Source organism: Rhizobium sp. WW22 (assembly GCF_047041135.1).
Classification (GTDB): Bacteria; Pseudomonadota; Alphaproteobacteria; order Rhizobiales; family Rhizobiaceae; genus Rhizobium.
In genome coordinates this window covers 1,127,134-1,580,311 of the sequence record NZ_CP178198.1, presented here as the reverse complement: position 1 = coordinate 1,580,311, position 453,178 = coordinate 1,127,134, and the positions used below count along the sequence as shown (strand labels likewise).

The 453,178-nt window shown below is 59.2% G+C and carries 421 protein-coding genes, 12 tRNA genes, 12 pseudogenes and 2 riboswitches (2 of these 447 running past the window's edge); of the genes and pseudogenes, 214 read left to right on the top strand and 231 right to left on the bottom strand.

From position 1 onward, the window contains the following. Positions 1–1,120, top strand: the 3' portion of a protein-coding gene (locus ACK83U_RS07895; protein WP_112606336.1) for an MlaD family protein. The gene continues 251 nt to the left of window position 1, outside the view; the window shows 1,120 of its 1,371 coding nt (coding positions 252–1,371); the start codon falls outside the window, past its left edge; its stop codon occupies positions 1,118–1,120. A 38-nt stretch (positions 1,121–1,158) separates the two neighbouring features. Then, positions 1,159–1,773 carry an ABC-type transport auxiliary lipoprotein family protein gene (locus tag ACK83U_RS07890; RefSeq protein WP_112606338.1) on the top strand — a complete coding sequence of 205 codons (615 nt, stop codon included), beginning with the start codon at positions 1,159–1,161 and terminating at the stop codon, positions 1,771–1,773. A 6-nt stretch (positions 1,774–1,779) separates the two neighbouring features. Here the strand turns inward: ACK83U_RS07890 and ACK83U_RS07885 are convergent, their stop codons facing one another. Next, positions 1,780–2,178 carry an SRPBCC family protein gene (locus ACK83U_RS07885; RefSeq protein WP_112606340.1) on the bottom strand — a complete coding sequence of 133 codons (399 nt, stop codon included), beginning with the start codon at positions 2,176–2,178 and terminating at the stop codon, positions 1,780–1,782. A gap of 284 nt (positions 2,179–2,462) precedes the next feature. Here ACK83U_RS07885 and gndA point away from each other — a divergent pair, with 284 nt between their 5' ends. Continuing rightward, the gene (gene gndA, locus ACK83U_RS07880) at positions 2,463–3,890 is read left to right on the top strand and encodes an NADP-dependent phosphogluconate dehydrogenase (protein ID WP_112606342.1); all 1,428 of its coding nucleotides are present in this window, start codon (positions 2,463–2,465) and stop codon (positions 3,888–3,890) included. 62 nt (positions 3,891–3,952) lie between these two features. On the opposite strand, the gene ACK83U_RS07875 is transcribed toward gndA, so the two are convergent. Then, positions 3,953–4,987 (bottom strand): LacI family transcriptional regulator, encoded by a 1,035-nt coding sequence (locus ACK83U_RS07875; protein WP_112411961.1) that lies wholly within the window; start codon positions 4,985–4,987, stop codon positions 3,953–3,955. A 446-nt stretch (positions 4,988–5,433) separates the two neighbouring features. On the opposite strand from ACK83U_RS07875, the gene ACK83U_RS07870 reads away from it, so the two are divergent. The 10 genes and pseudogenes from ACK83U_RS07870 to ACK83U_RS07825 all read left to right on the top strand — a co-directional run bounded on the left by ACK83U_RS07870 (position 5,434) and on the right by ACK83U_RS07825 (position 17,628). After that, positions 5,434–6,669, top strand: coding sequence for an ABC transporter substrate-binding protein (locus ACK83U_RS07870; RefSeq protein WP_112606344.1), 1,236 nt, complete (start codon positions 5,434–5,436; stop codon positions 6,667–6,669). 219 nt (positions 6,670–6,888) lie between these two features. Beyond that, a complete protein-coding gene (locus ACK83U_RS07865) occupies positions 6,889–7,794 on the top strand; it encodes a carbohydrate ABC transporter permease (protein WP_112606346.1) in 906 nt (301 codons plus the stop codon). Between the two features lie 37 nt (positions 7,795–7,831). Further along, a pseudogene (locus ACK83U_RS07860) lies at positions 7,832–8,727 on the top strand (carbohydrate ABC transporter permease). A gap of 3 nt (positions 8,728–8,730) precedes the next feature. Then, positions 8,731–9,822 carry an ABC transporter ATP-binding protein gene (locus ACK83U_RS07855; protein ID WP_112606348.1) on the top strand — a complete coding sequence of 364 codons (1,092 nt, stop codon included), beginning with the start codon at positions 8,731–8,733 and terminating at the stop codon, positions 9,820–9,822. A gap of 58 nt (positions 9,823–9,880) precedes the next feature. Beyond that, positions 9,881–12,346 carry a glycoside hydrolase family 2 protein gene (locus tag ACK83U_RS07850; RefSeq protein WP_112606350.1) on the top strand — a complete coding sequence of 822 codons (2,466 nt, stop codon included), beginning with the start codon at positions 9,881–9,883 and terminating at the stop codon, positions 12,344–12,346. 106 nt (positions 12,347–12,452) lie between these two features. Then, positions 12,453–13,214: a sugar phosphate isomerase/epimerase family protein gene (locus ACK83U_RS07845; protein WP_112606352.1), complete on the top strand. Its 762-nt coding sequence runs from the start codon at positions 12,453–12,455 to the stop codon at positions 13,212–13,214. An 11-nt stretch (positions 13,215–13,225) separates the two neighbouring features. Continuing rightward, positions 13,226–14,359, top strand: a complete 1,134-nt coding sequence (locus tag ACK83U_RS07840) for a Gfo/Idh/MocA family protein (protein WP_112606354.1) — start codon at positions 13,226–13,228, stop codon at positions 14,357–14,359. A 69-nt stretch (positions 14,360–14,428) separates the two neighbouring features. Further along, the gene (mgrA, locus tag ACK83U_RS07835; protein ID WP_112606356.1) at positions 14,429–15,460 is read left to right on the top strand and encodes an L-glyceraldehyde 3-phosphate reductase; all 1,032 of its coding nucleotides are present in this window, start codon (positions 14,429–14,431) and stop codon (positions 15,458–15,460) included. 91 nt (positions 15,461–15,551) lie between these two features. Beyond that, on the top strand, positions 15,552–17,162 hold the full coding sequence (locus ACK83U_RS07830; RefSeq protein ID WP_112606358.1) for a glycoside hydrolase family 43 protein: 1,611 nt from the start codon (positions 15,552–15,554) through the stop codon (positions 17,160–17,162). A 139-nt stretch (positions 17,163–17,301) separates the two neighbouring features. Continuing rightward, the gene (locus tag ACK83U_RS07825; protein ID WP_112398361.1) at positions 17,302–17,628 is read left to right on the top strand and encodes an RcnB family protein; all 327 of its coding nucleotides are present in this window, start codon (positions 17,302–17,304) and stop codon (positions 17,626–17,628) included. 139 nt (positions 17,629–17,767) lie between these two features. Here the strand turns inward: ACK83U_RS07825 and ACK83U_RS07820 are convergent, their stop codons facing one another. Next, positions 17,768–24,463 (bottom strand): hypothetical protein, encoded by a 6,696-nt coding sequence (locus ACK83U_RS07820; RefSeq protein WP_112606360.1) that lies wholly within the window; start codon positions 24,461–24,463, stop codon positions 17,768–17,770. Positions 24,464–24,955: 492 nt separating this feature from the next. Between ACK83U_RS07820 and ACK83U_RS07815 the strand changes: the two genes are divergently transcribed. Together ACK83U_RS07815 and ACK83U_RS07810 are read left to right on the top strand one after the other, a co-directional pair. Continuing rightward, positions 24,956–25,324: an Hpt domain-containing protein gene (locus ACK83U_RS07815; RefSeq protein WP_112606362.1), complete on the top strand. Its 369-nt coding sequence runs from the start codon at positions 24,956–24,958 to the stop codon at positions 25,322–25,324. Between the two features lie 148 nt (positions 25,325–25,472). Further along, complete coding sequence (locus ACK83U_RS07810) at positions 25,473–25,793, top strand: 2Fe-2S iron-sulfur cluster-binding protein (protein ID WP_112398358.1); 321 nt, start codon at positions 25,473–25,475, stop codon at positions 25,791–25,793. Positions 25,794–26,232: 439 nt separating this feature from the next. Here the strand turns inward: ACK83U_RS07810 and ACK83U_RS07805 are convergent, their stop codons facing one another. Beyond that, positions 26,233–26,856, bottom strand: coding sequence for a DUF922 domain-containing protein (locus tag ACK83U_RS07805; RefSeq protein WP_112606489.1), 624 nt, complete (start codon positions 26,854–26,856; stop codon positions 26,233–26,235). Between the two features lie 178 nt (positions 26,857–27,034). Here ACK83U_RS07805 and folP point away from each other — a divergent pair, with 178 nt between their 5' ends. From folP to folK, 3 genes are all read left to right on the top strand, one after another. Next, on the top strand, positions 27,035–27,817 hold the full coding sequence (folP, locus tag ACK83U_RS07800; protein WP_412474839.1) for a dihydropteroate synthase: 783 nt from the start codon (positions 27,035–27,037) through the stop codon (positions 27,815–27,817). Between the two features lie 61 nt (positions 27,818–27,878). Further along, a complete protein-coding gene (folB, locus tag ACK83U_RS07795) occupies positions 27,879–28,250 on the top strand; it encodes a dihydroneopterin aldolase (RefSeq protein ID WP_112398356.1) in 372 nt (123 codons plus the stop codon). Beyond that, a complete protein-coding gene (gene folK / locus ACK83U_RS07790; RefSeq protein ID WP_112606366.1) occupies positions 28,243–28,761 on the top strand; it encodes a 2-amino-4-hydroxy-6-hydroxymethyldihydropteridine diphosphokinase in 519 nt (172 codons plus the stop codon). The genes folB and folK overlap by 8 nt, the downstream gene beginning before the upstream one ends. Before the next feature lie 74 nt (positions 28,762–28,835). On the opposite strand, the gene ACK83U_RS07785 is transcribed toward folK, so the two are convergent. The 4 genes from ACK83U_RS07785 to ACK83U_RS07770 all read right to left on the bottom strand — a co-directional run bounded on the left by ACK83U_RS07785 (position 28,836) and on the right by ACK83U_RS07770 (position 32,657). After that, a complete protein-coding gene (locus ACK83U_RS07785; RefSeq protein WP_112606368.1) occupies positions 28,836–29,387 on the bottom strand; it encodes a hypothetical protein in 552 nt (183 codons plus the stop codon). Between the two features lie 104 nt (positions 29,388–29,491). Further along, positions 29,492–30,571 (bottom strand): TIGR01620 family protein, encoded by a 1,080-nt coding sequence (locus tag ACK83U_RS07780; RefSeq protein ID WP_112606370.1) that lies wholly within the window; start codon positions 30,569–30,571, stop codon positions 29,492–29,494. Next, the gene (locus tag ACK83U_RS07775) at positions 30,568–32,043 is read right to left on the bottom strand and encodes a YcjX family protein (RefSeq protein ID WP_112606372.1); all 1,476 of its coding nucleotides are present in this window, start codon (positions 32,041–32,043) and stop codon (positions 30,568–30,570) included. Before ACK83U_RS07775 ends, ACK83U_RS07780 begins: the two co-directional genes overlap by 4 nt. 122 nt (positions 32,044–32,165) lie before the next feature. After that, the gene (locus ACK83U_RS07770; RefSeq protein ID WP_112398373.1) at positions 32,166–32,657 is read right to left on the bottom strand and encodes a SixA phosphatase family protein; all 492 of its coding nucleotides are present in this window, start codon (positions 32,655–32,657) and stop codon (positions 32,166–32,168) included. A gap of 281 nt (positions 32,658–32,938) precedes the next feature. Here ACK83U_RS07770 and dksA point away from each other — a divergent pair, with 281 nt between their 5' ends. After that, positions 32,939–33,358, top strand: a complete 420-nt coding sequence (gene dksA, locus ACK83U_RS07765) for an RNA polymerase-binding protein DksA (RefSeq protein ID WP_015340076.1) — start codon at positions 32,939–32,941, stop codon at positions 33,356–33,358. A 97-nt stretch (positions 33,359–33,455) separates the two neighbouring features. Here dksA and ACK83U_RS07760 read toward each other — a convergent pair whose 3' ends face one another. Beyond that, positions 33,456–34,385, bottom strand: coding sequence for a flagellar biosynthetic protein FliO (locus tag ACK83U_RS07760; RefSeq protein ID WP_112606374.1), 930 nt, complete (start codon positions 34,383–34,385; stop codon positions 33,456–33,458). Between the two features lie 393 nt (positions 34,386–34,778). Between ACK83U_RS07760 and cckA the strand changes: the two genes are divergently transcribed. Both cckA and trpS read left to right on the top strand, forming a co-directional pair. Next, positions 34,779–37,397 (top strand): cell cycle histidine kinase CckA, encoded by a 2,619-nt coding sequence (cckA, locus tag ACK83U_RS07755; protein ID WP_112606376.1) that lies wholly within the window; start codon positions 34,779–34,781, stop codon positions 37,395–37,397. A 226-nt stretch (positions 37,398–37,623) separates the two neighbouring features. Next, positions 37,624–38,643: a tryptophan--tRNA ligase gene (trpS, locus tag ACK83U_RS07750; RefSeq protein WP_112606378.1), complete on the top strand. Its 1,020-nt coding sequence runs from the start codon at positions 37,624–37,626 to the stop codon at positions 38,641–38,643. 58 nt (positions 38,644–38,701) lie between these two features. On the opposite strand, the gene ACK83U_RS07745 is transcribed toward trpS, so the two are convergent. Both ACK83U_RS07745 and ACK83U_RS07740 read right to left on the bottom strand, forming a co-directional pair. Next, positions 38,702–39,628 (bottom strand): pseudouridine-5'-phosphate glycosidase, encoded by a 927-nt coding sequence (locus tag ACK83U_RS07745; protein ID WP_112334725.1) that lies wholly within the window; start codon positions 39,626–39,628, stop codon positions 38,702–38,704. 46 nt (positions 39,629–39,674) lie between these two features. Beyond that, the gene (locus tag ACK83U_RS07740; protein ID WP_112606380.1) at positions 39,675–40,619 is read right to left on the bottom strand and encodes a carbohydrate kinase family protein; all 945 of its coding nucleotides are present in this window, start codon (positions 40,617–40,619) and stop codon (positions 39,675–39,677) included. 238 nt (positions 40,620–40,857) lie between these two features. Between ACK83U_RS07740 and recA the strand changes: the two genes are divergently transcribed. The 3 genes from recA to ACK83U_RS07725 all read left to right on the top strand — a co-directional run bounded on the left by recA (position 40,858) and on the right by ACK83U_RS07725 (position 45,767). Beyond that, positions 40,858–41,943 carry a recombinase RecA gene (gene recA, locus ACK83U_RS07735; RefSeq protein ID WP_112334727.1) on the top strand — a complete coding sequence of 362 codons (1,086 nt, stop codon included), beginning with the start codon at positions 40,858–40,860 and terminating at the stop codon, positions 41,941–41,943. A 174-nt stretch (positions 41,944–42,117) separates the two neighbouring features. Next, a complete protein-coding gene (alaS, locus tag ACK83U_RS07730) occupies positions 42,118–44,778 on the top strand; it encodes an alanine--tRNA ligase (protein WP_112606382.1) in 2,661 nt (886 codons plus the stop codon). Between the two features lie 137 nt (positions 44,779–44,915). Continuing rightward, positions 44,916–45,767: an AraC family transcriptional regulator gene (locus ACK83U_RS07725; RefSeq protein ID WP_112606384.1), complete on the top strand. Its 852-nt coding sequence runs from the start codon at positions 44,916–44,918 to the stop codon at positions 45,765–45,767. A gap of 43 nt (positions 45,768–45,810) precedes the next feature. On the opposite strand, the gene ACK83U_RS07720 is transcribed toward ACK83U_RS07725, so the two are convergent. Then, positions 45,811–46,440, bottom strand: a complete 630-nt coding sequence (locus ACK83U_RS07720) for a glutathione S-transferase family protein (protein ID WP_112606386.1) — start codon at positions 46,438–46,440, stop codon at positions 45,811–45,813. 118 nt (positions 46,441–46,558) lie between these two features. Continuing rightward, the gene (locus ACK83U_RS07715) at positions 46,559–47,773 is read right to left on the bottom strand and encodes an NADP-dependent isocitrate dehydrogenase (protein ID WP_015340066.1); all 1,215 of its coding nucleotides are present in this window, start codon (positions 47,771–47,773) and stop codon (positions 46,559–46,561) included. Positions 47,774–47,995: 222 nt separating this feature from the next. Between ACK83U_RS07715 and ACK83U_RS07710 the strand changes: the two genes are divergently transcribed. The 12 genes from ACK83U_RS07710 to ACK83U_RS07655 all read left to right on the top strand — a co-directional run bounded on the left by ACK83U_RS07710 (position 47,996) and on the right by ACK83U_RS07655 (position 59,234). Continuing rightward, the gene (locus ACK83U_RS07710) at positions 47,996–48,580 is read left to right on the top strand and encodes a hypothetical protein (RefSeq protein ID WP_183709961.1); all 585 of its coding nucleotides are present in this window, start codon (positions 47,996–47,998) and stop codon (positions 48,578–48,580) included. A 112-nt stretch (positions 48,581–48,692) separates the two neighbouring features. Further along, positions 48,693–49,535, top strand: a complete 843-nt coding sequence (locus tag ACK83U_RS07705) for an RNA methyltransferase (RefSeq protein WP_112334732.1) — start codon at positions 48,693–48,695, stop codon at positions 49,533–49,535. Beyond that, a complete protein-coding gene (murI, locus tag ACK83U_RS07700; protein WP_112413729.1) occupies positions 49,516–50,316 on the top strand; it encodes a glutamate racemase in 801 nt (266 codons plus the stop codon). The genes ACK83U_RS07705 and murI overlap by 20 nt, the downstream gene beginning before the upstream one ends. 2 nt (positions 50,317–50,318) lie before the next feature. Continuing rightward, positions 50,319–50,783 (top strand): GNAT family N-acetyltransferase, encoded by a 465-nt coding sequence (locus ACK83U_RS07695; RefSeq protein WP_112606492.1) that lies wholly within the window; start codon positions 50,319–50,321, stop codon positions 50,781–50,783. A gap of 73 nt (positions 50,784–50,856) precedes the next feature. Continuing rightward, complete coding sequence (locus ACK83U_RS07690) at positions 50,857–52,002, top strand: alpha-hydroxy acid oxidase (RefSeq protein WP_112606388.1); 1,146 nt, start codon at positions 50,857–50,859, stop codon at positions 52,000–52,002. Between the two features lie 130 nt (positions 52,003–52,132). After that, on the top strand, positions 52,133–53,650 hold the full coding sequence (locus ACK83U_RS07685; RefSeq protein WP_112606390.1) for an ATP-binding protein: 1,518 nt from the start codon (positions 52,133–52,135) through the stop codon (positions 53,648–53,650). A gap of 231 nt (positions 53,651–53,881) precedes the next feature. Continuing rightward, complete coding sequence (rpsD, locus tag ACK83U_RS07680) at positions 53,882–54,499, top strand: 30S ribosomal protein S4 (protein WP_015340058.1); 618 nt, start codon at positions 53,882–53,884, stop codon at positions 54,497–54,499. Between the two features lie 71 nt (positions 54,500–54,570). Beyond that, positions 54,571–55,500: a glutaminase gene (locus ACK83U_RS07675; protein WP_112606392.1), complete on the top strand. Its 930-nt coding sequence runs from the start codon at positions 54,571–54,573 to the stop codon at positions 55,498–55,500. Between the two features lie 61 nt (positions 55,501–55,561). Next, positions 55,562–56,449 carry a tRNA 2-thiocytidine(32) synthetase TtcA gene (gene ttcA / locus ACK83U_RS07670; protein WP_112606394.1) on the top strand — a complete coding sequence of 296 codons (888 nt, stop codon included), beginning with the start codon at positions 55,562–55,564 and terminating at the stop codon, positions 56,447–56,449. A gap of 73 nt (positions 56,450–56,522) precedes the next feature. Then, positions 56,523–57,350: an inositol monophosphatase family protein gene (locus ACK83U_RS07665; RefSeq protein ID WP_112606396.1), complete on the top strand. Its 828-nt coding sequence runs from the start codon at positions 56,523–56,525 to the stop codon at positions 57,348–57,350. Positions 57,351–57,366: 16 nt separating this feature from the next. Then, positions 57,367–58,191, top strand: a complete 825-nt coding sequence (locus ACK83U_RS07660; protein WP_112606398.1) for an inositol monophosphatase family protein — start codon at positions 57,367–57,369, stop codon at positions 58,189–58,191. Positions 58,192–58,304: 113 nt separating this feature from the next. After that, positions 58,305–59,234, top strand: a complete 930-nt coding sequence (locus ACK83U_RS07655) for an adenylate/guanylate cyclase domain-containing protein (RefSeq protein WP_112606400.1) — start codon at positions 58,305–58,307, stop codon at positions 59,232–59,234. Between the two features lie 19 nt (positions 59,235–59,253). Here the strand turns inward: ACK83U_RS07655 and ACK83U_RS07650 are convergent. The 3 genes and pseudogenes from ACK83U_RS07650 to grxD form a co-directional block, all read right to left on the bottom strand. Next, positions 59,254–60,506: pseudogene (locus ACK83U_RS07650) on the bottom strand (multidrug effflux MFS transporter). A gap of 55 nt (positions 60,507–60,561) precedes the next feature. Then, positions 60,562–61,794, bottom strand: coding sequence for a multidrug effflux MFS transporter (locus ACK83U_RS07645; protein ID WP_112606494.1), 1,233 nt, complete (start codon positions 61,792–61,794; stop codon positions 60,562–60,564). Between the two features lie 139 nt (positions 61,795–61,933). Beyond that, a complete protein-coding gene (gene grxD / locus ACK83U_RS07640; protein WP_112334744.1) occupies positions 61,934–62,269 on the bottom strand; it encodes a Grx4 family monothiol glutaredoxin in 336 nt (111 codons plus the stop codon). Between the two features lie 380 nt (positions 62,270–62,649). Here grxD and ACK83U_RS07635 point away from each other — a divergent pair, with 380 nt between their 5' ends. Together ACK83U_RS07635 and ACK83U_RS07630 are read left to right on the top strand one after the other, a co-directional pair. Further along, the gene (locus ACK83U_RS07635; protein ID WP_112401223.1) at positions 62,650–62,952 is read left to right on the top strand and encodes a hypothetical protein; all 303 of its coding nucleotides are present in this window, start codon (positions 62,650–62,652) and stop codon (positions 62,950–62,952) included. A 212-nt stretch (positions 62,953–63,164) separates the two neighbouring features. Next, the gene (locus tag ACK83U_RS07630; RefSeq protein WP_112606496.1) at positions 63,165–64,364 is read left to right on the top strand and encodes a hypothetical protein; all 1,200 of its coding nucleotides are present in this window, start codon (positions 63,165–63,167) and stop codon (positions 64,362–64,364) included. On the opposite strand, the gene ACK83U_RS07625 is transcribed toward ACK83U_RS07630, so the two are convergent. The 4 genes from ACK83U_RS07625 to ACK83U_RS07610 form a co-directional block, all read right to left on the bottom strand. Beyond that, positions 64,350–64,583: a BolA family protein gene (locus ACK83U_RS07625; protein WP_004108912.1), complete on the bottom strand. Its 234-nt coding sequence runs from the start codon at positions 64,581–64,583 to the stop codon at positions 64,350–64,352. The two genes, ACK83U_RS07630 and ACK83U_RS07625, sit on opposite strands and share 15 nt — an antisense overlap. Before the next feature lie 14 nt (positions 64,584–64,597). Further along, positions 64,598–66,829, bottom strand: coding sequence for a phosphoribosylformylglycinamidine synthase subunit PurL (purL, locus tag ACK83U_RS07620; protein ID WP_112606404.1), 2,232 nt, complete (start codon positions 66,827–66,829; stop codon positions 64,598–64,600). A gap of 170 nt (positions 66,830–66,999) precedes the next feature. Beyond that, positions 67,000–67,608: an acyloxyacyl hydrolase gene (locus tag ACK83U_RS07615; RefSeq protein ID WP_181476105.1), complete on the bottom strand. Its 609-nt coding sequence runs from the start codon at positions 67,606–67,608 to the stop codon at positions 67,000–67,002. Positions 67,609–67,730: 122 nt separating this feature from the next. Continuing rightward, positions 67,731–69,149 carry a PLP-dependent aminotransferase family protein gene (locus ACK83U_RS07610; RefSeq protein ID WP_112606407.1) on the bottom strand — a complete coding sequence of 473 codons (1,419 nt, stop codon included), beginning with the start codon at positions 69,147–69,149 and terminating at the stop codon, positions 67,731–67,733. 105 nt (positions 69,150–69,254) lie between these two features. On the opposite strand from ACK83U_RS07610, the gene ACK83U_RS07605 reads away from it, so the two are divergent. Next, positions 69,255–69,500 carry a DUF1127 domain-containing protein gene (locus tag ACK83U_RS07605; protein ID WP_412474816.1) on the top strand — a complete coding sequence of 82 codons (246 nt, stop codon included), beginning with the start codon at positions 69,255–69,257 and terminating at the stop codon, positions 69,498–69,500. Positions 69,501–69,779: 279 nt separating this feature from the next. After that, entirely contained in the window at positions 69,780–70,661 is an 882-nt protein-coding gene (locus ACK83U_RS07600; RefSeq protein WP_112606409.1) for an AraC family transcriptional regulator, read from the top strand. A 118-nt stretch (positions 70,662–70,779) separates the two neighbouring features. Here the strand turns inward: ACK83U_RS07600 and ACK83U_RS07595 are convergent, their stop codons facing one another. The 6 genes and pseudogenes from ACK83U_RS07595 to ACK83U_RS07570 all read right to left on the bottom strand — a co-directional run bounded on the left by ACK83U_RS07595 (position 70,780) and on the right by ACK83U_RS07570 (position 74,525). Further along, positions 70,780–71,313, bottom strand: a complete 534-nt coding sequence (locus ACK83U_RS07595) for an AAA family ATPase (RefSeq protein WP_112606411.1) — start codon at positions 71,311–71,313, stop codon at positions 70,780–70,782. 74 nt (positions 71,314–71,387) lie between these two features. Next, positions 71,388–71,795, bottom strand: a complete 408-nt coding sequence (locus tag ACK83U_RS07590) for a hypothetical protein (RefSeq protein ID WP_112606413.1) — start codon at positions 71,793–71,795, stop codon at positions 71,388–71,390. A 110-nt stretch (positions 71,796–71,905) separates the two neighbouring features. Next, positions 71,906–72,577, bottom strand: coding sequence for a phosphoribosylformylglycinamidine synthase subunit PurQ (purQ, locus tag ACK83U_RS07585; protein ID WP_112606415.1), 672 nt, complete (start codon positions 72,575–72,577; stop codon positions 71,906–71,908). 103 nt (positions 72,578–72,680) lie between these two features. Further along, positions 72,681–72,923, bottom strand: a complete 243-nt coding sequence (purS, locus tag ACK83U_RS07580) for a phosphoribosylformylglycinamidine synthase subunit PurS (RefSeq protein WP_015340040.1) — start codon at positions 72,921–72,923, stop codon at positions 72,681–72,683. Positions 72,924–72,940: 17 nt separating this feature from the next. After that, positions 72,941–73,704: pseudogene (gene purC, locus ACK83U_RS07575) on the bottom strand (phosphoribosylaminoimidazolesuccinocarboxamide synthase). 266 nt (positions 73,705–73,970) lie between these two features. Beyond that, positions 73,971–74,525 (bottom strand): RBBP9/YdeN family alpha/beta hydrolase, encoded by a 555-nt coding sequence (locus tag ACK83U_RS07570; RefSeq protein ID WP_112606417.1) that lies wholly within the window; start codon positions 74,523–74,525, stop codon positions 73,971–73,973. Positions 74,526–74,693: 168 nt separating this feature from the next. Between ACK83U_RS07570 and ACK83U_RS07565 the strand changes: the two genes are divergently transcribed. Further along, positions 74,694–75,509: a DUF2189 domain-containing protein gene (locus ACK83U_RS07565; protein WP_112606500.1), complete on the top strand. Its 816-nt coding sequence runs from the start codon at positions 74,694–74,696 to the stop codon at positions 75,507–75,509. A 70-nt stretch (positions 75,510–75,579) separates the two neighbouring features. Further along, the gene (locus tag ACK83U_RS07560; RefSeq protein ID WP_112606419.1) at positions 75,580–76,095 is read left to right on the top strand and encodes a low affinity iron permease family protein; all 516 of its coding nucleotides are present in this window, start codon (positions 75,580–75,582) and stop codon (positions 76,093–76,095) included. Here the strand turns inward: ACK83U_RS07560 and purB are convergent. The 4 genes from purB to ACK83U_RS07540 form a co-directional block, all read right to left on the bottom strand. Next, on the bottom strand, positions 76,076–77,377 hold the full coding sequence (gene purB, locus ACK83U_RS07555) for an adenylosuccinate lyase (protein WP_112420492.1): 1,302 nt from the start codon (positions 77,375–77,377) through the stop codon (positions 76,076–76,078). The genes ACK83U_RS07560 and purB overlap by 20 nt on opposite strands. 102 nt (positions 77,378–77,479) lie before the next feature. Further along, positions 77,480–77,941 (bottom strand): hypothetical protein, encoded by a 462-nt coding sequence (locus ACK83U_RS07550; RefSeq protein WP_112606421.1) that lies wholly within the window; start codon positions 77,939–77,941, stop codon positions 77,480–77,482. A gap of 46 nt (positions 77,942–77,987) precedes the next feature. Continuing rightward, complete coding sequence (gene rpe, locus ACK83U_RS07545) at positions 77,988–78,674, bottom strand: ribulose-phosphate 3-epimerase (protein WP_112334753.1); 687 nt, start codon at positions 78,672–78,674, stop codon at positions 77,988–77,990. Between the two features lie 82 nt (positions 78,675–78,756). Then, the gene (locus ACK83U_RS07540) at positions 78,757–79,836 is read right to left on the bottom strand and encodes an ABC transporter substrate-binding protein (RefSeq protein WP_112606423.1); all 1,080 of its coding nucleotides are present in this window, start codon (positions 79,834–79,836) and stop codon (positions 78,757–78,759) included. 187 nt (positions 79,837–80,023) lie between these two features. Between ACK83U_RS07540 and ACK83U_RS07535 the strand changes: the two genes are divergently transcribed. The 7 genes from ACK83U_RS07535 to ACK83U_RS07505 are packed head-to-tail and all read left to right on the top strand — an operon-like array spanning position 80,024 to position 85,696. Beyond that, complete coding sequence (locus ACK83U_RS07535; protein WP_412474838.1) at positions 80,024–80,500, top strand: flavin reductase; 477 nt, start codon at positions 80,024–80,026, stop codon at positions 80,498–80,500. 19 nt (positions 80,501–80,519) lie between these two features. Continuing rightward, positions 80,520–81,446 carry an AAA family ATPase gene (locus ACK83U_RS07530; RefSeq protein ID WP_112606427.1) on the top strand — a complete coding sequence of 309 codons (927 nt, stop codon included), beginning with the start codon at positions 80,520–80,522 and terminating at the stop codon, positions 81,444–81,446. A gap of 3 nt (positions 81,447–81,449) precedes the next feature. Beyond that, positions 81,450–82,697, top strand: coding sequence for a vWA domain-containing protein (locus ACK83U_RS07525; RefSeq protein ID WP_112606429.1), 1,248 nt, complete (start codon positions 81,450–81,452; stop codon positions 82,695–82,697). Positions 82,698–82,704: 7 nt separating this feature from the next. Next, positions 82,705–83,034 (top strand): XdhC family protein, encoded by a 330-nt coding sequence (locus ACK83U_RS07520; RefSeq protein ID WP_015340028.1) that lies wholly within the window; start codon positions 82,705–82,707, stop codon positions 83,032–83,034. Then, positions 83,034–83,741, top strand: a complete 708-nt coding sequence (locus ACK83U_RS07515) for an XdhC family protein (RefSeq protein WP_112606431.1) — start codon at positions 83,034–83,036, stop codon at positions 83,739–83,741. The genes ACK83U_RS07520 and ACK83U_RS07515 overlap by 1 nt, the downstream gene beginning before the upstream one ends. Beyond that, the gene (locus tag ACK83U_RS07510) at positions 83,738–85,372 is read left to right on the top strand and encodes a molybdopterin-binding/glycosyltransferase family 2 protein (RefSeq protein ID WP_112606433.1); all 1,635 of its coding nucleotides are present in this window, start codon (positions 83,738–83,740) and stop codon (positions 85,370–85,372) included. The genes ACK83U_RS07515 and ACK83U_RS07510 overlap by 4 nt, the downstream gene beginning before the upstream one ends. Positions 85,373–85,375: 3 nt before the next feature. Further along, positions 85,376–85,696, top strand: a complete 321-nt coding sequence (locus ACK83U_RS07505; RefSeq protein ID WP_112606435.1) for a TfoX/Sxy family protein — start codon at positions 85,376–85,378, stop codon at positions 85,694–85,696. Between the two features lie 3 nt (positions 85,697–85,699). On the opposite strand, the gene ACK83U_RS07500 is transcribed toward ACK83U_RS07505, so the two are convergent. The 5 genes from ACK83U_RS07500 to ACK83U_RS07480 all read right to left on the bottom strand — a co-directional run bounded on the left by ACK83U_RS07500 (position 85,700) and on the right by ACK83U_RS07480 (position 90,657). Next, complete coding sequence (locus ACK83U_RS07500; RefSeq protein WP_112606437.1) at positions 85,700–86,122, bottom strand: NUDIX domain-containing protein; 423 nt, start codon at positions 86,120–86,122, stop codon at positions 85,700–85,702. Between the two features lie 68 nt (positions 86,123–86,190). Continuing rightward, entirely contained in the window at positions 86,191–87,711 is a 1,521-nt protein-coding gene (locus ACK83U_RS07495) for a DEAD/DEAH box helicase (RefSeq protein WP_112606438.1), read from the bottom strand. Between the two features lie 197 nt (positions 87,712–87,908). After that, positions 87,909–89,225, bottom strand: coding sequence for a peptidoglycan DD-metalloendopeptidase family protein (locus ACK83U_RS07490; protein WP_112606440.1), 1,317 nt, complete (start codon positions 89,223–89,225; stop codon positions 87,909–87,911). 114 nt (positions 89,226–89,339) lie between these two features. Next, complete coding sequence (locus ACK83U_RS07485; RefSeq protein ID WP_112606442.1) at positions 89,340–90,170, bottom strand: ferritin-like domain-containing protein; 831 nt, start codon at positions 90,168–90,170, stop codon at positions 89,340–89,342. Between the two features lie 4 nt (positions 90,171–90,174). After that, complete coding sequence (locus tag ACK83U_RS07480) at positions 90,175–90,657, bottom strand: peroxiredoxin family protein (RefSeq protein ID WP_112606444.1); 483 nt, start codon at positions 90,655–90,657, stop codon at positions 90,175–90,177. Positions 90,658–90,786: 129 nt separating this feature from the next. Between ACK83U_RS07480 and ACK83U_RS07475 the strand changes: the two genes are divergently transcribed. Next, positions 90,787–94,206, top strand: a complete 3,420-nt coding sequence (locus tag ACK83U_RS07475; protein WP_112606446.1) for a DUF3971 domain-containing protein — start codon at positions 90,787–90,789, stop codon at positions 94,204–94,206. A gap of 49 nt (positions 94,207–94,255) precedes the next feature. On the opposite strand, the gene ACK83U_RS07470 is transcribed toward ACK83U_RS07475, so the two are convergent. Together ACK83U_RS07470 and tyrS are read right to left on the bottom strand one after the other, a co-directional pair. Continuing rightward, the gene (locus tag ACK83U_RS07470; RefSeq protein WP_112606448.1) at positions 94,256–94,582 is read right to left on the bottom strand and encodes a hypothetical protein; all 327 of its coding nucleotides are present in this window, start codon (positions 94,580–94,582) and stop codon (positions 94,256–94,258) included. 182 nt (positions 94,583–94,764) lie between these two features. Beyond that, complete coding sequence (tyrS, locus tag ACK83U_RS07465; protein WP_112606450.1) at positions 94,765–96,021, bottom strand: tyrosine--tRNA ligase; 1,257 nt, start codon at positions 96,019–96,021, stop codon at positions 94,765–94,767. 295 nt (positions 96,022–96,316) lie between these two features. Between tyrS and ACK83U_RS07460 the strand changes: the two genes are divergently transcribed. Both ACK83U_RS07460 and ACK83U_RS07455 read left to right on the top strand, forming a co-directional pair. Beyond that, a complete protein-coding gene (locus ACK83U_RS07460; protein ID WP_112606452.1) occupies positions 96,317–98,806 on the top strand; it encodes a caspase family protein in 2,490 nt (829 codons plus the stop codon). Positions 98,807–98,985: 179 nt separating this feature from the next. After that, positions 98,986–99,501, top strand: a complete 516-nt coding sequence (locus ACK83U_RS07455; RefSeq protein ID WP_112606454.1) for a GNAT family N-acetyltransferase — start codon at positions 98,986–98,988, stop codon at positions 99,499–99,501. Between the two features lie 11 nt (positions 99,502–99,512). Here the strand turns inward: ACK83U_RS07455 and ACK83U_RS07450 are convergent, their stop codons facing one another. Then, a complete protein-coding gene (locus ACK83U_RS07450) occupies positions 99,513–100,190 on the bottom strand; it encodes an alpha/beta hydrolase (RefSeq protein ID WP_004108794.1) in 678 nt (225 codons plus the stop codon). Positions 100,191–100,423: 233 nt separating this feature from the next. On the opposite strand from ACK83U_RS07450, the gene ACK83U_RS07445 reads away from it, so the two are divergent. The 8 genes and pseudogenes from ACK83U_RS07445 (at position 100,424) to ACK83U_RS07410 (ending at position 108,263) form a co-directional block, all read left to right on the top strand. Then, the gene (locus tag ACK83U_RS07445) at positions 100,424–101,590 is read left to right on the top strand and encodes a cysteine desulfurase family protein (RefSeq protein WP_112606456.1); all 1,167 of its coding nucleotides are present in this window, start codon (positions 100,424–100,426) and stop codon (positions 101,588–101,590) included. Between the two features lie 146 nt (positions 101,591–101,736). Beyond that, positions 101,737–103,206 carry a Fe-S cluster assembly protein SufB gene (gene sufB / locus ACK83U_RS07440; RefSeq protein ID WP_112606458.1) on the top strand — a complete coding sequence of 490 codons (1,470 nt, stop codon included), beginning with the start codon at positions 101,737–101,739 and terminating at the stop codon, positions 103,204–103,206. Between the two features lie 71 nt (positions 103,207–103,277). Further along, on the top strand, positions 103,278–104,033 hold the full coding sequence (sufC, locus tag ACK83U_RS07435) for a Fe-S cluster assembly ATPase SufC (RefSeq protein ID WP_112606460.1): 756 nt from the start codon (positions 103,278–103,280) through the stop codon (positions 104,031–104,033). 22 nt (positions 104,034–104,055) lie between these two features. After that, positions 104,056–105,330, top strand: a complete 1,275-nt coding sequence (gene sufD / locus ACK83U_RS07430) for a Fe-S cluster assembly protein SufD (RefSeq protein WP_112606462.1) — start codon at positions 104,056–104,058, stop codon at positions 105,328–105,330. 15 nt (positions 105,331–105,345) lie between these two features. Then, positions 105,346–106,586: pseudogene (locus ACK83U_RS07425) on the top strand (cysteine desulfurase). Between the two features lie 11 nt (positions 106,587–106,597). Further along, complete coding sequence (locus tag ACK83U_RS07420) at positions 106,598–106,978, top strand: SUF system Fe-S cluster assembly protein (protein WP_075850603.1); 381 nt, start codon at positions 106,598–106,600, stop codon at positions 106,976–106,978. A gap of 76 nt (positions 106,979–107,054) precedes the next feature. After that, positions 107,055–107,444, top strand: coding sequence for a Fe-S cluster assembly scaffold SufA (gene sufA / locus ACK83U_RS07415; RefSeq protein ID WP_112606464.1), 390 nt, complete (start codon positions 107,055–107,057; stop codon positions 107,442–107,444). Between the two features lie 126 nt (positions 107,445–107,570). Further along, on the top strand, positions 107,571–108,263 hold the full coding sequence (locus tag ACK83U_RS07410; RefSeq protein WP_112606466.1) for a transporter: 693 nt from the start codon (positions 107,571–107,573) through the stop codon (positions 108,261–108,263). 27 nt (positions 108,264–108,290) lie between these two features. Here ACK83U_RS07410 and ACK83U_RS07405 read toward each other — a convergent pair whose 3' ends face one another. From ACK83U_RS07405 to gcvT, 4 genes are all read right to left on the bottom strand, one after another. Next, on the bottom strand, positions 108,291–108,551 hold the full coding sequence (locus ACK83U_RS07405; RefSeq protein WP_112606468.1) for an addiction module antidote protein: 261 nt from the start codon (positions 108,549–108,551) through the stop codon (positions 108,291–108,293). A 148-nt stretch (positions 108,552–108,699) separates the two neighbouring features. Then, the gene (gene gcvP / locus ACK83U_RS07400) at positions 108,700–111,564 is read right to left on the bottom strand and encodes an aminomethyl-transferring glycine dehydrogenase (protein WP_112606469.1); all 2,865 of its coding nucleotides are present in this window, start codon (positions 111,562–111,564) and stop codon (positions 108,700–108,702) included. After that, complete coding sequence (gene gcvH / locus ACK83U_RS07395) at positions 111,564–111,926, bottom strand: glycine cleavage system protein GcvH (RefSeq protein ID WP_112334775.1); 363 nt, start codon at positions 111,924–111,926, stop codon at positions 111,564–111,566. The genes gcvP and gcvH overlap by 1 nt, the downstream gene beginning before the upstream one ends. Positions 111,927–111,951: 25 nt before the next feature. Further along, positions 111,952–113,088 (bottom strand): glycine cleavage system aminomethyltransferase GcvT, encoded by a 1,137-nt coding sequence (gene gcvT, locus ACK83U_RS07390; protein ID WP_112606471.1) that lies wholly within the window; start codon positions 113,086–113,088, stop codon positions 111,952–111,954. A 71-nt stretch (positions 113,089–113,159) separates the two neighbouring features. Beyond that, positions 113,160–113,237: riboswitch (glycine riboswitch) on the bottom strand. A gap of 3 nt (positions 113,238–113,240) precedes the next feature. Continuing rightward, positions 113,241–113,324, bottom strand: a riboswitch (glycine riboswitch). Positions 113,325–113,492: 168 nt separating this feature from the next. Between gcvT and ACK83U_RS07385 the strand changes: the two genes are divergently transcribed. From ACK83U_RS07385 to ACK83U_RS07350, 8 genes are all read left to right on the top strand, one after another. Continuing rightward, positions 113,493–114,026, top strand: a complete 534-nt coding sequence (locus ACK83U_RS07385; RefSeq protein ID WP_112606473.1) for a copper chaperone PCu(A)C — start codon at positions 113,493–113,495, stop codon at positions 114,024–114,026. Between the two features lie 184 nt (positions 114,027–114,210). Continuing rightward, a complete protein-coding gene (locus ACK83U_RS07380; protein ID WP_112334778.1) occupies positions 114,211–115,209 on the top strand; it encodes an RluA family pseudouridine synthase in 999 nt (332 codons plus the stop codon). Continuing rightward, positions 115,206–115,859: an HAD-IA family hydrolase gene (locus ACK83U_RS07375; protein ID WP_112606475.1), complete on the top strand. Its 654-nt coding sequence runs from the start codon at positions 115,206–115,208 to the stop codon at positions 115,857–115,859. Before ACK83U_RS07380 ends, ACK83U_RS07375 begins: the two co-directional genes overlap by 4 nt. Before the next feature lie 9 nt (positions 115,860–115,868). Next, positions 115,869–116,654, top strand: coding sequence for an ATP12 family chaperone protein (locus tag ACK83U_RS07370; protein WP_112606477.1), 786 nt, complete (start codon positions 115,869–115,871; stop codon positions 116,652–116,654). 144 nt (positions 116,655–116,798) lie between these two features. Further along, on the top strand, positions 116,799–117,194 hold the full coding sequence (locus ACK83U_RS07365; RefSeq protein WP_310232425.1) for a hypothetical protein: 396 nt from the start codon (positions 116,799–116,801) through the stop codon (positions 117,192–117,194). 63 nt (positions 117,195–117,257) lie between these two features. Beyond that, positions 117,258–118,790: an acyl-CoA carboxylase subunit beta gene (locus ACK83U_RS07360; protein ID WP_112606479.1), complete on the top strand. Its 1,533-nt coding sequence runs from the start codon at positions 117,258–117,260 to the stop codon at positions 118,788–118,790. Positions 118,791–118,913: 123 nt separating this feature from the next. Further along, positions 118,914–119,306: a DoxX family protein gene (locus ACK83U_RS07355; protein ID WP_112334783.1), complete on the top strand. Its 393-nt coding sequence runs from the start codon at positions 118,914–118,916 to the stop codon at positions 119,304–119,306. A 142-nt stretch (positions 119,307–119,448) separates the two neighbouring features. Next, entirely contained in the window at positions 119,449–119,859 is a 411-nt protein-coding gene (locus tag ACK83U_RS07350; protein WP_112413746.1) for a DoxX family protein, read from the top strand. Here the strand turns inward: ACK83U_RS07350 and sugE are convergent. The 6 genes from sugE to ACK83U_RS07320 form a co-directional block, all read right to left on the bottom strand. Further along, the gene (gene sugE, locus ACK83U_RS07345; protein WP_112606481.1) at positions 119,843–120,157 is read right to left on the bottom strand and encodes a quaternary ammonium compound efflux SMR transporter SugE; all 315 of its coding nucleotides are present in this window, start codon (positions 120,155–120,157) and stop codon (positions 119,843–119,845) included. The genes ACK83U_RS07350 and sugE overlap by 17 nt on opposite strands. A gap of 153 nt (positions 120,158–120,310) precedes the next feature. After that, positions 120,311–121,144, bottom strand: coding sequence for an S-formylglutathione hydrolase (fghA, locus tag ACK83U_RS07340; protein WP_112606483.1), 834 nt, complete (start codon positions 121,142–121,144; stop codon positions 120,311–120,313). After that, positions 121,141–121,605 carry a YaiI/YqxD family protein gene (locus ACK83U_RS07335; protein ID WP_112606485.1) on the bottom strand — a complete coding sequence of 155 codons (465 nt, stop codon included), beginning with the start codon at positions 121,603–121,605 and terminating at the stop codon, positions 121,141–121,143. The genes fghA and ACK83U_RS07335 overlap by 4 nt, the downstream gene beginning before the upstream one ends. 74 nt (positions 121,606–121,679) lie before the next feature. Beyond that, entirely contained in the window at positions 121,680–122,807 is a 1,128-nt protein-coding gene (locus ACK83U_RS07330) for an S-(hydroxymethyl)glutathione dehydrogenase/class III alcohol dehydrogenase (RefSeq protein ID WP_412474815.1), read from the bottom strand. A 162-nt stretch (positions 122,808–122,969) separates the two neighbouring features. Continuing rightward, positions 122,970–124,979 carry an acetyl/propionyl/methylcrotonyl-CoA carboxylase subunit alpha gene (locus ACK83U_RS07325; protein ID WP_112602712.1) on the bottom strand — a complete coding sequence of 670 codons (2,010 nt, stop codon included), beginning with the start codon at positions 124,977–124,979 and terminating at the stop codon, positions 122,970–122,972. Positions 124,980–125,060: 81 nt separating this feature from the next. Further along, positions 125,061–125,996 (bottom strand): DMT family transporter, encoded by a 936-nt coding sequence (locus tag ACK83U_RS07320; RefSeq protein WP_112602710.1) that lies wholly within the window; start codon positions 125,994–125,996, stop codon positions 125,061–125,063. A 218-nt stretch (positions 125,997–126,214) separates the two neighbouring features. Between ACK83U_RS07320 and ACK83U_RS07315 the strand changes: the two genes are divergently transcribed. Next, on the top strand, positions 126,215–126,637 hold the full coding sequence (locus ACK83U_RS07315) for a helix-turn-helix domain-containing protein (protein ID WP_112339000.1): 423 nt from the start codon (positions 126,215–126,217) through the stop codon (positions 126,635–126,637). Positions 126,638–126,675: 38 nt separating this feature from the next. Here the strand turns inward: ACK83U_RS07315 and ACK83U_RS07310 are convergent, their stop codons facing one another. The 3 genes from ACK83U_RS07310 to ACK83U_RS07300 form a co-directional block, all read right to left on the bottom strand. Continuing rightward, complete coding sequence (locus ACK83U_RS07310) at positions 126,676–126,870, bottom strand: hypothetical protein (RefSeq protein ID WP_112602708.1); 195 nt, start codon at positions 126,868–126,870, stop codon at positions 126,676–126,678. Positions 126,871–126,950: 80 nt separating this feature from the next. Then, positions 126,951–127,166: a hypothetical protein gene (locus ACK83U_RS07305; RefSeq protein WP_015339986.1), complete on the bottom strand. Its 216-nt coding sequence runs from the start codon at positions 127,164–127,166 to the stop codon at positions 126,951–126,953. A gap of 288 nt (positions 127,167–127,454) precedes the next feature. Continuing rightward, positions 127,455–127,539 (bottom strand) — tRNA-Leu (locus tag ACK83U_RS07300). Between the two features lie 237 nt (positions 127,540–127,776). Here ACK83U_RS07300 and lipB point away from each other — a divergent pair. Then, entirely contained in the window at positions 127,777–128,499 is a 723-nt protein-coding gene (gene lipB, locus ACK83U_RS07295) for a lipoyl(octanoyl) transferase LipB (protein ID WP_112602706.1), read from the top strand. Positions 128,500–128,595: 96 nt separating this feature from the next. Here lipB and ACK83U_RS07290 read toward each other — a convergent pair whose 3' ends face one another. After that, a complete protein-coding gene (locus ACK83U_RS07290; RefSeq protein ID WP_162707980.1) occupies positions 128,596–128,763 on the bottom strand; it encodes a hypothetical protein in 168 nt (55 codons plus the stop codon). Between the two features lie 584 nt (positions 128,764–129,347). Between ACK83U_RS07290 and ACK83U_RS07285 the strand changes: the two genes are divergently transcribed. Continuing rightward, complete coding sequence (locus ACK83U_RS07285; RefSeq protein WP_112602704.1) at positions 129,348–129,884, top strand: hypothetical protein; 537 nt, start codon at positions 129,348–129,350, stop codon at positions 129,882–129,884. Between the two features lie 60 nt (positions 129,885–129,944). Here ACK83U_RS07285 and ACK83U_RS07280 read toward each other — a convergent pair whose 3' ends face one another. Next, the gene (locus tag ACK83U_RS07280; RefSeq protein ID WP_112602702.1) at positions 129,945–130,439 is read right to left on the bottom strand and encodes a peptide deformylase; all 495 of its coding nucleotides are present in this window, start codon (positions 130,437–130,439) and stop codon (positions 129,945–129,947) included. 305 nt (positions 130,440–130,744) lie between these two features. On the opposite strand from ACK83U_RS07280, the gene ACK83U_RS07275 reads away from it, so the two are divergent. Then, positions 130,745–131,134 (top strand): MerR family transcriptional regulator, encoded by a 390-nt coding sequence (locus ACK83U_RS07275; RefSeq protein WP_069612249.1) that lies wholly within the window; start codon positions 130,745–130,747, stop codon positions 131,132–131,134. A gap of 23 nt (positions 131,135–131,157) precedes the next feature. On the opposite strand, the gene ACK83U_RS07270 is transcribed toward ACK83U_RS07275, so the two are convergent. The 3 genes from ACK83U_RS07270 to ACK83U_RS07260 all read right to left on the bottom strand — a co-directional run bounded on the left by ACK83U_RS07270 (position 131,158) and on the right by ACK83U_RS07260 (position 133,388). Continuing rightward, positions 131,158–131,631 (bottom strand): methyltransferase family protein, encoded by a 474-nt coding sequence (locus ACK83U_RS07270; protein WP_112602700.1) that lies wholly within the window; start codon positions 131,629–131,631, stop codon positions 131,158–131,160. A gap of 12 nt (positions 131,632–131,643) precedes the next feature. Further along, positions 131,644–132,633 carry a DUF1624 domain-containing protein gene (locus ACK83U_RS07265; RefSeq protein ID WP_112602698.1) on the bottom strand — a complete coding sequence of 330 codons (990 nt, stop codon included), beginning with the start codon at positions 132,631–132,633 and terminating at the stop codon, positions 131,644–131,646. A gap of 62 nt (positions 132,634–132,695) precedes the next feature. Further along, positions 132,696–133,388 carry a DUF599 domain-containing protein gene (locus tag ACK83U_RS07260; RefSeq protein WP_112411798.1) on the bottom strand — a complete coding sequence of 231 codons (693 nt, stop codon included), beginning with the start codon at positions 133,386–133,388 and terminating at the stop codon, positions 132,696–132,698. Positions 133,389–133,586: 198 nt separating this feature from the next. Between ACK83U_RS07260 and ACK83U_RS07255 the strand changes: the two genes are divergently transcribed. Further along, entirely contained in the window at positions 133,587–134,996 is a 1,410-nt protein-coding gene (locus ACK83U_RS07255; RefSeq protein WP_112338992.1) for an L-serine ammonia-lyase, read from the top strand. Positions 134,997–135,054: 58 nt separating this feature from the next. Beyond that, positions 135,055–135,489, top strand: coding sequence for a DUF1489 family protein (locus tag ACK83U_RS07250; protein ID WP_112602696.1), 435 nt, complete (start codon positions 135,055–135,057; stop codon positions 135,487–135,489). Here ACK83U_RS07250 and ACK83U_RS07245 read toward each other — a convergent pair. From ACK83U_RS07245 to ACK83U_RS07215, 7 genes and pseudogenes are all read right to left on the bottom strand, one after another. After that, positions 135,486–135,761, bottom strand: coding sequence for a hypothetical protein (locus ACK83U_RS07245; protein WP_112338990.1), 276 nt, complete (start codon positions 135,759–135,761; stop codon positions 135,486–135,488). The genes ACK83U_RS07250 and ACK83U_RS07245 overlap by 4 nt on opposite strands. Before the next feature lie 125 nt (positions 135,762–135,886). Further along, entirely contained in the window at positions 135,887–137,392 is a 1,506-nt protein-coding gene (locus tag ACK83U_RS07240; RefSeq protein WP_112602694.1) for a D-alanyl-D-alanine carboxypeptidase, read from the bottom strand. 117 nt (positions 137,393–137,509) lie between these two features. Beyond that, the gene (locus tag ACK83U_RS07235) at positions 137,510–138,277 is read right to left on the bottom strand and encodes a hypothetical protein (RefSeq protein WP_412474814.1); all 768 of its coding nucleotides are present in this window, start codon (positions 138,275–138,277) and stop codon (positions 137,510–137,512) included. Positions 138,278–138,601: 324 nt separating this feature from the next. After that, positions 138,602–139,206 (bottom strand): annotated as a pseudogene (locus tag ACK83U_RS07230) (transglutaminase-like cysteine peptidase). Positions 139,207–139,596: 390 nt separating this feature from the next. Beyond that, positions 139,597–140,559: a prolyl aminopeptidase gene (gene pip / locus ACK83U_RS07225; protein WP_112602715.1), complete on the bottom strand. Its 963-nt coding sequence runs from the start codon at positions 140,557–140,559 to the stop codon at positions 139,597–139,599. A 72-nt stretch (positions 140,560–140,631) separates the two neighbouring features. Next, complete coding sequence (locus ACK83U_RS07220) at positions 140,632–141,261, bottom strand: PilZ domain-containing protein (RefSeq protein WP_112602690.1); 630 nt, start codon at positions 141,259–141,261, stop codon at positions 140,632–140,634. 123 nt (positions 141,262–141,384) lie between these two features. Continuing rightward, positions 141,385–142,008 carry a PAS domain-containing protein gene (locus ACK83U_RS07215; RefSeq protein WP_246712033.1) on the bottom strand — a complete coding sequence of 208 codons (624 nt, stop codon included), beginning with the start codon at positions 142,006–142,008 and terminating at the stop codon, positions 141,385–141,387. Between the two features lie 317 nt (positions 142,009–142,325). On the opposite strand from ACK83U_RS07215, the gene ACK83U_RS07210 reads away from it, so the two are divergent. Further along, positions 142,326–143,096, top strand: coding sequence for a rhomboid family intramembrane serine protease (locus ACK83U_RS07210; RefSeq protein WP_112338984.1), 771 nt, complete (start codon positions 142,326–142,328; stop codon positions 143,094–143,096). Positions 143,097–143,261: 165 nt separating this feature from the next. After that, positions 143,262–143,696 carry a CBS domain-containing protein gene (locus ACK83U_RS07205; protein WP_112411793.1) on the top strand — a complete coding sequence of 145 codons (435 nt, stop codon included), beginning with the start codon at positions 143,262–143,264 and terminating at the stop codon, positions 143,694–143,696. A 113-nt stretch (positions 143,697–143,809) separates the two neighbouring features. Here the strand turns inward: ACK83U_RS07205 and ACK83U_RS07200 are convergent, their stop codons facing one another. The 3 genes from ACK83U_RS07200 to folE form a co-directional block, all read right to left on the bottom strand. After that, positions 143,810–144,769: a patatin-like phospholipase family protein gene (locus ACK83U_RS07200; RefSeq protein ID WP_015339965.1), complete on the bottom strand. Its 960-nt coding sequence runs from the start codon at positions 144,767–144,769 to the stop codon at positions 143,810–143,812. Positions 144,770–144,877: 108 nt separating this feature from the next. Then, complete coding sequence (hisI, locus tag ACK83U_RS07195; RefSeq protein ID WP_112338982.1) at positions 144,878–145,327, bottom strand: phosphoribosyl-AMP cyclohydrolase; 450 nt, start codon at positions 145,325–145,327, stop codon at positions 144,878–144,880. Between the two features lie 25 nt (positions 145,328–145,352). Then, positions 145,353–145,964, bottom strand: coding sequence for a GTP cyclohydrolase I FolE (gene folE / locus ACK83U_RS07190; RefSeq protein WP_112398297.1), 612 nt, complete (start codon positions 145,962–145,964; stop codon positions 145,353–145,355). Between the two features lie 290 nt (positions 145,965–146,254). On the opposite strand from folE, the gene ACK83U_RS07185 reads away from it, so the two are divergent. The 5 genes from ACK83U_RS07185 (at position 146,255) to ACK83U_RS07165 (ending at position 150,786) form a co-directional block, all read left to right on the top strand. Continuing rightward, entirely contained in the window at positions 146,255–146,719 is a 465-nt protein-coding gene (locus ACK83U_RS07185) for an iron-sulfur cluster assembly scaffold protein (RefSeq protein ID WP_112338980.1), read from the top strand. A gap of 11 nt (positions 146,720–146,730) precedes the next feature. Continuing rightward, positions 146,731–147,156, top strand: coding sequence for a membrane protein insertion efficiency factor YidD (yidD, locus tag ACK83U_RS07180; RefSeq protein WP_112602688.1), 426 nt, complete (start codon positions 146,731–146,733; stop codon positions 147,154–147,156). A gap of 3 nt (positions 147,157–147,159) precedes the next feature. After that, on the top strand, positions 147,160–147,687 hold the full coding sequence (locus ACK83U_RS07175) for a DUF1697 domain-containing protein (protein ID WP_112602686.1): 528 nt from the start codon (positions 147,160–147,162) through the stop codon (positions 147,685–147,687). A 128-nt stretch (positions 147,688–147,815) separates the two neighbouring features. Further along, a complete protein-coding gene (gene thrS, locus ACK83U_RS07170; RefSeq protein ID WP_112602684.1) occupies positions 147,816–149,804 on the top strand; it encodes a threonine--tRNA ligase in 1,989 nt (662 codons plus the stop codon). 142 nt (positions 149,805–149,946) lie between these two features. Then, positions 149,947–150,786: a lysophospholipid acyltransferase family protein gene (locus tag ACK83U_RS07165; protein WP_112602682.1), complete on the top strand. Its 840-nt coding sequence runs from the start codon at positions 149,947–149,949 to the stop codon at positions 150,784–150,786. 73 nt (positions 150,787–150,859) lie between these two features. On the opposite strand, the gene ACK83U_RS07160 is transcribed toward ACK83U_RS07165, so the two are convergent. Then, positions 150,860–151,975, bottom strand: coding sequence for a hypothetical protein (locus ACK83U_RS07160; protein WP_112338975.1), 1,116 nt, complete (start codon positions 151,973–151,975; stop codon positions 150,860–150,862). A gap of 108 nt (positions 151,976–152,083) precedes the next feature. On the opposite strand from ACK83U_RS07160, the gene ACK83U_RS07155 reads away from it, so the two are divergent. The 4 genes from ACK83U_RS07155 (at position 152,084) to ACK83U_RS07140 (ending at position 155,141) form a co-directional block, all read left to right on the top strand. Further along, entirely contained in the window at positions 152,084–152,671 is a 588-nt protein-coding gene (locus tag ACK83U_RS07155) for a nitroreductase (RefSeq protein ID WP_112602681.1), read from the top strand. Continuing rightward, on the top strand, positions 152,671–153,276 hold the full coding sequence (locus ACK83U_RS07150) for a flavin reductase family protein (RefSeq protein WP_112602679.1): 606 nt from the start codon (positions 152,671–152,673) through the stop codon (positions 153,274–153,276). Before ACK83U_RS07155 ends, ACK83U_RS07150 begins: the two co-directional genes overlap by 1 nt. 112 nt (positions 153,277–153,388) lie before the next feature. Continuing rightward, positions 153,389–154,543 carry a DUF2336 domain-containing protein gene (locus tag ACK83U_RS07145; RefSeq protein ID WP_112602677.1) on the top strand — a complete coding sequence of 385 codons (1,155 nt, stop codon included), beginning with the start codon at positions 153,389–153,391 and terminating at the stop codon, positions 154,541–154,543. 130 nt (positions 154,544–154,673) lie between these two features. Beyond that, positions 154,674–155,141, top strand: coding sequence for a GNAT family N-acetyltransferase (locus tag ACK83U_RS07140; protein WP_183710057.1), 468 nt, complete (start codon positions 154,674–154,676; stop codon positions 155,139–155,141). A 4-nt stretch (positions 155,142–155,145) separates the two neighbouring features. On the opposite strand, the gene ACK83U_RS07135 is transcribed toward ACK83U_RS07140, so the two are convergent. Both ACK83U_RS07135 and parE read right to left on the bottom strand, forming a co-directional pair. Then, positions 155,146–156,324: an AI-2E family transporter gene (locus ACK83U_RS07135; protein ID WP_112411785.1), complete on the bottom strand. Its 1,179-nt coding sequence runs from the start codon at positions 156,322–156,324 to the stop codon at positions 155,146–155,148. A gap of 235 nt (positions 156,325–156,559) precedes the next feature. After that, entirely contained in the window at positions 156,560–158,623 is a 2,064-nt protein-coding gene (gene parE, locus ACK83U_RS07130) for a DNA topoisomerase IV subunit B (protein WP_112338970.1), read from the bottom strand. A 206-nt stretch (positions 158,624–158,829) separates the two neighbouring features. Here parE and ACK83U_RS07125 point away from each other — a divergent pair, with 206 nt between their 5' ends. From ACK83U_RS07125 to ACK83U_RS07110, 4 genes are all read left to right on the top strand, one after another. Further along, positions 158,830–159,726, top strand: a complete 897-nt coding sequence (locus ACK83U_RS07125; protein ID WP_112602673.1) for an alpha/beta fold hydrolase — start codon at positions 158,830–158,832, stop codon at positions 159,724–159,726. 138 nt (positions 159,727–159,864) lie between these two features. Further along, positions 159,865–160,635, top strand: a complete 771-nt coding sequence (tpiA, locus tag ACK83U_RS07120) for a triose-phosphate isomerase (protein ID WP_112602671.1) — start codon at positions 159,865–159,867, stop codon at positions 160,633–160,635. Between the two features lie 113 nt (positions 160,636–160,748). Continuing rightward, positions 160,749–161,267 (top strand): preprotein translocase subunit SecG, encoded by a 519-nt coding sequence (secG, locus tag ACK83U_RS07115; protein WP_015339948.1) that lies wholly within the window; start codon positions 160,749–160,751, stop codon positions 161,265–161,267. Between the two features lie 134 nt (positions 161,268–161,401). Continuing rightward, on the top strand, positions 161,402–163,039 hold the full coding sequence (locus ACK83U_RS07110) for a CTP synthase (protein ID WP_015339947.1): 1,638 nt from the start codon (positions 161,402–161,404) through the stop codon (positions 163,037–163,039). 33 nt (positions 163,040–163,072) lie between these two features. Here the strand turns inward: ACK83U_RS07110 and ftrA are convergent, their stop codons facing one another. Further along, positions 163,073–164,125, bottom strand: a complete 1,053-nt coding sequence (gene ftrA, locus ACK83U_RS07105; protein ID WP_412474813.1) for a transcriptional regulator FtrA — start codon at positions 164,123–164,125, stop codon at positions 163,073–163,075. A 65-nt stretch (positions 164,126–164,190) separates the two neighbouring features. Between ftrA and ACK83U_RS07100 the strand changes: the two genes are divergently transcribed. The 4 genes from ACK83U_RS07100 to ACK83U_RS07085 all read left to right on the top strand — a co-directional run bounded on the left by ACK83U_RS07100 (position 164,191) and on the right by ACK83U_RS07085 (position 168,263). After that, positions 164,191–164,583, top strand: coding sequence for a rhodanese-like domain-containing protein (locus ACK83U_RS07100; protein ID WP_112398305.1), 393 nt, complete (start codon positions 164,191–164,193; stop codon positions 164,581–164,583). A gap of 138 nt (positions 164,584–164,721) precedes the next feature. After that, positions 164,722–165,771: a HoxN/HupN/NixA family nickel/cobalt transporter gene (locus ACK83U_RS07095; protein ID WP_112398306.1), complete on the top strand. Its 1,050-nt coding sequence runs from the start codon at positions 164,722–164,724 to the stop codon at positions 165,769–165,771. Between the two features lie 86 nt (positions 165,772–165,857). After that, positions 165,858–166,391 (top strand): FecR domain-containing protein, encoded by a 534-nt coding sequence (locus ACK83U_RS07090; RefSeq protein ID WP_112602667.1) that lies wholly within the window; start codon positions 165,858–165,860, stop codon positions 166,389–166,391. Positions 166,392–166,403: 12 nt separating this feature from the next. Continuing rightward, positions 166,404–168,263, top strand: coding sequence for an adenylate/guanylate cyclase domain-containing protein (locus ACK83U_RS07085; RefSeq protein ID WP_112602665.1), 1,860 nt, complete (start codon positions 166,404–166,406; stop codon positions 168,261–168,263). A 26-nt stretch (positions 168,264–168,289) separates the two neighbouring features. On the opposite strand, the gene ACK83U_RS07080 is transcribed toward ACK83U_RS07085, so the two are convergent. After that, on the bottom strand, positions 168,290–168,889 hold the full coding sequence (locus tag ACK83U_RS07080) for a LysE family translocator (protein WP_112602663.1): 600 nt from the start codon (positions 168,887–168,889) through the stop codon (positions 168,290–168,292). 97 nt (positions 168,890–168,986) lie between these two features. On the opposite strand from ACK83U_RS07080, the gene ACK83U_RS07075 reads away from it, so the two are divergent. Continuing rightward, positions 168,987–169,859, top strand: coding sequence for a LysR family transcriptional regulator (locus ACK83U_RS07075; protein WP_412474812.1), 873 nt, complete (start codon positions 168,987–168,989; stop codon positions 169,857–169,859). 23 nt (positions 169,860–169,882) lie between these two features. Here the strand turns inward: ACK83U_RS07075 and ACK83U_RS07070 are convergent, their stop codons facing one another. Then, positions 169,883–170,971, bottom strand: coding sequence for a citrate synthase/methylcitrate synthase (locus ACK83U_RS07070; protein WP_112602659.1), 1,089 nt, complete (start codon positions 170,969–170,971; stop codon positions 169,883–169,885). An 84-nt stretch (positions 170,972–171,055) separates the two neighbouring features. Here ACK83U_RS07070 and ACK83U_RS07065 point away from each other — a divergent pair. Continuing rightward, positions 171,056–172,188: pseudogene (locus tag ACK83U_RS07065) on the top strand (citrate synthase). Between the two features lie 55 nt (positions 172,189–172,243). On the opposite strand, the gene ACK83U_RS07060 reads toward ACK83U_RS07065, so the two are convergent. The 3 genes from ACK83U_RS07060 to tehA are packed head-to-tail and all read right to left on the bottom strand — an operon-like array spanning position 172,244 to position 174,304. Beyond that, the gene (locus ACK83U_RS07060; RefSeq protein ID WP_348648118.1) at positions 172,244–172,900 is read right to left on the bottom strand and encodes an alpha/beta hydrolase; all 657 of its coding nucleotides are present in this window, start codon (positions 172,898–172,900) and stop codon (positions 172,244–172,246) included. Continuing rightward, a complete protein-coding gene (locus ACK83U_RS07055) occupies positions 172,901–173,272 on the bottom strand; it encodes a VOC family protein (protein WP_112338956.1) in 372 nt (123 codons plus the stop codon). Positions 173,273–173,302: 30 nt separating this feature from the next. Then, positions 173,303–174,304 carry a dicarboxylate transporter/tellurite-resistance protein TehA gene (gene tehA / locus ACK83U_RS07050; RefSeq protein ID WP_112602653.1) on the bottom strand — a complete coding sequence of 334 codons (1,002 nt, stop codon included), beginning with the start codon at positions 174,302–174,304 and terminating at the stop codon, positions 173,303–173,305. Positions 174,305–174,608: 304 nt separating this feature from the next. Here tehA and gnd point away from each other — a divergent pair, with 304 nt between their 5' ends. Next, positions 174,609–175,634 (top strand): phosphogluconate dehydrogenase (NAD(+)-dependent, decarboxylating), encoded by a 1,026-nt coding sequence (gene gnd, locus ACK83U_RS07045; protein ID WP_112338954.1) that lies wholly within the window; start codon positions 174,609–174,611, stop codon positions 175,632–175,634. Between the two features lie 128 nt (positions 175,635–175,762). Here the strand turns inward: gnd and glp are convergent, their stop codons facing one another. Genes glp through ACK83U_RS07020 form a run of 5 tightly spaced genes read right to left on the bottom strand, consistent with a single transcriptional unit; the run spans position 175,763 to position 181,251 of the window. Then, positions 175,763–176,989, bottom strand: a complete 1,227-nt coding sequence (gene glp / locus ACK83U_RS07040; RefSeq protein WP_112602651.1) for a gephyrin-like molybdotransferase Glp — start codon at positions 176,987–176,989, stop codon at positions 175,763–175,765. 3 nt (positions 176,990–176,992) lie between these two features. Next, complete coding sequence (moaC, locus tag ACK83U_RS07035; RefSeq protein WP_112602649.1) at positions 176,993–177,487, bottom strand: cyclic pyranopterin monophosphate synthase MoaC; 495 nt, start codon at positions 177,485–177,487, stop codon at positions 176,993–176,995. 1 nt (position 177,488) lies between these two features. Further along, on the bottom strand, positions 177,489–178,304 hold the full coding sequence (gene trpC / locus ACK83U_RS07030; protein WP_112602648.1) for an indole-3-glycerol phosphate synthase TrpC: 816 nt from the start codon (positions 178,302–178,304) through the stop codon (positions 177,489–177,491). A 6-nt stretch (positions 178,305–178,310) separates the two neighbouring features. After that, entirely contained in the window at positions 178,311–179,333 is a 1,023-nt protein-coding gene (gene trpD / locus ACK83U_RS07025; protein ID WP_112602646.1) for an anthranilate phosphoribosyltransferase, read from the bottom strand. Between the two features lie 25 nt (positions 179,334–179,358). Continuing rightward, positions 179,359–181,251, bottom strand: coding sequence for a peptidylprolyl isomerase (locus ACK83U_RS07020; RefSeq protein ID WP_112602644.1), 1,893 nt, complete (start codon positions 181,249–181,251; stop codon positions 179,359–179,361). A 179-nt stretch (positions 181,252–181,430) separates the two neighbouring features. On the opposite strand from ACK83U_RS07020, the gene ACK83U_RS07015 reads away from it, so the two are divergent. The 4 genes from ACK83U_RS07015 to ACK83U_RS07000 all read left to right on the top strand — a co-directional run bounded on the left by ACK83U_RS07015 (position 181,431) and on the right by ACK83U_RS07000 (position 185,173). After that, positions 181,431–181,712, top strand: coding sequence for a hypothetical protein (locus tag ACK83U_RS07015; protein ID WP_112339004.1), 282 nt, complete (start codon positions 181,431–181,433; stop codon positions 181,710–181,712). 240 nt (positions 181,713–181,952) lie between these two features. Beyond that, positions 181,953–182,417 carry a MarR family winged helix-turn-helix transcriptional regulator gene (locus ACK83U_RS07010; protein WP_112420450.1) on the top strand — a complete coding sequence of 155 codons (465 nt, stop codon included), beginning with the start codon at positions 181,953–181,955 and terminating at the stop codon, positions 182,415–182,417. Then, on the top strand, positions 182,410–183,636 hold the full coding sequence (locus ACK83U_RS07005) for an HlyD family secretion protein (RefSeq protein ID WP_112602642.1): 1,227 nt from the start codon (positions 182,410–182,412) through the stop codon (positions 183,634–183,636). Before ACK83U_RS07010 ends, ACK83U_RS07005 begins: the two co-directional genes overlap by 8 nt. Continuing rightward, positions 183,629–185,173, top strand: coding sequence for a DHA2 family efflux MFS transporter permease subunit (locus ACK83U_RS07000; protein WP_112602640.1), 1,545 nt, complete (start codon positions 183,629–183,631; stop codon positions 185,171–185,173). Before ACK83U_RS07005 ends, ACK83U_RS07000 begins: the two co-directional genes overlap by 8 nt. Positions 185,174–185,246: 73 nt before the next feature. Here ACK83U_RS07000 and ACK83U_RS06995 read toward each other — a convergent pair whose 3' ends face one another. Further along, positions 185,247–185,843 carry a DNA-3-methyladenine glycosylase gene (locus ACK83U_RS06995; protein WP_112602638.1) on the bottom strand — a complete coding sequence of 199 codons (597 nt, stop codon included), beginning with the start codon at positions 185,841–185,843 and terminating at the stop codon, positions 185,247–185,249. A gap of 414 nt (positions 185,844–186,257) precedes the next feature. Here ACK83U_RS06995 and ACK83U_RS06990 point away from each other — a divergent pair. The 8 genes from ACK83U_RS06990 to ACK83U_RS06955 all read left to right on the top strand — a co-directional run bounded on the left by ACK83U_RS06990 (position 186,258) and on the right by ACK83U_RS06955 (position 193,828). Then, positions 186,258–186,347 (top strand) — tRNA-Ser (locus ACK83U_RS06990). A gap of 104 nt (positions 186,348–186,451) precedes the next feature. After that, positions 186,452–187,075, top strand: coding sequence for a flavodoxin family protein (locus tag ACK83U_RS06985; protein WP_112602636.1), 624 nt, complete (start codon positions 186,452–186,454; stop codon positions 187,073–187,075). Then, the gene (locus tag ACK83U_RS06980) at positions 187,068–187,964 is read left to right on the top strand and encodes a sigma-70 family RNA polymerase sigma factor (RefSeq protein ID WP_112602634.1); all 897 of its coding nucleotides are present in this window, start codon (positions 187,068–187,070) and stop codon (positions 187,962–187,964) included. Before ACK83U_RS06985 ends, ACK83U_RS06980 begins: the two co-directional genes overlap by 8 nt. Before the next feature lie 354 nt (positions 187,965–188,318). Next, entirely contained in the window at positions 188,319–189,491 is a 1,173-nt protein-coding gene (locus ACK83U_RS06975; protein WP_112602632.1) for a septal ring lytic transglycosylase RlpA family protein, read from the top strand. Between the two features lie 70 nt (positions 189,492–189,561). After that, the gene (locus tag ACK83U_RS06970) at positions 189,562–190,773 is read left to right on the top strand and encodes a D-alanyl-D-alanine carboxypeptidase family protein (protein WP_112602630.1); all 1,212 of its coding nucleotides are present in this window, start codon (positions 189,562–189,564) and stop codon (positions 190,771–190,773) included. Positions 190,774–190,926: 153 nt separating this feature from the next. Further along, the gene (gene tmk, locus ACK83U_RS06965; protein WP_112602628.1) at positions 190,927–191,604 is read left to right on the top strand and encodes a dTMP kinase; all 678 of its coding nucleotides are present in this window, start codon (positions 190,927–190,929) and stop codon (positions 191,602–191,604) included. Beyond that, positions 191,601–192,632, top strand: a complete 1,032-nt coding sequence (locus ACK83U_RS06960; protein WP_112602626.1) for a DNA polymerase III subunit delta' — start codon at positions 191,601–191,603, stop codon at positions 192,630–192,632. Before tmk ends, ACK83U_RS06960 begins: the two co-directional genes overlap by 4 nt. Positions 192,633–192,874: 242 nt before the next feature. Then, positions 192,875–193,828: an NmrA family NAD(P)-binding protein gene (locus ACK83U_RS06955; protein WP_112602624.1), complete on the top strand. Its 954-nt coding sequence runs from the start codon at positions 192,875–192,877 to the stop codon at positions 193,826–193,828. A gap of 17 nt (positions 193,829–193,845) precedes the next feature. Here the strand turns inward: ACK83U_RS06955 and ACK83U_RS06950 are convergent, their stop codons facing one another. Then, positions 193,846–194,766, bottom strand: coding sequence for a LysR family transcriptional regulator (locus tag ACK83U_RS06950; RefSeq protein ID WP_112602623.1), 921 nt, complete (start codon positions 194,764–194,766; stop codon positions 193,846–193,848). A 123-nt stretch (positions 194,767–194,889) separates the two neighbouring features. After that, a complete protein-coding gene (locus ACK83U_RS06945) occupies positions 194,890–195,729 on the bottom strand; it encodes a sulfite exporter TauE/SafE family protein (protein WP_183710096.1) in 840 nt (279 codons plus the stop codon). A gap of 208 nt (positions 195,730–195,937) precedes the next feature. On the opposite strand from ACK83U_RS06945, the gene metG reads away from it, so the two are divergent. The 6 genes from metG to ACK83U_RS06915 all read left to right on the top strand — a co-directional run bounded on the left by metG (position 195,938) and on the right by ACK83U_RS06915 (position 201,876). Continuing rightward, positions 195,938–197,491, top strand: coding sequence for a methionine--tRNA ligase (metG, locus tag ACK83U_RS06940; RefSeq protein WP_112338938.1), 1,554 nt, complete (start codon positions 195,938–195,940; stop codon positions 197,489–197,491). An 8-nt stretch (positions 197,492–197,499) separates the two neighbouring features. Continuing rightward, the gene (locus ACK83U_RS06935; protein WP_112602622.1) at positions 197,500–198,282 is read left to right on the top strand and encodes a TatD family hydrolase; all 783 of its coding nucleotides are present in this window, start codon (positions 197,500–197,502) and stop codon (positions 198,280–198,282) included. Positions 198,283–198,286: 4 nt separating this feature from the next. Then, a complete protein-coding gene (locus tag ACK83U_RS06930) occupies positions 198,287–199,114 on the top strand; it encodes an MBL fold metallo-hydrolase (protein ID WP_112413779.1) in 828 nt (275 codons plus the stop codon). Further along, positions 199,111–199,602: a YbaK/EbsC family protein gene (locus ACK83U_RS06925; RefSeq protein WP_112602621.1), complete on the top strand. Its 492-nt coding sequence runs from the start codon at positions 199,111–199,113 to the stop codon at positions 199,600–199,602. The genes ACK83U_RS06930 and ACK83U_RS06925 overlap by 4 nt, the downstream gene beginning before the upstream one ends. 146 nt (positions 199,603–199,748) lie before the next feature. Next, positions 199,749–200,228 (top strand): SRPBCC family protein, encoded by a 480-nt coding sequence (locus ACK83U_RS06920; RefSeq protein ID WP_112602620.1) that lies wholly within the window; start codon positions 199,749–199,751, stop codon positions 200,226–200,228. 220 nt (positions 200,229–200,448) lie between these two features. Continuing rightward, the gene (locus ACK83U_RS06915) at positions 200,449–201,876 is read left to right on the top strand and encodes an ISNCY family transposase (protein WP_112611539.1); all 1,428 of its coding nucleotides are present in this window, start codon (positions 200,449–200,451) and stop codon (positions 201,874–201,876) included. A gap of 364 nt (positions 201,877–202,240) precedes the next feature. On the opposite strand, the gene ACK83U_RS06910 is transcribed toward ACK83U_RS06915, so the two are convergent. Then, positions 202,241–203,092 (bottom strand): D-alanyl-D-alanine carboxypeptidase family protein, encoded by an 852-nt coding sequence (locus ACK83U_RS06910; protein ID WP_112610323.1) that lies wholly within the window; start codon positions 203,090–203,092, stop codon positions 202,241–202,243. A gap of 5 nt (positions 203,093–203,097) precedes the next feature. Between ACK83U_RS06910 and ACK83U_RS06905 the strand changes: the two genes are divergently transcribed. Then, positions 203,098–203,346, top strand: coding sequence for a hypothetical protein (locus ACK83U_RS06905; protein ID WP_162708081.1), 249 nt, complete (start codon positions 203,098–203,100; stop codon positions 203,344–203,346). A gap of 15 nt (positions 203,347–203,361) precedes the next feature. Here the strand turns inward: ACK83U_RS06905 and ACK83U_RS06900 are convergent, their stop codons facing one another. Then, on the bottom strand, positions 203,362–203,589 hold the full coding sequence (locus ACK83U_RS06900) for a DUF1127 domain-containing protein (RefSeq protein WP_246712207.1): 228 nt from the start codon (positions 203,587–203,589) through the stop codon (positions 203,362–203,364). 55 nt (positions 203,590–203,644) lie between these two features. Here ACK83U_RS06900 and ACK83U_RS06895 point away from each other — a divergent pair. Beyond that, a pseudogene (locus ACK83U_RS06895) lies at positions 203,645–204,570 on the top strand (LysR family transcriptional regulator). Positions 204,571–204,625: 55 nt separating this feature from the next. On the opposite strand, the gene ACK83U_RS06890 reads toward ACK83U_RS06895, so the two are convergent. Then, positions 204,626–205,282, bottom strand: coding sequence for a dihydrofolate reductase family protein (locus ACK83U_RS06890; RefSeq protein ID WP_112610315.1), 657 nt, complete (start codon positions 205,280–205,282; stop codon positions 204,626–204,628). Between the two features lie 227 nt (positions 205,283–205,509). Between ACK83U_RS06890 and ACK83U_RS06885 the strand changes: the two genes are divergently transcribed. The 6 genes from ACK83U_RS06885 to ACK83U_RS06860 all read left to right on the top strand — a co-directional run bounded on the left by ACK83U_RS06885 (position 205,510) and on the right by ACK83U_RS06860 (position 212,347). Next, positions 205,510–207,399 carry an ABC transporter ATP-binding protein gene (locus tag ACK83U_RS06885; RefSeq protein WP_112610313.1) on the top strand — a complete coding sequence of 630 codons (1,890 nt, stop codon included), beginning with the start codon at positions 205,510–205,512 and terminating at the stop codon, positions 207,397–207,399. 2 nt (positions 207,400–207,401) lie between these two features. Next, complete coding sequence (locus ACK83U_RS06880; protein ID WP_112610311.1) at positions 207,402–209,303, top strand: ABC transporter ATP-binding protein; 1,902 nt, start codon at positions 207,402–207,404, stop codon at positions 209,301–209,303. A 37-nt stretch (positions 209,304–209,340) separates the two neighbouring features. Continuing rightward, positions 209,341–209,931, top strand: a complete 591-nt coding sequence (locus ACK83U_RS06875; RefSeq protein WP_112610309.1) for an NAD(P)H-dependent oxidoreductase — start codon at positions 209,341–209,343, stop codon at positions 209,929–209,931. A 146-nt stretch (positions 209,932–210,077) separates the two neighbouring features. Next, positions 210,078–210,584: a winged helix-turn-helix transcriptional regulator gene (locus ACK83U_RS06870; RefSeq protein WP_112610307.1), complete on the top strand. Its 507-nt coding sequence runs from the start codon at positions 210,078–210,080 to the stop codon at positions 210,582–210,584. A 17-nt stretch (positions 210,585–210,601) separates the two neighbouring features. Further along, on the top strand, positions 210,602–211,867 hold the full coding sequence (gene fabF, locus ACK83U_RS06865; RefSeq protein WP_112610305.1) for a beta-ketoacyl-ACP synthase II: 1,266 nt from the start codon (positions 210,602–210,604) through the stop codon (positions 211,865–211,867). Between the two features lie 57 nt (positions 211,868–211,924). Next, the gene (locus ACK83U_RS06860) at positions 211,925–212,347 is read left to right on the top strand and encodes a DUF4864 domain-containing protein (RefSeq protein WP_112610365.1); all 423 of its coding nucleotides are present in this window, start codon (positions 211,925–211,927) and stop codon (positions 212,345–212,347) included. Between the two features lie 180 nt (positions 212,348–212,527). Here the strand turns inward: ACK83U_RS06860 and ACK83U_RS06855 are convergent, their stop codons facing one another. The 7 genes from ACK83U_RS06855 to coaD all read right to left on the bottom strand — a co-directional run bounded on the left by ACK83U_RS06855 (position 212,528) and on the right by coaD (position 218,301). After that, the gene (locus ACK83U_RS06855) at positions 212,528–213,418 is read right to left on the bottom strand and encodes a cell wall hydrolase (RefSeq protein ID WP_112610303.1); all 891 of its coding nucleotides are present in this window, start codon (positions 213,416–213,418) and stop codon (positions 212,528–212,530) included. 253 nt (positions 213,419–213,671) lie between these two features. Next, positions 213,672–214,097, bottom strand: a complete 426-nt coding sequence (locus ACK83U_RS06850) for a VOC family protein (RefSeq protein WP_112610301.1) — start codon at positions 214,095–214,097, stop codon at positions 213,672–213,674. Positions 214,098–214,340: 243 nt separating this feature from the next. Next, positions 214,341–215,471: a tRNA guanosine(34) transglycosylase Tgt gene (tgt, locus tag ACK83U_RS06845; protein WP_112400629.1), complete on the bottom strand. Its 1,131-nt coding sequence runs from the start codon at positions 215,469–215,471 to the stop codon at positions 214,341–214,343. A gap of 6 nt (positions 215,472–215,477) precedes the next feature. Further along, positions 215,478–216,563 (bottom strand): tRNA preQ1(34) S-adenosylmethionine ribosyltransferase-isomerase QueA, encoded by a 1,086-nt coding sequence (gene queA / locus ACK83U_RS06840; RefSeq protein ID WP_112610299.1) that lies wholly within the window; start codon positions 216,561–216,563, stop codon positions 215,478–215,480. Between the two features lie 88 nt (positions 216,564–216,651). Next, positions 216,652–217,152, bottom strand: a complete 501-nt coding sequence (locus ACK83U_RS06835; protein ID WP_112610297.1) for a peptidylprolyl isomerase — start codon at positions 217,150–217,152, stop codon at positions 216,652–216,654. Between the two features lie 34 nt (positions 217,153–217,186). Further along, positions 217,187–217,759 (bottom strand): peptidylprolyl isomerase, encoded by a 573-nt coding sequence (locus ACK83U_RS06830; RefSeq protein WP_015339889.1) that lies wholly within the window; start codon positions 217,757–217,759, stop codon positions 217,187–217,189. 29 nt (positions 217,760–217,788) lie between these two features. After that, positions 217,789–218,301 (bottom strand): pantetheine-phosphate adenylyltransferase, encoded by a 513-nt coding sequence (gene coaD / locus ACK83U_RS06825; RefSeq protein WP_015339888.1) that lies wholly within the window; start codon positions 218,299–218,301, stop codon positions 217,789–217,791. A 202-nt stretch (positions 218,302–218,503) separates the two neighbouring features. Between coaD and ACK83U_RS06820 the strand changes: the two genes are divergently transcribed. The 4 genes from ACK83U_RS06820 to ACK83U_RS06805 all read left to right on the top strand — a co-directional run bounded on the left by ACK83U_RS06820 (position 218,504) and on the right by ACK83U_RS06805 (position 220,252). After that, a complete protein-coding gene (locus ACK83U_RS06820) occupies positions 218,504–218,728 on the top strand; it encodes a hypothetical protein (protein WP_246698826.1) in 225 nt (74 codons plus the stop codon). 91 nt (positions 218,729–218,819) lie between these two features. Continuing rightward, positions 218,820–218,978, top strand: coding sequence for a hypothetical protein (locus ACK83U_RS06815; RefSeq protein ID WP_015339886.1), 159 nt, complete (start codon positions 218,820–218,822; stop codon positions 218,976–218,978). Positions 218,979–219,017: 39 nt separating this feature from the next. Beyond that, complete coding sequence (locus ACK83U_RS06810; protein WP_257713997.1) at positions 219,018–219,152, top strand: hypothetical protein; 135 nt, start codon at positions 219,018–219,020, stop codon at positions 219,150–219,152. Between the two features lie 209 nt (positions 219,153–219,361). Beyond that, complete coding sequence (locus ACK83U_RS06805; protein WP_112610363.1) at positions 219,362–220,252, top strand: NAD-dependent epimerase/dehydratase family protein; 891 nt, start codon at positions 219,362–219,364, stop codon at positions 220,250–220,252. Between the two features lie 147 nt (positions 220,253–220,399). Here the strand turns inward: ACK83U_RS06805 and gyrA are convergent, their stop codons facing one another. Further along, a complete protein-coding gene (gyrA, locus tag ACK83U_RS06800) occupies positions 220,400–223,186 on the bottom strand; it encodes a DNA gyrase subunit A (protein WP_112400632.1) in 2,787 nt (928 codons plus the stop codon). A 224-nt stretch (positions 223,187–223,410) separates the two neighbouring features. Between gyrA and ACK83U_RS06795 the strand changes: the two genes are divergently transcribed. Together ACK83U_RS06795 and ACK83U_RS06790 are read left to right on the top strand one after the other, a co-directional pair. Further along, positions 223,411–224,043 (top strand): MarC family protein, encoded by a 633-nt coding sequence (locus ACK83U_RS06795; RefSeq protein ID WP_112610361.1) that lies wholly within the window; start codon positions 223,411–223,413, stop codon positions 224,041–224,043. 71 nt (positions 224,044–224,114) lie between these two features. Next, positions 224,115–224,408 (top strand): hypothetical protein, encoded by a 294-nt coding sequence (locus tag ACK83U_RS06790; RefSeq protein ID WP_112610293.1) that lies wholly within the window; start codon positions 224,115–224,117, stop codon positions 224,406–224,408. A gap of 69 nt (positions 224,409–224,477) precedes the next feature. On the opposite strand, the gene ACK83U_RS06785 is transcribed toward ACK83U_RS06790, so the two are convergent. Beyond that, positions 224,478–225,029 (bottom strand): single-stranded DNA-binding protein, encoded by a 552-nt coding sequence (locus ACK83U_RS06785; RefSeq protein ID WP_112610359.1) that lies wholly within the window; start codon positions 225,027–225,029, stop codon positions 224,478–224,480. Between the two features lie 273 nt (positions 225,030–225,302). Here ACK83U_RS06785 and uvrA point away from each other — a divergent pair, with 273 nt between their 5' ends. Together uvrA and ACK83U_RS06775 are read left to right on the top strand one after the other, a co-directional pair. After that, positions 225,303–228,224 (top strand): excinuclease ABC subunit UvrA, encoded by a 2,922-nt coding sequence (gene uvrA / locus ACK83U_RS06780; protein WP_112610291.1) that lies wholly within the window; start codon positions 225,303–225,305, stop codon positions 228,222–228,224. A 32-nt stretch (positions 228,225–228,256) separates the two neighbouring features. Then, positions 228,257–229,063, top strand: a complete 807-nt coding sequence (locus ACK83U_RS06775) for a DUF72 domain-containing protein (RefSeq protein WP_112610289.1) — start codon at positions 228,257–228,259, stop codon at positions 229,061–229,063. 2 nt (positions 229,064–229,065) lie between these two features. Here the strand turns inward: ACK83U_RS06775 and ACK83U_RS06770 are convergent, their stop codons facing one another. Then, the gene (locus ACK83U_RS06770; protein ID WP_112610287.1) at positions 229,066–230,541 is read right to left on the bottom strand and encodes an NAD(P)H-hydrate dehydratase; all 1,476 of its coding nucleotides are present in this window, start codon (positions 230,539–230,541) and stop codon (positions 229,066–229,068) included. Between ACK83U_RS06770 and ACK83U_RS06765 the strand changes: the two genes are divergently transcribed. The 4 genes from ACK83U_RS06765 (at position 230,540) to hspQ (ending at position 233,239) form a co-directional block, all read left to right on the top strand. After that, complete coding sequence (locus tag ACK83U_RS06765; RefSeq protein WP_281409876.1) at positions 230,540–230,671, top strand: hypothetical protein; 132 nt, start codon at positions 230,540–230,542, stop codon at positions 230,669–230,671. The genes ACK83U_RS06770 and ACK83U_RS06765 overlap by 2 nt on opposite strands. A 218-nt stretch (positions 230,672–230,889) precedes the next feature. Next, complete coding sequence (locus ACK83U_RS06760) at positions 230,890–231,228, top strand: P-II family nitrogen regulator (protein WP_015339877.1); 339 nt, start codon at positions 230,890–230,892, stop codon at positions 231,226–231,228. A 62-nt stretch (positions 231,229–231,290) separates the two neighbouring features. After that, complete coding sequence (gene glnA / locus ACK83U_RS06755; protein ID WP_112400637.1) at positions 231,291–232,700, top strand: type I glutamate--ammonia ligase; 1,410 nt, start codon at positions 231,291–231,293, stop codon at positions 232,698–232,700. A 209-nt stretch (positions 232,701–232,909) separates the two neighbouring features. Beyond that, the gene (gene hspQ / locus ACK83U_RS06750; protein ID WP_015339875.1) at positions 232,910–233,239 is read left to right on the top strand and encodes a heat shock protein HspQ; all 330 of its coding nucleotides are present in this window, start codon (positions 232,910–232,912) and stop codon (positions 233,237–233,239) included. Positions 233,240–233,392: 153 nt separating this feature from the next. Here the strand turns inward: hspQ and ACK83U_RS06745 are convergent, their stop codons facing one another. Beyond that, positions 233,393–234,052 (bottom strand): invasion associated locus B family protein, encoded by a 660-nt coding sequence (locus tag ACK83U_RS06745; protein ID WP_015339874.1) that lies wholly within the window; start codon positions 234,050–234,052, stop codon positions 233,393–233,395. Between the two features lie 264 nt (positions 234,053–234,316). Here ACK83U_RS06745 and ACK83U_RS06740 point away from each other — a divergent pair, with 264 nt between their 5' ends. Together ACK83U_RS06740 and ACK83U_RS06735 are read left to right on the top strand one after the other, a co-directional pair. After that, positions 234,317–236,128, top strand: coding sequence for an extracellular solute-binding protein (locus tag ACK83U_RS06740; RefSeq protein ID WP_112610285.1), 1,812 nt, complete (start codon positions 234,317–234,319; stop codon positions 236,126–236,128). Between the two features lie 93 nt (positions 236,129–236,221). Further along, positions 236,222–236,893, top strand: coding sequence for a DsbA family oxidoreductase (locus tag ACK83U_RS06735; protein WP_112610283.1), 672 nt, complete (start codon positions 236,222–236,224; stop codon positions 236,891–236,893). A gap of 80 nt (positions 236,894–236,973) precedes the next feature. Here ACK83U_RS06735 and ACK83U_RS06730 read toward each other — a convergent pair. After that, positions 236,974–237,560: pseudogene (locus tag ACK83U_RS06730) on the bottom strand (TetR/AcrR family transcriptional regulator). A 163-nt stretch (positions 237,561–237,723) separates the two neighbouring features. On the opposite strand from ACK83U_RS06730, the gene ACK83U_RS06725 reads away from it, so the two are divergent. Further along, positions 237,724–238,146 carry a RidA family protein gene (locus tag ACK83U_RS06725; RefSeq protein ID WP_112610281.1) on the top strand — a complete coding sequence of 141 codons (423 nt, stop codon included), beginning with the start codon at positions 237,724–237,726 and terminating at the stop codon, positions 238,144–238,146. 152 nt (positions 238,147–238,298) lie between these two features. Beyond that, positions 238,299–239,213, top strand: coding sequence for a 4-hydroxybenzoate octaprenyltransferase (gene ubiA, locus ACK83U_RS06720; RefSeq protein ID WP_112610355.1), 915 nt, complete (start codon positions 238,299–238,301; stop codon positions 239,211–239,213). 48 nt (positions 239,214–239,261) lie between these two features. Here the strand turns inward: ubiA and mfd are convergent, their stop codons facing one another. Both mfd and ACK83U_RS06710 read right to left on the bottom strand, forming a co-directional pair. Beyond that, positions 239,262–242,762, bottom strand: a complete 3,501-nt coding sequence (gene mfd / locus ACK83U_RS06715) for a transcription-repair coupling factor (RefSeq protein WP_112610279.1) — start codon at positions 242,760–242,762, stop codon at positions 239,262–239,264. After that, entirely contained in the window at positions 242,759–243,073 is a 315-nt protein-coding gene (locus tag ACK83U_RS06710; protein ID WP_112610277.1) for a succinate dehydrogenase assembly factor 2, read from the bottom strand. The genes mfd and ACK83U_RS06710 overlap by 4 nt, the downstream gene beginning before the upstream one ends. A gap of 173 nt (positions 243,074–243,246) precedes the next feature. On the opposite strand from ACK83U_RS06710, the gene recG reads away from it, so the two are divergent. Continuing rightward, positions 243,247–245,352, top strand: coding sequence for an ATP-dependent DNA helicase RecG (recG, locus tag ACK83U_RS06705; protein ID WP_112610353.1), 2,106 nt, complete (start codon positions 243,247–243,249; stop codon positions 245,350–245,352). A gap of 42 nt (positions 245,353–245,394) precedes the next feature. Here the strand turns inward: recG and ACK83U_RS06700 are convergent, their stop codons facing one another. The 15 genes from ACK83U_RS06700 to pcsA all read right to left on the bottom strand — a co-directional run bounded on the left by ACK83U_RS06700 (position 245,395) and on the right by pcsA (position 263,367). After that, positions 245,395–246,882, bottom strand: a complete 1,488-nt coding sequence (locus ACK83U_RS06700) for an esterase-like activity of phytase family protein (RefSeq protein ID WP_412474811.1) — start codon at positions 246,880–246,882, stop codon at positions 245,395–245,397. A 240-nt stretch (positions 246,883–247,122) separates the two neighbouring features. Beyond that, a complete protein-coding gene (locus ACK83U_RS06695; RefSeq protein ID WP_112610275.1) occupies positions 247,123–247,815 on the bottom strand; it encodes a DUF502 domain-containing protein in 693 nt (230 codons plus the stop codon). 176 nt (positions 247,816–247,991) lie between these two features. Next, entirely contained in the window at positions 247,992–249,818 is a 1,827-nt protein-coding gene (gene glmS, locus ACK83U_RS06690) for a glutamine--fructose-6-phosphate transaminase (isomerizing) (protein WP_112610273.1), read from the bottom strand. A 114-nt stretch (positions 249,819–249,932) separates the two neighbouring features. Further along, positions 249,933–251,294, bottom strand: coding sequence for a bifunctional UDP-N-acetylglucosamine diphosphorylase/glucosamine-1-phosphate N-acetyltransferase GlmU (gene glmU / locus ACK83U_RS06685; RefSeq protein WP_112400643.1), 1,362 nt, complete (start codon positions 251,292–251,294; stop codon positions 249,933–249,935). Positions 251,295–251,394: 100 nt separating this feature from the next. Then, a complete protein-coding gene (locus ACK83U_RS06680; protein ID WP_412474810.1) occupies positions 251,395–252,129 on the bottom strand; it encodes a FadR/GntR family transcriptional regulator in 735 nt (244 codons plus the stop codon). A 28-nt stretch (positions 252,130–252,157) separates the two neighbouring features. Beyond that, positions 252,158–253,126 (bottom strand): galactofuranose ABC transporter, permease protein YjfF, encoded by a 969-nt coding sequence (gene yjfF / locus ACK83U_RS06675; protein ID WP_112610271.1) that lies wholly within the window; start codon positions 253,124–253,126, stop codon positions 252,158–252,160. Continuing rightward, the gene (locus ACK83U_RS06670) at positions 253,123–254,151 is read right to left on the bottom strand and encodes an ABC transporter permease (RefSeq protein ID WP_112338368.1); all 1,029 of its coding nucleotides are present in this window, start codon (positions 254,149–254,151) and stop codon (positions 253,123–253,125) included. The genes yjfF and ACK83U_RS06670 overlap by 4 nt, the downstream gene beginning before the upstream one ends. Beyond that, the gene (gene ytfR, locus ACK83U_RS06665) at positions 254,148–255,671 is read right to left on the bottom strand and encodes a galactofuranose ABC transporter, ATP-binding protein YtfR (protein WP_112610269.1); all 1,524 of its coding nucleotides are present in this window, start codon (positions 255,669–255,671) and stop codon (positions 254,148–254,150) included. The genes ACK83U_RS06670 and ytfR overlap by 4 nt, the downstream gene beginning before the upstream one ends. 131 nt (positions 255,672–255,802) lie before the next feature. Then, positions 255,803–256,765 (bottom strand): galactofuranose ABC transporter, galactofuranose-binding protein YtfQ, encoded by a 963-nt coding sequence (gene ytfQ / locus ACK83U_RS06660; protein WP_112338366.1) that lies wholly within the window; start codon positions 256,763–256,765, stop codon positions 255,803–255,805. Positions 256,766–256,906: 141 nt separating this feature from the next. Continuing rightward, positions 256,907–257,983, bottom strand: a complete 1,077-nt coding sequence (locus tag ACK83U_RS06655) for a BMP family ABC transporter substrate-binding protein (protein WP_112338365.1) — start codon at positions 257,981–257,983, stop codon at positions 256,907–256,909. A 53-nt stretch (positions 257,984–258,036) separates the two neighbouring features. Beyond that, positions 258,037–258,957 carry an ABC transporter permease gene (locus ACK83U_RS06650; protein WP_112610267.1) on the bottom strand — a complete coding sequence of 307 codons (921 nt, stop codon included), beginning with the start codon at positions 258,955–258,957 and terminating at the stop codon, positions 258,037–258,039. Then, a complete protein-coding gene (locus ACK83U_RS06645) occupies positions 258,954–260,039 on the bottom strand; it encodes an ABC transporter permease (RefSeq protein WP_112610265.1) in 1,086 nt (361 codons plus the stop codon). Before ACK83U_RS06645 ends, ACK83U_RS06650 begins: the two co-directional genes overlap by 4 nt. Beyond that, a complete protein-coding gene (locus ACK83U_RS06640; protein WP_112610263.1) occupies positions 260,029–261,603 on the bottom strand; it encodes an ABC transporter ATP-binding protein in 1,575 nt (524 codons plus the stop codon). The genes ACK83U_RS06645 and ACK83U_RS06640 overlap by 11 nt, the downstream gene beginning before the upstream one ends. A 42-nt stretch (positions 261,604–261,645) precedes the next feature. After that, positions 261,646–262,629 (bottom strand): quinone oxidoreductase family protein, encoded by a 984-nt coding sequence (locus ACK83U_RS06635; RefSeq protein WP_112610261.1) that lies wholly within the window; start codon positions 262,627–262,629, stop codon positions 261,646–261,648. 12 nt (positions 262,630–262,641) lie between these two features. After that, positions 262,642–263,367, bottom strand: coding sequence for a phosphatidylcholine synthase (gene pcsA, locus ACK83U_RS06630; protein WP_112610259.1), 726 nt, complete (start codon positions 263,365–263,367; stop codon positions 262,642–262,644). A 212-nt stretch (positions 263,368–263,579) separates the two neighbouring features. Here pcsA and ACK83U_RS06625 point away from each other — a divergent pair, with 212 nt between their 5' ends. Next, positions 263,580–264,782, top strand: coding sequence for a UbiH/UbiF family hydroxylase (locus tag ACK83U_RS06625; protein WP_112610257.1), 1,203 nt, complete (start codon positions 263,580–263,582; stop codon positions 264,780–264,782). Here the strand turns inward: ACK83U_RS06625 and ACK83U_RS06620 are convergent. Both ACK83U_RS06620 and ACK83U_RS06615 read right to left on the bottom strand, forming a co-directional pair. Continuing rightward, positions 264,759–265,721 carry an AEC family transporter gene (locus tag ACK83U_RS06620; RefSeq protein WP_112610255.1) on the bottom strand — a complete coding sequence of 321 codons (963 nt, stop codon included), beginning with the start codon at positions 265,719–265,721 and terminating at the stop codon, positions 264,759–264,761. The two genes, ACK83U_RS06625 and ACK83U_RS06620, sit on opposite strands and share 24 nt — an antisense overlap. 64 nt (positions 265,722–265,785) lie before the next feature. After that, complete coding sequence (locus ACK83U_RS06615) at positions 265,786–266,538, bottom strand: cytochrome c biogenesis protein CcdA (protein ID WP_112610253.1); 753 nt, start codon at positions 266,536–266,538, stop codon at positions 265,786–265,788. A gap of 105 nt (positions 266,539–266,643) precedes the next feature. Between ACK83U_RS06615 and ACK83U_RS06610 the strand changes: the two genes are divergently transcribed. Continuing rightward, positions 266,644–267,102: a hypothetical protein gene (locus ACK83U_RS06610; protein WP_412474809.1), complete on the top strand. Its 459-nt coding sequence runs from the start codon at positions 266,644–266,646 to the stop codon at positions 267,100–267,102. A gap of 187 nt (positions 267,103–267,289) precedes the next feature. On the opposite strand, the gene ACK83U_RS06605 is transcribed toward ACK83U_RS06610, so the two are convergent. The 3 genes from ACK83U_RS06605 to ACK83U_RS06595 all read right to left on the bottom strand — a co-directional run bounded on the left by ACK83U_RS06605 (position 267,290) and on the right by ACK83U_RS06595 (position 269,172). After that, a complete protein-coding gene (locus ACK83U_RS06605) occupies positions 267,290–267,490 on the bottom strand; it encodes a hypothetical protein (RefSeq protein WP_162708079.1) in 201 nt (66 codons plus the stop codon). Between the two features lie 444 nt (positions 267,491–267,934). Further along, positions 267,935–268,297 (bottom strand): hypothetical protein, encoded by a 363-nt coding sequence (locus ACK83U_RS06600; RefSeq protein WP_412474808.1) that lies wholly within the window; start codon positions 268,295–268,297, stop codon positions 267,935–267,937. Between the two features lie 799 nt (positions 268,298–269,096). Continuing rightward, positions 269,097–269,172 (bottom strand) — tRNA-Lys (locus ACK83U_RS06595). Positions 269,173–269,549: 377 nt separating this feature from the next. Here ACK83U_RS06595 and ACK83U_RS06590 point away from each other — a divergent pair. The 3 genes from ACK83U_RS06590 to ACK83U_RS06580 all read left to right on the top strand — a co-directional run bounded on the left by ACK83U_RS06590 (position 269,550) and on the right by ACK83U_RS06580 (position 271,006). After that, on the top strand, positions 269,550–269,807 hold the full coding sequence (locus ACK83U_RS06590; RefSeq protein ID WP_015339842.1) for a GlsB/YeaQ/YmgE family stress response membrane protein: 258 nt from the start codon (positions 269,550–269,552) through the stop codon (positions 269,805–269,807). Positions 269,808–269,998: 191 nt separating this feature from the next. Next, positions 269,999–270,205 carry a hypothetical protein gene (locus ACK83U_RS06585; protein WP_112610249.1) on the top strand — a complete coding sequence of 69 codons (207 nt, stop codon included), beginning with the start codon at positions 269,999–270,001 and terminating at the stop codon, positions 270,203–270,205. Between the two features lie 186 nt (positions 270,206–270,391). Continuing rightward, the gene (locus ACK83U_RS06580) at positions 270,392–271,006 is read left to right on the top strand and encodes a GntR family transcriptional regulator (protein ID WP_112610247.1); all 615 of its coding nucleotides are present in this window, start codon (positions 270,392–270,394) and stop codon (positions 271,004–271,006) included. A gap of 53 nt (positions 271,007–271,059) precedes the next feature. Here ACK83U_RS06580 and ACK83U_RS06575 read toward each other — a convergent pair whose 3' ends face one another. The 5 genes from ACK83U_RS06575 to cysG all read right to left on the bottom strand — a co-directional run bounded on the left by ACK83U_RS06575 (position 271,060) and on the right by cysG (position 276,093). Continuing rightward, positions 271,060–271,872 (bottom strand): ferredoxin--NADP reductase, encoded by an 813-nt coding sequence (locus ACK83U_RS06575; protein ID WP_112338350.1) that lies wholly within the window; start codon positions 271,870–271,872, stop codon positions 271,060–271,062. 245 nt (positions 271,873–272,117) lie between these two features. Next, the gene (locus ACK83U_RS06570; RefSeq protein ID WP_112338349.1) at positions 272,118–272,630 is read right to left on the bottom strand and encodes a DUF934 domain-containing protein; all 513 of its coding nucleotides are present in this window, start codon (positions 272,628–272,630) and stop codon (positions 272,118–272,120) included. 11 nt (positions 272,631–272,641) lie between these two features. Beyond that, entirely contained in the window at positions 272,642–274,321 is a 1,680-nt protein-coding gene (locus ACK83U_RS06565) for a nitrite/sulfite reductase (protein WP_112610245.1), read from the bottom strand. Between the two features lie 17 nt (positions 274,322–274,338). Then, a complete protein-coding gene (locus tag ACK83U_RS06560; RefSeq protein ID WP_015339836.1) occupies positions 274,339–274,653 on the bottom strand; it encodes a DUF2849 domain-containing protein in 315 nt (104 codons plus the stop codon). A gap of 3 nt (positions 274,654–274,656) precedes the next feature. Further along, the gene (gene cysG, locus ACK83U_RS06555; RefSeq protein ID WP_112610243.1) at positions 274,657–276,093 is read right to left on the bottom strand and encodes a siroheme synthase CysG; all 1,437 of its coding nucleotides are present in this window, start codon (positions 276,091–276,093) and stop codon (positions 274,657–274,659) included. A gap of 295 nt (positions 276,094–276,388) precedes the next feature. On the opposite strand from cysG, the gene ACK83U_RS06550 reads away from it, so the two are divergent. Together ACK83U_RS06550 and mazG are read left to right on the top strand one after the other, a co-directional pair. After that, on the top strand, positions 276,389–276,976 hold the full coding sequence (locus tag ACK83U_RS06550) for a deaminase (protein WP_112400656.1): 588 nt from the start codon (positions 276,389–276,391) through the stop codon (positions 276,974–276,976). A 22-nt stretch (positions 276,977–276,998) separates the two neighbouring features. Then, positions 276,999–277,847, top strand: a complete 849-nt coding sequence (gene mazG, locus ACK83U_RS06545) for a nucleoside triphosphate pyrophosphohydrolase (protein WP_112610241.1) — start codon at positions 276,999–277,001, stop codon at positions 277,845–277,847. A gap of 7 nt (positions 277,848–277,854) precedes the next feature. On the opposite strand, the gene hflX is transcribed toward mazG, so the two are convergent. From hflX to dusB, 8 genes are all read right to left on the bottom strand, one after another. Continuing rightward, positions 277,855–279,189, bottom strand: coding sequence for a GTPase HflX (hflX, locus tag ACK83U_RS06540; protein WP_112610239.1), 1,335 nt, complete (start codon positions 279,187–279,189; stop codon positions 277,855–277,857). Positions 279,190–279,267: 78 nt separating this feature from the next. Next, on the bottom strand, positions 279,268–279,510 hold the full coding sequence (gene hfq, locus ACK83U_RS06535) for an RNA chaperone Hfq (RefSeq protein ID WP_003539403.1): 243 nt from the start codon (positions 279,508–279,510) through the stop codon (positions 279,268–279,270). A gap of 107 nt (positions 279,511–279,617) precedes the next feature. Then, positions 279,618–280,481, bottom strand: a complete 864-nt coding sequence (locus tag ACK83U_RS06530; RefSeq protein WP_112610237.1) for a D-amino-acid transaminase — start codon at positions 280,479–280,481, stop codon at positions 279,618–279,620. A gap of 49 nt (positions 280,482–280,530) precedes the next feature. After that, positions 280,531–281,895: a sigma-54-dependent transcriptional regulator gene (locus tag ACK83U_RS06525; protein WP_112610235.1), complete on the bottom strand. Its 1,365-nt coding sequence runs from the start codon at positions 281,893–281,895 to the stop codon at positions 280,531–280,533. Beyond that, positions 281,885–284,158 carry a sensor histidine kinase NtrY-like gene (locus ACK83U_RS06520; protein WP_112338342.1) on the bottom strand — a complete coding sequence of 758 codons (2,274 nt, stop codon included), beginning with the start codon at positions 284,156–284,158 and terminating at the stop codon, positions 281,885–281,887. The genes ACK83U_RS06525 and ACK83U_RS06520 overlap by 11 nt, the downstream gene beginning before the upstream one ends. Before the next feature lie 283 nt (positions 284,159–284,441). After that, positions 284,442–285,893, bottom strand: a complete 1,452-nt coding sequence (gene ntrC / locus ACK83U_RS06515) for a nitrogen regulation protein NR(I) (RefSeq protein ID WP_112338341.1) — start codon at positions 285,891–285,893, stop codon at positions 284,442–284,444. Beyond that, a complete protein-coding gene (locus ACK83U_RS06510) occupies positions 285,890–287,047 on the bottom strand; it encodes a two-component system sensor histidine kinase NtrB (protein ID WP_015339827.1) in 1,158 nt (385 codons plus the stop codon). Before ACK83U_RS06510 ends, ntrC begins: the two co-directional genes overlap by 4 nt. Then, positions 287,044–288,072 (bottom strand): tRNA dihydrouridine synthase DusB, encoded by a 1,029-nt coding sequence (gene dusB, locus ACK83U_RS06505; protein ID WP_112610233.1) that lies wholly within the window; start codon positions 288,070–288,072, stop codon positions 287,044–287,046. The genes ACK83U_RS06510 and dusB overlap by 4 nt, the downstream gene beginning before the upstream one ends. A gap of 220 nt (positions 288,073–288,292) precedes the next feature. Between dusB and ACK83U_RS06500 the strand changes: the two genes are divergently transcribed. Both ACK83U_RS06500 and ACK83U_RS06495 read left to right on the top strand, forming a co-directional pair. Continuing rightward, on the top strand, positions 288,293–289,513 hold the full coding sequence (locus ACK83U_RS06500; protein ID WP_112610231.1) for a bifunctional 2-C-methyl-D-erythritol 4-phosphate cytidylyltransferase/2-C-methyl-D-erythritol 2,4-cyclodiphosphate synthase: 1,221 nt from the start codon (positions 288,293–288,295) through the stop codon (positions 289,511–289,513). Further along, on the top strand, positions 289,513–290,007 hold the full coding sequence (locus tag ACK83U_RS06495) for a CinA family protein (protein WP_412474807.1): 495 nt from the start codon (positions 289,513–289,515) through the stop codon (positions 290,005–290,007). The genes ACK83U_RS06500 and ACK83U_RS06495 overlap by 1 nt, the downstream gene beginning before the upstream one ends. 12 nt (positions 290,008–290,019) lie before the next feature. Here ACK83U_RS06495 and ACK83U_RS06490 read toward each other — a convergent pair whose 3' ends face one another. Beyond that, a complete protein-coding gene (locus ACK83U_RS06490) occupies positions 290,020–290,466 on the bottom strand; it encodes a type II toxin-antitoxin system RatA family toxin (RefSeq protein ID WP_112338338.1) in 447 nt (148 codons plus the stop codon). A 9-nt stretch (positions 290,467–290,475) separates the two neighbouring features. Continuing rightward, entirely contained in the window at positions 290,476–291,024 is a 549-nt protein-coding gene (locus ACK83U_RS06485) for an AAA family ATPase (protein ID WP_412474837.1), read from the bottom strand. A gap of 191 nt (positions 291,025–291,215) precedes the next feature. Here ACK83U_RS06485 and ACK83U_RS06480 point away from each other — a divergent pair, with 191 nt between their 5' ends. After that, positions 291,216–291,590, top strand: a complete 375-nt coding sequence (locus ACK83U_RS06480) for a VOC family protein (RefSeq protein ID WP_112338335.1) — start codon at positions 291,216–291,218, stop codon at positions 291,588–291,590. Positions 291,591–291,635: 45 nt separating this feature from the next. On the opposite strand, the gene lipA is transcribed toward ACK83U_RS06480, so the two are convergent. The 12 genes and pseudogenes from lipA to ACK83U_RS06420 form a co-directional block, all read right to left on the bottom strand. Next, the gene (gene lipA / locus ACK83U_RS06475) at positions 291,636–292,607 is read right to left on the bottom strand and encodes a lipoyl synthase (protein WP_112338334.1); all 972 of its coding nucleotides are present in this window, start codon (positions 292,605–292,607) and stop codon (positions 291,636–291,638) included. A 36-nt stretch (positions 292,608–292,643) separates the two neighbouring features. Next, a complete protein-coding gene (locus ACK83U_RS06470; protein WP_015339819.1) occupies positions 292,644–292,892 on the bottom strand; it encodes a GlsB/YeaQ/YmgE family stress response membrane protein in 249 nt (82 codons plus the stop codon). Between the two features lie 70 nt (positions 292,893–292,962). Beyond that, positions 292,963–293,217, bottom strand: a complete 255-nt coding sequence (locus tag ACK83U_RS06465; RefSeq protein ID WP_015339818.1) for a GlsB/YeaQ/YmgE family stress response membrane protein — start codon at positions 293,215–293,217, stop codon at positions 292,963–292,965. A 55-nt stretch (positions 293,218–293,272) separates the two neighbouring features. After that, complete coding sequence (lpdA, locus tag ACK83U_RS06460; protein ID WP_112415153.1) at positions 293,273–294,718, bottom strand: dihydrolipoyl dehydrogenase; 1,446 nt, start codon at positions 294,716–294,718, stop codon at positions 293,273–293,275. Between the two features lie 52 nt (positions 294,719–294,770). After that, entirely contained in the window at positions 294,771–295,412 is a 642-nt protein-coding gene (locus ACK83U_RS06455) for an SGNH/GDSL hydrolase family protein (RefSeq protein ID WP_069612108.1), read from the bottom strand. Positions 295,413–295,437: 25 nt separating this feature from the next. Next, entirely contained in the window at positions 295,438–296,796 is a 1,359-nt protein-coding gene (locus tag ACK83U_RS06450; RefSeq protein ID WP_112610227.1) for a pyruvate dehydrogenase complex dihydrolipoamide acetyltransferase, read from the bottom strand. Positions 296,797–296,811: 15 nt separating this feature from the next. Further along, positions 296,812–298,194 carry a pyruvate dehydrogenase complex E1 component subunit beta gene (locus tag ACK83U_RS06445; RefSeq protein ID WP_112610225.1) on the bottom strand — a complete coding sequence of 461 codons (1,383 nt, stop codon included), beginning with the start codon at positions 298,192–298,194 and terminating at the stop codon, positions 296,812–296,814. 16 nt (positions 298,195–298,210) lie between these two features. Beyond that, positions 298,211–299,254, bottom strand: coding sequence for a pyruvate dehydrogenase (acetyl-transferring) E1 component subunit alpha (gene pdhA / locus ACK83U_RS06440; RefSeq protein WP_015339813.1), 1,044 nt, complete (start codon positions 299,252–299,254; stop codon positions 298,211–298,213). Between the two features lie 157 nt (positions 299,255–299,411). Beyond that, complete coding sequence (locus ACK83U_RS06435; protein WP_015339812.1) at positions 299,412–299,723, bottom strand: FtsB family cell division protein; 312 nt, start codon at positions 299,721–299,723, stop codon at positions 299,412–299,414. Between the two features lie 219 nt (positions 299,724–299,942). Continuing rightward, entirely contained in the window at positions 299,943–301,217 is a 1,275-nt protein-coding gene (eno, locus tag ACK83U_RS06430; RefSeq protein ID WP_112338330.1) for a phosphopyruvate hydratase, read from the bottom strand. Between the two features lie 148 nt (positions 301,218–301,365). Beyond that, positions 301,366–302,205 carry a 3-deoxy-8-phosphooctulonate synthase gene (gene kdsA / locus ACK83U_RS06425; RefSeq protein WP_112338329.1) on the bottom strand — a complete coding sequence of 280 codons (840 nt, stop codon included), beginning with the start codon at positions 302,203–302,205 and terminating at the stop codon, positions 301,366–301,368. After that, positions 302,202–303,088: pseudogene (locus tag ACK83U_RS06420) on the bottom strand (VOC family protein). Before ACK83U_RS06420 ends, kdsA begins: the two are co-directional and overlap by 4 nt. Positions 303,089–303,508: 420 nt before the next feature. On the opposite strand from ACK83U_RS06420, the gene lexA reads away from it, so the two are divergent. After that, positions 303,509–304,231 (top strand): transcriptional repressor LexA, encoded by a 723-nt coding sequence (gene lexA, locus ACK83U_RS06415; RefSeq protein WP_112338327.1) that lies wholly within the window; start codon positions 303,509–303,511, stop codon positions 304,229–304,231. Here the strand turns inward: lexA and ACK83U_RS06410 are convergent. Further along, a complete protein-coding gene (locus ACK83U_RS06410; protein ID WP_112610221.1) occupies positions 304,212–306,680 on the bottom strand; it encodes a ComEC/Rec2 family competence protein in 2,469 nt (822 codons plus the stop codon). The two genes, lexA and ACK83U_RS06410, sit on opposite strands and share 20 nt — an antisense overlap. Before the next feature lie 291 nt (positions 306,681–306,971). Between ACK83U_RS06410 and gltA the strand changes: the two genes are divergently transcribed. Continuing rightward, positions 306,972–308,261 carry a citrate synthase gene (gene gltA / locus ACK83U_RS06405; RefSeq protein WP_015339806.1) on the top strand — a complete coding sequence of 430 codons (1,290 nt, stop codon included), beginning with the start codon at positions 306,972–306,974 and terminating at the stop codon, positions 308,259–308,261. A gap of 26 nt (positions 308,262–308,287) precedes the next feature. Here gltA and lpxB read toward each other — a convergent pair whose 3' ends face one another. The 14 genes from lpxB to ACK83U_RS06335 form a co-directional block, all read right to left on the bottom strand. Continuing rightward, the gene (gene lpxB / locus ACK83U_RS06400) at positions 308,288–309,469 is read right to left on the bottom strand and encodes a lipid-A-disaccharide synthase (protein ID WP_112610219.1); all 1,182 of its coding nucleotides are present in this window, start codon (positions 309,467–309,469) and stop codon (positions 308,288–308,290) included. Further along, on the bottom strand, positions 309,466–310,347 hold the full coding sequence (locus ACK83U_RS06395) for an LpxI family protein (RefSeq protein WP_112610217.1): 882 nt from the start codon (positions 310,345–310,347) through the stop codon (positions 309,466–309,468). The genes lpxB and ACK83U_RS06395 overlap by 4 nt, the downstream gene beginning before the upstream one ends. Positions 310,348–310,349: 2 nt before the next feature. Next, positions 310,350–311,165 carry an acyl-ACP--UDP-N-acetylglucosamine O-acyltransferase gene (gene lpxA / locus ACK83U_RS06390; protein ID WP_015339803.1) on the bottom strand — a complete coding sequence of 272 codons (816 nt, stop codon included), beginning with the start codon at positions 311,163–311,165 and terminating at the stop codon, positions 310,350–310,352. Next, on the bottom strand, positions 311,162–311,635 hold the full coding sequence (gene fabZ / locus ACK83U_RS06385; RefSeq protein ID WP_112610215.1) for a 3-hydroxyacyl-ACP dehydratase FabZ: 474 nt from the start codon (positions 311,633–311,635) through the stop codon (positions 311,162–311,164). The genes lpxA and fabZ overlap by 4 nt, the downstream gene beginning before the upstream one ends. Continuing rightward, positions 311,628–312,695 (bottom strand): UDP-3-O-(3-hydroxymyristoyl)glucosamine N-acyltransferase, encoded by a 1,068-nt coding sequence (lpxD, locus tag ACK83U_RS06380; protein WP_112610213.1) that lies wholly within the window; start codon positions 312,693–312,695, stop codon positions 311,628–311,630. Before lpxD ends, fabZ begins: the two co-directional genes overlap by 8 nt. Positions 312,696–312,746: 51 nt before the next feature. Further along, positions 312,747–315,080, bottom strand: a complete 2,334-nt coding sequence (gene bamA / locus ACK83U_RS06375; protein ID WP_112610211.1) for an outer membrane protein assembly factor BamA — start codon at positions 315,078–315,080, stop codon at positions 312,747–312,749. A gap of 197 nt (positions 315,081–315,277) precedes the next feature. Then, positions 315,278–316,951, bottom strand: coding sequence for an RIP metalloprotease RseP (rseP, locus tag ACK83U_RS06370; protein ID WP_112610209.1), 1,674 nt, complete (start codon positions 316,949–316,951; stop codon positions 315,278–315,280). 126 nt (positions 316,952–317,077) lie between these two features. Then, positions 317,078–317,911, bottom strand: coding sequence for a phosphatidate cytidylyltransferase (locus ACK83U_RS06365; RefSeq protein ID WP_112610207.1), 834 nt, complete (start codon positions 317,909–317,911; stop codon positions 317,078–317,080). Next, on the bottom strand, positions 317,911–318,657 hold the full coding sequence (locus tag ACK83U_RS06360) for an isoprenyl transferase (protein ID WP_112338318.1): 747 nt from the start codon (positions 318,655–318,657) through the stop codon (positions 317,911–317,913). The genes ACK83U_RS06365 and ACK83U_RS06360 overlap by 1 nt, the downstream gene beginning before the upstream one ends. Positions 318,658–318,760: 103 nt before the next feature. Then, positions 318,761–319,321, bottom strand: coding sequence for a ribosome recycling factor (frr, locus tag ACK83U_RS06355; RefSeq protein WP_015339796.1), 561 nt, complete (start codon positions 319,319–319,321; stop codon positions 318,761–318,763). 56 nt (positions 319,322–319,377) lie between these two features. Continuing rightward, positions 319,378–320,097 (bottom strand): UMP kinase, encoded by a 720-nt coding sequence (gene pyrH, locus ACK83U_RS06350; protein WP_112610205.1) that lies wholly within the window; start codon positions 320,095–320,097, stop codon positions 319,378–319,380. Positions 320,098–320,334: 237 nt separating this feature from the next. Next, positions 320,335–321,261, bottom strand: coding sequence for a translation elongation factor Ts (tsf, locus tag ACK83U_RS06345; protein ID WP_112338316.1), 927 nt, complete (start codon positions 321,259–321,261; stop codon positions 320,335–320,337). A 271-nt stretch (positions 321,262–321,532) separates the two neighbouring features. Further along, positions 321,533–322,300 carry a 30S ribosomal protein S2 gene (rpsB, locus tag ACK83U_RS06340; protein ID WP_069612086.1) on the bottom strand — a complete coding sequence of 256 codons (768 nt, stop codon included), beginning with the start codon at positions 322,298–322,300 and terminating at the stop codon, positions 321,533–321,535. A 205-nt stretch (positions 322,301–322,505) separates the two neighbouring features. Next, a complete protein-coding gene (locus ACK83U_RS06335; RefSeq protein WP_015339792.1) occupies positions 322,506–323,333 on the bottom strand; it encodes a cell envelope integrity EipB family protein in 828 nt (275 codons plus the stop codon). 136 nt (positions 323,334–323,469) lie between these two features. On the opposite strand from ACK83U_RS06335, the gene ACK83U_RS06330 reads away from it, so the two are divergent. From ACK83U_RS06330 to ACK83U_RS06315, 4 genes are all read left to right on the top strand, one after another. Beyond that, complete coding sequence (locus ACK83U_RS06330) at positions 323,470–323,937, top strand: RidA family protein (RefSeq protein ID WP_112338313.1); 468 nt, start codon at positions 323,470–323,472, stop codon at positions 323,935–323,937. Next, a complete protein-coding gene (locus ACK83U_RS06325; RefSeq protein WP_112610203.1) occupies positions 323,937–324,656 on the top strand; it encodes a glycerophosphodiester phosphodiesterase in 720 nt (239 codons plus the stop codon). Before ACK83U_RS06330 ends, ACK83U_RS06325 begins: the two co-directional genes overlap by 1 nt. A gap of 123 nt (positions 324,657–324,779) precedes the next feature. Continuing rightward, the gene (locus tag ACK83U_RS06320) at positions 324,780–325,967 is read left to right on the top strand and encodes a GNAT family N-acetyltransferase (RefSeq protein ID WP_112610201.1); all 1,188 of its coding nucleotides are present in this window, start codon (positions 324,780–324,782) and stop codon (positions 325,965–325,967) included. A gap of 41 nt (positions 325,968–326,008) precedes the next feature. Next, entirely contained in the window at positions 326,009–326,437 is a 429-nt protein-coding gene (locus tag ACK83U_RS06315) for an HIT family protein (RefSeq protein ID WP_112610199.1), read from the top strand. A 113-nt stretch (positions 326,438–326,550) separates the two neighbouring features. Here ACK83U_RS06315 and clpA read toward each other — a convergent pair whose 3' ends face one another. From clpA to cysE, 5 genes are all read right to left on the bottom strand, one after another. After that, on the bottom strand, positions 326,551–329,085 hold the full coding sequence (gene clpA / locus ACK83U_RS06310) for an ATP-dependent Clp protease ATP-binding subunit ClpA (protein ID WP_112338310.1): 2,535 nt from the start codon (positions 329,083–329,085) through the stop codon (positions 326,551–326,553). A 10-nt stretch (positions 329,086–329,095) separates the two neighbouring features. Further along, positions 329,096–329,449, bottom strand: a complete 354-nt coding sequence (gene clpS / locus ACK83U_RS06305; protein ID WP_041677877.1) for an ATP-dependent Clp protease adapter ClpS — start codon at positions 329,447–329,449, stop codon at positions 329,096–329,098. Positions 329,450–329,736: 287 nt separating this feature from the next. Beyond that, positions 329,737–330,102 (bottom strand): phasin family protein, encoded by a 366-nt coding sequence (locus tag ACK83U_RS06300; RefSeq protein WP_075852495.1) that lies wholly within the window; start codon positions 330,100–330,102, stop codon positions 329,737–329,739. Between the two features lie 352 nt (positions 330,103–330,454). Beyond that, on the bottom strand, positions 330,455–330,658 hold the full coding sequence (locus ACK83U_RS06295) for a DUF3126 family protein (RefSeq protein WP_015339784.1): 204 nt from the start codon (positions 330,656–330,658) through the stop codon (positions 330,455–330,457). 124 nt (positions 330,659–330,782) lie between these two features. After that, positions 330,783–331,646: a serine O-acetyltransferase gene (cysE, locus tag ACK83U_RS06290; protein ID WP_112400491.1), complete on the bottom strand. Its 864-nt coding sequence runs from the start codon at positions 331,644–331,646 to the stop codon at positions 330,783–330,785. Positions 331,647–331,722: 76 nt separating this feature from the next. Here cysE and ACK83U_RS06285 point away from each other — a divergent pair, with 76 nt between their 5' ends. Next, positions 331,723–332,523, top strand: a complete 801-nt coding sequence (locus ACK83U_RS06285; RefSeq protein ID WP_112610347.1) for an enoyl-CoA hydratase-related protein — start codon at positions 331,723–331,725, stop codon at positions 332,521–332,523. An 8-nt stretch (positions 332,524–332,531) separates the two neighbouring features. Here ACK83U_RS06285 and ACK83U_RS06280 read toward each other — a convergent pair whose 3' ends face one another. Next, a complete protein-coding gene (locus ACK83U_RS06280) occupies positions 332,532–333,317 on the bottom strand; it encodes an alpha/beta fold hydrolase (protein ID WP_112610197.1) in 786 nt (261 codons plus the stop codon). A 203-nt stretch (positions 333,318–333,520) separates the two neighbouring features. Between ACK83U_RS06280 and ACK83U_RS06275 the strand changes: the two genes are divergently transcribed. Together ACK83U_RS06275 and ACK83U_RS06270 are read left to right on the top strand one after the other, a co-directional pair. Then, positions 333,521–333,766 (top strand): zinc-finger domain-containing protein, encoded by a 246-nt coding sequence (locus tag ACK83U_RS06275; RefSeq protein ID WP_015339780.1) that lies wholly within the window; start codon positions 333,521–333,523, stop codon positions 333,764–333,766. A gap of 28 nt (positions 333,767–333,794) precedes the next feature. Then, positions 333,795–334,958, top strand: coding sequence for an FAD-dependent monooxygenase (locus tag ACK83U_RS06270; RefSeq protein WP_112610195.1), 1,164 nt, complete (start codon positions 333,795–333,797; stop codon positions 334,956–334,958). Here the strand turns inward: ACK83U_RS06270 and ACK83U_RS06265 are convergent. Then, positions 334,959–336,148 (bottom strand): annotated as a pseudogene (locus tag ACK83U_RS06265) (cystathionine beta-lyase). A 372-nt stretch (positions 336,149–336,520) separates the two neighbouring features. On the opposite strand from ACK83U_RS06265, the gene ACK83U_RS06260 reads away from it, so the two are divergent. The 5 genes from ACK83U_RS06260 to ACK83U_RS06240 all read left to right on the top strand — a co-directional run bounded on the left by ACK83U_RS06260 (position 336,521) and on the right by ACK83U_RS06240 (position 341,184). Next, entirely contained in the window at positions 336,521–337,546 is a 1,026-nt protein-coding gene (locus tag ACK83U_RS06260; protein WP_112610193.1) for an amino acid ABC transporter substrate-binding protein, read from the top strand. A 94-nt stretch (positions 337,547–337,640) separates the two neighbouring features. Further along, positions 337,641–338,834 carry an amino acid ABC transporter permease gene (locus ACK83U_RS06255; protein WP_112610191.1) on the top strand — a complete coding sequence of 398 codons (1,194 nt, stop codon included), beginning with the start codon at positions 337,641–337,643 and terminating at the stop codon, positions 338,832–338,834. A 1-nt stretch (position 338,835) separates the two neighbouring features. Then, positions 338,836–339,990, top strand: a complete 1,155-nt coding sequence (locus ACK83U_RS06250) for an amino acid ABC transporter permease (RefSeq protein WP_112610189.1) — start codon at positions 338,836–338,838, stop codon at positions 339,988–339,990. 18 nt (positions 339,991–340,008) lie between these two features. Continuing rightward, positions 340,009–340,782: an amino acid ABC transporter ATP-binding protein gene (locus ACK83U_RS06245; protein ID WP_015339774.1), complete on the top strand. Its 774-nt coding sequence runs from the start codon at positions 340,009–340,011 to the stop codon at positions 340,780–340,782. Between the two features lie 240 nt (positions 340,783–341,022). After that, positions 341,023–341,184, top strand: a complete 162-nt coding sequence (locus tag ACK83U_RS06240) for a hypothetical protein (protein ID WP_165915190.1) — start codon at positions 341,023–341,025, stop codon at positions 341,182–341,184. Between the two features lie 53 nt (positions 341,185–341,237). Here the strand turns inward: ACK83U_RS06240 and ACK83U_RS06235 are convergent. The 5 genes from ACK83U_RS06235 to ACK83U_RS06215 form a co-directional block, all read right to left on the bottom strand. Next, positions 341,238–341,314 (bottom strand) — tRNA-Arg (locus ACK83U_RS06235). A gap of 91 nt (positions 341,315–341,405) precedes the next feature. Continuing rightward, on the bottom strand, positions 341,406–341,711 hold the full coding sequence (locus tag ACK83U_RS06230; RefSeq protein ID WP_112338303.1) for an ETC complex I subunit: 306 nt from the start codon (positions 341,709–341,711) through the stop codon (positions 341,406–341,408). A 179-nt stretch (positions 341,712–341,890) separates the two neighbouring features. After that, positions 341,891–341,967, bottom strand: a tRNA-Pro gene (locus ACK83U_RS06225). A 141-nt stretch (positions 341,968–342,108) separates the two neighbouring features. Next, positions 342,109–342,621 carry a DUF192 domain-containing protein gene (locus tag ACK83U_RS06220; protein ID WP_112610187.1) on the bottom strand — a complete coding sequence of 171 codons (513 nt, stop codon included), beginning with the start codon at positions 342,619–342,621 and terminating at the stop codon, positions 342,109–342,111. Position 342,622: 1 nt separating this feature from the next. Then, a complete protein-coding gene (locus ACK83U_RS06215; RefSeq protein WP_015339721.1) occupies positions 342,623–343,201 on the bottom strand; it encodes a cold-shock protein in 579 nt (192 codons plus the stop codon). Positions 343,202–343,398: 197 nt separating this feature from the next. Between ACK83U_RS06215 and ACK83U_RS06210 the strand changes: the two genes are divergently transcribed. From ACK83U_RS06210 to ACK83U_RS06190, 5 genes are all read left to right on the top strand, one after another. After that, positions 343,399–343,839: a VOC family protein gene (locus ACK83U_RS06210; RefSeq protein ID WP_112610185.1), complete on the top strand. Its 441-nt coding sequence runs from the start codon at positions 343,399–343,401 to the stop codon at positions 343,837–343,839. A gap of 203 nt (positions 343,840–344,042) precedes the next feature. After that, positions 344,043–344,834 (top strand): hypothetical protein, encoded by a 792-nt coding sequence (locus ACK83U_RS06205; protein ID WP_112610183.1) that lies wholly within the window; start codon positions 344,043–344,045, stop codon positions 344,832–344,834. A 173-nt stretch (positions 344,835–345,007) separates the two neighbouring features. Next, positions 345,008–345,082: transfer RNA gene (locus ACK83U_RS06200), tRNA-Glu, on the top strand. Between the two features lie 81 nt (positions 345,083–345,163). Then, positions 345,164–345,238, top strand: a tRNA-Glu gene (locus tag ACK83U_RS06195). A 127-nt stretch (positions 345,239–345,365) separates the two neighbouring features. Continuing rightward, positions 345,366–345,440, top strand: a tRNA-Glu gene (locus ACK83U_RS06190). 75 nt (positions 345,441–345,515) lie between these two features. On the opposite strand, the gene recJ is transcribed toward ACK83U_RS06190, so the two are convergent. The 4 genes from recJ to ACK83U_RS06170 form a co-directional block, all read right to left on the bottom strand. After that, positions 345,516–347,321 (bottom strand): single-stranded-DNA-specific exonuclease RecJ, encoded by a 1,806-nt coding sequence (gene recJ, locus ACK83U_RS06185; protein ID WP_412474806.1) that lies wholly within the window; start codon positions 347,319–347,321, stop codon positions 345,516–345,518. A gap of 54 nt (positions 347,322–347,375) precedes the next feature. Continuing rightward, positions 347,376–348,695, bottom strand: coding sequence for a homoserine dehydrogenase (locus ACK83U_RS06180; protein WP_112610181.1), 1,320 nt, complete (start codon positions 348,693–348,695; stop codon positions 347,376–347,378). 56 nt (positions 348,696–348,751) lie between these two features. Then, positions 348,752–349,972: an LL-diaminopimelate aminotransferase gene (locus tag ACK83U_RS06175; RefSeq protein ID WP_095434780.1), complete on the bottom strand. Its 1,221-nt coding sequence runs from the start codon at positions 349,970–349,972 to the stop codon at positions 348,752–348,754. A 222-nt stretch (positions 349,973–350,194) separates the two neighbouring features. Continuing rightward, a complete protein-coding gene (locus ACK83U_RS06170; RefSeq protein ID WP_112338298.1) occupies positions 350,195–350,647 on the bottom strand; it encodes a hypothetical protein in 453 nt (150 codons plus the stop codon). A gap of 159 nt (positions 350,648–350,806) precedes the next feature. Between ACK83U_RS06170 and ACK83U_RS06165 the strand changes: the two genes are divergently transcribed. The 6 genes from ACK83U_RS06165 (at position 350,807) to sthA (ending at position 357,466) form a co-directional block, all read left to right on the top strand. Further along, on the top strand, positions 350,807–352,648 hold the full coding sequence (locus tag ACK83U_RS06165) for a class I poly(R)-hydroxyalkanoic acid synthase (protein ID WP_112610343.1): 1,842 nt from the start codon (positions 350,807–350,809) through the stop codon (positions 352,646–352,648). Positions 352,649–352,662: 14 nt separating this feature from the next. After that, positions 352,663–353,409, top strand: coding sequence for a DNA/RNA nuclease SfsA (gene sfsA / locus ACK83U_RS06160; protein ID WP_112610179.1), 747 nt, complete (start codon positions 352,663–352,665; stop codon positions 353,407–353,409). 2 nt (positions 353,410–353,411) lie between these two features. Continuing rightward, positions 353,412–354,248 carry a type I methionyl aminopeptidase gene (map, locus tag ACK83U_RS06155; protein ID WP_112610177.1) on the top strand — a complete coding sequence of 279 codons (837 nt, stop codon included), beginning with the start codon at positions 353,412–353,414 and terminating at the stop codon, positions 354,246–354,248. Between the two features lie 42 nt (positions 354,249–354,290). Further along, complete coding sequence (radC, locus tag ACK83U_RS06150) at positions 354,291–355,091, top strand: RadC family protein (RefSeq protein WP_412474805.1); 801 nt, start codon at positions 354,291–354,293, stop codon at positions 355,089–355,091. 262 nt (positions 355,092–355,353) lie between these two features. Continuing rightward, a complete protein-coding gene (locus ACK83U_RS06145) occupies positions 355,354–355,950 on the top strand; it encodes a dual specificity protein phosphatase family protein (RefSeq protein ID WP_112401101.1) in 597 nt (198 codons plus the stop codon). Positions 355,951–356,059: 109 nt separating this feature from the next. Further along, a complete protein-coding gene (sthA, locus tag ACK83U_RS06140; protein WP_112610173.1) occupies positions 356,060–357,466 on the top strand; it encodes a Si-specific NAD(P)(+) transhydrogenase in 1,407 nt (468 codons plus the stop codon). A gap of 37 nt (positions 357,467–357,503) precedes the next feature. Here the strand turns inward: sthA and ACK83U_RS06135 are convergent, their stop codons facing one another. The 6 genes from ACK83U_RS06135 to ACK83U_RS06110 form a co-directional block, all read right to left on the bottom strand. Next, a complete protein-coding gene (locus tag ACK83U_RS06135) occupies positions 357,504–358,280 on the bottom strand; it encodes a helix-turn-helix transcriptional regulator (protein ID WP_112610171.1) in 777 nt (258 codons plus the stop codon). Positions 358,281–358,291: 11 nt separating this feature from the next. Next, the gene (locus tag ACK83U_RS06130) at positions 358,292–358,594 is read right to left on the bottom strand and encodes a putative quinol monooxygenase (protein WP_112610169.1); all 303 of its coding nucleotides are present in this window, start codon (positions 358,592–358,594) and stop codon (positions 358,292–358,294) included. A 386-nt stretch (positions 358,595–358,980) separates the two neighbouring features. Beyond that, positions 358,981–360,471, bottom strand: coding sequence for a trigger factor (gene tig / locus ACK83U_RS06125; RefSeq protein ID WP_112610341.1), 1,491 nt, complete (start codon positions 360,469–360,471; stop codon positions 358,981–358,983). A 280-nt stretch (positions 360,472–360,751) separates the two neighbouring features. Beyond that, positions 360,752–360,836, bottom strand: a tRNA-Leu gene (locus ACK83U_RS06120). Between the two features lie 145 nt (positions 360,837–360,981). Continuing rightward, complete coding sequence (locus tag ACK83U_RS06115) at positions 360,982–361,596, bottom strand: GDYXXLXY domain-containing protein (protein ID WP_112610165.1); 615 nt, start codon at positions 361,594–361,596, stop codon at positions 360,982–360,984. Then, positions 361,593–362,732 carry a DUF2157 domain-containing protein gene (locus ACK83U_RS06110; RefSeq protein ID WP_112610163.1) on the bottom strand — a complete coding sequence of 380 codons (1,140 nt, stop codon included), beginning with the start codon at positions 362,730–362,732 and terminating at the stop codon, positions 361,593–361,595. Before ACK83U_RS06110 ends, ACK83U_RS06115 begins: the two co-directional genes overlap by 4 nt. Before the next feature lie 844 nt (positions 362,733–363,576). Here ACK83U_RS06110 and ACK83U_RS06105 point away from each other — a divergent pair. From ACK83U_RS06105 to trmFO, 3 genes are all read left to right on the top strand, one after another. Beyond that, on the top strand, positions 363,577–363,723 hold the full coding sequence (locus tag ACK83U_RS06105) for a DUF1127 domain-containing protein (protein ID WP_015339702.1): 147 nt from the start codon (positions 363,577–363,579) through the stop codon (positions 363,721–363,723). A 305-nt stretch (positions 363,724–364,028) separates the two neighbouring features. Beyond that, the gene (locus ACK83U_RS06100) at positions 364,029–364,172 is read left to right on the top strand and encodes a DUF1127 domain-containing protein (RefSeq protein ID WP_069611985.1); all 144 of its coding nucleotides are present in this window, start codon (positions 364,029–364,031) and stop codon (positions 364,170–364,172) included. A 112-nt stretch (positions 364,173–364,284) separates the two neighbouring features. After that, a complete protein-coding gene (gene trmFO / locus ACK83U_RS06095) occupies positions 364,285–365,721 on the top strand; it encodes a methylenetetrahydrofolate--tRNA-(uracil(54)-C(5))-methyltransferase (FADH(2)-oxidizing) TrmFO (RefSeq protein WP_112610159.1) in 1,437 nt (478 codons plus the stop codon). Between the two features lie 123 nt (positions 365,722–365,844). Here the strand turns inward: trmFO and ACK83U_RS06090 are convergent, their stop codons facing one another. The 5 genes and pseudogenes from ACK83U_RS06090 to yajC form a co-directional block, all read right to left on the bottom strand. Continuing rightward, positions 365,845–366,306 carry a hypothetical protein gene (locus ACK83U_RS06090; protein WP_112610157.1) on the bottom strand — a complete coding sequence of 154 codons (462 nt, stop codon included), beginning with the start codon at positions 366,304–366,306 and terminating at the stop codon, positions 365,845–365,847. Between the two features lie 76 nt (positions 366,307–366,382). Beyond that, positions 366,383–367,243, bottom strand: a complete 861-nt coding sequence (locus ACK83U_RS06085; protein ID WP_112610156.1) for a phytoene/squalene synthase family protein — start codon at positions 367,241–367,243, stop codon at positions 366,383–366,385. A gap of 15 nt (positions 367,244–367,258) precedes the next feature. Beyond that, entirely contained in the window at positions 367,259–367,645 is a 387-nt protein-coding gene (locus ACK83U_RS06080) for an MTH938/NDUFAF3 family protein (protein WP_112610155.1), read from the bottom strand. Between the two features lie 4 nt (positions 367,646–367,649). Continuing rightward, a pseudogene (gene secDF, locus ACK83U_RS06075) lies at positions 367,650–370,192 on the bottom strand (protein translocase subunit SecDF). A 159-nt stretch (positions 370,193–370,351) separates the two neighbouring features. Beyond that, on the bottom strand, positions 370,352–370,699 hold the full coding sequence (gene yajC, locus ACK83U_RS06070) for a preprotein translocase subunit YajC (protein WP_015339695.1): 348 nt from the start codon (positions 370,697–370,699) through the stop codon (positions 370,352–370,354). Positions 370,700–370,906: 207 nt separating this feature from the next. Here yajC and ACK83U_RS06065 point away from each other — a divergent pair, with 207 nt between their 5' ends. Further along, complete coding sequence (locus tag ACK83U_RS06065) at positions 370,907–371,779, top strand: DUF815 domain-containing protein (protein WP_112610339.1); 873 nt, start codon at positions 370,907–370,909, stop codon at positions 371,777–371,779. Between the two features lie 82 nt (positions 371,780–371,861). Here ACK83U_RS06065 and ACK83U_RS06060 read toward each other — a convergent pair whose 3' ends face one another. The 13 genes from ACK83U_RS06060 to ACK83U_RS06000 all read right to left on the bottom strand — a co-directional run bounded on the left by ACK83U_RS06060 (position 371,862) and on the right by ACK83U_RS06000 (position 387,184). Then, a complete protein-coding gene (locus tag ACK83U_RS06060) occupies positions 371,862–373,553 on the bottom strand; it encodes a LysM peptidoglycan-binding domain-containing M23 family metallopeptidase (protein ID WP_112610153.1) in 1,692 nt (563 codons plus the stop codon). Between the two features lie 170 nt (positions 373,554–373,723). Next, positions 373,724–374,377: a protein-L-isoaspartate(D-aspartate) O-methyltransferase gene (locus ACK83U_RS06055; RefSeq protein WP_112610151.1), complete on the bottom strand. Its 654-nt coding sequence runs from the start codon at positions 374,375–374,377 to the stop codon at positions 373,724–373,726. A 4-nt stretch (positions 374,378–374,381) separates the two neighbouring features. After that, the gene (gene surE, locus ACK83U_RS06050) at positions 374,382–375,146 is read right to left on the bottom strand and encodes a 5'/3'-nucleotidase SurE (RefSeq protein WP_112610149.1); all 765 of its coding nucleotides are present in this window, start codon (positions 375,144–375,146) and stop codon (positions 374,382–374,384) included. A 15-nt stretch (positions 375,147–375,161) separates the two neighbouring features. After that, positions 375,162–376,445 (bottom strand): serine--tRNA ligase, encoded by a 1,284-nt coding sequence (gene serS / locus ACK83U_RS06045; protein WP_112415163.1) that lies wholly within the window; start codon positions 376,443–376,445, stop codon positions 375,162–375,164. Positions 376,446–376,544: 99 nt separating this feature from the next. Next, positions 376,545–377,372: a twin-arginine translocase subunit TatC gene (tatC, locus tag ACK83U_RS06040; RefSeq protein WP_015339689.1), complete on the bottom strand. Its 828-nt coding sequence runs from the start codon at positions 377,370–377,372 to the stop codon at positions 376,545–376,547. Then, positions 377,369–378,091: a Sec-independent protein translocase protein TatB gene (gene tatB, locus ACK83U_RS06035; protein ID WP_112610147.1), complete on the bottom strand. Its 723-nt coding sequence runs from the start codon at positions 378,089–378,091 to the stop codon at positions 377,369–377,371. Before tatB ends, tatC begins: the two co-directional genes overlap by 4 nt. A gap of 54 nt (positions 378,092–378,145) precedes the next feature. Next, complete coding sequence (locus ACK83U_RS06030; RefSeq protein ID WP_015339687.1) at positions 378,146–378,352, bottom strand: twin-arginine translocase TatA/TatE family subunit; 207 nt, start codon at positions 378,350–378,352, stop codon at positions 378,146–378,148. A 247-nt stretch (positions 378,353–378,599) separates the two neighbouring features. Further along, positions 378,600–379,247, bottom strand: coding sequence for an SMC-Scp complex subunit ScpB (gene scpB / locus ACK83U_RS06025; RefSeq protein WP_210290309.1), 648 nt, complete (start codon positions 379,245–379,247; stop codon positions 378,600–378,602). A gap of 81 nt (positions 379,248–379,328) precedes the next feature. Beyond that, entirely contained in the window at positions 379,329–380,126 is a 798-nt protein-coding gene (locus ACK83U_RS06020; protein ID WP_112610337.1) for a segregation and condensation protein A, read from the bottom strand. 74 nt (positions 380,127–380,200) lie between these two features. Then, positions 380,201–381,214: a beta-N-acetylhexosaminidase gene (gene nagZ, locus ACK83U_RS06015; RefSeq protein ID WP_112610143.1), complete on the bottom strand. Its 1,014-nt coding sequence runs from the start codon at positions 381,212–381,214 to the stop codon at positions 380,201–380,203. 124 nt (positions 381,215–381,338) lie between these two features. After that, positions 381,339–384,089, bottom strand: a complete 2,751-nt coding sequence (locus tag ACK83U_RS06010; RefSeq protein WP_112610141.1) for an SPOR domain-containing protein — start codon at positions 384,087–384,089, stop codon at positions 381,339–381,341. 61 nt (positions 384,090–384,150) lie between these two features. After that, positions 384,151–385,911: an arginine--tRNA ligase gene (gene argS / locus ACK83U_RS06005; RefSeq protein ID WP_112610335.1), complete on the bottom strand. Its 1,761-nt coding sequence runs from the start codon at positions 385,909–385,911 to the stop codon at positions 384,151–384,153. A gap of 55 nt (positions 385,912–385,966) precedes the next feature. Continuing rightward, positions 385,967–387,184 (bottom strand): deoxyguanosinetriphosphate triphosphohydrolase, encoded by a 1,218-nt coding sequence (locus tag ACK83U_RS06000; RefSeq protein WP_112610139.1) that lies wholly within the window; start codon positions 387,182–387,184, stop codon positions 385,967–385,969. 307 nt (positions 387,185–387,491) lie between these two features. Between ACK83U_RS06000 and erpA the strand changes: the two genes are divergently transcribed. Continuing rightward, the gene (erpA, locus tag ACK83U_RS05995; protein WP_112610137.1) at positions 387,492–387,824 is read left to right on the top strand and encodes an iron-sulfur cluster insertion protein ErpA; all 333 of its coding nucleotides are present in this window, start codon (positions 387,492–387,494) and stop codon (positions 387,822–387,824) included. Between the two features lie 129 nt (positions 387,825–387,953). Next, positions 387,954–388,745: an exodeoxyribonuclease III gene (gene xth / locus ACK83U_RS05990; protein ID WP_112610135.1), complete on the top strand. Its 792-nt coding sequence runs from the start codon at positions 387,954–387,956 to the stop codon at positions 388,743–388,745. A gap of 63 nt (positions 388,746–388,808) precedes the next feature. On the opposite strand, the gene exoR is transcribed toward xth, so the two are convergent. From exoR to ACK83U_RS05960, 6 genes are all read right to left on the bottom strand, one after another. Next, a complete protein-coding gene (gene exoR, locus ACK83U_RS05985; protein ID WP_112338273.1) occupies positions 388,809–389,612 on the bottom strand; it encodes an exopolysaccharide production regulator ExoR in 804 nt (267 codons plus the stop codon). Then, positions 389,605–389,934, bottom strand: coding sequence for a hypothetical protein (locus tag ACK83U_RS05980; protein ID WP_162708078.1), 330 nt, complete (start codon positions 389,932–389,934; stop codon positions 389,605–389,607). The genes exoR and ACK83U_RS05980 overlap by 8 nt, the downstream gene beginning before the upstream one ends. A 359-nt stretch (positions 389,935–390,293) precedes the next feature. Beyond that, positions 390,294–391,553 carry an OmpP1/FadL family transporter gene (locus ACK83U_RS05975; protein WP_112610133.1) on the bottom strand — a complete coding sequence of 420 codons (1,260 nt, stop codon included), beginning with the start codon at positions 391,551–391,553 and terminating at the stop codon, positions 390,294–390,296. A 431-nt stretch (positions 391,554–391,984) separates the two neighbouring features. Continuing rightward, complete coding sequence (locus ACK83U_RS05970; RefSeq protein ID WP_112610131.1) at positions 391,985–394,828, bottom strand: valine--tRNA ligase; 2,844 nt, start codon at positions 394,826–394,828, stop codon at positions 391,985–391,987. A gap of 122 nt (positions 394,829–394,950) precedes the next feature. Continuing rightward, positions 394,951–395,814: a DUF2497 domain-containing protein gene (locus ACK83U_RS05965; protein WP_112610333.1), complete on the bottom strand. Its 864-nt coding sequence runs from the start codon at positions 395,812–395,814 to the stop codon at positions 394,951–394,953. Positions 395,815–396,072: 258 nt separating this feature from the next. Further along, positions 396,073–396,723, bottom strand: a complete 651-nt coding sequence (locus ACK83U_RS05960) for a protein-L-isoaspartate O-methyltransferase family protein (RefSeq protein WP_112610129.1) — start codon at positions 396,721–396,723, stop codon at positions 396,073–396,075. A gap of 455 nt (positions 396,724–397,178) precedes the next feature. On the opposite strand from ACK83U_RS05960, the gene ACK83U_RS05955 reads away from it, so the two are divergent. Continuing rightward, complete coding sequence (locus ACK83U_RS05955; RefSeq protein WP_112610127.1) at positions 397,179–397,619, top strand: Rap1a/Tai family immunity protein; 441 nt, start codon at positions 397,179–397,181, stop codon at positions 397,617–397,619. 597 nt (positions 397,620–398,216) lie between these two features. On the opposite strand, the gene ACK83U_RS05950 is transcribed toward ACK83U_RS05955, so the two are convergent. Continuing rightward, positions 398,217–398,290: transfer RNA gene (locus ACK83U_RS05950), tRNA-Cys, on the bottom strand. A 1,052-nt stretch (positions 398,291–399,342) separates the two neighbouring features. Between ACK83U_RS05950 and ACK83U_RS05945 the strand changes: the two genes are divergently transcribed. Next, a complete protein-coding gene (locus ACK83U_RS05945; RefSeq protein ID WP_015339672.1) occupies positions 399,343–400,449 on the top strand; it encodes a porin in 1,107 nt (368 codons plus the stop codon). 337 nt (positions 400,450–400,786) lie between these two features. Next, positions 400,787–400,954 (top strand): hypothetical protein, encoded by a 168-nt coding sequence (locus tag ACK83U_RS05940; protein WP_162708077.1) that lies wholly within the window; start codon positions 400,787–400,789, stop codon positions 400,952–400,954. Between the two features lie 186 nt (positions 400,955–401,140). Here the strand turns inward: ACK83U_RS05940 and ACK83U_RS05935 are convergent, their stop codons facing one another. The 3 genes from ACK83U_RS05935 to ACK83U_RS05925 form a co-directional block, all read right to left on the bottom strand. After that, positions 401,141–401,329 carry a hypothetical protein gene (locus ACK83U_RS05935; RefSeq protein WP_112610123.1) on the bottom strand — a complete coding sequence of 63 codons (189 nt, stop codon included), beginning with the start codon at positions 401,327–401,329 and terminating at the stop codon, positions 401,141–401,143. Positions 401,330–401,639: 310 nt separating this feature from the next. Continuing rightward, positions 401,640–402,044 carry a DoxX family protein gene (locus tag ACK83U_RS05930; RefSeq protein WP_112610121.1) on the bottom strand — a complete coding sequence of 135 codons (405 nt, stop codon included), beginning with the start codon at positions 402,042–402,044 and terminating at the stop codon, positions 401,640–401,642. A gap of 296 nt (positions 402,045–402,340) precedes the next feature. Beyond that, positions 402,341–402,415, bottom strand: a tRNA-Asn gene (locus ACK83U_RS05925). Between the two features lie 116 nt (positions 402,416–402,531). Here ACK83U_RS05925 and ACK83U_RS05920 point away from each other — a divergent pair. Then, positions 402,532–402,843 (top strand): hypothetical protein, encoded by a 312-nt coding sequence (locus ACK83U_RS05920; RefSeq protein WP_015339668.1) that lies wholly within the window; start codon positions 402,532–402,534, stop codon positions 402,841–402,843. A 10-nt stretch (positions 402,844–402,853) separates the two neighbouring features. Here ACK83U_RS05920 and ACK83U_RS05915 read toward each other — a convergent pair whose 3' ends face one another. Continuing rightward, a complete protein-coding gene (locus ACK83U_RS05915) occupies positions 402,854–403,411 on the bottom strand; it encodes a sugar O-acetyltransferase (protein WP_112610119.1) in 558 nt (185 codons plus the stop codon). 325 nt (positions 403,412–403,736) lie between these two features. Between ACK83U_RS05915 and ACK83U_RS05910 the strand changes: the two genes are divergently transcribed. The 3 genes from ACK83U_RS05910 to ACK83U_RS05900 all read left to right on the top strand — a co-directional run bounded on the left by ACK83U_RS05910 (position 403,737) and on the right by ACK83U_RS05900 (position 406,994). Further along, the gene (locus ACK83U_RS05910) at positions 403,737–405,089 is read left to right on the top strand and encodes an extracellular solute-binding protein (protein ID WP_112610117.1); all 1,353 of its coding nucleotides are present in this window, start codon (positions 403,737–403,739) and stop codon (positions 405,087–405,089) included. A 98-nt stretch (positions 405,090–405,187) separates the two neighbouring features. Beyond that, a complete protein-coding gene (locus ACK83U_RS05905) occupies positions 405,188–406,072 on the top strand; it encodes an ABC transporter permease subunit (RefSeq protein ID WP_112610115.1) in 885 nt (294 codons plus the stop codon). Positions 406,073–406,079: 7 nt separating this feature from the next. Next, positions 406,080–406,994: an ABC transporter permease subunit gene (locus tag ACK83U_RS05900; protein WP_112610113.1), complete on the top strand. Its 915-nt coding sequence runs from the start codon at positions 406,080–406,082 to the stop codon at positions 406,992–406,994. A gap of 188 nt (positions 406,995–407,182) precedes the next feature. On the opposite strand, the gene ACK83U_RS05895 is transcribed toward ACK83U_RS05900, so the two are convergent. Then, a complete protein-coding gene (locus ACK83U_RS05895; protein WP_112610111.1) occupies positions 407,183–408,295 on the bottom strand; it encodes a sn-glycerol-3-phosphate import ATP-binding protein UgpC in 1,113 nt (370 codons plus the stop codon). Positions 408,296–408,544: 249 nt separating this feature from the next. On the opposite strand from ACK83U_RS05895, the gene ACK83U_RS05890 reads away from it, so the two are divergent. Further along, the gene (locus ACK83U_RS05890; RefSeq protein ID WP_112610109.1) at positions 408,545–410,002 is read left to right on the top strand and encodes a cryptochrome/photolyase family protein; all 1,458 of its coding nucleotides are present in this window, start codon (positions 408,545–408,547) and stop codon (positions 410,000–410,002) included. A gap of 3 nt (positions 410,003–410,005) precedes the next feature. Here the strand turns inward: ACK83U_RS05890 and ACK83U_RS05885 are convergent, their stop codons facing one another. Continuing rightward, the gene (locus ACK83U_RS05885; RefSeq protein ID WP_112610107.1) at positions 410,006–410,836 is read right to left on the bottom strand and encodes an SDR family NAD(P)-dependent oxidoreductase; all 831 of its coding nucleotides are present in this window, start codon (positions 410,834–410,836) and stop codon (positions 410,006–410,008) included. 295 nt (positions 410,837–411,131) lie between these two features. Between ACK83U_RS05885 and ACK83U_RS05880 the strand changes: the two genes are divergently transcribed. From ACK83U_RS05880 to ACK83U_RS05860, 5 genes are all read left to right on the top strand, one after another. After that, complete coding sequence (locus tag ACK83U_RS05880; protein WP_112415176.1) at positions 411,132–412,172, top strand: cysteine synthase A; 1,041 nt, start codon at positions 411,132–411,134, stop codon at positions 412,170–412,172. A 4-nt stretch (positions 412,173–412,176) separates the two neighbouring features. Beyond that, the gene (locus ACK83U_RS05875; RefSeq protein WP_112610105.1) at positions 412,177–412,914 is read left to right on the top strand and encodes an alanyl-tRNA editing protein; all 738 of its coding nucleotides are present in this window, start codon (positions 412,177–412,179) and stop codon (positions 412,912–412,914) included. A gap of 60 nt (positions 412,915–412,974) precedes the next feature. Beyond that, entirely contained in the window at positions 412,975–413,832 is an 858-nt protein-coding gene (gene sseA, locus ACK83U_RS05870; protein ID WP_112610103.1) for a 3-mercaptopyruvate sulfurtransferase, read from the top strand. Positions 413,833–413,840: 8 nt separating this feature from the next. Next, a complete protein-coding gene (locus ACK83U_RS05865) occupies positions 413,841–414,401 on the top strand; it encodes a GNAT family N-acetyltransferase (protein WP_112610331.1) in 561 nt (186 codons plus the stop codon). Positions 414,402–414,481: 80 nt separating this feature from the next. Beyond that, positions 414,482–414,991 (top strand): DUF1203 domain-containing protein, encoded by a 510-nt coding sequence (locus ACK83U_RS05860; RefSeq protein WP_112610329.1) that lies wholly within the window; start codon positions 414,482–414,484, stop codon positions 414,989–414,991. A gap of 17 nt (positions 414,992–415,008) precedes the next feature. On the opposite strand, the gene ald is transcribed toward ACK83U_RS05860, so the two are convergent. After that, the gene (ald, locus tag ACK83U_RS05855) at positions 415,009–416,127 is read right to left on the bottom strand and encodes an alanine dehydrogenase (protein ID WP_112610101.1); all 1,119 of its coding nucleotides are present in this window, start codon (positions 416,125–416,127) and stop codon (positions 415,009–415,011) included. Between the two features lie 152 nt (positions 416,128–416,279). Here ald and ACK83U_RS05850 point away from each other — a divergent pair, with 152 nt between their 5' ends. Next, positions 416,280–416,741 carry an Lrp/AsnC family transcriptional regulator gene (locus tag ACK83U_RS05850; RefSeq protein WP_075852386.1) on the top strand — a complete coding sequence of 154 codons (462 nt, stop codon included), beginning with the start codon at positions 416,280–416,282 and terminating at the stop codon, positions 416,739–416,741. 6 nt (positions 416,742–416,747) lie between these two features. Here ACK83U_RS05850 and ACK83U_RS05845 read toward each other — a convergent pair whose 3' ends face one another. Beyond that, the gene (locus ACK83U_RS05845; protein WP_112610099.1) at positions 416,748–417,551 is read right to left on the bottom strand and encodes an endonuclease/exonuclease/phosphatase family protein; all 804 of its coding nucleotides are present in this window, start codon (positions 417,549–417,551) and stop codon (positions 416,748–416,750) included. 159 nt (positions 417,552–417,710) lie between these two features. On the opposite strand from ACK83U_RS05845, the gene ACK83U_RS05840 reads away from it, so the two are divergent. After that, entirely contained in the window at positions 417,711–418,070 is a 360-nt protein-coding gene (locus ACK83U_RS05840) for a PilZ domain-containing protein (RefSeq protein ID WP_112337591.1), read from the top strand. Positions 418,071–418,208: 138 nt separating this feature from the next. Further along, on the top strand, positions 418,209–420,197 hold the full coding sequence (locus ACK83U_RS05835; protein ID WP_112610097.1) for a bifunctional 2',3'-cyclic-nucleotide 2'-phosphodiesterase/3'-nucleotidase: 1,989 nt from the start codon (positions 418,209–418,211) through the stop codon (positions 420,195–420,197). Between the two features lie 266 nt (positions 420,198–420,463). On the opposite strand, the gene ACK83U_RS05830 is transcribed toward ACK83U_RS05835, so the two are convergent. Beyond that, positions 420,464–421,432: a LysR family transcriptional regulator gene (locus ACK83U_RS05830; RefSeq protein ID WP_112337431.1), complete on the bottom strand. Its 969-nt coding sequence runs from the start codon at positions 421,430–421,432 to the stop codon at positions 420,464–420,466. Positions 421,433–421,568: 136 nt separating this feature from the next. On the opposite strand from ACK83U_RS05830, the gene ACK83U_RS05825 reads away from it, so the two are divergent. Beyond that, the gene (locus ACK83U_RS05825; protein WP_112610095.1) at positions 421,569–422,183 is read left to right on the top strand and encodes an FMN-dependent NADH-azoreductase; all 615 of its coding nucleotides are present in this window, start codon (positions 421,569–421,571) and stop codon (positions 422,181–422,183) included. 54 nt (positions 422,184–422,237) lie between these two features. Here the strand turns inward: ACK83U_RS05825 and ACK83U_RS05820 are convergent, their stop codons facing one another. Further along, positions 422,238–422,819, bottom strand: a complete 582-nt coding sequence (locus ACK83U_RS05820; protein ID WP_112412147.1) for a TetR/AcrR family transcriptional regulator — start codon at positions 422,817–422,819, stop codon at positions 422,238–422,240. 105 nt (positions 422,820–422,924) lie between these two features. Here ACK83U_RS05820 and ACK83U_RS05815 point away from each other — a divergent pair, with 105 nt between their 5' ends. Continuing rightward, positions 422,925–423,701, top strand: coding sequence for an SDR family NAD(P)-dependent oxidoreductase (locus ACK83U_RS05815; protein WP_112610093.1), 777 nt, complete (start codon positions 422,925–422,927; stop codon positions 423,699–423,701). 110 nt (positions 423,702–423,811) lie between these two features. Here the strand turns inward: ACK83U_RS05815 and ACK83U_RS05810 are convergent, their stop codons facing one another. Together ACK83U_RS05810 and ilvA are read right to left on the bottom strand one after the other, a co-directional pair. After that, positions 423,812–424,150 (bottom strand): HlyU family transcriptional regulator, encoded by a 339-nt coding sequence (locus ACK83U_RS05810; protein ID WP_112610091.1) that lies wholly within the window; start codon positions 424,148–424,150, stop codon positions 423,812–423,814. 37 nt (positions 424,151–424,187) lie between these two features. After that, on the bottom strand, positions 424,188–425,402 hold the full coding sequence (gene ilvA / locus ACK83U_RS05805; protein ID WP_412474836.1) for a threonine ammonia-lyase: 1,215 nt from the start codon (positions 425,400–425,402) through the stop codon (positions 424,188–424,190). Positions 425,403–425,792: 390 nt separating this feature from the next. Between ilvA and ACK83U_RS05800 the strand changes: the two genes are divergently transcribed. Next, positions 425,793–426,134 (top strand): hypothetical protein, encoded by a 342-nt coding sequence (locus ACK83U_RS05800; protein WP_069611935.1) that lies wholly within the window; start codon positions 425,793–425,795, stop codon positions 426,132–426,134. Positions 426,135–426,222: 88 nt separating this feature from the next. Then, positions 426,223–426,308, top strand: a tRNA-Leu gene (locus ACK83U_RS05795). A gap of 79 nt (positions 426,309–426,387) precedes the next feature. Here ACK83U_RS05795 and wrbA read toward each other — a convergent pair. Then, positions 426,388–426,987: an NAD(P)H:quinone oxidoreductase type IV gene (wrbA, locus tag ACK83U_RS05790; RefSeq protein WP_112610087.1), complete on the bottom strand. Its 600-nt coding sequence runs from the start codon at positions 426,985–426,987 to the stop codon at positions 426,388–426,390. A gap of 240 nt (positions 426,988–427,227) precedes the next feature. Here wrbA and ACK83U_RS05785 point away from each other — a divergent pair, with 240 nt between their 5' ends. From ACK83U_RS05785 to ACK83U_RS05765, 5 genes and pseudogenes are all read left to right on the top strand, one after another. After that, positions 427,228–427,983: a competence/damage-inducible protein A gene (locus ACK83U_RS05785; RefSeq protein WP_112610085.1), complete on the top strand. Its 756-nt coding sequence runs from the start codon at positions 427,228–427,230 to the stop codon at positions 427,981–427,983. 235 nt (positions 427,984–428,218) lie between these two features. Beyond that, the gene (locus ACK83U_RS05780; RefSeq protein WP_112610083.1) at positions 428,219–429,064 is read left to right on the top strand and encodes a universal stress protein; all 846 of its coding nucleotides are present in this window, start codon (positions 428,219–428,221) and stop codon (positions 429,062–429,064) included. A 315-nt stretch (positions 429,065–429,379) separates the two neighbouring features. Beyond that, on the top strand, positions 429,380–429,877 hold the full coding sequence (gene gpt, locus ACK83U_RS05775) for a xanthine phosphoribosyltransferase (RefSeq protein WP_015339639.1): 498 nt from the start codon (positions 429,380–429,382) through the stop codon (positions 429,875–429,877). A 775-nt stretch (positions 429,878–430,652) separates the two neighbouring features. Next, a pseudogene (locus ACK83U_RS05770) lies at positions 430,653–434,449 on the top strand (vitamin B12-dependent ribonucleotide reductase). A 129-nt stretch (positions 434,450–434,578) separates the two neighbouring features. Then, entirely contained in the window at positions 434,579–435,904 is a 1,326-nt protein-coding gene (locus tag ACK83U_RS05765) for an SIR2 family protein (protein ID WP_112610079.1), read from the top strand. Between the two features lie 222 nt (positions 435,905–436,126). Here ACK83U_RS05765 and ACK83U_RS05760 read toward each other — a convergent pair whose 3' ends face one another. Continuing rightward, complete coding sequence (locus tag ACK83U_RS05760) at positions 436,127–436,387, bottom strand: hypothetical protein (protein ID WP_112610077.1); 261 nt, start codon at positions 436,385–436,387, stop codon at positions 436,127–436,129. Here ACK83U_RS05760 and ACK83U_RS05755 point away from each other — a divergent pair, their 5' ends adjacent. Beyond that, positions 436,388–437,311, top strand: a complete 924-nt coding sequence (locus ACK83U_RS05755) for an acyltransferase family protein (protein WP_412474804.1) — start codon at positions 436,388–436,390, stop codon at positions 437,309–437,311. It begins immediately after the preceding gene. Between the two features lie 90 nt (positions 437,312–437,401). On the opposite strand, the gene ACK83U_RS05750 is transcribed toward ACK83U_RS05755, so the two are convergent. Further along, a complete protein-coding gene (locus tag ACK83U_RS05750; protein ID WP_412474803.1) occupies positions 437,402–438,520 on the bottom strand; it encodes an alpha/beta fold hydrolase in 1,119 nt (372 codons plus the stop codon). A gap of 313 nt (positions 438,521–438,833) precedes the next feature. Between ACK83U_RS05750 and ACK83U_RS05745 the strand changes: the two genes are divergently transcribed. Then, positions 438,834–440,456 carry an ABC-F family ATP-binding cassette domain-containing protein gene (locus ACK83U_RS05745; RefSeq protein WP_112610069.1) on the top strand — a complete coding sequence of 541 codons (1,623 nt, stop codon included), beginning with the start codon at positions 438,834–438,836 and terminating at the stop codon, positions 440,454–440,456. 18 nt (positions 440,457–440,474) lie between these two features. Here the strand turns inward: ACK83U_RS05745 and ACK83U_RS05740 are convergent, their stop codons facing one another. Genes ACK83U_RS05740 through ACK83U_RS05725 form a run of 4 tightly spaced genes read right to left on the bottom strand, consistent with a single transcriptional unit; the run spans position 440,475 to position 444,658 of the window. Continuing rightward, a complete protein-coding gene (locus ACK83U_RS05740) occupies positions 440,475–441,488 on the bottom strand; it encodes an OmpA family protein (RefSeq protein WP_112610067.1) in 1,014 nt (337 codons plus the stop codon). After that, positions 441,482–442,414 carry a hypothetical protein gene (locus ACK83U_RS05735; protein WP_112610065.1) on the bottom strand — a complete coding sequence of 311 codons (933 nt, stop codon included), beginning with the start codon at positions 442,412–442,414 and terminating at the stop codon, positions 441,482–441,484. The genes ACK83U_RS05740 and ACK83U_RS05735 overlap by 7 nt, the downstream gene beginning before the upstream one ends. Further along, complete coding sequence (locus tag ACK83U_RS05730) at positions 442,414–443,232, bottom strand: hypothetical protein (RefSeq protein ID WP_112610063.1); 819 nt, start codon at positions 443,230–443,232, stop codon at positions 442,414–442,416. The genes ACK83U_RS05735 and ACK83U_RS05730 overlap by 1 nt, the downstream gene beginning before the upstream one ends. Beyond that, complete coding sequence (locus ACK83U_RS05725; RefSeq protein ID WP_112610061.1) at positions 443,210–444,658, bottom strand: hypothetical protein; 1,449 nt, start codon at positions 444,656–444,658, stop codon at positions 443,210–443,212. Before ACK83U_RS05725 ends, ACK83U_RS05730 begins: the two co-directional genes overlap by 23 nt. Before the next feature lie 314 nt (positions 444,659–444,972). On the opposite strand from ACK83U_RS05725, the gene ACK83U_RS05720 reads away from it, so the two are divergent. From ACK83U_RS05720 to ACK83U_RS05695, 6 genes are all read left to right on the top strand, one after another. Continuing rightward, entirely contained in the window at positions 444,973–445,989 is a 1,017-nt protein-coding gene (locus tag ACK83U_RS05720) for a 2-dehydropantoate 2-reductase (RefSeq protein ID WP_112610059.1), read from the top strand. A 179-nt stretch (positions 445,990–446,168) separates the two neighbouring features. Next, positions 446,169–446,396 carry a hypothetical protein gene (locus ACK83U_RS05715; RefSeq protein ID WP_041677368.1) on the top strand — a complete coding sequence of 76 codons (228 nt, stop codon included), beginning with the start codon at positions 446,169–446,171 and terminating at the stop codon, positions 446,394–446,396. Between the two features lie 12 nt (positions 446,397–446,408). After that, entirely contained in the window at positions 446,409–447,350 is a 942-nt protein-coding gene (dapA, locus tag ACK83U_RS05710) for a 4-hydroxy-tetrahydrodipicolinate synthase (protein WP_112610057.1), read from the top strand. 144 nt (positions 447,351–447,494) lie between these two features. Continuing rightward, positions 447,495–447,689: a hypothetical protein gene (locus ACK83U_RS05705; protein ID WP_162708076.1), complete on the top strand. Its 195-nt coding sequence runs from the start codon at positions 447,495–447,497 to the stop codon at positions 447,687–447,689. A 32-nt stretch (positions 447,690–447,721) separates the two neighbouring features. Continuing rightward, positions 447,722–447,991: a hypothetical protein gene (locus ACK83U_RS05700; RefSeq protein WP_112610053.1), complete on the top strand. Its 270-nt coding sequence runs from the start codon at positions 447,722–447,724 to the stop codon at positions 447,989–447,991. A 94-nt stretch (positions 447,992–448,085) separates the two neighbouring features. Further along, positions 448,086–448,394: a DUF1883 domain-containing protein gene (locus tag ACK83U_RS05695; RefSeq protein ID WP_112337455.1), complete on the top strand. Its 309-nt coding sequence runs from the start codon at positions 448,086–448,088 to the stop codon at positions 448,392–448,394. A gap of 32 nt (positions 448,395–448,426) precedes the next feature. Here the strand turns inward: ACK83U_RS05695 and ACK83U_RS05690 are convergent, their stop codons facing one another. After that, positions 448,427–449,743, bottom strand: coding sequence for a replication-associated recombination protein A (locus tag ACK83U_RS05690; protein ID WP_112337456.1), 1,317 nt, complete (start codon positions 449,741–449,743; stop codon positions 448,427–448,429). After that, a complete protein-coding gene (locus tag ACK83U_RS05685) occupies positions 449,740–451,143 on the bottom strand; it encodes a DegQ family serine endoprotease (protein WP_112337457.1) in 1,404 nt (467 codons plus the stop codon). Before ACK83U_RS05685 ends, ACK83U_RS05690 begins: the two co-directional genes overlap by 4 nt. 175 nt (positions 451,144–451,318) lie before the next feature. On the opposite strand from ACK83U_RS05685, the gene ACK83U_RS05680 reads away from it, so the two are divergent. After that, positions 451,319–451,666 carry a hypothetical protein gene (locus ACK83U_RS05680; protein WP_112610327.1) on the top strand — a complete coding sequence of 116 codons (348 nt, stop codon included), beginning with the start codon at positions 451,319–451,321 and terminating at the stop codon, positions 451,664–451,666. 212 nt (positions 451,667–451,878) lie between these two features. Here ACK83U_RS05680 and ilvD read toward each other — a convergent pair whose 3' ends face one another. Further along, a protein-coding gene (ilvD, locus tag ACK83U_RS05675; protein ID WP_112415942.1) for a dihydroxy-acid dehydratase crosses the window boundary here: on the bottom strand, positions 451,879–453,178 show its 3' portion. It continues 539 nt past the right edge of the window; the window shows 1,300 of its 1,839 coding nt (coding positions 540–1,839); its start codon lies beyond the right edge, outside the window; it ends in the stop codon at positions 451,879–451,881.

Genomic DNA, 453,178 nt, shown 5'->3' with positions numbered 1-453,178 from the left:
GCAGGTGCGCGCCGATGCGCCGGTCTACACCTCGACCAAGGCCATTCTTGAGATCCAGGGCCTGACGGGTGCGGCCTATATCGAGCTTTCCGGCGGTCGCAACAGCGACGAAAATATCCTCAAGCGCTCGATCGACACGGGCAAGCGAGCGGTATTGCTCGCAGACCAGTCGAGCGTGACCAACCTGTTAACGACGGCCGACAAGATCCTGAACCGCGCCAACGACACGATCGGCGACATCCAGGGCTTCGTCTCGGATTCGCGCGGGCCGCTGACGGATACCGTGCGCAATGCGCAGAAATTCTCCAAGGCGATTGCTGACAATTCCGACAATATCGACAAGTTCTTGGCAAGCGTCGGCCAGCTTTCTGATACCTTCAAGACGGTCTCGGTCCGCGTCGACTCGACGTTGGATGCGATCGAAAAGCTGGTGCGCGCGGTCGATGCCCAGAAGGTCAACGACGTCATCGCCAATGCCGACAAGATCACGGCCAATGTCGCCGATGCGACGACCGACCTAAAGGCGACGATTGCAAGTTTCAAGCAGACGGCCGACACCTATACGACGTTTGGTCAGAACGCTCAAAAAACGTTGGATCGAGTCGATGCGCTCGTCGCGCAGATCGATCCTGCCAAGATCAAGGGATCGGTTGACGATATTGCCGATGTGACGAAACAGGCTCGTACCGCGGTCGCATCGATCCGGGATGTCGCCAACTCGGTTGCCTCGCATCAGCAGGATATCGATCAGACGATTGCCAATGCCCGCGAGATTTCGACCAAGCTCAATGCGGCGTCCGGCAAGGTTGACGGCATCCTGACCAAGGTCAATTCCTTGCTCGGCGACGACAGCACCAAATCGCTGTTTGCAGAAGCCAAGGACACGCTCGAATCCTTCAAGAAGATGGCGGACAATCTAAATTCCCGCATCGGGCCGATCGCCGACAATCTGCAGAAATTTTCCAGCAGCGGCTTGCGCGATGCCCAGACCCTCATCAACGACATGCGGGGCACGGTTGACAATCTGAATAGTACAATCACTAATTTCGACCGCAATCCGCAACGACTGATTTTCGGCGGAGATACGGTTAAGACTTACGACGGCCGCGCGCGGCATTGATGAAGAGCGATATCTGGTCTCCAGGGGATAAGCGAAATATGGTCGGTTGCGTGTCGAGTGAGCGTCATCAGGTGTGGAAAGCTGTGATCGCGTTGCCGTTGCTCGCGGCCTTGCTGGGAGGCTGTGGAACCTCTTCCAACAATGATACCTACGATCTTTCCGCGTCGGCAAAGACGAATGGACCTTCGGTCAAAAGCCGCCAGATCCTCATCCCGCCGCCGACCGCGCTGCAGGCTCTGGATAGCAATCAGATCGTCATTCGCGTCTCGGGCTCGGAAATCCAATATCTCGGCAAATCGCAATGGAGCGACAAGCTGAGCAGAATGGTGCAATCGAAACTTGTCGAGGCTTTCGAGAATACCGGCAAGCTCGGTGGCGTTGGCGTACCCGGGCAGGGGCTTGCAATCGACTATCAGATCGTCACCGATATCCGCTCCTTCGAGATCAATGCGTCCGGTGGCCATAAGACGGCAATCGTCGAAATCTCCGAAAAGATCCTGAACGATCGCACTGGTACGGTGAAGGCCCAGAACGTGTTCCGGAAGGTCGTGCCGGTCAACGGTGGCAGCAATCCCGATTTCGTGCGGGCGCTCGATGCCGCATTTGCAGGTGTGACAGGCGAACTCGTCGATTGGACGTTGCGCTCGCTGTAAGGGCGGTCAGCGCTCCATCAACTCCTTCAGCGTCTTCAGATCCCGCATGACATGCGCGGCATCGGCCGCGAATTGCTCTGCCTCCATGTCCGGTAGCTGGAGCAGGGTGAACATGACCTCGCAACCATCGCCGTTCGGCACGATGCGCAACGCATTGTAGACCTGCAGATCAGATTCCAGCGTTACCCAGTGGTCGATGACACCAAAGTCATTGCGAGGCGAGAACCGAACCCGGGCAGTGCCGAGCGTGCCTTCGGCGATCCAATCATTGCCATCCTGCGTCAGCCCGGATGCCAGACCTGAGGCCCAGAAAGGCATGTTTTCCGGACGGCTGGCGTAGTTGTAGACCTCCCTCCAGTCGCGATCGATGGAGATATGTACGATCTTCGCATTCATGGTCGACATGGTGTTTTCCTCCTCTATATCACCATCAAGGGACTGAGACCTGCGGAACAAGCCAGAGTTCGCACGCGAATGAATCGCCAATTCGGCAACATTGTTGCACAGTCCTGCAAAGGGAACGATTCACGGCTTTCGGAGGCTTGCCGTTTTCCGCCCGGAGTGCAACAACAGCCCCAACGCAGGGCTGCAGCCTGTCGCGCCGAGCGTCGGCGGCATTGCGTCACATCGGATGTTGCTGCGTCTTCAGGGTGGGCTGGGCGCGGTGAACGGTTCATTGGAGGATTGTCGTGGAAAAGGCAGAAATCGGGCTGATCGGTCTCGCGGTAATGGGATCGAATCTGGCGCTCAACATCGCTGAAAAAGGCAACAAGATTGCAGTGTTCAACCGTACTCCTCAAGTAACGGATGAATTTTACGCGAATGCGGGCGCACTCAAGGACAAGATCATTCCCTGCAAGACGATCGAGGAGTTCGTCGAGGCAATCCGTCCGCCACGGCCGATCATCATCATGATTAAGGCCGGCGAGCCGGTCGACCAGCAGATGGCGGCGCTACAGCCCTATCTGGACAAGGGCGACATCATGATCGACGCCGGCAATGCTAATTTCCGCGACACGATCGCCCGCTTCGACCGCCTCAAGGATACCGGCCTGACCTTCATCGGCATGGGCGTGTCCGGCGGCGAGGAAGGCGCGCGTCACGGCCCCTCCATCATGGTCGGCGGCACGGAAGAGTCCTACAGGCGCGTCGAGAAGGTGCTCACTTCGATTGCGGCGAAGTACAATAACGATCCGTGTGTTGCTTGGCTCGGCAATGACGGCGCCGGTCACTTCGTCAAGACGATCCACAACGGCATCGAATATGCCGATATGCAGATGATCGCCGAAATCTACGGCATCCTGCGCGATGGCCTCGGCAAGAGCGCCGCCGATATCAGCTCGATCTTCGGCGAATGGAACAAGGGTCGCCTCAACTCCTATCTCATCGAGATCACCGAAAAGGTTCTTGCCGCGAAGGATCCCGCAACCGGCAGCGCCATGCCTGATGTCATTCTCGACAAAGCCGGCCAGAAGGGCACAGGCAAGTGGTCGGTTATCGAAGCCCAGAACATGGGCATTCCTGCAACCGCCATCGAAGCCGCCGTTGCCGCCCGCAGCCTCTCGGCCATCAAGAGCCAGCGCGAAGCCGCCGAGAAGATCTTCGGCACGCCGGACTACAAGTTCCCGATCGCCTTCGGCCCCGACCTCTTGAAAGATCTGGAACTGGCGCTTTTTGCTGCCAAGATCGGCGCCTACGCGCAGGGGTTTGCCGTCATGGCCGAGGCTTCGAAGGAGTTCAACTGGTCGCTGCCGATGCCCGTCATCGCCAAGATCTGGCGTGCCGGCTGCATCATCCGCTCACAGTTCCTCGATGAGATCACCAGCGCTTTCACGAAGACGCCGGATGCGGCGAATCTGATCGTCACGCCGGCCTTTGCAGAAATGGTCAAGGAATCGATCCCGTCGCTGCGCCGCATCGTTTCGGCTGCGACGGCTGCCGGCCTGCCGGTTCCGGCGCTTGCTTCGGCTCTGACCTATTTCGACGCGTATCGCCAGGCGCGCGGCACCGCCAACCTGATCCAGGCTCAGCGCGACTTCTTTGGCGCTCACGGCTTCGACCGTGTCGACGGCAAGGATATTCACCACGGCCCATGGGGCAGTGGTGCTACAGCCTGACAGAGCAGTCGGATACGATGATCAAAAGGCCTGCCGGTGAAACCCCGCAGGCCTTTTCCTTATCAGCCGTTTGACCAGACGGGCGGGCTGATGCTTTGCAGAAGCTCGGGTTCCACGCCGTCGATGCGCGCGATGACCGCCTTGGCGAGCTCGCGGCCGGCATGACGAAAGTCTTCCGACGCCGCAATGATATCGGGCCTGATCCAGCTCAAGACATCGGTCGATTGCTTGGCGACCATGTCGATGTCACGCCCGAGACGAAAACCAGCGGCCTCGATTCCGGCATTAACGGCAATGGCGCCGCCGCTGCTGGAGCAGATGAAACCATCGGGTGCATGCGGAGAGCGCATCAGTGCTTCGACCGTGTCCTTGATATCGGCAAGGGTGTTGTCCGTGGTAATCCCGAGCGAGATCTCTTCCGCACCATATTGACGCAAACCCGCCTGGAAGCCGATGCGGGTATGCGAATAGTAGGTCAGCTTGCTGGAGGGCTGCAGAAGCGCCAAGCGACGCCGTCCTTTGGCGACCAGCGCCTGCACGGCTTCGTGCGTGAAGGCTTCGTTGTCGAAATCATGGAAGGGGTGCACGATGCCCATATCCGTCCGTCCATGCGTGGAAAAAGGCATGCCACGATCATGCATGAGCGCGACGCGCGGATCGTTGGGTTCTGTGCGCGATATGATGACGCCGTCAGCCGAGCCAGTATCCAGGATGTAGCGGATCGGAACCAGCGAGTCCTTGCTAAGCGAATGCGGCGTGATGACCAGATGATATTGAGTACCGGCCAGAACCTCGGAAATGCCGAAGACGATCTGGCTGGTAAAGCCCATGATGTCTTCGTGCATGCTTAGGACCAGGGCGATAACATTGGTCTTTCCAGTCCTGAGACGTACGCCGGCGCGATTGGGATGATATCCCAATTGCCGCGCGACCATGCGCACCCGCTGCTTGGTCTCGGCGCCGATGTCAGGAGCATCTTTCAAGGCGCGAGAGACGGTGGTTATCCCAAGCCCGGTCATAAAGGCGATCGTCTTGAGCGTCGGCCGTTCATGTGTAGACTGCGCTGTGCTGCTGCCGGAAATCTTCTTACTGTCCATATCCTGCAATGCTGCCTCCCGCGACCGACCGCTTATAGTGCCCGCAGCAGCGCCGCAAGCATATTTGTGATGTGGTCACTCCTTCCTCGTCTCGAAAATCTGTAACGATACAGTGGAAAAGTCGAGCACTTTTTCTCATGTCGAGAAAACTAATATATGCGACGGTTTAATCCGCATCCTTTTTCCAAAATTTGCAGATACTCGAGAAGGTTTTAGGTGTTCGGCTGATGATGTCAAAAATAGATAAATATAATCAGCAACTTAAATTTTCCAGATCCTTGCGAATGGTGGGGTGAATGGTAGGCGTTTTGGCTTATTCGAAAGAAGGTATATAATTCGAGGTGCTATATTTGAGCCTGCTGAAAAAATTTGTGAGCGAGCGGTTGCGCGTTGAAAATGATTCGACTACGTTTTTCCGGCAACGTTTCAGTGAGGGAGGAGAACTCATGAATATTCGTTTGATGGCCGCTGTGCTGGCCGCTTCAGTTGCATTGCCGCTTGGTGCGGCCAAGGCAACTGATCTTGAGGTAACGCATTGGTGGACGTCCGGTGGTGAAGCTGCCGCCGTGGCGGAATTGGCAAAGGCGTTCGACGCGACCGGTAATCATTGGGTCGATGGTGCGATCGCCGGCTCGGGCGGCACTGCTCGTCCGATCATGATCAGCCGTATCACCGGCGGCGATCCCATGGGTGCCACCCAGTTCAACCACGGTCGTCAGGCCGAGGAGCTGGTGCAGGCCGGCCTGATGCGCGATCTGACCGACGTCGCAACGCAGGAGCATTGGAAGGACATCATCCGTCCATCGAGCCTGCTTGATTCCTGCACGATCAACGGCAAGATCTATTGCGCGCCGGTTAACATCCATTCCTGGCAGTGGCTCTGGCTTTCGAATGCTGCTTTCAAGAAGGCCGGTGTTCCGGTTCCGAAGAATTGGGATGAATTCGTTGCCGCCGCTCCTGCGCTGGAAAAGGCAGGCATCGTTCCGCTCGCTGTCGGTGGCCAGCCATGGCAGGCTGCAGGTGCCTTTGACGTCTTGATGGTCGCCATCGCCGGTAAGGATAACTTCGAGAAAGTGTTCAAGGACAAGGATGCGAAAGTCGCTGCCGGACCGGAGATTGCCAAGGTCTTCAAGGCTGCCGATGACGCACGCAAGATGTCCAAGGGCTCCAACGTTCAGGATTGGAACCAGGCCACGAACTTGGTCATCACCGGCAAGGCCGGCGGCCAGATCATGGGAGACTGGGCACAGGGTGAGTTCGCCTTGGCAGGCCAGAAGGCCGGCACGGACTATACCTGCCTTCCCGGCCTCGGTGTCAATGAAGTCATTTCCACAGGCGGCGACGCATTCTACTTCCCGCTGCTGAAGGATGAGGCCAAGTCGAAGGCTCAGGATGCGCTCGCGAAGACGCTTCTCGATCCGAAGACCCAGGTTGCCTTCAACCTGAAGAAGGGTTCGCTGCCGGTACGCGGCGACGTGGACCTCGCAGCAGCCAACGACTGCATGAAGAAGGGCCTGGAAATTCTGAAGAAGGGTAACGTGATCCAGGGCACGGACCAGCTTCTTTCTGCCGACAGCCAGAAGCAGAAAGAAGATCTATTCTCCGAGTTCTTCGCCAATCCTTCGATGACGCCGGAAGCTGCCCAGAAACGCTTCGTCGAGATCATCGCTGCTGCTGATTGATCTCTATCTTCTCGCTGTAGTGATGCCGGCCTCGCGTTGCGGGTCGGTGTCACGGTCGGGACATGTCTTGTGATCCGGCTGGCTACGGCGCCCTTAGGCGGCGGACTCACAGGGATGTGACGTTCGGCCGTGGATGAGGAGGGAGCGACAGGAACCGAGATCGGGTCATGGCCCAGAGTTCCTGATCGTCGAAGCAATCGCGCGTTAGAAGGAGCTACAATGACGGGTCATGCGAAAGCCGGCCGGCCAAATCAATTTCTGCGCAATCTGAATTCGAAGATTGCATCCATTCCAATGATCCTGACGGCCGTCGTCATCTTCCTCGGCGGCACGATCTGGACAGTGGTTTATTCCTTCACCAATTCAAAGCTGCTGCCACGTCTCAGCTTCGTCGGGCTGGACCAATACCACCGTTTGTGGGCGGCGCCGCGCTGGGTCGTGTCCATTGAGAATCTTGCCGTTTACGGCATTCTTTCCATGATCTTCAGTCTCGTCATCGGCTTCGTGCTGGCTGCGCTGATGGACCAGAAGATCCGGTTCGAAAACACCTTCCGCACGATTTTTCTTTATCCCTTCGCTCTCTCCTTCATCGTCACCGGCCTCGTCTGGCAGTGGCTGCTTAACCCCGAATTCGGCATCCAGTCCGTGGTGCGCTCGCTCGGTTGGACGACATTTACTTTCGATCCGCTCTATACCCCGAGCATTGTCATCTACGGTGTGCTGATAGCAGCTCTTTGGCAGGGTACGGGGCTCGTGATGTGCCTGATGCTCGCAGGCCTGCGCGGCATTGACGAAGATATCTGGAAAGCGGCGCGCGTGGACGGGATTCCGATGTGGCGGACCTATGTTTTCATCGTCATTCCGATGATGCGCCCCGTCTTCATCACCACACTGGTCATCATCGCCAGCGGTATCGTCAAGGTGTACGACCTCGTCGTCGCGCAAACGAGCGGCGGACCTGGCATCGCGTCGGAAGTCCCGGCGAAATACGTCTACGACTACATGTTCCAGGCGCAGAACCTCGGTCAAGGGTTCGCTGCTTCCACCATGATGCTGGTGACTGTCGCGATCATCGTCATCCCCTGGGCTTATCTGGAATTCGGCGGAGGGCGCAAGCGTGTCTAATCCTGTTACTCTCAAGAACGTAAACGGCGGTGCCGCCTTGACGGAGAAGACGCTCTCCGGACCGAGTGGCCGCAAGCCGCGCCGGTGATTTCCGGCCGCAATATCATGCTCTACGGTACGCTCTTCGTCGCCGCGGCCTATTACCTGTTGCCGCTATATGTGATGATCGTCACGTCGCTGAAAGGGATGCCTGAAATCCGGCTCGGCAACATCTTTTCGCCGCCGCTCGAAATCACTTTCGAACCATGGGTGAAGGCCTGGGCAACGGCTTGTACGGGCCTCAATTGTGACGGCCTTTCCCGCGGCTTCTGGAATTCCGTGCGCATCACCGTGCCGTCGACGATCCTGTCGATCGCGATTGCCTCGGTCAACGGTTATGCGCTTGCCAATTGGCGCTTCAAGGGAGCCGATCTGTTCTTTTCGATCCTGGTGATCGGGGCGTTCATACCGTATCAGGTGATGATCTATCCGATCGTCATCGTGCTACGCGAAATCGGCATCTACGGTACGCTGACCGGACTTATCCTGGTGCACAGCATTTTCGGTATGCCGATTCTGACGCTGTTGTTCCGGAATTATTTCGCATCGCTGCCGGTGGAGCTTTTCAAGGCCGCGCGTATCGATGGCGCCGGCTTCTGGCAGATTTTCCTGCGCATCATGCTGCCCATGTCATTGCCGATCTTCGTCGTTGCCATGATCCTGCAGGTCACAGGCATCTGGAACGATTTCCTGTTCGGCGTCGTCTTCACCAGGCCCGAATATTATCCGATGACCGTCCAGCTCAACAATATCGTCAATTCCGTCCAAGGCGTGAAGGAATACAACGTCAACATGGCGGCAACGATCCTCACCGGTCTTGTTCCACTTATCGTCTATTTCGTGTCCGGGCGACTCTTCGTCCGCGGCATCGCCGCCGGCGCAGTGAAGGGGTGATCCATGAACAGTAGCGTTTCCATCAAAGACCTCTCGCTCGATTTCGGCGCGGTCACCGTTCTCAAGAACCTCAACCTCGAGATCAATGACGGTGAATTCCTGGTGCTTCTCGGTTCGTCGGGCTGTGGCAAATCGACTTTGTTGAATTGCATTGCCGGCCTGCTCGATATCACCGAGGGGCAGATTTTCATCAAGAACAAGAACGTCACCTGGGAAGAGCCTAAGGATCGCGGCATCGGCATGGTGTTCCAGTCCTATGCCCTCTACCCGCAGATGACGGTCGAGAAGAACCTGTCCTTCGGTCTGCGCGTTGCCAAGGTGCCGCAGGACGAGATCAACAAGCGCATCGCGCGGGCTGCCGAGATCCTGCAGATCCAGCCGCTTCTGAAGCGCAAGCCGGCCGAGCTTTCGGGCGGTCAGCGCCAGCGCGTCGCGATCGGCCGCGCTTTGGTGCGCGACGTCGATGTGTTCTTGTTCGATGAGCCGCTCTCGAACCTCGATGCCAAGCTGCGCTCGGAGCTGCGCGTCGAAATCAAGCGGCTGCATCAGTCGCTGAAGAATACCATGATCTACGTGACCCACGATCAGATCGAGGCGCTGACGCTCGCCGATCGCATCGCGATCATGAAGAACGGCGTCATCATGCAGCTCGACGATCCCACGACGATCTACAATGAGCCGCGCAATCTCTTCGTCGCAGGTTTCATCGGCTCGCCGTCGATGAATTTCCTCAAGGGCGAACTGGTAAACCGCGAAGGCAAGGTCGTGTTCGCGACCAATAACGTGCTGTTTTCTCTCGACGGCTACAAGGCCGGCGAGGCTCTGGAGGTCGGCCGCAAGGTTGTGCTGGGAGTTCGTCCTGAGCATATCAAGGTCAATGAAGCGGCCGCGTTAGGTGCCGAAATTCACGATGCCACGGTCGATATCGAGGAGCCGATGGGCGCCGATAATCTGCTCTGGTTGAAGCATGCCGGTCATACCATGTCGGTTCGCGTCAATGGCGCGAGGCGCTTTGGCCCCGGTTCGGCCGTAAAGCTTGGCTTCGATATGTCTGTCGCATCGCTCTTCGATGCGCAGACAGAACTCAGAATATGATCCCATGCCCGGAGGCGGCTCAGCCGCCTCTTTCTTTGCAGCGGTCCGAGGAGGTCCGATGTCTTCTTTCATCAATGATAGCCTCACCGTCGATCTGACGGGATCGTGGAGGCTGACGTCCCCCGACAGCGATCATTCTCTGTCTATGTCTCTGCCCGGTGATGTCCATTCCGCGCTCTATGCGGGGGGGCTTATTCCCGATCCTTATTTTGCGCGGAACGAAGAGGTCGTGCAGTGGGTCGCCAAGCAGGACTGGGAGCTGACGCGCAGCTTCGTACTCGATGATGCCGGCGGAGACTGGTATCTCGATATCGATTATCTCGACACGGTCGCCAGCGTCTACGTCAACGATGCGTTGGTGTTGGAGGGCAATAACTGTTTTCAGCGTTATCGCCCCGACGTCTCGAAAGTGCTGAAGACGGGTACGAACACCATTCGCATCGTCCTGCATTCGAGCATTTCGGCTGGTGCTGCCCTGCAGGCGAAGCAGCCTTTCTACATTCCCTACAGCACCGGCAATTCGCCGATCCCGAACGGTAACATGCTGCGCAAGCCGCAATGCCATTTCGGCTGGGATTGGAACATTGCGATCGCGCCGCTTGGCCTCTATGGCGCCATCGCGCTAAAAAAGCTCGAAATAGCGCGCATCGAAAATGTCGTCACCCAGCAGATTCATAATGACGACGGCTCGGTCGATCTCAAGGTGACGGTGGCGCTATTTGCCAAGGGAACGGGGATCGCACAGCTTTATTTCTCGCTTGATGACGAGCGGGTTCGCCTCGATGTTGGCGTCAACGCCGGCGAGACGTCGATCACCCATTTCTTCCATATCGACAAGCCTAAGCTTTGGTGGCCGGCAGGCAATGGCGAGCAGGCACTCTATGCTTTGTCGGTGGAAACCAATTTCGAAACAGTCACGCGGCAGATCGGCCTGCGCACGGTCGAGTTGATTACCGACGAGGACGAGGCTGGCAGCCGTTTCGCGTTGAAGGTCAACGGTCGCGAGATATTTGCCCGTGGGGCCAATTGGATCCCGGCCGATGCCCTGTTCTCACGCTCCAATCCGGCCGCGACCGAGGATCTGCTGCAATCGGCCGTCGATGCCAATATGAATGCGATCCGTGTATGGGGCGGCGGCTTCTATGAGCATGACTGGTTCTACGACACCTGCGATCGCCTGGGTCTGATGGTGTGGCAGGACTTCATGTTTGCCTGCAATCTCTATCCCTCGACGAGCGACTTCCTGGAGAATGTCGAGGGGGAGGTGGGCTATCAGGTGCGCCGGCTTGCGACGCATCCCTCCATCGTTCTCTGGTGCGGCGACAATGAACTGGTGGGTGCGCTCACCTGGTTCGAGGAATCCCGCAAAGATCGCGACCGCTATCTCGTCTCCTACGATCGCCTGAACAGGACAATCGAGACGGCGATGAAGAAGGCGCTGCCGGATGCGATCTGGTGGCCATCGAGCCCGGCTTCGGGCTATCTCAATTTCGGCGACGCCTGGCACGCCGATGGCTCCGGCGACATGCATTATTGGTCGGTCTGGCACGAGAACAAGTCCTTCGACAATTACCGGTCCGTGCGGCCGCGCTTCTGCTCGGAATTCGGCTTCCAGTCCTATACCTCGCTGCCCGTCATCAAGACCTATGCCGAGGCGAAGGATATGAACATCGCCTCTCCGGTCATGGAACTGCACCAGAAGAATGCCGGCGGCAACGAGCGCATTGCCGGCACGATGTTCCGCTATTTCCGCTTTCCCAAGGATTTCCCGAATTTCGTCTATCTGAGCCAGGTCCAGCAGGGCCTCGCCATCAAGACGGCGGTGGAATATTGGCGATCGCTGAAGCCGCATTGCATGGGCACCATCTACTGGCAGCTCAACGACACCTGGCCGGTGGCCTCCTGGTCGAGCCTCGATTACGGCGGCCGATGGAAGGTGATGCATTATCTGGTCCGGCGCTTCTTTCAGCCTGTATCCGTTGCGGCAATTCCTTCGGACGACAATAAGACGATCCGCTTCTCTCTGGTCAACGACACCAATGCCGATGTGGTGGTCGATATTTCCGTATCGCTGCTTAAGCTTGATGGTGAGCGCATGCCGCTGACGATGGCGCATGCCGTCTGCACGCCGGATGCCGCCGTCACGGCGTTGTCGATCGATGCGGATCAGGTTCCCACCGATTGTCTGCTGGCGTGGCGCTTCACCGCATCGAACGGCATGGGCGGCGAGGGGCACTATGTCCACGGCACCTACAAGGCGCTTGAGCTTCAACCCGCCGGCCTGACGGTGCTGCGGGAGGAGAAAGAGGAAAACGGGACCGTGGAACTCACCGTCACCGCAAGGGGACTTGCGCTGTTCGTGATGATCGAGAGCGAGGCGGAAGGGCGTTATTCCGACAACGCCTTCGATCTTGCCGCCGGCGAAAGCCGCCGCGTCGTCTTCACGCCGGCCAAGCCACTCGCAAGCGGCGTGCCCGAATTCCGCATCTACGATCTGCAATCCAGCCAGTCGGTGGACAGCTAAGCGGCGAACGGCCGGCTGATGGATTGAGCTATTGCGCCGCAGTGGCGGCGCTTTCGGGGCCCCAAGCCCCAAAACAGACGGCCGGAAGGCCATTGGAGGACTATTGATGACGAAACTTGGATTTCAGCTCTACAGCGCCCGCAATTTCCAGCCCTATTCGGAGATCTTCGTAAAGCTCGGCAAGGCTGGCTATGCCGAAGTCGAAGGCTTCGGCGGTATCTATGCCGATCTTGATGACACCGGCCTCAAGAACCTGCGCGCCGAACTCGACAAGAACGGCCTGCGGATGGCAAGCGGCCATTTCAGCCCGGATTTCCTCGACGGCGAGGTGCAGAAGTCGCTCGCGATCGCCAAGACTCTGGGCATGGATTCGATCTATGCGCCCCATATCGGCGCCGACCAGCGCCCGAAAGATGCCGCCGGCTGGCTCGCCTTCGGCAAGCGCCTGCATGAAATGAGCAAGCCTTACAAGGATGCAGGCTTCGAATTCGGCTGGCACAACCATGATTTTGAATTCGTCAAGCAGGCTGATGGCTCGCTGCCGATCGAGCAGATTTTCGAGGGCGCACCGGATATTTCCTGGGAAGCCGATATCGCCTGGGTCATCCGCGGCGGCGGCGATCCCTTCGCCTGGATCGAAAAGCTCGGTCCGCGCATCACGGCCGTTCACGTCAAGGACATTGCGCCGGTCGGCGAAAACAAGAATGAAGATGGCTGGGCCGATGTCGGGCACGGCACCGTTCCGTGGGCAAAGCTGCTCAAGGCGCTCGCCGGCACCAAGGTCAAGCACTTCGTCGTCGAACATGACAATCCGAGCGATGTCGATCGCCTGATCACGCGCTCCATCGCATCCTTCAAGAGCTTTTGAGGCATTTCCACATGGCTAAGGAACTTGGCGTCGGCATCATCGGATGCGGCAACATCTCAACCACTTATTTCTCGCTCGCACCGCTCTTCAAGGGTCTGAAGGTGCTGGCTTGCGCAGATATCAACATGGATGCGGCGCGGGCGCGCGCCGAGGAATACAAGGTCAAGGCCCGGACCATCGACGAACTGCTCGCCAATGACGAGCTGGACGTCATCGTTAACCTGACCATCCCGGACGCGCATTTCCCGGTTTCCAAGCGCATCCTCGAAGCGGGCAAGCACGTCTACTCCGAAAAGCCGCTCGTGCTGACGCTGGAGCAGGGTGAGGAGCTCCGTCGCATCGCCAAGGAAAAGGGTCTGGCAGTCGGCTGCGCTCCAGACACCTTCCTCGGTGGTGCGCACCAGCTCGCCCGCAAATTCATCGATGACGGCGGTATCGGGCGCGTCACTTCGGGCGCATGCTATGTGATGAGCCCGGGCATGGAAATGTGGCATCCGAACCCGGACTTCTTCTTCCTGCCTGGCGGCGGCCCGATCCTCGATCTCGGCCCTTACTACGTCGCCAACCTCATCAACCTCATCGGACCGGTGAAGCGTGTTGGCGCGATGACCTCCATGGCATCGCCGACCCGCACCATCACCAGCCAGCCACGCAATGGCGAGATTATTCCGGTGAAGACGCCGACGACGATCCAGGCGCTGCTGGAATTCGTCAGTGGCGCCCGGATCACGCTGACGGCGAGCTGGGATGTCTGGTCGCACCGCCATGCCAATATGGAACTCTACGGCACCGAGGGCTCGCTCTACGTGCCAGATCCGAACTTCTTCGGCGGCACCGTCGAGGCAAGCGGCCGCGACAAGGACATCAAGCCGCTGGAAAACTGGGCGCATCCTTTCGGTATCGTCAATCAGGAAAGCCCGAACGGTGCCCGCGCCAACTATCGCACGGCCGGGCTTGCCGACATGGCGGCCTCGCTGATCGACGGCCGCGATGCCCGTTGCTCGCTTGATCGCACCCTGCATGGCGTCGATGTCATGACCTCGATCCTGAAATCCGGTGAAGAAGGCCGTTTCATCGATCTAACGACCACCTGCACGCAGCCGGCAGCGCTCGGCATCGAAGAGGCTCAGGCGCTCTTGAAGTAGGCGCAGGAAGAGCTAGTTTGCGCGCGGGTAACCAACCCGCGCGCTTTTTCATCTCGAAGGAATTCCACTATGGCCTGGCAACCGGCATCCGATCGCTATTCAAAAATGAAATACAACAGGACCGGCCGTTCCGGTCTCAAGCTGCCGGCGGTCTCGCTGGGGCTCTGGCACAATTTCGGCGGCGACACGCCGCATGACCGCAAGGTCGACATGTGCCGCACGGCCTTCGACCTCGGTATCACCCATTTCGACCTCGCCAACAATTACGGACCGCCTCCCGGCAGCGCCGAGACCGCGTTCGGCGAGATTCTGCGCACCGATTTTGCCGGCTTGCGCGACGAGCTTATCATCTCCTCCAAAGCCGGCTACGATATGTGGCCGGGTCCCTATGGCGAATGGGGCAGCCGCAAATATCTGATCGCCTCCTGCGATCAGAGCCTGAAGCGCATGGGCCTCGACTATGTCGATATCTTCTATTCCCACCGCTTCGATCCGGATACGCCGCTCGAGGAGACCTGCGGCGCGCTCGACCATATCGTCCGCTCGGGCAGGGCACTTTATGTCGGCATCTCCTCCTACAACTCGCAGCGTACGCGTGAGGCTGCCGCCATCCTCAAGGACCTCGGCACGCCATGCCTGATCCATCAGCCGAGCTATTCCATGCTCAACCGCTGGGTCGAGGATGACGGTCTGGTCGATACGCTCGAAGACCTCGGCATCGGATCAATCGTCTTCTCGCCGCTCGCTCAGGGCATGCTCTCGACCAAGTATCTCGGCGGTATTCCGGCAGACAGCCGTGCGGCACAGAACCACTTCCTGAAGCGCGACTTCATCCGCCCGTCGATCATCGACAACATCAAAAAGCTGAACGAGATCGCCGAAAAACGCGGCCAGACGTTGGCACAAATGGCGATCGCCTGGGTTCTGCGCGGCGGCCGCATCACGTCGGCTCTGATCGGCGCCAGCCGTTCGTCGCAGATCGTCGATTGCGTCAAGGCGCTTGATAATCTCGACTTCACGGCCGAAGAGCTGAAGCAGATCGATGTCTATGCCAAGGAGGCTGATATCAATCTCTGGGCCAAGTCGGCTGAACGCGACTGATCATCATAAGACGCCCGGGACCTGGTTCCGGGCGTCTCATTTGTATGACCGCACATCGCCTGATGTCGTGGTCTCTGGAGGAGAGAGTTTCATGATCCGCAATCCGATCCTGCCGGGCTTCAATCCCGATCCATCCATCTGCCGCGTGGGCGAAGACTACTATATCGCCACCTCGACATTCGAATGGTATCCGGGCGTGCAGATCCATCATTCGCGCGATCTCGTGAACTGGACCCTGGTCCGACGGCCGCTGGAGCGGGCTTCGCAGCTCGACATGCGCGGCGAGCCCGACAGCTGTGGCATTTGGGCGCCTTGCCTCTCCTATGCGGATGGGCTGTTCTGGCTCGTCTATACCGACGTCAAGCGCTATGACGGCAACTTCAAGGACGCCCATAACTACATCGCGACCTCGCCAACCATCGAAGGCGAATGGTCCGAGCCGGCCTATGTCAATTCCTCCGGTTTCGATCCATCCCTGTTCCACGACGATGACGGCCGCAAGTGGTTCGTCAACATGCAATGGAACCATCGCACCGAGAGCTATGGCGGCTCGCCGAAAACGCCGGCTTTCGACGGTATCCTGCTGCAGGAATGGGATCCGGCGACGAAATCGCTGAAAGGGCCGATCAGGAACATCTTTGCCGGCACCGAGCTGGGGCTGGTCGAAGGGCCGCATCTCTTCAAGCGTAACGGCTGGTACTATCTGACCACGGCTGAAGGTGGCACCGGCTACGATCATGCCGTGACTATGGCCCGCTCCCGCGACATTACCGGGCCGTACGAACTGCATCCGAACAAGCATCTGATCACCTCGAAGGATCATCCGGAGGCGGCGCTGCAACGTGCGGGCCATGGCCAGTATGTCGAGACCCATGATGGCCAGTTCTATCATACGCATCTTTGTGGGCGGCCTTTGCCTCCGCATCGTCGCTGTACGCTCGGTCGGGAAACGTCCCTGCAGAAATGTGTTTGGAAAGAGGATGGCTGGCTCTATCTCGAAAACGGCACCAGTGTTCCCGATGTCAATGTCGTAGGCTTGAACGGTGCCGTACCGGTGGATAAGCCACGCCGTAGCGGTTATAATTTCGACGAAGGCAGACTGCCGATGGATTTTCAGTGGCTGCGGACGCCGCAACCGGAACGCATCTTCAGCGTGATGGAGCGACCCGGCCATTTGCGGCTTATCGCCCGCGAGAGCATCGGTTCCTGGTTCGAGCAATCGCTCGTTGCCCGCCGCCAGGAACATCACAGTTTCCGCGCTGAAACGGTCGTCGACTTCGAACCCGACACCTACCAGCAGGTTGCCGGCCTGACCCATTACTACAATCGTTTCAAGCTGCATGCCATTGCCGTGACCCTGCACGAGAAGCTCGGCCGCTGCGTCACCATCATGACCTGCCCGGGCGACTATCCGAATGGCCGCCTGAGCTTTCCGATCGAGGGCGGCGTCGCCGTGCCGGATGGGCGGATCCAGCTTGCCATGGAAGTGCGGAACAACGACCTGCAGTTTTTCTGGCAAGCCGAAGGCATGGGCGCATGGCAGGCGATCGGGCCAGTGCTCGATGCCGGCGTCATCTCGGATGAGGGCGGGCGTGGCGAACACGGCTCATTCACCGGTGCCTTCGTGGGCATGTTTGCCTTCGACCTCTCAGGCCGGGCAAAGACAGCGGATTTCGACTGGTTCAACTACGATGAACTGTGAGAGGCGACGACTTCCGGCGGTGGGCTGTAAAGCGCGCCACTGTTCTCACTCTATTACGGAATTGTAATTCGACTGTCAGATGCGTTTCATGTCTGTCACGGTAAGTTCGCGTGCAGATTCTGAAATGAGGAAACAACCAATGAGAAAAATCTTCACTGTCCTTCTTGCTGCATCCGTCCTCGGTATGCCGCTGGCTGCGACAGCGCAGGTCAAGCCGGCTCCCGCCGGCAAGCAGGCCGTTGTTCAAAAAGAGGCGGTGAAGAAGAAGGTCGTTATCCGCAAGGGCGGATGGGTCAAGGGGCGCCGCCTGTCGGCCTCCGACCGCCGCCGCGCCACGGAAATCGACTATCGCGCCTTTCAGCTATCCACGCCTCCGCGCGGCTATCACTGGGTTCGCCTCAAGAACAGCTTTCTCCTCGTCGGCATTACCAGCGGTTTGATTTCGAAGGTGCATGAAGCCAGGTAGGCCGGATGGAGCTACCACCAAGCAAACCAAGGGCGGCCGAGAGCCGCCCTTTTCATGCCCAAAACTTATGGAGCAGCTTGAATCAAAAATCCCCGGCATCTCTGCCGGGGATCGAGCGTTCGTCTTTTACCTATCAATCTCAGTTCAGGCGGCCGGCTGCGTGGGCCAGCATCGTGTAGACCTTGCCGGTATCGGACGTGAGATAGGATTGCGTGACGGTGCGATCGCGATCGGTACGCGCGACATCGGCCAGCAGCTTTTCGAAATCGGCGATGTAGCGATCGACTGCGGTGCGGAATTCCGGCTCACGGTCGTATTTGCGCTTGATCTCATCGAAAGTCTGCTGACCCTTGAGCGTATAGAGCCGGCGGGTGAACACGTCACGTTCGCCGCGCTGGTAACGGCGCCAGAGATCGACCGAGGCGTCATGATCGATGGCGCGGGCGATATCGACCGAAAGCGAGTTCAGCGACTCCACGACATGGCGTGGGTTGCGTGCGGCGGGAGCAGGAGCCTGTTCCGCCGGGGCTTTTGGTGCCGGTTGGCGGGCCGGCTGCAGACCGGCATTTTCATCGCGCGACGCGCCACGCAGCAGATCGCTGATCCAGCCGCCACCGGCCGCTTCCTGGCGAGCAGGGGCTGCTGTTTCCGCCGGACGCTGCGGCTGCGCTACCGGTCGCTCGGCAGGGAGTGATCCACGCAAGCCGAGGGACTCGATCGAAGGCTGCTGCGGCTGTGGTGCCGGGCGCTGTACGGGCTGCTGGGCGACCGGCGGCTGTGGCGCCGGTTGCTGCGGAGCAGGTTGTTGCGGCCGCGGGGCGGCGGCGGCCGGGGCAGATGCGGCGGGCTGCGGCCGTGGAGCAGGCTGTGCTTCGGCCAGCGCGCGAGCGGTCGGCTCGGAAATCTCCAGCTGCTGCGTCGAGCGGCCGACAATCTGCGAGATGTCCTGCAGGGCCTTGATCTGCTCGGCAACGGCGCGACGCATAGCTGCAGCGCTCTCCTTTGCTTCTTCCGGAAGATCGAAGGCACCGCGCTTCAGTTCGTTGCGGGTGAGGTCAAGCTCGCGGCGGATATCGCCGGCGGAGCGGCGGATTTCATCCGTCGCACCGGCGAAGCGGCCGATCGCGTCATCGACCGCGACGCGCAGGGTCTCCCGCAGCTGTTGGGCAGCGGTATCCGAGGTCTTGCCGGCGTCGGCGAGCATCTGCTCGACCTCGGACAGCGAGGCTGTGAGGCCGCCGCGCAGTCGATTGGTGAGATCGCTGGAGCGGCGCTCGGCGTTGGCGAATGTATTCTCGACAGCCTGATTGGCTTCTTCGCCCGCCTTCTGCAAGGCATTGCGCATGTTTTCCGCCGCATCTTCGGCGCGCTTCTCGGCGTCGGAGAGAACGCGGCCGATATCGCCGAAGGAAGACTGTACGCTCTGGCGGAGGTTGCCGGTCACCTGGTTGGACCGCTGTTCCGCCCGGTCGAAGGCCGTTTCCACCATCGAGCCGAGGGCGCGCATGGTGTTCTCGATTTCTTCCGAGCGCTGAACGAGGCCGACGGCCAGGTTCTGCAATGCCGTCTCGCGCTCTTCCAGCGTCGATACGAGGTTCGACTGGGCAGCGCCAAGGAGCTGGGATGCTTGGGTCAGCACCTTGGAGTGATCGTCGAAACGACCGACGATGCTGCCAACCTGCGACAAGGTCTGGCCGGTAATCTCAGACAACTTGTCGACCTTGCCTTCGAGAAGGCGGCTGGAGGCCGAGACCATCTCGCCGGCCTTCGCGGCGGATTCTGCGAAGCGTGACGAGGTTGCCATGAGGCGGTCATCGACGTTTGCGAATTCGCTTGCGGCATTGGACAGCAGTCCGGCGATCGCCGAGTTGTTGTCCGCCAAGCGGGCGATGATGCCATTGACGCTCGCAAGCAGGTTGTTTTCGAGTGTGCTGACCGTGTTGACGGCGTGCTCAGTGCGCGACGAGATCGCATTGATGAGCGCGGCATTTTCAGCGCGCAGACGTTCCGTGCTTTCCTGAGCTGCCGCCGTGATGAGAGCGGCCGCCTCCTGACCCGTTGCCGCATAGCGATCGACGATCGGGCGAGCCTTTTCGTCGATGAGGCGCGAGAGTTCGGTGGAGCGCCCAGCCAGCATCGAATTCAGCTCGCGCGTGCGCTCGTCGAGCGAGGTGCGGATGGAGGAGCCACGGGCTTCCAGGGCCTTGTCGACATCGGCAAGCGTGCTGTCGATTTCGCGGGCGCGTTCCTCCAGAGAGCTGCGGATCGCCGTGCTGCGCTCGTCGAGCGCGCGCTCGACCTGCGCCATGGTGGAGGCGATTTGCTCGCTGCCGCCGGTAAGCGTGTTGCGGATGGCCGCGCCACGGGCTTCCAGCGACTGTTCGGCCGAAGAGAGCGCCTGCGAGATCGTATTGACCTGGCTGCTGACGAGGCCTTCGGCTTCGGCAACCTTGTTGACGATCGCGTTGCCTGCTTCCGAGAAGGTCTGGGCGACGGCCGCAGCCTGGCTTGCCAGCCGGTTCTGCGTTTCCGAGACGCGGTTGACGAGCTCGTCGGAGCGCTCGCTCATTGCACGCGTAAAGGCATCGCTATGGCTGCCGAGGTTCTCGGCGAATTGCTGGCCGGTATTGGCGAGCAATTCGGCCGTGCGGGTCGCTTCCGTGTCCATGCCCTGCGCGGCGTCGGCAACGGCCGTGCGCAGCGTCGTTGCAAGATTGGCAGCCTTGCCTTCGATCGTGCGGTTGACCGCTTCGAGGCCGAGATTGAGAGCGCGATCCATGGTCGAAAGGCGCTCTTCGATGCGAGCAGCTGCCTGGCTGCCGCTGTCGTCGATCTTTGCCGCGCCACTCGCCAGCGTATCGGAGAGGCGGTTGCCGGCGATATCGACCTGGGCGGCAACGCCAGTGACGCCTTCGTTGATGCGGTTTTCGAGCGCCGAAAGGCTCGCTTCGACGCGCGAACCGGTCTCGGCAAAGCGGTTCGTCATGCCGTCGATCGACTGATTGAGGTTGGATGAGAAGGTTTCGGCTGAGCGTGCGATGTCGCCGGCGGCCTGCTGGATACGGCCGGCAATGTCGCCCGCACCGCTGTTCAGGCGCTCTTCCAGCGTCCTCGCACTGGCGTCGATGGTCTGGCGCAGCGAAGCCTCACGGTCCTCGAGCGACATTTCCAGCATGCTGGCGCTGGTGGCAATCGAGGTGCCGATGGCGGTCGTCTGTTCCATCAGCGTGTTGTCGATCTGCGCGTGGGCGTCGCGCAGGGCAAGGTTGATCGCATTGCTGCGGTCTTCCAGCGTGGAGCGCATACGCTCATAAGCCGAGGCGAGGTTCTGATCCATCTGCGACAGACCGGCGCCGAGCGTGTTCTCCAGCTGGCGGGTCGTCGTGCCGAGAACGGTTTCGACGCGATCGCTGTTGGCGCCGAGCATTTCGGAGAGAGTGTCCGTATGGGCGGTGAGCGAGCGGTCGAGGCGTTCCTGGTTTTCGCTATAGGCAGCACGGATGGCTTCCGCCTTGTCGCCAAAGGCTCCGGCAACGCGGGACTCAGCACCTGAGACGCTGTCGAGAAGTGCGTTGGCGCGTTCCTCCAGAGCGCTTTCGAAGCGGTTCTGGTTTTCTGCAAGCGAGATTGCGAAGGCCATGCTCTTGTCGTCGAGCGTGTTGGTCAGCGCCTCGTGGCCGCTGGTGACGGTATGGGCAATGGCCTTGGCGCTGTGAGAGAGAGTATCTTCCAGCTTCGCATGGCCTTCCGAAAGAGCAACGGCGAGCGCCATCGTCCGGTCGTCTAGGCTGTTGACGATCTTGTCGTGAGTGCCGGCGACAGTTTCGGAGAGGGCGTCGAGACGGCTGGATACCGCATCCTCGAGGCGTGACTGGGTGTCCGAAAGCGAAATGGCAAGAGCCATCGCCTTGTCGTCCAGTGCGTCGGCCAGCGCATTGTGGTTGCTGGTGAACGCATTCGTGATCGCCTCGGCGCGATTGGCAAGCGTTGCTTCGAGACGCGACTGGCCCGAGGTCAGCGCATCGGAAAGCGCCCGTGTCTTGCCGTCCAGCGTGTCGGCAACGCGATCGGCATGGCCGGAGACGGTATCTTCCAGGCGGGCCTGGGCTTCCGACAATGCGATGGCGAGCGCCATAGCTCTGTCGTCCAGCGCTTCGGCCAAGGCATTATGATTGCCTGCAAATGCCTTGATGATGGCCTCGGCGCGGTTCGCGAGAGTTTCTTCAAGACGAGTCTGTCCGGAGGTCAGCGCGGCGGCGAGGGCGCTGGCCTTGCCTTCGAACGTGTCAGCGACACGGTCTGCGTGACCGGAGACGGTTTCCTCCAGCCGAGCCTGGCTCTCGGAAAGTGCGATGGCGAGCGCCATCGTCCTGTCGTCGAGGGCATTGGTGACGCTTTCGGCGTGACCCGAGACCGTGCTTTCGAGACGAGCCTGACCCTCGGCCAGCGCGCGTGCAAGTTCCGTCGTCTTGGCGTCCAGCGTGCCGGCGACGTGTTCCGCATGGCCGGAAACCGTGTCTTCCAGCCGGGCTTGGCTTTCGGAAAGCGCGATAGCAAGCGCCATCGTCTTGTCGTCGAGCGTGTCGGCCAGCTTGCTGTGAGTATCGGCCATGACGCCGGTGATCGCGTCGGCGCGGCTCGCAAGCGTGTTTTCGAGGCGCAGCTGGCTTTCGGCCAGCGAAATGGCCAGCATCGAAGTGCGTTCGTCCAGGGCGGCGGTCAAATGTTCGTGGGAACCGCTGACGGCGCTGGCAATTGCTTCCGAACGCTCGGCAAGCGTCTGCTCGAAACGGGACTGGTTATCGGCCAGCGCGCCGAACAAGGCGTTGCTGCGGGCCGCCATGACGGCATCGACCCGTTCATGGGCAGAGCTCAAAGCCTGCGTGATCTCGTTGGTGCGAGCAGAGAGGGTGTTGTTGATGTCGTTGGCCCGGCCGGTGAAGGCCGAGGTGAGTTCTTCCGTGCCGCTTTGCAGCGCGGCGGAGACATCGCGCGTGACACCCTGCACGGCGGATGTGAAGGCACCGGCATGCGAGGCGAGCGTGGTGTTGAGTTCGCTCGTGCCCGAGGTCAGGGCGGAAGAAATGCCTGTCGTGGCGTTCTGCAGCGCCGAGGTGATCTCGTTCGCCTTGGAGCCGATCGCGCTTTCCAATACTTCCTGGCCGGTTGCCAGCGTCGTTGCGAGAGCGAAGGACTGGTCGGTGAGATGCGAACCCAGGCGCTCGATGCTGGAGGTCAGGATGCCTTCCAGCGCATCCGAATTGCTGCCGAGCGACTGATTGATGCGGGCAAGGCTTTCCGAGAGCTTGGTGTCCAGGGAACCGGCGCGCTTGTCGAAGGCGGAGGTGAATTCCGACACGCGGTCATCGAAGGTCGTCGAAAGCTGCGCGATCGTCGACTGGAAGCGCTCTTCGAAGAAGCCGGAGCGCAGGTCGAGATCCATGATGGTGTCATCGGCTGTCGACTGCAGGCTTTGACGGAAGCTCGCGCCTTTTTCGTCGAGCGCCGTGTTGAGGCGGGACAGAACATTGTCCAGCGTGCCCGTGATGGACCGCTCGCCGCCGCTGAGGCTTTCGCTGATCTCCTTCGTGCGGGCCACCAGCGTTTCGTTGAGCTGGCGTGCACGTTCGTTCAATGCGGAATTCAGCTTTTCGGTGTTTGCATCGAGCGTCGAGGCGCGCGTTTCGAACTGGCCAAGCAGGTCCTTGCCGCGGTCGGCAAGAGTCGACGACAGAGATTCAAGACGGGTATCGAACTCGTGGCTGAGAGCGAGGCCTGAAGCGTTGAGGTTCTGCAGCAGGCTGTCGGTCTTGGCGGAAAGCAGGGTGCCGAGGGCCTGGACCGCAGAATCCGACTTCTCCATCAAGGCGGCTGCTCGCGTATCGATCATCGATGCGAAAGCTTCGCCAGAGGTAGACAGGCGTACGGCGATTTCTTCGGTCGCCAGCGACAGGTCTTCCTTGATCTGATCGTGCACGCCTGAGATCGAGGAGCGGATACGCTCGGCGTGATTGACGATGGCGTCACGTTCTGCGCCGAGTTCGTGGACCAAGCCGCGCACGCGCAATTCGTTGTCGGCGTAGCTGCGCTCCAGCGCATTGACCTCGGAATGGACGAGGGTTTCGAGTTCCGTTGCGCGCGCAATGGTGCGCTCGATGCCTTCGTTCATCGCCGAGACTTCGCGGCGAACGGCCTGACCGACCGTCATGATGCGCTCGGAAGCAATGGTTTCCGGCTCGACGAGACGCAGGGCGACTTCCGCCATGGAGCGCGCTGCATTGCGCATGTCGTGCGCACGCGAGATCATCATGCCGAAAGCATAGAAGAGCAGCACCGGAACGATAATGCCGACGATGCAGGCGATGACGCCCGGAAGGGCGGCAAGATCCGCGATGGAATGAATGTTCCTGATCTGGGTGCCATAAAGCGTGAACGCGAGGCCAGCGCCGCCGATGATCCAGAACAGCGAAAAGATCGTGGCGTTTCGCACCGCATGGCTCTGCGAGGCTCCGTCGAGCGCTCTCAATATGCTTGCGGAACTTGCCCTGTTGCCGTCATTGGCGGCAGCGAGGTTCGGATTCTTCGGCGCCTCGGCAGGGCGGGGCGGAGTGGCAGGGCCTGCGGTGCTGCGCGCTCCGCCATTCTTGCGGGCGGCATCATCCTTGGTCTGCTTTATCGGCTGTTTCGGCGTCTCAGACACATTTTGCTCCGGGATATCGGGCGTAGTTCCGCTGCGAGACTCCAAGCTCTCGTCACTGAAATCGATCTGCAAAGCTTCGTCCAATGCCTGAAAGGCCTTGTCCTCGACCGACTCGATGTACTTTTTGTTCGCCATGCGGTTACGCCTCGTTACAACTCACTCGGGCTTGCCGTGCCTTTTCCGGTAATTCCGCCGCGTCCGGAAAAGACGAACCCTGCCTCCCGTGGGGTCTTCCGCCTTCGATTAACACCGAGCTTGGATTTCCCATTACATTCAGAGTGGATAACTGGTTTTTCAAACGGATGTTATGAAAACATTACCATCATCCACTTCCGGGGCAAAGGCATGTGCCATCCACCCAATTTACCAGTATCGTAGTGACACATTCCCCCAGTCATGACAATTAATTCCACCTTAAAGCCAGTGGATCATTAAGGGGCCATTAACCCTGTTTGGCTGTTCAATGCGATGAAAACCCAAGATTTTGAGCATGTTTAACGCACGTTAACCATGTCCCGAGTTTTCAGCCCTTAATGTGCCAAAATTTAACTCGATGGCCATGTCCGGGCCGCAACTATGCGGCAGGTTCCTAAAACAGACACAGATAAAAGACTGGAGCATTGGCACATGGCAGCTTTGAACATCGCATTTGAATCTCCGGACAATTCGCGAGGCGCGGCTCCGTCGCGGGAGCGGGCGATCGATCTTGTCCATCTCGGAAAGCAGACGATGGGTGATAAGGCGCTGGAAGTCGAGGTGCTGCAGATGTTCGCAAGGCAGGCTCGTTCCTGCCTGCAGGAGATTGGCAGCGGCGATTTTAAACGCATGGAAGCTGCATCGCACAAGCTGAAGGGGGCTGCCAGCTCCATTGGCGCCTTTCGCGTGGCGGATGCGGCCGGAGCGCTCGAAAGCAACGTCGGCGACGCCGCTCGTATGGCAGCGGTTACAGCCAGCGTTATCGAGGCCGAGAACTTCATTTTGAAGCTCTCGCGCTAGGCCAAGCGTTCGAACAGCAAATCTTATCCATTCTTCCGCCGCCAGACGGGATAATCCGTTTCGGCGGCGCAAATGTTGACTGCTCCAGCGAATTGTTGGAAGTAAAATTCCGATCGTCCTTCATTCAAGCAATTCGGAATTCACCCACATGACCAAATTGACCATCGTCGCCTTCGACGGCACGCGCTTTGACCTCAATGTCGACGAGGGCTCCACCGTGATGGAAAATGCAGTGCGCAACTCCGTTCCGGGTATTGAAGCGGAATGCGGCGGCGCCTGTGCCTGTGCCACCTGTCATGTCTATGTCGATGAGGAGTGGACCGAGAAGGTCGGCGGCCCGGAAGCCATGGAAGAAGACATGCTCGATTTTGCATTCGACGTCCGTCCGAACTCGCGGCTTTCCTGTCAGATCAAGATGAAGGGCGCGCTTGACGGGCTTGTGGTGCATGTGCCGGAGCGCCAGGCCTGAGGCAGCGCTCCAACGCGCCTTGCGCGATTCCTCGGCCGGATCTCCTGTAGGCGCTCGTCACGCAAAAAGATGCCCCGCTCAGCCGGTGCAGCGAGCGAGGCGAGGCGGGCGCATCACCACAGGCAAGGGAGGAAACACCTGCGGCTTCAGGACGCGCCAGGAGAACACTTAGCGCATGCTTTGAAAAACAAACCCGACTGCGCCGAAGAGCGAATAGACCCGCCGACGCAGGCACTCGAAATCGATCCTTACGAGACAACCGCCCGGCCTTTTTCGAATCAACCAGTGCGTTTGTCTCTGTAATTGATAGGAAAAACCTATTTCAGATTCTCGTAAAGTTCAAAGAGCAGCGAGATCGTACGATTCACAGGATATAGTGACCTATTTCCCACAGCCGTCGTTACTCGATCGCTTTTTGCGCTGAGAGCAGCTCTTCGGACTACTGCGAATTGCCTTGTCGGCTGCGATAGTAGAGCAGCCTCTGCATGCGGCTCGAAAAATTGAGCGCTTCTATGCGGTCGAAGCGTGCCTGATCGGCGTCGTGCCGTTCGGTTTCGCGCGATGTCACCGCGTTCGTCCGTTCCTGCAGCGTATCGCAATTGCTGGCTGGTGGCAGAGCCAGGATCTGCTTTTCCATCTGCCGCGCATGCTGGCGGGCGATTTCGACATGCCGGTCTTCGTGGCGCCGGATATCGCCGGCCAGGGTATCCCAGATCACGGAAAGCTGCTTGCTGGCGCCCCGCCGGTCCCGCCAGCGCGGCAGGATGATTTCCGTATCGACCGTTACCTTGACGCTGGAGATATGGCAGCGGCCGTTTGATTCGCTGTAGGTCGCACTACCGCCGAAGCGGATCTTGGTTGCGCCGGGATGGTGGCTGCTTGAGCCTATCGCTAATGGCCCGCGCTGATTCAAGGCTGCATCGAGCTCGTCGGCGGTGCTTCCCTTGATGTCGAAATAGGAAGTTGACTTGCGGGCGATGACTTCCGCACCGGCCACACCGGGTATGCAGACCGCGAGCAGCAATGCACACGAAAGACTGAACTTATGGGATGCAAGCGGCATTCGTGTCGCTACCATGTTGAACTTCTGTAAACCTTGCGGCATAGCCACTGTGAGCGCAATATCAAGCGCAAGGTTTTTTCCTTTTCAATGGGATGGACAGTTCGTGACGGAGCTTCACAGCCAAAGCTGGCATGTCGCGCATGGCCGCAGCATCGATGTCGGCGGGCAGAGCGTCATCATGGCTATCGTCAATGTGACGCCGGATTCCTTTTCCGACGGCGGTCATTATGAGGCCGTCGATGCGGCCGTTACCCATGCGCTGGCTTGCGTCGAGGAGGGGGCCGCCATCATCGATATCGGTGGCGAATCGACCAAGCCGGGTGCTGTCGCCGTCAATGCCACCGAGGAGCAGGGACGGGTACTGCCTGTCATCGAAGCCCTGCGCGGGAGGACCGATGCCCTGATTTCGGTCGATACCTACCGCGCCGATACGGCTCGGCTGGCGATCGGAGCGGGTGCCCATATCGTCAATGATATCTTCGGCCTGCAGCGCGAGCCTGACATCGCCGCTGTGGCCGCACAAACGGGCGCCGGTCTCTGCATCATGCACACGGGCCGCAACCGGCAGAAGCTGCCTGATGTCATCGATGACCAGCTTTTCTTTCTCAATCGCTCGCTGGAGATCGCAGCCGCCGCAGGCGTAGACAGACGGACGATCGTGCTCGATCCTGGTTTCGGCTTCGCCAAGGAAAATGCCGAGGAAAATCTGGAGCTCATGGCGCGTTTCAACGCTCTGCTGCGCTTCGAACTGCCCCTGTTGGTCGGCACTTCGCGAAAGCGGTTCATCGGCACTATAACGGGTCGCGAAGCAGCTGGTCGCGATATCGGCACCGCTGCAACCAGCGCAATCTTGCGATTGCAGGGAGCTGCCATATTCCGCGTACACAATGTCGCAATCAATAGGGACGCGTTGGCCATTGCGGATGCTATTCTCGCGACGCGGGCGAGACTTAAAACATGATGCTCGGATCCAAGGAGCGGTTTTCGGACGCGATCGCGCCTGTTCGAAACGGAGATACGCCATGAGCGCTGTGACATACACCATTACTCTGCAGAATTGCGCCTTCTTTGCCCGGCACGGCGTCCATGACGAGGAGGAATTCCTCGGCCAGCGCTTCTTCGTCGATGCCGAACTCGATGTCGAAGCCGGCGATGCGCTGGAGCGCGATTCGATCGACGATACCGTCAATTACGGCGTCGCCTTCAGCGTCATCGAGGAAATCGTGACAGGTCGCCGGCGTTATCTGATCGAGGCGCTGGCGCTCGATGTGGCCAAGGAGCTATGCCGTCGTTTTCCGAGTATCCGCCGGGCCAAAATCACGGTACGCAAGCCCAATGCCCCGGTTCCGGGCGTTCTCGATTATGTACAGGTGAGCATTGAGCATTTTGCCTGAGGGTGCAGCCGCGCGGACGACGCTCGGTTTGGGCGGCAATCTGGATAACCCCGTCCACGCCATGGCGCTCGCCTTGCGTACGTTGGATGCGCGCGCCGATTGCCGGGTGGTTTCGGTGTCGCGACTTTACCGCACGCCGCCCTGGGGCAAGACGGACCAATCCTTTTTCTACAATTCCTGTGCTGCCGTCGATACGACACTCTCGCCGGAAGCCCTGCTTGACGTATGCCTCGACATAGAGCGGCAGATGAAGCGGGTGCGGATCGAACGCTGGGGACCACGCACGATCGATATCGACGTGCTGACCTATGGAGATTTGGAAAAGGCCGAGCCGTTGCTCACCATTCCACATCCGCGAATGGTCGAGCGTGGTTTCGTGCTGATGCCGCTTGCTGATTTTGCCGCCGATCTCGTGGTGAAGGGCCGCACGATCACCGACTGGCTGCAGGATGTTGATATCGAAGGTATCGAGGTCGCGGACGAAAGCCGTGACTGGTGGCGGACAGCCTGAACTGGACCCCATGGATATATAAAGACAAAGGCCGGCAATTGCCGGCCTTTGTCTTTACGGATTCTCGTTCAACGCTATTGGATCGACCCGACCGCCATCTGGTCGACGTCGGCACGCTTCAGTGTGACGCCGATAACCGGGACCATCTGATCGCCGACCTTCACGGAGATTGTGACATTCATCGACTTGTTGTCCGCAACGCGGGCGATCATGGCGCCGTTGAGCTTCTGGCGGATCAATCCGAGAACGACGGTGTTATCGTTGACCGCGCCTGATGTCACGTCGAGGCCCTTACCGGCTGCGCCATCCAGGAACTTTCCGCTGTAGGAACCGCCGTTCTGCGTGATCTCGGCCGACATCGGCTGCTGGAAGACGCCGACGCGGCAGGTGCCGTCGAGCTTGACGCCGGCGCTGCCACCATCGGATGGCTTGCCCGTGAGATTGCAGGTGAACTTCGTGCCCTTGTACTTGCCGGCGACGATTTCGCCGGGGCCGCTCCAGGTACCGGAGATCGACTGGAAGAAGGCCTTGTCGCGGGGCGCCGCGTCGGCCGACTGCACCCAGGCGCCGGTGGAGATGGCTGCGGCTGCAAGGCTGCTTACAAGAAGAAATCGACGCGAAAACATGGACATTCCCTAGCGAGGCGGAACCGTGAAACTGATTGTCACTTTTGCCGCAGAATGGTTAATGCTTGGTTTCCTGAATGCCAAAGCGCCTGATTTTCAGGTCCTCATGCAGGATTGCGGCCGCCTACGCTCGGCGTGAGGTCGCCGGCAAAATCGGCAATGCCGGGACGCTTGAGCGCCTTGAAGGGGAGCGGCCGGCAGAGGTCCATGGCGGCGATGCCGATTCTTGCGGTCATCATGCCGTTGACGACGCCCTCGCCAAGACGCGCCGACAGTTTCGACGCCAGGCCGTGGCCGATCAGTTGCTGGACGATGCTGTCGCCGAGTGCGATGGAGCCGGTGACGGCCAGGTGGGCGATCACATCGCGCATCAGCCTGACCATGCCGAGCGTTCCGGGTCTACCGCCATAAAGCTCGGCCATGGCGCGGACGAGTCTCGCCGCTTCGTAGAGAACGTAGAGAATATCGACGAGGGCACGGGGACTGACGGCAGTTACCACCGATACCCGTTTCGAGGCACCGAGAATCAGCACGCGGGCGCGGCGGTCGAGCGGGCCGAGCAGCTCGCGTTCGGCGAGGTCGATCAGTTGCGGCGCATCGATGATATCGTCTTCTGCCGCCTTCAGGGTCGCGCGGCCTCTTGCCGTGTCCGGATTGGCTTCCAGAATGGCGCAGAGTCGCTTGACCAACGCTTTGGCGCGCGCCGGCCGGGTTTCGACGATGGCGGCGTCCGCCTCTGCCTTGATGCTCTGCACAGCGGCGAGCCGCATCATCCCGGCCGTCTCGCGGATGACGATGGCAAACACGGCCAGGATGCCGACGGCCACAACTGCAAGGGCAGTATAGCCGAGCCAATCGGCCCGGCTGAACAGGTCGCGGATGAGCTGATCCGTCCAGAGGCCGAAAGCGAGCGATACCAGAATGCCGAGCGCGCTGAGCGCCACCTTGCCGAAGGAAAATCCTTTGCGGCGTGGCTTTGCAATGGCTGTTGCATCCGCATCGGCACCGAGGGCCGGATTGATGAACGGATCTTCCGCGTCGGGCGTCAGCACGATATCGGTATCGAAGCTCTGCGGCTTGCGAACCGCTGGCGCAGTTGCCTCTTTTTTGGAGGTTTCCGGTTCCAGCGCGAAGGCGCCGGGACGACGATTACCGTTCGGCTCGTTTTCGGTCGATTTCGTCATGCGAGGCGGTCTCCGAACAGGAACTGCATGGCGCGGTCGAGGCGGATATGCGGCACCGAAAGCTTGATACCTTCCCCGGTTTTTTCCAGCTCCGGCGGACGGAACCGCACGACATTCACTTCGGGCAGATGGACCTCTGCCTCATTGGCTTCAAGGGCTTCGAACAGCCATAGGGGATTTTCCGGGAGATCGCCGGGGAAGACCGCCGTCTTGCGATTGCCGTCGAAGGTCTCGCCGGCGATGGTTTCGCCGTCCATCGGCGTGCCGACGATGACGGGAAGCGTCTGCCCATCGCGGGTCACGGTTGCCTCGCGGGTCGCCCGCACCGAAGCGATGGCCATCACATCGATGCCGGCTCCGGCCATGCCGATGCGCTCAATGGCGCGATCGACGAGACGGCGTGTCAACGCCTCCAGCCGATCGTGACTTTGATGATGGAGATGGTCGGCCTTGGTCGCGGCCACCAGCACACGGTCGATGCGGCGGCCGAGCAGCGAGGAGAGGAGGGAGTTGGTGCCCGGACGGAAGCAGGCGAGCACATCCGTCAGGGCCCGTTCGAGATCCTGCACCGCTTCCGGGCCGCGGTTGATGGCCTGCAGGGCGTCGACCAGAACGATTTGGCGGTCAAGCCGGGCGAAATGTTCGCGGAAGAAGGGTTTGACGACAACGGCCTTGTAGGACTCGTAGCGCCGCTCCATCATCGCCCATAGCGACCCTTTTGGCGCATTGCCCTCGGAAGGCAGTTTCAGCGGTGCGAAGGTGAGGGCAGGCGAACCGTCGAGATCGCCGGGCAGAAGGAAACGGCCGGGAGGCAATGTGGAAAGCGAACGTTCGTCGGATTTGCAGGCTTTCAGGTAGTCGGCGAAAGCCGTGGCCAGATCGCGCGCCTTCATTTCATCCGCGGGTTCAGCGATATCTGCCGCTTCCGTTATGCCAAGCCAATGACGTGACAGTTCGGCACGAATGCCGGTCTCCGCCAGCGCCAGCGTCTCCTCGCTGAAGGTACGGAAATCCTTGGCGAGCAATGGCAGGTCCAGCAGCCATTCACCCGGATAATCGACGATATCGATCGAGAGGCGGCCGGGCGAGAACAGGCGGTTCCAGCCGCTGGCGCTTTGGTAATCCAGCGTCAGGCGCAGCTCGGAAATCGCCCTTGTCGAATCCGGCCAGACGCGGTCTTTCACGAGCGCGCGGATATGATCCTCATACTGAAAGCGCGGCACGGCGTCATCGGGCTGCGGTTCGAGACGAACGGCGGAGACACGGCCGGACTGCACCGGCTCGAACAACGGCAGACGTCCGCCATTCAGGAGATTATGTACCAGCGAGGAGATAAAGACGGTCTTGCCCGAACGGGAGAGGCCCGTGACGCCCAGACGAATTGTCGGATTGACGAGACCGGCGGCTCGATCGGCCAGATTGTCGAAGGCGATGAGGGCGTCGTCGGTAAAAGAGGTCAGGCTTGGGGGCAAGACGGGATCCCTGGATGACAGCGTGACCGTGAATATAGGGATGGAAACTTGCGCCGAAAAGATGAGCGGATATGTGTCTGCAATCAGCGGCGCCGCCGTTGCGGCCCATATCGCCGAAGTCTCTATTCGGTGACAAAGTCGAGCAGTACCCAGCCCGATGGCGTCGAATCGACAACGGCAAGACCGGCTGTCGGAAATCCGCGTGGAAGAGCGCTGGCCAGAGCATCGCGTCCAATCAAGGCCGCAAGCGTCAGTTCGATGACCGGGTTATGCGCGACCAGCATGACCGACTCCTGATCGGTCTGCGCAGCGATGAGTGACAGATAGACATCCGGTGAGCCGTTATAGAGTTCGTCGACAAAGCGGAACTCCGTCGACGGCGTGACGACGCGGCGTATAGCCTCGGCGGTCTGGCGGCAGCGCAGAGCGGTGGAGGAAATGACAAGGTCGGGCTTGTAGCCTTTATCAGCCGCCTCGTCGGCGACAATCTCGGCCGCGGCGTAGCCGTTGTCGCTCAAAGGACGGTCGAAATCTTTTTGGCCGGGTGCAGCCTGCATGGCCTCGGCGTGGCGTAGGAGATAGATCCGGGAGGGCGGCGGCGAAATGCTGATCATGGCAAGATCTCGAGGCTCGATTTCACTCATGAGGTAACGTCTCTTCATTGGTGCCGTCAACTGCTGCGCGATCTGTCAGAAGGCGAAATGCTCCATCATCACGGGAAGGTTACGAAAGACGCGAATCGGGCTCGATGAGAAGAAGTGATGAAAAAATAGACCCTTAGCTGAATTTTATGACAAATTTAAAAATCAGTTGACAGCATCTATTTGGCTTGAATCGGCACTATCGGTTGGGATATACAGCCCAGCCATATGAGATGTTCTTCAGGAGAATCGCGTTGAGTGAGAAGATCGATCTTAGCAATTATGTGCCCTCGGAAGACGAGGAGTTCATGAATCTGAATCAGCGAGCTTATTTTCGAGCGAAGCTGGTGGCATGGAAAAACGACATCCTTAGAGAAGCGCGCGAAACCCTGGATCATCTGGCGGAAGAAAGCGCAAATCATCCAGACCTGGCCGATCGTGCCTCTTCCGAAACTGACAGAGCTATCGAGCTTCGGGCTCGCGACCGCCAACGTAAACTCATTTCCAAGATAGATGCCGCATTGCAGCGCATTGAGGATGGTACGTACGGCTATTGTGAAGAAACCGGCGAGCCGATCGGCCTGAAGCGTCTTGACGCTCGCCCGATCGCAACCTTGTCGATCGAGGCGCAGGAGCGTCACGAGCGCCGCGAAAAGGTTTACCGCGACGAGTAATGACAGCATCGGTTTCGACCGGCTTAAATAAAACAAAGGCACGATGGAAATCTCTGTCGTGCCTTTTTCAATTCCGGCGTTTCTGAGAGGCCGCACCTTATTTGTCGCGGCTGACGCTCATTTCCCCAAAGATGCGAGCGACTTCCTTCTGAAGAGCGCTGTCCGCTCCGGTCAGCGGAGCGAGCTCCGGTTCGACGCGTTTTGCCGGGCTTGGGATCGTGGATGGTTCAGCATTCGGTTGCTGCTGCACCTGTCGCGGTGCCGGCGCGTTCGGAATGATCCGTTCGGCGGTCAGGTTCTTCGACATTTCCGCTTCCAGAATACGCTGGAAATCATTGCCGGGTTCGACCGATGGCGTTGGTGCGGGGGTAGGCTCGGCTGTTGCCGGGAGTGCGGGAGCCGGTTGTTGCTGAGGCAGGACGACATGTCGGGCAGCGTCCAGTATGTCGGCGGCTTCCGTCTCGCTGATAGTCGGCACAGGCTGGGGCGCCGGTTGCTGCGGCTTGACGGCAGCGGGTTGCGGGTGTTCGGCCACCTGCGGTACTGGAGTTGGTTGCGCCGTAGGCTCAAGGCGCGGCTCGTTGCGCAGATAGGCTTCGATCTTATCCTCAGCGGTTTGCTGGCGCTGCGGAAGCGTTGCGGGAGGAGCTTCCACCGCAGCCGCCTTCTGCTGCTGCGACTGCCTCTCTTCAAATGCCATGGGGATATCGACCGGCGTTGCGGAGGTTCCAGCGCGTGTGGCAGCGGAAATGCCCGATTCGATGACAATGTCCGTCGGGCCGCCGATCATGATCAAATGCTCGATCCCATCGCGTCGCACGAGCACGAGACGGCGGCGAGCATCGACGGCGGCGGCATCCAACACCTGCAGGCGAGGCTGACGGTTCTTGCCGCCGCGCACGAAGGGAGAAGGCGCTCGGTTGCGCATGATCCACAGAATGCCGATGAGCACGAGCAGGGCAATGCCAACTCCACCGGCTGCGAGAAAGAAACGGCTGCCATAGGCTCCGGCGATATCGTCCAACATGTCGAGATACTCCGTAATTGTCCCCGATGTTGCGGTTTACAGCGCCGCGCGTCACATGTGACGTGCAAAGGTCGTTGTAGTACTTTAAATCCACTGCATAATTTTATCCTTAAATTGAATCCTGTTTAAGGAATTATGCAGTAGGCGCAACTGCCGCGGGTAATGCTTTGACCGTGACCCTTCTATACGGCGATCATATGAACAGGATTGCGCCGGAGACAAGATGCGATTGCAGGCTGTTGTCTTCTATTGCCTGTGAATTCAAGCCTTTCTGGCCCGGCAAAGCTTTTTGCCGATGACGCAACTTGATAAAGAAGATTCGAAAGGTCCGACTCCGGCGACCCCTAAACGTGTATGACATGTCGCGAGGAGAACGGCCGATACGAGGGGTTCATGACGAAGCAGCGTCCGTCCGACGAGTATAGCGTGCCGCTGGTGGATCGCGGGGTTCGTTCGGGAACCGTGCTGCGCATCATCCTGCTTGCGCTCGTTCTCGTGGCTGCGGCTGCGGCTTTCGTTGTCTTCAAGAACCAGCTCGACAACGAAGCGGTTCTCGGTGGCCTCGGCATTCTCGCCATGGTCGGCATCTTCTTCCTGGTTTCCTCGATTATCGGCTTTGTCGAGGTCATGCCGCAGCCTCAGTCCGACAGTCTGGCCCGGTCCTTCCTCAACAGTCATCCGGACGGAACGCTGATCACAGACGAGAAGGGGCGTATCGTCTATGCGAATGCCGCCTATGGCCGGCTGACCGGGGCGACGAAGGCGACGGAAGTGCAGTCGCTGGAGATGCTGCTGTCGCGAAATCGCGAATCCAACGAGGCTCTCTATCGTCTCGCCAATGGCCTGCGCGATGGCAAGGAAGGATCGGAGGAGTTCCGCCTGCTGAAGCCGCTCGGGCCCGTGGATGGAAGCGGCAATGGGGCGCATTGGTACCGGCTGAAGGCGCGCGTGCTGCCGGCCGAACAAGGCGCCAACAAGGCACTGCATATCTGGCAGATTACCGACATCACCTCCGAGCGTGACGACCAGGAACGTTTCTTCAAGGAACTGCAGAACGCGATCGACTATCTCGACCATGCGCCGGCCGGCTTCTTTTCCGCGGGGCGCAAGGGCGAGATCTTCTATCTCAATGCGACGCTCGCCGAATGGCTGGGCTTCGATCTGACGAAATTCGTGCCGGGCTCGATGACCATAGGCGATCTTGTGGCCGGCGAGGGGCTGGCGCTGATCCAATCGGTGCAGGCGGAACCGGGTCTCAAGAAGACGGTGACGCTCGATCTCGATCTGCGCCGGTCCAATGGCCAGAGCCTGCCAGTGCAGATCGTCCACAGCGTCACGTCGATGCGCGACGGCGCTCCCGGCGAGAGCCGCACCATCGTCCTGACCCGCCGGAACGGTGCGGATACCGAGCAATCTGCCTCCGCCGCCGCGATGCGCTTCAGCCGCTTCTTCAACAATACGCCTATGGCAATCGCGTCCGTTGACGGCAACGGCCGCATTCTGCGGACGAACGCGCCTTTCCTGAAGCTTTTCTCGGATCTGGTCTCGCGCGACGATATCGAGCGCGGTGCCGCCCTGGAGAGTGTCGTCAACGACAGTGACCGGCCGCAGCTGCAGCAGGCGCTGGCGGCCGCCAAGGACCGGCAGGGCGACATTCCGCCGATCGATTCCCGCAATCCGAAAGACGAAACGCGGCATTTCCGCTTCTATGTCAACGCCGTCATCGACCAGACAGACGAGGCGCCGGAAGAGGCTGCCATCGTCTATGCGGTCGAGGTGACCGAGCAGAAGGCGCTCGAGACCCAGATGGCGCAGACGCAGAAGCTCAATGCCGTCGGCACGCTCGCAGGCGGCATCGCGCATGACTTCAACAACGTTCTGACGGCGATCCTGCTTTCGTCCGACCATCTCCTGCTGCAGGCGCGGCCTTCCGATGCCAGCTTTGCGGATCTGATGGAAATCAAGCGCAATGCCAATCGTGCAGCCGTGCTGGTGCGGCAGTTGCTCGCCTTCTCGCGCAAGCAGACCATGCGGCCGACGATCCTGAACCTGACGGATGTGATCGGCGATCTGCGCATGCTGGTGGACCGGCTGCTATCGGGTACGCATGTCAAACTCGACGTCGATTACGGGCGCGACCTCTGGCCTGTGAAAACCGATCTCTCACAGTTCGAGCAGGTGCTGATCAACCTCTGCGTCAATGCCCGCGATGCCATGCCGGGCGGCGGTACGCTGACGCTGCGCACCCGCAATCTGCGCGCGGCCGATGTCAGCGCCTTCAACTATCCCTACCTTCCGCATGAGGACATGGTGCTCGTCGAGGTCAGCGATACCGGAACCGGTATCGCGCCTGAGATCATGGACAAGATTTTCGAGCCCTTCTTCACGACCAAGGAAGTGGGCAAGGGCACCGGCCTCGGCCTTGCCATGGTTTACGGCATCATCAAGCAATCCGGCGGCTACATCCAGCCGGAATCGGAAGTTGGCAAGGGAACGACCTTCCGCATTTTCCTGCCGCGGCACATCGTGGAAATGCCCTCGGTAACCGAAGCGAAAGTGTCGGAAAGCCGCGATGTTACGGCCATGGACCAGGGTGCGGGTGTCGCCCCTTCTTCGGAAGAACCGGCCGATCTTACAGGCAAGTCCGCTGTCGTGCTGCTTGTCGAGGACGAAGAGGCGGTACGCCGCGGTGGCAAGCGCATGCTTGAGACGCGGGGTTATACCGTCCACGAGGCCGGCTCCGGCGTTGAGGCGCTCGACATCATGGAGGAGCTCGACGGACAGGTCGATGTCGTCGTCTCCGACGTCGTCATGCCCGAGATGGACGGGCCGACGCTGCTGCGCGAATTGCGCAAGAAATATCCGGATCTGAAGTTCATCTTCGTTTCGGGTTATGCCGAGGATGCCTTTGCCCGCAACCTGCCAGCGGACGCCCAATTCGGCTTCCTGCCGAAGCCATTCTCGCTGAAACAGCTTGCCGTCGTCGTACGCGAGACCCTGGACAAGAATTAAGAAGGAGGCGTTTCGCGCCTCTCCATGTTGCCGATTGAGGCGCAACGATGTAATCAACCGCCCATGATCGACCTCGCCAAGCCCGTTTTCCAAATGTGGTGGCGCTCCTTCTAGGAGCGGCAGTCGTCATGTCTTGAAATCGACCCTGCCGCCGTAATCCGGCAGGCATGGTCCATTTCCGTTTTTCCCTTCCCGATTGCGGCGGCTCCTTTTGCGGAGCAATGAAATGTTTTCCCTTACCGATAATCGTCCCGTCATCCTGACGGGCGACCGGACCACGGGTCCACTCCATCTCGGCCATTATGCCGGGTCGCTGAAAAGCCGCGTTGCACTTCAGCACAGCCATGAGCAATTCCTGCTCTTGGCGGATACGCAGGCACTGACGGACAATGCGCATGATCCCCAGAAAGTGCAGCGCAACGTCCTTGAAGTCGCCACGGACTATCTTGCGGTCGGCATCGATCCGGCGCTGACAACGATCTGTGTTCAATCCGCTTTACCCGCGTTGGCGGAATTGACACTACTCTATCTGAATTTCGTTACGGTCAGTCGCCTGGAGCGCAATCCGACGATCAAGACAGAGATCCAGCTGCGCGGTTTCGAACGCGATGTGCCGGCCGGCTTTCTCTGCTACCCGGTCGCGCAGGCCGCCGATATCACCGCCTTTAAGGCGACCGTCGTTCCCGTCGGCGAGGATCAGGCGCCGTTGATCGAGCAGACCAATGAGATCGTTCGCCGTCTCAACCGGCAGATCGAGCGAGACGTTCTGGTGGAGGCTACAGCGATGGTGCCGGCTATCGGGCGTCTGCCCGGCGTCGACGGCAAGGCGAAGATGAGCAAATCGCAGGGCAATGCGATCCCGCTTTCGGCATCGTCCGATGAGATCAGGGATGCGGTGCGGCGCATGTATACCGATCCGGATCACCTGCGTGTCAGCGATCCCGGCAAGGTCGAGGGAAACATCGTCTTCACCTATTTCGATGCCTTTTGCGAGGATCGGCAATTCGTCGAAGAGATGAAAGAGCATTATCGCCGCGGCGGACTTGGCGACGTCACCTTGAAGAGACATCTCGAGGATGGCTTGCAGGCGCTGCTCGCGCCGATCCGAGAGCGTCGTGCGCTTTATGCCGCTGAACCGGACTATGTGATGGAAGTCTTGCGAGAGGGGACGCGAAAGGCGAGGCAACGGACAGAGGCGACGCTTGCCGAATTAAGGTCAGCGCTGGGTCTGTTCTCTCTCACTTGAAAGAATGACAACGGCCGGGCGCTCGCACCCCCGGCCGTTCCTGTGACGAGGGTCTTGATTAGTCCGCCAGAGCTACGGCGATTTCCGCGGCCAAACGCGCATTGTTTTCGACAAGCGCGATGTTGGTCTTGAGGCTGCGGCCTTCGGTGATGTCGAAGATCGTGCTCAGCAGATAGGGCGTAACCGCCTTGCCGGTGATCTCGTCGCGCTCGGCGCTGTCGAGGGCCCGCTCGATATAGATTTCCATCTCCTCGCGCGGGATCTCGTCGGCTTCCGGAACCGGATTGGCGATCAGCATGCCGCCATCGATGCCGAGCTGCTCGCGGGTCGTCTGGAAGTTGGCGATCGCAGCCGGGCTGTTCAGCGTCAGCGGGCTCGTCAGGCCGGAGGAGCGCGACCAGAAGGCCGGAAACTCGGTGCTGTCGTAGGTGACGACCGGAACGCCGCGGGTTTCGAGCACTTCGAGCGTCTTCGGAATATCGAGGATCGCCTTGGCGCCGGCGCAGACAACGATGACGCCGGTGCGGGACAGCTCTTCAAGATCGGCCGAAATATCGAAACTTTCTTCGGCGCCGCGATGGACGCCCCCGATGCCGCCGGTGGCGAAAACCTTGATGCCGGCGCGGGCGGCCGCGATCATCGTGGCGGCAACGGTGGTCGCGCCCGTGCGGCGTTCGGCGATCGCAAAGGCAATGTCGGCGCGCGAAACCTTCATCGCACCTTCCGTCTTGGCCAATGCTTCCAGCTCTTGCGGCTCCAGGCCGATATGCAACGTGCCATGGATGACAGCGATGGTCGCGGGTACCGCGCCTTCCTGCCGGATGATCGCTTCGACGCTGCGGGCCATCTCGATATTGCCGGGGTAGGGCATGCCGTGGGTGATGATCGTTGATTCCAACGCAACGATCGGCGCACCGCGCAGCTTGGCGGCAGCGACTTCCTTCGAATAGGAGATCGGAAGCAGGGGCGAGATAGGCTGGGTCATTGTCGTTTCCAATTCACTGAAACAATATACGCGTTTTGAACAGGCTTCATGACAGAATATCGGCCTCGGGAACAAGGGCCAGCACTGTCTTTAGCAGCTCGGGAGAGAGATTTTCTGCCGTCGCATAGGGGGACTGGACGGTGATTGCCGCTGCCGCCGCGCCATGACGGACGGCTTCTGCGAGATCGTGGCCGGCCATCAGCGCCGAAAGAACGCCGGAGGCAAGCGAGTCTCCCGCACCGGTGACATCGGCGACATCTTCGACGATAGGCGGCTGCAAGCTGACCACGATATCACGCGAGAATGCGATCAGGGGGCGCTTGCCACGCGTGATCACGCCGTTGCGCAGATCGAGCGCGCGCAAAGCGCTCACCCATTCGCGTGGGTCTTCCGGGCGGATTCCAGTCAATGCGGCGGCTTCGGCTTCGTTGAGGAACAGGTGGTCAATGCCGGCAAGGCTCGGCTTTAGCCGCACCACTTTTGCCGGCGAGATGGCGATAGCGGCGACCGGCTTGCCGCATATAGCGGCTCTTGCCGCGATTGCGCCTAAGGTTTCGGCCGGCAGATTGGCGTCGCAGAGAATGAGGTCGGTTTCATCGAAGGCATCGCGAACGGCGCGAATCGCCAGGCGTCGCGGAATGAAGAGCTTGTAGAGCTCCATATCTGCAAGCGCGATGACCAGATTGCCGTCATTCTCAAGGATCGCGGTATAGCTCGGCGTCTTGCGATCGAGGAAGACGAAGGGCTTGTCGTCGATGCCGGCGTGGCTTGCAGCCTCGGCCACCATTTCGCCGGAGGGGTCGCCGCCGCGGGGCGAGATCAGCTTTACGTCGAAGCCGAGGCGGGCGAGATTTCGCGCCGCATTGAAGCCGCCGCCGCCGGGCTCCTCGAACCATGCGCCGGGGTTGCTGGCGCCGGGGGCCGTCTCGCCGAAGATGCGGCCACGCCGGTCTATATGGGCGCCGCCGAGAACGAGAATCTTTTTCGCCATAGGGTTATCCTCAGCAGTCAAAAGACGAATCGAGCGGGGCGGCGACATGCGTGAATTGGCCGCCTCATAACCGTAAGTATCTGGGAAGAAAGAAGAAAACAAAAGTAGAACGGAAATCATTTTATCTTTTTCTTTCAATTGCTTGTTGTGCTCTTGCGATAAGAGAACAAATGGAGTACAGAATTCTCATCGGCGACGACATTGCTAGAGCGGCTTCAATAACCTAAAGGTGGATCGAATGTCTCAGAATTCTTTGCGGCTTGTAGAGGACAAATCGGTGGATAAAAGCAAGGCACTTGAAGCGGCACTCTCTCAAATTGAGCGGTCGTTCGGCAAGGGCTCGATCATGAAGCTCGGCTCCAACGAGAACGTGGTCGAAATCGAAACGGTTTCCACCGGCTCTCTGAGCCTCGATATCGCTCTCGGCATTGGCGGCTTGCCGAAGGGGCGCATCATCGAAATCTACGGGCCGGAAAGCTCGGGTAAGACGACTTTGGCCCTGCAGACCATTGCAGAGGCACAGAAAAAGGGGGGCATCTGCGCCTTCGTGGACGCAGAACATGCGCTGGATCCGGTCTATGCCCGCAAGCTCGGCGTCGACCTGCAGAACCTGTTGATCTCGCAGCCGGATACCGGTGAACAGGCGCTTGAAATCACCGATACACTGGTGCGCTCCGGTGCGATCGACGTCCTCGTCGTCGACTCCGTTGCGGCATTGACTCCGCGCGCCGAAATCGAAGGCGAAATGGGCGACAGCCTGCCGGGCCTGCAGGCCCGCCTGATGAGCCAGGCGCTGCGCAAGCTCACGGCTTCCATCTCGAAGTCCAACACCATGGTGATCTTCATCAACCAGATCCGCATGAAGATCGGCGTCATGTTCGGTTCGCCGGAAACGACGACGGGCGGTAACGCGCTGAAGTTCTACGCCTCGGTTCGCCTCGATATCCGCCGCATTGGCGCTGTCAAGGAGCGCGAAGAGGTGATCGGCAACCAGACGCGCGTCAAGGTCGTCAAGAACAAGATGGCGCCTCCCTTCAAGCAGGTCGAATTCGACATCATGTATGGCGAAGGCGTTTCCAAGACCGGCGAACTGGTCGATCTCGGCGTCAAGGCCGGCATCGTCGAAAAGTCCGGCGCCTGGTTTTCCTATAACAGCCAGCGTCTCGGCCAGGGCCGCGAGAACGCGAAAATCTTCCTGCGCGACAATCCGGATCTCTCGCGCGAAATCGAATTGTCGCTGCGCCAGAATGCCGGCCTGATCGCCGATCGCTTCCTGCAGAATGGCGGCCCCGATGCCGAGGATGGCGATACCTCTGGCGAATAAAGGCTTGGGGAAGCAATTCCCGACCTAAGATCGAGACCCAAAAGTCGAAACCGGCCGTATTGTCCAAGGGATGTGCGGCCGGTTTTGTTCGTGCGGCTGGACAGCGCCGGGAGCGGACGATAAAAGCCACTGACTTTGATGCAAGTTGCTGAGCGCAGGACTGAAGGGCCCCATATGAGCGGTGTGAATGAAATCCGGTCGACCTTCCTCGACTATTTTAAGAAAAACGGCCACGAGATCGTGCCGTCGAGCCCGCTGGTGCCGCGCAACGATCCGACATTGATGTTCACCAATGCCGGCATGGTGCAGTTCAAGAACGTGTTCACCGGCCTGGAGCAGCGTCCCTATACGACGGCGTCTACCGCGCAGAAATGCGTGCGCGCCGGCGGCAAGCATAACGACCTCGACAATGTCGGCTATACCGCCCGTCATCACACCTTCTTCGAGATGCTCGGCAATTTCTCCTTTGGCGACTATTTCAAGGAGCGCGCCATCGAGCTTGCCTGGAACCTGATCACCAAGGAATTCGGCCTCGATGCCAAGCGCCTGCTGGTCACGGTCTATCATACCGACGACGACGCCTTTAACCTGTGGAAGAAGATTGCCGGCCTTTCCGACGATCGGATTATCCGCATCGCCACCAGCGACAATTTCTGGGCGATGGGCGATACCGGTCCTTGCGGTCCCTGTTCAGAGATTTTCTACGATCACGGCGATCACATCTGGGGTGGCCCTCCCGGCTCTCCGGAAGAAGACGGCGACCGCTTCATCGAGATCTGGAATCTCGTCTTCATGCAGTTCGAGCAGATCACCAAGGAGCAGCGCGTCGACCTGCCGCGTCCGTCGATCGACACCGGCATGGGACTCGAGCGCGTTGCCGCCGTGCTGCAGGGCAAGCATGACAACTACGATATCGACCTGTTCCGCGCGCTGATCGAAGCCTCGGAAGAGGCGACCGGTGTAAAGGCGGAAGGCGAGCATCGCGCCAGCCACCGTGTGATCGCCGATCACCTGCGCTCCTCCGCCTTCCTGATCGCCGATGGCGTGTTGCCGTCGAATGAGGGCCGTGGTTACGTGCTTCGCCGCATCATGCGCCGCGCCATGCGTCACGCGCAGCTGCTCGGCGCCAAGGAACCGTTGATGTGGAAGCTGCTGCCGGCGCTGATCCAGCAGATGGGCCGTGCCTATCCGGAGTTGGTGCGCGCCGAAGCGCTGACCTCCGAGACGCTGAAGCTCGAAGAAACCCGTTTCCGCAAAACGCTGGAACGCGGCCTTTCGCTGCTCAACGATGCCACTTCGGACCTGCACAAGGGCGACAGCCTGGACGGCGAGACCGCCTTCAAGCTCTACGACACTTATGGCTTCCCGCTCGACCTGACGCAGGACGCGCTGCGCGCCCGCGGCATCGGTGTCGACATCTCAAGCTTTACCGATGCCATGGAGCGCCAGAAGGCCGAGGCGCGCTCGCATTGGACCGGCTCCGGCGACAAGGTGACCGAGACCATCTGGTTTGAGCTCAAGGAGAAGAACGGTGCGACTGAATTCTTGGGCTATGACACGGAATCTGCCGAAGGCGTGATCCAGGCGATCGTCAAGGACGGCGTCGCCGTCGATAGCGCTTCCGTCGGTGACAAGGTGCAAATCGTGGTCAACCAGACGCCGTTCTACGGCGAATCCGGTGGCCAGATGGGCGATACCGGCGTGATCTCCAGCGACCATGGCAAGCTCGCCGTCAGCGATACGCAGAAGAAGGGCGAAGGCCTCTTCGTTCACAGCTCCGAAGTTTCGGAAGGCAAGATCAAGGTCGGCGACGCCGTTGTGCTGACCGTCGATCACAACAGGCGCTCGCGCCTGCGCGCCAACCACTCCGCGACCCATCTGCTACACGAAGCACTTCGCGAGGTGCTCGGCACTCATGTCGCGCAAAAGGGCTCGCTGGTCGCGCCGGAGCGCCTGCGTTTCGACGTTTCGCATCCGAAGCCGATGTCGGCTGAGGAGCTGAAGGTCGTCGAAGAGATGGCCAACGAGATCATCCTTCAGAATTCGCCCGTTACGACCCGTCTGATGAGCGTCGACGATGCCATCGCGGAAGGTGCGATGGCGCTGTTCGGTGAGAAGTATGGCGATGAAGTCCGCGTCGTGTCGATGGGGCAGGGCGTGCGCGGTGCAAAGTCCGGTAAGCCTTACTCGGTCGAGCTTTGCGGCGGTACGCATGTCTCCGCTACCGGCCAGATCGGTCTCGTGCGTATCCTCGGCGATAGCGCTGTTGGTGCCGGCGTGCGCCGTATTGAAGCCGTCACAGGTGAATCCGCGCGTGATTATCTCGCCGAGCAGGATGATCGCGTGAAGAGCCTCGCCTCGACGCTGAAAGTCCAGCCGGCCGAAGTGGTTTCGCGTGTCGAATCCCTGATGGACGAGCGCCGCAAGCTCGAGCGCGAACTGGCCGATGCCAAGCGCAAGCTTGCCATGGGCGCCGGCCAGGGTGGCTCGGCCGATGCGGTCCGGGAGGTCAATGGCGTCAAGTTCCTCGGCAAGCCCGTTTCCGGCGTTGATCCCAAGGATCTCAAGGGGCTGGCGGATGAAGCCAAGGCAGGCCTCGGCTCCGGGGTGGTCGCACTGATTGGCGTCTCGGACGATGGCAAGGCAAGCGCTGTTGTCGCCGTTACGGAAGACCTGACGAGCCGCTTTAGTGCCGTCGATCTCGTGCGCATCGCGTCGATCGCGCTCGGTGGCAAGGGCGGCGGCGGCCGTCCCGACATGGCCCAGGCGGGCGGCCCGGATGGCGCGAAGGCCGATGAAGCTATCGAGGCGATTGCCGCGGCACTTGCTGGCTAAGGCGCTGATTTCCAATTGGTAATCAAGAATGGCGGATGCTTCGGTGTCCGCCATTTTCTTTTGTCCGGACAACTCCGCAGGATTTGTCAAATCGGGTTATGCTCTTGTCGGGCCGATCGATTTGCAAGGGGTTTGACATGAGTGGTGGAACGGCGTGGACGCTTTACGAGACCCGGTTGCGGCGGGTTTCGGCCCATATCCATGAGCATCTGGATAATGAGCTCGATATGGAAAAGCTCGCCGAGATCGCCTGCATGTCCAGCTATCACTGGCACAGGATCTATCGGGCGATCTATGGCGAGACGGCGGCTGCGACCGTCAAGCGGCTTCGGCTGCATCGTGCCGCCGGCGATCTCGTCAACACCCGTCTATCCGTCAGCGATATTGCAAAGCGGTCGGGCTATCCCAACCTCCAGTCGTTCAACCGCATCTTCAGATCCGTCTACGGCATGCCGCCGGCGCGATATCGGAATGAGGGAAGCCATACGATTTTCGAACCCAGCACCCAAGGAAGGATCACGGTCATGTTCGACGTTACGCTTCGCACCATTTCCCCGATGTCACTGATCGGTGTCGCCCATCGCGGCTCCTATATGCAGATCGGCCAAGCTTTCGAAACACTTTTCGGTACTATCTTCGCCCGCGGCCTTGCCGGGCCGGACATGCGCATGATCGGTATCTATCTCGATGATCCGGATGTGGTGGAAGCGGACAAACTACGCTCCTATGCCTGCGTCACCGCTGGCGAGGCCGTCGTTGCCAATGCTCCGCTGGAGCGGCGTTCGCTCGATGGAGGCGACTATGCCGTGCTGCGCCACAAGGGTCCCTATGCAAACATGCATAAGGCCTATCACTGGCTTTATGCGCAATGGCTGCCGGCTTCCGGGCGGCAACTGCGCGATACCGTCATGTTCGAGGAATATATCAACAATCCGCGCGACGTGCCGCCGACGGAGCTGTTGACCGATATCTATATGCCGCTGCAATAGCGGCATACGAGCGCGATCGAAGATTTCCTCTTAATGCCTTGTATTATCGGGCATTAGCCGGCTTCGGCATGGCGGCATTATCGATCTCGTTGCCGCGGCGGTAAGCGTCGCGGTCGCTGACCCGGCTCCAATAGTCGACGAAGGCCGGCCGCTTTTCGATCGTGCCGAAATTGAGACCCCAGCCGATATGCGAACCAACATAGACGTCGGCGGCCGTGAAGCGGTCGCCGGCGATGAATGGCGAGCTTGAGATTGCATATTCGATCGTATCGAGCACGCCTTGGATGCTGCCGCATCCGGCCATGCGCTGACGTTCCGGTGGAATTTCGAAGCCAAGCGCGCGGATGGTAACTGCAGCTTCCAACGGGCCGGCAGCAAAAAACATCCAGCGAAAATAGCGGCCGCGCTCGGCCGCCGTCGGGGCGAGGCCAGCCTGCGGGAAGGTTTCGGCCAGATAGGCGCAGATGGCGGCACCTTCGGTGACGACGGTATCGCCATGCTTGATGGCCGGCACCTTGCCCATGGGGTTGACCGCAAGATACTCCGGCGATTTCATCGTCGTGCCGTAATCGAGATATTCGGTGCGGTAGGGCTGGCCGGTCTCCTCAAGCATCCAGCGGGCGATGTGTCCGCGCGACATCGGGTTGGTATAGAATACGAGTTCTTCTGCCATCTGCCTCTCCCCTTTGTTGCGCGCATTTTTGCCATTGGTTCGCCCCGGCGGCAAGATTCCAGGCAAAAGAAAACCCGGCACCAAGGCCGGGTTTTCCATATCCAGATGGCGGCAGGGCTTAAGCAGCCATGGCCTTCTTGAGGTTTTCGTCGATCTTGTCGAGGAAGGCGGTGGTCGAGAGCCACGGCTGGTCGGGGCCGATCAGCAGCGCCAGGTCCTTGGTCATGTAGCCGGCTTCGACGGTATCGACGCAGACCTTTTCGAGCGTGGACGCGAACTTGGCGAGTTCGGCATTGTCGTCGAGCTTGGCGCGGTGAGCGAGACCACGGGTCCAGGCGAAGATCGAAGCGATCGAGTTCGTCGAGGTTTCCTGACCCTTCTGGTGCTGACGGTAGTGGCGGGTCACCGTGCCGTGTGCGGCTTCGGCTTCGACCGTCTTGCCGTCCGGCGTCAGGAGAACCGAGGTCATCAGGCCGAGCGAGCCGAAGCCCTGGGCAACGGTATCGGACTGGACGTCGCCGTCATAGTTCTTGCAGGCCCAGACGTAGCCGCCGGACCATTTGAGGGCCGAGGCGACCATGTCGTCGATCAGGCGGTGCTCGTAGGTGATGCCGGCTTCGTCGAACTGAGCCTTGAACTCGTTCTGGTAGACTTCTTCGAAGATGTCCTTGAAGCGGCCGTCATAGGCCTTGAGGATGGTGTTCTTTGTGGAGAGGTAGACCGGCCATTTGCGCATCAGGCCGTACATCATCGAGGCGCGGGCGAATTCGCGGATCGACTCGTCGAGATTGTACATGGCCATGGCAACGCCGGCGCCCGGAGCGTTGAAGACTTCCTTTTCGATGACTTCGCCATCTTCGCCGACGAACTTGATGGTCAACTTGCCCTTGCCGGGGAATTTGAAGTCGGTCGCGCGATACTGGTCTCCGAAGGCATGGCGGCCGACGACGATCGGCTTGGTCCAGCCGGGAACGAGGCGCGGAACGTTCTTGCAGATGATCGGCTCGCGGAAGATGACGCCGCCGAGGATGTTGCGGATGGTGCCGTTCGGGCTCTTCCACATCTGCTTCAGGTTGAATTCCTTGACGCGATCTTCATCCGGCGTGATCGTCGCGCACTTGATGCCGACACCATGCTTCTTGATGGCGTTGGCGGCGTCGATCGTGACCTGGTCGTTGGTCGCGTCGCGGTTTTCGACTGAGAGGTCGTAGTAGTCGATATCGATGTCGAGGTAGGGGTAGATCAGTTTATCTTTGATAAACTGCCAGATGATGCGAGTCATTTCATCGCCATCGAGATCGGCAACGGGATTTGCGACCTTGATCTTCTTCATACTTCTGCCTCGTTTAAGCTAGTGGGACCGGATGGTCCTGTGGGTAATGTGAAGTCCCGAGGGCTATAGCACCGCAAGCGCGGAACGCAAAGCCGATAGAGCCTTCCGCGTCGCGTTTTTGATCATTCGTGACATCCCGCGCATTTTGCGATCCGGCCATTGCCAAAGCGGTCGATGGGTCTAATGTCGCGCATGTTTTGCCTGTTGCAACGGAATCATATCATGCAGAAATTTGCCGCCTCCGCGATTGCCTTTACGCTTTTCCAGTTTTCATTTGGTGCGCATACGGCGCTTGCTGCCGATGCGACGACGCCGGTCAAGGCCATCATGGATGCGACCGTCTCGAACTGGGCAGGCGGCGACAGCGACTGGCAGGATATTTTCGGCGAGGACAAGCTCAAGGATATCTACAGCAAGGACTTTGGAGCGAAATACGAGGCGGCGGCGCAGTTTCCTGCCGCCGACGAGGATGGTATCTCGCCTTTCGACTACGATGTCATCGTCAATGCGCAGGACGCGTGTCCGCTGGAGGATGTTAAGATTGCAGCCCAGCCACCAAAAAACAATGTGACGGAAGTGCTGGCGACCTTCAAGAAATTAACCTGCATGGGCTCCGACGCCGATTATCAGAAGGTGACGACGGTTCGCTTCGAGGTCATCGAGGAGGGCGGACGGCCCGTGGTGGATGATATCGTCACCAACGACGACAACGGCAATCCGAGCTCGCTCAAGAGCGTGATGGTTGATCTCGTCAAACAGCAGCAACAACCGCCTTCCGATCAGCAGAAGTCGGCCAATCCGCAATAATCGGGAGGGCTCGTCGCGGCGCTGACACTCAAAAACCTTGCCGAGCGGCTGGTGTCTCGTTATTGCGACCGTGATTTGCGCGATTGAGTTCGCGCGCGGAGATTTAGGCATCATGGCAGGCACGAACAGCGAGCGTCAACTTTTGGCCGAAGGACCGGCCATCATTCTGGTCGAGCCGCAAATGGGCGAGAATATCGGCATGGTGGCACGCGCCATGGCGAATTTTGGCCTTGCCGAGTTGCGTCTCGTCAACCCTCGAGATGGCTGGCCGAACGAGAGGGCGCAGGCGACGGCCTCGAAGGCGGATCACATCATCGAGGCGACGAAGGTCTACGAGACCTTGGAGCAGGCGATATCAGATCTCAATTTCGTCTATGCGACGACCGCGCGAGAGCGGGATGGCTACAAGCCGGTACGCTCGCCTGTTATCGCGGCCGAAACTCTTCGTGCGAAGTTCAAGGCGGGCGAGGGCACCGGCATTCTCTTCGGGCGCGAGCGCTGGGGCCTGACGAACGAGGAAGTGGCGCTTGCCGACGAGATCGTCACCTTTCCCGTCAATCCTGCTTTCGCCTCGCTGAACATAGCCCAGGCCGTGCTGTTGATGTCCTATGAGTGGATGAAATCGGGCATGGAGGATCTGGGCGATGTGCCGTTCCAGGCGATCGAGCAGCGGCCTTCGACCAAGGAGCAGCTTTTCGGCCTGTTCGATCAGCTCGAAGAGGCGCTGGATGCGCGCAATTATTTCCATCCCGCCGGGAAAAAGCCGAAAATGGTCGACAATCTTCGGGCGGTCCTCTCGCGCCGGGCGTTCACCGAACAGGAAATCAGCGTCTTGCGCGGGGTGATCTCGTCTCTGGACCGTTTCTCGCGGAAATCCCCGCGCGGCAGCGGCTCACATCCCAGATCCTCGAAAGCACCGAAGGAAGCCCCAAGCGATGACAGCAGCGGCGAATGAGCTGAAACCGGTCCTCGTCTTCGATTCAGGGATCGGCGGTTTGACCGTGCTGCGGGAGGCGCGCGTGCTGATGCCCGAGCGCGGTTTCATCTATATCGCCGATGATGCCGGTTTTCCCTATGGCAGTTGGGAAGAAGCGGCGCTGAAGGAGCGCATCGTCGATCTCTTCGCAAAGCTGCTTGCGCAATATGATCCGGAAGTCTGCATCATCGCCTGCAATACGGCGTTCACGCTGGCCGGCGCCGCTCTTCGTGCCGCCTTTCCGCAAATGACGTTCGTGGGCACGGTACCGGCGATCAAGCCGGCCGCCGAGCGGACCCGCTCCGGCCTTGTCTCGGTGCTCGCGACACCGGGCACCGTCAAGCGCGCCTATACGCGCGACCTGATCCAGTCTTTTGCCACGCAGTGCCATGTGCGGCTCGTCGGATCGCAGGACCTGGCACGCCTGGCGGAAGCCTATATTCGCGGCGATGTCGTCAGCGATGAGGCAGTCATGACCGAGATCGAGCAGTGCTTCGTCGAGATGGACGGCCGCAAGACCGATATCGTCGTGCTCGCCTGCACGCACTATCCTTTCATGGCCAATATTTTCCGCAGGCTTGCGCCCTGGCCGGTCGACTGGCTCGATCCGGCTGAAGCCATCGCAAGGCGCGCCCGCAGTCTCGTGCCGCAGGTGGCCGATGCCGTCCATCCCGATGATTTTGATTTTGCGGTGTTTACCTCCGGTGCACCGGATTTTCCCACCCGCCGGCTGATGCAGGGTTTTGGGCTCAGGGCTTGATGATGAAAGACAAGGTTTCGTTGCGTAAACTCGATCTCGCGGATATGCCGGCGGCTGCCGCCGTTCACCGCGCTTCCTTCAACGAGCGGCTGCCGACGCTTGCCGGGCTTCATACGCCGGAAGAGGATGTCGGTTTCTGGAGCGCTGTGGTCTTCAAAGACTGCCAGGTCTGGGGCGCGGAAGAGGGCGGTCGCCTGGTCGGCGTCATTGCCTTCCTCGAGGATTGGATCGACCAGCTCTACGTCCTGCCCGAGGCGCAGGGGCGCGGCCTCGGCAGCCGCCTGCTCGATGTCGCCAAGTCGACCTACCCGGCGTTGTCGCTCTGGACATTCCAGAGAAACGAGCCGGCGCGCCGCTTTTACGAAAAGCACGGCTTCTTCGTGGTTGACGAGTCTGACGGAGCAGGCAATGAGGAGAAGGAGCCGGATGTGCTTTACAAATGGGAAGCGCGCTTGCACCGGCTGTAATGCAGGATTTGACTGAGCGGCGGGATATTGGGGGGTATGTCATTGATGTCTTTTGAGAATGCCGAGGTCAGCCATGCGTCTGCGTGAGTGCCACAATTTCCATGATTTTCGTCTTCTTGCGAAAAAGCGTCTTCCCGGCCCGATCTTCAACTATATCGACGGCGCAGCTGACGACGAGGTGACGCTCCGGCGAAACACAACCAGCTTTGAAAGCTGCGATCTCGTGCCCAACGTCCTGCGTGGGGTCAGCGAGATCGACATGTCTGTCACCGTCATGGGACAAAAGCTTGCGACGCCCTTCTATTGCTCGCCGACGGCGTTGCAGCGTCTCTTCCATCATCATGGCGAGAACGCGGTGGCTGCTGCGGCCTCCTCGCTCGGCACGATGTTCGGTGTTTCTTCGCTCGGTACTGTCAGCCTTGAGGAAATTCGCAAGAAGCATTCCGGGCCGCAGGTCTACCAGTTCTATTTCCACAAAGACCGTGGCTTGAACCGTGCGATGATGGAGCGGGCAAAGGAAGCCGGTGTCAATGTGATGATGCTGACGGTGGACAGCATTACCGGCGGCAATCGTGAGCGCGATCTTCGCACTGGTTTTTCCATTCCGTTCAAGCTCAATCTCGCCGGCATTACCCAGTTCGCCATCAAGCCCGCTTGGGCACTGAACTATCTCACCCATGAGAAATTCCGCCTGCCGCAGCTCGACGAGCATGTGGACATGAGCGGCGGTGCGATGTCGATCGGCAAGTATTTCACTGAGATGCTTGATCCGTCGATGAACTGGAATGACGTCGCAGAGATGGTGAAGCACTGGAACGGACAGTTCTGCCTGAAGGGCATCATGTCGGTCGAGGACGCCAAGCGCGCCGTCGATATTGGATGCACCGGCATCGTGCTCTCGAACCATGGAGGCCGGCAGCTGGACGGCTCGCGATCGGCATTCGACCAGCTGGCGGAGATCGTCGACGCCGTCGGCCATCGCATCGATGTGATGATGGACGGCGGCATCCAGCGCGGCACGCATGTGCTGAAGGCTCTGTCGCTCGGCGCCAAGGCCGTTGGCCTCGGGCGCTTCTATCTCTATCCGCTGGCGGCTGCCGGTCAGGCTGGTGTGGAGCGGGCGCTCAGGCATCTGCGCACGGAAGTCGAGCGCGACATGAAGCTGATGGGCTGCACGTCGGTCAATGAGCTGTCGCGCGCCAATCTGCGCTTCAGATAGGTCTCATAATCGCCTGTGGGTTTTTTCAATACACGGGAGCGAAGCTTGGAAATCTTTGCTAGACGAGGGCGCGTCCTTTCAGAAAGATGGGACGCATCCACATTTGATTCTTGCTCGTAGGGGAAGTGCATTGCAGGTCGGCATCGACATGGGAACGGCGTCCGGCGGGACCAGCGCCCAGCTCGATATCGAGGAGCTGCTGGCAACGCGTCTCTTGGTGCAGGGTAATTCCGGTTCCGGAAAATCGCACCTCCTACGGCGGCTGCTCGAACAGTCGGCGCAATGGGTGCAGCAGGTTATCATCGATCCCGAAGGCGATTTCGTTACGCTGGCCGACAAGTTCGGTCATGTGGTCGTTGATGGCGAGCGCACGGAAGCCGAGCTTGCCGGCATCGCCAACCGCATCCGCCAGCATCGCGTTTCCTGCGTGCTGACGCTCGAAGGGCTTGATATCGAGCAGCAGATGCGCGCTGCCGCCGCCTTCCTGAACGGCATGTTCGATGCCGACCGCGAATTCTGGTATCCGGTGCTTGTCGTGGTCGACGAGGCACAGATGTTTGCGCCCTCGGTCGGCGGCGACGTTTCGGAAGATGCGCGCAAGATGTCGCTCGGCGCCATGACCAATCTGATGTGCCGCGGTCGAAAGCGCGGCCTTGCCGGCGTCATCGCGACGCAGCGCCTCGCAAAGCTTGCCAAGAACGTTGCGGCGGAAGCTTCCAATTTCCTGATGGGCCGCACCTTCCTCGATATCGACATGGCGCGTGCTGCCGACCTTCTCGGCATGGACCGCCGGCAGGCGGAAATGTTCCGCGACCTGAAGCGCGGCAATTTCGTAGCCCTCGGGCCGGCACTTTCGCGTCGCCCATTGCCGATCGCCATCGGCGCAGTGGAGACCTCGGCGCGCTCCTCCAGCCCCAAGCTGATGCCGCTGCCGGATGCGCCGCAGGATGTGGAGGATCTGATCTTCACGCCGGATCCGGAAGAGTTCACACGCCCCGTTGTCCGCCGCACGACGCCGGCTCCGCGTCCGACGACCGATATTCTAGCAGAGCTTTCCCGCTCCGTGCCGGCTGCAGGCCCGGCACCTTCCGAGCCGAAAGTCAGCCAACCGGAAATATCGAGCGAGGACCGCGAGGCGAAGGTGAGCGCCGTACTGTCAGAAATCCTCGACGATCCAGCCTCGGGATTCCGTACTGATTCGGTGCTTTATCAGGAGTTTCTCGTTCGTTTGCGCATGCGCCGGGTTCCCGGTGCGCCCATGAGCCTCTCGGAATTCCGTCGCCGTGTGGCGATTGCGCGCTCCGGCGCCGACGAAGAGGTTATGGCAACGGATCAATGGGCAACGGCGCTTTCGCTGTCTACCAGCGTCACCGATGACCTGCAGGGCGTCTTTTTGATGTTGGCCAAAGCCGCCATCAGCGGTGAACCGTGCCCGTCCGACGCTCGCATCGCCCGTGCCTACGGCACACATTCGGCCAGACGCGCGCGGCGACTGCTGAGCTATTTCGAAGAGCAGGGCAGCGTCGTCGTCCATACGGATTTCTCCGGCAAGCGGATCGTCGCTTTCCCGGATATGGGCTCACAGACCGCGCCCGGCGATGCCAATGCGCCCGATCTGGATGGTGGCGAGCAGGCGGCGGCCGAATAGCTGCCGTATTCTCGCTGAAGAGCGTCTGGCGCTGTTGACAATTCCATGACAACCCCTTACAGACCGCGCCAACGCCGGGCAGAAATGTCCGGTGTTTCATTTGACATGTCCCGTGGCTTCGTCCGTTCGCTAACGTGAGAAGCCTGTCAGAGCTCGAAACGGAGTTCAGAGGAGGGCGTGTTTCCTTCGCGGTTCGGCAACGGGCCGCCATAACACTTGAAAGGAAATGCGATGAGCAAGCGCGAATCGTCCAAGTACAAAATTGACCGCCGTATGGGCGAGAACATCTGGGGCCGTCCGAAGTCCCCGGTTAACCGTCGCGAATACGGCCCGGGCCAGCACGGCCAGCGCCGCAAGGGCAAGCTTTCCGACTTCGGCGTGCAGCTGCGCGCCAAGCAGAAGCTGAAGGGCTACTACGGCGACCTGCGCGAGAAGCAGTTCCGCGCGATCTTCGCTGAAGCTGACCGTCGCAAGGGCGACACCTCGGAAAACCTGATCGGCCTGCTCGAGTCGCGCCTCGACGCGATCGTCTACCGCGCCAAGTTCGTTCCGACCGTTTTCGCAGCCCGTCAGTTCGTCAACCACGGCCACGTCACGGTTAACGGCGTTCGCGTCAACATCGGTTCGTACCGCTGCAAGGCTGGCGACGTTATCGAAGTTCGTGAAAAGTCCAAGCAGCTCGTAACCGTTCTGGAATCGGTTGCTCTCGCTGAGCGCGACGTTCCGGACTACATCGAAGTCGATCACAACAAGATGGTTGCGACCTTCGCTCGCGTTCCGGCTCTCGGCGACGTACCGTACGCCGTCGTCATGGAACCGCATCTGGTCGTCGAATTCTATTCGCGTTAATAAGCGGATAACTTTCTTGATGAATGAAAAGCCGCTCGGTTCGAGCGGCTTTTTTGTCTTTGGAGCGCCTCATGACGGATTTGCAGGCTATTCTCGACGGCATTCATAACGAGCTTTCGCCGCGCATCGGCGAGGGCAAGGTTGCCGATTACATTCCGGAGCTGGCAAAGGTCGATCCGAAGCAGTTCGGAATGGCAATCGCAACTGTCGACGGCAAAGTCTACAGCATCGGTGATGCCGGCGTTCCTTTCTCCATCCAGAGTATCTCCAAGGTCTTCATGCTGACCTTGGCGCTCGGCAAGGTCGGCGAGAGCTTGTGGAATCGTGTAGGGCGCGAACCATCCGGCACGGCTTTCAACTCCATCGTCCAGCTGGAGCGGGAAGAGGGTATTCCCCGCAATCCCTTCGTCAATGCAGGTGCCATCGCCGTCAGCGATGTCGTACTCGCTGGACACGAGCCGCGCGAGGCGATCGGCGAGCTGCTGCGCTTCGTCCGTTATGTGGCCGACGACGACACGATCAGCATCGATGACAAGGTGGCGCGTTCGGAGACGCAGACGGGCTTCCGCAATTTCGCGCTCGCCAATTTCATGCGCGCGTATGGCAATATCCACCATCCGGTCGAGCATGTGCTCGGTGTCTATTTCCATCAATGTGCGCTTTCCATGAGCTGCCGGCAGCTTGCCAAGGCGGGGCTCTATCTCGCTGCGCGCGGCAGCAATCCGATCACCGGGCACTCCGTCGTCTCGCCGAAGCGGGCGCGGCGCATCAACGCGCTGATGCTGACCTGCGGGCATTATGATGGCTCAGGGGATTTCGCCTATCACGTCGGCCTGCCGGGCAAGAGCGGCGTCGGCGGCGGCATCCTGGCCGTAGCGCCGGGCATTGGCTCGATCGCCGTCTGGTCGCCGGGGCTGAACAAGGTTGGCAATTCCCAGCTGGGTGCCGTGGCATTGGAAATGCTGGCAGCGCACACCGGCTGGTCGGTGTTCGGTGATTGATACCCATGTCTTCTCGTCCCGCTTTCTGTTATCAGCGTGGCGAGATCCAAGGAATGACGGAATGAATATCGCGACCACGGTGAAAGACGACATCGATATCGAGGCTGAAGATGGCGGCTCTGCCGCGCATCCGATGTTTTCCGATGCGCCGCGCTCCGTTTCCTTCAACAAGCTTCGTAAACGCCTGTTGCGGCAGGTGCGCCAGGCTATGGAAGACTTCCAGATGCTAAAGGGCCAGAAGCGCTGGCTGGTTGGCCTTTCCGGAGGCAAGGATTCCTACGGTCTGCTGGCGCTCTTGCTTGACCTGAAATGGCGTGGCCTGCTGCCGGTGGAAATCCTCGCCTGCAATCTCGATCAGGGCCAGCCGAATTTCCCGAAGCATATTCTGCCCGAATACCTCACGAAGATCGGCGTTACGCATCGCATCGAGTATCGCGACACTTATTCGATCGTGAAGGAGAAGGTGCCGGAGGGAGCGACCTATTGCTCGCTCTGTTCGCGCCTGCGCCGCGGTAATCTTTATCGCATCGCCCGCGAGGAGGGCTGCGATGCGCTGGTGCTGGGCCATCATCGCGAGGATATTCTCGAGACCTTCTTTATGAACTTCTTCCATGGCGGACGGCTGGCCTCGATGCCGGCGAAGCTGCTCAATGACGAAGGCGATTTGATGCTTCTGCGTCCGCTAGCCTATGCCGCCGAGGACGATCTTGCCAAATTTGCTGTCGCCATGCAGTTTCCGATCATTCCCTGCGATCTTTGCGGCTCGCAGGATGGGCTGCAACGCAATGCCATGAAGGACATGCTCGCCGATATCGAACGCCGCATGCCTGGCCGCAAGGATACGATGCTGCGTGCACTGGCGCATGTGAACCCGTCACACCTGCTCGACCCTAAACTGTTCGATTTCGCTGGGTTGATGACACAGGGGTCTTCCAGCGATCCAACGTAAATTCAGCGCTTTTGCCACACCGATGTCATCGAATCGGGCATAAGAGGAAGCCCTTTCAAAACAGAGGCTTCCTATGAATTTCTCCGATGCTGATTTCGACTATGTGATGACGATCGTTGCCGAAGCGGCGTCAAAGGAAATCATGCTGCGCTTCCGCAATCTGGATGCCGGCGATGTATCGGAAAAGACCTCGGCTATCGACCTCGTGACGGATGCTGATCTTCTGGCTGAGCGGCACATCACCGCGGCGTTGAAGACACGGTTTCCAAAGGCCGTCATCGTGGGCGAAGAAGCCTATGAGGCCGACAAGTCCGTCGTGCCGGCGCTGGCGCATGCGGAATTGGCTTTCACCATCGACCCGGTGGACGGCACATTCAATTTCGCGGCCGGACTGCCTGTCTTCGGGACGATTGTCGCCGTCATCGCCAATGGCGAGACGATCGCGAGCATCATCCACGATCCCGTGCTTGGCGACACCCTGACCGCCATGAAAGGCGGCGGCACTTTCCTGCGCCGGCAAACCGGGCAGGCGAGGCGGCTTGCCGTCGCCGCGCCGGCGCCTTTGAACGCGATGACGGGCGCCATTTCCTGGGGGCATATGGATGAGCCCGAGCGGTCACGCATCTGCGGCAATCTATCGAAGACCCGTATGGCTTTCTCGCTCAATTGCTCGGCTTACGAATATTGGATGGTGGCGTCGGGCAAATGGCATTTCATCGGCCATTCCAAATTGATGCCGTGGGATCATCTGGCCGGCGTGCTGGCGCATCAGGAAGCGGGCGGCTATACCGCCAAATTCGATGGTACGCCCTACAAGCCCGGCGAAACGACCGGCGGCATCATTTCTGCGCCTGACGAGGAAAGCTGGCGGATGATCCGCCGTGAGATCATCGGCGCCTGACGCGAAAGGAAAAAGCATGACATCGCTCGTTGACGTTACCACGCTTGCTCATGTGCTGCGCCGCGCGGCGCAGACGGAGATCCTGCCGCGTTTTCGCAGGCTCGGCAGCGACGATATCCGCGCCAAGAGCGAGGCGACGGATCTGGTGACGGAAGCCGACGAGCGGGCCGAGCGCATGATCAAGGCAGAGGTTTCGCGCCTCTGGCCCGAAGCGCTGTTCATCGGCGAGGAATCGGTTGCGGCCGACCCGTCGCTACTGAAGAAGCTGCAGGATGCCGATCTCGCCATCATCGTCGATCCCGTCGACGGCACGTTCAACTTTGCTGCGGGCATTCCAGCCTTCGGCGTTATGGCTTCGGTGGTCTCGAAGGGAGAAACCGTTGCCGGCATCATTTTCGACCCGATGGGCGACGACTGGGTGCTGGCGGAACGGGGCAGCGGCGCATGGCTGCGGCGGCCGGACGGCGAGACGCTACGTCTCAACGTTGCTCCGTCCGTCCCGCTGGAAGAGCTGGTCGGCATGGCGGCCACCGGTTTTCTGCCCAAGGAAAAGCGCGCGGAGATCATGGGTAATCTCGCCAAGGTGCGCTACACGACCTGCTATCGCTGCGCGGCGCATGAGTACCGCACGCTCGCGGGCGGCTATGTACACTATCTCATGTACAACAAGCTGATGCCCTGGGATCATCTGGCGGGATCGCTGATCTCTGCCGAATCCGGCGCCTATGTTCGCCGTTTCGACGGTTCGCCCTATTTGCCGCATCACCTCGACGGCGGGCTGCTGGTTGCGGCGGACAAGGATACCTGGGAGCTGTTGCGGTGCGAAGTCTTCACTCTTTGAGGTGAACCAGGCCACGATAGCCGGCGAGGCCTCTTGGAAAGTAACGGTTGGAGGGCTATCTTTGCTCCAACAGGCAAGAGCCTTGGTCGGCGCTTGCCGCGGGGATGAGACAGATGTCCGAGACGAGCCGCAAGCTGACCACCATTTTCTGCGCCGATGTGCAGGATTATACGCGCCTCATGGGAAAGGACGAGGAGGGGACGCTTTCAACCCTTCGTCGTTACCGCGATGCGATGAAAAGGCTGATCGAAGCCCATGGCGGTCGGGTCATCAACACCTGGGGCGATGGCGTCTTCGCCGAGTTTCCAAGCGTCGTCGAGGCCGTGCGCGCGGCGATCGACACGCAGAACGAGCTTGCCGGCTACAATGCCGTAATCAATCCCGACAAGCAGATGCTCTTTCGCATCGGCCTCAATCTCGGTGATGTGATCGCCGATGGCGACGATCTCTATGGAGACGGCGTCAATATTGCAGCTCGGCTGCAGTCGCGCGCCGCTCCAGGTGGCATCGTCATTTCCAACACCGTCTATGATCAGGTCCGCAACAAGGTGGCGGTCGGTTTCGATTTTCTCGGGCAGCTCGAGGTCAAAAACATCGAAGGCGGCGTGCCGAGCTATGCGGTGCGGATCGGCGGCGTGCAGGTTGTCGACACTACAGCGGATTATCACTCGGCTCCGAAGCCGGCTCCTGCGCGGGCGCCCGAGCCTGTAGCGCAGGAACCCGCGTTGCAAGACTGGCGCCGGAGCTACGCCGCGCCGCTTGTCGTCTGCATCGGGCTTGCCATACTCAACGGCCTGACTTGGCACGGTGAGTTCTGGGCAAAATGGCCCATACTCGCCATTCTATGGGTTGCGACGTTTCGCTACGTTCGCAGCAACAAGCAGATCGATATGGCGATTGCCGGCCTTGTCATTACCGGCATCGGCCTAGTGACGATCAATCTTTTCGCCTGGCAGGGCACACCGTGGGCGATCTGGCCATTGTTCGGGCTCGCGATCGCCGCGGCACTGCGCTGGGTCCGCCGGCCGCGCAGCGGCATGTGAGGACGGCAGGCAACGTCGTTCAGACGTGCCCAATTCCGGGCTCCAGCGCCGGGTATCGCCAGGATGGGTGAAGAGCTTGCCCTTTTCAGCCCATAGCGTCGCAACGATCGACAGCGCGCCAAATACCGTGAAGCCAGCAAGCAGCGGCTGTGCCGTGCCATCGAACATCTGGCCGACGACGCCGCCAAGCAGGACGCCGACTGTCGTGGAGACCGAGCTGGTGATGGCGGCTGCCGTTCCCGCCAGGTGTCCCATCGGCTCCAGGCTGATGGCCATGCAGTTGGTGGTGATGACGGCGAACATCATCAGCATGACCGAGATCAGTACATAAATGAAGGTGAAGCTCGGCTGGCCGAACATGCCGACGATGTAGCCGATGGCGCCTAAAACGGTGAAAACGATCATGGCGGCATGGGAAATACGGCGCATGCCGAAGCTGCGGACGAAATAGCCATTGGCAAATTGTGCGACGGCGGTGCCGGCTGCCGTTGCCGCGAAGGCGATCGGGAACGTGTCCCCAAGGCCGTAGACTTCGCCGAAGACCTGCTGCACGGAGACGATGTAGGCGCAGATAATGCCGGTATATAGCGTCAGCCCGATCATGTAGCCGCAGGTGATGCGGTTGGTCAGCACCGTCTTGAAGCCCGAAAGAACCGACGAAACAGAAAGCGGCAGGCGCTCTTCAGCGGGCAGCGTCTCCTTCATACGGAAGAAAGCGACCAGGAAGAGGCCGGCGCTGACGATGCCGAGCAGGATGAAGATCCATTGCCAGTTCGAATAGGCAACGATCATCTGACCGACGAAGGGCGCGACCATCGGCATGATCATGAATACGATCATGACATAGGACATGACGCGGGCCATTTCGCGACCGCCGAAGCAATCGCGGACGATGGCGAGCGTCGTGATGCGCACGGCCGCAGCGCCGACGCCCTGGGCAAAGCGCATGGCAAGCAAGGCAAACAGGCTGCCGCTCCAGGCGGCGGCAAACAGGGTCACCGTATAGAAGGCAAGACCGCCAAGCAGGATGTATCGTCGGCCATAGGTGTCCGACAGGCTGCCGAAGAAAAGCTGACAGACGCCGAATCCGAGGAAATAGACGCCTATGACGAGCTGGATGTCGTTCGGATTGGCGACATTAAGCGACTGGCCGATATTCGGCAGCGCCGGCAGCATGCTGTCGATGCCCATGGAAATGCTGGCAGTCATCAAGGCGATCGTGAGGATGAATTCCACGATGCCAAGACCGATGCGGCTGGAGCCGGACTGCATCGGCGGCTGAGCCGGCGACTGTGATTGAGGCGGGGTTGTCATTCGAATATGCCTGTCAATGTAAAGCGAGAGACTGATCGGCCGGAGGCGGCGCATTGTGCGGGCGGAAGAGGCGCCCCCTTTCGGCGATCACCACGAACACCAGACCGATCAGCGAAACGGTGAAGTAACCGATGACCATCGGCGTTGCCGTACCGTTGAAATACTGGCCGATACCGGCGCCAATCGAGGCGCCGCCGACCGTGCTCATGAAGCCGAGCACCGAGGAGGCGGTGCCGGCGACATGGCCGAGCGGCTCCATGGCAAGAGAATTGAAATTCGAGCCGATCCAGCCGAACTGGAACATTGCCAGCGCGAAAAACAGCATGAACAGTGGGAAGGGCATCGGTGCCGGGCCATAGAGCTGCACCAGCATCCAAATGAAGGTGATGAAGGAGAAGCCGAGCAATGCCGCATGGGAAAGCCGCCGCATGCCGAAGCGGCCGACGAGCTGTGAGTTTATGAAGGAGGACAGCGCCATGAAAAGCGCAACGCCGCCAAAGGCAACCGGCGTGTACACGCCCAACCCGTAAATGCCGCTATAGATCTGCTGCGCCGAATTGATGAAGCCGAACAGCGCTCCGAACAGGAACGTGCTGGCCAAGGTGTAACAGAGCGCTACACGGTTTGTCAGAACCATCCTGAAGCCGGAGGCTACCGATCTGATAGTCAGCGGACGGACATTTTCCGGCTTCAATGTCTCCGGAAGCCGGAAATACATCCAGAGACCGACGAGCGTCGCCATGGTGCCGATGAAGACGAAGATCATGTGCCAGGTGCTGATGAGCATGATGATCTGACCGCTTCCCGGCGCGATGACTGGCACGATCATGAACACCATCATGATGAGCGACATCACTTCGGCCATCAGGCGGCCGCCGAAGACATCACGGACGATGGAAATGGTAATGACGCGCGTCGCCGCCGATCCTAGACCTTGAATGAAGCGGAGCGCGAGGAGGCCGGCAAAAGACGGGATAAGGGCAATGCCGAACGCGGAGATGACGTAAACGGTCAGGCCGATCAGCAGGGGTAGGCGGCGGCCGAAGCGATCCGACAAGGGGCCGTAGATGAGCTGCGCCGAGCCGAAGCCGATCAGATAGGCCGTCACCACATATTGCCGATGATTCTCGTTCATCACGCCGAGGCTGGAACCGATCTGCTGCAATGCGGGGAGCATGATGTCGATGGCAAGCGAATTGATCGCCATCAGAAAGGCCGCGAGTACGATGAACTCGCGTTTGCCCATGGGCAGCTGCCCCTGGGACATGGCCTGGGATGAAGTCGTCACGGTTTTATTCCCATAAACATGTCAAGGCGCCGCCCGGCGGCAGCGCCCAATTGATCAAATTTAACTATGGAAACCGGACGAGTAGCCCGGTGCCCGGTCAGGCGGCGCCGCGAACGCTGATGCCGTGTTCCTGAAGGTGTTGCTGCAACTCGCCCGCCTGGAACATCTCGCGCACGATATCGCAGCCGCCGATGAATTCGCCCTTCACGTAAAGCTGCGGAATGGTCGGCCAGTTGGAATAGTCCTTGATGCCCTGGCGAATCTCTGCATCGGCAAGGACATTGACGCCCTTATAGTCGACGCCGATATAGTCGAGAATCTGGACCACCTGGCCGGAGAAGCCACACTGCGGAAACTGGGGCGTGCCTTTCATGAAAAGAACGACGTCATTGTTCTTAACTTCATTATCGATGAATTCGTGAATGCCGCTCATTGTCCAGTTCCTTTCACATGCGGGGTCAAGGCCCGCAGCGTTACATCTGTCCCTTAAATAGCAAGCAGCCGACAAGATTTCCAGCCGCAAAACATACGCATCGTTTTTTTCATCGCATGAATGGACTCGCGGTTTTACCGCCTGAGACCACAGTGAATATGACCTATTGAGCTGATTTTCTGAATAGTGCGTTTTGAAAACGACACTTCAACTCCGTGCCTGAACAACACACATGAATGTGAAGCAAGGGACGGTTAATAGTAGTCTGCTATCTAATTTACAAACGATCGGTATGTTTGTAAAAGTGTTTCGATTGATGCGATTTGGCGCGTATCGGTCCCTTGTGAGCATTGCAGTCGCATTTTGAGGGAGCGGACACCATGAGCCACCACCATTATTCAGACGGGCAGGTTGGTGAAGAGCGCGAATTTTATAGCTCTGAAGACACCAGCGAAGGCGAGCGGGAATATTTCGAGCACGTGCGCACGCCAAGAGCATCGATCCTGAATAGCGCCGTGACCGTCAGTGCCATCGTCCTTATATTGAGCATCGCTTTCGGCTATCGTGCCGCGACCGCGCCGACACAGCAGCGGGTGGCGTCTCCTATCGCCGAAAAAATCATGATTGCTCCACCGGTAGACTCATGTGCCGAGGCTTCTCCATATCCTCGCCATGAATGCTGAGACAATGCTGTTGCCGCAGCAATACGCGATGGCGGCAGGATTTTTGTGAGCAGATTCCTGTCCGCTTAAAGCCTTATTCGTCAACACTTATTCCACTGTTGCTATTTTCAACAGATCATGCTGCTCCGCCATGAAAAAGCCGACAGTCCATGATCATGGCCATCTGCAGTTTTTATCAGTACTATCGGCGCGCCTCGGGGACAGACTACAATATGAATCCTATCAAGAAGAGGGTGGTTCTCCACTTCCCTGGCTTCGAGCCGCTGGACGCTGCCGCACACCGGGCTCGTTACGAGCGTTCTGCGCGACAGAGCGCTGCCGCCTGGGATTTCACCGCGTCGGTGGACGAAATGAAGAATTTCGGCCGTGCGCCGTATTTCGATGTCACGGCGACGGCTGCAGGCTGGCATACGCAAAGCCGCATTCATATCGTCGATCATAACGATCTGGTTGCCACGCTGAATGGGAGGCCATTCTTCACACGGTTGATGCAGGGCTACCTCGCTGCTGCAAAAGTTGCCGCTTCGGGCGGCATGACCGGCTATTTCCGTCATGCATGGCGCTTCGGCCTGTTCTTTATCTTTCCCTTTCTGCTGATGCTTGCGGGGCTGATTCTCAGCCTGTCGATCGCGTTTGCACCGATCCTTTTCGGGCTGCCGGCCTGGAGCCATATCGGCAGCATCGCGCTCGCAATCGCCTTTTTCGTCTATGTTTTCCTGCCGCAAGCCGAAAAGCTGCATACTCTGCATCTCTTTTCCGATTGGGAGATGGCGGTTGCGATAGCGGGTTTGAACGGAATAGGCGCAGAACAGTGGCTGGAAGCCGGCGCCGTCAGCGTCCGGCAAGCCTTGGATGAGCCCGACGTCGAAGAGTTCGTCATCTCCTCGCATAGCATGGGCTCGTCCGTGGCAGCTCACGTGGTCGGCTTGTTGCTGGAGCGCGAGCCGGACCTGCTGCAAAGCAAGCGCGTGGTGTTTACGACCCTTGGCAGTGCCATCCTGCAATGTGCTCTCATGCGGCCGGCAAAGGTGTTGCGCTCACGCGTCGGATTGATCGCGCGCTGCAAGGACATCTTCTGGCTCGACGTTCACTGCCTGACCGACGCAATCCATTTTTATAAGGCGAAAGTCGCGGCTGTTTGCGGCCATGAGGATGTCCGGCAGGCTTCGATCCTCTTCGTGCGCTTCAAGCAGATGCTGTCGGAAAAGCATTACAAGAAGATCAAGCGGGATTTCCTGCGAGTTCACCGGCAATATGTGCTCGGTCCCGATCTCAGGGCCTTCTTCGATTTCACGCTGATGACGGCCGGTCCGTTGCCGGCTGCGGATTTCGCTGAATTCTCAGTGAAGAGATTGCCGGAGCTGAGCTTCAACTCCGGCGAAGCGGCGCAGGCGCTCTCAGTCGGGCGCTGACGTCTGCAGCGCGAGGGCGTGCAGAACACCGCCCATATTGCCCTTCAGGGCATCATAGACCATCTGGTGCTGCTGCACGCGGCTCTTGCCGCGGAAGGCTTCCGCGACAACTTCGGCTGCATAGTGATCGCCATCCCCGGCCAGGTCGCGAATTGTCACCTTGGCGCCGGGAATGCCCGCCTTGATCATATCTTCGATATCGCCGGGGTTCATTGGCATGAGTGGTACCTCGATTATTCAGCGGCGGCGAGAGCGCTGCCATCCATGAAGGCAGGAAACCACGATTCATGCGCCTCACGCAACTGTTCAACCGGAAGCGTTAACAACCCATCGATAACGAGTGCATCGCCCCCGACCGTTCCCAGACGGCGGAAGGGCACGCCGGCGCTTTCAGCATTGATGCAGACGAAATCGGCGACATCGGCCGGTACGGCGACAACATAACGGGCCTGATCCTCGCCGAAGAGGGCGGCATGTGGCAGGGTCTTGTGTTCGGAGAGATCAATGTTCAGGCCCTTGCCGGATGCCATCGCCATTTCTGCGAGTGCCAACGCCAGTCCGCCGGACGATATGTCGTGGCAGGCCGAGACCTGGCCGTTGCGGATGGCGGAGCGGACGAAATCGCCGTTGCGGCGCTCGGCAAAGAGATCGACTTCCGGAGCCGGGCCGTCGGTTGAGCCGAGGATGTCGCGGAGATAGATCGAGGAGCCGAGATGGCTGCCGTCGACACCGATCATCAAAACGTGGTCACCTTCCGAAGCGGAGCCGATGCGGGCCATGGCCTTCCAATCCGGCAGTAGGCCGACGCCCGCGATGGTCGGGGTCGGCAGGATCGCGATGCCATTGGTCTCGTTGTAGAGCGAGACATTGCCGGAGACGATAGGGAAATCCAGCGCGCGGCAGGCTTCGCCGATGCCTTTAATGGCGCCAACGAACTGGCCCATGATCTCGGGCTTTTCCGGATTGCCGAAGTTCAGATTGTCGGTCGCGGCTAGCGGCTCGGCACCGGTTGCGGTGATGTTGCGCCAGCATTCGGCGACGGCCTGCTTGCCGCCTTCGAAGGGATCAGCCTCGACATAGCGCGGCGTGACGTCGGAGGAGAAGGCGAGAGCCTTGGTCGCATGGCCTTCGACGCGGACGACGCCGGCGTCGCCGCCTGGGAGCTGCAGCGAATTGCCCTGGATCAGCGTATCGTACTGCTCGTAGACCCAGCGGCGGCTGGACTGGTTGGCGGAGCCAACGAGCTTCAGCAAAGCCTGACCATAATCTTCCGGCGCGGCAACCAGATCAGCGGGCAGGGCGGCGCGCTTGTCGGATTCCCGCCACGGACGGTCATATTCCGGAGCCTGGTCACCGAGATCCTTGATCGGCAGGTTAGCGACTTCCTCGCCCTGATGGATGACCCGGAAACGAAGATCGTCGGTCGTCTTGCCGACGATGGCGAAATCCAGGCCCCATTTGACGAAGATCGCCTTGGCGACGGCTTCCTTTTCTGGCTGCAGCACCATGAGCATGCGTTCCTGGCTTTCCGACAGCATCATTTCATAGGCCGTCATCTGCTCTTCGCGCACCGGCACCTTGTCGAGATCGAGCTCGATGCCGAGGTCGCCCTTGGCGCCCATTTCGACGGCGGAGCAGGTAAGGCCAGCCGCACCCATGTCCTGGATGGCGATAACGGCGCCCGTCTGCATCAGTTCCAGGCAGGCTTCCAGCAGGCACTTTTCGGTGAAGGGGTCGCCGACTTGAACGGTCGGGCGCTTTTCCTCGATCGATTCGTCGAATTCGGCAGACGCCATGGTCGCGCCGCCGACGCCATCACGGCCGGTCTTGGCGCCGAGATAGACGACCGGCAGGCCAACGCCCTTGGCTTCCGAAAGGAAGATCGCATTGGACTTGGCAAGACCGGCCGCAAAGGCGTTGACCAGGATATTGCCGTTGTAGCGCGCATCGAACTCGACTTCGCCGCCAACAGTCGGAACGCCGAAGGAATTGCCATAGCCGCCAACACCGGCAACGACGCCGGAGACGAGGTGGCGGGTCTTCGGATGATCCGGTTCACCGAAGCGCAAGGCATTCATGGCAGCGACCGGGCGAGCACCCATGGTGAAGACGTCGCGCAAGATGCCGCCGACGCCTGTGGCAGCACCCTGATACGGCTCGATGTAGGACGGATGGTTGTGGCTCTCCATTTTGAAGACGACGCAATCGCCGTCATCGATGTCAACAACGCCGGCATTCTCGCCCGGCCCCTGAATGACGCGCGGCCCCTTGGTCGGCAGGGTGCGGAGCCACTTCTTGGAGGACTTGTACGAGCAATGCTCGTTCCACATGGCCGAAAAGATGCCGAGCTCGGTGAACGTGGGCTCGCGGCCGATCAGATCCAGAATGCGCTGATATTCATCCGGCTTGAGGCCGTGGGCGGCAATCAGCTCGGGGGTGATCTGGATCGTATTGGAAATGGTCATGGGCGCTCGAGTGTCCTTGCCTGTAAAGGGTTTGAAGACCGGTCAGGGATCGGGGTCTCTTTAGCGCAACTCTCCTTGTCGTGCGACAGGAAAATCACCGGCGTTCACAACACGCCGGTGTAGATGCAGCGAAAATCAAGCGTGCGGCCATGGGCGGCCGTTTCGCAAGGTTAGAATTTATAGCCGACCATGATGCCGGCGCGCGTCATGCCGCCATTAGGCCCATCGCAAAGATTGGCATGGGACGAGTGCGCGATCTGCGCCATTACGTTCCAATGATTATCGAAATTGTAGCCGAGGCCGGCATATTCGTGGAAGAGCAGGCGGCAGCCGAGCATCGGACCGTGCTCTCGCCAGTCATCCAGGTTGCCGGTGTGCACCGTGCCGCCGAAGCCGAGTTCCGTGAAGATGCCGTTGCTATTCGTGAGCGTCCAGGAAAGGCCACCATAGACCTGCGTCGCGGAGCCCGACGTACCAATGGACGTGCCTACATGGATACGAGGATGGGTCAGCTGATCCTTCCAGTCGGCGGTCGGATTGTAGCCGAACGGATTGAAGAGAACCTGGACATCCGGGAAGACGCCGCTTTCGTGCTCGTTGCCGCTCTGGACGGAGCCGCTTGCGCCAAAACGCAGTTCGTCGAAAATCTTGACTTGAGGGGCGGGTGCCGCCGCCACGGTGTCGGCGGCGATTGCGGTCGATTGACCCGCAACGAATATCGAACTGACTGTCAGAAAACTCAAAACTAAACGCTTGCTGAAAAAGCCTGCAATAGCCATGCGCTCCCCCTAGTGTAGCGGGCGAATCCTCACTTTCATTGATAGAATGGTAGCGTGCTAAGTGTCGAGGCGACGAACGCACATTTGCGCAAGATGTCTGTCGATAAATTGATAAGGCTTGCTTAAATGTGACTATCGTAACCCGATGAGCCGTTTTCCAACAACCTGCGTAATGTCATGAACCCGGCGGCAACATCTTTTCGCTGTGGTGGTGACGAAAAGGCGACGCGGACGCGATGATAGACCCTATCGATTCGGGCGGCCTTGAATTCATCCTCGTCATCGATGAGCACTCCTTCGGAGAGGGCTGCATTCTTGAAGGTACCCGAAAGCCAGGGTTCCGGCAGCTTCAGCCACAGGAATGGCAGATGCGGATGCGAATTGAACTCGAAGCCCGATAGTGCCTCACGTGCCAATTGCTCACGTGCCTTGATCTCTTCGACGGACTTGCGGCGCAGTTCCAGGGCATGACCGCCGAGTACGAGCCGGGCGCAGGTTTCGGCCAATATGAAAGGCAAGCCGCCCGTCGTCATCTTGTGCGTAACCTTGATGCGTTGGGCGAAATGCGGCGGGCAAGCGACCCAGCCGCCGCGCACGCCGGCTGTCACCGATTTAGACAAGCTGCTGACGACGAACGTCCGCTCAGGCGCAATGGCCGCCATCAGCGGGTTCTGGTCGCCGGTCATGCCGCCATAGAGGTCGTCCTCGATCAGCCATACGCTGTGGCGGCGGGCAATGGCGGCAATCGCCCGGCGTCTTGCCTCCGGCATTGTCACCAGCGTGGGATTATGAGCTGTCGGCATCAAAAAGGCGAGGCGCGGATGCTGCTGCTGGCAGAGACGTTCGAAATCCTCCGGGATCATCCCGTGCTCGTCCGAATCCACGAGGATCGAGCGCCTTCCGAGCAGGCGTGCGGCGCGGCTGATCTGCGTATAGGTGAGGTTCTCGAAGACGATCTTGTCGCCCGGCGAGGTGACGGCGGAAATGACTGCTATGGCGGCGGCGTGCGCGCCGAGCGTCGGCACGATCGTTTCGATTGCCGGCTTCCAGCCGTTTCGGGCGAGCCATATCTGCCCGGCCTCAAACCAGTTTGCCGGGAAGTTCCTTGAATAGGAAGATATCTCGGATTGATGCTCGCTGCTGATGTCGGCGAAAAGCTTGCCGATGATCGTGCCCTGGCCGATGTCGGGAGCGGCCGTCGTGTCGAAGCGGATCTTGGCGTCGGGCGTATTCAGACCGCGGGTACCGGCAAGCGCCTGCGTGATCGGATCGACAGGCTCGATCTGCTTGCCGTTCGAACGCTCGAGAACATAGGTGCCGCGGCCGACTTCGCCAGCGACGAGGCCGCGTTCATGCACAAGGGCGTAGGCCCGGCTGACCGTGCCGATGGTAACGCCGATATCATAGGCGAGATTGCGCTGCGGCGGCAGCTTGGTGCCCGGCGGCAAGACGCCATGGGTGATCGCATTTTCGATGCTGTCGGCCACACGGATGTAAACCGGGCCGGTTCCGCTTGAAATGTCAGGGAGCCAATTTGTCATAATGACAATTTCCTAGATTGTCCCCGTTGTTGAGTCAAGAGTATGAGTCAATTTGTACCATTTGGCTCGGTACATCAAAATTGTCATCATCGTCTGGAAACGAAAATGAGCACAATAGGTACAATCTGTTCGACCGAGGCTAGAGGCGCCCGTTCGGTGAACATGGAGAGTGCGGCGGCGCAGCCAAGGCCGCAGGTAGTGCGTCGGCTCTGGGCACTTTACCTGCATTGGCGGGAGAAGCGCGAAGGACGGCGGGTTCTGAGGGATCTGACGGATGACCAGTTGCTCGACATAGGCCTGACACGCCGCCAGGCGGTCAAGGAGGTCAATAAGTCGTTCTTTTGGGATTGAGAACGGTTGGCGTCAACTCATAGACGTGCAACCACAGCCGTGACGAGACGAGCGGGATCGGAAAGCCCGGGCCATCGACCACGACTTGGAGCTTGGTCGTGGTCCGTGTCGTGATCGATCGAGACAATGATCTGCCCCTTGTATGCCGCTTATCCACAAATGGGGCGCGCTCCGTAAACGGTCCTTGGCGATATTCTGCAGAGCATGACAGAACAGCAAGGTCGGTCGAGCGCGCCATGCCTGCGTACGCCTAATTGATGTGGCCACGCAGGAGGGACGATGAAGACGGCGCTTCACAACTATCGAGCACGAATGCTGCGAGTGCTGGACCACATCGACCGGCATCTTGACAGTGATCTGGACTTGGAAACGGTGAGCGATATTGCGGCCTTTTCGAAGTTCCATTTCCATCGGCAGTTTACGGCGACCTTCGGGTTGTCCGTACATCGCTATATCCAGCTTGCCCGCCTGAAACGGGCGTCGCACCGGTTGGCCTACACGGGCGACCAAAGCGTCACGGACATAGCGATGGATGCCGGCTATGACGCACCGGACGCCTTCGCCCGCGCCTTTCGGCAAAGGTTCGGGCAATCGCCTTCGTCGTTCCGGAAGTCTCCGGACTGGGAGCCGTGGCTTGCGGCCTTAGGGCCTTTCGACAACGCAAGGAGCAAGCTCATGCAGAAGACCTTTACCTTTGACGACGTAACAATCCGCGAGGTGCCGGTGACGCCGGTAGCGATCATGGAGCATCGGGGCGACCCTGCGACAATCGGCGCCACCATCCAGCAGTTCATCGCGTGGCGTAAGGCCGCGGGCCTGCATCCGAAGACAAATCCGACCTTCAATGTCTGGCGTTCCGAGCGGCGCCCCGCGTCGCCAGCGGACTATAGCATGGACCTTTGTGTCGGGACCGACCAGCCGATCGAGACGAACGGCGGGGAGATCATCGTCGGTGAGATACCCGGCGGGCGCTGCGCGGTCCTGCGTGTGGTCGGCCACACCGACAATCTAGAGCCAGCCGCGCTCTATCTTTATCGCGACTGGCTTCCGGCCAGCGGCGAGGAAGCTCGTGACTTCCCGATCTATTGCCAGCGACTTGCCTTCTTCCCGGAGGTTCCGGAGCACGAAGCGGTCGCGGAACTGTTTTTGCCGCTGAAATGACGACCTCCGACGATGACCTATCCCTCCCGATAACAGGGGGCAGTCCCTATACAACCGATCCCGGTCTTGATGGGTTCATCGCCAGGTAGGCCCGCCCGATAATAACGCAGTTTGCCGCCTAGCTAAGTCCGAGAACCGAAAGAACGAAGTCGGCACGTTCCTCGACGCTGACCTTTGGCAAAACGTGGGTCTCATAGCCGAGTATCGGGTAGGCGGCAGTCAGCCGCTCATATTCCTCGACGGCGGCCGAGAAATCGTGCCTCCGTTCCCGGTCGCCGACATAGATCTCCGGCCAGGGCGGCGTCAGGAAGACATGTTTATTGTAGCGGTGCAGTTGGCCAAGCAACGCCAAGGCGGGCTCGCCCGTCATATGTTCGAGCGCCGATGCCGCGTCGATCATTCCCCGGTCGAAGAAGATAGGACCGGGGAATGCCGCTGCTTCTTCACGATCCATCAGCGACGTGGCGATTGCCCTGCGCGCAAATGCCGGTGCATCGACCCAAGGCAGGGCAGATCCGTCGCCTTCCAGTTCCTTGACGACGATGCGCCGTCCCGGCTCTTCGACGGTATGATAACCGCGGCGCTTGAGCGCTTCCAGCAACGTCGATTTGCCGCCGCCGGAGCAGCCCGAAAGGATGATAAACCTGTCCATGACAATGTTCCCCGGGTAAAGGGCACGTCATGTGCTCGCCGCGGGATAGTGTTGACGCGGATAAGGCTTGCGGCTTAGCTGCAGGCCTTCGATCCCCTAGCCCAGCGATTGACGTCGCCCGTGATACGGCCGCCGGAGGCGCCCGACATCATCGGGCCGAAGGCCTGCAATTGCGCAGGATTGCCTTCTGCTTGCACGACGAGCGAAGGCCGGCCGGTCGGATGTTTCTTGTCGACCACGAGGATGCGAGGGCGACCGGTAAAGGAATTGAGCTCGGGAGCGAGCTGATAACTCGCGAAAGCCGGATCCGAAGACTTGAACCAGCAGGCATTGGCATTGAGCATGATGCGTTCCATCGTCGACAGGGCGCTGTGATCGGTCGCAATGATGCTCGGCGGACGCGGGCCGCAAGAGGTGACCAATAGCCCAAGCATCGCGATAGAGGCGGCGGAGTAAAGTCCTGTCAGGAGGCGAGGGTGCATCAATCTCTTTCCAATGGGGCGGTTAGGGCTGGTCTGCCGGGTCGCATTCCGGCGCCTTGCTGTTCTATCCAAAAACGCCGATTTTATGGTTCTGATAGCGGGCTGGCCTATCAGGCCGCGACCACGCCAAGCGCGGATGCGAACAGACCGCGGCCGTCATTGCCGCCATGGGCTGCCTCGATCAGATTTTCCGGATGCGGCATCATGCCGAGCACGTTGCCCTTGGCGTTCATCACGCCGGCAATATCGTTGACCGAGCCGTTGGGGTTGGTGCCTTCGGCGTAGCGGAAGACCACCTGGCCATTATCCTCGATAGCCTTCAGCGTTTCAGCATCCGCAAAATAATTGCCGTCGTGATGTGCGACTGGGCTGCGGATGACCTGGCCTTTGGCATAGGCGGACGTGAAGTCCGTTTCGGCATTGACGACTTCCAGCTTCACTTCGCGGCAGACGAATTTCAGCGAAGCGTTGCGCATCAACGCGCCCGGCAGCATGCCGGCTTCGAGCAGAATTTGGAAACCGTTGCAGACGCCCAAGACTTTGACGCCCTTGTCGGCCTTGTCCTTGATTGCCTGCATGATCGGCATGCGGGCGGCAATCGCGCCGCAGCGCAGATAATCGCCGTAGGAGAAGCCGCCGGGAATGACGATCAGGTCAACATCCGGAATCTCGGTCTCCGTCTGCCACACAGTTACGGGTGCATGGCCGGAAATCTTGGTCAGCGCCGCGATCATGTCGCGATCGCGATTGAGGCCGGGGAGTTGGACGACTGCTGATTTCATGATGCTGTTCCCGCAATAGGCAAAGGGATAATCGCTGGAAGTGCTTCGTGAGCCATACTCCATTGCCTCGGGCAAAGGAAGAATGGCTCGCGAAAGAGGACAATCAGTCGATCGAAATGCTGAAGTTCTCGATGACCGTATTGGCGAGAAGCCTCTCGCACATGGCCTTCAGATCGGCTTCGGCCTTGTTCTTGTCGGTGCCTTCAAGCTCGAGATCGAAGACCTTGCCCTGGCGGACCTGATGGACGCCGTCAAAGCCGAGTGCGCCAAGCGCGCCTTCGATTGCCTTGCCCTGCGGATCGAGAACGCCGTTCTTCAGCGTGACGGTTACACGAGCCTTGATCACGATTGTCCTTTCTGAACTTACTTGACGAGAACCGGGCCCGTGCCGCGCACGGGTTCGTTTTCATTGATGATGCCGAGGCGGCGAGCCACTTCCGAATAGGCTTCGAGCAGGCCGCCCATGTCGCGACGGAAGCGGTCCTTGTCCATCTTCTCGTGGGTTTCGATATCCCAGAGACGGCAAGAGTCCGGCGAGATTTCGTCGGCAAGGATGATGCGCATCATGTCGCCTTCGAACAGGCGGCCGCATTCGATCTTGAAATCGACGAGCTGGATGCCGACGCCGAGGAAAAGGCCGGTCATGAAGTCGTTGACGCGAATGGCAAGCGCCATGATGTCATCGAGCTCGGCCGGATTGGCCCAGCCGAAGGCGGTGATGTGCTCTTCGGAGACCATCGGATCTTCGAGCGCATCGGACTTATAGTAGAATTCGATGATCGAGCGCGGCAGGACCACGCCTTCCTCGATGCCGAGGCGCTGGCGAGCGAGCCGGCGGCGACGTTGCGCACGACGATCTCGAGCGGAATCATCTCCACTTCCTTGATCAGCTGCTCGCGCATGTTGAGGCGGCGGATGAAATGGGTGGGAATGCCGATCTTGTTCAGATGGCTGAAGATATACTCGCAGATGCGATTGTTCAGAACACCCTTGCCATCGATGACTTCGTGCTTTTTCTTGTTGAAGGCGGTGGCGTCGTCCTTGAAGAACTGGATCAGCGTGCCCGGCTCAGGCCCCTCGTAAAGGATCTTGGCCTTGCCCTCGTAAATACGGCGGCGACGGTTCATTGGTATTCTTCTCTGTCTTTGGCGCTCATGGGACAGCGCAAGTGGATCGTATGTGGGCGTCCCCATAACGGATAAGAAGCGAATTCACAATCCGCCTGCGCCTCCTTCCTCGGAATTCCGGCCTCGGCGGGGTGCCAATGCCAGATTCGGGGTCCAGTCATGACCTGTTTTACAGGTTTTTATCTGACGATGGAATGAACGTGCCGGGTACTTCACAGGCTAGTGAGGCGAGGCATGCCTCTATTCATCGTCACGCCGCGATAATACTACGGCTTCAGCTGGCTGAGAAACTTCGAAAAGACCATTGTGCCTTCCGGCCAGGGGCCGTGACCGGATTCGGTATTGATATGACCGGATTCGCCGGCATCGATCAGGAGCGAGCCCCAGCTGTTGGCAATATCGTCGGCATGCTCATAAGTGCCGAAGGGATCGTTGCGGCTGGCAATCGTGATCGACGGGAACGGCAGGGGATCGCGCGGGTAGGGACCGAACGTCATCAGATGCTTGGGCCGGATGCCAGGATTGGCGACATCCGGCGGCGCGACCAGGAAGGCGCCTGCGACCTTGTTGCGGAAATGCGGGATTGCATGGATCACCGAGGGAACGCCGAGGGAATGCGCGACCAGCACGACGGGCTTGTCCGAGGCATTCACTTCTTCCGTAATGCGGGCCACCCAATCGTCGCGCACGGGCTTCGACCATTCAGCCTGTTCCACGCGCCGCGCGGTCGAGAGCTTCTGCTCCCAGCGGGTCTGCCAGTGGTCGGGGCCGGAATTCGTATAGCCGGGGATGATGAGGATGTTTGCGTCGGAGGCTTTCATGATTTCGCCGATGTGGAAAAGGGGAGCTCAACTGTCAAGGGAAAAGGCGACAATTGCGGCAAAATTTGCTATGATTACTGCTGCCGGTAGCGAATGACGATGTCGGCGACCCGTTTTGCCGCCATCTTGCACCGCCAACCGAGCACCACGGTTGAGGAGGAGAGCATTATGACGGCCTTTCACGTCATGGCTGGAGCAGACCACACCTTTACGCGTCCCGCCATCCGTAAGATCGCTATCGCCGATCTCGTCGATGCCCTGAAAATGGGACTTGACGATTTCAGCGAAAAGCCATCGCATTATGTCTTCTTGTGCCTGATGTATCCGATTGCCGGCATTGCGCTTGCGATATGGAGCACTGACCAGAATCTACTGCCATTGCTGTTTCCGCTGATGTCCGGTTTCGCTCTGCTCGGACCCTTGGCCGCGATCGGTCTCTACGAGATCAGCCGACGGCGTGAAAAGGGGCAAGATACGTCGTGGAGCCATGCGTTCGACGTGCGCTTTTCACCGGCGCTGCCGTCGATCATCGTTGCCGGCCTCATGCTGTTCGGCCTGTTCATTGTCTGGCTCTTCGTGGCGCGGAATATCTATTTCATCTACTTCGGCGATGGTGTCCCTCCAACGCTTTCATCCTTCGTCTCGAGCGTGCTGACGACGCGAGAAGGCATGGCGATGATGCTTTGGGGTGATCTGATCGGCTTCGTCTTTGCGCTCGTGGCCCTGGCGACCACGGTCGTTACGTTCCAGCTGCTACTTGACCGTGACGTTGGTGTCGTCGCCGCGATCGATGCGAGTATCCGGGCGACGCTGACCAATCCGGTGCCGATCGCCGTCTGGGGCTTGATCGTGGCGGCGCTGCTCGTTGTCGGCACCATCCCGATCTTTGCCGGGTTGGCGGTCGTCATACCGATCCTCGGCCATGCGTCCTGGCATCTCTATCGCAAGCTGATTGTGACCGAGAGCCGGACGAAGCCGGCATAGGCCGAAGCCGTCATCATTGGAACCGCGGGGCGGTTTTCACGTTGATCCGCATTACAAGGAGATGCGGATCATGGCGCGACTTACCCATATTTTCACCCGTTTCGCAGTCGTGGTTTCGGAATGGACTGGCAAGCCGGTCATTTTCGTGCTGGCGCTGCTTTCGGTGGTTCTTTGGGGAGCCACCGGGCCAATCTTCGGTTACTCCGACACATGGCAGCTGGTCATCAACACCAGTACGACGATCGTCACCTTCCTGATGGTTTTTCTGCTCCAGAATGCACAGACGCGCGATACGCGGGCCATCCAGGCCAAGCTCAACGAACTCATCCTGACGAGCGCGGCCGAGAACCGCTTTGTCGGGATCGAGAATCTTGACGAAGAGGATTTGAAGCACCTCGACCTGCTGGTCGAAAAGGCGGCAAAGCGCGAACCTGAACAACATCAGGACAAGGCTGGCGAGAGCATCGAGCATGACCGCGCTATCGCGGCCACATCCGCCAACAACAGAAAGAGGCGGCGCGTCAGCCGCGCCGCCTCAAGCAAAGCAAAATCGGAAACGGAAAACTCTAGCCGAAAACCCGCTTGAAGATCGTGTCGACATGCTTGGTGTGATAGCCAAGGTCGAATTTTTCGCGGATATCTGCTTCCGAGAGAGCCGCACGCACTTCCTGGTCGGCCAGCAATTCCTCGAGGAAGTCCTTGCCTTCCTCCCAAACCTTCATGGCGTTGCGCTGGACCAGGCGATAGGAATCTTCGCGGGAGACGCCGGCCTGGGTTAGCGCCAGCAGCACGCGCTGCGAATGAACAAGCCCGCGGAACTTGTTCAGATTCTTCATCATATTGTCCGGATAGACGAGCAGTTTGTCGATGACGCTGGTGATGCGGGCCAGCGCGAAATCGAGCGTGACGGTCGCGTCGGGGCCGATCATGCGTTCGACGGAGGAGTGCGAGATATCGCGCTCATGCCAGAGAGCAACATTTTCCATGGCCGGGATCGAATAGGAGCGGACCATGCGGGCGAGGCCCGTCAGGTTTTCCGTCAGGACCGGATTGCGCTTGTGCGGCATGGCGGAGGAGCCCTTCTGGCCCGGCGAGAAATATTCTTCGGCTTCCAGGACTTCCGTGCGCTGCAGATGGCGGATTTCGGTGGCGAGACGCTCGATCGAGGAGGCGACGACGCCGAGTGTCGCGAAGAACATAGCGTGACGATCGCGCGGGATGACCTGGGTCGAAACCGGCTCCGGCTTCAGCCCGAGCGCGGCTGCGACATGCTCCTCGACGCGCGGGTCGATGTTGGCGAAGGTGCCGACGGCGCCGGAGATCGCGCAGGTTGCGACTTCCTCGCGGGCGGCGATCAGGCGCTGCTTGCAGCGCTCGAATTCGGCATAGGCGAGCGCCAGCTTGACGCCGAAGGTCGTGGGTTCGGCATGGATGCCGTGCGAGCGGCCGATGGTGACGGTGTCCTTATGCTCGAAGGCACGACGCTTCAGGGCTTCCAGCAGCTTGTCGATATCGGCGAGCAGCAGGTCGCTGGCGCGCACGAGCTGGACGTTGAAGCACGTATCGAGAACGTCGGAGGAGGTCATGCCCTGGTGCACGAAACGGGCGTCCGGCCCGACGATTTCGGCCAGATGCGTCAGGAAGGCGATGACGTCGTGCTTGGTAACGGCTTCGATCTCATCGATGCGGGCGACGTCGAACGTGGCCTTGCCGCCCTTTTCCCAGATGGTATCCGCTGCCGACTTCGGGATGACGCCGAGCGCGGCCAGTGCGTCACAGGCATGGGCCTCGATCTCGAACCAGATACGGAACTTGGTTTCAGGAGACCAGATGGCGACCATTTCCGGTCGGGAGTAGCGCGGGATCATAGGCTCAAAGCTTTCTTGGCTGACGGAAAGGGAGAACTCGGCGCCCCCATAACAAAGACGGGCGGCAATCACAATGTTTCATGGGCACAATGTTTCAGGGCCTCAATCTCTCTGCCGCGCAAGATAGGCCGAAACAACGATCAGGCATAGCAGGCCGAGCGGCAAAAACAGGGCGAGGCCGAGGACGGCGAACTGGTAGACGGCGCTGGCGCCGGTGAACAGGAACTGGAAGATCCAGATGAGCGAACCGAATGGTGCATGCCAGCGCGAATAGAACCAGCGATAGTCCATGGCGAAAAGGAAGGCCGTCATCGCTGCGGTGCCGATGGAGAGGGCCAGAAAGAAGGCGGCAAAACGCGCGCTGGTCGGCCGCTGACGGGCAAAACGCCGGGTGGGCGGCACAAGGATGGACCAGGCGAGGGCGCCGCCGAAGAAGTAGATGAGCGTAAGGGCGGTGATGTGGCTGGTCAGTAGGCCATTGCGAAAATAGAGGGTAACAAGTGCCGAGGCGGCCGTGGCCGCGCCCCAGCCGATCGCGCCAGCGAAGATTTCCAAGCAATGCATAGCGACGGTCCGTGCCCGGCCCGTCGCTATTAGAACATTGGTCGGATTAGTTTGATCCAACGCGGCCTCGCTCGGCGGCCGCCCTGAGATCGCCTACCGTCTGACGGTAGGCGTCGACCGATTCGCCCTTGAAGATCGCCGAGCCGGCAACGAGCACATTGGCGCCGGAAGCGGTGATCAGAGGGGCTGTTTCAACCGAGACGCCGCCATCGACTTCCAATTCGATCGGGCGGTCACCGATCAGGGACTTGGCGCTGCGGATTTTATCAGCCATGGCAGGGATGAACTTCTGGCCGCCAAAGCCCGGATTGACCGACATGATCAAGATCAGGTCGATATCATCGAGGACGTTTTCCAGCACGGAAAGCGGCGTTGCCGGATTGAGGGTGACGCCGACCTTCTTGCCGAGATGGCGGATCGTCTGCAGCGAGCGGTGCAGATGCACGCCAGCTTCGGCATGGACCGTGATACGGTCGCAACCAGCCTTGGCGAAGGCTTCCAGATAGGGATCGGCCGGCGAGATCATCAGATGGCAGTCGAAGGTAGCGGTGGTGTACGGACGCAATGCCTTGATGACATCGGCGCCGAAGGAGATGTTCGGCACGAAATGGCCGTCCATGACATCGAGATGGATCCAGTCGGCGCCAGCTTCGGTCACATCCTTGACTTCCTGCCCGAGCTTGGCGAAGTCGGCGGCGAGAATGGAAGGGGCAATACGGATCGGCAAGGTCATGGGTGGCTGAGCTCCAACTGATTATTTCGCGCCTGGATTACCACCGCTGCAACGGGCAAACAACCGCCAGAGCGGCTTGCCATCAGTTCGATGGCGTCACCGGCACGAAGGCATTGCCCCGCCATTCCAGCAGGCGATAGGGGTTTTCGGTCAATTCGTGGTTTTGTCCAAATGAGATCGGGCCGATCATTGTCTGGAAAACCGTTCCGACGAGCTTTTCGGCAATGGGTTTACTGTCCGTCTTGGCGCCGTCGGCTGCCTGGCTGGCAATCTGAGCCGCTGCTGCGGCCGGTAGGGTATATCCGTCAGGTTCGATGCCACCTGCGCGCATCGCCTGCACAGTGGGCTGGGCTGCCGGCAGGCTGGCATAGTCGGGCAGCGCAATTGCCTGCACACTCTCCAGCAGGGGCAGGGGCTGGTCCGCGGCGCGCATGGCGTCGCCGCCCATCAGGACCAGCGGGATGTTCTCGCTCTTGGCGTCGCGGGCGATCACGGCGACATCGCTGCGGTCGCCGCCGACGAAGACGCGTGTTGCGCCTGCCTTCTTCAGTCGTCGCACGAGGGCGATCTGCTGGTCTTGGCCGGGACGGTACGTATCGGTGAAAACGGGCTTCAGACCTTTTTCCTCTAGCGCGTTGCGGATCGCGCCGACCAGTTCGCGGCCGTGTATCGTGCCGTCATCGATCAGTGCCATCGGCTCTGCAGCCCAATTCTTCAGAATGGTATCGATGGCCACGGCCGCCTCCGCACTATCGACCGGCGCGAGGCGAAACAGGGGCCAGCCGTTCTTCAACGCATCTTCCATGAGAATGCGCGAGCGAACGGAAACGGTGATGACGGGAATGCCGGCATCCTTGAGACGCGGCAGCGCGCCCTCCAGGGTCTCCGTGCAGAGAAAACCAATTGCGACTTGTGCATTGGCAGCCACCAGCGCTTCAGCGGCGGCTCGGCCGCCATCCTCCGTACAAGGCTCGTTGACGACAGTTGCCGTATCCTGTTGCGCCTGGATCTGGAAATTTGCGCCGGCTATTATCTCTGCCCCGAGCGCCGCGAAATTACCCTCCTGCGGTGCCACGACGCCGATGTGAATTCCTGCGGCATAGCTGCTGCCGGCTGCCGAAAGCAGCGCAAACAGGAGCGGAAGGCGGCGCAGAACGTTCATCGATGGAGTATCCCGGACAATTTTCCTGCCCTATTTATCCGTCTGCAGGGCATCGTCAAAGAAAAAGCAGCAAAATCACTCTGTTTTCAATAATGCTATTGTAGAAAAGCTAACATCTGATCGTCATATTGAATGGCAGGCAAGCACGCCTCAACAAAGGGAGACGGTGGTGCTAGACAGGCAACGTATGGACCCGGCGCTTTATCGCGATGCCATGAGCCGTTTTGCGGGGCATGTGCAACTGGTGACGACGGCGCTCGGTGCGGAGCGACGTGGCGTGACGATTACAGCCGCGTGCTCGGTGTCGGATAGCCCGGCGACGGTTCTGATCTGCCTCAACAACAGCAATGCCAAGAACGAGATCTTTTTCAAAAGCGGCATCTTCGCCATGAATACGCTCGGCGCGGATCATCAAGCCCTGGCCGACGCCTTTTCCGGGAAGACACAACTGACCGTCGATGAACGTTTCGCTGCCGGCAGGTTCGAGACGCTGGTCACGGGCGCGCCGGTGCTTGCCGATGCGCTCGCGGCCTTCGATTGCCGCGTGCTCGAGATCAAGCAGGCCTCCACGCACAACATCATCTTCGGCGAAGTGATGGCCATACGCTACAGCGAACCGAAGCCGGCACTCCTCTATATGAACCGGGGCTATCACACGCTATAACCCCTGCAAGGGAGTTATCATGGCGGATCAGACATTACCTTCGCTGCCGAGTTCGATCGATGAGACGATGGCGTTGCTCGGCGCTCATGACTATCTGGCCGGACGCGCGCTCGGCACCGTTTTGTTTCTCGCATTGAAGATGAAGCGGCCGCTCTTTCTGGAGGGCGAGGCCGGCGTCGGCAAAACCGAGATCGCCAAGGTTCTGGCGAAGGCGCTCGACCGGCCGCTCATCCGGCTGCAATGCTATGAAGGACTGGATGTTTCCTCGGCCGTCTATGAATGGAACTATCCGGCGCAGATGCTGGAAATTCGCCTCGCTGAAGCGTCCGGCCTTACCGACCGGGACCGTATCGAGGCCGATATCTTTTCCGAGCGCTATCTGATCCGCCGGCCGGTATTGCAGGCACTGTCCGGTGTCGGCGGTCGGGCGCCAGTCTTCCTGATCGACGAGCTTGATCGCACCGACGAGGCTTTCGAGGCCTTCCTGCTGGAGGTGTTGTCCGATTTTCAGGTGACGGTGCCGGAACTCGGAACCATCCGGGCCGCCGAACCGCCCATCGTCATCATCACCACTAACCGGACGCGCGAAGTCCATGACGCCTTGAAACGGCGCTGTCTCTATCACTGGGTCGATTATCCCGAGGCCGAGCAGGAGCTTGAGATCATCCGCCGTAAGGTGCCCGGCTGCAATGAAGTGCTGTCGCGCCAGATCGTCGCCTATGTGCAGAGGCTGCGCACGCTCGACCTTTTCAAGAACCCGGGCGTCGCCGAGACGATCGACTGGGCGACGGCCCTGACTGAACTTGATCGGCTGGCTCTCGATCCGGAGACGGTATCGGATACGCTCGGCACTTTGCTGAAATATCAGGACGATATCGCTCGTATTCAGGGCGCCGAGGGCAAGCGTGTGTTGGATGAAGTCAAATCCGAACTGCTGGCGGGATGAGCCATGGAGCCGGGCGCGCAGGATGGCATCATTGTTGCCCCGTCACCGCCCGGTGAAGGGCGTCTTGCCGATAATATCGTGCTGTTCGGCCGGGCGTTGCGCAAGGCCGGGCTAAAGATCGGACCGGGGGCGATTGCTGACGCCATAGAAGCGGTCGAGGCTATCGGCATCGGTTCCCGCGAGGAATTTCACGCCGCCCTCTGCTCCGTCTTCGTCAAGCGGCATGAAGATCTTGCCGTCTTTGACGAGGCGTTCCGGCTTTTCTGGCGCTCGCGCGATCTCGTCGCCAAGATGATTGCGATGATGTTGCCCGTTGCACCCGACCACCGGCAAAAGGAAAAACCGAAGCCGGGCGAGAGCCGGGCAAGCGATGCCTTGCTCAGTGACCGTGACGAACGACGTCCGCAGCGCGAGGCGCCTGATATCGAAATAGATTCGCGATTTACCAGCTCCGGCAGTGAGGTACTGCGTCATCTGGATTTCGCCCAGATGTCGGCGGCGGAGATTGCCGTCGCCAAGAAGGAGCTGGGGAAGCTGCAGCTGCCGCTGGACCGCGTGCGCACGCGCCGCTTCGCACCGTCACGCACAGCGGCCAAGGTCGATCCACGCGCGACGATGCGCTTGGCGCTACGGACGGGCGGAGCGTTGATCCTGCCACGCTTTCGACGGCCGAAGGAAATTCAGCCGCCGCTGGTCGTGCTGGCCGATATCTCAGGCTCGATGAGCCAGTACACGCGTATCTTCCTGCATTTCCTGCACGTGCTGACCGAGCGGCGGCGGCGTGTTCATACATTCCTGTTCGGAACGCGCCTGACCAACGTGACGCGGGCAATGCGCCACAAGGACCCGGATCAGGCACTGGACGAATGTGCGGCGGCGGTGCGCGACTGGTCGGGTGGAACGCGGATCGGCGAGACGCTGAAGGAGTTCAACAGGCTATGGGCGCGCCGCGTGCTGGGGCAGGGCGCGATCGTGCTGTTGATCACCGATGGGCTGGAGCGCGAAGGCGTGGAATTGCTCAGTGCGGAGATGGATCGCCTGCATCGCTCCTGTCGGCGGCTGATCTGGCTCAATCCGCTTCTGCGCTTCGAGGGTTTCGAGGCTCGGGCCCGCGGTGTAAAAGCAATGCTCCCGCATGTTGACGAATTCCGTCCCGTTCACAATCTATTATCTCTGGCCGATCTCGTATCGGCTCTCACCGCCGGCCGCTCGGACACTTATGATCCCAGGCGGTTTTTCGGCAAGCAATGAGGCTCCGATGTCAGATATATCCGAAAGTCTGGATCCGCTCGTGATCGCGGAGGAATGGGTGTCGGCAGGCCGCAACGTGGCCATGGCGACCGTTGTCGATACCTGGGGTTCGGCGCCACGCCCGTCCGGTAGCCATCTCGTTATCGATGGCGAGGGAAATTTCCATGGGTCCGTTTCCGGCGGCTGTGTCGAAGGTGCCGTCATCACAGAGGCACTCGACGTGATCGAAACGGGCAAGTCGCGCATGCTGGAATTCGGCGTCGCCGATGAAACAGCTTGGCGGGTCGGCCTTTCCTGCGGCGGCCGCATCCGCGTCTATGTCGAAAGGCTCGGCTGATGGACCGGCAGATACTGGCGCGGCTGAACGAGATGCGGCGCAAGCGGCACGCGGCGATCCTCGTCACCGATCTCTCCGGAGGCCCCGATCGGCTTATCGTCGAAGGCGATGCGCTGGAAGGTGCATTCGCGGATGCCGCTTCGACGGCATTTCGTTCGGGCAAGTCCGCAGCACTTGATATCGATGGGCAGAGCCTGTTCTTCAACGTGCATCTGCCACCGCCGCGCATCGTTATCATCGGCGCTGTGCATATCAGCCAGATTCTCGCGCGGATGGCGGCCCTTGCCGACTTCGATGTGACGATCATCGATCCGCGCACCGCCTTTGCAACGCCGGAGCGCTTCGAGGGCATCGATCTCATCGCCGACTGGCCCGTGGATACGCTGAAAGAGCGGCCGCTCGACAGCTATATGGCGCTGGTGGCGGTAACCCATGATCCGAAGATCGACGACGAGCCGATTATTCAGGCGTTGAAGACGAACTGTTTTTATATTGGTGCGCTCGGTAGCCGCAAGACGCATGCCGGTCGCCTGGAACGCTTGAGGCGGGAAGGCTTGAGCGACGCCGAGCTCGCCCGCATCCATGCGCCAATCGGGCTTGCCATCGGCGCTGCCAGCCCGGCGGAAATCGCGGTTGCCATCCTGGCGGAGATCATCGGCCGGCTTCGTGGGCGCGATGTCTCGTCGCCAAAGGGCAATGCGCCATGATCTTCGGTGAGTTCTTGACGGCGGAGGCGGAGGGCGCGGTTCTCGCGCATTCAATCCGGCTGACCAATGGCAGTTTTTCCAAGGGACATCGGCTTGGCGGCGAAGATATAGAGCAACTCACCGCTGCCGGAATTGATCGCGTTATCGCTGCGCGCATCGAACCGGGCGATCTCATGGAAGACGAGGCAGCCGAGCAATTGGCTCGAGCTGTCGCGCCCGATCATCTGACGTTCTCTGAAGCGGCGACAGGGCGGGTGAATGTTTACAGCGCCGTTGACGGTCTGTTCGTTGCAGATCGCATGGCGGTCGATCGGATCAACAGTCTCGACCCGGCGATCACCCTTGCCTGTCTTGCAGACCATGTACCTGTGCGAGCCGGCGACATGGTGGCGACCTTCAAGATCATTCCGCTTGCCGTTTCCGGAGCCAAAATCGCTGCTGGTGTCGAAATTCTCCGCCGGATGCCGGTTTTCGAGGTCAAGCCCTTCATGCCGCATGCCGTTTCGCTTGTCGCCACGGAGCTGCCATTGCTGAAGGCGTCGGTCATGGACAAGACCGCACGCATCCTTTCGCAGCGGCTGCAGCCTTCGGGCAGCGTGCTGCAGCGGGAAGAGCGTGTTGTCCATAGAGCGGCCGATGTTGCCGGCGCGATCCGTCGCGCTCTCGCCGCGCAGGACAGGCTTGCGAAACTGGTAATCGTTTTCGGGGCGTCGGCGGTCATCGATGCGGGCGACGTCATTCCGGCGGCAATCCGGCTTGCCGGCGGCGAGGTCATTCAGGTCGGCATGCCCGTCGATCCGGGCAATCTGTTGGTGCTGGGCAGGGTGGGCGACGTCTATGTCGTCGGGGCGCCGGGATGCGCGCGCAGCCCGAAGGAGAATGGCTTCGACTGGGTGCTGGACCGCATATTAGCCGGCGAACGACCGGCACCGCAGGATATCAGCGCCATGGGCGTTGGAGGGCTGCTCATGGAAATTCAATCACGTCCACGGCCGCGCGACATTGCCGCTAAGCCGGCGGCTGAAATATCGGTCGCCGTCGTCCTGCTGGCTGCCGGCAAGGCGAGCCGAATGGGCGAGGGTGGTTCGCACAAGCTACTGGCCGAATTCGAAGGCGTGCCGCTGGTGCGTCGTTCGGCATCGATCGCCATTGCAAGCGGCGCATCTCATATCGTTGCGGTCACCGGACATCGCCGAGAGGAAATCCAGGACGCGCTAAAGGGTCTTGCAGTCGAGGCGGTATTCAATCCGGATTATGCGTTGGGCATGGCGAGTTCGCTGGTTGCAGGCGTCGGTACCCGGGCAGCCCAGAGGGCCGATGGCGTTCTCGTCATGCTGGCCGATATGCCCGGCGTTACAAGTGACGATCTGAAAATCTTGATCTCAGCCTTTCGTCAGGCGAACGGCCAGGCGATCGTGCGGGCAGTATCGGGCGGCAAGCGCGGCAATCCCGTTATCCTGCCTCGGTCGGTCTTGAACGCCGTAATGCGGCTGGAGGGCGATGTGGGTGCCCGGCATATTATCGAGACATCGGGTCTTCCGGTTGTCGACGTCGAGATCGGCGAGGCGGCACATCTTGATGTCGATACACCTGAGGCCGTTGTCGCGGCCGGTGGGATTTTGAAGGGGTAGCGAATGGACAATATAGATATCGAGGAGATGTTTCAGTCGCTCGGGCCGATCGCCATCAAACGGATGTTCGGCGGCAAGGGCATCTACCATATGGGTCGGATCCTGGCGCTGGAAGTGGGTGACGAAATCCTTCTGAAGGCGGACGATACCAGTGCTTCCGAATTCGAAGCGGCAGGTGCGCGGCGCTGGGCCTACGAGGGCAAGAAAGGCAAGGCCGTCAACATGCCCTATTGGTCGATACCCGACGATGCGTTCGACGATCCGGATGAAATGGCGCGTTGGGTGCGGCTTGCCTATGAGGCCGCGCTTCGCTCGGAGAAGTAGGTCTTAGCGAAAGTCTTCTGCGCTCAAATGGGCGATGGTTGCCTTGGCGAACTCGGAAAGCTGCGCCGGCAATTCGTTTCGGCCGAACCAGCCGAAATCGGAGAGCTTATCCGGTTCCATCAGCCGTGGTTCGCCGGAAAAGTCCCGGCAGATATAGATGAGCGAGATCCAGTGCTGCCGATCGGCCTCAATGATGACTTCCTCAGTGCAGAGATAATCGATTTCACCGATGGAGAGGCCGCTTTCCTCTTCGGCTTCGCGAACGGCGGCGCTGGCCGCCGGCTCCATATGATCCACCTTGCCGCCGACGATACTCCAGCATCCGGCTTCCGGAGCCTTGAGGCGTCGGTAGAGCAATAGCTTGCCGTCCCGCAAGATTGCGAGACCGGTTCCCAGTCCTGGGAAATCGATGCCGGGCTTGCCCAATATTCAGATCCCGAAGTTGGACGCTAGCATCTCGCTAGCCGATTCGCTGCGTATCTGAACTGGATATATCAGGCCTTGGCGTTTGCCACGATGAGCATGAAAGCGGGAATATCGTCGCCAAAGCCAACCGGAGTCGGGCCATCATCCTGATCGCGATAACGGTTGCGGCGCTCGCGATGATCGTCATTGGCAGCGGGGAAGGGCCGGTGGCTGTTGCGAGAACCGTTATGGGATCTGTTATTGTTGTTCTCAGACTTGCGCTCGTTCTTCACGCTTTCGGCCTTTGCTGGTGCTGCTTCGATCGCTACGACGTCATTATCCTCGACGTCGATATCAGATTTATGACTCGAGGCGTTGCGGCCTCCACGGCTGCGGTCTCGATCGCGGCCCTTGCCCTTCTGGTCACGGCGGCGGGACAAGCGATTGTCGTCCGCGCTCTCGTCAGCCGGCGGAAGAGCCGAAAGATCGCCGTTCAGCCACTGGACATCTTCGCCGATCAGCTTCTCGATGGCATCGACATGCTTGGTGTCGCGCTTCGTCACGAGAGTGAATGCAGCGCCGGAACGACCGGCGCGACCGGTGCGGCCGATGCGATGGACATAGTCTTCCGAATGGATCGGAACATCGAAATTGAAGACGTGACCGACATCGGGAAGATCGAGACCCCGAGCTGCGACGTCGGAGGCGACGAGAAGCTGGATCTGTCCATCACGGAAATTCTGCAACATCGTCGTGCGCGAGCGCTGGTCCATATCGCCGTGTAGGGCGCCAACGGAGAAGCCGTGACGTTCGAGCGAGCGGAAGAGATCGGCCACATCCTTCTTGCGATTGCAGAAGATGATCGCGTTCTTCAGATCCGTCTGGGCGCGGATAAGATCGCGCAGGGTGGCGCGCTTCTCGTAATCCTTACCGTGCGAGGCAACGAAGCGCTGCGTCACAGTCTTGGCGGTCGATGCCGGCTTGGCGACTTCGACGCGCTCCGGGTTCTGCAGGAAGCGATCGGCCAGCTTTTGAATTTCCGGCGGCATGGTTGCCGAGAAGAACAGCGTCTGGCGCGTGAAGGGGATGAGCTTTGCGATGCGCTCGATGTCAGGGATGAAACCCATGTCGAGCATGCGGTCGGCTTCGTCGATGACGAAGATCTCGACGGCGCTCATCAGCAGCTTGCCGCGTTCGAAATGATCCAGAAGGCGGCCGGGCGTGCAGATCAGCACATCAGCGCCACGCTCGAGCTTGCGGTCCTGCTCTTCGAAGGAAACGCCGCCGATCAGAAGGGCGATGTTCAGTCGATGATTCTTGCCGTACTTCTCGAAGTTTTCGGCGACCTGTGCCGCGAGTTCGCGCGTTGGCTCCAGAATGAGCGTGCGCGGCATACGAGCGCGAGCGCGTCCCTTTTCGAGCAGCGTCAGCATCGGCAGCACGAAGGACGCGGTCTTGCCGGTCCCTGTCTGGGCAATGCCGCAGATGTCGCGGCGCTGAAGCGCAAAGGGGATTGCACCGGCCTGGATAGGAGTCGGTGTGGTGTAGCCCGCGTCAGTCACCGCGGAAAGGACTTTTTGGCTCAGGCCAAGGTCAGCAAATGTTGTCAAAGGGAAATCTAATTCCGTCTTGGTTCAGTCGAACACCATGAGTCGACACACAGGAGCGTGCCGCAATGCAGCGCGACATAGAACCAAATACCCGTGAAGTCAAGGAAAGCAGGCGCTTCAACAGGCCTGAAGTTCATTCATAACGCAATTTTTGGATTAGTGCCATCTTTGTTGCGCGTTTGTCACAATTCCGGCAGCTAAATTGCGCCCAATCCGCTGATGTAACTTGCGAGTTTCGTGCCGGCACCAATGAAATACATCGGGTCTATGGCATGTCCGTTCTCGCGCACTTCATAATGCAGATGCGTTCCTGTCGAGCGCCCGGTGCTGCCCGCAAGACCGATCGCATCGCCGGCGCTGACCTTGTCGCCGACTTTGACGAGCACCTGTTCCATATGTCCATAACGGGTGGAGATGCCGTCGCCGTGGTCGATCTCTACCATGTTGCCATAGCCGCCAGTCCAGCCCGCCGAAACCACCTTGCCGGGGGCGGTGGCCTTGACCTTCTCACCGGGGCTGAAATGGAAGTCGGTACCGGTATGGAGAGCCAGCGTGCCGAAGAAGGGATCCTTGCGGTTGCCAAAAGGGCTGGTGATAAGCTTTCCCGGCGCCGGGTTGCGGAAGGGCAGGCTTTCGGCTGCGCTCCGCACTGTTTCCAGATGTGTTAAGGCGGCATCGAGCTCCGCCATGGATCGCTCGAACTGGTCGATATTCTCAGGCGGCACATAAGGGCCGCCCACACCGCTATCCGTATCTTCACGCGCAATGCCCGCGATCTCGTTCGGCACCTTGATGCCGACATTCTGCATGATCGACTGGATCGAAGTCGCGGTTTCGGATGCATCGGCGGTGAGATTGCGGATGCGGGACAATTGATCCTGTTCGATATGCTTCAGCGACAGCGTCACCTTGGAGAAAACCCGATCGGCGCGGTCCGCGACAGTTTCGGGGGCAGGGACGTAGGCAAGCGTGGAGTTGTCGGGTGTGGCGTCAGCCGGCTTGCCGCTCAGGAGAAGCTTTTCGATTGCCTTGGGTGACGTCAGCTGGGCATGTTCATTCTTTGGCGCGGCAGAGTTGGCATCCGTATGCGCGTTCTTATCGGTCAGGCCGGAGTTCTCCGCCCGGTCGAGAAGAGTGCTGAGCTTGCCGCTGCGTGAGGAGAGTTGCTGCTGCTGTTCGATCAGCTTGTCGACCTTCTCCTCCACGACCTGCTGATCCAGGAGTTGACGCGAGGTAACACGGTCGACCTGCGCCCGCAGCGCGGCGATGCGGTCTTCATAGTCATATTGCATGCGCGCCTGGCGAGCCATCGTCGCGCCGATGAGATCGTCGCGAAGTACAAGGTAGGAGGTTGCAAGCAGATAGCCGATCGAGAAGACCCCGACCATGCAGACGGTAACGGCAGCCATCCACGGGCGCACGGTCATATGGCGCACGGTATCGCCGCTCGCCAGAATAATGGTGTGATGTCGCTGTTGCTTGCCGAAAACCCGGTTTTGAGGCTTGGCTGTCACCGAGAATCTCCCAATCGGTGCGTATTGGCACCCAGGGGAGTACACGGCATTATGGTTAACGAATGCTTTCTTTTGCAGTATTAGATGCTGGAAAAGCTGCTTGTTATTAGTATATCAAGCATTGCTTGTAGACGTCAGGGAACGGTAGAAGGATGGCGTCAGCCCTGCTTCCGCCCGCGCGATGTCATTGAAGGGAGCTTTCAGCGAACCACGGAAATTGGCGCGCACCAGCTCCTGGAAGGTTCGGGCCGGATCGCGCTTTTCCCGCGCGCACAGGAAGCGGAACCATTTGGCGCCGACGGCGACATGGCCTTTCTCGTCATTGTAGATGACGTCGAGTATGGCGGCGCTCTCCAGGTCGCCGGTTTCACGCATTTTGGCCTGCAGCGCCGGCGTCACGTCGAGGCCCCTGGCTTCGAGAATCAGTGGTACCACGGCCAAGCGGGCTGTGAGATCGGTGCGGGTCGCATGGGCAGCCTGCCAGAGGCCGTCATGGGCGGGCAGATCGCCATAATCCGCGCCGAGTTCGCGCAGGCGAGCCCGCACCATGCGAAAATGCTTGGCTTCCTCGAAGGCGACCTGCATCCAGCCATCGAAGAAGGAGTTGGGGACCGGTCCTGTCGCAAAACGCGCGACGATATCGAGCGCCAGATCGACGGCATTCAGCTCGATATGGGCAATGGCATGCAGGAGTGCGATTCGGCCTTTCAGCGTGTGCAGCGAGCGCTTCTCCATATTTTTCGGCGGCACCAGCTGCGGCTTTTCCGGCCGGCCAGGCCGATCGGCGAGTGGCGCGTCGAGCGGCGAACGCAGCGACAGGGTGCGCGCAAACCAGCGGTTTGCCGATTCCTGGGCAAGCTCGGTCTTGCGATCGAGATCGGCCGAACGGATCGCGGCAATGGCGCCACCGCGTAGCGACGTGATGGTTTCGGAACTGCCGGACATGCCTTCAGAGTTCCTTGGCCGCGGCCAGAACGGTTTCGGCGTGTCCAGCAACCTTGACCTTGTCCCATATTGCAGCGACGCGCCCATCGGCGTCGATCAGGAAGGTCGAGCGCACCACACCCATATAGGTGCGGCCATACATGCTCTTTTCGCGCCAGACGCCATAGGCCATTGCCATGGTCTTTTCTTCGTCTGAAGCAAGCGGCACGGAAAGCGCATGCTTCTTGACGAATTTTTCATGGCTTTTCACCGTGTCAGGCGAGACGCCGAGAAGGGCGATGCCGAGCCTTGCGAAATCGGCTGACAGTGCCGTGAAGGTAATCGATTCCGTCGTGCAGGCGGTGGTGTCGTCCTTGGGGTAGAAATAGATCACCAACGGCTTTCCGGCAAAATCGGCAAGGCGAACGCGATCGCCGCCGTCGCGTGGAAGATCGAAATCCGGTGCCTTATCGCCAATGCCGAGTTGAACTGGGAAAACTTCCGCCACGGGAAAACCTTTCTTTTGCCGGTTTTTTAGATGACACTTGAGGGAAGGCATATATACTGCTCGCGTGTGCCGTCCAATGGGACGCAGCGTCACCAACAAAATTGTAGAGAGCGAAAGGCACGCGCAGGAGTGATCCGAGGCGAAAAGATAACATTCCGCAAAAAGGATCTCGTGCCGCTCGACAATCTGCCGTCCGCCCAAGCCGAGGATCCGTTGATCGTGCATGTGCCGGAGCGCGTTCGCCGTCGTCGCTCGCATGTCTGGCATGTTTGCCGTATCACGCTGGTTTTCTTTGCTTTTCTCGCTATCATTCTCGGTGCTGTCATAGCGACCATCGAAAGCGGCATCTTCGATGCGCCGCTGTCGCAGAAGGCGCAGACGGCGCTCGATCATGCCATCGGCCCGCGTTACAAGGCAGAGGTGGGCGCGACCGTGGTCCGATTTACCTCCGATCTCCGCCTGGCGTTGGAGGCCCGTGACGTCAATGTCGTCGACCAGGAGAGCGGCAAGCATCTGTCGACGATGTCGGCCGTCAACATGGAACTTGACCCCTTGGCCCTCATCGAAGGCCGGGTGGAAGTGGCAAGTGTCGCGGCAGAGGGGATCGCGCTCGATACCTCGCTGCTGCCGCAAGGCGACCCGGTGGATTTGACTGCCCTGCGCGTTGATGCCTTGCCCAAGGCACTGAATGCGGCTTTCGACAATCTCGACTTTCTCGAACATTTCGTCCAGCGAGGCGGCACGAATTCCGTGCGTATTTCCGGCTTCTCCATGAAGCTGGCGCGGCAGGAAGGCGAGACGATCTCGCTTGTCGTCGATAATCTGACCTTCGAGCGCACCGCACCGAATTCTCTGCATCTCTACGGCGAGGTGGCGATCAATGGTTCCGTGGCGCTTCTGGATGTGCGGGCGGATCAAAAGGAGGCCGGTCGCAGCTCTTCGCTCGCGGCTAGGATATCCAATCTCGACCTTAGGCCGCTCACGATGGCCTATGATCCTAATGGTACGCCCCGACAGGGCTTCACCACCTTCGGGGACATCACGCTTTCGGCGGTCAAAGGAGAGGCGGGTGTAGATCCGAAGCTGAGTGCCACCGTCAAAGTTCAGCCCGGCACCCTCTATATGGACCATGATCCGCAGGAGCTGACGCAGGCCAATATCAACCTGGCCTACAATTTCGATCACCAGACCCTGGAGATTGCCCCCTCCAATGCACAGTTCCTCGGGACGACCGTGCCGTTCTCCGGCGCGCTGATCGATCTCGACCGCGTCGACGCCAATGCAGGGAAGGGCTTTGGCATCGACTTCGTGATCAAGGATGGGGTCGCCGCCTCGTCTCTGTCAGGAGAGAAGCCAATCAGCTTCGATGGTCGTGCTACCGGCCGGTTTTTTTCGGCGACCAAGGAATTCCAGTTCGATAATCTCGGCATATCGACACCACAAGGCGCGCTTTTCGGCTCCCTGCATATGAAGCTCGGCGACAGTTCGCCTGAGATCAGTTTCGGAGGGCGCGCGGATAAGCTCGACACGGCTGCCGTCAAGCAGCTATGGCCGTTCTGGATGGCCTCGAAACCTCGAACCTGGGTCGAGGGCAATCTCTTCGGCGGATCGGTGACCAATGCCGTCATATCCGTTTTCATTCCGGCTGGCCGGCTGCGTGAAGCGTCACAGACCGGTAAGCTGCAGCTTGGCAAGAATGAGCTGCATATCGCCTTCGACATCGACGGCGCGCGGATGAATGTCCCGGGCGAAATCCCGCCATTGCGCGACACCAAGGGCCATTTCGATCTGACCGGTCCGAATATGGTGGTCGATATCGCCTCGGCGACCTCCTACTTCTCCACCGGGCGTACGATCACGCTGAGCGACAGCAGCTTTTCGATCCCGGCGACCTACGATAAGCCGCTGATGGCCAATCTCGATTTGACGATTTCAGGCTCCGGCGACGCCATCGGCGAACTTCTGAGCTACAAGCCTCTGGAGGTCCTGCAGCGGACCGAATTCAAGCCGGAGGATTTCAACGGCAAGATCGTCGCCAAGGTCGATGCCAGGATAGGGTTGATCAAGGATCAGCAGCCGCCTCCGCCGGAGTGGCGGGCGACACTTGATCTCGACAATGTCGATCTGCTGAAGCCGATGAACAATCGCAAGATCGACAATCTGACTGGCGTGATTTCGGCCGATCCGCAATCCGTGCATCTGCAAGCCCAGGCTCAGATCGATGGCATTCCCGCCCAGATCGACATGGTCGAGCCCACCGATAGCAAGTCGACCGTCAAGCGCGGCCGGGTGATCACGGCAACGCTGACCGATGCGCAGCGCAACACCGTTCTGCCTGGACTTCGCGATATGATCGACGGGTCGGTCAAAGTGGAACTGACGCGCATTGATGACGATCGTCAGGGCGTGAAGGTCGATCTCGGCAAGGCTGCCCTGACCGTTCCTTGGATCGGTTGGTCGAAGGGCAGCGGCATTGCGGCGACTGCACAGTTCGAAGCATCCGGCCCGGACAGCCAGACGGCGCTCAAGAATTTCACGCTCAAGGGTGATGGCTTCGGCGCCAGCGGCGATCTTCTGATCAGCAAGGGGAGCCTTACATCGGCGAGTTTCACCAGCGTGAAACTTTCGGCGCTGGACGATTTCGCGCTTTCGCTTAAGCGGAGCAAAAGCGGCGGCTATGACGTCGCCGTATCGGGAAGTTCCGCTGACATAAGACCGATCCTCGCGCGCCTGAAGGCATCCACGTCGGGCGGCCAGCAGAGTTCAAACGGGGATGGTTCGGCGAGTGCGACGGTTCGCGCCAATCTCGACAAGGTCATAGGCTTCAATGACGAGACGATCGGCAATGTCAAAGGCGTTTATTCGATCTCGGGCGGCAAGACGACGGCTGCGGATTTTTCGGGCTTGACCCGTAGCGGCGAAGCGCTCGTCACCCAGATGAGCAAAGGGGCCAACGGCGTCATCCGTATCACGAGCGGCGATGCAGGCGCCGTTGCGCGCTTCACCGACCTCTACAAGCATTTGCAGGGTGGGCTGCTCAATCTGTCGCTGCGCTCGATCGGGCAGGATGACTGGGACGGCTCGCTCGATATCCGCAACTTCTCCATCATCGATGACAAGAAACTCTCGACCATCGTGTCGACGCCGAGCGGGAAGAACGGCAAGAGCCTGAATTCGGCGGTGAAGCAGAATATCGATACGCGTTCGCAGAGCTTCGAGCGCGGCTTTGCGCGGCTGGTGATGCGCGATGGGGTGCTCTCCGTCGAGAACGGCGTGGTGCGTGGTGTGCAGGTCGGAGCGACGTTCCAGGGCGTGCTGAAGGACGCCAGCGGCAAGATGGACATGACGGGAACCTTCATGCCCGCCTACGGCCTGAACCGGCTGTTCGCGGAAGTTCCGATCGTCGGCTTCATCCTGGGCAATGGCAGTGATCGCGGCCTGATCGGCATCACCTTCAGGCTGACCGGCACGATCGAGAAATCGAACCTGCAGATCAATCCTCTCTCGATCATCGCACCGGGCGTTTTCAGGCAGATATTTGAATATTGAGGCGGACGGCGCTAAGGCCTCCATCTTTCGGTAGCTGAGGCAGGGTGGATCATTTTTCTTCCGCCAGCCGCTCTCGTATGCGCTCCGGTCCACCGCTCATGCGCTGCGCGAATGGTCGATCTGGGTCGACGATACGCCAGAATGGAGCCGCGCCGCTTTGGCTGATCTGCACCAGATGTCGCTGAACGGTGACAGGGCAGCAGGCATCTGCGCCATACTGCCTGGCAAGCGCCTTTCTCACGTCCGCAATATCGGACAATCGACCCGGAGGTGCTGCCCAGAGCGCGCGAGCGACCATCTCCTCATTGGGAATCAACATGCTTTGCGTAGAGCTTCGGCCCTTGCGCCTTGTCTTGATCACCGGCAATTCATCCATAATCCACCTCCAAGGTTGGAACCTTAACAGAGGACGAGTGGGCAGGTCGCGATCCGACATGAGGATGCAATGAATTATCCAACCAGTCGCGAGCATTGACAGTGCCTTGCTTCGGATTGACCAAAAATAATAAAGCCGGCGAGAAGTCGCCGGCCTTATACGGTCTCAGGCCGTTCGGTCGTTCAAGCGGCCGGACGGATCAGGATATGCTTCTTCTTGCCGAGCGACAGCTTGATGACGCCATCGGCGGTGACTTCGCCGCTGCCGATGATCTTGCGCTCGTCGCTGACGGCCTGATCGTTGATGCGCACTGCGCCGCCCTGGACATGGCGGCGAGCTTCGCCGTTAGAGGCGGCAAGGCCGGCACGCACGATCAGGGCCAGAAGGCCGATACCAGCGTCGAGTTCGGAGGAGGGAACATCGATCGACGGCAGGTTTTCGGACAATCCGCCTTCTTCGAAGGTCTTGCGGGCGGTCTCGGCGGCCTGCTCGGCTGCCGCGCGGCCGTGAAGGATTGCGGTGACTTCGGTCGCAAGGATCTTCTTGACTTCGTTCAGTTCCGAACCGGCAAGCGCGGAGAGGCGAGCGATCTCATCCATCGGCAGCGTCGTATAGAGCTTCAGGAAGCGGGAAACGTCTGCATCCTCGGTATTGCGCCAGTATTGCCAGAAATCATATGCCGAGAGCAGGTCGGCGTTCAGCCAGACTGCGCCGGTAGCAGACTTGCCCATCTTGGCGCCGGACGCGGTTGTCAACAGGGGCGAGGTCAATGCGAAGAGCTGCTTAGTCCCCATGCGGTGACCAAGATCGATGCCATTGACGATATTGCCCCACTGATCCGAACCGCCCATCTGCAGGCGACAATCGTAACGCTTTGCCAGTTCGACGAAATCGTAGGCCTGCAGGATCATGTAGTTGAATTCGAGGAACGACAGCGACTGTTCCCGGTCAAGCCTCGTCTTCACGCTGTCGAAGGACAGCATGCGGTTGACGGAAAAATGCCGGCCGACATCGCGCAGGAATTCGAGATAGTTCAGCGAGCGCAGCCATTCGGCATTGTTGATCATCAACGCGTCCTTCGGACCCTCGCCATAGGTGAGGTAGTTCGAGAAGCAGCGCTTGATCGAAGCGATATTGTTCTCGATCGTGTCGATCGTCATAAGCTGGCGGGACTCTTCCTTGAAGGAGGGGTCGCCGACCATGCCGGTGCCGCCGCCCATCAGGGAAATTGGCCGATGGCCGGTCGCCTGCATCCAGTGCAGCATCATGATCTGGATCAGCGAGCCTGCATGCAAGCTCGATGCAGTCGGATCGAAGCCGATATAGGCCGTCACGGTTTCCTTGGCGAAGAGGTCGTCGAGGCCGGCTTCATCGGAAATCTGATGAATGAAGCCGCGCTCTTGCAGGGTGCGCAGGAAATCGGATTTGAACTCAGCCATGATCTTGGTCTCTCGATGCCGCTTTGCTTGAAAGCGCGGCGAAGTCGCTATTGTTTGACGTTGGGCGCGCGTTTAGCACCGATTTGGCGACGCGTCATCATTTTGCTGGGAATAGACGACAAGTTTCGACACATGTCGTAGGGCGGCGCGTTTGTAAACGGACGCCTCTCAACGTCAATAGACCGTAACATGGCCGCGAATCTGCCTGGAATAAGTCCCGCATTCGCCCGAATCGAATCCTAGGCATTTTCTTATTGATCCCGTACGCACCTCATGTTTCGTGAAAGAAACCGGTATGTCGCCTCTGCTTTCGAAGATGGGATTGTCATCCAAAAAGACGATCTGGGCATTTTTTTCCATGATGTTGGTTTTGGTCGGTATTGCTGCTGCGAATCCGGCCGAAGCTCAGGGTTCCCCTGAAAAGAGAATAGCGCTTGTCGTTGGTAACGCCGCCTATACGGTAGGCGCGCTTCCGACGCCGGCCAATGATGCCGGCTTGATCGCGCAAACGCTGCAGGCCGCGGGCTTCGATGTGATCGGCGCGCGCGATCTCGATCAGAATGGCTTGCGCGATGCCATGCGCGACTTTCTGACGAAAGCCAACGCGGCAGGCCCTAACACCGTCGTCTTTGTCTATCTGGCGGGCTACGGGGTTCAATATCAGGGCGACAATTATTTCGTGCCTGTGGATGCGCAGATCGCCAATGCCACGGATGTCCCCCTCCAGGCAGTCCGCGTGAGCGACTTCACAAAGTCGCTGTCGGCCATCAACAATCGTGGCAGCATCGTCGTGCTCGACGCGGCTAGAGCCAATCCGTTCGTGCAATCAAGTCAGCCGCTGGCCGGCGGTCTGGCGCTGGTCGATCCCGATGCCAATCAGCTAATTGCCCTCAATGCGGCGCCCGGCACGGTCGCACCGCAGGAGGCCGGTCCCTATGGTTCCTATGCGCATGCGCTGGCGGAGATGATCCGTGTTGGCGGCCTTTCGCTTGATGAGGTCTTCGATCGCACACGGTTGCGGGTCGGTGACTTGACCAAGGGTGCCGAAATTTCCTGGGATGCCACCAAGTTCAAGAACGCCTTTACTTTCTTCGATCGCGGACCGAATGCGCCGGCTGCTGCGGTGGCGAGCACCGAGGATGTGGCAAACCGGACGAAGCCCATTCGCGATTTCGACGAGCGTGATGCCTATTTCGCCGCGCTCGATCGCGACACGCTGCAGGGCTATGAGGATTTCCTCGCCGCCTATCCGAACGATTCTATGGCAAGGCGTGTGCGCGCCATCATCGCTGCCCGCCGAGAGGCGATAACCTGGCGCGAGACATGGCGAGCCGACACCCCGGAGGCCTATTGGTCCTATCTGAGGCGTTATCCGCGCGGTCCCCACGTCTGGGATGCCCGCCGCCGTCTCGAGCATTTCGAGGCAGCCCTTGAACCACCGCCTTCCTTCACCGTTATAGAATATGACGTGCCGCCACCGCCGCCGCCGGAAGTGGTCTATGTCGAGCGGCCTGTGCTTTATTTTGATGATGCCGATTTCGGGTATGCCCCGCCGCCGCCCGTCGTCTTCCTTGCGCCACCGCCGCCGGATTTCGTCGAGTTGGCGCCGCCGCAGCCCGCAGTCGATCTGTATGTGTTGCCGGCACCGGTCTTCGTTCCGGTCCCTGCATGGGTCGAACCGCCACGCGATATCGCGCCGCCCGAGAACAATGTCATCTTCAACAACATCCACAATACGGTCGTGAACAACACGACGGTCATCAACAACAACACTGTGGTCAACGAGAACGGGGCGGCACCCGCAGCACCTGGGCTGACGACAGGTCAGAAACTCGCCGGCGCGGCCGTTATCGCCGGAGCAGGGGTTGCAGCACTGCATGTTGCCCTGCCGCCATCGGTACAGAAGAAGGCGGCAGTTATACAAAGGCAGAACCCCGCCGCGGCCGCTAAGACGATGCCTGGAGTTGCTCCAGCGGCAGCGCCGTCGCCGCAGCCGCAAGGCGGAAACGCCGCTGCCCACGTGCTTCCCGGCGCCAATGGTCAGCCGCTGCCGGCTGGTGGCAAGCTGCCCGTCAATCAGGGAACGGCTCAGACGAAGCCGGGGCAATCGCCGCAAGCTGCGCCGAATGCGGTGCATAATCCGACTGTTGCCACTCAACCCGCCCAGCAAGGCACAAATGCCAATGCGCACGCGCTTCCGGGCGCGAACGGTCAACCTCTGCCAGCCACGGGCAAGCTGCCGGTCAATCCTGGCGCAGCGCAGACCAAACAGGCTCAACAGCCTCAGGCTACGCCGAACGCCAATACACATGCGTTTCCCGGTGCCAAGGGACAACCGCTGCCGGCCGTTGGCAATGCGCCTGCCATGAAGGGGCAAAACCAGATTGCCAAGACCCCGGCACCGCAAGCAATGTCGGGCGGCAAACCGAATCCGGTCGCCGCTGCACCGAAACCCAATGGGCATGCTCCGGCAGCGCCGGCTGTTGCCGCCAGAACTCCGGCGAAGCCCAAGGCCATCTCCAACAATCCACCTCGTGTCAGCAGTCAGCTTCATGTCGCTGCCACGCCGTCGCGGCAAGCCAATCCGGCTCCGGCGCAGCCCAAACCCGCGCCGCATGTGGTGGCACAGGCGAGGGCGCCAGCGCCGAAGCCGCAGGCCCAGCCCAGGCCGCAACCGCAGCCGAAGGTCGTGCAGCAGCAGGTGAAGAGATCCCCTCCGCCTCCGCCGCAGAAGCCTCCGGAAAAGAAGAAGTGCGGCGCTCCCGGCCTGCCGGCATGTCACTGACGGATGATATCAAGCGATAATCTCAAGGCCCGCCTCGGCGGGCCTTGGCATGCGATATTGTCGCTTGATCGGCTTGTTGAAATCAGGCCAAGCGGTTAGCACTGACCGACCGGTCGTCAATCGGCCCTGACATACGTATTACGGCAGGCTGCAGGTCCATCACGAAAACAGGCAGGCAGATGAGTGACACCATCATACTCGAAACCCCACGCCTCGTTCTGACGATGTGGGACAAGGGTGATGCCGAAATGATTCGGCAATTGCATTCGACGATCGAGACCACGCGCTATCTCTCAGGCGCGGCTCCCTGGACGCTGGAGAAGGCCGAGGAGCGGCTGAAAAGCTGGTTCGATGAACATGCGCGCGACGGTGTGACCAAATATAAGATGCTGCGGCGCGAGGATGGACGCTTTATCGGCCGTGCCGGCTTTTCGCGCTTCCAGGAGAGAGGGCGAGGCGAGTTCGAACTCGGCTATTCGCTTCGGCAGGACGCTTGGGGCAACGGCTACGCTACGGAAATCGCCGGCGCACTCGCGCAATGGTTTTTCAACCGCGGCTTTGCCGATCGGTTCATCGCATTCACGCATCCGGAAAACATTGCGTCGCAGCGTGTTTTACGGAAGATCGGCATGCGGGATCACCCGTCGATGACGATCGACGGGATCACTTGCCCGACTTTCAGAATGGCTCGATAACGGCCGTCTCTTTAGCGAATGCGCTTGGCAGCCGGTTCCGGCACTAATTCGCCATTCAGGCGACGATCGAGATAATCCTCGCATTCGCCGAGCAGCGTTTCGACCTGACCGTTGAAGAAGTGGTTGGCACCCGGAACCACCTTGTGCGTGATCAGGATGCCCTTCTGTGTCTTCAGCTTCTCGACGAGGCCGTTGACGTCCTTTTCCGGAGCAACCTTGTCCGCATCGCCGTTAATGATCAGGCCGGACGAGGGGCAGGGTGCGAGGAAGGAGAAGTCGTAGATATTCGGCTGCGGCGCGATCGACATGAAGCCTTCGATTTCCGGACGGCGCATCAGAAGCTGCATGCCGATCCAGGCGCCGAAGGAGTAGCCGGCAACCCAACAGCTCTTCGAATCAGGATGAAGGCTCTGAACCCAGTCGAGGGCCGACGCCGCATCGGAAAGCTCGCCGGCGCCGTGGTCGAACTCGCCCTGGCTGCGGCCGATGCCGCGGAAATTGAAGCGGAGCGTGGTGAAGCCGCGCTTCTGGAACATATAGAAGAGCTGGTAGACCACCTGATTGTTCATCGTACCGCCGAACTGCGGATGGGGATGAAGGATAATCGCGATCGGGGCGCTCTTTTCCTTGGAGGGCTGATAGCGGCCTTCAAGGCGACCCGCGGGGCCGTTGAAAATTACTTCGGGCATCGATACTCCGGCTCTTCTTTTTCTGCGTTCAAACCCTACGGCACGCAGCAAGTTGACTTGACGAATGCGCTCATCTTTTCTAGAACGCAGTTTAGAACAATTCGAAACTTGATGCGGTGGTCCGCGCGTTGTTTGCGCAACGGTTTGTGGAACGTGTCATAAGGCATGCCCGGCTGAAATTTCAAGGAAAATGAGCCGGTCGCAGCAAAGCAAAGTCGCGCAGGAAGAAGATTATGGCGGCAGCACGCCTCTATCTCGACTGGAATGCTACCGCACCGCTTCATCCGGCGGCGCGCGAAGCCATGCTGCGCGCAATGGATATTCAAGGCAACCCCAATTCTGTTCATGGCGAAGGTAGAGCAGCCCGCGCGGCTGTCGAGGCTGCACGCCGGCAGGTTGCAAGATTGACCGCCGCCGCACCCGCCCATGTCGTTTTTACGAGCGGCGCCACCGAGGCGGCCAATATGGTGTTGACGCCAGAATTCCGCATGGGGCGGACGCCGCTTCTCGTCAGCCATCTATATATATCGGCCGTCGAGCATCCAGCCGTGCGCGAAGGCGGGCGATTTGCCAGGGATGATGTCAGCGAAATACCGGTGACATCGAACGGTATGGTCGATCTTGCCGCGCTGGAGGCCATGCTCGCTGCGCATGACAAGGCGAGCGGCTTGCCGATGGTTGCCATCATGCTCGCCAATAACGAGACCGGAATTCTCCAGCCTGTCGGCGAAGCGGCCAAGCTCGTTCAGGCCGCGGGCGGCCTTCTTGTGGTGGATGCCGTTCAGGCGGCAGGCCGCATTCCGCTCGATATCAATGCGATCGGCGCGGATTTTCTGATCGTCTCCTCCCACAAGATCGGCGGTCCAAAGGGTGCCGGCGCGCTCGTCTCGCGCGGCGAGGTGCTGATGCCGAAACCGTTGATCCACGGCGGCGGCCAGGAAAAAGGCCATCGCTCCGGCACGGAAAACACGCTTGCCATCATCGGATTCGGTGCGGCTGCCGAGGCTGCTGCCGCAGACTTAGAGGTTCGTAATGCCGCGATCGGTTCGTTGCGCGACCGGCTGGAAGCGGGCATGGAACTTGCAGCACCGGATGTCATCATTCATGGAAAGAATGGCCCACGCGTTCCGAACACCAGCTTCTTCACGCTGCCGGGACTGAAATCCGAAACGGGGCAGATCGCCTTCGATCTGGAGGGCGTGGCGATTTCTGCCGGCTCAGCCTGCTCGTCGGGCAAGGTCGGCGAGAGTCATGTGCTCGTGGCGATGGGATGTGACCCGAAACTCGGGGCTCTCCGCATTTCGCTGGGGTCGACTACAATCGAAGCGGATATCGATCGCGCAATCGCTGCTTTTGCCCGCATTGCGGGAAGACGCAAGCTGGCGGGCGCGGCGGCCTGACGGCCACAATTTTGCGGAAACCGAAATTTCCGCTTGCCAAGCGGGGTGAAAAGTCCCTTTTGGCCGACTACATAGAAGGCAGACATAAGTCTGCCGCAACGTTGACAAGCTGCCGGACCTTGGATCCGGCGAGATTGGAGAACGAAATGCCTGCAGTCCAGGAAACGGTCGATCAGGTTCGCCTGATTGACGTGGACCAATACAAGTATGGTTTTGAGACCATCATCGAAATGGACAAGGCTCCCAAAGGTCTGTCCGAAGACATTGTCCGTTTTATTTCCGCGAAGAAGCAAGAGCCGGAATGGATGCTGGAATGGCGTCTTGAGGCCTATCGCCGCTGGCTGACGCTGGAAGAGCCGACATGGGCGCGCGTCGACTATCAGAAGATCGACTTCAACGACATCTACTACTACGCCGCGCCGAAGAAATTCGCCGGTCCGAAGTCGCTCGACGAAGTCGACCCGGAACTCCTGAAAACCTATGAGAAGCTCGGCATTCCATTGCGCGAGCAGGAGATCCTTGCCGGCGTCGAGAAGCCGAAGATCGCCGTCGATGCGGTGTTCGATTCTGTCTCAGTCGTCACCACCTTCAAGGAAGAGCTGAAGAAGGCCGGCGTGATCTTCATGTCGATCTCGGAAGCCATTCGCGAGCATCCGGATCTGGTGCGCAAGTATCTCGGCTCCGTCGTGCCGACCTCGGATAATTTCTATGCGACGCTGAATTCGGCCGTCTTCACGGACGGTTCGTTCGTCTTCGTGCCGAAGGGCGTTCGTTGCCCGATGGAACTATCGACCTACTTCCGCATCAACGAGAAGAACACGGGCCAGTTCGAGCGCACGCTGATCATCGCCGAAGAAGGTGCCTATGTCTCCTATCTCGAAGGCTGCACGGCGCCGCAGCGCGACGAAAACCAGCTGCATGCCGCCGTCGTCGAGCTCGTTGCGCTCGATGACGCCGAGATCAAGTATTCGACGGTGCAGAACTGGTATCCGGGCGACAAGAACGGCAAGGGCGGCATCTACAACTTCGTCACCAAGCGGGGCGATTGCCGCGGTCATCGCTCCAAGATCTCCTGGACGCAGGTCGAGACCGGCTCTGCCATCACCTGGAAATATCCGTCCTGCATCCTGCGCGGCGATGACAGCCGCGGCGAGTTCTACTCGATCGCCGTTTCCAACGGTCATCAGCAGGTCGATAGCGGCACCAAGATGATCCACCTCGGCAAGAACACGTCGAGCCGCATCGTCTCGAAGGGCATCGCCGCCGGCGTCTCGCAGAACACCTATCGCGGCCAGGTTTCAGCTCACCGCAAGGCGTCGAACGCGCGTAACTTCACGCAGTGCGATTCACTGCTGATCGGTGACAAGTGCGGCGCCCATACGGTGCCCTACATCGAGGCAAAGAACTCGACGGCGCAGTTCGAACATGAAGCCACGACGTCGAAGATTTCCGAAGACCAGCTGTTCTACTGCCTGCAGCGCGGCATCCCGACCGAGGCGGCGATCGCGCTGATCGTCAATGGCTTCGTCAAGGAAGTGCTGCAGGAGCTGCCGATGGAATTCGCCGTCGAAGCGCAGAAGCTGATCGGCATCTCGCTCGAAGGTAGTGTTGGCTGACGCACCCGAACCAGAATTAGCTTTGGCGCGCCGTGCGCGCCGCACCTTCATTCCTGCGATAGGATACTAAAATGCTTGAAATCAAGAACCTGCACGCCCGTATCGCCGAAGACGGCACTGAGATCATCCGTGGTCTGAACCTGACCGTGAAGGCTGGCGAAGTCGCCGCCATCATGGGCCCGAACGGCTCGGGCAAGTCGACGCTCTCCTACATCCTCGCCGGCCGTGAGGACTATGAAGTCACCGAGGGTGACATCCTTTATAACGGCGAAAGCATCCTGGAGCTTGACGCCGCCGAGCGCGCCGCCAAGGGTATCTTCCTGGCCTTCCAGTATCCCGTGGAAATTCCCGGCGTTGCCACCATGCAGTTCCTCAAGGTTGCTCTGAACGAGCAGCGCAAGGCACGCGGCGAAGACGAACTGACGACACCGGATTTCATCCGCCGCGTCAAGGATGCTGCCGGCAAGCTGCAGATCAACATGGACATGCTGAAGCGCCCGCTCAACGTCGGCTTCTCGGGCGGTGAAAAGAAGCGCGCCGAAATCCTGCAGATGGCGCTGCTCGAGCCGCAGCTTTGCGTGCTCGACGAAACCGATTCCGGCCTCGACATCGATGCGCTGAAGATCGTCGCCGATGGCGTCAACGCGCTACGTTCGCCCGATCGCGCCGTGATCGTCATCACCCACTACCAGCGCCTGCTCGACTATATCGTTCCGGACACCGTCCACGTTCTCTACAAGGGCCAGGTGGTCAAGTCCGGCGACAAGACGCTGGCGCATGAACTGGAAGCCAACGGCTACGCCGACATCATCGGTGCTGCAGCCTGATCGAGGCGGAAAGGACACGTCGATGAACATTCAGACGACGAACCGCCTGACATCAGCCGAAACGGCGCTGATCGAGGCGTATAACGACCAGATGGGCGACCTGCCTGGCGACGGCGAAGTTTTTGCCGTCCGCGATCGCCTGCTGGACGAGCTGAAGACCGCCGGCCTGCCGACGCGCCGCGTCGAGGCTTGGCATTACACCGATTTCAAGAACCTGCTGCGTCTGGTCCCGAGCGATATCGGCAAGGGCCTTGCCGAAGCGTTGCCGGCGACGGTCGAAGGATCGCCTGTCATTGCGGTTCTGCAGGGCAAGGCAAGTGATAAGGCTTCGGTGAAGAATTTGACCGTTGCGCGCTACGCCGACAGCTTGATCAACGGCGCGGCCGCCGTCGGCCTCGAAGCGCTCGGCAAGGATGACGCCATCGGGCGCATCAATGCGAGCTTCGTGCGCGATGGCTACGTCATCGATTTCCCCGATGGCACCGAACTCGATGCGCCGCTCGAAGTGCAGTTCATCCATGCCGGCGGCCAGATCCACAGCCGTCTGCCTGTTACCTTCGGCGCTGACGTCAAGGCGACCTTTATCGAGCGTCATCAAGCGGTTCAGGGCGCGGCTGCGCTGGTTTCCTCGGTCAGCGAAATCAAGATCGGCAAGGGTTCTGAAATCACTTGGATCGTCCTGCAGGAGCAGGGCAGCGAAGACACCCATCTCGGCCAGCTTCGCATCGATCTTGGAGAAGACGCCAAGCTGAAGCTGTTCGTCATCAACGCCGGCGGCAAGCTCGTACGTCAGGAGCTGTATATCAAGGTAGCGGGCGAGGGTGCCGGTCTGACGCTGCGCGGCATCAATCTGCTCGGTGGCGATACCCACACGGACGTGACGATGGTGCTTGGTCATGATGTTCCGAACACCGGTTCCACGGAAGTTATCCGTAATGTGGTGTTCGATCGCGCTCGCGGCGTCTTTCAGGGCATGATCCGGGTCGCACCGGATGCGCAGAAGACCGACGCCAAGATGGCTTGCAACACGCTGCTGATGTCCGACGATGCCGAGTTCTCCGTGAAGCCGGAGCTTGAAATCTTCGCTGATGACGTGCAGTGCGGCCATGGCGCCACTGTCGCGGATATCGACGGCAACCATCTCTACTACCTGATGGCGCGCGGCATTCCGGAGAAGAAGGCGCGCGCCATGCTCGTCAACGCCTTCGTGGCCGAGATCGTCGAGGAACTGGAAGACGAAGCCCTCGTCGAGGCGCTGGAAGGCGTTATTTCGGCCTGGCTGGAAAAGCACGCCTGATTGGAGGCAAAGCTCGTGGACAAGATCGTGCCGGCAACGGCCTATGACGTCGAAGCCATTCGCCGGGATTTTCCGATCCTGGCGAAGACGGTGCATGGCAAGCCGCTGGTCTATCTCGACAACGGCGCCTCCGCGCAGAAGCCGCAGGTCGTCATCGATGCCATTTCACACGCCTATTCCAACGAATATGCGAATGTGCATCGCGGCCTGCACTTTCTGTCCAATGCTGCGACGGAAGCCTATGAAGCGGCTCGCGAAAAGGTGCGCCGCTTCCTGAATGCGCCGTCGGTCGACGACATCGTCTTTACCAAGAACTCGACGGAAGCGATCAACACGGTCGCCTACGGCTGGGGTATGCCAAAGATCGGCGAGGACGACGAGATCGTCGTCTCGATCATGGAGCATCACTCCAACATCGTTCCCTGGCATTTCATCCGAGAGCGGCAAGGCGCGAAGCTGGTATGGGTACCCGTCGACGACGAGGGCGCGTTCCATATTGAGGATTTCGAAAAGAGCTTGACGGAGCGCACCAAGCTCGTCGCCATCACACATATGTCGAATGCGCTCGGAACTGTCGTTCCGGTCAAGGAAGTGTGCCGCATCGCCCATGAGCGCGGCATCCCAGTCCTGATCGACGGCTCGCAGGGTGCCGTGCATATGCCTGTCGACGTGCAGGATATCGACTGCGACTGGTATGTCATGACCGGCCACAAGCTCTATGGCCCTTCGGGTATCGGCGTTCTCTACGGCAAGAAAGAGCGGCTTGCCGAGATGCGGCCGTTCCAGGGCGGCGGCGAGATGATTTTCGACGTCACCGAGGAAAACGCACCTATAACGAGCCGCCGCACCGCTTCGAAGCGGGAACGCCGCCGATCGTCCAGGCGATCGGCCTTGGCTATGCGCTCGATTATATGGACAGTATCGGTCGTGAAGCGATTGCTCGGCACGAAGCCGATCTTGCCGCCTATGCGGCGGAGCGGCTGCGGGATATCAATTCGCTGCGCGTCATCGGCACGGCGCCCGGCAAGGGTGGAATCTTCTCCTTCGAGCTAGCGGGAATACACTCCCACGACGTCTCGATGGTGATCGACCGCCAGGGTGTCGCCGTTCGCGCCGGCACGCATTGCGCCCAGCCGCTCTTGAAACGCTTCGGCGTCACCTCCACATGCCGTGCATCGTTCGGCATGTACAATACGCGCGCCGAGGTGGATGCCTTGGCCGACGCACTGGAATATGCACGGAAATTCTTTGCCTGAGGAGGCAAGCGATGTCACTCGACGAAAGCGAACAGAAGATCGATGCGCGCGAAGGGATCGTGCATTCCAGCATCCCCGAGGATGAACTGGCGCGTCTCAGCGACGACATCATCTCTGCGCTGAAAACGGTCTACGATCCGGAAATTCCGGCCGATATCTTCGAGCTCGGTCTGGTCTACAAGATCGATATCGAAGACGACCGGATGGTGAAGATCGTCATGACGCTGACAGCACCGGGTTGCCCGGTTGCCGGCGAAATGCCGGGCTGGGTGGAAAATGCCGTCGGCGCCGTCGAAGGTGTTTCCGGTGTCGACGTCAGCATGACCTTCGACCCGCCATGGACGCCGGATCGCATGTCGGAAGAAGCGCAGGTCGCCGTCGGCTGGTATTGAAGCTTTAGGCCGCCGGCTTTACATTGAGACTCGAAGCGCCGGATCTTGACCCCGGTTGCGGAAGGAGAATGAGCCCATGGGCTTCGCAATCATGAGCATGACGGATGCAGCAGCGGCCCGCGTCAAGTCAATCGTTGAAAATTCCGGCCCCGATGCCAAGGGCGTTCGCGTCGGCATCAAGAAGGGCGGCTGCGCCGGGATGGAATATACCATCGACCTGGTGACGGAGCCGAATGCCAAGGACGACCTGATCGAGCGCGATGGCGCAAAGGTTTGGGTTGAGCCCTCGGCCGTCCTCTATTTGCTCGGCACAGAAATGGGCTTCGAGACGACGACGTTGCGCTCGGGCTTCATCTTTACCAATCCGAACCAAACATCGGCCTGCGGCTGCGGCGAATCCGTCGAATTGAAACCTGCCGATCTGGCTGCTCTGGTGGCGCAACGACAGGCTGCGCAACCCGCCTAAAGACACCTCCTGTATTTCAGCTTGCTGCATTTCGTGCTTTGATCGATGGATACTGAGGGTCTTTCGTCGCCCTCGGCTGACCAGCGGCTCCGAGCCGGATGAGGTCGGGGCGCGCAAGGGGATCTTATGGCGGCATCGGCATGGGTTTACACATTGATCCCGGCGGCAGCAGCCATCGCGGGTGCCGCGGTTGCGGTGAATACGCGGCCGGGGCCTAATCTTGTCAGCGCAATCCAGCATTTTGCAGCCGGTGTCGTGTTTGCCGCCGCCGCCGGAGAAATTCTGCCTGATGTCATGCATCGCGGTTATCCCCTGGCGACGGTCATCGGCGGAGCGATCGGCGTCGGCGTGATGCTGCTGGTCAAGCAGTTGGAAAACTGGGCCAAAGGGCCGATCGGCCTTCTCGCGGCCATCGGCATCGACATCCTGATCGACGGCCTCGTGCTCGGCATCGGTTTTGCAGCGGGGCCGAAAGTCGGCTTGCTGCTGACCATCGCCCTGACGATCGAGGTGCTATTCCTTGGTTTGACGGTGGCGAACGAACTTGGCGAGAGCGTCCGTTCTCGAACGAAGATCGTCGCGGTGACGGCAGCGCTTGCGCTGCTGCTGCCGATCGGCGCCTTGCTGGGAACGCCGATCGCTTCATTGCCCGGCCATGTTTTGACTGGCTTCTTTGCGTTCGGGCTGATTGCGCTTCTCTATCTCGTCACCGAGGAACTGCTGGTCGAAGCCCATGAAACACCCGATCGCCCCTGGGTGACGGCTATGTTCTTTGCCGGCTTTCTCGTGCTGCTTCTGCTTGAAGAGGCGATTGGTTAGCGATGCTCGGGATTGGGAAGCGAATTCCTAGTTTGCGGCCGATATCGGCGTTAGCTTAAGGCCGAGTGCCCTGACGACCTTCAGGATCGTCGCGAATTCCGGATTCCCATCGCCGCTGAGCGCCCGGTAAAGGGCGGAACGGTTCATGCCGACATCTTTGGCGAGCTTGCTCATGTTGCGCGTGCGGGCAACCTCGCCGAGTGCCCTGGCGATCGAGGCGGGATCGTCCGTGGCGAAGGCGGCGGCGATATAGCTGTCGGGATTGTCCACGTCGAATCGTTCCGGCATAAATCTGAATTCCAAGGTCCCACGGTGGCGTCATCAAAAACGCCGCGCATCCGTTCGGACACGCGGCGTTTTCATAGACAAGTTTCACGATAGATTTATGTCTGTTTCAAGCGAAGCGACTGAACCGCTTCGCTTTTTTGCAAAAATCCTATTCTGCGGCCTCGGCGTAGGATTCCAGCGGCGGGCAGGTGCAGATCAAGTTGCGGTCGCCATAGACATTGTCGATGCGGTTGACCGGCGACCAGTATTTGTCCACGCGGAAGGCACCGGGCGGGAAGCAGGCCTGCTCGCGCGAATAGGGGCGATCCCATTCGCCGACGAGGTCTTCCACCGTGTGCGGTGCGTTCTTCAGCGGGTTGTTGGTCTTGTCCATCCGGCCGTCTTCGATGGCGCGGGCTTCCTCGCGGATCGCCAGCATCGCCTCGCAGAAGCGGTCGAGTTCGGCCTTCGTTTCCGATTCGGTTGGCTCGATCATCAGCGTGCCGGCAACCGGCCAGCTCATGGTCGGGGCATGGAAGCCGCAATCGATCAGGCGCTTGGCGACATCGTCGACCGTCACGCCGGCGCTTGCGGCCAGCGGGCGGGTGTCGATGATGCATTCGTGTGCCACACGTCCATCCTTGGACTTGTAGAGCACATCGTACGCGCCCTTCAACCGCGTGGCGATGTAGTTGGCGTTGAGAATCGCCACCTTCGTCGCCTGTGTTAGGCCTTCGCCGCCCATCATCAGGCAGTAGCTCCAGGAGATCGGCAGAATGGAGGCCGAACCGAAGGCGGCCGCCGAGACCGCTCCGCTGCGGCCGTCCGTTTCCGGATGGCCGGGCAGGTGGGGTGCCAGATGCGCCTTGACGCCGATCGGGCCCATGCCGGGACCGCCGCCGCCATGCGGGATGCAGAAGGTCTTGTGCAGGTTGAGGTGGCTGACATCGGAGCCGATATCGCCGGGTCGAGAGAGACCGACCATGGCGTTCATGTTCGCGCCATCGAGATAGACCTGACCGCCATGCTTGTGAACGAGATCACAGATCTCCTTCACCGTCTCCTCGAAGACTCCGTGCGTCGAAGGGTAGGTGATCATGCAGCAGGAGAGGTTGTCGGCATATTGCTCGGTCTTGGCGCGGAAATCGGCCATATCGATATCGCCATCGTCGCTGACTTTCACGACCACGACCTTCATGCCCGCCATCTGTGCCGAGGCGGGGTTGGTGCCGTGCGCGGAGGTCGGGATGAGGCAGATGTCGCGGTGACCTTGGCCATTGGCAATGTGATAGTTGCGGATGGTCAGCAGGCCGGCATATTCGCCCTGCGCGCCCGAGTTCGGCTGCATGGAGAAGGCGTCATAGCCTGTTACGGCGCAGAGCTTGTACGTCAGATCATCGATCATTTCGCGGTAGCCGAGTGCCTGGTCGGCCGGCACGAAAGGATGGATGTCCGAAAATTCCGGCCAGGTGATCGGCAGCATTTCCGCGGTGGCGTTCAGCTTCATGGTGCAGGAGCCGAGCGGGATCATCGAGCGGTCGAGCGCCAGGTCGCGGTCCGAAAGACGACGAATGTAACGCGTCATCTCGCTTTCGGCACGGTTCATGTGGAAGATCGGATGTGTGAGGTATTCGCTGGTGCGCAGCAGGGTCTTCGGCAGGCGGTAGGACGGCTCGAAATCGGCGATGCGGAAATCGCCGCCGAAAGCGCGCCAGACGGCTTCCACCGTTGCCGGGCGCGTGCGCTCGTCGAGGCTGATGCCGATCTTCGTTTCACCAACCTTGCGCAGGTTGACGCCTTCGGCGACGGCTGCACGCAGGATCAGACCCTGCATGTGGCCGACATCAACGGTGATCGTGTCGAAGAAGGTCTCAGGCTCAACGATGTAGCCGAGCTTTTCCAGTCCCTTGGCCAACAGCACGGCCTTCTGATGAACCTGCTGGGCGATTGCCTTCAAGCCCTGCGGACCGTGGAAGACCGCATACATGGAGGCCATGACGGCGAGGAGCACCTGGGCGGTGCAGATGTTCGACGTCGCCTTTTCGCGGCGGATATGCTGTTCGCGGGTCTGCAGCGACAGGCGATAGGCGCGATTGCCGCGTGCATCGACCGAGACGCCGACGAGACGGCCGGGCATGGAGCGCTTGTAGTCGTCCTTGACGGCCATAAACGCGGCATGCGGCCCGCCATAGCCAACCGGAACGCCGAAGCGCTGTGACGAGCCGATGGCGATATCCGCACCCATTTCGCCCGGGGATTTCAGCAGGGTCAATGCCAGGAGATCGGTCGCCATGACGGCGATGGCGCCGGTCTGGTGCAGGCGGGCGATCAGGCCACTGAAATCGTTGATGTGGCCGTGCGTGCCCGGATACTGGAAGATTGCGCCGAAGACGTCGACCGGATCGAGATCGGTGAAGGGATTACCGACGATGACGGTCCAGCCGAGCGGCTCGGCGCGCGTCCTGATCAGCGCTATGGTCTGTGGGTGGCATTCGGCATCGACGAAGAAGGCCCTTGCCTTCGATTTGGCGACGCGTTCCGCCATCGCCATACCTTCGGCCGCGGCGGTCGCTTCATCGAGCAAGGAGGCGTTGGCGACATCGAGACCGGTGAGGTCGCTGATCATCGTCTGGTAGTTCAGCAGCGCCTCGAGGCGACCCTGGCTGATCTCAGGCTGGTATGGGGTATAGGCGGTGTACCAGGCCGGATTTTCCAAGATGTTGCGCTGGATAACCGGCGGCGTGATCGTGCCGTAGTAGCCCTGGCCGATCAGGGAAACGAGAACCTTGTTCTTGTTGGCGGTCTCGCGCAGACGGTCGAGCGCCTCGCGCTCCGTCATCGCTGCGCCCCAGGCGAGCGGCGCCTTCTGGCGGATCGCCGACGGCAACGTCGCGTCGATCAGGCCGTCAAGGCTCTTATAGCCGATCACCTTGAGCATATCGGCCATCTCCGACGGAGACGGGCCGATATGGCGGCGGTTGGCGAAATCGTATGGCTGGTAATCGGTGAAGGTGAATTCCGTAGGCGTCGCCATTATCCGATCAGCTCCTTGTAACCGGATTCATCAAGAAGACCATCGAGATCGCCGACGTTCTTCAGCTTCAGCTTGAAGAACCAGCCAGCACCCATCGGATCGGAATTGACGAGGGCCGGATCGGCAGTGATGGCTTCGTTGATTTCCGTGATTTCCCCGTCGAGCGGACAATAGACTTCGGAGGCTGCCTTGACCGATTCGACGGTTGCCGCGTCGGCTCCCTTGGAGAAGCTGGCACCGACCTCAGGCAATTCCACAAACACGAGATCGCCGAGCTGTTCGGCGGCATGTGCCGTGATGCCCACGATTGCGACATCGCCTTCGACCTTCAGCCACTCATGTTCTTCGGTAAACTTCAGCATGGATAATCCTCTCTGGAAAAGACGTTCAACGTTTGTAGGTTGGTTTGATGAAAGGCAGGGCGCTGACGACGGCGGGCAGATATTTGCCGCGCACTTCAGCGTAAACGGTGGTGCCGAGAGTGGTGAATTCGGCCGGCACGTAGCCCATGGCGACCGGGCCTTCGACGCTCGGACCGAAACCGCCCGACGTGACTTCACCGATCTCCATCTTGCCTTCGGCATCGGCATATAGCTTGGCATGGCCGCGCACTGGTGCCTTGCCCTCCGGCTTCAGACCGACACGGCGCCGCGTGGCGCCGCCATCGAGTTCGCCGAGGATGCGGGTTGCACCAGGGAAGCCGCCAGCGCGGACACCGCCGGTCTTGCGGGCCTTCTGGATCGCCCATTCGAGCGCGGCTTCGATCGGCGTCGTCGTCTGGTCGATATCGTTGCCATAAAGGCAAAGGCCGGCTTCGAGTCGGAGCGAGTCACGGGCGCCGAGGCCGATCGGCTGTACATCCGGGTGCTCCAGCAGCCGCTTGGCGATATCCTCGGCCTTATCGGCCGGGACGGAGATTTCGAAACCGTCTTCGCCGCTATAGCCGGAGCGCGAGACGAGGCAGGAGACATCGTGGAGGCGACAATGCCGAACATCCATGAATTTCATATAGGCGATATCGGCCCAGAGTTCGGCAAGCACGTCGACGGCGTGCGGGCCCTGAAGGGCAAGGAGTGCGCGATCAAGTAATGTGACTTCGCAGCTATCGCCGATATGATCTTGAAGATGCTTGAAATCCTGCTCTTTGCAAGCGGCATTCACGACGACAAAAAGATAGTCGTCCATGTGGGCGATCATCAGATCGTCAAGAATGCCGCCCTTGTCGTCGGTGAAGAAGCCATAGCGCTGGCGATTTTCGGCAAGGCCGACAATATCGACAGGCACCAGGCTCTCCAGTGCCAGCGCGGCATCCTCATATTTGCCGGAGCGGGCGCGGATCGTCACCTGACCCATATGCGACACGTCGAACAGGCCGGCGGAGGATCGAGTCCAAAGGTGTTCCTTCAGAACGCCCGGCGCATATTGAACCGGCATATCGTAGCCTGCGAAAGGCACCATGCGGGCGCCGAGGGACACATGCAGGGCATGAAGGGGGGTGGTCTTGAGGGCAGCGGTCTCGTCCAAATGACGCCTCCGGGGTTTGCGCTCGTTTCGAAGCGCAGAGCTCACAATTTCGGCGCGGTTGCGCCTGACGATGAGCCCCCTCTGTCTGTTTGCCTGAGATTGTTATCCCTTCGGCGAACGCTTGCGCGCTTCTCTCCAGAGTTCCGTCTGCCCCTTGCTGGTCCTTTGGCCTGAGAGTTTCCGGGGCGGTTGCTCCTTCGGCACCGGCTCGCACCGGATTCTCCCAACAAGGTTGACAGCCATTATCCGGTCTCGGCGAAAGATGGCAAGGGGCAAATGTCGTCGCTGAACAAATTTTTGTCGCGCCGATCAATCCTGCGTTTCCTAATGAATACGGGCCTTTGCAACAGAGATGGGAGAGGCTATCCCTTCTGCTCGATTGAGGAGCCGGGCAGGAGACAAAGATGAACCGCAACTACGCAGCCGCATTGCTGATGTCCATTGGCGCATTTTCGCTTTCCGTTGTCGGAGCGATGGCTGAGGACAGTGGCGCGATGAAATCCATGCCCGGCATGCACATGGATACAGGTGCGGCGCCTTCCGGCTCGGCGACTGCCAAGCTTGGCGATCTCGATATCAGCGGTGGCTACGTTCGCGCCATGCTTCCCGGCCAACCGGTGGGCGGCGGCTATATCACCATTCACAACACCGGCAAGACAGACGACAAACTGACCTCCGTGACCTCCGCAGCCGCCGGCAAGGTGGAATTGCACGAGATGAAGATGGAAGGCGAGATCATGAAGATGCGCGAGGTGAAGGGCGGCATCGCCATTCCCGCCGGCGCGACCGTGACACTCGCGCCGAATACGATGCACATGATGTTCAAGCAGGTGAAGACGCCCTTCAAGCAGGGCGGCACGGTGCCCGTGATGCTGATGTTCGACAAGGCTGGTATGGCCGACATCAATCTTCCCGTCGTCTCGGCCAAGGGAAACTGAGCCAGAAAATCATTCGACGTTACAATTCCGGTTTCCACTTTTCCTCGAAATGCTCTAAAGCCACGTCAAAAGGCCGGAAAATCTCCGGCCGCGGGGCCGATGCCCTGTCGTTTGAATTTGCATGATCCGCCGAACGCAGGTTTGGCAACGCTTGGGACATGCCGCGGTATTTGAAAGAAGAAGAATGGCCGGGATTGAGCATATTAAGGTCGAGCCTGACGAGGCCGGCATGCGCCTGGACCGCTGGTTCAAGGTGCATTTTCCGGGTCTCGGCTTTGGGCAATTGCAGAAGCTGATGCGTTCCGGACAGGTACGTGTCGATGGCGGCCGCGTGAAGACGGATGCGCGCGTGCAGCCGGGGCAGATGGTGCGCGTGCCGCCGCTCGATGTCGATGCGAAGGCACTGAAGAGCGGTCCGATCGCGGGTAACGACCTCAAACATTCCGGCGACGCCGAGCTTCTAGCGCGCATGCTGCTGCATGAAGACGATAAGGTCTATGTGCTGAACAAGCCGGCCGGCCTTGCGGTGCAGGGCGGTTCCGGCCTTACGCGCCATATCGACAAGATGCTGGAGGCATGGACGAGCAAGAAGGGCGAGAAGCCGCGCCTGGTGCACCGTCTAGACCGAGACACGTCCGGCGTGCTCGTCGTTGCCCGCACCCGCGGCGCGGCGCAAAAGCTGACGGCCGCCTTTCGCGAGCGCGACACCAAGAAGACCTATTGGTCGCTGGTCAAGGGTGTGCCGCGCAAGCATGAGGACAAGATTTCCACCTGGCTGGTGAAGGAAGCAACGCCGGATGGCGACCGCATGCGCATCGCCAAGCATGGAGAGGAGGGCGCGGATCACGCCATCTCCTACTATCGCGTGCTCGAAACGGCTGCTCAGAGCCTCGCCTGGCTGGAAATGGAGCCCTATACCGGCCGTACCCACCAGCTGCGCGTCCATGCGCTGCATATGGGCCATCCGATCATCGGCGACCCCAAATATTTCGATGACGATCCGAACTGGGATTTTCCGGGCGGTGTCCAGAAACGCCTGCATCTGCATGCGCGCCATATCGATATCCCGCATCCGAGCGGCGGACGCCTGCGCGTCACCGCGCCTTTGCCGCCGCATATGGTTCAGACTTGGAACCTTCTCGGTTTCGATATGGAATCGGCAGGGGAGCCGGACGACGAATGAAGCTGGTCCTATTCGATTGTGACGGCACGCTGGTCGACAGCGCGCGGCTGATCCATGAGGTTATGGCGCGAACCTTCGTGGCCTTCGGCTATAAGCGTCCCGATGTTTCTGCGACGAAATCGATCATCGGCCTGACGCTCGATATCGCCATTGCCCGCCTGCAGGGCAAGCCGCATGTCGACGACGAAGCGATCGCGATGACGGCGCACTACAAGTCGATTTTTCCGGAGGTGCGAGACGAGGCCGACATGCAGACGCCGCTCTTCGACGGCATCAAGCCGCTGATCGAGACGCTTGCGGCCCGCGATGAACTGCTGATCGGCGCAGTGACGGGTAAATCCCGCCGCGGCTTGACCCATATCCTTGAGGTCAACGACTTCGCGCCCTATTTCATCGTCTCGCGCACCGCCGACGACTGCCCGTCCAAGCCGCATCCGGCGATGGTCACGGAATGCTGCGACGAGACCGGCATGGATCCGCACGACACGATCGTGATCGGCGATGCCATCTATGACATGCAGATGGCAAAAGCGGCCGGTGCGACTGCCATCGGCGTTGCCTGGGGTTATGCTTCGGTCGAGGAGTTGCTGGCAGCAGGCGCCGATGCCATCGCCCACCATCCGAACGATATATTGAGCCATATTCTCTGAGGTGACGCCATGCGCGACCTGTTGAACGATCTTTCCGAAGGTCTCAGCCATCCCGATCCGATCCGCCGCGCGCAGATCCAGATGAAGAAGCCGCTGCCCAAGCGCTTCTACAAGGATGTGACGATCAGCGCGGACGAGGGCAGTCACGCCATCGCTCTGGATGGCAAGGTGGTGAAGACGCCGGCGCGGCACTCCCTGGCCCTGCCGACAGAAGCACTTGCCAGACTGGTGGCCGGAGAATGGGCGCGTCAGGTCGACGTGATCGATCCCGCGACCATGCCGATAACACGCCTCGTCAATACCGCCATCGATGGCGTTGCGACGGAGAGCCAGGCCGTATTCGACGAAATCGTCCGCTTCTCCGGCAGCGATCTGCTTTGCTACCGCGCCGACGGTCCCGAGCGGCTCGTCGAGCGGCAGTCGGAGCGCTGGAATCCGGTGATCGAATGGGCAGCGCGCGACCTAGGCGCCCGCTTCATCCTAGCCGAAGGCGTCATGCACCAGGAACAGCCTAAAGAGGCTATCGCGGCCTTCGCCGCTGCTTTGCGCGAGTTTGACACACCGATGGAGTTCGCGAGCTTGCACACGATCACGACGCTGACTGGTTCGGCGATCCTGGCGCTGGCCTTTGCGAAAGGTTTCCTGCCGCTTGCCGAGGTTTGGTCGCTCGCTCATCTCGACGAGGATTGGACGATTGAGCATTGGGGCAGCGACGAAGAAGCCGAGCAGCGTCGTGCACAACGTTTTGAGGAGTTTCAGGCCGCAGCCGCGGTTTTTTCCGCGCTTCGCAGTTGAATATTGTTGATTTCCAGTCCTTTATATCGATCTGCATATCTTGCAAATTCGAAAGTCGGGGCAGGGATCATGTTGTTGTGGAGGCCGAGAGCCATACCGGCGCTCGTGGGAAGTCTGGCATTGGCCGCTTGCTCGAGCTGGTCCGTGGATCCTCCGCCTCCAACCTATGCCGTGCGCAGCGCAACCGTCATAGCCGATCAGGCACTGCCGCCGGTGTCGCCGGCATTGGTTGCAGCCGTCAATGATCGCGTCAACGCCGCGATCGCCGCCACGAGCTTCGGTCCGCAATTGCCACAGGTTGCCATCACAGTCCGACTGAGCGACGTCCGCAAGGCGCGCGGCTTCAATCGCGACCGCAGCAGCGCCAAGATCAATATCGATGCTGCGGCAGCCGATGGCGGCGCTGTGATTGCCATGGCATCGTTCGAGACCAGAACTGTCGCTCCTGATCCTGCCACCGCAGATGAGCTGATGGCGGAAGACATTGCCGCGCGGGTTCGTTCCATCTTTTCGCTGAACACACCGCGGCTCGCAAACTAAGCCAACAGCTTCAAACAGGGCTCGCGCCATGCTAAGCCCGAGCGATGATGGAGAGAGGGCCGCATGAAGGAAATCCTGCAGGAACTGGAGCGCCGTCGAGAGATTGCAAGGCTCGGCGGCGGGCAGGTGCGCATCGACGCGCAGCACGCCCGCGGCAAGCTGACGGCGCGTGAGCGCATCGATATCTTCCTCGATGAAGGCTCTTTCGAAGAGTTCGATATGTTCGTCGAGCATCGCTCGACCGATTTCGGCATGGACAAGAGCAAGATTGCCGGCGACGGCGTCGTGACCGGCTGGGGCACGGTCAACGGACGAACTGTGTTCATTTTTGCCAAGGATTTCACGGTCTTCGGTGGATCCCTTTCAGAAGCACATGCGGAAAAGATCACCAAGGTGCAGGATATGGCGCTGAAGAACCGGGCGCCGATCATCGGGATCTATGACGCCGGCGGCGCCCGCATTCAGGAGGGCGTGGCCGCGCTCGGCGGCTATGCCGAGGTGTTTCAGCGCAACGTGCTAGCCTCCGGCGTCATCCCGCAGATTTCCGTCATCATGGGCCCCTGCGCCGGCGGTGACGTCTATTCTCCGGCCATGACCGACTTCATCTTCATGGTGCGGGACACCTCCTACATGTTCGTCACCGGGCCGGATGTGGTGAAGACCGTCACCAACGAGACCGTGACATCCGAGCAGCTCGGCGGCGCCTCGGTGCACACGACGAAGTCTTCGATTGCCGACGCCGCCTGCGACAATGATGTAGACACGCTCCTGCAGGTGCGCCGTCTCATCGATTTCTTGCCGCAGTCGAACACGGCCGCGGTGCCGGAAATCGAATGCTATCAGTCGGTGACTGAACCGGATAATTCGCTCGATACGCTGATCCCGGCCAATGCCAACAAGCCCTACGACATCAAGGAGCTGATCCTGAAGGTGGCGGACGAGGGCGATTTCTTCGAGATCCAGGAAAGCTTTGCCAAGAACATCGTCTGTGGCTTCGGCCGCATCGAGGGCGCCACGGTCGGCTTCGTCGCCAATCAGCCGATGGTGCTAGCCGGCGTACTCGACAGCGACGCGTCGCGGAAGGCGGCTCGTTTCGTGCGTTTCTGCGATTGCTTCAATATCCCGATCGTCACCTTCGTCGACGTGCCGGGCTTCCTACCGGGAACGGCACAGGAATACGGCGGCCTGATTAAGCACGGCGCCAAGCTGCTCTTTGCCTATGCCGAAGCGACCGTACCGAAACTGACGGTCATCACCCGCAAGGCCTTCGGCGGCGCCTATGACGTCATGGCCTCGAAACATCTGCGCGGTGACCTAAACTACGCCTGGCCGACGGCGCAGATCGCCGTCATGGGCGCCAAGGGCGCCGTCGAGATCATCTTCCGCAAGGATATTGCCGATCCGGAGAAGATCGCGGCCCACACCAAGATGTACGAAGACCGTTTCCTGTCGCCCTTCGTTGCCGCGGAGCGCGGTTACATCGACGAGGTGATCATGCCGCGCTCGACCCGGCGCCGGCTGGCCCAGGGTCTCAGAATGTTGCGCAACAAGGATCTGACCAATCCCTGGAAGAAGCACGACAACATCCCGCTTTGAGTCCGTGACAACACGTCACGGATATCACACGGAAAATTGATCCGACGTCAGAAGCCGTGTTTTCACGTTCCCAGTCGTGCGCTCTATTGCTTCCTCGTGGGGGAGTTAAAACTGGAGTTTAACATGGCGCTTTCCGATCGGCTGAATCAATATCAGCCCTATGCTCTTACTGTCTTGCGCGTCGTCACCGGCGTACTCTTCATCGAACACGGCTTGCAGAAGCTGTTTGGCTTTCCGCTCGGCGGTCAGTTCCCAAGCCCGCTGCCGACCTTGCTTCTGGTTCAGGGTATCCTTGAAGTTGTCGGTGGATTGGCAACGATCGTGGGCTTCTTTACCCGTCCGGTCGCGTTCATTCTGTGCGGCAACATGGCTGTCGCCTATTTCATGGCGCATTATCCGAAGAATTTCTTCCCGGCCAACAACGGCGGTGACGCGGCGATCCTCTATTGCTTCGTCTTCCTGTTCCTGATCTTCGCCGGCCCGGGCCTGCTGGCGATCGACAACAACAAGAAGTAAGTAACCGGACTCTTCGTCGGGCTCGGTTGAATTGCCGGGTCCGGCGAATAAATTCGTCTCTCGCGTGTTTACTCCGTTATCAGCGAAGCGAGAGCACTTTTGACAGGATCTCCTTCGCATCCCCTATCGAACGGAGATCCTCATGTCATTTCCCGAGCGCTTGTCGCCTTATCAGCCCGCCGCCCTCGCCATTTTGCGAATCATAACTGCACTGCTGTTCATCGAGCACGGTACGCAAAAGGTCTTCGGCTTTCCGCCGGCGCCTTACGCAATCACGACGCTGTTCTTCGTGGCGGGAATTATTGAACTTGTCGGCGGCATCCTTGTCCTGCTTGGGCTTTTCACCCGACCGATCGCCTTTCTCCTGAGCGGTGAAATGGCGATAGCCTACTTCATGGTGCATATGCAGATCGACTTCTTCCCGGCCAACAATCAGGGAGACGGAGCCATCCTGTTCTGCTTCATCTTCCTGTTTCTGGTGTTCGCCGGTCCGGGAAGCTGGGCGCTGGGCAATCGCCAGCGCCAGTCGCAGCCTATCAGGCCGCAAGCTTGAGGCCGGCAATGCCGGCCACGATCAGGCCGATGCAGGCGAGGCGTACCAGCGTCGCGGGGTCGCCGAGCAGCCATATGCCCAGCAGCACAGTGCCGACCGTGCCTATGCCAGTCCACACGGCGTAGGCCGTGCCCATGGGCAGGGTTTTTACCGCAAGGCCGAGCAGCGCGATGCTGATGACCATGGAAATGACGGTGAGAATCGTCGGCGTCAGCCGCGTGAAGACATCGGTATATTTCAGGCCGACTGCCCAGCCGATTTCAAACAGACCTGCAAGGAAAAGCAGGAACCAAGCCATTTTACGCTCCTTTGGTAAGAGCGAGGCCGTCCCCGCGGATGCTTACGGCCGGTCAATCGGGAGCGGCCGCCACAGTCGTCTGCGCGTTTTCTATATGCCGCTATTACCGGAGTTTTTCAAGCGTTTGAGTGCATGGCTGCCATGCCACCCGTTTCACGCTAGCCGTTCGGCGTGCCATTTGAGGTGATCGTCCATGAAGCTGGAAATGAAGTAATAAGAGTGGTCGTAGCGCTCGTGCATGCGCAGCGTCAGGCTGATATCGGTGCCTTTAATGGCTTCCTCGAACAGCCAGGGGCGCAGTCCGCTTTCAAGGAAGCTGTCCGCCTTGCCCTGATCGATCAGGAATTCGGGGAAGCGGGCGCCGTCTTCGACAAGCGCACAGGCGTCGTAGCGGCGCCATGCAGCCTTGTCGCTGCCCAAATATTTCTCCAGCGCAGGGGCGGACCAATCGGCTGTCGACGGCTGTACGATGGGAGCAAAAGCGGAGCAGCTCTTGAAGCGGTCCGGGTTCTTCAACGCAATCGTCATGGCGCCATGGCCGCCCATAGAATGGCCAAAGATGCCTTGGCGGCTCATGTCGGCGCGGAATTGCCTGGCGATGAGAGCGGGCAGTTCCTCGGTGATGTAGGTGTACATCTGATAGTTTTCGGCCCAGGGCGTTTCGGTGGCATCGAGATAGAAGCCGGCGCCTTTGCCCATCTGCCAATTGGTCAGCTCATCCGGCACGTCATTGCCGCGCGGGCTGGTGTCCGGGCAGACGATGATGAGGCCAAGTTCGGCGGCCATGCGGCGATATTCGCCCTTTTCCATGACATTGGCGTGGGTGCAGGTGAGGCCGGAGAGATACCAGAGGACGGGCCGAGGCTCCTTGATCGCCTGGGGTGGCACGAAGACGGCGAAGGTCATCTCGCTTTTGCAGGCGTCGGACTCATGCGAGAAGACACCCTGCATGCCGCCGAAGGCGGTGTTCTGGGAAATGATATTCACGGCTGGCCTCCAGGCGTTTGATTGGTTTTTGAACGCCGGCAGAGCCGGTCGAAAGTTTCGAGAAAGGCGGAGCGGTCGCGCGGCGAGAAGGCGGCGTTATAGCCCTTGCTCTCACCGGTTTCGCGAAGATGTGCGCCGAGGTCCCGCATGGCGGTCGCCATGCCGATATTGGTCTTATCGAAGATGCGGCCGGTTGGTCCCGTCACGAGCGCTCCGGTCGCAACGCAACGGCCCGCGAGCGGCACGTCGGCGGTGACGACGATGTCGCCAGCACCTGCGTGTTCGGCGATCCAGTTGTCGGCGGCATCGAAGGCATTGGAGACGATGACGTTGTGCACCATCGGGTCCCGCGACGGGCGCAATCCCGAATTGGCGACGAAGGTCACCTCGATGCCGTGGCGTTCAGCAACCTTCAGGATCTCAGGCTTGACCGGGCAGGCGTCGGCATCGACATAAATCATGATATCAAATCTTTTCAGCTATATGCGGCGCTTTTCTCATGCGCCGCATACATCTTGCCGAGTGGCTTTTACCGTCAATACAGCACGACGCTACGGATGCTCTCACCCGAATGCATGAGTTCAAAACCCTTATTGATGTCCTCGAGCGGCATGGTGTGGGTGATCATCGGATCGATCTCGATCTTGCCCTCCATGTACCAGTCGACGATCTTCGGAACATCGGTGCGGCCACGCGCGCCGCCGAAGGCCGTCCCCATCCACGAGCGGCCCGTCACCAGCTGGAACGGACGCGTCGAGATCTCCTGGCCGGCGCCGGCAACGCCGATGACCACCGACTTGCCCCAGCCGCGATGGCTGGCTTCCAGCGCCTGGCGCATCACCTTGGTGTTGCCGGTGCAGTCGAAGGTATAGTCGGCACCGCCGATCTGGTCGGCCCCGCGCTTCGTCATGTTGACGAGATAAGGCACGATGTCGTCGCCGACTTCCTTCGGATTGACGAAATGCGTCATGCCGAAGCGCTCGCCCCAGGCCTTCTTGTCATTGTTGAGATCGACACCGATGATCATGTCGGCACCGGCAAGCCTCAAGCCCTGGATGACATTGAGGCCGATGCCGCCAAGACCGAAGACGATGGCGGTTGCGCCCATCTCCACCTTGGCAGTGTTGATGACCGCACCGATGCCTGTGGTCACGCCGCAGCCGATATAGCAGATCTTGTCGAAGGGGGCGTCCGGATTGACCTTGGCGACGGCAATCTCCGGCAGCACGGTATAATTGGCGAAGGTCGAGCAGCCCATATAGTGATGGATCTTGTCCTTGCCGATCGAGAAGCGCGAGGTGCCGTCCGGCATCAGACCCTGGCCCTGGGTCGAGCGGATCGCGGTGCACAGATTGGTCTTGCGGGAAAGGCAGGACGGGCATTCGCGGCATTCGGGGGTGTAGAGCGGAATGACGTGATCGCCCTTCCTGACCGAGGTGACGCCAGGTCCGACATCGACGACGATGCCGGCACCCTCATGGCCGAGGATCGCCGGAAACAGGCCTTCCGGATCGGCACCCGACAGCGTGAAATCATCGGTATGGCAGATGCCGGTCGCCTTGACCTCGATCAGCACTTCGCCGGCTCTCGGCCCCTCAAGCTGAACCGTCATCACCTCAAGCGGCTTGCCTGCCGCAACCGCGACCGCTGCTCTTACGTCCATGATCTCATCCCTTCCTGCTATGATTTGGTCCGCGCGACATTGGCATGGGCACATGGGGCGGCTCAAGCCAAAATCAGACACTTAGCGTCGCAATTATCATGTTTTAGCCGAGCAATCGCCGCGCAGCTTTTTCCACATGGCTGCGATGGCGAAGCTTCTCGATCAGGTGAATTCCATGATCACGGCGTCGACGGCGAGGCTTTCGCCCGGCTTGGCGTTGATCTTGCCGATGACCAGATCGCGCTCGGCTCGCAGGACATTTTCCATCTTCATCGCCTCAACAATGGCCAGCGTTTCGCCTGCCTTGACTTCCTGTCCCTCGGCGACGGCAATAGCGACGACCAAGCCCGGCATGGGGCAGAGCAGGAGCTTCGACGTATCCGGCGGCAACTTGACCGGCATCAGCTTGTCGAGTTCAGCCTGACGCGGTGTAAACACCCTGGTCCGGACGGAAATACCCTGCCAATCGATGCGCAGACCATTGAGCACGGTGCGGATCTGGGCTGTCAGCTTGCGGTCGCCAACGGTGCCGGCCCATACGGAATCGCCGGGACGCCAGTCGGTTGCGACGGTTACCGTTTGGCTGCCGATCCGCATGTCCATCTCGAAGGGAATGGTCGCCACGCCTTCAAGCAACGTCACAGGCAGATAGTCGGCACCAAGCTTGACAACCCAGCTCTCCCGCAGCGGCGCGGCGGCTGGACGCAAGCGGTCGGCATAGCGCTCGCGGCGGTTGGATTCGATCAGGCTGCAGGAAAGGGCGATTGCCGACAGCAAAGCGGTTTGGTCTTCGTCCGGCGTCACCGGCGCGAAGCCATCAGGATATTCCTCGGCAATGAAGCCCGTGGAGAGGCGGCCTTCGCGCCAGCGCGGATGCTTCATCAGAGCCGAGAGGAACGGCATATTGTGCTCGATGCCATCGACCACAAAACCATCCAGGGCTTCGCCCATCGCTTCGATTGCTTCCAATCTTGTCGGAGCCCAGGTGCAGAGCTTGGCGATCATCGGATCGTAATACATAGAGATTTCGGCGCCTTCGAAGACGCCGGTATCGTTGCGCACGACCGATGTCTCCGTTCTGCCTTCGCGCGGCGGACGATAGCGCGTCAGGCGGCCGATCGAGGGCAGGAAGTTGCGATAGGGATCTTCCGCATAAAGGCGGCTTTCGATGGCCCAGCCGTTGAGCCCGATATCCGCCTGCTTGAACGGCAGTTTCTCGCCGGCGGCGACGCGGATCATCTGTTCGACAAGATCGATGCCGGTCACCAGCTCCGTGACCGGATGTTCGACCTGCAGGCGGGTGTTCATTTCGAGGAAATAGAAATTCCGGTCGCGATCGACGATGAATTCGACCGTGCCGGCGCTTTGATAATCGACGGCTTTGGCGAGCGCCACGGACTGCTCGCCCATGGCCTTGCGCGTTGCCTCATCAAGGAACGGCGAGGGTGCCTCTTCGACGACCTTCTGGTTCCGGCGCTGGATGGAGCATTCGCGCTCGCCGAGATAGACCACATTTCCGTGAGCGTCGGCCAATACCTGGATTTCAATATGTCGGGGGTCGACGACGAATTTCTCGATGAAGACGCGGTCGTCGCCGAAAGAGCTTTTCGCTTCCGAGCGGGCGCGTTCAAAGCCGTCGCGAACCTCGTCCTTGCTCCAGGCGATACGCATGCCCTTGCCGCCGCCGCCGGCGGACGCCTTGATCATGACAGGATAGCCGATCTCAGCGGCGATTCTTTCGGCATGATCGGCATCATCGATGATGCCGAGATGGCCCGGAACGGTGGAAACCTTGGCCGCATTGGCGAATTTCTTCGATTCGATCTTGTCGCCCATGGCTTCAATCGCCTTCGGCTTCGGGCCGATGAAGACGATGCCTTCCTTCTCCAGTGCCGCACAGAAGGAGGCGCGCTCTGAGAGGAAGCCGTAGCCTGGATGGACTGCTTCCGCGCCGGTCTGCTTGCACGCAGCGATGATCTTGTCGGCGACAAGATAGCTTTCGGCAGCGGGAGCGGGGCCGATATGGACTGATTCATCCGCCATTTCGACATGAAGAGCATCCCGATCAGCATCGGAATAGACGGCGACCGTGAGAATGCCCATGCGGCGCGCAGTCTTGATCACGCGGCAGGCAATCTCGCCGCGATTGGCGATCAGGATTTTCTTGAACATGCAATCTCCGCCCAAATACCCTATTCAGTCAGTGTTTTAGCCATAAATTGCTTGCCTGGTCCATGCGCAACATGTCCGCGCTTACGTCGTTTTTTCCAAACTCGACTGCATACGCTCCCGCCAGATGATGAAGAGGCCGGAGCCGACGATAATAGCAATGCCGATCCACTTGGAAAGATTAGGAAAATCGCCGAAGATCGCGTAGCCGAGAACGGTAGCGGAAATGATCTCGAAATACTGGAATGGAGCAAGCAGCGACAGTGGCGCCAGCCGGAAGGCTCTGACGACGAGCATATGGGCGTAGCCTGAAATCGAACCGAGAATCAGCAGAAGCACCAGTCCGAGCACCGAGGCGGGCAGGGACGGCTCGAAATCCGTAATGCCGGCTGACGAGCCGGCAAGCAGAGCCAAGGCCATGAATATGGTGCCGCCGAGACCCGCCATGATCTGCATCGTCAACGGCGAATCCGCCTCACCGACGGCACGGTTCATGAAGAGATAGAGCGCATAAAGGAAGGCGCATGCGACCGGCAGCAGCGCCTTCAGTCCGAAGATCGCGAAACTCGGCTGAATGACGATCATTGCGCCGCCGAAGCCGATAACGATTGCCAGCCATCGCCGCCAACCGACCCTATCGCCAAGGAACAAGGCGGAAAGTGCCGTCAGCATAAAGGGTTCGACGAAATAGATCGCGAAGACATCGGCAAGTGGCATGTATTTGACCGCGGCGAAAAAGAGTAGGCTCGCGGCGCCATGCAGTGCGCCGCGTAAAAGGTTCAACCATGGGCGCTTCGCCGAAAAGGCTGACCGCCCGGCTGCGGTCGCAAGAAGCGGCAGCATGCACACAAGCTGAAAGAAGAAGCGATAGAATGTCACCTGGCCCGGCGACATGCCTTCAAAACTCGCCATGTACTTGGCGATCGCATCCATCGTCGGCAGCAGGATCATGGCGCTTGCCATGATCGTCATGCCTCTAAGCGGATTTTGCTGCGTGGAAACGGGGGAAGAGACGAGCATGCGTCAACTTCAAACATAGGACAAACATGCAATCAAGACGCGCTTGAAAGTAGGTTGCAAGATGCGGTGGCAGCCATCCGCAAATGCCGTACTTTTCCAAATGGGACAGATCTCCCTGGCGAGATGACGCCCTTAGACCTATCTGGAGCTTTGGAACCGGCTAAAACATGACTGCGCGGCGAAAAATTGCCGGCGCGACCAGGAAAGGGATCGCACCGATGTTCAAACCAGAACAAGAGACGACCGTTTTTTCGGATGAAGGCGGCGATACGCTTGGCGGACGCCTGTCCATGGCTCGCGATGCCGCGGGAATCAGCCTCGAAACGCTGGCCGGACAGCTTGGCGTCAGCGAGGAGACGATGCTCGCGTGGGAATCCGATCGCGCCGAACCCAACCCCTCCGCGCTGGCCAAGATGTCAGCTCTTTTCGATGTTTCACCGGCATGGTTGATGACCGGATCGGGTGACGGACCCGGAGAGGACAGCGATGAGCGCGCCCTGGAAGCCGTCAAGAACGAGCTATCGCGGCTACGCACCGCCTATCAGGAGGTCGGTCGGCTGATAGAGACGACAACAAAGCAGCTCGAACGTCTCGACCATCAGATCAGGCTGCGCAATCTGAGCAAGGATGTGGCGCATTGAGCGCGGCTTCCCTCGACGTGGCGCGGGCCTAAGTACTTTTAGCTTAATCGGGCAATCGTATCGTCGAGGGTGTCGATCGCGAGCTGCTCGCGGGCGATCATGTCGTCAAGATCGATGATCTCTCCAATCTGTTTCGCGTCAATGCCCTGCGTCTTCATCGCCAGCAGTTCGTTGCGATGGGCGATCTTTTCGCCTCTGATTTTGATAAGCTTCAAGCGAAAATCATCATTCATTTCCAATCCCTCCGTTTGGAATGAAGTGTCGCCATTTCCGGACTGCCATCGTTCCCCAGCTCGTCTCGTCTGCTTCAATCTCAGTCGTGTCCACGGCCGCGATAGGTGGTAGGAACGCCGGCTTTCTCGTGGCATTGGGCTAGGGTTTCCAGCCATTCCGCCAACCCTTCCGGGACTTTGGCATTTCCAGCTTCCAGCGCCTCCACCCATGACAGGTCACATTGCAGAGCGCTCGCCAGATTGATGGGCGTCCAGCGTATATGCAAAAGGCATTCTGAAAAGCGCTCTGGTGTCATGCATCTTCCCCCTGTCTGAAGAGTTTCACGGTGCCAGAGAGGGGCGCGAAGTCAAGTGACCAGGGAAATACGACGGCTGTTCCGGCCCATCAGGGTAGGCGAACTACCTCTCGGCATTTCGCGAGTAACTTGTGTGGGAAACGGGGCAGCATCGCAATATTCCCGACGCTTTGGTCGCTTCGCGTGTCGTCAGCGAGCGGACGATGGCGTGCGAGATAATGTGGTACTGAAGAAAGCGTTAGCTACGCATTGTTTTAAAAACAAAAAACCCGGCCAAAGCCGGGTTCTTGGTGCGGTCGAGAAGACTCGAACTTCCACGGGTTGCCCCACAGCGACCTCAACGCTGCGCGTCTACCAATTCCGCCACGACCGCATCGTGGTAGGCCGGATTGCTCCGGCGCGGCTGCATGTAGCAAAAGCATTCGGGGGGCACAAGAGCGATATGTCAGTTTTTTTAAATTCCTTCACAGCTCCTCCGATCTGACATGTGCGAATGCTGCCGAAACGCCTTACATGTTTGAATTCCCGCTCGAATGGCGCCATATGTGGACAACCCGTCGGCGCGCAGGATTTCCACACATGCGGCCTGCGACGCGCAAAGGACTGCCATATGCTTCGCACCGAACTTTCTCACCAGATGTTTCCCGCTCAAGGTACGCCGCCCGTCCGCTGGCGGATCAGTGACGGTCTCGTGCCTTATGAGGAGGCGGTTGCCACCATGGAGGCGGAGGTAGCCGCGATTGCCGAAGGGCAGGCGCCGGAACTCGTCTGGCTGGTCGAACATCCTCCGCTCTATACGGCGGGCACTAGCGCTGATGCCGCCGATCTGATCGAACCGGATCGATTCCCGGTCTTTGCGACAGGACGCGGGGGCGAGTATACATATCACGGGCCAGGGCAGCGTGTCGCCTATGTCATGCTGGACCTCAAGCGTCGCCGGCAGGATATCCGCGCCTTTGTCGGCGCGCTCGAAGAGGTCATCATTCGCACGCTCGATTCGATGAACGTGCGCGGCGAGCGGCGAGAGGATCGAGTTGGCGTTTGGGTCAGGCGCCCGGAGAAGCCCGCTCTGGCTGACGGCACCGTGGCTGAGGACAAGATTGCGGCGCTCGGCATCCGCGTGCGCAAATGGGTAACGTTTCACGGCCTTTCGCTGAACGTCGACCCCGATCTCGGGCATTTCACCGGCATCATTCCTTGCGGAATTTCGGCCTATGGCGTTACCAGCCTTGTCGATCTCGGCTTGCCGGTCATGATGGCGGATGTCGATATCCGCCTGCGTGAGGCGTTCGAACAGGTCTTCGGCGAAACTGTCAATGACGCGCGAAGGTGATCGGCGATCGTCCGAAGACGATGCCGGATGTTGCGATGAATTTTAGTGCTAAGCAGGACGGATCAAACGACCTGTCCGATTTGATGGCCAAAACTGCTATAGCTCGCAGGAGCGCTCTTCGGCGCCCTCTACCATCGGTACTTCCGACTCATTCGGAATGAACCGTTTCGATCTTTCCAAAAGATCGATCCTGTCTTCTGCCTTGAGAAGATCATGCAGTTTCTGATCGCTTAGGATGTTGTCGCCAGTATCATGCGAGGTCATGCGGGTAACTCCTTGACCTCTGCAGGCGAGAGTAATCATCTCTCTCAGCCGCTAGCGCCTACGGGTTCGGTAGCCAACGGTGATATAAGCCTATACTCATTTGAATGCTGTGGCGAGTCTTTTGGCGCGTTATCTCTCGATGGCCTTATCTGCCAGAAAAACGTCTGAAAGAAAAATGCCCTGGAAGGGAGAGCATCCAGGGCATAGAGAGGGGAACTGCATGACGGGAACTAGGGCGAGGTGCCTACACTTCAAGACCGAAGCTCACGATAGGTTGTATTTGGTCTGCGATCGCCCTTGCCGAAGCGTATAGCTGGCCGCGAATGACGGAAGTAAAATTGCAATGTGAATCGGCACCATCGATTCTTCCATCTCCGGCTGAACTCAACACAGCGATGAACCGCCGTCCAGGATTGCTGCTCCAGTCAAGTCACTCTTTTCGATAGCTATTTTTGTACAGTTTGCGTTCATGTTCGTCCGCATATGGTGTCTTCCGTCGCCCCCAGATCGCGTGTCGATTGACAATCGATGGGGACGATACGATTAATAGTTTCGACATTCGTCATAGAGCGGAGGAAATGCCAATGACAAGTCGTGCCATTCTGTTGATGTCTTTTGCGTCTCTCACAGTTGTAGGCTCGATGGGCCTCGCTTCTTCGGCTTCTGCGCTAACCATGAAAGAGTGCAGCGCCAAATATCAGGCTGCCAAAACTGCTGGTACCTTGAACGGCCAGAAGTGGAATGACTTCCGCACAACGCAGTGCAGCGCGGACGCCAGCGCCACCACGACCACCGCTCCCGCAACCACTGCACCAGCGGCTACGACGCCTGCCAAGCCGGCGAAGACCACTGCGGCAGCCAAGGTCGACGCCAGCGAGCCCGACGCTACCAAGCCGCCGGCAGCAGAACCGGCAAAGCCGACCACGGCTGCCCCGGCCGGCGTAACCTTCCCCGCAAAGGTCGACCCGAAATATGCTACCGAGACGCCCGGCAAGGGCCGCTTCCACACCTGCGTCGACGCCTATAACGCCGCCAAGGCCAGCAATTCGCTCGGCGGCCTGAAGTGGATCCAGAAGGGCGGCGGCTATTACAGCCTCTGCAATACCAAGCTCAAGGGCTGATTGCGGATCCAACCTCTTGCAGAACGGGCGCCTTTGGGCGCCCGTTTCTGTTTGCTTATATCAATCCCGCATCTTCTCCCATTTTTTCACCAATCGGTCGCGCTTAAGCTTGGAAAGCCGCTGCAGCCAGAAAATGCCGTCAAGCTGGTCAATCTCGTGCTGAACGCAGATGGCCAGAAAGTCATGCGCCTCGGCTTCATGGGTTTCGCCGGCGATATCCAGATAGCGAAAGCGGATCGATTTCGGTCTGACGATCTCCTCCGTCGCTCCGGGCATGGAAACGCTACCCTCCGTATGCCGTGTGGTCTCTGCCGACGACCACAGAATTTCCGGATTGATATAGATGCGCACGCCATCCTCGCGGCTGAGTTCGATCACGACGACCCGCTTGAGAACGCCGATATGCGGGCCGGTGATGCCGACGCCAGGCGCGGCCCGCATGGTGTCCAACAGATCATCGACAAGCATCCGCAGATTGTCGTCGAAGGCCGTGACGGCCGTGGAGGGGCTTCGCAATAGCGGATTGGGAAAGCGGATGATGGGGCGGACAGACACGGCACTCTCTAGCGGAACTGGAGGACATGGGTAGGAGGCCTGCCAGGATAAGGGGAAGATGATAGCAATGCCACCGCCTTGGTGGCCGCGCTTCCCATCGCATTGATTCGTGCATTCGAATCACTGAGGCGTCTGCTGTCTCTATGACCGTTCCCATCGAATTTACGGGAAATTTCGCCCTCTCAGGCCCTGTGGGCCTATGATTTAGCGCTGCACTGGCGGGTTGAGAACTGACTGCAACCCATCAAAATTGACTATTACGTAAAAGTCAATATTATGATGGCCAGCAGATTAGGGGCGGATTCTTGGTCGACGGATACTATAGCATAACGGAGCTCACTCGGGAATTCGGGGTTTCGACCCGGACGTTGAGGTTCTATGAGGACGAGGGCCTTATTCATCCTGAGCGCAGGGGCCGAACGCGCCTATTTCGCCCAGCCGACCGGCGTCTGATCATGGAGATTCTGCGCGGCCGCCGCATCGGTTTCACTATCGCCGAGATTCGCGAGATCATTCAGGTCTACAAGGAGCCTCCGGGCGAGATCGGCCAGCTGAAGCTGCTGATGAAACGCGTCGACGAAAAGCGCGACGAGCTGCGTCAGAAGCGTAAGGATATCGATGACACGCTGAGCGAACTCGACAATGTCGAGGAAGCCTGCCTCGGGCGCCTGGCCGAAATTGGCGTTGGGACCTGATCCGCTATTAAGCGCTCAGCTTTTCAAAACCAGCGGCGCGTCCGTTTGCAATAAAACTCGAATTCGCAGCCGAATCGCGAGAGGAGATGCATCTCCTCGCAGCGGATGACGAGTAAGGTCGTCAAGGCGGCCGCCGCTGCTGCCATGACCAGGAACCAGAGATTGCCGATCAGAAGGCCGAAGCTTGCGGTCAGCAAGGTATAGCCGAGATAGGTTGGGTTGCGGGTGAAACGAAAGGGGCCGGTGGTCACCAAATGCGCTGTGCAGCGCTGGGTAAGAACGGTTGTGCGGCGTTCCAGCAGCGTCTTGACGGCCCAGACATTCAATGTAACCGCGATGGCGGTCAGGAGCGCGCCAACCACCCATGCAACCAGCGCCCAGATGAAGGGCAAAGGCAAGGGATACCATCGCTGCAGGGACAGCGCCGCTATGACGGCGAGGCTATAGAGCAGCGGCGGCCACGGAAAACTCAGCGACTTCGAACGATAGGCATTCATAGAATAACCCTGTCATTGCGCTTCATCCGTGCATTGTATCGCGATTCGGCTTACGCGTTCATCGCTATCTGCTTTGATCGCCCCTGATTCCAGCGATTTGAAGAGGTTCTGAGCCTGCAACTTGTCGAGCGTGCATTGGCAGAAGCTGCGGCACATGGCTTCGCTGCCCGATCGCGTGCATGAAGCCACGCATTGCCTGATATAGCCGACCGTCGGGTCCTGCGGTGGCGCAGGAGCGACAAGTGACAGGAGATAGACAAGGCCGAACAGCACCGGCTGGTGCACCAGATAGAAGATCAGGCTGTGACGGCCTGCACGCGCAACGAGATTGCGGCCAGGCCCGAATTTTGCCAGATGCTTCAGCCAGCCGAGAGAGAGTGCCAATTGCGCGATGCCGAGGCCGAACAGAAATGGTGTCAGCCACGGGAAGAGCGGCACATAGTCATTCGAGCGCTGAATATTTTCCGAAAGCCCGACCCACCATAGCCACGGCGTGTCGAAGAACGTCGAATGCAGCGACAGCGGCGCGACGACGTTGTCGATCACGATGCCGACGGTGAGCAATGCCGCGACCAAAAGCGTCAAGAATGCGGGCAGGCGCAGGAACAGGAGGCCGATAAGGCTCGCCGCCGCAATGCTGTGGAGGATGCCGAAGAAGATCCATTCGTCTTGCATACCAATGAAGGTGACGAGTGAGATTGCGGCAGCTGCAGCGACAATCATGCCCAGCCGTCGCCAGTAGGACCGCCAGCGAATTTCCGGCGTATTGGCAAGCACGAGACTGAAGCCAGCCAGGAACAGGAAGGTACTGGCAATGGCGCGGGCATAGAGCTTCAGCCAGCCGGTTTCCGCCGTACCAGAATCAAGATAGCCGAAGAATTCGAAATCCCAGGTGCCATGATAGCTCGCCATGGCGAGCAGGGCAGCACCGCGTGCCGTATCCAGAATGCCGATGCGAGGCGTCTTTTGCGCAACGTCGGCGCTCGCGGCGATGGCGGCCATTACGGAAGTCCTTCCAGGCATGAATTCAAGTCTTTGCAGCGGCATGGGCCGACGCGGCCTTGTCATGGCATATCGCTATCCATGATGGCCAGACGGGCGTCGGAAAAAAACTGACGGCGGATCAGCACCACGATGATGAAAATCGTCGTCGCCATGAAGACATAGGGGCTCAGAAACCAGCCGAGATAACCGATGGACAGGAAGATTGCCCTGAGGCCGGCATTGAAATTGCGCGCGGCAATGACGTTCATGCGCACCACGCGCTCGGCGGCTCTTTCCGCGGCCAACGGATCAAGGATGGCATCTTCGCGCATCGGCAGGGAGCCGAAGAGAATGGTGCAATAGTTGAACAGGCGATAGGCCCAGCCGAATTTGAAAAAGGCATAGCCGAAAAGGCAGCCAAGCCCGGCTACCTTGATTTCAAAGGCTGCCCGACCGCCATTGAGTATGAACGGCATATCCGAAAAGAAGGCGTTGATCTTGTCGGTGGCGCCGAGAAGCGCAAAACAGCTGCCGATCGCGAAGATTGATGTGGAGGCAAAGAAGCCGGTGCCGTTCTGCAGGCCGGAGAGGATCTGCGTGTCGATCATCTTCAGATCGCGGCGCAGCGAGTTGTATATCCATTCGCGGCGACGCTCGTTCATCGCCAGCGTCAGACTGGTGCGATTGAAGAAGCTGGCGCTGCTGGTGATCCAGTTCAGCGCGACCCAGAGAAAGATGAAAAGGGCGAGGGCGACATAGTCGGCAGTCGTCATAAAGGCAGGTTCTCCAGATCAATCCCATGTAGACTGTAGCTCAGCGCGAGCCGCGCGCAATGGCCTTCTGTTTGCTTCCCCGAATGCCTATATGTAATGTCGCTGCCATGAAATCCGATGTCGGCCAATCGCCGTGCAAGCTTGCCGCGATAGCGTAGCCTTGCCGGAAATCGATTTGCCTGGAGGCACCAAAGGTCCATGTTTCTCTCAGTTTTTGATGTGTTCAAGATCGGTGTGGGACCGTCCAGCTCGCACACGATGGGACCAATGTCGGCGGCGAATCGCTTCCTGGACCTCTTGCTGTCGAATGAGTGGCCGCGACCGTCTTCGAATGTGCATGTTGAGTCGATCAAGGTCAGCCTGCATGGTTCGCTGGCGCATACGGGTATCGGCCACGGCACGGGCAGGGCTGTCATCCTCGGTCTAATGGGCGAAAAGCCCGACAGCGTCGATCCCGACCATATGGATGCCATTATCGACGAAGTGGAGCGCAGCGGACGCATCACGCCGCCAGGTCATCCGACCTATCAATTCCAGCCCAAGACCGATCTGATCTTCGACAAGAAGGTGCCGCTGCCTGGCCATGCCAACGGCATGAGTTTTTCTGCTTTCGACAGGGATGATCGCCTGCTGCTGAAGCGCATCTATTATTCCGTCGGCGGCGGTTTCGTCGTCACCGATACGGAATTGGAGCAGATGAAGGCCGATCGGAAGAAGCCGGCTGCAGCCGGCGAACGCGTTCCTTTCCCCTTTGCCACCGCCAAGCAGATGCTTGAAATGTCCGAGCGCTCCGGCCTTTCGATCGCGCAGATGAAGCGCGCCAATGAAGAAACGCGCATGAGCGCCGAAGAGCTGGACGCCGGGCTTGATCGTATCTGGGCGGCCATGAGCAGTTGTATCGATCGCGGCCTCAAGGTGGACGGCATCATGCCGGGCGGCCTGAAGGTCCGCCGGCGTGCCCGCGCCATTCACGACAAGCTGCAGCAGGAATGGCGCAGCAACCGGATCAATCCGCTACTCGCCAATGACTGGCTGAGCGTCTACGCCATGGCGGTCAACGAAGAGAATGCGGCCGGTGGACGTGTGGTGACGGCGCCGACCAATGGTGCGGCCGGCGTCATTCCTGCTACGATCCGCTACTATCAGCACTTCCACGAGGATTGGGATCAGGACGGCATTCGCAACTATCTTCTGACGGCTGCCGCCGTCGGCGGCATCATCAAGCATAATGCCTCGATTTCCGGCGCCGAAGTCGGCTGTCAGGGCGAGGTCGGTTCGGCGGCTGCGATGGCGGCGGCCGGGCTTGCGGCCGTGATGGGTGCGACGCCGGAACAGATCGAAAATGCCGCAGAAATCGCGCTGGAACATCATCTTGGCATGACCTGCGATCCGGTCGCCGGACTGGTGCAAGTGCCGTGCATCGAACGAAACGCTCTTGGCGCGGTCAAGGCAGTCACTGCTGCCTCGCTCGCCATCAAGGGCGACGGCCAGCATTTCGTGCCGCTCGATGCCTGCATCGAAACTATGCGTCAGACGGGTCACGACATGAGCGAGAAATATAAGGAAACCTCCACCGGCGGTCTGGCGGTCAACGTCGTGGAATGCTGAGTGTGGACGCCTGATCTAAAAGCTTGACGCTGCCGGTCAAAAGGACTTCAACGGCACCATGGCTTTGCATCTCATCAAATTGTGCGTCGGCGCGGATTCGCTTGATGATCTGCGCGAATGGGTCTCCGAGCGGGCGATGAGCGCCATCGCTGCCGGACTAGAGCCTCACACGACCCATACGACGCGCATGGTGCCGAAGCGGATCGAGGAACTGCTGGACGGCGGTTCGCTTTATTGGGTGATCAAGGGGCAGGTGCAGGCGCGGCAAAAATTGCTCGGCATCGAGACCTTCACCGACGCTGATGGTATTCAGCGTTGCCGGCTTATTCTCGACCCGAGCGTTGTCGAGACGACAGGGCAGCCGAAGCGTCCGTTTCAGGGCTGGCGGTATCTGCCGCAGGACGACGTGCCGCGCGATCTCGATAGTCTCGGCGCGGCAGCCGAATTGCCCGCCGATCTGCGCCGGGAACTTTCCGAACTTGGTTTGCTCTAACGCAGCCGCATCATGATCGGCGTACGGCCGGTCGGCGCAGTGATATGCAGATGAATATGAGCCTCAGGCTGCGAGTAGCGCCAGGCGCGCGCACCGTGGCAAAGCAGGATGCCGATCAGGTCTTTCGTCTTGTTGCGCGAGCGCGAACGGCTGAGACCAAGGTCCGCCAGTCGCATCGCCGCTTCATGCAGCGGATGAAGAGCAAAGCTCTTCTGTTTCATCTTGCCCCCGCTATCGAGCGAGAAACCGGGAAAGTTCTCGTTCATTGCCATTTCAAAACCCCGTACACGTTACAAACTCAGGGCCGGCCCGCTTGACGTTCGGAACCGGAAGATCAGAGCCATAGAAGGCCCAACCAATTTTCAAATCATGCGGCGCGAAAACACCCGCCACATGCTTATTCCATACTCGCCCAGCACTTGACGCCGGCACGCTTGAGCGCCTTGCAGGCATTCACTGCTTCGCTCTGATCTTCAAAGCCGCCGAAGCGGGCGCGGTAACCGCCGTCAAAGGCGACCGCATAGGGCTTGGCCGAACGCAATGCCTTGCCGGCTTTGTTCTTCGCCGTATCAAGGAGGTCGGTCGCGCCATCCTTACTGGAGGAAACGCCAATCTGAACGATCCAGCCGGTAGGCCCGCGTTCAGCTTTGGTTGTCTTTGCAACCTTCTCGGTCTTTTCGGTGCGCTGCAGTTTTACCAGCTTCGTATCGCTTCTGGAGGTCGATGCCGTCGTTACGGTATCGATTTCATCCTCATCCGCATCGTCCGAAGATCCGGCGGCAGCTGTTTCGTCATAGGCGGGCCGCTTCACGGGCTCGGGCTTTGCCGAAAGCAGTGGATTGGAGAAGGAAGATTGTGGCGTTACCGCTGCGAAGGCTGCCGCGCTGGAAGGACTGGAATCGGCGACTTCGGTCGCCCCGTTATTCTTGATCTTTGCGCGGCTGATATCTGCCATGCGTGCGCTGGCTGCCTGCACGTTGGGGGATGCGGCTGGCGCCTGCGCGATCACATTGGAATCAATATGCTTTGTCGATGCTTTTGGCAGATAGTCAGCGATCAGCTTGCGCATCTGATTGTCGCGAGCCGGCGTCGAAGCGCCGCCAAGGACCACACCGACTATGGAACGACCGTCGACTTTGACAGAGGTCGCCAGATTATAGCCGGCGGCACGCGTGTAACCGGTCTTGATGCCATCAACACCGCGCACGGAGCCGACCAGGCGATTGTGGCCGAGGATCGTGCGATTGCCGAGCCGGAAGCTCGTCTCGGAGAAGAAGCCGTAATATTCCGGAAAATGTTCGCGCAAAGCGATACCGAGGCGAGCCTGATCACGAGCCGTCGTCATCTGCGCTGTGTTCGGTAGGCCGTTTGGGTTACGATAGGTCGTGCGCGTCATGCCAAGCGCTCGCGCCTTATCGTTCATCATCCGGGCAAAACCTTCCTCCGAGCCGCCGAGCATCTCGCCAAGCGCCATCGCGGCGTCGTTGGCGGACTTCGTGACGATACCGAGGATAGCCTCGCGCACGGTCACGGAGCGACCGGGGCCGATACCGAGCTTGGTCGGCGCCTGAGCGGCGGCATTCTTTGAAAATACGACGGGAGTATCCAGGGTGATGCGTCCGGCCTCAAGCGCTTCGAAGGTCAGGTAGACCGTCATCATCTTGGTCAGCGAGGCAGGATAGTGGAGCGTGTCGGCATTTTCGCTATAGAGAACATTGCCTGTATTGGCGTCGATGACGATACCGGCATATTTCGGACCGGCCGCGCTTGCGTCAACGACAGTCACAGTGATCGTCGCCGTTGCGATCGAAAAACCAAGAAGCGCTCTCGCCAGAATTTTACCGGTTTGAGACGACGAAACGGGTAGAATGGATCTGGACACTAAATCACTCTCTGCTTGCATTTACATTCTCGATTATCCGGCCGCCGCCTCCATGAACGGCCGGCCCGCTCGACAGTAGAGGCTTAGCGTTACCAATCGGTTTATGATGAACAGTTGGTTTCAGGTTTTTGCGCCATTTTAGCGGCCATCAACAGCCATTGCCGCGGGCGCGGCATCATCCTCAAGGCGCGTCTTGACGAAGTCCTGGACGGCCGCATCCATCGTGCGCCAATCCCCGAGCTGATTGCTGGAAAAGCGGTAGAGAACACTCAGATCCTTGCCAACCTTGACATCCCTCTGGCAATCACCGCTGGTTGCCAAGGCTGGCGAGGAGGGCAGGAGGCAGCGCACGACATAGTCGGTTTCACCGGATCGCGAAGCGGTTAAAAGGATTTCGCCATTGTAGCCGGCATCGGCGCGAAGCCGATGCGCTGTCAGGCCAAAGGGACCGGCATAGGAAGCGCCGTCCATCAATTGCGAATAGATCGGACCAAGCCGGCCGGACATATCACGAGACATCGTGCTCTGGCTGATCTGGAGAAAGATCAGCGAGGATGCTTGCGAGATATCGTCGAAGCGCAACCGGTCGGCTTCACTATAGCCCTGCATCTGCGGCCAGGTCAGATAGAGATCGACGCGCTCGACCGGGCCATTGAGGCGCTCGCTCGGAAAGCGGATGGTGTTCGCGGCGAGGCGTATCGTGTCATCGCCGATCGTGATGGAGATAGGTTTGGTATCGGTCGTCTGACCCGCGAGCGAAATTTTCTCGCCGAGCCAGTTTCCACCGACGGATATGGCTACAGTCAGCGCAGCCAGGACGGCAACACCTGCCATGAGCCGATAGACAAAGCCGCTCGATATTAGCGGGCTTTCTTCGACCATTGTGGCGGATGACAGAGGAGCCATGTTCTTGCCTTCATCTCCCTGCGCCCGCCATCTTCGATGACGAGTACCGAGGGCGTCCTAGTTTCGAGTCTCATTGAAGATATGATTGGCGCGGCGATGGTTAATTGACGGTTAAATATAGGTCGCAACCCGTGCTAACGGGACAGTTAATTCGCCGGAGTCTTTAGTGCTTATCTCGCGAGCCGCCGCGAAATGAAAAGAGCCGTTCCCGGGGACAGCGGGAACGGCTCGGAGGCACCGGCCTGGACAGAAATCAGGGGACGAGACCGGGCCTCTGACTTTACCGCCGACGCTAGGCCGTCGGCGATCTGGTATGAAGGGGGCTTATTTCAAGCTGCCGACCGCAACAGCGCGACCGTCCTGGATCTTGACCCAGCGAGCCGGATGATCTGCGGATTGGCGCTTCAGGAAGGTGTATTCGGTCTCCGACCAGAGCTTCACCTTGTTGCGCATGTTATCGAGAATGAAGTCGCCACGATCCGTGCGGACGGTCAGAACGGCATGGCCTTCGCCGTTCGGCTGCAGCACGACGGTCATGAGCAGATCGGAAGGCGAGACGCCGGCATCGATGAGTTGCTTGCGCTTCAACAGCGCGAAATCCTCGCAGTCGCCGGCGGTGGTCGGGATCGCCCACTTCTCTCAACACCGTAAAGTTCCATATCCGTCATCGGCTTGATGGTCGTATTGACCGTATAGTTGACCTTCAGGATCGTCTTCCAGCTATCCTCATTGAGGATCATCGGCCCTGCATCGCCACCGGAATAAGCGCATTCACGCGGGTTTTCCTTGCAGAATTCGTAATGACCGATCGGGGGAGCAGCGTCGCCTGTTATCGTCATGTTGGCGGGTGCTGCCTGAGCAGCACCGAACAAGCCAAGAGTGGAAAGCGCCAGAGCGGCAAGGCCGCGAAGTGCGATTTGAAAGTTCATGTCCCTGTCCCTGTTTTATTGGGATCAGAATGACACGCGTGATTTTATCTGACGCAAAATTGCACAGTCAAATTAATGGCTTAGTTAAATAAAATCTGGCGAAAATTCTCATAAAATACGCAGAAAACTTGATTCAAGTTCGCGGCAAATTCGATTAAAATTTGAGGGATTTCGGTATGGATTGCAGCAATGCAAGAGTCTGACATCCGCTGTCTCCAAGCGGCTTTCGGCAATGGGGATCGTTAACGCCCGCGTGCCGATTAAGGCAGTAGACGTGTGTATTGATATAGAGCTCGCGTGGCGACAGGTCGGATTTGGTGTTGGAAATGGCTGCAAGAGCCTGAACTTGTCCCATTTTGGGAAAACCGGCTCAAAAAATATTTTTGATTTTTATTGCCGAGCGTGCCGGCGAAGCCCATCGGTCGCGCGGGTGATTGCAGTCGCCATCTCCGAGACCGCCGGCGAGTGTGCCGCGTTCGCAACGACCACCAGTTCCGCCTCTGGCCATGCCTGTGACAATTCCCAGGCGGTGACGAGCGGTGCTTCGAGGTCCATACGACCATGGATCATCGTGCAGGGGATACCGGCGAGCCGATGGGTGTCGCGCAGGATCTGCTGCTCCTCGAGCCAAGCCAGATGGTGGAAGTAATGGGTGATGATCCGGGCGCGCGCCGTCAGATAACGTGGATCGGACCATCGCGGCGACAGGGCCGCGCGGGAATCGACCAGGATCGACGCTGCCTCCCATTCATGCCAATCCCTGGCCGCTTTCAGGTGGATTGCTGGATCGGGATTGCGCAAGAGGCGATAATAGGCGGCGACTAGGTCACCATCGCGATCAGTCTTAGGTACAGCGGCCCGAAAGCGTGCCCATTCCACAGGAAAGAAACGGCCGAGACCTTGATAGAGCCAATCGATTTCCGATTGTCTCGTCATGGTGACACCGACGAGGAGCAAGCTTTCCACCCGCTGCGGATGGGTTTCGGTATAGGCAAGCGCAAGCGTGCAGCCCCAGGAATTGCCGAATATGATCCAGCGTTCGATTCCGAGGCGCAACCGCAATCGCTCGATATCGGCAATCGTGTGCCATGTCGTATTTGCCGAGAGATCGATCAGCGGTTCCGACGCATGCGGAAGACTGCCGCCGCAGCCGCGCTGATCGAATTGAATGATCCGATAATATTGCGGGTCGAAATAGCGCCCCGTTCCAGCCGAACTACCTGATCCCGGGCCTCCGTGCAGGATGAGGACAGGTGTACCCTCGGGATTGCCCGATTGCATCCAATAAATCCGCTGGCCGTCGCCGACCTCAAGCAGGCCTTCGTCAAAAGGGATTATGTCCGGGTAGGGCATGTCGCGGTCACGCATCGAGGAGAAGACAGAGATCGCTATTTCGCGACGCTGCGTGACGGGAAGATGACGGTATCAGAGAAATTCGCGCAAGGTTTCGCGAGATTGTAGCGAAAGGAATTCGATCGCAACGCCCTCTATGAAATGACGCACGACGCGGCCGCGCATATTGCCGAGACGCACAGGCGTTCCGATGGTGGGGCGTATTTCGACGTCGACCGCTGCGCCGGAGAGCGAGAGGTCCATTATGCGGCAGACATATTGCGTACCGTCGTCGAGCGTGAGTTCGCAGCGGGTATTGCGCGGCGTCAGACGATCGTGGCGGCGATCTTCCGGCAGACCGAGTTCGTGCTTGTTGGCAAGCCAGGTCAGTTGCGCCGCAAGCTTTTCACGCTTCCGCTCGGTTGCATTGATCGACATGGTGAAACCGCGGCCGTCGACCGCAACGACATAGCCCTCGACTCGGCCGAGGTGGTCGATGTAGGCCACGACCCGCTCATCGGCGCGCGGCCGTCCCAAACAGGTCACGTGAAGGTCGCCCGGCGACATTTCCGTGACAACGCATTCGAATTCCTCATAATTTGCCAGCATCAGACGACCCTGCATATTGATCGGGACCCGCTGAAAGGTCCGCTGATCATTACGAGCAGCATTGCCTGTCATTTGATTGGGCCGCGTCGCCTGGGCTGGCTGAAACGAGTGCATGGAGGCGTCTTGAATCCTATTGCGTCTCATCCAACTAATAGCCGCAACTCCTTAAAGTAAGGTTGTCTTTTCAGAGGCATAAATAAGAGACGATCACCTATCTTGTTCCGCACTGGGTCAGTTCTAACCCTGTCGCGCCTCATTTTTTGCTTGAATCAATTTTCGGCGGACCCATTCACCAAGGCTCGTGCTTCCCCGATGCGGCAGAAGATTTGCGGGGTCTGGATGGGGAGGTGCATCCACGAGCCGCACGCGGCGCTCGCGAAGCAGCCGGCTGCGATCCAGTGCCAGAAATTCAAGGCGTTCGTTGCCGAGCCAAGGCGCATAAACGGTTGGCGTCAGACAACCAAGCAGTCTGTCGCAAGTGTCGCTCGATGTGCGAACCGGCAGCAATATCATCTCGAAGGTCATGCTGCGGCCGCTGATACAGTAGCCCGTCGCGTGAACCAACGCGGGAACCACGTGTTTCATCACGCCGGCGGCTATGCGTACCGGGTCATCCTGCTGACTGCCAGCCCAGAGCGCTGCGAAATTCTCGCCGCGGAGTTCGCGCCCCATGAGGTTGCAGATCGCCGTACCGGCCAGGCGGAAGCGGGGATTATCGTCCACCGTATTTTCCAGGATAAACAGCTCGGGAAGAATGTGGCCGATTGCCGATGGCTGTATCAAGTTGCGCAGGGGAGCGTCCGCGTTGCCGCGTATACGCTCCCAATAGGTAAATATATCGATGCTCGTCTTATGGCGCATAATGCGTCCGTGTCCCATTTCACTTCAACTACAAGGGCATTCATCGCCCTCGAAACTGATGTTGCGAATTCCATGCCAGAACCGGCCCGTTAGGGTTAACAAAGGGTTTCGGTTGCCTTGTCGAGCGGTCGATGTAAATCTTTGTTCATCACTTCACCAAGTGACCTTCAGCACGAATTTCCCGGGCGCCGGACGAACCATTGAGGTCAGATCCGGAGAGGAGCGCCCCGGTATGCCGCCCGACACTACGGGCGGCTTTTTTTTTGATTTTCGCTGCGTTATGTGTCGATGACTTCTATCGACAAGCAGAGCAAGACATGGATGACGAACAGCTGCCGCGCCCAGAGCCGGAAAATCCGCGGCCGCAGCAGCGAGCCCCGGCCTTCAACTTGCCTCCTGCCATTCTGGCGAGCCTTGCCGTCCTAATCGTCATTTTTGCGGTCATGAACCTTCCCTGGTGGTCGGACGATACGCTGAACTGGATTTATTTCGCCTTCAGCTTCATCCCGGCCCGCTATGCCTTTCCCTTGTCACAGCAGGGACTGGAATGGCTTTGGACGCCTGTCACCTATTCGCTGCTGCATGGCGGGATCGAGCATATCGTGTTCAACAGCCTTTGGCTGATGGTCTTTGCGGCACCCGTGGCGCGACGCATCGGCGCCCTGCGCTATGTGATTTTCTGGATCTTCTCATCAGCCGCCTCCGCCTTCCTGCATGCGGCACTCTACTGGGGCGACCAGACGCTGTTGATCGGTGCGTCCGGTGTCGTCTCGGCGCTCATGGGAGCAGCTTGCCGTTTTGCCTTTCCGGCCATGGACAGTCGCAGAGTGTCCATGCGGCAGGCGCATCTCAACCCGCGCCTCGGCATTTTGCAGTCGCTTCGAAGCCGGACAGTCGTCGCCTATATCGTCATGTGGGTTGCCGGCAATGCGCTCGTTGCTTTCGGCATCAATCTTGCGGGCGACAGCTCACAGCCGGTGGCCTGGGATGCTCATATCGGCGGCTTCCTGTTCGGATTCCTGCTTTTCGCCCCCTTCGACCGGCAGCCGCCTGAGGAAGTTCGGGAACCTTTACCACTCGATGAATGAGCTGTTGCTTTCTTACTGACACAGGCGCACCATTGGCATCCGTCGATCATGGGATGAGGAGATCGATCGACCGACGGGCAAAGCGCCGGTTTGAGCTCCGGGGGTAATTTCGGAACATATCGGACGCTTCAGGTGTTCATCATGCTTTCGAGATGGGAGGATCGAATGTCAGTTTCCGTAAAGGCCATACTTGAAGCCAAGGGCCGCGACGTCGTGACGACGGGCGGCAATACGACCGTTGCAGAGGCCGCGAAAATCCTGAACGAGAATCGGATCGGCGCTATCGTCGTTGTCGGACCGGGCGGCAAGATTTCCGGCATCTTCACCGAGCGGGATGTGGTCAATGCCGTTGCCAAGCATGGGCAGGAATGCCTCGACAAACCGATCGCATCGATGATGACGGCCAAAGTGCACCGCTGCAAGGAAGACACGACAACCGACGAATTGATGGAACTGATGACGATGCGCCGCTTCCGTCATGTTCCCGTCGAGGAGAAAGGCAAGCTTTCCGGCATCATCTCCATCGGCGACGTCGTCAAATGGCGTATCCGCGAGATCGAACTCGAGGCCGAACAGATCAAGGCCTATATCGCCGGGTGAGGCGAAGTTCGAGATGCCCCAGGCAATCGACCCAGCGGGTCGATTGCAGCGATCAGCTTCTCACGCCGAAAGCGAGGGCAAACCTCGTTTTTTTGCAGATTTCGGATGACACGCTAGCGCGCGTAGGTTTCCTGCATGCGGCGGATTTCCGGCAACCTCGTCAGAGCCTCCTCGTAGCCGCGTTCAATAGCTTCGCCGGCGCGATGGAATTCCGACAGACCGATATCGCTAAGGCGGGGATGCATCGCAAGATCCGGCGGGTCTCCGGCCAGACGGGCACGAGCAATCCTATCCTGGATGATATTGAAAGCCTGCACCATAACGCCGGTCATGCCGAGTTTCATGGGCGGCGTCTCATCCCGCCGCAGCAAATCTCCGTTCGGCTGGCCCACATTGTGTTTGACGACAGCCGAACGACCGAAAAGGTCATAGTTCAGATTGACCGCCGCCACGAGCGGCTGCTCATACGAACGGCATACCGAAACCGGAACCGGATTGACGAGCGCGCCGTCGACCAAGGTACGGCCATTGCTTCGTACCGGCTCGAAAATGCCGGGCAGGGCATAAGAAGCCCTCAGCGCCGTGATCAACGAGCCGTTGGCAATCCAGACCTCATGTCCAGTATTCAATTCCGATGCGACAGCGACAAAGGGGCGGTCCAGATCCTCGATCGAAAAGCCTTCCAGGTGCTCCTGCATGCGCTTGGTCAACCGCATGCCGCCGAACAGGCCGCTGCCGCCGATGGTCAGGTCGAGGAGACTGGCGATGCGGCGCATCGTCAAAGAACGGGCAAAGGCCTCGAGTTCGTCTAGCTTGCCGGCAAGATAGCAGCCGCCAACCAGGGCGCCGATCGATGTGCCGGCGATCATGCCAACTTCGATGCCTGCCTCATCGAGCGCGCGCAGAACGCCGATATGCGCCCAGCCGCGCGCCGCCCCGCCGCCGAGCGCCAGAGCGATTTTGACTTTTCTGGGGGGAGACGGAGGAAGAAGTGGATTGGAGGTATCCTGCGAGAGGCCTGAACCCGTCAAGTTCTGTCCGCCGTTATGACGATTCAAGCCCCAATTCAGCATTTAAACGCCTCCTCCAAGGCTCCGTGTGCCTCGGCTAAAATATTGTCCCTTTTTCGTTTCGAAATCGTATACTGGTTGTAGCTGGTTGAAACACCATCCCCGATAGGTCTACTGCTTGTAAACTTCTTCCGGATTGAAATGCAGGTGATCGTCGGTCACGCTCAGTACCGGCTTGCCATCTTCAAGCTCGACCGTTCGGTAGAAGCAGGAACGACGGCCAGTATGACATGTTGCGTCATGTCCGGCCACCTCCACTTTCAGCCAGATTGCATCCTGATCGCAATCCGTGCGGATCTCCTTGACCGATTGCAGGTTTCCGGAGGTTTCGCCCTTTTTCCAGATCTTTCCGCGCGAGCGGCTGAAATAATGCGCCGTGCCTGTCTTGATCGTCAGGGCGAGCGCTTCGGCATTCATGTGAGCAACCATCAGCAGCTCGCCATCCTGCGCATCGGTCACGATCGCAGTGATCAGGCCGCGGTCGTCGAAGCGAGGGGTGAAATCGCCGGCATCCTCGAGTTCGGATTTATCTTCGGAAGGCGCATTGAAAATCAGATTCATCTCCGGCTCTTTCGTTGAAGCCCGGTCAGCGACCTCGGACCAAAGACATGAAGCGGGCCTGCTCAGCCGGATCGGCCTTGAAGGCACCCGTGAAGGTCATCGTCAGCGTGGAGGAACCCTGTTTCTGCACGCCGCGCATGGCCATGCACATATGCTCGGCGTCGATCATGACCGCGACACCGCGCGGACGCAGCGTATCGTCGATCGCATTGGCGATCTGCGCCGTCATGGCTTCCTGCGTCTGCAGGCGACGACCGAAGATCTCGACGACGCGAGCGATCTTGGAGAGGCCAAGCACGCGGCCGTTCGGCAAATAGGCGACATGCGCCTTGCCGATGATCGGCACCATATGGTGTTCGCAATGGGAGAAAAACGGAATATCGCGGACGAGGACGATGTCGTCGTAACCCGAAACCTCTTCGAAGGTTCGGCCGAGCACGTCTTCGGGATTCATGTCGTATCCGGCGAAAAGTTCGCGGTACGCCTTGGCAACACGTGCAGGCGTATCGAGCAGGCCTTCGCGTTGCGGATCATCGCCAGCCCAGCGAAGCAGAACGCGAACTGCGTCTTCGGCTTCCTTCTGCGACGGGCGTTCGGAATCAACGGCTTGCGGAAAGTTCTTTACAATGGCGTCCATTACCTGTGGTTCTCCTGATCCGCCAAGCGGATATCATCTTGTCGGACTCGCCACTGGCATTCCCCGAGGTACGGAGATTGTGTACCTTTGGCGGGCTCCGGGGCGTTCTGGCTGGCGGACAAGCCTGCCGTCCTGCACGGTTTCCCATCAAACTTACAGAAGACCATTGCATTTCGATGGTCTTCGAACGACATACATATAGTATGGCATTGTCCCTGTGAAAGTGTCCTAAGCGGACACGCTGTGTTTTTTGTTTTGAAACGCAAAAGAGGTGCATCGGAGCGAAATCTGTGATGGACGACATCTACAACAGCAAAATCCTGGAGTTTGCCGGCAATATCGGCCGCATCGGCAGCCTTCCCGACGCCGATGCCAGCGCCCAGGCCCATTCCAGACTGTGCGGTTCTCGCGTAAAAATCTGGCTGAAAATGGACGGCGATGTGGTGACCGATTTTGCCCATGACGTCAAGGCCTGCGCGCTCGGCCAGGCATCGTCGTCGATCATGGCCCGCCATGTTGTCGGTGCTTCGGCGGAAGAAGTCCGCAAGGCCAGGGAAGACATGCTTGCCATGCTCAAGGCTGACGGTGAGGGGCCGGATGGCCGTTTTGAGGATATGCGTTACCTGAAGCCCGTCAGGGATTACAAGGCGCGTCATGCCTCGACGATGCTAACATTCGATGCGGTCGTGGATGCCATCGGGCAGATAGAAGTAGCGCGTCAAGGCGGAAATGCCAAAACGGCTGAAGCCGTCTGAGCGGGCTGATCATGTGCCAATTCTGTCTCATGCAGGACGAGGATGAAGACGAAGGCGGTGATGCTCCCTCCAGGCGACGAGCACGGCGGGATGCATCACCGGCCGGCGACAGGGCAATAAAGTCGCGCAATTATGCCGGGCCTTTCCGCAAGACGCCCGACCGGCTTTTCGGAATGGGCCTCATTCGCCTCTATCAACTGACGCTTTCCGGCTTCATCGGCAATTCCTGCCGCCATATCCCGACCTGCTCGGAATATGGCTATGAGGCAGTTGCCCGCCATGGGCTTTGGGCTGGCGGCTGGATGACACTGTTTCGTGTGGCGCGCTGCGGCCCGGGAGGGACAAGCGGGCTCGATCCTGTGCCTGGAGAACTGGAGCTGCGCTATCATTGGTGGACTCCCTGGCGCTATTTCCGCCTTGGGCAAAAGGCTGCCTGACCGTTGGCGGTCTACGTCGCGCTGCTCTACAGCATTGGCCTCGACTCGGGCCGCAGAGTTGTTATGGCCGATCTCAAGGCAATGGCGGAGAGTTTGGGCTTTCGCAATGCCCGAACGCTTGTCGCAACCGGCAATCTCGTTTTCGAAGCCGAACCGCAGCCGATTGCGTCGATCGAGGCACAACTCGAAGCGGGTTTTGCCGCGGCTTTCGGCAAGCATGTCGACATCATCGCGCGTGATGCCAACGCATGGCTGAAACTCGCCGAGGGCAATCCTTTCCTCGACGGGATCGCTAGCGAGGTCATCGTGCGAGTGATGCGCCAGCCGCTCGAACCGGACGTTCTTGATATGCTCGCGAGATACAGGCGAGATGAGCGCATGGCCGTTGTCAACGGCGATCTCTGGATCGATTTCGGTCTCAAAGCCAGCGAGTCGAAAATGCTGCCGGCTTTGACGACAAAGCGGCTCGGCATTGGAACGATGAGAAACTGGAACACCGTGCGCGGTTTAGCCGAGATGGTCCGAGCCTAGCGCCGCTTTTCCTTTACTCGAATAGGAAATACCGCTATCAGGCGCGCGGACTTAAGTACGCATTTACTTGGTCCGCATCTTTCGAAACCACCCGCATTCGTTGGCGGGACTGGACAAGGAGAATATAAATGTCCCAATCCGTTTCCCTGACATTTCCCGATGGTTCCGTGCGCAGCTTCGCTGCCGGCACGACCGGTCGCGATGTCGCCGAATCCATTTCCAAGTCACTTGCCAAGAAAGCTGTCGCCATTGCCGTCGACGGCACCGTGCGCGATCTTTCCGATCCCGTGACCGACGGCAAGATCGAGATCATCACCCGGTCGGACGACCGTGCGCTGGAACTGATCCGCCACGACACCGCGCACGTGCTTGCCGAAGCCGTACAGGAGCTTTGGCCGGGAACGCAGGTGACGATCGGCCCGGTCATCGAAAACGGCTTCTATTACGATTTCGCCAAGAACGAGCCGTTTACTCCCGATGATCTGCCTGTGATCGAGAAGCGGATGCGCGAGATCATCCAGCGCAACAAGCCGTTCACCAAGGAAATCTGGTCGCGCGAGAAGGCGAGGGAGGTCTTTGCCGCCAAGGGCGAAAACTACAAAGTGGAGCTTGTCGACGCGATCCCGGAAGGTCAGGATCTGAAGATCTATTACCAGGGTGACTGGTTCGATCTCTGCCGTGGTCCGCACATGGCTTCGACGGGCCAGATCGGCAACGCCTTCAAGCTGATGAAGGTCGCCGGCGCCTATTGGCGTGGGGACAGCAACAATCCGATGCTGACCCGCATCTATGGCACGGCGTTTGCCGAACAGTCGGATCTCGACAACTATCTGCACATTCTTGCCGAGGCCGAAAAGCGCGATCATCGCCGTCTCGGCCGCGAAATGGACCTGTTCCATTTCCAGGAAGAAGGCCCCGGCGTCGTTTTCTGGCACGGCAAGGGCTGGCGCATGTTCCAGACGCTGGTGTCCTATATGCGCCGGCGGCTGCAGGGCGACTATCAGGAAGTCAACGCACCGCAGGTGCTCGACAAGTCGCTTTGGGAGACCTCGGGTCACTGGGGCTGGTACCGTGACAACATGTTCAAGGTCACCGTCGCCGGCGACGATACCGACGACGATCGCGTCTTCGCGCTGAAGCCGATGAACTGCCCGGGCCATATCCAGATCTTCAAGCATGGCTTGAAGTCTTACCGCGAACTGCCGATCCGCCTTGCGGAATTCGGTGCCGTGCATCGCTATGAGCCTTCGGGTGCGTTGCATGGCCTGATGCGCGTGCGCGGCTTTACGCAGGACGATGCTCACATCTTCTGCACCGACGAGCAGATGGCGGCCGAGTGCCTGAAGATCAATGATCTCATTCTCTCAGTCTATGAGGACTTCGGCTTCAAGGAGATCGTCGTTAAGCTCTCGACCCGCCCCGACAAGCGCGTCGGTTCGGACGAACTCTGGGACCGTGCCGAAAGCGTGATGATGGACGTGCTGAAAACGATCGAGGCGCAGTCCGAAGGGCGCATCAAGACCGGTATTCTGCCGGGCGAAGGCGCTTTCTACGGTCCGAAGTTCGAATATACGCTCAAGGATGCCATCGGCCGTGAATGGCAGTGTGGTACGACCCAGGTCGATTTCAACCTGCCGGAGCGCTTCGGTGCCTTCTACATCGACCAGCACTCGGAAAAGACACAGCCTGTCATGATCCACCGCGCCATTTGCGGTTCGATGGAACGCTTCCTCGGCATTCTGATCGAGAACTTCGCCGGCCACATGCCACTCTGGGTCTCGCCGCTGCAGGTCGTCGTCGCCACCATCACCTCGGAAGCCGATGCCTACGGCGAAGAGGTGGCGGAAGCGCTGCGCGATGCCGGCCTCGATGTCGAGACCGACTTCCGCAACGAGAAGATCAACTACAAGATCCGCGAGCACTCGGTAACAAAGGTTCCGGTGATCATCGTTTGCGGCAAGAAGGAAGCCGAAGAGCGTTCGGTCAATATCCGCCGCCTCGGCAGCCAGTCGCAGACATCCATGTCGCTCGACGAGGCGATCGCCTCGCTTGCTCTCGAAGCGACGCCGCCGGACATTCTGCGTAAGCGCGAAGCACGGCGCGTCAAGGCCGCTTGACGCCCTCATACCTGACGGCACCTTCAGGGTGCCGTCAGAGAACTGACATACAGCTTTCATATAGTTGATCAATCAACGCGTTGCTGTGGCTGCAGCATGTGACGCAACTGAGACCATAGGAGCGGGGCAGCCCGTCGCGCACTTGGAATTCAAAGAATTATCCTACGCCAACGAACGGGACACGCGGATCAAGCGCTGGTTCATCCGCTCCATCGAAGGTCTTTCCGGCCGGGACCGTTACGCCCGGCTCTACGATATCTGGCGCACCGATATCGTCGGCAAGAGCGAGCGGGTCTTCGGCAAGATGCTCGATCTCATCGATGTGCGCCTGCTCATCAAGGGCGAGTGGCCGCCGAACCAGATTCCAGAAGCGCCGATCGTCATCGTCGCCAATCACCCCTACGGCATCGGCGACGGCATCGCGGTGCTGGCGCTTGCCGAGCAACTGGGGCGCCCCTTCAAGGTCCTCATCAACAACGAATTGTTGAAAGTGCCTGAAATGAACGATTATTCGCTACCGGTTTCTTTCGAAGAAACCAAGGAAGCGATGGCGATCAACATGAAGACCCGGCATGAGGCTGTTCGCCTGCTTAAGGAAGGCACGACGATCATCGTCTTTCCAGCCGGCGGTGTGGCAACCGCTAAGAAGGGTTTCGGCCGGGCAGAAGATCTGCCCTGGAAAATATTCCCGGCAAAACTCATTCAGGCGGCCCGCGCCAGCGTCATTCCCATCTATTTCGAGGGGCAGAACGGCCGGCTGTTCCATCTGGCAAGCCGGATTTCGATGACCCTGCGCATCTCACTGCTAATCCGCGAATTCCGGCGTCTCTCCGGCAGCACCATCACTGCCCATATCGGCGCTCTTCGCAGCTGGGAGGCCCTTAGCGAGGGCAGTGACCGCAAGGATCTGCTGGCGAAGCTCTATGGCGCAGTCTTCTCCATGGCCCCGCCGAGAAAGCTGCTCCGGCGCCGGGCGGGATGAATCGCGAGACTTTTGTCGCCGAGTGACAACTGTCTGGATGGTTCGCGCCAGCGACCAAATGGCGCCGCAGTCGTCAATCCATGCTATCGCCGTCGTCGCCGCCAGCGGCCGGCGCCAATTGTTCATAGGTGGGCAGCGGCTGCTGGTTGGTCGTGGCCGGCGGTGTCTGGCTCTGGCGCATTGGCGGCATCTGGATCGGTAGCTGTCGGGCCGATTGTTCGGTATCGACCTCCTGCGGCTGTTGCTGTTTCATCAGCACTTCCACATCCGTATTCATGCCGGCGGCGACGGTAAAGTCGCGCTGATAGATCTTGTCCTTGTTTCGGGCGACGGCCGTGTAGCGGCCTTCCGCAAGCACCATGGTCGGGAACGCGCTGACGCTTTCGCCAACGATATCGCCCGCAGCTGTCAGGATCGACCAGGCAGTATCGGCGATTGCCTCACCGCCGGCATCCGAAACCAGCTTGAAGGTGATCTTTGCCGCCCTGTGCTGAATGGTCGCTTCCGTCACCTTGCCGGCTTCCACCTGGATATCGGCGCGGATGACGGCATTGACCTCGCCGTATTCGGAAACGACATGATAGGTGCCGGCACTCAGGCCGACCAGCGTGTTCGGCTTGACATCGTCCATGACAAGACCACGCTCGCCGTCCTCCTTGGTTTCGCTCGAATAGATCGAGAAGCTCAGCTCGTTCGGAGGGATACGGACATCGGGCCCGGATACGGCGTTCAGGACCATGCCACCGGCATCGAGAACCATCGTCTGCTTCTGGGTGTCGCCGCTTTCAGGCACGCTCAGCCGCTTGGTGACGCCGGCGCGGCCGAAAGAGACATTGACGAAATAATCGCCCGGCAAAAGGTGAAAGGAGGCCGAGCCTCCGCGCGAACTGGCGACCAGCGGCAGTTTGCCATCAGCGCCCGCAATCGGGCTGAAGACGTACCAGGCGAGGCCCTGCTGCTGCGGGCCGCTCTGGGGCGTGAGCTTGGCTTCGAGGGAAACGTCGCGCAATGTGCGCGCAGGCGAATTCTCGCCATTCGGTGCCACGAAAGCATTGAGCTTCGGCATCTTGACGCTGCCGTCGAGCTGCTTGAATTCCTTAAAGGCATCCTGTGCCGGAACGGCAGTGTTCATGCTCACAAGCATCGCGAAAGCCGCGCTCAATCGGCGAGCGGATGAAATGCCTGACATGAATACCCAACCGATTGACTTCCGATAAAACACACGCCACTTCAAAACCAATGCGGTGGCAAATTCAAGACCTACATCCCATAAAGCCCAAATGAAGGCAGTTCCTTAATGAAAACCGATATCAAGCTGGTCGACTATCTCGCGGTGCGCCGATCTATTCCTGCGTTTCAAATGTCGGAACCAGGCCCGGACAAGGCTGAAATCGAGGAGATTCTTCGGTTGGCCTCCCGTGTGCCGGATCATGGCAAGCTCGCGCCATGGCGCTTCATCGTCTATCGCGGCGGGGAACGCGCCCGCATCAGTGAAGAGCTGCTGAAGCTCGCGCTGGAAGCCAAGCCCGATCTGTCGGAAGAAATGATTCAGGTCGAGCGCACCCGCTTCACTCGTGCACCCGTGGTCGTCGCAGTCGTCAGCAAGGCGGCACCGCATTTCAAGATCCCGGAATGGGAGCAGTTGATGTCGGCGGGCGCGCTGTGCTTGAACTTGCTAATGGCGGCCAATGCCCATGGCTGGGTCTCCAACTGGCTGACGGAATGGTTCGCCTTCGACGAACGTGCCTATCCGCTGCTCGGCGTAAAGCCGGGCGAGAAGGTTGCCGGCTTCATCCATATCGGCTCGACAAGCTTCCCGCCCGTCGAACGCCCGCGCCCGGAGCTGTCGGAAACGGTGACCTGGATCGGCGGCGAGGACGCGTGATGTTCTATACGACAGACACCAATCGCCACGGTCTGGCGCATGATCCTTTCAAGGCAATCGTCGCGCCGCGGCCGATCGGCTGGATCGGCAGCAAGGGCAGGGATGGTTCGCTGAATCTCTCGCCCTATTCCTTTTTTAACGCCGTCAGCGATCGGCCGAAGCTGGTGATGTTTTCTTCCGCCGGTCGAAAGGATAGCGTGCGCAATGTCGAGGAAACAGGCGTCTTTACTGCCAACCTCGTCAGCCGCCATATCGTTGAGAAGATGAACCATTCTTCCGTTGCCGTTCCCTATGGCGTCAACGAATTCGAGCTTGCCGGACTGACGGCGAAGCCGGGAGAGCTGGTCGACGCGCCCTATGTCGCCGAGGCCTTTGCCGTGCTCGAATGCAGGGTGACTGAAATTCTGCAACCCAAAGGTCTCGATGGGGAGGTATCGGAAAATATCATGGTGATCGGCCAGGTCGTCGGTATCCATATCGACGAGACGATCATTCGCGGAGGCCGGCTGGACATGGCGTTAGCGCGCCCCATCGCACGCATGGGCTATATGGATTATAGCGAGGGCAGCGAGGTCTTCGAGATGATGAGGCCAAAGGCGCCCTGAAGGCGCCACTCATGCCTGCAGGCGAAAGGCTAACAAGCAAGGTAAACGTCCCGTAAACCTTTGCCCGATAAGGTGAAGTATAGGAATTTGCGGGGCAAGAATCGCCCCGCCGATATCGGGGCGTTACGTGATTATAGAAGCATTCCTTCGCTGGGCTGAAACCGCCAAGGCAGAAAGCAGAACCCGGGCGGCCAATGCGCTCGGCAGGGCCTATCTGCAGTCGGAGATGCCTAGGGAAGAGCGTGCGGCCGCCGAGATGGCGATGACCTATCTGCTCGACGATCCGTCTCCTCGCGTGCGGCTGGCGCTCGCAGAAGCGGTCGCGCATTCGGCCGGCGCCCCGCGGAACGTCATTCTATCTCTAGCCGAGGATCAGCCTGAAATCGCCGGGCAGATCATCCTGTTTTCGCCCGTGTTCACCGATGCCGATCTCGTCGATCTCGCATTGCGGGGTAGTGACGTGACGCGGGTACTGATCGCGTCACGCGGGGAGGTGCCGTGTGCCGTCTGTGCTGCGCTTGCCGAGATGGGCGGAGAGGTCGAAATTCTGTGTCTGCTCGAGAACGACGGTGCCTTGCTTTCACAGGCCTCCCTCAAGCGCATCGCCGAGCGCATGGGTGACTCCGCTGACATACGCGGACTGCTTCTTTCCCGGGACATTTTGTCCGCAGATATCAGGCACTTGCTAATGCGGCACGTCAGCGAAGCGCTTTCGGAATCGCCTCTCGTCCAGAGTTTTGTCGGCAGCTCCAGGCTGCAACAGGTCACGCGTGAGGCGACGGAATCCGCAACCGTTGCCATTGCAGGAACGGCGCAGCACGAGCAATTGCCTGATCTGGTCGAGCATCTAAGGCGCAGCGGCTGGCTGACACCGGCATTCCTCATGCATGCGCTATGCTCCGGCAAGGTCGATTTCTTTGCCTGCGCGATCACCAATCTTTCCGGATGCGACGAACGACGTGTGCGCTCGATCGTTTCCAGAGGACGTGTCCATGCCTTGCGGGCTCTCTACGAGAGCGCAGGGCTACGCCGAGATATCAGCACGATCTTCGTCGAGGCGACGGTGATCTGGCGCGAATCCTCCCGTAAGAACGGTACGGCGATGCTGGAAGATGTTTCTTCGCGGCTGATGCGAAAGTTCCGCCTTGCGGAGCAAAGCCCGGTTGCTGCAACGCAGCTCCTCGACATGGTCGAGAAGCTTGCCAATGCCGAAAAGCGGCAAACTGCGCGCAGCTTTGCCGCACTGGCAACGCTCGCCGCCGCGTGATATCCAGCCGGCGTTCTAAAGCGCGTCGCGATCTTTCAGATTCGCTTCCCGCGCTTTAGGTCCTTGATTTTGCGCATCGCAAAACCGCCGCACACTTTTGCGCGACATGCTCTAGGTTCCGAGGTTCATCTTGTCACTGACGATCGCTATCGAATCCCCGCGTCAGGAAGGCGTCATTCGCCTTCTCGACATGTCCAGCGCCTATGCGGAATCGCTCTATCCGGCGGAAAGCAACCATATGCTAGATCTGTCTTCGCTGGAGAAGGCGGAGGTGACCTTCTGGGTTGCCAGGGCAGAGGGGATGATCGTTGGATGTTGCGCGCTGGTGGAAGCCGGTGACGGCACGGCCGAGATCAAGCGCATGTTCGTCGATCCGGCCGCCAGGGGCCGAAGCGTCGCCCGCAGGCTCATGGAAACGCTCGAAGCGGCGGCGCTCGAAAAAGGTCTTTCCGCAGTGCGGCTTGAAACCGGCATATATCAACCGGAAGCGATCGGACTCTACCGGAAATTCGGTTATCTCGAAATTCCGCCTTTCGGCAGCTATCAGCCGGATCCACTGAGCCTTTTCATGGAAAAACGGCTGAAACAAACCAGCTGAGCAATCAACCCTCGGCAGCGTCCCGGACATGCAACTGCAGTTCGGGCTCCTGTGCGTGCTGCTCCTCGGTCAATTCGGCTTCGCGAATCCATTCGCGCCAAATGGCAACGATGATGGCCATCAGCACCGGGCCGATGAAGAGCCCGAGGAAGCCCATGGTCTTCACGCCGCCCACCAGGCCGAAAAAGGTTGGCAGGAAGGGCAGCTTGATCGGCCCACCGACGAGTTTGGGGCGAAGCGTCTTGTCGACAATGAAAAGCTCGATCGTGCCCCAGAGGAAGAGGCCAATACCGGCCCAAAGCGAGCCGCTGGCGACGAGATAGATCGAAACGAGCGACATCGAGAGCGGGGCGCCCCCCGGGACAAGAGCCATGACGCCCGTGAGAACGCCGAGCGTGATGGCCGATGGAGCGCCGGCAATCCAATAGGCCACACCGAGAACGATGCCTTCACCGATAGCGATCAGCGTCATGCCCATGACGGTAGAGCTGATCGTCGCCGGCACGACACGGGAAATCCGTTCCCAGCGATTGGGAAGGATACGTTCGCCGAGCAGATCGACCTGGCGAACGAAGGTCGAGCCATCGCGATAGATGAAAAACAGCGCGATCAGCATGAAGAGAAGGGTCAAGACGACGTGGAAGGCGCCACCGCCTGCTGCGAGTACTGCCCTGTAGATATTGCCGATATGGGCGCCGCTTACGAGCTGCGCCAGCTCACCGAGTGAGCCAGGGCTGCCGACATATTGCGTCCACTGCTCGCCGAGCCAGGAGCCGACGACCGGCAAAGCCAGAATCCATTGCGGCGGCGGCGCCCCCTCACGATTCACATGGATTGCCCAGCCGAACCAGTCGCGTACTTCTCCGGCCATGTAGAGGGCGGAAAGAACGATCGGCAGAACCAGAAAGGTCACGATGAACGCGATGGCGATGGTGGCTGCAATTGTCGTATTCCCGCCCGTTCGCCGCACGATATCGCTGTAAAGCGGCCAGGTGGCAAAGCCGATCACCGCGGCGGCCAGAACCGGAACGAGAAATCCGTAGAAGAAATAAATGCCGGCGATGGCAATCAGAATCAGCAGCCAGCGTGCCGCGGAAATGGATGGGATCAAAGGCATGCGCGCATGCGCGCTCGGTCCCAGCCACCGGTGTTCCTTTGGCTTATGACGTTCAAATACACCCACCGGTCTTACTTCGCCCCAATTTACTAGATCATCCGGTTATGGGGTATGATCTAGGCCGTTTCAAGAGCAACGGCTTCAAGCTTCTTATTCATCCGTCATGACAATAGCACGACTGCCCTGCGCGCCATAATCAAGGCCACAAAGCATCTTGAATGCAAAAGACTCAGTTTTTGCGTCGAATTGAAACTGTTTTGGTGAGCAGGACCAGCAAATCCGTTCGGCGGTTGGTGCGCCGTCAGATATCCAGATCCTCCGCAAAGGCAGCACGCTCCTGAATGAAGCGGAAGCGTGCGTCGGCCTTGGTGCCCATCAGATTGTCGACCGCGTCGCGCGTGCCTTCGAAATCCACTTCGTCGATCTCGACGCGCAGCAATGTGCGCTTGGCCGGGTCCATCGTCGTTTCCTTGAGCTGGGCCGGCAGCATTTCGCCCAGACCTTTGAAGCGGCTGATCTCGACCTTGCCTTTGCCCTTGAATTCCGTCTGCATGAGTTCCAGGCGGTGGGCGTCGTCGCGGGCATAGATAGATTTCGAGCCCTGCGTGATCTTGTAGAGCGGCGGTACGGCCAGGAAGAGATGGCCCTGGCGGATCAGCTCAGGCATCTCCTGATAGAAGAAGGTGATGAGCAGCGAGGCGATGTGAGCGCCATCGACGTCGGCATCGGTCATGACGACGATGCGCTGATAGCGAAGATCTTCCTCGCGGTATTTGGAGCGCGTGCCGCAACCGAGCGCCTGGACCAGATCGGCAATCTGCTGGTTGGCGGAAAGCTTCTCGCGACCGGCGCTGGCGACGTTGAGGATCTTGCCGCGCAGCGGCAGGATCGCCTGATTCAAGCGGTTGCGCGCTTGCTTGGCAGAGCCACCGGCCGAGTCACCTTCGACCAGGAAAAGTTCCGCGCCAGCGGCGGAGTTCTGCGAGCAGTCGGCCAGCTTGCCGGGCAGGCGCAGCTTGCGCACAGCCGTCTTGCGATTGACTTCCTTCTCCTTGCGGCGGCGCATGCGCTCTTCGGAGCGCTCGATCACCCATTCCAGCAGCTTCTCGGCTTCGGCCGGATTGTCGGTAAGGTAATGGTCGAAAGGGTCACGCAGGGCGTTTTCGACGATGCGCTGTGCTTCGACCGTCGCGAGCCTGTCCTTGGTCTGGCCGACAAATTCCGGTTCGCGGATGAAGATCGACAGCATGCCGACGCCGGAAATCATCACGTCATCCGTGGTGATATTGGCCGCACGCTTGTTCTGGGTGAGATCGGCGTAGTTTTTCAGGCCCTTGGTCAATGCGATGCGGAGGCCCGCCTCATGCGTGCCACCTTCCGGGGTCGGAATCGTATTGCAATAGGAATGGATCTGCGGGTCGCCGCCATACCAGGTGACGGCCCATTCGAGCGAGCCGTGGCCGCTTTCCTTCTCAGACTTGCCTGCAAAGATTTCACGGGTGACGGTGAATTCGCTGCCCATCGTCGCCTTGAGATAGTCTTTCAGGCCGCCCGGGAAGTGAAAGACCGCCTTTTCCGGAACATCGGCGCCTTCGGGCGCCAGTTCGGGATCACAGCCCCAACGGATCTCGACGCCGCCGAACAGATAGGCCTTGGAACGGGCCATGCGGAAAACGCGGGCCGGATCGAAACGGGCGTGATCGCCGAAGATCTGTGGATCGGGATGGAAGCGGACGCGGGTGCCGCGCCGGTTATGCACATCGCCCAGCTCTTCCAGGCCGCCCACCGGCAGACCCCGCGAGAAGCGCTGGCGATAGAGCTTGCGGTTACGGGCAACTTCAACTTCCAGGTCGTCCGACAACGCATTGACAACGGACACGCCGACACCGTGCAGACCACCCGAGGTCTCATAGGCCTTGCCGTCGAACTTACCGCCGGCATGCAGCTTGGTCATGATGACTTCGAGCGTCGATTTGCCGGGCACCTGCGGATGGTTTTCCACCGGAATGCCACGGCCGTTATCCGTGACGGTGAGATAACCTTCCCGATCGAGATACACTTCGATGAAATTGGCGTGACCGGCCACAGCCTCGTCCATCGAGTTGTCGATCACTTCGGCGAAAAGGTGGTGCAGCGCCTTCTCGTCCGTGCCGCCGATATACATGCCGGGGCGCATGCGGACCGGCTCGAGCCCTTCGAGAACACGAATCGAACTCGCGCCATATTCCTCCGACGACTGGGTCGTCGGCGCTGCGCGCTGTGCGGGCGCAGGGGCAGGCTTTTCTGCCTTTACCACCGGCTTTTCCGCTGCCTCCGGCTTCGGGGAGCGGGGGAGTCCGGAGAAGAGATCGTTGCTATTGTCCATAGAATTTCAAGCTGCTCAGATTTGTTCTGGTGGGGCCAGACCCCTTCATTATCGCATTTGTCGCCGCTATTCGCGAATCACCGTGATTCTGCCAGAAACAGCGCACAAGAGCGATGGCGCCCCACGACGGGGCAGATTCATGAAAGAGATTTGCGTTGCCGGGTGAAGAATGGCAAGCCCGATGGCCGATCGGAGGAAGTATCCGCATGCCAATGTCCACAGCTCATTTGCGCGTTCTGTCCGCAATCTCGGGCATTTTGTTGCTTGCGACCACCTCGGGAACCTCTGCCGAGATGCTCAAGCCGTTCAAGGACGAACTGTTTTCCAGCCAGACGGTCATTGAGAGTCACGACAACGGCGCCTTCCAGACGATCGATTATCAGGAATTGCGTGACATTAACGGCCGCGACCAGATTCCGGAAAAGCGCGTCAAACCGGCTTATGTCGATACCGGCGTGCGCTGGAAGGCGCAGGAGGACGAAACGCTCGAGATCGGCGATCGCAGGGTCGATGTCACCCGCGTAGGCCCCGCATCGAAACAGGCCTTTACCGTGATCTTCATTCACGGCCGAGGCGGCGACCGCCGGCTTGGCTCCAACGATTATACGTTCGGCGGCAATTTCAACCGGCTGAAGAACCTAGCTTACAAGAACGGCGGCACCTATTATGCGCCGAGCGTCAGAGGTTTCGACAGCAATGGCGCTGCCGATATCGCGGCGCTCATCCGCTACTCCTACGAACAATCCGGCGGCAAGCCCATCATACTCACCTGTGCTTCCATGGGGAGTTTCATCTGCTGGGGCATCACGCGCGATGCCGAAAGCGTCAAGCGGCTGAAGGGCATGGCGATCCTGAGTGGCGTTACCGATCCGGATTTCACGAAGAGCGCTTTCTTCAAGTCAAAGCTGCCGCTCTGGTTTACCCATGGCAGCAAGGATCCAGTCTACGCCGCGGCCGACCAGCAAGCCTTGTTCGAGAAACTTTACAAGGCGCATTATCCCACGCGTTTTACGCTTTTCGAAACCGGAAACCACGGAACGCCGGTGCGCATGACCGATTGGCGCAAGGTTCTCAACTGGCTCGTGGATCCACAGGCGTCGTGAAACACATCGCACAATTCGATTTATTTTCCGGATAAGCATTTTTTCAAACGATTTGAACAGGTTTCGGCCTTGTTCGCTAACTTTCCTTTGCTCCGCCTTTTTGTTAGTCCGATGGATGAAATAGGGGGAGAAACCGGAATGACGAAGACGATACGGCCGCTTTTGGCCGGAAACTGGAAGATGAACGGCACACGCGCGAGCCTGGATCAGATCAAGGCGATCGCGGATGGCGTCAAGACGCCACTGTCGGAGAAAATCGACACGCTGCTCTGCCCCCCGGCGACGTTGCTCTATGTGGCAACGGCGCTTTGCGACGACAGCCCGCTCGCCATCGGCGCCCAGGATTGCCATCAGCAGGTCAGTGGCGCTCATACGGGTGACATCTCGGCCGAAATGATTGCCGACTGCTTCGGCACGCATGTCATCGTCGGCCATTCCGAGCGCCGCAGAAATCACGCGGAAAGCGACATGCTTGTACGCGCCAAGGCACAGGCCGCGCACGATGCCGGCCTGATTGCCATCATCTGCATCGGCGAGACTGCCTATGAACGCAATAGCGGCCAGACGCTCGACGTTTTGAAGCGGGAGTTGATTGGCTCGGTTCCGGATGTTGCTACCGCGGCAACGACCGTAATTGCTTACGAGCCAGTCTGGGCAATCGGCACCGGCGTGGTTCCGACCAGCGAAGATGTCGAGGAAGCCCATGCCTTCATGCGCGCAGAGCTTATCGAACGCTACGGCAAGGAGGGCGCAAACATGCGAATTCTTTACGGCGGATCCGTCAGCGGTGCGAATGCGCGCAGTCTTCTCGACATTCCGCATGTCAACGGCGTGCTTGTCGGCGGACAGAGCTTGAAAGCCGCCGACTTCCTTGCCATTTATGCCGCATTCGAACGGCAGTTCGCCTGAAGCAACAACTTGCCCGGAGTTCCGGCCTTAAAAGGGCTTGGAATAGGCGAGAGCCTCATGTAAAGAGCCGCGAGCTTTTGTTTTTGATGCCCGCACCGGGCAGGACTGGATCTATGCAAACCGTACTGCTTGTCATCTATCTCATGATCGTCGTCGCCCTTATCGGCGTGGTGCTGATTCAGCGCTCCGAAGGTGGCGGCCTTGGAATCGGCGGCGGATCGGGCTTCATGTCTGCGCGCGGTACGGCCAATGCGCTGACGCGCACCACGGCCATTCTTGCGGCGCTGTTCTTCGCACTTGCGCTCGGCATGAACGTGCTATCCCGCTTCGAGGCGCGTCCGACCGACGTTCTCAATCGTATTCCGAGCACGGCGGGTCAGGGCAACGGTATCCTCGATTCGCTTGGTGGCCAGAAGGGTGCTGCTCCGGCAACCACCCAGCCGAAGCCGGCCGACAACAGCGGCGTGCCGAACAGTGGGGCCGTTGCTCCGCAATCGCAGGCGACCCCGCCGGCCGCGACGAATCAGGCAGCACCTGCACAGCAGGCTCCGGCCGCGACCGGTCAACAGACCGCGCCGGCGACGACCACTCCCGCGCCAGCCGATAACGGCGGCGTCCCGACCGGCAAGTAATTCCGGTCGCCAAAGATCATCCCCGGCAGGTCCTCGGATCTGCCGGTTTTGTTTTGTCCATATTCCGCGTTCTGTAGCCAAAATTCCGGAAACGAATTTTAGGGCTAGCGGAATCATTTGTGAAAAGGTATCCGGTGACTCCCATGGCGCGATATGTATTCATCACTGGCGGCGTGGTTTCTTCCCTCGGAAAAGGAATTGCGGCTGCGGCTCTCGGAGCGTTGTTGCAGGCTCGTGGTTATCGAGTCCGCCTGCGTAAACTCGACCCCTATCTGAACGTGGATCCGGGCACCATGAGCCCGACCCAGCACGGCGAGGTCTTCGTCACCGACGACGGAGCGGAAACCGACCTCGATCTCGGCCACTACGAGCGCTTCACTGGCCGCTCGGCCACCAAGACCGATAACATCACCACCGGTCGCATCTATAAAAACATCATCGACAAGGAACGCCGTGGCGACTATCTCGGCGCGACCGTTCAGGTCATTCCGCACGTTACCAACGAGATCAAGGATTTCGTCACCGAGGGCAATGACGAGTATGATTTCGTCATCTGCGAGATCGGCGGCACGGTCGGCGATATCGAAGCCATGCCTTTCATGGAAGCGATCCGCCAACTCGGCAACGACCTGCCACGCGGCACGGCTGTCTACGTTCATCTGACGCTGATGCCCTATATTCCGGCCGCCGGCGAATTGAAGACCAAGCCGACGCAGCATTCCGTCAAGGAACTGCAGGCCCTCGGCATCCATCCCGATATCTTGCTCGTGCGTGCCGACCGGGAAATCCCCGAAGCCGAACGCCGCAAGCTCTCACTGTTCTGCAACGTGCGGGAATCTGCCGTCATTCAGGCGCTCGATGTTGCGAACATCTATGACGTGCCGATGGCTTACCACAGGGAAGGCCTCGATAACGAGGTGCTGGCCGCCTTCGGCATCGAGCCGGCTCCGAAGCCGCGTCTGGAACAGTGGGAAGAGGTCTGCAATCGCATCCGCACACCGGAAGGCGAGGTGACCATCGCCATCGTCGGCAAATATACCGGCCTCAAGGATGCCTATAAGTCGCTGATCGAAGCGCTGCACCACGGCGGCATTGCCAACCGGGTCAAGGTCAAGCTGGAATGGATCGAATCCGAGGTCTTCGAAAAGGAAGATCCAGCGCCGTATCTCGAGAAGGTGCATGGCATTCTCGTTCCCGGCGGCTTTGGCGAGCGCGGTTCCGAAGGCAAGATCCTGGCTGCCCGTTTCGCGCGCGAACGCAAGGTGCCGTATTTCGGCATCTGCTTCGGCATGCAGATGGCCGTCATCGAAGCGGCCCGCAATCTGGCCGGTGTCGAGCATGCCTCGTCGACCGAGTTCGGCCCGACCAAAGAGCCGGTCGTCGGTCTGATGACCGAATGGCTGAAGGGCAACGAACTGCAGAAGCGCACCGCATCGGGCGATCTCGGCGGCACCATGCGTCTCGGTGCCTATAAGGCGGCCCTGAAGAAGGGCACGAAGATTTCGGAAATCTACGGCTCCACCGATATTTCGGAGCGCCATCGCCATCGCTATGAAGTCAACATCGACTACAAGGATAAGCTGGAAGATTGCGGCCTGACCTTCTCCGGCATGTCACCGGATGGCGTGCTGCCTGAGACGATCGAATATGCGGATCATCCGTGGTTTATCGGCGTCCAGTACCATCCGGAACTGAAATCCCGTCCGCTGGAACCGCATCCGCTGTTCTCCAGCTTCATCGAAGCGGCGACGGAACAGAGCCGGCTGGTATAGAGCGCTTCACCGAAGCGCTCTACATCTTTGCTTTTACGCAGTTCCGGACGGAAAACCGCTACGCACTTTTCCTGGAACTGCTTTGAGGACTGCAAATCGCTTGCGGTAGTCGCTTGGGCTTACCGCAAGCCTCTCCCGAAAATGATGGCGCATGGTGGCGAGCGATCCAAATCCGCTTGCCGCCGCCACATCGTCAAGCGAAATAGCCGTCTGTTTCTCCAGGAGATCGCGGGCGCACCGCAGCCGCTCGCTGAGCAGCCATTCGCCCGGCGCCATGCCGGTGGTCGCCTCGAAACGACGCTGAAAAGTCCGCACGCTCATGCCGGCCCGCGCTGCAAGCGTCACAATGGGCTGATCTTCCTGCAGACGCTCTCGCATCCATTCCAGCAGGGGGCCTAAACGCGCGCCCTCGCGCTGCCTTAAAACCGGCGTCTCGATATATTGAGCCTGGCCGCCCTCGCGATGCGGGGGCACCACGAGACGGCGGGCGACACTATTGGCGGCGTCAGGTCCGAAGTCCCGACGCACGACATGCAGGCAGAGATCGATCGCAGCGGCACTGCCGGCGGCCGTGAGCACCTTATCCTCATCGACATAGAGAACATCGGCATCCACGGATATATCCGGATAGCGCGCCGCGATAGACTCGACATAGCGCCAATGCGTGGTTGCCTTGCGGCCCGCCAGCAATCCTGCGGCGGCGAGGACCGCGACACCAGAGCAGAGAGACATGATGCGGACGCCGCGGCGGCTCGCCGCTTGGAGCTGGGCAATCAGCGGGGCAGGGACTGCCGTGCCTATACCACGCCAACCGGGCACGACGATCAGGTCAGCATCGGCGATGACCTCGAGGCCATAATCGACCTGCACCGTCAGCCCACCCGCGGCGCGCAGTAGGCCTTCCTCGATCGCGCAGGCGGAAAAGCGATACCAATCCTCACCCATCTCCGGTCGCGGCAGGCCGAAAATTTCGTAGGCGACACCTAATTCGAAGGTGCAGAGCCCGTCATAGACGAGGGTGACGACATGTGGGCCGTGAAGATTGGGGTTATCTGAGTTTGACATGATATTGACGTTATATGGCATTTCGGCCAATTTCAACCACGGGATCGCTCAGGCATGAATGCACCGAAGCAAAGAAGGAGCGTTCTATGTCGCTAGTCAGTGAAATCCCCACCGCAGATCCCAGTCTCGTCGCCGAGCACTATGCAAAGAGGCTTGGCTTCGAAACCGATTGCTCCGACGTCTACCAGTCCATGACATCAGGCAATGTCGATTTCGTTCTGCTCGATGTCCGCGGTCCTGCAATGTACCAAGAGAAGCATATCCCGGCTGCGATCAACCTGCCGCATGGCAAGATGACCGCGAGGAAGATGGCGGAATGGCCTGACGATACCCTGTTCGTCGTCTATTGCGCCGGGCCGCATTGCAATGGCACCGACAAGGCAGCTTGGCGCCTGGGTACGCTCGGCAAGCGCGTGAAGGTCATGATCGGCGGCATGACCGGCTGGGCCGATGAAGGTTATCCGTTCGAGAAGGGCTGAGCGCGAGGGCAGACTGGCATATGCCGGGTCTGCCCATTTTTACGACACTGCGAAAAACTTCGGCATCTACGTCATTTGACTGTCGCGTCGCTTTCGTTTCCGTGACACTATGCGAGTAAGCATAATTGGAACAAAAGTATGATCCTTAATCCATTTGACGATGGCGTCGAGCGGCCGAGGGCCAAGATTGCCGTCACCTTCACTCTGTTGATCGCTTTCAATATTGCCGCGTGGGCTTGGGCCTGGGTCGCTTTTGCAGACCGCCCGTCTTTGCTCGGCATTGCGCTTCTTGCCTATATGTTCGGACTACGCCACGCTTTCGATGCCGATCACATCGCCGCCATCGACAATGTCGTACGCAAGCTCATTCAGGAAAAGAAGCAGCCCTATGCGGTCGGCTTTTTCTTCTCGCTCGGTCATTCCTCCATCGTGGTGATCGCCTCCATCCTGATTGCCGCAACGGCAGCTGCCATGCAGAGCCAGCTCGATTCCTTCCACGATATCGGCGGCGTCATCGGTACGACGGTTTCGGCTGTTTTTCTGCTGCTGATCGGTATGGCCAATCTCCTCGTCCTGAAGGGCGTCTGGTCGGCCTTCAGACGAGCGCAGAGGGGTGAGCGGATCGCAGAGGAAGATCTCGACACGCTGCTTGCCGGCGGCGGCTTGCTGGCGCGCATCTTCCGGCCCATGTTCAAGGTCGTAACTCGCTCCTGGCATATGTATCCGATCGGCTTCCTTTTCGGCCTCGGCTTCGATACCGCAACAGAGATCGGGCTTCTCGGCATTTCCGCCGCTCAAGCCGCGCAGGGCATGTCCTTCTGGACCATACTCGTCTTTCCGGCGCTATTTACCGCCGGCATGTCGTTGATGGATACTCTCGACAGCACGCTGATGACGGGCGCCTATGGCTGGGCCTTCGTCAAGCCGGTGCGCAAGCTTTGGTATAATCTAACCATTACCGCGGCGTCGGTCGTCGTCGCCGTCTTCATCGGCGGCATCGAGGCTTTGGGGCTCATCGCCGACAAACTCGGCCTCGAAGGAGGTTTCTGGAGCTTCGTGGGCGAACTCAACGACAATCTTGCCAACTTCGGCTTCGCCGTCGTCGGCATTTTCCTTTTGAGCTGGCTGGTTTCGACGGTGCTCTATAAAGCCGGAGGCTACGACAACTTGCAGATTAATCGCTCATGACGCATCATTGCGCCCGGGGATCGAGCATGTTTTGACTGGAAATCGTCGTCCGCGGCTCCAGTTATATGCGATGAGGGGCCACCACCATGATCCATGCAAGCAGTATTCGCGGCCTAGGACTGACGGCAGGCATCCTGTTCGTCATCGGCGCCGGCACAGCTTTTGCGCAAATTGTCTCGAATTGCCCGCTGCAGCCGACCGTCAGCACCGAACGCCGGACTTTGAATTGCCAGCCTGGGCTTAGCATCACCGTCGAGCGCGGCGCGCATTTCCACCTTGCTGACCGAAATCGGGATGGCCGGGTGGACGCTATCGTGCTCGACAGCAAGGCGGCCTTGGTCGATGTGGATAGTAGCCGTGTTCAGGGTGGGTTCGAAGTGGTAACGCCGCAGGCGATCGCTGCCGTCCGCGGCACGCGATGGGCTGTTGACGTGCAACGTGGCAAGACATCCGTGCTCGTGTTGCGCGGCCGTGTTGCGGTTAACAAGATATCGACCGGGCAAGGGGTGACGCTCGGGCAAGGGCAAGGTGTCGATGTGGATCGCACTCGCTCTGCCTTGCGTGTCAATCCGTGGGGACAGCCGCGCATAAACGCCTTGATGGCACGCCTCGGCCAGTGAGATCCCGACGCCATGCGCAGACCATCGCTGCAAACGTTGATTGCGCTTCTCTTGACTGTCGCCTGGAGCCTGGGTCTTGGCATTGCGCACCTGCGCGGTGACATTCCCTTCATCGACGGCGCGGAAGCAACACTTACAAATCTGCGCAATACGCTCGGCGGCCACAGCCAACCGCCCGATCTCGTCACGATCGTCGCCATCGACGATGAGACCTCGCGAGTGGCGGGGCGCTATCCCTTGCCGCGCGCCACGCTTGCCAGGATCGTCGACGCCATCTCCGCCCTGGGACCTAGAGCCATCGCCCTCGACGTGCTTCTGGTCGATCCCGGTGACGAAGCCGGCGATGCGGCGTTGGAGCAATCACTCAAGCGGACCAAGGTCGTGCTGGCCGCAGCCGGTATTTTTCCCGAAAGCCGCCAGCGCGTTGTCGACAACAGCAACGAGCCTCTCGCCCGCGTGCCCAGCGCGCTGCAATTCCTCGAACCGCAGCAGCGGTTCGCCGATGCCGCAAGCTATGGCATCGTCAATCTGCAGACCGACAAGGCGGGCACGCCGCGTTTCGTTCCGATGCTGTTTCGCAGCGGCGAACGGATCGAGCCATCCTTTTCGCTACGCGTCGTTTCCGCCGCAAGCGGCGAGCAGACGACTGTTCTTTCCGACCATATCAAGATCGGCGACCGTTCCATCCATACCGACACCGGCTATCTCATGCCGCTCTCGTTCTACGGTCCGCGTGGAACAATCCGCACCGTCAGCGCCAGCGCGGCGCTGAGCGGCCAGTTGCCGGAAGCCGCGATCAGGGACCATGTCGTCGTTATCGGCGCGACCGTTACAGGGGGAGGAGATGTCTTTCCGACGCCGTTCGATCCCGTTCTGCCCGGTGTCGAGGTGATCTCCACTTCCATTACGCATCTGATCTCAGGAGATGGCCTGGTACGCGACCGCAACGTTCGTTTCATCGACCTTTATTTCGCCGTCGGGCTGCCGATTGCCGTTGTCAGCCTTCTTTCATGGCGACGCAGCACCATAGGTCTGATCATGGTGCTGGGCGTCGCCCTGCTTTGGTTTGCCATCAACGTCAGCGCCTTCAAGCATGGAATTTGGCTAAGCGCCGCCCTTCCGATTGCGGCAACTGTCCCGCCGGCGCTGCTGTTTGGCGCGATCCAGCTTTGGCTCGACCGCAGACGCGCCACCCGCTTCGCCGAACAAAGCCAGCTGCTGCAGCGCATCCAGGCGCCTGGTCTGGCCGAGCATCTTGCGCGCGATCCCGGCCTGCTCGCAGAGCCGGTACACCAGGAGGCGGCCGTCGTCTTCATCGATATCAATGGCTTCACCGGTCTTAGCGAATCGATCGGCCCGACCGCCGTGCGTGAACTGCTGAACGGCTTCTACAATCTCGTCGACGAAGAAGTGAGTGCATCCGGCGGTGCCATTACCAGCTTCATGGGTGACGGCGCCATGATCCTTTTCGGCCTGCCGCATCCAAAGCCTGCCGATCCTGCCAATGCAGCGCATTGTTGCATTCGCCTGGCTCACCGGATGAGAGATTGGCTCTCGGCATTGCCGCAGGGAATAACCTCGCGAATCGGTTTCAAAATCGGCGCTCATTTCGGCACCATCGTCGCCTCCAGGCTCGGCGGCGGCGATCGTCAACAGATCACTGCGACGGGTGATACGGTCAATGTTGCCAGTCGCTTGATGGAGGTTGCCGCAGGTCACCATGCGGAGGCTGCCATCAGCGCCGACCTCTTGCTTGCGGCGGGTCGCGACAGCACCCCCTTCAAAGAGGGGCACCTCAACGGCCCGATCGAAACAAGCCTGCGTGGCCGCGCTGGTTCCTTGACCATATGGCTTTGGCGCGATCGGCCGTGACCCGAGAGATCTCAGCGCGTCGGATCTTATGCGTACCACATGGGAGCGATGGAAATCACGAGGAGACAAGCGAGAGAAATGTTGAGTGCTCGCCATTGCCAGGCCGTTTTCAAGAGGTGTCCGAGCATTTGCCCCAAAGCGCACCAAACCGCCAAAGAGAAAGCGGCGATAAGGCAGAAGGTCACGCCAAGTAGGAATGCAAGTCTGGCCGGACTATCCGCCAGCGCGGGAAAGGAGGCGGCGGCGCCCATCGTCATCGCCCAGCCCTTGGGATTGTGCCAGAGCATCCAGACGCCGGCAAGGAAGCCTGTCGGCCTCACCATCTGCCCGGCCTCGCGCGGCTGGCCGCTTCTGCCGATTCGCATAGCGAGCCAGATCAAATAGAGCGAGCCCAGCGTCTTCATGGCGACCTGCAGCATTGGCAGTGCCATCAAAACGCCGCCTAGTCCGGCTGCCGCCGCTCCGGCCATGGAACCCAAGCCGAAGGCAAAGCCGCTCATGACCGGTATGGACCGGCGAAAGCCGAAGTGCGCGCCGGATGCTGTCGCGAGCGTGGTCGCACCGCCAGGCGTTATGGTGGAAACCAATGCGAAGAGTATCAGCGGCAGCAAGGGTTCGATCGTCATATCCAGCCTTTCTCTAATTGAAAAAGGCATAGGCGCCGCTCCAGCATCATGAAATCGAATATTGAAGGATCGATGCATTAGCAATTATAATGCCTGCATGATCCGAAACTTTGATATTGCCCTCATCAGAACCTTCGCCACGGTTGCCGACCAGGGGAGCATGACGATTGCAGCTAATATGCTGCATATGACGCAAGGCGCCGTCAGCCAGCAGATCAAGCGACTTGAGGACATGCTCGGCTGCGCCCTGTTCGAGCGTGATAGGCGTGGATTGCGGTTGACGGAAGCGGGCGAACGGCTGCGCGGCAATGCCCGTCGCCTATTGATGTTGAATGACGAGATCTGGGACGACATGACGGAAAGCACGGTTCGCGGCGGCGTCCGGCTCGGCGTTCCCTATGATCTTGTCGGAGCAACGCTGGCGCCTGTGCTGAAATCCTATGCTGAGCGCCATCCGCAGGTGGAGATTTCGCTGGTTTGCGCATCATCACCGGAACTGCTGGAAGAGCTGGGGAAGGGAGCCATCGACCTCTGCGTGGCTGAGGAACCATACGGCACGTCGCAGGGGGAATGCCTTGCTGTGGAGCGGCTCGTCTGGGTCGGAGCCAAGGCCGGCAACGCCCATCGCAAGGTGCCGCTGCCGATCTCGATGGTCGCCGATACCTGTGCCTTCCGATCACCCGTCTTTGCGGCGCTCAGCAAGGATGGTCTGCGCTGGCGGACGGTCTTTGAGAACGGCAATATCGAGGCGACCACGGCGACCGTGCGTACAGACCTGGCCGTCACCGCTTGGCTCGCTTCGACCGTACCGGCTGATCTCGATATTCTCACCGTCGAGCAGGGCCTGCCCGAACTACCAGTCTTTTCGATCAATCTGCATTTGCCGAAAAGTGCGACGCCGCAGGCGCTGGAGCTTGCCCGCCATATCCGCGAGGGCATGATGCGGCCGCGCCAATCCGCGGCCGCCTAAGTGCCGTCTTCCGATAGACTGGCTTATGCCGCCTTCGGCAGCGGACCGACATAGCGCGATTGCGGGCGGATCAAACGTCCGTCAAGCGTCTGCTCGCGGGCATGGGCGATCCAGCCGACCGTGCGGCCGATCGCGAAGACTCCGGTGAAGGAACTGCGCGGAAAGCCGAGGGCATCGAGCAGCAGGGCGGTGTAATATTCGACATTGACGTCCAAGGGCCGATCCGGCTTGCGCTCTTTCAACAGCGCCAGTGCTGCCGTCTCGATCGCTTCCGCCAGGGCGATACGTCCAGCATCTGCCTGGCCGCTGGCAAAGATCGGTTTCAACGCTGTCTTCAGGGCATCGGCGCGCGGGTCACGCACGCGGTAGATGCGATGGCCGAAGCCCATCAGCCGCTCGCCACGATCGAGCGCGTCAGACAACCATGCACGTGCATTTTCGGGCTTTCCGACACCATCAAACATATCCAGAACCGGGCCGGGGGCGCCGCCGTGCAGCGGTCCCTTGAGGGCGCTGATTGCTGCAAGCACCGAGGAGGTCAGGCCGGCATGGGTCGAGGCAATGACGCGGGAGGCGAAGGTCGACGCATTCAAGCCGTGATCGGAAATCGTCACCAAATAGGCATCGAGTCCCGCCGTTTGCTCGGCGGTTGGTAATCGTCCCGTCAGCATGCGCAGGATATCACCGGATTGGGACAAGGATGCATCCGGCTTGATCGGTGCTTGCCCCTTCTGCAATCGCAAGATGGCCGGCAGGAAAACGGCCGGAGCCGCCATCAGGCGGATCGCCGTTGCAAAACCTTCGCCGTCGGCAACGCGCGCCAGCAAGGCGCGCACGGCGTCCACCGGCGGCAGTGCGAGCAGAGCGGCATCGGCAGCCTCAACATGCGGGAAAAGCGCAACGCGAGCCGTGCCGAGTTGAGTTCGGATGGAAGCTGCATCGATATGTTCGTCAAACAGGCCATCGAGCAGCAACGCAGCAACATCCTCGAAGCGGCTGGTCGCCACCAGATCATCGAGCGACACGCCGCGGATGATCAGGCGACCGGCAGCGCCGTCGACGTCGGACAGCTTGGTTTCTGCGGCAATGACATCTTCAAGACCACTTTTCATTACGGTTCTCCTTTGACTATCCGATTAGATCGGATCTATTTCTATTGACGTCAATCTTGATGCAATTGATCAATATGAGGACCGATGAGCTGGCTGACGGCAGAGCAGGCGCTGAACCTGCTGGGAACGAAATCACAGACGCTCTACGCCAATGTCAGCCGCGGGCGCATTCGTGCGAAAGCCGATCCCTCGGATACGCGGCGCAGCCTTTATTTCGCCGATGACGTCAAGCGATTGGCCACCCGCCATGCCGGAAGGCGCAAGACCGAGGCGGTGGCCGCCGAGGCCATTCAATGGGGCGATCCGGTATTGCCATCGGCGCTGTCGACCGTTTCGAACGGCAGGCTTTTCTATCGCGGCCAGGATGTGGCGCGGCTTGCCGAAAGCGTAAGCCTCGAAGATATCGCGCTGCTGCTTTGGGATATGAAGCGGCCGTTGCGATTCGAGCCAAGCGAGGCGCGGCGGAAGCCGCCCTCATTGGATAGCGCTTTCTCCATGCTTGCCGAGCGCATAACACGCGACCTACCGTCGCTCGGACGTTCACTTCCGGCCCTCCAAAACGAAGCTGAAAGCGTATTCGGTACGGTGGCCGAAGCATTGGCTCCCGGCCCATGGGATCAGCCGCTGCACCGACGTCTCGCCACCGCTTGGAACCGTCCGGATGCCGAGGATGTGATCCGCCGCAGCTTCGTCTTGCTCGCAGTCATGAGCTGAATGCGTCGACCTTCACTGCGCGGATCACGGCATCGGCAGGCGCGACATTATCTGCGGCCACTCTATCCGGCCTTTCGACGCTGACCGGTCCGCTGCATGGCGGCGCGTGGCAGAGCGCGCGCACGCTGATCGCGCGGGCAGCCACGACGGGAGTGGACGAAGCGGTGCGCAGCTATCTGGCGGAAGGACGGCCATTGCCTGCTTTCGGCCATCAGCTTTATCCTGACGTCGATATTCGTGGCGAGGCGCTGCTTGGCTGCTTCACACTGCCTCCGCTCTTCGCCAGGGTTCGCGATGTCGGCGAGCAATTGGTCGGTGAACGCGTCAATGTTGACTTCGCACTGACGGCGATGACCCACGCCCATCATCTCCCGGAGGATGCACCGCTGATCATTTTCGCGCTGGCACGGACGGTCGGCTGGCTTGCGCATGCCATGGAGCAGGCCACCAGCGGCAGGCTCATTCGCCCGCGTGCGCGCTATGTCGGCCCGCCGGTAGAGTAACTTGGCCGCTGGCTGCGGTGAAGGCTATATGTCCCCAAAGGAGCACAGATACGCGCTATGGAAAGAGGCTTTCGATGAAGGCTGCAATATCCGTGCGCAAAGGAGAGTTCGCCGTAACGGCGTCAATCCGATAAAAATCGTGCTGCTTTCCTGCGTAGGCTTTCCAATAACTCGGAAGAGTGTTGTTCCAACTTTCGGTTGGCCGATATGGGTCGGCCTCTCCCCAGAGTACCATAGTCGGTATATTCAAAGGGGAGGTTTCCAAGCGCAGTCTCGTTGATGATACGCAGATCAAAGCCTTGAGCTCCAGCCCCTCCTTGACCGCATTCCATAGAGCAGTTCCACCTGCGCTGAAGCCAATGCCGACGCACATGCGTCCATCAAGTTCGAGAAGTCCTCGAAACGCTTGTTGCAAACCACCTTTATTGAAAAGGTGGTCGTGAAGATTGTCTCCACTTAGGTCAGGGCGCCCGCTGAGGCTGGCAAGCTGTAAACCGCGGTGCCTAAAGCCTCCGGCATCCAATAGTTCGACAAAAGTTTCCGGAAAGCCATGGATATCGCTAACGACCAACAAGTCTTGCGTTCTTGAACGGCACATAATCAGACCATTTTTTATCGTTTCGATAGCCGCATTGCCTTCGCGCCGGTTTGGCGTATGCGCTATGTACGGCCACCCGTACCGCGATTTCACAGGAAATGCAGCGCCCGCCACTCAAGTCACCGGCAAGTGACAAACCGCTTCGATGTTGTGGCCGTCCGGATCGAGAACGAAAGCGCCATAGTAGTTCGCGTGATAGTGAGGACGAAGCCCGGGAGGGCCGTTGTCGATGCCGCGGGCTGCAAGCGCCGCCCGGTGAAATTCGTCGACGATTTTCCTGCTTTCGGCAGTGAAGGCTATATGTGCACTTGTCTGCGGTGCATCACGCTGACCGATCCAGAAGAAAGCCTTCTTTCCAATGCCGTAACCCGCAAATCTTTCGCCTTCAGCATAAAGACGCTCTATGCCGATAGAGCGCAGTATTGTGTCATAAAAGATCTTCGATCGCTCGAGATCGCGAACCCCGATCGTCACATGATCAAGCACATCACCCTCCAAAAGTGAGATTGAGCTCTACTACCGCTGGCCAACGGTGCCAGCGTCGCGGTCGGCAAGCGCGACCCAGCCGATGACGAGTTTGCGGTTGGCAATCAGCCAGATCGTCGCCAGCGCGATCAAACCCACGACGATATTGGCGGCGGCGAAGAGAATGGGGGCAAGTTGCGTGACTGCGCCGACATCGCCGCGTTCGACAAGGCGCATCGGTGCAGTCGCCAGTGCTGTTGCACCGAAGGTGAAGGCCCAATAGGTTGGGCTGAAGCCTTCCTTCATGATCCAGGGCAGGAGGCGCAACATGATCAGAGCCTGCAGCAAGCCATAGCCGATCATTGCATGGACGAGCATATCGGGAGGGCCTTGTGTGACGCCGATATAAGCTAGCGCACCGACGGCCGGGGGAGCCAGCTGAATTCCAAGGGTCGGCCGCAGCGGCGCAGCCAACGCCGGTCCGGTCAGCAGGCGATGCAGCAGGGCGGATTCGATGGCAAGCCAGGCGAAGAAGCCGGCGCCGAAGAAAAGCTGCGCCCATTGCGGAAAGCCGAGCGCGGCGCCGACGATGGCGGTCACGAAACTGCCGGCGACGCTTGGCAGGTAGAGCACGGCAGTAGTCGTCGCAATATCGCGTTCGCCCTGCCAGAGCCCTCCCGTGCGCCAAACGGAGAATGCCAGCGTGTAGACGGCGCCGATCAGGAATATGGTTTCGGCGCCGATGCGCGAATAGGGCAGCAGGCCACCGGCCACCAGCATGGTTGCTACGCCGATGAGGCCGATGAAGCAGCACTGAACTGGGTGCGCCGCTTCCTTGAAGGCCTCCTCGCGCGCCATCATCCACTTCAACGCATAGAGCACGATCAGCAGCAGCCAGACGGCTAGCGCAATAAAGGTCAGCACTTCACCGATAAGGGCCGGCAGGCGCCAGATGCGAGCACCCACGCGCCACGCATTGGCGAGACCAGAAAGGCCAAGAACCATACCGAAAAACGAAGCTGGCACCAGCGGCAGTTTCAAAGACGCAGTCATATGCCCCCTTTTTCGCCCTATATGAGGCCCACCTGAAAGAGAATTGTGCAAGGAATTCGAGATCAATGCTAAATCTATCAATGCGAACGGGAAGCAAAATACAGCTTTCCTCCAAGCCGGCAAAGCGCGATCATGGAGAAAAGCGGGAGGCTTCGGCATGCGAGATCACGGATGCGTGAACGCGCGCATTTTTCTCCGCTCCATGGCTCCTGCATAGCTCTCCCGTCATTTGTTCATTGGAAAATATTGCGAAATATCTCTATGCAGTATTCAAACGATTGAAACCGTCCTAGGAGACTGAAACATGCAAATCGGAATGATTGGCCTTGGCCGTATGGGCAACAACATGGTGCAGCGCCTGATGCGAGGCGGTCACAGCGCCGTTGTTTTCGATGCGCGCCCGGAAAGCATCGCCGGGCTTGAACAGCTCGGCGCCACCGGCAGCAAGTCTCTTGCGGATTTCGTATCGAAACTTGCAAAGCCACGCGTCGTCTGGCTGATGTTGCCGGCGGCAATCGTCGATCAGGAACTGGCGGCGATCGTTCCGCTGCTGGAAGAGGGCGACATCGTCATCGATGGCGGCAATTCCTATTATCACGACGATATCCGCCGTGCCGAAGAGCTGAAGCCGAAGGGCATCCACTATGTCGACGTCGGCACCAGCGGCGGTGTTTTCGGCCTTGAGCGCGGCTATTGCCTGATGATCGGCGGCGAAAAGGAAACCGTCCAGCATCTGTCGCCGATCTTCGCGACGCTCGCGCCCGGCGTCGGTGACGTCGCTCCGTCGGCTATGCGCTCCGAAGAAGCCGCCAAGAAGAGCACGGCAGAGCAGGGCTATCTGCATTGCGGCCCGTCCGGCGCCGGCCACTTCGTCAAGATGGTCCATAACGGCATCGAATATGGCCTGATGGCCGCCTATGCCGAAGGCTTCAACGTTCTGCGCCATGCCAATATCGGCAAGCAGGACGCCGAGAAGGACGCTGAAACCGCGCCGCTCTCGCATCCGCAGTATTATCAGTATGATCTCGATATCGCCGAAATCTCCGAAGTCTGGCGTCGCGGCAGCGTGATCACCTCGTGGCTGCTCGACCTCACAGCCGACGCGCTGCATGGCGACGCAGCCCTTTCGCAATATGCCGGCCGCGTGTCCGATTCGGGCGAAGGCCGCTGGACGATCTCGGCTGCGATCGACGAAGGCGTTCCGACGCCGGTGCTGAGCGCTGCGCTTTACGGCCGTTTTGCTTCGCGTGGCAATGACGATTACGCCAACAAGGTTCTCTCCGCCATGCGCGCCGGCTTCGGCGGCCACCATGAGAAGCCGGTCAAGTAATTGATCGGCCTATCGATCTGATGATTGCGAGCCGGGTGGGTCAAACCTCCCGGCTTTTTCTTGCCCGCTTCTATTGTCTTAATGCTTCCAGCAGGAAAGCCGCGCTAAGCACTTTCCCCGGGGTAACTTCAGCCCAGCAGATCAGGTCGCAGGACTATGACTGGAGTGGGCGAGCCTACATCAAGCTGCGGCGCATGCGGCGGGCGGACGACCAGGCAGTCGGCGCGCGAAAAGACCTTCATCATCGACGAATCCTGCTTCGAGAAGGGCTCGGCGAGCCAACCGCCATCGGCGGCTTTCGTCAGCGTCGCGCGGACATAGTCCTGTCGCTGATCGTTGGCGGCAAAGGGCACGGCGGCGCGCGCAATACCTTCACGCTTTATCACGGGCAGAGATGCGAGCTTTCTTATCAACGGCTCGAGAAAGAGCAGGCCACAGACAAGGCTGGAAACGGGATTGCCGGGAAGGCCGAGGACATGCATGTCGCCGAGGCTGCCGACCATCAGCGGCTTGCCAGGGCGCATGGCGATGCGCCAGAAATCCAGCTTCATGCCGGCTGATATCATCGTTGCCTGTACCAGATCGTGATCACCGACAGAGGCGCCGCCGAGCGTGACGATGATGTCGGCCTTGGCCACTTGCGCCCGACCGATAGCGGCGGTGATCTCGTCGGTGTCGTCGGCGACGATGCCGAGATCGAGCACATGCGCGCCGGCATTGCGCGCGAGTGCGGCAATGCCAAAGGTATTCGAGGCAATAATTTGCGAGGGACCCGGTTGATTGCCGGGCGCCACGAGTTCGTCGCCGGTCGCCAGAATGGCGAGCAGCGGCCGCCGGTAGACATCCAATGCCGGATGGTTCATGGCCGCGGCGACGGTGAGCCGCGAAAAGTCCATCACCGTGCCGGCGGAAAGCACCACTTCTCCTTCCAGGAAATCCTGTCCGCGCGGGCGAATATGTTGCCCCTTGCGCAAGGGATAGGTCGTGCGGATACGATCGCCTTCTAGGTGCTCGGCGTCCTCCTGCAAAAGCACCGAATCGGCGCCGGCCGGAACGGGCGCGCCGGTGAAAATGCGAACCGCTTCGCCTTTGCCGACGCTACCATCGAAGGCGTGGCCAGCGGCAGAGGCACCGATGACCTGCAACTCCGAACCCGGCATTGCCGCATCCTCGAAGCGCAACGCGTAACCATCCATCGCGGAAGCGTCGAAAGGCGGCTGTGTCAGGCGGGCCGTCAGATCTTTAGCCAGAACCCGACCTTCGGCCATATCGAGTGGAACGCTTTCAACACGATGGATCGGCGCTGCACTGTCCAATAGGCGCGCCTGCGCTTCGGCAACGGGCAATAGGCTCATGTGTCAGGCCCCCGGATGGCGGAAATCCCCCGATTTGCCGCCGGACTTCTCCAATAGAGTGATACCGCCGATTTCCATGCTACGGTCGGCGGCCTTGGCCATGTCGTAGATTGTCAGGCAGGCGACGGAAACCGCCGTCAGTGCTTCCATCTCGACGCCGGTGCGGCCGGTCAGTTTTGCCGTCGCGGTGACACGCAGGCCGGGCAGGGCGGCATCCTCTACGATGTCGACGGCAACCTTCGTCAACATGAGGGGATGGCAGAGCGGAATGAGATTGCTGGTCTGCTTCGCTGCCATGATGCCGGCAAGCCGCGCCGTGCCGATGACATCACCCTTCTTGGAGTTGCCCTCGCGGATCAGCATCAGGGTCTCCGGCTTCATCCTGACGTAGCCGGTCGCGGTGGCGCTGCGTGCCGTCTCGGCCTTGTCGCCAACATCGACCATATGAGCTTCGCCCGAAGCGTCGATATGAGTAAGACCGGCCTTCTCGGTGCTCATTTCACTCAGCCGCCAGAATGCCGGTTTCGCCGTTCAGCAACAGTTTCGTTGCCGCCGTCACATCGTCCTTACGCATGAGGCTTTCGCCGACGAGGAAGGTGCTGATGCCGACGGCCTCGAGGCGCTTGCAGTCGGCATGGGTAAAGACGCCGCTTTCGCCGACCAGCAGCCGATCCTCCGGCACCATGGGTGCCAGGTTCTCGCTAACCGTCAAGCTGACTTCGAAAGTGCGCAGATTACGGTTGTTGATGCCGATCAGCGGGGAGGAGAGTTTTAGCGCACGCTCCATCTCTTCGGCGTCGTGCACCTCGACCAGCACGTCCATGTCGAGGCTGAATGCCTCGTCCTGAAGACGCTCGGCATCATCATCCGAAAGCGAAGCCATGATGAGGAGGATACAATCGGCACCCCAGGCACGAGCTTCCTGTACCTGATAGGTGTCGAACATGAAGTCCTTGCGCAGTGCCGGCAGCGAGCAGGCCGCGCGGGCAGCCGTCAGGAATCCCGGAGCGCCCTGGAAACTTGGCGTATCGGTCAACACCGAAAGGCAGGCGGCACCGCCCGCTTCATAGGCCTTGGCGAGGGCAGGCGGGTCAAAATCGGGGCGGATGAGCCCCTTTGAAGGACTTGCCTTCTTGATCTCGGCAATCAGGCCGAAAGCGCCGGCATCCTTTTTGGCGAGCAGCGCCTTATGGAAACCGCGCGGCGCGGACTGTCCGGCCTGCATCGCCTTGAGGTCGGCAAGGGAAAGTCTGACCTTGGCAGCGGCGATTTCCTCGCGCTTGTAGGCCTCGATCTTTTGAAGGATATCGGTCATGACGTCCTAGTCCTGTTCTTCGTCGTTGGAAACGGCGATAAGCTTTTCCAACGCAACGGCGGTGGCGCCGCTATCGAGCGAATGGGCCGCGAGCTTCATGCCATCATGCAGCGTTTCCGCCTTGCCGGCAATGACCAGTGAGGCCGCCGCATTGGCAAGCGCGATGTCGCGATAGGCGTTCTTTTCGCCGGCGAGCACGGCACGAAGGGCTGCAGCATTGGCAACGCCATCGCCACCCTTGAGATCGGCAAGGTCGGCATGCTGCAGGCCGAAGTCGGCCGGTGTTAGCTCAAAAGTGCGGATCTTGCCATTCTCAAGTGCTGCGACGGAGGTCTTGCCGGTCGTGGTGATTTCGTCCAGACCGTCGCCGTGCACGACCCAGACGCTTTCCGCATCGAGATCCTTCAGCACCTCGGCCAACGGCAGCACCCATTGCGGCGCGAAGACGCCCAGCAGCTGGCGACGGGCGCCAGCAGGATTGGACAAAGGCCCAAGCAGATTGAAGATCGTTCGCGTGCCGAGTTCGACGCGCGAGGGACCGACATGGCGCATCGAGGAATGATGCAGCTGCGCGAACATGAAGCCGATGCCGGCTTCCCGAATGCAGCGGGCGATCGTCTCCGGCCCGATATCGAGCTTGATGCCCAACACGGATTGCGTATCGGCGGTGCCGGCCTTGGAGCTCTGGGCGCGGTTGCCGTGCTTGGCGACGGGTACGCCGGCGCCGGCGACGATGAATGCGGCCAGCGTCGAGATATTATAGGTTCCGACACCGTCGCCGCCTGTTCCAACGATATCGATGGCATCGGCCGGGGCTTTCACCGGCAGCATCTTGGCACGCATCGTGGTCACGGCGCCGACGATTTCGTCGACAGTTTCGCCGCGCACCCGCAGAGCCATCAGGAATGCGCCGATCTGAGACGGCGTGGCCTCACCCGACATCAGGATTTCGAATGCCTGCCGGGCTTCATCCCGCGTCAATGCCTCGCGATTGGCGACCTTGGCGAGAAAAGGCTTCAATTCGCTCATCGACTATCCATCCTCCCGACCGGGTCTAGCGGGACATCGCCTGTTCGGCGAGGCTCTGGTTGACCGTGACGGTATATTTGCCCTGCAGCTGGCTGACCATCTGATCGAGAATGTCGTCGCCGGCGGCGTTGGCAATCTGGGCAACCTGCTGATCGTCGTTGCTCAGCGCATCGGTCGTCGGATTGTCGTTGACATCGGTGACCTTGAGCAGGATCTGCGTGGTGTCATCGGCGCCGATGGCGCTTCCGGCCGTATCGACGGGACCGGAGAAAGCCGCAGCGATACCGCCGCGACCCAAAACCGGATCGTCCGTCGAGCGGGTGATGCCGCTCTTGCTTTCAACAGCGATACCAAGCGGCGCGGCGATATCGGCAAGCGACTTGCCCTTCTGCGCTTCCTGCTTCAGCTCGACCGCCTTGGCAGCGAGCGCAATCTTCTGCTGTTCGGCAGTCCAGTCGGCAACGGCTTTTTCGCGCACTTCCGCAAGCGGACGATCGTGATCGGGCGTGATGTTCGTCACATCGTACCAGATATAGCCGTCATTACCGACCGTCAGAGGAGCGGGGTTGCCGCCCTGATCGGCCTTGAAGACTTCCGAAAGCAGCTGCTGGCGGGCCGGAAGATCCTTTATCTCGTTGCCATTCTGATCAAGGCCAGTCTGATCGATCGAATCGACGGTGACGAGTTTAAGCTTAAGCTGCGATGCCGCATCCTGCAGCGATGCGCCGGAGCCGCGCAGGTCTTCGAACTTGTCGTGGACGCTGGTGATCTCGTTTGCGGCGTTGCTGAGCGCAATCTGCTTGCGAATATCTTCCTTGACGTCGTCGAAATTCTTCGCCGTTTCGTTCTTCACATTGGTCACGCGCAGGATCACCGGCCCGAACGAACCTTCGACAACGGGAGTGGTGCCGCCTTCCTTGGAAACGGCGAAGGCTGCTTCGGCAACGGTCTTATCCGGAACCTGATCCTTGGTGAAGGTGCCGAGCAGCACGTCGGAAGGCTTCTTGCCCTGGTCGGAGACGAGCTGATCGAAGGTGGTCCCCGTCTTCAGCGCATCGGCTGCAGCATTGGCGAGATCCTTGTTAGCGAAGGTCAGCTGCTCGATCGTGCGGGTTGCGGGCGTGGTGAAGCTGTCCTTGCGCTTATCGAACTGCGCACGCACTTCGTCATCCGTAACACTCGCGGTGTCGGCGATATCCTCGGCCTGCAATTTCACAAAGGCGAACTTGCGATATTCGGGCGCACGATATTTCGACTTCACGCCATCGAACCACTTCTGCAGCACGTCGTCGGCCGGGGCCTTGACGGGATCGATGTTGGCGTTGGTCAGCAACAGGTAATCGATGCTGCGGGTCTCGTTGTGATATTGCTTGACGGCGTCGACAAGGACCGTCGGTGCGGTAAAACCGTTTGATACGGCCTCGACAATCTGGCCGCGGATCGCGACCTTGCTGCGCTCCTTGATGTAATCATCGGGCGATATGTTGCTGTTGCGCAGCAGCAGGTCGAATTTCTGGCGGTCGAAAGCGCCATTCGTCGCCTTGAAAGCAGGATCGTCGCCGATCAGCTTGGCCAGCCGATCCTGCGAAAGACCGAGACCCATATCGGCGGCAAGTTGATCGAGGGAGGCGCCGGCGACCAGCTGTGACACCGTCTGCTGCCCGATACCGAAGGCGCGCGCCTGTTCCGGCGTGATTTGCATGCGCAACTGCTGGCTGATCGCCTGCATCTGTCGACGATAGGCGAGGCGGAATTCATTGGTATCGATATGCTGATCGCCAACCGTGACAACCGTATTGCTGCTGCCGCCGGTGATGAGGGACCGCTCGACGCCCCATACACCAAAGGCTGCCGCAAGAAGAAGCAACAGGCCCTTGGCAAGCCAGGTTTGGGCGATTTTTCTCAGCACGTCGAACATCGGAAAGCAAACCTCGTCATCATCAAGTCTTCGCACACGGCGAAACAATCGGAGTTCCTTAGAACAATCCGAACCGGAATTGAAGAGCCAGTGGGGAAATCGCCCAATGAGGCGCAGCTATGCCGGAACCTTTGATAGGCAGCGGCGTTTTAGCAACGAGAAAACACGAGGAGCACATGATGGCAGACACGAAATCAGCTTCCACTCCCTCATCTTCGGCGCGGGCGCAGACGGAAACGGCAATGGAAGATCTTGCCGCCCAGGTCGCAGCATTGCGGGAAGATTTGGCAAAGCTTTCGCAAAGCGTGGCAGCCGTAGGGCAGGGAGCGAAGTCTGTCGTCACGGAAGAAGCCCAGGAACTTACGGAGCAGCTGCGCGAGCGCGTTCGCGAGGAGCCGATTTTCATGGTCGTCGCGGCAGCCGGGCTCGGCTATCTCATCGGCCTGCTGAATCGCCGCTAGCCAGGCTGCTCTCTCCATTTGCAAAACTGCAGAAGGCGCAGCCGAGTGAGCTGCGCTTTTTTGATTGAGCGTTAAAGGCCTTTATTGGCGCTTCGTTCATACCTGGCCCAAAGCGCCACCGGCGGCTGCGACATCTTGTGTCATCGCCATTTGTTGATCACATACCCCTTGTATCGCATGCGCGCTTACTATACGTAGCAATCATTATAAGGTTGCTTATGAATAGCAGGCTTCTTATAGATGAATTCGACACCTACTCTCGGCTTTCTTCTCCATGACGTTGCCCGGCTTCTTCGGAAGCGATTCGAGCAGCGCGCAAAAGATCTTGGCCTGACGCGTTCGCAATGGCAGACGCTCGCCTACCTCGCAAACAACGAGGGCATTCACCAGGCTGGCCTGGCCGAAATGCTGGAAATCGAGCCGATCACCTTGGTTCGCATCCTCGATAAGCTCAGCGAACGCGGTCTAGTGGAGCGTCGGCAGCATCCAAACGATCGAAGAAGCTGGCTGCTCTACATGCGCGACGAAGCCCGACCATTGATGGACACGATGCGCGGTATGGGCGACCTGACACGCAGGGAAGCGCTCGAAGGAGCCTCGCAGGAGGATCAAGAACGCCTCTACGAATTGCTTATCCTTATGAAATCGAACCTGATTAGCGCCTGCCGTTCAAAGGCAGTCGACAAAGAGTTACAACATGGCTGAAGCTTCTTCCTCAATCCGCATACCCGCGAACGCAAATTCCGCTGAACAGACTGAGGCCCCGGTGGCCGAGGCCCCGTCCTCCAATCCCTCACCACAGCCGGTGGCGGCTGCAGCGGCGGCGCCGATCTCGCCCCCAGAAATGCCTCGCAAGCGCCGCAAGCTGACGCGACCAGTGCTGTTTGCACTGCTGCCTGTCGCGCTCGTCATTGGCGGCTATTACTACGTCACCGGCGGGCAGATCATGGCCACGGACAATGCCTATATCCAGGCCGATATGGTTGGTGTTTCCACCGACGTTTCCGGCACGGTGATATCGGTCGACGTGCATGAAAACGAAGTGGTGAAGAAAGGGCAGGTGCTCTTCCGCCTGAAGCCTGATTCGTTCCGGATCGCACTGGACGGCGCGAAGGCGCAGCTCGGCAATGCCAGGAACCAGATCCTGAACCTGCAGGCGAGCTACAAGCAATCCCTGGCGGAAATCGCCCAGGCGCAGGCCGATATTCCGTATTATCAGACGGAACTCGACCGCCAGCAGAACCTGATCACCAATTCGGTCGCTTCAAAGGCAGCTCTCGATCAAGCCAGACACAATCTCGAAGCGGCACAGCAGAAGGTATTGGTCGCAAAGGCCACGGCCGCCGCGACCCTTGCACAGTTGGGCGGTGAAGGCGCTGCCGATCTGCCTGCGGAACAGAACCCGCTTTATCTGCAGGCCAAGGCCGCAGTCGACAATGCGCAGCGCGAACTTGACGATACCGTGGTGAGGGCCCCCTTTGACGGAGTGACCGCCAATGTTCCCTCCCTGCAGGTTGGCGCTTATCTAACCGCGTCCCAGCCTGGTTTTTCGCTGGTTTCCACCACGCATATGTGGATCAATGCCAGCCCGAAGGAAACGGAACTCACCTATGTCCGCCCCGGCCAGAAGGTCGATATCTCCGTCGATGCTTATCCGGATGTGACCTGGAAGGGTACGGTCGCCAGCATTGCGCCGGCATCCGGTTCCAGCTTCTCGCTTCTGCCGGCGCAGAACACGACCGGCAACTGGGTGAAGGTCGTGCAGCGCATACCGATGATCATCAATATCGACGACACGGCGGGCAAGCCTCCGTTGCGCGTCGGAATGAGCGTCGTCGCCGATGTCGACACGGGCCATGCCCGCGGCTTGCCTGATTTCATCACCAACCTGCTGGGCCGCTCACGCGGTCAGGATCATGAGTAACGCCACCACCGCCTCGCCGTCGGCGCCAGTCGCCAATCGCGGTGCGATCACCGCCTGCGTCATCCTGTCTGTCATCATGCAGGCGTTGGACACCACCATCGCCAACGTCGCCCTGCCGCATATCCAGGGCGACGTTTCGGCCAGCGCCGACCAGATCAACTGGGTCCTGACGTCCTATATCGTCGCAGCGGCGATCATGACACCGCCCTCCGGCTTCCTTTCGGCAAAATTCGGTCGCAAGCGGGTCTTGCTGGTGGCGATCGCCGGCTTCGTCGTCGCCTCGGTGCTGTGCGGCCTGTCGGAATCGCTGATACAGATCGTTGGTTTTCGCCTGTTGCAGGGCCTGTTCGGCGCCTCGCTCGTACCACTGTCGCAGGGCATCCTGCTCGATATCTACAATGTCGAGGAGCGCGGCCGCGCCATGGCGCTGTTCGGCGTCTCGGTCATGGTTGGGCCGGTGCTGGGTCCCGTCATCGGCGGCTGGCTGACCGACAATATCAGCTGGCGCTGGGTATTCTACATCAACGTGCCGATCGGCGCGCTCGCCTTCTTCGGCATCGTCGTCTACGTGACGGAAACCAAGCTCGATGCACTCGCCAAGCTCGATTGGTTCGGCTTCGGCATGCTCTCTATCGCGATTGCCGGCCTGCAGCTTTTCCTCGATCGCGGCGAGCAGCTCGACTGGTTCTATTCGAGCGAGATCATCATCGAGGCACTCGTCTGCGTCAGCGCCTTCTATCTCTTCCTGGTGCACATGTTCACGGCCGAGCGAAGCTTCGTCAATCCGCGGCTTTTCATGGACCAAAACTTTGCCGTCAGCATTCTGTTCATCTTCATCGTCGGCGTGACCTATCTGGCATCGCTGGCGCTGATGACGCCCTATCTGCAGACATTGATGGGCTATCCGGTCGTCACTGCCGGCATCGTCATGGGACCGCGCGGCCTCGGCACCATGTTCTGCATGTTCCTCGTGGGGCGCCTGATCGGCAAGGTCGACACGCGCTGGCTATTGTTCATCGGCCTCGCGCTGACGGCCTGGGCCATGTACGACATGACGGGCTGGACGCCGGATGTTTCACAATGGACGCTGATATCGGTCGGCTTCGTTCAGGGTGCCGGCCTCGGCTTCCTCTTCGTGCCCCTGACCACGATCGCCTTTGCGACGCTGCCGGCGCAGATGCGCGGCGAGGGGACGGGCCTCTACAATCTCTCGCGCAACATCGGCTCCAGCGTTGGAATCTCGGTCGTTTCCATGCTGATTACCGAGAACACGCAGGTCAACCATGCCAACATCGCCGCCTATGTCACACCGTTTAACCGGTATTTTGGGGAGACGGCTGCGCAAGGGGTGAGCCCGATGACGGCAGTCGGCCGGGCGACGCTCGATGGCATGATCACGACGCAAGCGACAATCATTGCCTACATGGATGACTTCAAGCTCCTGATGCTAATGTCGATCTTTGCCATGCCGTTGCTGATGCTTTTGCGCAAACCGAAGGCGCCGCCGGCGGTCGACCATAGCGTCGCGATGGAATAGTTACGCAGCCTTTCCAGTTTCACTGCGTAGCTCAGCGGCTGCCGGGCACCACCCCGGCGGCCGCTTTTGCCTGCTATGGGAAACGGCGGCTGACGAAGCGCGAGCCAGCAGCACCGAAGCGCCAGAGCGGATCGATATTCTTCGTGATGCCGATGCGCTTGCCTGAGACGATCGGCACCGGTTCCGCCCGAGACAACGAAAATGGTGCCGCATCCAGCGAGCGACCGTCGAGGCTTATATCGATAGCAAGCGCCTGCGAAAGCTTTCCCGGCCCGTTGCAAAGCGAGACGATGTCGGCCAATCCCCGCCGCCGGATCATGTCTTCGATGCCGTTTTCCGGCTCGATCGCCCGGATGAGCACGGCGCTCCCTTTAGTGCAAACGAAATTCAAACACCAGTGAATGCCGTAGGAGCGGTAGACATAGACATAGCCGGCCGGTCCGAACATGGCCGCATTGCGCGGCGTCGGCCCGCGATATGCATGGGACGCCTCGTCATCGGGCCTATAGGCTTCCGTCTCGACGATACGACCGCCTATCCCCGCAACCATGAAACGCATGCCAATCAGATCGGACGCGACCACGACGGCATCTCGGCTGAAAAACGTGGTGAGGACAGGGCCGGAGAGGGGTTTAATACCGACAGTGAGGGAATGATCGTCAGAAGTCATCAAGGGAGACTATCTCCGATAGCCGAAGCCATCAACACGGCGCCGAGCATCAAGTGCTTGGTCCGGCGTACTGATAATTGACAAAAGCTAAGCATAACTTATTAATAGCTTGCTTCAGTCAGATTTGACCCCTGACCTGGCGAAGGTGGCCCGGCCCTTTCCAGCGGCAGGGCCACCTTATTTTTAGCGCGCTGACGATATAAAGTTTCTACAGCGCCACCCGGCTCGATCAATATTCCGCGATCGCCGCTCCCGCCGATATCGCGAATGCGAGGGAGCTAGGCGGAACAAGTTGACGCGGCGACCAAAGCTGCTAAAAAGCCAGCCGTCGAGTGATTGGGCAGAATACCGGTAGCCACACCCGGTTTCGAAAAATCAGCACTGCTTAGATTTTTCAGGCCTTTTCAGTTGCTTGGAAGAGTGTCCGAGTGGTTTAAGGAACCGGTCTTGAAAACCGGCGTGCGGGAAACCGTACCGTGGGTTCGAATCCCACCTCTTCCGCCAAAGGGCTTTCCCAATTTTTACGTTCTCGTAAAATCCAGGCATGTCACAATCCGCGCCCATGCCTTGTCATGTCCTTCGCAACGCCAAATTCGAAGGAGATGACAATGATCCGGCAGGGCATCGCAATCGTGTATCATAGCGGCTACGGACATACCGGCCGGCAAGCCGAGGCTGTCAGGGCAGGGGTCGAAGAGGTTGATGGCGCGGAGGCGATAGTCGTGACCGTGGACAGGGTGGAGCACCATTGGGGTGATCTCAATGCGGCGCAGGCGATCATCTTTGGCTCGCCGACCTATATGGGCGCGGTTTCTGCACCATTCAAAGCATTTCAGGAAGCGACGTCGAAGACCGTTCTTGCGAGGGGCTATTTGTGGAGGGACAAGATCGCGGCTGGTTTCACCACCTCTGGGTCACGATCCGGTGACAAACTTTCGACGCTGATGCAGATGGTAATCTTCGCAGCCCAGCATGGAATGCATTGGGTCGGTCTCGATCTGCCGCCGGCCAATTGCTCTTCGACCGGCTCGGAAGAAGATATGAACCGTCTCGGTTTCTGGCTCGGCGCGGCGGCGCAGGCGAACACGGATGAAGGCCCTGAGACCGCCCCGCCGGCATCCGATCTCGCGACCGCCCGCCATCTCGGCCGGCGGGTGGCGCTAACGGCGCGGCAGTTCGCCCGTGGTCGCGAGGCCAATCCATTCGCACGCGAGTTTGCGGCCGATGAATGAGGCGCCGTCCGACCCGATCTTCTCCGAGTTGCGTCCGCGCCTTTTCAGGCTCGCCTACAGAATGCTCGGATCGGTCGCGGATGCCGAGGATATCGTACAGGATAGCTGGCTGCGCTGGCTGGCCGCCGATCGCGCTTCCGTCCGCGAACCGGCGGCATTCCTGCGGACAGTCGTCACCCGGCTTTGTCTGAACGAGCTGAAATCGGCGCGCCGCCGCCGAGAATCCTATGTGGGTTCCTGGTTGCCGGAGCCGATTTTCGATCAGGAGGACGGCGATGCCGCTGACGATATAACCATGCCGCTGATGCTGGCCTTGGAGCGCCTTTCGCCGCTGGAGCGGGCCGCCTTTCTTCTGCATGACGTGTTCGGCATGAGTTTCGATGATATCTCCTCGGTGATTGGTCGCGAGGCGTCCGCCTGTCGCAAGCTCGCCAGTCGGGCGAGGGCACATGTCACCGAGGCCCGGCCGCGCTTCGCTGTCGACAAGGAAGAAGGGCTCAAGTTTGCCGCAGCCTTCTTTACGGCGTCAAGAACGGGAGACATGGTCTCTCTTCAGGCGCTGCTTTCCGAGGATGTCGTTGTCTATGCCGACGGCGGCGGCAAGGTGCCGACATCGCAGCGACCACATATCGGGCTTTCTGCCACCATGCGGCTTCATGAGCGGCTGACGCGAATCTTCCGGGCACAGCCCTCGCAACTGATCCACTATGCGATTATCGACGGCTTGCCAGGCTTCGTGACGATAGAGGGCGGAAACATCGTACAGACCACCGCGCTGCAGATCGAGCGGGAAAAAGTCGTTGCCATTTATTGCACCCGCAACCCGGACAAGCTGCAGCACGTTATCGGGGCGGTAGAGTCGGCGACGTCTATCACGGCGAACTACTGATGCGACTTCATACAAGCACTGGAAAGAACTGTTCCAAATCTGCCCATCAAGATCCCAACGCAATCACAAACCGAGTGCATCCGTTGCAATCCGGACAGGCGGGTGGCGATCAGAAAGCAGTCCATTACCGGTGCGAAACGATTTTGATTAAGACTACTTGAAGCTGGCAGCGCTTTACCGAACATTAACCATGATCTTCGGAATTTCTTCGGTGCGCTCAATTTGCATCGCAAAATGGACAAACTGCAATCATGATTAAAGCACCGTTAGGTGATTGGAGCGTAGCAGGATACCGGAACGAGGGACTACCGGTAGCAGACCTCCGTCAAAGTAATGAGTAGCGGCTTGGGACAGATGACATTCGAAAATCGTGCGGTGACATACACAACGGCCATGCGTTGGTTTGCTCTCTCACTGATGTGCGCAACCATCACGGCCTGCGGAACGACGCAGAAAGCGCCCAGCAAGCGCCAGCACGGCAAGGAATATTTCTCCGAGAAGGAATATGGCGTGAAGGCGAGCCCACGCGTCGTCAATAACGGTCCGGTGCCGAAGGGCGGCGGCCGCTTCATGGTTGGCAATCCCTATCAGGTGAAGGGCAAGTGGTATTATCCCAAGGAAGATTTCGGCTATAACAAGGTCGGCGTCGCCTCCTGGTACGGTTCGGCCTTTCACGGCCGCCTAACCGCCAACGGCGAAGTCTACGACCAGCAGTCGCTGACCGCCGCCCATCCGACTTTCCCGCTGCCGAGCTATGCCCGCGTCACCAACGTCGAGACCGGATCCTCCATCATCGTACGCGTCAACGATCGCGGCCCATACCATCCCGGCCGCATCATCGACCTTTCGAACAAGACGGCACAGCTGCTCGACCTTCAGCACAGCGGCACCGGCGACGTACGCGTGCAATATGTCGGCCGCGCCCGCATGGACGGTCATGACGAGCCTTATCTGATGGCCTCCTACATCCCGAAGGGTTCGCGTCTGCCTGGCATCAACCCAGGTGGCCAGATCGCAACGGGCGTGATGGTGGCCTCTGCCGGCCGCATGACTGCGGATCAGCTGCCGGATTCGTATACCCCTACACCGACGCGCCCCAGCCGTCAGGTGCGCAGCTTTGATGCCGCGCCGGCGATCGCACCCGTTCCACGCCAGTCGCCCTATTCAGCAACAGCCTTCGCCGATGCGCCGAAGCCTGCCTACAATGGCGACAAGCGCAACAATCCGCCGCCGATGACCTGGAACGGCGGCGCCATGCCTGCCGCCGAGAGCGCCGAGCCGGTCATGATCGTTCTGCCGCAAATCGGGCCGATTCCCCGTGAGCGACCGGATTTCACGCCCCGACTGGCAAGCCTTGACGATCAATCGATCGGTTCGGCTGTCGCCGCCTATCAGAATGCGCCGGTCAAAACAGTTTATGTCGACCTCGCTTTCGATGCCGTCATGGTTCGTAACGACGGCCTCACGCAGGAATCGATTCTCTTGTCCTATCGCCGCCAGCATCAGGGTGCGACGCAGGTCGATTGATCGACGTCATTGCCTGAATCTTAACCCGTCACTAAAATAATCGTGCCGGTGGTCGGATGAAGGGGACGATATGCCAAAGCGCTTGATTCTTTTGTTCCTTCTTCTCCTCGGGTTCGCGAAGGTCACGGCCTTCGCGCAGCCGGCCGCGCCAGGTGCTTTCGACACGAAAGCCGCGCAGGCATTCATGATCGAGGCGTCGACCGGTACTATCCTGCTTGCCAAAAACGAGGATCAGCTGATTTCGCCTGCGTCGCTTGCGAAACTGATGACGCTGGATGTCGTTTTCGATGCGATCGGGCGAGGGGAGATCAATCTCGATACCGAATATCCCGTCTCGGAAAATGCCTGGCGTACGGGCGGCGCTCCCTCACGCGCATCGACAATGTTCGCAGCTCTGAAATCGCGCATCCGCGTCGGCGATCTGATCCAGGGTATTGCCGTACAGCAGGCAAACGACGCCTGTATCGTTCTGGCGGAAGGCATGTCTGTCAGCGAACGCGAATTCGCCCGTCGCATGACGGCGCGCGCAAGAGAGATCGGGATGTCCCGGTCCACCTTCACCAATTCCACCGGCCTGCCGGATGCCGACGATCCCAATGCCGGCGGCAAGGTTTCCGCGCGAGAGATGGTCATGCTGGCGCAGGACCTGCAGGAGAAGCACCCGGATCTCTACAAATATTTCGGGCAGGCCGACTTTACCTGGAACAAGATCTATCAGCGCAACAAGAACCCGATGCTTCTGCTCAATATCGGCGTGGATGGTCTGGGGCTTGGCTTTGCGGAAGGGGAAGGCTTTTCGATCGTAGCGTCCATTCAGCGCGATGGCCGCCGGCTGTTCCTGGCACTCGGAGGGTTGAAGAGCGACAAGGAACGCATCGAGGAGACGCGCCGTGTCCTCGAATGGGGCCTCAGCAATTTCAAGAGCCAGCGTATCTTCGCCGATGGCGAAGTGATCGGCGACGCCAGCGTCTATGGCGGCGCTGCTTCTACCGTCGGCCTGCAGGCGAAAATACCCGTCGACGTCTATGTTCCGATTGAGACGCCGGATCGGCTTTCGGCGCGCATCGTCTATCGCTGGCCTTTGACGGCACCGGTGGCTGCGGGTTACGAAGCCGGCACCCTTCGCGTGTTCCTGGGCGCGCGTTTGGTGCGGGAGCTGCCACTCTATACGAAGGAATCGGTCGAGCGGGGCACATTGGGTCGCCGCGCTTTCGATGCCTTCATGGAACTGACGGAATCGCTGCTGTTCTCCTGGCTGTGGGACAAGCCTTTGCCGACGTGAGTGGGTTGTAAGGCTCGCGAAATCTCTGTTCACACCCCATATAGAGTGGCGGAGACCGGGACATGCACGGTTCCACCTGAACATGTCTTGGGTTAAACAGGATGCGTATCGCACGCCGCACGAATGGCACGCGAAAAGTGCAGGACATGATCATTGGCTGATGCAGACGGATTATTCGTAAGCTTTGAAGGCGGCGAGGGGGCTGGCAAATCCACCCAGATTCGCCGGCTGGCTGAGCGGTTGCGCGAGCGTGGTCACGAGGTTCTGGTAACGCGTGAACCCGGGGGCTCGCCAGGAGCGGAAGCGGTACGGCACGTCCTGCTTTCAGGTGCTGCGGAAACCTTCGGCACGCGCATGGAGGCGATCCTCTTCGCTGCTGCCCGCAACGATCATGTCGAGGACGTCATTCGTCCGGCACTTTCGCGCGGCACCATCGTCCTTTGCGATCGGTTCATGGATTCCTCGCGCGTCTATCAGGGTGTGACGGGCAATCTCGAGCCTGACTATATCGAGGCTCTGCAGAGGGTTGCCGTCAACGGCGTCATTCCGCATTGCACGCTGATTCTCGACATTCCCGCCGAAGTCGGTCTGGAGCGCGCACGCAAGCGCGCCTCCGCCGTAACCGCACCCGATCGCTTCGAAAAGGAAGAGATGCAGACCCACGAGAAGCGCCGCGAGGCGTTCCTCGATATCGCCGCCCGCGAGCCCGAGCGTTGCCACGTCATCGACGCCCTGAAGCCGGAAGATGAGATCGCCGCCGAAATTGCCGGGATCGTCGACAAGAGGCTCGGCGCTGCCAATATCGTCGCCAGATCGGAAGCCGCGCAATGAGCGACGAGCGACCGGGTGTCCTCGACGGCGCCATTCCTCCGCAGGACAATACGAAGCTGTTCGGCCATCAAGAAGCCGAAGCCTTCCTCGCCCAATCCTATCGCTCCGGCAAGGGGCATCATGCCATGCTGATCGAAGGCCCCGAAGGCATCGGTAAGGCGACCCTTGCCTTCCGTTTCGCCAATCACGTCCTCTCCCATCCCGATCCGGCATCTGCGCCTAAGACGATCGGCGATCCCGACCCGGCATCCGTCGTCAGCCGGCAGATTTCCGGCGGAGCATCGCATAATCTGCTGCATTTGAGCCGGCCGGTCGACGACAAGACCGGCAAGATGAAATCCGCGATCACCGTCGACGAAGTGCGCCGCGCCGGAAAATTCTTCTCGCAGACATCAGGCACGGGCAACTGGCGCATCGTCATCATCGATCCCGCCGACGATCTCAACCGAAGCGCGGCCAACGCCATCCTGAAAATCCTCGAGGAGCCGCCGAAGCGCGCTTTGTTCCTGGTGCTGTCGCATGCGCCAGGCCGGCTTTTGCCGACGATACGCTCGCGCTGTCTGCCTCTGAAGCTCGCGCCGCTCGAAAACGAGCCTCTGCGCTGGGCGCTCGAAAATCTTGGCGTGCCGCCAGGGCAGGGGAACGACGTGCTTTCAGCAGCCAAAGGCAGCGTCAGCGAGGCGCTCAAGCTCCTGAACTATGGTGGCGGCGAGATCATCGAAGCTTACCGCCAGGTGCTTTCGGCAGACGGACCTGCGGCACGCAAGGCAATGCATCGACTCGCTGACGCGCTTTCCGGCAAGGACAGCGACACGATCTTCGGCTTCTTCCTGTCGCATATCGGCGACGATATCATCGAGCGAGCCCGCGCCGCCGCGCTTGACGGCTCGATTTCGACGGCCGAAAGGCTGGCACGGCTGCATTCCGAGACCACAGAGCGGCTGAACGTGTCGCAGGCCTATAATCTCGATCGTAAGCAGACGCTGATTACCATCCTCGGCGAGCTCAAACAGCAGCTTTCAGCCTAGCTTCCCTATGCGATTTCCGGGAATGAAAACTCGCTGCATTCCTTAGTTTTGCGGCGAGAGATGCATGCGGATCATCACAGCGATATATCCAAAAAACGGCATGATGTAATCCATTACCAGCGTGTAGTGCAGCGCGATGCGGCCCCCTACCTTCATGGTCAGACCGTATCCCAGCTGAAGTGATCGGTCTCATTTGAAGGTGCCGCAGCTTTTCGGCTGTGGAATTGGATTGGAGACTAACCGTGACACTACATGACAAACCGTTGATCGCGATTGTCGGTGCGACGAGCAAGCAAGGGCGAAGCGTGGCGACGACGCTGCTTCAAAGTCAACGCTTCCGCGTCCGTGCGCTTACTCGGAGCAAGGATTCACCCTCAGCGCGCGCGCTGCAGGCGTTAGGGGCGGAAATCGTGACGGTGCCGCTCGAACTCGGCCGGACAAAGGAACTCGTGGGTGCCTTCGAGGGCGCTGCCGGCGCCTTCCTGATGACGCCTCCTATCGCGCCGCCAGACACGAGTGAGGCGCCGCTTGGCCGGCAATTGGCCGATGCTGCCGTGGAGGCCGGGGTCGGCCATGTGGTCTTCAGCACGCTGGAGAATGTCGAAAAGATCTCAGGCCGGACGAAATATGCGCCACACTTCACCGACAAGGCAAAGGTTGCCGATTATATACGCGGACTTCCGGTCTCGCACTCCTTCGTCATGCTCGCGTTCTTCTACACCAACCTGCTCGAATATTATGTTCCTCGGTATGATGGCGACACGCTCCTATTGCCGATCTATCTGCCGGAAGACGTCGCCGCACCTTTCGTCGATCCGTTGACGGCCAACGGTCCTGTCGTCCTGGAGATCTTCTCCCACCCTGAACGCTACAACGGAAAGACGCTTCCGATCGTGGGCGATATTATTTCACCGCGTGAAATGGTCGATACCTTCCGGCGCGTAACGGGCCTGAAAGCCGAATATCGGAACGCCTTTTCCAGGGACGGCCTCCTGCAGTATTTTCCGGAATTCGCCGCCAACGAGCTGCTCGTCCGCGAAATTTTGGGGATGGTCGAATATGCCGTCGAATATGGCTATTTCAGTGGAGAACATGATCTCGGCTGGAGTCGCCGCTTGGATCCGGACACATTGAGCTGGGAGCAATTTTTGCGAACCACCGGCTGGCGCGGTGAAAAGCGAGCGTTCGGACTTTGAGGCCGATTGCCTGTCTCTCAGTTCACAGCGATGCCCGGCAGCTTCTTTAACTCGGTGACGAGAAAATCGACCAATAACCGCACGCGAGCGACGCCTGCTCGTTCGGGCACGACGAGCAGGCTGATGGGAACCGCCTCAAGGTCGTACTCGTCAAACAGGACTTTGAGCGTACCGGCATCGAGCAGATCCTGAACCAGCCAGAGGTGAGCGGGACCGATGCCGCGGCCGGCCGCCAGAGCAGCGCGAGCAGCGAGGCCGTGATCGACCCGCAGCATTCCGCTCACCGGAACCACCAGACGCATCCCATCCGGATCAAACAGAATAAGCTGATCGCTTCCGGCAATGTTGGACATTACCACGCTATCGTGCTGCGCGAGGTCGGCGGGACGTGTGGGCCGCCCTTTGCGGCGAAAATAATCGGGCGAACCCACGAGCCTTCGATGGCTTTTTCCGATGGAAACGAGCTTCATGGCGTCATCGGCAATCGGCCCCAGACGCAAAGCGATATCAATCCCCTCACGAGCGAGATCGATGCGCTCATCCGTAAGATTAAGATCTATCCTGATCTCCGGATATCGATCTTGAAAATCGAAAATCATCCGCGTGACGTGCATGACGCCGAGAGCAGCAGTGCAGGACAGACGAACGGCACCTGCCGGCGACCGCCGCGCATTTCTTGCTTCTTCGGTGGCCTGCTCGACAAGCCGCAGAATCTGCAGGCAGTTTGCATAGTAGCGGCTCCCTTCCTCGGTGAGCGTGACGCGGCGTGTGGTTCTGCCGAGAAGAGGGACCCCCACGGCCGCCTCCAACTCATTGATATGGCGGGTTACCGTCGATTGACCAAGGCCAAGCTCTCGCGCAGCAGCCGACAAACTACCACGTTCTACAACCCGGACGAACGTCCGCATCCGATCCAGGGAAAGGCCTTGATCATCCATTTTTTGGCGAAATCAGGTTCATTACCTCTTATAAATTGATCAATCGCCTTTGGCTACGGCAACCCTTCCAAGGCGGCTGCATGATCGTACCGGCTGTCAATCCGGCATTATGTTCAGGGCGACCTAGGGTAAGATCAGCTTCCAGGCAACGATCGCGAGCGTCACGGCAAGAATGATGCGCACGGACCGCTCATGCAGGCGCGGCGCGAGCAGACTACCGGCGACGATACCTGGAATCGACCCCACCAACAGGGCGAACAGCATCGTCCAGTTGATCTCGCCGATGAACCAATAGCCCATGCCGCCGATCAAAGTCAGCGGCACGGCATGGACGATGTCGGAGCCGACGATTTCGCGGACATCCGTCTGCGGATAGAGCACCAGCAGGACGGTGACACCGAGCGCGCCGGCGCCGACCGAGGTCATCGTGACGAGAATACCGAGCATAAGGCCGAGGATGACTGTGAGCAGAGCAATGTTGCGCGGCGATATCGTTCCGCGTTCGCCGCGCCATTTGCGGATGGCCTTGAGGATCTGGCCACGGAAAATCAGCATCAGCGCCGTCAAAAGCAAAAGACAGCCCAATGACAGGGTGATGGAATGAGCAACGGCGGGGCTCTCGCGATTGACGCCGGCCATGATCCAGAGCATGGCGAGCGCCGCCGGAACGCTGCCTGACGCCAAAAGGCTCACAACCTTCCAATTGACGCGTCCGTGCATGCCGTGCACGGCCGTTCCTGCGGTCTTGGTGATTGCGGCATAGAGCAGATCCGTGCCAACGGCCGTTGCCGGATGGACACCGAAGAGAAGTACGAGCAGGGGGGTCATCAGCGAGCCGCCGCCGACCCCTGTAATGCCCACAAGCATGCCAACGAAAAAGCCGGAAAAGGAATAAAGCGGCTGAAAGGAATCGATCAAACTCAAATTCACGGCCTCTTGAAGCCGTTTGGCAGACCAATACATAAAACGATGAAATCCACGGCTACGTCTGTCCTGCGTTCCACTCTCCCGAAGGGGTAAAGGCGAGGGGGAGTCGAGTCAAGCAAAGCGCCATCCTGAAGTTCCGAATGCTGCGCGCGAAACTTGGTGTTTCGCTCATGGCAAACATGCGCTAAAGCGAGCGGAGCAAGAATAACAGCGACGTAACAGTAAAAGCGGGCCACTGCCTCACATGACCGAAAAAACTCCGTTCTACATCACCACCGCGATCGCCTATCCCAACGGCAAGCCGCATATCGGCCATGCCTATGAGTTGATCGCCACTGATGCGCTGGCACGTTTCCAGCGCCTCGATGGCCGCGATGTCTTCTTTCTGACGGGTACGGACGAGCATGGCCAGAAGATGCAGCAGACGGCGCGGGCCGAAGGCATGGAACCGCAGCAGCTCGCCAATCGCAATTCCGATGAATTCCAGGCGATGGGCAAGTTGCTGAACGCGTCGAATGACGATTTCATCCGCACGACGCAGCCGCGCCACCACGAGACCTCGCAGAACATCTGGAACCTGATGGCCGATGCCGGCGACATCTACAAGGATTCCTATGCCGGCTGGTATTCCGTGCGTGACGAAGCCTATTACCAGGAAAACGAAACCGAGCTGCGCGCCGATGGCGTGCGCTACGGGCCGCAAGGCACGCCGGTCGAGTGGGTGGAGGAGGCAAGCTACTTCTTCAAGCTCTCCGAATACCAGGACCGGCTGCTGAAGCTTTACGAAGAGAACCCGGATTTCATCGGTCCGGCCGAACGCCGCAACGAAGTCATTTCCTTCGTCAAGTCCGGCCTGAAGGATCTATCGATTTCCCGCACGACTTTCGATTGGGGTATCAAGGTGCCCAACGATCCCTCGCACGTCATGTATGTCTGGGTCGACGCTCTGACGAACTATATCACGGCGACCGGCTACATCGAGGATAGGAACAATCCGAGGGCGAAATACTGGCCTGCCGATCTTCATATCATCGGCAAGGACATCATTCGCTTCCACGCCGTCTACTGGCCAGCCTTTCTGATGTCAGCGAAGCTGCCGCTGCCGAAGCGTGTCTATGCCCACGGCTTCCTGCTCAACAAGGGCGAGAAGATGTCGAAGTCGCTCGGTAACGTCGTCGATCCGGTCAATCTGGTGAACCATTTCGGCCTCGACCAGGTGCGCTACTTCTTTCTGCGCGAAGTCTCCTTCGGCCAGGACGGCAGCTACAGCGAAGAAGCGATCGGCACGCGCATCAATTCCGACCTCGCCAATGGCATTGGCAATCTCGCCAGCCGCTCGCTGTCGATGATCGTGAAGAACTGCGACGGACAGATTCCTGAATGCGGTCCGCTGACGGATGAAGACAAGGCGCTTTTGGCTCAGGCCGACGCGTTGCTTGCCTCGACCCGCGAAGACATGGGCAAGCAGCTGATCCATCGCGCTCTCGCTTCCATCATCGCGGTGGTTTCCGAAACCGACCGCTATTTCGCGAGCCAGGAGCCCTGGGCGCTGAAGAAGACCGATCCGGCGCGCATGGCAACCGTGCTGTATGTCACGGCCGATGTCGTGCGTCAGATCGGCATTCTCCTGCAGCCCTTCATGCCGGAATCCTCGGGTAAGCTCTTGGATCTCATCGCCATCCCAGCCGACAAGCGCGATTTCGCAGCCCTCGGCGAGGCCGGCCGCCTCGTTGCCGGAACGCCGCTGGAGGCACCAAAGCCGGTCTTCCCGCGCTATGTCGCGCCGACTGCCGAATAAGGTTTTCCATGCTGATCGACACGCACTGCCATCTGGATTTTGCCGACTTCGAAGAGGAGCGCGACGCGATCGTCGCTCGCGCTCACGAGATGGGCGTCAAGCAGATGGTCACCATTTCGACAAAGGTCAGGAAGCTCGACGGATTGCTTGCTCTTACCGAGCGTTATCCGTCAGTTTTCTGCTCGGTCGGCACTCATCCGAACAGCGCCGATCAGGAGCTTGATATCCATACGGAAGATCTCGTGCGGTTGGCAAACCAGCATGAGAAGATCGTCGCGATCGGTGAAGCCGGTCTCGATTACTTCTACGACACCGTCAAACCGGAAGACCAGAAGACCGGCTTCCTGCGCCATATCGCTGCTGCGCGCGAAACGCAGCTGCCGCTCGTCATCCACAGCCGCAGCGCCGACGAGGACATGGCCGCGATCCTGACGGAGGAAACAGGGAAGGGGGCTTTCCCCTTTATCCTCCACTGCTTCTCCGCCGGCCCTGCCCTTGCGCAGACTGGCGTCGAGCTCGGCGGCTATATTTCCTTTTCCGGCATCCTGACCTTTCCGAAATCGGAAGAGCTGCGCGAGATCGCCAAGACTGTCCCACACGATCGTCTGCTGGTCGAAACGGATGCGCCATATCTCGCGCCGAAGCGCTGGCGGGGAAAACGCAATGAGCCATCCTATGTCATCAACACTGCCGAAGTGCTGGCCGATACGATCGGTGTCAGCATGGACGAGATCGCCGACATCACGACCGAAAACGCCTTCCGCTGCTTCTCCAAAATGACGAGGGTCTGACGTCGTGACATACCGGCGACGCTTCACCATTTTGGGCTGTTCATCGTCGCCGGGTGTTCCGCGTATTACCGGCGATTGGGGGGCCTGCGATCCGAAAAACGCAAAAAACCGCCGCACGCGCGCTGCCTTTCTCATCGAGCAGATCGCACCCGATGGCGGCATTACCACCGTCGTCATCGATACCGGTCCGGATTTTCGCGAACAGATGATCCATGCCGGCGTCAGCTTCATCGACGCAGTTCTCTATACCCATGCCCATGCCGACCATATTCACGGCATCGATGATCTGCGCGGCTATTTCCATATCTCGAACGAGCGCATCCCGATCTATGCCGATCCGCCGACGATGGACCGCATTCGCGAAGGCTTTCGCTACTGCCTGGAAACGCCTGCCGGCAGCAGCTATCCACCGATCGTGCGGCCTGTGCTGATCGAAAATCTCGAGAAAAGTTTCGTGATCGATGGGGCAGGCGGTCCGATTCGCTTCTGGCCGCACAAGCAGGTACATGGCGATATCCATTCGTTGGGCTTCCGTATCGGCAAACTCGCTTATTGCAGCGATATCAGCGACTTCCCGCCGGAATCGATAGAAAGAGTTCAGAACCTCGACATTCTGATCATCGACGCGTTGCAGTATCGGCCGCATCCAAGCCATCTGTCGTTGGAGCAATCGCTCGAATGGATCGAACGCTTGGCGCCGAAACACGCCATCTTGACCCACATGCATACGCCGCTCGATTATGAAACCGTACTGGCTGAAACGCCCGATCATGTCGAGCCGGCCTACGATCAGATGCAGATCGAACTCGACGTGGAGGATGATGAGCTATGAGCGAAGATATCAGGAAGCTTTCCAGCCTGGAGCGCGTCGAACTTGCAGCGCGCGCGCTGGGGCTCGACATCTCGATCAAGCGCATGGAGCAATCGACGCGGACCGCCGAAGAAGCTGCCAAGGCCGTAGGATGCGCCGTCGGCCAGATCGTGAAATCTCTGGTCTTCGTCAATGCCGATACGCAGGCACTGACGCTGCTTCTTGTTTCTGGCGCCCATAATGCCGACACCGCTTATATTGCAATGGCTTATGGCGTTCGGCTGAAGCGCGCGGATATCGATCGCGTTCGCGACGAAACCGGCTTTGCCATCGGCGGCGTCGCACCCATCGGCCATTTGGTCGATCTGCCTGTCTTTATGGACGAGAGCCTTTTGGCTTATGATCAGGCCTGGTGCGCGGCCGGGCGTCCGGACAGCATTTTCTCCTGCAACCCAACGACGCTGACCGAGAAGATTGCGGCTAGGGTGATCCGCATCAAAGCGAACTAGAGCAGTTCCAGCAAAAGTGCGAAGCGGTTTTGCGTCTGGAACTGCGTAAAAACAAGAAGATAGAGCGCTTTCGCGATTCGAAGAAAAGCGGAAATGCTCTAAGAATAACGAATGCAGCCGGGCGGTGGTGCCACAGGGAGGATCCGATGGGCGAGGCTTCGGACGGCAAAAGGACCGATACGGCTTCCCGGATAATTCGTGCGACGCCACACGCGATCTTCAGAGCTTTCCTCGATCCCGAAGCACTGGCCTCATGGCTTCCGCCGAAAGGCATGACGTGCCGCATCCAGGTCTTCGAACCGCATAAAGGCGGCAGTTATCGAATGGTGCTATTCTATGATGCACCGGATCATTCGACATCTGGAAAATCCTCCGAGCATACCGACATTATCTCTGGTCAGTTCATCGAGATCGTGGCGTATGAACGCATCGTTCAGGCGGTGGATTTCGAATCCGAGGACGCCGCATTCGGCGGGACGATGACCATAAGCTGGTCCTTGACAGAAGTTCAGACCGGCACAAGGGTCACCGTAGTTTGCGAGAACGTGCCTTACGGCATCAGCAGAGAAGATCATGACGAGGGACTGAAATCGACTCTCGAAAATCTGGCCAACCATCTGGAATAAAATCGAAAAATGTCGAACTCATTGTGGTATTGATATCAGCTTTAGTTCCATAATCTATCTTATCTGATAAGTATGTGTAGCGGCATTTTAGAGATGCGACACATAGGCCAGTTAGAGATGCGACACTCGTCGCCTCTCGGGATGCTGGTCGAACGTCAGGATTGGGGAGCAAGATTAGCGACGTGCAACGTGGCTGAGGCCATCTGTGTTCGGAGTCGTCATGTCTTGTTTGATTGTCATGTCGCAGAAGGAATTGCATCGCCTAGAACGTATTTGCGAAGTTCGCCGAGGCAGCCTGACGGTGGTTCGGGCTGCTGAGTTGTTGGGGCTCAGCCGCGGCCAGGTGCATCGGCTTCTGCAAGCCTATGACCAGGACGGAGCCGACGGTCTGAGGTCGAAGAAGCGCGGTCGTCCGAGCAACCGGCGCCACAGCGAGGATTTCCGCAACCTGGCTCTCGACCTGGTGCGTGAGCATTACGCGGACTTCGGGCCGACCTTGGCGGCGGAGAAGCTACTTGAGCGCCATCGGATATCGGTCAGCAAGGAGACGCTGCGTCAATGGATGATCGAAGCCGGCATCTGGGTGTCACGCCGCGAGCGCAAGAAGCGGGTCTTTCAGCCGCGTGGCCGGCGTGATTGTTTTGGTGAGCTTGTCCAGATCGATGGTTCGCATCACTGGTGGTTTGAAGAGCGTGGCCGCAAATGCGCCCTGCTCGTCTACATTGATGACGCCACTGGCAAGCTCTTGCATCTGCGCTTTGCGGCGTCTGAGAATACCTTTGATTATCTGCATGCGACGAAGGCCTATTTGCAGCAATGGGGCAAGCCGATTGCATTCTATAGCGACAAGCACGGTGTTTTCCGTAGCGCGCATGCCTCACTGAAGGACCGCACGAGCGGCCTGACGCAATTCGGTCGGGCGCTTTACGAGCTGAACATCGACATTATTTGTGCGAACACTCCACAAGCCAAAGGCCGTGTGGAACGCGCCAATCAGACGCTGCAGGATCGGTTGGTGAAGGAGTTGCGGCTGCGCGGTATCGATACGATCGAGGCGGCTAACGCCTATGCGCCAGAGTTCATGGCGGACTTTAATGCTCGGTTTGGCAAGCCCGCACGCAATCCGAAGGACATGCATCGGCCGCTGGCCGATCACGAGAACCTCGATGGTGCCATGTGCCGCAAGGAAGTTCGCAAGCTGTCGCATTCCTTGACGTTGCGCTACGACAAGGTGATGTTCATTCTCGATCCGACAGAGCGCGCGACGGCGCTAGCGGGCAAGAAGATGGTCGTTTGCGACTATCCTGACGGACGCCTCGAGATCACGCACGATGGGGTCTCCCTGCCCTACAAAACCTTCGACACGTTGCGGTCGGTGCACCGAGCGGACGTGGTTGAGAACAAACGGCTGGATGACATGCTGTCGATCGTCGCTGAGCTGCAGGCTGGGCGCCAGCAGCAGCGCAGCAAGAGCGGCCCTCGTCGCACTGGCCAGACGGATCATATGTTTGGCATTCCCGATGGCAGCAAGAGCAACGGCTATCAGACACGTGGTGCCAAGCCTGGACGGAAGACGGATTTTACGAAGGATCCCATCGTCATCGCCCGACGGCGACAAGCATTGGCGACCCGGGACGCGGCAGAGTGATGGAAGCGATCCGGTTGAGAAAGCTAAAGTATATGATTGCGCCAGAGCCATCCGCCGCCGACCGGGCTACGCAACCCCAGCCAGCTTCACCCGGCCGGCGGCTCACAGCTGCGCATCCATATCTATAGAATCTTGCAAATGAAGTAATAACAGATATTATTGTGTCGCGTTTCTAAATTGATTACTTTGTCTCATCTCTAAATAGCCGTGACAGTATGTGGTTTACGGGTACATTCTATTTTAAAGTGCGACATGCCAATGATTTTCAATGGCTTCACTTTGGAGGTTTTGGCATGTCCCACTGCTGTCAGCAACTCACCCTCGCCGATCGACGGCGTCTTCCTCCTCCCTCGATGCGCCAAAATCAGTTGGTGGTGCTCTGTTTAACCGTCACTGTCGAACCGGTAGCGACGGTCGCTGTCGGCACATAAGCGTCAAGAAGGCTCGCCATCTTGTCGTCGCGAATTTGCGCCGTCTTTTCGCCCATCACGACGCCGACTACGCGGCGGCCGTTTTTCGAGGCTGACGTCACGAGATTGTAGCCGGAGGCATCGGTATAACCGGTCTTGATGCCATCGGCGCCTGCGTATCGATACATCAGATTGTTGTGGCCCCGCAGCTTCATGCCGCGGAACTTCATGCCGCGAAGCGAGAAAAGTTTGAACTCTTCCGGAAAGTCGCGCATGAGCGCAACGCCCAGCGTTGCCATGTCGTGCGCGGTCGTGACCTGTTCCGGATCCGGCAAACCTGACGGATTCTTGAAGACGGTCTTGCTCATGCCAAGCTGGTGCGCCTTCGCAGTCATGATCTTGCCGAAGCTCTCCTCCGAGCCACCAAGCTGCTCGGCAATCGCGACAGCCGCATCATTGGCCGACAGGACGACGATGCCTTCGACAGCCTCGCGCGTCGTGACCTTGCGGCCTGCACCGATCGCGAATTTGAAGGGCTCCTTGCTCTCCGCATTCTCCGACATGGTCAGCTTCTGATCCCATTTCAGGCGACCGTCATGCAGCGCTTCGAAGGCGAGATAAAGCGTCATCATCTTGGTGAGCGAGGCCGGATAATTCAGCTCGTTCTCGTTCGATGCTTCCAGCACTTGGCCGCTATGCGCATCCACGAGATAACTCGCCTGCCCGGCCTCCGCTGCCGAAGCTGCACCGAGAAGCGATAGGGTCGAAATCGCCGCGGCGAGGAGCAGGGATTTTGTCTTGAGCATGGATTTTGCGGTCTCGTACTTTGATGTTCCGGGCGAAACAGCAGATCACCGAGGAAACCGGCTGCCTGCTTTCGAGCGGAATGGATCGGGCAAATCTGTGGCGGAAAAAAGAACAATGGGATGAAAAAAGGACGATCGGAAAATACTCCCCAGACCATTTTGCCCGCCCTCGCCCAAATGCCAAGCTTTCAACCGCTTTCCGCCGGCAATCGCTGCAAGATACCGCTATTCCAACCCGCGCGCCGATGGTTTGAACGCCCTCAAGCGCCCTATCCCCAGAACCATGACTTATTGACTTCGGTCCTAGCCTCGGCGCGCGTCATGCCAATGTCTCGAAGCTGGTCATCGGTCAGCTCGCGCAGGTTCCATCTCGTCTCGCGCTTTTCAAGATAGGTCAGGAATCTCTCCAGCGCTTTTCGCCACAATTCTCGCGTTCGCCGACCTCTACCTGCAACGGCGGCCGCTGCTTGCATCGGTCTGTTGATATCGGTCGTCATTTTCCTGCTCCTCAGGCTCATTTGAACATGAGCTTAGGATGCACTGGCGCTGACAATGAATGAAGCTTATGATATTTATACAAACCATAAGGAATTCTTTTTGCTCAGCCTGGATCAGCTAGCCGCCTTTGTCAGTGTTGTCGATCTCGGAAGCTTTACAGCCGCTGCCGATAAGGCCGGGCTCACACAACCGGCTGTCAGCCTGCAGGTGAAACTGCTGGAACAGCGTCTCGGCGTAAAGCTGATCGAGCGCGTCGGCAGGCGGGCGCAGCCCTCGCCGGCCGGGCTTGATTTGCTTGCGCATGCCCGCCGCATCATCGAAGCCTGCTCGATCGCAGAGGAGTCGATGACGCCTTTTCGAGAGGGATCGGTCGGACGCGTGCGAATCGGCAGCGGCGGCACCGCTTCGATTCATCTGCTGCCCCGCGCCATCGCCATAGCAAAGAAGCGCATGCCCGATCTCGAGATCATCGTCCGTGTCGGCAATATCGAGGAGATTCTGCGTGATCTCGAAGCCAATGCGTTGGACCTCGCGGTCGTTGCCCTGCCCGCCTCTGGCCGTTCGCTGGAAGTCGAGCCATTCCATGAAGACGAGCTTCTGGCCGTAGCCCCCAAGGGAAGCGTGATGCCGGAGGGCGGGCCGGATGTAGAGTTCATGAAAACCAAGACGATGCTGCTTTACGAAGGCGGCAACACGCGTCGCGCCACGAATGGATGGTTCGAGGCCGGCAGGGTTCACCCCGAGCCGGCCATGGAGTTTGGGAGTGTCGAAGCCATCAAGGAACTGGTCGCCGCCGGCCTCGGATGGTCCATCCTTCCCGACATGGCTCTGAGACGGGATAGGCGGGCCAGCTGGTTACCTCGCCACTCAAGCCGAGGCTCGTTCGGCAACTCGGCATGGTGTTGCGCCGGGACAAGCATCTCACAAGAGGTCTTCGCGAAGTCATGAAAGCGCTGCGTGATTTTCAAACATCGGAATAGGCGATGTAAACCTTGGCAGGACATCTAGACAGTGTCCCGCCCCGGCCTTGGCTGCCTATTCGAGCCGCCTGCGGCGCTCCATCTCCTCTTCAGAGGGATTCTGACCAACAAAGGAGCCCGTCTTCACCGGCCCATCGGGTTCGTAGGTCGCGAAGATGACGCCGGTCGGAGAGATCTTGCTGCGCAGCAGCTTCATTGCGCAAGGCACTGCCCCGCCGGCAAACAGCTTCTTGCCGCCGCCCAGCACCAGCGGAAAGATCACCAGATGGTATTCGTCGATCAGCCCTTGGCGGAGCAGGGTCTGAATGAAATCGCCACTGCCCTGGATCAGCAGATCCGGCCCCTCACCCGCCTTCAGTTCCCTGATTGCAGCAACGACATCCTTGCCGAGCGATCGGCTCTTGTTCCATTTCAATTCGGCGTCGCCGCGCGTCGCGACATATTTGGTGACGCTGTTGAATTTATTGGCAATCGGATTGTCGTTGTCGATATAGGGCCAATAGGCTGCGAAAATGTCATATGTCTTGCGGCCGAGCAGCAGATCGAACGGCTTTTCGAACAGTTCGAAGAGCGTCTTGCCGGTTTCCTCGTCAGAGTGCGGGAAGACCCAGCCGCCATACTTGAAGCCGCCGGTCGGATCCTCGTCCGGACCACCGGGTGCCTGCATGACGCCGTCGAGGCTGATGAATGTCGCTGCGATAATCTTGCGCATGATGCTCTCCTTTTCTGGCATGGTGCCCAAAGGACGCCTCATCAAGCTCCATCCCGACATCTCATCGGCAATTTTTTGAACACGCAATCTAACGTTCGCGTGGCACTTGTGACCGATTGACTCTTGAACGTCGCCATGGAATCGGCAAAATTCATCCTATCAATACTTTCCCTGAGATACGAACCCGTCAGCGGGCCCGCCTCGTTCAATTATGCCTGGATAAAAGCGTGAGCAGCGATTCATCAAGAAGCGCGGCGAAGCCATTGGCCTCGCGTGCGCATATCAATGCGGTCGGGTGGGGCCAAGGCCTGTCGACGATCGTCCGGATCACCCATATGACGCTGCGCCACCCATGGCAGACGAGCTTCGCCATAGGGGCAACATTCGTAGCTGCAACGTTGCAGCTGACGATCCCGCGCCTGCTCGGTCGCGCGGTCGATCAGACACAGACAGCGGTCGCTGGTGGTACCGCTGGCCAGATCGCCGAAAATGCTTTGATGACGACCGCTTTGCTGCTGCTCGTCGTCAGCATTCTGCGCGGCCTGTTCACGATGGTGCAGAATTATTACAGCGAATCCGTCGGCCACCATATGGGCTACGAGCTCCGGCTTGCCTGCTACGAGAAGATCCAGCAGCTCTCCTTCAGCTTCCACGATAAGGTCCATTCCGGTGATCTCATCACCGTCGGCCTGCTCGATCTCGAAGGCGTGCGCATGTATTTCTCCACCGCGCTGGTGCGCATGGTGCTGCTCACCATGCTGATCGGTGTCGGCGCCTATATGCTGCTTACGACGGATGTGGCACTTGGCCTCCTGGCCTTGAGTTTCGTGCCCTTCGTCGCCTGGCGTTCCTCCGTCACGCAGCTGCGCCTGCGTTCGACATGGCTGGAGCTACAGGAACGGCTCTCGGTGCTGACGCGCGTCATGGAGGAAAATCTCGGCGGCATCCGTGTCGTCCGAGCCTTTGCCGCACAGGCGCATGAAATCCTGAAGTTCGATCGCGCCTCCCACAATGCGCTTTCGCTGGCGCACAAGCGCGTCGGCATCCGCGTGGTTAACACCAGCGCCATGAACTTCTCCTTTTTCGCGTCTATGGGGCTCGTGCTTTGGCTGGGTGGTCTCAAGGTCATTGCGGGCGAGATCAGCGTCGGCACGCTGGCCTCGTTCCTGACCTTCATGACCATCCTGCAGATGCCGGTGCGCCAGCTTGGCCTGATGGTGAATGCTTTTGCCCGCGCATCGACCTGTGGCTCGCGCCTGTTTGCGCTGCTCGATCTCGATATCCCCATCAAGGATGCCCCGGACGCCAAGCCGCTCGTCGTGACCGACGGCACGCTGCGGTTCGAGAATGTCGACTTCAGCTATCCAGGCGCTGAAGAACGCCCGGTGTTGAAGAATATCTGTTTCGAGGCAAGACGCGGTGAAACGATCGGCATTGTCGGCCCGCCCGGTAGCGGCAAGTCCACCATCGCGCATCTCATTCCACGCTTCTACGATGTCACGGCCGGAGGGATCACTCTTGACGGTCAGGATATCCGCAAGACGACACTGCAATCGCTGCGGCAGAACGTTGCCGTCGTGCAGCAGGATTCCTTCCTGTTCACGACGAGCATCGAGAACAACATTGCCTATGGCGATCCTTGGGCAAAGGAAACCCGCATCGAGCGCGCCGCAGAGTCGGCGCAGTTGCATAATTACATTCTCGGCCTGCCCGCCGGCTACACCACGGTCGTCGGCGAGCGCGGCGTATCTCTTTCCGGTGGTCAGCGCCAGCGCCTGACGATCGCCCGGACATTGATGCTGAAGCCCGCCGTCATGGTCTTCGACGATTCCACCGCCGCGATCGACGCCGCGACGGAGCAGCGCATCCGCAGCGCCATGAAGCGTTTTGCTCGCGACCGCGTGACTCTGATCGTCGCCCATCGACTGAGCTCGCTGATGCATGCCGACCAGATCCTTTTCATCGAGGATGGCGAGATCGTCGAGCGCGGCACGCATGAGCAGCTTTTGGCCGCCGCTGGCCGTTACAAGGCGCTCTACGATCTGCAGGTTCGCCCGGAGGACGATGTCGTCAGGACATCGGGCGACGTGCTCGAAAGAGCAAAGAGGGAGGTATGACAATGTCGGAAATCACCGAAACCGAGCGCAACGATGTGCGCGACGACGGTCGCCGCCCTCCCCGCGCAGTTGTCGGCTCGCATCGCGTCGAAGAAGAGATCTTTGGCAAGGTCTTCGACAGCAAGATCATCCGCCGCATCTGGGCCTTCGTCAGCCCCTACCGCCGGCAGATCTATATTTCGGTCGTCGCCGTTCTGCTTTTCACGGGATCGCAGATCGTCATCCCGCTCGTGATCCGGCATGCGATCGACAAGGCGATGGCACCCGGTGCCATTGATTACTCGGCACTCTGGCTGTCCCTGGCGATTTTTGCTGCGGCCATTCTTGTCAATTACGGCGCGAGCTACGTGCAAGAAACCTTTGTCGGCCAAGTCGCCGAAGAAGTCTTGTTCGACATCCGCCGGGCGATGTTTGCGCATCTGCAGCGCGTCTCTCTGTCCTTCATGGACAAGACGGAGGTCGGACGCTTGATGTCGCGCCTGCAGGGCGACGTGAACTCGATGCAGGAATTCCTTGAAACTTCAGTGCTTTCCGTCGGCGATATAGCCCTGCTTTTCGGCATAGTCATCGTCATGCTGTCGCTCGATTTCCGGCTCGGCCTGCTGACGCTATCCGTCATGCCGATCCTCTTCATCGTGCGGCTGTTCTGGCTGCCGAAGGCGCGTGTCGCCTTCATGAACGCGCATGAGACCAACTCCGTCACCAATGGGGCGCTGGCGGAGGCCATCCATGGCGTACGCGCTGTCCAGGGCATGCATCGGCAATCCGTCAATTTCGCTCTTTTTGATGACAAGGCACATACGAATCTTCAGTCGCATCTGACGGCGGCACGCTATGCGCAGATCATGGTGCCGATCGTCGATACGCTGACCGGCATGGCGATGGCGATCGTCATCATTGTCGGCGGCTCGATGGTGCTGAACCACAGGCTTGATGTCGGCATCATGGTCGCCTTCCTGTTCTACATCCAGCGCTTCTTCGATCCGATCCGCTCGCTCACCATGCAATATTCGGTGATGCAGCGCGCCATGGCCTCCGGCCAGCGGTTGACCGAAGTGCTTGATGTTCCGGTTGACATCAAAGATGCGCCGGATGCGATCGAGCTCTCGGCCGACATGGACGGCTCGGTGGAATTCCGCGATGTGATCTTCGGCTATGATCCGAGGCACCCTGTGCTGAAGAATGTCAGCTTCAGGGTCAATCCAGGAGAAACGGTGGCGCTGATCGGGCCGACGGGCTCGGGCAAATCCAGTTCGATGGCGCTTATCCATCGCTTCTATGATGTGCAGCAGGGCCAAGTACTGGTCGGCGGTCACGACGTGCGCTCCCTCACCCAGGATTCGCTCGGCCGCCAGATCGCCATGGTGCTGCAGGAGCCGTTCCTCTTCACCGGCACGGTGCTGGAGAACATCCGCTACAACAAGGCGGAGGCGACGCGCGAAGAAGTCATCGAAGCCGCCAAGGCCGTCGGCGCGCACGAGTTCATCATGCGCCTTCCGGATGGCTACGATTCTGTTCTCGGCGAGCGCGGCGGCGGTCTTTCGCTCGGCCAGCGCCAGCTTGTCAGCTTCGCCCGCGCGCTCGTGGCCGATGCCAAGATCCTCGTGCTCGACGAAGCGACGGCGAATATCGACAGCTACACCGAAATGCTGATTCAGAAGGCGTTGGTGAAGCTGCTCGAAGGCCGCACCGGCCTCGTCATCGCCCATCGCCTAGCCACCATCCGCGAAGCCGACCGCATCATCGTTCTGCAAAACGGCCAACTGCTTGAAAGCGGCAACCACAATCAGCTGATGGCAAACGGCAGGCTTTACTCAAAACTCTATAACCTCAATTATGCGTCCTTCGACGATATTCCGGAGGAAGAGGCGTCTGCTTCAGTGCCTGCGGAGTCGCAGACCTAGAGTAAGGTCACACAAAACTGTGGGGGCATAATCAACAATGACCGACAGTATTCTGGTTCTTTACGGTTCCTACCGCTCGGATCGCCTCGGCATCCGTCTCGCGAATTATCTCGTAACCAGCCTACGTCAGCGCGGAAACGATGTGGAGCTCATCGACGCCAAGGCAGTTGGCCTGCCGATGCTGGACCGAATGTATAAGGAATATCCCAAAGGCTCCGCTCCTTCGGCCATGGAGCAGCTTGCCGAGAAAATTCTGGCTGCCGATGCCTTCGTCTTCGTCACGGGCGAATATAATTGGGGCATGCAACCCGGCCTGAAAAACCTGACCGACCATTACCTTGAGGAGTGGTTTTGGCGACCGGCGGCGATTGCCAGCTATTCCGGCGGCCGCCTTTCCGGCGCCCACGCGGAGGTCTCCTGGCATGGCACCCTTTCCGAGATGGGAATGGTCGTTATCTCAAGCACCCTCGCAGTCGCCAATATCTCGGCCGCCTTGGACGCTGACGGCAAACCTACCGGGAACGGAGGCGATGCTCTTGCGAAAGCATTTCCCCGTTTTGCCGAGGATCTCGCCTGGTGGACCGAGGCAGCAAAACGGCAGCGCGCTCGCAGGGCACCTCCCTATTGAAAACCTGCCGCCTGGCCGCAGCCAGGCGCATTTCGCTCATCCCCACCTAGCCTCGCATGCCAGCAGATTGAGTTCCAGCTTCGCGCAAATCTGGCTCCGCGATAGTAACTTGCATCATGATAGTTACTCGTGCTATCTGCCTCCGCATGCAGAGAACGAGCTTCAGCAGTTTCAAATGCCCAGCCGCCCGTGCGCTCGAAAGCGTCGGTGACTGGTGGAGTATTCTGATCTTGCGCGATGCGCTTCAGGGGTTAAGGCGGTTTGATGAATTCCAGAAAAGCCTTGGAATTGCACCCAATATTCTGACGCGCCGGCTCAAGCATCTGACCGATGAAGGTCTGTTTGAGCGGCGGCTCTATCAAGAGCGGCCGCCTCGCTACGAATATGTCTTGACTGACAAGGGCCGAGATTTCTTCCCTGTGCTGATGGCGCTCTTCACTTGGGGCAATCGGCACTTGCCTGCCGAAGAAGTCGCCGTGCGGCTAGCCGACGCTAACACCGGTGAAGATCGTGACCCGCTTCTCATCGACCGCGTCACCGGCCGCGCCTTTCAGCCCGAAGACACGATCCTCGTGCCGGGACCGGCCGCCGACGACGCGGTTCACGAACGCATTGCCCAGATGAAAGCATGGTTTCTGGGCTTCGACGCCTGAGATAATAGGAGCAAAAGATGGATCGTATCGTCGTCACCGGCATGGGCCTGGTTTCGCCCCTGGGCGTGGGTGTCAATGCAAGCTGGAAGAGGCTTGTCGAGGGGCGCTCAGGCCTGAGGCTGTTGCCCGAAGAAATGGTGGGCGATCTCGGAGCGAAGATCGGCGGCGTCGTTCCCGATAGCGCCGAAGATCCCGAGGCGGGCTTCGATGCCGATCGCTATGTGCCCGTCAAAGACCAGAAGAAGATGGATCGCTTCATCCTCTTCGCCATGGCTGCCGCCGAGGAAGCGATCCTGCAGGCCGGCTGGCAACCGACTGACGTCGGCGCTCTGGAGCGGACGGCCACGATCATTGCATCGGGCGTCGGTGGCTTTCCCGCCATCGCCGATGCTGTCCGCACAGCCGAAACGAAGGGAGTGCGCCGCCTTTCGCCCTTCACGATCCCCTCGTTCCTCGTCAATCTTGCCGCCGGCCTGGTGAGTATCCGCTATGGCTTCAAGGGACCGCTCGGTGCACCGGTCACCGCCTGTGCAGCCAGCGTGCAGGCAATCGGCGATGCGGCGCGGCTGATCCGCTCCGGAGAGGCCGATGTTGCCATCTGCGGCGGAGCGGAAGCCTGCATCGACAAGGTCAGCCTTGGCGGCTTTGCTGCGGCGCGCGCGCTTTCGACAGGTTTCAGCAATCGCCCCGAGGAAGCCTCTCGTCCCTTCGACAGTGGCCGTGACGGCTTCGTCATGGGTGAAGGCGCGGGAATGCTTGTCATTGAGACATTGGAGCATGCCCTTGCGCGTGGTGCCACGCCGCTTGCCGAGCTTGTCGGCTATGGCACCGCCGCTGATGCCTATCACATGACGGCAGGGCCGGAAGACGGCGATGGCGCACGCCGGGCTATGCTCGCTGCCCTCGCCCAAGCACGGATTTCGCCTGCCGAGGTCAAACACCTGAATGCGCACGCGACATCGACCCAAGTCGGTGACCGCGGCGAGATGGAAGCAATTAAGACCGTCTTCGGCCGCGAGGGTGCGATTGCCGTCAGTGGCACGAAGGCGGCGACTGGCCACCTTCTGGGCGCGGCCGGCGGCATGGAAGCGATCTTCACCATCATGGCGCTGCGGGACCAGATCGCGCCGCCGACGCGCAATCTGCAGGATCCGGATCCGGCGGCCGAGGGCATCGATATTGTCGGCGGCACGGCGCGACCGATGGCCATGGACTACGCAATCTCCAATGGTTTCGGTTTCGGCGGCGTCAACGCCAGCGCCCTCTTCCGCCGCTGGCAGTAATCGCTTCTGCTTGCGATCAAAGCGCGCTAAGCTTTCTCCATATGGCTGGGGATGGACATGCGCGCTTTTTCTTTCGCCGTTTTTCTCTTCTGCGTTGCCTTTGCACCGGTCGCTTACGCGGAAGATCCGGTGCAAACGGCGCAGAGCCTTATTGAGCAGCAGATCGAAGCTTTTCTGCACGATGATGCAGCAACGGCCTATTCCTTCGCCGCACCTGGCATCAAGGCGCTCTTTCCCGACAAGGACAGCTTCTTCGCCATGGTGAGGAAGAACTACCTGCCGGTCTATCATCCCGGCAACTATGCCTTCGGCAAAAGCCGCGCGATCGACAATGGCGCAGTCGTCTATCAGGAGGTGTTGATCACAGCTACCGATGACAAGGACTGGACGGCGATCTACCAGATAACTCGTCAGCCGGACGGCAGTTATAAGATCAACGGCGTGCAAATTCTTGCCAAAACGGCAAGTGAGGGCATTTAGAGCATTTCCGCTTTTATTCGAATCGCGAAAACGCTCTATCTTTTTGTTTTTACGCAGTTCCGGACGCAAAATCGCTTCGCACTTTTGCTGGAACTGCTCTAAGGCATCGCTGGCCACAAAATGCAAACAGCGCACCTCTAAACAAGAGGCGCGCTGTCATAAAGCATGGGCCTGATCTTATTAACCGCGAACTCTAAGCGCGTTTCCTGCGGGCGTGTTGCCTTCGAATTCCGGCCGCGGCTGCGGAATCACAACTGTCGAAGCCGGCATAGGCGTATTCGTGTATGTGGTCTCGCCGCTCGAGAGCGGTCCTGAAATTGCCATGTCCGTAGGTGCGGGCGTCGGGATCGGAACCGCAGTCGGGATGACGACGGCACTCTGCGGCATGGTCACCGTCGGATTCGAGACCGGCGTGAAGGCTGCTACGGCAGACGTCATGGACGCAGGCTGCGTTTCCGGCAGGACAAACGGAGATTGCGGCGCGCCCTGCGCGGGCACGTAATTCATCGCAACCTCATAGGCCGGAAGCGGCGCAGGCGTCTGCAATTCGCCATCGCGACCACGCTTCTCATAGAACGCGTTGCCGCCAGCATAAGCGACGTAGTGCATATTATCGTATGGGAATCTCAGGCCTTCGGTATGAAAGAACATCGCGTCCTTCACCTGGGGATGCCGTTCGCCGCGCAGGATCTTCGAGGCAGCGACTTCAAGATCGGGCTTTGCCTGATCCTTGACTTCCCTGGTCATCACGCCTGGAGCAAACTGCTTTTCCTGGGCAACGACGCCGCATATCGTGGGTGGATAAGCACCGGAGGTCAGCCGGTTCATTACGACCGTACCGACAGCCATGTAACCGCTCGGGTCGGAACGCTCTGATTCGAAGTACATTGCACGTTCGAGACAGTCCTTGTCCTTCGTCGTGTAATTGTACGTTACTTTAGCGCCACGAATGGGCTTGGTAGTATTGCTGGGGGTGGGGGTTGTCTTCTGCGTCGTCGTGCAGCCCGTAGCGGCCAAACCGACAACCAATAGCCCCGAAAGACATGCCCCGAATTTGCGTTGCGCCCTCAACGGCAAGTGCCTCCTATTTTCGGTAGTACAGCCCTTATCGATTAAGAGAATGCGTTTTAGCCGGATTTTTTCAAAATTCCAAGCGGCCACGCAATCAAATCTGCCAATGACGTTTTTCAAAGGCGGATGGACCGTTTATTCCGATTCGCTATTTTTCCCAATGGTTTATTGTCGCCGAGCTCATTTTGAAACACGGCCGGGAACGGAAATTGCCCAAGGCAAGCCCGTTCCGGCCGGCTCAGAATGATGTTTGTTAAGGATAGCAATCAATCGATAATAAATGATTTACCAACAGAGCAAGGTCCATGCGCCAGCCGACTTCGACGAGGATTCGCCCCGGCGCGAAACAATAGAACGACCAATTGCCGCGTATGGTCGAAGGCGGCTTCGAAACTTCACAGCCGCTCGATTTCACCCGCTCGAACAACAGATCAACCGCCTCGCGGGAGGGCTGCATGAAGCCGATGTGATAGGTATTGCGACCGACGGAGACGCCATCGGCGCCGCCGAATTTCGCGACAGGCCGGCTGATGACAAGTTCAAGTCCGGCATCGTCGCGAAGGATGGCAAAGCCATTTGCGCCCCGCGTTTCCACCTCCGTCAGACCGAAAACGGAAACAAAAAAATCCCGGGTCGCGGCGACATCGGGAACGTGCAAATCCAGGTGGTTCAGTCTCATGACAGCTCCAAAAGGCTTTCCCGCGGAGACATGTCGGTCGAAACGGCACGCCAACGCGAGACACTCGACCACAATGGTCAAGTTCCGCGTCGCGGGCTCTCATAACCAACGGCTAGGAGCAGTGCTTCCAGATTGGAAGGGGTTGGGCCTACCGAAACCAACCCTGCCTTTTTCGACACGCTTCTGTTAGCGCGAAACCGCCACTGGAGCAAGATCGCGTGGCGCATCCTCGTCGTCATTGAATCAAACGGGCTCGAGATCACCCCTCGCCCAATTTTCCTGCGTCTCGGCCATGAAATCGGCAAAGCGGCCTTCGGCGATCGCCTGGCGAATGCCCTGCATCAGTTCCTGATAGTAGGCGAGATTGTGCCAGGAGAGCAGCATACCGCCGAGCGCTTCGTTGGCGCGGACGAGATGGTGCAGGTAGGCGCGGGAATAATCCCGCGAAGCCGGGCAATTGGACTGCTCGTCCAACGGACGCATGTCTTCGGCGTGGCGGGCATTGCGGATATTCACCTTGCCGCGGCGCGTGAAGGCCAATCCATGACGACCCGAGCGGGTCGGCATCACGCAATCGAACATGTCGATGCCGCGGGCGACGGATTTCAGGATGTCGTCGGGCGTGCCGACGCCCATCAGATAGCGCGGCTTCTCAGTCGGCAGCTCCGGAAGCGTGATCTCGAGCATGCGCAGCATGACTTCCTGTGGCTCGCCGACGGCAAGGCCGCCGACCGCATAGCCCTTCAGGTCCATACCGCTCAGCGCCTGTGCGGAGCGGACGCGCAGCTCCGGCACGTCGCCACCCTGGACGATGCCGAACATCGCCTTGCCGGGCTGGTTGCCGAAGGCAACCTTGCAACGCTCCGCCCACCGCAGCGACATTTCCATGGCGCGCTCGATTTCCTTCGGCGTTGCCGGCAGGGCGACGCATTCATCGAGCTGCATCTGGATATCGGAGCCGAGCAATCCCTGGATCTCGATCGATCGCTCCGGTGACATGTGATGCAAGCTGCCGTCGACATGCGATTTGAAGGTGACGCCCTGCTCATCGAGTTTACGCAGACCGGACAGCGACATCACCTGGAAGCCGCCAGAATCCGTGAGGATCGGATGCGGCCAGCGGATCAGCTGGTGCAGGCCGCCAAGGCGGGCGACCCGCTCGGCTGTCGGACGCAGCATCAGGTGATAGGTATTGCCGAGAATGATATCGGCACCCGTCTCGCGTACTTGATCGAGATACATCGCCTTGACAGTGCCGACGGTACCGACAGGCATGAAGGCCGGCGTGCGGATCGTGCCGCGCGGCATGGAGACTTCCCCGAGGCGGGCGCCGCCATCGGTCTTCTTCAATTGAAACTGAAAGCTCTCGCTCATTTCGTTCTAGTCTTTCCGGTGGAGCAGGCTGCCATCGCCATAGGAATAGAAGCGATAGCCCGTCTCGATAGCATGGGTATAGGCCGCGCGCATCGTATCGAGGCCGGCAAAGGCCGATACGAGCATGAACAGGGTCGAGCGCGGCAGGTGAAAATTGGTCATCAGCATGTCGACGGCCTTGAAGCGGTAGCCGGGGGTGATGAAAATGCCCGTGGCGCCTTGCCAGGGCTGGATTGTGCCATCGTCAGCGGCGGCGCTTTCGATCAGTCGCAGCGACGTGGTGCCGACGCAGACGACGCGCCCGCCCCTCGCCTTGACGGCGTTGAGCTTCTCGGCGGTGGCGGCATCGACATAACCGATCTCGAAATGCATCTTGTGGTCATCGGTATCGTCGGCCTTGACAGGCAGGAAGGTGCCGGCGCCGACATGCAGTGTCACGAAATACCGCTCGACGCCCATGGCATCGAGCGCGGCAAAGAGCGACGGCGTGAAGTGCAGGCCGGCGGTGGGCGCTGCGACCGCGCCCTCTTCACGCGCATAGATCGTCTGATAGTCGGCGCGATCGCGCTCGTCTTCGGGGCGCTTCGCCGCGATGTAGGGCGGCAGTGGAATATGCCCAACGCTGGCAATCGCCTCGTCGAGAGCCGGACCGGACAGATCGAATCGCAGGGTAATCTCGCCGCCCTCGCCCTTTTCCTCGACAGTGGCGTCGAGCGAACCGAGCGCGCAGACATTTTCGCCGTGACCGAACTGGATGCGATCGCCGATCTTGATACGCTTGCCGGGCTTGGCAAAGGCCTTCCAGCGGTCGGGTGCGGCGCGCATATGGAGGGTAGCAGACACCTGCTGGCCGGGCGCGCCTTCGCGGTGACGAATGCCTTCCAGCTGCGCCGGGATAACCTTGGTATCGTTGAAGACCACCGCGTCGCCTGGGCGCAGGAAGGATGGCAGATCCCGTATCTGATAGTCGCTCAGCGCATGCGAGCCATTGTTCGGATCGACAACAAGCAGACGCGCGCTGTCGCGCGGCTCGGCAGGCCTGAGCGCGATACGCTCCTCCGGCAGATCGAAATCGAAAAGGTCAACACGCATTCAATTGGTCCAGGCAGTTCATCCAGGCAAAGCGAAACCCGCCCCTCACGCCATAAGCGCAAGAGGCGGGTTTCAGGAGTAATCACGATCAGACGTCGGCGGCAACCCGCGCGGAGACGATCAAATCCGGATCCTTTACCGGCTCGCCGCGTTTGATCTGGTCAACAAACTCCATGCCGGAGATGACCTGACCCCAAACGGAGTACTGCTTGTTCAGCCAAGGTGCATCTGTGAAGCAGATGAAGAACTGCGAGTTGGCCGAGTTCGGATTTTGCGAACGAGCCATCGAGCACGTACCACGAACGTGCGGAGTTGCGGAGAATTCAGCCTTCAGGTCAGGCTTGGACGAGCCGCCGGTGCCGGCGCGGGCGGTGTTGCCGCCAACCTTGCCATGCTCGACATCACCGGTCTGAGCCATGAATCCGTCGATGACGCGATGGAAAACAACGTTGTCATAAGCCTTTTCACGGGCAAGCTCCTTGATGCGGACAACATGTTCCGGAGCGACCTGCGGCAGAAGCTGAATGACAACCTGGCCCTTGGTGGTTTCCAGGATGAGGGTGTTTTCTGGATCCTTGATCTCAGCCATGTTCGTTTCCTTGTTCTCTCTGTTTGCTTTGGAGTTATTTCTTGGTGACGGTGACCTTGACCATCTTGTCAGGGTTGCTCACTTCGCCGTTCTGGCCTTCGCCACGCTTGATCTTGTCGACGAGCTCCATGCCCGAGATGACCTTGCCGACGACCGTGTACTGGCCGTTCAGGAAAGCGCCGTCGGCGAACATGATGAAGAACTGCGAGTTGGCGGAATTCGGGTCCTGGGCGCGCGCCATACCGACAACGCCGCGCGTGAACGGAACCTTGGAGAATTCGGCCGGAAGGTTCGGCAGATCGGAACCGCCGGTGCCGGCCTTGTTCGGATCAAAACCCTTAGAGGCGTTACCATACTGAACGTCGCCCGTCTGAGCCATGAAGCCATCGATAACGCGATGGAACACGACGTTGTCGTAAGCGCCCTTCTTCGCCAGCGCTTCGATCTGCGCGACGTGCTTCGGAGCAACTTCCGGCATCAGCTGGATAACCACCGGGCCGTCCTTGAGCTGGATAGTCAAAAGATCTGCAGCTGCGGCCGAGAACGCACTGCCTGCGAAGGCGGCAAGGCTCAGGAATCCTGCCAATGCAATATGAAAGAGTTTCATGGATGCTCCGTTCGGGATTGGATTTCGGCTCAGCTGTTGCCGCTGGCCTTATTTTTGAGTTTGCCGTTCAGCGCTTCCAGAACCGCCGACGGCACGAAGGCGCTGACATCGCCGCCCATGGATGCGATCTGCCGCACCAATGTGGCGGTTATAGGCCGCGAGGCCGTGCCGGCAGGCAGAAACAGCGTCTGAATATCCGGCGCCATCTGCCTGTTCATGCCGGCCATCTGCATTTCATAATCAAGATCGGTGCCATCGCGCAGGCCGCGTACAAGCAAGGTCGCGCCGTGGGCGCGAGCGGCATCGACAACCAGATTGTCGAAAGCGACGACGGAAATATCGCCCGCCTTCTGCGGCAGAGCCTCACCGAGCGATCTGCGGATCAGCTCCGCCCGCTCCTCGAAAGAGAAAAGCGGCTTCTTGCCCGGATGAATGCCGATCGCGACGATCACCTTGGCGGCGACATTCAACGCCTGCACGAGGACATCCAAATGTCCGTTGGTCATCGGGTCGAAGGACCCTGGATAGAAGGCTGTCGTCATTATCAAGCCGGCTCGTTGTTTCGACGCCTTTTGTCATGGATGAGGCCGTATCGCAAGTGATTTGCAACCCGGCGGCAGCCTCTGAACTGCAGATGAACACGCCGTTCAAGCCTGTTTCAGCTCGACAATGCTTTACTGGCATCAACATCGAAACGGGCCTGGTTCAACGGCTCGCCGATCTCGGTTTCAGGGACATCATGCCATGCTCGTCTTCATCATCGCAGGCGCCATCATCGGTTCATTTTTCGTCGAATACCTCGTTCATCTTTTCTCCGACCATTATGAGATCGAATGGGATTCCGCCTCGGAAAACAGCAAAGATATCAATTTTGCCCAAGAAATCGCCACTGCCATGCGCAAGACGCATCGCGAATCTGAACGCCAGATGAACAAGGCATTCAAGGTCGCTTCAGGCACACATTGCTAGATAGCTCTCAATATCGGCGGAACCATTTGGAAAACGCCGCGTTAACAGTCCGAAACTCAGATTGCACATTGCGGCAAGAAGGAAGAAGAGTATGCCCGACAAGATCACCCTTATTAACGTTGTTTGGATGGCCATGATTTCGGGAATGCTTGCAGCAACCGTTGCGCTTTACGATCAGAAACCCGACCAGTCGAAGATCTACGGTCCCTTTGCTTCGGCTCGTCCCTTCGTTGCCTCGAGCCAGTACTAAGGGATCTGAACGCTAGTCCCACCAAAGGAGGGAGCGATCATGTTCACAATTTTGACGCTGCTTACACTTTTCATCAGCATCATGTTTGTCGTGTCAGTCGCATCCACCATTTCGGCGCTTCATCGCGAAAGCGAAGAGAGCAAGAGGCTGCATAAGCGTCACAAGACGCTCTGATCTCCGCGTACCGAGCACCTCCCCCGCCACATAGCTCGCATGGAACCTGAACCGGACGCTTTCCCCGCCAGCGTCCGGTTTTTTTCCCTTATGGTCCCGGCGCTTCCCTTAGGCCCCACTGCCAAGACGCAAAAGCATGATTTTGTAAGAGGAAGCGCGCCGGTTGCTTCAATCATGCTATGGTGATCGCGGTTCATCGAGGGATCAAGATGCGCATTGTCCTGATAGGCAGCTCCGGGCGACTTGGCCGGGCGATCTTTAATGCCCTGGCGCCAAGCCATATGGTGATAGGCATCGATCGTTCACCGTTTTCAACGACGCATCTCCTTGGAGATTTTACCGATGCGGCGTTGCTGCGCCGGGCGCTGACGGATGCGGATGCAGTCATCCATTGCGCGGCCTTGCACGCCCCTCATGTCGGCACGGTTTCCGAGGATGAATTTCGGCGCATCAATGTGGATGGAACACGGCAGCTGGCGGAAGCGGCGCTGGCTGCCGGCGTGAGACGACTGGTGTTTACCAGTACGACCGCACTTTATGGTCGGGCGGTCGTTCCCGGTCATTGCACATGGGTCGATGAAGACACCGCACCGCAACCGAAAAGCATCTATCACCGCACGAAACTGGAAGCCGAGCAGACCCTTAAAGGCATGACTGGCCCGGATTTGCAGGTCCGCGTTTTACGCATGTCTCGAAGTTTTCCAGAAGCAGCCAATGTGATGGCTGTTCATCGCCTGCATCGCGGCGTCGATATCCGCGATGTTGCGGATGCCCATGTCGCGGCGCTGACGAACGGCGGCAAAGATTTTCAACGACATATCGTTTCCGCCGGCACGTTATTCAAACCGGAAGACTGCGAAGCGCTCGCGGCCGATGCCGCCTCCGTCATCCAGCTGCGCGCGCCAGGCCTTGCCGCGAAATTTGCACAGCGAAACTGGTCGCTGCCGGACAGAATCGATCGCATTTATGCATCCAAATCTGCGGGCACGGTTCTCGGCTGGCATTTCCGTTTTGGCTATGACGAGGTTTTTGCGCAGCTGGAACGGGAAAGCCTGGAGGTTCTGCCGCCCTTTTCGCAAAATAACGAACGCCCGGAATAAAGAGTTAGGAATCGGCCGCCAGATCCTGTGCGCTCTGCTCCAAATGACAATCGCGTGAGCCTGTTGCCAAGCTCACGCGATCGAAAACCTTCAGCGTCCAGATGGGCCAGCCCGGCCCCACTGCTCTCCGAGCGGGCACAGCGAAGACTATTCTTCGCTGCCCCCCTCGCTGCCGGCATCACCGGCAACAGCATCGTCCTCGGCTGCCGAAACATCATCCTCGTCGCCTTCCGGCTCGCTGATACGCTCGACGGATACGACTTTCTCGTCCTTTGCGGTAGAGAAGATGGTGACGCCCTTGGTGGCGCGGCTGGCGACGCGGATGCCGCCGACTGGCACACGGATCAGCTGACCGCCATCCGAGACGAGCATGATCTGATCGCCATCTTCGACCGGGAAGGCGGCAACAAGCTCGCCGATCTCGCCCGTCTTCGACGTGTCGGTGGCGCGGATACCCTTGCCGCCGCGACCGGAGATGCGGAAATCGTAAGAAGACGACCGCTTGCCGAAGCCCTTTTCCGAAACCGTCAGGATGAACTGCTCGAGCGCCTTGAGTTCTTCATAGCGCTCGTCGCCGAGCTGTCCCTCTTCGGTGACTTCTTCGCCGACCAGTGCAATCTCCTCGTCGTCACCCGTCGCGGAGCGGCGCTCGCTGACGGAGCGCTTGAGATAGGCTGCGCGCTCCCACGGCTCGGCATCCACATGCCGGACGATCGTCATCGAAATGATGCGATCGCCTGGTGCAAGCGTGATACCGCGAACGCCGATCGAATTGCGGCCGGCAAAGACACGCACATCCGATACGGAGAAGCGGATGCACTGGCCGAGCGCCGTCGTCATCAGCACGTCGTCATGTTCGGTGCAGGTCTCCACGGAGAGGATTTCGTCACCCTCCTCCTCGAGCTTCATGGCGATTTTGCCGTTGCGGTTCACCTGAACGAAATCCGACAGCTTGTTGCGGCGCACGGTTCCGCGCGTCGTCGTGAACATCACGTCGAGATTGTCCCAGGTGCTCTCGTCTTCCGGCAACGGCATGATCGTGGTGATGCGTTCGCCGGGCTCCAGCGGTAGCATGTTGATCAGCGCCTTGCCGCGCGATGTCGGCGTGCCGATCGGCAGACGCCAGACCTTTTCCTTGTAGACGATACCGCGAGACGAGAAGAACAGGACCGGCGTATGCGTATTGAGAACGAATAGCCGGGTAACGAAATCTTCGTCACGAGTGGTCATTCCGGAGCGGCCCTTGCCGCCGCGGCGCTGCGCACGATAGGTGGTCAGCGGCACGCGCTTGATGTAGCCGAGATGAGAAACGGTGACGACCATGTCCTCGCGGGCGATCAGATCCTCGTCGTCCATCTCAAGACCGCCATCAACGATCTCGGTGCGGCGCGGCGTCCCAAATTCGTCGCGAACGGCAGCAAGCTCATCTTTTACAATGGTTTGGATGCGGGCACGCGACGAGAGAATATCAAGATAGTCCTTGATCTCAGCGCCGATCTGATTGAGTTCTTCATCGATTTCGTCACGGCCGAGAGCGGTTAGACGTGCCAGACGCAGTTCGAGGATGGCGCGCGCCTGCTCTTCAGAGAGGTTGTAGGTGCCATCCTCGTTGATGCGATGCCGGGGATCGTCGATTAGCCGGATAAGAGATTCGACGTCTGCCGCATTCCAGCGGCGTGTCATCAGCTCTTCGCGGGCCGATTGCGGATCCGGCGCCTGGCGAATGACGCGGATGACTTCGTCGATATTGGCGACGGCAATCGCCAGACCGACCAAGACGTGAGCGCGATCACGGGCCTTGCGCAGCAGATATTTGGTGCGGCGGCTGATGACTTCCTCGCGGAACGCCACGAAAGCGCGCAGCATGTCCATCAGGTTCATCAGCTCAGGTTTGCCGCCGTTCAGCGCCACCATGTTGCAGCCGAAAGAGGTCTGCAGCGGCGTATAGCGATAAAGCTGGTTCAGGATGACGTCGGCATTGGCGTCGCGCTTCAGCTCGACGACGACGCGATAGCCCTGGCGGTCTGACTCATCGCGCAGGTCCGAGATGCCCTCGATGCGCTTCTCGCGCACGAGTTCGGCCATCTTTTCGATCATCGACGCCTTGTTCACCTGATAGGGAACCTCGGTGATGATGATCTGCTCGCGATCGCCACGCATCGGCTCGATGGTCGCGACACCGCGCATGACGACGGAGCCGCGCCCCGTCTCATAGGCGGAGCGGATGCCGGCGCGGCCGAGAATTTTCGCACCGGTCGGGAAATCCGGACCGGGGATGATCTCCATCATCTCAGGCAGCTCGATCGCCGGATTGTCGATCAGCGCGATACAGCCGTTGATCACTTCGGAGAGATTGTGCGGCGGAATGTTCGTCGCCATACCGACCGCGATGCCGCCGGAGCCGTTGACGAGCAGGTTCGGGAAGCGCGCCGGCAGAACCTTCGGTTCTTCCGTCGTCGCGTCGTAGTTTTCCTGGAAATCGACCGTTTCCTTGTCGATATCCTCGAGAAGCTCGTGGGCGACCTTCGTCAGGCGGGATTCCGTGTAGCGCATCGCCGCCGGCGGATCGCCGTCAATCGAGCCGAAATTGCCCTGCCCGTCGATAAGCGGCACACGCATCGACCAATCCTGCGCCATGCGGACCAAGGCGTCATAGATCGAAGCGTCGCCGTGCGGGTGATAGCTACCCATGACGTCGGCGACGGGACGGGCCGACTTCACATATTTGCGGTTCCAGTGATAGCCGCTCTGATGCGCCGCGTAGAGGATGCGCCGATGAACGGGCTTCAAACCATCGCGAACGTCAGGAAGCGCACGGCTGACGATCACGCTCATGGCGTAATCGAGATACGACCGCTGCATTTCCTCGATGATGGAAATCGGCTCGATGCCTGGCGGGAGCTTCCCGCCGCCGGGTGGTGTTTGCTCAGTCAAAACAGATCACGATCTCTTTTAGAATCACTGCGAAATTTATAGCCGAAAGGCCTGGCGAGCGCCAATTTTGGCCGGTGTTTTTGAACAGGTTTTGCCCCTTTAAGCCATGGAATCGAACATTTCCATGGCGAAACTGATCAACACCAGCGCATGACCCTTTGCGAAAGCCCGTTCCTCGCATAACAATGCTCGCTAACAGCGACAGAAAAAGCTTCGGGGACTATATGGCGAGCGCGGATACGCTGATCAATGCCTTCACGACTCTGCTTGTCACTGTCGATCCGCCGGGGCTCGCGCCGCTTTTCATCGGACTTACGGCTGGCATGAATCGTTCGGAGCGCAAGCAAGTGGCGCTGCGCGGCTCGCTGATCGCCTTCTTCATCCTGGCGGCCTTCGCCCTGTTCGGCGCGAGCGTGCTTGGTGTGCTTGGCATCTCCATCGGCGCCTTCCGCATTGCCGGCGGCTTGTTGCTGTTCTGGATCGCCTTCGAGATGGTGTTCGAGCGGCGGCAGGACAGGAAGGAAAAGACAACCGAAGTCGCGATCACCAAGGATCATATCCGCAATATTGCGGTCTTCCCCCTCGCCCTGCCCCTGATCGCCGGTCCTGGCGCCATCTCCGCCACCATTCTGTTGGCCGGCTCGCTGCAAACGACGCTTGACCGGGCACAACTGATCGGCGTCATCGCCGTCAATCTGGCCCTGGTCTTTGCAGCCCTTGCCATTTCAGACAGACTCGACCGAATGCTCGGCGCTACCGGCCGGGCCATTCTCACCCGGCTGCTCGGGGTTATTCTTGCGGCGCTTGCCGCGCAGTTCGTAGTGGATGGAGCAAGAGCGGCACTCACGCTTTCATGAAAAGCACGTCGGTCAGACGGTTTGTTCAATGAGCCGGGATACTCGGTAACTGAAAGCGCTCGGAGCTCTCGATGTTAAAAAGCATAATAAGATCAGTCTTCAAAAGGTATGGCTATACGTTTCTCAAGACGGTGTATCTGCGCGACCATAAGGACAGCGAATATGCTTCAATGAGCATTGTCACCGAGGATGACCTCAACAAGAAAATCCTGTTCATCTATCTGCGCGATGAGGTTACCCGAACACATATTCTCACCGAGAAAAATCTCACTCAAACTATCGATGCGTGTGAAGCTATCCTGAGAGAAATTAAAGGGGCGACCAAGGACCAATCAATTGATAATCCAGCCGCCCTAGAAGAATAGCGAAGACAAATCGAAGCTGATAAAAACCCGCCAAAAGACGGGTTTCAAGGTCAGTCGGGCACACCTATCTCAGAAGGGGATGTCATCATCCAGATCGCGCGAGAAGTTGCCGCCGCCCTGGCTGCTGCTGCTGCCACGGTTGCCGCCACCGCCACGGGAGGAGCCTTGCGATGAGGACTGGCCGTAGTCGTCGCCACCGTAGTCGCCGCCAAAATCACCGCCGCCGCGGCCACCACGACTTCCACCTTCGATGGAACCGCCGCCCTCGCCGCGGCCATCGAGCATGGTCAGGGTCGAATTGAAGCCCTGCAGCACGACTTCGGTCGAGTAGCGGTCCTGACCGTTCTGATCCTGCCATTTGCGCGTTTGCAGCGCGCCCTCGATGTAAACCTTGGCACCCTTCTTCAGATATTGCTCAGCCACCTTGCAGAGGCCTTCATTGAAGATGACGACGCGGTGCCATTCGGTCTTTTCCTTGCGCTCGCCGGAATTGCGGTCACGCCAAGTTTCCGACGTGGCAATATTGAGGTTGGCGATCGGGCGGCCGTCCTGCGTGCGGCGGATTTCCGGGTCCGCCCCGAGATTTCCAACCAGAATTACCTTGTTCACACTACCGGCCATGATACCACCCTGCTTGCCGCCCATCGACGGCTTTGAAATTCTATGGGGAGCACCTTAACCCATAGCGGGCGTCAGGTGCTATTTATGCGGCCTTCTCAGTTCCGTTCATCCACAAAGAAATCGCCGCGATAATTTTGTTCTTTATTTGTTCTAATTTATCCCTATGATGATGTCAACGGAATCGAAAACCCGGCTCCATCCCTTCATTTCAGCCTCGACTCGCGGGCTGACATCACTAAATAAAGGCAGACTCCAAAGGACCTGCATACGACGATGAGCGAACTGAAGACTATTTCGATACGTGGTGCGCGCGAGCACAATCTCAAGGGCATCGATCTTGATCTGCCACGCAACAAGCTGATCGTCATGACCGGCCTTTCCGGCTCCGGCAAGTCGTCGCTCGCCTTCGACACCATCTATGCTGAGGGCCAGCGCCGCTATGTCGAAAGCCTTTCGGCCTATGCGCGGCAGTTCCTCGAAATGATGCAGAAGCCTGATGTCGACCAGATCGACGGCCTCTCGCCGGCGATTTCGATCGAGCAGAAGACGACCTCGCGCAATCCGCGCTCGACAGTCGGCACGGTCACGGAAATCTACGACTATATGCGTCTGCTGTTTGCCCGCGTCGGCGTCCCCTATTCACCAGTCACGGGCCTGCCGATCGAGAGCCAGACCGTCAGCCAGATGGTCGACCGCGTGCTCGCCTATGAGGAAGGCACGCGGCTTTATATTCTCGCGCCGCTCGTGCGCGGGCGTAAGGGCGAATACAAGAAGGAACTGGCAGAGCTCATGAAAAAGGGCTTCCAGCGCGTCAAGGTCGATGGCCAGTTCTACGAGATCGCCGATGTGCCGGCGCTCGACAAGAAATACAAGCACGACATTGACGTGGTCGTCGACCGTATCGTCGTGCGTCCAGACATGGCGGCTCGCCTTGCCGACAGCTTCGAGACATCACTGCGTCTTGCCGATGGGCTTGCGGTCGCGGAATTCGCAGACAAGCCGTTGCCGCCTGAAGAAACCGCTGCCGGCGGTTCCGCCAACAAGTCGCTGAACGAGACACATGAGCGTGTGCTCTTCTCGGAGAAGTTCGCCTGCCCGGTTTCCGGCTTCACCATTCCGGAAATCGAGCCGCGCCTGTTCTCCTTCAACAATCCCTTCGGCGCCTGCCCGTCCTGCGACGGCCTGGGCTCGCAGCAGAAGATCGATCCGGAACTGATCGTGCCGGAGCCGGAACGTACGTTGCGCGATGGCGCGATCGCTCCCTGGGCCAAGTCGACCTCGCCTTATTACAACCAGACGCTGGAAGCGCTCGGCAAGCATTATGGCTTCAAGCTCGGCAATCGCTGGAACGAGCTGTCCGACAAGGCCAAGGATGTGATCCTGAACGGCACGGAAGACAAGATCGAATTCCACTATGCCGATGGAGCGCGTTCCTACACCACGCATAAGAATTTCGAAGGCATCGTGCCGAACCTCGAGCGCCGCTGGAAGGAAACGGATTCCGCCTGGGCACGCGAGGAGATCGAACGCTTTATGTCGGCCGCCCCCTGCCCGGCCTGCAACGGCTATCGCCTGAAACCGGAGGCTCTGGCGGTCAAGATCGACAAGCTGCACATCAGCCAGGTGGCGGAGATGTCGATCCGCGTTGCTCGCGACTGGTTCGATGCGCTGCCGGGCACGTTCACCGACAAGCAGAACGAAATCGCGGTGCGCATTCTCAAGGAAATCCGCGATCGCCTCCGCTTCCTCAACGATGTCGGCCTCGAATATCTGAGCCTGTCGCGTAACTCCGGCACGCTGTCCGGCGGCGAAAGCCAGCGCATCCGGCTCGCGTCGCAGATCGGGTCGGGCCTGACCGGCGTTCTCTATGTCCTCGATGAGCCGTCGATCGGCCTGCATCAGCGCGACAATGCACGTCTTCTGGAGACGCTGAAGCATCTGCGGGATATCGGCAATACCGTCATCGTCGTCGAGCACGACGAGGACGCCATCCTCACAGCCGACGATGTCGTCGATATCGGCCCTGCGGCCGGCGTGCATGGCGGGCAGGTGGTGGCGCATGGCACGCCGCAGGAAATCATGGCGAACCCGAAGTCACTGACCGGTAAATATCTTTCCGGCGAGCTCGGCGTGCCGGTTCCGGACGAGCGACGCAAGCCCAAGAAAGGCAAGGAGATCAAGGTCGTCGGCGCAAGGGGCAACAATCTCAAGAATGTTACGGCGTCTATCCCGCTCGGTGTCTTCACTGCAGTGACTGGCGTGTCCGGCGGCGGCAAGTCTACTTTCCTGATCGAGACGCTTTATAAGTCGGCGGCGCGGCGTGTCATGGGCGCTCGTGAAATCCCCGCCGATCATGACCGCATCGACGGTTTCGAGCATATCGACAAGGTGATCGACATCGACCAGTCACCGATCGGCCGCACGCCGCGCTCGAACCCAGCGACCTATACCGGCGCCTTCACGCCGATCCGCGACTGGTTCGCTGGCCTGCCGGAAGCCAAGGCGCGCGGCTATCAGCCGGGCCGCTTCTCCTTCAACGTCAAGGGCGGCCGCTGCGAGGCGTGCCAGGGCGACGGCGTCATCAAGATCGAGATGCACTTCCTGCCCGACGTCTACGTCACCTGCGACGTCTGCCACGGCAAGCGCTACAACCGCGAAACCCTCGACGTCACCTTCAAGACCAAGTCGATCGCCGACGTGCTCGACATGACGGTCGAGGAAGGCGTCGATTTCTTTGCGGCCGTCCCCGCCGTGCGCGACAAGCTGCAGAGCCTGAAGGATGTCGGTCTCGGCTATATCAAGGTGGGACAGCAGGCCAATACGCTTTCGGGTGGCGAGGCGCAGCGCGTCAAGCTAGCCAAGGAATTGTCGAAGCGATCGACGGGCCGCACGCTCTACATTCTCGACGAACCCACAACTGGATTACACTTCCACGATGTCGCCAAGCTTCTGGAAATGCTGCACGAACTGGTCAATCAGGGCAATTCCGTCGTGGTCATCGAGCACAATCTCGAAGTCATCAAGACCGCCGACTGGATCCTCGATTTCGGTCCTGAAGGGGGTGATGGCGGCGGCGAGATCGTGGCTGTCGGCACGCCGGAGGCGATCGTGAAGGAGAAGCGCTCCTATACGGGGCAATTCCTGAAAGAACTGCTGGAGCGGCGGCCGGTGAAGAAGGTTGCGGCGGCGGAGTAAGGTTACCCGGCAGAATGGCCAAGGAGGAGAGAATGACCAAAGCGGGCGAAATCCGCACAGGTATCGGCGGATGGACCTTCGAGCCCTGGCGCGGGACCTTCTATCCCGACACACTGAAGCAGAAGGACGAGCTGAATTATGCCAGCCGCCAGCTGAAAGTGATCGAGGTCAATGGCACCTATTACAGCACGCAGAAGCCTGAAGTGTTTGCCAAATGGGCCGCCGATGTCCCCGATGGCTTTATTTTCTCCCTTAAGGCGACGCGTTTCGTCACCAACCGCCGCGTCCTTGCCGAAGCGGGCGAGTCAATGCAGAAGTTTCTGGAATCCGGCATCAGCGAGCTCGCCGATCACCTTGGCCCGCTGCTCTGGCAGTTCGCACCGACGAAGAAATTCGATCCGGATGATTTCGAGGCTTTCCTGAAGCTGCTGCCGGCCAAGCAGGATGGGCTTGCTCTCAGGCATGTGGTCGAAGTCAGGCACGATTCCTTCAAGGTGCCGGAATTCATTGCACTGCTTGAAAAGTATAATGTAGCGCCAGTCTGTGCCGAGCATTTCGAATATCCGATGATCGCCGACGTGACCGCGGACTTCGTTTATGCCCGACTGCAAAAAGGCTCGGATGACATCAAGACCTGCTATCCGCCGAAGGACCTGAAAGCCTGGGCGGATCGCCTGAAAACCTGGGCCGCGGGCAAGGTGCCGGATGACCTGCCGCTGATCGATGCGAAACGCAAAATCAAAGCCGAGCCGCGTGATGTCTTTGCCTTCATGATCCATGAGGGCAAGGTGAACGCGCCTCCGGGCGCGATCGCATTGCAGGAAGAAGTGGCAAAGTAGCCCTATAGCGGCTTGACGGCTGCTACGAGATCTTCGGCCGTCAGTCCTTTGCCGGCATGCTGGCCCGCCAAGCCATGCAGCCAGACGCCGGCCGCGGCGGCTTCGAAGGCGGGCGCTCCCTGCGCCATGAGGCCGCCGACAATGCCGGCAAGCACATCGCCCGAACCGGCGGTCGCCAGCCAGGGCGGCGCGTTCGCGTTTATCAAGGCCCTGCCATCGGGGGCGGCGATCACGCTGTCGGCGCCCTTGTAGATGATCGCGGCATGGGCTCTCCTTGCCGCTGCCTTCGCCTTGTCGATCTTGCTCAATGTCTCGTCGGCCGCAATATCGGGAAAGAGGCGACCAAACTCCCCCTCATGCGGCGTCAGCACCAATCGCGTCGGCCCTTCGGCAAAAGCATCGAACAATCGCTGCGGCTCGTCGCGAAACGAGGTGATGCCGTCTGCGTCCAATACCAGATGCCGATCCGCAAGCGCGAGGCAGAATTGCCGCGCCTTCTCACCGGCGCCGAAGCCCGGCCCCAGAATGAAGGTCGAAAGACGCTGATCGGTAAGCCATTTCCGTAAAGCGGCTTCGTCGTCGACTGCATGCAGCATGATTGAGGTCAACAAACTGGCGTTAACCCCCAGAGCCTCCGAGGGCGATGCAATAGTGACGAGCCCTGCCCCAGCCCTCAGGCCCCCCATTGCCGACATGCGCGCGGCACCTGTCGCGTTCGGCCCGCCCGAGAAGACGACGAGATGACCTCGCTTGTATTTGTGCGTCTCGACGCCTGCCGAAGGTATGGCCGCCTGCCACTGTGCCGGCTTGTTTTCGGCGAGCAAGCGGTCGGCATGGGCGCGGACGATGCGGTCGGGAATGCCGATGTCGAAAACCTCAAGCTCTCCGCAAAGGTCGCGACCGGGAAGGAGAAGATGTCCCGGCTTGCGTGTCATGAAGGTCACTGTTCGCACAACGCGAAAGGCAGCGCCGAGAATGTGGCCGCTGCGGCCATCGAGGCCCGAGGGCAGGTCAACGGCAATCACCGGAATGCCAGCCTCATTGACACGCCCAATAATGGCCACCACATCATCCGGCACGGGACGGGAGAGTCCTGCGCCAAAGATAGCATCGATCACCACATCTCCGGTCATCGGGGCGTAACCACCGAACGCGGCTCCATCGATGGGACAATCGGCGAAAGCGCGGGCGGCGTCCCCCTTGAGCCGCTGCGGCTCCCCCAGATGAAATAGCTGTACGTCGGCTCCGGCCTGTCGCAGCGCCCGCGCCGCCACATAGCCGTCCCCGCCATTATTGCCAGGCCCGCAAAGGACGACATAACGCAGCGCTTCGGGAAAGTGCCGAAGTGCAGCGGCAGCAACCGCCTGCCCTGCCTTCTCCATAAGGCCATAGGAGCCGATGCCGGATGCGGCCGCAGCGCGGTCGACGCGAGACATGGCGTCAGGGGTGAGCAGCAGATCGGCGAGCGGGAACATCATGGCGGATATTATAGATGCGAAATCTGCCTCAAAAACAACCGCTATTGCGGCGGCCATTTTGGTTTATAAATATGCATTTGCACAACAATTAACCGATAACATTCAAGACCTTGCTGGAGCACAAACATGACGCGCACAGCACTTTTTTGCGAAATTTTGCTTATCCAACGCATTTCGACGCGAAATCGCTTCCATTTTCCCGAAAAATCCTCATCAATTCATCGTCTCGGTGCGAAATCGCCGGGAATTTTTACGGCAGCTTGTTTTCAATTGGCATGATACGTGCATTACGTTGGCCGAGCGGGAAATAGGCCTGCTGTAACAGGAGAAGCGGAGAGACATTTTCTCATGAAAAAGATCGAAGCGATCATTAAGCCTTTTAAGCTCGACGAAGTGAAGGAAGCCCTTCAGGAAGTCGGACTGCAGGGCATCACCGTCACGGAAGCGAAGGGCTTCGGTCGTCAGAAGGGCCACACGGAGCTTTACCGTGGCGCCGAATACGTCGTCGACTTCCTGCCGAAGGTGAAGGTCGAAGTTGTGTTGGCGGACGAAAATGCGGAGGCGGTGATCGAGGCCATCCGCAAGGCCGCGCAAACAGGGCGTATCGGCGACGGAAAGATTTTCGTTTCCAACGTGGAAGAAGTCATCCGAATTCGTACCGGCGAAACAGGCATCGACGCCATCTAATCCGCCCGGCCCTTCGGGCCGCGGCTCGTTCAATCGTCATCTATGTCAAGGGAAGTAATTTCATGACGACTGCAAGCGAAATTTTGAAGCAAATCAAGGACAACGACGTCAAGTTCGTCGACCTGCGCTTCACCGATCCGAAGGGCAAGCTGCAGCATCTCACCATGGATGTGGTCTGTGTCGACGAAGATATGTTCGCCGATGGCGTCATGTTCGACGGCTCCTCGATTGCGGGCTGGAAGGCCATCAACGAATCCGACATGGTGCTGATGCCGGATCCGGATACGGTCCACATGGATCCATTCTTCGCGCAGTCGACGATGGTCATTCTCTGCGACATCCTAGACCCGATCTCCGGCGAATCCTATAACCGCGATCCGCGCGGCACTGCCAAGAAAGCCGAAGCCTATCTCAAGGCTTCGGGTATCGGCGACACCGCCTACTTCGGCCCGGAAGCCGAATTCTTCGTTTTCGATGACGTCAAGTACAAGGCCGATCCCTACAATACCGGTTTCAAGCTCGATTCCAGCGAACTGCCGTCCAACGACGACACCGACTATGAAACTGGCAACCTCGGCCACCGTCCGCGCGTCAAGGGCGGTTACTTCCCGGTTCCGCCGATCGACAGCTGCCAGGACATGCGTTCGGAGATGCTGACGGTTCTGACAGAAATGGGCGTTACCGTCGAAAAGCATCACCATGAAGTCGCAGCCGCCCAGCACGAACTCGGCATCAAGTTCGATACGCTGGTACGCAGCGCCGACGGCATGCAGATTTACAAGTATGTCGTCCACCAGGTCGCCAATGCTTATGGTAAGACCGCAACCTTCATGCCGAAGCCGATCTTCGGCGACAACGGCTCGGGCATGCACGTTCACCAGTCGGTCTGGAAGGGCGGCAAGCCGACGTTCGCAGGCGACGAATACGCAGGTCTTTCCGAAACCTGCCTCTATTACATCGGCGGCATCATCAAGCATGCCAAGGCGATCAACGCCTTCACCAACCCGTCGACGAACTCCTACAAGCGTCTCGTTCCGGGCTACGAAGCTCCGGTTCTGCTCGCCTATTCGGCTCGCAACCGTTCGGCTTCCTGCCGTATCCCGTTCGGCTCGAACCCGAAGGCAAAGCGCGTCGAAGTCCGCTTCCCTGACCCGACGGCCAACCCCTATCTCGGTTTCGCCGCCATGCTGATGGCCGGCCTCGACGGCATCAAGAACAAGATCCATCCCGGCAAAGCCATGGACAAGGATCTCTACGACCTGCCGCCGAAGGAACTGAAGAAGATCCCGACGGTCTGCGGCTCGCTGCGCGAAGCTCTGGAAAGCCTGGACAAGGACCGCAAGTTCCTGACCGCCGGTGGCGTTTTCGACGATGATCAGATCGATGCCTTCATCGAACTGAAGATGCAGGAAGTCATGCGCTTCGAAATGACCCCGCATCCGGTCGAATATGACATGTACTATTCGGTCTAATAAAAAATTGCGAAAGCCCCGGCCTTGCCGGGGCTTTCCTCATTATGAGGAAGCCGGTGGCAGGCGTCCCTCCAAATACCGTCTTCACATTGAGCTGCTGCTCGGCGTAGAACCGAGCCGAATGTGACAGTTCAATGAAGGAATGAGGGCAAAATCCTTGATATCAGTGGTGAAAGTCACCACATGATTGCTTGAAAGGAAGTCGTGCCATGAAACAACGAAACGCAAAATTCAATATTGGCGACGTGGTTCGACACCGGATGTTCCCCTTCCGCGGTGTCATCTTCGATGTCGATCCGGAATTCGCAAATACAGAGGAATGGTGGAATTCCATTCCCGCGGAAGTGCGTCCCGATAAGGACCAGCCCTTCTATCATCTTCTCGCCGAAAACGACGAGACGGAATATGTCGCATACGTATCGGAGCAGAACCTCATCAACGATGAGAGCGGGCTTCCCTTGCGCAATCCGCAAGTCGCTCAGATATTCGACCAGGCCCCGACCGGGCAGCTCAAGCCCAAGATGAGCTTTGCCCATTAAACACCGCTAAAATATATCCTATTCCAAAGGGAAGGCGCTCCCAACGCCTTCCCTTTTTATTTGGCTTCCGAGCATCGCATGCCGTCCCCTGCGCAAAGAAAAAGCCCGGAGCGCTCCGGGCTTTTTTTTATAGGATAATGAAATTCCGCAAGCTTACTGCGCTTTGGCAGCCTTCTGAGCGTCTTCCAGCTTCTTGCGTGCTTCCTCAGCCTTCTTCTGCATGCTGTCCTGCAGGCTCTTCTGGCTTTCGGCGAGCTTGCTGTCGGAGATAGCCGGGCCGTCAAAAGCGGCGCCGAAGCCGGTCAGCGAGATCTTGATCGGGTTCGGAGCGCGACGGAAGTTCACAGACGTGAAGGTGACGTCGGTGCCCTTCTTCAGCGAAGCAATCATCGCGTCCGTCACGGGGACTTCCGCGGTGCACTTGTCTGGAAGGCAGACGGCGTAATCGAGCTTCTGGCCCTTGCCGCCATCGACCTGCATGGTGATGCCCGGCGGAATGAGGCGGGCCGTCGGAACGGAGATCTGCAGGATCTTGCGGTTAACCTTGCCATCGACGGAGATGAGCCCAACAGCCGTAACGAGCTGGCCGTTGTTTGCCATGATCAGGTTCTGCACGATGCAGATGTCGGCATCGTCCTGTTTGGTGCAGGTCTTGTACCAGCCCAGACGCGGCTGGTTGGGATCACCACCGCCATCGGCCGGAGCTGCGTTGGACGCATCCTGCGCGAAAGCGGCAGCCGGCATGGCCGCGCCAATCATGAGAGCCAGAGCAGAAAGACCTGCCCGCATTTTGTTGTCAGTCTTGAACATCATAGCGAAACCGCCTCCTGAAATCCGCTGCGGGACGACAGCGCGCCGTCCCATGCAATTCGGGTCAAACCGTCGTCCACCTGTCGAATGAATAAGGCAAATACATGACCCGAGAAACCCGGCACCCCTGTTACATCGCACTGGCACGGATATCCAGCTTTTCTTTGGCCTTTTCTGCCAAGTCCTAAGATTTCCGCAGTCGCGTGTTGAATTCGGCACGCTCATGATAATGTTCGGCCGAATCATACCCTTCCCGGAAAGGATGCCATGCAAGCGCTCCGGATCGCTGCCTTCCTGTTCTTCGCAACCTTGTGCAATGCCGCGGCAGCTCAGCCGCTTTACGGCATCGCCATGCATGGAAATCCGGCGCTGCCGGCGGACTTCAAGCATTTCCCCTATGTCAATCCGGATGTCAAAAAGGGCGGCCGCGTCAGCTATGGCGTCGTCGGCACTTTCGACAATCTCAACCCCTTCATTCTGAAGAGCATGCGCACGACGGCGCGGGGCATGTGGGACCCGGAATACGGTAATCTCGTTTATGAACCGCTGATGGTGCGCTCGCGCGACGAGCCTTTTACACTGTATGGGCTGCTGGCGCAGACGGTCGAATGGGACGACAGCCGAAGCTATATTCAATTCAACCTCAATCCTGATGCCAAATGGTCAGACGGGCAGCCGGTGACGCCGGAAGATGTGATCTTCACGTTCCAGCTTCTTCGCGACAAAGGCCGCGTCCCGTTTTCATCGTGGCTTGAGACCATCGCCAGCATGGAGAAGGTTGGTGAGCACAGCGTGATGATCCGCTTCAACGAGAAAGCCAATCGCGAAACGCCGCTCATCATCGCCTCGTCGCTGCCGATTCTGCCGAAGCATGCGATCGACACGGATAGTTTCGATCAGACCTCCCTGCGCATTCCGATCGGCTCCGCCCCCTACAGGATCAAGAGCATCGATCCCGGCCAGCGCATCGTCTTCGAGCGCCGTTCTGACTACTGGGGCAAGAACCTCCCGTCGAAGGTCGGCATCGACAATTATGATGAAATCACCGTCAATTACTTCCTGCAGGACACGACGCTGTTCGAAGCTTTCAAGAAAGGCGATGTCGATATTTATCCCGACGGCAGCCCGGGCCATTGGCAGCAGGCTTACAATTTTCCTGCGGTAACGTCCGGCGCCATCATCAAGGAGACCTTTAGGCCAAAAACGCCGAGCGGCATGTTGGGTTTCGTCTTCAATACGCGGCGGCCGATGTTTGCCGACAAGAATGTGCGCAAGGGGCTGACCCTCGCCTTCGACTTCGAATGGCTGAACCGAAATCTCTATTCAGGCGCCTATAAGCGCACGGAGAGCTATTGGCAAAATTCCGATCTTTCGTCGTTCGGCATTCCCGCGGATCCGCACGAGCTCGCCATGCTGGGACCGATCAAGGATCGCATCGATCCGGACGTGCTCGATGGCACCTACAAGCTGCCCGTCAGCGACGGTTCCGGGCGTGACCGCAAGATCCTGCGCGAGGCGGTAGCCCTGCTCAAGCAGGGTGGCTATACAATCCGCGGTGAGAAGATGGTCGATAAAAACGGCCGCCAGCTCAGCTTCGAAATATTGACCCAAAATGCAGATCAGGAGCGCATGGCGATCCCCTATCGCCGATCTCTGGAATTGCTCGGTATTGCAGTAACGATTCGCACGGTCGATGATTCGCAATATCAGCTCCGGACGATCAACTATGACTACGACATGATCATCAAGTCCTACCCTTCGTCGCTATCGCCGGGCATCGAGCAAGTGGGGCGCTGGAGCTCCGCTGCCGCCAAGACCGAAGGCAGCCTTAACTTCGTCGGCGTCGCAGACCCCGATGTCGATACGCTGATATCGCATTTTCTGATGGCGCGTTCGGCCGAGGATTTCCGCGACGCCGTGCGTTCTTTCGATCGGATGCTGATTTCCGGATATTATCTAGTGCCGCTCTACCATATCGACCAGCAATGGGCAGCGCGGCGCAGCCGCATCAGTCATCCCGGTGTTCTGCCGCTTTACGGGTACTATCTGCCTGCGTGGTGGGATGCTTCCGCGCAATAATCTCGGCCGGTTCCCTTTCGGTAACCGGTTGAAGCCATCGGCACAAAGGCATAGATGGAGAAGAACAGCGCGAAAAACCGAAAGGATAAAACCATGGAACGCATCACGATCGACATCGTCTCGGATGTCGTCTGCCCATGGTGCTATCTCGGCAAGGCCCGCCTGGAGCTCGCCATTGCCGAGGTGCAGGACGAAGTAGGCGTCGACCTCAACTGGCGACCCTATCGGCTCAATCCCGACTATCCGCCCGAAGGCGTCGACCAGAAAAAGGCGCTGGAGCAAAAGCTTGGCGGCGCCGAGCGTGTCGCCGAGGGGCACAAGATGTTAACCGAGCTCGGCCGCGAAGTGGGAATCAAGTTCGATTTTGACGCCATCAAGATCGGCCCGAACACGCTCGATGCCCATCGCCTCATCCACTGGTCCGTCACCGAAAGCCGCGAAAAGCAGGACAAGGTGGTCGATGCGCTCTTCAAGGCCAATTTCGAAGAGGGCCTCAATGTCGGCGATCATGCCGTACTGCTCGATATTGCCGAAAAGGCCGGGCTCGACCGCTCGGTCATATCAACGCTGCTAGCCTCCGATGCGGACCGCGATCTCATCATCGGCGAGATCGACGCCGCCCAGAAGATCGGCGTCAACGGCGTTCCCTTCTTCATCTTCGACCAGCAATATGCCGTCAGCGGCGCGCAGACGCCGGATGTGCTCGCCGAGGCCTTGCGCGACATCGCCAAGATGAAAGCGGAAGCACGGGCGGGGATGAACTAAGCGGGATTCCGCTTTTTCGATCATAGCTGCAAGAGCTTCCGCGATCTGCGATTCGCGGAAGTAGCCGCGTCATACCGGCATCAGGTTTTTGCCAGTAATCCCGAAGCCATCGCCCGGAAGGCTTCTATCGCCTTGGGCAGCACTTCCGCCGGATTATCGCTGGCAGCAACCCAGAGGGCAGCATTCAGCGCCGCACCGGAAATGAGCCGGGCAGCCGCCTCGGGATCGACCGGCTTGACCATTTCTTGTTCCAGAAGTTTTGAGACCGTCTGCCGGGTGCCGGCGAGACAGCTGTTCTGCTGGGCCATTTCGAGGGGTCGCCCAGAACGGCCGGACCGTCGAGCAAGACGATGCGCTGGACCTCCGGATCGAGAGCCATCTTGATGTAGGCTTCGCCTTCCGCAAGCAGACCTTGCCAGTCCCCATCCGCCTGCGCGCCGATCTCCTTCGCCCGTAGCGCCAGTTCGTTGTCGATCTGATCGACGACGGCGGCGAGCAATCCGCGCTTGTCGCCGAAATTATGATAGAGGGCGCCTCTCGTCAGGCCGACGTCTGCCGTCAACTCATCCATTGAGGCCGCTGCAAATCCTTTCTCCGCGAAGGCTTTCCGCGCAGCGGCAATCAGCTTGCTCCGATTTTCTTCCATGGTTTCCAGGCGCTTTGCCATATCACTCTCAAATTTCACATACGTTTCGTATTTGAAATATTGACATACGTCGCGCATATGAATATTTCACATACATATCGTATATCAAACGAAGCGGCAGTTTGGAAGTCTCGCGCGAGCTTGCTTTCTTCCGATCTTTTCACATCAACGAAAGCCAAACATTATGACGACACGTAACGCAATCTTCCCGAAGAACAGGCATGCGCTTTATGAGGAGCACGGCTATTCCGCCGCAATCCGCTCCGGCGATCTGCTCTTCGTCTCCGGCCAGGTCGGCAGCCGCGCGGATGGAAGCCCAGAGCCGGATTTCGAAAAGCAGGTCCAGCTCGCCTTCGACAATCTGAGAGCAACTTTGGAAGCGGCAGGCTGCACCTTCGATGACATCATCGATGTCACGTCGTTCCACACAGACCCGGAGCGGCAGTTCGGTGCGATCATGACCGTCAAGAACCGGATATTCACCGAAAAACCCTACCCGAACTGGACGGCGATCGGCGTCAATTGGCTGGCGGGCTTCGATTTCGAAATCAAGGTCATCGCGCGCATTCCGGATGCCGCGGAGATGCGCGAGCCACAAGCGGCTTGAGGGTATGGTCAGATTTCAGCTCGCGGCGGAAAATGACCGTCGCGGGCTGGGCGTGGCCGTCAAAGCTAAATTTGTGCAGCCGCGCTTCCAGCCGTTGCGAGATGTGCGGAAGTCGCTACTTTTCTTCGTCGATGAAACTGCGGATTTCGATGATGAACGTTTCCACCCGCCCCGATCTGAGCGATATAACACTGGGAGACTGGGTGGATCGCCGTTTGCCTGCGGCGTTGAGACCGTACACGCGACTTGCGCGGCTGGACCGGCCGGTCGGCATTTGGCTCACGCTTTTTCCCTGCTGGGCAGCGCTCATTCAAGCCTCATATGGTTTTCCAGATATCAGACAGCTGGCCATCTTCTCGCTGGGCGCATTGCTGATGAGAAGCGCAGGCTCGACGGTCAACGACATCGCAGATCGGAAATTCGACGGCCATGTCGAGCGAACCCGCTTCCGCCCCTTGGCAAGCGGTCAAATCGGCGTGCGGCAGGCCGTGCTGTTTCTTGCGGCGGAACTGGCGCTGGCCGCCTCGCTTCTATTCCTTCTGACGCCCTTTACGCGCCTCGTCGCGATCAGTGTCCTGCCCCTCGTCTTTGTTTATCCGCTCTGCAAGCGTTTCACATACTGGCCCCAGTCCGTGCTTGGCGCAGCATTCAATTGGGGAATGCTGATGGCCTGGTCGGAAGTCACAGGCGCGATCCCCGTCGGTGCGGTTCTGATGTGGCTTGGAGCCATCGCCTGGCAGATCGGATACGATACCGTTTATGCCTATGTCGATGTTCGCGACGATACGCGGCTGGGCTTGAAGTCGACCGCCATCCTGTTCGGCGACCGCGGCAGGGCATGTATCGGCCTGTTCTATACCATTGCCATCGCGGCATGGTCCGCCGGTGGATGGTTGACGGGCATGTCATTGCCTTATGCGACAGGAATGCTTGTCATCGCCGCCCATCTCGGCTGGCAGACTTGGCGCCTCGATCTTTCACGCCCAGAGATCAGCTACCGGCTGTTTCTAGCGAATATTCTAACGGGTATGTTGCTGGCCGCAGCGGCCTTTGCTGGAACTCTATAAGCCGCGCCCAAAGGAAGAGATGCGGATTTTCGGCTCAGAGCCCACCTCCTATTTCGCCAGCTCCGCCAGCTGCGTCATGACAACTGCCGCTCCCTGCAGCCGCTTCTCCGGCGTCGGCAGGTCGCGGGTCAGGAAGACGCTGTGGTCGGTGCGGATCTTGGCCATGGTGCCCTGCTTGGCGATGTAGCCAACGAGATTGGCGGGGTTCGGGAATTCCTTGTTGCGGAACTGTACTACGACACCCTTCGGACCGGCATCCAGCTTCTCGACGTTGGCGATGCGGCACAGCGACTTGATGTAGACGACCTTGAGGAGGTGCTGCACCTCCATCGGCAAGGGACCGAAACGGTCGATCATTTCGGCGCCGAACCCGTCGATCTCCTTCAGCTCCGTGATCTCGCCGAGGCGGCGATAGAGCGCCATGCGCAGATGCAGATCGGGTACGTAGTCATCCGGGATCATGACAGACGTGCCGACGGAGATCTGCGGCGACCAGCCGGTATCCTGGATTTCGTCGACGCCCTTGACCTCGGCGACGGCCTCCTCGAGCATCTGCTGGTAGAGCTCGAAGCCAACTTCCTTGATATGGCCTGATTGTTCTTCGCCGAGCAGATTGCCGGCGCCGCGAATATCGAGATCGTGGCTCGCCAGCTGGAAGCCGGCGCCGAGCGTATCCAGCGACTGCAGCACCTTCAGTCTGCGCTCCGCCGTAGTCGTCAGAACCTTGTTGACCGGCAGGGTAAACAGCGCGAAGGCCCGGACCTTGGAGCGGCCGACACGGCCGCGGAGCTGATAGAGCTGGGCAAGGCCAAACATGTCCGCGCGGTGGACAATCAGCGTGTTGGCCGTCGGCACGTCGAGACCGGATTCGACGATGGTCGTCGATAGCAGCACGTCATAACGCCCCTCGTAGAAGGCATTCATGATGTCTTCCAGCTCACCGGCGGGCATCTGGCCATGGGCGACCGCCACCTTCAGCTCCGGCACATCCGATTGCAGGAAGGCATGGATATCGGCGAGATCGGCGAGGCGCGGACAGACATAGAAGCTCTGGCCGCCACGATAATGCTCACGCATCAGCGTTTCGCGGATGACCAGCGAATCGAAGGGCGAGATGAAGGTGCGCACCGCCATGCGGTCGACCGGCGGCGTGGTGATGAGCGACAGTTCACGCACCCCGGTCATCGCGAGCTGCAAGGTGCGCGGGATCGGCGTCGCCGACAGCGTCAGCACATGCACGTCGCTCTTCAGCTCCTTCAGGCGTTCCTTGTGCTTGACGCCGAAATGCTGCTCCTCGTCGATGATGAGCAGACCGAGATTGGCGAACTGGATGCCGGCGCCGAGGAGCGCGTGGGTGCCGACAACGATATCGGTCTTGCCATCGGCCACTTCCTTCTTGGTGAGCGCCAGTTCCTTGGAACCGACCAGGCGAGATGCCTGCTGTATGCGGATCGGCAGCCCACGGAAGCGCTCGGAGAAGGTCTTGAAATGCTGGCGCGAAAGCAGCGTCGTCGGCACGACAACGGCGACCTGCACGCCATTCATGGCAGCGACGAAGGCCGCGCGCAGCGCCACTTCCGTCTTGCCGAAACCGACGTCGCCGCAGACGAGACGGTCCATCGGCCGGCCGGCGCCGAGATCCTCACGCACCGCCTCGATGGCGTTCATCTGGTCGTCGGTCTCGTCATACGGGAAGCGCGCGGCAAATTCGTCATACAGCCCGTCCGGCGCGCTGAGTACAGGCGCATGCCGCGTCAGGCGTTCGGCCGCGACGCGGATCAAGGCGCCGGCCATATCCAGCAGGCGCTTCTTGAGCTTGGCCTTGCGCATCTGCCAGGCGCCGCCGCCGAGCTTATCCAGCTGCGCCTCGGTGCCCTCGCCGCCATAGCGCGAGAGTAGATCGATGTTTTCGACCGGCAGAAACAGCTTGGCATCGTCGGCATATTGCAGCTCGAGGCAGGCGTGCGGTGCGCCGGCTGCCTCGATGGTCCTGAGGCCAACGAAACGGCCGATACCGTGCTCGGCATGAACGACGATCGAGCCTTCATCCAGGCCTGCTACTTCCGAGATGAAATCGGCGGCGCGCTTGCGCCTCTTGGAACGGCGCACCATGCGGTCGCCGAGAATATCCTGCTCGCCGATAACGATCAGATCGCCGGCTTCGAAACCGGCTTCGAGGCTGAGCACGGCCGCGGCCGCCTCACCCTTCGCCAGGCCGCCGAGGTCCTTGAAGGCCTCGATCGTCTTGACGCGCGCCAGCCCGTGTTCGGATAGCACCTGCAGGAGGCGATCGAGCGAGCCTTCGGTCCAAGCAGAAATAAGCACTTTGCCGCCCGCAGCCCGCTTGTCGGCGATATGCTTGACGACCGCATCGAAGACGTTGACGCGCTCGCTATCGGTTGTGTCGGTCGCTGACCGCGCCCAACGTGGCCCCTGGCGGGCATCTAGCTCGATGACGCGACGCGCCTCGCCCTCATGCTCGTTGAAGGGCGAAATACGGATAGCGTCGAAGGCATCGAGCGCATTGCCGAAAGCCTTGCCATCGAGATAGAGCTGGCCGGGCGTTACTGGCTTATAGGGCGTGCCCTGTGCCATCTGCCCCTTGGCCTGCTGGCCGGATTGAAGGCGGGCGTCGTAATAGTCGAAGACGAGCTTGGAGCGCTCCTCGGCCGCCTCGCGCACGGTGTGATCCGTGACCAAGCGGAAGCCTTTAAGGTAATCGAAGACCGTCTCGAGCTTCTCGTAGAACAGCGGCAGCCAATGTTCCATGCCGGCGTATCGCCGACCTTCGGACACGGCGAGATAGAGAGCGTCATCGCGCGTGGCGGCGCCGAAGGCGGAGAGATAGTTCTTGCGGAAGCGGCTGATCGTATCCGGCGTCAACGTCACTTCGCTCATCGGATTGAGATCGAGCGAACGCACCTGCCCTGTCGTGCGCTGGCTGGCCGGATCGAAGCTGCGGATGCTCTCCAGCGTATCGCCGAAGAAGTCCAGGCGCACCGGCTCTTCCGTGCCCGGAACGAAGACGTCAAGAATGCCGCCGCGCACGGCATATTCGCCGACCTCACGCACGGTTGCCACGCGCTCGAAGCCGTTGCGCTCGAGACGAGCCGCAATATCGTCCATCCGGACCTGGTTCCCCGGACGTGCCGAGAACGCCAGGCTTTCGATGATATCCTGCGGGGCGACTTTCTGCAGCATGGCGTTGACGGTCACCAGCACAATGGCTGCATGCGGCTTGTGATGATGCGCGATCAGGCCGGACAAAGCCGCCAAGCGCCGGGCCGAGGTGTCGGAGCTCGGGGAGACACGGTCGTAAGGAAGGCAATCCCAGGCCGGCAGGGTGAGTACCGGAATTTCAGGCGCGATGAAGCCGAGCATCTGTTCGACATCGGCCATGTGCTGCCCGTCGGACATGACATAGGCAACTGGCTGGCCGGCCTTTGCCATTTCGGCAATCAGGAACGGCTCAAGACCGGCCGGAACATGACCGATCGTTGTCGGCTCGCTGGCGGCGAGCAGCTTCTTCGCATCGAAACCGGGGATCATCTCGTTAATCCGAACCTTTCGGCGATCTCTTCGAAATCGGGCTTGTAGGATGCCAGGCGCTCAAAGAGCGGTGTGCGCAGATGCTGCGGCGTCGGCTGGCTGCCGAGGATCCACTTCAGGAGATCGTTGTCCTCTTCGGCCATGATGCGCTCGAGCTCATCGAGATCGGCTTCAGCGAGGCCCGGCAGCTCGTTGTCGGCAAATTGGCCGAAGACGAGATCCATCTCGCGGATGCCGCGATGCCAGCAACGGAAAAGGATGCGCCGACGGCGAGGATCGAGATCGGCACTGCTGAGGGTCAGCCCAGTCATCAAAAACACCTTTATGTTGATGCGTCTCTATAAAACCAGCGCTCAAAGGTGGGAACCGGTTTTTCAGAAAAAAGCACCCGCGATGCAATTTTCCGGGGAGTGTTAGGCTCAACGGCGCCGAGTTTCCCGCTGCCCCTTGCCAAATGCGTCCTGCCCGTCGCATTTTGCCGGCCATGCGTCCCGCTATCCTCGACCCGCTATTTGCCTCCATTTCTTCGCTATCAGGCGTCGGGCCGAAGGTATCCGAGCTGCTGGTGAAGCTGCTCGATCGCGAGACGATCGACGATTGCCGCGTCATCGACCTTATTTTCCACGCGCCGCATTCGATCATCGACCGGCGCGAGCAGCCTGTTATCGCGAGAGCACCGCAGGGCGCCATTGTTACCATAACCGGTCGTGTTGACCGACATCAGCCGCCGCCCAACCCGCGCAGCAATGTGCCTTATCGTGTCTATCTGCACGATGAGACAGGCGAACTTGCGCTAGTCTTTTTTCGTGGCAAGGCACAGTGGCTCGAAAAGCAGCTGCCGATCGATGAAACCGTTACCGTCAGTGGCAAGGTCGACTGGTTCAACGGCCGCCCGTCCATGGTGCATCCGGATTATATCATGCGCGAGAGCGAGGCGGAAAACCTGCCGCTCGTCGAGCCGGTCTATCCGCTAACCGCCGGGCTTACGCCGAAGTTCCTGCGCAAGACGATAGAGGCAGCATTGCCGCGCATTCCGCAGCTGCCCGAGTGGGATGATATTGCTCTGACGCAGAAGCAGGGTTTTCCCTCGATCGCCGATGCCTTCCACATGCTGCATGCGCCCAGGGATGCGGCCGATATCGATCCGCAGGCACCAGCGCGGCGCCGACTGGCCTATGACGAATTCCTGGCGGGGCAATTGTCACTCTCGCTGGTGCGCCAGAGGTTGCGCAAGGTTGCCGGTCAACCCGTACATGCAACTGGAGAAATCAGCGGCAAGATACTGGAATCCCTACCCTTCTCGATGACGAATAGCCAGCGCGATGCGGTTGCCGATATTCTCAAGGATATGGCGGGCACCGAGCGCATGCTGCGGCTGCTGCAGGGCGACGTCGGCGCGGGCAAGACGCTGGTGGCGCTGATGGCGATCGCCGCCGTGATCGAAAGCGGCGGCCAAGCCGTGCTGATGGCACCGACCGAAATTCTCGCCCGCCAGCATTACGCGACAATTTCAAAATTCGCAGCAAGTGCAAATCTTTCCGTCGAAGTTCTCACAGGCCGCACGAAGGGTCGCGAGCGGGATGCGATCTTGGAGCGCATTGCCTCCGGCGAAGCGCAGATCATCATCGGCACGCATGCGTTGTTTCAGGATAGCGTCGCCTATGCCAATCTGATGCTGGCTGTCGTCGACGAGCAGCATCGTTTCGGCGTGCATCAGCGCCTGCGGCTAACTGCGAAGGGCATTTCGCCCCACATGCTCGTTATGACCGCAACGCCGATACCGCGAACGCTGGTGCTGGCCGCATTCGGCGACATGGACGTTTCGAAGCTCACCGAGAAGCCCGCGGGCCGCAAGCCGATCCAGACGATCACCATTCCGAATGAACGAACCGGCGACATCGTCGCGCGCCTAAGGAGTGCGCTAGCGGAAGGTAAAAAAGCCTATTGGATATGCCCACTTGTGGAGGAATCCGAAGAATCCGATTTAATGTCGGTGGAGGAGCGGCATGAGACACTGACCAAGGCGCTCGGCCCAGGCATCGGTCTCATCCATGGCCGGATGAGCGGCCCGGAGAAAGACGCTGTGATGATGGCGTTCAAGAACGGCGAGATCCGCCTGCTGGTGGCCACGACGGTCGTCGAGGTGGGCGTCGACGTGCCGGACGCGACGATCATGGTCATCGAACATGCTGAACGTTTCGGCCTGGCACAGCTTCATCAGTTGCGCGGCCGCGTCGGACGTGGCGACGAGGCCTCGACCTGCATCCTTCTCTACAAAGGGCCGCTCGGCGAAACCGGGCATGCCCGGCTGTCGATCATGCGTGAGACAGAAGACGGCTTCCGTATTGCCGAGGAGGACTTGAAGCTGCGCGGCGAAGGTGAGCTTCTTGGGACACGCCAGTCCGGCACGCCAGGCTTCCGCATCGCCAGCCTCGAGGCTCATGCCGATCTCCTGGAAATCGCCCGCAAGGATGCCGCCTATCTCATCGAGCGCGATCCGGAACTGACCAGTGAGCGTGGCAGTGCGGTACGCACCCTGCTCTATCTCTTCCGCCGCGACGAGGCGATCCGCTTCCTGCGAGCGGGGTAGGCGGATGGACGCGTTAGCCGCGTCCATCCGCGTTTCATCAGATCACTTTGCGGCGAGACCGGGAATGGTGACCTGGAATACCTGGAACATGGTATCGACATCCGCGCCACTATCATCCTTGTAGGCAGCGCCGACCTGGAAACCATCCTGGGTGATGAAGTCGTTGTCATTGGCGACGAACAGGAAGTAATCGTCAGGCAGCTTCGGATCCTGAACGCTGACGAGCGACATGGCCTCCCACTTTTCCGAGAGGTTGTTTCTGTCGTTCGGCGCGCCGTTATGCAGACCAAAGCGCGCTAGATCGGCGCTGTCGTTGATATCGATGAAATTGCTGACTGCCGCCGGCTTGACTGAAGGATCAAGAACGCCCTTCGGCGCGACAGCTGTGTCGCCGTCGAACTTGCCGCCGGCAATATCGGTGGCAGCGGAAACATCGACAGCCACAACGCTGCGATAGAGCGACTTGTCGCCCTTCTGGCCGTAGCCATTGTTGCTATCGCGCGCGAGCATCAGGAAGCTTGTCGGTGAGAGCGCCACGATTTCGCTTTGGGCGGCAACGGCCGTCTTGCCCTTGTCATTGGTGAAGACCGGCAGAGGCACGACATATTCGTGCACCAGCTTCAGATTTGCAGGGTCGGCGGCATCATAGACAAGCGCGCGGGTATTCTGGCGCGTGGAGCTGGAATCGCCGCCATCCTGGCGAGTCGCGGACTGGAGCACGACGATCAGGAACTTACCGTCCGGGGTCAGGGACATGCCCTCGAAGCCTTGGTTGTTCTGGCGCCCGCTGGTCGGATCTTTCGGATCGGGAGCGGTTTCGCCCGGGCCGGGATTGTTCGAGGAAAAATTCACGGCGCCGTGGCGCATCGGCAGAAACGCGCCCGGTGGTGCCGTGGCCGAGATCATCAGCCCATCCGCCGAGAAGCGGTAGATATAGGGACCGTACTCATCACTGATGAACATCGAACCATCGGGCAGCCGGGCAATGGCTTCGTTATCGAGCGAAATCTTACCGTTTGGTGCCTGTGGCAAAAGCGGCAAGCCGCCTTCCGCCTGGCGAACGCCGTTGGCTGGGTCAAGACCGGTGGTTTCGTTGCCCTTATTATCCTTCAACAGCAGCGTATCCGCGAGCTTGGCTTCGACGCCCGCCTGTTCCTTACCGGCTGGAGGCTTTGCACCGGAGGCAACCGGCGTCAGTTTGATATCGATGGTGTTGAGACGCGCACGGTAATCGGTGGTGCCGGCGACATTGTAACCGCGGTCCGGCAGCAGCCACAGCGAGCCCTTGTAAGTGCCGTCGGCGTTGCGGGTCCAGCTCTTGGTGTCGATCGACATGCCTGAACCGGAGCCGAAAGTCTCACCGAACTTATCGCGCTGATTGGCCGGAATGCGGCCGATCGCGACGCGGCCTTTATTGACCAGCTTAACACCGTCAATCGTCACGGAATTATCCGCCAGCGCCAGCATTGGAGCCGTGAAAACAAATGTGGCAAACGCTGCCGACAGCAGCGGCAAGCTCTTCGAACGCATATATCTCAAAACCATATCCTCCTGATCAAAACTTTATGAAGGCAACGACATCCATCTCCGGCCATTTCGGACCGCGTTGGAGAACCGCAGCTCGGTGCCTGTGCCCCGAACATACGATGCTGAGATACGTGCGATTATCTGCCCCGACTGACGATCTAAGGCGTCAATATGATAGAGGCATGACAATTCGCGCAGAACGCGAAGGCATTGATCCAACTATTAGAAGATGAGCAATTGAGGTTAAGGAGCCACGGGAACCCGCTGCCGCAATTCCTTGGCTGCGACCAGCTTCTCGTATTCCGGCGCCACAAGGCCGCCCGAAATCAGCAGCTTGGCGCCATCTTCAGGGCTCATATCGAGCACCGTGATCTTTTCGCGCGGAACGAAAACCAGAAATCCGGCCGTCGGCACGGGCGTCGGTGGCAGGAACACCGCCACCATGTCCTGACCCATGGCATTGAATTTCGAAGCGATCTCGCCTTTGGCATCGGTCGATATGAAAACCATGGACCAGAGGCCGGGGCTCGGATACTCGATCAGCCCTACCTTCTTGAACGAACTGCCCTGCTCTTTGAGCACAGTCTCGAAGATCTGCTTGACGCTCTTATAGATGGTTCGCACCAGCGGCACGCGATTGACGATCGACTCGCCGAAGCGGACGATGCTCTGACCGATCAGGTTCTTGGCCAGAAAGCCGACGATCGTGATGAAGATCATCGCGATCACCAGGCCGGTACCGGGAACGGCGAAGTTCAGATAGCTTTCGGGATCGTAGCGCGCGGGAATATAGGGGCGAACCCAGCTATCGGCCCAATGGACGACGGACCAGGTCAGCCATAGGGTAATGGCGATCGGGGCACAGATAATCAGGCCGGCCAGGAAATTGTTTCTGATCCGCGTCGTCACGGACATTTTGATGAGTTTTTCAGTCATTCGCCGCTCGAAAACTCCGTCCCGTCGCTACCGCTTCCCGGCAAACCCTCCCCACCATCTCCGTGGGCGAATCGTGCCAGAAATTAGCGCGGCATACAACCCGCTAGCCACATCTGTGAGCCCAACAAGCGATCGACTCACGAGGACGTGACGGCAAATGCGCGGCGGAAGGAATCCTATTCCACGGTGACCGATTTGGCGAGATTGCGCGGCTGATCGACATCCGTGCCCATGAACACGGCCGTATGATAGGCAAGCAATTGAATCGGCAGCGAGAATATGATCGGGGCTATGATCTCGTCCACGACGGGCAAGGTGATCGTCGCCATGGTCGGCAATGTCGATGCGGCAGCGCCAATTTCATCCGTGATGAAGATGATTCGGCCGCCGCGAGCCGCGACTTCCTGCATGTTGGAAACGGTCTTGTCGAAGAAGCGGTCATGCGGGGCGATGACGATAACGGGCATGTTTTCGTCGATCAGCGCAATCGGTCCATGCTTCAATTCACCGGCCGCATAACCCTCCGCGTGGATGTAGGAAATCTCCTTGAGCTTCAGCGCGCCTTCCATGGCAAGCGGGAAGCTGGTGCCGCGGCCGAGATAGAGCACATCCTTGAACTTCGAGATCTCGCGCGACAGGCTTTCCATCTGCGGCTGGATGATGTTCAGGACATTCGCCATGATACGCGGCATCTCGACGAGATGGCGCACCATTTCCTGTTCATTTTCGGCGCTGATGTTACCTCGAGCGACGCCGGCTCCAATCGCCAGCGAGGCAAGAACGGCAAGCTGGCAGGTGAAAGCCTTCGTCGAGGCGACACCGATTTCCGGGCCGGCCAGGATCGGAAACACGGCATCGGATTCGCGCGCGATGGTCGATTCCCTGACGTTGACCACGGCACCGATCTTCAAGCCGTTGTCCCGACAGTAGCGGAGCGAAGCCAAGGTATCCGCGGTTTCGCCGGATTGAGAAATGAACAGGGCCGCCTGCGACGGCAACAACGGCATTTCGCGATAGCGGAACTCGGAGGCAACATCGATTTCGACCGGCAACCGCGCGTAGCGCTCGAACCAATATTTACCCACCAGGCCGGCGAGATAGGCGGTGCCGCAGGCTGATATCGCAAGGCCGGAAACCCCGCCGAAATCGATGGCCGAGACATCCGGGCGCACACGATGGCTGGCGAAATCGACGTAATGGCTCAGCGCATGGGAGATGACCTCCGGCTGTTCGTAGATTTCCTTTTCCATGAAGTGGCGATGATTGCCCTTGTCGACCACATAGGCGGTTGCCTGCGAAATCTGCCGCGGCCTAGTCACTTCATTGCCGTTGAAATCGAGAATGGTTGCGCCGGCATGGGTGACGATCGCGCAGTCGCCGTCGACGAGATAGCTGATCTCATTGGTGAAGGGCGCAAGGGCGATTGCATCCGAACCGAGGAACATCTCGCCCTTGCCGTAACCCACGGCAAGCGGCGGGCCAGAACGCGCCGCCATCAACGTGTCAGGATCATTCTGGAACATAACGGCCAATGCGTAAGCGCCGGTCACGCGGTTCAGCATTTTCAGCATGGCTGTACGTGCGTCCAAGCCCTCGCGGACATATTTGGCCAGAAGATGGGCGACGACTTCCGTATCCGTCTGCGAGGCAAATTCCTGCCCTTCGGCCTTCAGCTGTTCGCGCAGCTCGGAGAAGTTTTCGATGATGCCGTTATGGACGACGGCAACGCCTTCCACGAAATGCGGGTGGGCATTGGTTTCATTCGGAACACCGTGGGTTGCCCAGCGCGTGTGTGCGATGCCCGTCGTGCCAGGCAGAGGATCCGTCTCCAGCCGCTTCTCCAGATTGAAGAGCTTTCCTTCCGCGCGGCGGCGATCCATCACGCCGTCATGGATCGTCGCGACTCCAGCCGAATCATAGCCGCGGTACTCGAGCCGCCGCAGCGCGTCCACCAAACGCTCCGCCACAGGCTTCGTTCCGACGATCCCAACAATACCGCACATACAGCTCTCCGTCTGGCCTCAGATATGAAGGCAAGTCCTAATCATTCCTGCAATTTTCTCAATTGCCACAACGGTCACTTTCGATTTCCGACCGTTACGTCAACGCGCGAGAGTTTAGTGGCCGCCCTTTTTCGCTGCCTTGATGGCAAGGGCTCGCTCGCGGATCACCTTGGCCCGCTCCGGCTTTACTTCCTGGCGAGCCCGGCCGAAGGCCAGCGCATCGGCCGGAACATCCTCGGTGATGACACTGCCGGAAGCAATATATGCGCCGTCGCCGATATGGATGGGCGCAACCAGCGACGAATTGGAACCGACGAAAGCGTTGGCGCCGATATGCGTTTCATGCTTGTTAACGCCGTCATAATTGCAAGTGATCGTACCCGCGCCGATATTGCTGCCTGCTCCGATCGTCGCATCACCGATATAGGTCAGATGATTGACTTTGGCGCCCTCGCCAATCTTGCCGTTCTTGACCTCGCAGAAATTGCCGACCTTGGCGCCACCGGCGAGATCGGCCCCCGGGCGCAGCCTCGCAAAGGGGCCGACCGTAGCACCCGCACTGACATGGGCGCCCTCGATGTGCGAGAAGGCATGAATGACTGCGCCTCCCTCGATGACCGCGCCCGGACCGAAGACAACATTCGGCTCGATCAGCGCATCCTGGCCGATCACGGTGTCATAGGCGAGGAAAACGGTTTCCGGCGCTATCATGGTCACGCCCGACAGCATTACCTCATGCCGGCGGCGCTCCTGCCAGAGGCGCTCGATGAAGGCAAGTTCGGCGCGGTTGTTGCAACCAGTCATCTCGACTTCGGGCGCATCGACGGCAACGGCGCGTCCGCCAAGCGAGCGGGCGATCTCGACGAGATCGGTGAGGTAATATTCGCCCTTGGCATTGTCGTTGCCGATGCGATCAAGGAGATCCAGCGCCTTGCGGCCGTTGATCGCCATCAGCCCGCTATTGCACCACTTTATCGCCAGTTCGGCATCGGTTGCATCCTTGGCTTCTCGAATGGCGATCAGCTCGCCATCCTTGACCAGCAATCGGCCATAGGCGTTGGGATGTTCCGTATGAAATCCGATGACGACGATGTCGTTACCATCGGCCAGTCCCTGGCGGGCGGCACGAAGCGGCACATCGGTCAGCAGAGGGACGTCTCCGTAGGCAACGATAATATCGTCATATCCGCGAGCAATCGCCTCGCGCGCCGCCAGCACGGCATGGCCCGTGCCGAGACGTTCCTTCTGAAGATAGGATTCGATGGTGATGCCGCCGATCGACGCTGCCGCGCTGACTTCATCCGCATTGCGCCCGACAACCAGCGCCGCCGCCGAAATTCCGGTCTTGGAGATCGCATCCATGACATGGGCGATCATCGGGCGCCCGGCAATCGGATGCAGGACCTTCGACATCGATGACTTCATGCGGGTACTGTCGCCGGCGGCGAGGATGATGGCGAGGCAGCTGCGTTCCATTTCAGGCTCCGAGATATACGGTCAGGCGTCGGCACAGGCCGAGCGAGTTCCCTCATACCAACAAGTCGAGCGATGAACTACGGCGAAATTCAAGACGACCTCAGGCCTCGGCAAGAGCCTCGAAAGCTTCGAGGACATGCTGACGCCCATCGATGATCACAAATTCCATCGCCTTATAGGCAGCAAGGCCGTCCCGTGCCGCTATCGCGTCCACTATGGCCATATGCGTATCAGCAATATTGGCGAAGCCATTGGTTGACGGCGGCGCGCTCATGCGAAACATGCCAACCAGTGCGGCCTTGATAAGCCCACCCAGCGATCGCATGAACGGATTTTGCGAAGCCTCAGTAATTGCCAAGTGGAAATGCAAATCGGCGACTGCGAGGCTATCGGAAGTATGGTGCGGCGCCGCCATGGCGGCTGCAAGATTGCGAAGCAGTTCGATATTCTCTCGGCTGGCCCTTTTCGCCACCAGACTCGCGGCGAAAGGCTCAAACGCCATGCGTATATCGTAAAGATGAAGAAGAAATTCCTTGTTGACGCCGCTCTCGAAATGCCAATTGAGCACTTCATTATCGAACATGTTCCAATGGATCTTCTCGGTCACGCGCGTCCCAACGCGCGCACGCGGCACCACCAGCCCCTTTGCCGCCAATGTCTTCATGCTTTCACGCAGGACAGTGCGGGATACCTTGAACCGTTGCAGAAGCTCGCTGTCACCGGGAAGAATGCTTCCGATCGGAAATGCACCCGAGACGATCGCCTTACCCAACTCATCGACCACTTGAGCGTGGCTCGTGCGCGATTTTCCCTCGGATTTTCCGGTCTCAAGCATTCGGTTTCGCAAGAGCTCTGTCCCTCCCTCAGACATATCGTCGGTTTAAGCGGGAAAGCAGCAGAAGTCCCTTCTGCATCAGAATAAAGGCAAACAGCAACAAGCCGATCAATATCTTCGTCCACCAACTGGAAAGCGTTCCATCGAAGGTGATGTAGGTCTGAATCAAGCCCTGTATGAGAATTCCGATGAGTGTTCCTCCGACGAATCCTGCTCCTCCCGTCAGCAGTGTTCCCCCTATGACCACGGCAGCGATCGCATCGAGTTCGACGCCGACCGTGGCAAGCGAGTATCCGGCAGATGTATAGATAGAAAAAACGATTCCGGATAGGCCAGCAAGAAATCCAGAAAGGGCATAGATCTGGATTGTCGTCTTGCCGACAGGCACACCCATCAGCACCGCCGTTTGAGCGCCGCCACCGAGAGCATAGACATTGGCGCCGAAGCGGGTGCGTTGCGCCAGCACAATGCCGCCGGCAAAGACGAGCAGCATGAGGCCGCCGATCAAAGTCAGCCGGCCGCCGCCGGGCATCAGCCAATAAAGATCGTTGAGCTGAGAGTAGAAATCATGCTCGATCGGAATGCTGTCGATCGACAACACGAAGGCGATGCCCCGCGCCAGAAACATGCCGGCCAGCGTCACGATGAAAGGCGGCATGCTGAGATAGTGAATGATGGCGCCCATGCCGGCGCCAAAAATCGTCGTGATGACAAGAACAAGAACGAACGCGATCAACGGGTGGATCGCCGTATCGCGCAGAATGACAGCCAGGAAAACACCGGTAAAGGCAATGATCGAGCCGATGGACAGATCGATGCCGCCCGAGATGATGACGAAGGTCATGCCTACGGCGGCAATTCCCAAAAATGCGTTATCAGTCAACAGGTTGCCCACTACCCGCGTCGACAGCATGTTCGGATACTGCGTCACGCAGGCGATATAGGCCAGAATGAAGATGAGGATCGTCGCAAGCAGCGGAAGATATTTCGAATTCACTTTGCCTGCTCCTTTTGCACCATCTGCCCCTCGTCTCGGCGACGCCAGAAGAATGACGTGGCGGATTGAACCGCCGGAGACTGGATGACCAGAATGACGATGACGATAATCGCCTTGATCACCAGATTGAATTCCGGCGGAAAGCCGGAGAGCAGGATGCCTGTATTGACCGATTGAATGATCATTGCGCCGATCAGCGAACCGACGATGCTGAAACGACCGCCGAGCAGCGAATTGCCGCCAACCACGACCGCAAGGATCGCATCCAGTTCAAGCCACAGACCGGCATTATTGGCGTCCGCACCCTTAATGTCGGCCGTAACGATGATACCCGCGATGGAGGCACAAAGGCCGCTCAATGCGTAAACCGCAATCAGCAGGACCGGGGTCCGGATACCGGACAAGGTGCTTGCCCGGCGATTGATGCCGATGGCTTCGACCAACATTCCGAGAGCCGTGCGCCGGACCAAAGCGATCACCAAAAGCGCAGCGACAAGCCAGATCACCACCGGCATCGGCAGGGCAACGAACGAGCCGCTGCCAAGAAAAATCAGTCCGTCATTGTTGAAGGTGAGGATCGCGCCCTCAGTGATCAATTGCGCAATGCCGCGGCCCGCCACCATCAGCACCAGCGTTGCGATGATCGGCTGGATATCGAGTACGGCGACGAGGAAACCGTTCCAGAGCCCACATGCCAGACCGACGCCGATCGTCAACAGCAGCGTATAGGAAAGCGAGTAGCCGGCAACGATCGAGGATGCCGCAACCGCGCCGCAGATCGCGATGACCGCGCCGACGGACAGATCGATGCCTTTCGTGGCGATGACCAGCGTCATGCCAATGGCAAGCAGCGCTACCGGCGCACCACGATTGAGTACGTCCACCAAGCTCCCGTAGAGCCTTCCATTCTGAACTTCTAGATGAAAGAAATGCGGGAACATTATGAAATTCAAGAGAAGAATAACCGCGAGTGCAATGAGCTGAGGCATCAGCCGAAGCAAGGAGGTTTTGATTGGCGAGCTCATGCGTCCTCCCGCGTCCTTTGAGCCGTGGCGATGGCCTCGACGATATTTCCGGCCGTGATCTCACTTCCGGCCAACTCGGCAATATGTTCGCGGTCACGCAGGACGATGACGCGCGAACTATAGGCGACAAGCTCCTCAAGTTCGGATGAAATGACTACCAGGGACATTCCCTGCCGGCAAAGATCCTCGATCAATCGGATGATTTCCGCATGAGCACCGACATCGATGCCGCGCGTCGGCTCATCCAGGATGAGGAAGCTTGGATTGGTCGCCAGCCATCGCGCAAGGATTGCCTTCTGCTGGTTACCGCCTGAAAGGAGCCTGATCGGCTTTTCCCGATCGGTCGTGCGGATATCCAACGCCTTGATATAGCGATCGGCGATGGCGTTTTGCTCGCTGCGCGGCAAGGGCCTTGCCCAGCCCCGCCTTGCCTGTAACGCCATGACGATATTTTCGCGAATGGAGAGATCACCGATGATGCCATCGGTCTTGCGGTCTTCCGGGCAAAAGCCGAAACCGCTCTTGATCGCCGCGCGCGGACTGGAAAGCGCAATGGGCTTGCCTTCGATTTTCGCCTCGCCGCTGTCGGCGCGCTCGACGCCGAAGAGCACTTCGGCGGTCTCGGTCCGCCCTGAGCCAAGCAGGCCCGCAATGCCCACAACTTCGCCGACGCGTACCTCCATGTCGAACGGCTTGATCTTACCGCGTTTGCCGAAGTTCGTGAAATGATATCTGACCGGGCCGCTTTCCGTCTCGCTCTGCTTTATAGTGCCTTCAGCCTCGGCGAGTTCGCGGCCGAGCATCATGGCGATTAGAGTTTGCCGCGGAAGACCGTGCGCATCGCGCGTGCCGACCAGGCGGCCGTTGCGGAGAACGGTGATGCGATCGCAGATTTCGTAAACTTGCTCCAGGAAATGCGTGATGAAGACAATTCCCAGCCCGCGCTGCTTCAATCGCCTGACGATGCCGAACAGCATCTCGACTTCATGCGTATCCAGGCTCGCAGTGGGCTCATCGAGAATGAGCACCTTGCCGGAGAGATCGACCGCGCGGGCGATGGCGATCACCTGCTGAATGGCGACCGAAAAGCGATCGAGCTGGCGGCTGACATCGATATCCAGGCCATATTGTGACAGCAGATCTCTGGCCATCTTATTCATGACGCGGCTGCTGACCATCCCGAACCGTCGCGGCTGGCGGCCCAGAAACAGGTTTTCCGCGACACTCAGATTGGGCAGCAGGTTCACTTCCTGGTAGACGGTTCCAATACCGAGCTTCTGAGCGGCAAGCGTATCATGCGGATCGATCTCCGCCCCATCGAGCACCAGAGTGCCCGCATCGCGACGATAAGCGCCGGTCATGCATTTGATCAGGGTCGATTTTCCGGCACCGTTCTCGCCGAGAAGCGCATGGACCTCGCCGCGCATCAATGTGAAATCGACATGATCGAGAGCGGTCGAACCGGGGAAATATTTACAAAAACCTGTCGCCGTCAGAAGTCGCTCTACGTCGTGAGCCATGAAGCGCGAATTTCCTTGGAATGAATCAAATTGCGAAAGCGATAGCCGGCGCATTCCGTGGGTGCGCCGGCATCTTGCACAAGATATCGCACCGGCGCGGCATTGCCGATCCGGTGCGATGGGCTTTCGTCTTAGTAGCCGAGGTCCTTCTTCTGCTCGTAGACCTTCTGCGGATCATCCGCCTGGGTATAGAGCTTGGATTCCGTCTGGATCCACTTCGGCGGCTCTTTCTTGGTCTTCAAATACGCATCGAGCGCGTCGAAGGCAGGGCCTGCCATGTTCGGCGTCAGCTCAACGGTTGCGTTCGCCTCACCGGCAGCCATGGCCTTGAAGAGATCCGGAACCGAATCGATCGACACGGTCAGGATGTCCTTGCCCGGCTTCAGGCCAGCTTCCTTGATCGCCTGAATAGCGCCGACGGCCATATCGTCGTTATGGGCGTAGAGCGCGCAGATATCCTTGCCGCCGTTTTCAGCCTTCAGGAAGCTTTCCATGACTTCCTTGCCCTTGGCGCGGGTGAAATCGCCGGTCTGGCTACGAACGATCTTCAGGTTGTCGTGACCCTTGATGGCTTCCTCGAAGCCCTTCTTGCGGGCGATGGCCGGCGAGGAGCCCGTCGTGCCCTGCAGCTCGACGATGTTGCACTTCTTGTCGCCGACCGTCTTTACGAGCCAGTCACCGGCGACCTTGCCTTCATGAACCAGGTCGGACGTGACAGCTGTCAGATAAAGGTCCTTCGGTGCAGCAACCGTGCGGTCAAGCAGAATGACCGGGATCTTGGCTTCCTTGGCTTCCTTCAGGACAGCATCCCAGCCGGTTTCGACGACCGGTGCCAGCAGGATCGCATCAACGCCTTGCGCGATGAAGGACCGGATCGCCTTGATCTGGTTTTCCTGCTTCTGCTGCGCGTCGGCGAACTTCAGATCGATGCCGCGCTTCTTGGCTTCCTGCTTCGTCAGCGTCGTTTCGGCCGCACGCCAACCAGACTCCGAACCGATTTGCGAGAATCCGACGACCAGGTCTTTAGCCGATGCCGATGTGAACATGCAGGCAGCGAGCATCGTCGCACTGATCAGTGCAGTCTTCAACTTCATGATTTCCTCCCAAAGGCCATTTCCTCAGGCCATGGTTTAAAAATCATATAGTAATACTTTTGTAAATCAGCATTCGATGTTGCAACGCAACAAAAAGGGGCGTTTTGAACGCCCCTTTTCAACTTAAACTATTTCGTCTGCTTACTTAGAAGCCGGCAGCTTGTCGTCCACGCCTTCGATGTAGAAGTTCATGCCGAGCAACGTCCCGTCATCGGCCTTTTCGCCGGCCTTGAGCCAGGGCGTACCGTCCTGTTTGTTGATGGGGCCGGTGAAGGGAGCAAGCTCGCCTGACTTGATCTTGGCTTCGGTTTCCTGAGCCATCTTCTTCACGTCGTCTGGCATATTCGTATAGTCGCCCATCTTCAGGATGCCGTCCTTCAGGCCGTCCCAGCTCTGCTCGGACTTCCACGTGCCGTCGAGCAGCGCATGAACGCGCTTGGAGTAGTAGTTACCCCAGGTGTCGATGATCGCCGTCAACTGCGCCTTCGGGCCAGCCTTGATCATATCGGAAGCCTGACCGAAAGCATGGATGCCGCGCTCTTCGGCAACCTGCATCGGTGCCGTCGTGTCGGTGTGCTGCGTCAGGATATCGACGCCCTGGTCGACCATGGCCTTGGCAGCATCGGCTTCCTTGCCCGGGTCGAACCAGGTGTTGACCCATACGACCTTCAGCTTGAAGCTCGGATCGATCGAACGGGCGCCCTGTTCGAAGGAGTTGATACCCATCACCACTTCCGGAATCGGGAAGGACGCGATGTAGGCGGCGCCATGGTTCTTCGACATCTTGGCGGCGATCTGGCCGAGGATATAGCGGCCTTCATAGAAGCGCGAGTTGTAGGTTGCGAGATTCGGGCCGCTCTTGAAGCCGGTCGCATGTTCGAACTTCACCTTCGGGAACTTGGCGGCAACCTTGACGGTCGCATCCATGAAGCCGAACGAAGTCGAGAAGATCAGCGAACAGCCGGAACGGGCAAGACGCTCGATAGCGCGCTCGGCATCCGGGCCTTCCGGTACGTTTTCGAGATAAGGCGTCTCGATCTTGTTGCCGAATTCCTTCTGGATCTGCTGACGGCCGAGATCGTGCGCCTGCGAATAACCGCCGTCCGTGTGCGAACCGACATAGACGAAGCAGACCTTGGTCGGTGCCGCTTCAGCGGCGGCAGCGAAACCAATGATGGCAGCGGCTGTCGTTGTGAGGGCGAGTGCTAGTTTTTTCATGGTTACCCCTACTGGTTTGACATGTTTTGCAGAAATCGGTCCGGCTGTTGCAATCAGCGCTCCGGAACGAAGGCTTTGCCGAGCGACGCTGGCGTGTTGATCAAGGTCGCGCGGCGATTTTGAGAGATGATGACGAGAACCACAATAGTCGATGCATAGGGCAGCATCGACAGGAATTGCGAGGGTATGCCGACGCCGAAGCCCTGCGCATGGAATTGCAGGATCGTCACGGCGCCGAAGAGATAACCGCCGGCCAGCACGCGCATCGGCCGCCAGGAGGCGAAGACCACGAGCGCCAAGGTCACCCAACCGCGACCGGCCGACATGTTCTCGACCCATTGCGGGGTGTAGACCAGCGACAGCTGAGCGCCTGCAAGCCCCGCGCAGGCACCGCCGAACATGACGGCGAGATAACGGGTGCGGATGACGTCGATACCGAGAGCATGGGCCGAGCCATGGCTATCGCCGACGGCGCGCAGCTTCAGGCCGGCACGGCTGCGGAAGAGGAACCAATTGACGCCGGCGAGCAGCGCGATCGACAGATAGAAGGTCAGGTCCTGCCTAAAAAGTACCGGACCGAGGAACGGTATGTCCGACAGCAGCGGAAAGACGATTTCATGCAGCTGCACGCCCGGCACGCTGACATAGCCTTCGCCGATCATGCCCGAAAGGCCGAGCCCAAGGATGGTCAGCGCCAGGCCGGTCGCGACCTGGTTTGTTACAAGCGTCAGCGTGAGAAAACCAAACAGCAGCGAGAAGAGCGCCCCCCCGACGATGCCGGTCAGCAGGCCGACATAGGGCGATCCGCTCATCTGCGCTCCAACAAAAGCGGCGACCGCACCGATGATCATCATGCCTTCGACACCGAGGTTGAGGACACCGGAGCGTTCCACCACCAGTTCACCCAGGCCGGCAATGACGAGCGGCGTCGACGCGGTGATGATGGTGAGCAGGATGGCTTCAAACACACTCATGCCGCACCTCCACGGACCCGCGACCAAAGCACACGGATTTTGTAATAGATCAGTGTGTCGCAGGAGAGCACGAAGAACAAAAGCAAGCCCTGGAAGACGCTGGCCGCCTTGGCTGATATCCCCGGCGACAATTGCGCGGCTTCGCCGCCGAGATAGGTCAGCGCCAGCACCAGACCGGAGAGAATGGCTCCGAGCGGATTAAGGCGCGCAAGGAAGGCGACGATGATGGCGGTGAAACCGTAACCCGGCGAAATCGCCGGCTGCAGATGGCCGATGGAGCCGGAAACTTCGGATATGCCAGCCAGTCCCGAGAGCGCGCCGGAGACGAGGAAGGCGAACCAGACCATTTTCCGCGAGGAAAAACCGGCAAAGCGCCCTGCCCGCGCCGACTGTCCAAGCACGCTTATCTCAAAGCCTTTCAGCGTATATTTCATAACGAACCAGGCAAGGATCGCCGCGACCACGGCGAAGACGATGCCCCAATGCGCACGCCCGGAGTCCTCCCAGATCGCCGGTAAAACCGCTTCTGGCGGAAAGTCGATGCTCTGCGGAAAGTTATGGCCCTGCGGATCGCGCCACGGCCCGCGCGACAGCCAATCAAGGAAGAGCTGCGCGATATAGACCAGCATCAGGCTCGTCAGGATCTCGTTGGTATTGAAATGCGCCTTCAGGAGCGCCGGAATGGCGGCATAGAGCGCGCCGCCAACGGCGCCGGCGATCAGCATCAAAGGCAGGATCACGGGCGAATGCCAGTCGGTGAAGACGATCGGGATGAATGATCCGGCGATCGCGCCCATGGTGAACTGCCCTTCGGCGCCGATATTCCAGTTGTTGGAGCGATAGCAGAGGCAAAGGCCGACGGCGATCAGGATCAGCGGTCCGGCCTTGATCGCCAGTTCGTGCAGCGACCAGACCTCCAGCAGAGGTTCGACGAAGAATGCATCGAGCGCCTCGACGGGATCCTTGCCCATGACGGCGAACATGATGGTGCCGGCGATCAACGCCAATGCGAGAGCAAGCAGGGGCGATAGCAAGCCGAACAGCTTGGAGACCTGCGGGCGCTTTTCAAGTTCAATGCGCATGTGCAGGCTCCGAATGCGTCTTCGATTCATGCAGACCGCCCATCAGCAGTCCGATCTTTTCGCGCGTCAGCTCACCAGCCGGATAGGACGGCGACAGCCGGCCTTCCGAGATCACGGCAATATCGGTCGCGACTTCGAAAATCTCGTCGAGATCCTGACTGATGACGAGCACGGCCGAACCGTCGCGGGCGAGATCGACCAGCGCCTGGCGGATGCGGCTTGCGGCGCCGGCATCGACGCCCCAGGTTGGTTGATTGACGACGAGCACGCTCGGCTGCCGATCCAGTTCTCGGCCGACGATGAACTTCTGCAGATTGCCGCCGGACAACGCGCCGGCAGCCGGATCCTCGCCGCTCTTGCGGACATCCATCGCCTCGCAGATGCGCTTCGTCGCCTGCTTGACCGCGCCGTGCCTGATGACATTGAAGAAGCCACCACCCAGGAACGACTTGCGATCCGACTGATGCCGGGCAAGCACGAGGTTATCCGACAACTTCAACGTCGATACCGCAGCATGGTCGTGGCGTTCCTCGGGTACGAAACCCGCGCCGATCAGCCGGCGCGCATTAATGCCCTTGGTGCCGACAGCCTTGCCGCGCAACTGGACCGGATCATCCGCGGGGACGGTGTATTCGCCGGAAATGACATCGAACAATTCGCCCTGGCCGTTACCGGCAACGCCGGCAATCGCCAATATCTCACCGGCCCGTACACGCAGGGAAACGTCCTTCAGCGCCATGGCAAACGGGGTTCTCGCCGGTGCCGAAAGGCCTGCGATCTCCAGGAGAATATCGCCCTTGTTGCCAAGCCCCTCGTGCTGCACGCTGGCGATGTCGCTGCCGACCATCATGCGGGCAAGCGAACCGGTCGTTTCCTGCCTGGGATCGCAGGCGCCCGTGACCTTGCCGTGACGCAGGACAGTGGCGCGCGAACAGATGCGCTGCACTTCCTCCAGCCGGTGGCTGATATAAAGCACCGATCGGCCCTCGTCCCTCAGCTTGAATAACGTTTCGAACAGTCGATCGGCTTCCTGCGGTGTCAAAACGGAGGTGGGCTCGTCGAGAATGATCAGTCTAGGGTTTTGCAGGAGCGCCCGAACGATCTCGATGCGCTGGCGTTCACCGACGGACAGATCGGCCACATGCGCATTCGGATCGAGCGGCAAGCCATAGGCGTGAGAGAGCTTCGCGGCTTCCTCGGAAATTTTTGCGAGCGGGATATTGCTGTCGAGCGAGAGCGCTATATTTTCCGCGACCGTCAGCGCCTCGAACAAAGAAAAATGCTGAAATACCATGCCGATGCCGAGCTTGCGCGCTGTGCCCGGCGCATCGATCGCCACAGGCTGCCCCTGCCAGACGATCTGCCCATGCGACGGTTCGAGCACGCCGAACAACATCTTGACGAGCGTGGATTTGCCTGCGCCGTTTTCTCCGAGGAGAGCGTGAATTTCTCCCGGCTGGATTTCAAGATCGATTTCGTTGCAAGCAGTAAAACTGCCAAACAGTTTCGTCAGTTTGCGAACCGACAATAGTGCGCCGGTTGCCGGCGCATCGGATGACGACACGTTCCCCTCATTTCCTTCCCACCGTTCCTGCCCTTTACGGATCTATGGGATCAGCAGTGTAGTTCCACTCGTTTTCCTGGCTTCCAGATCCGCATGTGCGCGCCCTGCGTCAACAAGCGGATAAGTTTGATGAATATTGATACGCACTTTGCTGCTTTGCACAACAGCAAATAACGACTTTGCACTGGCTCTCAACTCGTCAGGTGTACCGACATAGGCGAAAAGGCTCGGCCGCGTGGCAAAGAGCGAACCCTTCTGGTTGAGGATGGCGAGATTGAAATTCTCGATCGGACCAGAAGACTGGCCGAAGGTGACCCACATGCCGCGCGGCTTCAGGCAATCGAGCGACTGCGGGAAAGTATCCTTCCCAACCGAGTCATAGACGACATCGACGCCCTTGCCTCCGGTGATTTCGCGAACGCGCTCGGCAAAATTCTCCTTGCTGTAGTCGATGACGTGGTCGTAGCCATGTGCCAGCGCCAGTTCGACCTTTTCTGCGGAACCGGCAGTGCCGATGACGGTTTCGGCGCCGAGGGCTTTGGCCCACTGGCCGGCGATTAGGCCAACGCCACCGGCGGCCGCGTGGAACAAAAGCGTCGTTCCAGGGCCGACCTTGAAGGTGCGGTTCAGCAGATACTCGGCCGTCATGCCCTTCAGCATCATCGATGCCGCGGTTTCGAGCGTGATATCATCGGGCACCTTGACCAGATGACGCGTCTCGATATTGCGCTCGACGCTGTAGGCGCCATCGCTGCCGACATAGGCGACGCGATCGCCGACAGCAAAATCGGTCACGCCAGGCCCAACTTCAGTGATCGTGCCCGCAGCTTCCTTGCCGAGCGGCAATGGAAACTGAGGTGCCTTGTAGAGGCCGGATCGAAAATAGACATCGATGAAGTTGAGGCCGATCGCGGCTTGACGAAGCTGCACCTCACCCGCGCCGGGAGGCGGCAGATCCACCTCCTCCAGCTTCATGACCTCCGGACCGCCATTCTCATGGATACGGATGACATTGGTCTTCTTCATGATGCACAATCCTCACTGACGCCCGAGGGACGGGAAAAACTGCAGCATGGCACCGATGCAATAGAGATAAATACCGCTGATGATGAAGAGGACAACGGCCCATTGCGGCATGACGAAATGCATCAGCAGCGAATAAATGCCGAGTGCCGACCAGAAGAGAAATATGCCAAGGTTCAGCGGCCGCAAGCGCTTGACACGCACGGGGTGCAGAAAATTGATCGGCAGAAAGGTCAGGACGACGGAAACGCCGACGAGGATCATGGCCGTCGTGGCGCTGGCGCCGATGACGAAAAGCGTGAAGATCACCATGTTCCAGACGACCGGGAAACCGGAGAAGAAATATTCGTCCGTCTTCATGCCGGTATCGGCGTAATAGATGGCACTGGAAACGACAATCATCCCGGCTGCGACAAACGACCAGGGTTCGCCGATCATGCCGCTCTCATAGAGCGCGAATGCCGGCAGGAGCACGTAGGTCACGTAATCGATGATATTGTCGAGCGTATCGCCGGACCAGTTGGGCAACACTTCCTTGACGCGGACCTTGCGTGCGATCGGCCCATCGATGCCGTCGACCAGCAGCGCCAGGCCAAGCCACCAGAACATATCGACAAAGCGATGTTCTGATGCCGCGACGACGCCGAGAAAGGCGAGAAACGATCCGGATGCCGTCAGTATATGAACGGAGAAGGCACGCATCTCCGCATAAGGCACCCGCTTGTAATTGAAGATTTTCATCCGCCCCACGACTCGTCAGCTTATTCACCTGCCCCGGCAGGCGGTTTTTCTTGCTAATATGCATCCTTTGGTCGGCATCGCCAGCGCAAAAGCGTTTATCTGGGCACGCTAGCGCGACTTACTGTCATTTTCACCCGTTGCGATGTTTCATCCCATGGATTTCAACAGGCTAAGCGCTTATTTTCAGTACCGAAGGCAATTGAGGCATCGATATGAAGCAGATTGAAGTGGCCGTTATCGGCGGTGGGCTCGCCGGCATGATCACGGCTTTCGCGCTGGCGCGCGGCGGAAGATCCGTCGCCCTTGTGGCCGCGCCGCACAACAAAGCCGACAAGCGGACCACGGCGCTGATGGATCAATCGATCCGCTTTCTGGAACGACTGACGGTATGGGAGAAGATCGCGCCTTCGGCGGCGGCGCTGACGACGATGCGCATCATCGACGGCACGTCGCGGCTGCTGCGGGCACCGACGGTCTCGTTCCGGGCATCGGAAATCGGCCTGGATGCCTTCGGTTACAATATTCCGAATGCCGTGTTGCTGGACAACCTCAGCCAAGCCATCGAAGCGGAAGGCAATGTACTTCGCATCGAAGCCACGGCTTCCCAAATCGCCTTCCGCGACGATGGTGTCGCGATCACGCTCGACAATGGTGATTCGATCGAAGCTGCATTCGTCGTCGGCGCGGACGGCCGCAATTCGATGGTGCGAGAGACCCTCGGAATCAAAACCAGGGGCTGGTCCTATCCGCAATCGGCAATGGTTCTGAATTTTTCACATAGCCTGCCGCATCAGAACATCTCCACGGAATTCCACACCGAAAGCGGCCCCTTCACGCAGGTACCCCTGCCCGGCAGACGCTCCAGCCTCGTCTGGGTGCAGAAGCCGACCGAAGCCGCTGCCAACGCGGAGAAGTCGCTCGAAGAACTCGGCCGGCTGGTCGAGGAGCGGATGCAGTCGATGCTCGGCCAGGTCGCGATCGAGGACAGCGTGCAGGTCTGGCCGCTTTCCGGCATGACGGCCTACCGTTTCGGCAAGGGTCGCGCCGCGCTGATCGGCGAAGCAGCCCATGTCTTCCCGCCGATCGGCGCGCAGGGCCTCAATCTCAGCCTTCGCGATATCCTGGCTTTGTCGGACATTCTCTGCTCGCGCGCAGACCTTCCGATCCCGGCGACATCGGGCGACAGTTTCGATCGCAAGAGGCGCGCCGATATTGTCAGCCGCACGGCGAGTGTCGATCTCCTCAATCGCTCGCTTCTGTCGGATTTTCTGCCCGTGCAGATGCTGCGGGCAGCAGGCCTGCATGTGCTTTCGGCCATCGCGCCGCTCCGCAACATCGTCATGCGCGAGGGCATCGAACCCGGCGGCGGCCTGCGCAATTTTTCCTCGGCGTTACGGGAAAAGCTGCGCCGGTAAGACGCCCGCCTTTATCAGGTAAAGCACCAGTGAAACCGTCACCACGGAACAGGCCGTGGTGATCAGGATGGTGGCGGAGGCCCGCTCCTGCCAGACACCATATTGCTGACCGATGACAAAGACATTCGTTGCCGTCGGCAATGCCGCCAGCAACACGGCTGCCTCGATCCAGATCGGATCAAAGCCGCCGACCGCCTGCAAAACGATATAGACCACAAGGGGATGCAGGACGAGTTTTGCCGGCACGATGTAGCCGATCTCGACCGGAATCCGCTTGAGCGGGCGCAGCGCGAGCGTCACACCCATGGCAAATAGTGCGCAAGGAGCAGCAGCTTGCGCGAGATAATTGACAAATCGCTCGAAGGCGATCGGTTGATGCAGCGATAACGCAGCCACGACGAAACCAAGCGCCGTCGACAGGATGAAAGGGTGCAGCAGCACCTTCCGGGCGATATCCGCAGCAAGCCGCGGCGGAGAGCGCTTGTCGGCACCTTCCAGCGCCATCAGAGCGGGTGCGACGATGAAGTGCAGCGCATTTTCGAAGCAGATGATCAGCGCCACCGGAGCAGCCGCCTTTTCGCCCAGCGCCAGCAGCGCAAGCCCCGGCCCCATGTAGCCGATGTTGCCATAGGCTCCCGCAAAGCCCTGGATAGTGCTGTCGGCAACCGAATTGCGGCGCAGGAAACGGCCGATCAGAAACAGCAGCAGGAAAATCGAGTAAGTCGCGGCGATATCGGTGGCGATGAAGTCGATCCGCGTCAGTTGTTCGATCGGCGTCTGGGACACAAGCTTGAAGAACAGGGCCGGCAACGCGGCATAGATGATGAACGTATTCAACCAGCCGAGCGCCTCGGCAGGCTGCTTCGTAACGCGTGCGGCGACGTAGCCGATCAGGATCAGCCCAAAGAACGGCAGCAACAGACCAACAATATCAGCCATGGGGGTCAGCCATCGGGCATGTTCCATTTGCCGAGAAGAACGAGAGGCGAAAATATCGCCCGACTTAGCCGATTTTCATCAGGATCGGAAAGGTCTGCTGAAACCAGATCGCCATGTCGCTGATATAGCCGAAGATGAAGGCGAGACCGGTGAGCACCAAAAGCCCACCCATGATCCGTTCGACCGTGCCGAGATGACGGCGGAAACGGGAGAGAAAACGCATGAAGGCGCCGGAAAAGCCGGCGGCGATCCAGAAGGGTATGGCAAGCCCGAGAGAGTAGACGGCGAGCAGGCCAGCGCCCGCGCCGATCGTTTCGCGCGATGCGGCAACGCCGAGGATGGCACCGAGCACCGGGCCGATGCAGGGCGTCCACCCGAAGGCGAAGGCAAGGCCCATGATATAGGCGCCCGTCAGCGTCGCCGGCTTGCCGCCGCTCTGAAAGCGCGCCTCACGAGCCAGCAGGCCGATGCGGAAGATGCCGAGGAAGTTCAGCCCCATGATGACGATGATGAGGCCGCCGATCTTGGCGAGAATATCGAGGTGCTGGCGCAGAAGCATGCCGATCGAGGACGCACCGGCGCCGAGCGCGATGAATACGGTGGCAAACCCCAGGGTGAAGAACAGCGCCGACATCAACACATTGCCGCGGATGCCCGGTGCCTGAGCGACGGCCGCTCCGCCGCCACGAAACTGCTCGACCGAAATTCCCGCCATGTAACAGAGATAAGGCGGCACGAGCGGCAGCACGCAGGGTGAAAGAAACGAAAGCGCTCCGGCGACCAAAGCACTCAGAAGCGAAATATCGGCAAGCGACACGATGGACTCCGGCTATATCATTCCGATCCCCTTCCTAACGGCGCGGGTATCGGAAAGCCAATCACCTTTTCGAGCGGGCGGCATCTTGCCTTAAAGTTGACGGAATTGGGAAAGCTGCAGCCTGTTGCAAAACGGCGATTTTCCCCGATTTTCCGGGCGGGAACAGGCATCCGCAAGCTGCTCGATGAGCGAATTGCATTTGTAAAAATATTGGTTCAAGCTGTTGATGTTCGTCGGACAACGCACATTCCACTCAAGCTAGTCAGCAGAGGAAAAGCCCCCATGAGAATTGCTACCATGTTCACGACTGCAGCCTTTGTCTCACTCTTCAGCGTAAGCGCGATGGCACAAACGGCAACTACTCCGAGCACGACGACAACCACTACGCCAAGTGCAACCACATCAGCTCCATCGACGACCAACACGATGAAGCCAAAGGCAATGAAGCCCGCTCAAACCGCGGTTTCGAAGGCATGTTCGGCCCAGGCCGATGCCAAGGGCCTGCACGGAAAGGCGCGCGCCAAGTTCCGAAGCGATTGCAAGAAGAACGGCGGCAAGGCCTAGACTTTTTCACTCTGAAATCGCGGTCAACTTTACCATCCAGCCGGCGGTAAGGTTGATCGCGACCGGCTCGTTACTCTCACGCAAAATTCAGATGAAATGCCAGGCCTCGGCGAAAATCGCGTCAGCCGGATTTGAATTTCGTTCGATCGTTCAGATGGCCACCAAATGTATGAGCAGCAGTTAGCGCTCATGCATCTCTCGGTTTGCGCTCCTTTGTCGCCGGATCGGTTTTACCCTCCACAAGCCTATTTCTGGGATCGGCAACGACTGAAGCTCCATCCTTTTCCCTATTCATTCGATCGCTCTCATGCGCCTTGCTGTGCTGTATCTTTGCCAGCGCTTGCTTCTTCTCACGTTCGCCATTCGATTCATGTCGATCTTGTGCCAAGGCGTGCCTCCTTTTTGTTAAAGAGGGAACTCACCTGATGAAATTAGGTTCCAATCGAAGGCACGACACGATTATGCTCAGCGGTCCCTATCCCACTAACGAGCAGATTTGTTGTCTTTGAATTAGGCAAATGCCGCTTCGCTGTACTTTTAGCGACATATAATATAATAATGCGACGACAGGCGTGAAACGAATCTTGAATTCCATCCGTTTCAGCTTCGCTGCCATGTGAGGAATGCTGATCATGACGTCGATCGAAAGAAAGAAGCTCGCGCGGCTTGTTATGCTCAAATTGCTGCCGATCTTCGGTGGACTGACGGCGGTCGCAGTCGTTGCGCTCTCAACGATCGCGTAAGTACCGGTCACGACCTCCGCAGAGGCGAGCGCGGTAATAACGCTATCGGGATCTCGAATCTTGCTGCTCGATATTTCGCCTGCCCAACGTCAGGAACAGTCGGTGCTGTCGACCGAAAACGAATAGTCCCTGCCCTTCAGCTGATAGATATAATTCGCCAAAGATGCTTCGCCGGAACTGAATTTCGGCAGTAGGAAATCGCAGAGATCCGTAAGCTGCGCGGATTTGACGAGAGGCGGATCGAAATCGTCATCATCGTCATCGAGATCGTAGAAATAGCTATAGATGTGATCGCTGAGGTCTATCTTCGTCAGCGTGGTTTTCTGGTCGATCTTCTTAGGCAAATCCTTGTTGGCGAAAATCACCGGATAACGCTCGGAGAGGTAGGGGATCACAAGCCGCTCGGTCGCGGGCGCGGTGATCGCGATTCCGAGAAGCGGCAGCACCCTCAAGGCTATAGAAAACCTCCTGCCCGCGATCAGCCCGGCTAAAAGGCCCAAGGATACCAGCAACCCGCAAACGATTGCATAAATCTCCCACAGAGACAGCTCTGCCACGAATTCCATTATTCGCCCGTCGTCTTCACCAACAGTCTTATTGATGAAGCTATGATACTATCAAATCGAGATTCGTCACCAGCCAATTCGGACTCAACGTCATCAACAACCTGTGCGTTCTGGTTGACGGACGAAAGCGCGATGCGAACAGAGGCAAGACAATCAGCGAGATTCAGCAATGCAAAAACTGCGAAGATTGCCGGGCTGTGCGTGGCCTTCGGGTAGGCTCATGATCGTTCTAATGAACCAACTTCGCAACCTGGGGGACAGTTTGCATCGCGCTCTCGTGCCTTCCGGAAGTCAATCCGATGATGACCGCAACCGCAGCGACCATTATGTAAATAATGGTGCCTTTAGGCTTTCGGTCCGATAAGCAACGCCTTGTCGACTCTAATGAACGCGGATGGTCAGACATCTTGATCCTTTGGTATTTAAGAGCGCTCATTTAGTGGATCAGCGAGCTCAGTTAAATATCTCGATTCGCGCATCTCCCTTGCAGGCAGCGAATACCGGGTTATTCTTGTGTCTGGGTTGCTCGGTAAAAAATTGGCCCTTCCTGTTTGTGTGCCGCATCTTGGCCGGGTGCCTGGTCTAGGTAACGGCGATATCACTGGAAAATCGAGCAATACGAAAATCCGCACCTTCACCTAAGGGCGTTTGGCGACCTATCTCTCCGGGCTGGACAAAGAAACGATGGTGAGAGCGATGGGATTCGAACCCATGACCTACTGATTAAAAGTCAGTTGCTCTACCGACTGAGCTACGCTCTCCCTCTCCGCTGGCAGAAGCTGCCCCGGCTGGAAGTGCGCGGAACATATGCAGACGCCTTATTGTGGTCAACCCATAAAATTGCGGTTGTCAGCGGCCGAGGATGCTTTTCCTCGCCTCACTACCACGAAACGACGCCATAGGGCCGAAGAAGCCGCCCGTTCTTCGGGAAAATCAGAACTCCGGCGTCAGCGACGAATGAGCTGCGGCAAGACAATCGATTCTCAGAGACCCAAACAACCGTAACAATTTCCCTTAATAATCAGAGTTGCAATGAACGGATCAATCGGCTCGCCGTGCGCAACAGTTGGGGTGCGAATCGTTTTTGGTGTATATCAGCTATTGTTAACAACCTGTCGGGCCCTCAGGAGGTTCTTTTATGGAAGACGCAAACGTAGGTTGGATTGCAGCAATTATCATCGGCGGTTTGGCCGGCTGGTTCGCCGAGATGATCATGAAGAGCAATACCGGCATCATCATGAACATCATCCTCGGCATTGTTGGCGCGCTCGTCGCCAGCTGGCTGTTCCGTGCCCTCGGCATCGCGCTGCCGTTCCATGTATGGCTGAACTATCTGGTCACTGGCTTCATCGGCGCCTGCATTCTTATTTTCATCGGGCGATTGATCAGGCGATAGCAGCGTATCGGGCTGCATACGCCCGAATTGGGAAGAGGAAAAAAGGGAAGGCGGAGCAAATCGCCTTCCCTTTTTTGTCGCGTGAGTCCCGGCGGAAGTCTGCCTTTAGCGGGGCAACGCGACTTTCAAGGTCTTTCCAAGCTCACCTTGGCGCTATCTATCGGATGAGGAACCGAAAGGAGGTTGGAAACATGATAGAAAACACCAATCGGACAACCGCCCGCAAAGTTATCCGCGGCCGCCCATACAGTATTGCCGAGTTTGCACGGAAATACCGTCTCGACGATGCGGAGGCAAAACGCCTCTTTTACAAGTTCGGCCCGTCGTCCACCGAGCTGGACCTGCTCATGGCCGCCAAACGAAGACCGTCCACCCTCGCCACCGCAATCAGCCAATAACGGAGCAGCTCCTTTGCTCCACTTGCGAAATATCCCGAAATCGTCGGCCCTTGGGGCCGACGATTTCCGATAGGGCGATTTGAACGGGCCGCCCCAAGCCGGCCTTGTTGACGTGTCACGACCGTTGCCTTCGACGAGGCCAGATGACACTGTGTGCCGTCACGCATAAGCCGGACATGATTTCGGATGCAGAATTCGCTCAGCCATCTTGCCTATCTCGCGCTGGAATATGCGATCGTGTCGCTCGAGCTGAAGCCAGGCGGCCTTGTAACCGAAAAGCAGCTGATCGAGATGGCGGGACACGGACGAACGCCGGTGCGCGAGGCCATTCAGAAGCTGGCCTGGCAGGGATTGATCCATGTGCGCCCGCGCGTCGGCCTGCAAATCGCGGAAATTCGTCCGGAAGATCATCAATACGTCATGCAGGTGCGGCGCGAACTGGAACCGATTGCCGCCGCGCTCGCCGCCACCTATGCCGATCCGCAGCAGCGGGAGCGATTGCGGGAATGCGCCCGACGGATGGAGGAATGCGCCGGTACCGGCGACCTGCCCGGTTTTTTCGCCGCCGACAAGACATTCGATGAAATTCTGGAAGCCGCCTGCCCCAACAACTTCATCACGGCAGCGCTCGCCCCAGTTCAAACACATGCGCGCCGGCTGTGGTATTCGACTGGAACACATGACCGCATGGGCGGCGCGATTGCCATGCATGTTCAGGCGATAGACGCCATCCTGGACGGCGATGCCGACAAGGCACGCACAGCCATGGCCGCACTCATCGATTATCTCAACAATGCATGAAAAAGGCGGCTTCGTCGCCGAAACCGCCTTTTTCATGCATTGGAACAATTCGCTTAACCGACGAAAGCGCGTTCGATGACGAACTCGGCCGGCTTGTTGTTGGCACCTTCGTTCAGGCCGGCCTTTTCGAGCAGGCCCTTGGTGTCCTTCAGCATGGCGGAGGAGCCGCAGATCATGCCGCGATCGATCGCGGGATCCAGCGGCGGTACGCCGAGGTCGCTGAAAAGCTTGCCGTTTTCGATGAGATCGGTGATGCGGCCCTTGAAGGGGAATTCCTCGCGGGTGACGGTCGCGTAATGGCGCAGCTTATCGCCGACGACTTCGCTGAGGATCTCGTCATTGCGGATTTCCTCGACAAGATCGAAGCCGTATTTCAGCTCGGCAACATCGCGCGTCGTGTGGGTGAGGATGACTTCCTCGAATTTTTCATAGGTTTCCGGATCGCGGATAAGGCTCGCAAATGGCGCAACTCCGGTGCCGGTCGAGAACATATAGAGCCGACGGCCAGGCGTCAGCGCATCCAGAACCAGCGTGCCCGTCGGCTTCTTGCGCATCAGCACTTCGTCGCCGGGCTTGATGTTCTGCAGGTGTGAGGTCAGCGGACCGTCCGGCACCTTGATGGAAAAGAATTCAAGCTCGTCGGCCCAGGCAGGGCTCGCGATCGAATAGGCACGATAAAGCGGCTTCCCCTCGACCATGAGGCCGATCATGGCGAACTCGCCCGAGCGGAAACGGAAGCCCTGCGGCCGGGTCATGGTGAAGCGAAAGAGCCGATCGGTATAATGCGTGACGCTCAGCACCTTCTCGGCGAAGACGCCGGCGGGTACTGCTGAAGCAAATTCATCTGTCTTTGCGGGGGCGTTCATTCTGTCTCGAATCCCGTATTAGTCTTACGCGTTCTTCCTGGGCACGTATTCCCTGGCAGGCTCATTTCGCGACGCTGATATAACAATATAGCCGGTTTTGAAAGGCATTCCATTCCAACCGACGTTACGGGACTGAAATATGCCTATTCCAGTCAAGTTTCCATATCACCGAGCGTACATAATTCGAAAGGCTTGAATACGGCAATTCGACACCATCAAATTGCCGCAACGGCCGCCTTTCGACATCAGGCCGACTTTGCCGGCAATCGCCGCCAGCTATAGGCCTGCCCGCCTTCTGCGCGGCGCGCGGTCGGCTGATAGTAATGCGGAATGCCCGGAAGGCGGTTCTCCGCCAACCTCCTCAGTGCTGTTTCATTCGTCACCGAGAAACTATCAATGCCGACGCGCAGCATTAGCGGAATCTGGTCGATCAGCACGTCGCCGACAGCGCGCAGCTCATTGGCGTAGCCGAGGCGTTGGCGCAGCAGCGAGGCATGGCTGAAGGCGCGGCCATCGTTGAATGCCGGAAAAGCAACCGCGACGATATCGAGACGATCGAGATAGGGCTGCAGCCGTGTCACGTCGTCGGCTGGCTTGATGACGACGCCGAGGCCGGCCTCATTGCTCTCTTCCGCCTTTGCGATCAACGCATCGAGGCCAAGCAGCGGCTTCTGCGCCTCGGTTGCCTTGACCTCATCAGTCTCGATGACCCACGGATCATGCTCCACGAAGCCTGTTTCACGCCAGATCTTGGTCATGGTCAATCTCCTTACGCTGCTTCGGCTGCCGACGAGGACGCGCCGTAAAGCGCGGTCTTGAACGGCTGCGGCCCGACGCGGCGATAAGCGGCGAGGAAGGTTTCGGAGGGATCCAGACGAAGACCGAGATAGGTGTCGACGATGGTCTCGATGGCGTCGGTCACCTTGTCGGGCTCGAAGCCGCGGCCGATGATCTCACCGATCGACGTATTCTCGTCGCCGGATCCGCCGAGCGTGATCTGATAGAGTTCTGCGCCCTTCTTCTCCACACCGAGCAGACCGATGTGGCCGACATGGTGATGGCCGCAGGCATTGATGCAGCCGGAGATCTTGATCTTCAGCTCGCCGATCTCCGCCTGGCGCTCGGGCGAACCGAAACGCGTAGAGATTTCCTGCGCAACCGGAATGGAGCGCGCATTGGCAAGCGCGCAATAGTCGAGGCCAGGACAGGCGATAATATCCGTGATCAGGCCGGCATTGGCCGTCTCCAGGCCGATAGCGACGAGGCCGCGATAGACGGCTTCGAGATCTGCCAGTGCAACATGCGGCAGGATGAGATTCTGCTCATGGCTGACACGGATTTCGTCGAAGGCATATTCCTCGGCGATATCGGCGACAGCGTCCATCTGCACATCCGTCGCATCGCCAGGAATGCCGCCGATCGGCTTCAGCGAGATTGTCACCATGCCGTAATCGGGGTTCTTGTGCGGCTGCACGTTTTGCTGCACCCAGCGGGCAAAGGCCGGATCGGCCTTCTTCCAGCGCGCCAGGCTTTCCCAGCCTTCAGGGCGCTCCGGCAGCGCCGGCGGCGCGAAATAGGCCGAGATGGCCTGGACATCGGCTTCCGGCAGCTTCAGCTCGGTGTCTCGCAGCTTGTCGAACTCGACTTCGACCTGGCGTGCCAGTTCCTCGGCGCCCGTTTCATGCACGAGGATCTTGATGCGCGCCTTGTACTTGTTGTCGCGGCGGCCATGCAGATTGTAAACGCGCATGATGGCGGTGATGTAGGAGAGAAGATCCGCTTCCGGCAAATAGTCACGGATCAGCTTGGCAACCAGCGGCGTACGCCCCTGCCCGCCGCCGACATAGACAGCAAAACCGATCTCGCCCTTGTCGTTTTTCTTCAGATGCAGGCCGACATCATGCACCTGAATGGCGGCACGATCGCGCTCGGCGCCGGTGACGGCAATCTTGAACTTACGCGGCAGGAAGGAGAACTCCGGATGAACGGAGGACCATTGGCGCAGGATTTCGGCATAGGGCCTGGGATCGGCGACTTCGTCGGCCGCGGCGCCGGCAAAATGGTCGGCAGTCACGTTGCGAATGCAGTTGCCCGAGGTCTGGATGGCGTGCATCTCGACCGAAGCGAGATCAGCCAGCGCATCCGGCATCTCGGAGAGCTTCGGCCAGTTAAACTGCAGGTTCTGACGCGTGGTGAAGTGGCCATAGCCGCGGTCATAGGTGCGGGCGACATGGGCGAGCATGCGCATCTGGCGCGAGCTCAGCGTGCCATAGGGAATGGCGATGCGCAGCATATAGGCGTGCAGCTGCAGATAGACGCCGTTCATCAGGCGCAGCGGCTTGAAGGCGTCTTCCGAAAGCTCCCCCGAGAGGCGTCGCTCCACCTGATCGCGAAACTGGGCAACCCGTTCCGCAACAAAGGCGTGGTCGAATTCATCGTAACGATACATGACTTCCTCGGGACTTCTCAGACTGCAATGAAATCGGGATCGGCGGCGGCATAGCCCGGCGCGTATTCCATGGTGGGGCCTTCGGCGCGGATGCGCTCGCGCAGGCGCAGCGGCCAAAGCTTGCCGCCGGTTTCCTGCACGTCGATGAGATTGACGTCGACAACCTTGTTGTCAGCATAGGCCTGCTTGCCGATCGCTTCCAGCGCGGCTTCCGCTTCGGCATGCCGAGCGACCAGCGCCTCCTGCAGCGATGTCACCCACTCGCCATTTGCGTTCAGCCAGACGGCGACGCCATCGGTGAGCCGGTTTGCGGTCAGAACCTTGTCGACCATCAATCAGTTCCTTGCATAGTCTTGAGCAGCGGTCTCGCGACGGACCAGCGGCTCGGATTGTTCAAAATTCGCACCGGCGACGGCATCGCCGATAATGACCATGACCGGCCCACCCAGCTCATCGCGGTGTTGGAGATCGGGCAGATCCCGCAATATTCCGTGCATCAGTCGGCGATCACGCCGGCTCGCATTCTCGATGATGGCAACGGTCGTCTCGGGCGGCAGACCGGCCTGCATTAGGCGACCGGCAACGGAAGCGGCAACTGTACGTCCCATATACACGGCAATCGTGGCGCCGGATACGGCCAAACTCGCCCAATCGGGCAGCACATCGCCTGTGAGATCGTGACCCGTTGTGAAGACCAGCGACGAGGCGACGCCACGCAGCGTCAGCGGCAACTCGAAATCGGCAGCGGCGGCGAAAGCCGAGGTGATGCCCGGAACGATCTCATAGCCAATGCCGGCAGCGCGCAGAGCCGCCATTTCCTCACCGGCACGGCCGTAAACCAGCGGATCGCCGGACTTCAGCCGCACGACGCGCTTGCCTTCACGGCCGAGCTGCACCAGCAGATCGTTGATCTCTTCCTGCGATTTGCTGTGGCAACCCTTGCGCTTGCCGACGGATAGGCGCTCGGCATCGCGGCGGCCCATGTCGACGATCGCCTGCGGCACAAGCGCGTCGTAGACGATGACATCGGCTTCCATCATGACGCGCTGCGCCCGCAGCGTCAGCAGATCTTCGGCGCCCGGGCCGGCACCGACCAGCCATACGCGACCCCCGACCTCACGTGACGACCGCAGCAGCTCATCGGCTGCCTGCTCCGCCTGCGCGACATGGCCAGCATTGACGGCGTCGGCGACAGACCCGGAAAAGAACTCCCGCCAGAAGATGCGGCGAGCAACGCCACGCGGCACGAGGCGATCGACCGGTTTACGGAAGCGCGTCGCCAATTCTGCAAGCTTGCCAAGCGACGGCGACAGCATCTGATCGATCTGCGCACGGATCATCTGCGCCAGCACAGGTCCGGCACCCTCGGTGCCGATGGCAACGGCAACAGGCGCGCGGTTGACCAGCGCCGGCGTATAGAAATCGCAATAATCGGGCTGATCGACGGCGTTTGCCGGAATTCGCTCGGCGCGAGCCGCATCGACGATAGCGCGATCTGCTTCGGCATCGCCAGTGGCGGCAAAGACTAGCGTCGCGCCCTTGACCTGATCGGGTGAAAAATCGCCACGTACAGTTTCGATGTGGTTGGCGATGAGGAAAGCATGATAGTCAGCCTCGGGCGCCGGCGTAAAGGCAACGACTTTCGCCTGCGTGTTCAAAAGCAGTCGCACCTTGGCAAAGGCCTCGTCGCCATTACCGAAGACAGCCGCCACCCTTCCTTCCACGCGGAAGAAAGCGGGAAACACCGAAAGCTGTTCAGTCCTGGGAGGCATCACTATTCCACTTCAAGATTTAGCGAATATCGCCCCTGCGGCCAAGAGATTGAAGAAACAGAAATTCTAATGCCCATGCATGCGCGTATTCTTTTGCTCGACATGCCAAGGATTTGAGCAAAACTCACCAGGCGAGCAGATCGCAATAAGCCTATAAAATTTATAGATTTTTATGACTTAGCCCCATTGCCGAGCTGCTTTATTGCTTGTGGCAAACATAGTCTTTAAGTTATTTACGCATACCGCCGCATTTGCAATCCCGATAGACTGCAGCGAAAATCGCTGGAGAAAACCCTTGTCTGACAATAGCATCGCTGCACGCCTCCTCAATGTCGTCGAGCATGACATCCTTCCCCTGACCCGCAGAGGCGTGGCTGCCGGCAACAAGGTTTTCGGCGCGGCCATCCTGCGGAAGTCCGATCTCTCACTGGTCGTTGCGGAAACCAACAATGAATTGGAAAACCCGCTCTGGCATGGCGAGGTTCACACCCTCAAACGCTTCTACGAGCTTGGCGAGAAGCCGGCGACCAAGGATCTGATCTTCCTGTCCACGCACGAGCCCTGCACCATGTGCATGTCCGCCATCACCTGGGCCGGCTTCGATAATTTCTACTATTTCTTTAGCCATGAGGATTCGCGGGACGCCTTCGCAATCCCGCACGATCTCAAGATCCTGAAGGAAGTCTTCGGCCTGGAGCCGGGCGGCTATCGTCGCCAAAACGCATTCTGGAACAGTTTTGCCATCTCCGACCTGGTGGAGACGGAAGCGGATCCACGCAAAGGCGAGCTCAAAGACCAGACAGCGCGTATCAAGCAGGCCTATGCCGATCTCTCCGACAACTACCAGGCGTCGAAGAGCGGCAACGACATCCCTTTGAATTGATAGAGCAAGACCAGAGGCAACGATGGAAGCATCGCGAGACATTTCCCGTCTGATCGACATCATGGCGGCGCTGCGAAACCCGGAGAGCGGTTGCCCCTGGGACATCGTCCAGACCTTCGAAACCATCAAGCCCTATACGATCGAAGAGGCCTATGAGGTCGCGGATGCGATCGAGCGCAAGGATAACGACGATCTTTGCGACGAGCTCGGCGATCTCCTGCTGCAGGTCGTCTTCCACGCGCGAATCGCCGAGGAGGCCGGAGCATTTTCCTTCGGTGATGTCGTGCACGCCATTACCCGCAAGATGATCCGTCGCCATCCACATGTCTTTGCCGTCTCCGATGCCAAGACCGAGGATGCGGTGACGCTGCAATGGGACCGGATCAAGGCCGAAGAGAAGCGGGAACGCGCCGAACGCCGCACCAAGAGCGGTATCACTGAAGATTTCAAGGCCGGTTTCCTGGGTTCAGTGCAGCGGACTTTCCCTGCCCTGACCGAAGCCTTGAAACTGCAGGAGCGCGCCGCCAAGGTGGGTTTCGATTGGTCTGCGCCGGAGCCGATCCTCGACAAGATCGAGGAGGAGATCGGCGAATTGCGGGCAGCGCTTGCAAGCGGCGACAAGGCCAAGGTCAGCGATGAACTCGGCGATCTAATCTTTGCTGTCGTCAATATCGGCCGGCATGTGAACGCCGATCCCGAACAGGCGTTGCGCGGCACGAACACCAAATTCCGCCGCCGCTTCCATCACATCGAAACAACGCTCGAGGCTAAAGGCGAGACGCTGGAAGGCGCCTCGCTGGAGCGGATGGAAGAAATCTGGCAGTCAGCAAAGGCCATCGAGCGGCAGCTGGCAGGTGTCAAGTCGGCGTAAAAGCCGTCTATTCCCAATCTTCGCGTTGCGGCTTCGGGCCGTTGCCCATGCGCCGCTCCAATTCAGCCGCTTCGGTCTCTGTGAGTCGGACGTCGAGCGTCACCGTGCCATCCTCATTGTCCTCGCGGTTATCGACGATGGCGTGATTGTAAAGCCAGGGCAGCAGCGCCAGCTTTTCGACGGGCAAGGTGATCGTCGTTTCCGTCAGCACGCCGGAAAGGCGCCGGCTGATTTCATCCATCAGACGATCGACGCCCTCGCCTGTTATCGCTGAGACGGCAATGACGTTTTCCGCGGTCGACGCCTTCTGGACGATGGCATCGTGAGCTTCCGGCTCCAGGCGGTCGATCTTGTTCCAGACCTCAAGGATGCGCTCGGCGCCTTCGGCCTCGCCAATGCCGAGATCGCCGAGAATGCGCATCACGTCAGCGCTCTGGGCCTGATTGTCATCGTCCGAGAGATCACGGACATGCAGGATCAAGTCGGCTTCCAGCACCTCTTCCAGCGTTGCGCGAAACGCGGCCACCAGATGAGTCGGCAGGTCGGAGATGAAGCCAACAGTATCTGAGAGAATGACCGTGCGGCCATGCGGCAGCTTCATGCGGCGCAGCGTCGGGTCGAGCGTCGCAAACAGCATGTCTTCCGCGAGCACGCCGGCGCCGGTAATGCGATTGAAGAGCGTCGACTTGCCGGCATTGGTATAGCCGACGAGAGCCACGATCGGATGCGGCACCTTCTTGCGTTTGGCGCGATGAAGCTGGCGGGTGCGAACCACCTGTTCGAGCTCGCGCTCGAGCCGGATGATCCGTTCCTGCAGCATGCGCCGGTCGGCTTCGATCTGGGTTTCACCCGGGCCGCCCATGAAGCCGGCACCGCCGCGCTGGCGTTCAAGGTGGGTCCAGCTTCGAACCAGCCGGCCCTTCTGGTAGTTCAGATGCGCAAGCTCGACCTGCAGCGTACCCTCCTTGGTGGAGGCGCGGCGGCCGAAGATTTCGAGAATGAGGCCGGTGCGGTCGATGACCTTGGCGTTCCATGCCTTTTCAAGATTGCGCTGCTGTACCGGCGTCAACGGATGATCGACGATCACGAGGCCGGCGTTGAACTCGTCGAGCAGCGCGCGAATCTCTTCGATCTTGCCGGTCCCGAGCAGCGTTGCCGGCCGCGGATCGTTGATGGCAACGATTGAGCCGTTGACGACATCGAGATCGATGGCCAGCGCAAGCCCCTTTGCCTCTTCCAGTCGGCTTTCGGGCGGGCGTGAAATGGAGATGGCACTGTCGGCTTGAGCGGAACGCGCGGCGCGCGCCTGTTTCAGCACAGGCACGACGACAACAGCGCGCATGTCATCCCGGTGTTTTACGGTCTCCGGGATGAGGGAATCATTTTTGGTATCGCGTGTCGTGATAACGGCAAGTCCCAGTTAGGATGCGGCTTCTTCGCTCTCGAACATCTGCATCGGCTGACCCGGCATGATCGTCGAGATCGCATGCTTGTAGACGAGCTGCGAATGGCCATCGCGGCGGAGCAGGACGCAGAAATTGTCGAATGAGGTTACGACACCTGTGAGCTTCACGCCGTTAATCAAGAAAATTGTGAGTGAAATCTTTTGCTTGCGAACAGTATTGAGAAACAAGTCCTGCAAGTTCTGAGAACGTTCCGCCATCGCGCCGCTTCTTTCTTTTTTGCCGACCTGAGCCGGTTGAATGTCATGGTATACAGAGGTCCCGGACGGGAGATACCCTCATTCTCTCCCCCCAGCGAATGTTGGTATCAAATCGCAGTCTTTTCCGCAACGTCGAAAAAGGCTTCACGAATTTTCTGTGACATGCTGCCCGGATGACCGTTCGCTATAGTCTCTCCATCGATAGAAACGACCGGAAAACAGATACTTGTCGCCGCCGTGATGAAGACTTCGCGGGCCTTCATCATCTCTTCGACCGAGAAGAATCGCTCGACGATCGTCACGTCGAGCTTGGCTGCAACGTCCATCAGCGTCGTGCGGGTGATGCCGCGCAGGATGCCGTGTTCGGCCGGGCGGGTGACGAGATTTCCGTCGTGATCGACGATCCAGACGTTGGTCGCCGCACCTTCCTTCACCATGCCATTGTGATCGATATAGATCGCCTCCTGCGCGCCGGCCTCCTTGGCCTGCTGACGGGCCATCGCGTTCGGAAGCAGTCCGACCGACTTGATATCCACGCGATCCCAGCGGTTGTCGCGGACGGTGATCGCCTTGATGCCATTGGCGTTCTTCTTGGCGATCACGGACTGATCGGTGCTCTTGGCGGTGACGACGATCGAGGATGGCGTGCCGGCCGGCGGAAAGACGTGATCGCGCCGGGCAACGCCGCGCGTCACCTGCAGATAGAATAGGCCATTGCGGACATGGTTGCGGCGCAGCGTCTCGCGAATCACGAGAACCAATGCCTGGCGCGTCATCGGCCAGGCGATGCGCAGCTCGCCCAGCGAACGGTTGAGGCGATCGAGATGACGCGTCAGGTCGACGATCACGCCATGGCGAACCTCGCACACCTCATAGACGCCATCGGCGAACTGATAGCCGCGATCCTCGATATGCACCATGGCATCGCTGTGCTTGACATAGCGGCCGTTGACGTAAGCTATTCTCGGCATAGAAGCCCCTGATCCGAATTCTGTGATGTTCGAAATGTCGGGCGGCCGTTCAGACGCCCAACGACTTCAGCTTGCGATGGAGTGCCGAGCGTTCCATGCCGACAAATTCCGCCGTGCGCGAGATATTGCCGCCGAACCGGTTGATCTGAGCGATGAGATAATCGCGCTCGAACATTTCGCGGGCTTCGCGCAGCGGCAATGTCATGATGTGGTAATCATTCTTGGCGGAGACCTTCGGCAGCATATCGCCGAGGTCGGTCGGTAGCATTTCCGCGGTGATCGGTGTCTCGGCCCCATCCGAGCGCGCCAGGATCATCAGCCGCTCGATATTGTTGCGCAGCTGGCGGATGTTGCCGGGCCAATCATGCGCCTGCAGCACGGCCATGGCGTCGTCACCGATGCGACGCGGACGGATGCCCGCCTGCTCCGAAATCTGGCGCATCAGCTGATCGACGAGGAAGGGAATATCCTCCCGGCGCTCGGCAAGAGCCGGGACGCGGACGGGCACGACAGCTAGGCGGTGATAGAGATCTTCGCGGAACAGGCCCTCGGCAATGCGGCTCTCGAGATTGTAGGCCGTGGACGAGATGATGCGCACATCCACCTTCACCCGCTTGGAACCGCCGACACGCTCGAACTGCTGGTCGACGAGCACCCGCAGGATCTTGTTCTGCGTCTCGCGCGGCATTTCACCGACTTCGTCGAGATAGAGAATGCCGCGATGGGCCTCTTCAAGGGCACCGATCTTGCGCGCCTGCCCTGGCGAGCCTTCGGTGCCGAACAGCGCTATCTCCATGCGCTCTGGCGTGATGGTGGCGGCATTCAGCGCCACAAACGGGCCATTGGCGCGGGTCGACTTCTTGTGGATCATCCGGGCCACGAGCTCCTTGCCGGAGCCCGATGGACCGAAGATCATGATGCGGCTGTTGGTGGGAGAAACCTTGTCGATGGTCTGGCGCAGCTGCGACACGGCTACCGACGTGCCGATCAATTCAACGGCGTCGCCCGTGCGGCGCTTCAGCTCGGAGACCTCACGCTTCAGCTTGGAGTTTTCCAACGCGCGCTCGGCGATCAGGATGAGGCGATCGGCCTTGAACGGCTTTTCGATGAAATCGAAAGCTCCGCGCTTGATGGCGGACACGGCCGTTTCGATATTGCCATGACCAGAAATCATAACCACGGGCAGCTCCGGATGGCGCGCCTTGATCTCATCCAATAGCGCCAGACCGTCGAGCTTGCTGCCCTGCATCCAGATATCGAGGAAGATCAGCCGCGGCGCGCGATCGGAAATCGCGGCGAGCGCGCTGTCACTGTCATACGCAGTGCGAGTTTCGTGCCCCTCATCCGAAAGAATTCCCGAAACGATTTCGCGAATGTCTTCCTCGTCGTCGACTACGAGAATATCAGATGCCATAGACGCTTTCCTTGTCATTTTCTGTATGGGCGACGGCGGCTTGCTCACGGCGCGGCAGATGCACGCGGATCATGGCCCCCCTGCCCTGGTCGAAATCGGCTGGCGCGTCGTGGAGTTCGATCTGCCCGCCATGGTCTTCAATGATCTTCTTGACGATGGCGAGGCCAAGGCCCGTGCCCTTCTCGCGCATCGTCATATAGGGTTCGAGAATGCTGTGCCGGTTTTCCACCGGCAGGCCGCGGCCATTGTCGATGACGTCGACAGTGAAGCGATCGCGATCCGGATCGAGCGACGAGCGCACGAGGATCTTCGGCTGCTCGCGAGCCTGGTCGCTCGGTACGCCTTCGATTGCCTCGACGGCATTCTTGATGAGATTGCCGAAGGCCTGGCCGAGCATTCGCGCATCGAACATGCCCTCGAGCCGTTCGTCGCCCAGCTCACGCCCGAACTGGACATGTGTATTGCCCATTTCGCGCAGGAACACGGCGTCGCGCAGAATATCGCGCAGATCGGTCGGCTCCATGGTCGGCTTCGGCATGCGGGCGAAGGAGGAGAACTCGTCGACCATGCGGCCGATATCACCGACCTGCCGGATGATCGTATCCGTGCACTGGTCGAAGACAGGACGGTCGGCATCGGCGATGTTCTTGCCGAAACGGCGGCGGATACGCTCGGCCGACAGCTGAATGGGCGTCAGCGGGTTCTTGATCTCATGGGCAATGCGGCGGGCGACATCGGCCCAGGCGGTCGAGCGTTGCGCTATGACAAGATCGGTAATGTCATCAAGTGTGATGACATAGGACTCGTTGGCATCGCGCGATTCCTCACGCGTTACCTGAACGCTGAGCGTGCGTACCGTTCCGCCGCGAACAAGGCTTATCTGCTTGCGGAAATCGCTGCGATGGCGCGTCGTCGCTTCCGTCACGACTTGATCGACCTCTGGTGAGATATCAGACAGATTCTTGCCGATGAGCTCGTCGCTCTTGAGCGTCAGTAGATCTTCAGCCGAAGTATTGACGATGGTGATGCGCCGATCGTGCTCGACACCGATCACGGCCGCCGTCACACCCGACAGCACGGCCTCGATGAAGCGGCGTCGGTCGTCTACCTCGTCCTTCGCTTCAAGGATTTCATCGCGCTGCGTGCGAATTTCCGAGATCATCTTGTTGAAGGTGCGCGACAGGCTGCCGACGTCGCCGTCAGCCGAGCGTACCGGCACCAGTACGTTCATGTTCCCCGAAGCAACGTTATCCGCAGCGCTGATAAGGAGACGGATGGGCCTGACGATACGATCGGCAATTGCGATGGCTGTCCAGATCGCCGCCAGAAGTACGATGAGAGCAAAGCCGATATAAAGAACGGCAAAAGCGATCTGGAGCGACATGCGCCCTTCTTCCATCGCCTTGTACTCTACCGTATTGTCCTCCACCATCCTCATGGCATTCATGACGCGCGGGTCGACCGCCCGAACGGTGTAGAGAAACGCGCCGGGTATTTCATCGAGCTTGATGACAGCGCCGACAAGATTGGTCACGCCAGGCGGGATGAGAGTCGGTTGCCCGTTGGCCGAAGAATCAAGCGCGTCTTTTGGAATGGCCGGCAGCGGACGTTCGGTCTTGATCTCGGCCTGGACAATGGCGCTGCCGTCGCGGCGCACGAGAAATGCACCCAGCAAGCCGCGCCCGCGTGCCTGACGGGTCATCAAGTCGGCAAAGCCGGTGCGATCGAGATTGAAGAGCGAACGGTTACGCTCCAGATCGTTTGCCATCGACACAGTCTGACCCTGCAGATAGCTCGCATTCTCCATCAGATAGGCTTGCGCGACGTTCTGCGAGGAGCTGATGATCTGCTGCGTGCGCACGCCGAACCAGCGATCCAGGCCGACATTCAGCGTCAGGCTGGCAACGATGGCAACGAGAATGGCCGGCGTGATCGCGACGATCGAGAACAGAACGACGATGCGGATATGCAGGCGGGCTGCCGCGCGACCACGGCTGCGTGCCTTCATCAGGCGCGCCACTTCGCGGGCGATCAGAGCGATCAGACCCAGGACGAAAAGTCCGTTGATAACGACCGAGGTGAAAACGACGGATGATGTCGGGGCGACTGGCGTCAGCCCGAGAAGCATCAGCAAGGTCGCAATGGCGCACAAAAGCGCGCCGCCGGCCAGGATCAGACCAGGTAGGGCAAAGGAAGCACGACGATCCGTCACCTTGACAACCGTCTCGTCGCTCGCCGCCGGCGACACCGCGTCCTGTATCATTCCCATCAATCTCCACGCCCGAGCGACGGTCGGCGCCCTGGTCAAATGCACGGCCAATTACGACCTTCATGCGAGTGACAGGCAGAGGCGGGAACTGTCGTCCGGTTTCGCTAAGGAGCGAAACCCTTACTTCAGGTCATCATTGCAAATAGCTGAAAAATCAGACGAACTCTTGCCTTTGGGAGAGCTGGCCAGACGAATCGCCACTGCAAAAACGACGAATCAACTGCGTGACCTTTAAGCAACGCATTGTGGCGAAAATGCAACGCATCGGCTCGCGTTGTCAAGCCGTTCGGGAACTTCTGTAAACCGAAACACCCAGTTCTCTGATCTTTTTGCGTAGCGTATTGCGGTTGAGACCCAAAAGATCGGCCGCCTTGATCTGATTACCGCGTGTCGCGGTCAGGGCGGCGAGAATCAGCGGATATTCCATCTCCGTCAATACGCGGTCGTAGAGACCCGGGGGCGGCAGGTTCTCGCCGAAACTGGCGAAATAGGTCCGCATATTCTCTTCCACCGCCTGCGCGATGGTCATGGAGCCGGTGCGGACCGGCCCTTTTTCGATCGGGCTGTCGGGCACGTCGGCGCGCAGCTCCGCGTCGATGATCTCCTTGGTGATGACATCCTGCGGATAAAGCGCCATCAGCCGGCGGATAAGATTTTCCAGCTCGCGGACGTTGCCTGGCCAGGGATAGGCCTTCATGAGTTCGAGCGCTTCCTGATCGAAACGCTTGGAACCCAGCCCTTCCTTCTCGGCCTGCTGGATGAAATGACGCACGAGATCCGGGATGTCCTCGGCGCGGTCGCGCAGCGGCGGCAAGCGCAGCGGCACGACGTTGAGGCGGTAATAGAGATCCTCGCGGAAGAGGCCCTGATTAATCGCCTGCTTCAGGTCCTTGTTGGTGGCGGCGACGATGCGGACATCGGTGCGGATCGGGGTGCGGCCGCCAACGGTGGTATATTCGCCCTGCTGCAGCACGCGCAGCAGACGCGTCTGCGCATCCATCGGCATATCGCCGATTTCGTCGAGGAACAGCGTGCCGCCTTCGGCCTGTTCGAAACGTCCGGTCGAGCGGGTCTGCGCGCCAGTGAAGGCGCCCTTCTCGTGGCCGAACAGTTCGGATTCGATCAGGTCGCGCGGGATGGCGGCCATGTTGATGGCCACAAAGGGACCGTTGCGGCGCTTGCCATAATCATGCAGGGCACGCGCCACCAGTTCCTTGCCGGTACCGGATTCGCCGGTGATCATCAACGTGAGATCGGTCTGCATCAGACGCGCCAGCACGCGATAGATTTCCTGCATCGCGGCCGAACGCCCCACAAGCGGCATGCCGTCCTGCGTGTCGTCGTCGAGCTTTGCCGGCTTGCGCTTCGGTTCGGACAGGGCGCGGCCGACGATAGCGATCAGCTCGGTCAGATCGAAGGGCTTCGGGAGATAGTCGTAAGCGCCCTTCTCGGATGCCTTGATCGCCGTCATGAAGGTGTTCTGCGCACTCATGACCAGAACAGGCAGATCCGGTCTCGCCTTCTTGATGCGCGGCAACAGGTCGAATGCGTTTTCATCGGGCATGACGACGTCGGTTACGACAAGGTCGCCTTCGCCGGCGGAGACCCAACGCCAGAGCGTGGCAGCGTTCGATGTGATGCGTACATCGTAACCCGCGCGGCTCAAAGCCTGGTTGAGCACGGTGCGGATGGCCGCATCGTCATCGGCGACAAGGATCGTGGCTGTCATCGAGTAGTCCCTGTAGAGTTCGGAAGTGGGGCATCTTCAGAGGTGATGCCTTTGGAGGCAGGCATCAAAACACGGAATGTGGTGCGATGGTTCTGGCTGTCGCATTCGACGATGCCGCCGTGGTCACCGATGATCTTGGCGACCAGCGCGAGGCCGAGGCCGGTACCATTCGTCTTCGTGGTGATGAACGGATCGAAGAGATGCGGCACGAGATCGGCCGGCACGCCCGGGCCGTTGTCGATAACGCAGAATTCCAGCGGCAGCGAGATTTTTTCGCGCGTGCCGGCGACCGAGAGTCTGATGCCGGGGCGATAGGCCGTTGTCAGCATGATCTCGCCGTCCTGACGGTCGCCCACCGCTTCAGCAGCGTTCTTCACCAGATTGAGAAAGACCTGTACGAGCTGATCCCGGTTTGCGAAAACCGCCGGCAGCGAGGGGTCGTAATTCTCTGAGATCTTGATGTTGCGGGCAAAGCCGGCCTTGGCGACGGCCTTCACATGATCGAGCACGGAGTGGATGTTGACGGGGACGCGATCGACGGGCCGCTCGTCGGAGAAAACTTCCATGCGGTCGACCAGCGAGACGATACGGTCCGTCTCGTCGCAGATAAGGCGCGTCAGCGCGCGATCGTCGTCTTCGACCGATTGCTCCAGCAGCTGTGCGGCGCCGCGGATGCCCGACAGCGGATTCTTGATCTCATGCGCCAACATGGAGGCAAGGCCTGTGACCGATCGGGCGGCGGCGCGATGCGTCAGCTGCCGGTCGATCTTGTCCGCCATGGAGCGTTCCTGGAACACCACCACCACGGAGCCGGGGTCGCTGGAAATCGGCGCAACATAAATATCCACCAGCTTGTCCTGTCCCAGGCGCGGCGAACTCAGATCGACGCGATATTCGTTGACCGGCGCGCGGCGCTCCCGCACCTGATCGATCAACGCCAGCAAGGGGCTGCCGAACGGAATGAACGTCGAAATCTTGTAGCGCGACAGATGCGATGCGCTGGCGCCGAAGAAGGCCTCCGCCTCCCAGTTGGCGAAAGCAATCAAACCCGCCTCGTCGACCATGACGACGGGATTCTGGATTGCGTTGAGAACCGCCATGGCGACAGAGTTGGCCGCGGTATCACCGGCGCCGGAGCTGGATTTCGAGGTCATGCAGCCTCCTGAACGCATTGGGCGAGATCGGCGCCGGCCTGCAGCGCAGCACGGAAGGATGCAGCCACTTCGCCGCTATCTTTCGACGTCATAATTTTTGCCTTGTCGGTACCTGCCGTTGCCGACGCGTAGCGGTCGAGATACCAGGAGAGATGCTTGCGCGCATGGCGAATGCCGACCGTTTCGCCGTAGAATTCCAGCATCATCCGATAATGTTCGAGAGCGATCTCGACGATCTCCTGGCGGCTTGGCTCGCGATGACCGGCCAACACGCCCGCATGCCACGGGCGGCCCTGGCAGCCACGGCCGATCATGACGGCATCGGCACCGGAGCGGCGCAAAATTTCCTCGGCGTCCTCAGCCGTTTCGACATCGCCATTGGCAACAAGCGGGATGGAGACAACATCGCGCACGGCGCGGATGGCATCCCAATCCGCCCTGCCCTCATAGAATTGCATGCGCGTGCGGCCGTGAATGGTGACTAGCTGAATTCCGGCCTCTTCGGCCCGGCGCGCGATATAAGGCGCATTGATGGAACTCTCGTCCCAGCCGAGCCGCATCTTCAGCGTGACGGGAATGTTCACCGCACGGACCGTCGCTTCGATCAATGTCAGCGCATGATCCGGATCGCGCATCAGTGCCGAGCCGGAATAGCCGCCAATCACCTTCTTGGCGGGGCAGCCCATATTGATATCGATGATATCGGCGCCATTGTTCGTGGCGATCTTTGCAGCCTCGGCCATCCAATGCGCCTCGCGGCCGGCAAGCTGCACCATATGCGGCTTCAGCCCTGCGCTTCTCAGACGCGCCCAGGATTCAGCCGTATCCTGCACGAGCTCGCGGCTTGCGACCATTTCGGTAACGACCAGACCGGCGCCATAGCGCAAGGCAAGCTGCCGGAAAGGCAGATCGGTTACGCCCGACATCGGTGCCAGGATCACACGATTCCGGATGGATACGGAACCGATGGAAAATGGGGCTGCAAGCTTGGAAGACAGCAAATGATTATCTTTCGGGCACACCATACGTCTGCACTATTTTTAGACACGCTTTGAAAGTTTGCCAAGGGGTTTCGAAGAATCCCGATATTTTTTGGGCAGATGCTGGAAAATACTCAGTTGAGGCGATAGACCCTGCTTGAGCAGGGTCCCGTTTTGGCGATCTATTTAGCATGTGCTTGTTCAAAAGAAAGCTCTACGCTTTTCAAAGCCATGCCGAGACGGAGCCTTTCATCTTCGGGGATTTATGACGCAAATGCATTCAAAGCAACCGTTGTCGGTGGGAATCGTCATCGTGGCCGCCGGGCGGGGCGAACGGGCGGGTTCTCCGGAAGAAGGCCCCAAGCAATATCGTCCGATCGGCGGCAGAGCGGTTATTGCGCATACGCTTGAAAGATTCGTGACATGGCCGCAGGCATCGAAAATCGTCGTCGTCATCCATCGCGACGATGAGAAGCTGCTGCGTGCGGCTCTGGAACAGGTTTCAGGCCTGCCTGAGATCAAGATCACCTTCGGTGGCGCGACTCGCCAGCAGTCCGTGCTTGCCGGGCTGCGCGCTTTGAAAGACAGCGGCGTCACGCATGTGATGATCCACGATGCCGTACGCCCCTTCTTCGATCATGATCTGCTGGATCGTGTCGCCGCAGCGCTTGCAGACGGTGCGCCGGCCGTGCTGCCAGCTATGCCCGTCACAGACACGCTGAAGCGCGGCAATGCCGATGGACTAGTCGTCGATACGATTCCCCGCACCGGGTTGCACGCCGCGCAGACGCCGCAATCCTTCCGTTTCGCCGATATTCTCGACGCCCATGAAAAAGCCGCTGCCGATGGCAGAACCGATTTCACGGACGATGCGGCAATCGCGGAATGGTGTAACCTACCGGTGACATTAGTGATCGGCAGCGCCGACAACGTAAAACTGACAATCAAAAGGGATATTGCCATGGCCGATGAAAAGCTCGGCGCCGGCCTGCTGCCTGATGTGCGCACCGGCAACGGCTATGACGTCCACCAGCTGGAGCCGGGCGATGGCGTCACCCTTTGCGGCGTCTTCATTCCCCACGACCAGAAGCTGAAAGGGCACTCGGACGCCGATGTCGCCCTGCATGCCCTGACGGACGCGCTGCTCGCCACCTGCGGCGCCGGCGATATCGGCGATCATTTCCCGCCCTCCGATCCGCAATGGAAGGGCGCTCCGTCGCGCATCTTCATCGAGCATGCGGCAAAGATCGTTCGCGAACGCGGCGGCACCATCATGAATGCCGATGTCTCGCTGATCGCCGAGGCGCCGAAGGTCGGGCCGCATCGCGACACCATGCGGGCCAGGCTCTCGGAGTTTCTGGGCATCAGCATCGATCGCTGCTCGGTCAAGGCAACCACGAACGAGAAGATCGGCTTCGTCGGCCGCCGCGAAGGCATAGCGGCCATCGCGACCGCCACCGTCGTTTATCGCGGAGGCAAGGCATAATGCATTTTCCCGATGAGATTATCGCGCTCGCGCAAACGATCGTGACGGATTTCACAGCAAAAAGCTGGATGGTCGCGACAGCCGAATCCTGCACCGGCGGGCTGATCGCCGGCGCTCTGACGGAAATTCCCGGCTCATCCGCCGTCCTCGATCGCGGCTTCGTCACCTACACCAACACTGCCAAGATGGAGATGCTCGGCGTTCAGGAGCAGACACTTACGCAGTTCGGCGCGGTTTCAAAGGAAACGGCGCTGCAGATGGTCTATGGCGCCCTCTTCCGCTCCCGGGCTGATTTCGCCGTAGCGGTTACGGGTATCGCCGGCCCCGGCGGCGGTTCGGCAGAAAAGCCGGTCGGGCTCGTCCACCTCGCCGCCAAGGCTCGCAGCGGCGCGCTCCTCCATCACGAAATGCGCTATGGCGACATCGGCCGCGACAAGGTTCGGCTCGCTACGTTGAAGACGGCGCTGGAGATGCTCGTCATGCTCGGTCAGTGACCGGGCGTAGCTTCAAGCATAGATCTTGTTCGCGCGCGTCTCGAAGGCATCCGTGAACATGCGGAAAGCCCGATCGAACATCGATCCCATCAAGGCGCCGAGGATGCGGCTCTTGAACTCGTAATCGATAAAGAAATCGATACTGCAGCCGCCGTTTTCAGAGGGCGCAAAGCGCCAGCGATTATCGAGATATTTGAACGGTCCATCGATGTATTTCACGTCGATCGCGCGCTCCGCTTTGTTCAGCAGCACCTGTGTGGTGAACGTCTCGCGGATGGCCTTATAGCCGACCGTCATATCGGCAACGAGCAGGCTCTTGCCGTCACGCTCCTTGCGGCTGCGGATCGTCAGCGCCTCGCAAAGCGGCAGGAATTCCGGATAGCGCTCCACATCGGCGACGAGGTCGAACATCTGGTCTGGCGAATGCGGAACGGGGCGATGGGTTTCGAATTGAGGCATGAGCCGCAATTAAGCAGGACGGCCAAGAAGATCAAGGAGCTGACGCATTTCGCCGCGGGATTTCAGCTGCAAAACGGGGACATCAGGACCGTGCTCGGCAAGACCGGCAAGAACCCGCGGCGTGAATTTTTCTTCAAATGTCCAGATGAAGCGCAGGAACTCCCAATCGATTTTTTCTATGCAGCCAGGCGCCATCTCCGGTCGCGTGCGGCCCATCCATTTAATCCAGCGAGAAACGGCACCCCAGATGCATAGTAAGCGAGGCATCCTCACCCATATGACCAAGTCCGTGCGTGGCAGACGCACATCGAATGTTGAGGGATTGGTTCCGTCCATAATCCATCGCTCGCCCTGCACTTTGGCAACGATGATGGCGCGCTGCTCAGCCTTGTCGCGCTGAACCCAGCCTGGCAGCCACAAAACGTCGCGATCGATCGAGACATAGGCAAGGCCGACGTGTGTGGCGATCTTCTGCGACAGGGTCGACTTGCCGCCGCCGGAGCAGCCCATGACGAGGATTCGGTTCGCCTTTTTGACAAGCGCAGCCGCCTCTTCGATATTAACGACACGGTCAAGCGCTTGCGGCGCGACGATCTGCTCCACGATTCGGCTCCATATTCGATCTTGACGGGCGCCGGTACGGGCAACAAACGGCTGGCGTGCTTCCTAAATCAAGCGGATGACGATCCTGTGGCAGAGCACGCGAAAACCGTGGTAAGGATCCCTTGGCCAGATCGAGGAGCAGCGCAATGGCGATGGTGCGGTACATAGTAGAGGATGTGGAAGCGGCAGCGGCATTCTATCTGAAGCATTTCGGCTTTACGCTAAAACAACAGTTCGGACCGGCAATGGCGATTCTGACACGGGATGACCTCACATTGTGGCTTGCAGGCCCGATGGCGTCGGCTTCCCGCCCAATGCCGGATGGCCGCAAACCTGAACCGGGCGGCTGGAACCGGTTCGTGCTTGAGATTCAGGAAGAATTGCCCACACTCGTTTCCACTCTGCGCGAACATGGTGTTCATTTCCGCAACGACATCATAGAGGGACCAGGCGGACGACAAATCCTGTGCGAGGATCCGTCCGGGAACGCGATCGAACTATTCGAACCAAAAAGCTCATGAGATCTCCGCGTCGCCGCCCCTGGGGACAAAGAGACTACTTTTTTCCTATTCCGCTGCCAGCAGCAGCTTCTTTTCGCGGGCAGCACGCAGACGCGCGAAATCGTCGCCGGCGTGATGCGACGAGCGCGTCAGCGGACTGGAAGCGACCATAAGGAAGCCCTTGGTGTAAGCCACAGTCTCATAGGATTTGAATTCTTCCGGCGTCACGAAGCTCATCACCTGATGATGCTTACGCGTCGGCTGCAGATATTGGCCGATGGTCAAGAAGTCGACATCGGCGGTGCGCAGGTCGTCCATCAGCTGCAGCACTTCGTTGCGCTCCTCGCCGAGGCCCACCATGATGCCCGACTTGGTGAACATGGTCGGGTCCAGTTCCTTGACCCGCTGCAGCAGGCGGACGGAGTGGAAGTAGCGCGCGCCGGGGCGAACCGTCAGATAATTGCCGGGCACGGTTTCCAGATTGTGGTTGAAGACGTCAGGCTTGGCAGCGACGACGCGCTCCAGGGCGCCCGGCTTCTTCAGGAAGTCCGGTGTCAGGATTTCGATCGTAGTCGAGGGCGAAGCGGCGCGGATCGCCCAGATGACTTTCTCGAAATGCTCGGCGCCGCCATCTTCCAGGTCGTCGCGGTCGACCGAGGTGATGACGACGTGGCTGAGGCCCATCTGCTTGACGGCCTTGGCGACGTTTTCCGGCTCCGCCATGTCGAGCGCGTTCGGCTTGCCGGTCGCGACGTTGCAGAAGGCGCAGGCGCGGGTACAGATCTCGCCCATGATCATGAAGGTGGCGTGCTTCTTGTCCCAGCACTCGCCGATATTCGGGCAGCCGGCTTCCTCGCAGACCGTGACGAGCTTGTGCTCCTTCACGATCGAGCGGGTTTCGGCATAGCCCTTCGATGTCGGCGCCTTCACGCGGATCCAGTCCGGCTTGCGCATGACTTCCGTATCCGGCCGATGCGCCTTCTCCGGGTGTCGCACGCGCTTGGCGTCCGGGTTGATCGTGTCGAGAATGGTGACCATGAAACGTCTACTTTCCGCCGCTTGAAATGCGGCCCTTCATCGCCGAGCGAATTTGGCGAGGAATATCAGAATGCATGCACCGATGAAACCGGTGATGAAAAAGCCAAGCCGGCCGCCGGGTACGCCGACATGCAGGGCCACCATCAGCGCCGCAGCTACGACCGAGCCGGCAATGCCGAGGATGATGTTCAGGATGACCCCATAGCGTGCGTCCATCAGCTTGCCCGCGAGCCAGCCCGCAAGACCGCCGATGATGATCAGACCCAGCCAACCTACGCTTTCCATCAAACCCTCTTTTCGGGCGCCCTTCAGGACAGTCCTGCCGGGCGTCGCGTTGCGTCTTAACGATGATGCTCTAGACGATCAATCTCGCCAACAGCACCACAATGATCGCACCGACCGTGGCATGGATGATCTCCACGACAAGCGCATTTTCAATGCCGAGCGATATCCCGAAATAACGGAAGAGGAAACCGCCCACGAAAGCCCCGATCACACCGCTCACCAGGCAACCGATGAGCCCACCGCCTCCAACGATCAGGCTCGCGAGGAAACCCGCGACCAACCCGATGAGAAGAAAGACGATCCAACCTTCCGCCGTTATAGACATGTTGATTTCCTTTCCTGTTTTCCACCCCCTGGATAAAGGGCATGGCAGGAAATTATCAAGCGTTCAGCACCCGGCCATAGGCATCCAGCACGGCTTCCTTCATCGTTTCCGAAACGGTCGGATGCGGGAAGATCGTATGCATCAGCTCTTCTTCGGTCGTCTCCAGGTTCATGGCGACGACGAAGCCCTGGATGAGTTCGGTGACCTCGGCGCCAACCATATGTGCGCCCAGAAGCTCGCCGGTCTTCTTGTCGAAGATGACTTTGCAGAGACCCTGGTCTTCGCCAAGCGCGATCGCCTTGCCGTTGGCGACGAAGGAGAAGCGGCCGACGCGGATATCGCGGCCGAGTTCCTTGGCCTTGGCTTCGGTGAGGCCGACGGAAGCAACCTGCGGCTGGCAATAGGTGCAGCCCGGCACCTTGCTCTTGTCGGTCGGGTGAACATTCGGCAGGCCGGCGATCTTCTCGATGCAGACGACGCCCTCATGCTCGGCCTTGTGCGCCAGCATCGGAGGACCGGCAACGTCGCCGATCGCGTAGATGCCCGGCACGTTGGTCTTGCCGTAGCCATCGATGACGACGCAGCCGCGGTCGGTCTTCACGCCGAGCGCCTCGAGGCCGAGGTTCTCAATGTTGCCCTGGACACCGACGGCCGAGATCATACGGTCGGCAACGATCTGCTGCACCTTGCCGTCTTCGGTTTCGACATGGGCAGTGATCGAGTTGGCAGCCTTATCGACCTTCGTGACCTTCGCCTTGGTGAAGATCTTCAGGCCGCGCTTTTCCAGCTGCTTGCGGGCAATGCCGGAGATTTCGGCATCCTCGACCGGCATGATGGTCGGCATGACTTCAACGACGGTGACGTCGACGCCCATCGAGCGATAGAAGCTTGCAAATTCAATGCCGATGGCGCCCGAGCCCATGACGAGCAGCGACTTCGGCAGGAAATCCGGCTTCAGCGCTTCGAAATAGGTCCAGATCAGCTTGCCGTCCGGCTCAATGCCTGGCAGCGCGCGCGGACGGGCTCCGGTCGCGACGATGATGTGCTTGGCGGTATAGGTGCCTTCGCCCTTGACGTTCTTCGGCACCGGATGCTGCGGCTCGACGACCGGCTTGGTCGACTTGCCGACAACGATCTCGCCCGGCTTGGTGATCTTGGCTTCGCCCCAGATGACGTCGACCTTGTTCTTCTTCATCAGGAAGCCGACGCCGGTGTTGAGCCGAGCGGAAACGCCACGCGAACGGGCGACCACGGCCTTCACATCCGCGCTTACCTTGCCTTCGAGAACGAGGCCGTAATCCTTCAGATGATTGGAATGATCGAGAATTTCGGCCGAACGAAGCAGCGCCTTGGTGGGTATGCAGCCCCAGTTGAGGCAGATGCCGCCCAGGTGCTCGCGCTCGACGATCGCGGTCTTCAGGCCAAGCTGGCCGGCGCGCACGGCGGCGACATAACCGCCCGGACCGGAGCCGATGATAATGACGTCGTAATTCTCAGCCATGTGTTTCCTGCCTTATTGCTGGCGGCGGATCGGAGCCGGCGCCTTGAATCTATCAGAGACCGAGCATCATCCGCACGATCGGCTCGAGGCCGCGACCGAGCGCCCGGGTGTTTTCCGCATCGAGATGAACGCCATCGAGCGGCGTGGTCACAGCGACCGTATTAGCGTCGAAGAAGCCGCATCCGAGTTCGTCCGCCAGATCGCTATAGAGCGTCGGCAGCTTGCTCGATTCCTTGACTGCGCCGAGAAAGCTGGCCGCAAAAGCGGCATTGGCCGTCTCGGTGATTGCCGGCGGGGCGACGATGAGGATATCGGGCACCTCGTAGTCGAACCCCCAGGCATGATTGCGCACCAGCTGGACCAGGCGACTGATGCCCTGCAGAGCGGCAAAGGCCGAACCGGCAACGACGGGCTTCATGTCGTTAGTGCCGAGCATGATGATAACGAGATCAAGGGGATTGTGGGTCTGCAGGATCGTCGGCAGGATCCTCGCGCCGTTGCGGTCGCAATCGGCGAGATGATCGTCGAAAGCGGTCGTGCGGCCGTTCAATCCTTCCGGGATCACGCGCACCTGGTTGCCGAGCGCCTTTTGCAGCACGCTCGGCCACCGATCTTCATAGGCATGACGGCCGACCGTTTCGGCGCTGTAGCCCCATGTCAGCGAGTCGCCGTAACACAGAACAGTCTTGGTCATTCATGCCTCCGTGTCACAACAAGGCTCAGACGAGCATCCCCATCGGATTTTCGATGTAACCCTTGAAGGCTGCCAGGAGCTCGGCACCGAGCGCACCGTCGACGGCGCGGTGGTCGGTCGACAGCGTGACGGTCATCACGTTGGCAATCACCATCTCGCCCTTCTTGACGATGACGCGCTGCTCCCCCGCGCCGACGGCCAGGATGGTCGCATGCGGTGGGTTGACGACGGCGGCGAAGTTCTTGACGCCCATCATGCCCATGTTCGACACGGCGGTGGTGCCGCCCTGATACTCCTCGGGCTTCAGCTTGCGCTCCTTGGCGCGCTTGCCGTAGTCCTTCATCTCGTTGGAGATGGTGGAGAGCGTCTTCTGCTCGGCGCTACGGATGATCGGCGTGATCAGGCCGCCCGGAATGGAGACGGCAACGCCGACATCGGCATGCTTGTGCTTGACCATCGCGCTGTCGGTCCAGGAGACATTGGCATCCGGAACATCGCGCAACGCCAGCGCCAGGGCCTTGATGACCATGTCGTTGACCGAGAGCTTGTAGGCCGGAACACCATCCTTCGACTTCGGAGCGGAATCGTTGAGCTGCGTGCGGAGCGCCAGCAGCGCGTCGAGTTCGCAATCGACCGAAACGTAGAAGTGCGGGATCGTCTGCTTGGATTCCTGCAGGCGCTTTGCAATCGTCTTGCGCATGCCGTCGTGCGGCACGAGCTCGTAGGAGCGCTGCTCGAACAGCTTGAGCACGGCGTCGTCGGACATGCCCTTCGCAGCGGCCGGAGCAGCAGCGGCAGCCGGCTGAGCAGCCGATGCTGTTGCAGGAGCAGCCTTGGCGGTGCCGCCGGAAACGGCAGCTTCGATATCCTTCTTGACCACGCGACCATGCGGGCCGGTGCCGGAAACCGCAGTCACATCGATGCCGGCTTCCTTGGCAAGACGGCGTGCGAGCGGAGACGCGAAGGTGCGATGACCATCGTTTGCTGCTGGAGCCGATGCAACGGGTGCAGGTGCAGCCGCAGGAGCCGAAACGCTTGCCGGAGCCGGAGCTGCCGCAGGTGCGGCTTCCGCCTTCGGAGCTTCCTTGGCTGCCGGAGCAGCAGCGGCACCAGCGCCGGATGCTGCAGCCGCGACATCCTCGCCATCGGCAGCGATCACGGCGATCAGGGCATTGACCTTCACGCCTTCGGTGCCGGCAGGAACGACGATCTTGGCGACCGTGCCCTCATCGACAGCCTCGACTTCCATCGTTGCCTTGTCAGTCTCGATCTCGGCGATGACATCGCCGGACTTGATCTTGTCGCCTTCCTTGACCAGCCACTTGGCGAGGTTGCCCTCTTCCATGGTCGGCGAGAGGGCAGGCATGGTGATGTTGATAGGCATCGATGAGCCCTCCCCTTACTTGTAGCAAACGGCCTTCACCGCATCGACCACTTCGGCGACGCTCGGAAGCGCCAGCTTTTCGAGGTTGGCGGCGTATGGCATGGGTACGTCCTTGCCAGCGATCGTCAGGATCGGCGCATCGAGATAATCGAAGGCCTGCTGCATGACGCGGGTGGCGATTTCCGTGCCGACGGAGGACTGCGGATAGCCTTCCTCGACGGTGACCAGGCGGCCGGTCTTCTTGACCGATTCGATGATCGTCGGAAGATCCATCGGGCGGATGGTGCGCAGGTCGATGAGTTCGACATCGATGCCCTGGGCTTCCAGCTCGGCGACGGCCTTCGTGGCATAGGTCATGCCGATGCCGAAAGAGACGACCGTCACGTCCTTGCCAGGACGATGAATGCGGGCCTTGCCGATCGGCAGAACGAAGTTATCGAGCTTCGGCACATCGAAATGCTGACCGTAGAGGATTTCGTTCTCAAGGAAAATGACCGGGTTCGGATCGCGGATCGCAGCCTTGAGCAGGCCCTTGGCGTCGGCTGCCGTATAGGGCATGACAACCTTGAGGCCCGGAATGTGGCTATACCAGGCGGCATAGTCCTGGCTGTGCTGGGCGCCGACGCGGGCAGCAGCACCGTTCGGGCCGCGGAAGACGATCGGAGCGCCCATCTGGCCACCGGACATGTACAGCGTCTTGGCGGCGGAATTGATGATCTGGTCGATCGCCTGCATGGCGAAGTTGAAGGTCATGAACTCGACAATCGGGCGGAGGCCGGCCATAGCGGCGCCGACGCCGATACCGGCAAAGCCGTGCTCGGTGATCGGGGTATCGATCACGCGGCGGGCGCCGAACTCCTGCAGCAGGCCCTGGGTCACCTTGTAGGCACCCTGATATTCGGCGACTTCTTCACCCATGACGAAGACGTCTGGGTTGGCGCGCATTTCTTCGGCCATCGCATCGCGCAGCGCTTCACGCACTGTCATCGACGCCATTTCCGTGCCGGCCGGAATTTCCGGATCAGCCGCAGCGGCAACCTTCGGCTGGGCCGGGACCGGCGCAGCAGCAGGGGCCGGAGCGGCGGCAGGAGCCTCGGTCTTTGCCGGCTCGGCAGCAGGTGCAGCCTTTGCGGACGAAATAGCGTCTGCGGATTCACCGTCCTGCAAGAGGATGGCGATCTTGGTGTTGACCTTGACGCCTTCGGTGCCGGCGTCGATCAGCAGCTTGCCGATCGTGCCTTCGTCGACGGCTTCCACTTCCATGGTGGCCTTGTCGGTTTCGATTTCGGCAATGACGTCACCGGAAACGACCTTGTCGCCTTCCTTCTTGAGCCATTTCGAAAGGGTACCCTCTTCCATAGTCGGAGAAAGGGCGGGCATGAGAATGTCGATGGGCATAGTGTCCCTCCCCGATTTAGAGCAGAATGTCGGTGTAGAGCTCGGATGCATCCGGCTCCGGATCGTTCTGGGCGAAATCGGCGCTGTCTGCGACGATGTCGCGGACATCCTTGTCGATATCCTTCAGATCGTCCTCGGTCGCCCAGCCCTTTTCGAGCAAGCGAATACGGACCTGCTCGATCGGATCGTGCTCGGAGCGCATCTTCTGCACTTCATCCTTGGAACGGTACTTCGCCGGGTCGGACATGGAGTGACCGCGGTAGCGGTAGGTCAGCATTTCCAGAATGATCGGCCCCTTGCCGGAGCGGCAATGCGCAACGGCTTCGTCAGCCGCAGCCTTGACGGCGCGAACGTCCATACCATCGACCTGAATACCGGGAATGCCGAAGGAGGCGCCACGCTTGGAGAAATCAGCCTGGGCTGTGGCGCGAGCGGTCGAGGTGCCCATGGCGTAGCGGTTGTTTTCGATCACGAAGATCACGGGCAGCTTCCAGAGCTGCGCCATGTTGAAGCTTTCGTAGACCTGGCCCTGGTTGGCGGCACCGTCACCGAAATAGGCGACGCTGACATTGTCATTGCCGCGATACCAGTTGGCAAAGCCAAGGCCGGTGCCGAGCGAGACCTGTGCGCCGACGATGCCATGACCGCCGTAGAAGTTCTTTTCCTTGGAGAACATGTGCATGGAGCCGCCCTTCCCTCGGGAATAGCCGCCCTGGCGTCCGGTGAGCTCGGCCATGACGCCGCGCGCGCTCATGCCGGTCGCCAGCATATGGCCATGGTCGCGATAGCCGGTAATGACCTGATCGCCATCCTTCAGCGCCAGCTGCATGCCGACGACTACTGCTTCCTGACCGATGTAAAGGTGACAGAAGCCGCCGATGAAGCCCATGCCGTAAAGCTGGCCGGCCTTTTCTTCGAAGCGGCGGATCAGGAGCATCTCACGATAAGCCTTGAGCTCTGCATCACGATCGAAATCTGCGATCGGGCCGCCATTGGTTTCCTTGGCAGGCCTTGATGCTGTTTTACGGCTGGAAACGGTCGCGTTCTTTCGCGGCGCCATTCAACCCTCCCTGTGTGAGTAGCCTCGTTTTTTGGTGAGGCGTAACATAGGGAAGATTGTCCGCCACAGCAATGCTATAATTGCATGGCTCATATTCACCGCAAGTTATTGATATAACTCACAAAAACGCAATTAACCGGAATTCGGTTAATTGTGGCTATTTATTGAAGATGACGATCTCGTTCGCCTTGGAATAGGTCAACTGGTAGCGCGCATATTGATCGAGCATATCCTTATCCAGAGAGCCATCGCTCAACAGCGCGACCTCCTTTTCAAGGTGCTCGCGCCTGGCGACAAGATCAGCCAGCTCCTTGGCACGGTCGACGCGGCGCTGCTCGAAAACCTCAGTCGCCTTCAGGCCGTAATCGCCATGAATGCAATGATAACCGAAGTAGCTCACAAAAGCGATGGTGATGGCGGGAAGGATGAGACGGCCGAACCTTCTCTTCTTATGATACTTTGTCCACATACTCGCTCGTCACGCTCTGGCTTTGCGCGATCTCCTCACAGCCCATTCGGCCCAAACAAGATCACATGAAATCAAATACCTGGAGCCAAGATAACCGGCAGAGATTAACCGTCCGTTGACTCTAACTGCCAGGGCCAACAAAAAACCGCGCCCGAAGGCGCGGTTCAATCCAAGCGAACAATCTGGCCGCGGATCCAGATGGATCCGACAAATCAGATATCAACCGCGCAGGATAGAGCGGCCGGCATATTTTGCCTGCGGGCCGAGCGCTTCCTCGATACGGATGAGCTGGTTGTACTTGGCAAGACGGTCCGAACGCGACAGCGAGCCGGTCTTGATCTGCCCGCAGTTGGTGGCGACAGCGAGATCGGCGATCGTGGAATCTTCCGTTTCGCCGGAGCGGTGCGACATGACGGCGGTGTAGTTCGCCTTGTGCGCAGTTTCCACGGCGTCGAGGGTCTCGGTCAGCGAGCCGATCTGGTTGACCTTGACGAGGATCGAGTTGGCTACACCCATGCCGATACCATCGCGCAGGCGGGCAGAGTTGGTGACGAACAGGTCGTCGCCGACGAGCTGGGTCTTCTTGCCGATGAGGTCGGTCAGCGTCTTCCAGCCTTCCCAATCGTCTTCAGCCATGCCGTCTTCGATCGAAACGATCGGGTACTTGGCTGCGAGTTCTGCGAGGTATTCAGCCATGGCGCCGGATTCCAGCGTGCGGCCTTCGCCCTCGAGAACATACTTGCCGTCCTTGAAGAATTCGGTCGAAGCGCAATCGAGGCCGAGAGCAATTTCTTCGCCCGGCTTGTAGCCGGCCTTCTCGATCGACTTCATGATGAAGTCGAGAGCTGCCGGGGCGCTGGAAAGGCCCGGTGCGAAACCACCTTCGTCACCGACGTTAGTGTTGTGGCCCTGCGATGCCAGTTCCTTCTTCAGAACGTGGAAGACTTCCGAACCCATGCGGACGGCTTCGCGGATCGAGTCAGCGCCGATCGGCAGGATCATGAATTCCTGGAAGTCGATCGGGTTGTCGGCATGGGCGCCACCGTTGATGATGTTCATCATCGGGACTGGCAGCAGGCGGGCATGAGCGCCGCCGACATAACGGTAGAGCGGCAGGTTGGCGCTCTGGGCAGCAGCCTTGGCAACGGCGAGCGAGACGCCGAGGATGGCATTGGCGCCGAGGCGCGACTTGTTCGGCGTGCCGTCGAGCTCGATCATGATGTTGTCGAGCTGGATCTGGTTTTCGGCATCCATGCCGCCGATCGCGTCGAAGATTTCCGAATTGACGGCTTCGACGGCCTTCTCGACACCCTTGCCATGGTAGCGCTTGCCGCCATCGCGAAGCTCTACAGCTTCATGCGCGCCGGTCGACGCACCCGACGGAACCGCCGCGCGGCCCATGCTGCCATCTTCGAGGTAGACATCGACTTCGACAGTCGGATTGCCACGGCTGTCGAGAATCTCGCGGGCGATAATGTCGGTGATTGCGGTCATGATAGCTCCCTGCTCGCTGGTTTATAAATCGATTTAAATCGTCTTAATCGAAGGCGCGGAAATTTCAATGGCGATCCGCGCCGCGATTTGGCACTCCTGCAGGCCCGTAACGCAAGTTCATGTCAGCCTGTTGAATGCCGGCTTTATTTCAGGCCTTGGCGATGGCGTCGAAGGCCAGCAGCTTCTCCAGAAGCCGCGGCATATCCTTCAGATAGACCATGTTCGGGCCATCGGATGGTGCATTGTCCGGATCCTCATGCGTCTCGACAAAAACGCCTGCGACACCGACGGCAACGGCGGCGCGCGCCAGCGTCTCGACGAACCGGCGATCGCCGCCGGTCGAACCGCCCTGTCCGCCTGGCTGCTGCACGGAATGGGTCGCGTCGAAGATGACGGGCGCGCCCATCGCCGCCATGATCGGCAGCGAGCGCATGTCGGAAACAAGCGTATTGTAACCAAAGGAGGCGCCGCGCTCGCAAAGAAGAATATTCGGATTGCCGCTTTCGTTCAGCTTGGCAAGCACGTTCTTCATATCCCATGGCGCCAGGAACTGGCCCTTCTTGACGTTGACCACGCGGCCGGTCTTGGCAGCGGCAACCAAAAGGTCTGTCTGGCGCGACAGGAAAGCCGGGATCTGCAGTATATCGACCGTCTTGGAAACGATGGCGCACTGCTCTTCCGTGTGGATGTCGGTCAGGACCGGGAAGCCATATTCCTTCTTCAGGTCTTCAAAGACTTCCAGCGCCTTTTCCAGCCCGATGCCGCGCTTGCCCGACAGCGATGTACGGTTCGCCTTGTCGAAGGAGGACTTGTAGACGAGGCCGATGCCCAGCTTGCCGCAAAGTTCCTTCAAAACGCCGGCAACCATGAAAGCATGGTCGCGGCTTTCCATCTGGCAGGGACCGGCGATCAGCGACAGCTTTGCAGTATTGGAAAAAAGGACCTTGGAGGCGCCCTCGCCGACGGTGACTTCGGAATTTGTGCTCATTTTATCTCCTCAAAGGCGAACAATGCGCCCTGACCGGGCGCCAACCTCGCCAATAGACGATTGTTCTTACGCGTATAGGTGACGCCGTTAGCAGTGAAATGCGACGATGTCACGGAAAGATCGCGCGTTTTGAAAAGGATTGCCCGCGCCCTGAGCCCCGGATCATTCGTGCGAACAGGCAGATCATAGAATGCCTCCATTCCTTCCGGCGTCAAAATCTCGAGATCGGCATTGGCAGTCCTGATCGTCAGGCCAAAGGAATGTTCCATAATGCGTGGGTCGCCGACAACCTCTTCGAAGAAACCGCGATAGACCGCCGGCTTCGGCGCGCAAAGCGCTACCCGCGCGATACCAGTCACGCCGTTCTCGTGACGCTCGAGCGCGCTGCGATCAGCCGGCAGCGGATTGATGCGCTGACAGCAGAAAGCGAGAAAATCCGGCGCGCGCAGATCGGCGGCAAGGGCAAGACGAAAGCCTGCCGTGGTTTCGGTTCCATCCGGCATCTCATCGGACGGGAGAAATCCAGCATTCGCCCCGCCGAAATCGCCGCCGCGTTGAAACGCTTGTCATCCGCCACCGCATCATCCGTACCGAATACCACGGCCGAGAAGCCATCATCCCCCACCCGGAAACGATAAGCCTGATCGCGCGCGACGAAAACATTGCCATCCACGATGCTCTTCTCGCATTGCTCCGGAGATGCGACGCCCAGAGGTTCGAGATAGGTTTTATCGGCAAGGAAGACGCAGGCATTCTGAGTGCCAAAGGGATGGCACGCATCTGGAGCCACGGTGAAACCGAGCTTGCCGAGACGTTCGCGCGCCAGAGCGATGTTGACGGTCGGCAGCACGAGATGATCCAGCGGATGCGGAGACGAAATCATGGCTTCTCCTGTTTGCTTGCGGAAGCAGATTTGCGCCCATCCCCCAAGCAATTCAAGATGGAAGGATGGAACATCCCGAAGCACACGACATGGATCGAAGGCGATCTCGCAAACGTGATTGCTGATTCTCTCCCATAGCCGGCTCATGCAGTAGCGCGGCACTTTGATCCAAATGCTGGGCGCACGGACTGAACGACAAGGCCCTGGAAGCGAACAGAGCGGCATTTCTCATATTTTTCCATGGGTTAACGCAGATATGGCGCCTCGATGTTCCGATCCGATCCATTCGCAAATGGTAATTATTTAACTGCCCCCACAAGGCTTTACCGAAATTTAAGCACTTGCGGAACACATATGGAACATATAGTGTCCGTTCTGGATTTGTTTCACGGCTTTTCTTGATTCTGAGGTTCCAAGACGATGTTGACGCGCAAGCAGCAGGAACTGCTTCTCTTCATTCACGAACGCATGAAGGAATCCGGTGTTCCGCCATCCTTCGACGAGATGAAGGATGCACTGGATCTGGCATCCAAATCCGGCATTCACCGCCTGATCACGGCGCTGGAGGAGCGAGGTTTCATCCGCAGGCTGCCGAACCGGGCCAGAGCGCTCGAAGTCATCAAGCTTCCCGACGCCTATAATCCGAGCCTGCAACAGCGCCGCGGTTTTTCGCCCAGCGTCATCGAGGGCAGCCTCGGCAAGCCGCAGCCCGTTGCCCCGCCCGCTCCGTCGAAAGTGGCAAATGACGATCACAACGGCTCGGCGTCCGTACCTGTGATGGGCCGCATCGCCGCCGGCGTTCCGATCTCGGCAATCCAGAACAATACGCACGACATTACCGTTCCCGCCGACATGCTCGGCTCCGGCGAACATTATGCGCTCGAAGTTCGCGGGGATTCGATGATCGATGCCGGAATTTTCGACGGCGACACGGTCATCATCCGCAATTCGACGACGGCCAATCCCGGCGATATCGTCGTTGCACTCGTCGACGATGAAGAAGCTACCTTGAAGCGCTTCCGTCGCAAGGGTGCCTCCATCGCGCTGGAAGCCGCCAACCCAGCCTATGAAACCCGCATCTTCGGGCCGGATCGCGTCAAAGTTCAGGGCAAGCTCGTCGGCCTTATTCGTCGCTATCACTGACCGGTGAATTGTCCAGAACTGGTGGTGCCTTTGCAATTGGCGCGTCGAATTTGTCGGTGCGCCAATCATAGGTTCGATGCCTGGTCCATGGGCGCTGCGGGTTGTTGAATGCGGCTGAGATGATGGGCTTGTCTACGGAAAGCACCATTTCGATGGAGCCGGTTTTGCGCAATGTCGCACCGGTTATGAGCGTTGCTCCGGAGCGGCAATGGTCCAGCCGCAGCCGGATTGGCGTCACGATAATATTCCCGGTGTCGCAAGCCGTGGGCAGATAGGCTGCGTTCTCGATGGTGACCAATATCGCGCCGTTTTCGAGCATGGCGACACACCATGCTCCCTTCTGACAGGCAAAGCTGCCTTGCATGGTGCGGTCTAAAGCTTCTTCCATTGCGGTGCGGACCGCCTTCTGCTCGTCATTGCTTAATCGCTTATGCCGATCCGTCTTGCTGATCTGCGGAAGCCGGCTATCGGTCGGGAGCATGGTCGGCGGTTGATGTTCGGCCGCGACGAGCGCTTTCTGCCATTGCTCGAAGATGAAGGCCTGCGGTCTCTCGCGATTGGTGGCGAGGATATCGTTCTGGCGCAAGGCAACCAGAATGCCATCTTCCGAGATCATCAGATCCGGCTTCGGCACACCAGAGCCGAACGCGGCTACACCGACAGATGACAGCAGCAGCAACAGGCCCAGATGGCGAAGCCGGGTCCGCAGCATGCTCATGGTCAGGAAGCCAGCGATGAAAGTCGGCATCAGCCAGCCGGGCTGGCGACCGAAGGTAATGTCACCTCCCCACCCAGCCACCGTTTTTGCAACAGCGATCACAAGCTCCAGTCCCTCACCGGTGACTTTCCAGAACGGTCCATCGATTCCGAAAGGCATCAGCAGCATCGCCATCATACCGAAGGGCATGACGATGAAAGAGACGACGGGCATGGCCGCAAGGTTGGCAGCAAGTCCATATGTCGCCAACCGGTGAAAATGCTCGATCGAGAAAATGGCCGTCGACGCACCGCCGATGAACGAGGTCGACATCACGCCTCCAAAGAAGCGTGTGACGAACAGTAGCGGACTTAACAGACGGATGCGCGGCAGGATGTTTTCGCGATGCCGCCGTCGTTTCCAGAGCGAATAGCCTGATACCAGCGCCAGCGTAGCGGCGTAAGACATCTGGAAACTCGGACCGAGTACCTGAGACGGTGACAAGACTAGGATGACGATGGCTGAGAGCGCCACATTGCGCAAGCTGATGGATGGCCTGTCGAAAAGCACGGCCACCAGCATGATCGCCATCATGATGAAGGCGCGTTCGGCGGAGACGCCGAATCCGGAAATGAGGTAATAGGCCGTTACCGTTAGAAGCGCGCCGAAGGCTGCGAACTTCTTCGTCGGCCAAGCCTGGACGACACCGGGAAACAGGCTGAACAAATAGCGCAGACCGACATAGAAAATGCCAGCCGACAGCGCCATGTTGAGGCCGGAAATTGCAATGATGTGGGTCAGGCCGGCAATTCTCAGGGCTTCGGTCGTATCCTTCGAGATCGCACGTCTCTCATCGGTGACAAGCGCCGCTGCAAAGGCGCCGGTATCTCCTGGCAAGGTTTGCCTGATGCGGTCGCCGATGCTATTGCGCAGGCCAGCGAGCCAGATATCGGCCGCATCTAGTAACGAGCCGGCGGCATTATCACTAGATGGTGATAATAATTCCGGCGTTCCGTAGGCAAAGCCATTCGCGCCGATGCCGTTGAAATAGGAGCTGAAGGCAAAATCGTTGAGACCCGCCAATGCCGGTCCGGCCGGAGGCGTCAGGCGCGCCCTGCCCCGGATCCGATCCCCCAGATCGAACGGCTCCGCCTGCTTGCGCACGAAGACCGTAACCCGCTGCGGCGCGCGGCGGATAGAGGGTTTTTCCGTTGCCTCGACGCGGACGATATAGCGCCAGCGCCCATTGTCATAGGATTCCCGTCGCTCGATCTGCCCGGTCACGGTCGTCGTCACGGCCGAGTCGAGCATGACGGTGGAAACCCGCCAACTTTCCCACTGCGCGAGCGCCAGGCCCAGGCAGATGAGCATACCGGCGAAAAGCGTGTGATGAAGCAGCCTGCCCGCATCGCGCTTTAGCAAAAAGCCCAAAGCAAACAGAACGAGGCCTGCGAGAAACGCCTGCGGAGGCGGATCGACTTGCGCCTCGAACCAGATAATCGCACCCAAACCCATATAGATCGGCGCGAAAAGAACAGCGCGGCCATGGGCTGCCTCCTCCGCAATCAAGCCGAGGACAGCGGTTCCAAGGCGCTTCGGAACACGCAGCAAACGCGACGTCAGCGGCGCCTGATCCTGTGTTCGTTCCCATTGTTGTGCTTTGGCGCGGAGGATAATGGTGGCGGAAAAGGCGTGAGGTTGCGGAGACGCGGTGACGTCCCTGCTCTCTTCCTGCTGGTCGGATGCCTCCAAATTAGGCACTCGCTGACTGCCCCCGCACCAAATTACAGCTTCTGCGCGATTTGTGCCGTCACCATCCAGTGAATTCAACTGAAATCGGCGGGAACAAAGCTCAATTGGACCGGTTTCCCGGCGTAGCATACGAAAGGACGCTTCTGCAGTGCCCAAAAGTTGATACTGCATTGCACAATTTGGCGTTAGGATAACTTGGCATTAGGCTCTGGATCATATAGCTAGTCGGTAGTCGCTTAACCTTTTGGCGCTTTTTATGGCGTCAATCCCGCCAAATCTTGGAGGATCAGCATGACGGAACAAAGCGCGAAACTAACTTGGGGTGAAAAGACGGTGGACCTGCCGGTCAAGACCGGAACCATCGGCCCGAGTGTCATTGATATTGGTGCCCTTTACAAGAACACCTCCACTTTCACTTACGATCCTGGTTTCACCTCCACCGCATCGTGCGAGTCGAGCATCACCTATATCGATGGCGACGAAGGCGTTCTGCTGCACCGCGGCTATCCGATCGATCAGCTGGCCGAACACGGCGATTTCCTCGAAGTCTGCTACCTCCTTCTCTACGGCGAACTGCCGACGGCAGCGCAGAAGAAGGACTTCGACTATCGTGTGACCCACCACACGATGGTGCACGAGCAGATGTCGCGCTTCTTCACCGGCTTCCGCCGCGACGCGCATCCGATGGCCGTCATGTGCGGCTGTGTCGGCGCGCTCTCCGCCTTCTATCACGACTCGACCGACATCACCGATCCGCACCAGCGCATGGTCGCAAGCCTGCGCATGATCGCCAAGATGCCGACGCTTGCCGCCATGGCCTATAAGTACCATATCGGCCAGCCCTTCGTTTATCCGAAGAATGACCTCGACTATGCGTCGAACTTCCTGCGCATGTGCTTTGCCGTTCCGTGCGAAGAATATGTCGTCAACCCGGTGCTTGCCCGCGCCATGGACCGCATCTTCATCCTGCATGCAGATCACGAGCAGAACGCCTCGACTTCGACGGTTCGCCTGGCTGGTTCTTCCGGTGCCAATCCGTTTGCCTGTATCGCAGCAGGCATCGCCTGCCTCTGGGGACCGGCTCACGGCGGCGCCAACGAAGCGGCCCTGAACATGCTGAACGAAATCGGCACGGTCGACCGCATTCCGGAATTCATCGCCCGCGCCAAGGACAAGAACGACCCGTTCCGCCTGATGGGCTTCGGTCACCGCGTCTACAAGAACTACGACCCGCGTGCCAAGATCATGCAGAAGACGGCGCACGAAGTTCTCGGCGAACTCGGCATCAAGGACGATCCGCTGCTCGACATCGCGATCGAGCTGGAGCGCATCGCTTTGACGGACGAATATTTCATCGAGAAGAAGCTGTACCCGAACGTCGACTTCTATTCCGGCATCACGCTGAAGGCTCTCGGCTTCCCCACCACCATGTTCACCGTTCTCTTCGCTCTTGCCCGCACCGTCGGCTGGATCGCCCAGTGGAACGAAATGATCGAAGATCCGCATCAGCGCATCGGCCGTCCGCGCCAGCTCTACACCGGTGCTCCGCTGCGCGAATATGTGCCTGTTTCCAAGCGCTAAGCTTCGGTATTGAAACAAAAAACCGGTCAGAGATGACCGGTTTTTTTATGGGCTAGAACATCCAGAACAATCTGCGCCGCCTTATCGCCGGGCGGCTCCTCGGTCTGCATTCGCTCCCAGACCAGATCGTAACCCGCCAACATCGCCACACGCTCCGGCGTCTCGCTCGCCAGCCGCTCCATATAGCGGGCCAGCATGCCCGGCCGCAGAACATCATTGATGAGCTCCGGCAGTACAGCATAGTCGGCGATGAGGTTCGGCAAGGCGGCCGTCCAGATCTTGATCCGCGACAGCACGAATTTCGCCAGCCATTCGGTCTTATAGGTCGAAACCACCGGAACCCCGGCTAGGCCCAATTCCAGGATCACGGTTCCGGAGGCGGCCATGGCAGCATCGGCCCCAGCAAAGGCGCTCCACTTGGCGTCCTGACCGACAAAGATATCCGGCTTGACCTGCCATTTTTCCGTCAGCGAACGAACCAACGCCTCCTGCTTCGGCACTGTCGGCAGCAGAAAACGAAGATTTCTATTTCTCCGGCTAAGTTCTTCGATAGCCTGCTCAAAAACCGGTAGTAGCTGCCGAATCTCCGATGCACGCGATCCGGGCAGAAGCAGGATCGTCTTTTGGGCATCGGGGCCTGCCAGACCGCGCAAGGCGCGCTGACGGCGAGTTTCCAGCAGATTAGCATCGACCGTCAGGCGGTGGCCGACATACGTAGTTGCCGGACCGCCCAGCCGCTCCATGGCAGCAGGCTCGAACGGCAATACGGCCAGTACATGGTCGACGTAAGCGAGCATCTTCTGCGCGCGATATTCCTTCCATGCCCAGACGCTGGGGCAGACGTAATCGATGATTGGCAGGTTGGGCAGTGCCTTGCGCACACGCTTGGCAACGCGATGAGTGAAATCGGGGCTATCGATGATCAGAAGCACATCGGGCTTTGCGGCAACGATCGCATCTGCCGTCTGTCGGATGCGGGCCAGTAGCTTTGGCAGCCGCTTGATGACCTGAATGAAGCCCATGATCGAGAGCTCGGAGTAATCGAAGAGCGAGCGGAGACCTTGTGCCTCCAGCGCCTCGCCACCGACGCCCACCAGCTCGACCGCACCACCGTGACGCCGCTTCAGGGCCGCGACGAGATCGCCACCCAAGAGATCGCCGGAGACTTCTCCGGCAACGACGGCAAGCTTCAAAGGCGCCGCGCTCACATGAAGCCCTCGGCGCTGAGGCCGCGATCGATGCCGCAGACGAAAATGCCGGCCTCGTCGGCAGCGGCAATTACCGCTTGCCGGTCGAGGATCAGCGCTCTGCCGGCTTCGACGGCGATGCCGGCCAGTCCAGCCTTCTTGGCATTCGATACCGTAGACACGCCGATCGACGGCAGATCAGCCCGGATATCCTGCTGCGGCTTGCAGAGTTTGACGAGCACGCCACGACGGCGCGTCGAGATGCGTCCGGCCGCACGCAGTTCGGCAACTCGCTCGATCATCCTGTCAGTACCCTCGGCGCCCTCGAGCGCGACAACGCGGCCTCCGACGCTGACAGCGCCCTGTCCGACATCCAAAAGCCCCAGCGCATCCGCGGCCCTTGCGCCCTGGGCAATATCGCGCAGATCCTCTTTCGCCGGCGAGAATTTTCCAAGTGGCCCCGTCGCCGCCAAAAGATCCGGCGCAATTTCATGCGCACCCACGACACGAACGCCGCCGGCCTCGATCAGTCGTATGACCATCTGCAGAACGGCGTTGTCCCCTCCCGAAAGAAGAGTGCGGATCGTGGAGGGTAATTCCTTGATGACGCGCCAGGTCGGATGCACCTGACGCCACGAAGGACGTCGTGCAACACCGCCCGACATGACAACACGATCGACACCGTGCCGGCGGAACATTGCCTCGAGACCGGCAAAATTGCCGACGCCAAGATTGGCATGATCGAAGGCAGACCAGTCGCGGTCCGCTTCGTCAGTCAAAGCAATAATGACAGGATTCTCTCCGGCGTGGCGGGCGGCATCGGCGACGTAAACCGGCAAAAGCCCACTGCCAGCGATGATCGCCAGTCTGCCCTTGCCGTTTTCGCTGGCCGAAACCACCCTCAACTCTTGCCGCGATTCGGCGATGAAAGCGCACGGTCGCTTTCGGCAGCAATGAAATCGAGAATTTCCATCACTTCCTTGCAATCGGCATATTCTTCGCGGATAGCCGCTGCATTGTCGCGAATGGATCCTTCGCCTTCGAAGATGCTCTTGTAGGCGCGGCGAACGCGGTGAATGACGGCGCGATCTATCCCTGCGCGGCTCATCCCGACGACATTCAATCCTGACAACACGCCAGGATTGCCGTTCAACATGCCATAAGGGATGACATCGTAGCTGGCTGCCGTAAGCCCCCCAATGAAGGCTTGCCTGCCGATACGCGTGAACTGATGCACAGCACAACCACCACCGAGGATTGCACGGTCTTCAATGGTGACGTGTCCCGCCAGCATCACATTGTTCGACATGATGACATTGTTACCGACACGGCAATCATGTGCGACATGCGAATTGGCGAGGAAGAGATTGTTGTTGCCGACGATCGTCCTGCCGCCGTAATCGGCCGTACCGGTGTTAATCGTCACGCCTTCGCGGATCGTGCAGTTCTCACCGACATCAAGCGTAGTCTCTTCGCCGTGATGGTGAACGCTCTGCGGATCACCGCCCACAACGGCCATCGGAAAGATCTTCGTTCCCTTACCGATCGTCGTGCGGCCAGTCACGACTGCATTATTGAGCAACTGAATATCGTCGTGCAGAACGACTTTGGGACCGACATAGCAGAGCGGGCCGACAACAACATTCTCGCCGACGACCGCGCCGTCCTCGACAACCGCCAGCTTATGAATGCGGGCGCTCTTTGCGATGCTGCTCATGCCTGTTCCTGATCCTTCCGTACGATCATCGCACCGATATCAGCCTCGGCCACCAGAGAACCGTCGACCTTGGCATCGCAATGGAACTTCCAGATGGTGCCACGCTGCTTCTGCTTGACGACGTGGAACTCGACGCGGTCGCCCGGAACAACTGGCCTGCGGAAGCGGGCGTTGTCGATCGTCATGAAGTAGACGAGGTTGCCGCCGATGCCATCCTTGCGGGCGCAGATCGCACCCGCAGTCTGCGCCATACCCTCGATGAGCAATACGCCCGGCATGATCGGAGAACCGGGAAAATGCCCCGTGAACTGCGGCTCGTTGGCCGTCACGTTCTTGATGCCGATCGCGGAATTATCGCTATCGATCTCGATGATCTTGTCGACCATCAAGAAGGGATAGCGATGCGGCAAAAGCTTCATAATTTCCAGAACGTCAGCCGACGACAACGACGCCTTGGCTTCCTCAGTCATGCTCCGCACTCCCGTCTTTCTTGTCTCTGGCTCCTGACCGCTTTGCGATCTCCGCCGATTCCCTTAGAAAATCCCATAGCGGCCGCGCCGGAAGGCCCGCATAGCGCTCGCCCGCCGGGATGCTGTTCATCACGCCGCTCTTGGCGCCGATCTGCACGCCGTCGCCGATGTGGATATGCCCGTTGAGGCCCGCCTGGCCGCCGATCTGCACACCATCGCCGATCACCGTGCTGCCGGCAATGCCGACCTGACTGACGATAGCGCAGTGACGGCCAATGCGGACGTTATGTCCGATCTGGACCTGATTGTCGATCTTCGTGCCTTCGCCGATCACGGTATCATCCATGGTGCCGCGATCGATCGTAGTATTGGCGCCGATCTCGACATTGTCCTGGATGATGACGCGGCCGATCTGCACGATCTTGATCATGCCACGCGGTCCCGGCGCATAGCCAAAACCGTCCTGACCGATGCGCGTGCCATTGTGGACGATGACGCCGTTGCCGAGATAGGCGCAGAGCACGCTCGCACCGCCGCCGATGCTGCAATTGCGCCCGATTTTGACACCCGGCCCGATGAGAGCGTTAGGGCCGATATAAGTCCCCTCGCCGATCTCTGCACCCGGGCCAATAATTGCACCCGGCTCGATGCCGACATTGGCCTCCAGCTTAGCGGTCGCATCGATCGTCGCGGCGGGCGAAATCGTCGTCGGATTCGCGGTAAACGTAACCGGCCTCATGGCTTGCGGATGCAGCAATGCACCGGCAATGGCGAAATCCGTATGCGGCTTCTTCGACAGAAGTACCGGGATGTGATCGGGGACGAAAGATCTCAGCGCCGGAAGGCAAATGATCGCCGAAGCCTTGCAGGTCTCCAGCTCACCACGATTCTTTCGGGAAAGGATATAACAAATGTCACCTTCGCCTGCCCGGTAGACGGGAGCGATAGATCTGATGACGACCTCCGAAGAGGTCGCATCAGCCAGTTCCGCCCCAAGATGCTCAGCCAGCTGTTTCAAGCTGACGCCACCATGGGGCGGGAAAAAACCAGTATGTTCCATAAGCACCAGCTCCAGAACGGTGTTCAAGCCCGCAGTTCTGGACTGCCGATATCAGAACTGGTTGGCGATGCCAAACCGGAAATTCTCAGTCTTGTCGTAATCTTCCTTCAAGACCGGCACCGCATAGTCAACGCGGATGACACCGAACGGCGACGACCAGATCAGACCGGCACCGAGCGATGCGCGGATCGAGCTGTCGTTATGAAGGGTATCGCCGAAGAGATTCGCCTTGTTGCCGTAGAGCGTGCCCGCATCAGCGAAGGCTGCGATACGCAGACCGATATCCTGAGGAACACCCGGCATTGGCATGCTCGCTTCAGCCGAAGCCGTGAAGTAAGTCGTGCCACCAAGCGGATCGCCATGCGACGAACGCGGACCGATACCAGCATTCTCGAAGCCGCGGATTTCGCGGCCGCCGAGCGTGAACTGATCGAAGACGTTCAGCTTGCCATTCGTCGGCATCACGTAGCCGGCACCCACCGTCAGCGAGCCGATGATATCGGCTTCGTCGCTGATCATCTGGTAGTAACGAGCCTTACCGCTCAGCTTGTAGAAGTCGGAGTCGCCGCCGAGACCCGCAAATTCATGCGTGAACTTGGCGATGATGCCCTCACGCGGGAGGTTCTGATCGTCCAACGTATTGTAGGTGAAGGTCTGCGAAACCGTCGACTGCACCCACGGACCGTTCTCGACGAGATTGAGATACGGAGCCGAAAGATTGTTCTGCCAATCGTTCGTACCGTCGTAGGTCAAGCGCTTGTAGTTGTAGCGCAGCGTCGTTGCCAGGTTCTCGGTGATCGGCGCGGTGACGCGCAGCGAGAAGCCTTCTTCCGAATAGTCGTAGTAATCGTCGCTCGACGTCTGGTTCTTGAAGATATCGAAACCGGCAGCCAGACGATAACCGAGGAAATAAGGCTCGGTGAACGAGATGTTGTAGGTACGATTGCCTTCCGTGCCGGCACCTGCGGCGAGACGGATGTACTGACCGCGACCGAGGAAGTTCTTTTCTTCGACCGAGGCTTCGAGAAGCAGGCCGCCATTGTTGCCGACAGCGTAACCGGCGCCGATACCGAAGGAGCCGGTCGGCTGATCTTCAACATTGACGATAACAACGACGCGGTCCGGAGCGCTGCCCTGAGCCGTCGAGATATCGACCTTGGTAAAGTAGCCGAGCGCATCAAGACGACGCTTGGCGCGCGTGATCATTTCCTGGTTGAAAGCATCGCCTTCGTTCAGGTCGAACTCGCGGCGGATGACGTAATCGCGCGTGCGCGTGTTGCCGCGGATTTCGATACGTTCGACATAGGCGCGCTCACCCTGGTCGACGAGATATTCGATGCCGATGGTATGACCAGACAGATCACGGTTGCCGCGCGGCGTGATGCGGGCGAACGGATAGCCGGCAGCCGCGACGCGCTTGGAAATGTTCTCGATCGAAGTCTGAATATCCTTGGCGCTGTAGACATCGCCCTTGTGGGTGATGACAAGGCCCTTCAGCTCGTCGGCATTGATGCCCTCGACGGTCGAGATGACGTTTATGTCGCCGTAGGTGTAACGCGGGCCTTCATCGACGTTGAAATTCAGTGTGTATTCGTTGTTCTGCTCATTCAGCGTCGCATCGGCACTGACGACGCGAAAGTCGGCATAACCATGATTGTAGTAGAACTGACGCAGCTGATCCTGATCGCCCTGCAGGCGCTCGGGGCTGTAGACGTCCTTACGCGTCAGGAACGAGAGGAAGTTGCTCTTCTTCGTGCCGATGACCGAAGCAAGGCGACCGCTGCCATAGGCCTGGTTGCCCGAGAAATTGATCTTGTCGATCTTGGTACGCTCGCCTTCGTTGATGACGAAGGCCACGTTCAGACGGCCCGGCGCGACCTCGGCGGTCTGCGTGGTCACCTGCACATCGTTACGACCGATGGATGCATAGGCATCCTTGATGGTCTTGACGTCAGCCTGAACGGTCGCCTCGTTATACGGGCCTGCAGCATGCGTCTGGACGATGCCCTGAAGCTTGTCGTCCTTGATCTTGCGGTTGCCGTTGAAGACCACAGCGTTGATGAGCTTGTTTTCGCTGACCGATACAACCAGCGCGCTACCCGAAACGGTAATGTGGACATCGGAGAAATATCCGGTGGCATAGAGCTGCTTCACCGAAGCATCAATGTCACTGGCGGAGAAGCTCTTGCCGGGCTTGATCGTGATATTATCCCGGACGGCCGTCTCGCCGACGCGCCCAGCACCGCGAACGTCAACCCGCTGAATAACAGCTGCCTCAGCGACAGAAGCAGAGGCAAGGGTGATCACACCAGCGCCGGACGCAACAACACCTGCAGACAGCGCTACCGCCGACACTGCGTTCAAAAATTTTGAACCAGCCTTCATTTCACTTCTTACCTTTTTTCAATCGTCCCCAGCCTCGAGCGAACCCGATTCCGGCCACGTGTGTCGTTTTACCCGCTTTTGACATACAAGCAAGGGAGCACGTTAATTTCTGTTTACTTCATTTCAAACCGTGGCCCATTCGCCACTACCGCTTTGAAACATCGTAAATAAATCGTAATTTTCCTCTCGTCGCCCCACTAGCCTATTCGGGAACTAATATCGTTCCAGGTCGCAAACACCATGAGCGAGAGCACCATCGCAAATCCAATCCGGAAAGCGATATCCTGCGCCCGTGCACCCAGAGGTTTTCCCCTTACGGCTTCAATCGCATAGAACATCAGATGGCCGCCATCAAGTACCGGGACCGGCATCAAATTTAATAACCCTATTGAAACAGAAAGTATGGCGGCGAATTGGAGCACCGCGGCAAAACCCAGGGTTGCCATCTGCCCCGAAAGTTGCGCAACCCGAATAGGTCCCCCGAGCTGATCGGCCTTCATGTACCCGCCGATGACGTTGCCGAGATATTCAAAGGTACCGGAAACGATACTGCCGGTCTGTTTCACCCCTTCGGAAAGCGCCCGCAGCGGCCCATAAGCCTCGTAACGCAGCTTGATCGGCTTCTGTCCGTCGCCGATCCCGATCGTGGCAATCTCCGTCCGAGCGCCGAAGACATCGGTCTCCTCCGACTTTTTCGGCGTCACGGCCACTTCGCGTGTCTGGCCGTTGCGCTCCACCGAGAGCGTGATGGGTTTGTCGGCATGAGCTGCAGCGTAACGCTGCACCTCACCGATGGAGCCGATCGCTCGTCCATCCACAGAAAGAATGCGGTCACTGAGCTCCAAGCCTGCCGCCTGGGCCGGGCTGTCAGCACCGATCGACGCAATCAACGGATCGATCGGCGCGATGCCGATGCTGCCGACATCCTTCTTATTGCCGGATGCATCCGTATCCGGCAATGTTTCGGGCGTCATCGTGAAATCGCGGATCACGCCATTACGCTGAACTGTCAGCACGACGCTCTTGCCAGGGTGCTCGGCGATGTAGCGGCCGATATCGTAATAGGTGGCAGCATTATTGCCATCAACGGCAATCAAGTGGTCTCCCGCCTGCACGCCGGCCTTTGCCGCCGGTCCACCCGGCTCCACCGCAGTGACGACCGGATCGACCAGCGCAATGCCGATGCGACCCATTTCCATCTTGTTGCCGAACTGATCCGTGTCCTCCACCAGCTTCGGCACGATTCGGAAATCGCGATTCTGACCGTCGCGGTCGACAGTCAGTACGATAGTACGGCCCGGGCGCAGGCCGACATAGCGCTGCACTTCATCGAAAGTCGTCACTTTGTTGCCATCGACAGCGATCAGGCGGTCGCCTGGTTCAATGCCAGCCTCCGCGGCCGCGCCGTCACGCGTCACCATTGCAACGACAGGATCAGCGACCGTGCGGCCGTAGACGCTGAAAAGAACGGCAAAGATCACAATTGCGAGCAGGAAATTGGCAATCGGGCCCGCTGCCACGGTTGCGGCCCGCTTCCAGAGCTTGGCGCCGGCGAAGGATTGAGCGCGCTCCTCCTCCGTCATCGCCGAGAGCTGATCCACATCGGTCTTGCTGGAGGCATCCTCATCACCGAAGAATCGCACATAACCGCCGAGCGGAATAAGGGAAAGCTTCCAGCGGGTGCCGTGCCTGTCGGTAAATCCGGCAATCTCCGGCCCGAAGCCGATCGAAAAAGCCATAATGCGGATGCCCGACCAACGGCCCACCAGGTAATGGCCCATTTCGTGCACAAAAACGAGCAGCGACAGCACAAAAACAAACGTAATAACGTTGTTTGTCAAGAAACCGATGAAGCCAGCCGCGCTACCCATGCAACGATCCTGTTCGTGTTGGAGTGGTTCAAGCTTTCACGGAAGCTCCGAACTACCCCATCTTTCTGTTTTCTCGCAATTCCGGACGGAAAACCGCTGAGCGATTTTCCTGGAATTGCTCTGGTATCAGACCCCGAGCAGAACGCCGCCCAATGATAAGGTCTCGCCGCCCATTGTCAGCGATATTACGATAGCCAACAAAAACGCTGCAAAACAAGCAAAAATTAGTCCATCGACCCGATCCATGACGCCGCCATGTCCGGGAATCATACGGCTGGAGTCTTTCACGCCAAACTTGCGCTTGATGAATGACTCGAATAGGTCGCCGATCTGGCTGCAGACCGAAAGCACCAGGGCAAGGACGGGGATCCACAGGTCTTCAGCTGAAAAGAAGCTCCAGACGACAGCGGCTCCCGCCACGACGGCTGCGACGGCGCCTCCGATTGCGCCCGACCATGTTTTACCCGGCGATATGCGTGGCGCAAGCTTCGGCCCGCCTATAGCGCGGCCAACGAAATAGGCAAAGATATCAGTCGCCCATACCACGGCAAAGATAAACAGCATCAGCACGAAACCGCGAAAATCGTCATCGCGAATCTCGGCAAGGGCAATCGCCGTCAGTCCGGAATAGAATATGCCGCCCGGCAGCCACCAGCTCTTGCCGCGCGCCGCGACCATGATCGCCGTGACAGCGACGAAGGCAGCAAGAACCTCTATGGAATAGACGGATTCGCTCAACACGGTCGCGCCGGCGATCAATACGAGCCCAAGCCAGCCGAGCGCGTTTCCCTGAGGATCGCGGCCATGCAGATCCGATATCGTCGACCATTCATAATAGACGAGCAGCCCGATTACGGCAGCCAGCAGGCGAAAGCCTGTGCCGCCATACCAGGTAGCAGCAAGAACGACGACAGCGAGAATAATGCCAGAGATAATGCGCAGCCTGAGTTCGCGGCTCATCAGGACCCCACGGCCGCCGCCTGCTTGGCGGAAAGGCCACCAAAACGCCGGTCGCGAGCAGCATATTTCTCCAGCGCCGAGAAGAAAAGCTCGCGGCTGAAATCAGGCCAATAATCCGGCACGAACATGAATTCCGAATAAGCGGCCTGCCAGAGCAGGAAATTAGAGAGCCGCTCCTCGCCGCTCGTGCGGATGATGAGATCCGGATCAGGAATACCTGCCGTGTCGAGACGGGCATCGACCAGGTCCGCAGTTATGTCCTGCGGGCGCAGCCTTCCGGCTTCGACATCCTTGGCAAGACTTACGAAGGCACGCGTGATTTCGTCGCGCGAGCCATAGTTGAAGGCAATGACCAGCGTCAGGGCCGTATTGTTCCTGGTGGTCTCCTCCGCCTCGAGCAGCAGGGGCAGGATATCGCCACGCAGACCGGTACGATCGCCGATGACGCGGATACGTACGTTCTGGCGATGAAGTTCGGCAAGGTCCCGACGGATGAAGGCCTTGAGAAGGCCAAGGAGATCGCTCACCTCCGCCTCGGGCCTGCGCCAATTCTCCGAAGAGAAGGCAAACAGCGTCAGATATTTTATGCCGATGTCGCCCGCCGCCCGCACCGTCTCCCGAACCGCCTCCACGCCCTTGCGATGACCCATGGTGCGCGGCAGGCCGCGCGCATTGGCCCAGCGACCGTTGCCATCCATAATAATGGCAACGTGTTCAGGTACGGCAGACAACGTAGGAGCTGACATATGGGTCCGGTTTCGTTCAGCGGAAAGATGCTATGGTCTGGTAATCTAGGGCGCGGTCGCGGCTTTCAATATTGCGAAAAGCTCGACACTCCCCAGCGTACGATCAGACGTGCATGATTTCCTTTTCCTTGTCGGCTAGCAAGCGGTCGATTTCCGAAATCGTCTCATCCGTCATTTTCTGCACACGTTCGGACAACGAGCGGCTCTCGTCCTGACCGATTACGCCGTCTTTTTCGGCCTTTTTGAGGCCATCCATGCCATCGCGACGCACATGGCGAATCGCTACCTTCGCCTTTTCGGCATATTCGTGGGCGACCTTCACCAGCGAACGGCGCCGCTCTTCGTTGAGTTCCGGCAGCGGGATGCGCAGGTTCTGGCCATCGACGATCGGATTGAGGCCGAGATTGGATTCGCGGATGGCTCGCTCGGCGGCGCTGACCATCGACTTGTCCCATACCGACACGGTCAGCATGCGCGGCTCCGGCACGGTGATGTTGGCCACCTGGTTCAGCGGCATGCGCGAGCCATAAGCTTCGATCGTCACAGGATCGAGAATGTTGGCGGATGCACGCCCGGTGCGCAGTGAGGCGATATCGCTCTTGAATGCCGCAATGGCGCCATCCATACGGCGCTTCAGTTCCTTGAGATCGCTGGCTTCACTCATGTCTATGCTCCCCTGTAATGAGGCGACACCGGGGCTGACCCGACGTCACAGGAATATCAATTGTCTGATACGATGGTCTTGCGGCCGCCGCCGGTCAAGATTTCCGCGAAACCGCCCTTCTCGTGAATGGAGAAGACGACGATCGGAATGGAATTTTCGCGTGCAAGCGCAACGGCTGCAACATCCATGACGGCTAGCCCCTTTTCGAGCACTTGGCTATGGGTCAGATGATCGAAGCGCTCGGCATCGGGGAACTTCTTCGGATCGGCGGAATAAATGCCATCGACCTGAGTTCCCTTGAAGATCGCTTGGGCGCCCATTTCGGCGGCACGCAGCGCTGCGGCAGAATCGGTTGTGAAGAAGGGATTGCCGGTACCGCCGGCGAAGATCACCACGCGGCCGAGCGAGAGGTGGTAAAGCGTGGCGCGCTGCGAGAAGCTCTCGCAGATTTCCGGCATGGAGATGGCCGAGAGCACGACGGTATCGATATCAAGCTTGCGCAGCGAGGTCGCCAGGGCCAATGCATTGATGACCGTGCCGAGCATGCCCATGTGGTCGCCGGTCACGCGGTCCCCACCCTTGGAAGCCACGGCTACCCCGCGGAAGATGTTGCCGCCGCCTACGACGACACCGACCTCGACACCCATTTCGCGCGCCTGCGCAATGTCGCCGGCAATCCGGTCCGCGACGGTGACATCGATACCGAACCCCTGACTGCCCATCAGAGCTTCACCGGAGGCCTTGAGCAACACGCGCTTGTAGATCGGCTGGGACATCGTAGCTCCTTGAAGTGATCACCGGGGAATGATTGTGAAAGCCGGATACACGAAGGGCACCGCGTTGTCACGCGATGCCCTGACGTTTTCCCTGATATGGTTTCACCAAACCGGGATATGTCTCTTTTCGATCGGGCTTTTCCGCACGTCTTCAAACTGCGGAAAAGTCGTATCGTTTTGTTTCCTTACGCATTCCGAACGGAAAACCGCTAGGCACTTTTCCTAGAAATGCTCAGATCAGCCCTTGGCGACAGCTGCAACTTCTGCGGCGAAGTCGCTTTCTTCCTTCTCGACGCCTTCGCCGAGCAGCAGACGGGCCATGCCGGTGATTTCGATCGAGGCGCCGGCGGTCTTTTCAGCTTCCTTGAGGGCAGCACCGACCGTCAGGTCCGGATTGATGACGAAAGCCTGCGAGAGAAGAGCGACTTCCTCGAAGAACTTACGCATGCGGCCCTCGACCATCTTTTCGATGATGGCTTCCGGCTTGCCGGATTCGCGGGACTGTTCAATGAAGACGTTGCGTTCGCGCTCGGCAACGGCGGCGTCGACTTCTTCGGCACGGATAGCCAGCGGGTTGGTAGCGGCAATGTGCATCGCAATCTGACGGCCGATCGACGTCAGAACGGCCTTGTCACCGACCGACTTCAGGGCGACGAGAACGCCGAGCTTGCCGATACCGTCACCGGCAGCGTTATGGATGTAGGTCGCCACGACGCCGTGCTCGACTTCCAGCTTGGCGGCACGACGCAGCGTCATGTTCTCGCCGATGGTTGCGATCGCGTCCTTGATGGCGTCGGCGACCGGCTTGCCGGATGCGGGATAGGTCGCAGCCGAAATAGCTTCAACCGTGCCGTCGGTGGACAGCGCAACTTCGGCGATACCGCGAGCGAGGTCCTGGAAGGCATCGTTGCGGGCAACGAAGTCCGTTTCGGAGTTGAGCTCGACAACAACGGCCTTGTGACCGGCGCCGGCAATGGCGATCAGGCCTTCAGCGGCGGTGCGGCCGGACTTCTTGTCGGCCTTGGAGATGCCCTTGGCGCGCAGCCAGTCGATTGCGGCTTCGATATCGCCATTCGTCTCGGTCAGCGCCTTCTTGCAGTCCATCATGCCTGCGCCAGACTTTTCGCGCAGTTCTTTCACCAGTGCAGCCGTAATCTCGGTCATAAGCTTCCTCTTGTCGGTTCATACGGTGCGGCAAAAGGCGTCAAGCCGAAGCGGCACCGATTTGAGGGACGAAATGTACCCGTAAGTATGACAGCGTTATGAAGCAGCGTCATACTTTGGAATTCTGTTTGGAACATGCCTGGATTTTTCGTCCAGGCGAGCAGTTACCAAAAACGCGATAAGGCCGCTCGAACTTGTTAAGTCGCAAACGGCCTTATCCCGGATGTCATTGCGCTTGGGCGGACAGTTTATTGTCCGCCTCTTGGCGCGATCAGGCTTCGGTGCCGTCCGCCAGGGTCGGCTCGACCGGAGCTTCTTCGGAAGCGCCGAGGTCACGGCCCGATGCGCTCTGCTGGCGAGCGATACCGTCGATGGCAGCGCGCGAGATCAGGTCGCAGTAAAGAGCGATGGCGCGCGAGGCGTCGTCGTTGCCCGGGATCGGATAGTCGATCAGGTCCGGATCGCAGTTCGAGTCGATGATTGCGACGACCGGGATGCCGAGGCGCTTGGCTTCGTCGATCGCGATCTTTTCCTTGTTGGTGTCGATGATGAACATCAGGTCCGGCGTGCCGCCCATGTCCTTGATACCGCCGAGGGCCTTGTCGAGCTTTTCGCGCTCGCGCTCAAGGTTCAGACGCTCCTTCTTGGTGAAGCCCTGGGCTTCGCCGGAGAGGATTTCGTCGAGCTTGCGCAGACGCTGGATCGAGTTGGAGATCGTCTTCCAGTTGGTCATCATGCCGCCGAGCCAGCGGGCGTTGACGTAGTACTGAGCCGAACGCTTTGCGCTGTCAGCGATCAGTTCGGACGCCTGACGCTTGGTGCCGACGAACAGGACGCGGCCGCCACGGGCAACGGTGTCGCTGACAACCTGCAGAGCGCGGCTCAGCAACGGAACCGTCTGTGCGAGGTCGATGATGTGGATGTTGTTACGATCGCCGAAAATGTACGGCTTCATCTTCGGGTTCCAGCGGTGCGTCTGGTGGCCGAAGTGAACACCTGCTTCAAGAAGCTGGCGCATAGAAAAATCGGGCAATGCCATGCCTTTGTATCCTTTTCCGGTTGAACCTCCGCAAGGCGAACAGCATCCTCTTCGAGAATGCCACCGGGCGGAACAATCCGGATTTCTCCCGGACAATCCCATGCCTTACGTGTGGAATGCGGGTGCCCATACATTCGATTCGCGTGGAATGCAAGGCTTGAGGCTCAAAATAGCCGATTCTTATCTCAATCCATCCCGCAGTGGGCTACTGGCAGGCCTTCGTACCGAGAACTTCAAGCTTTGTGAGCTTACCGGTCAGCACGAAGTCACCATAATCCATGGTGAGGTCGCGCGTGATGCCGTTCTCGTAAAGTTTAAAGGACATACGGTAGACAGGTACGGCGTCGCCCGTGGACTTTTCGTTGAAATAAGCCACGGTCACCGGCCAGAAAGGTGTCTTAGAGAAGGCGCCAGCCTTGTCAGCATCGGGATCATCGGTGGCCGGCGTCTGCTCCTTGCCGACGACGGTGGTGGCGATCAGCGGCTTGTCGCCGTCATCCGAACCATCGAAGACCTGGGCTTCGAAGAAATTCTTGCCGAGCTTCGCGTTATGGATGATGTCGAGCATATGCTCCGTCGGGAAACGGCTCTCGATGATCTGGACCTGCTTGTTGTGCGGCTGGGTGAGGTCCACCTTGATGCCCTTCTGGTCGTCGCTTGCCGCACCGCGCACATCCTTGTCGAGCTGGCTGTCGGTATAGGACTTGGTTTCGAAGCGGAACAAGCGCTTGCCGAGATCCTCGAAGGTCGTCGTCTGCTGGTCGCTGACGCGAGTGGAATCGCCGGTGTCGATCTTGGTCACGAAACGGAAATTAGTGGTGAATCCGGTACAATCCGAGCCTTCAAACTCATAGACCATCCGGCCGACCATGCCGGAAATGCCGGAGCGATCAGAAGCATCCTTCAGTTCGAGCTCGTAGACGGCGCGATGCGCGATCAGCCCGCTTGGACCGGCCGCATGGGCTGCCGAAGCCCCTAGGGACAGAATGCTCAGGCCCGAAAAAACGGTAGCAGCAAGACTCGAGCGGAACATTCATTATCTCCTGTTGGACTCGCACGCGATGTTATAAGAACGCTTTCGGCTGAAACGAGGCTGCCGATCCTAAGTGACCGAATTTAGTCTTGATGCCGGATTTTTGAAGTTTTTACAACAAAACGGGAGATGAATAATGTCCGACGCTATTGAGGGCCGCCTGCAGGAACTCGGCATCGTTCTGCCGCAGGCTGCAGCACCGGCCGCCAATTACGTTCCCTATGTCATCAGCGGCAATCTTCTCTATCTATCGGGCCAGCTGCCGATGGAAAACGGCAAGATCGGCGTGACGGGTCATCTCGGCAAGGATGTCGATGTAGCCGGCGGGCAGCGGGCGGCAGAGCTCTGCGCCATCAATATTCTCGCCCAGGCGAAAGCTGCCCTCGGCGGTGATCTCGGCCGGATCAAGCGGCTGATCAAGCTCAATGGCTTCGTTGCCTCAACGCCCGATTTCGTCGAACAACACCTAGTGATCAACGGCGCGTCCAATCTTCTGGCAAACGTACTGGGCGAAGCCGGCAAGCATGCCCGCGCCGCCGTCGGCATGGCCGCCCTGCCGCTCAATGCCGCCGTTGAAATCGATGCCATTCTGGAAATTGCATAATGAGCAAGCTTGCCTGGCTGACCGAGCGCCCCGTCGCTCACCGCGGCTATCATGACATGAACAAAGAAGTCTGGGAGAACACGCTTTCCGCCTTCAACCGCGCTATCGAAGCCGGCTTTGCCATCGAGTGCGATCTCCACTACGCCTCGGACGGCGTTCCCGTGGTCTTCCATGACGACGACCTCCAGCGCGTCTGCAATCTGCCGGGCGAAGTGCGCGAGCGCACCTCGGCGGAACTCGGCCTGCTTTCTATAGGCGGCACCAGGGACAAGATCCCGACGCTGAAGCAGCTTCTGCAGCTCTGCGGCGGCAAGGTGCCGCTCGTGCTTGAGCTGAAAGGACGCGAGGGCGATGACGAAGGCTTTGCGGAATCCGTTCTCGAAGTGCTCGAAGGCTATAAAGGCCATGTGGCCCTGATGAGTTTCGACCATTGGCTGCTCAAGGACCTCAAGGCGCTGGAAGCACCCTACCCTGTGGGACTGACGGCCGAAGGAAACAAGCCTGAGACGTTTTTTCAGCATGACGAAGCCATGCATCTTGGGCTAGACTTCATTTCGTATTTCTACGGCCACTTGCCGAACCCCTTTGTTACGGCGCAACGCCAGCGCAGTATTCCGGTCATCACCTGGACCGTGCGCAACGAAGCGGCCCGCAAACATACGTTTGCCAACGCAGACCAGATGACCTTTGAAGGTTTTGATCCGCGCCAGGCCTCGTAAATCGGCATCGATTGAAGGAGAGGCTTTGCGCATACCCAAATTGCCGCTGCGCCGACAGCACGCCGATCGGGCGGATGGCGCAGCGGTGAAAGCCCCTCTCTTCCTTCCAAGCGCAAGAGTTTGATGACAGACGAATTATCCATTCGAGTCGAACGATCCTTCAAGAACATCGCCCCGGAAAGCTGGTCGAAGCTCGCCGGAGCGTCCAGAACCGGTAGCGTCCTGCCCTACAATCCCTTTGTCTCGCACGCCTTCCTGTCATCGCTGGAGGAGTCCGGTTCCGCGACCGACAAGACCGGCTGGCTCGGCAGTCATCTGCTGCTCGAAACCGACGGCGGCGAATTGCTTGGTGCCGTCGCGGGCTACCTGAAGAGCCATAGCCAGGGCGAATATGTCTTCGACCACGGCTGGGCCGATGCCTTCGAACGGGCCGGCGGCCGCTATTATCCGAAGCTGCAGTGCTCCATTCCCTTCACGCCCGCCACGGGACCGCGGCTGCTCGTCGCTGAGGGACAGGACCGAAGCGTGCTGCAGCCGGCGCTTGCCGAAAGTCTGAAAGAGGTCACCCGGCAGCTCGGCGTTTCCTCGGCGCACATCACCTTCCTGCCGGAAGACGAGATTTCTGTTTTCGAAACCGACGGCTATCTGCATCGCACCGACCAGCAGTTCCATTTCATCAACGAGGGCTATGCCAATCACGACGCGTTCCTGGAGACGCTAGCATCGCGCAAGCGGAAGGCGTTGAAGAAGGAACGGCGCGCGGCGGTCGAGCATGGCATCACCATCGACTGGCTGACCGGCAGCGATCTGACCGAAGGCATATGGGACCAGTTCTTCGCCTTCTATATGGATACCGGCAGCCGCAAATGGGGCCGCCCCTACCTCACGCGGAAATTCTATTCGCTGATCGGCGAGCGTATGTCTGACGATATCCTGCTCGTCATGGCGAGGCGCGAAGGACGTTACATCGCCGGCGCCATCAACTTCATCGGCGGCGAGACGCTTTACGGTCGCCATTGGGGCTGCATCGAGGATCATCCCTTTCTGCATTTCGAAGTCTGCTATCATCAGGCGATCGATTTTGCGCTGAGTAAAGGCTTGAAGCGCGTGGAAGCCGGGGCGCAGGGCGAACACAAGTTGGCGCGCGGCTATCTTCCCGTCATCACGCATTCCGCGCACTATATCGGTCATCAGGGCCTGCGACGCGCCGTTGCGGACTATCTGAAGCATGAGCGGGAACAAGTGGAGGAGATGAGCGAAATCCTCACCGAGCACAGCCCCTTCCGCAAAGGTGAACGGCAGGATATCTAACCGTTCGGCATAAACACAAACGCAAGACGAGGAGACACTGGATGACCAGCCCCGCCTATGACGACAACAATATCTTCGCAAAGATCCTGAAAGGCGAGATCCCTTCCTACCGCGTCTACGAGGATGAGCATACAGTAGCCTTCATGGATGTGATGCCGCAGTCGCCGGGCCATACGCTTGTCGTGCCGAAGGTGCCCTCCCGCAATATTTTCGATGCCGAACCGGCTGCATTGCAGCAGGCTATCACCGTGGTACAGAAGATCGCCGTCGCCGTTCGGGAAGCCTTCGACGCGGACGGCGTCTATATCGCGCAGTTCAACGAGCCCCCCGCGGGGCAAACCGTCTTCCATCTGCATTTCCACGTTATTCCGCGCATTGAGGGTGTCGCGCTGAAGCCGCATTCGGGCAAGATGGAGGATGGCGCCGTGCTGGCGGAAAACGCTAGAAAGATCATCGAAGCGCTGGCTTGATGCGCCGAGCTCCTCAAGTCTTCTCTGAGATTTTTCTTATAACCATATAAAAACGGCTGCATTATTTCTAACGCAGCCGTTTTATTTTTTTTAAATCACCGATCGGCGACTACTTACTTACGCGGAACCTTCGGAACCGTGCCACCGCCCTTGCGCGGTGACTTGCCTTCGGACTCGCCGCTTTCACCTGATGTCGCAGCTTTAGCCGAGCGGCGGCTATCGGCTGCCGTCGCAGCCTTACCGACGCGGCTTCTGGCCTTGACTGTCGTGTCGCCGTCATCCTCTTCCACCTCGGCCGGCACATCGCCCACTTCGGCTTCCGGCTTCGGCCGGATCGGAGCGGTGTCGGCGATCGCCTCGAGCAGGATGCCGGTCGAGCCGTCTTCCTTCTTGCCGACCGTGACGGTGACGACGCCGCCCTTCTTCAGCTTGCCGAAGAGGATTTCGTTCGCCAGCGGCTTCTTGATGTTTTCCTGGATGACGCGCGCCAGCGGACGGGCGCCCATCTTGTCGTCGTAACCCTTCTCGGACAGCCATGCGATTGCGTCCTCATGCAGGTCGAAGGTAACGTTCCGTTCGGAAAGCTGCGCTTCCAGCTGCATGATGAACTTCTGCACGACCTTGTGGATAACGGTCGTCGGCAGCGGTGCGAAGGGAATGACCGCATCCAGACGATTGCGGAATTCCGGGGTGAACAGGCGGTTGAGAGCCTCTTCATCCTCGCCGGTCCGCTTGGACGAACCGAAGCCGATCGCAGCCTTGGCCATTTCCGAAGCGCCCGCATTGGTCGTCATGATAAGGATGACGTTGCGGAAGTCGATCTTCTTGCCGTTGTGGTCGGTCAGCGCGCCGTGGTCCATGACCTGCAGCAGGATATTGAAGATATCCGGATGCGCCTTCTCGATTTCGTCGAGCAGAACCACGCTGTGCGGATGCTGATCGACGCCGTCGGTCAGGAGTCCGCCCTGGTCGAAGCCGACATAGCCGGGAGGTGCACCAAGCAGACGGGAAACCGTATGGCGCTCCATATATTCAGACATGTCGAAACGCAGCAGTTCGACGCCGAGCGAGGAAGCAAGCTGCTTGGCGACTTCCGTCTTGCCGACGCCGGTGGGGCCGGAGAAGACATAGCAGCCGATCGGCTTGTTCGGTTCGCGCAGGCCGGCACGTGCCAGCTTGATCGAAGTTGAAAGTGCTTCGATCGCCGTATCCTGGCCGTAGACGACCGAACGCAGTTCCTGCTCGAGGTTGGCGAGAACCATCTCGTCATCCTTGGAAACCGTCTTCGGCGGAATGCGGGCCATGGTGGCGATCGTCACCTCGATCTCGCGCTCGGTGATCAGCTTGCGACGCTTCGAGGGCGGCAACAGCATTTGCGCGGCGCCGGTTTCATCGATGACGTCGATCGCCTTGTCCGGCAGCTTGCGGTCGGAGATATAGCGGGCCGACAACTCGACCGCCGACTTGATGGCATCGTTCGAGTAGCGCAGGTGGTGATACTCTTCGAAATAGGGCTTCAGGCCCTTCATGATTTCGATGGCATCCTCGATGCTCGGCTCGTTGACGTCGATCTTCTGGAAACGGCGGACGAGAGCCCGGTCCTTCTCGAAGAACTGACGGTATTCCTTATAGGTGGTCGAGCCGATGCAACGGATCGCGCCAGAGGAAAGGGCCGGCTTCAGCAGGTTCGACGCATCCATCGCGCCACCGGAGGTGGCGCCCGCACCGATAACAGTGTGGATCTCGTCGATGAACAACACGGCGCCCGGATACTCTTCGAGTTCCTTGACGACCTGCTTCAGGCGTTCTTCGAAATCGCCGCGATAACGGGTGCCGGCAAGCAGCGTGCCCATATCCAGCGAAAAGATCGTGGCATCGGCCAGAGCTTCAGGCACCTTGCCTTCTACGATCCGCTTGGCAAGACCTTCGGCAATCGCCGTCTTGCCGACGCCGGGATCGCCGACATAGAGCGGGTTGTTCTTCGAGCGGCGGCACAGCACCTGGATGGTGCGGTTGACCTCAGAGTGGCGGCCGATCAGCGGATCGATCTTGCCGCTCTTGGCCTTCTCATTGAGGTTGACGCAGTAGGCCTTCAGCGCATCCTGCTGCTTCTTGCCGTTGCCCTCCTCCTGCTCGCCGCGGGAGGTCGGCTTGCTCTCGGATTCGCTTTCCTCGGCGCCGCGCGGCGTGCGGGTCTGGGAGGAACCCGGGCGCTTGCCGATGCCGTGAGAGATGTAGTTGACCGCGTCGTAGCGGGTCATTTCCTGCTCCTGCAGGAAAAAGGCAGCATGGCTTTCCCGCTCCGCGAAAATCGCGACGAGAACATTGGCGCCCGTCACTTCCTCGCGGCCGGAAGATTGCACATGGATCACGGCGCGCTGGATGACGCGCTGGAAGCCGGAGGTCGGCTTCGAGTCCTCATCATAGCCCGTGACCAGGTTGGAGAGTTCATTATCGACGTATTCAGTCAGAGTCTTACGGAGCGCGTCGAGATCAACATTGCACGCGCCCATGACAGCTGCGGCATCGGCGTCGTCTACCAGCGCCAAAAGCAGATGTTCCAGCGTGGCATACTCGTGATGCCGCTCGTTCGCGTAGGTCAGTGCCTGATGCAGCGCCTTCTCAAGACTAGGCGAAAATGTTGGCACGTTCAGATCCTCACTTCTTTTCCATAACACATTGCAGCGGATGCTGGTGCTGCCGGGCAAAGTCCATCACCTGGCTCACCTTCGTTTCGGCTACTTCATATGTATATATCCCGCACTCACCCACGCCATGGTTGTGGACATGAAGCATGATACGGGTGGCGCCTTCGAGATCCTTTTGGAAGAAACGCTCCAGGATATGGATCACGAAGTCCATGGGCGTATAGTCGTCATTCAGAAGCAGCACGCGGTACAGGTTCGGTTTTTTGGTTTTGGGCTTGGTGCGTGTAATCACCGAGGTCCCACGGTTTCCGTTGTCCCCGTTCCTTTCGCTGTTGTTTTGCATCCGGATCGGCTCAGCGATCATTTCATTCATTCCTCAAATCATCCGGCAGAAGCTATCGCATTCCGACTTGGCACTGGGGTTGGGTTCTTCACTTGGTCGGGCCGGATATCCGAACCTCTAACTTAGTTCATATTGGCGGGATTTTAAGCCCCTTGCGGAACACTGCAATCACAATTCGCTGACAAAGCGGGCTGCGGTCAAAAAAGTCGCTGCATATCTTCGCCTTTGGTTCGATGCACCAAAACGCAAAAGACCGGCCACGCATCGCGCAGCCGGCCTTTTCGGAAATTTTGCCTTTCGGCGAAAGCTTAAGCGGCGGTCGCCGTAGCTGCTGCCTTGCTGGCAGCCTTCGTTGCAGCCGCGACGGGCGCCTCGTAGGGCTTGTAGGCGTTCTTGGCGAGATCGGCATACATTTCACCGAGCTTGGTGGCTTCGGCAACGAAATTTTCGTAGGAGGACTTCACATAGCTGCTCTGCAGTTCGAAGGCAGCTTCGAAGCTCTTGACGCCGGCGAGCGTTTCGAAGTGCGCAACACCATCCTGGAAAGACTTCTTGGAGTATTCAGCAGCTTCGGCGGCGATCGCCTGAAAACCCTTAGTGACATCGGAATAGCTCTTCAGCGCCGTGTCCATGGCTTCCTTGCCCTTCTTGTTGGCTTCATCGAAATTGAACATGCTTCTCCGTCCCTTGTTGGCCGACCGGTAGCCGGTTTACAGGGGTAAAACTTAAATGCAATGCACAAATAGTCAAGTAGTCTTGTGCGTCGCAATAACCCCTTTTAGTTGTATTTTAGATAACACCCTAATGCCGCTAGTGATGAGTGCTGCGCATCATTTTGTTTTTTCTAAAATATATCATCGGGCCTGCAACCACAGGCTTTGATTAAAATATTGGCATTTGGTCAGAAAGAAGCCGCAAGAGATCAAAACGGTGGCGGAATGATCAAATTGATAACTGCCAAAGAAAAAGGCCGCATTTCAATGAAATACGGCCGGAATACTCGATCACTATACGAGATCGATGGAATCAGAGATCGACGTCCAAAATGGCCATCGAGAAGTTATAGGAGCGGTCGCCATCTTCATCGTCGATATAGACGACACCCAGAAATTCTTCGCCGAGATAGACTTCCGCAGAATCGTTCTTGCGCGGGCGGGCCTTCACCACGACCTGCGGGTTGAACGTGCGCTTGAAATAGGCGTCGAGCTTCTTGATTTCTTCAGGCTTCACAATGCTTCTCCGTGAGGATCTCGGTTGGCCGCTTCTTGCATAGGAAAAGCGGCGGTGTAAAGACCGGAACCGCGCATACCCCCTCAGCGGCAGCACAAGCCTCCGAAAGTCACACGGGATTTTTCTAGATTCCCGCGCCCATGATCTGATCCACGACCAATTGCTCGGCCAACAGCTGGTCCATCGAGCGTGAAGGTTCCGAACACCCTGCTTCTCCGACTACCTTGGCCGGAACGCCGGCCACGGTCGTCTTGGCGGGGACCTCCTTCAGCACTACCGAGCCTGCGGCGATGCGCGAGCAATGGCCGATCTGGATATTGCCGAGAATCTTGGCGCCCGCGCCGATGAGGACGCCATGGGCGATCTTCGGATGGCGGTCGCTGCCCTCCTTGCCGGTGCCGCCGAGCGTGACCCCGTGCAGGATGGAGACGTTGTCGCCGATCACGGCCGTCTCGCCGACGACAAGACCGGTCGCGTGATCGAGGAAGATGCCCTTGCCGATGCGCGCCGCCGGGTTGATATCGGTCTGGAAGACGCTGGAGGAGCGGCTCTGCAGATAGAGCGCGAAATCGCGGCGGCCGCGATTATAGAGCCAATGCGCAAGGCGATGTGTCTGCAGCGCATGGAAGCCCTTGAAATAGAGCACCGGCTCCAGGAACCGCAGGCAGGCAGGGTCGCGATCATAGACGGCCTGGATATCGACGCGCAGAATCGATCCCCACTCCGGCCAGTCTGCCAGCATTTCCTCGAAGGTCTGCCGCAGGAGGATGGCCTGCAGGTCCGGATGGTCGAGCCGCTCGCAAATGCGATAGATAACGCATTCTTCCAGCGAACGATGGTTGATGATCGTCGAATAGAGGAAGGCAGCAAGGAGCGGGTCCTTTTCGGCAGCGGCGCGTGCTTCCTCGCGCATGCTGTCCCAGATCGGGTCCATGACCTTCACTGCGCCCAAGCCCTCTACCTGGCGAATATCCATTGCTGCGACCATTGGCGGTCTCCCGATTTTCTGTCAGGGGTGCATTATATAGAATAAAAGCCACACAAGACAAATGGGTTGGTCGCATATGATTTTCGAGCATGATTTTGCCGGCGGTCTCATTCGCGCGACATGCAGCGATGGCATAGGCATGATCGCGATTAGCAACCCCGACAGAAAGAATGCGGTGACGGCCGCCATGTGGCGTGCGATCCCGCAAGCAGCGCGCATTCTGACCGATGAAGCCCATGCGCATGTGATTGTTCTGCGTGGCACGGGCGTGGATTTTTCAGCCGGCGCCGATATCAGCGAATTCGACAGCGTTCGCAAGAATTCCGAGACCGCAGTCGCCTATGAGGCTCTGAACAGCCGGGCTTTCGAGGCTATCCGTCACTGCCGCGTGCCGACGATCGCCGCAATCCGCGGCATCTGCTATGGAGGCGGCTTCGGGCTCGCGGCCGCCTGCGATCTGCGGATCGCCGAAAAAGGCGCGCGGTTTTCCGTTCCCGCCGCTCGCCTCGGCATCGCCTATCCCGCCGACGCCGTGCAGGATATCGTCAACGCGCTCGGGCAGCAGATGGCGAAGGTTGCCTTGTTTACCGGTGCCTCCATGTCGAGCGAGAAGATGGCTGCCGTCGGCTTTCTTCTGGAGGAAGTCGAGGCAAGCGTATTCGATGGCGAAGTCTCTGCCCTCACCCATGCGATTGCGGCCAATGCGCCGATCGCGCTGCACGCTTCGAAACTCGCGATCCGGGCCGTCATCGAGCAGGATGGCGACCTGTTGCGCGAAGCGGAAGTGATCGGCGCCGAGACGTTCGACAGCGCCGATTACGCCGAGGGCCGTGCCGCCTTTGCCGAGCGGCGGAAGCCGCATTTCACCGGCAAGTGACTTGCAACTTAGCGCCTGTCCAGGCGCCGGTAGAATTCCAGAACCGCAGCCTTGAAGACCTTGTCGCCGACGGCGAGCATATGATCGCGGTTCGGAATGTCTATGGCCTCGGCATTCGGCATCAGTGCAGCCAACTCCTGCCCGGAGCCGGCAATATCGTCCTTGGTGCCGACGGCGATCAATGTCGGCGCCTCGATCTTCGCCACATCGTCCCGTGAAACCAGATCGCGCGAGCCCTGGATGCAGGCGGCCAGCGCCTGACGGTCGCTTTTCGTCTGTTCGGCAAAAGCACGGAACATGCGCCCGCGCGTATGGGTGACATCATCGAGCGACGGCGCCACCAGCGCATCCGCAATCGGATCCCAATCGCCGACGCCCTCGACCATGCCGATACCGAGGCCGCCGAGAACCAGTGAGCGGACACGATCCGCATGAGCGATCGCCATGAAGGCAGAAACGCGCGCGCCCATGGAATAACCCATGACATGCGCCTCTGAAATGTCCAGATGATCGAGGAGTGCCACGGCATCCTCTGCCATAATCCAAGGGTGATAGACATCGACATCGTAAGGTTTGTCGCTCGAACCGTGACCGCGATTGTCGATGGCGATGACGCGACAACCCGCCTCGCCGAGCGTCTTCAGCCAGCCGGGATTGACCCAATTGGTAATCGCCGTGGAGGCGAAGCCGTGGATCAGCAGCACTGGCGGGCCGTTCGGATCTCCTTCGTCGAAAAAGGCGAGCTTCAATCCATCTCGGACAAAGTGGAGCATCTTGGGAGCATTCAAATTCATGGCTTCGTCTTTATAAAAATTAGGTCCTCTTGGCGGCGGACCATATTTTATCGGCGATATCAAATGAACCCTGCGCTTGCGAAAATCTCTGCATCAAGCCGGACTTTCGCACTACACAATCGGGAAGAAGGATTATAAAGAGGGGCTACCAAGTCTGGCGCAACATTCATGCCGCTCACGGCAAGACGCATTCGGAGATCATCATGGCCGGCCACAATATTCCCCATTTTCAGAACGACGGCGGACATCGCGTCATCGAAATCGGCGTGAAGGAATTCATGTGCACCGGCGCTTCGGTTCCCTATGATCATCCGCACATCTTCATCGATCTCGGAGATGAGAACGAGAAGGTTTGCTCCTACTGCTCGACGCTCTATCGCTACAATCCGTCGCTGAAGGCGGATCAGACCAATCCGGCCGGCTGCGTCTTCCATTTCAAGGCTGCCTGACGCCATAGCGTCCGATCGGACACAAGAAATGCCGATCAAAGCAGCCGCAATCATCGGCGCCGGAATAGCTGGATTGACAGCGGCGCTGGCGCTGGCGCGACATGGCATTGCCTCCGACATTTTCGAACAGGCAGAGGTGCTGACCGAGGTTGGCGCCGGCCTGCAGATTTCGCCAAATGCCTCCCGCATTCTCGATACGCTCGGCGTTCTCGACAAACTTCGATCCGTTTGGCTGGAGCCGGAGGAAGTCCGGCTCGTGTCCGGCTCATCCCTGCGTCCCGTTGCGTTGGTTCCCTGTGGAAAATTTGCAAGAGAGCGATGGGGTGCGCCCTACGGGACCGCGCATCGAGCGACCGTGCAAAAGGCGCTTCTGGATGCGGTGACGGGCAATACCCTATGCAGGCTGCATCTCGGCCGGCACATCGACATCAAAAACAAGCTGGCGCTGGAAGAGATCGCTGGAAAGAAGTTCGATCTCGTCATCGGTGCCGACGGCGTCTGGTCGAAAGCGCACGCGATGGTGCCAGGCGCGCCCTCGCCGCTCTTTTCGGGCAATATTGCCTGGCGTTTCTCCATTCCTGAGGCGGTCGCCCCTTCCGTCCTGAGCAAGACAAGCGTTACGGCCTTCCTCGGGCCATCGAGCCATCTCGTCTGCTATCCCATTCGGGAAACTGCCGCCTTCAATATCGTCGCGATCGTCTCCGGCAGCGGCACCAGCCGCGATTGGGGCATAGCCGGCAACAGAACGCAACGTGAGCAGATGCTGCGCGGCTTTTCCGGCTGGAACAGAACGATCCTGCAAATGCTCGAAGCCCAGGAGCAGGCCAGCTTCTGGCCGCTCTACGAGATGAAGGCGGGCCGATGGCATAATGGCAGCGATACGATTCTGATCGGGGACGCCGCGCATGCGATGATGCCGTTTGCGGCCCAGGGTGCGGCCATGGCAATAGAGGACGCCTTCGAGCTTGCCGGCATGCTTTCGGGACGCGAGCCCGCGGAAGCTTTCGAGCTCTACGAGAGGCATCGAGCCCCGCGGATATCCCGCCTGCGCCAGCGCGCCGCCTTCAACCAGTTTGCCTATCACGCACGCGGCCCCATCCGCTTGGCGCGCGATCTCGTCCTCTCGCTGCGCCCGCCGCAAAGCCTCGCGGCGGACATGGATTGGATCTACGGCTATCGCGCCATCGGCTGATCAGACCTGCCGGACGGCAGCAAAGCCGTTTTCGATATCCGCCTTGATGTCGGCGACGTCTTCCAGGCCGATTTGCAGCCTGATAACAGGCCCCTCCGTCGGAGCCTTGGTCACGCGCCGGTCACTGAGGTTGACGTGCAGTGCAAGGCTCTCGAAGCCGCCCCAGGAATAGCCGAGACCGAAAATGCGCAGAGCATCCAGGAAGGCATGCGCCTTCACCTTGAATTTTTGCGGATCGCCGACGGCCAGAACGAAAGAGAAAATTCCGCTCGCTCCCTTGAAATCGCGCTTCCACAAGTCGTGGCCCGGGAAGCTCGGCAGGGCCGGATGCAGCACGCGCGCAACTTCTTCCCTGCCCTCGAGCCATTGTGCGATCGCAAGCGCGCTTTCCTGATGACGCTCCAGACGCAGGCCCATGGTACGCAAGCCGCGCAGGACCTGATAGGCATCGTCAGGCGCGCCGCAGAGACCGAGCTGCCCATGCGCGGCGATCAATTGCTTCCAATGCGCTCATTGGCCGAAACGGTTCCCATCAAGATATCAGAGTGGCCGGCCGGATATTTCGTCACGGCATGAATGGAAACGTCGACGCCATGGTCGAGCGGCTTGAAATAGAGCGGCGTCGCCCAGGTATTGTCCATGGTGACGACGCAGCCATGACGATGAGCCGCCGCCGAAATAGCCGGAATATCCTGCATTTCGAAGGTGTTGGAGCCCGGCGCTTCAGTATGGACCAGCCTAGTGTTCGGCTTGATCAGCTGTTCGATGCCGGCACCCACCATAGGATCGTAATATTCGACCTCGATACCGAGGCGCTTCAGCATCGTATCGCAGAAGAATCGCGTGGGGCCGTAGACCGAATCGACGATCAAGGCATGATCGCCAGCAGACAGATAAGCGAGAAACGTCACCGTCACCGCTGCAAGCCCCGAGGGAACGATTACCGTTCCAGCGGAGCTTTCTAGCGCATTCATCGCCTCGCAAAGCGCATCCGTAGTCGGCGTTCCACGCGTACCGTAGGTGTATTTCTGGTCATGCGTCTCCATCACCCGCGCATTGGGAAACAGCACCGTCGAAGCATGCACCACGGGCGGATTGACGAATCCATGGAAATCGAACGGCGAATTGCCGATGTGAGACAAACGCGTGTTGATGCCGGCGTTCTGCAGGAAGTTGTCTTTGTCTTTCATGTCCGGATATGCCTTTGGCGCTGCGAGAAAGTGGATTTGTGGCGACCAAGCTCCGCCTGGTCAACCCCGGTGCTTCCAATGCGCTCACATTATTCGAAGGCTAAAATAACAAAAATGAGAGAAGAAACCGCATTTTCGCGCAGTTTTTTGGCAAAACGTCGCTCATTTTGACGCCAAATGCCCAGTTTTCGGCCGGGGCGAGCGAAAATGCCGAATAAATCCGCAATAATTAGGGCGATCTCTTGACCGCTACACCTTTTACGACTGTGATAGCGCCACTCGCTCCGAGAAGGAAGGAACGTGGTTCCCAAGGGACCTGCTTCGGAGGCGATACTCTTTTAATTATAAAACAAATAGACAAAGGTAGGGAAAATGAAAAAGTTTGCTCTCTCCGTATTCCTCGGAGCCGCAGCATTGGCTTACACCGCGTCCGGTGCGTCGGCTTCGACGCTGAGCGACGTAAAGGCCAAGGGCTTCGTCCAGTGCGGCGTGAATACCGGCCTTCTCGGCTTTGCACAGCCTGATGCGGCCGGTAACTGGGCCGGTTTTGACATCGACTTCTGCAAGGCTGTCGCTTCCGCTGTCTTTGGCGATCCGACCAAGGTGAAGTACACGCCTCTCAGCGCCAAGGACCGCTTCACCGCGCTGCAGTCCGGCGAAATCGACGTACTTTCCCGTAACACCACCTGGACCATCAACCGCGACACCGCGCTCGGCCTCAAATTCCGTCCGGTCACCTATTATGACGGCCAGGGTTTCATGGTTCGCAAGGAGCTGAACGTAAAATCGGCGCTCGAACTTTCCGGCGCGGCAGTTTGCGTCCAGTCCGGCACGACGACCGAGCTGAACCTGGCAGACTATTTCAAGACCAACAACCTGCAATACAATCCGGTCGTCTTCGACAAGCTCGAAGAAGTCAACACCGCCTATGATTCCGGTCGTTGCGATGTCTACACGACCGACCAGTCCGGTCTCTACGCTCTGCGCCTGACCTTGAAGAACCCGGACGACAACGTCGTTCTGCCGGAAATCATCTCCAAGGAGCCGCTCGGCCCGGCCGTTCGCCAGGGCGACGACCAATGGTTCAACATTGTCAGCTGGACGGCCTATGCGCTCGTGAACGCCGAAGAATTCGGCATCACCCAGAAGAACGTCGACGAGATGAAGAACTCGGCTAATCCGGACATCAAGCGCTTTCTGGGCGCAGAACAGGGTTCGACGATCGGCACCGACCTCGGCCTGACCAACGACTGGGCCTATAACATCATCAAGGGCGTCGGCAATTACGGCGAAGTCTTCGACCGCAACATCGGCGCAGGCAGCCCGCTGAAGATCGCTCGTGGTCTCAACGCTCTGTGGAGCAAGGGCGGCATCCAGTACGCACCGCCGGTGCGCTAAATCGCAAAGAGCCTAGCTTTAAGAGAGAGGCGGCTTCGCCTCTCTCCCCTCAAGAAAACAAGCCTGAAACAGGCACATTGGGGAAAAACTCTATATGGCAATTACTGTAAACTCGCCTGAAGGCGGGCGCTCGGCACTATCAGCGGCGCTATACGACCCCAAAGTTCGGGGTGCCTTCTATCAGGCGCTTACTATCATCATTCTCGCGGGACTCTGCTGGTTTGTCGTCACGAACACCATCGACAATCTGCGCGCATTGAACCGCTCATTCGGCTTCGGCTTTCTGGAAGGGCGCGCTGGCTTTAACCTGGGACAAGCGCTGATTCCCTACTCCAGCGATTCGACCAATGCCACGGCCCTTCTCGTCGGCGTGCTGAACACACTCCTGATTTCGGTGGTAGGCATCGTCGCGGCGACTATCGTTGGCTTCCTCATCGGCATCGGCAGGCTTTCGCATAACTGGCTGATTGCGAAACTTTCCCAGGCCTACGTCGAAATCTTCCGCAACATCCCGCCCCTCCTCGTCATCTTCTTCTGGTACAGCGGCGTTCTGGTGCTGCTGCCGCAGGCGCGCGATGCCGTGCACCTGCCCTTTTCCAGCTATCTCAGCAATCGCGGCCTTGCCTTTCCGAGCCCGATCTTCGGCGCGGGCATGTGGGCCGTCGGTATCGCCTTCATCATCGCCATAGCCGCCGTATTTTTCGTGGCGCGCTGGGCGCACAGGCGTCAGGCGGCAACCGGTCAGCAATTCCATACGGTGTGGGTATCAATCGGCATCCTGATCGGGCTGCCGTTGCTGGTCTTCCTGGTAACGGGCATGCCACTTTCTTTCGACTATCCCATTGCCGGCAAATTCAACCTGACGGGCGGTACGGTCATAGGGCCGGAATTCCTTGCACTTCTCCTCGCCCTCTCCCTTTATACCGCATCCTATATTGCCGAAATCGTACGCGCAGGCATCCGTGGCGTGCCGAAAGGGCAATCGGAAGCTGCAGGCGCACTTGGTCTGCGTGCATCGGCCATCAACCGGCTGATCGTCATACCGCAGGCAATGCGCATCATCATTCCGCCGCTGACGAGCCAATATCTCAACCTGATCAAGAACTCGTCGCTTGCCATCGCGATCGGCTATGCCGATCTCGTCGCTGTCGGTGGCGTGATCCTCAATCAGTCCGGCAGAGCCGTCGAAGTCGTCATCATCTGGATGATCATCTATCTCGCCCTGAGCATCGTAACATCGCTGTTCATGAACTGGTTCAACGCCAAGATGGCTCTGGTGGAGAGATAAGATGTCGAGCGTAGATCAACACTTCGTCAGCAAGACATTGCTTATGGCGCAGCCGGCGCCCGCCAGCGAAAGAGGCGCGTGGCACTGGTTGAAAAAGAACCTGTTTGCCACGCCGAAGGACATCGTCCTGACTCTGATTGCCATCACCTTCCTTGCGTGGGTGATCCCGCACCTGGTCGACTGGCTGTTCATAAATGCAGTCTGGAGCGGGACCGACCGCACCTTCTGTGCCACAACCGTTCAGGGCGGAACGCAGCCGGATGGCTGGAACGCCGCCTGCTGGGCCTTTGTCCGCGCAAAATTCGCCATCTTCATGTTCGGCCTTTATCCGCCGGACGAGCGCTGGCGACCGATCCTCGTCTGCATCCTGATGATCGCCAGCTTCGCTCCGTTGCTGATACCATCGGTTCCCCGGAAGGGGTTGAACGCAATCCTTGCATTTTTCGTGCTGCCAGTCGTTTCGTTCTTCCTGCTCCACGGAGGCTTCGGCCTTCAGACGGTGGAAACAGAACGATGGGGCGGCCTGCTGGTAACGCTGGTGATCGCTTTCGTCGCCATCGCAGTGTCGTTCCCGTTCGGCATCGTGCTTGCGCTCGGCCGCCGTTCCAAGATGCCGGTTTTGCGCATGCTGTGCGTGATGTTCATCGAGATCATCCGCGGCGTGCCGCTGATCACCGTGCTGTTCATGGCAAGCTACATGCTGCCACTGTTCATGCCGCAGGGCTGGACGGTAGATAAGCTGCTGCGTGCAGTGATCGGCGTTGCGATCTTCACCTCGGCCTATATGGCCGAAGTCATTCGCGGCGGTCTGCAGGCCATACCAAAGGGCCAGTTCGAGGGCGCCGATTCACTCGGCCTCGGCTATTGGCAGAAGATGCGGCTGATCATTTTGCCGCAGGCGATCAAGCTGGTCATTCCCGGCATCGTCAACACCTATATCGGCATGTTCAAGGACACGTCGCTGGTTGCGATCATCGGCATGTTCGACCTGCTCGGCATCGTCCGCCAGAACTTTTCGGATGCGACCTGGGCAAGTGCGGTGACGCCAGTAACGGGTCTTGTATTCGCCGGATTCGTTTTTTGGCTGTTCTGCTTTGGCATGTCGCGCTATTCAGGTTTCGTGGAACGCCATCTCGACACCGGCCACAAGCGATAAAATTGAGGGAAACACAAAATGGCTGAAGCCCAATCGAAGAAAATGACCGTCTCCGAGACCGAGGTCGCGGTCGACATGATCAACATGAACAAGTGGTACGGCGATTTCCACGTGCTGCGCGATATCAATCTGAAGGTCATGCGCGGTGAGCGCATCGTCATCGCCGGCCCGTCCGGCTCAGGCAAATCGACGATGATCCGCTGCATCAACCGCCTGGAAGAACACCAGAAAGGCCAGATCATCGTCGATGGCGTCGAGCTCACCAACGATCTGAAGAAGATCGACGAAGTGCGCCGCGAAGTCGGTATGGTGTTCCAGCACTTCAATCTCTTCCCGCACCTGACCATTCTGGAAAACTGCACGCTGGCACCGATCTGGGTGCGCAAGATGCCGAAGAAGCAGGCGGAAGAGATCGCCATGCACTTCCTCACCCGCGTCAAGATCCCGGAGCAGGCCAAGAAATATCCCGGCCAGCTTTCCGGCGGCCAGCAGCAGCGCGTGGCGATCGCCCGCTCGCTCTGCATGAACCCGAAGATCATGCTGTTCGACGAGCCGACGTCTGCGCTCGACCCCGAAATGATCAAGGAAGTGCTCGACACCATGGTTGGCCTTGCCGAAGAAGGCATGACCATGCTGTGCGTCACCCACGAAATGGGCTTTGCCCGCCAGGTTGCCAACCGCGTCATCTTCATGGACCAGGGCCAGATCGTCGAGCAGAATTCGCCGAAGGAATTCTTCGACAACCCGCAGCATGAGCGCACAAAGCTGTTCCTCAGCCAGATCCTGCACTGATTTGGAACAGATCGAATGAACAAAACCCGCCGCTGCGTCGCAGCCGGCGGGTTTTTTCATAGGCCGCCGGTTCAATGACGGTTATCGGCGTTACGCGAGGATATCGCGGACTGTCTTCTCCTGATTGCCGCCTGGCAATTTGTAGCGTGAGCAAGCCCTGTAGCGCTTCGCAAAAAACGCGATATATTCTTTATAGCCGCGAATAATGCGGAATTCACGAGACGTCGAGGGAAGCGGGCCGTGAAAAAAAGCGACAGGATCATCGGCGGGCTCGCACTCTTAAGCGCCGCCATCATCGTCATAAAACTGGCCGGAGCAATGTATGGCCACGATCTCATTCAGATGGCGGTCGATGCTACAAGGCCCGTAGGCGCCGGCGGCTGGTCAACGACGGCGAACTGAGCATAAGGCGGGCTGATCGCGCGTGATCAGCAGCACGCTATCTGATCGGAAAATGGCGACCCCTGCAGGATTCGAACCTGCGACCACATGCTTAGAAGGCAAGTGCTCTATCCAGCTGAGCTAAGGGGCCGTAAGGCCTGGCCGCACCTTAAGTGCGGCGGGCAACACATGCCTGAAACCGCCGCCAAACTCAATGGGCGGCGTTCAATAAGTGCCTGGCTTCAGTGAGTCCAGGGCTGGATGCGGTTGAAGCGGAAGTTGTCGGAATAAGACAACGTCTGCCGGATAGGATCCTTCGGCGGGACGACGCGGTAATCGATGCCGTTGCGCTTGGCATAGTCTTCCGCCTGCTCCTGCGTCTCGAAGGTCAGCTTGAGCTGCTGGCGCATATCGCCCGAGGACGTATAGCCCATGATCGGATCGATCTTGCGCGGCGTTTCCTGATCGAACTCCAGAACCCAGATATTGGTTTTGGCCTTGCCGGATTGCATGGCGGTTTTTGCAGGACGATAAATCTTGGCAGGCATTGCTGCAGCGCCTCCGAATCAAGCGGGAATGACCCGCCTTCTTGCTTCTCTTGCCTTGGCGCGATCCCTTGCAGGTCACGCGAACACGACTTTTGCTTAGCCGCGAATCCCTTTGTTTTCAAGCGAAAAGGCAGCCCCTACCAGGACGAATTCAACGACTTCTATGAGGGGATATTAAATGGTCGGAGTGGAGAGATTCGAACTCCCGACCCTCTGGTCCCAAACCAGATGCGCTACCAGACTGCGCTACACTCCGTACCGTCAGCATGACCCAAACGAGATCATGAGTTGATTTCCGCCGAACGCTTGATCCTGCGGAACGAGTGGGGAGATACACGGTTCACCTCCCCGCTGCAACAGGTAAAATCTCGGCCGGCACATCTTCCCCGATGAAAATTTACTTGCTGAGCTTTCTTGAAATGGTGGCACTCGTCACCGTATCGCCAACGGCAAGGCCGAGTTTGCGAACAATGCCGGCGTTCAGCTCGATGACATAGGCAACCGGCCCACCGGAGCTGATGATCGCTTCGGAATAGGGCACGGCGTTTTCCTGGATATGAGTGACGACACCGTTTTGATCCAGAAACAGCATATCGAGCGGCAACTTGGTGTTCTTCATCCACATCATGACGGGCCGCGACGTGCCGAAATCGAACAGCATGCCATGATCGGCCGGCATGCTGTCGCGATACATCAGGCCGAGTTCGAGCTGTGGCGGCGTCAGGGCCAGTTCCACGCTAAATTTATGCGTCTGGCCCTTGGGCGATGCGATTGAAAGCGGTTCCGAATCGAAAGCCATCGACTGCCGGCCCACAGTTTGTCCCGCAAAGGACACCGGGATTACGGCCCCAACGAGAAAAAGCGCCAAAATGGCGCTTTTCAAAATTCCGGAAAAACCAGCTTTGCTCATATCAGTGCGGCCGTGTCACCGGGCTCGGCGCATCCGGGTGGATTTCGGCCGCCATCAGGCCTTTCTCGCCCGGTCCGAAGCGAACGAGCACCACCTGCCCCGGCCGAAGCTCGGCGAGACCGAAGCGGCGCAGCGTTTCCATGTGCACGAAGATATCCTCCGTGCCCTCGCCGCGCGTCAGGAAGCCGAAGCCCTTGGTGCGGTTGAACCACTTGACCAGCGCACGCTCCAGTCCACTCGTCGCTGTCACCTGTACGTGTGTACGGACAGGCGGCATCTGCGAGGGATGTACCGCCGTCGATTGATCCATGGAGAGGATCTTGAAGGCCTGGTAGCCGCGCTCGCGGCGCTGAATCAGCGCAACAATACGAGTTCCTTCGAGAATCGTCTGATAACCGTCACGGCGCAGACACGTCACATGCAGCAATACGTCCTGCATGCCATTGTCAGGCACGATAAAACCGAAGCCCTTGGCGACATCGAACCACTTGACGACGCCTGAGATTTCGATGAGCTCGACGGTATCGCCGGACATCTCCTCGAAGTCGACAACTCCCTTCGATGAAATTCTGTCACCCATCCTAGTCAGCCCTCGATTACGCGTCACACTGTTACGGTTAACTGATTCCCTGATATCAAGATTAACATCTTGGTAACGGAAAAGCGCAAGTCCTAGTTTTCGTTTATTCCCACCCTAAGATTATTGCTCCAAGACTTGCGCGAAGCTGGTGCCGCGATCGAAGATCCGTCCAGCTCAACATTAAGAGAGGAAATAGAATGCGTTATCTCCATACGATGGTCCGCGTCACCGATCTCGACGCCTCGTTGCATTTTTATAGCACCCTATTCGGGCTTGTCGAAACCCGCCGCTACGAAAACGAGAAAGGTCGCTATACGCTCGTTTTCCTTGCGGCCGACGAGGATGCCGAATCATCCCGCAGCAACGGCGCCCCCAGCCTGGAACTGACCTATAACTGGGACCCGGAAGAATATAGCGGAGGACGCAATTTCGGCCACCTCGCCTACGAGGTCGATGATATCTATGCGACCTGCCAGAAGCTGATGGACAACGGCATCACGATCAACCGCCCGCCCCGCGATGGTCACATGGCTTTCGTGCGCTCTCCGGACGGCATTTCGATCGAGATCCTGCAGAAGGGCGCCAATCTTCCCTCGACCGAGCCCTGGGCTTCCATGGCCAATACCGGCTCCTGGTAAGGCCCAAGCTTTCGCGAGGCTTACGGCACGCGCGGAGCCATCCGTTTCGCGCTTGCCGCCCATGCCCATCCTCCGGCATGCTTGGACGACTCGAAGCATCATGCATCGGATATCGCGCGGTCATCGTTCCCAGTCGGCGCGTGCGATATCATCGTCCCTCGCAGGAGGCCGTTCCGATGCAAACCTTTTGCAGGGAACGTCCTATGTGCGATCAGCAGATTTTATACGGCAGGAAGAAGCTAGCAAGCACAATTGCCGTTCTTGCCTCATTTGTGATGATTGCGGGCTGCGCGACCAAGGGTCAAAAGCCGACCGAGACATCAGACATTGCGCCCGCTGTTCAACCGACGGCAGCCGAACAACTCGCGACCGATATGAACAATAAGGCCGACGCCCGACGACGCAACGCCGACCTCGCCTATCGCGACCCGCTGGTGCATAGCGTCAACGGCACGCGCCACCAGATCGTCGCGCAGCAGAATCAGGCGCTCTATCCGGCGCCTGTGGAAACTCCCCCCGAGGGGCAAACCGGTATTGCGGGCATGGTCACGCAGCCGACCGGCGTCAATGCGAGCAGAAGCAGCATCTTTTCCGCACCGCCGCCCATTGCCGTCAATCCGGATGGGACGCTTGCCAAGGCCGGAGCCGACGGAGCCCAGCCCATTACGCCGATGATGCGCAGTGTCTACAGCGCGCCCCCGTCAGCAATGCCGACAGCGGCACCACCGGCGATGGATGCCGCCGCACCGAACGCTCGCACCTCGGCAGAGATGCTGCCGCCGCCCGTCATCCGCAATGCAACCTCGCCGGCTGCGGGTTCGCCACAGCCGATTGCCCAGGTAACGGCGTCCGGAGCGGCAGCAACGCCGAGCCCGAATGTCCATGAATTGAACGGCAGACAAGCGGCCGCCCTCGCGCAATTCATCGCCTCGAAGAACCAGCCGCAGAACGGCAAGCTGCTGGTGCAGCCGCTGCAAAGCGCGACCGGGCAATAAAGAGCCTACGTTTCAAAGGATTCTTCACTGTCACTGGCAAGAGCCTGTTAAGGCTTGCTTATTCAGCGTCGGCGGCAGTTTCACTCATCTGTCATTTTTTCCACAAAAAAGCAAAATTGCCGCTTGCGGGAATGAAATCACCCCGCTATAAGCGCGCCACACAACAGCTGAACGCGCCCTTCGTCTATCGGTTAGGACGACAGATTTTCATTCTGTAAAGAGGGGTTCGACTCCCCTAGGGCGTGCCACTGTTGTTCTTCCCCACGGCCAATCATTTTAGCTACCGCTTGCGGACGCAATAGACTATTCCTATTTACACCGCGCAGCATGCGCCCTTCGTCTATCGGTTAGGACGACAGATTCTCATTCTGTAAAGAGGGGTTCGACTCCCCTAGGGCGTACCAATCGCGTGGCTCGATGTTTTCCACAAGCACCTCGAAAATCTTCGCCTAGTCATGGATTTTTCTGAGATTTTTCTCGATTTTCCGCTTGCGGGAATGAAAGGTGCTGACTATAAGGGCGCCACAGCACGCGCCCTTCGTCTATCGGTTAGGACGACAGATTTTCATTCTGTAAAGAGGGGTTCGACTCCCCTAGGGCGTGCCACTGCCTCTTCCCCTTAAATTGATGCTTTTGCTCGCTAAACACTGTTATGCAGACGCGTATCTGGCGTGATCTGCGTTACGGAGCCTTCGCCGCATCCGTGACCCGCAGCTGCACGCGGCGGCTGCCCTGCCAGTGATCGGCGCCGAGCGTGCCGGCGACGTGGATCTGCGCGCCGCGCGACGACATCAGCAGCTCACCCAAGGGGGTCTCGGCCGCACGGAAGGCGATGCCATCCACTCGGCCGCCGTCCTGCGCCTCCAGCGTGATCTTGATGTGCGACTGGCCGACAAGACGAGAATCGCGCAGGCGGTGGCTCGGAAGGGCGAAGACGGGCTGTGGATGGCCCGAGCCATAGGGACCGGCTGTCTCCAGCCTATCGATCAGCTCCACGGTCGCGCCGCTTGCGCCGAGCGCACCGTCGATCTTCAACGTTTCGTTGGCAACGAGCCCTGCTACCTGTTTCTCCGCCTTCTCCGTGAAGAAGGCGCGCAGCTTTCCGAGATTGCTTCGCTCCACCGTCAGGCCGGCCGCCATTGCATGGCCGCCGCCCTTGACCAGCAGACCGGCATCGACGGCTGCGCGCACCATGCGACCCATGTCGAAGCCGTTGATGGATCGGCCGGAGCCTGTGCCCTTTCCCATCGGATCAAAGGCGATAGCAAAGGCCGGCCGGCGGAACTTGTCCTTCAATCGTGAGGCAATCAGACCGACGATACCCGGATGCCAGTTCTCGCGCGCTGTGATGATGACGGAGGCGCCATCGCCATTGCCATATTCCGCCAGCGCCTCGGCCTCCGCCTCCTGCAGCATGGCGGCTTCCATGGCCTGTCTCTCGCGATTGAGCTCGTCGAGCTTCGCAGCGATCGTGTCGGCTTCGCCCCCATCGGCCAGCGTCAGCAGGCGTGCACCAAGAGCGGCATCGCCGATACGGCCGCCGGCATTAATGCGCGGACCAATCAGGAAGCCGAAATGATAGGGCGTGACGGGACCATTGAGGCCCGCCTTGCGAAAGAGCGCTGCGAGCCCGAGATTGCCCTGATGGCGGGCAGCGATCAGCCCTTTGACGACATAGGCGCGGTTCAAGCCCTTCAGCGGCACGACATCGCAGACGGTCGCGAGCGCGACGATATCGAGCCAGGCAAGCAGGTCAATGGATCGCACGCGGGAATCACCCGCCTCGCGCAGCAGCCGCAGCGCCGCGACAAGAACCATAAAAACCACCCCGGCGGCGCAGAGATGCCCCTGCCCCGACAAATCATCCTCGCGGTTCGGATTGACCAGCGCATGGCATGGAGGCAGCTCATGCGCCACCTGGTGGTGATCGATGACGACGACATCGATATTGCGCGCCCTCGCCGCATCAAGCGATTCGAAGCTGGTGGAGCCGCAATCGACGGTCACGATCAGCGTCGCGCCATTATCGATAAGCTGATTGATGGCTGTGGGATTGGGGCCGTAGCCTTCGAAAATGCGATCGGGAATATAGATGCTGGCCGGCACGCCGAAATGGGTGAGGAAGCGATAGAGCAGCGCCGAGGAGGCAGCGCCGTCGACATCATAGTCACCGAAAATCGCAACGGTCTCGCCCTTACTGATCGCAAGCAGGAGGCGTCGCGCGGCCTTTTCGCAATCGGTCAATAGATGTGGATCCGGCATCAGGCCGCGGATGGTCGGATCGAGGAAGGCCATGGCTTCGTCCTGCCCGACGCCGCGGCCGGCAAGCACGCGGGCAATCAGTTCCGGCAGGCCGTGCGTCTGCGCGATGGCGAGCGCCCTGTTCTGGCCGGCCTGGTCGAGTCGGGACACCCAGCGATTGCCTGATATCGAGCGCTCGACACCTAGAAATGCCCGCTGAACTGGATCGACCGGTTGCTCCACCATCTCTCCCGGAATTTGAAAGCCGCGCCTCTTTGAGGCACGCCGCCGCTGATCAGACTATTCTTTCGGCCGCTCGATGCGGATGACCTGCGGCTCGCCGACGAGATAACCCTCGTTCTTGATCGAGGCAACCGCCTTACGCACCGAATCCTCCGTCGTCGCATGGGTGACGAGGATGATTGTCTGGTGATCGGAAGGTGCCAGATGCTGCTTCGAGCGCTGGACGATCGATTCGAGCGAAATATGGTTTTCCGCCATGCGGGTCGCCACGCTAGCGAAGACGCCGGTACGGTCGAGAACGGTGAGGCGGATGAAATAGCCGCCTTCATGGCTCTGCATCTGCGCCTTGCGGTAGGCCTCCAGCGCCTTGGCTGGATGACCAAGCACAGGTACGCGCTGCTCGCCCGGGCGGCTCTTGGCGATATCGGCGATGTCACCGAGGACGGACGAGGCCGTCGCATTGCCGCCGGCGCCGGGGCCGACCATCAGCAATTCGCCAAGGATATCGGATTCGATCGCCACGGCATTGGTGACCCCATCGACTTGGGCGATGACCGAATCGAGCGGCACCATGGTCGGATGCACGCGCTGCTCGATGCCGCTTTCGGTGCGCTGGGCGACGCCGAGCAGCTTGATGCGGTAGCCGAGATCGGCGGCGGCGCGGATATCCTCGATGGAAACGTTGGTGATGCCCTCAAGGTAGATGTCGTCGGCCGCGATGCGATTGCCGAAGGCGAGCGTCGTCAGGATGGCGAGCTTGTGAGCCGTGTCATTGCCTTCGATATCGAAGGCCGGATCGGCCTCCGCATAACCCAGACGCTGGGCTTCCTTTAAGCAATCAGCAAAGGACAGGCCTTCTTTCTCCATCCGGGTGAGGATGTAATTGCAGGTGCCGTTCATGATGCCGTAGACGCGCGAAATCGTATTGCCCGTCAGGGATTCGCGCAGCGCCTTGATGACCGGAATGCCCCCGGCAACGGCCGCTTCGAAATTCAGCAAAGCGCCCTTCTCTTCGGCGATCTGCGCGAGTTCCACACCGTGATAGGCAAGCAGCGCCTTGTTGGCGGTGACGACATGCAGGCCGCGTGCAAGCGCCGCGCGCACCGCTGCGTTGGCCGCGCCCTCGGAACCGCCGATCAGCTCGACGAAAACGTCGATATCGGCCTTCTGTGCCAGATCGACCGGACCGCCGAACCATTCGATGCCCGTTAGGTCGATGCCGCGATCCCGCGTGCGATCGCGCGCCGTGACGGCGACGATCTTGACGGGACGACCGCAGGTAACGGCAAGCTCGTTAGCGCGGCTCTGGATGATGCGGACGAGCGAGGCACCAACGGTACCCAAGCCCGCAATGCCGATTTTGAGGGCATCTGCCATGGAAAATTCCTGATCAGTATTGGGACGGCAGCCGCGGAAACGGCTGCCGCACGATATTATGAACGGTGAGCGTTCAGCGAAATGACATTGTGCATCGTCTCGTCCGCGGTGGAGAGGAAGCGCTTTAGATTGCGCGCCGCCTGACGGATGCGATGCTCGTTTTCAACAAGCGCTATGCGCACGTAATCGTCGCCCTGCTCGCCAAAGCCGATGCCCGGAGCGACCGCAATGTCAGCCTTCTCGACCAGAAGCTTGGAGAATTCCAGCGAGCCAAGATGACGGAATTTTTCCGGGATCTTCGCCCAGGCAAACATCGTCGCCGCCGGCGGCGGCACGTCGAAGCCCGCTTTGCCGAAGCTGTCGACCAGAACGTCGCGACGGCGCTTGTAGATGTTGCGCACTTCGGCAATATCGGAGCCATCGCCGTTCAGCGCATGCGTCGCCGCCACCTGGATCGGTGTGAAGGCGCCGTAATCGAGGTAAGATTTTACACGCGTCAGCGCCGCAATCAGCCGCTCGTTGCCGACGGCAAAGCCCATACGCCAGCCGGGCATGGAGAAGGTCTTCGACATTGAGGTGAATTCGACCGTTACGTCGATGGCGCCAGGAACCTCCAGCACCGACGGCGGCGGCGCATCGTCGAAGTAGATTTCCGAATAGGCGAGATCTGAAAGCACGATGATGTCGTGCTTCTTCGCGAAAGCGACGACTTCCTTGTAGAAATCGAGCGTCGCGACATAGGCCGTCGGGTTTGACGGGTAATTCAAAATCAGAGCCAGTGGCTTCGGGATCGAGTGGCGCACGGCCCGTTCCAGCGGCGGGAAGAAGCTATCGTCCGGCTCGACCGGGATCGAACGGATGACGCCGCCGGCCATCAGGAAACCGAAGGCGTGGATCGGATAGGTCGGGTTCGGGCAGAGGATGACGTCGCCCGGCGCCGTGATCGCCTGCGCCATGTTGGCGAAGCCTTCCTTGGAGCCGAGGGTGGCGACCACCTGCGTATCCGGATTGAGCTTCACGCCGAAACGGCGGGCATAATAGGCGGCCTGCGCACGGCGAAGGCCCGGAATGCCCTTGGAGGAGGAATAGCGATGCGTGCGCGGGTCCTGAACCACTTCGCACAGCTTGTCGACAATCGCCTTGGGGGTTGGAAGATCTGGATTGCCCATGCCGAGGTCGATAATGTCCGCCCCGCCCGCTCGCGCGCTCGCTTTCAAACGATTGACCTGTTCGAAAACGTAGGGCGGCAAACGCCGGACTTTATGAAACTCTTCCATTTCTTTCCCCATGGGACAGCGGCCCTCAAAACCGCGCTGAAGTTCGTTGATCTCCCGGCCAGCCGCGATACGAACTTGGGACTCGCGGCGCCGTATTCATGCTATCTCGAAAGATAAGGTGAATCTTGGGCGCTTATGCACGCAAAATGCAATCCGCCGGTCAGATACATCCAAATTCGGCCTATCCGAACGCTTTGCGGCCAAATCGCCTGAAACGCAAGGCTAATTCTGCGTCTGTGCCGGCGGCGTGCCGCCCTCTTTTTGAATTTCCTGCAGCGTATCCTGGCCATGTTCGGCAGCGAGCTTGCGCATTTCGGCAACACGCCTCTGGTACTCGGCCTCGGAGATCGTGCCAGCCTTACGCTGCGATCCAAGTGCCGTCAGCTGCTTGACCAGATCGCCAGCCTGCTGATCGTTGATCTGGACGTTTGCAGCGGTCGGCGGCGCATTGAAGGAAGGATAGCCGTCCTTGTAATATTGCTGCGTGCTGGTTTCCACCACCGGCGTGCCCCTGGCGGGCTTTACGATGACAGCCTGAGGCGGCTGCTTGCGCTTGGCGAAGGCCGCCTTTTCCTCGGGCGTCGAGCAGCCCGCGAGCGTCAATGCGAGAATTCCGCACATTGCACCGCAGAGTACGGAATACCGGTTCAGTCTTGCCACCATGCCGCCGCCCATAATTGTCTTCCTGCGCTATTCCTTGCTGTGGGTTGCGACTGTTAAATTTGTCGCAGCAGCAAAGCAAGAGCAGGGTTGCGTTTCATTCGACTTGTATTCCTTTTCCCGCAAGATGTACAAATGGAAAACAAGACACGAGCTGCCGCCGGGAGGATGAGCGTGACCGACAGCAAGCGGGACAAGAATGAAGGTAATGGCGGCTTTCCCGGCTTTGATCCAAAGTCAGTCGAGCCTTACATCGTAAGGGATCCCGAAGCGATGGCCGTCAACTTTGCCCGTGCGCTGGAAAATCTCGGCAAGGCGGCCTCAGCCTGGCTTGCGCCACGCGAGCGCGGCGAGAAGGTCGATACGGTTGCCGATCCCTTCACCGACATGGTCAAGACACTCTCCAAGGTCGGAGAGTACTGGCTTTCCGATCCCCGCCGCACACTGGAGGCGCAGACTCATCTGCTTTCCGGCTATTTCGGCCTGTGGACGAAGACCATGCAGCGCCTCAGCGGCGATTCGTCAGCCGAAGCCGAACCAGTGAAGGACAGGCGCTTTGCCGATGAGGACTGGCAGACGAATCCTTTCTTCGACTTCCTGAAGCAGACTTATCTTCTGACATCGAACTGGGCTGAAAAGCTGGTCGGAGATGCGGAAGGACTGGATGAACACACACGTCACAAGGCGGCGTTCTACACGAAGCAGATCACTGCCGCCTTCTCGCCGACCAATTTCATCGCGACGAATCCGCAGGTCTACCGCGAAACCATCGCCTCCAATGCCGAGAATCTCGTGCGCGGCATGAAGATGCTGGCGGAGGATATCAGCCTCGGCCATGGCGAGCTGCGTCTGCGGCAAACGGACATGACGAAATTCGCTGTCGGCCGCGACATGGCGCTTACGCCAGGCAAGGTGATCGCGCAGAGCGATGTCTGCCAGGTGATCCAGTATGAGCCGGCGACGGACAAGGTATTGAAGCGGCCTCTGCTCATCTGCCCGCCCTGGATCAACAAATTCTACATTCTCGATCTCAACCCACAGAAATCCTTCATCAAATGGTGCGTGGAGCAGGGTCACACGGTCTTCGTCATCTCCTGGGTCAATCCCGATCAGCGGCATGCCGCCAAGGACTGGACCTCCTATGCCCGCGAAGGCATCGATTTCGCTTTGGAAACGATCGAGAAGGCGACGGGCGAGCAGGAGGTCAACGCCGTGGGCTATTGCGTCGGCGGCACGCTGCTCGCGGCGACGCTTGCCCTCCATGCCAAGGAAAAGAACAAGCGCATCCGAACGGTTACCTTCCTGACGACGCAGGTCGATTTCACCTTCGCTGGCGATCTGAAGGTTTTCGTCGACGAGGAGCAGATCGCAGCGCTCGAAGAGCAGATGAATGTGCTCGGCTATCTCGAAGGCTCGAAGATGGCGACGGCTTTCAACATGCTGCGCGCCTCCGAACTGATCTGGCCCTATTTCGTCAACAACTATCTGAAGGGGCAGGAACCCATGCCCTTCGATCTTCTATTCTGGAACGCCGATTCCACGCGCATGGCCGCGGCCAACCATTCATTTTACCTGCGCAACTGCTACCTCAACAATGCATTGAGCCAGGGCAAAATGGTGCTCGACGGCAAGACGCTGTCGCTGAAGGACGTTCGCATCCCCGTCTACAATCTGGCGACGCGCGAAGACCATATCGCGCCGGCCAAATCGGTCTTCGTCGGCAGCCAATGTTTCGGCGGTCCGGTGGAATTCGTGGTGACGGGCTCCGGTCACATTGCCGGCGTCGTCAATCCGCCCGACAAGCACAAATACCAGTTCTGGACAGGCGGCCCGTTGGGCGGCGACTATGAGGATTGGCTCGCGGAGGCAAAGGAGACGCCTGGTTCCTGGTGGCCGCATTGGCATGCCTGGATCCTCGAGCAAGATCATCGCATGACGGCTGCGCGCAAACCCGGCGGCAAGGCCCTCAATGCGCTGGAAGAAGCCCCCGGCAGCTACGTCCTGGAACGGGCGTAGGCAGTCGCCCGATTATGCAATTTCCTTCGCCTCTCGTCCCCGCTCGCCTGATTTCCCGCTACAAGCGCTTCCTCTTCGATGCCGAACTGGAGGACGGCACCTTCATCACCGGCTCCTGCCCCAATACCGGCTCGATGCTTGGTCTGACGGCGCCGGGCTCGCGAATCTGGCTCTCCGAGCACGAGGGCGCGAAGCGAAAATACCGTCATGTCTTCGAATTGATCGAAGCCGACGACACCACGGTCGGCGTCAACACCGCCATGCCAAATCGCATTGCGGTGGAAGCGATTGCGCTTGGGCAAGTCTCCGATCTCGGGGAGTACACGATGGTCAAACGCGAGCAGAATTACGGCCGCAACTCTCGCATCGACCTGCTCTTGACCGACCCTTTGCGGACAACCACCTATGTCGAGGTGAAGAACGTCCATTTCATGCGGCAGCCGGGTCTTGCAGAGTTCCCCGATACGGCGACGGCACGCGGCGCCAAGCATCTGGAAGAACTCGGCGACATGGCCGAGGCCGGCTACCGCGCCGTCATGTTGTTTGTGATCCAGCGCAATGATTGCCATCGCTTCCGCATCTGCGGTGATCTCGATCCGGTCTATGCCAAGGCCTACCATCGCGCTTTGGCGCGTGGGGTTGAAGTCTATGCGCTGAAATGCAGGGTTTCGCCGACGGAAATCGCGCCTGCCGGGTTGATCCCGATAGACGAACCCGGCATAGCTGCATTAGAACAGTTTAAGATCTCTATCGAAGGCTAGTCATGGTGAATTACATCGAAGCGGCAACGGCGCCGGCGAAGAATACGGGGGCCATCCGCATCTATGGAGAGGACGCCTTTGCCGGAATGCGCAAAGCGTGCCAACTGACCGCCCGCTGCCTCGATGAACTCGCCGCGATCGTCAGGCCCGGCGTGCCCACCGATGTCATCGACCGTTTCGTCTTCGAATTCGGCATGGATCACGGCGCTTATCCCGCGACGCTGAACTACCGCGGCTACATGAAATCCTCCTGCACGTCGATCAACCACGTCGTCTGCCATGGCATTCCCAATGACAAGCCGCTGCGCGACGGCGATATCGTCAATATCGACGTGACCTACGTGCTCGATGGCTGGCACGGCGATTCCAGCCGCATGTACCCCGTCGGCGAAATCAAGCGCTCGGCCGAACGCCTGCTGGAAGTCACCTATGAATCTCTGATGCGCGGCATTGCCGCCGTGCGTCCGGGTGCCCGTACCGGCGCGATCGGCGAAGCGATCCAGACCTATGCCGAGGGCGAACGCTGCTCGGTCGTGCGCGACTTCTGCGGCCATGGCGTCGGCAGCCTCTTTCATGACTCGCCGAATATCCTCCATTACGGCCGGGTCAATGACGGCCCGGAACTGCGCGAAGGCATGATCTTCACCATCGAGCCGATGATCAATCTCGGCAAGCCGCATGTGAAAGTACTCGGCGATGGCTGGACCGCCGTCACTCGCGACCGTTCGCTGTCAGCACAATACGAACATACGGTCGGCGTCACGGCCACGGGCTACGAAATCTTCACCCTGTCGCCCGGCGGCCTCGACCGCCCCGGCCTGCCGCCGCTGCAGGGATAATTCATGGCGAAACGGCCCGCTTCTTCCAACGGACATGGTGACATGCCCCTCGAAAGAGGCGGGAAGCCGGAGACTTTGGAAGAGGCTGCGCTGCTCGACGAGCGGCTGTTCTTCCCCCAACAGACTGTCAAGCCGGCCTCGCAGACCACAAAATCCGCGCCGCCCAATGTCGAAGCCCATTATCATGGTCACCGCGAACGGTTGCGCAATCGCTATCGCGACGGTGGCGACGCGGCGTTGGCCGATTACGAAATCCTCGAGCTGCTGCTCTTCCGGCTGATCCCGCGTCGCGACACGAAACCCATCGCCAAGGCCTTGCTCGCCCGCTTTGGCTCGCTCGGCGGCGTATTCGGCGCGCCGGTCGGCCTGTTGACCGAGGTCAGCGGCGTCGGCGATGCGGTCGCGCTCGACCTGAAGCTGGTCGCGAGCGTCGCACAGCGCATGCTGAAGAGCGAATTGACGGGCAAGCCGGTGCTCTCCTCCTGGAAGGCGCTCATCGATTATTGCCATGCCGCCATGGCGCATGAAGCCCGCGAGCAATTCCGCCTATTGTTTCTCGACAAGCGCAATGCCCTGATCGCCGACGAGGTGCAGGGCTTCGGCACCATCGATCATACGCCGGTCTACCCGCGCGAGGTCGTCAAACGCGCACTCGAACTCTCCGCCTCGGCGGTGATTCTAGTGCATAATCACCCATCCGGCGATCCGACACCCTCGCGCGCCGATATCGAGATGACCAAGACCATCATCGATACCGCCAAGCCCTTGGGCATCACCGTTCACGACCATGTTATCATTGGAAAAAACGGCCACGTCAGCTTCCGGGCATTGCGATTGATCTGAAATCGCCGAACGCTTCCTAAGATTTCTAGTTAAAAATGCTACACAAACTTTTGATATATTTATTATTTTTTAAATTAGCTGACGCTTCCGATTTTTCGAAGCGGCTGTGAATCGCCAATCCCCGTCAGTTACCATTTTTCAGTTCAGCGTCAGGATCATCTGGCAGAAGGATCGCGGCTATCGCAACGGCAGGCCTGCTGGCGGAAGCTGCTGTTTTGATTTGACCAATCCGCCTCGGTGGTCGACCCGGTCCGGAGATCGCATGCAGAAGACATCGCCGACACTTGCCTCTCGCCTTCGCCGTTTTGGCCGTGGCGCGTTCGTTGCCTCGATCGGTTTCGCGGCAATCGCCGGCGGCTTCTATGCTCACATGCTCTGGACGACGAATTTCCATCCGGTCATCGCCGGCGAGCTCTACCGCTCCTCGCAGCCCTCGGCCAGCAACATCGCCGAGTTTCAGAAGCAATACGGCATCAGGACCATTATCAACCTGCGCGGCGACAATAGCGGGCACCATTGGTATGATACCGAAGTCGCTCAGGCGAAAGCGCTCAACATCGACCATATCGATTTCCACATGTCTTCGGGCCGCGAACTGACGCAGGAGCAGGCGGCCCAACTCGTCGATATCATGCGAAATGCGCCGAAGCCGATCCTCATTCATTGCCAGGCCGGAGCCGACAGAACCGGCCTAGCCTCGGCACTTTACCTTGCCGCCATTGCCAAGACGAATGAGGCTACCGCGGAGGGCCAGATGTCGATCATCTATGGTCACCTGCCGTTCTCCTTCACCCGTGCCTATGCCATGGACCGTACCTTCGAGAAGCTGGAACCCTGGCTCGGCCTTTCGGCGTCCTGAGCGCCAAACTTCCCGTTAGATAATCTGTAACATTGAGCCGCTACCGGTTGACGGAGTGCATGTTGCATTGCGACATTGATTCCCTAGTCCAGTCATCCGAGGCTTCCCGATGGACCAATTCGATCTCCTAGTCGTGGGTAGCGGCCCTGCCGGCCGCAGAGGCGCTATCCAGGCCGCCAAACTCGGCAAAAAGGTGCTCGTCGTCGAGCAAGGCAAACGGGTCGGCGGCGTCTCGGTCCACACCGGCACCATCCCCTCCAAGACGCTACGCGAAACGGCGCTGAACCTTTCGGGTTGGCGCGAACGCGGCTTCTACGGCCGCGCCTATCGCGTCAAGCAGGAAATCAGCGCCGAAGATTTGCGCCGCCGCCTGCTGATCACTCTCGACCACGAGGTCGAGGTGCTTGAGCATCAGTTCGCCCGCAATCGCGTCCAGCATATTCGGGGCAAGGCGAGCTTCGTCGATCCGCAGACGATGCAGATCGTCAAGGATGATGGCGAGGTCGTTACCGTGTCCGCCGCCAGCATCCTGCTTGCAGTCGGCACCAAGCCTTTCCGTCCGGATTACATGCCGTTCGACGACAAGACGGTTCTCGACAGCGACGAACTCCTCGATATCCAGGATCTGCCGCGATCGATGGTCGTCATCGGCGCCGGCGTCATCGGCATCGAATACGCCACAATCTTCAGCGCGCTCGACACGCAGGTGACACTGATCGATCCGAAATCGACCATGCTCGATTTCATCGACAAGGAGATCGTCGAGGATTTCACCTATCAGCTGCGCGACCGCAACATGAAGCTGCTGCTCGGCCAGAAGGCCGAGAAAGTGGAGCGCCTGCCGAACGGCAAGGTGGAACTGACGCTCGACAACGGTCGCCGTCTGACCACCGACATGGTGCTCTTTGCCGCCGGCCGCATGGGTGCCACCGACACCCTTAATCTCCCCGCTGCCGGCCTCGAGGCCGATGCCCGTGGTCGCCTGAACGTCAATCCTGAAACCTTCGCAACCAAGGTCCCGCATATCTTTGCCGCCGGCGATGTCGTCGGCTTCCCGAGCCTTGCCTCCACGTCGATGGAACAGGGCCGCATTGCCGCGCGCGTCGCCGTCGGCGCGATCGCCAAGGAGCCGCCGAAATACTTTCCCTACGGCATTTATGCCGTGCCGGAGATTTCCACCTGCGGCCTCTCCGAGGAAGAGGTCAAGGACCGGCACATTCCCTATGAATGCGGTATCGCCCGCTTCCGCGAGACGTCGCGCGGCCACATCATGGGCCTCGATACCGGCCTCTTGAAGATGATCTTCTCGTTGAAGACACGCCGCCTGCTCGGCGTCCACATCGTTGGCGAAGGCGCCACCGAACTCGTGCACATCGGCCAGGCCGTGCTGAACCTCAAAGGCACCGTCGAATATTTCGTCGAAAACACCTTCAACTATCCGACGCTCGCCGAAGCCTACAAGATCGCCGGCCTCGACGCCTGGAACCGCATGGGCGACATCAAGTCGGAGATTTGATGCCACTGTGATGGCATCTGTGCGAATCCCGAGCAAGCTAGGCGTGCGGAAGGCTAGCGCCCTGGATGCTGAGGCGGAAGTCCGTCGGTGTCTGGCCGTTGATTTCCAGAAATGCGGCGTTGAACGCCGATAGCGATGCGTAGCCGACCGAGTATGCTGCCTCGGTGATAGTCATATCATTCGCTCCGAGAAGTTCCATAGCGCGAATGATGCGCAACCGGCGCAATGTCTGACGCCAGGTCATGCCCATCTCGTCCGAGAAACGCCGAGCAAGTGACCGCTCCGTCATTGCGACGTCGCGCGCAATCGAGGCGAAGTCCGGCGCTTCGGCCATCCGCTGTTCGGTCAGTCGCATCGCCGCAGCGACGCCACTCGAACGGGGCAGCGGCATGGCGGCATTGGACGGCGTAGCGGCGAGTTGGCTGACGACCGCCGCTAAGGTCGCGAAGAGTTGCCGCGCATAGGGATTGAGCGGCTTATTGACATCAGTCCAAACACGGCAAGCGAGGATTAATTCGCGCGCAAGAGGAGTCACATTGATGACCGTAAGAGCCTCTGCCGGAGCGGGAATGAATGTTTGAGCGAAGAGAGTTGAACAAGCCATTACCGCCTGCGGTAAGGTCACATGAATACTCCGACCCGCTTCAATAATGGCGGCCCGCGACGGGGGCAATGACCAGACCTTGCCCTCTGCCTCCAGACGCATCGTGCCGGCCGTACAGTAAAGCAGGTAGTGCCGGTCGAAACGCAATTCAGCACGGTCGGCTGGAGGAAACAGCCGGGAAACGCTGTAAGCTTCGGCTGCTTCGCCCATCAGTGTGCGCCTCAGGCGATCGTCTCAAGAGCTTCGGACATCATCCGTCGGCTAATCGGCGGCGCCTTCATCAATGGGCGCAGCACAAGGCCGAGCTGCTTAAACACTTCCGACGCCGTATAGGTGCGGAAATGCTCAACATCTCGCCATTCGTGCCAAATGCGAACCGCCCCGTCATCGACAGGGTCGATATAGGGACTAAATGCGAGGTTTCCTTCCATGGTGCGGATAACATCGCTATCTTGAAGCAGCCTTGCGATGACTGCGACGCGGCTTTCGGGTTCAACAGTAAAATCGACGATTGCGATGAACATTTGGCTATCTCCTTGCCTTTCACGCTCGGGAGGTTAGTCGAACATAGTGATTGATGGCTGCCGCGCATCGGTCAAATGTACGCGTCTAAAGGACAGAAACAATTCATATCCGGCCGGCACTAGGGGCTTCCGGTTGCGCATTTACGGAGCTTTGGGGAGGTACGCTCGGCAGCGACCGTGATACGTCTTTGCAAGCGAGCCATCATCGATCGTCTTCCTAAGACAGCAACGATAAATGCCAATATCGGGTCAATTCCTTTGGCCGCATTCAGCCGATAAGTCCCAGCCCCTCTCCTCCTGCGCGAGGAGAGAAAGTTTACCGCTTCATCACAAAAAAAGCCCCGCCGCGAACGGCAGGGCTCAAGTTCAGTCGGGAAGAGAACCGATTACTCGGCGCTGTCTTCAGCAGCCTTCTTCTTCGGAGCAGCCTTCTTCTTAGGAGCCGCAGCTTCTTCGCCTTCAGCGGCAGCTTCGGTTGCTTCAGCCTTGGCAGCAGCCTTCTTCTTCGGAGCTGCCTTCTTGGCAGCCGGCTTGTCTTCTTCTTCGTCGTCAGCCAGCAGCGCTTCCTTGGAAACGGTCTTGTCGGTGACGTTAACCTCGGTCAGCAGATGGTCGATGACCTTTTCTTCGAAGATCGGGGCGCGCAGGTTAGCGGAAGCGCCCGGCGTCTTGCGGAAGAATTCCAGGATTTCCTTTTCCTGGCCCGGGAACTGCTGGAGCTGCGCGTAAAGAGCACGCTGCAGTTCGTCTTCGCTGACTTCCACGCCGGCCTTCTCGCCGATTTCGGAGAGAACGAGACCAAGGCGAACGCGACGCTCAGCGAGCTTGCGGTATTCTTCGCGAGCCTTTTCTTCCGTGGTGTCTTCGTCTTCGAAGGTCTTGCCGGATTCGCTGAGGTCGGTTTCGATCTGGCGCCAGATGCTGGCGAATTCAGCGTCGACGAGCTTCTGCGGCGTGTCGAACTGGTACATTTCGTCGAGCTGGTCGAGGATCTGACGCTTGACCTTCTGGCGGGTGACCGAGCCGTACTGGCTTTCGATCTGGCCGCGAACGATTTCCTTCAGGCGGTCAGCCGATTCGAGGCCAAGCTTGGAAGCGAGTTCGTCGTTGATCTCGATTTCGCCGGGAGCTGCAACTTCCTTGACGTTGATGTCGAAGGTGGCTTCCTTGCCGGCGAGGTTCTTGGCCGGATAATCGGCCGGGAAGGTTACGGTGATGACCTTCTCATCGCCAGCCTTGAGGCCGACGAGCTGCTCTTCGAAGCCCGGGATGAAGCGGTTGGAGCCGAGAACGAGCTGTGCGTCTTCGTCCTTGCCGCCGTCGAAGGCAACGCCATCGACCTTGCCGAGATAATCGATGGTGACGCGGTCGCCGTTGGCGGCCTTGCCCTTCTTGGTTTCGTAGCTGCGGGCACTCTCAGCGATCTTGAGGATCTGTTCGGTTACTTCATCTTCGCCGATCTCGGCGACTTCGCGGGTGACCTTGATGCCGCTGACCGGCTTCAGTTCGATCGCCGGAATGACTTCGTAAGACAGCGTGAATTCGAAATCGGCCTCAGCGGAGAGGATCTTTTCTGCCTCGTCCTGGTCTTCCGTCATCGCGATTTCCGGCTGGGTGGCCGACTTTTCGCCGCGCTCGGTCAGGATCGCCGGCGGCTGGTCGCGAACGATTTCGTTGACGAGATCGGCCATGATCGACTTGCCGTAGACCTTCTTCAGGTGCGAGACCGGAACCTTGCCCGGACGAAAGCCGTTGATGCGGACCTTGTCCTTGACCTCGGCCAGGCGCTCGTTCATGCGCACTTCCATGTCCTTGGCCGGGATGACCACCTTGATTTCGCGCTTCAGCCCTTCAGCGAGCGTTTCGATAACCTGCATTGTCCTACCTTCATTCATGGCGGCCGTGCCCAGCCTGCCGTTCGTTTCGATGAGCACGACGCCGGAAAATCCCGAGCGTGGCTTGGATGCAATTCTCTTTCACCTTGCAAGAGCGCCGCGCATTCAAACAAACGCGCAAGAGGCAGCTCTATCCCGTCACGAGCCAAAACATCTTGTCCACTTTCCTCATCGAAAGCGGGATGCTTCGGGCAAGATGGCGCGTCCTGCGGCATTTGGAAGACAGGCTTGGTCAGCCTCCCCCCTATCCACAAGACAGTGTTGGTGCGGGTAGAGAGACTTGAACTCCCACGCCTTGCGGCACCAGAACCTAAATCTGGCGTGTCTACCAATTTCACCATACCCGCGTTCCCAAAACCGCATGGCGATGCCTGCCCATGGGGCCTTCCGGAGCGCGGCGTCTCTATATCACCCGTTTCAAACCACGCAAAGGAAAAATGACGGTTCCGCGACGACGCTTAAAGCTTATCGGAGCTCTTCGTGCAGATATCGTCAGTAAAGCGGCTCCTCATAGACCGATTTGCCGTCGAGAAGCAGGCTTCTGATATGGGCAACGCCATCGGAAGACACCCGAGCCGCGATGGCGACGCGATCGGCGTTGCGGGCGCTCTCGATATCATGCCCCTGCCCTTCGGGCACATAGTAGCGCTCGATGCCATAGGTGACCCCGACAATCGCCTGCTGGGGATCGGTGGCATGGCCATAGAAAACATATTCGACAGGCAGGCTTTTGAGCACGACCGTATCGGGTTTCTGATCGAGCTTTCCAAAGGATGATTCGACGATGCCCCAGTAACCGTCATCCTGCCTCTTCAGGCGAACGGACAATATCGCGGCACTTCGGCTCATTTTCGGCGGTCCCTCGACCATCGTCGAGAACGGAACCCGTGAGATGTCGTAGTTCAAGGTCACGTAGTCGCCGCGCAGAAGATCGCGCGGATCGACCGGTGCGGTCTTCAAGAGAATCTCGACGCCGCTCCGCAGGCCCCAGGCGCGCTCGCCGACCATGTAGCCGAGAACTGCCGTCTGCAAAGCGGCAACGACGATGGCAGCAATCCATAGTCGGCGGGAACCGATGGTCGGGCTCTTTTCAGCGATATCGGTCATGCCTGTGTCCCCTGCCCGCTATTGCCGGAAAAGCGCCGTTCCAGCTGGATGACCAGCCAGGCTGCAATGGCCACAAGCAAGCCGGCAACGAGGAAGAACCCCGCAGTGCCGATGATCGAGCCTATCGTCTCACCTGCAAGATAGAGAATTTCGCAGGCAAAGACGAAGTAAGCGAGATAGCGCACCGCGCCATTGTCGCGGCCGCTGAGGGCTATTGCGATCACCGCGCTCGCCAGTGTCGCCGCCGCCACGATGACAAGCGGCAATTTATCCTCGATCCAGACATTATTTTCAAAGGAACCGTTGCTGATTTCGGCATGGACAAGAAAGAAGCCGATCGATGCGATCAGAAAGGTGTAGAAAGCCGGCGCGGCGCCGGCCGTGCGGGCGAAGGGCAGGAGCGGCGAAGCGGGAACACTGACGACGAGAAACGCCGCCATGCCGAGAGCGGCAAACAGGATCGCGGTATTCAATCCCTCGTGGCGGCCGAACAGCCATGTCAGCCAGCCCACGAGCATGAGATAAGCCAAATGCCGAGCCATGGGCGCGTCGGCATAGCGGACAAGCCCAATCAGGACCGCAGCCATCAGAGGTGGCATCCAGGGCATGATCCCATACCATTCGTCGAAATGCCCCCAGAGATAGACGCCGCAAAATGCCCAGGCCAGAAAACCGGCGAGCCCGACCTGAGCCGAGGAACGGAACAAGGTCGCCACGATGCAGGCAGCAGCGAACCAGACGAGCATCATTCTCAGTTCATCGCCGGACAGATTGTACATCTGGCCGACCAGTGCCGTGGCGCCACCAAAACTCAAGGTGCCGAGAATCAACAATGCAGCGGCGATGATGGAGCGACCCTGGCCTAACAAATATGCAGCCGCGAGATGGAAGGCCCATATCATCGTGACCAGCCCTAGCAGACGGGCAATTCTCGGAATGGTCTCCCAGTTTGCAGATATGAACAGCAAGATGGCGAGGCCGAGAAGCACGGCGGCGATGATGGTCAGTACCCGGCCGGCGCTGAAACTCGTCTGGCGGCCGTCATACTCGCCGAGGATGGCTTTGGCCGTCCCCGCGTCGACAAGGCCCTTGTCGGTCCAGATCTTCAGATCCCGCTCCAGCCTGCCCCTGTACATGCCCGGCTCCCCCTCGCTGCGATTCTGCTTGCGACAGAGTTAGCACAAATCGCCGCACAATCGATGCGAGCCGAGCGGTTCTGGCAGAAGCTTCGGCTCACAGGAATATGTGCCATATTAATACGGAATTAAGGGATCATGCGGTATCTTTGTGGCCGGTAAAGAGATACCGACTGCAGATATGCGCGCAGCTCATGCCTCCCATGAAATTATTGCGCTGCACAAATTCGAAAAGTCATACTATTTATCAGGCAACAAAACGGCGGTGGCGCGCCGGGCCGATGCAGATCGGAGCAAGCCTGGGGATGGATATCCCGACACCATATTCGGAGCCGCATACTCCTCCTCCCAATGCGCTCCGATCGATTGACGACACTCCTCCTCCCAGTCGTCAATCACCACAAATGACGCCCATCGCATCCTCCTCCCGCGGTGGGCGTTATTTTTTTACCTCCCTAAATCGGTTTATGCTGCGCAGATGCGCATGTTGACCAGCGGACTACAATCGAAAGGCCGCATGGCAGTTCGCAGCGGAATTCGGGCCCTCCAAAATAGCAGGGCCGGCGAAAAGATGGCTAAAAGCGGGCCGCCGCCGGCAAGCGCTTCGGAATGTCCGACACTTGCTCGAAATTGACTTCCAGCGGCGAACCCGGTTGGTCGTGATATGCACACAAAGAAGCCATCATCTTAGGCAAAACACCATAAGACTTGCATGTGGCGCATAGGTGGCATGAAGCTTTCGCGCTTTTAGTTTTCGCGGCGCAGCATATATTTAAATCCATTAGATCGACGACGGAACCAATCACGGAACTGCTCGATCCCTTGATCCTCGAAAGGGACTACAATGAACCTGACCCGCTCTTTCAACAACTGGCGCAAGTATCGTCAGACCGTAAACGAACTCGGCCGCATGAGCTCGCGTGAACTGCACGACCTCGGCATCGACCGCGCCGACATCCATCGCGTTGCCCGCGAAGCCACCGGCCGTTAAAAGCCGGATAGGCTTCGCCCAACAGCGAAAGCCTTCTCAACGCCCGTTGCGGACCTCCGCGGCGGGCGTTCTTTTTTGCCTATCGACTGAGCAGACGCAGCATAATCGATTCCGCTGCGAGCTATTCCCCATTTGCAAAGCACACAAATTTTGAGCATCGACTGCTTTTTGGGCGTCATATTGCACAAATGCATGGCAGACGCCTCTTCTTTGCACTGCACAATCAGCGTCTTCGCGCCTATATAGAGTGCAAGCGTTGAGGCGGTAATCGTACCGCCCGCAAACAAGATACTGAGGAAAAGATCATGAACCCGATTCGCATTGCAAAGAACTGGATCAGCTACCGCCGCACTCTGAACGAACTTGGCAACCTCTCCAGCCAGACCCTTTCGGACATCGGCGTCAGCCGTTACGAAATCCGCAACATCGCTGCTCGTTCTTTCCGTTAATAGGAACAGACTGAGCAGACTGCCTCAAGACGGCGCCTTTTGGCGCCGTTTTTGATTCCGGCAGTCAGCAAATCAATTGGATCGTCGGCCTGCCCGTGATAATGACGCGCGCATGACACAGATCACTTCCCACTCTCCCATTCACGTTATCGGTGGCGGCCTCGCGGGCTCGGAAGCCGCATGGCAGATCGCCAATGCCGGCGTTCCGGTCATCCTGCATGAAATGCGCGGCGTGCGCGGCACGGAAGCGCACAAAACGGACGATCTTGCCGAGCTGGTGTGCTCCAACTCATTCCGCTCCGACGATGCCACCAGCAATGCCGTCGGCGTCATCCATGCGGAAATGCGCATGGCGGGTTCGCTCATCATGGCATGTGCGGACAAGCATCAGGTGCCGGCCGGCGGCGCGCTTGCTGTGGATCGCGACGGCTTTTCGGCTGCCGTGACGCAGGCGGTACAGAGCCACCCGCTGATCACAGTTCTCCGCGAGGAAATCCAGGGCCTGCCGCCGAGGGAATGGGACCAGGCGATCATCGCCACCGGTCCGCTGACGGCACCCGGGCTTGCCAGCGCCATCCAGGCTGAAACCGGCGCCGATGCGCTCGCCTTCTTCGATGCCATTGCGCCAATCGTCTATCGCGATAGCATCAACATGGACATTTGCTGGTATCAGTCGCGTTACGACAAGGTCGGTCCCGGCGGCACGGGCAAGGACTATATCAACTGCCCGATGGACGAAGCTCAGTACAATGCCTTCGTCGATGCGCTGATCGCCGGCGACGCCGTCGGCTTCAAGGAATGGGAAGGCACGCCCTATTTCGACGGCTGTCTGCCGATCGAAGTCATGGCGGAGCGTGGGCGTGAGACGTTACGCCACGGACCGATGAAGCCGATGGGGCTCACCAATGCCCATAATCCGACGGTCAAGGCCTATGCCGTCGTGCAGCTGCGTCAGGATAATGCGCTCGGCACACTCTACAACATGGTCGGTTTCCAGACGAAGCTGAAATATGGCGCGCAGGCGGAGATCTTCAGGCTCATTCCCGGCCTTGAAAATGCGGAATTCGCCCGCCTCGGCGGTCTGCACCGCAATACCTACATCAACTCGCCGACCCTGCTCGACCGCTCGCTGGTGCTGAAATCCCGGCCGGGCCTGCGTTTTGCCGGCCAGATCACCGGCTGCGAAGGCTATGTCGAAAGCGCCAGCATCGGCCTGCTCGCCGGCCGCTTCGCCGCTGCCGAACGCAAGGGCGAAGCTCCCTCGCTGCCACCGTCCACCACGGCGCTCGGCTCGTTGCTGAACCACATCACCGGCGGCCATATCGTCTCGGATGAAGAACAGGGCAAACGCTCCTTCCAGCCGATGAATATCAATTTTGGGCTTTTCCCGGAGCTGGAGCCGGGCTCGATCGTCAAGCCGGAGGGCGTCAAGCGCTTCCGCGGCAAGGACAAGACCATCATGAAACGTCAGCTCATCGCCAAGCGTGCGCTTGCCGATTGCGCCAGCTGGCTCGGCGTGCCGGCGCCCGTGTTGGCGGAAAGCGCCTGACCTGGAGCGTTTTCGCTTTTCTTCGAATAGCGAAAACGCTCTATCTTCTTGTTTCCTGACGCATTCCGGACGGAAAACCCCTGCGCACTTTTCCTGGAAATGCTCCAGCGGCTTTCTTGATTTTCAGCTTGTTGCCGGCGGCGCGTGGTGCTCGAGTTTCGCGTCTTCGCCGGCGACATAGTTGCCGAGCAGCCAGAGCGAGACCTCCGCAGCTTCCGCCGGCGTCTTGAACTCGAACGTGCCGTTGTGATGCGGAACATCGAGGAAATCGACGATCAAGCCGCGTCCGGTTGCTGAAATCTTGGCACGCGCCTTGCCAGGCTCGATCAGATGGACGCTGAAATGATTGCGCACGTTGCGCATAAAGCCGGCTTTGTCATCGTGGAGCCGCACGAAGACCGCCTGCCCGTCTGCGGTTGCCTGCAATTGCCGGATCGCTTCGGTCGGAAAGGCACGGCCGAATTCCAGAATGGCAAGGCCGGTATCGTGCAGGCCGTCTTCCTTGTTCTGCGATGCCATGCGCGTCGCGTAATAGGCAATGAAGATGACGATCGCGAACAATATGCACCAGACGACAATACCCACGGCAGATCCCCCTGAAATGCAAATCAAGTGCCGGCCATCTCCATAGACGCCGAGACTTGCGCGAGCTTGGTGTATTTTAGATTTTCTTTGTGATCGACGCTATCGCCATGCGCAGCTGCCGGCGCCATTGCGGCACCACAAGGGATCGATCGAAGATGTCCGCGCCAAGCTTCTGTGCCTTCTGCAGGACAGGCTCGGCCAAGGTAACAGGCAGAAAGGCGGGGAATACGGCCTGCGGTATGGCGCCTGCCACCCTCGCCTTGGCGAGATGCTCGCGACCAAGACCGGCGAAGGCTTCGACCGCTGCCGAAATGCGCGGCTTGTCTTCACCAGCGAGAAAACTGTCGCGGTCAAGCCCTGTCGCCGAGAGGATCTCCAGCGGAAGGTACACCTGGCCGCGATGGCGATTAAGCGGCATCAGAAGCAGCAATCCGGCGATTGCCTGAGCAACGCCCGCATGGCCGGCGGCATCGGCGGAGCGCTTCGCCTCGTCGGCAGACAAAACCAGGCTTACAAGCTGGATGAGAGCAGACGCCGTCTCGCCGGCATAGCCTTCCAGGCTGCTGCGACTTTCCATGGGATCGTCGTAGAGATCGAAGATGCGCGCATCGATCATGTTAATCAGCGTCTGGCGCGGCAAGCGATATTCTTCGATCGCGGTCAGAAGCTCGGAGGCCAGCGGATTGGCTTCGCTCGATCCGTGAGATTGCCCCTCCAGGAGATCGCGCCAGTACTGCATGCGCACCTCGCCGGGCAGTGGCTCGTGCACGAGATCGCGCACGCGCGCCAACTCCGCATTGAAGGCATAGAGCGCGGCCAGCGCAGGGCGCTTCTCTTCCGGCGCCAGCAGGCAGGCGAGATAGCGATCGCGATCGGTGTCGCGAAGCGTTGCGAGGCAGATGTCCCGGTTGCTACGGGGCGCAGCTGTTATCGTCATACCTGGATCCGAATATCAGACGGCGATCAGCGCGGCGGCCACGGCGCGCGATTCGGACAGCATGATGTTGAATGTGCGCACGGCAGCGCCGGTGCTCATCGGGTCGGACGAAATCTGCCTTCCACGCAGGGCAGCCTTCAACTCGGCGGGAAGCGGTCGCAGCTCCATGCCGGTGCCGACGAGCAGCACTTCGATCTCGGCAGCTTCATCGAGAACCTTCTGGAAGCGATCCGGCGTCAGCGCATCGCCCTGCAGCATGTCCCAGCCGTAGATGCCCGAGGGCAGGCAAAGCAGCGAGCCGCGATGCGACATGTCGGCAAAGCGGAAGCCACCATTTCCGTAAGCGTCGATCGGCGCGCGTCCGGGGAAATGCGCGTTTCGGATTTCTATACCTTTAGCCACTGTATCACACCGCTGGTTTGCCTGACTGGATGTTGCCGGCTGCGGGTCCATTGCTCTCACCGCCGGTCTGGAACTTGTCCGGCCGCAGCTTGAACAGGATCAGCACGGGCGCCGCAATATAAATCGACGAGAAAGTGCCGACTGCGACGCCGAAAAGCAGGACGAAGGTGAAGGCACGGATCACCTCGCCGCCGAAAATATAGAGCGCGAGCAGCGCCAGAAGCGTCGTCGCGGATGTCAAAATGGTACGAGATAGTGTCTGATTGATGGAGGCATCGATCAAAATCGGCAATGGCATCTGCGAATAGCGCTTCAGGTTTTCGCGCATGCGGTCATAGACGACAACCGTGTCGTTCAGCGAATAGCCGACAATCGTCAGGATCGCGGCAATGCCGGTCATGTTGAATTCCATGCCTGATAGCACGAAGAGGCCGAGCGTCAGGATGACGTCGTGCAGCGTCGCAATGATCGCGCCGACTGCGAATTGCCATTCGAATCGAAGCCAGATGTAGATCAGAATTGCTGCCAGCGCCGCCAGGACGGCAAGGGAAGCGGTGGCGGTGATTTCGCCCGATACCGCCGGCCGACTACCTCGACGCGAGAGAAATTGTAGTTCTTGCTCAAGTCGTCCTGCACCAGGGAAACGGCCGACTGTTCGGCGTTCTCGCCACCGTCCTGCGCATGGACACGAACCACGGCGCCAAGCCGATCGGCCAGCCGCTCGACGCGCACGTCGCCAGGTACGACGGCTTCAAGGCGCGTCTGAATATCAGCAACGTCGGCAACACCCTGCTTGGCGCGGACCTCGATGATCGATCCGCCGGCAAAATCGATGCCGAGGTGCATGCCGACCGTCGCGAAGGCAATGAGCGTGGCGACGGACAGCGCAGCGGAGACCGTAAATGTATAGCGGCGGATGCCCATGAAGCGAATATTGGCATTATCAAAAATGCCGCTGCGGACGCCAACCAGCAAAGTACGCGGCTTGCGATGTGAGATCCACATATTCACCAGCGACCGCGTGACGAAGCAGGAAGTGAAGAAGGTCGAGATAACGCCGACCATCAGCGTCGCGGCAAAGCCGCGCACCGCGCCCGTGCTGGCGTAGAAGAGAATGGCGGCAACGATCAGCACTGTCAGATTGGCATCGGCCACGGTCGCAGCTGCACGGTTGAAGCCGTGGCGCAGCGCATCGACAAGAAGATGGGTCTTCTTCTCCTCCTCGCGCACACGCTCATAAATCAGCACCAGCGCATCGAGGCCGATGCCGATGATGAGAACGATTGCCGCAACGCCGGGCAAGGTCAGGGTGATACCGAGCAAGCCCATGAGCGCCGCGACCATGATCATGTTGATGACGAGCGAGATGGTCGCGATGATGCCGAGCAGGCGATAGAAACCGATCATCAAGGCGGCGACGAAGACCGCGGCGGCAATGCAGGCAATCAGGCCATAACGTGCCGTTTCGCCACCAAGACCGGGCTGAATGGTCCGCTCTTCGACCGTCGTCAGCGTCGCGGGCAATGGTCCGCTCTTGACCATGACGGCAAGATCCTGGGCGCCCTGGGCCGTGAAATCCCCGGGAACGTCGATCTCGCCCGTTGCTATGACCGTCTTCAGCGAGGCCGCGGAAATGACCTGGTCGTCAAGCACGACAACGATGACCCTGCCGAGATTGCTGGCCGTCGATTGTGCAAAGCGGTGGGTCGCCTCCTGCGTCAGCTTCACGGAGACCGTGCCCTCGCCTTTTTGATTGTCAACGACCGCGACGGCATCGGAAAAATCGATGTTCGAAAGCAGCGGCTGCCGCTGCACGAGATAGCCAACGGGCGGATCATCTTCGGAAAACATCACATCGGACCCGGCCGGTGGCTGCTTGTCCATAGCGTCCTGGACCGACATCGACTGATCTATCAGGCGGAAACTGAGTTTGGCGGGTTGGCCGAGAAGGTTCTTCAGCCGCTGCGCATCGGCAAGATCCGGCACCTGCACGACGATGCGGTCAGACCCTTGCCTGCGGATTACGGGTTCGCCGACACCGAGTTGTGCGATGCGGGCGTGGATGACCTTCATCGCGCGTGCGATCGCCGATGACACATGGCTATCGATATCGGCATCGGTGATATCGAGCGTCAGCGCACCGTTGTCACCCTGAGATAGAACCGCGGACGGCTTATCCGGTCCTGATGTCAGCGGTTGCAGTGCCGTCAAGGCCGTCTGGATCTGTGCGGGATCATTGATGCGAAGCTGGATCTTGCGGCCAGTGCCGGTCAGGCCCGAATAGGCGACATTGACAGTGCGCAGCCGGGTGGAGATATCGCCGACAATGCTTTCCAGGCGATCCTTCTCGACATCGCCCCGTTCCATCTTCAGCAGCAGATGCGATCCGCCCCGAAGATCAAGACCAAGCTCGATCTTTCGGTGTACCCACCATGTCGGAAGGAATGAAAGCGCGCGCTCGCCAAGAAGATTGGGAGCGGCCAGAAGCACGCTCAAGAGAACGACGAACCAGATCAGGGTGGTCTTCCACCAGGAGACGTGCAGCATCGCTCTCTCGAATTAGGATTTCCCTACTGCGCCCTCCCTTTCGAACGAAAATGCAAAGGGCGCAGTAACACCTTGAATTTGTGCACAATCCTTCAAGAAAGTCGATCTCGAATTTGGAAGATGCGCAGCGGCAGCGGGAGCCGCCTCTCGGAAAGAGCCTTACGCGGCGTCCGCCTTGACGGGCTCACCCTTGACGCGAACCTCGGAAATAGCGCTGCGGACAACGCGGATGCGCACGCCATCGGCGATCTCGACTTCCAGTTCCTTTTCGTCGATCACCTTCGTGACCTTGCCGACGATGCCGCTGGTGACGATCTGATCACCGCGACGAATATTCTTCAGGACCTCGTCACGCTTCTTCGCCTGCGCGCGCTGCGGACGGATGAGGAGGAAATACCAAACGACCATCAGCGGCACAAACAGGATGATCATTTCAAAGCCGGAACCGCCGAAGGCGCTCGCGGCCGAATCTGTTGCGCTCTGCGCATATGCGTTGGTGATAAACATCGAGAACTCCCTTGAACTCCTAGCGGGAGCAAGGCCCCGCGTCAGGTGGCCGGAATATAGTTACGCGCATGGCGAATGCAACAAAAACAGCCGTCAACCGTACCGTTTTCCCGGTCTGTTAGCCTTTCAGCCCCCAAAAGAGCATGATACCCGGCAAGACAGCGCGCGCATTTTACGACTTTCTTGTTCAATATTCAGGAGGAAACGGTGACTGAAGACCAAAACGCCCTGATCCTTGCCGAAGTGCGTCGCCTTGCCGACGCTGTCGAACGCCTGGCCGGACCGGCCCCGGCCGTCAATGACTGGAATGCCGCCGACTGCTTCGTCTGGGTCCCTGCCCGACTCTATCTGCAGCCGGTACCACGGCCGAACCGTGTGGCGCTCACCCTCATCCGTGGCGTCGATCACGTGCGCGATATTCTGCACGAAAATACGCTGCGTTTCGCGGAAGGTTTCGCGGCCAACAACGTGCTGCTCTGGGGCGCGCGCGGCATGGGCAAATCCTCGCTCGTCAAAGCAGTGCATGAAGACGTGCGTCGGGCGACCGGCGTTTCACTGAAGCTGATTGAAGTCCATCGCGAGGATATTTCCTCGCTGCCAGTGCTGCTCGATATCCTGAAGGCAACGCCGCATCGCATCATCATCTTCTGCGACGATCTCTCCTTCGATCATGACGACACTGCCTATAAGTCGCTGAAGGCGGCTTTGGACGGCGGCGTCGAGGGACGGCCTGATAATGTGCTGTTCTATGCGACATCCAACCGCCGCCACCTGCTGCCGCGTCATATGATGGAAAACGAACAGTCGACCGCCATCAATCCTTCGGAAGCCGTCGAGGAAAAGGTTTCGCTCTCCGATCGCTTCGGCCTCTGGCTCGGCTTTCATAAATGCAGCCAGGAAGACTATCTACAGATGATCGATGCCTATGCCGATCACTTCAAGCTCGATCTTGATCGCGCCCAAATGCATCACGAAGCCCTGGAGTGGGCGACGACCCGCGGCGCCCGTTCCGGTCGCGTCGCCTGGCAATATATCCAGGATCTGGCCGGCCGGCTGCGCATCGTGCTGGAGCGTGATTGATCCTCAAGCGATCAACATCGCCATAAACGACAAAAAGCCCGGCATTGACCGGGCTTTTTGCAGAGTCCTTGAGACGCACTACCTATTCAAGGAACGTCATTGGGTTGACCGGGGCCGAATTCTTGCGGACTTCGAAGTGCAGCTGCGGCTGGCTGACATTGCCGCTCATGCCTGACGTGGCGAGCGTCTGACCGCGCTGGACCTTCTGGCCGCGAGCGACGCTAAGCGCGTCCGCGTGGCCATAGACCGTTACCGTGCCGTCGTCGTGGCGGACGAGGACGGTGTTGCCGAGTTCTTTCAGGCCGTTGCCGGCGTAGATGACGACACCGTTTTCGGCAGCCTTGATCGGCGTGCCCTCCGGAACGGAGATGTCGATGCCATCGTTGCGGCTGCCGTTGACGTTGGCGCCATAGCCGGCGACGACAGCGCCGCGAACTGGCCAGCGATACTTGCCGATACCGGTCGCCTCAGGCGCATCGGCCTGCGCATCCGACTTTGCGGCATCATTGATGGACTGGCTCGGCGAAGCGGAGGCAACTTCCTTCGGCTTGGCAGGGGCATCAGCTGCCGCATCGGCATGGGCAACCGCCTTGGGCGCCTGCTTGCCGATCGGGTCGACGGCGGCCTGCTTCGGCTCTACAGGCAGTGCGCCCGGCTTGACCGATGCCTTCTGCGGCTCGATCGAAGCGGTCTTGACCGGATCTGCGGCAGCGACACCACCGTGCGGCAACGCGAGTGCCTGACCGATGCGAATACTGTCGCCGGCCTGCATGTTGTTCGCACGCTTCAGTTCGGCGACGCTCACGCCGCTTTCTTTGGCAATTCTCGCCAGCGAGTCACCTGGCTTGACGACGTAAGTGCCCTTCGGCGTTGACCCCTTGCCATTGCCGGCGGCGAGCTTATTGGGATCGGCAAGGCCAGCCTGGGACTTGCCGCGCATTTGGTTGCCGGAAGGCAGCGCAAGCGCTTCCTGCTGCGGCGCCTTGGCCGGACCGGGCATCTTGCCGCCCGTGGAAAGATCGGTCGCTTCAGCGGCCATCTTTGCCGGACCTGAGACACCTGCCCCATTCATCGTCGGGATGATGATCTGCTGGCCTGGCTGCGCCGCGGCGCCATTGCGCAGGCCATTCGCGCGCAGGATCTCCTTTTCCGGAACGCCATAGCGGCGCGACAGCAGCGCAATGTTTTCACCCTGATGCAGCGTCACGCTCGGGGCATTGACCGTAGTCCAGCCGGGAGACATCTGCTGCGCGGCGGCCGCCTTGATCGTGCCGGTAGACATCGTGTCGGGAGCAAGCGCCGGTGTGGCACGGGATCCATTGCCACGCGACGAGGGGAACGGCTGCGCGAGAGCTTCGGCTTGTCCCTGCGATACCGCACGAGGACGACCGGGATTGGCGGAAGCGCCGGGAGGAGCGAGATCGGCGCGCTGAATTGCGACAGGAGCGGTCGAAGCCCGTGCGCTGGAATAGGATGGGTTATAGCGAGCCGGAGAATTCGGGTATGGTTGCGACATCGGCGCGCTCTGCTGCGAATAATCCTGCTGGCCGTAACCGCCAGCCTGAGCAACGTCGGCGCGGGGCACCGGATCACCATTCGGACCATTGAGGCCGCGCCGGTTGATCGAGCCGGTCGTTACATTGTCCGTCTTGTTGAAAAGACCGCTGAAGCGGGTCGTGTCCGAACTGCAAGCTGTGGCAGTGCTCGCCAGAAGAACGGCCACCAGGACTTTCCCTGCCGATTTGCTGACGTTTGAAGAAAGACTGAAACCCATGACTCGACCCACTTAAGACGCAACCGATTATGGGTCAATTAAAGCGCGTTAATCTTACCATGCGGTTAAAGCACTGGTGCAGCATGTGTTTTTTTGAGGAATTGATAACCATAGAAAATGAAACGGCGCCAATCGCCCGCTTCCATAGGGGCGTCAGCCCGATTTGAGCCTCAAAGATAGGAGGCGAGCATGGGAACGATGGGCTGGTAGGGAACGTCGAATAATTCTTCGCGCTCGAATCGGCTTCCCGTCTTCGTCAGGCGCACCAGACGACACGTATGCTCATCGACGATAAGCGGGGCTATCATCGAGCCGCCGGACACCAGCTGTTCTGCATAGAAGCGCGGCATCGTGGTAAAGGCGGCAGTGACCAGAATGCGGTCGAACGTGCCCTCGCCCGGCAAACCGGCGCTGCCGTCCGCCTGGCGGATGATGACATTACGCAGGCCGAGCGCATCCATGCGCTGCTGCGCCGATGTCGTCAGCGTCTTGTAGCGATCGACCGTCAGCACGCGCTCGACGATCCGCCCCATGACGGCAGCGGTGAAGCCGCTGCCCGTACCAATTTCGAGCACGCGGTGGCCAGGCTTGATCTTCAGGCTGTGAAGAATACGCACTACCAAATCGATGCCTTCCATGAAGGCACCGCAATCGATTGGAATCGTCCGGCCGGAATAGGCATCATCGGCAAACTGCATCGGCACGAAAGGCATGCGCGGTGTCTGCTCGACCGCCGTCATCAGATCGATATCCAATATGCCCTCTGCCCGCAGCCGCAACACCACGGCCGCAAAGCCTTCCTTTTCCACCAAACGAGGTGTCAATCCGCTACTCCATACCGAGCGCCCGCGCCACGCGGTCCTGCGCCGAATAATCCGTCAAATCGAGTTTCAAAGGCGTTACCGAAATACGATTTTGTTTCAACGCCTGAATATCAGTGCCCGGACGGAAGATACCGTTTCGCTCGCCGAAGCGAAGCCAATAATATGGGAATCCGCGGCCGTCGGCCCGCTCCTCGACCTGCACGTTGAAGGCAAGATTGCCTTGTGCGGTCACCTCCACGCCATGGACCTCGTCGGGGCGACAGTTCGGAAAGTTCAGATTGAGGAACGTCCCATCAGGCAAATCGACAGTCATCAGCTTGTTGAGCAAAGCAGGCGCATGCGTTTCGGCGACATCCCAGGGCACAACGCGGGAGCCATTTTCATAGAGATAGGCTTGGCTCAGCGCAAAGGAACGAACGCCTTGCAGGGTGCCCTCGATGGCACCGGCTATGGTGCCGGAATAGGTGACGTCGTCGGCGACATTGGAGCCGGAATTCACGCCCGAAAGCACGAGATCCGGCTTGATGTCCATCACCTGGCGGATTGCCATGATGACGCAGTCGGTCGGCGTTCCCCTGAGTGCATAATGCTTCTCGGAAACCTTGCGCATGCGCAACGGCTCGGAAAGGCTCAATGAGTGGGCAAGTCCGCTCTGATCCGTCTCGGGCGCGACAACCCAGACATCGTCGGACAGAGTGCGGGCGATACGCTCCAACGCCGCCAGACCTTCGGCATGAATGCCGTCATCATTGGTCAGAAGAATACGCATCGCCACACCACCCGATTATGCTGCTTTTTCGATCCTCTTCAGACCACCCATATATGGCAGGAGTGCGTCCGGGACAGTGACCGAGCCGTCGGCGTTGAGATAATTCTCAAGCACCGCGATGAGGCAGCGACCGACTGCAGTGCCAGAACCGTTCAGCGTGTGAACGAATTTGGTGTTCTTATCGTCCTTGCCGCGGTAGCGGGCGTTCATGCGCCGCGCCTGGAAATCTCCACAGACCGAGCAGGACGAAATCTCGCGATAGGTATCCTGCCCCGGCAGCCAGACCTCAAGATCGTAGGTCTTGCGTGCGCCAAAGCCCATATCGCCGGTCGAGAGTGTCATGACGCGATAATGCAGACCGAGGCGCTTTAGCACCTCTTCCGCGCAAGCCGTCATCCGCTCATGTTCGGCAACGGAGCTTTCCGCATCGGTGATCGACACGAGCTCGCACTTCCAGAACTGATGCTGGCGCAGCATGCCGCGCGTGTCGCGGCCGGCAGAGCCTGCTTCCGAGCGAAAGGATGGCGTCAGAGCCGTGAAGCGCAGTGGCAGCTTCTCTTGATCAAGGATCTCGCCGGAAACGAGATTGGTCAGCGAAACCTCCGCCGTCGGGATCAGCCAACGACCGTCCGTGGTCCTGAAGGAATCCTCGGAAAATTTCGGCAGCTGACCTGTTCCGAACATCGCCTCGTCGCGTACCATCAGCGGTGCGCTGACTTCGGTATAGCCATGCTCGCTGGTGTGGAGATCAAGCATGAACTGGCCAAGCGCGCGCTCAAGACGAGCAAGCTGCGCGGTCAGCACCGTAAAGCGCGAGCCTGACAGTTTTGCTGCACGCTCGAAATCCATGTAGCCGAGCGCTTCACCGATTTCGAAGTGCTCTTTCGGCTGATGGTTCCATGTGGGCTTGGAGCCCCAGAGATGCTTGACGACATTGTCGTGCTCGTCCTTGCCGACGGGCACGTCCTCGAGCGGGATGTTCGGAATGCGCGACAGCGCATCATTGAGCTCGGCCGTCAGCGTGCGCTCTTCTTCTTCCGCAGCCGGAAGCGAAACTTTGAGGTCGGCAACTTCCGCCTTCAGCTTTTCGGCAAGCTCGCTGTTCTTCTGCGCCATCGCCGCGCCGATTTCCTTGGACGCGGCGTTGCGGCGGGACTGCATGTCCTGGACGGACTGGACGACGGAGCGGCGCTTCTCATCGAGCGCTATGAGGCTTTGCGACTGAGGCTCCGCACCGCGCTTTGCAAGCGCTGCATCGAAAGCTTCGGCATTCTCACGAATCCATCTGATATCAAGCATCTTCGTTCCAGGTCGTTTGACATAAGTATAGCTCCGACCGAGGTCTCGGTCGGAGGTCGAAACGGCAATAGCTGGGGAACGAGGCTGAACCTTCCTCGCCTAGACGTCGTCCGTCTTGGTGATCTCGGAAGTCCCGCCACTCTCTTCAAGCGTTTGCCGGCTACGCTGGCGTTCTACGAGTCTCGCCGCATAGATGGAAATCTCGTAGAGAAGGATCGTCGGCAGTGCAAGGCCGATCTGGGACATCGGATCTGGCGGTGTCAGCACGGCGGCGACGATAAAGGCGAAAACGATGGCGAACTTGCGCTTTTCCGCGAGCCAGGCCGACGTCAGCAGGCCGACGCGCGCAAGCAGCGTCGTGATGACGGGAAGCTGGAAGACGAGGCCGAACGAAAAGACCAGCGTCATGATGAGGCTCAGATATTCCGAGACCTTCGGCAACAGCGCGATGCCCACCTGACCTTCGGCTGGCGCCTGCTGCATCTTCAGGAAGAACCACATGACCATGGGCGTGAAGAAGAAGTAGACAAGTGCAGCGCCCATGAGGAACAGGATCGGCGACGCGATCAGGAACGGCAAGAAGGCGGAACGTTCGTTCTTATAGAGACCCGGCGCCACGAACTTGTAGATCTGCGCGGCGATGATCGGGAATGAGATCACCAAGGCGCCAAACATTGCGACCTTCACCTGCGTGAAGAAGAATTCCTGCGGCGCGGTGTAGATCAGCTCGGACTTCGCGAGATCGAGATGAGCCCATTCGACGGCCCATTTGTATGGATAGACCAGATAATTGAAGAGATGCTTCGCCACAGCGAAACATCCGATGAAGGCAACGAAGAACGCAACGAGCGACCAGATCAGCCGCGTGCGCAATTCCATAAGGTGTTCGATAAGCGGCTGCGGCTTATCGTCGATGTCACCCGTCATGCCTGGTCCTTCTTCTTGGGCGTTTTAGGCGTGGCCTTGCTCGCTGTGGCAGCCGCACGCTTCCTGGGAGCTGGAGGCGCTTTCTCTACGGCAGCAGCGGTCGCGACCTTGCGCGGGGCTCGCTTTGGTTTTTCCGTCACGATCGGTGTCTGAACGGCAGCGGCTGCGACCTCGTCGAACTTGGCGACAGCCTTCGAGCGCGGCTTACGCACGGCCTTTGGCTTCTCGGCGGGTTCGCTTGCAGCGGCAATCGGCTGCGGAACGATTGCGGCCACTGTCTCGGCAGCCGCCGGCGACGGGTTGCTCGAAGCGGCAGACGTCGGAGATAAGGCCGCAAGAGCTTCCGGCAGGCCGGACGTGACACCAGGAACCGGCTCAGACGGCAATGGCGTCGCGGTCGGAGCTGCTTTGTCCGGCGTCGCCGCACGCTGCAGATCGGCCTTTATCTCATTGCCCATTTCACGCAGCGGGTTCATGGCTTCCCGCAGTGAGTTGACCGGATTGAGCTTCTGGGCGTCGGCAATCGTCTGGCGGACATCGTCCAGATCCGCCTCGCGCATGGCTTCATCAAACTGGGCACGAAAGTCGCCAGCGACCTTCCTGGCCCGCGCCGTCATCTTACCGATGGTCCGCAATGTCGACGGCAACTCCTTGGGGCCAATCACCACCAAAGCCACGACGCCAATAACCACAAGCTCGGACCAGCCTATATCGAACATGCAAAGGCTCCTGGGCTAACGGCAAGCCTTTCAGCTTGCGCCTGCCCGACATGATTACTTCGTTTCGTCAGCCTTGTGCTCGACCGTACGGGACGTCGTCGTCGCGGATGTCGACGTATCCTCGTCGTCGTTCATGCCCTTCTTGAAGCTCTTGATGCCCTTGGCGACATCACCCATCAGCTCCGGAATCTTTCCACGGCCGAACAACAACAGCGCGATGGCCAGGACAATCAGCCAGTGCCATATGCTTAGAGAACCCATTGCTTTAACTCCCAATTACAGTGTCTTTTCGATGTAAGACGTTTGCGGATGTTTTTCAAACACGAAAATGTAGTACATCCACGCATATCGGGATAGCGAACGCCGATGCGGGCGACCGAACGTCTCCAAGCCGAGAGGATGATTGTCATATTCGCACCCGCTGATGGCGAAAGAGAGACCTGACGCTCCGTTTCGCGAAAATTCTGCCGATGCGATTGCGGCCGCCTTTCAGGAACAGGCCGATGGTTCAATCGCTTGAGCCGCTCGGTGGCAGGATGCCGAGTTCCTCCAGATCCAGCTGCGTGATCGGATCTTCATCCTCGGTGAGCTCATCACTCATCAATGGCGAGGGAATGTTGAAATTGGCCGGGATACGGCCCGAGAGCAGCCCTGCCCCCCTCAACTCTTCGAGACCAGGCAGATCCCGCAGCTCTTCCAGGCCGAAATGATCGAGGAAATCGCGCGTCGTGCCGAGCGTCACCGGCCGTCCGGGCGTGCGACGACGACCACGGAAGCGGACCCAGCCGGCTTCCATTAGCACGTCGAGCGTACCCTTGGAGGTCTGCACGCCCCTGATATCTTCGATCTCGGCACGCGTGACGGGCTGGTGGTAGGCGATAATGGCCAGCACTTCCAGCGCAGCACGGGACAGCTTGCGTACCTCACTTTCATCGCGCCGGATCACGAAGGAGAGATCTGCGGCCGTACGGAAGGCCCAGGCGCCATCCACCTGCACGAGATTGACGCCACGCATCGCGTAATCGGCCTTGAGCTTCTGCATAATGGCTGCAATATCGATGCCACGCGCCACGCGCTCGGCAATGAAAGCTTCGGAAACCGGCTGCGCCGAGGCAAAAACCAACGCTTCGGCGATGCGCTCGGCCTCGCTCAGCAGACGATCGTCCGCATCGGGCGTCTCCGCCTCGTGCCCAACATGCTGCTGTTCGTCGTCCGGTTTCGTCACGCGTTCCCTGCCCTATTCAGCTGCTTCCAGTGACGAATGCTTCGGCCCGCGCCGCATGTAAAGCGGCTGAAACGCGCCTTCCTGACGAATTTCGAGCTGCCCCTCGCGCACCAGTTCGAGCGAAGCTGCAAAGGCGCTGGCGATCGCCGTCGCCCGTTCGCTTGAAGTCGTCATATAGCTCAGCAGATAATGCTCCAGGGCTGTCCAATCGGTAATTTCGCCGATCATGCGGTCAAGGATGACGCGGGCATCGGCGAGCGACCAGACACGGCGCTTCTCGATCGTCACCTGGGTCACGGCCTGGCGCTGACGCAGGCTGGCATAGGCGGTCAGGAGATCATAAAGGCTGGCATCGAAGGCTGATTGGCGGCGATCCGGAATATGCTCCGGCGCGCCACGCGCGAAGATATCGCGGCCGAGGCGGTTGCGATTGACGAGATCGGTTGCGGCATCACGCATGGCCTCAAGGCGCTTCAGGCGGAAGGCAAGCGTTGCCGCCATCTCCTGGCCCGTCGGCCCGTCTTCCTTGCTCTGCTGCGGGATGAGCAGCTTAGATTTCAAATAGGCGAGCCATGCGGCCATGACGAGATAATCGGCCGCAAGCTCTATACGGATGCGCCGGGCGCTGTCGATGAACTGAAGATATTGCTCGGCAAGCGCCAGAACGGAGATTCGGGAAAGGTCGACTTTCTGGGTGCGCGCGAGATGCAGCAGAAGATCGAGCGGTCCTTCAAAGCCGGCAAGATCGACAACAAGCGACGGTTCGTGCGAGCCGCGCTGCGCCTCGCCTTCCTGCCAGAGCTTGTCCATCGGCGTTGCCGCCTGCTGAAGCTTGTCCGTGCTGCCGCTCACTCTGTCACCCGTCCGTTCCTAGAAGTCCGGTTTTACGCTACGGCGAAGATCGCGTCGAATTCCGCCCGAATAGAGGCTTCATCGGCACCATCATTCCTGCCGAAAGCCGCTTCGACCGCCTTGGCCCTTGCCAGCGACGCACCCGCCAGCGCGGGAACATTGCGAACCACCTGCTGCATCTCGTCCATGACACCATTGCAATGCAGCACGATATCGCATCCGCCCGCAACAATATTTGCTGCGCGCTCGCCAATCGTGCCCTTCAGCGCATTCATCGAGGTATCGTCCGACAGGAGTAGCCCCTTGAAACCGATATAGCCGCGGATAATCTCCTCGTTCACCTTGCGCGATGTCGTGGCCGGGTTCTCCGGATCGATATCGGTGAAGACGACATGGCAGGTCATCGCCATCAGCTCATCCTTGAGAGCCACGAAAGGCGCGAAATCGTGCGCCTCCAGCTCCGCGCGCGGAACCGAAACAACAGGCAATTCATGATGCGAATCGGCAAAGCCGCGGCCATGGCCGGGCATATGCTTCATAACGGGCAGCACGCCGCCGGCTTTCAGACCTTCCGCGGCAGCACGCCCCATCTCCGTCACCGTCACCGGATCGGAGCCATAGGCGCGATTACCGATGACGTTGCTCGATCCCTCCACAGGCACGTCCAGCACCGGCAAGCAATCGACATTGATGCCAAACTTCAGCAAATCGAAGGCGTGGAGCCGCGACATCAGCCATGCGGCACGCAGGCCTCGTTCGCGGTCCTGGCGATAGATATCGCCGAGTGCCTGCCCCGAGGGATAATGTTGGAGGATCGGCGGACGGATGCGCTGCACCCTGCCGCCTTCCTGATCGATGAAAACCGGTGCTTCGCGCCCGACGCTGTCGCGCAGGGACGCAACGAGATCGGCGATCTGCGCCGGCTCGGAGATATTGCGTCCGAACAGGATAAAGCCCCAGGGCTGCTCCCCCTGATAAAAGGATCGCTCTTCGGGGGTGATGGTGTGGCCGCTACAGCCGAGGATCATGGATTTCGATTCGGTCATATCCGAATCATAAGGCTTGCGCCGGGAAATGCGAGTGACGTCAAGCGGAGATGCACAGGAACAGCGCGCTCCAAATAAAAACGGCGAGCCGATGCTCGCCGTTTTCCAAGTTTCGTATCTGATTTTACTTCGAAATCAGGCAGGTGCCGCCGGCGGCGCGATAGCGCGTGCAGATGGCAGCGGCATCATCCTTCGAGCCGGCGACGACGCGGACGCGATAATATGTGCCCTTGCCGGCGATATCGGCCTTGCGAATCTCCAGAGGATGGTTGCCGATGACGCTGGCGAATTTGACCTTGAGGTTTGCCTGCGACTTCTGCGCGTCGGCCTCGGTCGGCAGGGATGCGATCTGCACACCGTAAGCGCCGCCACTTGCAGCGGAGGTGGCAGCCGGAGTTGCAGTCGCCGGGCTAGCAGATGCGACCTGCTTCGGCTGGGCCTTGGGCTGAGCTTGAGCGTGGGCTTCCTGGGCCGGAGCAGCCGTATTCGCCTTGGCGGCAGGCTCCGGACGTGCCGTCGGAACCGGGTTCGTCTTGACGACGCGGATCGGCGTGCTCTCCGCGCTAGCGGCATCCGTATTATCCGACTGAGCTGCCGTCGGGGCATTTGCTGGAGACGGGCGCGAATTGGTGGATGCGACCGGATTGTTTGCCGGCTTGGCGGCTGCAGTCGTCGTATCGGCAACCGGCTCGTCGCGCGGCACCAGTGAACCATCCGCCTTGACGATCATCGTGCGCACCTTGCGCGGCGAGACCGACGGCACCTGTTCGTCGTTGTTGGCGGCGACATTGGTGTTGCCGCCATTCTGGTTCGGCAGCAGGCGTGGATCTTCGGTTTCACCGACCGGCGTCGGCGTGACCTGATCGCCGCTTCCGTCATCCGGAGATACGGCTTCGGGAATCAGCGTCTTCTGGACGACATCGACAGGCTGCTCGTTGGAGGAGACAAGCTCCTTCTGCTTCGGTGCCGCTGTGCTGTCGCCGGCAACGCGGTCGTAGACGGCCTTGTCCTGATTCGGAACGACGGTGCCGCCTGGATTTTCCGGAGCGACCTTTACCGGATCGCTGTCGGCTGCAATCACGCGCGGCTCACCCGAGAAGCTGGAGATCGGCGCGCCGTGACGGATCCAGCTGTAGGCGCCGTAAGCACCGACGCCAAGAACCACGATGACAGCGGCAGTCGTCACCATTCCACGAACAGAGCGAACCGGGCGACGGTTGGCCGCAGGGTTCAGCGTCATCCTGGCGACATTCTCGACAGGCGTCGCGGCTTCGCGATAGCTGCGGCGGAAGTCCTCTTCCAGTGCACGCTCGAACTCGTCGAACTCTTCGATCGGCTGCTTTGCGACGGGCACGGCAGGCTGGGCAGCAGCATTCTTCGACCAGGAAGCGGCGGTAGCGGCGCCACCAAGTGCGGCGGCAATAGCCGGCTTGATCGGCTCAGGTGCTGCTTCCTTGGCCGGAGTACCGAGCAGGCTCGCCATTTCCGAATCGAGATCGAAATCAAATTCCGACGGCACCGCGATCGGCTCCTCCGGCTCGATTGCCGGCAGATGCGGAACATGGGAACCCTCGAAGGTTTCGACACGCTCCTCCGTCTCGGCGATTTCCGTCGGATCAAACGGCAGTGGCTGATCGGCTTCGAATATCGGCGCGGCCATAGTCGCTGCAGGCGCAGCATTTGCGGCAGACGTTTGGATAGGTTGCACGGGCCGGGGCGCTGCGGCGGCAAATACCGGAGCAGCAGGCGCAGGCGCAACGGGCGTTGCACGGGAAAGGGCCGGCTCCGCCATCGGAGCGGCGGCAGCCGACTGCCGTGCGGCAGAAGACTTATCGGCCTCAGCGAAATCGAGACCAGCAAGTTCCATCTCGATATCGGCCAGATCGAATTCGAAGTCCTGATCGGTGAAGGGATCTTCCGCACCGAAGGTAATTGGCTTTGCCTCTTCGCGCTGTGCTACAGGGGCCGGAGCGACCGGCAGTTCTGCAAGCTCCGAGAAGGAGGCGCTGAAATCTTCGAAAGCTGGCTCTTCCTTAGCAACCGGCGCATCGGTCTTGGATGGAACCGGATAGCGATTCACATCAGCCAGGAGGGCATCGATCTCAGCCGAAAGTGCGGCCGGATCGGCCTTGACCACCTTTGGCGGCTCGGGCGCATGAAAGACGGCCGGAGCCGGCTGGGATATGGCGGGCTGAGCGACTGGTTCCGGCGCGCGCGCAGGCTCCACAGGGCCGAACGCCTCGAAATCGACGGCGCTATCGAACAGCGCTTCGTCGGAAGCGGCCTTCGGTGAGGGAACAGCAGCCGGCGTGAATTGCTCACGCGGGGCAGCCGGGGTTGCCAGCGTAAAGTTGGCAAGCGGCAGCCTTATGGTGGCGGCAGCGGATTGCGGCGTCGGCTTCAGCACCGGAGCAGCCGGTTGCGGCTCGACGGACACGGGCTTTTGCGCCGGCTGCAAAACCGGCGCAATCGACATTTCGAGCTCGTCGATCAGATCGCGAGCACCGATCGTCGGCTTGATGGGAGCCACCGGCTGCGGCACAGGCTCTTCGAACTTCGGCTCTTCAAACTTGGGCTCAGCCTGTACCGGCTCAGCTGGAAGAGCGGCCTGCTCATGGCTCGGCGGCGACATCTGCTCCGCCGGAGCCGAAATGTCATTTGCCGGACTCATTCGCGGCGTATCGTACCGCTCGAATTCGCGAAGAAGCTCGTCTTCGAGGTTGAAGGCAGGGTCCTGCCGTTGAACCGGAGCATTCTCCTGAGCAGCGGGGCGCGGCTCGAAACCTACGATACGAGCAAGTTCCGCAAGCGGATCATCATCCGCAAAGAACTTGTCGTTTCCGCTTGCGCGATACGCGAACTGTTTTTCTGCCATCACCCGTTCCACTCGAAAACGCTTCAACTGATGCCAGCGTAATGTGGGTAAATGGTGACGTTTATCGCATTTCGTCCGGTGCAGCGGTCCCGGTTATACCAAGACCCGACTTCAAAACCGACGCGACAGCGTACACCAGCCCAAGTCTGGCAATGCTCAATTCTCGGTTCTTATCGTTAACAAAACGTAATTCCGGTAAATCTTTACCTTTATTCCAGTGTCCGTGGAAGGAACTGGCCAAATCGTAAAGATAAAAAGCGATGCGATGCGGCTCTTGAGACTGAGCTGCAGCTTCGATGATTCGCGGGAATTCCGCAATCTTCGCAACCAACTGCAATTCAGTAGGATCAGAGATCGCGCCGACGACAGCTTTCGACAGATCCAGCGAGGCTATATCGAGATCCGGGAAGGCTTCCCTGGCCTGACGGAAGACCGACATGCAGCGGGCATGAGCATACTGCACGTAGAAGACCGGATTGTCCTTCGATTGCTCGGTGACCTTGGCAAAATCGAAGTCCAGTGGCTCGGAATTCTTCCGGTAAAGCATCATGAAGCGCACCGAATCGCGGCCGACCTCATCGACAACTTCGCGCAGGGTGACGAAATCGCCCGAGCGCTTCGACATCTTCACCGGTTCGCCATTTCGATACAGTTTGACGAGCTGGCATAGAAGCACCGTCAGCTTCGCAGCACCATCAGAAATGCCGCGGGCCACCGCCTCCAGCCGCTTGACGTAGCCGCCATGGTCCGCGCCGAGGATGTAGATCATCTCGTTGAAGCCGCGGTCGAACTTATTCTTGAAGTAAGCAACGTCGGCGGCAAAGTAAGTGTAGGAACCATCAGACTTGATCAGCGGGCGGTCGATATCGTCACCCACTTCCGTCGAGCGGAAGAGCGTCTGTTCGCGATCTTCCCAGTCTTCCGGCAACTGCCCCTTCGGCGGCGGCAGCGCGCCCTTGTAGACATAGCCCTTGAACGTCAGATCATTGATCGCGGTGCGGATCAGCGCCGCACCATTGGCATGCAGGGTGCGCTCGGAGAAGAATACGTCGTGATGGACGTTCAGCGCCTCCAGGTCTTCCCTGATCATCGCCATCATAGCGTCGATGGCGCGGTCCTTGACGATCGGAAGCCACTGCTCTTCCGGCATGCCGCGTAGCTTGGTGCCGAATTCCTTGGCGAGCGCTTCACCGACCGGAACGAGATAATCACCGGGATAAAGGCCCGGGGGTATCTCGCCGACCTGCTCGCCCAGCGCCTCGCGATAGCGAATAAAGACGGAGCGTGCGAGCACGTCGATCTGCGAGCCGGCATCGTTGATGTAATATTCCTTTGTGACCTCATAGCCGGAGAAGGCCAGCAGGTTTGCCAGCGCATCGCCGACGACGGCGCCGCGGCAGTGGCCGACATGCATCGGCCCGGTCGGGTTGGCCGAAACATATTCGACATTGACCGTCTGCCCCTCGCCGAGCTTGGAACGGCCGAACTTTTCGCCTTCCGCGATCATCGTGGACAGCAGCCGCTGCCAATAGCCGACCGAAAGACGGAGATTGATGAAGCCGGGGCCGGCCACCGAAACCTCGGCGACATCAGCATCTTCCTTCAGCTTGGCGACGATGATTTCGGCAAGCGCACGCGGATTCGTGCCGAGCGGCTTGGACAGAACCATGGCCGCATTGGTGGCGACATCGCCGTGAGTGGCATCGCGCGGCGGCTCTACGCCGATACGTCCGAAGTCGAGCTCAGATCGCTTTTCCCGCACAATATCAATTTGTTCGAGAGCGTTCTTAATTCTTAGTTCGAAGTCGGTGAAAAGGTTCATCATATCGTCCACGCATTAGCTTCGCGAGCCGCTATCGGCCCGACGCCGCCGCTGCCTACCGCAAATCGGGAGTCTGGTCAAACAGGCGCTTGTGGGCGCTGATGGCGTAGGTGTCCGTCATGCCGGCGAGATAGTCGCCGACATGCCTTGCCTTGGGGGCGATCGCCAACCCGGCAATATGATCGACCCAGTAATGGCTCTGCATCTCCCTGGGATTTTCCATATAGGCGCGGAAAAGGTCCGTGACGATCTGCGCCGCGCCGGCACGGATGCGCATGATGTCGGGATGACGGTAGATGCGCTTGAACAGCATCTGTTTGATCAGCTTGTCGGTTTCGGCCATCTCGGGCGAGAAGGTCGCGATGATCCGCCCGGCAGCCCGAATGTCGGCCACGTTGCGGGGCTTGATTTCAGCGAGCGCCTGCTGCGAAACGGCGATCACATCCTCCACCATGCGGGTGATCTGCCGGCGCATGATTTCGTTCGTGAAGCGGCTCGCCTCCAGATGCGGATAACGTGCCCTCACCTCGGTCATCAGCCCGGCAAGAAACGGCACCTCCTCCAGCATGTCGAAGGTCAAATAGCCGGAGCGCAAGCCGTCATCGATGTCGTGCGTATTGTAGGCGATGTCATCCGCGATCGCGGCGACCTGCGCTTCAAGGCTGGCATAGGAGGCGATTTCGAGATCGTGGATCTCGCAATAATCGAGGATCGGCCGCGGCACCGGACCGCGAATGCCCTTGCCGTCAGGCGTCATCAACGGTCCATTGTGCTTCACCAGTCCCTCAAGCGTTTCCCAGGTGAGGTTGAGCCCGTCAAAATCAGCATAACGGCGCTCAAGCTTGGTGACGATGCGCAGGGATTGGGCGTTGTGATCGAAGCCGCCATAGGGCAGCAGTACCTCATGCAGTGCATCCTCGCCCGTATGACCGAAAGGCGTGTGGCCGAAATCGTGGACAAGCGCCACACCCTCCGCCAGATCCTCATCCAGCTTCAGGGCTCGCGCCAGGGCGCGGGCAATCTGGGCAACCTCGATCGTGTGTGTCAATCGAGTGCGGTAGTGGTCGCCATCCTGAGCGATGAAGACCTGTGTCTTATGCTTCAACCGCCGAAAGGCGGTCGCATGGACGATCCGGTCGCGGTCGCGCTGGAATTCAGAACGTGTCGGGCTCGATCCTTCTTCGTAGAGCCGTCCGCGCGATTCCCAGGGATTCGTTGCATAGACTGCCTTTTCCCCGTACCCGAAACCCAGTGCATGCGTATCAATCGTCATTATCAATCCATTTCCGGCATTTGGCTCCCGCACCGCCATCAGCGCGACAGTCGTTTCTCTGCAATCGATCCCTGCCCGTGCCCGGCAATGCGGACATATGTCCGCTCTTCCTACATCCCGGCCATTGACGCCGCTTTGCGGCCTTCATACCTATAGACAAGAAAACAGCAAAATGGCGTCTGGCTCAACCAGGAAACCATAGCTGTCGCCGGCCTGACTTTCATGTTAAAGGCTACGAATATCAGCCGTTTGAAAGTTCGACGGCTTAATGGTTCTCTCCGGATCTTGACCCCGGCAGGAGGAAGATATGACTGAGACAAGTGTTACCCTATCGGATGCCGCGGCCAAGCGAATCGCTGCTATCGTCGACGCGGATGCCGGAAAGCGCGCTCTTCGCGTCGCTGTCGAAGGCGGCGGCTGTTCGGGTTTTTCCTATAAATTCGATCTCGTCGAAGGCCCCGAAGCTGACGACATCATTGTCGAAAAGAACAATGCGACCGTCCTGATCGATCAGCTGTCGCTGGTCTATATGGCAGGCTCGGAGATCGATTTCGTCGACAATCTTCTCGGCCAATCCTTTCAGATCAAGAATCCGAATGCGGTCGCAAGTTGCGGCTGCGGCACAAGTTTTGCCATCTGATCCTCGCTCAGCTTTTCCACAGTTTGATGACCGGCCAGGAGCCTTCGCTTCGGGCCGGCTTTCATATGGGCTGTAGTCAAGCCGACCGGCTGCGGATACAACAGGGCGAAGCAAAGGAATGAGCCGCCCATGAAAATCGCCACCTGGAACATCAACGGCGTCAAAGCTCGTATCGAGAACCTCTGCCAGTGGCTGAAGGACTCGAACCCGGACATCGTCTGCCTGCAGGAGATCAAGACCGTCGATGAAGGCTTTCCGCGGCTGGAGATCGAAGCGCTTGGCTATCACGTCGAAACGCATGGGCAAAAGGGCTTCAACGGCGTTGCGATTCTCTCGAAAACCAAGCCGGATGAGGTGACGCGCGGCTTGCCAGGTGACGACAGCGACGAACAGGCCCGCTTTATCGAGGCGGTCTTCTCCGTCGAAGGGCACGGCGCCTTGCGGATCTGCTGCCTCTATTTGCCGAACGGCAATCCGATCGATACGGAAAAATACCCCTACAAGCTCGCCTGGATGGAGCGCCTGCGCAAATTCGCCCTGGAGCGCCTGGCCCTTGAAGAGCCCCTGATACTCGCTGGAGACTACAACGTCATCCCCGAGCCGCATGATTGTTTCGACCCCAAGGTCTGGGAGAGCGATGCACTCTTCCTGCCGCAGACGCGTCAAGCTTTCCGCCAGCTCGAACATCTCGGCTTTACCGATGCCGTACGTGCGACGACGGACGCGATCAAGCTTTACTCATTCTGGGATTACCAGGCCGGCGCCTGGCCAAAAAACAACGGTATCCGCATCGACCACCTGATGCTGTCACCAGAGGCAGCCGATCGCCTCACCGGAACGGCAATCGAGAAGCATGTGCGCGCCTGGGAAAAACCTTCCGACCACGTCCCCGTTGTCGCTCACCTGGATTTCAGCAGTTAAGCTTCAATCCCGATCGGGAAAAGTTACCCGTCTCTTCCGGACGGAAGCCCGATGTAATGCCAATCAATCGGGGCCTGCGACATCGAGCTGGTGAGCCATGGAAACGGCCACGCGACGGTCGTTCTCATTGGCGATGGAGAAGGCCTGCTCCTGCATGTCTTCCATCCAGCTACAGTCCTTCGGCTTGCACTTGTCGAGTGCCGCCGTCATGAAGGCCAGACCGCGAATGGATTGCCCCTCCTGGAACAGGAGATTGCCAAAAACGGCCATGGCGCCCGGATGGCCGCTCTTGCGCGCCTGGTTCAGCCATTTCTTGGCCTGCTGAACGTTGGTGGCGCCGCCCTCGCCTGATAGCATCATCTGCGCCAGCTGGAACTGCGCCTCCGGCACGCCGAAGGTGGATGCCACCTGGAAATAAAGCTGGCGGGACTGATTAAGGTCGATCTTTACGGGGCTATTGGGAATGCCGCTTTTGTAGTAGCTCGCAAGCGCCAGCAGCGCGTTGATGAAGAAACCGGTGTCTTCCGAACCTGGCTCCACGCCCTGCTGGGCGATCTCGCTATAGATCTTGAAAGCTTCGAAATCGTTCTGCGTCACGCCATCGCCATCGGCATACATGTTGGCCAAGGCCCAGCGGGAGCCGGTATGACCCTTTTCGGCGGCATACCGATAGGCTTCGACCGCCTCTTCCTTCTGCCCGTTCTTATAGGCTTTGAAGCCGAATTTGAAGAGATCGAACGGACCCGATTCCTTGGTGACGCCGGCATTGATGTCGAATGCTTTGGCTTGCCCTGCCAGCACCACCGCAGTGGCAAGAGACAGGCTGAGCATCATAACTCTCGCTGATATGAACTCGGACTTAAACATAACAGTCGATTTCTTTCGCTCCATTCGGACCTGTTACGGCGCTTGCACAAACGCCGCCAGTTTCACGAATGTTTTCCCTGATGGCGCACGAGACTGGATCGCCCTTCGAGAGGGCGGCTCCTGTGGCGTCCAACCGATGCTGTTTGCCACATTTGCGAGCATAGCTTGCAATTATGTCCAAACCAGCATTTGTCCGGCCGCGATCACGTCCCGCCGCTAAAGCAGCGTTCGCAATCGTCTTCCGATAATGGAAATCAAAGATCGTCCGGTTGACGATTTCCCTTGGCAGACAACGATTTTTCCCCCGCGTCGGAAGCATCATGGCTCCGATCCCCGATTTTTGCTTATGCCAAAGTGGAAGTTCACCCATCAACCGCTTACGCACTTTCTATAAGGCTTGCCCCTATGCCTGCGTAATCGCTGCTCCCCATTTGTGGCGGGAAATGGACAAATTGTAATCTCATCACGTGGCTGCAATGTCTTGAAATAGAGTGTTGCTAATTCGTCACAAAAATTTTATCGGACTTGAGATTTCTTTAACCATAAATCAGGCAGAAGACCCGGTTTACGCTCCACTTTTCCCGATCCAATAAAAAACGTCGCGAAACCCGTGAGAGCTCGCGACGTCGATAATAAAGTGAAGGAACTGTCGTTAGGCTCCTTCAATTCAGCGGCTTGTCATCAGAAGCTGACTTTCACCGATGTCTGAAGAGCGGCGACCAAGTCATTGCCGAAGCTGTAGGTCGCATCGTTGCCATAGACGACACCGCCACGCGTGACCGGTCCGGACTTGCCTGATGTCATGAGGCCGAGAGCGCCGCCAAAATTGAACTGAACATGCTCGGTCGGCTTGTAGGCCACACCTGCGCCGAGGGTCCACGTATCGGAGTTCATGCCATAGCCGTCGCTCGCGCCGCGATCCCAGGTCAGACTGACGGCACCGCTCCACTTGTCGTTGAACTTGTGCCCGACACCGCCTGTGATCGTCCAGCCATCCTTGTACAGCAAGTCAAGCGAGGTGAGCTCGGTGGGGCCATTGGCCCTGCAGGATATGCTGCGCGTGGAGCTCGGGCACAGCGCGATGCTTTGCAGGACGCTCCAGTTCGTCCATTTGACTGAGCCGAAGGCGAGCCAGTCCGGCGCGATGCCAGTCTGTACCTTCCACTCCAGGGAGTCGGGAGCATCGGCCGAGCCGAAAACAGAGGTTACCTTGCCACCAAAGCCTGGGACGACAGGCGGCGGTACTTCGGTCAGGTCGACGCTACCCTTCAGATTGTCGTATTTGACCCGGCTATTGTAAACGAGGCTCGTACGGAAGGCATATTCCGGAATTTCGTAGGCGATACCGGCGCGCCAGCCCCAGCCGTGACCGTCGATGTCAAGCGAACCCATGCCGTTGTAAACGGCAGAAATCGGAGCCGGAGTGGCGTAGACGAGGCGCGACTTGTAGCCGCTGACTTCCTGATAGAAACCGCCGCCGATCAGACGCAGTTGCCCCGGACCCGCATCGAACTTGTACGAGCAGGTGGCCGAATAGTTGTTCGTGCGAACCTTGACTTCGGTTTCGTTATTGGCGCCAGCCCAATTTGCACCTTCGTTGAGGTGCCCGCCGAAAGGCTGCGAATAGTCGGCCATGCAGTCGAGATCATCGGTGATGCCGATCTTGAAGGCGGCATAGGGAATGGCGTAATTTTCCGCCGCATCCGTCGAACGGTTACGGTTATTGAGATTGCCGTCGGCCGGATTGATGTCCTTGGCATTCTTCAGTTTACGGTCGGGCATGACGTAAGTAACGCCTGACTCGAATGCATAACGGCCTTTGTCGAAAAGCAAATCAATATCATAGCCGCCACGATCAAGGCCGCCCGCGAAGGCAGCACTGGCGAAAGACGAGCTAATAACGAGTGTAAGTGCGCTCCTCAGCGCAACAGAAAATGCCATTGTATCTCCCCCACATGTGCATTCAGTGGCTTGATTGTTGCGATGATCGCGTGAATTGGCAATGTGGCGCATAAGAGCACAGGTCATGTAAGAGATTGATTGATTTACGTAAGAAAGCGAACCCCGCCTCTGAAAATCTATCAGTGTAGGTAATTTTTTCTTTCGAAATAGCATTTTCGGCCCCTGATAGATTCTCATTCTTCACCGCAACAATTCTGTTACAATATGACAACAGTTTTGCTTTTCGAGCGCGTCCAACAGCTTCAGGGGTAGTCTGTTTCGCCTGTGCGAAACTGGCGGCGATGTGGCGGCACATATCCAGTCAAACGCATCGAATCGATGGGGATAAACAAAAAGGCATGCGGCGAATACCGCATGCCCTCCAATTTGTATTTACTAAATGCGAAGCGCGATCTTCGGGCTTCGACGCCTCAGCCGGCTTCACTCACCCGGGCCAGCGCCACCTTGAGGCTCGCCTGTTGCCCCTCGAGTTCGCCAAGACGCTCGCGCTCGGCAGCGACGATGTCCGGATTGGCATTGGCAACGAACTTCTCGTTCGAAAGCTTGCCGGCAATACGAGCGATCTCCTGATCGTTCTTGGCAATCGCCTTTTCGAGGCGTGCTTTCTCGGCGGAGAGATCGATAAGGCTGCCAAGCGGCAAGCAGACCGTCGCCTCGCTGATGACGATCTGGGCGGCGCCCTTCGGTGCCGTATCGGCAAGCGAAACCGATTCCACGCGCGCCAGCCGCTTGATGGCGGCATCGTGACGGAACAGGCGCGCGCGCGTCAGGCTATTGGCATCGACAACGACCAGCGGTGCCGTTGCAGCCGGCGGCACGTTCATTTCCGAGCGAACAGAACGAATGCCGGAGACCAGATCGATCAGCCAATTGATTTCATCGGCGGCGACATTGTCGGCATAGGACGGTGCCGGCCAATCCGCATGGCAGATCAGGCCATCGCGTTCCCTGCCCTCGCCCGCCGTATGAGCCCAGAGCTCCTCGGTCATGAAGGGCATGAATGGATGCAGCAGCTTGTAGGTCTCTTCGAGCACATAGGCTGCACAGGACTGCGCCTCCGCCTTGGCACCTTCATCTTCGCCATTGAAGATCGGCTTCAACAGCTCGAGATACCAATCGCAGAACTGGTTCCAGATGAAGCGATAGAGAGCGCCTGCCGCATCATTGAAGCGGAAGCTTTCCAGCGCCTCGGTCACGTCACGCTCTGCGCGCGCCAACTCCGTCAGGATCCAGCGGTTGACGGTGAGCTCGGCAGCTTCCGGCACGAAATGCGGATCGCTCTTGGCGCCGTTCATTTCGGCAAAGCGCGTCGCGTTCCAAAGCTTGGTGCCGAAATTGCGGTAGCCGGCGATGCGGGCAGGATCGAGCTTCACGTCGCGACCTTGTGCGGCCATGATCGCCAGCGTGAAACGCAGCGAATCGGCGCCGTACTGATCGATCAGCTCAAGAGGATCGATGACGTTGCCCTTGGACTTCGACATCTTCTGCCCGTTCTTGTCGCGCACCAGGGCGTGGACATAGACCGTGTTGAACGGCTCGACAGGCTCACCACCCTCGTCCTTCATGAAGTGAAGGCTCATCATCATCATGCGGGCAACCCAGAAGAAGATGATATCGAAGCCGGTGACGAGGACGTTCGTCGGATAGTAGCGTGCCAGTTCCGGCGTCTCATCCGGCCAGCCGAGCGTCGAGAAAGGCCAAAGCGCCGACGAGAACCAGGTGTCAAGCACGTCTTCGTCGCGCGTCAGGATTTCGCCCGGCTTGAAGTTCTCCAACAGGTCCTCGACATAGGCCTTCATCGGCCCTTCATGCGACAGATAATGCTGGATCGCGGCCTGCAGTGCCTCTTCCTCGGTCTTTTCGACGAAGACCTGGCCATCGGGACCGTACCAGGCCGGAATCTGATGGCCCCACCACAGCTGACGGGAAACGCACCATGGCTGGATGTTTTCCATCCAGTCGTAATAGGTCTTATCCCAGCTTTTCGGAACGAGCTTCGTACGCCCTTCGCGGACCGAGGCGATCGCCGGTTCGGCGAGCGTCTTGGCGTCGACATACCACTGTTCCGTCAGGCGCGGCTCGATCGGCACGCCGCCACGGTCGCCATGCGGAACCATGTGCTTGTGTGGCTCGATCTTGTCCAGCAGGCCCGATTCTTCGAAAATGCGGACGATGATCTTGCGCGCCTCGAAGCGGTCCTTGCCTTCCAGCTCGTCCCAGGCCCCGTGCAGGGCTGCAGGGTTGTCGAGACCTTCAAGGAAATCCTCGTTGTCCTTGATGGTGATGGTCGCTTCCGGCGTCAGAATGTTGACAACGCGTAGGCCGCGGCGCTTGCCGACGTCGAAGTCGTTGAAATCATGCGCAGGCGTCATCTTGACCGCGCCAGTTCCGGCCGTCGGATCCGGATATTCGTCGGCAACGATCGGGATGCGGCGACCGACGATCGGCAGGATAACATGCTTGCCGACGAGCGGCTTATAGCGTTCGTCTTCCGGATTAACGGCAACGCCGGTATCGCCGAGCATGGTTTCCGGCCGCGTGGTGGCGACGACGAGATAATCGCGCGTTTCCCACTCCGTCGGTTTGCCCTCTTCGTCGAAGGCGATCGGATGCTGATAGGTGACGCCGGGTTCCAGCGGATAACGCAGGTACCAGAGATTGCCGTTGACCTCGTGCTGCTCGACTTCGATGTCCGAAATTGCGGTCAGCATCTTCGGATCCCAGTTGACCAGCCGCTTGTCGCGATAGATCAGACCTTCCTTGTAGAGTGTGACGAAGACTTCGAGAACCGCCTTGGACAGACCCTCGTCCATTGTGAAGCGCTCGCGCGACCAGTCGCAGGAAGCGCCGAGGCGCTTCAGCTGGTTGAAGATCAACCCGCCGGACTCGTCCTTCCACTCCCAGACCTTCTGGATGAAGGCTTCGCGTCCCATCTTGTGGCGATCCGGCTGCTGGCGTTCGGCAAGACGGCGTTCGACGACCATCTGCGTGGCGATGCCGGCATGGTCCATGCCCGGCTGCCAGAGAACGTCCTTGCCGCGCATGCGCTCGAACCGCACCATGATGTCCTGCAGCGTGTTGTTCAGCGCATGGCCCATGTGCAGCGAACCGGTCACGTTCGGCGGCGGTATGACGATCGTGAAGGTTTCCGCGCCCGGTTTGGCGTTCGCGCCGGCGCGAAAGGCGTCGGCCTCATCCCATTTTTGGGCGATCTTCGGTTCGACGGTGGCGGAATCATATGTTTTGTCGAGCATTTTAGGACCGGATCTAGAGGACTGGGTGATGCGGGTTGTAAATAGGATGGCTGTGGGCAAGTCAATAAAAAAGCCGCCCCGGAGCCCGGAGCGGCGGATCGGCTACCCGAAGCTCAGGCCTGTCAGCGGCGCGAACCGCGAGCCACCCTTTCGATTTCCTCACGCACGAGGCGCTCCACAAGGGTCGGCAAGTTATCGTCGAGCCATTCCTGCAGCATGGGGCGCAGCATCTCCTGGGCAAGCTCGTCAAGGGAGCGACGCGGACCGCCGTCAACGATGGCGGCCAATTCCTCGAACGAGCGGGAAACCTGTGCGCCGGCGGCTTCCGACATCAGCGGCGATGCGGATACGGCCTGGGCCGACGACAGGGGCGCTTCCACTTCCATGGCAACGGCTGGTTCCGGCGCCTCAAAAATAGGTGCCTCGACGGGTGCTGCGACCTGAGGCGCCATAGCGGCAGCCATCGGCTTCTGCTCTTCCATCTCGGGTTCAACCTCGGCCACCCGCAAAACAGGCTGAGCAACCGGTGCGGCAACATCTCCAATGGCCTGTCTCAGAGGGACATCGGCGATCGGCTCGACGTGTACCTCGGCGAGGCGTGCGGCTATGGCTGGCGGCAGCTCACGCGGCTGCGGCTCCCGCCCGGCATTCAGCAAGGCGGCGGTATTGCGTTCGGAGGCAGCGCGCACGCGCGCGGCAACATCGGCCAGCGACAGACCGCGGCCGGCTCCTTCCGGCTCGACAGCGGGCGCCTGCGAATTTGCCGCAACGAAACGCGGGTCCTGCTCGGCAGCGCGTGCGCGATCGGCGGCGGCGAATTCTTCATCCACAGTCAATTGAATGTCGTCGTCACGCATGCCGGAAGCGGCAAAATGCGTCATGGGGGTCGGCTTGGCACCTACGGGTTCGTTGCTTTCGATGATCCTGCGGATCGACGCCAGAATTTCTTCCATGGACGGTTCACGCACTACATTTGGCTGAGCCATATTCATCCCCGTTTTCCCATATTCGACGACCGGAAACTCGCACCATAAACTCGCCAGGCGGCACCCGAATCAGGGCCACCCTAGATGACTGTCTTCGGGAACAAAATCACCTGAAAAGCACTAAACCCGGTGATGCACAGTTTTGTTACGATCACGACGAATCGCTCTGCTAAGCGTGATTCTGCCACAGGGCGCGACAATAAAAAACAGGCACCCGAAGGCGCCTGTCGCAAGCTCAATCATCGGACCTTCACGAAATCAGAAGACGAATTCCTTGGCCTTGGCAAAGCCCGGCAGCGGCTTGATCGAGGCGTTGAAGAAGACGTTTTCCGAAAACGCACCGCGTTCGCGCATGAAAACGGTCGCGCGCGCGGCATGGCCATAGCCGATAACGGTGATAAGGCGGCCATCTTCGCCGAGCTGGTCGAGCAGGCCCTGCGGCAATTGTTCGATCGAACCGTTGAGGAAAATCACATCATAGGGTGCATCGGCGGCATGACCCTTTTCAAGGTCACCGCCAACGACAGTCACATTGTCGTAGCCAAGCGCGGCAAGATTAGCCTTCGCCTGAGCCGCGAGCTCCTCGTTGGATTCAAGCGCGATAACCTTGCCGGCGAGAAGCGACAAGACGGCGGACACGTAACCCGTGCCGCAGCCGACATCGAGAACCTTGTCATCCTTGGTGATGGCGCCGAGCTGCAGCAGCTTTGCTAGCGGCGAGGCTTCCATCAGGAAACGGCCAGGAGCGACCTCGATATCGCAATCGACATAGGCCAGGAGCTTCGACTTCTCCGGTACGAAATTTTCGCGCGGCACGGCGAAAAATGCATTCAACACGGAATGGGAGGTGACATCCGTCGTCCGGATCTGGTTCTCGACCATCTTCACGCGCGCTGCTTCGAAATCCATCTTATCCTCTTGCGCCCTTGGTGCCAGAACGAGCTGGCTCTACTTTCTGTTACGCGTGTCTTAATCGCCTGACGCCGCGCTTTCAAGGCATTGCGGCAACAGCCGCAGAGATTCATGGCGAGGCGTCGCCGACGAACAACAATTGATATCCGCAAATACAAGTCAGCTACAAGTCAGCGCCCTGCATCCGGGATATGCGACATCTTGCGGATCCGCCATGCTCCGGACCGGGACGTCTGTTAGCAAAATGTTAACTTCGCGCGACCACCCTTCGATGCGTTGGACCCGTGTGGTGACCAATCGACCTTCCGGCCCGAAGCCATTCGGCCCAGATATTAAATTTGAATAGAAGGTGGCTGGGGATGCCTGTTTCTCTCGTTCTTTTCGTCGTAACGTCGCTGCCGCTGGTGGTTTTTCTGGCCGCGAGTCTTTCCTCGATGATGTAGGTTTTCCGAATGAGGCTTTCGCTCTTCGCCGCAGCGCTTCTCCTTCTCCTGCCCCAAGTCGCGTTGAGCGAGGAAACATCAAGCGAGGATGAGGCGAAAGACACAGCCCCGATCATCGGACATGTCATTACCGGAAAGCAGCTCGACGAATGGTGCGAAGAGGACCGAACGCTCGCTTCGGTCTATATTCAGGGCATTCTCGACGAGGCCCAGCGAACGAAGAACCTGACGATCCGGGCCACGAAGCAAACTCCAAAAAACTCGTCGCGCTACGAGCGCTACCTTCAACAGTTCGTAGGCGCTTTCTGTCTGCCGCCCGAGCTCAGCAATACAAAGGCAACGACGATAGCCTGCAAATGGATGGCGGAGCACTCCTGGCAACTGGAGCGGCCCGCCAGCTCTCTGATCGCACGCGCCTATAAATTCGCGTTTCCATGTCTTGAGGAATAGGCCCGCCAGCAAGGCCCGATGTTCCATGCTGCAACGCCGCGGCGGACATGTCTCAAATTTTCGAGCACCGATCCAGATGACGGCCCTGTCCGCCAATATTGCGTACCGAATGCACAGCGGAGACGCTCTTGCGAGATAGGATTGCCATCAAGTGGAGAACACCGCGTGCGATGCACGAAGGCGCAGTCTCGCATCTCCGTTGACAAATACTAAGTCCATCTTATAATTAGCATGCTGAATTTGATTGACCTCTAGTCCAGCAAAAGGCGGCCCAGTTTTTTCCCTAGACTGGACCGCTTTTGCTTTTGATGGATCGCGAATTCAGCGGCACCGTCAGGCTGGCGGCTTCGTCATAACCCACAATCCAAGTTCATCCCACCGTAAGGAAACTGCAGTTCCCAGCCGCTGGAGTTAATGCTCCGGCCGCGATCTCTCGTGATCACGGCGTAGCGATCCTTTGCTCGAGGCTTTGATTAGCTGGATGGAACGGCCGAAATCATATTAAGTGGTGAATGCGAGGAAAGCTCAGGGGCAACGATTGCCAAAGCTGAAAACACAAAATGAAATCAGATACTTATAAATCAGTTTTGAAAGAGATGGAGGCCTCGCCCGGAATCGAACCGGGGTGCAAGGATTTGCAGTCCTCTGCGTAACCACTCCGCCACGAGGCCATCCGAAAGCAATTTGCGTTGTGGTGGCGCGGATTTAGAATGATCCAAAGAAAACCGCAAGAGGGTTCATTCCGAATCCTGTCCTTTTTTCATTTCGAAAAGATATTTGCTCATGCGGGCGAGCAAAATGCCGCCCCCTCGGCCTTAACGAGCGCTCGGTTTCAAGCGGACGGGACACGCCCGATATAGACAATCAGACGCGCCTACCCGATCCTTCATTGGCATCGGCAAGGACCGACTGCAACATGAGACGCAGCTGCCGACAACGGGCAAACCCGGATGCTCCGCCAATCGCGCCGAATTATCGCGAACCAACCGGGTCTCAGGAGCAAAAGAACATTGCCGGCTCGGGGAATCGCCACCCGTCCGGAGGCGCGGTCGATGCCAGCCCATTCAGGTAGGTTATAGGGACCTAAGGTAGATGCTAGAATTAGTACTACCGGTTTGTACGCCACCCACAGACCGGACAGTGCCGCGTCCGACGAGACTACGCCCCCAGTAATGTCGTCGGACGCACCACAGCCAAACAGCGGCGATCGCAACGGGGCGGAAGCCGGACAAGCTGCCCTCCTCTCCGCTACAGAATGATACTCAGTTTTCCCGCCCGACAACTGTTTCACACGCACAGTTCAGTAAAGTGTCTCGAGATCGCGACGCACACGGACGGCAAACGGCTGAGCTCGATTGCCGTTAACATCATACTTCAGCCGTCTCTACCCTCACTCGCCCCATCGCCCGCCGTCTACTCTAACGCGTAGCGGCGTAAACGCTTTCCGTTTCGTGGGCAGGGCCTATTCAAGTGTGATCCGACAGCGTTGTGACCGACGAAGCTCCGCGAATTGCGTCATTTTTGCAACAACGCTGGTTTTCAAGTAGGGCACATATAGTTCCATACCCTTAGTATCTTGCCAAATCACCGAAGCAGGTTCAGGAAATAGTTCGCGAGGCTTATTACTTCGCACCTACTGATAGGGAACATGAACGGGATGGGGTTGGGCACGTCGTCTTTCGGCGCGATATCTCATGCCCAATCAAGAAAGATTGGAGTTATTATGAACATCAAGAGCCTTCTTCTCGGCTCCGCTGCTGCGCTTGCAGCAGTATCCGGTGCTCACGCGGCTGATGCGATCGTAGCAGCTGAGCCGGAGCCGCTGGAATACGTCCGCATCTGCGACGCATACGGTGCTGGCTACTTCTTCATCCCGGGCACCGAAACCTGCCTCAAGATCGGCGGTAAGGTACGTACCGAAGGTGAGTGGTACAACGCTTACAACCGTGACAGCCATCAGGGCACGCTGTGGCATACCCGCGCCGAACTGAACGTTGATACCGCAACCGACACCGAATACGGTCCGCTGAAGACCGAAACCATCGTTCGCTGGGACTGGAACGATGGCGGCTCCACCTCCACCAACCTGCTGTGGTCTTATATCAGCCTCGGCGGCTTTACGGTTGGTAAGAAGGACTCGCAGTACAATCTGTACATCGGCTACGCCGGCGACGTCATCAACGACGACGTGATCTATGACGGCCCGTACGAACTGAACCAGCTGACCTATGAATATGACGGCGGCAACGGCTTCTCGGCCGTGATCTCGCTCGAAGATTCCAACTCCGCCACAACAGGTTCGGCATCTTACGGCGCAAGCTGGTGGACGGATGACAGGCAGAACCACTACGCTCCTGACGTCGTTGCCGGTGCCGGCTTCAAATCCGGTGCATGGGGCTTCAAGGTCGTCGGCGGTTACGACTCGATCGTCGAAGAAGGCGCCATCAAGGCTCGCGTCGATGCTGACTTCGGCGCATTCACGGCCTTCTTGATGGGCGGTTGGAACACGGACGGCGACAAGCTCAACAAATACGCTGGCACCAACCAGGACGTCTCCGCTTGCACGGCACCGAACGGTACCGTCAATGCATCGAAGTGCGGCTGGGGTGACTGGGCTGTCTGGGGCGGCGTCGGCGTTCCGGTCAACGATAAGCTGAAGTGGAACCTGCAGCTTGCTTACAGCGACTCGAAGATCTTCGAAGCAACCACGAACCTGAAGTTCAACCCGGTCAAGAACCTCCTGGTCGAGCCGGAACTGACTTACGTTCATTATGACTATGCCCACGACGACACTGTTTCGGGCATCCTGCGCTTCGAACGCAACTTCTAACCTGATCAGACTTGACCTCCGATCAGAGAAGGAAGGGGGCCGGCTTTCCCTGCCGGCCCCCTTTTTTATGCAACATCCGCAATCAGCGGCTCCTCCTGCGATCAATACGCGTGTCACAGGGATCTCCAGTCAACGAAAAGGGGAACCTAGTCGATGCCCTGGCGTTTAGCGATGAAAGGGACATGGCTGACTACAGGAGTTGGAAACTTGAAACACCACTTTGCTTCACTCGCCTTGAGCGTGACACTGGCTATAGGCTCCGCGCTACCCGCCGCCCTCCCCGCGACGGCCGCGCCGCCGAGCAGTCCATCTATATCGCGCGCGTCGGATCTTATCCTTGTGCAAGAGCAAGGATCGCGCCGATGGGGTGATGACGACCGTCCCCGCTGGCGTGATCGCGATCGCCGTCACTGGCATGGTGACCGCGGCTGGGATCGCCGCCGCCATTGGGATGACAGATGGCGGGACGACCGTCGCTATCATCATCGTCGCCATGGCGGCGTGATATTCGAGATTCGGCCTTAGTGGGGCCGGTTGCTAATCGGAATGATACCTGCCAAGCTCACGCCGGACACAAGGTAGGCAGCGGGTCACTTCGAGGAATAACATAAACAATAAGGCCGCCACCGGAACTCCGGCGGCGGCCTTATTGTTTTAAGAGGAACCTGCGCCGGTTCCAAGCGTCTTCCGATCAGCGGCAGACGCGCACATGGCGGATAACCCAGCGTCCATGAACCTTGCGCTTTACCTTCTTCACATGGCAGTGATGATGATGGTGGTGATGGTAATGACGATGATGCATCGGAGCGGCCTCGGACGGCACGCTGAAGGCAAAGACCGACGCCACAGCTACTGCAGAAGCAAGAATCAGATTTTTCATGTCGAACCTCTAAAGCATTGGGGGACTATGCTGCGCGGATCGCGCATTATGTTCATGTGCCGCATCGCATTAACGGCACATGAACATGCCCTCACATTCGCGAGGGCAACCATACCTTGAACTAATTTTTCAGAAATACCACATATATCCACCCGAGAGCCGCCTCCGCGGGCTCTCGAAAAGCACCGATGCATCATCTTGGCACAATCTCATTAGCCCGCTACCATTCGCCACCCCGTGCGAAGAAGAGTGCAGCGCAAGATATTGTTATTGCATCGCAAAAATCCTGAATGAGGCATGCGCTCGATTTTCAGTCGTCCACCGAACGAAGGGGCAACAGGCGCCGAATACGTTCGTCACGAAGATAGAGACCACCCCACGCCATGATGCCGAGCAATAAACTGATAAGTTGTGGTGGAGAACCGATTTCTCCGAGACGCAAATGGGTGCAAATGGCACCGCCGAAGAACCCGGTCGTGAGGATCGCTCCAAGAACCGCGGTGCGCGGAATTGCGTAAAGAACAACGCTGATGAGGATGATCAAACCCACCACCGTGCCTAGATTGGCGGGAAAGCCCGTCTCCGCCATCTGCGGGCCAATCAATGACGGCATAAAGAGATCGACAGCGGCATCGGCCGCCAATGCAAGAATAACAATCGCGCTCAGAATCCAGCCCAGCGCCACCCCACTACGAAAGCTCGTATTCTCAGCCATTTTATCCCCAATCCGCCGAATCTGGCCGATGTCCCCGAATTGCCCGCCGGCATTGGTGCCTGGCTGACAAGCGGCGGCAATCTGGCATGAGTGGGAAAGACAGGTCAACGAGGATGCGGTGATCGAACCGAACGAGCCTCCGCGGAAATCACTACCGCGAGGCAGGTGCAATAAAACTGCAAAAATGCGCTGCTATAAGCTCGGCCGCGTTCATCAGCCTTAAGAACCGCAGAAGCGGAACTAGACTCAACCGGGCGCTCTAGCGGCGTTATCTACTTCAGTTCTGTGGAAAAAAGTGGCTCCCCGGGCCGGATTCGAACCGGCGACCTGTCGATTAACAGTCGAATGCTCTACCGCTGAGCTACCAGGGAATGCGCTTGGCGCGGTGTGAGCGGGGTAATACAAATGCTTTCCCGATTTGCCAAGCGGTTTTTTCAAAAAAAATGAATTCTCTTGCATTATTTCCTCGCGCCACCATTTCCTGTGGATGACCGATCAAAGTGAAACGACCGCAAATGCCGATCGGAATGGCCGGAAAACCCGCCGTTTTGGCATTGATCCCGCGACCCGCGAGCTGGTTTTCGGCTCTGTGAGAATCCCCCTGCCCCGATCGCGCCTTGCCCGCGTCGGCGTGGGGATAGCGCTGATTTTCGGCGGACTGCTCGGCTTCCTGCCGGTGCTCGGCTTCTGGATGCTGCCACTGGGCTTCATCGTGCTCTCGCACGACATGCCGATGGTTCGCCGCTGGCGCCGCCGCTTCGCCGTATGGTGGACACGAAAACGCCGCCCGGCAAACTAACTCTTTTATCCTATCCCGCGCGAACGGGACGAGCAGGATTGCCGACAACAGTCGCACCGGCGGCAACATCCCTGGTGACGACCGCGCCGGCGCCGATGATCGCGCCATCGCCTACCGTGATGCCGCCGACCAAGATCGCTCCACCGCCGATCCAGACGCTTCTGCCTATCGTTACCGGCCGCGCGATCTCCATGCCCGCTCCGCGCAGTTCGGCATCCTTGTGATGTTCGGCACAATAGATATGGACCTCCGGCCCCAGCATGCTGCCGTCGCCGATGCGGACGCTGGCGCTGTCGAGGATGGTGCAGCCGGCATTCATGTAGACTCGGCGGCCGAGCGAGATATTGATGCCATAGGAGCAATGAAACGGCGCCTCGATGAAGACGCTCTCGCCGATCTCGGCAAAGAGCGCAGACAAAGCCGGCGCAAGATTGCCGCGCTGGGCGGGCGGCATTGTATTATGTGCATGCACAGCCTCGCGTGCCTGCCAGCGCAAGGCGTCGAGTTCCGGATCGAAACAACAGTACCACTCCCCCGCCGCCATTTTCTGCCGCTCACTGAGACCCATATTCTCATTCCTCCAATGCCTTCCGAACGTCCCGGCGGCGATCTTGCAACACCGCCCGGGGCACAGGCAAGGAAGACCATCGCGTCTTCCTGACCGAACTGCAATCTATGGGTGAATGTGCGCAGCCTACACCTTTTGATTAGCAAAACCTCAAATGCACGATCCTGAAGTGAACGCTGCTCCACAGAGCCGCTGCCCTTATGAAAAAGCCCGTCAATGCGGGATTCTTGCCCACAACAAACTGTCACACAGCTTGTCTATAACCCGCGCTACCGCGGACTTGCGCAAGACCACCGGTTCCGAGCTTTCAAAAGGAAATAGGGATATGTCGAAACTTAAAAATTACATTTCTGCCGCCGCTGCGGGCGTCATGAGCGTCGCCTTGGCGATGCCGGCTGCCGCAGCTCCGGTCAAGTTCGATTTCTGGTTCGGTCTGTCGGGCGACCTGGAACGCGTCGTTCAGACGCTCTGCAAGAACTTCAACGATTCCCAAAAGGATTATGAAGTCTCCTGCGTCAGCCAGGGTAACTATGACGCCGCCCTGCAGAACACCATCGCCGCCTTCCGCGCCGGCAAGCAGCCCGCAATCGTTCAAGTGTACGACGCCGGCACCGCGACCATGATGCTCTCCGGTGCCTATTATCCGGCCGGCAAACTGATGTCCGAAAACGGTTACAAGATCGACTGGAACGACTATTTCCCGGGTATCGCCCGCTACTACGCCACCTCGAAGGGCGAGCTGCTCTCCTTCCCGTTCAACTCCTCGACCGCCCTGCTCTACTGGAACAAGGACTCCTTCGCGAAGATCGGCAAGACCGCCGCTCCGAAGACCTGGGAAGAAGCCGCCGAAGACATGAAGGCGCTCAAGAGTGCCGGCTATGATTGCCCGATGGCCATCAACATCTCCGGCAACGAAAGCTGGCAGCTGATGGAACAGTTCTCCGCCATTCACAATCAGCCGATCGCCACAAAGAATAACGGCTATGACGGCCTCGATGCCCGTCTTGAGGTCAACAAGACCAAGTTCGTCAAATATGTGACCGACCTCAAAAGCTGGTACGATCAGGGCCTCATCAAGATCAAGTCCAAGGACCTCGGCCAAGACATGGTTCAGGCCTTTGCAGCGGGCGATTGCCAAATGATCATGACCTCAGTCGGCGACCACGGCACGGTTGGCAAGACGCAGAAAGCCGGCATGAACTGGGATGTTGCCGAGCTTCCGGTCTATGCCGGCACCGAGCGCAAGAACTCGCTGGTCGGCGGCGCTTCGCTTTGGGTTCTCTCCGGCAAGTCGGCTGACGAATACAAGGGCGCCGCTGCGTTCCTGAACTTCATCCACGACCCCAAGACCGCTCTCTTCTGGTCGACCAACACCGGCTACATCCCGGTTACGAATTCCGGTTTTGAATTCATGAAGTCCTCCGGCTTCTACGACAAGGCTCCCTATAAGGGCCGCGAAGTCGCCATCGCCAGCTTGACCGCTTCCGAGCCGACCCCGATTACCCGCGGTATCCGTCTCGGCAACTTCACGCAGATCCGCGCTGAGTTCGGCAACCAGATGCAGGCCATCTTTGCCAACAAGGTCAGCGTCCAGGAAGGCATCGACAACCTCGTCAAGAACGGCGACGCCGTGCTCGAGCGCTTCGAAGCCACCTACAAGGGCAAGCAGCTGCCGTAAGCAGCAAAACTCGTGCCACGCAGCGTCCGTCGGGGTTTCCCGGCGGACGTTCGTTATGAGGGCAAGAGTGCCATCGGAATTCCAAGCCGGAAGAGACAATGGAAAAGCGAATAACCTTCAACAAATGGAGCGTCGGCATCCTGTTCGCAGTGCCGCAGCTGCTCCTAATCTTCACCTTTTTCTATTGGCCGGCCGGTCAGGCGATCTTCTGGTCCCTAACGCTGCAGCAGCCCTGGGGCGGCGGCAATATCTGGGTGGGGCTCGATAATTTCAGATCCATCCTTGCCAATTCCGATTACTGGAACTCGGTCACGATCAGCATCGCCTTCGCAGCCATCAGCACCGCGATTTCCATGGTGGTCGCGCTGATCCTCGCTGCGCTGACCGACCGGCAGTTGCGGGGCTCAAGAATCTACCGTGTCGTGCTCATCTGGCCTTACGGCATCGCTGCTCCCGCATCGGCCATGGCCTTCCGTTTCATCCTGGCGCCTGAAGCCGGCTTCATGTCCATCGTCAATCACTATTGGCCGGGATTTTGGGATCCGGGTCTCGATGGCAACGCCGCCATGGCCTCGGTCATCGCCGCCTTCTCCTGGAAATATATCGGCTACAGCTTCATCTTCTTTCTCGCCGCCTTCCAGGCCATTCCACGCTCGCTGATCGAAGCAGCCGCCATGGACGGCTCCGGCGTGCTCCGCCGCTTCTGGGATATCCAGTTCCCGTTGATCACGCCGACGATCTTCTTCCTGCTCGTCATCAACATCACCGAAAGCTTTCAGGATTCATTCGGCATCGTCGACATCATGACATCGGGCGGCCCGCACAACTCGACCAACCTCATGGTCTACAAGATCTATTCGGACGGCTTCAAAGGTCTCGATTTTTCCGGGGCGGCGGCGCAGAGCATCATTCTCATGCTGCTGATCGTCCTGCTGACCATCTTCCAGTTCCGCTTCATCGAGAAGCGCGTGCATTACCGTTGAGGCTGACATGATCGAGCGCACCCCCATCCTTAATTTCTTCACTCATCTAATCCTGCTCATCGGCTTCATCATCGCCGTAGGCCCGCTGGCCATCGTCGCCATTGCGGCATCGCATAACATCGCCGACGTCAACAAAGTGCCGATGTCGCTGATCCCCGGTTCGGATTTCTGGGTCAACATGCAGACGGCATGGACGACCGCCAATCTCGGCCCCAAGCTGCTGAACAGCCTGATCTTCGCCACCGGCGTTGCGGTGGGCAAGGTGCTCATTTCGGCGATAACGGCCTTCTCCCTGGTCTATTTCCGCTACCCTGGGCGCCATTTTATTTTTTGGCTGATCTTCATAACGCTCATGCTGCCGCTCGAAGTGCGTATCGTACCGACCTATGCCGTTGCCGCCAACGTCCTGTCACCCTATCAGGGGCTGCTCGACCTCACCGGCATCACCTGGCTCATCGCAAAGCTTACGGGTATCGAAGTCTCGCTGAACCTCGGGCTGCTCAATTCCTATCCCGGCCTGATCCTACCGCTGATCGCCACGGCGACAGGTACGTTCCTCTATCGCCAGTTCTTTCTGACGATACCGGATGAGCTGACGGAAGCCGCTCGCATGGACGGCGCCGGTTCGCTGCGCTTCTTCATCGATATCCTGATGCCGCTGTCGCGCACCAATATGGCTGCCCTCGGTACCATCATGTTCCTCTGGGCCTGGAATCAGTATCTCTGGCCGTTGCTCGTCACTACCGATCCGGCGCATGCAACCGCCGTGACCGAACTCAAGCAGCTCATCCCGAACATCGGCGGCCTTCCGGAATGGCACATCGCCATGGCCGGTACGCTGATCGTCATGCTGCCGCCGCTGGCCGTCGTCGTGCTGATGCAGCGCTGGTTCGTTCGTGGGTTGATCGCAACCGAGAAGTAATCTCGTTTCCTGCCGCGCCATATTTGCAGGCGCGGCAGTCACCTGCGATCGAGTATTCATCGATATCGCGCCGGAATATCCCTGCGCAAACGCAACCTTCACCTAAACTCCGTGGACCTGCGACACATAAAAAGCCCGGAAGTCGGGAAAACTTCCGGGCTATACCTACTGAAAACTTATGTTTGAAATCAGCTCGCCAGCACCTTCAGCGGCGTGACGGAGGCAACGGCGTCGAGCCGCAGCCCGGTGTCCTGGGCGAAGAGGTGGGTGTGCTGCTGCGGCAGTTCCAGCGCAACCGACTGACCGGTCTGGCCTGTCGTATGATCGGCAACGGCGACAGCGAAGCTCGAACCGTTGATATCGCAATGGATGACACGGCCGGCACCGAGTTCTTCGACGAAATCGACCGTTGCCGGGATAGCACCGGGCGTGCCGGCAGGAACGAGGCGTGCATGTTCCGGCCGGAGGCCGAGGGCAACCGGCTGGCCGGCATGGCGCTTGCCGATGTTGGCGTCGATGGCGATCGGAATGCCGTCGAAGATGAATTGCTCGCCATTGGCCGCGAAAGTGCCTTCCAGGAAATTCATGGCCGGAGAGCCGATGAAGGAGCCAACGAAACGGGTACGCGGCGTGTTGTAGACCTCGAGCGGCGTGCCGACCTGCTCGACATTGCCCTTGTACATGACGACGAGCTTGTCGGCGAGCGTCATGGCCTCGACCTGATCATGCGTCACGAAGACCGAGGTCGCCGACAGACGCTTGTGCAGGCGGCGAATTTCGACACGCATCTGCACGCGCAGCTTGGCATCGAGGTTGGAGAGCGGTTCGTCGAAGAGGAAGACCTTCGGCTCGCGTATGATGGCGCGGCCCATGGCGACGCGCTGGCGCTGACCGCCGGAAAGCTCGGCCGGCTTGCGTGCCAGGAAATCTTCGAGGCCGACGATCTTGGCGGTTTCCCTGATGCGGCGGTCACGCTCGGCGCGCGGCACGCCGGCGACCTTGAGCGCATAGCCCATGTTGGCTGCGACATCCATGTGCGGATAGAGCGCGTAGTTCTGGAAGACCATGGCGCAGCCGCGCTCGCGCGGCTCGAGCTGGTTGACCACCTTGCCGTCAATGCTGATTTCGCCCGAGGTGATATCCTCAAGACCGGCGATCATGCGCAGCAGGGTGGACTTGCCACAGCCGGAAGGTCCGAGGATGACGACAAATTCGCCCGATCGGAAATTCAGGTCGACGCCATGAACGACCGGATTGCGTCCATAGGCCTTGCGAACTTGTTCGATGCGGATTTCCGCCATTTTAATCTTCCCCGCCTGTCCATTCTCGGCACGTCAATCGGGTGGACTGCTAGCGAATTTGCATTACAGAACAGTGACAAGCATTCCTTATACCACAAAGGAGATCGAGTTTTCCCTACGAGAGTTGCGTGTGGCATTCGCTTATGTAACGCGTGGTAGTGAAACCATTCGACGGTCTGCGTCGTATAAGGGTTTCCGCAGCCAAAAGGCATGCGAGAAGCAACAGAGGATGACCGATCGGCCAGGACCATGACAACAGCGATAAAAGAGCCGAACCCCATCCTGCTATGGTTTCGCAAGGATCTCCGCCTGGACGACAACCACGCGCTGCAGTCGGCGGCAACATCGAGCCGCCCTCTAATTCCCGTCTATATTCGCGAGCCGGGCGCAACGGAGCGTGGCCCACTTGGCGGAGCACAGGAATGGTGGCTGCATCATTCGCTCGCTGCCCTGCAAACCGCTCTTGATGCAGTTGGGAACAAGCTCATTCTTCGCCAGGGCGATGCCCTGACGGTGCTTAAAAAACTCATTGACGAAACCGGGGCCGAAGCCATTGTCTGGAACCGTCGATACGATCCGGCCGGTATCGAGGTGGACACCCAAATCAAGAAGGCTTTGCGGAGCAAGGGCATCGAGGCCAACAGCTTTGCCGGTCAGCTGCTGCACGAACCCACGCGCCTGCGCACGGGAACCGGTAACCATTACAAGACTTACACGCCGTTCTGGCGCGCATTCGAGCAATCCGGCGAGCCGCCGTTTCCGATCGAGGCGCCCCGAAGGCTTCTTGCGCCCCGCCGCTGGCCGCAATCGGACGCGCTCACCTCTTGGTCACTACTACCCACCAAGCCGAACTGGGCATCGGAGTTTCCGGACATATGGACGCCAGGTGAAGCCGCGGCACAGGAAAAGCTCAAGACTTTCGTCGATGGCGTCATCGATGGTTATGCGGTCGGCCGCGATTTTCCGGATAAATCGTCAACCTCCCTGCTCTCGCCGCATCTGGCGCTCGGAGAGATATCGCCTGCCCGCATCTGGCACGCAACACGCGGACTATCCGGCAAGATCCCGAACGATGATATCGTTCGCTTTCGCAAGGAGCTTGTCTGGCGGGAGTTCTGCTATCATCAGCTCTTTCATTTCCCAAAGCTCCGGACAGCCAACTGGAACGATCGCTACGATGATTTTCCCTGGCTATCGGATGCCAAGCTGCTGGCAAGCTGGCAGCGTGGCCAAACAGGTTATCCGATCGTCGATGCCGGCATGCGGCAGCTGTGGCGCCATGGCTGGATGCACAATCGCGTTCGCATGATCGCGGCATCTTTCCTGATCAAGGATCTGCTGATCGACTGGCGCGAAGGCGAAGCCTGGTTTCGCGACACGCTCGTCGATGCCGATCCGGCCGCCAATACGGCAAACTGGCAGTGGGTGGCGGGCTCCGGCGCCGATGCTTCACCCTTCTTCCGCATCTTCAATCCGGTGCTGCAGGGCGAGAAATTCGATCCGGATGGCGGCTATGTCCGAACTTTCGTGCCGGAGCTCTCCAAGCTCGACAACAAATATATCCACCGGCCGTTCGAGGCGCCTGATGACGTGCTCAAGCGTTCAGGAATAGAACTCGGCAAACACTACCCCCGTCCCATCGTCGATCATGCCACGGCGCGGCAGCGTGCGCTTGCCGCGCACGCATCGCTTAAAGATGATGGATAGGCGCTATTCCGCTGGATGCGCCGTGATATGCGGCCCCGCCGGCCGGCGCTTGCTCCCGTTCCCCAAAAAATACCTGAGCACCTTGAAATACAGGCTATAGGGCAGAAACTTCAGCAGCTTTGCCCGATAGACCATGCTCTTCGGGAAACTGATGTCGAAGGATGGTGATTTCAACCCGGCGGCGATCGCATCCGCCGCCTGCTGTGCCGACGCGATCTCAGGCATGTCGAACTTATTTTGAGCCGTCAACGGCGTGTCGACATAGCCCGGGGTGATGAGCTGGATGCGGATGCCCATGCGATCGAGCTCGAAGTTCAGGCTTTCCGCCATGTTGATCAGCGCGGCCTTGCTGGCTCCGTAAGCCGCACCGCCGGGAAGTCCGCCATAACCGGCGACGGATGAGACAAGGGCAACTTGGCCGTATCCCCGCGCCCGCATATGCCGCACCGCCGGAACGAGACAATTGACGACACCGTGAAGATTGACGGCAAAACTGCGTTCGAACACTTCGTGATTAAGATCTTCGCCCCGGGCCGGCAAATAGACGCCGGCGTTCAGAACCGCCAGGGCAATGGGGCCGTGCTGATATTCAATTGCCGCAACTGTGTGCTCCATGTCCTCTGTATCGGTCACATCGCCGTCGAGCACGACAATGCTGCCTGCAAGCGCGCTTGCCTCGGCCTGCAGCGCCAGAAGCTTGTCGTGGCTGCGCGCCGTAACGGCGAGCTTGTAGCCTTCCTCTGCCAGCTTCAGCGCGAGCGCGCGGCCGATACCGGAACTGGCGCCGGTAATCCAGACGACTCCGTGTTCAGGACGTGCGATGAACGGGCTCATGGCTCTTCTCCTTGGCTGGCGGCCGCCTACATCAAACGCTTGAACTGCGGCCGTCCGTGGCATTTTAGAAATAGCGCATCATTGTGGCCGCTTTCGGCCAGACTGACGGCGTCATCGGGAAAACAATGTCACCAATTGGAGACCGAGGACTTGAATGAAAGAGGGAGGCCGAGACGCCCGCCAAGTCGAATTTTGCGAGGCGAATAGATAGCAAGGAACAGAATTTCTTGCCTATCCCGCCTTGTGAAGGGAAAAGACCGTTCTTACAGTAGTTGCGAACAGAAGGCAGATTCCAATGACCGTCCATCCGTCCGTCCTCGAAGCAATTGGCAATACGCCGTTGATCAAGCTCAAGGGCGCCTCCGAGGCGACGGGCTCGACCATTCTCGGCAAGGCCGAATTTCTCAATCCCGGTCAATCGGTGAAGGATCGCGCCGCGCTCTACATCATCCGCGACGCCGAGAAGAAGGGGCTGCTGAGGCCGGGCGGCGTCATCGTCGAGGGCACGGCCGGCAATACCGGCATCGGCCTGACGCTGGTTGCCAAGGCACTCGGCTACCGCACCGTCATCGTCATTCCTGAGACACAGAGCCAGGAAAAGAAGGATGCATTGAAACTGCTCGGGGCCGAACTGGTGGAAGTTCCCGCTGTCCCCTACAAGAACCCGAACAACTACGTGAAGGTCTCGGGCCGGCTGGCCGAACAGCTCGCAAAGACCGAGCCTAACGGCGCGATCTGGGCAAACCAGTTCGACAACGTTGCCAACCGTCAGGCCCATATCGAGACGACGGCCAAAGAAATCTGGTACGATACCGATGGCAAGATTGACGGCTTCATCTGCTCGGTCGGTTCCGGCGGCACGCTCGCCGGCGTCGCTATGGGGCTGCATGCCTTTAACAAGGACATCAAGATCGGTATTGCCGACCCCGAAGGTGCCGCCCTTTATGAATTCTACAAGAACGGCGAGCTGAAATCCTCCGGCTCTTCGATCACCGAGGGCATCGGCCAGGGCCGCATCACGGCGAACCTGGAGGGTTTCACGCCCGATTTCGCCTATCAGGTCACCGATGCCGAAGCGCTTCCCTACGTCTTCGATCTGGTCGAATACGAGGGCCTGTGCCTAGGCGGCTCGACTGCCATCAATATTGCCGGCGCGGTTCGTCTTGCCAGGGATCTAGGCCCCGGACATACGATCGTGACCATCCTGTGCGATTACGGCAATCGCTATCAGTCCAAGCTCTTCAATCCGGACTTCCTGAAGTCGAAGGGCCTGCCGCTGCCGGGCTACTTGGAAAAGCGCACTGAAATTGCCGTCCCCTACGAAACAACAGCGTGACCATATGACCGTCCATGCCCTCTATCGTGACGATTTCTATCTATCGGCCGCCGAAGCAGTCGTTACCGCGATCCACGAAGACGGGGGCATCGAGTTCGATCAGACCTGTTTTTATGCGACTTCGGGCGGTCAGCCTGGCGATACCGGTTTCCTCGAGCGCGGCGACGGCTCGAGGATCATGCTCGGTCAAACGAAGCATGGGCCGATCAAGGACATCATCATTCATGTCCCGCTCGAAAATCAGCCCTTGCCCATCGTCGGTGAGAAGCTGGTGCTGCATATCGACTGGGCGCGCCGCTACAAGCTGATGCGCATGCATACGGCCTGCCATCTCCTCTCGGTGGTCTGCCCCTATCCGATCACGGGCGCGGCGGTCGGCGAGGATGAGAGCAGGGTCGATTTCGACATGGGCGAGACGATCGACAAGGATGAAGTGACGGCGAAGATGATGGCGCTCGTTAATGAGAACCATCCCGTCTTCGTCCGCTGGATTACCGACGAGGAGCTGATCGCCAATCCGGGCATCGTCAAATCCAAGAATGTGCGCCCGCCGATGGGCCTTGGCCGCGTCAGTCTCGTCTGCATCGGCGAGGATTCGGCCATCGACAGCCAGCCTTGCGGCGGCACGCATGTGTCGGAAACGCAGGAGGTCGGCGCGATCCATATCGCCAAGATCGAGAAGAAGGGCAAGGAAAACCGCCGCTTCCGCATTCGTTTCGGCCCACCGACCAACGAGAATTGACCGGGTAAGCGCCTATATCTCGATATCAAGACCAATAAACCAAAGCAGGGAGTGATCATCATGGCAGCGGACAAGAGCCGTTTCGTCGTATCCGCCGACTGGCTGCAGAGCGAGCTGGGCGCCAAGAACCTGCGCATCCTCGATGCATCCTTTTATCTGCCGGCGCAGAAGCGCGATGCCGATGCCGAATATGCCAGCGGCCATATTCCCGGCGCCATCCGCTTCGACCAGGACAAGATTGCGGATCATTCGACCAACCTGCCGCATATGGTCCCCTCGCCCGAGTTTTTCGCCGCTGAAGTCGGCAAGCTCGGTATCAGCGAAAACGACCGCATCGTCATCTATGACGGTCCGGGCCTGTTCGCCTCCCCGCGCGTCTGGTGGCTGTTCCGTATCGTCATGGGCGCCCCAAACGTCTTCGTGCTCGATGGCGGTCTGGATGGCTGGAAGGCCGAAGGGCGGCCACTGGAGACGGCGACGCCTGCCTTTGCGCCCGCAACGTTCAAGCCGAAGTTCAACGCCAGCCGCGTCGTCTCGCTCGACGAGATGCGAGAAATCGTCGACAGCCGTTCGCTGCAGATCGCCGATGCCCGCAGTAGCGGCCGTTTTGCAGCAACCGAGCCTGAGCCGCGCCAAGGCATGCGCTCGGGTCATATGCCGGGAGCCAGAAGCCTGCCATCCGGCGTCTTCGCCACGAACGGCAAGTTCAAGTCGCTGCCGGAATTAAGGGAAACCATCGAGAAGGCCGGCATAGATCTCGAAAAGCCCGTGGTGACGACCTGCGGCTCCGGTATTACCGCTGCCATCATCACGCTGGCGCTGGAATCCCTCGGCCATGGCGACAACAAGCTCTATGACGGCTCCTGGTCGGAATGGGGCAGCCGGGAAGATACACCCATCGTCACCGGTCAAGATTGAGCATGCCGATCGTGAAGACGCCCTCGTCCATCAAAGTTCACATCACCCGCCTGGAAATGACCGCTCCGCCCAAGACAAGCTTGCCGGTGCCGGTCAATATCCAGACCGCGATCATGCGGGCACCTGGCATCCCGCTGCCCTTCTATCGCTATCTCTATCGCCAGGTCGGCGCCCGCTGGCATTGGGTGGAGCGCCTGCGCCTCTCCGACGAGCAGCTGACCGCTGTTCTTCACGACCAGCGCAACGATATCAGCGTGCTTTACGTTAACGGCGCTCCGGGTGGATTCTTCGAATATTTCCGGCAGGACGAGGACACGATCGAGCTCAGCCATTTCGGGCTCATCGAAAACGCGCTCGGCCTCGGCATCGGCAAATGGTTCCTGCTGCAGTCGCTCTACGCCATCTGGACGTTGAACCCGCAACGCATCGTGACAACGACGAACAATCTCGATCATCCCAGGGCATTGCAGCTCTACCAGATGTTCGGCTTCTCGCCGATCTCGACCGGAGAAGGCATCGTCAGGCCGCTGAGCGACAAAGAACTGCTCGAGCTCGCCAAGAAGGGCTGACTCTTCGAGATGGCAGGAATCGGGTGGTTTCGCGCTTTGTTTAAGAGCATCACATGGCAGATCTCGAAAGGAGCTTTGCCATGCCTTCCATCGCCTTTGCAGCCATGCCTACCTCTGACGCCGAAGCTCTTTGGAGCGGCGGCGTGGATGCCTACGGTCACCAGCCGGAGACCATGATTTCCGATGGTCCGGGCCATCCCTGCCGTCACTGCCTGCGCAATATCGATGCCGGCGAAGAGCTGCTCGTCTTCGCCTATCGCCCCTTCCCGGAACTGCAGCCCTATGCGGAAACAGGTCCGATCTTCCTGCATAAGACGCCGTGCCGGCGCTACGAGGCGGAAGAGATCCTGCCGCCTGTGCTGGCGAGCAGCCGGGATTTCATCGTGCGTGGCTATGGCAGGAGCGACCGCATCGTCTACGGGACTGGTGCAGTGACGCCGACCGGCGATATTGCTGTTTATGCGGCCTCGCTGCTTGAGCGCCCCGACATTGCCTATCTCCATGTCCGCTCGGCGCGCAACAATTGCTACCAATGCCGGATCGACAAAATAGGAGCGCCGGCATACGCGGATGCCGGCGCCTCCATCTGACGTACGCGTGATGGGCTTTACGCGACGTTCAGAATGCTTTCCGGCGCAACGGCTTCATAACCGAGCGCTTCGGCTACCGCCTTGTTGGTGATGCGGCCCTTATGGACGTTGAGGCCATTGCGGAGGTGCTTGTCTTCCGCGATGGCGCGCAAGCCACGATCGGCCAAAGCGAGGCCGTGGTAGATCGTGGCGTTGTTCAAGGCATGGGCGGAAGTAACAGGAACCGCACCTGGCATGTTGGCGACGCAGTAGTGCACGACGCCTTCAATCACGTAAGTCGGATCGGAATGCGTCGTCGCATGCGAGGTCTCGAAACAGCCGCCCTGGTCGATGGCGACATCGACGATGACTGAGCCCTTTTTCATGCCTGACAGCATTTCGCTCGTCACCAGCTTCGGCGCGGCAGCACCGGGAATCAGGACGGCGCCGATGACGAGATCGGCGGAGAAGACCTCTTCTTCCAGTGCCTGAATGCTGGAATAGCGAGTGTGGACGCGGCCGTTGAAGATATCGTCGAGCTGGCGCAGGCGCGGGAGCGAACGATCGAGGATGCTGACATCGGCGCCGAGCCCGGCCGCCATCTTGGCCGCATGCAGGCCGACGACGCCGCCGCCGATGATCGTCACCTTGGCCGGCAGCACGCCGGGCACGCCACCGAGCAGGATGCCGAGGCCGCCATTGGCTTTCTGCAGAGCCGTCGCACCCGCCTGGATGGATAGGCGACCGGCGACTTCGGACATCGGCGCCAGCAGCGGCAGGCCGCCGCGCTCGTCTGTCACGGTTTCATAGGCAACAGCTGTAACGCCTGATGCGAGCAAGCCCTTGGTCTGTTCCGGATCCGGCGCGAGATGCAGATAGGTGTAGAGAAGCTGTCCGTCACGGAGTTGCGCCCATTCAGAGGGCTGCGGCTCCTTGACCTTTACGATCATGTCGCACTTCTCAAAAATATCCTTGGCGCTTGCGGCGATCTTGGCGCCTGCGGCAATGTAGGCGTGGTCATCGGCGCCGATGCCGGCGCCGGCCTTCGTCTCGACCCAGACTTCATGGCCATGAGCGACATATTCGCGAACGGACGCGGGCGTCAGACCGACGCGGTATTCGTGGTTTTTGATTTCCTTCGGGCAGCCAACGCGCATTTCATTCCTCCTCGAATGTTTTTGCGTCTTTCTTTTTCTCCAACTGAAATCAGACCACCACCGCCCCGCAATGTCCTTGCAAAGACGATTTGCGCTGCAGTCATTTTTCGTGATTTATTGCGTGAACAGGAGTTTTTTCGAAAGATCTTCGAATGTCCGACCTAGACGCCATAGATCATTCGATTCTTCGGATGCTGCAGCAGAACGCCAGGATCACCAATGCGGAACTGGCCGAGAAGGTCGGTCTTTCGCCCTCGGCCTGTTCGCGGCGGCTCGATATCCTGGAAAAGAGCGGCGTCATCGACGGCTATCACGCGCATCTCTCGCACAAGGCGCTTGATTACAAGATGATCGCCTTCGTGCACATCTCGCTGTCAGGCCAGTTCGCCAAGACGCTTTCGGAATTCGAAACGGCGGTGAAGCGCTGCCCCAATGTGCTGTCTTGCTACCTCATGTCGGGCGAATACGATTACATATTGCGCGTCGCCGCGCGCGACCTCGAGGACTACGAGCGCATCCATCGCGACTGGCTCTCGGCCCTGCCGCACGTCGTGAAGATCAATTCGAGCTTCGCGCTGCGCGAGATCATCGACCGGCCGAATGTGGGCCTGTGATCTTCGTCAGCGCATATCCAGCAGCAATGCGCGATGATCGGACACCTCGGGCTCGGCTACAGGATCGAAACGGATGACCTCGACATTCGAAGTCACCAGCATGTAGTCGGCAAAACGCGGCTGCTTCTTGTAATGCGAGGTGCGCGTGTCGTCATGTCCCCGTGAAGTGACGAGATCGACAAGGCCCAGGCTGCCGAGGATCTTGAAGGTCTCGCTATCCGGCAACACGTTGAAGTCACCGCACACGACCAGCCGGTCGCCCTCTTTCCGAACCTGGCGAATGATCTCGACCAGCGCATACGCCTGATGGCGTCGGGCCGGCGTATCGCCCTTGCCTTCGAGATCCCGCAGGCCGTGCATATGCGCAATGGTGATGGGATAGCCGCGCTCATAGTCGAACAGGCGGATGCAATGGGCATTGCGCGAACGCGGATGAGGCCCATAGCCATCGGCCGAGAATTCACCATGAACGAAGCCGGCTGCCTGGCCGATGATCGGATAGGTCCGGCGCACGAATGTTGCCAGTCCGAACTCGGAATCGAATCGCCGGTCCCCATCGAAAAGATCGCCTCGCGCTACGGGGAGGAAGAAAGCATCGTAAGCTGGCAAAGCAGCCTTCAGTTCCTCGAAAAGATTGGCGCGCTGCGGGAGCTCGATGCCGTGATCGCGATAGACCAGCCACTCGACGTCCGCTCCCTGCGTGCGAACCATTTCCTGTAGGCACAAAACATCCGCATCGATATCAGCGAGATAGGGGATTAGCGGCTCATGCAGCCGGCCGCCCCATGCATTCAATGAAACGATACGCATATCCTGCACCTCTCATAGTCAGATCGCCGATCGCAGCGGCCATCGCGATGCGGTACCGATTCGGGACGCCCGGCTACAATTTTAGCGATTATGCTAAACATCCCGCAAGGCACATCTGATATCCAAAACGAGAAAAGACGGATGAGCCGGGATAACATCATGCAGTTCTCTTCGAAATCTCCCATTCAGGGCAATCTGAAAATCAAGACACGCGGCTCGTCGCGCCACCATGCGCGGCTCATGGGCCAGGTTCGATATTTCACCAAGCTTGTCACCGGCCGCGTGGTCGATATTTCCACCAGCGGCATTGCGCTCGACCTGCAGGCGCCGCTTTATGCCGCCGCCGGCAGCAAGGTTCGCGTCGAGTGCGACGATATCGGCCTGCTGGATGGTTTCGTGCGCTGGGCTCACAACGGCCGCATCGGCATCGAATTCGACCGCTCGTCCAATGCCTCGGCTAAGGTCGCGTCCTATTTCCGCTTTTTCCACAAGGACATGAAGCCGGTTCTCAAACGTTGATGGCATGTCGGCTTGAGCCGGCTACGATCCACAATAAGCCTGTCACATTCCTGGTGCACACCTTCAAAAATCGTCCTAATCTCCCTCGCCCGCGAGATGATCGACGGATTTATAGCCCCATCGTTGAAGGAGTGTCTTATGTCTTCCATTCTGGATTTTCCCAGCATGTCGCGCCGTTCCCTGCTGCAAGGCCTCAGTGCCACGGCGGCGCTGATCGTGCTGCATCCTTTCGCGGCCCGCGCGGCGAGCAACCAGGCGCATCTGCGCCTCATGGAAACGACCGACATTCATGTCAACGTATTTCCCTATGACTATTATGCCGACAAGCCGAACGATACGATGGGCCTGACGCGCACGGCGACGATCATCGACAATATCCGGGCCGAAGCCACCAACTCGCTCCTCATCGACAATGGCGACGTGCTCCAGGGCAATCCGATGGGCGATTACATGGCCTATCAGCACGGCATGAAGGACGGCGACGTCCATCCGGTCATCAAGGCGATGAATACGCTCGGCTATTCCGTGGGGACGCTCGGCAACCACGAATTCAACTATGGCCTCGACTTCATGTTCAAGGTGCTGGCCGGCGCGAACTTCCCCTTCGTCTGCGCCAACCTGACCAAGGGCCGGCTCGCTTCCGACCCGACGAAGGACGACCTGTTCTTCAAACCCTATCTGATCCTCGAAAAGAAGATCAAGGACGGCGCCGGCAATGAAAGCCCGATCAAGATCGGCTTCATCGGCTTCGTGCCGCCGCAGATCATGCTCTGGGACATCAAGAACCTCGAAGGTAAGGCGCAGACGCGCGATATCGTCGAGGCGGCCAAGGCCTGGGTGCCCGTCATGAAGGCCGAAGGCGCCGATATCGTCATCGCTCTCTCGCATTCCGGCATCGACGGCAGCGGCCCAAGCGAGAAGATGGAAAACGCCTCGCTCTATGTCGCGGCGGTCGATGGCATCGATGCCGTCTTCACCGGCCATCAGCATCTCGTCTTCCCCGGCCCTAAGACGTGGGACGGCATCAAGGATGCCGATCCGGTCAAGGGAACGCTCCATGGCAAGCCCGCCGTCATGGCCGGCTTCTGGGGCTCGCATCTCGGCCTCATCGACCTGCTGCTCGAAAAGGACGGCAAGAGCTGGAAGATCGTCGACTTCACTTCCGAGGCACGCCCAATCTACCACCGCGACGACAAGAAGAAGGTTGTCGCCGATGTCGCAGACAAGAAGGAAGTCGTGGAAGCAGCCAAGGCCGAGCATGAGGCGACGCTGACCTATGTCCGCACACCTGTCGGCAAGACCTCCGCGCCGCTCTATTCCTATTTCGCGCTGGTCGCCGACGATCCCTCTGTCCAGATCGTCAGCCAGGCGCAGATCTGGTACATCAAGAACATATTGAAGGAGACGCAGTACAAGGACCTGCCGGTTCTTTCGGCGGCTGCCCCCTTCAAATGCGGCGGCCGCAACGGCGCCGACTATTATACCGACGTTCCGGCCGGCAATATCGCCATCAAGAACGTCGCCGATCTCTACCTCTACCCGAACACCGTGCAGGCCGTCGTCATCAACGGCGCGCAGGTCAAGAACTGGCTGGAAATGTCGGCTGCGATGTTCAACCAGGTGCAACCGGGCGCGAAGGATGCGGATCTGATCAACAGCAGCTTCCCATCCTACAACTTCGATGTCATCGACGGCGTCACCTACCAGATCGACCTTTCGCAGCCACGCCGCTTCGGCGATGACGGCAAGGTTCTGAATGCCGATGCAAATCGCATCCAGAACCTGCAGTTCAACGGCAAGTCGATCGACCCCGCGCAGAAGTTCCTCGTCGTCACCAACAACTACCGCGCCGGCGGCGGCGGCAACTTCCCGGAAATCGCGGCGGACAAGGTCGTCTATCAGGCGCCGGACACCAACCGCGACGTCATCGTGCGCTATGTCCACGAGCAGGGCACGATCAACCCGACCGCCGACGGCAACTGGACCTTCAAGCCGCTGGCGGACACGACCGTCCGGTTCCAGAGTTCGCCGAAGGCCAAGGATTTCCTTGATCAGGTCAAGAGCGTGAAGATCGAAGATGCCGGCGAAGGTGCCGACGGCTTCCGCAACTACCGGCTGGTGCTGTAATCATTGACGACTGCTGCTTCTTCGGGAAAAAGAGGCCAGTTACGTATGAAATGAGGCCGTTGCTGCTCCACACCTTCTCCCCAACGGGGAGAAGGGGCCGACAGGCGGATGAGGGGGCTGCCAAGGGTACGAAAGCCAATGGATTCGAGGCCATCAGCCCCCCCTCATCCGACCCTTCGGGCCACCTTCTCCCCGTTGGGGAGAAGGAATTCACGACACCAAAAGCCTTAGAAGCACGTGCCTACGGTAACCAGGAGAGGACTTTTTCACTCGGCTGCCAGACGCTTGTCACCTGGATGGAACATCTCGACGGCGGACTTGAAGTCCTCCTGATTCGGGCACCGCGCCAGGCGCGAGCGGAAAGCCTCGATCATCCATGCGGCAGCAGGTCCCGGAGGATTGTCGACCTTGCGGACGGCATAGAGCGGGTATTCGCTCTGATCGTAGGCATCGAGAGCCAAAGGCACCAGCCTGCCCTTCTGCAGATCCTCCATGATGAACGAGGCCGGCAGACCGCCCCAGCCAAGACCACCCCGGATCAACTGATGCTTGGTGGCGATGTCGCTCAGATGCCAGATCTTGTAGGACAGGACGTTGAAATCCTTGCCATTGGTGAGGTTTGACGCGTCGGTGACGACCAATTGCACTTCTTCGCGTACATCGGCAAGCGTCAACGGCCGTCCCAGCAAAGCGAGTGGATGCGTCGGCGCAGCAACCGGCATCATGAAGGAATGTCCGATGCGCTCGATCACCAAAGCATCATCCTGTTTCACAACCGATCCGCCGATACCGATCGTCGACTTGCCGCTTGTGACAAGCTCCAGCATTGAGCCGAGTTCGCCGGTGTCGAGCCGCAGGGAGACGTAAGGAAAACGATCACGGAATTCGCGCAGCACGTCGACGGTGGCATGAACCGGCACCATGACGCTAATGGCAACGGCCACCTCCGCCTCGAGCCCGGTCTTCAAACCCTTCACCCTGGCGCGCATCACTTGCAGATCGGAAAGAATGCGGCGCGCATCCTCAAGCATCACCCTGCCCGCATCCGTCAGCTTCGGCTGGCGCGATCCCGAGCGCTCGAACAGCGGCATTTCGAGCTGAGCCTCCAGATTGGCGATCGTGTAGCTGATGACCGACTGCGCGCGGTTAAGCGCGCGCGAGGCGGCGGAGAAACTGCCTGACTCGGCGACGGTCAGAAAGACCTGCAATTGGTCAAGGGTGGGATTGGGGAGCATCTGCCATCCATTCTATCGATAATTCCAATCCATATTATCACAGTTTTTCTCGATAGCACTGACGACTTATTTATGGGGGCGAACGTGATCGGACTCTCCCAGCCGATTTAGCAACTTATTGAAAAGGAAAACGGATATGTCCTCCATTCTGCTTCTGACGTCCAGCCCGCGTCCGGACTCACTCTCCACCAAGATCGCCACCGAGCTGGCCGAGAAGATCAAGTCCAACAACCCGGGCAAGACGCTCGTCAAGCGCGACCTCGCTTCTGACAACCTGCCCCATATCGACGGCCCGTTCACCGACGCCATCCGCACGCCGGCAGACGCCCGCACGCCCGAGCAGCAGGAACTGGTCAAGGTTTCCGACGCGCTGGTCGACGAGCTGCTCGCAGCCGACACGCTGGTCATCGGCACCGGCCTCATCAACTTCAACATCTATTCCTCGCTGAAGACCTGGATCGATAACATCGCCCGCGCCGGCCGCACCTTTACCTATACGGAAACCGGCCCGAAGGGCCTTGCCACCGGCAAGAAGGCCTACATCGTGCTCGCCTCCGGCGGCGTCTACTCCGAAGGCCCGGCTGCCCCGCTGAACCACGCCGTTCCCTACCTGAAGTCGGTTCTCGCCTTCATCGGCATCACCGATGTCGAGACCGTCTACATCGAAGGCGTGGCCTTCGGTCCGGAAGCTGCTGAAAAGGCCATCGGCGCTGCCCAGGCTCGCGCTTCCGAGCTGGCTCTCGCCGCTTAATCAATTACTTATTCAGATGATCACAGGCGGCCGGGGTTAAAACCGGCCGCTTTGCTATTTTGCTTGCGGCAGCGCCTTTACGAACTGCTTCACGGTCTCCAGAATTTCGGCCGAAAGAGCCTCGTCATCCGCCACGCGCGCGAGGCCGAGCGCCCCGGTCATCAGGCACGACGCGATGATCGCCTTTCGCCTTGCTTCGGCAGTTTCCGGCTCCGGCATGCGCGCCGTCATGGAATTGAAATTCCGTCGCAGGCCTTCCGTCGCAACGGCGCGGACCGTATCGCTGCTACGCGCCAAATCCGCCGTCAGCGCCGCATAGGCGCAGCCCTCGCCGCAATGATCGCGATGACCTTCGCTGAGATAGGTATCGACATAATCGTTGAGCGAGATGGTCTCGGGGACGATCCCCTTTTCCTCCTGCCGCCGCCGCCATGACCCGATCGCCGATTCGACGGCTTCTGCGACCAATTCATCGCGAGAGGCGAAGTGCTTGTAGAAGCCGCCGACGGTAAGCCCCGCCTCCTTCATGAGGTCGGCGACGCCAATCCCTTCCAATCCCTCCTCGCGCAGGCGCCTGGCGGCAAGCGTCACGATGCGTTCGTGCGTCTTCTGCTTTTCCAATTGTGAGCGGCCCATCGAAAATCCTTTCATGCCCGGCTTGACAAAATGGATTACGATCATAATCCTTATAGAGAACGATCATAATCCAGATCGTGACAAAAGCCAACAGGAGCTACGAAAATGCGTCTCAAGAACAAGGTTGCCGTCATCACCGGCGGAAACAGCGGTATTGGCCTTGCCACCGCCCGCCTCTTCCTCGCCGAAGGCGCCAAGGTCGCCATAACAGGCCGCAACGCCAAGACACTGGCCGCAGCAGCCGAGCAACTCGGCGGCGGCGTGCTGGCATTGCAGGCTGACACGACCGATATCCCGGCGATGGAGAGGGCCTTTGCCGAGGCTGCGGAGAAGCTTGGAAAGTTCGATGTGGTCTTTGCCAATGCCGGCATTGCCGGGGATACGCCGCTCGGCAAAACGACGCTCGAGCAGTTCGAAACCATCGTCCGCGTCAATTTCACCGGCGTGTTCTTCACCGTGCAGGCGGCCCTACCATATCTGAACGATGGCGGCTCGGTGATCCTGAACGGCTCCGTGCATGCCGTTCTCGGCATTCCCGGCGCTTCGGCCTATGCCGGCACGAAGGGCGCCGTTCGCGCCATGACCCGCAATCTCGCTTCCGAGCTTGCGCCGCGCGGCATCCGCGTCAACCAGGTGACGCCAGGCGCTACCAAGACACCGATCTGGGAGCCGCGCGCAGCCACGCCGGAGGCACTGGATGCGCTGCAGGCGCGCTTTGGCGGCCTGAGTGCGCTCGGCCGCATGAGCGAAGCCGATGAAATCGCCAAGGCCGCGCTCTATTTCGCCTCCGATGATTCCGCCAATGTCACGGCGATCGAAATCACGGTCGACGGCGGCGCCGTTAATGCCCCCGCTGGCGCAAAGATATTCCGCACGGCTTAAGCCCTGGCGAAAGTCTAACCAGCCATCGATTTCAGTGAGTGTTATGGGCCGCCAAAGCAGATGCAGAGGCGGCCCCGCATCAGGCGTGCATTAAGCAAATCCGCCAGATATCAGACCTGACGGACCTTTTCGCCATCGCCGAAGAGGCCGGCACCGTTCTGATCGATGATCTGCTGGCCCTTGCGGAAGGTCGATTCCACAGCATCATCCGAGGAGGTAAAAACATCGGCGCGGATAAAATTGCGCACCAGGATCTCGCCGTTCACATCCTTCTCAATCCGGCCCATGAGGCGGAACTGATTGCCCTCGCGCTGCGGCGTCGCATAGATCGTGCAGCCGGCATGCACCTGGGGCTCGACACTGACCGTCGAGCCGCCGGACTTTTCAGTGCTCGCCTGCGATGCGCCACCGGTGAAGATCGAAAGGATATTTGAAAAGAACGAAGCCATGGATCGCCTTTAGCATGAAGGTTGCGGGCCCGCAAAGTCAAATGATCAGGTTTGCCAGGATCTCGTTTTCGGTGATGTCCTCGTAGCCCATGCCGGAACTTTCAAAGTTCGCGATAAGCTGTTTGAAATTATCGGGATTCTTCGTCTCGATGCCGATCAGGATGGAGCCGAAATTGCGGGCGCTCTTCTTCAGATATTCGAAGCGGGCGATATCGTCTTCCGGCCCGAGCATGTTGAGGAAATCGCGAAGAGCGCCGGGACGCTGCGCGAGCCGGAGGATGAAGTATTTCTTCAAGCCTGCATAGCGCATGGCGCGCTCCTTGACGTCAGGCAGGCGCTCGAAATCGAAATTGCCACCGGAGACGACGGCGACGATGGTCTTGCTGCGGATGCTCTCGCGATCGAGCTTTTCCAGCGCCGTGATCGCCAGCGCACCGGCCGGCTCCAGCACCACGCCTTCGACATTCAGCATATCGGTGATGGTGACGCAGATGGCGTTTTCCTCGATGAGCTTGACCTGCTCGGCCGCAAAACCCTTCAGCGCAGCAAAGTTCAGTTCGCCGATGCGACCGACGGCAGCGCCATCGACGAAATTATCGACCTTCGCCAGTGTGACCACATGCCCCGCCTCGATACTGCGCCGCAGGCTCGGCGCGCCGGCAGGCTCGGCGAAGGTGAAGGCGTCACGGGGAAGCGTATCGGCAAAGTAACCGGTGATCCCGGCTGCAAGGCCTCCACCGCCGACGGGAAGCAGAACGTGGTCGGGGATAACGCCATCAGGCAGCTGCTCGGCGATCTCGGCAGCGACCGTCGCCTGCCCTTCGATGATATCAGCGTGATCGAAAGGCGGTACCATGACGCCATCGATCTTTTCGACGTATTCGCGCGCCGCCTGATAGCACTGATCGAAGAAATCGCCGAAGAGCTTGATGGTGATGAACTCGCCGCCGAAGATGCGGGTCTTGTCGATTTTCTGTTGCGGGGTCGTCACGGGCATATAGACCACACCAGGCACACCGAAATGGCGGCAGACGAAGGCAAAGCCCTGAGCGTGATTGCCGGCGGATGCGCAGACGAATGTCTTTCCCGTACCGCCCTCGGCAATTACCTTGCGGAAGAAATTGAAGGCGCCGCGGATCTTGTAGGAGCGAACCGGCGTCAGATCTTCGCGCTTCAGCCAGATATCGGCGCCATAGCGGGCAGAAAGATGCTCGTTCAGCTGCAGCGGCGTTGCAGGAAAGAGGCCACGCATGGCCTCTGTAGCTTCGAGAACAGTCTGTTTGTCCACGGTCTATCCGTCCTTATTCAATCCGCCTCCGCTATGGCACAGGAAAGATGAGCAAAGAAAGCCTGTTTATCGCGCTTTCGGACCTGTGACAGCGATATTCGCCGTACTGACGAGTCATTAACTATTTATGCCCCTGACTGCGGAAACTCCTAAATCTGCGAGTTGACAGCCAAGCTCCCCCCGCGTCCAATATGACACAGCCATCATGATGATGGTTAGAGGCCCGCCCTAAAACCGATCCGTCGGCTCCGGCGGGCTTCGCCTATCCCTAGGCACTAACTTATACTTGCGCCCGGGATTGAGAATCGCGTGAAGGATGCTTATCCCAGTTTCATTCGAGGGGAGAACATCGTCATGCGCCTTATGCGCCCAGCTATAATCGCTTTCACTCTTGCGGTGCTTGCTTCCTGCGCCTCGCAGGAAAAAAGCTTCGAGAAGAACATCCCCATTATGAAGGAAAGCCCGACGGCACGAGCGCAGGTCATCGACAAGTGCATGTCGCAGCGCCTGCCACCGGAAACGCTGGATGAAATCGCTTTCTACGTCAAATCTCAAAGAAGCGACGCAAAGCGGCTCTTTTGTCAGCGACTGATGAATGGTGTGGTATCGGGAAAGATCAGCTATGCTGATTTTAAGGCCATGTTCCAACAGAAGAAGGTGACACCGGCGCTTGTCAGCGTTCTCAAGGGTCGCTGAGCCGAGCATGTCAAGCTCACGCCGATCGGCCCGTTCCTGCAAAACAATCCTTGACTGAATCGCTCAAGTGCTTGATGGGGAAAGGCACGCGGACGTGGCGAAACTGGTAGACGCAAGGGACTTAAAATCCCTCGGCCTTTGGCTGTACGGGTTCGACCCCCGTCGTCCGCACCAAGATCAAACTTTATCAAAGTCCAAACGAAAAAGGCGCAGCTTTCGCCGCGCCTCATCAACATTTGCAAAGCTTTCGAATTTAGGCAGTGAGCTTGGCAGCAATCTTGGCGACGTGCGCGCCCTGATACTTTGCGGCTTCCAGTTCGATTTCGGAAGGTTGGCGCGAGCCGTCACCGTTGGTGATGGTGGAGGCGCCGTAGGGCGAGCCGCCCTTGACTTCTTCCGTGCCCATCTGGCCCTGGAAGGCATAAGGAAGCCCGACGACGGCCATGCCGTGGTGGAGGAGCGTCGGGATGAAGCCGAGGATGGTGGACTCCTGGCCACCGTGCTGCGTTGCTGACGAGGTGAAGACCGAGCCGACCTTGCCGACGAGCTTGCCGCCGAACCACAGGCCGCCGGTTTGATCCCAGAAATTTCGCATCTGCGAGGCGACCGTGCCGAAGCGGGTGCCGGCGCCGACGATGATGGCGTCATAGTCTGTCAGTTCGTCCGGGGTTGCGATCGGGGCTTCCTGATCGAGCTTGAAGTAGGAGGCCTTGGCGACCTCTTCCGGAACGAGTTCCGGCACGCGCTTGACGGTGACTTCGGCACCGGCCGACTTTGCGCCTTCTGCGACGGCATAGGCCATCTTCTCGATGTGACCGTAAGCGGAATAATAGAGAACCAGAACCTTAGCCATGAGTACGTCTCCCGTTTGTTGGACGCGTTGAATGTCGGGGAATGTTGTATCAGCGATGCGACAGGGGCGCAGCCCCCACGCTCAGAACGCAGTGTTCATCCTGTATAGACGGAAATTCACTTGCAACATCTTGTGATGACCAGCGGCCCGGCAAAAGGAGCGTTTGCATTCGCTGCAAACAGCGCTACCTATCTCGGACCTTTTTGAACGCGCCGACTGCGCATTGTCCTGGATATCTTCATGTCGAACGAAACCATTGTCACAGCCGCCATGCTCGCCATCGGCGACGAATTGCTCTCCGGCCGGACCAAGGACAAGAATATCGGCCATCTCGCCGACGTGCTGCTGCTGGCCGGCATCGACCTCAAGGAAGTCCGCATCGTCGCCGATGACGAGGACGCAATCGTTTCGGCGCTGAATGCCTTGCGCGGCCAATATAATTACGTCTTCACGTCAGGCGGCATCGGCCCGACCCATGACGACATCACCGCCGATGCCATCGCCAAGGCCTTCGGCGTGCCCTGCGAGCATGACGCCGAAGCCATGCGGATCATGGGTGAAATGTATGCACGGCGCGAGATGGAGTTCACCGAGGCTCGCCAGCGCATGGCCCGCATGCCGGTGGGATCAAAGCATATTGCCAATCCGGTCTCGACCGCTCCCGGCTTCAACATCGGCAATGTCTATGTCATGGCCGGCGTGCCGCAGGTCTTCCAGGCGATGCTCGACAATGTCATCCCGACGCTGAAGACCGGCGCAAAGGTGCTATCAACAGCGATTTCCTGCCCCTACGGCGAGGGCGAGATCGGCACACCGCTCGGTCTCATCCAGAAGGCGCATCCGGATACCAGCATCGGTTCCTATCCGCGCTATGTCGGCCAATTCTTTTCGACGGAGATCGTCGTGCGCGGGCGTTCCGCCGAACTGGTTGAAAGCGTCGCAGCCGAAGTGCGCGCGATGATCGAGGCCATCGGGCAGTCGAAAGCGACTGCATAATTCCTTAAATCGAAAGCGATTTAAGGATAAATTATGCAGCAGACTTAAAGTATTACAGCGACCTTTGCGCGTCATATATGACGCGCGGCGCTGTATCGAAAATCAGTCGGCTGAGGCCTGACTCTCAACGAAGACGTGTACTTCCGGGGAACCCTGAGACCATTCAGAGCATTATCTTGTAGCGGAATGCTGATATCATGATCCGATCCAACCCTTCCGCATGGGAGATCTCTTCATGTCCTACAAAACGATAGTGACCGTTCTCGACAATCCCGATAACACGCGCATCGCTGCCGCATTTTCCGCGGCGCTCGCAAAGGAGCACGGCGCCCATGTCGTCGGGCTTCATGCGGAAATCGTCTCGACCGTGCCGCTGGTGGCGCCGATGGAGATTCCGGACCCTGTCGCGGTCCAGGCGCTTCAGGACGTCGCCCATAATCAGGCGGTTGAAATCGAACGGGTGTTCCGCTCGAAGATGGAGGCCGCCGGTCTCGACTATGAATGGCACAGTTTTGCCAGCTCGGTCGGCTACGGCACCGAACCGCTGATCGAAAGCGCGCGCAGCGCCGATCTTCTGGTGGCCGTGCAGCCGGACCCGTCGAAATATGCCGATACGCAGGTCGATGTCGAAACCTTCCTGTTTGACAGCGGCCGGCCGGTGCTATTGATCCCCTACATTCTCAAGGAGCCGAAGCCCGTCCGCCGCGTGCTGATCGCCTGGAACGGCTCCAAGGAAGTAGCCCGCGCCACCTTTGATGCGCTGCCTTTCCTCAAGGCTGCGGATTCGGTCGAGATCCTTTCCGTCAGCACATCGGAAAAGGACCCGCATCCGTCCAAGGAAACCGGTGTGCGGATAGCCGCGGCGCTGACGCGCCATGGCGTGCGCGCCAAGTTCGAGACGGCAGCCTGCACCGGCAAATCGACGCCGTCGCAGATCATCGAAAACCGGCTGGCCGACGATAGCATCGACCTTCTTGTCATGGGCGCCTATACGCATTCCTGGTTGTGGCAGATGATCTTCGGCGGCACGACGCGCACCCTGCTGCAATCGATGACGGCGATGACGCTGCTCGCCCGCTGAACGGCTGAAAACTCAATTCCTATGGCAACCGGTGTGAATGTGCACCGGTTGCGCCCCCTGCAGCTATTGCCTTTTGCCAGCAAATCCAGCAGAAAGCAGCGACCGATGACAGAATTCCCGCCAGGGAACCGTTCGCGCGGTCTAAGGGGCATGATCCCGAAAAGCCCAGGCTTTTCCCGGATGAGATCCTGTTCAAGCAGATAGCAAGCGAATCGCGTTCCGGATTTGGTTCTTGGTCCGCGCCCAGCGCGGGGTCTGCTCAGGGTCGCCGGCGCTGCCGGTGCGTCATTATTCCATGCCCCGGAGCTTTCTGCCATGTCCCTGCCCGATAAAGCCTTTCCCGTATCCTGGGATCAGTTCCATCGCGATGCGCGCGCCCTTGCCTGGCGGCTTGCCGGCCTCAACCGTGAATTCAAGGCAATCGTCTGCATCACCCGCGGTGGCCTCGTGCCGGCCGCCATCATCTCTCGCGAGCTCAATATCCGGCTGATCGAGACGGTCTGTGTCGCCTCCTATCACGACTACTCCAGCCAGGGCGAAATGAACCTGCTCAAAGGCATCGCACCAGAGCTGTCGGTCAACGGCGGCGAAGGCGTCCTCGTCATCGACGATCTCACCGATACCGGCAAAACGGCCCTCGAAGTTCGCGCCCTGCTGCCGAAGGCGCATTTCGCCTGCGTCTACGCCAAGCCGACCGGCGTTCCCACGATCGACACCTTCATCACAGAGGTCAGCCAGGATACCTGGATCTACTTCCCCTGGGACATGGGCTTCACCTATCAGGAGCCGATCGCCAAGGGTCATCGCGGCTGATCTGCCGGCTGCCGGCAGCGCGAATCAGGCCCGATCTGATCGCTATGCCAAAATATGATTCGAATAACGGTAATAGAGGTGGGCGCTGCGGCGCCCACTAGATTTAGTGGACGTCGCTTTGATGGGAATGTGTGGGATTCAAGGGTTTCCACGCGAATCATGATGCTCTACGGCATGATTTTGCCGTGCTGCCAATGGCATTGAGGTCACGGTCACAATTTTGTCGCTTTCGACACCGGCGGTGATAATAGTTGTTGCGCCAACGGTCGCACGAAGGGCGAGCATCCCCCCTCAAGTTCTTGAATCTCTTGCTCTACTGGCATTTCCCCAGTTTCCACAGGCAAGCCCACAAGATATTGTGGTTAGCAATCCATTACAAACCACCCCTTGACGGAATCGGGTCTTTCAAAGTTAATGGACGACGTTGCGGCGGCGACTGGACCAGGCGGGGTTACGAGGGCTGGTTCTCAATTCGAAATCGGATCTGGATTCAAGGCGTTTCACCTGTGCAGGTGCCCCGCCGTGAGGGTTTTTGTGCCGGTATCGAGGCTGCCGAAAAAATATATGCGGGGACTGGCGGCAACAAGCTGTTAATACTATATTTAGTGTTTGCAGCCACCATCACCACAAGATACAGGAAAGACATCTCCGGATGACACCTCCTGTCAAAGAGCGGATCGGAAGCTGGCTGCGCGTTGAATTCGCGATGCCGGAATGAGAATTTTTGCGCCCTGTTTTCATGCAGGCGCACACCAACGAATGAAGGATTGGGACCATGCGCATCGAACGTCGTTTTACGAAGGCCGGCCAGTCACCCTATGCGGACATCGAATTCCGCAAGGCGACGAGCGAGATCAAGAATCCTGACGGTTCGATCGTGTTCCGCCTAGAAAACATCGATGTACCCGCGCAGTTCTCGCAGGTCGCCGCCGACATTCTCGCGCAGAAGTATTTCCGCAAGGCCGGCGTGCCCGCCAAGTTGAAGAAGGTCGAGGAAAACGACGTTCCTTCCTTCCTGTGGCGTTCCGTGCCTGACGATGCCGCCATGAAGGATCTGCCCAAGGATCAGCAGAGCGGCTCGGAAACCGATGCGCGCCAGGTTTTCGATCGCCTCGCCGGCACCTGGACCTATTGGGGCTGGAAGGGCGGCTACTTCTCGTCGGAGGAAGACGCCTCTGCGTTCCAGGACGAGCTCGCCTATATGCTCGCCACGCAGCGCGTCGCACCGAACTCGCCGCAGTGGTTCAACACCGGCATGCACTGGGCCTATGGCATCGATGGCCCCGGCCAAGGCCACTATTATGTGGACCCGTTCACCGGCAAGCTCACCAAGTCCAAATCGGCCTATGAGCATCCGCAGCCGCATGCCTGCTTCATCCAGTCCGTCGAAGACGATCTCGTCAACGAGGGCGGCATCATGGACCTTTGGGTTCGCGAAGCGCGCCTATTCAAATACGGTTCGGGCACTGGCTCCAACTTCTCGATGCTGCGTGCTGAGGGCGAAAAGCTCTCCGGCGGCGGCCGCTCCTCGGGCCTGATGAGCTTCCTGAAGATCGGCGACCGCGCTGCCGGCGCCATCAAGTCGGGCGGCACGACCCGCCGCGCCGCCAAGATGGTGGTCGTCGACATCGACCATCCGGATATCGAGGAATACATCAACTGGAAGGTCAAGGAAGAGCAGAAGGTTGCCGCCCTCGTCACCGGCTCCAAGATCGTCGCCAAGCACCTGAAGGCGATCATGAAGGCGACGGTCAATTGCGAAGGCGACAATGACGATTGCTTCGACCCGGCCAAGAACCCTGCCCTGAAGCGCGAGATCCGCGCTGCCAAGAAGGATCAGGTTCCGGAAAACTACGTCCAGCGCGTTATCCAGTTCGCCCGCCAGGGCTATACGGATCTCGAATTCAAGACCTACGACACGGACTGGGATTCGGAAGCCTATCTGACGGTATCCGGGCAGAACTCCAACAACTCGGTTTCGATCAAGGATGACTTCCTGCGCGCCGTCGAGAATGATGGCGACTGGAACCTGACCGCCCGCAAGGACGGTAAGGTCGTCAAGACGCTGAAGGCCCGCGACCTCTGGGAATCCATCTCCTACGCCGCCTGGGCATCGGCCGATCCGGGCCTGCACTTCAACACGACGATGAACGACTGGCACACCAGCCCAGCTGCCGGCCCGATCCGCGCGTCCAACCCGTGCTCGGAATACATGTTCCTCGACGACACGGCCTGCAACCTCGCTTCGCTGAACCTGATGACCTTCAAGGACGCCGCGACGAAGCGCATCAACATTGCCGATTACGAACACGCCGTTCGCCTCTGGACCGTCGTTCTCGAAGTTTCCGTGATGATGGCGCAGTTCCCCTCGCGCCGTATCGCTGAACTCTCCTATGAATACCGCACGCTCGGCCTCGGCTACGCCAATATTGGCGGCCTGCTGATGTCGTCGGGCATTCCCTATGACTCGGACGAAGCCCGCGCCATCGCCGGCTCGCTGACCGCGATCATGACCGGTGTCGCCTATGCGACCTCGGCCGAAATGGCCTCCGAACTCGGAACCTTCCCGATGTTCAAACCGAACCGCGAAAACATGCTGCGCGTCATCCGCAACCATCGCCGCGCCGCCTATGGCGAGACCTCGGGCTATGAGAACCTGTCGGTCAATCCGGTGGCGCTGATCCACTCCGACAATCCGGACCAGGATCTCGTCGCCCATGCCAAGGCTGCCTGGGACAAGGCGCTGGAACTCGGCGAAAAGCACGGCTACCGCAACGCCCAGGCAACCGTGATCGCGCCGACCGGCACGATCGGTCTCGTCATGGATTGCGACACGACCGGCATCGAGCCGGACTTCGCCCTGGTGAAGTTCAAGAAGCTCGCCGGCGGCGGCTACTTCAAGATCATCAACCGCGCCGTTCCGGAAGCGCTGCGGACGCTCGGCTATTCCGAAAGCCAGATCGCCGAGATCGAGGCCTACGCTGTCGGCCACGGCAACCTGAACCAGGCTCCGGCCATCAACCCATCGACGCTGAAGGCCAAGGGCTTTACCGCTGAGAAGGTCGATGCCGTCAACGCCGCTCTCAAGAGCGCCTTCGATATCAAGTTCGTCTTCAACCAGTGGACGCTCGGCGCCGACTTCCTGAAGGGCACGCTGAAGGTTTCCGACGAGCAGATGGCCGACATGAGCTTCAACCTGCTCGACCATCTCGGCTTCTCCAAGAAGGACATCGAGGCCGCGAACATCCATGTCTGCGGTGCGATGACGCTGGAAGGTGCGCCGTTCCTGAAGAATGAACATCTGGCTGTCTTCGATTGCGCCAACCCCTGCGGCAAGATCGGCAAGCGCTATCTCTCGGTCGAAAGCCACATCCGCATGATGGCGGCAGCGCAGCCCTTCATCTCGGGCGCCATCTCCAAGACGATCAACATGGCCAACGAAGCAACCGTCGAGGATTGCAAGAACGCCTACATGCTGTCCTGGAAGCTGGGTCTCAAGGCCAACGCGCTCTATCGCGACGGCTCCAAGCTCAGCCAGCCGCTGAACGCCTCGCTGATCGAGGATGACAGCGATGAGGATGCGCTGGAGGAATTCCTGCAGGCTCCGGCAGCTGCACAGGCTGTCACCATCACGGAAAAGATCGTCGAGCGCGTCATCGAGAAGGTCATCCGCACGCAGGAAAAACTGCCGAGCCGCCGCAAGGGTTACACCCAGAAAGCCAAGATCGGCGGTCACACCATCTTCCTGCGCACCGGCGAATATGACGACGGCCGTCTCGGCGAAATCTTCCTTGATATGAACAAGGAAGGCTCGGCTCTGCGCGCCTTCATCAACAACTTCGCGATCTCCGTCTCGCTCGGCCTGCAGTTGGTGTGCCGCTCGAAGAGTATGTCGATGCCTTCACTTTCACCAAGTTCGAGCCGGCCGGCATCGTGACTGGCAACGACGCCATCAAGAACGCCACGTCGATCCTCGACTACGTGTTCCGCGAACTGGCGATCTCTTATCTCGGCCGCCACGACCTCGCCCATGTCGACACGTCCGACTTCAACAACACGGCGCTCGGCCGCGGTGTTTCCGAAGGCAAGGCCGATGTCGTCTCCAAGGGCCTGACCCGCGGCTACAAGCCGACGCTGGTTCAGACATCGGGCGAGCGTTCGGCAGACGCCAAGGGTTCGGCAACGGCCGCTCCTGCCCGCGCTGCCTCGCTCTCGACCGTAACCGCCTTTGCCGGCAACACGGTCCGCAAGCTGGAACCGGCAAGCTCCGTCGCGACCTCCGAAGTCGTCGCCTTCAAGCGCGATTATGAGGAGCGTGCGAAGGAACTGGCCGAAGAGATCGCGGAGGAAGTCATCTCCGAATCCGCGACAGGTCTCTTCAGCGACAACGCGGCAAGTGAAGCTGCCAATGCCAAGACGGAAGCCAAGAAGCTGGAATCCGAACGCCGCGCCCGCTCCATCATGCAGGGCTATACCGGCAACATGTGCACCGAGTGCCAGAACTTCACGATGGTCCGGAATGGAACTTGCGAGAAGTGCGACACGTGTGGGGCAACGAGCGGCTGCTCTTGATTTCTCGCCTTTACTCTGCGGCGATAATGTCATCCTGGGCTGAACTGAGCCATATTGTCCGGCTCAGTTTAGCCGACCACCAAGCACCGTCATCGTTTTAATCGGCGGCGCCGTTTCGAGCGAAGATCAATGTCTGAGTGCGGCTGTGCCTTTTGTCGCAATGAAATAGAATTTAGTTTGCCACCAGATCTCCTGGATAGATTAGTGGCGGGTAGATGCGTCATATTTGCGGGTGCCGGAATCAGCACCGAGAATCGGACTTATTGCAAAACGACATTTTACGAACAGATTCAGGCAGAGATGGGCGTCTCAGATACAAGCTTAGATTTTCCATCTTTAATGACGGAGTATTGCGGCAGGGTCGATGGACGAATTAATCTTATAAAGAAGATACGAGAGCGAATTGAATATTTTCGTTCTTTTCGTGGATTCTATGTCCCAATGACCCGGTTCCATAGAGCGTTACGACCGCTTTATATGATCGAAGATGTGATCACAACAAACTGGGACGATTTCTTCGAGGAGGAAAGCGGACTCCGCCCATTTGTTTACGATCAAGATCTGCCATTTATAGAAAGCTCTAGTCGTCGCCTGATTAAAATACATGGATCAATCAGCAATGCTGGCTCGATTGTCGCAACAAAAGATGACTATAAGAAAGCGCTGCATCGCTTGGAAAAGGGATCGTTGGGGGCGTATCTCAAAACGCTACTATCAACAAAGACAGTAATATATATAGGATATTCATTAAGGGATTCAAATTATTTATCAATAATAAAATCACTTAACAAAATTATGGGAAAATTCTCGCGCTCTTCTTATTTCGTATCGCCAACTATAGATTATAATTACTTAAAGTCCCTAAACTTAAATCTCATTCCAATAAAAACAGACGGATCATTTTTTCTGGAGCAATTACGCTTACATATCAACGAGAATCTTTCTACACATCATCAGATAATAGATGAGGAGAGATTTAATTTTTGTGAGGATTTTCTTCTATATGTCAATGAGGCGCATAATTGTGCAGCGGATATATTTATTGAAACGCGCAAGCCAATCATGACCCTGGTGTTATCTTACCAAGACGGACTCCAAGACGCACTTATGAGGATCAAGGACACGCGCTCGAGTGGTGAATACTACAATTCGGAGCGCGTTAGATATCTTGTCGAGACCTATGAGACAAAAGTTAATACATATGCTTCCGAATCAAACTATTGGGATGCTTGTTACTGTCGCGGATATCAAAACGGCCTCCTTCTTCTACTAACAACCAATGAAAATAACACGCCTCCTTTAGTTGATCTATGCTTCACGAAAGACATAGATAGTGTTCCTAAGGCGCTTCGTCTCGCTCGAAAACGAATTCCAAGCGCAGTGCTGGAAGAAATAGAAAGAATAACCGCAAAAATTGGTGAGGGTCTCACTCCGGAGCATATCCCTTACGTTTAGCATTAATTGCTTACGCTTGCGACCGGAGCCAGCTCTATGAGGGTATGGGACGGCATCGATTAATAGATAAATATCTTCGCTGCCTCATCACCCTAAAGGCGGCTATCTTCTGAAGCCAAGCATCGGTCAGGAATATCGTCGCCGATGGCTATAGAATTTTCTAAATTGCCAGGCCTCTCCCGCATGAGGAAGAGCCCAAGTTTACCGCAACAGGCCCCCAGCTCAGATCTCCCGATTTCGAACACGAAATGGCGGGAAATCATCCATTTTGATTGAAATTGTTGCCACCAGCCATATCTGCCGTACTCCAAGCCATTTCGCATGAGTATCCGGCCTTTCGACGCATTCTATTGCTAAATCGGCCATCAGGGCATCGGCGATAGTAGTCCAGTCGCAGGAGGCACCATCCTGAAAACCGGCAACGATATCACGAGCATCCAGTATCTGCGCGCCATCGCGGCGATCTCCGTCCTTTGCTTCCATGTGAGCGAAACATACGGCCTGAACTTCAAGATCGGGGCGGCAGGCGTCGATATATTCTTCGTCATCAGCGGCTTTATCATGTGGGTTACGACGGTTGGAAAACCGATCGGCCCGCAGGAATTCATGTGGCGCCGGATCATCAGGATCGTGCCGCTTTACTGGATTGCGACATTGGCAACATTCGCCGTGGCCGTGTTGAAACCGCAGTTCTTCTTCGACACGAATTCGAGCGTCGGCAATCTGTTGGGCTCGTTGTTTTTCGTGCCTATTATCAAGGATGAAGCGCTCCAACCCGTCGTCGAACAAGGCTGGACCCTATCCTATGAGATGTTCTTCTATCTTATCTTTTCGGTTTCATTGCTCCTGCCGGAGTTCCGTCGGCTATGGCTCCTGATCGTGATCCTGGGGGCCGTCGTCATTGCGCATTTCCTGCTGCCCTACGGGTATGCCAGCATTTTTACGCAGCCTATCATTCTGGAATTCGCCGCTGGAATCGTCATCGGGCATCTGTGGAAGCAAGGATATCGGCTGCCCTTTCGCGTCGCCATAGGCTTGATGATCATCGGGGTCGTGCTGCTCGTTGCGAGTGACCCGCTGATCCATCTGGAACGCGCCGTGCGCTGGGGCATACCGGCAATGTTGCTACTATCGGGCGCCGTTTTCGCCGAGCGGGAACGAGGCGTGCCGCAGCTGGCATTCCTGCACTTCCTGGGGGATGCCTCCTATTCCATCTACGTTTGGCACGTCCTGACGGGCATCCTGGTCACGGCGCTGCTTTTGCGCCTCGGGGTGCCGCACGATATGCAGCCTATGCCTATCGCATTGGGTTCGCTGGCCTTTGCCATCGTTTTCTACTTGGGCATTGAGCGTCCGATACAACGAAAAATCAGATCGTCGCGCCCGCGGCCGGCCTATCGCAACTGAAGCATGAAAGTGGACGGTCGGATCACTCTGGACCCCAAAAGCCTCACCACCTGCATGTGATCGCGATGCGGATCGACCACTCTAGAAAACTTACGGCACCGCTCCGGATACTTTTGCAGTCGCATCGATAACGGGGCAGGATTGCGGCACCGGGCGATCGAACAGAAGAGCAATGCCGCAATCCGATGTGAACATCGCTTCGTCATCATGTCCCACGCCCGGCACCTCGACGACCTTCTGATTGAGATCGGATGGATGCCGCTGTCTCATATAGTCGAAATAGGTCAGCCCGCGCGCGAGCCGATACGGTCCCTGCGCCATTGCTCCGCAGGAGCGATCGATGAAATGGGTGTAGGGATTCGTGTCCGCCTGCCCCAGCAGATAGACGACATTGCGCGCGGCATATCTGTTTTCGAGGAGTTTCGGATCCTGTGTGGACACGTAAGGCGGTGCGCCGGTCAGACCATATCGCCATTGCGTCGCCTTTGGGCACGATGCCAACCCGGCCTGCTGATCTTGCAGGGCCGGTCGTTCGTTGTCGAAATAGAGATAGCTCGAGGGATTGGCGACGAGGTAGCGGACGGAGATGCCGGCGCTCGTCAAATCTTCGATCTCTCTTGCGGCCACGGCATAACGCTGGACCAATTGTGCTCCTGCCGAATGTCCCATCACCACGATGGTCTTCAGAGACGGATACAACCGACGATCGGCGAAATGCTTGAGCAGGGCATCAAGCGCGGCAAAAGAACTGATCGGCGCCGGCTGGCGCGCGGCCTCACCGCCTTTCCAGCCATTCTGCGTCCAGGCGAGCGTCTGCGCATTTAGTGAGAACGCGTCCACGTCAGGCCCTATCAGGAATTGCGGTGCGACTACCATCGTACCATCGGCGAGATCCCCCGCCTTCGCGAGCAGTTCCTCTCCGGCGGCGTAATAGGCATCGGCATTTCGGAGCGTGCCGTGAATTATGATCAGCACCTTCGTCACATCGGGCGATGCCGCTTCGATCGCATGATCCGCGTAGATGGGCAGCTCCCCTTTGCCATCAGGCGTGTCGAGGAGCAGGCGTTGATCCGCGATCTCCTTGACTGGTTCGTTGAGCCGCTGGTGTTCGGAAGTCGCATTGGCCAATTGAGCTTCGCCCGACATGCCGATGGCGATCAGCGCTGCGATCGTCAGTCGGGCGCAAACCCGGCCCTGAATGCTTCTCATAATCTTCATCTGTAAAACTCGGCTGAGACGGATGACAATGAATATAGCGACTTCCAACCACGCGGAAGACAGCCGGCGATCCGATCAAGCGCCTATCCTGCTGCTGGAAGTCATGCTGCTTGAACGAACGCGTGGGCAGAATCCGTCGCCCGGCGAAAGTTTCTCTCCCGTATGGCAAATAGGCGGACCGGAAATTGTCGCCCTTGAACGTCAGTTCGCGATCGATCTTACATCTCCGCCCGAAAAGCTGCGACAGAACGCCCGACCCGTGGCATAAGGCCCCCGAAAAACTTTCTTCGGGCCTCGCGTAACCATGATTCGTATCGAGAATATCAGCAAACAGAACAGCCATCGCATCCTCTTCATCGAGGCATCCGCTGCCCTCAACAGAGGCGAGAGCGTCGGTCTCGTCGGGCCGAACGGCGCCGGCAAGACGACGCTTTTCCGGATGATTACCGGACAGGAGCAGCCCGACGAGGGGCAGGTTTCCGTCGATAAGGGCGTCACCATCGGCTACTTCAATCAGGATGTCGGCGAGATGGAGGGGCGCAGTGCCGTCGCGGAAGTGATGGAAGGTGCCGGTCCCGTCAGCGCCGTTGCCGCCGAACTTCGCGAACTCGAAGCAGCGATGAGCGATCCGGACCAGGCCGACAGGATGGATGAGATCATCGAGCGCTATGGCGAAGTGCAGGCGCGTTATGAAGAGCTCGATGGCTATGCGCTCGAAGGCCGCGCTCGCGAAGTACTGGCGGGCCTGAGCTTCAGCCAGGAGATGATGGACGGCGATGTCGGCGCGCTGTCTGGCGGCTGGAAGATGCGTGTGGCACTGGCCCGCATCCTCTTGATGCGTCCCGACGTCATGCTGCTCGACGAGCCGAGCAACCACCTCGATCTCGAAAGCCTGATCTGGCTCGAATCCTTCCTGAAGGGCTATGAAGGCGCGCTGCTGATGACCTCGCACGACCGCGAGTTCATGAACCGCATCGTCACCAAGATCATCGAAATCGATGCAGGTAATCTCACCAGCTATTCGGGCGACTATGAATTCTACGAGCAGCAGCGCGCTCAGAACGAAAAGCAGCAGCAGGCGCAGTTCGAACGCCAGCAGGCGATGCTTGCCAAGGAAATCAAGTTCATCGAGCGCTTCAAGGCGCGCGCATCGCATGCTTCGCAGGTGCAGAGCCGCGTGAAGAAGCTGGAAAAGATCGATCGCGTCGAGCCGCCGAAGCGCCGCCAGACCGTTGCGTTCGAATTCCAGCCGGCGCCGCGCTCGGGTGAAGACGTGGCCGTGCTGAAGAACGTTCACAAGAAGTATGGCAGCCGCACCATCTATGAAGGGCTTAATTTCATGGTACGCCGGCGCGAGCGCTGGTGCATCATGGGCATCAACGGTGCCGGCAAATCCACGCTTCTGAAGCTGGTTGCCGGCTCGGCACAGCCGGATGAAGGCAGCGTGGCGCTCGGCGCCAGCGTGAAGATGGGCTATTTCGCTCAGCACGCCATGGATCTGCTGGATGGAGAGCGCACCGTATTTCAGCAGCTCGAACATGATTTTCCGCAGGCAGGCCAAGGCTCCCTGAGAGCCCTTGCCGGCTGCTTCGGCTTCTCTGGCGACGATGTCGAAAAGAAGTGCCGCGTATTGTCGGGCGGCGAGAAGGCGCGGCTTGTCATGGCGATCATGCTTTTCGATCCGCCGAACCTTTTGGTGCTCGACGAGCCGACCAACCATCTCGATCTCGATACCAAGGAAATGCTGATCGAGGCGCTGTCGCAATATGAAGGCACGATGCTGTTCGTCTCGCACGACCGGCATTTCCTGGCAGCGCTCTCCAATCGCGTTCTGGAGCTGACGCCGGAAGGCATTCACCAATATGCCGGCGGCTACACGGAATATGTGGAGCGCACCGGTTACGAAGCACCCGGCCTCAGAAGCTGATGACAAGCCGAACCAGCACTATTGCGTGTTCGTTGAGGGCGCGGCACCGGCATTGATGACGGCAACGGGGGCCGTCCTGCCCCGCACACGGATTTCGATGCGGCGTCGTGCCTCGACGGCGCCGCGCTGGCCCGAAGTGACGGTATCGCCGGGCAGGATCAGCTGCGCGGCGGACATCGGCAGGATCGTGGCATCCTTCAGCTTCGAATTGGCCTTCAGCACATTGGCTACGGCAATGGCGCGGGCAAGGCCAAGGCCGGCATTATCCGCGGGCAGCAGGGCCGATACGGGCAGCTTGCCATCCATGGCACTGATGATCGTATCGTCGAGATTGGATTTTTCGCGCGCCACCGGCTGCTCGTCGGTGTGGCCGATCACCTCGACGATATTGGCGCCGTAGAGGCTCAGGTTGCTGGCGATTTCATCTGTAATCGTCGTGCTGAGCAACTGTGCGAAAGTGCCTGTGAGCTCGGCGCTTCCGGATTGGAAATAGTTCTTCTTGGCATCGTCGAGATTGATGATGGGCGGCCAGTCGTGCATGCCGTTCCCGCCGCCATTGGTGGCCAGAAGCTTATTGACCGCATCGGGGGCTGTCGCGAGCGAGATGCCATGCTCCCTCAGAACGGCCGCGACCTTGGACAGCGATTGCAGATCGGCCGGGGTTGCGCCCTGGTCCGTCACGCTATCTAGCGCTTCTTTCGCCAGCACCAGCTCCCGCCATTGCTTGTCTACCACCGCCTTGTCGGCCGCTGTGAGATCGCCGGAGACGACCTTGGACTGGAGAAGCACAATCTCGGCCGCCTGCTCCGCCCGCTTCTTCTCCAGCACTGCGACCTGTTGCTCGACTTTCTCAAGCTTCCGCTCGACCTCGTAGCGCTTGTTTCTCTCCGCGGAAATCATGGCGGCGGCCACGAGCAGCAGGCAGAAGACCAGAAGCAGCATGGATTCGGCCATCGTCAGGCCAAGGATGAGGCCACGATTATAGCCCCTGTGCTCCAGTTTCGGCGCGTTGTCCGAGCCTCCAGCTACCATAGATGCCACCAGCGTTTTCGCTGCACGACTTCGGGCTCAGCAGCGATATCGCCATCGGGCTTCGGCAGCGGCGTTTGCCCCATCGCTTCGGCCACGCGACCGAGCGCCAGCTCGATATTGCGCAATGGCTGCAATTGCGCCTCCGACATCTCCCTGATGGCGGCGATGGCCGGTGCCAGCTCGGCGCGCACGACATCCTCCGGCGCGCGGATCTCGTCGAGCTTCCTGCCAACATTCTCGACGGCGGCGCCGAACGTGCCGATGATCTCGGACAGCTGCGAGGTCGTCGCCGTCAGCTGCGCGGCGGCATCGTTGATCGGCGTCACGGCCTGCTTCGCCAGCATTTCCAGGATCTTGTTGATCTCCTGGCCATTGCGTTCGGCCTGCCGCGCGATCTCCTCGAACCCTTCGGAGAGCATCTGGTTGCTGACGCGCCGGTAATGCGAGAATTCACGCGACGAGGAATCGAGTTCGGTGCGCACGCGCCGCGTCATCTCGGCAAGCTCATGGCGCACGCTGCGCTCGATGTCGATCGGATCTCTCCGCATCTGGTTGAAGAGAATGCGCAGCGTCACGCCGGCAATGGTCGAGGTGACGGCAATGCCGAAATTGCGGACGATGGTCTCGATCGATGTTTCGCCAGCAAAGAGATAGAGCGATACGCCAAGGCTCGAGAGGGTGAAGAGAAAACCCATGTAATAGAGGTTGTCGCCCGCCTGCTCGTTGTGCAGCCGGAACCCGGCAACGGCCAGCGACACGATAAAGTAGACCCCCATCAGCACGAGCGGCACGCCGGTCACGATGGGCAGCGACCAACCCATGAGCTTCGACGACCAGATGAAGATCATGCCGCCGACGGTGATGGAGGCGAAAAGCACCATCGGCCCGTAATCCCGGATGAGATATCTGGCATCGGTATTGGCCATCAGCGTATCCCCTCCAGCCGCACGAAGCCGCCAAAATCACCCTTGTTGTTCTTGATCCACTGCGCCCAGAAATTCGCAAGATCTTCCATGGTGAACTTCATGTTGGGCCTTTGAAAGGCGAGAATCTTGACCGTGACACCGCTCAGTGACGTGCGAAAGCGGTCGCTCGCAGGGCTGTTCTGGTATTTCTGATAGGAGACGCCATCCTTGTAATTAGAGAAGGCGGCGGTGTGCTCGATCATGTCAGAGGCGATGTAGAGGCGCTTCGGCAAGCCTGCCGGCGCGTTGGCGAAGACCTCCAGATTGATTTTCTGGATGGCTGCCATGATCGGCGACAGCCTGCCGGACTCGCCCGCGGTCAGCTTGCCGGCGATATCAGCGAGCGGCTTCTGGAAGCCCTTCTCCCACCGCGCCTGCGCCAGACGCGGATTGCTGGTCCATTCGTCGACATTCGCGCCGCTTCCAGGATTGCAGCCATGGAAGGTCTGGATCAGCTCCCCTTCCTTCTCAGTGAGCGCATAGATATCGATCGCGCCGCCGATTGGCACATCCGCAACGATCTTCTGGAACTGGTTGCGCAGATCGAGCGCCGTCGCATCGGCGATCGGATCTGTAACATCGAGGAGGATGGCCGTTTCCGCTTTCGGGCCATCAATCGGGCAGAGAGACGCCTGGTCAACGGCGACATTGCCGCTTGCCTTGTAGCGCAGCCAGCCATAGGCGCCGACTATCCCGAGGGACAGGACGGCGAGACAAACCGTTGCGATGATGAGGCCGGCGGATCCGCCGCGCCGGCTACGCCGCTTGCGTCGCGCCAAGGATGCTCTCCGGGAAAAGATTGTCGAGCTGATGGTATTTCTCGATGGCGCGCTCGAATTCGTCGCCGATCCGCTTGATCTGCTCCGACAATTCCGCCTGGGCGCTCTGGATGCGTGCGCCGAGTACCTTGTCGTCCCATTCTTCTTCGGTGCGAATGACAGGTGCCAGGCGCTCCATCTTGTAAGCGGTTTTGAAATAGGGTGGCTCCGCCTCTGTTCGCGCAGCACGGTTCGCATCGCGATAGGAGGTGAGCAGCACATTGGCGGCGCGCTCAAGATGGTTCTGGTGTTCGGCAAAGAGACCTGCGGTCCTGGCGCGATGCGCGATTATGGCAGCCGTTTCCTGCCGGCGCAGCGAGAGGTCGCGAATGATCTCCTCGATCTTGCTGTTGTGCTCGTCGCGGATCTCGCGGAGATCTTCGATCAGATCAAGCTTGCGGTCGATATAATTGTCCCTCGCGGCATCGAGACGTTTCTGCACGCCGGCAAAACCCGGATAGGGGTCCGTCAGATAACAGCCGTCGATGAAAGCGACGAGCGAGAACATCACACCAATGGCAAAGAGCATCCACGAGTTCAGCTCTTGCAGCCCGAGCGGTGCTGCCTTCAGACGCTGAATCACCTCGGCACCGGCTCCGCTCAGGATCGTCGCGGAGACCTCGCGATAATGCGCCAGCGCAATGTTGATCCCGAAGGCCACGGCGACATAGGCGACAAGCCCCAACAGACCGAGCAGCTTCAGTGCATAGGAGCGATGCACCAGAAAACGCACGCAGAAGAAAGAAAACATCAGCGCTGTGCCGATGTTCAGGAAGGCGAAGGCGGCCGCCTCGGTTACACCACCGACGAGACCCTGCTCGCTTCCCTTGGCCAGAAAGCTGCCGTTCATCACCATTTCGATGAGCACGAGGAAGACGATCAGCGAGACCTTGAAGCCCCATGCCGCACGGCTGGAAACCTTGGCGGCCCGCTGCAGCTTGTGCCTGGCCTTGAAGCCCACCATCTCGTCCTCGGCCGTCTTCAGCTTGCGGCGCAGGCCGTGAAGCTCGTCGACGCCGCTTGCCACTTCCGCCTTGAAATCCGAGACGCTTGACGCGTTCGCCTGGCGGATCAGCCCGAACTGCCCCTCGAAATCGAGGTTACGCAAGCGGCTGTCGAAGGTCTGGAACTGGTCTTCAAGGATCTGGTAGGAGCTTTTCTTCTCCGCCTCGACCCAGGCGACGATGCGCTGCTCCGTCTCATCATGCGATTGCGCATCCGGCGGCGGCCGGTTCTGACGCCCGGCGGCGGCTCCCTTTTCCTTCAGGTCGAGGGTCGCACCTAGCTTTTCGATATCGACGACGGGAAAAACGTCTGTCGACGCACGGAAATCATGGCTGGTCTCTCGAACGCTATCCCAGAGACGGTTGAGGGCTTCGAAACGCAACGATCTTCCCCGGCGAATTCATCAACTTAGAAAGGACAATTGAGAGATCGATATCGCACCGGTTGTCCGCGGTCCAGAGCGATGTGGCAGAGGTTAGGATGTGATTGTGGTAAAGACTAGCCCAAGCCTACGCCGAATAAAAAAGCCTCTTATTCAAGCCGCACAAGCATGGTGAAATTGCGAGAGACCCGTAGTGTGTCGAAAGGCTACGCCATTTTCAGTTTCAACTGCCGGTAATCGGATAAACCACTCGCCAAATTACGGTCCCGCCATATCTTGGCAGGGGCATGCGACTTCGTTCGGAGCATCAAGTCATGACGTCCTCTCCCTTCAAGAACATCTGTGTCTACGGCGCCGGCGCACTCGGCGGTGCGATCGCGGCCAAGCTCGCCTCCCCCAAAGAAAGCCAGACCAAGATTTCCGTCGTGGCGCGCGGAGTCCATCTGGAGGCTATTCGCGCTGGCGGCATAAGCCTGTGGGAAGCGGATGCGGACAGTCCTATCGTTGCGCAGATGACAGCAACCTCGGATTCAGGCGAGTTGCCGCCACAGGATCTCGTCATCACCGGCCTCAAAGGTCATCAGCTTGGCGCAGCCGCTCCGGGCATTGCGAAATTGCTACATTCTGGCACGCGCGTCGTCATGATCCTCAACGGCGTACCATGGTGGTATTTTCACCGGGATAGCCAGAGCGGTTACGCCGAACACCAGATAGAAGAGCTCGACCCGAACGGCGATCTCTGGCATCTGATCGGGCCGGAGCGCGTCATCGGCTGCGTCGCCTATCAGGGAGCGGAAGTCGTCGCACCCGGCGAGGTCAAGCTCGCCAACAACGGACATTTCATCCTTGGTGAACCTTCGGGAGAGACGACGGGCGATATCGAAGCCATTGCTGCGCTGCTGCAGCGGGCCGGCGTCAATGTTTCGATTTCCTCGCGCATTCGCGACGATATCTGGAGCAAGCTCATGGGCAACGCCGCCTTCAATCCGATCAGCGCGCTCACCCGCGGATTGATGTCCGATATCATGGACGATCCCGCGCTTGCGACTATGGTTGGTCAGGTGATGAGCGAGGTAAAAGCCGTTGCCGAGGCTCTGGGATCGCACATCGCCATGTCCGTGGAGGAACGTCTTGAGCGTTCCCGTCAGATCGGACCCGTCCGCACCTCGATGCTGCAGGATCTACTTGCCGGCAAGGCGTTGGAAATCACGCCTCTCGTGGGCGTCGTCGTCTCGCTCGGAAAGCTCGTGAATATACCGACGCCGGTCTCGACGACCATCCTGGCGCTGGTGAGGCAGCTCGACCGCAAGAACCAGCAAGGCGCCGAGTAGGCGGGTCGACTACGCCAGCCAGCTTTTCGATCCTCCGGCAGCGATCCACGGGCCAGCTTCCGGAGGAATTCCTGGCATGTCGGTTCTTTATATTCCACTTACTTCTTCGTCTTTGGCCCTGAATGGATTTCCTATGGGACCCGGCTCTACACTTGCGGTGGAATATGGAGATAGATCCCATGCTCGACACGCACGCACCCAATCTCACGGAATCCATCCGTGTTCTCGTTCATAACAGCGACGAGAAGCATCATCGCATTCCGGCATCGGCTGAAACAACGAAGAGACCGCGTAAGAACCAGCCTCGCTCGCGCCAGGTTCGGGAAAAGCGCACCTTTCAGGCCATGCTCGCCTTCGGCCTGCTGCTCGGCGCCCTCGAGCTTTTCATCGTGCTGCATTATCTCTGAGATTTCACAGACATGAGTAGACCGACTTTTCGAAGGCGTGTCGGCGGTGCGATCACCGCCCTCGTCGCGCCTTTTCGCGACGGCGTTTTCGATGGCGTCGATATGATGGCTCATATCGAGTGGCAGCTGCTAAGCGGGATCGATGGGCTTCTCGTCTGTTCGCTGACCGGCGAAGGCCCGACGCTGACCGAGGCCGAACGCGTGAGAGCCATCGAGATATGTGTCGAGCTTTCCGAAGACAAGGTGCCGGTCATCGTCGCGACCGGAACCAACGACACGAAGACGACGCTGGAGGAAACGATACAGGCACAGCGCCTTGGCGCGGATGCGGCCTTCGTGACGGTGCCCTATTATTCCAAGCCGACGCAAAAAGGGATCATCCACCATTTCGAGCAGCTGGCGGCGCGGACCGAACTGCCGATCATCATCCACAATCAGCCATCGCATACCGCCGTCGACCTCGCTTCGACAACGGTCGCGCGGCTTGCCGAAATTCGAGGGATTATCGGGATCGCCGACGACGGCTGCTATATCTCGCGCGTCGACCTCTGGCGGCCCTTCCTGCCGGAGCGGTTCGGCCTGTTCACATCCAACGACGCCAATGCGCTCGGCTTCACGGCTGCGGGCGGTCATGGATGCTTCTCCAGTGCGGCCAATATCGTCCCACGCCTCTTTCGATCCATGCAGCATGCGGCCGCGTGCGGCAACATCAGCGCTGCCCGATCCATCGACGAGCGCCTGCAGCCATTGTTCAACGCACTCGCCCGCGAGAGTGAGCCGGCGACGATCAAGCATGCCTTGTCACTAGCCAGAGATATCGAAGCGGAAGTTCGCCTGCCATTGGTCGGCGTCGGCACTGAGACAGCCGCGGCCATCCAGGCGGCAGTTGCTCCGTTTCAGCTTGATGGCAGCGGCCGGTTTGCCTCGCGCCATACCTATCGCCGGGGATTGTGAAATCGCTTCATCCCTATGAGATTTTTATATTTTTGCCGTTTCAGGCAAATGGAAAACCTAGCAGCCCCCTCATAGATTCAACAGCGTAGCACCGGAAATAGTCTTATCGGACCCGTAGTGCTGGTGACACTGAAAGGAACCATGATGTCACGCTACAGACAAGTCGGCCTATCTGCCGACCCTCTCCAACGCCCTCGCGCCGTCGCGTTTGCGCGCGACGAGCGTCACTTCTCTTCGGACGCATTGCTGGACGGAATTCGCTCCGTCGCTCCGCGCCTCGGACTTGTCCTCCTGGTCGCCGCCGCCCTGCAAATGGGGCTGCATCTGACCGGACACTGAGTGAAATCGAAGAGATCCAAGAGGAAATAACAATGGCAAACGCACAACATCTTCAACGTCGCTCGGCCCACAGCCCGCTCGCTCCGGCGCCGGCGCGTTTCATCATCGGTCGTGACCGCCGCGGCAGCTGGATCGTTCAGGACCGGCAAGGCCTCGTTGGCGGTCTGTTCCGCAATGAAGCGGCGGCCCTCCACTTCGCCGCCGAGGAATGTAACCACAATCCGGCCGACATCTGCCTGGCACCCGAAGGCGCCATCCTCGATCTGGATGGCTTTACCCTCGCCCCGTCAAACCTGCACTGAACTTGCCCTTGGCAGGCTTCGACAATATCCCGCCGAACGCTTCCTTAACCGCCCCAAGGTAAGCTTTCGCCAGATATCCATAGAACAGAAGACAATGTCGAAGCCTGCCTTCCGCTATAGCCACTACGATCTCGGAGAACAGCGCGCCGGAACGGTGATCGAAATCACGCTCTCGGCCATTGCCAATGTCAGGCTGATGAACGGCTCGAATTTCGAGCGCTTCACCGAAACGCTGAAGCATCAGTTTCTCGGCGGCGTTGCCAAGAAATCGCCGATACGGCTGGTCATTCCGGAGGCTGGCCATTGGCATCTGGTGGTCGATATGGAAGGTCATAAGAGCCTGGCGGAATCGAGCGTCAAAATGGTGGACAGGGTAACCGTTCCACGCATGCAAAAAGCATAGCGGCAATCCGTCACCGCCAGGTGATATATGGACTAGCGCTCGCCACGCTCCTTACGCAGCTTCGCCCACCAATCCAGCCGCTTGCGGATTTCACGCTCGAAGCCCCGTTCCGGCGGATCGTAGAAGGTCTGGCGACCCATCTTCTCCGGAAAGTAATTCTGCCCTGAAAAAGCATCCGGCTCGTCGTGATCGTAGCGATAGCCGTCGCCATAGCCTTCCGTGCGCATCAGCTTCGTGGGCGCGTTCAGGATGTGTTTCGGCGGCAGCAGCGAGCCATTCTGCTTGGCGGCCTGGGTCGCCGCCTTGAAGGCCGTGTAGACGGCGTTGGATTTCGGGGCGGTGGCGAGATAGACGCAGGCCTGCGCCAACGCCAATTCACCCTCAGGCGACCCGAGATAATCATAGGCATCCTTGGCAGCATTGCAGATAACCAGAGCCTGCGGATCGGCAAGCCCGATATCCTCCACCGCCATGCGCACCAGCCGGCGTCCGAGATAAAGCGGATCCTCGCCGGCATCGAACATGCGGGCGAGATAATAGAGCGCGGCGTCCGGGTCGGAGCCACGAACCGATTTATGCAGCGCAGAAATCAGATTGTAATGCCCATCCTGCGCCTTGTCATAGACCGGAGCGCGGCGCTGGACGATCTTGACCAGCATATCGGGATCGAAAAGCTCGTCCTTGCGCGCGGCACGCCAGACCTCTTCCGCCAGCGTCAGCACCGAGCGGCCATCGCCATCCGCCATGCGGATCAGGCTGGCACGGGCATCCTCCGTCAACGGCAGCGGCTTGCCCTCCACGGTCTCGGCCCGGCGCAGCAGCTCTTCCAGACTTTCCTCGTCGTGCGAATGGAAGGTCAGGACACGGGCGCGGGATAAAAGAGCGGCGTTGAGTTCGAAGGATGGATTTTCGGTCGTCGCTCCCACAAGAATGACAGTACCGTCCTCCATCACAGGCAGGAAGCTATCCTGCTGCGCGCGATTGAAGCGATGTATCTCGTCGACGAACAGCAGGGTCTGGCGGCCATCCATGCGGCGCAGACGCGCCGCCTCGAACACCTTCTTCAGATCGGCCACGCCGGAGAAGATTGCCGAAATCTGTTCGAAGGCGAGGCCCGCCTCGCCCGAAAGCAGCCTTGCAACGGTCGTCTTGCCGGTGCCGGGCGGTCCCCAGAAGATCATCGATCCAAGCGAACCCGCCTCGATCATCCGACGCAATACACCATCCTCGCCGGTCAGATGTTCCTGACCGGTGACTTCGGCCAGTGTTTGCGGCCGCAGGCGATCGGCGAGAGGCCGCTTGTTGGCGACCTCCTCCGGTATCCGCGGTGCAAACAGATCATCGCTCATCGGAAGAACTGCCTGATACGCTGGCCGTCACGCTCGATCTCGACGCGCCAGAAGCTGGGGTTTGACGTGACGGTCTTCTGAAGGATTTCCGTGGTGTTGATCGCGACGCCATTGATGGAGATGACGATATCGCGGGCGGCAAAACCAAGCCGGTCAGCCGGCGAGTTCTGCTTCAGGCTCTCGATGACGACGCCGGTGGAATCCGGCGGCATATGGAGATCATCGGCAACGCGCGGCGAGAGATTGGCAACGGTCGCGCCGGAGAAAGGATTGTTGCCGTCGATCACCCGCTCGTCGCGCGGTGTCGATTCGGGCGCTGCGGCCAGCGTCATCGTGGCCTGATGTTCCTTTCCGTTATCCAGCACCGTCAATGCCACCGTCGCGCCGAGACCGGCCGTCGTCAGGCGATAGCCGAGCGCATCGGGATGCTCGATTGAGATATTGTTCAGGGCTGTGATCACTTCGCCGGGCTTGAGGCCGGCCTTGGCCGCAGGCCCGCCATCGACCACCTTCGTTACCAACGCACCGCGCACCTTGTCGAGGCCGAGTGCTTCGGCGACGTCCGATGTCACCGGCTCGAAGGAGGCGCCGATATAGGGGCGCTCGAAGGCTTTGTCGCCGCGATCGGCAGCGGCAAGGAAGACCTTGACCAGATTGGCGGGGATGGCAAAGCCGATACCGTTGGAGCCACCCCCTTGGGAGAAGATCGCCGTATTCAGCCCGATCAGCTCGCCGGTCATGTTGACGAGCGCACCGCCCGAATTGCCAGGGTTGATCGAGGCATCGGTCTGGATGAAGAAGCCGACCTCGTTCTTGACCTGGTTACGGGCAAGCGCCGAGACGATACCGCTCGTGACCGTCTGGCCCACGCCGAAGGGATTGCCGATTGCGAGCACGAGATCACCGACCTCGATGCCGTCGGAATTGCCGAGCGGCAGAACCGGGAAGCTCTCGTTCTTCGACTGGATCTTCAAGACGGCGAGATCGACGCGATCGTCCTTCAGTACGACCTTGCAGGGAAATTCGCGGCCGTCCGAAAGCGCGATCTTGATATCGTCAGCACCATCGACGACGTGGTTGTTGGTGATGACGGTGCCATTCGCCTCCACGATGACGCCGGAGCCGAGTGAAGACTGCTTCTCGGTGCGATTCGGCATGCGCTGACCGAAAAACTGCTCGAAGAAGGGATCGCCGGCGAAGGGCGACTGACGCTGCACCACACGCTCGGCATAGACATTCACTACGGCGCCGGAGGTCTGCTTGACCAGCGGAGCGAAGGAAAGCTGCATCTGCGTCTGGCTTTGCGGCAGCGTCTTTGCCGTTTGAGCCTCAGCGGAAAGCGGCATCGCCATGACGAGGGCAATCATCGAAACGGCAGTGCGCTTCAGGAAGACATGCATAGAAATTTCCCTTTTTAATTCTCTTTAAACAACGTTGTAGCGCCCGACGCTAGAAAGAAAAGAGGGCGGAACCATGAAGCATAAATGGAAGCTGGCGACGATAAAAAACAGGCTCGCCGAACAAAAACATGCTGTGATGCATTTCGCGTTGGGAATCGTCAAAAGGGAACCAGACATGCGATTGAACCATCTTGCCGCCGCCACTTTCCTCGTCTCTATGGGCATGGCCGGTGCCTCTCACGCCGCCAGTTTCGATTGCGAGGCGCAGAACCTGAAGCCGGACGAGAAGACGATCTGCGACGTGAGGGCGCTCAACGATGCCGACGTGAGAATGGTGACGACCTTCGACCTGCTTTCGGGGCTGCTTGCCATGGGTGCGCGCGGCACGATGCAGGACCAGCAGACCGAATGGCTGAAGAAGCGGCAGGCCTGCGAGGCGGATGTCGCCTGCTTGAAGACGTCCTATGAGGAGCGCCTGAAGGTGCTGAACGACACCTACAAGCAGATCAATCGGCCGCTGTAAGGAATTGGTTCGAAAGGTTTGCGGGCTTGACCGGACAAAGTCCCCTCTCCCCGCATGCGGGGAGAGGGTCAGGGTGAGGGGCAAACGCAGGAACGGCAAGCTGTGCCATCGCGATGGAATTCGAAAAGCCCCTCATCCGCCCTCTCGCAGCCGAGCTCCGCTCGACCGCTCAAGTCCACCTTCTCCCCGTTTCACGGGGCGAAGGGGCTTTGTTACTTCCCACCCAAATCCCGAACAGCACCACGGTCAGCACTGGTTGCGAAAGCGGCATAAGCCTTCAAGGCCGTGGTGACGTTGCGCTTGCGCGCTTCCGCCGGATGCCAGCCCTTGGCGTTCTGCGCTTCGCGGCGAGCGGCAAGTTCCTTGTCATCAACGCGCAGGTTGATGGTGCGGTTCGGGATGTCGATGTCGATCATGTCGCCTTCGCGCACCAGGCCAATCGTACCGCCATTGGCCGCTTCCGGCGAAGCATGGCCGATCGACAAACCCGAGGTGCCGCCGGAGAAGCGGCCGTCGGTGATTAGCGCGCAGGCCTTGCCGAGACCCTTCGACTTCAGGTAGCTCGTCGGATAGAGCATTTCCTGCATACCGGGGCCGCCCTTCGGGCCTTCGTATCGGATGACGACCACGTCACCCGCCTTCACTTCGTTGCTGAGGATGCCTTTGACGGCCGCGTCCTGGCTTTCGAAGACCTTGGCCGGACCGGAGAACTTCAGGATCGATTCATCGACGCCGGCCGTCTTCACGATGCAGCCGTCAAGCGCCAGATTGCCCTTGAGGACAGCAAGACCGCCATCCTTGGAGAAGGGATGCTCGACGGAGCGGATGACGCCCTTCTCGCGGTCCGTATCGAGTTCATCCCAGCGGGAGCTCTGGCTGAAGGCGATCTGGGTCGGAACCCCGCCCGGAGCCGCGCGGAAGAATTCGCGTACGCTTTCGCTGTTGGTACGGGTGATATCCCAACGGTCGATGGCGTCGCCGAGCGTTTCGGCGTGAACCGTCGGGCAATCGCGGTTGATGAGGCCGCCCTTATCGAGTTCGCCGAGAATCGACATGATGCCGCCTGCGCGGTGCACGTCTTCCATGTGAACGTCGCTCTTGGCAGGCGCAACCTTGGACAGGCACGGGACGCGGCGCGACAGCGCGTCGATGTCGGCCATGGTGAAATCGACCTCGCCTTCGTGCGCAGCTGCCAGGATGTGCAGAACCGTGTTGGTGGAGCCGCCCATGGCGATATCGAGCGCCATGGCGTTCTCGAAGGCCTGCTTGGAGGCGACGGAACGTGGAAGGATGGAGGCATCGTCCTGCTCGTAGTAACGGCGGGCGAGGTCGACGATGAGATGGCCGGCCTCGACGAAGAGGCGCTTGCGATCGGCGTGGGTGGCAAGCGTCGAGCCGTTGCCCGGCAGCGACAGGCCGAGCGCTTCAGTCAGGCAGTTCATCGAATTGGCGGTGAACATGCCCGAGCACGAGCCACAGGTCGGACAGGCGGAGCGCTCGATGACCTGGACG

What these genes read in the sequence shown, in the direction of transcription:
- rseP (WP_112610209.1), bottom strand. Translation starts at nt 316,951, where the DNA reads ATGGGTAGCGCGGCTGGCTTCATCGGTTTCTTGACAAACAACGTTATT.
- ACK83U_RS05875 (WP_112610105.1), top strand. Translation starts at nt 412,177, where the DNA reads ATGACCGTCCATGCCCTCTATCGTGACGATTTCTATCTATCGGCCGCC.
- ACK83U_RS07600 (WP_112606409.1), top strand. Translation starts at nt 69,780, where the DNA reads ATGAAGACGGCGCTTCACAACTATCGAGCACGAATGCTGCGAGTGCTG.
- ACK83U_RS06830 (WP_015339889.1), bottom strand. Translation starts at nt 217,759, where the DNA reads ATGAAACTCTTTCATATTGCATTGGCAGGATTCCTGAGCCTTGCCGCC.
- ACK83U_RS06060 (WP_112610153.1), bottom strand. Translation starts at nt 373,553, where the DNA reads ATGGGTTTCAGTCTTTCTTCAAACGTCAGCAAATCGGCAGGGAAAGTC.
- secG (WP_015339948.1), top strand. Translation starts at nt 160,749, where the DNA reads ATGCAAACCGTACTGCTTGTCATCTATCTCATGATCGTCGTCGCCCTT.
- ACK83U_RS06465 (WP_015339818.1), bottom strand. Translation starts at nt 293,217, where the DNA reads ATGTCTATAACGGCGGAAGGTTGGATCGTCTTTCTTCTCATCGGGTTG.
- ACK83U_RS07220 (WP_112602690.1), bottom strand. Translation starts at nt 141,261, where the DNA reads ATGCACTCGTTTCAGCCAGCCCAGGCGACGCGGCCCAATCAAATGACA.
- nagZ (WP_112610143.1), bottom strand. Translation starts at nt 381,214, where the DNA reads ATGACCGAATCGAAATCCATGATCCTCGGCTGTAGCGGCCACACCATC.
- ACK83U_RS06300 (WP_075852495.1), bottom strand. Translation starts at nt 330,102, where the DNA reads ATGTTCAATTTCGATGAAGCCAACAAGAAGGGCAAGGAAGCCATGGAC.
- ACK83U_RS07590 (WP_112606413.1), bottom strand. Translation starts at nt 71,795, where the DNA reads ATGCACCCTCGCCTCCTGACAGGACTTTACTCCGCCGCCTCTATCGCG.
- ACK83U_RS06790 (WP_112610293.1), top strand. Translation starts at nt 224,115, where the DNA reads ATGTTAAAAAGCATAATAAGATCAGTCTTCAAAAGGTATGGCTATACG.
- ttcA (WP_112606394.1), top strand. Translation starts at nt 55,562, where the DNA reads ATGAATATCGCGACCACGGTGAAAGACGACATCGATATCGAGGCTGAA.
- ACK83U_RS06530 (WP_112610237.1), bottom strand. Translation starts at nt 280,481, where the DNA reads ATGCCGAGAATAGCTTACGTCAACGGCCGCTATGTCAAGCACAGCGAT.
- ACK83U_RS07250 (WP_112602696.1), top strand. Translation starts at nt 135,055, where the DNA reads ATGGCTTTGCATCTCATCAAATTGTGCGTCGGCGCGGATTCGCTTGAT.
- ACK83U_RS07515 (WP_112606431.1), top strand. Translation starts at nt 83,034, where the DNA reads ATGGACCGGCAGATACTGGCGCGGCTGAACGAGATGCGGCGCAAGCGG.
- ACK83U_RS07630 (WP_112606496.1), top strand. Translation starts at nt 63,165, where the DNA reads ATGAATCCTATCAAGAAGAGGGTGGTTCTCCACTTCCCTGGCTTCGAG.
- uvrA (WP_112610291.1), top strand. Translation starts at nt 225,303, where the DNA reads ATGAGCGAACTGAAGACTATTTCGATACGTGGTGCGCGCGAGCACAAT.
- ACK83U_RS06870 (WP_112610307.1), top strand. Translation starts at nt 210,078, where the DNA reads ATGCAGAGAACGAGCTTCAGCAGTTTCAAATGCCCAGCCGCCCGTGCG.
- ACK83U_RS07705 (WP_112334732.1), top strand. Translation starts at nt 48,693, where the DNA reads ATGGCAGGCACGAACAGCGAGCGTCAACTTTTGGCCGAAGGACCGGCC.
- ACK83U_RS07370 (WP_112606477.1), top strand. Translation starts at nt 115,869, where the DNA reads ATGCGCGACCTGTTGAACGATCTTTCCGAAGGTCTCAGCCATCCCGAT.
- ACK83U_RS06135 (WP_112610171.1), bottom strand. Translation starts at nt 358,280, where the DNA reads ATGGGCGAAGCAGCCGAAGCTTACAGCGTTTCCCGGCTGTTTCCTCCA.
- ACK83U_RS07125 (WP_112602673.1), top strand. Translation starts at nt 158,830, where the DNA reads ATGCCAATGTCCACAGCTCATTTGCGCGTTCTGTCCGCAATCTCGGGC.
- trpS (WP_112606378.1), top strand. Translation starts at nt 37,624, where the DNA reads ATGTTTTCCCTTACCGATAATCGTCCCGTCATCCTGACGGGCGACCGG.
- ACK83U_RS06030 (WP_015339687.1), bottom strand. Translation starts at nt 378,352, where the DNA reads ATGGGTTCTCTAAGCATATGGCACTGGCTGATTGTCCTGGCCATCGCG.
- ACK83U_RS07845 (WP_112606352.1), top strand. Translation starts at nt 12,453, where the DNA reads ATGACGAAACTTGGATTTCAGCTCTACAGCGCCCGCAATTTCCAGCCC.
- ACK83U_RS05850 (WP_075852386.1), top strand. Translation starts at nt 416,280, where the DNA reads ATGTCCGACCTAGACGCCATAGATCATTCGATTCTTCGGATGCTGCAG.
- ACK83U_RS05975 (WP_112610133.1), bottom strand. Translation starts at nt 391,553, where the DNA reads ATGGCATTTTCTGTTGCGCTGAGGAGCGCACTTACACTCGTTATTAGC.
- ACK83U_RS06495 (WP_412474807.1), top strand. Translation starts at nt 289,513, where the DNA reads ATGCATTTTCCCGATGAGATTATCGCGCTCGCGCAAACGATCGTGACG.
- ACK83U_RS06680 (WP_412474810.1), bottom strand. Translation starts at nt 252,129, where the DNA reads ATGCTTGAGACCGGAAAATCCGAGGGAAAATCGCGCACGAGCCACGCT.
- ACK83U_RS07855 (WP_112606348.1), top strand. Translation starts at nt 8,731, where the DNA reads ATGAACAGTAGCGTTTCCATCAAAGACCTCTCGCTCGATTTCGGCGCG.
- ACK83U_RS07445 (WP_112606456.1), top strand. Translation starts at nt 100,424, where the DNA reads ATGGCGGCAGCACGCCTCTATCTCGACTGGAATGCTACCGCACCGCTT.
- sthA (WP_112610173.1), top strand. Translation starts at nt 356,060, where the DNA reads ATGGACCAATTCGATCTCCTAGTCGTGGGTAGCGGCCCTGCCGGCCGC.
- murI (WP_112413729.1), top strand. Translation starts at nt 49,516, where the DNA reads ATGACAGCAGCGGCGAATGAGCTGAAACCGGTCCTCGTCTTCGATTCA.
- ACK83U_RS07520 (WP_015340028.1), top strand. Translation starts at nt 82,705, where the DNA reads ATGTCAGATATATCCGAAAGTCTGGATCCGCTCGTGATCGCGGAGGAA.
- ACK83U_RS07020 (WP_112602644.1), bottom strand. Translation starts at nt 181,251, where the DNA reads ATGTTCGACGTGCTGAGAAAAATCGCCCAAACCTGGCTTGCCAAGGGC.
- ald (WP_112610101.1), bottom strand. Translation starts at nt 416,127, where the DNA reads ATGCGCGTTGGCTGCCCGAAGGAAATCAAAAACCACGAATACCGCGTC.
- gnd (WP_112338954.1), top strand. Translation starts at nt 174,609, where the DNA reads ATGCAAATCGGAATGATTGGCCTTGGCCGTATGGGCAACAACATGGTG.
- cckA (WP_112606376.1), top strand. Translation starts at nt 34,779, where the DNA reads ATGACGAAGCAGCGTCCGTCCGACGAGTATAGCGTGCCGCTGGTGGAT.
- dapA (WP_112610057.1), top strand. Translation starts at nt 446,409, where the DNA reads ATGAGTAGACCGACTTTTCGAAGGCGTGTCGGCGGTGCGATCACCGCC.
- ACK83U_RS07015 (WP_112339004.1), top strand. Translation starts at nt 181,431, where the DNA reads ATGGCAGACACGAAATCAGCTTCCACTCCCTCATCTTCGGCGCGGGCG.
- surE (WP_112610149.1), bottom strand. Translation starts at nt 375,146, where the DNA reads ATGCGTATTCTTCTGACCAATGATGACGGCATTCATGCCGAAGGTCTG.
- ACK83U_RS07760 (WP_112606374.1), bottom strand. Translation starts at nt 34,385, where the DNA reads ATGTTGGACGATATCGCCGGAGCCTATGGCAGCCGTTTCTTTCTCGCA.
- ACK83U_RS07780 (WP_112606370.1), bottom strand. Translation starts at nt 30,571, where the DNA reads ATGACGAAATCGACCGAAAACGAGCCGAACGGTAATCGTCGTCCCGGC.
- ACK83U_RS05810 (WP_112610091.1), bottom strand. Translation starts at nt 424,150, where the DNA reads ATGGCTTCGTTCTTTTCAAATATCCTTTCGATCTTCACCGGTGGCGCA.
- map (WP_112610177.1), top strand. Translation starts at nt 353,412, where the DNA reads ATGGTGAATTACATCGAAGCGGCAACGGCGCCGGCGAAGAATACGGGG.
- ACK83U_RS06945 (WP_183710096.1), bottom strand. Translation starts at nt 195,729, where the DNA reads ATGTATTGGTCTGCCAAACGGCTTCAAGAGGCCGTGAATTTGAGTTTG.
- ACK83U_RS06570 (WP_112338349.1), bottom strand. Translation starts at nt 272,630, where the DNA reads ATGACCAAGATCTGGCGTGAAACAGGCTTCGTGGAGCATGATCCGTGG.
- ACK83U_RS07870 (WP_112606344.1), top strand. Translation starts at nt 5,434, where the DNA reads ATGAATATTCGTTTGATGGCCGCTGTGCTGGCCGCTTCAGTTGCATTG.
- ACK83U_RS07335 (WP_112606485.1), bottom strand. Translation starts at nt 121,605, where the DNA reads ATGATTTATGTCGATGCCGACGCCTGCCCGGTCAAGCCTGAGATCCTG.
- ACK83U_RS06970 (WP_112602630.1), top strand. Translation starts at nt 189,562, where the DNA reads ATGCCAAAGCGCTTGATTCTTTTGTTCCTTCTTCTCCTCGGGTTCGCG.
- recJ (WP_412474806.1), bottom strand. Translation starts at nt 347,321, where the DNA reads ATGGTGGAGCAACCGGTCGATCCAGTTCAGCGGGCATTTCTAGGTGTC.
- ACK83U_RS07785 (WP_112606368.1), bottom strand. Translation starts at nt 29,387, where the DNA reads ATGTTTTCGCGTCGATTTCTTCTTGTAAGCAGCCTTGCAGCCGCAGCC.
- ACK83U_RS06000 (WP_112610139.1), bottom strand. Translation starts at nt 387,184, where the DNA reads ATGACGATTGATACGCATGCACTGGGTTTCGGGTACGGGGAAAAGGCA.
- ACK83U_RS06860 (WP_112610365.1), top strand. Translation starts at nt 211,925, where the DNA reads ATGCGCGCTTTTTCTTTCGCCGTTTTTCTCTTCTGCGTTGCCTTTGCA.
- ACK83U_RS07260 (WP_112411798.1), bottom strand. Translation starts at nt 133,388, where the DNA reads ATGACGACTGCCGACTATGTCGCCCTCGCCCTTTTCATCTTTCTCTGG.
- tatB (WP_112610147.1), bottom strand. Translation starts at nt 378,091, where the DNA reads ATGTTCGATATAGGCTGGTCCGAGCTTGTGGTTATTGGCGTCGTGGCT.
- ACK83U_RS06085 (WP_112610156.1), bottom strand. Translation starts at nt 367,243, where the DNA reads ATGACGATAACAGCTGCGCCCCGTAGCAACCGGGACATCTGCCTCGCA.
- ACK83U_RS06725 (WP_112610281.1), top strand. Translation starts at nt 237,724, where the DNA reads ATGACGACACGTAACGCAATCTTCCCGAAGAACAGGCATGCGCTTTAT.
- ACK83U_RS07460 (WP_112606452.1), top strand. Translation starts at nt 96,317, where the DNA reads ATGTCGCCTCTGCTTTCGAAGATGGGATTGTCATCCAAAAAGACGATC.
- ACK83U_RS07305 (WP_015339986.1), bottom strand. Translation starts at nt 127,166, where the DNA reads ATGACACCAGAGCGCTTTTCAGAATGCCTTTTGCATATACGCTGGACG.
- ACK83U_RS06175 (WP_095434780.1), bottom strand. Translation starts at nt 349,972, where the DNA reads ATGGAAGAGTTTCATAAAGTCCGGCGTTTGCCGCCCTACGTTTTCGAA.
- ACK83U_RS05885 (WP_112610107.1), bottom strand. Translation starts at nt 410,836, where the DNA reads ATGAGCCCGTTCATCGCACGTCCTGAACACGGAGTCGTCTGGATTACC.
- ACK83U_RS06330 (WP_112338313.1), top strand. Translation starts at nt 323,470, where the DNA reads ATGTCCGACGCTATTGAGGGCCGCCTGCAGGAACTCGGCATCGTTCTG.
- mazG (WP_112610241.1), top strand. Translation starts at nt 276,999, where the DNA reads ATGGAAGCATCGCGAGACATTTCCCGTCTGATCGACATCATGGCGGCG.
- ACK83U_RS06270 (WP_112610195.1), top strand. Translation starts at nt 333,795, where the DNA reads ATGCCGATCAAAGCAGCCGCAATCATCGGCGCCGGAATAGCTGGATTG.
- ACK83U_RS07095 (WP_112398306.1), top strand. Translation starts at nt 164,722, where the DNA reads ATGATCCTTAATCCATTTGACGATGGCGTCGAGCGGCCGAGGGCCAAG.
- ACK83U_RS07100 (WP_112398305.1), top strand. Translation starts at nt 164,191, where the DNA reads ATGTCGCTAGTCAGTGAAATCCCCACCGCAGATCCCAGTCTCGTCGCC.
- ACK83U_RS06520 (WP_112338342.1), bottom strand. Translation starts at nt 284,158, where the DNA reads ATGATACAGGACGCGGTGTCGCCGGCGGCGAGCGACGAGACGGTTGTC.
- serS (WP_112415163.1), bottom strand. Translation starts at nt 376,445, where the DNA reads ATGCTTGATATCAGATGGATTCGTGAGAATGCCGAAGCTTTCGATGCA.
- sufC (WP_112606460.1), top strand. Translation starts at nt 103,278, where the DNA reads ATGCTTGAAATCAAGAACCTGCACGCCCGTATCGCCGAAGACGGCACT.
- ACK83U_RS06275 (WP_015339780.1), top strand. Translation starts at nt 333,521, where the DNA reads ATGGCCGGCCACAATATTCCCCATTTTCAGAACGACGGCGGACATCGC.
- frr (WP_015339796.1), bottom strand. Translation starts at nt 319,321, where the DNA reads ATGAGTGAAGCCAGCGATCTCAAGGAACTGAAGCGCCGTATGGATGGC.
- ACK83U_RS05715 (WP_041677368.1), top strand. Translation starts at nt 446,169, where the DNA reads ATGCTCGACACGCACGCACCCAATCTCACGGAATCCATCCGTGTTCTC.
- ACK83U_RS07245 (WP_112338990.1), bottom strand. Translation starts at nt 135,761, where the DNA reads ATGGCAATGAACGAGAACTTTCCCGGTTTCTCGCTCGATAGCGGGGGC.
- ACK83U_RS06510 (WP_015339827.1), bottom strand. Translation starts at nt 287,047, where the DNA reads ATGACCTCGAAATCCAGCTCCGGCGCCGGTGATACCGCGGCCAACTCT.
- thrS (WP_112602684.1), top strand. Translation starts at nt 147,816, where the DNA reads ATGTCCCAATCCGTTTCCCTGACATTTCCCGATGGTTCCGTGCGCAGC.
- ACK83U_RS05765 (WP_112610079.1), top strand. Translation starts at nt 434,579, where the DNA reads ATGTCTGAGTGCGGCTGTGCCTTTTGTCGCAATGAAATAGAATTTAGT.
- ACK83U_RS06915 (WP_112611539.1), top strand. Translation starts at nt 200,449, where the DNA reads ATGTCTTGTTTGATTGTCATGTCGCAGAAGGAATTGCATCGCCTAGAA.
- ACK83U_RS05900 (WP_112610113.1), top strand. Translation starts at nt 406,080, where the DNA reads ATGATCGAGCGCACCCCCATCCTTAATTTCTTCACTCATCTAATCCTG.
- ACK83U_RS07840 (WP_112606354.1), top strand. Translation starts at nt 13,226, where the DNA reads ATGGCTAAGGAACTTGGCGTCGGCATCATCGGATGCGGCAACATCTCA.
- fabF (WP_112610305.1), top strand. Translation starts at nt 210,602, where the DNA reads ATGGATCGTATCGTCGTCACCGGCATGGGCCTGGTTTCGCCCCTGGGC.
- recG (WP_112610353.1), top strand. Translation starts at nt 243,247, where the DNA reads ATGCGTCCCGCTATCCTCGACCCGCTATTTGCCTCCATTTCTTCGCTA.
- ACK83U_RS06245 (WP_015339774.1), top strand. Translation starts at nt 340,009, where the DNA reads ATGGCTGAAGCCCAATCGAAGAAAATGACCGTCTCCGAGACCGAGGTC.
- ACK83U_RS07540 (WP_112606423.1), bottom strand. Translation starts at nt 79,836, where the DNA reads ATGAACGTTCTGCGCCGCCTTCCGCTCCTGTTTGCGCTGCTTTCGGCA.
- gcvH (WP_112334775.1), bottom strand. Translation starts at nt 111,926, where the DNA reads ATGCTGAAGTTTACCGAAGAACATGAGTGGCTGAAGGTCGAAGGCGAT.
- ACK83U_RS06575 (WP_112338350.1), bottom strand. Translation starts at nt 271,872, where the DNA reads ATGAACGCCCCCGCAAAGACAGATGAATTTGCTTCAGCAGTACCCGCC.
- ACK83U_RS07210 (WP_112338984.1), top strand. Translation starts at nt 142,326, where the DNA reads ATGGATGACGAACAGCTGCCGCGCCCAGAGCCGGAAAATCCGCGGCCG.
- ACK83U_RS07565 (WP_112606500.1), top strand. Translation starts at nt 74,694, where the DNA reads ATGACGGCCTTTCACGTCATGGCTGGAGCAGACCACACCTTTACGCGT.
- ACK83U_RS07690 (WP_112606388.1), top strand. Translation starts at nt 50,857, where the DNA reads ATGCGTCTGCGTGAGTGCCACAATTTCCATGATTTTCGTCTTCTTGCG.
- tpiA (WP_112602671.1), top strand. Translation starts at nt 159,865, where the DNA reads ATGACGAAGACGATACGGCCGCTTTTGGCCGGAAACTGGAAGATGAAC.
- ACK83U_RS07645 (WP_112606494.1), bottom strand. Translation starts at nt 61,794, where the DNA reads ATGGGCAAACGCGAGTTCATCGTACTCGCGGCCTTTCTGATGGCGATC.
- kdsA (WP_112338329.1), bottom strand. Translation starts at nt 302,205, where the DNA reads ATGAGCACAAATTCCGAAGTCACCGTCGGCGAGGGCGCCTCCAAGGTC.
- cysE (WP_112400491.1), bottom strand. Translation starts at nt 331,646, where the DNA reads ATGGTCGCAGCAATGGATATTCGCCAGGTAGAGGGCTTGGGCGCAGTG.
- ACK83U_RS05915 (WP_112610119.1), bottom strand. Translation starts at nt 403,411, where the DNA reads ATGGGTCTCAGTGAGCGGCAGAAAATGGCGGCGGGGGAGTGGTACTGT.
- ACK83U_RS06785 (WP_112610359.1), bottom strand. Translation starts at nt 225,029, where the DNA reads ATGGCCGGTAGTGTGAACAAGGTAATTCTGGTTGGAAATCTCGGGGCG.
- ACK83U_RS05735 (WP_112610065.1), bottom strand. Translation starts at nt 442,414, where the DNA reads ATGGCCAATACCGATGCCAGATATCTCATCCGGGATTACGGGCCGATG.
- ACK83U_RS07010 (WP_112420450.1), top strand. Translation starts at nt 181,953, where the DNA reads ATGAATTCGACACCTACTCTCGGCTTTCTTCTCCATGACGTTGCCCGG.
- lipB (WP_112602706.1), top strand. Translation starts at nt 127,777, where the DNA reads ATGCTTCGCACCGAACTTTCTCACCAGATGTTTCCCGCTCAAGGTACG.
- ACK83U_RS07595 (WP_112606411.1), bottom strand. Translation starts at nt 71,313, where the DNA reads ATGGACAGGTTTATCATCCTTTCGGGCTGCTCCGGCGGCGGCAAATCG.
- ACK83U_RS06820 (WP_246698826.1), top strand. Translation starts at nt 218,504, where the DNA reads ATGCTCGTCTTCATCATCGCAGGCGCCATCATCGGTTCATTTTTCGTC.
- ACK83U_RS06525 (WP_112610235.1), bottom strand. Translation starts at nt 281,895, where the DNA reads ATGGCATCTGATATTCTCGTAGTCGACGACGAGGAAGACATTCGCGAA.
- sufD (WP_112606462.1), top strand. Translation starts at nt 104,056, where the DNA reads ATGAACATTCAGACGACGAACCGCCTGACATCAGCCGAAACGGCGCTG.
- ACK83U_RS06255 (WP_112610191.1), top strand. Translation starts at nt 337,641, where the DNA reads ATGGCAATTACTGTAAACTCGCCTGAAGGCGGGCGCTCGGCACTATCA.
- ACK83U_RS06435 (WP_015339812.1), bottom strand. Translation starts at nt 299,723, where the DNA reads ATGTGGACAAAGTATCATAAGAAGAGAAGGTTCGGCCGTCTCATCCTT.
- ACK83U_RS07665 (WP_112606396.1), top strand. Translation starts at nt 56,523, where the DNA reads ATGAATTTCTCCGATGCTGATTTCGACTATGTGATGACGATCGTTGCC.
- parE (WP_112338970.1), bottom strand. Translation starts at nt 158,623, where the DNA reads ATGGACAATAGCAACGATCTCTTCTCCGGACTCCCCCGCTCCCCGAAG.
- ntrC (WP_112338341.1), bottom strand. Translation starts at nt 285,893, where the DNA reads ATGACAGCCACGATCCTTGTCGCCGATGACGATGCGGCCATCCGCACC.
- ACK83U_RS06645 (WP_112610265.1), bottom strand. Translation starts at nt 260,039, where the DNA reads ATGCGCATTGAACTTGAAAAGCGCCCGCAGGTCTCCAAGCTGTTCGGC.
- ACK83U_RS07695 (WP_112606492.1), top strand. Translation starts at nt 50,319, where the DNA reads ATGAAAGACAAGGTTTCGTTGCGTAAACTCGATCTCGCGGATATGCCG.
- argS (WP_112610335.1), bottom strand. Translation starts at nt 385,911, where the DNA reads ATGAACCTTTTCACCGACTTCGAACTAAGAATTAAGAACGCTCTCGAA.
- ACK83U_RS06145 (WP_112401101.1), top strand. Translation starts at nt 355,354, where the DNA reads ATGCAGAAGACATCGCCGACACTTGCCTCTCGCCTTCGCCGTTTTGGC.
- ACK83U_RS07830 (WP_112606358.1), top strand. Translation starts at nt 15,552, where the DNA reads ATGATCCGCAATCCGATCCTGCCGGGCTTCAATCCCGATCCATCCATC.
- hflX (WP_112610239.1), bottom strand. Translation starts at nt 279,189, where the DNA reads ATGCGCGCTGTTGTCGTCGTGCCTGTGCTGAAACAGGCGCGCGCCGCG.
- ACK83U_RS07865 (WP_112606346.1), top strand. Translation starts at nt 6,889, where the DNA reads ATGACGGGTCATGCGAAAGCCGGCCGGCCAAATCAATTTCTGCGCAAT.
- ilvA (WP_412474836.1), bottom strand. Translation starts at nt 425,402, where the DNA reads ATGCGTGGCCTCTTTCCTGCAACGCCGCTGCAGCTGAACGAGCATCTT.
- ACK83U_RS05920 (WP_015339668.1), top strand. Translation starts at nt 402,532, where the DNA reads ATGACCGATCAAAGTGAAACGACCGCAAATGCCGATCGGAATGGCCGG.
- ubiA (WP_112610355.1), top strand. Translation starts at nt 238,299, where the DNA reads ATGAACGTTTCCACCCGCCCCGATCTGAGCGATATAACACTGGGAGAC.
- glp (WP_112602651.1), bottom strand. Translation starts at nt 176,989, where the DNA reads ATGAGCCTATTGCCCGTTGCCGAAGCGCAGGCGCGCCTATTGGACAGT.
- ACK83U_RS06935 (WP_112602622.1), top strand. Translation starts at nt 197,500, where the DNA reads ATGCTGATCGACACGCACTGCCATCTGGATTTTGCCGACTTCGAAGAG.
- ACK83U_RS07850 (WP_112606350.1), top strand. Translation starts at nt 9,881, where the DNA reads ATGTCTTCTTTCATCAATGATAGCCTCACCGTCGATCTGACGGGATCG.
- gltA (WP_015339806.1), top strand. Translation starts at nt 306,972, where the DNA reads ATGACGGAACAAAGCGCGAAACTAACTTGGGGTGAAAAGACGGTGGAC.
- ACK83U_RS07525 (WP_112606429.1), top strand. Translation starts at nt 81,450, where the DNA reads ATGGAGCCGGGCGCGCAGGATGGCATCATTGTTGCCCCGTCACCGCCC.
- ACK83U_RS07200 (WP_015339965.1), bottom strand. Translation starts at nt 144,769, where the DNA reads ATGCTGAATTGGGGCTTGAATCGTCATAACGGCGGACAGAACTTGACG.
- radC (WP_412474805.1), top strand. Translation starts at nt 354,291, where the DNA reads ATGCCCCTCGAAAGAGGCGGGAAGCCGGAGACTTTGGAAGAGGCTGCG.
- ACK83U_RS05845 (WP_112610099.1), bottom strand. Translation starts at nt 417,551, where the DNA reads ATGCGTATCGTTTCATTGAATGCATGGGGCGGCCGGCTGCATGAGCCG.
- ACK83U_RS07325 (WP_112602712.1), bottom strand. Translation starts at nt 124,979, where the DNA reads ATGTTCAAGAAAATCCTGATCGCCAATCGCGGCGAGATTGCCTGCCGC.
- ACK83U_RS06180 (WP_112610181.1), bottom strand. Translation starts at nt 348,695, where the DNA reads ATGGCAGATGCCCTCAAAATCGGCATTGCGGGCTTGGGTACCGTTGGT.
- ACK83U_RS07745 (WP_112334725.1), bottom strand. Translation starts at nt 39,628, where the DNA reads ATGACCCAGCCTATCTCGCCCCTGCTTCCGATCTCCTATTCGAAGGAA.
- ACK83U_RS06215 (WP_015339721.1), bottom strand. Translation starts at nt 343,201, where the DNA reads ATGGGTGACAGAATTTCATCGAAGGGAGTTGTCGACTTCGAGGAGATG.
- ACK83U_RS07150 (WP_112602679.1), top strand. Translation starts at nt 152,671, where the DNA reads ATGTTCTATACGACAGACACCAATCGCCACGGTCTGGCGCATGATCCT.
- ACK83U_RS05705 (WP_162708076.1), top strand. Translation starts at nt 447,495, where the DNA reads ATGTCACGCTACAGACAAGTCGGCCTATCTGCCGACCCTCTCCAACGC.
- ACK83U_RS07410 (WP_112606466.1), top strand. Translation starts at nt 107,571, where the DNA reads ATGGCGGCATCGGCATGGGTTTACACATTGATCCCGGCGGCAGCAGCC.
- ACK83U_RS06635 (WP_112610261.1), bottom strand. Translation starts at nt 262,629, where the DNA reads ATGAAGAAGACCAATGTCATCCGTATCCATGAGAATGGCGGTCCGGAG.
- mgrA (WP_112606356.1), top strand. Translation starts at nt 14,429, where the DNA reads ATGGCCTGGCAACCGGCATCCGATCGCTATTCAAAAATGAAATACAAC.
- ACK83U_RS06670 (WP_112338368.1), bottom strand. Translation starts at nt 254,151, where the DNA reads ATGAGCTCGCCAATCAAAACCTCCTTGCTTCGGCTGATGCCTCAGCTC.
- ACK83U_RS07155 (WP_112602681.1), top strand. Translation starts at nt 152,084, where the DNA reads ATGAAAACCGATATCAAGCTGGTCGACTATCTCGCGGTGCGCCGATCT.
- ACK83U_RS07885 (WP_112606340.1), bottom strand. Translation starts at nt 2,178, where the DNA reads ATGTCGACCATGAATGCGAAGATCGTACATATCTCCATCGATCGCGAC.
- ACK83U_RS06130 (WP_112610169.1), bottom strand. Translation starts at nt 358,594, where the DNA reads ATGTTCATCGCAATCGTCGATTTTACTGTTGAACCCGAAAGCCGCGTC.
- ACK83U_RS07815 (WP_112606362.1), top strand. Translation starts at nt 24,956, where the DNA reads ATGGCAGCTTTGAACATCGCATTTGAATCTCCGGACAATTCGCGAGGC.
- pdhA (WP_015339813.1), bottom strand. Translation starts at nt 299,254, where the DNA reads ATGGCGCCGCGAAAGAACGCGACCGTTTCCAGCCGTAAAACAGCATCA.
- lpxD (WP_112610213.1), bottom strand. Translation starts at nt 312,695, where the DNA reads ATGGAACATACTGGTTTTTTCCCGCCCCATGGTGGCGTCAGCTTGAAA.
- ACK83U_RS07660 (WP_112606398.1), top strand. Translation starts at nt 57,367, where the DNA reads ATGACATCGCTCGTTGACGTTACCACGCTTGCTCATGTGCTGCGCCGC.
- ACK83U_RS07820 (WP_112606360.1), bottom strand. Translation starts at nt 24,463, where the DNA reads ATGGCGAACAAAAAGTACATCGAGTCGGTCGAGGACAAGGCCTTTCAG.
- xth (WP_112610135.1), top strand. Translation starts at nt 387,954, where the DNA reads ATGAAAATCGCCACCTGGAACATCAACGGCGTCAAAGCTCGTATCGAG.
- ACK83U_RS07315 (WP_112339000.1), top strand. Translation starts at nt 126,215, where the DNA reads ATGTTCAAACCAGAACAAGAGACGACCGTTTTTTCGGATGAAGGCGGC.
- ACK83U_RS06625 (WP_112610257.1), top strand. Translation starts at nt 263,580, where the DNA reads ATGAAGCAGATTGAAGTGGCCGTTATCGGCGGTGGGCTCGCCGGCATG.
- ACK83U_RS07350 (WP_112413746.1), top strand. Translation starts at nt 119,449, where the DNA reads ATGTCATTTCCCGAGCGCTTGTCGCCTTATCAGCCCGCCGCCCTCGCC.
- ACK83U_RS07635 (WP_112401223.1), top strand. Translation starts at nt 62,650, where the DNA reads ATGAGCCACCACCATTATTCAGACGGGCAGGTTGGTGAAGAGCGCGAA.
- trpC (WP_112602648.1), bottom strand. Translation starts at nt 178,304, where the DNA reads ATGACCGATATCCTTCAAAAGATCGAGGCCTACAAGCGCGAGGAAATC.
- ACK83U_RS06590 (WP_015339842.1), top strand. Translation starts at nt 269,550, where the DNA reads ATGGAAGACGCAAACGTAGGTTGGATTGCAGCAATTATCATCGGCGGT.
- ACK83U_RS05780 (WP_112610083.1), top strand. Translation starts at nt 428,219, where the DNA reads ATGTCCTACAAAACGATAGTGACCGTTCTCGACAATCCCGATAACACG.
- ACK83U_RS06205 (WP_112610183.1), top strand. Translation starts at nt 344,043, where the DNA reads ATGTGCGATCAGCAGATTTTATACGGCAGGAAGAAGCTAGCAAGCACA.
- ACK83U_RS06815 (WP_015339886.1), top strand. Translation starts at nt 218,820, where the DNA reads ATGCCCGACAAGATCACCCTTATTAACGTTGTTTGGATGGCCATGATT.
- purQ (WP_112606415.1), bottom strand. Translation starts at nt 72,577, where the DNA reads ATGAAATCAGCAGTCGTCCAACTCCCCGGCCTCAATCGCGATCGCGAC.
- ACK83U_RS07890 (WP_112606338.1), top strand. Translation starts at nt 1,159, where the DNA reads ATGGTCGGTTGCGTGTCGAGTGAGCGTCATCAGGTGTGGAAAGCTGTG.
- ytfQ (WP_112338366.1), bottom strand. Translation starts at nt 256,765, where the DNA reads ATGAAGTTGAAGACTGCACTGATCAGTGCGACGATGCTCGCTGCCTGC.
- ACK83U_RS06710 (WP_112610277.1), bottom strand. Translation starts at nt 243,073, where the DNA reads ATGACTGGGCTGACCCTCAGCAGTGCCGATCTCGATCCTCGCCGTCGG.
- ACK83U_RS06100 (WP_069611985.1), top strand. Translation starts at nt 364,029, where the DNA reads ATGAACCCGATTCGCATTGCAAAGAACTGGATCAGCTACCGCCGCACT.
- ACK83U_RS06760 (WP_015339877.1), top strand. Translation starts at nt 230,890, where the DNA reads ATGAAAAAGATCGAAGCGATCATTAAGCCTTTTAAGCTCGACGAAGTG.
- hisI (WP_112338982.1), bottom strand. Translation starts at nt 145,327, where the DNA reads ATGAATCTGATTTTCAATGCGCCTTCCGAAGATAAATCCGAACTCGAG.
- ACK83U_RS07810 (WP_112398358.1), top strand. Translation starts at nt 25,473, where the DNA reads ATGACCAAATTGACCATCGTCGCCTTCGACGGCACGCGCTTTGACCTC.
- hspQ (WP_015339875.1), top strand. Translation starts at nt 232,910, where the DNA reads ATGAAACAACGAAACGCAAAATTCAATATTGGCGACGTGGTTCGACAC.
- ACK83U_RS05840 (WP_112337591.1), top strand. Translation starts at nt 417,711, where the DNA reads ATGCAGTTCTCTTCGAAATCTCCCATTCAGGGCAATCTGAAAATCAAG.
- ACK83U_RS07235 (WP_412474814.1), bottom strand. Translation starts at nt 138,277, where the DNA reads ATGGCTCCTCTGTCATCCGCCACAATGGTCGAAGAAAGCCCGCTAATA.
- mfd (WP_112610279.1), bottom strand. Translation starts at nt 242,762, where the DNA reads ATGATCCCCGGTTTCGATGCGAAGAAGCTGCTCGCCGCCAGCGAGCCG.
- ACK83U_RS05955 (WP_112610127.1), top strand. Translation starts at nt 397,179, where the DNA reads ATGAGGCTTTCGCTCTTCGCCGCAGCGCTTCTCCTTCTCCTGCCCCAA.
- cysG (WP_112610243.1), bottom strand. Translation starts at nt 276,093, where the DNA reads ATGCCTCCCAGGACTGAACAGCTTTCGGTGTTTCCCGCTTTCTTCCGC.
- ACK83U_RS06850 (WP_112610301.1), bottom strand. Translation starts at nt 214,097, where the DNA reads ATGAGACTGAACCACCTGGATTTGCACGTTCCCGATGTCGCCGCGACC.
- folB (WP_112398356.1), top strand. Translation starts at nt 27,879, where the DNA reads ATGAGCGCTGTGACATACACCATTACTCTGCAGAATTGCGCCTTCTTT.
- pcsA (WP_112610259.1), bottom strand. Translation starts at nt 263,367, where the DNA reads ATGAAAATCTTCAATTACAAGCGGGTGCCTTATGCGGAGATGCGTGCC.
- yidD (WP_112602688.1), top strand. Translation starts at nt 146,731, where the DNA reads ATGTGCCAATTCTGTCTCATGCAGGACGAGGATGAAGACGAAGGCGGT.
- ACK83U_RS06470 (WP_015339819.1), bottom strand. Translation starts at nt 292,892, where the DNA reads ATGGAAAGCGTAGGTTGGCTGGGTCTGATCATCATCGGCGGTCTTGCG.
- trpD (WP_112602646.1), bottom strand. Translation starts at nt 179,333, where the DNA reads ATGAGCGAATTGAAGCCTTTTCTCGCCAAGGTCGCCAATCGCGAGGCA.
- queA (WP_112610299.1), bottom strand. Translation starts at nt 216,563, where the DNA reads ATGCGTGTTGACCTTTTCGATTTCGATCTGCCGGAGGAGCGTATCGCG.
- ACK83U_RS06010 (WP_112610141.1), bottom strand. Translation starts at nt 384,089, where the DNA reads ATGGCAGAAAAACAGTTCGCGTATCGCGCAAGCGGAAACGACAAGTTC.
- lexA (WP_112338327.1), top strand. Translation starts at nt 303,509, where the DNA reads ATGTTGACGCGCAAGCAGCAGGAACTGCTTCTCTTCATTCACGAACGC.
- ACK83U_RS07725 (WP_112606384.1), top strand. Translation starts at nt 44,916, where the DNA reads ATGAGTGGTGGAACGGCGTGGACGCTTTACGAGACCCGGTTGCGGCGG.
- ACK83U_RS07320 (WP_112602710.1), bottom strand. Translation starts at nt 125,996, where the DNA reads ATGCTCGTCTCTTCCCCCGTTTCCACGCAGCAAAATCCGCTTAGAGGC.
- ACK83U_RS06365 (WP_112610207.1), bottom strand. Translation starts at nt 317,911, where the DNA reads ATGAGCCGCGAACTCAGGCTGCGCATTATCTCTGGCATTATTCTCGCT.
- ACK83U_RS07715 (WP_015340066.1), bottom strand. Translation starts at nt 47,773, where the DNA reads ATGAAGAAGATCAAGGTCGCAAATCCCGTTGCCGATCTCGATGGCGAT.
- ACK83U_RS07285 (WP_112602704.1), top strand. Translation starts at nt 129,348, where the DNA reads ATGACAAGTCGTGCCATTCTGTTGATGTCTTTTGCGTCTCTCACAGTT.
- glmU (WP_112400643.1), bottom strand. Translation starts at nt 251,294, where the DNA reads ATGGAACGCAGCTGCCTCGCCATCATCCTCGCCGCCGGCGACAGTACC.
- ACK83U_RS07420 (WP_075850603.1), top strand. Translation starts at nt 106,598, where the DNA reads ATGTCACTCGACGAAAGCGAACAGAAGATCGATGCGCGCGAAGGGATC.
- ACK83U_RS05830 (WP_112337431.1), bottom strand. Translation starts at nt 421,432, where the DNA reads ATGCTCCCCAATCCCACCCTTGACCAATTGCAGGTCTTTCTGACCGTC.
- ACK83U_RS05970 (WP_112610131.1), bottom strand. Translation starts at nt 394,828, where the DNA reads ATGCTCGACAAAACATATGATTCCGCCACCGTCGAACCGAAGATCGCC.
- ACK83U_RS06360 (WP_112338318.1), bottom strand. Translation starts at nt 318,657, where the DNA reads ATGTCAGCTCCTACGTTGTCTGCCGTACCTGAACACGTTGCCATTATT.
- purB (WP_112420492.1), bottom strand. Translation starts at nt 77,377, where the DNA reads ATGATCCCGCGCTACTCCCGACCGGAAATGGTCGCCATCTGGTCTCCT.
- ACK83U_RS06020 (WP_112610337.1), bottom strand. Translation starts at nt 380,126, where the DNA reads ATGGACAAGCTCTGGCAGGAAGGCGAGGCGCAGCGCGGCTCGCACGAA.
- ACK83U_RS06450 (WP_112610227.1), bottom strand. Translation starts at nt 296,796, where the DNA reads ATGCCTATCAACATCACCATGCCTGCCCTCTCGCCGACCATGGAAGAG.
- ACK83U_RS06325 (WP_112610203.1), top strand. Translation starts at nt 323,937, where the DNA reads ATGAGCAAGCTTGCCTGGCTGACCGAGCGCCCCGTCGCTCACCGCGGC.
- ACK83U_RS06335 (WP_015339792.1), bottom strand. Translation starts at nt 323,333, where the DNA reads ATGTTCCGCTCGAGTCTTGCTGCTACCGTTTTTTCGGGCCTGAGCATT.
- ACK83U_RS07740 (WP_112606380.1), bottom strand. Translation starts at nt 40,619, where the DNA reads ATGGCGAAAAAGATTCTCGTTCTCGGCGGCGCCCATATAGACCGGCGT.
- ACK83U_RS06560 (WP_015339836.1), bottom strand. Translation starts at nt 274,653, where the DNA reads ATGGTCGACAAGGTTCTGACCGCAAACCGGCTCACCGATGGCGTCGCC.
- ACK83U_RS05825 (WP_112610095.1), top strand. Translation starts at nt 421,569, where the DNA reads ATGTCCTCCATTCTGCTTCTGACGTCCAGCCCGCGTCCGGACTCACTC.
- ACK83U_RS05935 (WP_112610123.1), bottom strand. Translation starts at nt 401,329, where the DNA reads ATGAAAAATCTGATTCTTGCTTCTGCAGTAGCTGTGGCGTCGGTCTTT.
- tehA (WP_112602653.1), bottom strand. Translation starts at nt 174,304, where the DNA reads ATGACTGCGTCTTTGAAACTGCCGCTGGTGCCAGCTTCGTTTTTCGGT.
- ACK83U_RS06795 (WP_112610361.1), top strand. Translation starts at nt 223,411, where the DNA reads ATGGCGAGCGCGGATACGCTGATCAATGCCTTCACGACTCTGCTTGTC.
- ACK83U_RS05740 (WP_112610067.1), bottom strand. Translation starts at nt 441,488, where the DNA reads ATGGTAGCTGGAGGCTCGGACAACGCGCCGAAACTGGAGCACAGGGGC.
- ACK83U_RS07330 (WP_412474815.1), bottom strand. Translation starts at nt 122,807, where the DNA reads ATGGACGTAAGAGCAGCGGTCGCGGTTGCGGCAGGCAAGCCGCTTGAG.
- ACK83U_RS06210 (WP_112610185.1), top strand. Translation starts at nt 343,399, where the DNA reads ATGCGTTATCTCCATACGATGGTCCGCGTCACCGATCTCGACGCCTCG.
- ACK83U_RS07615 (WP_181476105.1), bottom strand. Translation starts at nt 67,608, where the DNA reads ATGGCTATTGCAGGCTTTTTCAGCAAGCGTTTAGTTTTGAGTTTTCTG.
- ACK83U_RS05690 (WP_112337456.1), bottom strand. Translation starts at nt 449,743, where the DNA reads ATGAGCGATGATCTGTTTGCACCGCGGATACCGGAGGAGGTCGCCAAC.
- pyrH (WP_112610205.1), bottom strand. Translation starts at nt 320,097, where the DNA reads ATGTCCCAGCCGATCTACAAGCGCGTGTTGCTCAAGGCCTCCGGTGAA.
- ACK83U_RS07535 (WP_412474838.1), top strand. Translation starts at nt 80,024, where the DNA reads ATGGACCCGGCGCTTTATCGCGATGCCATGAGCCGTTTTGCGGGGCAT.
- tsf (WP_112338316.1), bottom strand. Translation starts at nt 321,261, where the DNA reads ATGACCGAGATTACGGCTGCACTGGTGAAAGAACTGCGCGAAAAGTCT.
- ACK83U_RS07005 (WP_112602642.1), top strand. Translation starts at nt 182,410, where the DNA reads ATGGCTGAAGCTTCTTCCTCAATCCGCATACCCGCGAACGCAAATTCC.
- fabZ (WP_112610215.1), bottom strand. Translation starts at nt 311,635, where the DNA reads ATGACTGAGGAAGCCAAGGCGTCGTTGTCGTCGGCTGACGTTCTGGAA.
- ACK83U_RS07805 (WP_112606489.1), bottom strand. Translation starts at nt 26,856, where the DNA reads ATGCCGCTTGCATCCCATAAGTTCAGTCTTTCGTGTGCATTGCTGCTC.
- ACK83U_RS07710 (WP_183709961.1), top strand. Translation starts at nt 47,996, where the DNA reads ATGCAGAAATTTGCCGCCTCCGCGATTGCCTTTACGCTTTTCCAGTTT.
- ACK83U_RS07375 (WP_112606475.1), top strand. Translation starts at nt 115,206, where the DNA reads ATGAAGCTGGTCCTATTCGATTGTGACGGCACGCTGGTCGACAGCGCG.
- ACK83U_RS05785 (WP_112610085.1), top strand. Translation starts at nt 427,228, where the DNA reads ATGTCGAACGAAACCATTGTCACAGCCGCCATGCTCGCCATCGGCGAC.
- ACK83U_RS06285 (WP_112610347.1), top strand. Translation starts at nt 331,723, where the DNA reads ATGATTTTCGAGCATGATTTTGCCGGCGGTCTCATTCGCGCGACATGC.
- ACK83U_RS07240 (WP_112602694.1), bottom strand. Translation starts at nt 137,392, where the DNA reads ATGCAAGCAGAGAGTGATTTAGTGTCCAGATCCATTCTACCCGTTTCG.
- ACK83U_RS06320 (WP_112610201.1), top strand. Translation starts at nt 324,780, where the DNA reads ATGACAGACGAATTATCCATTCGAGTCGAACGATCCTTCAAGAACATC.
- ACK83U_RS05880 (WP_112415176.1), top strand. Translation starts at nt 411,132, where the DNA reads ATGACCGTCCATCCGTCCGTCCTCGAAGCAATTGGCAATACGCCGTTG.
- ACK83U_RS07655 (WP_112606400.1), top strand. Translation starts at nt 58,305, where the DNA reads ATGTCCGAGACGAGCCGCAAGCTGACCACCATTTTCTGCGCCGATGTG.
- alaS (WP_112606382.1), top strand. Translation starts at nt 42,118, where the DNA reads ATGAGCGGTGTGAATGAAATCCGGTCGACCTTCCTCGACTATTTTAAG.
- ACK83U_RS06585 (WP_112610249.1), top strand. Translation starts at nt 269,999, where the DNA reads ATGATAGAAAACACCAATCGGACAACCGCCCGCAAAGTTATCCGCGGC.
- clpS (WP_041677877.1), bottom strand. Translation starts at nt 329,449, where the DNA reads ATGATCGCTGAGCCGATCCGGATGCAAAACAACAGCGAAAGGAACGGG.
- ACK83U_RS06775 (WP_112610289.1), top strand. Translation starts at nt 228,257, where the DNA reads ATGACCAAAGCGGGCGAAATCCGCACAGGTATCGGCGGATGGACCTTC.
- ACK83U_RS06770 (WP_112610287.1), bottom strand. Translation starts at nt 230,541, where the DNA reads ATGATGTTCCCGCTCGCCGATCTGCTGCTCACCCCTGACGCCATGTCT.
- ACK83U_RS05720 (WP_112610059.1), top strand. Translation starts at nt 444,973, where the DNA reads ATGACGTCCTCTCCCTTCAAGAACATCTGTGTCTACGGCGCCGGCGCA.
- ACK83U_RS05700 (WP_112610053.1), top strand. Translation starts at nt 447,722, where the DNA reads ATGGCAAACGCACAACATCTTCAACGTCGCTCGGCCCACAGCCCGCTC.
- ACK83U_RS06230 (WP_112338303.1), bottom strand. Translation starts at nt 341,711, where the DNA reads ATGCCTGCCAAGATTTATCGTCCTGCAAAAACCGCCATGCAATCCGGC.
- ACK83U_RS07075 (WP_412474812.1), top strand. Translation starts at nt 168,987, where the DNA reads ATGATCCGAAACTTTGATATTGCCCTCATCAGAACCTTCGCCACGGTT.
- ACK83U_RS06280 (WP_112610197.1), bottom strand. Translation starts at nt 333,317, where the DNA reads ATGAATTTGAATGCTCCCAAGATGCTCCACTTTGTCCGAGATGGATTG.
- ACK83U_RS07205 (WP_112411793.1), top strand. Translation starts at nt 143,262, where the DNA reads ATGTCAGTTTCCGTAAAGGCCATACTTGAAGCCAAGGGCCGCGACGTC.
- ACK83U_RS07310 (WP_112602708.1), bottom strand. Translation starts at nt 126,870, where the DNA reads ATGAATGATGATTTTCGCTTGAAGCTTATCAAAATCAGAGGCGAAAAG.
- ACK83U_RS06220 (WP_112610187.1), bottom strand. Translation starts at nt 342,621, where the DNA reads ATGAGCAAAGCTGGTTTTTCCGGAATTTTGAAAAGCGCCATTTTGGCG.
- folE (WP_112398297.1), bottom strand. Translation starts at nt 145,964, where the DNA reads ATGGACGCCATTGTAAAGAACTTTCCGCAAGCCGTTGATTCCGAACGC.
- ACK83U_RS07385 (WP_112606473.1), top strand. Translation starts at nt 113,493, where the DNA reads ATGAACCGCAACTACGCAGCCGCATTGCTGATGTCCATTGGCGCATTT.
- ACK83U_RS06620 (WP_112610255.1), bottom strand. Translation starts at nt 265,721, where the DNA reads ATGGCTGATATTGTTGGTCTGTTGCTGCCGTTCTTTGGGCTGATCCTG.
- pip (WP_112602715.1), bottom strand. Translation starts at nt 140,559, where the DNA reads ATGCCCTACCCGGACATAATCCCTTTTGACGAAGGCCTGCTTGAGGTC.
- ACK83U_RS06260 (WP_112610193.1), top strand. Translation starts at nt 336,521, where the DNA reads ATGAAAAAGTTTGCTCTCTCCGTATTCCTCGGAGCCGCAGCATTGGCT.
- ACK83U_RS05800 (WP_069611935.1), top strand. Translation starts at nt 425,793, where the DNA reads ATGCGCCTTATGCGCCCAGCTATAATCGCTTTCACTCTTGCGGTGCTT.
- recA (WP_112334727.1), top strand. Translation starts at nt 40,858, where the DNA reads ATGTCTCAGAATTCTTTGCGGCTTGTAGAGGACAAATCGGTGGATAAA.
- ACK83U_RS05895 (WP_112610111.1), bottom strand. Translation starts at nt 408,295, where the DNA reads ATGGCGGAAATCCGCATCGAACAAGTTCGCAAGGCCTATGGACGCAAT.
- purL (WP_112606404.1), bottom strand. Translation starts at nt 66,829, where the DNA reads ATGACCATTTCCAATACGATCCAGATCACCCCCGAGCTGATTGCCGCC.
- sfsA (WP_112610179.1), top strand. Translation starts at nt 352,663, where the DNA reads ATGCAATTTCCTTCGCCTCTCGTCCCCGCTCGCCTGATTTCCCGCTAC.
- ACK83U_RS06695 (WP_112610275.1), bottom strand. Translation starts at nt 247,815, where the DNA reads ATGACTGAAAAACTCATCAAAATGTCCGTGACGACGCGGATCAGAAAC.
- ACK83U_RS05905 (WP_112610115.1), top strand. Translation starts at nt 405,188, where the DNA reads ATGGAAAAGCGAATAACCTTCAACAAATGGAGCGTCGGCATCCTGTTC.
- ACK83U_RS05945 (WP_015339672.1), top strand. Translation starts at nt 399,343, where the DNA reads ATGAACATCAAGAGCCTTCTTCTCGGCTCCGCTGCTGCGCTTGCAGCA.
- ACK83U_RS06455 (WP_069612108.1), bottom strand. Translation starts at nt 295,412, where the DNA reads ATGACCAAGACTGTTCTGTGTTACGGCGACTCGCTGACATGGGGCTAC.
- ACK83U_RS06250 (WP_112610189.1), top strand. Translation starts at nt 338,836, where the DNA reads ATGTCGAGCGTAGATCAACACTTCGTCAGCAAGACATTGCTTATGGCG.
- ACK83U_RS05910 (WP_112610117.1), top strand. Translation starts at nt 403,737, where the DNA reads ATGTCGAAACTTAAAAATTACATTTCTGCCGCCGCTGCGGGCGTCATG.
- rpsB (WP_069612086.1), bottom strand. Translation starts at nt 322,300, where the DNA reads ATGGCATTGCCCGATTTTTCTATGCGCCAGCTTCTTGAAGCAGGTGTT.
- ACK83U_RS06975 (WP_112602632.1), top strand. Translation starts at nt 188,319, where the DNA reads ATGACATTCGAAAATCGTGCGGTGACATACACAACGGCCATGCGTTGG.
- ACK83U_RS07070 (WP_112602659.1), bottom strand. Translation starts at nt 170,971, where the DNA reads ATGAAAAGTGGTCTTGAAGATGTCATTGCCGCAGAAACCAAGCTGTCC.
- ACK83U_RS07875 (WP_112411961.1), bottom strand. Translation starts at nt 4,987, where the DNA reads ATGGACAGTAAGAAGATTTCCGGCAGCAGCACAGCGCAGTCTACACAT.
- lipA (WP_112338334.1), bottom strand. Translation starts at nt 292,607, where the DNA reads ATGGTCACCATTCTCGACACGATCAACCCGGACGCCAAGCGCGTGCGA.
- tig (WP_112610341.1), bottom strand. Translation starts at nt 360,471, where the DNA reads ATGCAGGTTATCGAAACGCTCGCTGAAGGGCTGAAGCGCGAAATCAAG.
- ACK83U_RS05930 (WP_112610121.1), bottom strand. Translation starts at nt 402,044, where the DNA reads ATGGCTGAGAATACGAGCTTTCGTAGTGGGGTGGCGCTGGGCTGGATT.
- ACK83U_RS07355 (WP_112334783.1), top strand. Translation starts at nt 118,914, where the DNA reads ATGGCGCTTTCCGATCGGCTGAATCAATATCAGCCCTATGCTCTTACT.
- ACK83U_RS05750 (WP_412474803.1), bottom strand. Translation starts at nt 438,520, where the DNA reads ATGAGAAGCATTCAGGGCCGGGTTTGCGCCCGACTGACGATCGCAGCG.
- ACK83U_RS07610 (WP_112606407.1), bottom strand. Translation starts at nt 69,149, where the DNA reads ATGACAAATTGGCTCCCTGACATTTCAAGCGGAACCGGCCCGGTTTAC.
- ACK83U_RS05695 (WP_112337455.1), top strand. Translation starts at nt 448,086, where the DNA reads ATGTCGAAGCCTGCCTTCCGCTATAGCCACTACGATCTCGGAGAACAG.
- ACK83U_RS06960 (WP_112602626.1), top strand. Translation starts at nt 191,601, where the DNA reads ATGAGCGACGAGCGACCGGGTGTCCTCGACGGCGCCATTCCTCCGCAG.
- ACK83U_RS06105 (WP_015339702.1), top strand. Translation starts at nt 363,577, where the DNA reads ATGAACCTGACCCGCTCTTTCAACAACTGGCGCAAGTATCGTCAGACC.
- ACK83U_RS06735 (WP_112610283.1), top strand. Translation starts at nt 236,222, where the DNA reads ATGGAACGCATCACGATCGACATCGTCTCGGATGTCGTCTGCCCATGG.
- trmFO (WP_112610159.1), top strand. Translation starts at nt 364,285, where the DNA reads ATGACACAGATCACTTCCCACTCTCCCATTCACGTTATCGGTGGCGGC.
- grxD (WP_112334744.1), bottom strand. Translation starts at nt 62,269, where the DNA reads ATGAGCGGCATTCACGAATTCATCGATAATGAAGTTAAGAACAATGAC.
- ACK83U_RS07720 (WP_112606386.1), bottom strand. Translation starts at nt 46,440, where the DNA reads ATGGCAGAAGAACTCGTATTCTATACCAACCCGATGTCGCGCGGACAC.
- ACK83U_RS05860 (WP_112610329.1), top strand. Translation starts at nt 414,482, where the DNA reads ATGCCTTCCATCGCCTTTGCAGCCATGCCTACCTCTGACGCCGAAGCT.
- folP (WP_412474839.1), top strand. Translation starts at nt 27,035, where the DNA reads ATGGCTATCGTCAATGTGACGCCGGATTCCTTTTCCGACGGCGGTCAT.
- glmS (WP_112610273.1), bottom strand. Translation starts at nt 249,818, where the DNA reads ATGTGCGGTATTGTTGGGATCGTCGGAACGAAGCCTGTGGCGGAGCGT.
- hfq (WP_003539403.1), bottom strand. Translation starts at nt 279,510, where the DNA reads ATGGCGGAACGTTCTCAGAACTTGCAGGACTTGTTTCTCAATACTGTT.
- sseA (WP_112610103.1), top strand. Translation starts at nt 412,975, where the DNA reads ATGGCAGCGGACAAGAGCCGTTTCGTCGTATCCGCCGACTGGCTGCAG.
- ACK83U_RS07265 (WP_112602698.1), bottom strand. Translation starts at nt 132,633, where the DNA reads ATGGCCGCCATCGCCGCGAGCGCCGACGTTGCGCAAAAGACGCCTCGC.
- tatC (WP_015339689.1), bottom strand. Translation starts at nt 377,372, where the DNA reads ATGACGGGTGACATCGACGATAAGCCGCAGCCGCTTATCGAACACCTT.
- ACK83U_RS06985 (WP_112602636.1), top strand. Translation starts at nt 186,452, where the DNA reads ATGATCCGGCAGGGCATCGCAATCGTGTATCATAGCGGCTACGGACAT.
- ACK83U_RS06910 (WP_112610323.1), bottom strand. Translation starts at nt 203,092, where the DNA reads ATGCTCAAGACAAAATCCCTGCTCCTCGCCGCGGCGATTTCGACCCTA.
- ACK83U_RS06480 (WP_112338335.1), top strand. Translation starts at nt 291,216, where the DNA reads ATGGCGATGGTGCGGTACATAGTAGAGGATGTGGAAGCGGCAGCGGCA.
- ACK83U_RS06810 (WP_257713997.1), top strand. Translation starts at nt 219,018, where the DNA reads ATGTTCACAATTTTGACGCTGCTTACACTTTTCATCAGCATCATGTTT.
- ACK83U_RS07360 (WP_112606479.1), top strand. Translation starts at nt 117,258, where the DNA reads ATGAAGGAAATCCTGCAGGAACTGGAGCGCCGTCGAGAGATTGCAAGG.
- ACK83U_RS07605 (WP_412474816.1), top strand. Translation starts at nt 69,255, where the DNA reads ATGAGCACAATAGGTACAATCTGTTCGACCGAGGCTAGAGGCGCCCGT.
- ACK83U_RS06315 (WP_112610199.1), top strand. Translation starts at nt 326,009, where the DNA reads ATGACCAGCCCCGCCTATGACGACAACAATATCTTCGCAAAGATCCTG.
- ACK83U_RS07560 (WP_112606419.1), top strand. Translation starts at nt 75,580, where the DNA reads ATGGCGCGACTTACCCATATTTTCACCCGTTTCGCAGTCGTGGTTTCG.
- sufB (WP_112606458.1), top strand. Translation starts at nt 101,737, where the DNA reads ATGCCTGCAGTCCAGGAAACGGTCGATCAGGTTCGCCTGATTGACGTG.
- ACK83U_RS07675 (WP_112606392.1), top strand. Translation starts at nt 54,571, where the DNA reads ATGACGGATTTGCAGGCTATTCTCGACGGCATTCATAACGAGCTTTCG.
- ACK83U_RS07085 (WP_112602665.1), top strand. Translation starts at nt 166,404, where the DNA reads ATGCGCAGACCATCGCTGCAAACGTTGATTGCGCTTCTCTTGACTGTC.
- ACK83U_RS06445 (WP_112610225.1), bottom strand. Translation starts at nt 298,194, where the DNA reads ATGCCCATCGACATTCTCATGCCCGCCCTTTCTCCGACTATGGAAGAG.
- ACK83U_RS06655 (WP_112338365.1), bottom strand. Translation starts at nt 257,983, where the DNA reads ATGAAAAAACTAGCACTCGCCCTCACAACGACAGCCGCTGCCATCATT.
- lpdA (WP_112415153.1), bottom strand. Translation starts at nt 294,718, where the DNA reads ATGGCTGAGAATTACGACGTCATTATCATCGGCTCCGGTCCGGGCGGT.
- eno (WP_112338330.1), bottom strand. Translation starts at nt 301,217, where the DNA reads ATGACCGCAATCACCGACATTATCGCCCGCGAGATTCTCGACAGCCGT.
- yajC (WP_015339695.1), bottom strand. Translation starts at nt 370,699, where the DNA reads ATGTTTATCACCAACGCATATGCGCAGAGCGCAACAGATTCGGCCGCG.
- ACK83U_RS05965 (WP_112610333.1), bottom strand. Translation starts at nt 395,814, where the DNA reads ATGGCTCAGCCAAATGTAGTGCGTGAACCGTCCATGGAAGAAATTCTG.
- ACK83U_RS07530 (WP_112606427.1), top strand. Translation starts at nt 80,520, where the DNA reads ATGGCGGATCAGACATTACCTTCGCTGCCGAGTTCGATCGATGAGACG.
- coaD (WP_015339888.1), bottom strand. Translation starts at nt 218,301, where the DNA reads ATGACGACAGCCTTCTATCCAGGGTCCTTCGACCCGATGACCAACGGA.
- gpt (WP_015339639.1), top strand. Translation starts at nt 429,380, where the DNA reads ATGTCCCTGCCCGATAAAGCCTTTCCCGTATCCTGGGATCAGTTCCAT.
- sufA (WP_112606464.1), top strand. Translation starts at nt 107,055, where the DNA reads ATGGGCTTCGCAATCATGAGCATGACGGATGCAGCAGCGGCCCGCGTC.
- ACK83U_RS05960 (WP_112610129.1), bottom strand. Translation starts at nt 396,723, where the DNA reads ATGGATTTCGAAGCAGCGCGCGTGAAGATGGTCGAGAACCAGATCCGG.
- ACK83U_RS06835 (WP_112610297.1), bottom strand. Translation starts at nt 217,152, where the DNA reads ATGGCTGAGATCAAGGATCCAGAAAACACCCTCATCCTGGAAACCACC.
- ACK83U_RS05760 (WP_112610077.1), bottom strand. Translation starts at nt 436,387, where the DNA reads ATGGAAGCAAAGGACGGAGATCGCCGCGATGGCGCGCAGATACTGGAT.
- ACK83U_RS06995 (WP_112602638.1), bottom strand. Translation starts at nt 185,843, where the DNA reads ATGACTTCTGACGATCATTCCCTCACTGTCGGTATTAAACCCCTCTCC.
- ACK83U_RS06920 (WP_112602620.1), top strand. Translation starts at nt 199,749, where the DNA reads ATGGGCGAGGCTTCGGACGGCAAAAGGACCGATACGGCTTCCCGGATA.
- ACK83U_RS05835 (WP_112610097.1), top strand. Translation starts at nt 418,209, where the DNA reads ATGTCTTCCATTCTGGATTTTCCCAGCATGTCGCGCCGTTCCCTGCTG.
- ACK83U_RS07550 (WP_112606421.1), bottom strand. Translation starts at nt 77,941, where the DNA reads ATGCATTGCTTGGAAATCTTCGCTGGCGCGATCGGCTGGGGCGCGGCC.
- lpxA (WP_015339803.1), bottom strand. Translation starts at nt 311,165, where the DNA reads ATGAGCAGCATCGCAAAGAGCGCCCGCATTCATAAGCTGGCGGTTGTC.
- ACK83U_RS06565 (WP_112610245.1), bottom strand. Translation starts at nt 274,321, where the DNA reads ATGTATCGTTACGATGAATTCGACCACGCCTTTGTTGCGGAACGGGTT.
- ACK83U_RS07510 (WP_112606433.1), top strand. Translation starts at nt 83,738, where the DNA reads ATGATCTTCGGTGAGTTCTTGACGGCGGAGGCGGAGGGCGCGGTTCTC.
- sugE (WP_112606481.1), bottom strand. Translation starts at nt 120,157, where the DNA reads ATGGCTTGGTTCCTGCTTTTCCTTGCAGGTCTGTTTGAAATCGGCTGG.
- ACK83U_RS07090 (WP_112602667.1), top strand. Translation starts at nt 165,858, where the DNA reads ATGATCCATGCAAGCAGTATTCGCGGCCTAGGACTGACGGCAGGCATC.
- ACK83U_RS06980 (WP_112602634.1), top strand. Translation starts at nt 187,068, where the DNA reads ATGAATGAGGCGCCGTCCGACCCGATCTTCTCCGAGTTGCGTCCGCGC.
- ACK83U_RS07215 (WP_246712033.1), bottom strand. Translation starts at nt 142,008, where the DNA reads ATGCGCCATAAGACGAGCATCGATATATTTACCTATTGGGAGCGTATA.
- ACK83U_RS05680 (WP_112610327.1), top strand. Translation starts at nt 451,319, where the DNA reads ATGCGATTGAACCATCTTGCCGCCGCCACTTTCCTCGTCTCTATGGGC.
- gcvP (WP_112606469.1), bottom strand. Translation starts at nt 111,564, where the DNA reads ATGGCGACGCCTACGGAATTCACCTTCACCGATTACCAGCCATACGAT.
- ACK83U_RS06745 (WP_015339874.1), bottom strand. Translation starts at nt 234,052, where the DNA reads ATGATGTTCAAGACTGACAACAAAATGCGGGCAGGTCTTTCTGCTCTG.
- ACK83U_RS06765 (WP_281409876.1), top strand. Translation starts at nt 230,540, where the DNA reads ATGGCGGATATTATAGATGCGAAATCTGCCTCAAAAACAACCGCTATT.
- wrbA (WP_112610087.1), bottom strand. Translation starts at nt 426,987, where the DNA reads ATGGCTAAGGTTCTGGTTCTCTATTATTCCGCTTACGGTCACATCGAG.
- ACK83U_RS06115 (WP_112610165.1), bottom strand. Translation starts at nt 361,596, where the DNA reads ATGACCGATATCGCTGAAAAGAGCCCGACCATCGGTTCCCGCCGACTA.
- ACK83U_RS05820 (WP_112412147.1), bottom strand. Translation starts at nt 422,819, where the DNA reads ATGGGCCGCTCACAATTGGAAAAGCAGAAGACGCACGAACGCATCGTG.
- ACK83U_RS07270 (WP_112602700.1), bottom strand. Translation starts at nt 131,631, where the DNA reads ATGAATGCCTATCGTTCGAAGTCGCTGAGTTTTCCGTGGCCGCCGCTG.
- ACK83U_RS07450 (WP_004108794.1), bottom strand. Translation starts at nt 100,190, where the DNA reads ATGCCCGAAGTAATTTTCAACGGCCCCGCGGGTCGCCTTGAAGGCCGC.
- ACK83U_RS06805 (WP_112610363.1), top strand. Translation starts at nt 219,362, where the DNA reads ATGCGCATTGTCCTGATAGGCAGCTCCGGGCGACTTGGCCGGGCGATC.
- ACK83U_RS07000 (WP_112602640.1), top strand. Translation starts at nt 183,629, where the DNA reads ATGAGTAACGCCACCACCGCCTCGCCGTCGGCGCCAGTCGCCAATCGC.
- metG (WP_112338938.1), top strand. Translation starts at nt 195,938, where the DNA reads ATGACCGAAAAAACTCCGTTCTACATCACCACCGCGATCGCCTATCCC.
- rpsD (WP_015340058.1), top strand. Translation starts at nt 53,882, where the DNA reads ATGAGCAAGCGCGAATCGTCCAAGTACAAAATTGACCGCCGTATGGGC.
- rpe (WP_112334753.1), bottom strand. Translation starts at nt 78,674, where the DNA reads ATGACCTTGCCGATCCGTATTGCCCCTTCCATTCTCGCCGCCGACTTC.
- bamA (WP_112610211.1), bottom strand. Translation starts at nt 315,080, where the DNA reads ATGAAGGCTGGTTCAAAATTTTTGAACGCAGTGTCGGCGGTAGCGCTG.
- ftrA (WP_412474813.1), bottom strand. Translation starts at nt 164,125, where the DNA reads ATGCCATATAACGTCAATATCATGTCAAACTCAGATAACCCCAATCTT.
- ACK83U_RS06650 (WP_112610267.1), bottom strand. Translation starts at nt 258,957, where the DNA reads ATGAGTGTGTTTGAAGCCATCCTGCTCACCATCATCACCGCGTCGACG.
- moaC (WP_112602649.1), bottom strand. Translation starts at nt 177,487, where the DNA reads ATGAGCACCGAGAAGGCCGGTCTTACTCATATCGACGCTTCGGGCGAA.
- ACK83U_RS07405 (WP_112606468.1), bottom strand. Translation starts at nt 108,551, where the DNA reads ATGCCGGAACGATTCGACGTGGACAATCCCGACAGCTATATCGCCGCC.
- ACK83U_RS05890 (WP_112610109.1), top strand. Translation starts at nt 408,545, where the DNA reads ATGACAACAGCGATAAAAGAGCCGAACCCCATCCTGCTATGGTTTCGC.
- ACK83U_RS07770 (WP_112398373.1), bottom strand. Translation starts at nt 32,657, where the DNA reads ATGATCAGCATTTCGCCGCCGCCCTCCCGGATCTATCTCCTACGCCAC.
- ACK83U_RS07380 (WP_112334778.1), top strand. Translation starts at nt 114,211, where the DNA reads ATGGCCGGGATTGAGCATATTAAGGTCGAGCCTGACGAGGCCGGCATG.
- ACK83U_RS07160 (WP_112338975.1), bottom strand. Translation starts at nt 151,975, where the DNA reads ATGTCAGGCATTTCATCCGCTCGCCGATTGAGCGCGGCTTTCGCGATG.
- ACK83U_RS05685 (WP_112337457.1), bottom strand. Translation starts at nt 451,143, where the DNA reads ATGCATGTCTTCCTGAAGCGCACTGCCGTTTCGATGATTGCCCTCGTC.
- ACK83U_RS07570 (WP_112606417.1), bottom strand. Translation starts at nt 74,525, where the DNA reads ATGAAAGCCTCCGACGCAAACATCCTCATCATCCCCGGCTATACGAAT.
- ACK83U_RS06880 (WP_112610311.1), top strand. Translation starts at nt 207,402, where the DNA reads ATGTCGGAAATCACCGAAACCGAGCGCAACGATGTGCGCGACGACGGT.
- ACK83U_RS06110 (WP_112610163.1), bottom strand. Translation starts at nt 362,732, where the DNA reads ATGTACAGGGGCAGGCTGGAGCGGGATCTGAAGATCTGGACCGACAAG.
- ACK83U_RS07470 (WP_112606448.1), bottom strand. Translation starts at nt 94,582, where the DNA reads ATGGATGAATTGCCGGTGATCAAGACAAGGCGCAAGGGCCGAAGCTCT.
- ACK83U_RS05980 (WP_162708078.1), bottom strand. Translation starts at nt 389,934, where the DNA reads ATGATGCTTCCGACGCGGGGGAAAAATCGTTGTCTGCCAAGGGAAATC.
- ACK83U_RS06950 (WP_112602623.1), bottom strand. Translation starts at nt 194,766, where the DNA reads ATGGATGATCAAGGCCTTTCCCTGGATCGGATGCGGACGTTCGTCCGG.
- ACK83U_RS06900 (WP_246712207.1), bottom strand. Translation starts at nt 203,589, where the DNA reads ATGACGACCGATATCAACAGACCGATGCAAGCAGCGGCCGCCGTTGCA.
- ACK83U_RS06890 (WP_112610315.1), bottom strand. Translation starts at nt 205,282, where the DNA reads ATGCGCAAGATTATCGCAGCGACATTCATCAGCCTCGACGGCGTCATG.
- exoR (WP_112338273.1), bottom strand. Translation starts at nt 389,612, where the DNA reads ATGTTTAAGTCCGAGTTCATATCAGCGAGAGTTATGATGCTCAGCCTG.
- ACK83U_RS07485 (WP_112606442.1), bottom strand. Translation starts at nt 90,170, where the DNA reads ATGTCCGGCAGTTCCGAAACCATCACGTCGCTACGCGGTGGCGCCATT.
- ACK83U_RS06740 (WP_112610285.1), top strand. Translation starts at nt 234,317, where the DNA reads ATGCAAGCGCTCCGGATCGCTGCCTTCCTGTTCTTCGCAACCTTGTGC.
- ACK83U_RS07455 (WP_112606454.1), top strand. Translation starts at nt 98,986, where the DNA reads ATGAGTGACACCATCATACTCGAAACCCCACGCCTCGTTCTGACGATG.
- ACK83U_RS07825 (WP_112398361.1), top strand. Translation starts at nt 17,302, where the DNA reads ATGAGAAAAATCTTCACTGTCCTTCTTGCTGCATCCGTCCTCGGTATG.
- ACK83U_RS07290 (WP_162707980.1), bottom strand. Translation starts at nt 128,763, where the DNA reads ATGACCTCGCATGATACTGGCGACAACATCCTAAGCGATCAGAAACTG.
- ACK83U_RS05745 (WP_112610069.1), top strand. Translation starts at nt 438,834, where the DNA reads ATGATTCGTATCGAGAATATCAGCAAACAGAACAGCCATCGCATCCTC.
- ACK83U_RS06875 (WP_112610309.1), top strand. Translation starts at nt 209,341, where the DNA reads ATGACCGACAGTATTCTGGTTCTTTACGGTTCCTACCGCTCGGATCGC.
- ACK83U_RS07505 (WP_112606435.1), top strand. Translation starts at nt 85,376, where the DNA reads ATGGACAATATAGATATCGAGGAGATGTTTCAGTCGCTCGGGCCGATC.
- glnA (WP_112400637.1), top strand. Translation starts at nt 231,291, where the DNA reads ATGACGACTGCAAGCGAAATTTTGAAGCAAATCAAGGACAACGACGTC.
- erpA (WP_112610137.1), top strand. Translation starts at nt 387,492, where the DNA reads ATGACTGAGACAAGTGTTACCCTATCGGATGCCGCGGCCAAGCGAATC.
- ACK83U_RS06170 (WP_112338298.1), bottom strand. Translation starts at nt 350,647, where the DNA reads ATGGGCGGCGGCATGGTGGCAAGACTGAACCGGTATTCCGTACTCTGC.
- dusB (WP_112610233.1), bottom strand. Translation starts at nt 288,072, where the DNA reads ATGGTGTGCCCGAAAGATAATCATTTGCTGTCTTCCAAGCTTGCAGCC.
- ytfR (WP_112610269.1), bottom strand. Translation starts at nt 255,671, where the DNA reads ATGGCTCACGACGTAGAGCGACTTCTGACGGCGACAGGTTTTTGTAAA.
- ACK83U_RS07080 (WP_112602663.1), bottom strand. Translation starts at nt 168,889, where the DNA reads ATGACGATCGAACCCTTGCTGCCGCTGATACTCTTCGCATTGGTTTCC.
- ACK83U_RS07625 (WP_004108912.1), bottom strand. Translation starts at nt 64,583, where the DNA reads ATGCCAATGAACCCCGGCGATATCGAAGATATGATCAAGGCGGGCATT.
- ACK83U_RS07255 (WP_112338992.1), top strand. Translation starts at nt 133,587, where the DNA reads ATGTTTCTCTCAGTTTTTGATGTGTTCAAGATCGGTGTGGGACCGTCC.
- tgt (WP_112400629.1), bottom strand. Translation starts at nt 215,471, where the DNA reads ATGAGCGAGAGCTTTCAGTTTCAATTGAAGAAGACCGATGGCGGCGCC.
- ACK83U_RS06500 (WP_112610231.1), top strand. Translation starts at nt 288,293, where the DNA reads ATGACGCAAATGCATTCAAAGCAACCGTTGTCGGTGGGAATCGTCATC.
- ACK83U_RS06580 (WP_112610247.1), top strand. Translation starts at nt 270,392, where the DNA reads ATGCAGAATTCGCTCAGCCATCTTGCCTATCTCGCGCTGGAATATGCG.
- ACK83U_RS06925 (WP_112602621.1), top strand. Translation starts at nt 199,111, where the DNA reads ATGAGCGAAGATATCAGGAAGCTTTCCAGCCTGGAGCGCGTCGAACTT.
- ACK83U_RS05815 (WP_112610093.1), top strand. Translation starts at nt 422,925, where the DNA reads ATGCGTCTCAAGAACAAGGTTGCCGTCATCACCGGCGGAAACAGCGGT.
- tyrS (WP_112606450.1), bottom strand. Translation starts at nt 96,021, where the DNA reads ATGGCTGAGTTCAAATCCGATTTCCTGCGCACCCTGCAAGAGCGCGGC.
- ACK83U_RS06490 (WP_112338338.1), bottom strand. Translation starts at nt 290,466, where the DNA reads ATGCCTCAATTCGAAACCCATCGCCCCGTTCCGCATTCGCCAGACCAG.
- ACK83U_RS06700 (WP_412474811.1), bottom strand. Translation starts at nt 246,882, where the DNA reads ATGCGTTCGAAGAGCTTGCCGCTGCTGTCGGCAGCGTTTGCCACATTT.